The 458,479-nt window shown below is 61.2% G+C and carries 416 protein-coding genes, 7 tRNA genes, 3 rRNA genes, 2 pseudogenes and 1 riboswitch (2 of these 429 only partly in view); of the genes and pseudogenes, 241 read left to right on the top strand and 187 right to left on the bottom strand.

The window, feature by feature from the left end; genetic code table 11:
- Positions 1–1,247, top strand: the 3' portion of a protein-coding gene (gene argA, locus PSH86_RS29135; RefSeq protein WP_109752554.1) for an amino-acid N-acetyltransferase. 52 nt of this gene lie to the left of the window's left edge; the window shows 1,247 of its 1,299 coding nt (coding positions 53–1,299); the start codon falls outside the window, past its left edge; the stop codon is at positions 1,245–1,247.
- Between the two features lie 419 nt (positions 1,248–1,666).
- Entirely contained in the window at positions 1,667–2,986 is a 1,320-nt protein-coding gene (locus tag PSH86_RS29130; protein WP_249015693.1) for an OprD family porin, read from the top strand.
- Positions 2,987–3,032: 46 nt separating this feature from the next.
- On the opposite strand, the gene PSH86_RS29125 is transcribed toward PSH86_RS29130, so the two are convergent.
- The 3 genes and pseudogenes from PSH86_RS29125 to PSH86_RS29115 all read right to left on the bottom strand — a co-directional run bounded on the left by PSH86_RS29125 (position 3,033) and on the right by PSH86_RS29115 (position 5,199).
- Positions 3,033–4,255, bottom strand: a protein-coding gene (locus PSH86_RS29125) for an IS3 family transposase (RefSeq protein ID WP_305486664.1) whose coding sequence is annotated in 2 segments (ribosomal slippage) — positions 3,033–3,904 and positions 3,904–4,255 — 1,224 coding nt in all. Because the reading frame shifts where the segments join, the coding sequence is not laid out codon by codon here.
- 131 nt (positions 4,256–4,386) lie between these two features.
- Positions 4,387–4,814, bottom strand: a pseudogene (locus PSH86_RS29120) (DUF86 domain-containing protein).
- On the bottom strand, positions 4,804–5,199 hold the full coding sequence (locus PSH86_RS29115; RefSeq protein ID WP_109752548.1) for a nucleotidyltransferase domain-containing protein: 396 nt from the start codon (positions 5,197–5,199) through the stop codon (positions 4,804–4,806). Before PSH86_RS29115 ends, PSH86_RS29120 begins: the two are co-directional and overlap by 11 nt.
- Before the next feature lie 336 nt (positions 5,200–5,535).
- On the opposite strand from PSH86_RS29115, the gene PSH86_RS29110 reads away from it, so the two are divergent.
- From PSH86_RS29110 to PSH86_RS29080, 7 genes are all read left to right on the top strand, one after another.
- Positions 5,536–6,174 (top strand): peroxiredoxin, encoded by a 639-nt coding sequence (locus PSH86_RS29110; protein ID WP_024617266.1) that lies wholly within the window; start codon positions 5,536–5,538, stop codon positions 6,172–6,174.
- Positions 6,175–6,478: 304 nt separating this feature from the next.
- Entirely contained in the window at positions 6,479–7,072 is a 594-nt protein-coding gene (ssuE, locus tag PSH86_RS29105) for an NADPH-dependent FMN reductase (protein WP_063323891.1), read from the top strand.
- Positions 7,073–7,163: 91 nt separating this feature from the next.
- Positions 7,164–8,129, top strand: a complete 966-nt coding sequence (locus PSH86_RS29100) for a sulfonate ABC transporter substrate-binding protein (RefSeq protein WP_109752546.1) — start codon at positions 7,164–7,166, stop codon at positions 8,127–8,129.
- 24 nt (positions 8,130–8,153) lie between these two features.
- Complete coding sequence (gene ssuD / locus PSH86_RS29095) at positions 8,154–9,302, top strand: FMNH2-dependent alkanesulfonate monooxygenase (protein ID WP_109752544.1); 1,149 nt, start codon at positions 8,154–8,156, stop codon at positions 9,300–9,302.
- A 7-nt stretch (positions 9,303–9,309) separates the two neighbouring features.
- The gene (ssuC, locus tag PSH86_RS29090) at positions 9,310–10,092 is read left to right on the top strand and encodes an aliphatic sulfonate ABC transporter permease SsuC (RefSeq protein WP_109752542.1); all 783 of its coding nucleotides are present in this window, start codon (positions 9,310–9,312) and stop codon (positions 10,090–10,092) included.
- Positions 10,089–10,895, top strand: coding sequence for an aliphatic sulfonates ABC transporter ATP-binding protein (ssuB, locus tag PSH86_RS29085; RefSeq protein WP_116833702.1), 807 nt, complete (start codon positions 10,089–10,091; stop codon positions 10,893–10,895). The genes ssuC and ssuB overlap by 4 nt, the downstream gene beginning before the upstream one ends.
- Positions 10,896–10,920: 25 nt before the next feature.
- Positions 10,921–11,136: a molybdopterin-binding protein gene (locus tag PSH86_RS29080; RefSeq protein ID WP_003177394.1), complete on the top strand. Its 216-nt coding sequence runs from the start codon at positions 10,921–10,923 to the stop codon at positions 11,134–11,136.
- A 76-nt stretch (positions 11,137–11,212) separates the two neighbouring features.
- Here the strand turns inward: PSH86_RS29080 and PSH86_RS29075 are convergent, their stop codons facing one another.
- The gene (locus PSH86_RS29075) at positions 11,213–11,845 is read right to left on the bottom strand and encodes a TetR/AcrR family transcriptional regulator (RefSeq protein WP_109752538.1); all 633 of its coding nucleotides are present in this window, start codon (positions 11,843–11,845) and stop codon (positions 11,213–11,215) included.
- A 243-nt stretch (positions 11,846–12,088) separates the two neighbouring features.
- Positions 12,089–13,465: a glutamine synthetase family protein gene (locus PSH86_RS29070; RefSeq protein ID WP_109752536.1), complete on the bottom strand. Its 1,377-nt coding sequence runs from the start codon at positions 13,463–13,465 to the stop codon at positions 12,089–12,091.
- Between the two features lie 278 nt (positions 13,466–13,743).
- On the opposite strand from PSH86_RS29070, the gene PSH86_RS29065 reads away from it, so the two are divergent.
- From PSH86_RS29065 to PSH86_RS29030, 8 genes are all read left to right on the top strand, one after another.
- On the top strand, positions 13,744–14,520 hold the full coding sequence (locus tag PSH86_RS29065; protein ID WP_116833701.1) for a gamma-glutamyl-gamma-aminobutyrate hydrolase family protein: 777 nt from the start codon (positions 13,744–13,746) through the stop codon (positions 14,518–14,520).
- Between the two features lie 40 nt (positions 14,521–14,560).
- Positions 14,561–15,919 (top strand): glutamine synthetase family protein, encoded by a 1,359-nt coding sequence (locus PSH86_RS29060; RefSeq protein WP_109752532.1) that lies wholly within the window; start codon positions 14,561–14,563, stop codon positions 15,917–15,919.
- A 58-nt stretch (positions 15,920–15,977) separates the two neighbouring features.
- Positions 15,978–17,342 (top strand): aspartate aminotransferase family protein, encoded by a 1,365-nt coding sequence (locus tag PSH86_RS29055; protein WP_014340744.1) that lies wholly within the window; start codon positions 15,978–15,980, stop codon positions 17,340–17,342.
- 197 nt (positions 17,343–17,539) lie between these two features.
- The gene (locus PSH86_RS29050; RefSeq protein ID WP_109752530.1) at positions 17,540–18,637 is read left to right on the top strand and encodes a polyamine ABC transporter substrate-binding protein; all 1,098 of its coding nucleotides are present in this window, start codon (positions 17,540–17,542) and stop codon (positions 18,635–18,637) included.
- A 184-nt stretch (positions 18,638–18,821) separates the two neighbouring features.
- Entirely contained in the window at positions 18,822–19,919 is a 1,098-nt protein-coding gene (locus PSH86_RS29045) for a polyamine ABC transporter substrate-binding protein (protein WP_109752529.1), read from the top strand.
- A 61-nt stretch (positions 19,920–19,980) separates the two neighbouring features.
- Entirely contained in the window at positions 19,981–21,123 is a 1,143-nt protein-coding gene (locus PSH86_RS29040; protein WP_109752527.1) for an ABC transporter ATP-binding protein, read from the top strand.
- Entirely contained in the window at positions 21,120–22,040 is a 921-nt protein-coding gene (locus PSH86_RS29035) for an ABC transporter permease subunit (RefSeq protein WP_109752525.1), read from the top strand. Before PSH86_RS29040 ends, PSH86_RS29035 begins: the two co-directional genes overlap by 4 nt.
- Positions 22,037–22,924, top strand: coding sequence for an ABC transporter permease subunit (locus PSH86_RS29030; protein WP_109752523.1), 888 nt, complete (start codon positions 22,037–22,039; stop codon positions 22,922–22,924). The genes PSH86_RS29035 and PSH86_RS29030 overlap by 4 nt, the downstream gene beginning before the upstream one ends.
- A 194-nt stretch (positions 22,925–23,118) precedes the next feature.
- Here the strand turns inward: PSH86_RS29030 and PSH86_RS29025 are convergent, their stop codons facing one another.
- Positions 23,119–23,757 carry an HD domain-containing protein gene (locus PSH86_RS29025; protein WP_109752521.1) on the bottom strand — a complete coding sequence of 213 codons (639 nt, stop codon included), beginning with the start codon at positions 23,755–23,757 and terminating at the stop codon, positions 23,119–23,121.
- A 187-nt stretch (positions 23,758–23,944) separates the two neighbouring features.
- Here PSH86_RS29025 and PSH86_RS29020 point away from each other — a divergent pair, with 187 nt between their 5' ends.
- A complete protein-coding gene (locus PSH86_RS29020; protein ID WP_109752520.1) occupies positions 23,945–24,910 on the top strand; it encodes a GlxA family transcriptional regulator in 966 nt (321 codons plus the stop codon).
- Positions 24,911–24,921: 11 nt separating this feature from the next.
- On the opposite strand, the gene PSH86_RS29015 is transcribed toward PSH86_RS29020, so the two are convergent.
- From PSH86_RS29015 to PSH86_RS29000, 4 genes are all read right to left on the bottom strand, one after another.
- The gene (locus PSH86_RS29015) at positions 24,922–25,263 is read right to left on the bottom strand and encodes a carboxymuconolactone decarboxylase family protein (RefSeq protein ID WP_014340738.1); all 342 of its coding nucleotides are present in this window, start codon (positions 25,261–25,263) and stop codon (positions 24,922–24,924) included.
- A gap of 101 nt (positions 25,264–25,364) precedes the next feature.
- On the bottom strand, positions 25,365–27,770 hold the full coding sequence (locus PSH86_RS29010) for a penicillin acylase family protein (protein ID WP_305486640.1): 2,406 nt from the start codon (positions 27,768–27,770) through the stop codon (positions 25,365–25,367).
- Positions 27,771–28,089: 319 nt separating this feature from the next.
- Positions 28,090–30,204 carry a type III effector gene (locus PSH86_RS29005; RefSeq protein ID WP_305486637.1) on the bottom strand — a complete coding sequence of 705 codons (2,115 nt, stop codon included), beginning with the start codon at positions 30,202–30,204 and terminating at the stop codon, positions 28,090–28,092.
- A gap of 11 nt (positions 30,205–30,215) precedes the next feature.
- Positions 30,216–30,704, bottom strand: coding sequence for a CesT family type III secretion system chaperone (locus tag PSH86_RS29000; protein WP_109752514.1), 489 nt, complete (start codon positions 30,702–30,704; stop codon positions 30,216–30,218).
- Positions 30,705–30,891: 187 nt separating this feature from the next.
- On the opposite strand from PSH86_RS29000, the gene PSH86_RS28995 reads away from it, so the two are divergent.
- A complete protein-coding gene (locus PSH86_RS28995; protein ID WP_116833697.1) occupies positions 30,892–32,016 on the top strand; it encodes a transglycosylase SLT domain-containing protein in 1,125 nt (374 codons plus the stop codon).
- Positions 32,017–32,190: 174 nt separating this feature from the next.
- On the opposite strand, the gene PSH86_RS28990 is transcribed toward PSH86_RS28995, so the two are convergent.
- Positions 32,191–33,348, bottom strand: coding sequence for a serine hydrolase domain-containing protein (locus PSH86_RS28990; RefSeq protein ID WP_305486632.1), 1,158 nt, complete (start codon positions 33,346–33,348; stop codon positions 32,191–32,193).
- Positions 33,349–33,492: 144 nt separating this feature from the next.
- Here PSH86_RS28990 and PSH86_RS28985 point away from each other — a divergent pair, with 144 nt between their 5' ends.
- The gene (locus tag PSH86_RS28985) at positions 33,493–34,707 is read left to right on the top strand and encodes a cytochrome P450 (RefSeq protein ID WP_109752508.1); all 1,215 of its coding nucleotides are present in this window, start codon (positions 33,493–33,495) and stop codon (positions 34,705–34,707) included.
- A 317-nt stretch (positions 34,708–35,024) separates the two neighbouring features.
- Here the strand turns inward: PSH86_RS28985 and PSH86_RS28980 are convergent, their stop codons facing one another.
- The gene (locus tag PSH86_RS28980) at positions 35,025–35,621 is read right to left on the bottom strand and encodes a GNAT family N-acetyltransferase (protein ID WP_305486628.1); all 597 of its coding nucleotides are present in this window, start codon (positions 35,619–35,621) and stop codon (positions 35,025–35,027) included.
- A complete protein-coding gene (locus PSH86_RS28975; RefSeq protein ID WP_109752503.1) occupies positions 35,618–36,169 on the bottom strand; it encodes an RNA polymerase sigma factor in 552 nt (183 codons plus the stop codon). Before PSH86_RS28975 ends, PSH86_RS28980 begins: the two co-directional genes overlap by 4 nt.
- A 295-nt stretch (positions 36,170–36,464) precedes the next feature.
- On the opposite strand from PSH86_RS28975, the gene PSH86_RS28970 reads away from it, so the two are divergent.
- The 12 genes from PSH86_RS28970 (at position 36,465) to PSH86_RS28915 (ending at position 47,630) form a co-directional block, all read left to right on the top strand.
- The gene (locus tag PSH86_RS28970) at positions 36,465–37,607 is read left to right on the top strand and encodes a TyeA family type III secretion system gatekeeper subunit (RefSeq protein WP_178082467.1); all 1,143 of its coding nucleotides are present in this window, start codon (positions 36,465–36,467) and stop codon (positions 37,605–37,607) included.
- The gene (sctV, locus tag PSH86_RS28965) at positions 37,604–39,691 is read left to right on the top strand and encodes a type III secretion system export apparatus subunit SctV (protein ID WP_109752501.1); all 2,088 of its coding nucleotides are present in this window, start codon (positions 37,604–37,606) and stop codon (positions 39,689–39,691) included. Before PSH86_RS28970 ends, sctV begins: the two co-directional genes overlap by 4 nt.
- A gap of 156 nt (positions 39,692–39,847) precedes the next feature.
- Positions 39,848–40,741 (top strand): FHA domain-containing protein, encoded by an 894-nt coding sequence (locus PSH86_RS28960; protein ID WP_163856249.1) that lies wholly within the window; start codon positions 39,848–39,850, stop codon positions 40,739–40,741.
- A complete protein-coding gene (locus PSH86_RS28955) occupies positions 40,741–42,099 on the top strand; it encodes a FliI/YscN family ATPase (protein ID WP_109752498.1) in 1,359 nt (452 codons plus the stop codon). Before PSH86_RS28960 ends, PSH86_RS28955 begins: the two co-directional genes overlap by 1 nt.
- Positions 42,086–42,505: a YscO family type III secretion system apparatus protein gene (locus PSH86_RS28950; RefSeq protein ID WP_109752496.1), complete on the top strand. Its 420-nt coding sequence runs from the start codon at positions 42,086–42,088 to the stop codon at positions 42,503–42,505. The genes PSH86_RS28955 and PSH86_RS28950 overlap by 14 nt, the downstream gene beginning before the upstream one ends.
- The gene (locus tag PSH86_RS28945; protein ID WP_163856251.1) at positions 42,498–43,067 is read left to right on the top strand and encodes a type III secretion protein; all 570 of its coding nucleotides are present in this window, start codon (positions 42,498–42,500) and stop codon (positions 43,065–43,067) included. Before PSH86_RS28950 ends, PSH86_RS28945 begins: the two co-directional genes overlap by 8 nt.
- Entirely contained in the window at positions 43,064–44,170 is a 1,107-nt protein-coding gene (sctQ, locus tag PSH86_RS28940) for a type III secretion system cytoplasmic ring protein SctQ (RefSeq protein WP_305486615.1), read from the top strand. Before PSH86_RS28945 ends, sctQ begins: the two co-directional genes overlap by 4 nt.
- Positions 44,167–44,820 carry a type III secretion system export apparatus subunit SctR gene (sctR, locus tag PSH86_RS28935; protein WP_116833691.1) on the top strand — a complete coding sequence of 218 codons (654 nt, stop codon included), beginning with the start codon at positions 44,167–44,169 and terminating at the stop codon, positions 44,818–44,820. The genes sctQ and sctR overlap by 4 nt, the downstream gene beginning before the upstream one ends.
- A gap of 9 nt (positions 44,821–44,829) precedes the next feature.
- The gene (sctS, locus tag PSH86_RS28930) at positions 44,830–45,084 is read left to right on the top strand and encodes a type III secretion system export apparatus subunit SctS (protein WP_003206603.1); all 255 of its coding nucleotides are present in this window, start codon (positions 44,830–44,832) and stop codon (positions 45,082–45,084) included.
- Positions 45,084–45,881: a type III secretion system export apparatus subunit SctT gene (sctT, locus tag PSH86_RS28925; RefSeq protein ID WP_109752489.1), complete on the top strand. Its 798-nt coding sequence runs from the start codon at positions 45,084–45,086 to the stop codon at positions 45,879–45,881. Before sctS ends, sctT begins: the two co-directional genes overlap by 1 nt.
- Before the next feature lie 15 nt (positions 45,882–45,896).
- Complete coding sequence (sctU, locus tag PSH86_RS28920) at positions 45,897–46,997, top strand: type III secretion system export apparatus subunit SctU (protein WP_116833690.1); 1,101 nt, start codon at positions 45,897–45,899, stop codon at positions 46,995–46,997.
- 114 nt (positions 46,998–47,111) lie between these two features.
- Positions 47,112–47,630, top strand: a complete 519-nt coding sequence (locus PSH86_RS28915) for a type III effector (protein WP_176688952.1) — start codon at positions 47,112–47,114, stop codon at positions 47,628–47,630.
- A gap of 70 nt (positions 47,631–47,700) precedes the next feature.
- On the opposite strand, the gene PSH86_RS28910 is transcribed toward PSH86_RS28915, so the two are convergent.
- The 14 genes from PSH86_RS28910 to PSH86_RS28845 form a co-directional block, all read right to left on the bottom strand.
- Complete coding sequence (locus tag PSH86_RS28910; RefSeq protein WP_109752485.1) at positions 47,701–48,150, bottom strand: type III secretion system chaperone; 450 nt, start codon at positions 48,148–48,150, stop codon at positions 47,701–47,703.
- A gap of 204 nt (positions 48,151–48,354) precedes the next feature.
- Positions 48,355–48,732, bottom strand: coding sequence for a transcriptional regulator (locus PSH86_RS28905; RefSeq protein ID WP_116833689.1), 378 nt, complete (start codon positions 48,730–48,732; stop codon positions 48,355–48,357).
- A 6-nt stretch (positions 48,733–48,738) separates the two neighbouring features.
- Positions 48,739–48,948, bottom strand: coding sequence for an HrpT family type III secretion system protein (gene hrpT / locus PSH86_RS28900; RefSeq protein ID WP_024619913.1), 210 nt, complete (start codon positions 48,946–48,948; stop codon positions 48,739–48,741).
- Positions 48,945–51,095 (bottom strand): type III secretion system outer membrane ring subunit SctC, encoded by a 2,151-nt coding sequence (gene sctC / locus PSH86_RS28895; protein ID WP_305486604.1) that lies wholly within the window; start codon positions 51,093–51,095, stop codon positions 48,945–48,947. The genes hrpT and sctC overlap by 4 nt, the downstream gene beginning before the upstream one ends.
- Positions 51,088–51,525, bottom strand: a complete 438-nt coding sequence (locus tag PSH86_RS28890) for a type III secretion system chaperone (protein ID WP_109752480.1) — start codon at positions 51,523–51,525, stop codon at positions 51,088–51,090. Before PSH86_RS28890 ends, sctC begins: the two co-directional genes overlap by 8 nt.
- Positions 51,512–51,736: a type III secretion protein gene (locus tag PSH86_RS28885; RefSeq protein ID WP_109752478.1), complete on the bottom strand. Its 225-nt coding sequence runs from the start codon at positions 51,734–51,736 to the stop codon at positions 51,512–51,514. Before PSH86_RS28885 ends, PSH86_RS28890 begins: the two co-directional genes overlap by 14 nt.
- A 416-nt stretch (positions 51,737–52,152) precedes the next feature.
- Complete coding sequence (gene sctL / locus PSH86_RS28880) at positions 52,153–52,746, bottom strand: type III secretion system stator protein SctL (RefSeq protein ID WP_134926259.1); 594 nt, start codon at positions 52,744–52,746, stop codon at positions 52,153–52,155.
- On the bottom strand, positions 52,724–53,314 hold the full coding sequence (locus PSH86_RS28875; protein WP_305486597.1) for a hypothetical protein: 591 nt from the start codon (positions 53,312–53,314) through the stop codon (positions 52,724–52,726). Before PSH86_RS28875 ends, sctL begins: the two co-directional genes overlap by 23 nt.
- A complete protein-coding gene (gene sctJ, locus PSH86_RS28870; RefSeq protein ID WP_176688956.1) occupies positions 53,311–54,198 on the bottom strand; it encodes a type III secretion system inner membrane ring lipoprotein SctJ in 888 nt (295 codons plus the stop codon). Before sctJ ends, PSH86_RS28875 begins: the two co-directional genes overlap by 4 nt.
- 14 nt (positions 54,199–54,212) lie before the next feature.
- Positions 54,213–54,587, bottom strand: coding sequence for a type III secretion system inner rod subunit SctI (gene sctI / locus PSH86_RS28865; RefSeq protein ID WP_305486593.1), 375 nt, complete (start codon positions 54,585–54,587; stop codon positions 54,213–54,215).
- 46 nt (positions 54,588–54,633) lie between these two features.
- Positions 54,634–55,563: a type III secretion protein gene (locus PSH86_RS28860; protein WP_305486590.1), complete on the bottom strand. Its 930-nt coding sequence runs from the start codon at positions 55,561–55,563 to the stop codon at positions 54,634–54,636.
- A 61-nt stretch (positions 55,564–55,624) separates the two neighbouring features.
- Positions 55,625–55,834 carry a type III secretion apparatus protein RspA gene (locus PSH86_RS28855; protein ID WP_109752469.1) on the bottom strand — a complete coding sequence of 70 codons (210 nt, stop codon included), beginning with the start codon at positions 55,832–55,834 and terminating at the stop codon, positions 55,625–55,627.
- Positions 55,835–55,927: 93 nt separating this feature from the next.
- Positions 55,928–56,851 carry a sigma 54-interacting transcriptional regulator gene (locus PSH86_RS28850; protein ID WP_116833683.1) on the bottom strand — a complete coding sequence of 308 codons (924 nt, stop codon included), beginning with the start codon at positions 56,849–56,851 and terminating at the stop codon, positions 55,928–55,930.
- Between the two features lie 404 nt (positions 56,852–57,255).
- A complete protein-coding gene (locus tag PSH86_RS28845; RefSeq protein ID WP_249015679.1) occupies positions 57,256–57,831 on the bottom strand; it encodes a DUF6436 domain-containing protein in 576 nt (191 codons plus the stop codon).
- Between the two features lie 108 nt (positions 57,832–57,939).
- Here PSH86_RS28845 and PSH86_RS28840 point away from each other — a divergent pair, with 108 nt between their 5' ends.
- Positions 57,940–58,887 (top strand): alpha/beta hydrolase, encoded by a 948-nt coding sequence (locus PSH86_RS28840; protein WP_212801588.1) that lies wholly within the window; start codon positions 57,940–57,942, stop codon positions 58,885–58,887.
- Between the two features lie 129 nt (positions 58,888–59,016).
- On the opposite strand, the gene PSH86_RS28835 is transcribed toward PSH86_RS28840, so the two are convergent.
- Positions 59,017–59,760: a hypothetical protein gene (locus tag PSH86_RS28835; protein WP_305486578.1), complete on the bottom strand. Its 744-nt coding sequence runs from the start codon at positions 59,758–59,760 to the stop codon at positions 59,017–59,019.
- 141 nt (positions 59,761–59,901) lie between these two features.
- Between PSH86_RS28835 and PSH86_RS28830 the strand changes: the two genes are divergently transcribed.
- Together PSH86_RS28830 and PSH86_RS28825 are read left to right on the top strand one after the other, a co-directional pair.
- Positions 59,902–60,534 carry a 2OG-Fe(II) oxygenase gene (locus PSH86_RS28830; protein WP_116833680.1) on the top strand — a complete coding sequence of 211 codons (633 nt, stop codon included), beginning with the start codon at positions 59,902–59,904 and terminating at the stop codon, positions 60,532–60,534.
- Positions 60,535–60,536: 2 nt separating this feature from the next.
- Positions 60,537–61,028 carry a DUF523 domain-containing protein gene (locus tag PSH86_RS28825; protein WP_116833679.1) on the top strand — a complete coding sequence of 164 codons (492 nt, stop codon included), beginning with the start codon at positions 60,537–60,539 and terminating at the stop codon, positions 61,026–61,028.
- Between the two features lie 199 nt (positions 61,029–61,227).
- On the opposite strand, the gene PSH86_RS28820 is transcribed toward PSH86_RS28825, so the two are convergent.
- Together PSH86_RS28820 and PSH86_RS28815 are read right to left on the bottom strand one after the other, a co-directional pair.
- A complete protein-coding gene (locus PSH86_RS28820) occupies positions 61,228–62,601 on the bottom strand; it encodes a GTPase/DUF3482 domain-containing protein (protein ID WP_163856272.1) in 1,374 nt (457 codons plus the stop codon).
- Positions 62,594–63,961, bottom strand: coding sequence for a DUF2868 domain-containing protein (locus PSH86_RS28815; protein WP_116833677.1), 1,368 nt, complete (start codon positions 63,959–63,961; stop codon positions 62,594–62,596). The genes PSH86_RS28820 and PSH86_RS28815 overlap by 8 nt, the downstream gene beginning before the upstream one ends.
- A gap of 86 nt (positions 63,962–64,047) precedes the next feature.
- Here PSH86_RS28815 and PSH86_RS28810 point away from each other — a divergent pair, with 86 nt between their 5' ends.
- Positions 64,048–64,560 carry a dihydrofolate reductase gene (locus tag PSH86_RS28810; protein ID WP_305486572.1) on the top strand — a complete coding sequence of 171 codons (513 nt, stop codon included), beginning with the start codon at positions 64,048–64,050 and terminating at the stop codon, positions 64,558–64,560.
- A 57-nt stretch (positions 64,561–64,617) separates the two neighbouring features.
- On the opposite strand, the gene PSH86_RS28805 is transcribed toward PSH86_RS28810, so the two are convergent.
- Positions 64,618–66,009, bottom strand: coding sequence for an L-cystine transporter (locus tag PSH86_RS28805; RefSeq protein WP_109752451.1), 1,392 nt, complete (start codon positions 66,007–66,009; stop codon positions 64,618–64,620).
- A 242-nt stretch (positions 66,010–66,251) separates the two neighbouring features.
- Here PSH86_RS28805 and PSH86_RS28800 point away from each other — a divergent pair, with 242 nt between their 5' ends.
- Complete coding sequence (locus PSH86_RS28800; RefSeq protein ID WP_109752449.1) at positions 66,252–67,307, top strand: phosphorylcholine phosphatase; 1,056 nt, start codon at positions 66,252–66,254, stop codon at positions 67,305–67,307.
- Between the two features lie 196 nt (positions 67,308–67,503).
- Here the strand turns inward: PSH86_RS28800 and ilvD are convergent, their stop codons facing one another.
- The 4 genes from ilvD to PSH86_RS28780 all read right to left on the bottom strand — a co-directional run bounded on the left by ilvD (position 67,504) and on the right by PSH86_RS28780 (position 73,080).
- Positions 67,504–69,345 carry a dihydroxy-acid dehydratase gene (gene ilvD, locus PSH86_RS28795; protein ID WP_109752447.1) on the bottom strand — a complete coding sequence of 614 codons (1,842 nt, stop codon included), beginning with the start codon at positions 69,343–69,345 and terminating at the stop codon, positions 67,504–67,506.
- Positions 69,346–69,602: 257 nt separating this feature from the next.
- Complete coding sequence (locus PSH86_RS28790; RefSeq protein WP_305486568.1) at positions 69,603–70,808, bottom strand: MFS transporter; 1,206 nt, start codon at positions 70,806–70,808, stop codon at positions 69,603–69,605.
- 245 nt (positions 70,809–71,053) lie between these two features.
- Positions 71,054–72,250 carry a class I SAM-dependent rRNA methyltransferase gene (locus PSH86_RS28785; RefSeq protein ID WP_109752446.1) on the bottom strand — a complete coding sequence of 399 codons (1,197 nt, stop codon included), beginning with the start codon at positions 72,248–72,250 and terminating at the stop codon, positions 71,054–71,056.
- 290 nt (positions 72,251–72,540) lie between these two features.
- Complete coding sequence (locus PSH86_RS28780) at positions 72,541–73,080, bottom strand: type 1 glutamine amidotransferase domain-containing protein (RefSeq protein WP_163856274.1); 540 nt, start codon at positions 73,078–73,080, stop codon at positions 72,541–72,543.
- A 233-nt stretch (positions 73,081–73,313) separates the two neighbouring features.
- Here PSH86_RS28780 and PSH86_RS28775 point away from each other — a divergent pair, with 233 nt between their 5' ends.
- From PSH86_RS28775 to PSH86_RS28765, 3 genes are read left to right on the top strand one after another with little or no spacing between them, the layout of a single operon-like run.
- Positions 73,314–74,129 (top strand): HDOD domain-containing protein, encoded by an 816-nt coding sequence (locus PSH86_RS28775; protein WP_162893932.1) that lies wholly within the window; start codon positions 73,314–73,316, stop codon positions 74,127–74,129.
- Between the two features lie 30 nt (positions 74,130–74,159).
- Positions 74,160–74,972: a bifunctional DNA-formamidopyrimidine glycosylase/DNA-(apurinic or apyrimidinic site) lyase gene (mutM, locus tag PSH86_RS28770; RefSeq protein WP_003206537.1), complete on the top strand. Its 813-nt coding sequence runs from the start codon at positions 74,160–74,162 to the stop codon at positions 74,970–74,972.
- Positions 74,973–75,029: 57 nt separating this feature from the next.
- Entirely contained in the window at positions 75,030–75,350 is a 321-nt protein-coding gene (locus tag PSH86_RS28765; protein WP_305486563.1) for a multidrug transporter, read from the top strand.
- Positions 75,351–75,512: 162 nt separating this feature from the next.
- On the opposite strand, the gene PSH86_RS28760 is transcribed toward PSH86_RS28765, so the two are convergent.
- From PSH86_RS28760 to PSH86_RS28740, 5 genes are all read right to left on the bottom strand, one after another.
- The gene (locus tag PSH86_RS28760) at positions 75,513–75,764 is read right to left on the bottom strand and encodes a YfhL family 4Fe-4S dicluster ferredoxin (RefSeq protein WP_003206534.1); all 252 of its coding nucleotides are present in this window, start codon (positions 75,762–75,764) and stop codon (positions 75,513–75,515) included.
- Between the two features lie 136 nt (positions 75,765–75,900).
- Entirely contained in the window at positions 75,901–76,380 is a 480-nt protein-coding gene (gene coaD / locus PSH86_RS28755; RefSeq protein WP_109752438.1) for a pantetheine-phosphate adenylyltransferase, read from the bottom strand.
- Positions 76,381–76,495: 115 nt separating this feature from the next.
- Entirely contained in the window at positions 76,496–78,091 is a 1,596-nt protein-coding gene (locus PSH86_RS28750; RefSeq protein WP_305486556.1) for a GMC family oxidoreductase, read from the bottom strand.
- Between the two features lie 150 nt (positions 78,092–78,241).
- Positions 78,242–78,787, bottom strand: coding sequence for a twin-arginine translocation pathway signal protein (locus PSH86_RS28745; protein ID WP_109752434.1), 546 nt, complete (start codon positions 78,785–78,787; stop codon positions 78,242–78,244).
- Positions 78,788–78,814: 27 nt separating this feature from the next.
- Complete coding sequence (locus PSH86_RS28740; protein ID WP_305486553.1) at positions 78,815–80,245, bottom strand: coniferyl aldehyde dehydrogenase; 1,431 nt, start codon at positions 80,243–80,245, stop codon at positions 78,815–78,817.
- Positions 80,246–80,393: 148 nt separating this feature from the next.
- On the opposite strand from PSH86_RS28740, the gene PSH86_RS28735 reads away from it, so the two are divergent.
- Positions 80,394–81,065: a TetR/AcrR family transcriptional regulator gene (locus PSH86_RS28735; RefSeq protein ID WP_109752430.1), complete on the top strand. Its 672-nt coding sequence runs from the start codon at positions 80,394–80,396 to the stop codon at positions 81,063–81,065.
- Positions 81,066–81,097: 32 nt separating this feature from the next.
- The gene (locus tag PSH86_RS28730; protein WP_109752428.1) at positions 81,098–81,952 is read left to right on the top strand and encodes a sulfurtransferase; all 855 of its coding nucleotides are present in this window, start codon (positions 81,098–81,100) and stop codon (positions 81,950–81,952) included.
- 274 nt (positions 81,953–82,226) lie between these two features.
- Here the strand turns inward: PSH86_RS28730 and PSH86_RS28725 are convergent, their stop codons facing one another.
- The 4 genes from PSH86_RS28725 to PSH86_RS28710 are packed head-to-tail and all read right to left on the bottom strand — an operon-like array spanning position 82,227 to position 86,706.
- Positions 82,227–83,225 (bottom strand): hydrolase, encoded by a 999-nt coding sequence (locus tag PSH86_RS28725; protein ID WP_109752949.1) that lies wholly within the window; start codon positions 83,223–83,225, stop codon positions 82,227–82,229.
- A 31-nt stretch (positions 83,226–83,256) separates the two neighbouring features.
- Entirely contained in the window at positions 83,257–83,868 is a 612-nt protein-coding gene (gene rsmD / locus PSH86_RS28720; protein ID WP_116833669.1) for a 16S rRNA (guanine(966)-N(2))-methyltransferase RsmD, read from the bottom strand.
- Positions 83,868–85,358, bottom strand: coding sequence for a pitrilysin family protein (locus PSH86_RS28715; protein WP_176688964.1), 1,491 nt, complete (start codon positions 85,356–85,358; stop codon positions 83,868–83,870). The genes rsmD and PSH86_RS28715 overlap by 1 nt, the downstream gene beginning before the upstream one ends.
- Positions 85,351–86,706 carry a pitrilysin family protein gene (locus PSH86_RS28710; protein WP_212801577.1) on the bottom strand — a complete coding sequence of 452 codons (1,356 nt, stop codon included), beginning with the start codon at positions 86,704–86,706 and terminating at the stop codon, positions 85,351–85,353. The genes PSH86_RS28715 and PSH86_RS28710 overlap by 8 nt, the downstream gene beginning before the upstream one ends.
- Before the next feature lie 344 nt (positions 86,707–87,050).
- On the opposite strand from PSH86_RS28710, the gene ftsY reads away from it, so the two are divergent.
- From ftsY to rpoH, 4 genes are all read left to right on the top strand, one after another.
- Positions 87,051–88,466 carry a signal recognition particle-docking protein FtsY gene (gene ftsY, locus PSH86_RS28705; RefSeq protein ID WP_109752420.1) on the top strand — a complete coding sequence of 472 codons (1,416 nt, stop codon included), beginning with the start codon at positions 87,051–87,053 and terminating at the stop codon, positions 88,464–88,466.
- Positions 88,463–89,134, top strand: coding sequence for a cell division ATP-binding protein FtsE (gene ftsE / locus PSH86_RS28700; protein ID WP_003177474.1), 672 nt, complete (start codon positions 88,463–88,465; stop codon positions 89,132–89,134). Before ftsY ends, ftsE begins: the two co-directional genes overlap by 4 nt.
- Entirely contained in the window at positions 89,131–90,153 is a 1,023-nt protein-coding gene (gene ftsX, locus PSH86_RS28695; protein ID WP_109752418.1) for a permease-like cell division protein FtsX, read from the top strand. The genes ftsE and ftsX overlap by 4 nt, the downstream gene beginning before the upstream one ends.
- A gap of 111 nt (positions 90,154–90,264) precedes the next feature.
- Positions 90,265–91,119 (top strand): RNA polymerase sigma factor RpoH, encoded by an 855-nt coding sequence (rpoH, locus tag PSH86_RS28690; protein WP_003177476.1) that lies wholly within the window; start codon positions 90,265–90,267, stop codon positions 91,117–91,119.
- Positions 91,120–91,304: 185 nt separating this feature from the next.
- Here the strand turns inward: rpoH and mtgA are convergent, their stop codons facing one another.
- Complete coding sequence (gene mtgA, locus PSH86_RS28685; RefSeq protein WP_305486543.1) at positions 91,305–92,027, bottom strand: monofunctional biosynthetic peptidoglycan transglycosylase; 723 nt, start codon at positions 92,025–92,027, stop codon at positions 91,305–91,307.
- Positions 92,028–92,100: 73 nt separating this feature from the next.
- On the opposite strand from mtgA, the gene PSH86_RS28680 reads away from it, so the two are divergent.
- From PSH86_RS28680 to trmB, 4 genes are all read left to right on the top strand, one after another.
- A complete protein-coding gene (locus tag PSH86_RS28680; protein ID WP_109752415.1) occupies positions 92,101–92,472 on the top strand; it encodes a DUF423 domain-containing protein in 372 nt (123 codons plus the stop codon).
- Between the two features lie 90 nt (positions 92,473–92,562).
- Positions 92,563–92,763 carry a sulfur carrier protein ThiS gene (gene thiS / locus PSH86_RS28675; RefSeq protein ID WP_162893874.1) on the top strand — a complete coding sequence of 67 codons (201 nt, stop codon included), beginning with the start codon at positions 92,563–92,565 and terminating at the stop codon, positions 92,761–92,763.
- Between the two features lie 54 nt (positions 92,764–92,817).
- Entirely contained in the window at positions 92,818–93,612 is a 795-nt protein-coding gene (locus tag PSH86_RS28670; RefSeq protein ID WP_003177480.1) for a thiazole synthase, read from the top strand.
- Positions 93,613–93,621: 9 nt separating this feature from the next.
- A complete protein-coding gene (trmB, locus tag PSH86_RS28665; protein WP_014340682.1) occupies positions 93,622–94,347 on the top strand; it encodes a tRNA (guanosine(46)-N7)-methyltransferase TrmB in 726 nt (241 codons plus the stop codon).
- 163 nt (positions 94,348–94,510) lie between these two features.
- On the opposite strand, the gene PSH86_RS28660 is transcribed toward trmB, so the two are convergent.
- The 10 genes from PSH86_RS28660 to PSH86_RS28615 all read right to left on the bottom strand — a co-directional run bounded on the left by PSH86_RS28660 (position 94,511) and on the right by PSH86_RS28615 (position 101,523).
- On the bottom strand, positions 94,511–94,834 hold the full coding sequence (locus tag PSH86_RS28660) for a DUF3392 domain-containing protein (RefSeq protein ID WP_003177482.1): 324 nt from the start codon (positions 94,832–94,834) through the stop codon (positions 94,511–94,513).
- An 18-nt stretch (positions 94,835–94,852) separates the two neighbouring features.
- Entirely contained in the window at positions 94,853–96,052 is a 1,200-nt protein-coding gene (gene hemW / locus PSH86_RS28655; RefSeq protein WP_233459479.1) for a radical SAM family heme chaperone HemW, read from the bottom strand.
- The gene (gene rdgB, locus PSH86_RS28650; RefSeq protein WP_109752409.1) at positions 96,049–96,645 is read right to left on the bottom strand and encodes an RdgB/HAM1 family non-canonical purine NTP pyrophosphatase; all 597 of its coding nucleotides are present in this window, start codon (positions 96,643–96,645) and stop codon (positions 96,049–96,051) included. The genes hemW and rdgB overlap by 4 nt, the downstream gene beginning before the upstream one ends.
- Positions 96,642–97,076, bottom strand: a complete 435-nt coding sequence (locus PSH86_RS28645) for a DUF4426 domain-containing protein (RefSeq protein ID WP_176688968.1) — start codon at positions 97,074–97,076, stop codon at positions 96,642–96,644. Before PSH86_RS28645 ends, rdgB begins: the two co-directional genes overlap by 4 nt.
- Positions 97,077–97,101: 25 nt before the next feature.
- Positions 97,102–97,722 (bottom strand): methionine biosynthesis protein MetW, encoded by a 621-nt coding sequence (gene metW / locus PSH86_RS28640; protein ID WP_109752405.1) that lies wholly within the window; start codon positions 97,720–97,722, stop codon positions 97,102–97,104.
- Between the two features lie 7 nt (positions 97,723–97,729).
- Positions 97,730–98,869 carry a homoserine O-acetyltransferase gene (locus PSH86_RS28635; protein WP_109752403.1) on the bottom strand — a complete coding sequence of 380 codons (1,140 nt, stop codon included), beginning with the start codon at positions 98,867–98,869 and terminating at the stop codon, positions 97,730–97,732.
- Between the two features lie 217 nt (positions 98,870–99,086).
- Entirely contained in the window at positions 99,087–99,377 is a 291-nt protein-coding gene (locus PSH86_RS28630; protein WP_116833661.1) for a DUF167 domain-containing protein, read from the bottom strand.
- A 4-nt stretch (positions 99,378–99,381) separates the two neighbouring features.
- Positions 99,382–99,972: a YggT family protein gene (locus tag PSH86_RS28625; RefSeq protein WP_109752399.1), complete on the bottom strand. Its 591-nt coding sequence runs from the start codon at positions 99,970–99,972 to the stop codon at positions 99,382–99,384.
- Between the two features lie 10 nt (positions 99,973–99,982).
- Positions 99,983–100,801, bottom strand: coding sequence for a pyrroline-5-carboxylate reductase (proC, locus tag PSH86_RS28620; RefSeq protein WP_109752397.1), 819 nt, complete (start codon positions 100,799–100,801; stop codon positions 99,983–99,985).
- A gap of 35 nt (positions 100,802–100,836) precedes the next feature.
- Complete coding sequence (locus PSH86_RS28615) at positions 100,837–101,523, bottom strand: YggS family pyridoxal phosphate-dependent enzyme (RefSeq protein ID WP_109752395.1); 687 nt, start codon at positions 101,521–101,523, stop codon at positions 100,837–100,839.
- Positions 101,524–101,579: 56 nt separating this feature from the next.
- Here PSH86_RS28615 and PSH86_RS28610 point away from each other — a divergent pair, with 56 nt between their 5' ends.
- Positions 101,580–102,614 carry a type IV pilus twitching motility protein PilT gene (locus PSH86_RS28610; protein ID WP_109752393.1) on the top strand — a complete coding sequence of 345 codons (1,035 nt, stop codon included), beginning with the start codon at positions 101,580–101,582 and terminating at the stop codon, positions 102,612–102,614.
- A gap of 164 nt (positions 102,615–102,778) precedes the next feature.
- Here PSH86_RS28610 and PSH86_RS28605 read toward each other — a convergent pair whose 3' ends face one another.
- Positions 102,779–103,390 (bottom strand): C40 family peptidase, encoded by a 612-nt coding sequence (locus tag PSH86_RS28605; RefSeq protein WP_109752391.1) that lies wholly within the window; start codon positions 103,388–103,390, stop codon positions 102,779–102,781.
- Positions 103,391–103,640: 250 nt separating this feature from the next.
- Between PSH86_RS28605 and PSH86_RS28600 the strand changes: the two genes are divergently transcribed.
- A complete protein-coding gene (locus PSH86_RS28600) occupies positions 103,641–104,069 on the top strand; it encodes a TM2 domain-containing protein (protein WP_053188929.1) in 429 nt (142 codons plus the stop codon).
- Positions 104,070–104,192: 123 nt separating this feature from the next.
- Here the strand turns inward: PSH86_RS28600 and PSH86_RS28595 are convergent, their stop codons facing one another.
- From PSH86_RS28595 to gshB, 7 genes are all read right to left on the bottom strand, one after another.
- Positions 104,193–105,464, bottom strand: coding sequence for a dihydroorotase (locus PSH86_RS28595; RefSeq protein WP_109752389.1), 1,272 nt, complete (start codon positions 105,462–105,464; stop codon positions 104,193–104,195).
- Positions 105,461–106,465, bottom strand: coding sequence for an aspartate carbamoyltransferase catalytic subunit (locus PSH86_RS28590; RefSeq protein ID WP_003177495.1), 1,005 nt, complete (start codon positions 106,463–106,465; stop codon positions 105,461–105,463). Before PSH86_RS28590 ends, PSH86_RS28595 begins: the two co-directional genes overlap by 4 nt.
- Before the next feature lie 24 nt (positions 106,466–106,489).
- Positions 106,490–106,996 (bottom strand): bifunctional pyr operon transcriptional regulator/uracil phosphoribosyltransferase PyrR, encoded by a 507-nt coding sequence (pyrR, locus tag PSH86_RS28585; RefSeq protein ID WP_109752388.1) that lies wholly within the window; start codon positions 106,994–106,996, stop codon positions 106,490–106,492.
- Positions 106,997–107,081: 85 nt separating this feature from the next.
- Complete coding sequence (gene ruvX, locus PSH86_RS28580) at positions 107,082–107,519, bottom strand: Holliday junction resolvase RuvX (RefSeq protein ID WP_109752386.1); 438 nt, start codon at positions 107,517–107,519, stop codon at positions 107,082–107,084.
- Positions 107,519–108,088: a YqgE/AlgH family protein gene (locus tag PSH86_RS28575; protein WP_018609528.1), complete on the bottom strand. Its 570-nt coding sequence runs from the start codon at positions 108,086–108,088 to the stop codon at positions 107,519–107,521. The genes ruvX and PSH86_RS28575 overlap by 1 nt, the downstream gene beginning before the upstream one ends.
- Positions 108,089–108,302: 214 nt before the next feature.
- Positions 108,303–109,199 carry an energy transducer TonB gene (locus tag PSH86_RS28570; protein WP_116833658.1) on the bottom strand — a complete coding sequence of 299 codons (897 nt, stop codon included), beginning with the start codon at positions 109,197–109,199 and terminating at the stop codon, positions 108,303–108,305.
- Positions 109,200–109,275: 76 nt separating this feature from the next.
- Positions 109,276–110,229 carry a glutathione synthase gene (gshB, locus tag PSH86_RS28565; protein WP_116833657.1) on the bottom strand — a complete coding sequence of 318 codons (954 nt, stop codon included), beginning with the start codon at positions 110,227–110,229 and terminating at the stop codon, positions 109,276–109,278.
- 224 nt (positions 110,230–110,453) lie between these two features.
- On the opposite strand from gshB, the gene pilG reads away from it, so the two are divergent.
- The 16 genes from pilG (at position 110,454) to madM (ending at position 129,179) form a co-directional block, all read left to right on the top strand.
- Positions 110,454–110,879 (top strand): twitching motility response regulator PilG, encoded by a 426-nt coding sequence (pilG, locus tag PSH86_RS28560; RefSeq protein ID WP_109752380.1) that lies wholly within the window; start codon positions 110,454–110,456, stop codon positions 110,877–110,879.
- A gap of 48 nt (positions 110,880–110,927) precedes the next feature.
- A complete protein-coding gene (gene pilH, locus PSH86_RS28555) occupies positions 110,928–111,293 on the top strand; it encodes a twitching motility response regulator PilH (RefSeq protein ID WP_003206465.1) in 366 nt (121 codons plus the stop codon).
- Positions 111,294–111,303: 10 nt separating this feature from the next.
- Positions 111,304–111,843: a chemotaxis protein CheW gene (locus tag PSH86_RS28550; RefSeq protein ID WP_109752378.1), complete on the top strand. Its 540-nt coding sequence runs from the start codon at positions 111,304–111,306 to the stop codon at positions 111,841–111,843.
- A 211-nt stretch (positions 111,844–112,054) separates the two neighbouring features.
- Complete coding sequence (locus PSH86_RS28545) at positions 112,055–114,115, top strand: methyl-accepting chemotaxis protein (RefSeq protein WP_109752376.1); 2,061 nt, start codon at positions 112,055–112,057, stop codon at positions 114,113–114,115.
- 208 nt (positions 114,116–114,323) lie between these two features.
- Positions 114,324–120,263, top strand: a complete 5,940-nt coding sequence (locus PSH86_RS28540; RefSeq protein WP_109752374.1) for an Hpt domain-containing protein — start codon at positions 114,324–114,326, stop codon at positions 120,261–120,263.
- Positions 120,256–120,738 (top strand): chemotaxis protein CheW, encoded by a 483-nt coding sequence (locus PSH86_RS28535; protein WP_232199829.1) that lies wholly within the window; start codon positions 120,256–120,258, stop codon positions 120,736–120,738. Before PSH86_RS28540 ends, PSH86_RS28535 begins: the two co-directional genes overlap by 8 nt.
- A 533-nt stretch (positions 120,739–121,271) precedes the next feature.
- Positions 121,272–121,628 carry a DUF6124 family protein gene (locus PSH86_RS28530; RefSeq protein ID WP_163856289.1) on the top strand — a complete coding sequence of 119 codons (357 nt, stop codon included), beginning with the start codon at positions 121,272–121,274 and terminating at the stop codon, positions 121,626–121,628.
- A 278-nt stretch (positions 121,629–121,906) separates the two neighbouring features.
- Positions 121,907–123,577 carry a malonate decarboxylase subunit alpha gene (gene mdcA, locus PSH86_RS28525; protein ID WP_163856291.1) on the top strand — a complete coding sequence of 557 codons (1,671 nt, stop codon included), beginning with the start codon at positions 121,907–121,909 and terminating at the stop codon, positions 123,575–123,577.
- Positions 123,578–124,453, top strand: coding sequence for a triphosphoribosyl-dephospho-CoA synthase (locus PSH86_RS28520; RefSeq protein ID WP_163856294.1), 876 nt, complete (start codon positions 123,578–123,580; stop codon positions 124,451–124,453).
- Positions 124,453–124,752 (top strand): malonate decarboxylase subunit delta, encoded by a 300-nt coding sequence (locus PSH86_RS28515; RefSeq protein ID WP_003206454.1) that lies wholly within the window; start codon positions 124,453–124,455, stop codon positions 124,750–124,752. The genes PSH86_RS28520 and PSH86_RS28515 overlap by 1 nt, the downstream gene beginning before the upstream one ends.
- Positions 124,745–125,596, top strand: coding sequence for a biotin-independent malonate decarboxylase subunit beta (locus PSH86_RS28510; protein WP_163856296.1), 852 nt, complete (start codon positions 124,745–124,747; stop codon positions 125,594–125,596). Before PSH86_RS28515 ends, PSH86_RS28510 begins: the two co-directional genes overlap by 8 nt.
- Positions 125,593–126,396, top strand: a complete 804-nt coding sequence (gene mdcE, locus PSH86_RS28505) for a biotin-independent malonate decarboxylase subunit gamma (protein ID WP_305486498.1) — start codon at positions 125,593–125,595, stop codon at positions 126,394–126,396. Before PSH86_RS28510 ends, mdcE begins: the two co-directional genes overlap by 4 nt.
- On the top strand, positions 126,393–127,013 hold the full coding sequence (locus tag PSH86_RS28500; RefSeq protein ID WP_109755123.1) for a malonate decarboxylase holo-ACP synthase: 621 nt from the start codon (positions 126,393–126,395) through the stop codon (positions 127,011–127,013). Before mdcE ends, PSH86_RS28500 begins: the two co-directional genes overlap by 4 nt.
- Positions 127,010–127,930 (top strand): malonate decarboxylase subunit epsilon, encoded by a 921-nt coding sequence (gene mdcH, locus PSH86_RS28495; protein WP_305486493.1) that lies wholly within the window; start codon positions 127,010–127,012, stop codon positions 127,928–127,930. The genes PSH86_RS28500 and mdcH overlap by 4 nt, the downstream gene beginning before the upstream one ends.
- Positions 127,931–127,996: 66 nt before the next feature.
- Entirely contained in the window at positions 127,997–128,413 is a 417-nt protein-coding gene (gene madL / locus PSH86_RS28490) for a malonate transporter subunit MadL (RefSeq protein WP_109755109.1), read from the top strand.
- A 1-nt stretch (position 128,414) separates the two neighbouring features.
- Positions 128,415–129,179: a malonate transporter subunit MadM gene (gene madM / locus PSH86_RS28485; protein WP_163856299.1), complete on the top strand. Its 765-nt coding sequence runs from the start codon at positions 128,415–128,417 to the stop codon at positions 129,177–129,179.
- 118 nt (positions 129,180–129,297) lie between these two features.
- On the opposite strand, the gene PSH86_RS28480 is transcribed toward madM, so the two are convergent.
- The gene (locus PSH86_RS28480; RefSeq protein ID WP_109755107.1) at positions 129,298–130,212 is read right to left on the bottom strand and encodes a LysR substrate-binding domain-containing protein; all 915 of its coding nucleotides are present in this window, start codon (positions 130,210–130,212) and stop codon (positions 129,298–129,300) included.
- A gap of 197 nt (positions 130,213–130,409) precedes the next feature.
- Here PSH86_RS28480 and PSH86_RS28475 point away from each other — a divergent pair, with 197 nt between their 5' ends.
- Positions 130,410–131,027 (top strand): hemolysin III family protein, encoded by a 618-nt coding sequence (locus PSH86_RS28475; RefSeq protein WP_109755106.1) that lies wholly within the window; start codon positions 130,410–130,412, stop codon positions 131,025–131,027.
- A 6-nt stretch (positions 131,028–131,033) separates the two neighbouring features.
- Here PSH86_RS28475 and PSH86_RS28470 read toward each other — a convergent pair whose 3' ends face one another.
- Entirely contained in the window at positions 131,034–131,951 is a 918-nt protein-coding gene (locus PSH86_RS28470) for a LysR family transcriptional regulator (protein ID WP_212801571.1), read from the bottom strand.
- Between the two features lie 105 nt (positions 131,952–132,056).
- Here PSH86_RS28470 and PSH86_RS28465 point away from each other — a divergent pair, with 105 nt between their 5' ends.
- Both PSH86_RS28465 and PSH86_RS28460 read left to right on the top strand, forming a co-directional pair.
- The gene (locus PSH86_RS28465; RefSeq protein ID WP_305490394.1) at positions 132,057–133,298 is read left to right on the top strand and encodes a D-amino acid dehydrogenase; all 1,242 of its coding nucleotides are present in this window, start codon (positions 132,057–132,059) and stop codon (positions 133,296–133,298) included.
- A 21-nt stretch (positions 133,299–133,319) separates the two neighbouring features.
- Positions 133,320–134,222: a transporter substrate-binding domain-containing protein gene (locus PSH86_RS28460; protein WP_305486485.1), complete on the top strand. Its 903-nt coding sequence runs from the start codon at positions 133,320–133,322 to the stop codon at positions 134,220–134,222.
- A gap of 56 nt (positions 134,223–134,278) precedes the next feature.
- On the opposite strand, the gene PSH86_RS28455 is transcribed toward PSH86_RS28460, so the two are convergent.
- Positions 134,279–134,998 (bottom strand): 16S rRNA (uracil(1498)-N(3))-methyltransferase, encoded by a 720-nt coding sequence (locus tag PSH86_RS28455; protein ID WP_116833650.1) that lies wholly within the window; start codon positions 134,996–134,998, stop codon positions 134,279–134,281.
- A gap of 169 nt (positions 134,999–135,167) precedes the next feature.
- Positions 135,168–136,574, bottom strand: coding sequence for an adenosylmethionine--8-amino-7-oxononanoate transaminase (locus PSH86_RS28450; RefSeq protein WP_305486482.1), 1,407 nt, complete (start codon positions 136,572–136,574; stop codon positions 135,168–135,170).
- Between the two features lie 223 nt (positions 136,575–136,797).
- On the opposite strand from PSH86_RS28450, the gene PSH86_RS28445 reads away from it, so the two are divergent.
- From PSH86_RS28445 to PSH86_RS28430, 4 genes are all read left to right on the top strand, one after another.
- Positions 136,798–138,561 (top strand): flavin monoamine oxidase family protein, encoded by a 1,764-nt coding sequence (locus PSH86_RS28445; protein WP_305486479.1) that lies wholly within the window; start codon positions 136,798–136,800, stop codon positions 138,559–138,561.
- 412 nt (positions 138,562–138,973) lie between these two features.
- A complete protein-coding gene (locus PSH86_RS28440; RefSeq protein WP_162893873.1) occupies positions 138,974–139,123 on the top strand; it encodes a hypothetical protein in 150 nt (49 codons plus the stop codon).
- A gap of 343 nt (positions 139,124–139,466) precedes the next feature.
- Positions 139,467–140,018: a cytochrome b gene (locus tag PSH86_RS28435; protein ID WP_109755100.1), complete on the top strand. Its 552-nt coding sequence runs from the start codon at positions 139,467–139,469 to the stop codon at positions 140,016–140,018.
- Positions 140,019–140,050: 32 nt separating this feature from the next.
- Positions 140,051–140,647: a YceI family protein gene (locus tag PSH86_RS28430; RefSeq protein WP_109755099.1), complete on the top strand. Its 597-nt coding sequence runs from the start codon at positions 140,051–140,053 to the stop codon at positions 140,645–140,647.
- Between the two features lie 245 nt (positions 140,648–140,892).
- Here PSH86_RS28430 and PSH86_RS28425 read toward each other — a convergent pair whose 3' ends face one another.
- From PSH86_RS28425 to ahcY, 5 genes are all read right to left on the bottom strand, one after another.
- Positions 140,893–142,755 carry a DEAD/DEAH box helicase gene (locus tag PSH86_RS28425; RefSeq protein ID WP_109755098.1) on the bottom strand — a complete coding sequence of 621 codons (1,863 nt, stop codon included), beginning with the start codon at positions 142,753–142,755 and terminating at the stop codon, positions 140,893–140,895.
- 261 nt (positions 142,756–143,016) lie between these two features.
- A complete protein-coding gene (locus PSH86_RS28420; RefSeq protein ID WP_109755097.1) occupies positions 143,017–143,796 on the bottom strand; it encodes an ABC transporter substrate-binding protein in 780 nt (259 codons plus the stop codon).
- Between the two features lie 134 nt (positions 143,797–143,930).
- Positions 143,931–145,013, bottom strand: a complete 1,083-nt coding sequence (locus tag PSH86_RS28415; protein WP_109755096.1) for a hypothetical protein — start codon at positions 145,011–145,013, stop codon at positions 143,931–143,933.
- Between the two features lie 81 nt (positions 145,014–145,094).
- Positions 145,095–145,940: a methylenetetrahydrofolate reductase [NAD(P)H] gene (gene metF, locus PSH86_RS28410; RefSeq protein ID WP_163856311.1), complete on the bottom strand. Its 846-nt coding sequence runs from the start codon at positions 145,938–145,940 to the stop codon at positions 145,095–145,097.
- A gap of 191 nt (positions 145,941–146,131) precedes the next feature.
- Entirely contained in the window at positions 146,132–147,541 is a 1,410-nt protein-coding gene (gene ahcY, locus PSH86_RS28405; protein ID WP_109755094.1) for an adenosylhomocysteinase, read from the bottom strand.
- Positions 147,542–147,564: 23 nt separating this feature from the next.
- Positions 147,565–147,671: riboswitch (S-adenosyl-L-homocysteine riboswitch) on the bottom strand.
- A gap of 189 nt (positions 147,672–147,860) precedes the next feature.
- On the opposite strand from ahcY, the gene PSH86_RS28400 reads away from it, so the two are divergent.
- Complete coding sequence (locus tag PSH86_RS28400; RefSeq protein WP_072346269.1) at positions 147,861–148,262, top strand: acyl-CoA thioesterase; 402 nt, start codon at positions 147,861–147,863, stop codon at positions 148,260–148,262.
- A gap of 200 nt (positions 148,263–148,462) precedes the next feature.
- Positions 148,463–149,344, top strand: a complete 882-nt coding sequence (locus PSH86_RS28395) for a formate/nitrite transporter family protein (protein WP_109755093.1) — start codon at positions 148,463–148,465, stop codon at positions 149,342–149,344.
- A 37-nt stretch (positions 149,345–149,381) separates the two neighbouring features.
- Here PSH86_RS28395 and PSH86_RS28390 read toward each other — a convergent pair whose 3' ends face one another.
- The gene (locus PSH86_RS28390) at positions 149,382–151,175 is read right to left on the bottom strand and encodes a patatin-like phospholipase family protein (RefSeq protein WP_305486469.1); all 1,794 of its coding nucleotides are present in this window, start codon (positions 151,173–151,175) and stop codon (positions 149,382–149,384) included.
- Positions 151,176–151,577: 402 nt separating this feature from the next.
- On the bottom strand, positions 151,578–152,738 hold the full coding sequence (locus PSH86_RS28385) for an MFS transporter (RefSeq protein ID WP_305486467.1): 1,161 nt from the start codon (positions 152,736–152,738) through the stop codon (positions 151,578–151,580).
- A gap of 196 nt (positions 152,739–152,934) precedes the next feature.
- Between PSH86_RS28385 and PSH86_RS28380 the strand changes: the two genes are divergently transcribed.
- Both PSH86_RS28380 and PSH86_RS28375 read left to right on the top strand, forming a co-directional pair.
- Positions 152,935–153,768 (top strand): EamA family transporter, encoded by an 834-nt coding sequence (locus tag PSH86_RS28380; RefSeq protein WP_109755090.1) that lies wholly within the window; start codon positions 152,935–152,937, stop codon positions 153,766–153,768.
- A 42-nt stretch (positions 153,769–153,810) separates the two neighbouring features.
- Positions 153,811–154,194 (top strand): MAPEG family protein, encoded by a 384-nt coding sequence (locus PSH86_RS28375; RefSeq protein WP_109755089.1) that lies wholly within the window; start codon positions 153,811–153,813, stop codon positions 154,192–154,194.
- A 152-nt stretch (positions 154,195–154,346) separates the two neighbouring features.
- Here the strand turns inward: PSH86_RS28375 and PSH86_RS28370 are convergent, their stop codons facing one another.
- A complete protein-coding gene (locus PSH86_RS28370; protein WP_109755088.1) occupies positions 154,347–155,534 on the bottom strand; it encodes a murein transglycosylase A in 1,188 nt (395 codons plus the stop codon).
- Positions 155,535–155,659: 125 nt separating this feature from the next.
- Between PSH86_RS28370 and PSH86_RS28365 the strand changes: the two genes are divergently transcribed.
- On the top strand, positions 155,660–156,109 hold the full coding sequence (locus tag PSH86_RS28365; RefSeq protein ID WP_109755087.1) for a cytochrome c: 450 nt from the start codon (positions 155,660–155,662) through the stop codon (positions 156,107–156,109).
- Between the two features lie 38 nt (positions 156,110–156,147).
- Here PSH86_RS28365 and PSH86_RS28360 read toward each other — a convergent pair whose 3' ends face one another.
- Both PSH86_RS28360 and ligB read right to left on the bottom strand, forming a co-directional pair.
- Positions 156,148–156,543, bottom strand: a complete 396-nt coding sequence (locus PSH86_RS28360) for a DUF1090 domain-containing protein (RefSeq protein ID WP_109755086.1) — start codon at positions 156,541–156,543, stop codon at positions 156,148–156,150.
- A 90-nt stretch (positions 156,544–156,633) separates the two neighbouring features.
- Complete coding sequence (gene ligB, locus PSH86_RS28355; protein WP_109755085.1) at positions 156,634–158,307, bottom strand: NAD-dependent DNA ligase LigB; 1,674 nt, start codon at positions 158,305–158,307, stop codon at positions 156,634–156,636.
- A gap of 206 nt (positions 158,308–158,513) precedes the next feature.
- Here ligB and PSH86_RS28350 point away from each other — a divergent pair, with 206 nt between their 5' ends.
- A complete protein-coding gene (locus PSH86_RS28350; protein ID WP_305486457.1) occupies positions 158,514–159,134 on the top strand; it encodes a LysE family translocator in 621 nt (206 codons plus the stop codon).
- A 222-nt stretch (positions 159,135–159,356) separates the two neighbouring features.
- On the opposite strand, the gene metK is transcribed toward PSH86_RS28350, so the two are convergent.
- Both metK and PSH86_RS28340 read right to left on the bottom strand, forming a co-directional pair.
- Entirely contained in the window at positions 159,357–160,547 is a 1,191-nt protein-coding gene (metK, locus tag PSH86_RS28345; RefSeq protein WP_003177547.1) for a methionine adenosyltransferase, read from the bottom strand.
- A gap of 19 nt (positions 160,548–160,566) precedes the next feature.
- A pseudogene (locus PSH86_RS28340) lies at positions 160,567–161,561 on the bottom strand (ArsR/SmtB family transcription factor).
- Positions 161,562–161,852: 291 nt separating this feature from the next.
- Here PSH86_RS28340 and tkt point away from each other — a divergent pair.
- The 6 genes from tkt (at position 161,853) to fba (ending at position 168,217) form a co-directional block, all read left to right on the top strand.
- Positions 161,853–163,850: a transketolase gene (gene tkt / locus PSH86_RS28335; protein WP_109755082.1), complete on the top strand. Its 1,998-nt coding sequence runs from the start codon at positions 161,853–161,855 to the stop codon at positions 163,848–163,850.
- Positions 163,851–164,020: 170 nt separating this feature from the next.
- Positions 164,021–165,076, top strand: coding sequence for an erythrose-4-phosphate dehydrogenase (gene epd, locus PSH86_RS28330; protein ID WP_305486453.1), 1,056 nt, complete (start codon positions 164,021–164,023; stop codon positions 165,074–165,076).
- A 24-nt stretch (positions 165,077–165,100) separates the two neighbouring features.
- Entirely contained in the window at positions 165,101–166,264 is a 1,164-nt protein-coding gene (locus PSH86_RS28325; protein ID WP_176688984.1) for a phosphoglycerate kinase, read from the top strand.
- 31 nt (positions 166,265–166,295) lie between these two features.
- Positions 166,296–166,520: a hypothetical protein gene (locus PSH86_RS28320; RefSeq protein ID WP_109755079.1), complete on the top strand. Its 225-nt coding sequence runs from the start codon at positions 166,296–166,298 to the stop codon at positions 166,518–166,520.
- A gap of 56 nt (positions 166,521–166,576) precedes the next feature.
- Positions 166,577–166,909 (top strand): MliC family protein, encoded by a 333-nt coding sequence (locus tag PSH86_RS28315; protein WP_109755078.1) that lies wholly within the window; start codon positions 166,577–166,579, stop codon positions 166,907–166,909.
- Between the two features lie 243 nt (positions 166,910–167,152).
- Positions 167,153–168,217 carry a class II fructose-bisphosphate aldolase gene (gene fba / locus PSH86_RS28310; RefSeq protein ID WP_003177554.1) on the top strand — a complete coding sequence of 355 codons (1,065 nt, stop codon included), beginning with the start codon at positions 167,153–167,155 and terminating at the stop codon, positions 168,215–168,217.
- 991 nt (positions 168,218–169,208) lie between these two features.
- Here fba and PSH86_RS28305 read toward each other — a convergent pair.
- From PSH86_RS28305 to PSH86_RS28290, 4 genes are all read right to left on the bottom strand, one after another.
- Entirely contained in the window at positions 169,209–169,493 is a 285-nt protein-coding gene (locus tag PSH86_RS28305) for a fructose-bisphosphate aldolase (protein WP_305486447.1), read from the bottom strand.
- Between the two features lie 457 nt (positions 169,494–169,950).
- On the bottom strand, positions 169,951–170,619 hold the full coding sequence (locus tag PSH86_RS28300) for a polysaccharide lyase family 7 protein (RefSeq protein ID WP_109755074.1): 669 nt from the start codon (positions 170,617–170,619) through the stop codon (positions 169,951–169,953).
- Between the two features lie 328 nt (positions 170,620–170,947).
- A complete protein-coding gene (locus PSH86_RS28295; RefSeq protein WP_109755073.1) occupies positions 170,948–171,616 on the bottom strand; it encodes a polysaccharide lyase family 7 protein in 669 nt (222 codons plus the stop codon).
- 280 nt (positions 171,617–171,896) lie between these two features.
- Positions 171,897–172,562: a polysaccharide lyase family 7 protein gene (locus PSH86_RS28290; protein ID WP_163856322.1), complete on the bottom strand. Its 666-nt coding sequence runs from the start codon at positions 172,560–172,562 to the stop codon at positions 171,897–171,899.
- Positions 172,563–172,883: 321 nt separating this feature from the next.
- Between PSH86_RS28290 and PSH86_RS28285 the strand changes: the two genes are divergently transcribed.
- From PSH86_RS28285 to PSH86_RS28275, 3 genes are read left to right on the top strand one after another with little or no spacing between them, the layout of a single operon-like run.
- Positions 172,884–175,007, top strand: coding sequence for a bifunctional diguanylate cyclase/phosphodiesterase (locus PSH86_RS28285; RefSeq protein ID WP_109755071.1), 2,124 nt, complete (start codon positions 172,884–172,886; stop codon positions 175,005–175,007).
- Between the two features lie 42 nt (positions 175,008–175,049).
- Positions 175,050–175,553, top strand: coding sequence for a M48 family metallopeptidase (locus PSH86_RS28280; RefSeq protein ID WP_109755070.1), 504 nt, complete (start codon positions 175,050–175,052; stop codon positions 175,551–175,553).
- Positions 175,554–175,557: 4 nt separating this feature from the next.
- Positions 175,558–175,854: a helix-turn-helix domain-containing protein gene (locus tag PSH86_RS28275; RefSeq protein WP_109755069.1), complete on the top strand. Its 297-nt coding sequence runs from the start codon at positions 175,558–175,560 to the stop codon at positions 175,852–175,854.
- Positions 175,855–175,975: 121 nt separating this feature from the next.
- Here PSH86_RS28275 and PSH86_RS28270 read toward each other — a convergent pair whose 3' ends face one another.
- Entirely contained in the window at positions 175,976–176,428 is a 453-nt protein-coding gene (locus tag PSH86_RS28270; protein WP_305486439.1) for a GNAT family N-acetyltransferase, read from the bottom strand.
- A 260-nt stretch (positions 176,429–176,688) separates the two neighbouring features.
- On the opposite strand from PSH86_RS28270, the gene PSH86_RS28265 reads away from it, so the two are divergent.
- Positions 176,689–177,426 (top strand): ABC transporter substrate-binding protein, encoded by a 738-nt coding sequence (locus PSH86_RS28265; RefSeq protein ID WP_109755067.1) that lies wholly within the window; start codon positions 176,689–176,691, stop codon positions 177,424–177,426.
- A 132-nt stretch (positions 177,427–177,558) separates the two neighbouring features.
- On the opposite strand, the gene yccS is transcribed toward PSH86_RS28265, so the two are convergent.
- The 12 genes from yccS to PSH86_RS28205 form a co-directional block, all read right to left on the bottom strand.
- Positions 177,559–179,742 carry a YccS family putative transporter gene (gene yccS, locus PSH86_RS28260; protein WP_305486435.1) on the bottom strand — a complete coding sequence of 728 codons (2,184 nt, stop codon included), beginning with the start codon at positions 179,740–179,742 and terminating at the stop codon, positions 177,559–177,561.
- Between the two features lie 274 nt (positions 179,743–180,016).
- Positions 180,017–181,195: an NAD(P)/FAD-dependent oxidoreductase gene (locus tag PSH86_RS28255; RefSeq protein WP_176688987.1), complete on the bottom strand. Its 1,179-nt coding sequence runs from the start codon at positions 181,193–181,195 to the stop codon at positions 180,017–180,019.
- 187 nt (positions 181,196–181,382) lie between these two features.
- Positions 181,383–182,720: an ATP-dependent RNA helicase DbpA gene (dbpA, locus tag PSH86_RS28250; RefSeq protein ID WP_232199893.1), complete on the bottom strand. Its 1,338-nt coding sequence runs from the start codon at positions 182,718–182,720 to the stop codon at positions 181,383–181,385.
- Between the two features lie 298 nt (positions 182,721–183,018).
- Complete coding sequence (gene mdtD, locus PSH86_RS28245; protein ID WP_109755064.1) at positions 183,019–184,446, bottom strand: multidrug transporter subunit MdtD; 1,428 nt, start codon at positions 184,444–184,446, stop codon at positions 183,019–183,021.
- A 109-nt stretch (positions 184,447–184,555) separates the two neighbouring features.
- Complete coding sequence (locus PSH86_RS28240) at positions 184,556–185,893, bottom strand: TldD/PmbA family protein (RefSeq protein WP_305490393.1); 1,338 nt, start codon at positions 185,891–185,893, stop codon at positions 184,556–184,558.
- 14 nt (positions 185,894–185,907) lie between these two features.
- Positions 185,908–187,350, bottom strand: a complete 1,443-nt coding sequence (locus PSH86_RS28235) for a TldD/PmbA family protein (RefSeq protein WP_163856330.1) — start codon at positions 187,348–187,350, stop codon at positions 185,908–185,910.
- A gap of 233 nt (positions 187,351–187,583) precedes the next feature.
- The gene (betA, locus tag PSH86_RS28230) at positions 187,584–189,287 is read right to left on the bottom strand and encodes a choline dehydrogenase (protein ID WP_305486432.1); all 1,704 of its coding nucleotides are present in this window, start codon (positions 189,285–189,287) and stop codon (positions 187,584–187,586) included.
- Between the two features lie 220 nt (positions 189,288–189,507).
- Positions 189,508–190,980: a betaine-aldehyde dehydrogenase gene (betB, locus tag PSH86_RS28225; RefSeq protein ID WP_232199815.1), complete on the bottom strand. Its 1,473-nt coding sequence runs from the start codon at positions 190,978–190,980 to the stop codon at positions 189,508–189,510.
- 80 nt (positions 190,981–191,060) lie between these two features.
- On the bottom strand, positions 191,061–191,681 hold the full coding sequence (betI, locus tag PSH86_RS28220; RefSeq protein ID WP_109755060.1) for a transcriptional regulator BetI: 621 nt from the start codon (positions 191,679–191,681) through the stop codon (positions 191,061–191,063).
- Between the two features lie 339 nt (positions 191,682–192,020).
- Positions 192,021–193,199 carry a choline ABC transporter ATP-binding protein gene (gene choV / locus PSH86_RS28215; RefSeq protein WP_109755059.1) on the bottom strand — a complete coding sequence of 393 codons (1,179 nt, stop codon included), beginning with the start codon at positions 193,197–193,199 and terminating at the stop codon, positions 192,021–192,023.
- Positions 193,196–194,041: a choline ABC transporter permease subunit gene (gene choW, locus PSH86_RS28210; protein WP_003206355.1), complete on the bottom strand. Its 846-nt coding sequence runs from the start codon at positions 194,039–194,041 to the stop codon at positions 193,196–193,198. The genes choV and choW overlap by 4 nt, the downstream gene beginning before the upstream one ends.
- A gap of 71 nt (positions 194,042–194,112) precedes the next feature.
- Positions 194,113–195,060 (bottom strand): choline ABC transporter substrate-binding protein, encoded by a 948-nt coding sequence (locus PSH86_RS28205; RefSeq protein WP_109755058.1) that lies wholly within the window; start codon positions 195,058–195,060, stop codon positions 194,113–194,115.
- 425 nt (positions 195,061–195,485) lie between these two features.
- On the opposite strand from PSH86_RS28205, the gene PSH86_RS28200 reads away from it, so the two are divergent.
- The gene (locus PSH86_RS28200) at positions 195,486–196,862 is read left to right on the top strand and encodes an L-serine ammonia-lyase (RefSeq protein WP_116833631.1); all 1,377 of its coding nucleotides are present in this window, start codon (positions 195,486–195,488) and stop codon (positions 196,860–196,862) included.
- A 574-nt stretch (positions 196,863–197,436) separates the two neighbouring features.
- On the top strand, positions 197,437–198,540 hold the full coding sequence (locus tag PSH86_RS28195; RefSeq protein ID WP_039590608.1) for a GlxA family transcriptional regulator: 1,104 nt from the start codon (positions 197,437–197,439) through the stop codon (positions 198,538–198,540).
- Between the two features lie 115 nt (positions 198,541–198,655).
- Here the strand turns inward: PSH86_RS28195 and PSH86_RS28190 are convergent, their stop codons facing one another.
- The 6 genes from PSH86_RS28190 to PSH86_RS28165 all read right to left on the bottom strand — a co-directional run bounded on the left by PSH86_RS28190 (position 198,656) and on the right by PSH86_RS28165 (position 204,098).
- Positions 198,656–198,919 carry a hypothetical protein gene (locus PSH86_RS28190; RefSeq protein ID WP_305486421.1) on the bottom strand — a complete coding sequence of 88 codons (264 nt, stop codon included), beginning with the start codon at positions 198,917–198,919 and terminating at the stop codon, positions 198,656–198,658.
- 326 nt (positions 198,920–199,245) lie between these two features.
- On the bottom strand, positions 199,246–200,409 hold the full coding sequence (locus tag PSH86_RS28185) for a gamma-butyrobetaine dioxygenase (protein ID WP_305486418.1): 1,164 nt from the start codon (positions 200,407–200,409) through the stop codon (positions 199,246–199,248).
- Positions 200,410–200,429: 20 nt separating this feature from the next.
- Positions 200,430–200,906, bottom strand: a complete 477-nt coding sequence (locus PSH86_RS28180) for a thioesterase family protein (RefSeq protein WP_305486415.1) — start codon at positions 200,904–200,906, stop codon at positions 200,430–200,432.
- Between the two features lie 165 nt (positions 200,907–201,071).
- On the bottom strand, positions 201,072–202,037 hold the full coding sequence (locus tag PSH86_RS28175; RefSeq protein ID WP_305486413.1) for an L-carnitine dehydrogenase: 966 nt from the start codon (positions 202,035–202,037) through the stop codon (positions 201,072–201,074).
- A 158-nt stretch (positions 202,038–202,195) separates the two neighbouring features.
- Positions 202,196–203,083: a 3-keto-5-aminohexanoate cleavage protein gene (locus tag PSH86_RS28170; RefSeq protein ID WP_109755052.1), complete on the bottom strand. Its 888-nt coding sequence runs from the start codon at positions 203,081–203,083 to the stop codon at positions 202,196–202,198.
- 70 nt (positions 203,084–203,153) lie between these two features.
- Positions 203,154–204,098, bottom strand: coding sequence for a choline ABC transporter substrate-binding protein (locus PSH86_RS28165; RefSeq protein WP_109755051.1), 945 nt, complete (start codon positions 204,096–204,098; stop codon positions 203,154–203,156).
- 193 nt (positions 204,099–204,291) lie between these two features.
- On the opposite strand from PSH86_RS28165, the gene PSH86_RS28160 reads away from it, so the two are divergent.
- Positions 204,292–205,251: a GlxA family transcriptional regulator gene (locus PSH86_RS28160; RefSeq protein ID WP_109755050.1), complete on the top strand. Its 960-nt coding sequence runs from the start codon at positions 204,292–204,294 to the stop codon at positions 205,249–205,251.
- Between the two features lie 155 nt (positions 205,252–205,406).
- Here the strand turns inward: PSH86_RS28160 and PSH86_RS28155 are convergent, their stop codons facing one another.
- Both PSH86_RS28155 and PSH86_RS28150 read right to left on the bottom strand, forming a co-directional pair.
- Positions 205,407–205,823: a DUF3010 family protein gene (locus PSH86_RS28155; RefSeq protein ID WP_116833628.1), complete on the bottom strand. Its 417-nt coding sequence runs from the start codon at positions 205,821–205,823 to the stop codon at positions 205,407–205,409.
- A gap of 57 nt (positions 205,824–205,880) precedes the next feature.
- On the bottom strand, positions 205,881–206,282 hold the full coding sequence (locus tag PSH86_RS28150) for a lysozyme inhibitor LprI family protein (protein WP_109755048.1): 402 nt from the start codon (positions 206,280–206,282) through the stop codon (positions 205,881–205,883).
- Positions 206,283–206,517: 235 nt separating this feature from the next.
- On the opposite strand from PSH86_RS28150, the gene PSH86_RS28145 reads away from it, so the two are divergent.
- From PSH86_RS28145 to PSH86_RS28095, 10 genes are all read left to right on the top strand, one after another.
- On the top strand, positions 206,518–207,495 hold the full coding sequence (locus tag PSH86_RS28145) for a dipeptidase (protein ID WP_305486407.1): 978 nt from the start codon (positions 206,518–206,520) through the stop codon (positions 207,493–207,495).
- A 79-nt stretch (positions 207,496–207,574) separates the two neighbouring features.
- A complete protein-coding gene (locus PSH86_RS28140) occupies positions 207,575–208,105 on the top strand; it encodes a 4-vinyl reductase (RefSeq protein WP_003177589.1) in 531 nt (176 codons plus the stop codon).
- Positions 208,106–208,120: 15 nt separating this feature from the next.
- Positions 208,121–210,181: a dimethylglycine demethylation protein DgcA gene (gene dgcA / locus PSH86_RS28135; RefSeq protein ID WP_109755047.1), complete on the top strand. Its 2,061-nt coding sequence runs from the start codon at positions 208,121–208,123 to the stop codon at positions 210,179–210,181.
- 170 nt (positions 210,182–210,351) lie between these two features.
- Positions 210,352–212,301 carry a dimethylglycine demethylation protein DgcB gene (gene dgcB, locus PSH86_RS28125; protein WP_305486403.1) on the top strand — a complete coding sequence of 650 codons (1,950 nt, stop codon included), beginning with the start codon at positions 210,352–210,354 and terminating at the stop codon, positions 212,299–212,301.
- Positions 212,301–213,521, top strand: coding sequence for an electron transfer flavoprotein subunit alpha/FixB family protein (locus tag PSH86_RS28120; protein ID WP_305486401.1), 1,221 nt, complete (start codon positions 212,301–212,303; stop codon positions 213,519–213,521). The genes dgcB and PSH86_RS28120 overlap by 1 nt, the downstream gene beginning before the upstream one ends.
- Before the next feature lie 15 nt (positions 213,522–213,536).
- Positions 213,537–214,307 (top strand): electron transfer flavoprotein subunit beta, encoded by a 771-nt coding sequence (locus PSH86_RS28115; RefSeq protein ID WP_109755044.1) that lies wholly within the window; start codon positions 213,537–213,539, stop codon positions 214,305–214,307.
- 332 nt (positions 214,308–214,639) lie between these two features.
- Positions 214,640–215,206 (top strand): GNAT family N-acetyltransferase, encoded by a 567-nt coding sequence (locus PSH86_RS28110; RefSeq protein WP_176688995.1) that lies wholly within the window; start codon positions 214,640–214,642, stop codon positions 215,204–215,206.
- 998 nt (positions 215,207–216,204) lie between these two features.
- Positions 216,205–219,657, top strand: coding sequence for a GMC oxidoreductase (locus PSH86_RS28105; RefSeq protein WP_305486398.1), 3,453 nt, complete (start codon positions 216,205–216,207; stop codon positions 219,655–219,657).
- Positions 219,658–219,814: 157 nt separating this feature from the next.
- Complete coding sequence (locus PSH86_RS28100; protein ID WP_305486396.1) at positions 219,815–221,683, top strand: hypothetical protein; 1,869 nt, start codon at positions 219,815–219,817, stop codon at positions 221,681–221,683.
- Positions 221,684–221,710: 27 nt separating this feature from the next.
- Positions 221,711–222,955, top strand: coding sequence for a metallophosphoesterase (locus PSH86_RS28095; protein WP_305486394.1), 1,245 nt, complete (start codon positions 221,711–221,713; stop codon positions 222,953–222,955).
- A 108-nt stretch (positions 222,956–223,063) separates the two neighbouring features.
- Here the strand turns inward: PSH86_RS28095 and gbcA are convergent, their stop codons facing one another.
- On the bottom strand, positions 223,064–224,359 hold the full coding sequence (gene gbcA, locus PSH86_RS28090) for a glycine-betaine demethylase subunit GbcA (RefSeq protein WP_109755040.1): 1,296 nt from the start codon (positions 224,357–224,359) through the stop codon (positions 223,064–223,066).
- A gap of 284 nt (positions 224,360–224,643) precedes the next feature.
- Between gbcA and gbcB the strand changes: the two genes are divergently transcribed.
- On the top strand, positions 224,644–225,744 hold the full coding sequence (gbcB, locus tag PSH86_RS28085) for a glycine-betaine demethylase subunit GbcB (protein ID WP_060743118.1): 1,101 nt from the start codon (positions 224,644–224,646) through the stop codon (positions 225,742–225,744).
- A gap of 183 nt (positions 225,745–225,927) precedes the next feature.
- On the opposite strand, the gene PSH86_RS28080 is transcribed toward gbcB, so the two are convergent.
- Complete coding sequence (locus PSH86_RS28080) at positions 225,928–226,968, bottom strand: low specificity L-threonine aldolase (protein WP_249015653.1); 1,041 nt, start codon at positions 226,966–226,968, stop codon at positions 225,928–225,930.
- Between the two features lie 195 nt (positions 226,969–227,163).
- Between PSH86_RS28080 and PSH86_RS28075 the strand changes: the two genes are divergently transcribed.
- From PSH86_RS28075 to fdhA, 8 genes are all read left to right on the top strand, one after another.
- Positions 227,164–227,856, top strand: coding sequence for a TraX family protein (locus PSH86_RS28075; protein ID WP_305486386.1), 693 nt, complete (start codon positions 227,164–227,166; stop codon positions 227,854–227,856).
- A 327-nt stretch (positions 227,857–228,183) separates the two neighbouring features.
- A complete protein-coding gene (gene glyA, locus PSH86_RS28070) occupies positions 228,184–229,437 on the top strand; it encodes a serine hydroxymethyltransferase (RefSeq protein ID WP_116833622.1) in 1,254 nt (417 codons plus the stop codon).
- Between the two features lie 21 nt (positions 229,438–229,458).
- The gene (locus tag PSH86_RS28065) at positions 229,459–230,709 is read left to right on the top strand and encodes a sarcosine oxidase subunit beta (protein WP_109755034.1); all 1,251 of its coding nucleotides are present in this window, start codon (positions 229,459–229,461) and stop codon (positions 230,707–230,709) included.
- A gap of 14 nt (positions 230,710–230,723) precedes the next feature.
- Complete coding sequence (locus PSH86_RS28060; protein ID WP_109755033.1) at positions 230,724–231,053, top strand: sarcosine oxidase subunit delta; 330 nt, start codon at positions 230,724–230,726, stop codon at positions 231,051–231,053.
- Positions 231,050–234,067, top strand: coding sequence for a sarcosine oxidase subunit alpha (locus PSH86_RS28055; protein ID WP_109755032.1), 3,018 nt, complete (start codon positions 231,050–231,052; stop codon positions 234,065–234,067). The genes PSH86_RS28060 and PSH86_RS28055 overlap by 4 nt, the downstream gene beginning before the upstream one ends.
- Positions 234,068–234,227: 160 nt before the next feature.
- Positions 234,228–234,860 (top strand): sarcosine oxidase subunit gamma, encoded by a 633-nt coding sequence (locus tag PSH86_RS28050; RefSeq protein ID WP_109755031.1) that lies wholly within the window; start codon positions 234,228–234,230, stop codon positions 234,858–234,860.
- A 183-nt stretch (positions 234,861–235,043) separates the two neighbouring features.
- The gene (gene purU, locus PSH86_RS28045) at positions 235,044–235,901 is read left to right on the top strand and encodes a formyltetrahydrofolate deformylase (RefSeq protein WP_039590651.1); all 858 of its coding nucleotides are present in this window, start codon (positions 235,044–235,046) and stop codon (positions 235,899–235,901) included.
- A 188-nt stretch (positions 235,902–236,089) separates the two neighbouring features.
- Positions 236,090–237,289 (top strand): formaldehyde dehydrogenase, glutathione-independent, encoded by a 1,200-nt coding sequence (gene fdhA / locus PSH86_RS28040; protein WP_109755030.1) that lies wholly within the window; start codon positions 236,090–236,092, stop codon positions 237,287–237,289.
- Between the two features lie 170 nt (positions 237,290–237,459).
- Here the strand turns inward: fdhA and PSH86_RS28035 are convergent, their stop codons facing one another.
- The 3 genes from PSH86_RS28035 to PSH86_RS28025 form a co-directional block, all read right to left on the bottom strand.
- A complete protein-coding gene (locus PSH86_RS28035) occupies positions 237,460–237,672 on the bottom strand; it encodes a cold-shock protein (protein ID WP_109755029.1) in 213 nt (70 codons plus the stop codon).
- Between the two features lie 165 nt (positions 237,673–237,837).
- Positions 237,838–238,413, bottom strand: coding sequence for a hypothetical protein (locus PSH86_RS28030; protein ID WP_305486373.1), 576 nt, complete (start codon positions 238,411–238,413; stop codon positions 237,838–237,840).
- 105 nt (positions 238,414–238,518) lie between these two features.
- Positions 238,519–238,941, bottom strand: a complete 423-nt coding sequence (locus tag PSH86_RS28025) for a DUF3757 domain-containing protein (protein WP_109755027.1) — start codon at positions 238,939–238,941, stop codon at positions 238,519–238,521.
- Between the two features lie 301 nt (positions 238,942–239,242).
- On the opposite strand from PSH86_RS28025, the gene PSH86_RS28020 reads away from it, so the two are divergent.
- Complete coding sequence (locus tag PSH86_RS28020) at positions 239,243–239,818, top strand: DUF2780 domain-containing protein (RefSeq protein ID WP_109755026.1); 576 nt, start codon at positions 239,243–239,245, stop codon at positions 239,816–239,818.
- On the opposite strand, the gene PSH86_RS28015 is transcribed toward PSH86_RS28020, so the two are convergent.
- A complete protein-coding gene (locus PSH86_RS28015; RefSeq protein ID WP_163856346.1) occupies positions 239,819–240,706 on the bottom strand; it encodes an acyltransferase in 888 nt (295 codons plus the stop codon).
- A gap of 355 nt (positions 240,707–241,061) precedes the next feature.
- Here PSH86_RS28015 and PSH86_RS28010 point away from each other — a divergent pair, with 355 nt between their 5' ends.
- The 4 genes from PSH86_RS28010 to creD all read left to right on the top strand — a co-directional run bounded on the left by PSH86_RS28010 (position 241,062) and on the right by creD (position 245,287).
- Positions 241,062–241,568 carry an ATP-dependent zinc protease gene (locus tag PSH86_RS28010; RefSeq protein WP_109755024.1) on the top strand — a complete coding sequence of 169 codons (507 nt, stop codon included), beginning with the start codon at positions 241,062–241,064 and terminating at the stop codon, positions 241,566–241,568.
- A 69-nt stretch (positions 241,569–241,637) separates the two neighbouring features.
- Complete coding sequence (gene creB, locus PSH86_RS28005; RefSeq protein WP_109755023.1) at positions 241,638–242,318, top strand: two-component system response regulator CreB; 681 nt, start codon at positions 241,638–241,640, stop codon at positions 242,316–242,318.
- On the top strand, positions 242,318–243,736 hold the full coding sequence (creC, locus tag PSH86_RS28000; RefSeq protein WP_109755022.1) for a two-component system sensor histidine kinase CreC: 1,419 nt from the start codon (positions 242,318–242,320) through the stop codon (positions 243,734–243,736). Before creB ends, creC begins: the two co-directional genes overlap by 1 nt.
- A 177-nt stretch (positions 243,737–243,913) precedes the next feature.
- The gene (creD, locus tag PSH86_RS27995; protein ID WP_109755021.1) at positions 243,914–245,287 is read left to right on the top strand and encodes a cell envelope integrity protein CreD; all 1,374 of its coding nucleotides are present in this window, start codon (positions 243,914–243,916) and stop codon (positions 245,285–245,287) included.
- A 183-nt stretch (positions 245,288–245,470) separates the two neighbouring features.
- Here the strand turns inward: creD and PSH86_RS27990 are convergent, their stop codons facing one another.
- From PSH86_RS27990 to PSH86_RS27950, 9 genes are all read right to left on the bottom strand, one after another.
- Positions 245,471–246,100, bottom strand: a complete 630-nt coding sequence (locus PSH86_RS27990) for a glutathione S-transferase (RefSeq protein ID WP_109755020.1) — start codon at positions 246,098–246,100, stop codon at positions 245,471–245,473.
- A gap of 100 nt (positions 246,101–246,200) precedes the next feature.
- A complete protein-coding gene (locus PSH86_RS27985; protein WP_305486363.1) occupies positions 246,201–247,499 on the bottom strand; it encodes an MFS transporter in 1,299 nt (432 codons plus the stop codon).
- Between the two features lie 204 nt (positions 247,500–247,703).
- Positions 247,704–247,883: a hypothetical protein gene (locus PSH86_RS27980; protein ID WP_109755018.1), complete on the bottom strand. Its 180-nt coding sequence runs from the start codon at positions 247,881–247,883 to the stop codon at positions 247,704–247,706.
- Positions 247,880–249,010 carry a PepSY domain-containing protein gene (locus PSH86_RS27975; protein WP_109755017.1) on the bottom strand — a complete coding sequence of 377 codons (1,131 nt, stop codon included), beginning with the start codon at positions 249,008–249,010 and terminating at the stop codon, positions 247,880–247,882. Before PSH86_RS27975 ends, PSH86_RS27980 begins: the two co-directional genes overlap by 4 nt.
- 167 nt (positions 249,011–249,177) lie before the next feature.
- Positions 249,178–251,616, bottom strand: a complete 2,439-nt coding sequence (locus PSH86_RS27970; RefSeq protein ID WP_116833616.1) for a TonB-dependent siderophore receptor — start codon at positions 251,614–251,616, stop codon at positions 249,178–249,180.
- Positions 251,617–251,876: 260 nt separating this feature from the next.
- Positions 251,877–252,851, bottom strand: a complete 975-nt coding sequence (locus PSH86_RS27965) for a FecR domain-containing protein (protein ID WP_109755015.1) — start codon at positions 252,849–252,851, stop codon at positions 251,877–251,879.
- Positions 252,848–253,366 (bottom strand): RNA polymerase sigma factor, encoded by a 519-nt coding sequence (locus tag PSH86_RS27960; RefSeq protein WP_305486358.1) that lies wholly within the window; start codon positions 253,364–253,366, stop codon positions 252,848–252,850. The genes PSH86_RS27965 and PSH86_RS27960 overlap by 4 nt, the downstream gene beginning before the upstream one ends.
- 224 nt (positions 253,367–253,590) lie before the next feature.
- Positions 253,591–254,298, bottom strand: coding sequence for a PolC-type DNA polymerase III (locus PSH86_RS27955; RefSeq protein WP_163856352.1), 708 nt, complete (start codon positions 254,296–254,298; stop codon positions 253,591–253,593).
- The gene (locus PSH86_RS27950) at positions 254,295–256,229 is read right to left on the bottom strand and encodes a putative nucleotidyltransferase substrate binding domain-containing protein (RefSeq protein ID WP_305490392.1); all 1,935 of its coding nucleotides are present in this window, start codon (positions 256,227–256,229) and stop codon (positions 254,295–254,297) included. Before PSH86_RS27950 ends, PSH86_RS27955 begins: the two co-directional genes overlap by 4 nt.
- 260 nt (positions 256,230–256,489) lie before the next feature.
- On the opposite strand from PSH86_RS27950, the gene PSH86_RS27945 reads away from it, so the two are divergent.
- A complete protein-coding gene (locus tag PSH86_RS27945; RefSeq protein WP_060740319.1) occupies positions 256,490–256,936 on the top strand; it encodes a response regulator in 447 nt (148 codons plus the stop codon).
- 190 nt (positions 256,937–257,126) lie between these two features.
- Here PSH86_RS27945 and PSH86_RS27940 read toward each other — a convergent pair whose 3' ends face one another.
- Positions 257,127–259,304, bottom strand: a complete 2,178-nt coding sequence (locus PSH86_RS27940; RefSeq protein WP_176689007.1) for a malate synthase G — start codon at positions 259,302–259,304, stop codon at positions 257,127–257,129.
- A gap of 449 nt (positions 259,305–259,753) precedes the next feature.
- On the opposite strand from PSH86_RS27940, the gene PSH86_RS27935 reads away from it, so the two are divergent.
- The gene (locus PSH86_RS27935; RefSeq protein WP_109755010.1) at positions 259,754–260,275 is read left to right on the top strand and encodes a glycine cleavage system protein R; all 522 of its coding nucleotides are present in this window, start codon (positions 259,754–259,756) and stop codon (positions 260,273–260,275) included.
- 214 nt (positions 260,276–260,489) lie between these two features.
- Here PSH86_RS27935 and rarD read toward each other — a convergent pair whose 3' ends face one another.
- The 5 genes from rarD to PSH86_RS27910 all read right to left on the bottom strand — a co-directional run bounded on the left by rarD (position 260,490) and on the right by PSH86_RS27910 (position 266,276).
- Positions 260,490–261,377, bottom strand: coding sequence for an EamA family transporter RarD (rarD, locus tag PSH86_RS27930; protein WP_109755009.1), 888 nt, complete (start codon positions 261,375–261,377; stop codon positions 260,490–260,492).
- Between the two features lie 223 nt (positions 261,378–261,600).
- Complete coding sequence (locus PSH86_RS27925; RefSeq protein ID WP_109755008.1) at positions 261,601–262,575, bottom strand: serine/threonine protein kinase; 975 nt, start codon at positions 262,573–262,575, stop codon at positions 261,601–261,603.
- A 169-nt stretch (positions 262,576–262,744) separates the two neighbouring features.
- The gene (locus PSH86_RS27920; RefSeq protein ID WP_163856358.1) at positions 262,745–264,646 is read right to left on the bottom strand and encodes a PhoX family phosphatase; all 1,902 of its coding nucleotides are present in this window, start codon (positions 264,644–264,646) and stop codon (positions 262,745–262,747) included.
- 66 nt (positions 264,647–264,712) lie between these two features.
- Positions 264,713–265,477 (bottom strand): TOBE domain-containing protein, encoded by a 765-nt coding sequence (locus PSH86_RS27915; RefSeq protein ID WP_305486350.1) that lies wholly within the window; start codon positions 265,475–265,477, stop codon positions 264,713–264,715.
- A gap of 58 nt (positions 265,478–265,535) precedes the next feature.
- Entirely contained in the window at positions 265,536–266,276 is a 741-nt protein-coding gene (locus PSH86_RS27910) for a ComF family protein (RefSeq protein ID WP_176689010.1), read from the bottom strand.
- A 90-nt stretch (positions 266,277–266,366) separates the two neighbouring features.
- Between PSH86_RS27910 and bioB the strand changes: the two genes are divergently transcribed.
- From bioB to PSH86_RS27855, 11 genes are all read left to right on the top strand, one after another.
- Positions 266,367–267,422 (top strand): biotin synthase BioB, encoded by a 1,056-nt coding sequence (gene bioB, locus PSH86_RS27905; protein ID WP_109755005.1) that lies wholly within the window; start codon positions 266,367–266,369, stop codon positions 267,420–267,422.
- Between the two features lie 161 nt (positions 267,423–267,583).
- Entirely contained in the window at positions 267,584–268,762 is a 1,179-nt protein-coding gene (bioF, locus tag PSH86_RS27900; RefSeq protein WP_109755004.1) for an 8-amino-7-oxononanoate synthase, read from the top strand.
- Positions 268,755–269,486, top strand: a complete 732-nt coding sequence (locus PSH86_RS27895; protein ID WP_109755003.1) for an alpha/beta fold hydrolase — start codon at positions 268,755–268,757, stop codon at positions 269,484–269,486. Before bioF ends, PSH86_RS27895 begins: the two co-directional genes overlap by 8 nt.
- A complete protein-coding gene (bioC, locus tag PSH86_RS27890; RefSeq protein ID WP_116833611.1) occupies positions 269,479–270,291 on the top strand; it encodes a malonyl-ACP O-methyltransferase BioC in 813 nt (270 codons plus the stop codon). Before PSH86_RS27895 ends, bioC begins: the two co-directional genes overlap by 8 nt.
- Entirely contained in the window at positions 270,288–270,968 is a 681-nt protein-coding gene (gene bioD, locus PSH86_RS27885) for a dethiobiotin synthase (RefSeq protein ID WP_163856364.1), read from the top strand. The genes bioC and bioD overlap by 4 nt, the downstream gene beginning before the upstream one ends.
- A 119-nt stretch (positions 270,969–271,087) precedes the next feature.
- Positions 271,088–271,384: a pyrroloquinoline quinone biosynthesis protein PqqE gene (locus PSH86_RS27880; RefSeq protein ID WP_305486341.1), complete on the top strand. Its 297-nt coding sequence runs from the start codon at positions 271,088–271,090 to the stop codon at positions 271,382–271,384.
- A 275-nt stretch (positions 271,385–271,659) separates the two neighbouring features.
- The gene (locus PSH86_RS27875) at positions 271,660–273,465 is read left to right on the top strand and encodes a phenylacyl-CoA dehydrogenase (protein WP_305486338.1); all 1,806 of its coding nucleotides are present in this window, start codon (positions 271,660–271,662) and stop codon (positions 273,463–273,465) included.
- A gap of 242 nt (positions 273,466–273,707) precedes the next feature.
- On the top strand, positions 273,708–274,997 hold the full coding sequence (locus PSH86_RS27870; RefSeq protein WP_305486335.1) for a GGDEF domain-containing protein: 1,290 nt from the start codon (positions 273,708–273,710) through the stop codon (positions 274,995–274,997).
- 92 nt (positions 274,998–275,089) lie between these two features.
- Positions 275,090–276,886, top strand: a complete 1,797-nt coding sequence (locus tag PSH86_RS27865) for an acyl-CoA dehydrogenase C-terminal domain-containing protein (RefSeq protein WP_305486331.1) — start codon at positions 275,090–275,092, stop codon at positions 276,884–276,886.
- Between the two features lie 203 nt (positions 276,887–277,089).
- Entirely contained in the window at positions 277,090–278,868 is a 1,779-nt protein-coding gene (locus tag PSH86_RS27860; protein ID WP_232201628.1) for an acyl-CoA dehydrogenase C-terminal domain-containing protein, read from the top strand.
- 344 nt (positions 278,869–279,212) lie between these two features.
- Positions 279,213–279,371, top strand: a complete 159-nt coding sequence (locus PSH86_RS27855; protein WP_038436734.1) for a YqaE/Pmp3 family membrane protein — start codon at positions 279,213–279,215, stop codon at positions 279,369–279,371.
- A 137-nt stretch (positions 279,372–279,508) separates the two neighbouring features.
- Here the strand turns inward: PSH86_RS27855 and PSH86_RS27850 are convergent, their stop codons facing one another.
- From PSH86_RS27850 to PSH86_RS27810, 9 genes are all read right to left on the bottom strand, one after another.
- On the bottom strand, positions 279,509–281,338 hold the full coding sequence (locus PSH86_RS27850) for a S9 family peptidase (RefSeq protein ID WP_305486327.1): 1,830 nt from the start codon (positions 281,336–281,338) through the stop codon (positions 279,509–279,511).
- Complete coding sequence (pqqE, locus tag PSH86_RS27845; RefSeq protein ID WP_109754994.1) at positions 281,304–282,473, bottom strand: pyrroloquinoline quinone biosynthesis protein PqqE; 1,170 nt, start codon at positions 282,471–282,473, stop codon at positions 281,304–281,306. The genes PSH86_RS27850 and pqqE overlap by 35 nt, the downstream gene beginning before the upstream one ends.
- A complete protein-coding gene (gene pqqD, locus PSH86_RS27840; RefSeq protein ID WP_109754993.1) occupies positions 282,445–282,720 on the bottom strand; it encodes a pyrroloquinoline quinone biosynthesis peptide chaperone PqqD in 276 nt (91 codons plus the stop codon). Before pqqD ends, pqqE begins: the two co-directional genes overlap by 29 nt.
- Entirely contained in the window at positions 282,717–283,469 is a 753-nt protein-coding gene (gene pqqC / locus PSH86_RS27835; RefSeq protein ID WP_116833607.1) for a pyrroloquinoline-quinone synthase PqqC, read from the bottom strand. The genes pqqD and pqqC overlap by 4 nt, the downstream gene beginning before the upstream one ends.
- Positions 283,470–283,681: 212 nt before the next feature.
- Positions 283,682–284,593: a pyrroloquinoline quinone biosynthesis protein PqqB gene (gene pqqB, locus PSH86_RS27830; RefSeq protein ID WP_109754991.1), complete on the bottom strand. Its 912-nt coding sequence runs from the start codon at positions 284,591–284,593 to the stop codon at positions 283,682–283,684.
- An 80-nt stretch (positions 284,594–284,673) separates the two neighbouring features.
- Positions 284,674–284,748 (bottom strand): pyrroloquinoline quinone precursor peptide PqqA, encoded by a 75-nt coding sequence (gene pqqA / locus PSH86_RS27825; protein WP_003177660.1) that lies wholly within the window; start codon positions 284,746–284,748, stop codon positions 284,674–284,676.
- Positions 284,749–284,918: 170 nt separating this feature from the next.
- Positions 284,919–287,360, bottom strand: coding sequence for a pyrroloquinoline quinone biosynthesis protein PqqF (gene pqqF / locus PSH86_RS27820; protein ID WP_305486321.1), 2,442 nt, complete (start codon positions 287,358–287,360; stop codon positions 284,919–284,921).
- 62 nt (positions 287,361–287,422) lie between these two features.
- Positions 287,423–288,217: a carbon-nitrogen hydrolase family protein gene (locus PSH86_RS27815; protein WP_109754989.1), complete on the bottom strand. Its 795-nt coding sequence runs from the start codon at positions 288,215–288,217 to the stop codon at positions 287,423–287,425.
- Between the two features lie 12 nt (positions 288,218–288,229).
- Positions 288,230–289,912, bottom strand: a complete 1,683-nt coding sequence (locus tag PSH86_RS27810) for an NAD(P)/FAD-dependent oxidoreductase (RefSeq protein ID WP_305486318.1) — start codon at positions 289,910–289,912, stop codon at positions 288,230–288,232.
- Positions 289,913–290,270: 358 nt separating this feature from the next.
- Between PSH86_RS27810 and PSH86_RS27805 the strand changes: the two genes are divergently transcribed.
- Both PSH86_RS27805 and PSH86_RS27800 read left to right on the top strand, forming a co-directional pair.
- Entirely contained in the window at positions 290,271–290,636 is a 366-nt protein-coding gene (locus tag PSH86_RS27805; RefSeq protein WP_109754987.1) for a type II toxin-antitoxin system RelE/ParE family toxin, read from the top strand.
- The gene (locus tag PSH86_RS27800; RefSeq protein ID WP_109754986.1) at positions 290,629–290,943 is read left to right on the top strand and encodes an XRE family transcriptional regulator; all 315 of its coding nucleotides are present in this window, start codon (positions 290,629–290,631) and stop codon (positions 290,941–290,943) included. Before PSH86_RS27805 ends, PSH86_RS27800 begins: the two co-directional genes overlap by 8 nt.
- Positions 290,944–290,965: 22 nt before the next feature.
- On the opposite strand, the gene PSH86_RS27795 is transcribed toward PSH86_RS27800, so the two are convergent.
- The 7 genes from PSH86_RS27795 to rpsU all read right to left on the bottom strand — a co-directional run bounded on the left by PSH86_RS27795 (position 290,966) and on the right by rpsU (position 302,527).
- Positions 290,966–291,427 (bottom strand): Lrp/AsnC family transcriptional regulator, encoded by a 462-nt coding sequence (locus PSH86_RS27795; protein WP_018607342.1) that lies wholly within the window; start codon positions 291,425–291,427, stop codon positions 290,966–290,968.
- Between the two features lie 36 nt (positions 291,428–291,463).
- Positions 291,464–293,896: a DUF308 domain-containing protein gene (locus tag PSH86_RS27790; RefSeq protein ID WP_305486313.1), complete on the bottom strand. Its 2,433-nt coding sequence runs from the start codon at positions 293,894–293,896 to the stop codon at positions 291,464–291,466.
- Positions 293,897–293,992: 96 nt separating this feature from the next.
- A tRNA-Ile gene (locus PSH86_RS27785) sits at positions 293,993–294,069 on the bottom strand.
- A 15-nt stretch (positions 294,070–294,084) separates the two neighbouring features.
- Positions 294,085–297,828: a bifunctional diguanylate cyclase/phosphodiesterase gene (locus tag PSH86_RS27780; RefSeq protein ID WP_305486310.1), complete on the bottom strand. Its 3,744-nt coding sequence runs from the start codon at positions 297,826–297,828 to the stop codon at positions 294,085–294,087.
- Positions 297,829–297,958: 130 nt separating this feature from the next.
- Complete coding sequence (gene rpoD, locus PSH86_RS27775; RefSeq protein ID WP_116833605.1) at positions 297,959–299,806, bottom strand: RNA polymerase sigma factor RpoD; 1,848 nt, start codon at positions 299,804–299,806, stop codon at positions 297,959–297,961.
- A 67-nt stretch (positions 299,807–299,873) separates the two neighbouring features.
- Positions 299,874–301,832, bottom strand: coding sequence for a DNA primase (gene dnaG, locus PSH86_RS27770; RefSeq protein WP_109754983.1), 1,959 nt, complete (start codon positions 301,830–301,832; stop codon positions 299,874–299,876).
- Positions 301,833–302,311: 479 nt separating this feature from the next.
- Complete coding sequence (rpsU, locus tag PSH86_RS27765) at positions 302,312–302,527, bottom strand: 30S ribosomal protein S21 (protein WP_002551877.1); 216 nt, start codon at positions 302,525–302,527, stop codon at positions 302,312–302,314.
- 199 nt (positions 302,528–302,726) lie between these two features.
- Here rpsU and tsaD point away from each other — a divergent pair, with 199 nt between their 5' ends.
- Entirely contained in the window at positions 302,727–303,752 is a 1,026-nt protein-coding gene (gene tsaD / locus PSH86_RS27760) for a tRNA (adenosine(37)-N6)-threonylcarbamoyltransferase complex transferase subunit TsaD (RefSeq protein ID WP_305486305.1), read from the top strand.
- A gap of 8 nt (positions 303,753–303,760) precedes the next feature.
- Here tsaD and plsY read toward each other — a convergent pair whose 3' ends face one another.
- The gene (gene plsY, locus PSH86_RS27755; RefSeq protein WP_003206189.1) at positions 303,761–304,330 is read right to left on the bottom strand and encodes a glycerol-3-phosphate 1-O-acyltransferase PlsY; all 570 of its coding nucleotides are present in this window, start codon (positions 304,328–304,330) and stop codon (positions 303,761–303,763) included.
- A gap of 74 nt (positions 304,331–304,404) precedes the next feature.
- On the opposite strand from plsY, the gene folB reads away from it, so the two are divergent.
- The gene (folB, locus tag PSH86_RS27750) at positions 304,405–304,758 is read left to right on the top strand and encodes a dihydroneopterin aldolase (RefSeq protein WP_039590767.1); all 354 of its coding nucleotides are present in this window, start codon (positions 304,405–304,407) and stop codon (positions 304,756–304,758) included.
- On the top strand, positions 304,749–305,276 hold the full coding sequence (gene folK, locus PSH86_RS27745) for a 2-amino-4-hydroxy-6-hydroxymethyldihydropteridine diphosphokinase (RefSeq protein ID WP_109754981.1): 528 nt from the start codon (positions 304,749–304,751) through the stop codon (positions 305,274–305,276). The genes folB and folK overlap by 10 nt, the downstream gene beginning before the upstream one ends.
- 130 nt (positions 305,277–305,406) lie before the next feature.
- Here the strand turns inward: folK and PSH86_RS27740 are convergent, their stop codons facing one another.
- The 11 genes from PSH86_RS27740 to PSH86_RS27690 form a co-directional block, all read right to left on the bottom strand.
- The gene (locus PSH86_RS27740) at positions 305,407–306,633 is read right to left on the bottom strand and encodes a multifunctional CCA addition/repair protein (protein ID WP_116833601.1); all 1,227 of its coding nucleotides are present in this window, start codon (positions 306,631–306,633) and stop codon (positions 305,407–305,409) included.
- A 63-nt stretch (positions 306,634–306,696) separates the two neighbouring features.
- Complete coding sequence (locus PSH86_RS27735; protein ID WP_092255206.1) at positions 306,697–308,262, bottom strand: SpoVR family protein; 1,566 nt, start codon at positions 308,260–308,262, stop codon at positions 306,697–306,699.
- Positions 308,259–309,530 carry a YeaH/YhbH family protein gene (locus tag PSH86_RS27730; protein WP_003206179.1) on the bottom strand — a complete coding sequence of 424 codons (1,272 nt, stop codon included), beginning with the start codon at positions 309,528–309,530 and terminating at the stop codon, positions 308,259–308,261. Before PSH86_RS27730 ends, PSH86_RS27735 begins: the two co-directional genes overlap by 4 nt.
- Positions 309,531–309,642: 112 nt before the next feature.
- Entirely contained in the window at positions 309,643–311,565 is a 1,923-nt protein-coding gene (locus tag PSH86_RS27725) for a PrkA family serine protein kinase (RefSeq protein WP_109754979.1), read from the bottom strand.
- A gap of 302 nt (positions 311,566–311,867) precedes the next feature.
- Positions 311,868–312,197, bottom strand: a complete 330-nt coding sequence (glpE, locus tag PSH86_RS27720; RefSeq protein ID WP_305486294.1) for a thiosulfate sulfurtransferase GlpE — start codon at positions 312,195–312,197, stop codon at positions 311,868–311,870.
- 33 nt (positions 312,198–312,230) lie between these two features.
- Positions 312,231–313,106 carry a symmetrical bis(5'-nucleosyl)-tetraphosphatase gene (locus PSH86_RS27715; protein WP_109754977.1) on the bottom strand — a complete coding sequence of 292 codons (876 nt, stop codon included), beginning with the start codon at positions 313,104–313,106 and terminating at the stop codon, positions 312,231–312,233.
- Positions 313,106–313,486: a Co2+/Mg2+ efflux protein ApaG gene (apaG, locus tag PSH86_RS27710; protein WP_003206172.1), complete on the bottom strand. Its 381-nt coding sequence runs from the start codon at positions 313,484–313,486 to the stop codon at positions 313,106–313,108. Before apaG ends, PSH86_RS27715 begins: the two co-directional genes overlap by 1 nt.
- A gap of 115 nt (positions 313,487–313,601) precedes the next feature.
- Positions 313,602–314,420 carry a 16S rRNA (adenine(1518)-N(6)/adenine(1519)-N(6))-dimethyltransferase RsmA gene (gene rsmA / locus PSH86_RS27705; protein WP_109754976.1) on the bottom strand — a complete coding sequence of 273 codons (819 nt, stop codon included), beginning with the start codon at positions 314,418–314,420 and terminating at the stop codon, positions 313,602–313,604.
- Positions 314,417–315,406 carry a 4-hydroxythreonine-4-phosphate dehydrogenase PdxA gene (gene pdxA, locus PSH86_RS27700; RefSeq protein WP_176689019.1) on the bottom strand — a complete coding sequence of 330 codons (990 nt, stop codon included), beginning with the start codon at positions 315,404–315,406 and terminating at the stop codon, positions 314,417–314,419. The genes rsmA and pdxA overlap by 4 nt, the downstream gene beginning before the upstream one ends.
- A complete protein-coding gene (surA, locus tag PSH86_RS27695; RefSeq protein WP_146042601.1) occupies positions 315,403–316,719 on the bottom strand; it encodes a peptidylprolyl isomerase SurA in 1,317 nt (438 codons plus the stop codon). Before surA ends, pdxA begins: the two co-directional genes overlap by 4 nt.
- On the bottom strand, positions 316,700–319,498 hold the full coding sequence (locus PSH86_RS27690; RefSeq protein ID WP_109754974.1) for an LPS-assembly protein LptD: 2,799 nt from the start codon (positions 319,496–319,498) through the stop codon (positions 316,700–316,702). The genes surA and PSH86_RS27690 overlap by 20 nt, the downstream gene beginning before the upstream one ends.
- Before the next feature lie 130 nt (positions 319,499–319,628).
- On the opposite strand from PSH86_RS27690, the gene PSH86_RS27685 reads away from it, so the two are divergent.
- Genes PSH86_RS27685 through PSH86_RS27675 form a run of 3 tightly spaced genes read left to right on the top strand, consistent with a single transcriptional unit; the run spans position 319,629 to position 322,091 of the window.
- Positions 319,629–320,654, top strand: coding sequence for an aminoglycoside phosphotransferase family protein (locus PSH86_RS27685; protein ID WP_109754973.1), 1,026 nt, complete (start codon positions 319,629–319,631; stop codon positions 320,652–320,654).
- The gene (murU, locus tag PSH86_RS27680; protein WP_109754972.1) at positions 320,651–321,322 is read left to right on the top strand and encodes an N-acetylmuramate alpha-1-phosphate uridylyltransferase MurU; all 672 of its coding nucleotides are present in this window, start codon (positions 320,651–320,653) and stop codon (positions 321,320–321,322) included. The genes PSH86_RS27685 and murU overlap by 4 nt, the downstream gene beginning before the upstream one ends.
- A 1-nt stretch (position 321,323) precedes the next feature.
- Entirely contained in the window at positions 321,324–322,091 is a 768-nt protein-coding gene (locus PSH86_RS27675) for a TerB family tellurite resistance protein (protein WP_109754971.1), read from the top strand.
- 79 nt (positions 322,092–322,170) lie between these two features.
- On the opposite strand, the gene PSH86_RS27670 is transcribed toward PSH86_RS27675, so the two are convergent.
- The gene (locus PSH86_RS27670) at positions 322,171–323,166 is read right to left on the bottom strand and encodes an alpha/beta hydrolase family protein (protein ID WP_305486279.1); all 996 of its coding nucleotides are present in this window, start codon (positions 323,164–323,166) and stop codon (positions 322,171–322,173) included.
- 74 nt (positions 323,167–323,240) lie between these two features.
- On the opposite strand from PSH86_RS27670, the gene PSH86_RS27665 reads away from it, so the two are divergent.
- The 10 genes from PSH86_RS27665 to trpE all read left to right on the top strand — a co-directional run bounded on the left by PSH86_RS27665 (position 323,241) and on the right by trpE (position 335,706).
- A complete protein-coding gene (locus PSH86_RS27665; protein ID WP_116833596.1) occupies positions 323,241–325,637 on the top strand; it encodes a transporter substrate-binding domain-containing protein in 2,397 nt (798 codons plus the stop codon).
- 121 nt (positions 325,638–325,758) lie between these two features.
- Complete coding sequence (locus tag PSH86_RS27660) at positions 325,759–326,388, top strand: response regulator transcription factor (RefSeq protein WP_109754968.1); 630 nt, start codon at positions 325,759–325,761, stop codon at positions 326,386–326,388.
- 345 nt (positions 326,389–326,733) lie between these two features.
- Entirely contained in the window at positions 326,734–327,858 is a 1,125-nt protein-coding gene (locus PSH86_RS27655) for an ABC transporter ATP-binding protein (protein ID WP_109754967.1), read from the top strand.
- Between the two features lie 49 nt (positions 327,859–327,907).
- Complete coding sequence (locus PSH86_RS27650) at positions 327,908–328,951, top strand: ABC transporter substrate-binding protein (protein ID WP_116833594.1); 1,044 nt, start codon at positions 327,908–327,910, stop codon at positions 328,949–328,951.
- A 199-nt stretch (positions 328,952–329,150) separates the two neighbouring features.
- Positions 329,151–330,398, top strand: coding sequence for an ABC transporter permease (locus tag PSH86_RS27645; RefSeq protein WP_109754966.1), 1,248 nt, complete (start codon positions 329,151–329,153; stop codon positions 330,396–330,398).
- 12 nt (positions 330,399–330,410) lie between these two features.
- Positions 330,411–331,235, top strand: coding sequence for an ABC transporter permease (locus tag PSH86_RS27640; RefSeq protein ID WP_305486271.1), 825 nt, complete (start codon positions 330,411–330,413; stop codon positions 331,233–331,235).
- 202 nt (positions 331,236–331,437) lie between these two features.
- Positions 331,438–332,586: an iron-containing alcohol dehydrogenase gene (locus PSH86_RS27635; protein WP_109754964.1), complete on the top strand. Its 1,149-nt coding sequence runs from the start codon at positions 331,438–331,440 to the stop codon at positions 332,584–332,586.
- 78 nt (positions 332,587–332,664) lie between these two features.
- On the top strand, positions 332,665–333,339 hold the full coding sequence (gene rpe, locus PSH86_RS27630; RefSeq protein WP_109754963.1) for a ribulose-phosphate 3-epimerase: 675 nt from the start codon (positions 332,665–332,667) through the stop codon (positions 333,337–333,339).
- On the top strand, positions 333,336–334,154 hold the full coding sequence (locus PSH86_RS27625; RefSeq protein WP_116833593.1) for a phosphoglycolate phosphatase: 819 nt from the start codon (positions 333,336–333,338) through the stop codon (positions 334,152–334,154). Before rpe ends, PSH86_RS27625 begins: the two co-directional genes overlap by 4 nt.
- 70 nt (positions 334,155–334,224) lie before the next feature.
- Positions 334,225–335,706 (top strand): anthranilate synthase component I, encoded by a 1,482-nt coding sequence (trpE, locus tag PSH86_RS27620; RefSeq protein ID WP_109754961.1) that lies wholly within the window; start codon positions 334,225–334,227, stop codon positions 335,704–335,706.
- A gap of 141 nt (positions 335,707–335,847) precedes the next feature.
- Here the strand turns inward: trpE and estP are convergent, their stop codons facing one another.
- On the bottom strand, positions 335,848–337,755 hold the full coding sequence (gene estP / locus PSH86_RS27615; protein WP_305486266.1) for an esterase EstP: 1,908 nt from the start codon (positions 337,753–337,755) through the stop codon (positions 335,848–335,850).
- Positions 337,756–338,166: 411 nt separating this feature from the next.
- Between estP and PSH86_RS27610 the strand changes: the two genes are divergently transcribed.
- The 4 genes from PSH86_RS27610 to PSH86_RS27595 are packed head-to-tail and all read left to right on the top strand — an operon-like array spanning position 338,167 to position 341,357.
- Positions 338,167–338,760: an aminodeoxychorismate/anthranilate synthase component II gene (locus PSH86_RS27610; protein ID WP_176689025.1), complete on the top strand. Its 594-nt coding sequence runs from the start codon at positions 338,167–338,169 to the stop codon at positions 338,758–338,760.
- A gap of 9 nt (positions 338,761–338,769) precedes the next feature.
- Positions 338,770–339,819, top strand: a complete 1,050-nt coding sequence (gene trpD, locus PSH86_RS27605) for an anthranilate phosphoribosyltransferase (protein ID WP_109754959.1) — start codon at positions 338,770–338,772, stop codon at positions 339,817–339,819.
- Positions 339,816–340,652 (top strand): indole-3-glycerol phosphate synthase TrpC, encoded by an 837-nt coding sequence (trpC, locus tag PSH86_RS27600; protein ID WP_109754958.1) that lies wholly within the window; start codon positions 339,816–339,818, stop codon positions 340,650–340,652. Before trpD ends, trpC begins: the two co-directional genes overlap by 4 nt.
- Positions 340,653–340,655: 3 nt before the next feature.
- On the top strand, positions 340,656–341,357 hold the full coding sequence (locus tag PSH86_RS27595; protein ID WP_305486257.1) for a lipoate--protein ligase family protein: 702 nt from the start codon (positions 340,656–340,658) through the stop codon (positions 341,355–341,357).
- Here the strand turns inward: PSH86_RS27595 and crp are convergent.
- Positions 341,354–341,998, bottom strand: a complete 645-nt coding sequence (gene crp, locus PSH86_RS27590; protein WP_109754956.1) for a cAMP-activated global transcriptional regulator CRP — start codon at positions 341,996–341,998, stop codon at positions 341,354–341,356. The genes PSH86_RS27595 and crp overlap by 4 nt on opposite strands.
- Positions 341,999–342,233: 235 nt before the next feature.
- Between crp and PSH86_RS27585 the strand changes: the two genes are divergently transcribed.
- Positions 342,234–342,656, top strand: coding sequence for an OsmC family protein (locus PSH86_RS27585; RefSeq protein WP_003206127.1), 423 nt, complete (start codon positions 342,234–342,236; stop codon positions 342,654–342,656).
- Between the two features lie 132 nt (positions 342,657–342,788).
- Here the strand turns inward: PSH86_RS27585 and coq7 are convergent, their stop codons facing one another.
- The 6 genes from coq7 to hemJ all read right to left on the bottom strand — a co-directional run bounded on the left by coq7 (position 342,789) and on the right by hemJ (position 347,236).
- Positions 342,789–343,436: a 2-polyprenyl-3-methyl-6-methoxy-1,4-benzoquinone monooxygenase gene (coq7, locus tag PSH86_RS27580; protein ID WP_109754955.1), complete on the bottom strand. Its 648-nt coding sequence runs from the start codon at positions 343,434–343,436 to the stop codon at positions 342,789–342,791.
- A 75-nt stretch (positions 343,437–343,511) separates the two neighbouring features.
- Complete coding sequence (locus PSH86_RS27575) at positions 343,512–343,850, bottom strand: histidine triad nucleotide-binding protein (RefSeq protein WP_003316306.1); 339 nt, start codon at positions 343,848–343,850, stop codon at positions 343,512–343,514.
- 82 nt (positions 343,851–343,932) lie between these two features.
- A complete protein-coding gene (locus tag PSH86_RS27570) occupies positions 343,933–344,721 on the bottom strand; it encodes an SDR family oxidoreductase (RefSeq protein WP_109754954.1) in 789 nt (262 codons plus the stop codon).
- 62 nt (positions 344,722–344,783) lie between these two features.
- Positions 344,784–345,749, bottom strand: coding sequence for a DUF805 domain-containing protein (locus tag PSH86_RS27565; protein WP_109754953.1), 966 nt, complete (start codon positions 345,747–345,749; stop codon positions 344,784–344,786).
- A 51-nt stretch (positions 345,750–345,800) separates the two neighbouring features.
- A complete protein-coding gene (locus PSH86_RS27560) occupies positions 345,801–346,769 on the bottom strand; it encodes a nitronate monooxygenase family protein (RefSeq protein ID WP_176689030.1) in 969 nt (322 codons plus the stop codon).
- A 35-nt stretch (positions 346,770–346,804) separates the two neighbouring features.
- Positions 346,805–347,236: a protoporphyrinogen oxidase HemJ gene (gene hemJ, locus PSH86_RS27555; protein WP_109754951.1), complete on the bottom strand. Its 432-nt coding sequence runs from the start codon at positions 347,234–347,236 to the stop codon at positions 346,805–346,807.
- A gap of 135 nt (positions 347,237–347,371) precedes the next feature.
- Here hemJ and argC point away from each other — a divergent pair, with 135 nt between their 5' ends.
- Together argC and erpA are read left to right on the top strand one after the other, a co-directional pair.
- The gene (gene argC, locus PSH86_RS27550; protein WP_305486244.1) at positions 347,372–348,406 is read left to right on the top strand and encodes an N-acetyl-gamma-glutamyl-phosphate reductase; all 1,035 of its coding nucleotides are present in this window, start codon (positions 347,372–347,374) and stop codon (positions 348,404–348,406) included.
- A 148-nt stretch (positions 348,407–348,554) separates the two neighbouring features.
- Positions 348,555–348,905, top strand: coding sequence for an iron-sulfur cluster insertion protein ErpA (gene erpA, locus PSH86_RS27545; RefSeq protein WP_003177727.1), 351 nt, complete (start codon positions 348,555–348,557; stop codon positions 348,903–348,905).
- A gap of 67 nt (positions 348,906–348,972) precedes the next feature.
- Here the strand turns inward: erpA and PSH86_RS27540 are convergent, their stop codons facing one another.
- Complete coding sequence (locus PSH86_RS27540; RefSeq protein WP_305486241.1) at positions 348,973–350,064, bottom strand: anhydro-N-acetylmuramic acid kinase; 1,092 nt, start codon at positions 350,062–350,064, stop codon at positions 348,973–348,975.
- Positions 350,065–350,066: 2 nt separating this feature from the next.
- Positions 350,067–351,485, bottom strand: coding sequence for an OapA family protein (locus PSH86_RS27535; protein WP_109754948.1), 1,419 nt, complete (start codon positions 351,483–351,485; stop codon positions 350,067–350,069).
- Between the two features lie 212 nt (positions 351,486–351,697).
- Here PSH86_RS27535 and tyrS point away from each other — a divergent pair, with 212 nt between their 5' ends.
- The 56 genes from tyrS to bfr all read left to right on the top strand — a co-directional run bounded on the left by tyrS (position 351,698) and on the right by bfr (position 395,380).
- Complete coding sequence (gene tyrS / locus PSH86_RS27530) at positions 351,698–352,897, top strand: tyrosine--tRNA ligase (RefSeq protein WP_116833589.1); 1,200 nt, start codon at positions 351,698–351,700, stop codon at positions 352,895–352,897.
- A 563-nt stretch (positions 352,898–353,460) separates the two neighbouring features.
- A 16S ribosomal RNA gene (locus PSH86_RS27525) occupies positions 353,461–354,997 on the top strand.
- 65 nt (positions 354,998–355,062) lie between these two features.
- Positions 355,063–355,139, top strand: a tRNA-Ile gene (locus PSH86_RS27520).
- 27 nt (positions 355,140–355,166) lie between these two features.
- A tRNA-Ala gene (locus tag PSH86_RS27515) sits at positions 355,167–355,242 on the top strand.
- Between the two features lie 249 nt (positions 355,243–355,491).
- Positions 355,492–358,383 (top strand): 23S ribosomal RNA (locus tag PSH86_RS27510).
- A 171-nt stretch (positions 358,384–358,554) separates the two neighbouring features.
- Positions 358,555–358,670: ribosomal RNA gene (rrf, locus tag PSH86_RS27505) — 5S ribosomal RNA — on the top strand.
- Together the 16S, 23S and 5S rRNA genes with 2 tRNA genes alongside form the textbook arrangement of a ribosomal RNA operon.
- A 133-nt stretch (positions 358,671–358,803) precedes the next feature.
- On the top strand, positions 358,804–359,760 hold the full coding sequence (birA, locus tag PSH86_RS27500; RefSeq protein ID WP_025569668.1) for a bifunctional biotin--[acetyl-CoA-carboxylase] ligase/biotin operon repressor BirA: 957 nt from the start codon (positions 358,804–358,806) through the stop codon (positions 359,758–359,760).
- Complete coding sequence (locus tag PSH86_RS27495; protein ID WP_305486234.1) at positions 359,750–360,499, top strand: pantothenate kinase; 750 nt, start codon at positions 359,750–359,752, stop codon at positions 360,497–360,499. The genes birA and PSH86_RS27495 overlap by 11 nt, the downstream gene beginning before the upstream one ends.
- A 7-nt stretch (positions 360,500–360,506) precedes the next feature.
- Positions 360,507–360,962, top strand: coding sequence for a hypothetical protein (locus tag PSH86_RS27490; protein WP_109756662.1), 456 nt, complete (start codon positions 360,507–360,509; stop codon positions 360,960–360,962).
- Positions 360,963–361,104: 142 nt separating this feature from the next.
- Positions 361,105–361,189 (top strand) — tRNA-Tyr (locus tag PSH86_RS27485).
- Positions 361,190–361,213: 24 nt separating this feature from the next.
- Positions 361,214–361,287: transfer RNA gene (locus tag PSH86_RS27480), tRNA-Gly, on the top strand.
- A 26-nt stretch (positions 361,288–361,313) separates the two neighbouring features.
- A tRNA-Thr gene (locus tag PSH86_RS27475) sits at positions 361,314–361,389 on the top strand.
- An 84-nt stretch (positions 361,390–361,473) separates the two neighbouring features.
- The gene (gene tuf / locus PSH86_RS27470) at positions 361,474–362,667 is read left to right on the top strand and encodes an elongation factor Tu (protein WP_003186103.1); all 1,194 of its coding nucleotides are present in this window, start codon (positions 361,474–361,476) and stop codon (positions 362,665–362,667) included.
- Positions 362,668–362,720: 53 nt separating this feature from the next.
- Positions 362,721–362,796, top strand: a tRNA-Trp gene (locus PSH86_RS27465).
- Positions 362,797–362,841: 45 nt separating this feature from the next.
- A complete protein-coding gene (gene secE, locus PSH86_RS27460; protein ID WP_003206102.1) occupies positions 362,842–363,210 on the top strand; it encodes a preprotein translocase subunit SecE in 369 nt (122 codons plus the stop codon).
- Positions 363,211–363,219: 9 nt separating this feature from the next.
- Complete coding sequence (gene nusG / locus PSH86_RS27455; RefSeq protein WP_010443972.1) at positions 363,220–363,753, top strand: transcription termination/antitermination protein NusG; 534 nt, start codon at positions 363,220–363,222, stop codon at positions 363,751–363,753.
- 117 nt (positions 363,754–363,870) lie between these two features.
- The gene (gene rplK, locus PSH86_RS27450; protein WP_003176435.1) at positions 363,871–364,302 is read left to right on the top strand and encodes a 50S ribosomal protein L11; all 432 of its coding nucleotides are present in this window, start codon (positions 363,871–363,873) and stop codon (positions 364,300–364,302) included.
- Positions 364,302–364,997, top strand: a complete 696-nt coding sequence (rplA, locus tag PSH86_RS27445) for a 50S ribosomal protein L1 (RefSeq protein WP_003186095.1) — start codon at positions 364,302–364,304, stop codon at positions 364,995–364,997. Before rplK ends, rplA begins: the two co-directional genes overlap by 1 nt.
- 198 nt (positions 364,998–365,195) lie before the next feature.
- Positions 365,196–365,696: a 50S ribosomal protein L10 gene (gene rplJ, locus PSH86_RS27440; RefSeq protein ID WP_003206099.1), complete on the top strand. Its 501-nt coding sequence runs from the start codon at positions 365,196–365,198 to the stop codon at positions 365,694–365,696.
- A 78-nt stretch (positions 365,697–365,774) separates the two neighbouring features.
- Entirely contained in the window at positions 365,775–366,140 is a 366-nt protein-coding gene (rplL, locus tag PSH86_RS27435) for a 50S ribosomal protein L7/L12 (protein ID WP_007970414.1), read from the top strand.
- A gap of 220 nt (positions 366,141–366,360) precedes the next feature.
- Positions 366,361–370,434 (top strand): DNA-directed RNA polymerase subunit beta, encoded by a 4,074-nt coding sequence (rpoB, locus tag PSH86_RS27430; RefSeq protein ID WP_109756660.1) that lies wholly within the window; start codon positions 366,361–366,363, stop codon positions 370,432–370,434.
- A gap of 63 nt (positions 370,435–370,497) precedes the next feature.
- Positions 370,498–374,697: a DNA-directed RNA polymerase subunit beta' gene (rpoC, locus tag PSH86_RS27425; protein WP_109756659.1), complete on the top strand. Its 4,200-nt coding sequence runs from the start codon at positions 370,498–370,500 to the stop codon at positions 374,695–374,697.
- 216 nt (positions 374,698–374,913) lie between these two features.
- Positions 374,914–375,285: a 30S ribosomal protein S12 gene (rpsL, locus tag PSH86_RS27420; RefSeq protein ID WP_003186084.1), complete on the top strand. Its 372-nt coding sequence runs from the start codon at positions 374,914–374,916 to the stop codon at positions 375,283–375,285.
- 102 nt (positions 375,286–375,387) lie between these two features.
- Positions 375,388–375,858 carry a 30S ribosomal protein S7 gene (gene rpsG / locus PSH86_RS27415; protein ID WP_003186074.1) on the top strand — a complete coding sequence of 157 codons (471 nt, stop codon included), beginning with the start codon at positions 375,388–375,390 and terminating at the stop codon, positions 375,856–375,858.
- Between the two features lie 30 nt (positions 375,859–375,888).
- Positions 375,889–377,994, top strand: coding sequence for an elongation factor G (fusA, locus tag PSH86_RS27410; RefSeq protein WP_109756658.1), 2,106 nt, complete (start codon positions 375,889–375,891; stop codon positions 377,992–377,994).
- 31 nt (positions 377,995–378,025) lie between these two features.
- Positions 378,026–379,219, top strand: a complete 1,194-nt coding sequence (tuf, locus tag PSH86_RS27405) for an elongation factor Tu (RefSeq protein ID WP_003186103.1) — start codon at positions 378,026–378,028, stop codon at positions 379,217–379,219.
- Between the two features lie 158 nt (positions 379,220–379,377).
- The gene (gene rpsJ, locus PSH86_RS27400) at positions 379,378–379,689 is read left to right on the top strand and encodes a 30S ribosomal protein S10 (protein ID WP_003186070.1); all 312 of its coding nucleotides are present in this window, start codon (positions 379,378–379,380) and stop codon (positions 379,687–379,689) included.
- Positions 379,690–379,769: 80 nt separating this feature from the next.
- On the top strand, positions 379,770–380,405 hold the full coding sequence (gene rplC, locus PSH86_RS27395) for a 50S ribosomal protein L3 (protein WP_003186059.1): 636 nt from the start codon (positions 379,770–379,772) through the stop codon (positions 380,403–380,405).
- A gap of 12 nt (positions 380,406–380,417) precedes the next feature.
- On the top strand, positions 380,418–381,020 hold the full coding sequence (gene rplD, locus PSH86_RS27390; RefSeq protein WP_003186057.1) for a 50S ribosomal protein L4: 603 nt from the start codon (positions 380,418–380,420) through the stop codon (positions 381,018–381,020).
- Positions 381,017–381,316, top strand: a complete 300-nt coding sequence (gene rplW / locus PSH86_RS27385) for a 50S ribosomal protein L23 (protein ID WP_002555488.1) — start codon at positions 381,017–381,019, stop codon at positions 381,314–381,316. The genes rplD and rplW overlap by 4 nt, the downstream gene beginning before the upstream one ends.
- Before the next feature lie 14 nt (positions 381,317–381,330).
- A complete protein-coding gene (gene rplB, locus PSH86_RS27380; protein WP_003186055.1) occupies positions 381,331–382,155 on the top strand; it encodes a 50S ribosomal protein L2 in 825 nt (274 codons plus the stop codon).
- 16 nt (positions 382,156–382,171) lie between these two features.
- Complete coding sequence (gene rpsS / locus PSH86_RS27375; protein ID WP_002555486.1) at positions 382,172–382,447, top strand: 30S ribosomal protein S19; 276 nt, start codon at positions 382,172–382,174, stop codon at positions 382,445–382,447.
- A gap of 11 nt (positions 382,448–382,458) precedes the next feature.
- Positions 382,459–382,791, top strand: coding sequence for a 50S ribosomal protein L22 (gene rplV, locus PSH86_RS27370; protein ID WP_003103908.1), 333 nt, complete (start codon positions 382,459–382,461; stop codon positions 382,789–382,791).
- 13 nt (positions 382,792–382,804) lie between these two features.
- Positions 382,805–383,491 carry a 30S ribosomal protein S3 gene (gene rpsC / locus PSH86_RS27365; RefSeq protein ID WP_003176422.1) on the top strand — a complete coding sequence of 229 codons (687 nt, stop codon included), beginning with the start codon at positions 382,805–382,807 and terminating at the stop codon, positions 383,489–383,491.
- Positions 383,492–383,503: 12 nt separating this feature from the next.
- Positions 383,504–383,917, top strand: coding sequence for a 50S ribosomal protein L16 (rplP, locus tag PSH86_RS27360; RefSeq protein ID WP_003186052.1), 414 nt, complete (start codon positions 383,504–383,506; stop codon positions 383,915–383,917).
- Entirely contained in the window at positions 383,917–384,108 is a 192-nt protein-coding gene (gene rpmC, locus PSH86_RS27355; protein ID WP_002555481.1) for a 50S ribosomal protein L29, read from the top strand. Before rplP ends, rpmC begins: the two co-directional genes overlap by 1 nt.
- A 2-nt stretch (positions 384,109–384,110) precedes the next feature.
- A complete protein-coding gene (gene rpsQ / locus PSH86_RS27350; RefSeq protein ID WP_003194644.1) occupies positions 384,111–384,377 on the top strand; it encodes a 30S ribosomal protein S17 in 267 nt (88 codons plus the stop codon).
- A 23-nt stretch (positions 384,378–384,400) separates the two neighbouring features.
- Entirely contained in the window at positions 384,401–384,769 is a 369-nt protein-coding gene (gene rplN / locus PSH86_RS27345; RefSeq protein WP_002555479.1) for a 50S ribosomal protein L14, read from the top strand.
- An 11-nt stretch (positions 384,770–384,780) separates the two neighbouring features.
- On the top strand, positions 384,781–385,095 hold the full coding sequence (gene rplX, locus PSH86_RS27340; protein WP_003186046.1) for a 50S ribosomal protein L24: 315 nt from the start codon (positions 384,781–384,783) through the stop codon (positions 385,093–385,095).
- Positions 385,096–385,115: 20 nt separating this feature from the next.
- Complete coding sequence (gene rplE / locus PSH86_RS27335; RefSeq protein WP_003186044.1) at positions 385,116–385,655, top strand: 50S ribosomal protein L5; 540 nt, start codon at positions 385,116–385,118, stop codon at positions 385,653–385,655.
- A 13-nt stretch (positions 385,656–385,668) separates the two neighbouring features.
- On the top strand, positions 385,669–385,974 hold the full coding sequence (gene rpsN / locus PSH86_RS27330) for a 30S ribosomal protein S14 (RefSeq protein ID WP_003186042.1): 306 nt from the start codon (positions 385,669–385,671) through the stop codon (positions 385,972–385,974).
- 210 nt (positions 385,975–386,184) lie between these two features.
- Positions 386,185–386,577: a 30S ribosomal protein S8 gene (rpsH, locus tag PSH86_RS27325; RefSeq protein WP_017848802.1), complete on the top strand. Its 393-nt coding sequence runs from the start codon at positions 386,185–386,187 to the stop codon at positions 386,575–386,577.
- 12 nt (positions 386,578–386,589) lie between these two features.
- A complete protein-coding gene (gene rplF, locus PSH86_RS27320; protein WP_053125864.1) occupies positions 386,590–387,123 on the top strand; it encodes a 50S ribosomal protein L6 in 534 nt (177 codons plus the stop codon).
- 10 nt (positions 387,124–387,133) lie between these two features.
- Positions 387,134–387,484, top strand: coding sequence for a 50S ribosomal protein L18 (gene rplR / locus PSH86_RS27315; protein WP_003186037.1), 351 nt, complete (start codon positions 387,134–387,136; stop codon positions 387,482–387,484).
- Between the two features lie 3 nt (positions 387,485–387,487).
- Complete coding sequence (gene rpsE / locus PSH86_RS27310) at positions 387,488–387,988, top strand: 30S ribosomal protein S5 (protein WP_003186035.1); 501 nt, start codon at positions 387,488–387,490, stop codon at positions 387,986–387,988.
- 2 nt (positions 387,989–387,990) lie between these two features.
- Positions 387,991–388,167 carry a 50S ribosomal protein L30 gene (gene rpmD / locus PSH86_RS27305; protein WP_003186033.1) on the top strand — a complete coding sequence of 59 codons (177 nt, stop codon included), beginning with the start codon at positions 387,991–387,993 and terminating at the stop codon, positions 388,165–388,167.
- A gap of 3 nt (positions 388,168–388,170) precedes the next feature.
- Positions 388,171–388,608, top strand: a complete 438-nt coding sequence (rplO, locus tag PSH86_RS27300) for a 50S ribosomal protein L15 (protein WP_003186032.1) — start codon at positions 388,171–388,173, stop codon at positions 388,606–388,608.
- Positions 388,609–389,937 (top strand): preprotein translocase subunit SecY, encoded by a 1,329-nt coding sequence (secY, locus tag PSH86_RS27295; protein WP_003186029.1) that lies wholly within the window; start codon positions 388,609–388,611, stop codon positions 389,935–389,937.
- Positions 389,938–389,967: 30 nt separating this feature from the next.
- Complete coding sequence (gene rpmJ, locus PSH86_RS27290) at positions 389,968–390,084, top strand: 50S ribosomal protein L36 (RefSeq protein WP_002555468.1); 117 nt, start codon at positions 389,968–389,970, stop codon at positions 390,082–390,084.
- A 130-nt stretch (positions 390,085–390,214) separates the two neighbouring features.
- Positions 390,215–390,571 carry a 30S ribosomal protein S13 gene (gene rpsM, locus PSH86_RS27285; RefSeq protein ID WP_003186020.1) on the top strand — a complete coding sequence of 119 codons (357 nt, stop codon included), beginning with the start codon at positions 390,215–390,217 and terminating at the stop codon, positions 390,569–390,571.
- A 30-nt stretch (positions 390,572–390,601) separates the two neighbouring features.
- Positions 390,602–390,991 carry a 30S ribosomal protein S11 gene (gene rpsK, locus PSH86_RS27280; RefSeq protein WP_002555466.1) on the top strand — a complete coding sequence of 130 codons (390 nt, stop codon included), beginning with the start codon at positions 390,602–390,604 and terminating at the stop codon, positions 390,989–390,991.
- An 18-nt stretch (positions 390,992–391,009) separates the two neighbouring features.
- Positions 391,010–391,630: a 30S ribosomal protein S4 gene (rpsD, locus tag PSH86_RS27275; protein ID WP_003176404.1), complete on the top strand. Its 621-nt coding sequence runs from the start codon at positions 391,010–391,012 to the stop codon at positions 391,628–391,630.
- Positions 391,631–391,652: 22 nt separating this feature from the next.
- A complete protein-coding gene (rpoA, locus tag PSH86_RS27270; protein WP_003186012.1) occupies positions 391,653–392,654 on the top strand; it encodes a DNA-directed RNA polymerase subunit alpha in 1,002 nt (333 codons plus the stop codon).
- Positions 392,655–392,696: 42 nt separating this feature from the next.
- Complete coding sequence (rplQ, locus tag PSH86_RS27265) at positions 392,697–393,083, top strand: 50S ribosomal protein L17 (RefSeq protein WP_003176402.1); 387 nt, start codon at positions 392,697–392,699, stop codon at positions 393,081–393,083.
- A 225-nt stretch (positions 393,084–393,308) separates the two neighbouring features.
- Positions 393,309–394,757, top strand: a complete 1,449-nt coding sequence (locus PSH86_RS27260; protein ID WP_109756409.1) for a catalase — start codon at positions 393,309–393,311, stop codon at positions 394,755–394,757.
- Positions 394,758–394,915: 158 nt separating this feature from the next.
- Positions 394,916–395,380, top strand: coding sequence for a bacterioferritin (bfr, locus tag PSH86_RS27255; protein WP_014340470.1), 465 nt, complete (start codon positions 394,916–394,918; stop codon positions 395,378–395,380).
- 71 nt (positions 395,381–395,451) lie between these two features.
- On the opposite strand, the gene uvrA is transcribed toward bfr, so the two are convergent.
- Positions 395,452–398,286 carry an excinuclease ABC subunit UvrA gene (gene uvrA / locus PSH86_RS27250; RefSeq protein ID WP_109756410.1) on the bottom strand — a complete coding sequence of 945 codons (2,835 nt, stop codon included), beginning with the start codon at positions 398,284–398,286 and terminating at the stop codon, positions 395,452–395,454.
- A gap of 179 nt (positions 398,287–398,465) precedes the next feature.
- On the opposite strand from uvrA, the gene PSH86_RS27245 reads away from it, so the two are divergent.
- Positions 398,466–399,863: an MFS transporter gene (locus PSH86_RS27245; protein ID WP_109756411.1), complete on the top strand. Its 1,398-nt coding sequence runs from the start codon at positions 398,466–398,468 to the stop codon at positions 399,861–399,863.
- Between the two features lie 9 nt (positions 399,864–399,872).
- Entirely contained in the window at positions 399,873–400,388 is a 516-nt protein-coding gene (locus tag PSH86_RS27240) for a single-stranded DNA-binding protein (RefSeq protein ID WP_024778338.1), read from the top strand.
- A gap of 126 nt (positions 400,389–400,514) precedes the next feature.
- On the opposite strand, the gene PSH86_RS27235 is transcribed toward PSH86_RS27240, so the two are convergent.
- The 3 genes from PSH86_RS27235 to PSH86_RS27225 all read right to left on the bottom strand — a co-directional run bounded on the left by PSH86_RS27235 (position 400,515) and on the right by PSH86_RS27225 (position 404,236).
- Positions 400,515–401,141 carry a hypothetical protein gene (locus tag PSH86_RS27235; RefSeq protein ID WP_176689036.1) on the bottom strand — a complete coding sequence of 209 codons (627 nt, stop codon included), beginning with the start codon at positions 401,139–401,141 and terminating at the stop codon, positions 400,515–400,517.
- A gap of 128 nt (positions 401,142–401,269) precedes the next feature.
- Positions 401,270–402,124, bottom strand: coding sequence for a hypothetical protein (locus PSH86_RS27230; RefSeq protein WP_109756413.1), 855 nt, complete (start codon positions 402,122–402,124; stop codon positions 401,270–401,272).
- 186 nt (positions 402,125–402,310) lie between these two features.
- Entirely contained in the window at positions 402,311–404,236 is a 1,926-nt protein-coding gene (locus tag PSH86_RS27225; RefSeq protein WP_232201593.1) for an MAC/perforin domain-containing protein, read from the bottom strand.
- 210 nt (positions 404,237–404,446) lie between these two features.
- On the opposite strand from PSH86_RS27225, the gene PSH86_RS27220 reads away from it, so the two are divergent.
- On the top strand, positions 404,447–407,746 hold the full coding sequence (locus PSH86_RS27220; protein WP_305486206.1) for an AAA family ATPase: 3,300 nt from the start codon (positions 404,447–404,449) through the stop codon (positions 407,744–407,746).
- 91 nt (positions 407,747–407,837) lie between these two features.
- Here the strand turns inward: PSH86_RS27220 and PSH86_RS27215 are convergent, their stop codons facing one another.
- Complete coding sequence (locus PSH86_RS27215; RefSeq protein ID WP_109756416.1) at positions 407,838–408,392, bottom strand: cysteine hydrolase family protein; 555 nt, start codon at positions 408,390–408,392, stop codon at positions 407,838–407,840.
- Positions 408,393–408,490: 98 nt separating this feature from the next.
- Between PSH86_RS27215 and PSH86_RS27210 the strand changes: the two genes are divergently transcribed.
- The 3 genes from PSH86_RS27210 (at position 408,491) to PSH86_RS27200 (ending at position 411,674) form a co-directional block, all read left to right on the top strand.
- Entirely contained in the window at positions 408,491–409,489 is a 999-nt protein-coding gene (locus tag PSH86_RS27210) for a GlxA family transcriptional regulator (protein WP_109756417.1), read from the top strand.
- Positions 409,490–409,822: 333 nt separating this feature from the next.
- Complete coding sequence (locus PSH86_RS27205) at positions 409,823–410,926, top strand: DUF3182 family protein (RefSeq protein ID WP_305486201.1); 1,104 nt, start codon at positions 409,823–409,825, stop codon at positions 410,924–410,926.
- Positions 410,916–411,674: a S9 family peptidase gene (locus tag PSH86_RS27200; RefSeq protein ID WP_109756419.1), complete on the top strand. Its 759-nt coding sequence runs from the start codon at positions 410,916–410,918 to the stop codon at positions 411,672–411,674. Before PSH86_RS27205 ends, PSH86_RS27200 begins: the two co-directional genes overlap by 11 nt.
- A gap of 138 nt (positions 411,675–411,812) precedes the next feature.
- Here the strand turns inward: PSH86_RS27200 and PSH86_RS27195 are convergent, their stop codons facing one another.
- The 4 genes from PSH86_RS27195 to PSH86_RS27180 are packed head-to-tail and all read right to left on the bottom strand — an operon-like array spanning position 411,813 to position 415,831.
- Complete coding sequence (locus PSH86_RS27195; RefSeq protein ID WP_305486198.1) at positions 411,813–412,814, bottom strand: lysylphosphatidylglycerol synthase domain-containing protein; 1,002 nt, start codon at positions 412,812–412,814, stop codon at positions 411,813–411,815.
- Positions 412,801–414,099: a cardiolipin synthase ClsB gene (clsB, locus tag PSH86_RS27190; protein ID WP_109756421.1), complete on the bottom strand. Its 1,299-nt coding sequence runs from the start codon at positions 414,097–414,099 to the stop codon at positions 412,801–412,803. The genes PSH86_RS27195 and clsB overlap by 14 nt, the downstream gene beginning before the upstream one ends.
- On the bottom strand, positions 414,096–414,908 hold the full coding sequence (locus tag PSH86_RS27185) for an endonuclease/exonuclease/phosphatase family protein (RefSeq protein WP_305486195.1): 813 nt from the start codon (positions 414,906–414,908) through the stop codon (positions 414,096–414,098). The genes clsB and PSH86_RS27185 overlap by 4 nt, the downstream gene beginning before the upstream one ends.
- Complete coding sequence (locus tag PSH86_RS27180; protein ID WP_212801533.1) at positions 414,905–415,831, bottom strand: DUF72 domain-containing protein; 927 nt, start codon at positions 415,829–415,831, stop codon at positions 414,905–414,907. Before PSH86_RS27180 ends, PSH86_RS27185 begins: the two co-directional genes overlap by 4 nt.
- A 276-nt stretch (positions 415,832–416,107) precedes the next feature.
- Between PSH86_RS27180 and PSH86_RS27175 the strand changes: the two genes are divergently transcribed.
- Complete coding sequence (locus PSH86_RS27175; RefSeq protein ID WP_305486189.1) at positions 416,108–418,198, top strand: mechanosensitive ion channel family protein; 2,091 nt, start codon at positions 416,108–416,110, stop codon at positions 418,196–418,198.
- A gap of 143 nt (positions 418,199–418,341) precedes the next feature.
- Here PSH86_RS27175 and PSH86_RS27170 read toward each other — a convergent pair whose 3' ends face one another.
- On the bottom strand, positions 418,342–422,643 hold the full coding sequence (locus PSH86_RS27170) for a DEAD/DEAH box helicase (RefSeq protein ID WP_305486186.1): 4,302 nt from the start codon (positions 422,641–422,643) through the stop codon (positions 418,342–418,344).
- A gap of 366 nt (positions 422,644–423,009) precedes the next feature.
- On the opposite strand from PSH86_RS27170, the gene PSH86_RS27165 reads away from it, so the two are divergent.
- Together PSH86_RS27165 and PSH86_RS27160 are read left to right on the top strand one after the other, a co-directional pair.
- Positions 423,010–423,894 carry a sugar nucleotide-binding protein gene (locus tag PSH86_RS27165; RefSeq protein WP_109756467.1) on the top strand — a complete coding sequence of 295 codons (885 nt, stop codon included), beginning with the start codon at positions 423,010–423,012 and terminating at the stop codon, positions 423,892–423,894.
- On the top strand, positions 423,887–424,816 hold the full coding sequence (locus PSH86_RS27160; RefSeq protein WP_109756426.1) for an NAD-dependent epimerase/dehydratase family protein: 930 nt from the start codon (positions 423,887–423,889) through the stop codon (positions 424,814–424,816). Before PSH86_RS27165 ends, PSH86_RS27160 begins: the two co-directional genes overlap by 8 nt.
- 192 nt (positions 424,817–425,008) lie before the next feature.
- Here PSH86_RS27160 and PSH86_RS27155 read toward each other — a convergent pair whose 3' ends face one another.
- The 5 genes from PSH86_RS27155 to PSH86_RS27135 form a co-directional block, all read right to left on the bottom strand.
- Positions 425,009–425,707 carry an OmpW family protein gene (locus tag PSH86_RS27155; protein WP_109756427.1) on the bottom strand — a complete coding sequence of 233 codons (699 nt, stop codon included), beginning with the start codon at positions 425,705–425,707 and terminating at the stop codon, positions 425,009–425,011.
- Between the two features lie 222 nt (positions 425,708–425,929).
- Positions 425,930–426,448: a DUF3299 domain-containing protein gene (locus PSH86_RS27150; RefSeq protein WP_212801532.1), complete on the bottom strand. Its 519-nt coding sequence runs from the start codon at positions 426,446–426,448 to the stop codon at positions 425,930–425,932.
- 11 nt (positions 426,449–426,459) lie between these two features.
- Positions 426,460–427,725, bottom strand: a complete 1,266-nt coding sequence (locus tag PSH86_RS27145) for an ABC transporter permease (RefSeq protein WP_109756429.1) — start codon at positions 427,723–427,725, stop codon at positions 426,460–426,462.
- Position 427,726: 1 nt separating this feature from the next.
- On the bottom strand, positions 427,727–428,437 hold the full coding sequence (locus PSH86_RS27140; RefSeq protein WP_232201588.1) for an ABC transporter ATP-binding protein: 711 nt from the start codon (positions 428,435–428,437) through the stop codon (positions 427,727–427,729).
- A 178-nt stretch (positions 428,438–428,615) separates the two neighbouring features.
- Positions 428,616–429,191 (bottom strand): DUF2796 domain-containing protein, encoded by a 576-nt coding sequence (locus PSH86_RS27135; RefSeq protein WP_163856423.1) that lies wholly within the window; start codon positions 429,189–429,191, stop codon positions 428,616–428,618.
- A 130-nt stretch (positions 429,192–429,321) separates the two neighbouring features.
- On the opposite strand from PSH86_RS27135, the gene PSH86_RS27130 reads away from it, so the two are divergent.
- The gene (locus PSH86_RS27130; protein ID WP_109756432.1) at positions 429,322–429,669 is read left to right on the top strand and encodes a hypothetical protein; all 348 of its coding nucleotides are present in this window, start codon (positions 429,322–429,324) and stop codon (positions 429,667–429,669) included.
- Here the strand turns inward: PSH86_RS27130 and trxA are convergent.
- From trxA to PSH86_RS27115, 3 genes are all read right to left on the bottom strand, one after another.
- The gene (gene trxA, locus PSH86_RS27125; RefSeq protein WP_305486170.1) at positions 429,666–430,538 is read right to left on the bottom strand and encodes a thioredoxin; all 873 of its coding nucleotides are present in this window, start codon (positions 430,536–430,538) and stop codon (positions 429,666–429,668) included. The genes PSH86_RS27130 and trxA overlap by 4 nt on opposite strands.
- Positions 430,539–430,723: 185 nt before the next feature.
- On the bottom strand, positions 430,724–431,383 hold the full coding sequence (locus tag PSH86_RS27120; protein WP_305486167.1) for a methyltransferase: 660 nt from the start codon (positions 431,381–431,383) through the stop codon (positions 430,724–430,726).
- Positions 431,380–431,844: a YbaY family lipoprotein gene (locus PSH86_RS27115; RefSeq protein ID WP_109756435.1), complete on the bottom strand. Its 465-nt coding sequence runs from the start codon at positions 431,842–431,844 to the stop codon at positions 431,380–431,382. The genes PSH86_RS27120 and PSH86_RS27115 overlap by 4 nt, the downstream gene beginning before the upstream one ends.
- Before the next feature lie 127 nt (positions 431,845–431,971).
- Here PSH86_RS27115 and nrdR point away from each other — a divergent pair, with 127 nt between their 5' ends.
- The 12 genes from nrdR to PSH86_RS27055 all read left to right on the top strand — a co-directional run bounded on the left by nrdR (position 431,972) and on the right by PSH86_RS27055 (position 440,801).
- Positions 431,972–432,436 carry a transcriptional regulator NrdR gene (gene nrdR, locus PSH86_RS27110; RefSeq protein ID WP_013694316.1) on the top strand — a complete coding sequence of 155 codons (465 nt, stop codon included), beginning with the start codon at positions 431,972–431,974 and terminating at the stop codon, positions 432,434–432,436.
- Positions 432,433–433,566, top strand: coding sequence for a bifunctional diaminohydroxyphosphoribosylaminopyrimidine deaminase/5-amino-6-(5-phosphoribosylamino)uracil reductase RibD (ribD, locus tag PSH86_RS27105; protein WP_109756436.1), 1,134 nt, complete (start codon positions 432,433–432,435; stop codon positions 433,564–433,566). The genes nrdR and ribD overlap by 4 nt, the downstream gene beginning before the upstream one ends.
- A 46-nt stretch (positions 433,567–433,612) precedes the next feature.
- Positions 433,613–434,275, top strand: coding sequence for a riboflavin synthase (locus PSH86_RS27100; RefSeq protein WP_109756437.1), 663 nt, complete (start codon positions 433,613–433,615; stop codon positions 434,273–434,275).
- A gap of 16 nt (positions 434,276–434,291) precedes the next feature.
- Positions 434,292–435,383 carry a bifunctional 3,4-dihydroxy-2-butanone-4-phosphate synthase/GTP cyclohydrolase II gene (gene ribBA / locus PSH86_RS27095; protein WP_003206026.1) on the top strand — a complete coding sequence of 364 codons (1,092 nt, stop codon included), beginning with the start codon at positions 434,292–434,294 and terminating at the stop codon, positions 435,381–435,383.
- A 248-nt stretch (positions 435,384–435,631) separates the two neighbouring features.
- Positions 435,632–436,108 (top strand): 6,7-dimethyl-8-ribityllumazine synthase, encoded by a 477-nt coding sequence (gene ribE / locus PSH86_RS27090; RefSeq protein WP_003206025.1) that lies wholly within the window; start codon positions 435,632–435,634, stop codon positions 436,106–436,108.
- On the top strand, positions 436,105–436,605 hold the full coding sequence (gene nusB / locus PSH86_RS27085; protein WP_057713127.1) for a transcription antitermination factor NusB: 501 nt from the start codon (positions 436,105–436,107) through the stop codon (positions 436,603–436,605). The genes ribE and nusB overlap by 4 nt, the downstream gene beginning before the upstream one ends.
- A 20-nt stretch (positions 436,606–436,625) precedes the next feature.
- On the top strand, positions 436,626–437,591 hold the full coding sequence (gene thiL, locus PSH86_RS27080; RefSeq protein ID WP_109756439.1) for a thiamine-phosphate kinase: 966 nt from the start codon (positions 436,626–436,628) through the stop codon (positions 437,589–437,591).
- Positions 437,588–438,091: a phosphatidylglycerophosphatase A gene (locus tag PSH86_RS27075; RefSeq protein WP_053125805.1), complete on the top strand. Its 504-nt coding sequence runs from the start codon at positions 437,588–437,590 to the stop codon at positions 438,089–438,091. Before thiL ends, PSH86_RS27075 begins: the two co-directional genes overlap by 4 nt.
- 11 nt (positions 438,092–438,102) lie before the next feature.
- The gene (locus PSH86_RS27070) at positions 438,103–438,861 is read left to right on the top strand and encodes an ABC transporter substrate-binding protein (protein ID WP_109756440.1); all 759 of its coding nucleotides are present in this window, start codon (positions 438,103–438,105) and stop codon (positions 438,859–438,861) included.
- A gap of 109 nt (positions 438,862–438,970) precedes the next feature.
- Positions 438,971–439,588 (top strand): GTP cyclohydrolase II, encoded by a 618-nt coding sequence (ribA, locus tag PSH86_RS27065; protein WP_109756441.1) that lies wholly within the window; start codon positions 438,971–438,973, stop codon positions 439,586–439,588.
- Complete coding sequence (locus PSH86_RS27060) at positions 439,585–440,004, top strand: MFS transporter (RefSeq protein WP_109756442.1); 420 nt, start codon at positions 439,585–439,587, stop codon at positions 440,002–440,004. Before ribA ends, PSH86_RS27060 begins: the two co-directional genes overlap by 4 nt.
- On the top strand, positions 440,004–440,801 hold the full coding sequence (locus PSH86_RS27055) for a cobalamin-binding protein (protein ID WP_305486156.1): 798 nt from the start codon (positions 440,004–440,006) through the stop codon (positions 440,799–440,801). The genes PSH86_RS27060 and PSH86_RS27055 overlap by 1 nt, the downstream gene beginning before the upstream one ends.
- A 138-nt stretch (positions 440,802–440,939) precedes the next feature.
- Here the strand turns inward: PSH86_RS27055 and PSH86_RS27050 are convergent, their stop codons facing one another.
- The 5 genes from PSH86_RS27050 to PSH86_RS27030 all read right to left on the bottom strand — a co-directional run bounded on the left by PSH86_RS27050 (position 440,940) and on the right by PSH86_RS27030 (position 447,501).
- A complete protein-coding gene (locus PSH86_RS27050) occupies positions 440,940–442,820 on the bottom strand; it encodes a TonB-dependent receptor domain-containing protein (RefSeq protein WP_305486153.1) in 1,881 nt (626 codons plus the stop codon).
- A 149-nt stretch (positions 442,821–442,969) separates the two neighbouring features.
- On the bottom strand, positions 442,970–444,868 hold the full coding sequence (gene dxs / locus PSH86_RS27045) for a 1-deoxy-D-xylulose-5-phosphate synthase (protein WP_305486150.1): 1,899 nt from the start codon (positions 444,866–444,868) through the stop codon (positions 442,970–442,972).
- A gap of 114 nt (positions 444,869–444,982) precedes the next feature.
- The gene (gene ispA, locus PSH86_RS27040) at positions 444,983–445,870 is read right to left on the bottom strand and encodes a (2E,6E)-farnesyl diphosphate synthase (RefSeq protein WP_116833566.1); all 888 of its coding nucleotides are present in this window, start codon (positions 445,868–445,870) and stop codon (positions 444,983–444,985) included.
- A complete protein-coding gene (locus PSH86_RS27035) occupies positions 445,867–446,109 on the bottom strand; it encodes an exodeoxyribonuclease VII small subunit (RefSeq protein ID WP_047229733.1) in 243 nt (80 codons plus the stop codon). The genes ispA and PSH86_RS27035 overlap by 4 nt, the downstream gene beginning before the upstream one ends.
- 255 nt (positions 446,110–446,364) lie before the next feature.
- Positions 446,365–447,501 (bottom strand): Fic family protein, encoded by a 1,137-nt coding sequence (locus PSH86_RS27030; protein WP_305486145.1) that lies wholly within the window; start codon positions 447,499–447,501, stop codon positions 446,365–446,367.
- A 268-nt stretch (positions 447,502–447,769) separates the two neighbouring features.
- On the opposite strand from PSH86_RS27030, the gene PSH86_RS27025 reads away from it, so the two are divergent.
- The 7 genes from PSH86_RS27025 to PSH86_RS26995 form a co-directional block, all read left to right on the top strand.
- Positions 447,770–448,558, top strand: a complete 789-nt coding sequence (locus tag PSH86_RS27025; protein ID WP_109756448.1) for a YfaP family protein — start codon at positions 447,770–447,772, stop codon at positions 448,556–448,558.
- Between the two features lie 35 nt (positions 448,559–448,593).
- The gene (locus PSH86_RS27020; protein WP_305486142.1) at positions 448,594–450,303 is read left to right on the top strand and encodes a DUF2138 domain-containing protein; all 1,710 of its coding nucleotides are present in this window, start codon (positions 448,594–448,596) and stop codon (positions 450,301–450,303) included.
- On the top strand, positions 450,288–450,947 hold the full coding sequence (locus PSH86_RS27015) for a DUF1175 domain-containing protein (protein WP_116833563.1): 660 nt from the start codon (positions 450,288–450,290) through the stop codon (positions 450,945–450,947). The genes PSH86_RS27020 and PSH86_RS27015 overlap by 16 nt, the downstream gene beginning before the upstream one ends.
- Positions 450,944–455,512, top strand: coding sequence for an alpha-2-macroglobulin (locus PSH86_RS27010; RefSeq protein ID WP_305490391.1), 4,569 nt, complete (start codon positions 450,944–450,946; stop codon positions 455,510–455,512). Before PSH86_RS27015 ends, PSH86_RS27010 begins: the two co-directional genes overlap by 4 nt.
- 1 nt (position 455,513) lies before the next feature.
- Positions 455,514–457,133 (top strand): DUF2300 domain-containing protein, encoded by a 1,620-nt coding sequence (locus PSH86_RS27005; protein WP_109756452.1) that lies wholly within the window; start codon positions 455,514–455,516, stop codon positions 457,131–457,133.
- A gap of 3 nt (positions 457,134–457,136) precedes the next feature.
- Positions 457,137–457,970, top strand: a complete 834-nt coding sequence (locus PSH86_RS27000) for a YfaP family protein (RefSeq protein WP_176689055.1) — start codon at positions 457,137–457,139, stop codon at positions 457,968–457,970.
- Between the two features lie 485 nt (positions 457,971–458,455).
- Positions 458,456–458,479 carry the beginning of a YjfI family protein gene (locus PSH86_RS26995; protein WP_092258175.1) on the top strand. The gene runs 558 nt beyond the window's last position, so only the first 24 of its 582 coding nucleotides appear in the window; its start codon is at positions 458,456–458,458; its stop codon lies beyond the right edge, outside the window.

Here is a 458,479-nt window from a genome sequence, read left to right as displayed (position 1 = left end):
ACCGCGATTGCACCTTCATCGTCATGCTGCCCGGCGACGGGGTGGAACACCCTAACTTCGGCAATATCGTCCATGACCTGGTGCTGCTGCACAGCCTCGGCGTGCGCCTGGTGCTGGTCCACGGTTCGCGCCCGCAGATCGAGGCCCGCCTCGCTGCACGGGGGCTGACGCCCCATTATCACCACGGCATGCGCATCACCGATGCCGCCACACTGGAATGCGTGATCGATGCGGTCGGCCAACTGCGCATCGCTATCGAGGCACGCCTGTCCATGGACATGGCGTCCTCGCCCATGCAGGGCTCGCGGCTGCGGGTCGCCAGCGGCAACCTGGTCACCGCACGTCCCATTGGTGTGCTCGAAGGCGTGGATTATCACCACACCGGTGAAGTGCGTCGGGTCGATCGCAAGGGCATCAATCGCCTTTTGGACGAACGCTCCATCGTGCTGCTGTCGCCGTTGGGATATTCACCCACCGGGGAGATCTTCAACCTCGCCTGCGAAGACGTCGCCACCCGGGCGGCCATCGACCTGGCGGCCGACAAGCTGCTGCTGTTCGGGGCCGAGCAGGGGCTTATCGGTGAGGACGGGCGGCTGGTTCGCGAATTGCGTCCGCAACAGGTTCCGGGCCATATGCAGCGCTTGGGTAGCGACTATCAGGCCGAACTGCTGGATGCGGCGGCCCAGGCCTGTCGTGGCGGTGTCGCGCGCAGCCATATCGTCAGTTATGCCGAGGACGGTGCGCTGCTGGCTGAGCTGTTCACCCGCGATGGCAGCGGCACGCTGGTGGCCCAGGAGCAATTCGAAGTGGTACGCGAAGCGGCCATTGAGGATGTCGGCGGGCTGCTGGACCTGATCAGCCCGCTGGAAGAGCAGGGGATCCTGGTGCGTCGCTCCCGCGAAGTGCTGGAGCGCGAGATCGAACAGTTCAGCGTGGTCGAACGCGAAGGCATGATCATCGCCTGTGCGGCGCTGTACCAGATCGCCGATTCGGATGCCGGGGAGCTGGCCTGCCTGGCAGTGAACCCGGAGTACCGCCACGGTGGCCGGGGCGATGAGCTGCTGGAACGGATCGAAACCCGGGCCCGCGCCCAAGGGCTCAAGACGCTGTTCGTACTGACGACCCGGACTGCCCACTGGTTCCGCGAACGCGGTTTCGAGCCCAGCAGCGTCGACCGTCTGCCGGCCGCGCGGGCGTCGCTCTACAACTATCAGCGTAATTCGAAGATCTTCGAAAAAGCGCTCTGAGCGACCCGTCTAAAAACCCGTGCTGCCGCGGTCTTCTTGATTTCAGACAATGAGCGACTAGTCTGGGAGGGCTCAAGATCGCGGCATGTACGAGCGTTGGTACGCCTGACCACCGTTGCGACGAAACACGCTTCAGGATTCCTCAACGGCGCCGATAAGCCTTGTCTCGGCTTGATGACGCTTTGATGGCAACCATATGTCGAAAAGAGCTGAAAACTGTTGAAACAATTCTTTTTGGAATTATAGAGAATCCATTATCCTGCGGACCGGTGTAGTGGGGGTTAGACCATAGTCGTACTCACAAATGGTTACGATTGACTTGTCAGTCACGGTCTGGCGCTAATCGCGCATCCGCGGAATCCGGGCGTTCGATCCGGAACCAAAGACACACAAGAATTAGAAAACGAGAGGAGCGAAGCATGAAGAAGTCCACCTTGGCCCTGGCTGTGGCCGTTGGGGTTTTGGCGCAGCAGGCAGGCGCCGCTGGTTTTATCGAAGACAGCAAGGCGTCTGTCAGTTCTCGTACGTTGTATTTCAATAACGACAACCATGAAACGGGTAGCGAGGATCTGCGCGAAACGGGCACCGGCCTCAAGTTCGACTACAAGTCCGGCTTCACGCAAGGTGTCGTGGGTTTCGGTATCGACGCTCAGGCACTGGTTGGTATTCGTCTCGATGGCGGTCGTGGCCGTAACAACGGTTCCTATATGCCAGCTGATACGGATGGTTCGGCGGTACATGATTGGAGCCGTCTGTCCGGTAACGTAAAGGCGCTTTTCTCCAAGACCGAGGCCCACCTGGGCGGTGCCCTGGCGCCTAACCTGCCGATCCTGGTTTCCAACGACAGCCGTCTGCTGCCGCAAACCTTTGAAGGTGGGACCATCACCTCCAAGGAAATCGACAACGTCACGTTCAACGCTGGTCAGTTGGAACACGCCACAGGCCGTGCATCGAGCAACAGCACCGGCCTGGCAGTGGCGGGCGGTACCCAGGACAGCAACCAGTTCCGCTTTGGCGGTGCTGACTGGAAGGTCACCAAAGACCTGACGCTGCAGTACTACTACGCCAACCTGCAGGATTACTACAAGCAACACTTCCTGGGCGCGGTGCATGTTTTCCCGATCAGCGAAGGTCAATCCTTCAAGACGGACCTGCGTTACTTCGACAGCAGTTCCGATGGTCGCAACGGCGACGCGGGTTATCGGTTCAACAACAACGGCGGTTATGCCAAGCATGCGGGCGAGGTCGATAACAAGACCTGGAGCGCCATGTTCACTTACACCCTCGGCGGCAGCGCCTTCCTGCTGGGTCACCAGCAAGTCGGTGATGACGGTGGCTTCGTATACCTGAACCAGGGCAGCGTGGTTAACGGCAACGGTCGTCCCGAAGGTGCCGGCGGCGCGAGCTTCTACCTGTTCACCGACAGCATGATCAACGGGTTTGTCCGCGCAGGTGAAAACACCACCTTCGGCCAATACTCCTATGACTTCGCTTCCTTGGGCGTTCCAGGCCTGAAGGCCTCGGTTGCCTATCTGCGTGGTGACGACGTCAAAACCGCCAACGGCGCAAGCGATTACTCCGAGTGGGAACGCGACATGCGTGTGGATTACGTAATCCAGCAGGGCGCGTTGAAAGGCTTCGGCACTACCCTGCGTCAGGGTACCTACCGTAGTAGCGGTGCAGGCGACAGCCAGGATCAGACCCGCCTGATCTTCAACTACACTTACAACTTCATGTAAGACGTAGCGTGTCTAGTCCTGAAATAGGTTTACACCTGTTTCAGTCTCAAAACGCCCGATGCACCGCATCGGGCGTTTTGTATTTCAGGGCCAAATGAGGTCGCTTACGGTTATAGATTTCTATCGATTCCTCAACCATGCGCTTGGCTTGGGCGAGGTCTTTGGGACGGTGTAAAAGAAATTCTGTTTTCAGAATCCCATTCACTCGTTCCGCTAGGGCATTCTGGTAGCAGTCGTAGCCATCCGTCATCGAACACCTGACGCCATGCTTGGCGTGCAGCTTTTGGTAGAGATCAGAGCAGTATTGCGAGCCCCGATCGGAGTGATGTACCAGTGGCTGATTGGTTCTTCGGTGTCGAAGAGCTTTCGTCATCGCCCGGATGACTGACTCGGTATGCAGGCTTTCATGCACATGATGGCCGACTATTTTGCGCGAGAACGCATCAGTGACCAGACTTACGTAAGCGACGCTTTGCTCGGTCGGTAAATAGGTTATATCCGCCACCCACACCTGTTCCGGGCCGGTGGCAGTGACTTGGTCAGGGCCGGGCTTGAGCCGATTCGGATGTCGACGGAAGCGATGATGACTGTCGGTAGTCTTGTGATAAGCGCGTTTGCGTGGGACCAGTTGTCGATGGTCTCGCAGAATATCGAACAATCGATCTCGGCCTACCGTTTGCGTTAGTTCAGGTTCGGCTTGCATTAGCCCATGCAGCTTACGGGTGCCCAACCGAGGCATTTCAAGGCGTGCCTCCAGCACAAACCCCAGCACCTTTTGCGCATGGCTAGCTTGCGCGTCGTAAGCTCGATTGCGCTTGTAATACGCCTGCCGTGAGATGCCCAGAAACTGGCAAGCCCTGGTGACACTCAGGCCTTCGATTTGCCCTTGGCTGAGGACTTGCCGGATCGCTTTTTTACGACAGAAACACCGTAATCGTTTTTCGGCACGTCAACGACAGCTTCAAAAAATTGGGCTTTCTGGTTGGCAAGGGCCAGCTTTTCTTCCAGCTCCTTGATTCGCTGCTCTGGTGTCAGCGGCAAATTTGGCTCGGCCATCGGTCGGTTCCTCTGGGCACGAATGGAGGCGCCTTGGCTCCAGTCCTGCCGCCCATGCTTGCGTAACCATACCAACACAGTCGACCGGCCCTGAATCCCATAACGCCGTTGAGCCTCTTTATAACTCAGTTCGCCCTTTTCAACCTGATCGACAACCGCCAATTTAAAGCCCAGCGTGTAATCACGCTGACTACGCCTTCTTCCTGAATCCATTGGTTCCTCCTGAGGATAGGTCAGAAGGTGTAAACCTTATTCAGGACGAGACAGCGAAGTAAAAAAAGCCCCGCCCGGCAGCACGCCGGGCGGGGCTTTTGCGTTTTTGGCTCAACGAGCCGGAGCTCGCTTTATACCTTGGACTCCAGCGCGTCCTTACGCAGAATGAATGCGCTGAACGCTAGAAAATCATCCAGATGTCCGGTGATGATCGCGACCATGATCGGCAGTTGCAGGGCTTGGTAGTCATGCACGGCGATATTCCTGAACCCACCATGTTCTTCAGGTTTTTCACCAGACCCTCTTGCATCCAGCCCCCTTGGAAAAGCAACTCGAATGTATCGCGGGCACTTTGCGGGACACCCAGTCGTTCACGGCGAATCAAATGCTGTCCCATATCCAGTGCCGCTTCACACGCACGCTGAATGTTCAGGACTGCCGAATCCTGGCGAGTGAAGTCGGTGGCAAACGTAGCGGGATCCTTCTCGTATTCCTCCCGTACCCTGGCGACGCAACGTTCGATACTGGCGGCTTTATTGATCAGTACGTCATCGGCCATACACGCTGCCTTCTTCCTGAATATCCTTGAGCAATCCCGCCCGAGCTTCATCGAGAGCGGTTTTTTCGCTGAGAATGAAACACTCGAACAATCCCGCCTGTACGTCTCTGGCCCAGAGTCTCTGGCCTCGGGTCACGATCTGGTATTGCATGACGGTCGTTGCCGCGCGTAGATCGATCAGATCCACCGGACTGCCGGCGATATCCGCCAAATCACCTGAAAGTTGCCATAACGACACAGGATCAACTTCGCCGGACAAGAGCACAGCCAAATCGACATCACTGTCAGGCCCAGCGGTGCCCTGTGCATGGCTACCGAACAGGTAAACCGCCAGCAGTCCAGGGAGATGGTTTTGCAGATGAGTCAGCAAGGCTTGAGTGTTCATCCTGCCTATCCTAGCCGCTCGTCCTGAAATCGCCTCAATAATTTCCGTAGTGTGGGTACAAAACAAAAAAAGCCCCGCCCGGCAACACGCCGGGCGGGGCTTTTACGTTTTCGAGTCGGGCCCACCCCTGTAGCCTTCCTCGAAACTTCTCCTCTTTCAGCAACTCGAGGCCTTCTCGAAACCTCGGAATCGATCTTGGGCCGGTATGCGGAATGGTGCCAGTGAACAGTTTTTTATATTCACTAAAGATCTAGATAAATGGATATTTATTCTTTTTAAAGCAATCAAAACCGGTGCAAAGTTGGGCTCACAACAACCTCATCCAGGAGCCGCACCATGAGCCTCAGACTTGGCGACATCGCCCCCGACTTCGAACAGGATTCCAGCGCCGGCAAGATTCGCTTCCACGAATGGCTCGGCGACAGCTGGGGTGTGCTGTTTTCCCACCCGGCGGACTTCACGCCGGTATGCACCACCGAGCTGGGCCTGACCGCCAAGCTCAAGGACGAATTCGCCCAGCGCGGGGTCAAGGCCATTGCTCTTTCGGTGGACCCGGTGGACTCGCACCACAAGTGGATCGAGGACATTAACGAGACCCAGAACGCCGTGGTCAATTTTCCGATCCTGGCTGATGCCGACCGCAAGGTATCGGACCTGTACGACTTGATCCACCCCAACGCCAGCGACACCTTGACCGTGCGTTCACTGTTCGTGATCGATCCGAACAAGAAGATTCGTCTGACCATCACCTACCCGGCCAGCACCGGGCGCAATTTCAACGAAATCCTGCGCGTGATCGATTCCCTGCAACTGACCGATAACTACAAAGTCGCCACCCCGGCCAACTGGCAGGACGGTGATGAAGTGGTGATCGTGCCGTCGCTCAAGGATGAAGAGGAACTCAAGCAGCGCTTTCCCAAGGGCTACCGCGCCGTGAAGCCCTACCTGCGCCTCACCCCGCAGCCCAATCGCTGACGCAAAACCTGAACCTGTGGGAGCGAGCCTGCTCGCGATAGTGGTCTATCAGTCGACATCGCTGCTGGCATCCGACGCCATCGCGAGCAGGCTCGCTCCCACAAAGGGATTTCTGTGCACCAAGGGTTTTGGCCGTTCCGACGGCCTTTTTTAATGCCTTGAATAAGGCAATTTATATATCTCCATATCGAATAACCAAATGAATAAATATGATTTAAAGATATATGAATCCCCTGTTATGGTTTGACCCATGCAGCGAGATCGCCCGCCGCGAATCGCACGTGACAGTTAAGGAATGGTAGGCATGTTGGTCGTCTCACTTGGTGGCAGTCCCAGCCAACGCTCCCGCTCCGGGGTGCTGCTGGAGCGCTCGCAACGCTGGTTGCAGCAACAAGGTGTGGAGGTGGTGAGCTATCAGGTGCGCGATTTCCCGGCCGAAGATCTGCTTCATGCCCGTTTCGATAGCCCGAAGGTGGTCGATCTGCTCCAGCAAATCGAAAATGCCGACGGCCTGTTGATCGCCACGCCGGTGTACAAGGCGTCTTTCTCCGGTGCGCTGAAGACCGTGCTGGACTTGCTGCCCGAGCGCGCCCTGGCCCATAAAGTGGTGTTGCCGATGGCAACCGGCGGCAGCATCGCCCACATGCTGGCGGTGGATTACGCCCTCAAGCCAGTGTTGTCGGCGCTCAAGGCCCAGGAAATGCTCCACGGGATCTTTGCCGAAGACAGCCAGATCGCTTATGGCGAAGGCAGCGCCCAGGCGCAGTTGGCGCCGGCCCTGCAACAGCGCCTGGACGAAGCGCTGGAACAGTTTTTCAGCGCCATGGCCCGTCGGCCCAGGCCGCTGGACCCCAGTGTATTGAACGAACGTTTGTTGAGTGCTCGCTGGAGCATTTGAACCCGGAACACCACTGATTCAACTCACCTTACTCAGCCGCCAACGGCCAAGCAGGTGCAGCCAAAACCCCACAGCAAAAAGGAGAGGCGCCATGCGCACTGTCATTTTGCGTCGCGGGCTGGTCGCTCTGTTTGCTGCGGCTGTGTCCCTCGGCGTCATCACCCAAGCCCAAGCCGAAACCTTGCGGATCGGTTATCAGAAGTACGGCACCCTGGTGCTGCTCAAGGCCAAGGGCTCATTGGAAAAACGTCTCGCCGCCCAAGGCGTGGATGTGCAATGGACTGAATTCCCCGGCGGTCCGCAGCTGCTGGAAGGCTTGAACGTCGGTTCCATCGACTTCGGCGTGACCGGTGAAACCCCGCCGGTATTTGCCCAAGCCGCAGGCGCTGATCTGCTCTACGTCGCCTACGAACCGCCAGCGCCTACCAGCGAGGCGATCCTGGTGCCCAAGGGGTCGGCGATCCAGTCGGTGCAAGACCTCAAGGGCAAGAAAGTCGCGTTGAACAAAGGCTCCAACGTCCACTACCTGTTAGTGCGGGCGCTGGAGGATGCCGGCCTCAAGTATTCCGACATCCAGACCGTTTTCCTGCCGCCGGCCGACGCCCGCGCCGCATTCGAACGTGGCAGCGTGGACGCCTGGGTGATCTGGGATCCGTACCAGGCTGCCGCTGAACAACAGTTGCAGGCACGCACCCTGCGTGATGGCAAAGGCATCGTCGATAACCACCAGTTCTATCTCGCCACCAAACCCTATGCGCAAAAAAATCCCCAGGTCATCACGACGCTGGTGGAAGAAGTGCGCGCAGTGGGGGAGTGGTCCAAGGCCAACCCTGAAGACGTGACCAAGCAGGTATCGCCACTGCTCGGCCTACCGGCGGACATCACCCTGACGTCGGTGAAACGCCAAGGCTATGGGGCGTTGTTCCTCACGCCGGAAGTGGTGGCGGCGCAGCAGAAAATCGCCGACAGCTTCTACCAGCTCAAATTGATTCCCAAGCCCTTGAGCATCAAGGACGTGATCTGGACGCCGCCGGCGGCCGTTGCGAAAGCGCAGTAATTCGATTCCTTAGGAGACCACTCCATGAGCCTCAATATTTTCTGGTTCCTGCCTACCCACGGCGACGGCCATTACCTTGGCACCGCTGAAGGCGCCCGCGCCGTCGATCACGGCTACCTGCAGCAGGTCGCCCAGGCGGCGGATCGACTGGGTTTCGGCGGCGTGCTGATTCCCACCGGGCGTTCCTGCGAGGATTCCTGGCTGGTGGCCGCTTCGTTGATTCCGGTGACCCAGCGCCTGAAGTTCCTCGTTGCCCTGCGCCCCGGGATCATTTCCCCGACGGTGGCGGCGCGCCAGGCCGCGACCCTCGACCGGCTGTCCGGCGGACGTGCGCTGTTCAACCTGGTGACTGGCGGCGACCCGGATGAACTGGCTGGCGACGGCTTGTTCCTGGACCACGAGCAACGCTACCAGGCGTCAGTGGAATTCACCCGCATCTGGCGCCGGGTGCTGGAAGGCGAGACTGTGGATTATGACGGTGAGCACATCAGCGTGAAGGGCGCCAAGCTGCTCTATCCGCCGATCCAGCAACCGCGTCCGCCGTTGTATTTCGGCGGCTCGTCGGAAGCTGCCCAGGACCTGGCCGCCGAACAGGTGGAAATGGTGCTGACCTGGGGCGAGCCACCCGCAGCCGTCGCGCAAAAGATCGAACAAGTGCGGGCCAAGGCCGCGAAGCTCGGCCGTACCGTACGCTTCGGCATCCGTCTGCATGTGATCGTGCGGGAAACCAACGCCGAAGCCTGGCAAGCGGCCGACCGGCTGATCTCTCACCTGGACGACGACACCATCGCCCGCGCCCAGGCCTCCCTGGCGCGCTTCGATTCGGTGGGCCAGCAACGCATGGCCGCCTTGCATGGTGGCAGTCGCGACAAGCTGGAAGTCAGTCCCAACCTCTGGGCCGGTGTCGGCCTGGTGCGCGGCGGTGCCGGAACGGCGTTGGTGGGTGATGGTCCGACCGTGGCGGCGCGGGTCAAGGAATACGCCGACCTTGGCATCGATACCTTCATCTTCTCCGGTTATCCACACCTGGAAGAGTCCTATCGCGTGGCGGAACTGTTGTTCCCGCACCTGGACGTGGAGCGCCCGGAGTTGCCGAAGAGCCAGGGCTATGTGAGCCCGTTCGGTGAAATGGTCGCCAACGATATTCTTCCCAAAGCCGCGTCCCAGAGCTGAGGCGGCCATGAAGAAAATTATCCACAATCTCGCGCCCTGGGCGGTGCCGCTGCTATTGCTGGCGGTTTGGCAACTGTCGGTGTCGGCGGGTTGGTTATCCACGCGGATCCTGCCGGCACCCGTGGCGGTGATCGAAGCTGGGGTGAACCTGGTGCGCAGTGGCGAAATCTGGACGCACCTGGCCATCAGCGGCTGGCGGGCCGCGGTCGGTTTCCTGATTGGCGGCGGCATCGGCCTTACCCTGGGCTTTATCACCGGCTTGTCGAAATGGGGCGAACGCTTGCTGGACAGCTCCGTGCAAATGGTCCGGAACGTCCCGCACCTGGCGCTGATTCCGCTGGTGATCCTGTGGTTCGGCATCGATGAGTCGGCGAAGATTTTCCTGGTGGCGCTGGGCACGCTGTTTCCCATCTACCTCAACACCTATCACGGGATTCGCAACGTCGATCCGGCGCTGGTGGAAATGTCCCGCAGCTATGGCTTGTCCGGCTTCAGCCTGTTTCGCCAAGTGATCCTGCCGGGCGCCTTGCCTTCGATCCTGGTGGGCGTGCGGTTTGCCCTGGGCTTCATGTGGCTGACGTTGATCGTGGCGGAAACCATCTCGGCCAGTTCCGGTATTGGTTATCTGGCGATGAATGCCCGGGAGTTCCTGCAGACCGATGTGGTAGTGCTGGCGATTCTCCTGTACGCCGTGCTGGGCAAATTGGCCGATCTTGCGGCCCGCGGGCTTGAGCGAGTCTGGCTGCGCTGGCATCCGGCGTATCAAGTGAACAAGGGAGGTGCCGCATGACCGCCCAACAACCTCCGCGCCTGCTGCGAGGCATTCCGCTGGCGGTGCGCAAGCTGCAAAAAACCTTCGGCTCGCGCCAAGTGCTGCGTGACATCGACCTGCATATCCCGGCCGGGCAGTTCGTGGCCGTGGTTGGTCGCAGTGGCTGTGGCAAAAGTACTTTGCTGCGCTTGCTGGCCGGCCTCGATCAACCCACCGACGGCCAATTGCTGGCGGGTTCGGCACCGTTGAGTGCCGCGCAACAGGACACGCGGTTGATGTTCCAGGAAGCGCGATTGCTGCCCTGGAAAAAAATCATCGATAACGTCGGCCTCGGGCTAAAGGGCAACTGGCGTCCCCAAGCGTTGCAAGCACTGGAAGCGGTGGGTTTGGCCGACCGCGCCCATGAGTGGCCGGCGGCGCTTTCCGGCGGACAGAAACAGCGGGTGGCCCTGGCCCGTGCGCTGATTCATCAGCCACGCCTGTTGCTGCTCGACGAACCCTTGGGGGCGCTGGACGCCCTGACCCGTATCGAAATGCAGCAACTGATCGAAAACCTCTGGCAGCAGCATGGCTTCACCGTGTTGCTGGTGACCCACGACGTCAGCGAGGCGGTGGCGATTGCCGACCGGGTGATCCTGATCGAGGACGGCCAGATCGGCCTCGACCTGGCTATCGACCTGCCACGCCCACGGGTTCGCGGCTCTCATCGCCTGGCGAGCCTGGAAACCGAAGTCCTCAACCGAGTGCTGTCCTTGCCCGGCCAACCGCCGGAACCCGAACCCGTTTCACCCTTGCCCACGCAACTGCGTTGGGCGCAATAACTTCATCCAGACAGGAATCGACACCATGACTATCAAAGCCATCAACGTACGCAACCAGTTCAAAGGCACCATCAAGGAAATCGTCGAAGGCGACGTGCTGTCGGAAATCGATGTGCAGACCGCTTCGGGCATCGTCACTTCGGTCATCACCACACGCTCGGTCAAAGAGCTGGAGCTGGCGATCGGCAGCGAAGTGATCGCCTTCGTAAAATCCACCGAGGTGTCTATCGCCAAGTTGTGAGCGATGCTCCACCCACAGCCCCGGACGGCGTGAGCCCTTCGGGGCTTTTTCGTTCCCGCGCTCTGGGTGGGAACGATCAATCAGGGCGCTTGGGCAAATACGGTGGCAGATACAGCCCCAGGTACGCATCGAACACCCGCATGCCTTCTTCGGCCATGCGCGGGGTGATCTGGCCGTGTTGTTGTACCGAGCGTGCATAGACACGGTCGCCCAGCTCCATGGCCAGGGCGAACACGTCGACGTCGCCGGGCAGGCTTGGCAGCTCGAAATGGTGGTCGAAAACCTTATGCATCAGGGCGCCCAGTTCGAGGTCATGCTGACGGTCGGCCTGGGTGACTTCGGTCAGGCCATGCTGGGTCAGGATCAATTGGCGGGCGGCGGCGTCCTGGCTGTAGATGGTCAGCACGCGCTGCTCCACCAGCCGTGACAGGTCGTGCCAATGGTTCAGCGCGGCATGGTCGATCGGTGCTTGCAGGCAGGCGCGAAAGGCGGCGTGGACGTCGGCGGTCAGGGCTTCGAGCAGGGCCGGGACGCTGGCGAAGAAGTGGTACACGGAAGAGGGCGGGATCCCGGCGCGCTCGGCGACGCTGTAGATCGACAGGCTGGCCACGCCTTCGGCGGCAAGCAGCGCACGGGCGGCATCCAGAATGGTGTCGATCCGGGCCTGGCTGCGTGCGCGGGGTTTGCGGGGTGTGGCGATGCGTGTCATGAAGCTCTCCTGCGGGGCTGCCGGGCATTGTACGAGTCGATTTCTGTGTTGTCTGCCGAGCCCTCATCGCGGGCAAGCCTTGCTCCCATAGAGCAATACATTGTGAATCAGGTCAAATGATCACAAAGAACCCCTGTGGGAGCTGAGCTTGCTCGCGATCCGCCGAAGGCGGCCATTCACCCAAATACATAAAAAAACGCCGCAGGCCATAAGGCCTGCGGCGTTTCTTTTTACCGCAACCGCTTACACGGTATGCAGGTACCAGTTGTACTCAAGGTCGGAGATGGAGTGTTCGAACTCCTCCAGCTCACTCTCCTTGCAGGCCACGAAGATATCGATGTATTTCGGGTCGATGTACTTGGCCATGACTTCGCTGTCGTCCAGCTCGCGCAGGGCATCGCGCAAGTTGTTCGGCAGGCTTTGCTCGTTCTGCTCGTAGCTGTTGCCTTCCACCGGCGCACCGGGCTCGATCTTGTTGACCAGGCCGTGATGCACGCCCGCCAACACGGAGGCCATCAGCAGGTACGGGTTGGCGTCGGCGCCGGCAACGCGATGTTCCAGGCGCACGGCATCGGCCGAGCCGGTAGGAACGCGCAGGGCCACGGTGCGGTTGTCCAGGCCCCAGGTCGGCGAGTTCGGCACGTAGAACTGTGCGCCGAAACGACGGTAGGAGTTGACATTCGGGCAGAGGAAAGCCATCTGCGCGGGCAGGGTCTCGAGCACACCGCCGATCGCGTGACGCAGTGCGGCGTTCTGCTCGGGATCCTCGCTGGCAAAAATATTCTTGCCCTCTTTATCCAGGATCGAAATGTGGACGTGCAGACCATTGCCCGCCTGGCCCGGATACGGCTTGGCCATGAAGGTGGTGTCCATTTCATGGTCGTAGGCGATGTTCTTGATCAGGCGCTTGAGCAGGACCGCGTAGTCGCAGGCCTTGATCGGGTCGGCCACGTGGTGCAGGTTCACTTCGAACTGCGCCGGGGCACTTTCCTTGACGATGGCGTCGGCGGGAATGCCTTGCTCCTTGGCCCCTTCCAGAATGTCCTGGAGGCAATCGACGTATTCGTCGAGGTCATCGATCAGGTAGACCTGTGTCGAGTGCGGGCGTTTGCCGGAGATCGGCGAGCGGGGCGGTTGTGGGCGTCCATTCACGTTCTCCTGGTCGATCAGGTAGAACTCCAGCTCGAATGCGGCGCAGATGGTCAGGCCCAGTTCATCGAACTTGGTCACGACCTGGCGCAGGACTTCACGCGGGTCGGCGAAGAAAGGCTCGCCTTCGAGTTCGTGCATGGTCATCAACAGTTGCGCGGTGGGGCGCTTCTGCCAAGGCTCGTTGCACAGGGTGTCAGGGATTGGATAGCAGATTCGGTCAGCATCGCCGATGTCCAGGCCCAGGCCGGTGCTTTCCACCGTAGAGCCATTGATATCCAGGGCAAATAAGGAGGCCGGCAGGTTGATGCCTTTCTCGTAAACCTTGTGGAGGCTGGTGCGTTCTATGCGCTTGCCGCGCACCACACCATTCATATCCGCAATCAGAAGGTCAACGTACAGAACCTCAGGATGTTCCTTAAGGAACGCGTTCGCTTCGTTAAGCTGAACGGCACGCGGGGGTACCGACATGATGCAACACCTTTGTTGTTAAAAATATCAATCATTGATCTCTTCGAAACCCAGTCAACCCGAACGGCATGCCGAAGTCAAGCAGGGCCTTTTTTGCCCTAAAAAAGCACCTGTGGGGCTTTTTTGAGGCAATTTAGGGCGTTTTTTCCCCTTTGTCGGGCTTGGCGCCCGCAGGCTTGAGCGGGCCGTGTTGTATTTTTTACGGGGGTGTTGTGTAAAAAAATGAACAAGGCTAAGCTCGATTCAAACCCATAACAGCAATAATACCGGGGTGCTTCATGTCTCGCCTGCCGTTAATCGGCGTCACCACCTGCTCCAGGCAGATTGGTCTGCATGCGTATCACATCAGTGGCGATAAATATTCCCGGGCTGTCGCGACAGCCGCCAAGGGCTTGCCAGCGCTGATTCCGTCCCTGGCGGATCTGTTCACGCCGTCCGATATTCTGGACGCCCTGGACGGCATTCTTTTTACCGGCTCTCCTTCTAATGTAGAACCTTTTCATTATCAGGGCCCCGCCAGCGCGCCGGGCACTGCTCATGATCCTGCACGGGATGCCACCACCTTGCCGCTGATCCGCGCCGCTGTCGCTGCCGGCATTCCGGTGCTGGGCATCTGCCGTGGGTTCCAGGAGATGAACGTAGCCTTTGGCGGCAGCCTGCATCAGAAAGTTCATGAAGTCGGAACCTTCATCGATCATCGTGAAGACGACACTCAAGCGGTGGATGTCCAATACGGTCCTGCCCACGCCGTGCATATCCAGCCCGGCGGTGTACTGGCAGGCCTGGGTCTGCCCCAACTGATAGAGGTCAACTCGATCCACAGCCAGGGCATCGAGCGGCTGGCGCCCGGGTTACGGGCCGAAGCGGTGGCGCCCGATGGCCTGATCGAGGCTGTTTCGGTGCCAGGAGGCAAGGCTTTTGCTTTAGGTGTGCAATGGCACCCTGAATGGGAGGTAAGCTCTAACCCGCACTACCTTGCGATTTTCCAGGCATTTGGCGATGCCTGCCGAGCAAGGGCAACACAACGCGACGCCGATGCGTCAAACAACGCCTGACGACTAATAGCAGTCAGGAAACTCACGCCTAGAGGCATTTATGAGTAACAACCTCGACCAGCTCACCGATTGGTTGAAAGACCATAAGATCACAGAAGTCGAATGCATGATTGGCGACCTGACCGGTATCACCCGGGGCAAGATCTCGCCGACCAACAAGTTCATCGCCGAGAAAGGCATGCGCCTGCCCGAGAGCGTTCTGCTCCAGACCGTTACGGGCGACTATGTCGAAGACGACATCTATTACGAACTGCTCGACCCAGCCGACATCGACATGATCTGTCGCCCGGACGAGAACGCAGTGTTCCTTGTGCCCTGGGCCATCGAGCCCACCGCCCAGGTCATTCACGACGCCTACGACAAGCAGGGCAATCCCATCGAGCTGTCGCCGCGCAACGTGCTCAAGAAGGTGCTCAAGCTCTACGCCGACAAGGGTTGGCAGCCGATCGTCGCGCCGGAAATGGAGTTCTACCTGACCAAGCGCAGCGACGACCCGGACTTTCCGCTGCAACCGCCCATTGGCCGTTCCGGCCGCCCGGAAACCGGTCGTCAGTCTTTCTCGATCGAAGCGGCCAACGAATTCGACCCGCTGTTCGAAGACGTCTATGACTGGTGCGAATTGCAGGAGCTGGACCTCGATACCTTGATCCACGAGGACGGTACGGCGCAGATGGAAATCAACTTCCGTCATGGCGATGCCCTGTCCCTGGCCGACCAGATCCTGGTGTTCAAGCGCACCATGCGCGAGGCGGCGCTCAAGCATGACGTGGCGGCCACCTTCATGGCCAAGCCCATGACCGGCGAGCCGGGCAGCGCGATGCACTTGCACCAGAGCATCATCGACAAGGAAACCGGCAAGAACGTCTTCTCCAATGACGACGGGACCATGAGCGATCTGTTCCTGCACCACATCGGTGGCCTGCAGAAGTTCATTCCCGAGCTGTTGCCGCTGTTCGCCCCCAACGTCAACTCGTTCCGCCGCTTCCTGCCCGACACCTCGGCACCGGTGAACGTGGAGTGGGGCGAAGAGAACCGCACCGTGGGCCTGCGCGTGCCGGATGCCGGGCCGCAGAACCGTCGGGTGGAAAACCGCTTGCCGGGCGCCGATGCCAACCCGTACCTGGCGATTGCCGCCAGCCTGCTGTGTGGCTTCATCGGCATGGTCGAAGGCATCAACCCGAGCGCGCCGGTGGTGGGCCGAGGCTACGAACGCCGCAACCTGCGTTTGCCGCTGACCATCGAAGACGCTCTGGAACGCATGGAAAACAGCACCACCATCGAGAAATACCTGGGCAAGAAATTCATCACAGGCTACGTCGCGGTCAAGCGGGCCGAGCATGAAAACTTCAAGCGCGTGATCAGTTCGTGGGAGCGGGAATTCCTGCTCTTTGCCGTCTGAAGCGCCGGGCGGAGCTGCCTGAGGCAGCTTCGCCCCCACCGATAACAGGAGAATTGGCATGACCCGCAATAACCCGCAAACCCGTGAATGGCAGGCCCTGAGCAACGATCACCACCTGGCGCCGTTCAGCGACTTCAAGCAGCTCAAAGAGAAAGGCCCGCGCATCATCACTCACGCCAAAGGCGTGTATCTCTGGGACAGTGAAGGCAACAAGATCCTCGACGGCATGGCCGGGCTCTGGTGCGTGGCCGTCGGTTACGGTCGCGAAGAACTGGCCGATGCCGCCAGCCAGCAGATGCGCGAGCTGCCGTACTACAACCTGTTCTTCCAGACCGCTCACCCGCCGGTGCTGGAATTGTCCAAAGCCATCGCCGACATCGCCCCTGAAGGCATGAATCACGTGTTCTTCACCGGCTCCGGCTCCGAAGGCAACGACACCATGCTACGGATGGTCCGCCACTATTGGGCAATCAAGGGCCAGCCGAACAAAAAAGTCATCATCAGCCGCAAGAACGGTTATCACGGCTCGACCGTGGCCGGCGCGAGCCTGGGCGGCATGACCTATATGCACGAACAGGGCGACCTGCCGATCCCGGGCATTGTCCACATCGCCCAACCCTACTGGTTCGGTGAAGGCGGCGACATGAGCCCCGAAGAGTTCGGCGTCTGGGCGGCCAACCAGTTGGAAGAAAAGATCCTGGAGATCGGCGTGGACAACGTCGGTGCCTTCATCGCCGAGCCGATCCAGGGTGCCGGCGGCGTGATCGTGCCGCCCGACAGCTACTGGCCGCGCATGAAGGAAATCCTCGCCAAGTACGACATCCTGTTCGTGGCCGACGAAGTGATCTGCGGGTTCGGCCGTACCGGTGAGTGGTTCGGTACCGATCACTACGGGTTGAAACCGCACATGATGACCATCGCCAAGGGCCTGACCTCCGGCTATATCCCCATGGGCGGTCTGATCGTGCGCGACGACGTGGTCGCGGTGCTCAACGAAGGCGGTGACTTCAACCACGGGTTTACCTATTCCGGTCACCCGGTGGCCGCTGCGGTGGCCTTGGAAAATATCCGCATCCTGCGCGACGAAAAGATCATCGAGCGTGTCCATGCTGAAACGGCACCCTATTTGCAGAAGCGTTTGCGGGAGCTGAACGATCATCCGCTGGTGGGTGAAGTGCGCGGGGTCGGTTTGCTGGGTGCGATCGAACTGGTCCAGGACAAGGCCACGCGCAAGCGCTACGAAGGCAAGGGCGTGGGCATGATCTGCCGGCAGTTCTGTTTCGATAACGGGCTGATCATGCGCGCGGTGGGTGACACCATGATCATTGCGCCGCCACTGGTAATCAGCAAGGCCGAGATCGATGAGTTGGTGACCAAGGCGCGGCAATGCCTGGACCTGACGCTCAGTGCGTTGCAAGGCTAAGTGCTAGGCTCTGAGCGAGGTGCCTGCAAGGGCCTCGCCCGGCGTGAACAAAAGGCCGGGCTTGTGTTGAAAGCCTGCCCTGTAACTTGCCAGACTACCGCCTGTTCAAGTTGCCAGAGAGTCGGCTACTGAACTGTGGCTAAGAAGAATAACTGGAGCACTTTTTCATGAAGGCATTAGGCATGAAGACATTAGGTATGAAGATAGCTGGCAAGACCCTCCTCGCCATGTCCCTGATGGGCGTGATGGCGGGTGCCGTTCAGGCGGACGATAAAGTGCTGCACGTCTACAACTGGTCCGACTACATCGCGCCGGACACTGTTGCCAAGTTCGAGAAAGAAACGGGGATCAAAGTCGTCTACGACGTGTTCGATAGCAACGAAACCCTGGAAGCCAAGTTGCTGGCCGGCAAGTCCGGTTATGACATCGTGGTGCCGTCGAACAACTTCCTGGCCAAGCAGATCAAGGCCGGTGTCTACCGGGAGCTGGACAAGTCCAAGCTGCCGAACTGGAAGAACCTGGACACCGACCTGCTCAAGGCTGTCGGCGATGCCAGCGACCAGGGCAACAAACATGCCTTCCCTTACATGTGGGGCACCATCGGCATCGGTTACAACCCCGAGAAGGTCAAGGCCGCATTGGGCGTGGACAAGATCGATTCCTGGGACACCCTGCTCAAGCCGGAGAACATCGCCAAGCTCAAGAGCTGCGGCGTGAGCTTCCTCGATTCGCCAACCGAAATGATTCCGGTGGCCCTGCATTACCTTGGCTACCCGACCGACACCCAGGACAAGAAGCAACTGGCCGAGGCCGAAGCGCTGTTCCTCAAGTTGCGTCCATCGATCGGTTACTTCCACTCGTCCAAATACATTTCCGACCTGGCCAACGGCAACATCTGCGTAGCCGTGGGCTACTCGGGTGATATCGAGCAATCCAAGAGCCGTGCTGCCGAGGCTGGCGGCAAAGTGAAAGTGGCCTACACCATTCCCAAGGAAGGTGCCGGTTCGTTCTACGACATGGTCGCCATTCCCAAGGATGCCGAGAATGTCGAAGCCGCCTATAAATGGATGAACTTCATCATGCAGCCGGAAATCATGGCGGAGATCACCGACAACGTGCGCTTCCCTAACGGCAACAAGGCTGCCACCGCTTTGGTGGACAAGGAAATCTCCGGTGACCCGAGCATTTATCCATCGGATGAAGTGAAGGCCAAGCTGTATGCCATCAGCGATCTGCCGTCCGCGACCCAGCGGATCCTGACCCGCAGCTGGACCAAGATCAAATCCGGTAAGTAAGCCGGCCGGAAGCATCTTCCTGTTGTCGCTGTCATCGCGGCGGCGGCAACAGGAGCAATTAAATAACTAAAAGTTTTGCTGGATCGGTTTATCGAGGGTAAGTTGCGCGCCGGTTTTGTTGCAGGGCCTCTCTTGGCCAAGTGACGGGGGCAACTTGGGCCCAACTATTTAAGAGGACCTCCACGTGCCAGTCTTTTCTTTGTTACGCAACGCCTTGCTGGCCGGTGCCGGCCTGACGCTCGCCGTCAGCGTCCAGGCTGCCTCCACCGTGCATATTTATAATTGGTCGGACTACATCGGCGAGACCACCCTGGCGGATTTCGAAAAAGCCACTGGCATCAAGCCGGTGTATGACGTGTTCGACTCCAACGAAACCCTGGAAGGCAAGTTGTTGGCCGGGCGTACCGGGTACGACGTGGTCGTGCCGTCCAACCACTTCCTGGGCAAGCAGATCAAGGCCGGGGCGTTCCAGAAGCTCGACAAGGCGCAGTTGCCCAACTACGCCAACCTCGACCCTGCGCTGCTCAAGCGCCTGGAAAAGAACGACCCGGGCAACCAGTACGCCGTGCCTTACCTGTGGGGCACCAACGGCATTGGCTACAACGTCGAGAAAATCAAGGCAGTCCTGGGCGTCGAGAAGATCGACTCGTGGGCCATGCTGTTCGAGCCGGAAAACATCAAGAAGCTGTCCAGCTGCGGCGTTTCGTTCCTCGATTCGGGCGACGAGATGATCCCGGCGATGCTCAATTACCTGGGCCTGAATCCCAACAGCGAAGACCCTGAAGACTACAAGAAGGCCGAGGCCCAGCTCCTCAAGATCCGGCCTTACGTGACTTACTTCAATTCCTCCAAGTACATCTCCGATCTGGCCAACGGCGAGATCTGCGTGGCCGCCGGCTTCTCCGGCGACATCTTCCAGGCCCGCGCCCGCGCCAGCGAGGCCGGCAAAGGCGTCGAAATCGCCTACGTGATCCCCAAGGAAGGCGGCAACCTCTGGTTCGACATGCTGGCGATCCCGCGTGATGCCACCAACGTCAAGCAGGCCCATGCCTTCATCAATTATGTGCTCAAGCCTGAGGTGATCGCCCAGGTCAGCGACACCGTCGGTTATGCCAATCCAAACCCGAAGGCTGGCGAGCTGATGGACCAGAAAGTACGCACCGATGAAGCGGTTTATCCACCGCAAGCGGTCGTCGACAAGCTCTACGTCAACTCCGAGTTGCCGCCCAAGATCCAACGACTCATGACCCGCAGCTGGACCAAGGTCAAGTCGGGTAAATAACGTCAACACTCTTAGGTTCGTCCGCGTGGGGCGAACTGCAAATTCTGTGGGAGTTTCGTAAATGGCAGTTGCCTCCGGCGCCTATAAGAAAGCCCTCGAGGGCGACCAGACACCCAAGCAGGTGCTGGTCAAAATCGACCGGGTCACGAAGAAGTTCGACGAGACGATTGCCGTGGACGATGTGTCCCTGGAAATCAAGAAAGGCGAGATCTTCGCCTTGCTCGGCGGTTCGGGATCGGGCAAATCCACCTTGCTGCGCATGCTGGCCGGTTTCGAGCGGCCCACCGAGGGAAGGATTTTCCTCGACGGCGTGGATATCACCGACATGCCGCCCTATGAGCGGCCGATCAACATGATGTTCCAGTCCTATGCCTTGTTCCCCCACATGACCGTGGCGCAGAACATCGCCTTCGGCCTGCAACAGGACAAGATCCCGAAGGCCGAGATCGATGCCCGCGTGGCCGAAATGCTCAAGCTGGTGCAGATGAGCCAGTACGCCAAGCGCAAGCCGCACCAGCTTTCCGGTGGTCAGCGCCAGCGCGTGGCCCTGGCCCGTTCCTTGGCGAAGCGGCCAAAGCTGTTGCTGCTCGACGAACCGATGGGTGCCCTGGACAAGAAGCTGCGCTCGCAAATGCAGCTTGAACTGGTGGAGATCATCGAGCGGGTCGGCGTGACCTGCGTCATGGTGACCCACGACCAGGAAGAGGCCATGACCATGGCCGAACGCATCGCGATCATGCACCTGGGCTGGATCGCCCAGATCGGCAGCCCGATCGACATCTACGAAACCCCGACCAGCCGGCTGGTCTGCGAGTTCATCGGCAACGTCAACATCTTTGAGACCGAAGTGGTGGACGACGCCGAAGGCCACGCGGTGCTGACTTGCAAGGACCTGGACCGCAACATCTACGTTGGCCACGGCATCAGCACCTCGGTGCAGGACAAGTCCGTGACCTACGCCATTCGCCCGGAAAAACTGCTGGTCACCGCCGAGCAGCCGACTTGCGAAAACAACTGGTCCAGCGGCAAGGTCCATGACATCGCCTACCTGGGCGGTCACTCGGTGTTCTACGTCGAATTGCCGAGCGGCAAGCTGGTGCAGTCCTTCGTCGCCAACGCCGAACGCCGTGGCCAGCGGCCGACCTGGGGCGACCAGGTGTTCGTCTGGTGGGAAGACGACAGCGGCGTGGTGCTTCGCTCATGAACATGCGCAAATTCAAACGCCGACTCGACCGAATAACGCCCGGTGGCCGCCAACTGGTCATCGGGGTGCCCTTCCTCTGGCTGTTCCTGTTCTTCATGCTGCCGTTCTTCATCGTCCTGAAGATCAGCTTCGCTGAAGCCGATGTGGCCATTCCGCCGTACACCGAGATCTACAGCTACGTCGACCAGAAACTGCAGGTGCTGCTCAACCTCGCCAACTACGCGATGCTGAGCGAGGACGAGTTGTACATCGCCGCCTACCTCGGCTCGCTGAAAATGGCCCTGATCAGCACCGTCTTGTGCCTGCTGATCGGCTACCCGATGGCCTATGGCATCGCCAACGCCCGTAAAGAGATGCAAACGGTGCTGGTGCTGCTGATCATGATGCCGACCTGGACCGCGATCCTGATCCGCGTCTATGCGTGGATGGGCATCCTCAGCAACAACGGCTTGCTCAACGGCTTCTTGCTGAGCATGGGCTGGATCAGCGAACCGCTGCAAATCCTCAACACCAACCTGGCGGTCTATATCGGCGTCGTCTACTCCTATCTGCCGTTCATGATCCTGCCGTTGTACGCCAACCTGGTGAAGCATGACCCCAGCCTGCTGGAAGCCGCGTCGGACCTGGGTTCGAGTACCTTCAACAGTTTCTGGAAAATCACCGTGCCGCTGTCCAAGAACGGCATCGTCGCCGGTTGCATGCTGGTGTTCATCCCCGTGGTGGGCGAGTTCGTGATCCCGGAACTGCTGGGCGGCCCGGAAACCCTGATGATCGGCAAAGTGCTGTGGCAGGAATTCTTCAATAACCGCGACTGGCCGGTGGCATCCGCCCTGGCAGTGGTGATGCTGGCGATCCTGATCGTGCCCATCATCCTGTTCAACCGCAGTCAGGCCAAAGAAATGGAGGGCAAGGAATGAAGCGCTTCAGTTTTTCAAGCCTGATGCTGGTGCTGGGTTTGCTGTTCATCTACGCACCGATGCTGATCCTGGTGATCTTCTCGTTCAACGCCTCGAAACTGGTGACGGTATGGGGCGGTTGGTCGATCAAGTGGTACGTCGGCCTGTTGGACAACACTCAGTTGATGGGCTCGGTGGTGCGTTCGCTGGAAATCGCCTGCTACACGGCGATTGCCGCAGTGGCCCTGGGTACGCTGGCGGCTTTCGTGCTGACCCGCATCACCCACTTCAAGGGCCGCACGCTGTTCGGTGGCCTGGTCACTGCGCCGTTGGTGATGCCGGAAGTGATCACCGGCCTGTCGCTGTTGCTGCTGTTCGTGGCCATGGCACAGATGATCGGCTGGCCCCAGGAACGTGGCATCGTCACGATCTGGATCGCTCACACCACGTTCTGCGCGGCCTATGTGGCGGTGGTGGTCTCGGCGCGCTTGCGTGAGCTGGACCTGTCCATCGAAGAGGCGGCCATGGACCTCGGTGCGCGGCCATGGAAGGTGTTCTTTTTGATCACCATCCCGATGATCGCGCCGTCACTGGCGGCGGGGGGCATGATGTCCTTCGCGTTGTCCCTGGACGACCTGGTGCTGGCGAGCTTCGTTTCCGGCCCTGGTTCGACGACCTTGCCGATGGAAGTATTCTCGGCGGTACGCCTGGGGGTAAAACCGGAAATCAACGCCGTGGCGAGCCTGATCCTGCTGGCCGTGTCGCTGGTGACCTTCCTGGTCTGGTACTTCAGCCGTCGCGCCGAAGAAAATCGCAAGCGCGCGATCCAGCAAGCCATCGAAGAAAGCGCCGCCGACTCCTGGAAACAACCGGAAGTCCGCCGGGCCGAGACCGCACCGGTCTGACCCGAGACTGGCGCCTAATGTGGGAGCGGGCTTGCTCGCGAAGACGGAGGTACATCCAACATTCATGTTGGCTGATGCATCGCTTTCGCGAGCAGGCTCGCTCCCACAGTTTTTTGTTCGCCTACAAATCCGCGGTCGAACGCAGATCCCATTGTGGGAGCGAGCCTGCTCGCGATAGCGGTGGGGCGTGCTGGCTACGAATGCCAAGGCGAAGTACGGATCACCTCCACGAAGTTCATCGGTTTGAACCCCGGCTCCTGATCCACCAGCACATCGGTCTTCACATTGCCAAAGGTGGTCTGCGGACGATGCCGCAAACCGTTGGCGAAGGCGCAGATGATGCACTCCTTGAACCCTTCCCCACGCGGATGAGCGTGCACCACGGCGTCGCGCTGTGCGGCGGGAAACGCGGCGTAGTCCATGCCCAGCACGTCCATTTCCACGCCAGCGGTCACCAGGGCCACCGTGGGGCGCAGATGTTTGGGTACGCCCGGCGTAGTGTGCAAGGCAATCGACAGCCACACCTGCTCAATGTCGTCATCGCTCAACCCGTAGGGCTTGAGGAACGCCGCGGCCGCGTTCGCACCATCCACTTCGAAGCGCTCATCATCGCTGCGATAACCCTCCACCAGGCCCAGGTCGTGGAACATCGCACCGACATACAGCAACTCCGGGTCATAGGCCAACTGCCGACGCTGGCCACTCAAGGCGCCGAACAGAAATACCCGGCGGGAGTGGTGGTACAGCAAGTCGGATTCGATATCGCGGATGTATTCGGTGGTGGCGCGGGCGAGGGTGCTGTCGGGGATCTTGATGCCGGCGATGCTGTTCATGCTGTTCTCCTCTTGACGATGGGCCAGTGCGGCGCCGAGGGTTCCAGTCTGTTCGCCGCAAGGTAGCCGGACAATGTTCCCATGGCTGCGATCCTTGCCAATAAACCTGGGTTTCGTGCCAGATGGCTTCCGGGACGCGAATTGGCTAGGGTGCTGGAGTCGTTCCACTCGAAGGCAAGCGAGCACCATGCAGAAAGTCGTCGCCGTCGTGGTATTCCCTGGCGTCCAGTCGCTGGACGTTACCGGGCCCATGGACGTGTTCAGCGAAGCCAATCGGTTCCTGGTCGCCGAGGACCACTATCGGCTTGAAGTGATCGGCGCCGAGCGAGGCGCAATGTCCTGCTCCAACGGCTTGTCCCTGAATGCCCATCGGCATTTCAGCGAGGCTCGGCAGGCCTACGACTTGCTGTTGGTCGCGGGCGGGCCGCAGCTGCCGTTCATGCACCTTGGGGCAGGATTCGATGCCTGGCTGCGGGAGGCCTGTGGACGGGCCCGGCGCTTTGGGTCGATCTGCAATGGCGCTTTCATGCTGGCCCGGGCTGGATTGCTGGAGGGGCGGACCGTCACCACCCATTGGGGTGACGCCGCGGCGCTGGCGCAGCTGTGTCCCTCGACCCGGGTCGAAGCGGATCGTTTGTATGTGCAGGATCGCCAGCTCTACACCTCCGCCGGGGTCAGCGCAGGCATCGACCTGTCGTTGTTCCTGCTGGCCCAGGACCATGGGCCGGACGTGGCGCTGAGTGTCGCCAAGCGGCTGGTGGTGTTTACCCAGCGCGCGGGCGGGCAGTCGCAATTCAGTCCTTTTCTCGCACCCCACGCTGAGCCGACGTCCACCGTGGCCCAGGTCCAGGCCTATGTACTGGCGCACCTGAACGGTGACCTGACCATCGCCGACCTGGCCAATGCCGTGAACATGAGCCCGCGCAGCTTCTCTCGGGTGTTCACCCGGGAAGCGAAGGTCACGCCAGCGGAGTTCGTCGAGCAGGCCCGGGTGGACGCGGCGCGGGTAATGCTGGAAAGCACCCGCGCCCCGCTCAAGACCGTGGCCTGGCAATGCGGCTTTCGTGATGCCCAGCACATGCGCAGCGTATTCAATCGCAGGCTGGGCGTGACGCCGCAGCGATTCAGGCTGAATTTCGGCGCGCTGGCGTAGGTGTCAGCCCCTCACTTCTTCAACGCGTCATGGGCTTCCAGGGCTCGCAGGGAGTAGATGTACGCCGCGCCGGCATTCAATGACACGGCGGTGGCCAGGGTGGCGGCGATTTCTTCGCGGGTGGCGCCGGCCTTGATGGCGGCGTCGGTGTGTACGCCGATGCAACCGTCACAGCGCGTAGTGATGGCCACGGCGATGGAGATCAGTTCACGGGTCTTGGCATCGAGCACGTTGTTTTCAGCCGCGGCTTCGTCCAGGGCCATGTAAGCCTTGACCATCTTCGGATTGCTCTTGCCCAGGGCGCCAAAGGCGCTCTTGATGGTGGGCAGCAGTTCGGACCAGTTATTGAACATAGCGTTGACTCCTATGGAAGAGACGGGATTTAGCCCCTGTAGTCTTGACCATCCATGACGATCAAGCCCGGGTGGTGATGAAAAAGACCTGCGCGCCCGATTCAGGGCGCCCGGGCCGGCAGCAGTTTCAAGGTGCCATGGGTATTGGCCGTCACTTCTTCCTCGGCCAGGTGCGCCTGGTGATACAGCCCCTCGATGTAGGCCTCGGCCTGGTCCTCGTAATGCCTGTCGAACGGCACGCCGCTCTGGCCGACAGGGTTGATGGTGACGCTGTGGCTCGGGTCGGCGAAGTCGATGATGCGCCGGGTCGAAGGCCCGTAGGTCACTGGCCACGGTGCCGGGCCGATCTTGGCGGAGAGGTTGTTGGGCACTTCGTGGGTGCCCGGCGCGGCGAACGGGCCGACGTTGAAGATCTGGTCCAGGGGTTTCTGCAGGCCCAGCGGGTGGCCATGGGTCAAGGTGTGGGCCTTGCCCCATTGCCATTGCGTGGCGTCTTCGCCGAGGGTGGCCTTCAGGTGAACGAGGCTCTTGTCCCAGGCCTTTTTCACGGTGTCGGCGCGGGTCTCCGTGCCAAGGGTCGTGCGATCATCCCACCATGGAGAGTCCCCGGAGGCCGCCAGGCGTGGCAGGGCCGCGTCGATCACCCGGGTCGACAGTGCGGTGTCGAAGAAACCGTCGCCCAGCTCATCGTGCAGGGCCGCGTCGGCCAGGTTGAACAGGAACTGGTTGAACAGCGTTGCACTGGTGGAGTCCAGTGGGTAATCGCCCGGCCACTGTGCCAGTTGCTCTACCCATTTGCGCTCCTGAGGGTCGCTGACCACGTCACGCAACACCGGCAACAAAGGCGCAAGCAGGCGAGGGCCGTAGGCGGTGGTGGTGCCCAGTTGCAGTTTCTGGGTGGTTTCCAGGTCCCATTTCGCCTGCTTGTCGCCGAGCTGTTGGTTGAGTTGCTGGCCACGGTCGGCGAGGTTGTAGTAACCGGGGATCTCGATGCCGCTGGCTGGCACCGGCTGGAAATTGGCCGAGATGATGTAGCCCCGCGCCGGGTTCTCTTCCTGCGGGTTGCTGCTGAATGGATAGAAGCCTTCCTTTTCCGCCTCCGGGCTGCTGCCATCGAGGATGAAGCCGGGCTTCACGCCGGCCGGCCGCTTGGGCAGTTGCGCGGCGGCCCACCAACCGATGTCCCCCTTGGCGTTGGCCCACACCACGTTCAACCCCGGTGCGTGGATCTTGGCCGAAGCGCCACGGGCCTTGGCGAGGGTATCGGCGCGGTTGAGCTGGTAAAAGGCTTCGAGGATCGGGTTGCGGCTTTCCAGGAACCCCCACCACATGGCGACCGGGGTCTTGCCGGCGTTCGCACCGAGGGCATCGTTGACGATCGGGCCGTGGGGCGACTGGCGCAGCACCAGCGTCACCGGCGCCTGGCCCTTGACCGCGATCTGCTGTTCGCTGCGGATCATGTCGACCCATTGGCCGCGATACCAGACCTGCTCGGGATTGTCCGGGTTGATCTTCTCGGCGACCAGGTCCAGGTCGTCGTTCTGGAACATGGTGATGCTCCAGCCGAAATCCCGGTTCATGCCCAGCGTCGCAAAGGGCAGCAGTGCTTGGTAATGCCCGTAGAGCTCGAAGCCTGGGGCCGACAAATGCGCCTCGTACCACACCGAAGGCGTGGAAAAACGGATGTGCGGGTCGCCGGCCAGCAAAGGCTTGCCGCTGTGGGTGCGGCTGCCGGAGAGCGCCCAGGCATTGCTGCCTTCGAACTGCGGCAGGCCGTTGTCGGCCAGGGCCTGCTCACTCAGGCGGGCCAGGGCATTGAGGTCTTTCCAGTCGGCGGCGGCCAGCGGCAGGCCACCCTTGCGACCTTCGGCCAGCACGCCCTGAGGCTGCCAGTCGAGGTCGAAAATGTTCAGGTAGTTGGCACCCAGCACATCGCGCACGTAGGTCAGCAGGGGTTCGGTACGGAACGCGGCGGCGAAGCTGTAGGCCATGTAGCCGGTAATGCTCACGGTGTCTTCGGCGGTGAAGGGGCGCTTGGGAATGCCCAGCACATCGAATTCCACCGGCCGGGTGTGACTGTCCTGATAGGCGTTGATCCCGTCCAGGTAGGCGTGCATGGCGATCCAGGCCGGGGATTGTGGATCCTGTTCGGTCACATAGGTCGCGGCGCGCTCGCGGATGCGCAGGCTGCGCATCAACTTGTCGGTGTCGAGCAGTTTGGGGCCCAGCACCTCGGCCAGCTCGCCACGGGCGAGGCGACGCATGATCTCCATTTGAAACAGCCGGTCCTGGGCATGGACATAGCCGAGGGCGCGGTACAGGTCGGTTTCGTTTTCGGCGCGGATATGCGGCACCCCGCGTTCGTCGTAGCGCACCGTCACCGAGCCATGCAGCCCTTGCAACTGCACCGTGCCCTGGCGGGTGGGTTGCTTGCTGTAGAGGTAGCCGCCCGCGACGATGATCGCGGTGACGACCAGTGACAGGAAGGCGATGAGGGTGCGCTTCATGGTGATTCCTTATTCTGGTGACAGCGGTCCCATGGTCTCGCTGTTGATTCCCTGTTTAGCATACGGCTGCTTCCCGGCGTATCGCCCGTCGGAGGGATTTGCTCCAGACCGTCGTGCGGGTCGGAGTATAAGCGGCGCGGAGAATCGCAAGGCTATCGTTGATCGGCACAGCAATCACGTCTGCCGTCGTCGAAGCGCAAAGGGATGTGAGTCGGCGTGTGTCGCGAGGGCCGGCCGCAGGGGGCTCCTGCGGCCGGTTATAGAAGGGAGGTTTCAGCCGTTGACCGTCGAGCCATCGAAGGAAGGCCCGACGGGTTCATCAGCTTGGCCGGGGGGTAGGTGCAGTTTCATTGGACGGCCCGCCCTGGGGCCGCGCTTCGCCGCGTTCCGCCAGCTCCATATTGTCGCCGGCGCCAGGATTTTTAGGCCGTGTTGCCATGCTCTGAATCTTGTCGGCCCCCAGGTTAAGCCCGGCGATAGTGGCTTGCGGAATGATCTGGGTAAGGCCGCGCGTCACGTGGTAGGTGTTTTCAAGGTCCCGCCGCCAGCCTGCGGGCTGGGTGTGGGGCAGGCTGTCCCGGTTTGGATGTGCAACGTTTTGCAGCGGTACCTTGGCTCGCTGGGTCAGGTCGTCTTTGCCGGCCAGCGCCTTGTTTTCGAGCGGTGCCGCCACGCTATTGGCAAAGAATGGGAGCAGGGTCAGGCCGGAGGAGAAGAAGGTCGTGACGATCTGCTCCATTTTTTCCCGCACTTCCGGATCCTCACCCACCGCGGCGGCGTCGCCCACCGCCGTGCGCATGGCGATCCCTTCGCCCACGCCGACGATCCGGTTGGTGAGGTCGCTGACATTGGCCATGTTGAGTGGGTTGAGCTTTCCTGTCGCTTCGGAAAACGCCTTGGGCAGGAGTTCGCTCCAGTTGCGGTTTTCCTTGGTGACCCGGTAGGTAGGAATCTCCTCGTCACCATGGGTCTGGGCGTATTTTGCCACGGCCTGGCCGCCGGCCATGAAGGTGCCGCCTACGGCGGAGGCCGCTGTGCGGGCGACGATGCCACCAGCGTTGACTGAGGTGAACTGGTCGATGGTGTCCCGCACTGCGTGAGCGGCACCGAAGGCGAGGTAGCCGGTGAAGTCGCCGCTCGCGGTGCCGAAGTTGTTCGCGTTCTGCTTGAGCGTGAATTCGTTGCGCTGTTGCTCCTGCGCGAGATTGCGCGCATTGAGTGCAGGGTTGGCGACCCGCTGCCCGTTCTGCGTGACGACTTGCAAGGCCTTGGGGTACACCGCCAGCGGATCGACCTTTGCCAGACCCGCGCCGATGGTCTTGTCGACCACGACCTGGACGAATGGACGGATGCCGTCGCTGATCACTTTGTGTGCGGTGCCAAGGACAGTCGAGGTCGCCGCGACATGCTTGCCGTAGGAGGCGTCGGCCATTGTCTCATCGATCGACGCAGTGATTGCGCCAAAGTGGCCCGCAGAGGCCACGCCCTGCGGGATCCCCGCCCCGGCGAACACCGCCAGGCCGGTTACAAAACCGCTCGTGGTCTTGAGGTCAGCAACATAGTCCTGGCGTCCGACGTTCTTCAGCGCCGTGTCCAACGTTTCGTTTTCCTTCGTCGCTTTAGTCAGCTCGCTAGGCTTGCTGTCCTCATTTTCCTGAAAGTCTTCAAACTCCTCCTGAACCTTGAGCAGCTGGTTCAGTTCAGTGGTCGCCTGGTCTCGTTCGGGCTGGGAAAGGCCCTCGTTGTTCATTGCACTGCGCGTATGCTCGATTCGGCTTTCCATGAAGGTATTCAAGCGCGTGGGCAGCTCTTGCGTCATGGCTTGCATGACGCCCTTTGCGTAACCGCGGAAGGCGTCATGACTGTTTTGCAGAGGCTGGCGATCACCTTCCGGTGTATTGTCGATCACTTCCTGGCATAACGAATGGTAGGCGCCGAGGGTATCGCCCACGCGTGCGCAGTGTTTGTCCCAGACCGCGCCGAAGCCACCGCTTTCCTTCCTGTCCTTGTCGTTCTTGCCCAGGTACTCGTTGAAGTCCTGGACGAATGCTTCGGTTTCTTCCTGGCCCGACAGCATCGGGTGAGGCGTGCCGCCGAGTTCGGCCAGGTGCTTTTGTATGTCTTGATAGCTTGTGCCGGGCGCATAGCCCAATACCGTGCCTTCCAGGGTCATGTGCTCGCGTGCATAGCCGATGGGGTCGCTTTCGGGGTTTTTCTTGCCGAGGCTGTTGACCAGCCCTGTCAGGCGTTGCTGCCGGGTCCTGAGTGTTTGCTGGGTCTTGTCGGTCGCTTGTCCTTCGAAGTGATAAGGCACCAGGGGATTGGTGGAGGGGCGAACCTGTTCGGACAGGCTGGTTCCCACCGGCATTATGCGGTCGTCCTGCTGGTGCAACGCCGCCGAGCCGGTGCTTCGTCCTACTGATAAATCTGGCATGTCGTGCTCTCCTAGATTGACAGGGCGCTGTTGAGCCCGGTGCTACGGGGGGTGGGTTTGTGCTGGGTAGCCTTGGCGGCGTCGTTTGGGCTGGCGCCGTCGAAGAAGTAGCCATCTCGCCAAATCAGCGCCATTTCAGCGGCACCGCCCATCAACCCGAGCAGGCGTTCGGCCGCGAGGTTTTCCAGGGGAACGTGGCCGATCAGGATCACCTGTTCGCTGTCGCGGTTGTAAGACAGGGACGGGCAGAACGCCCCGCTCAGCAGGTACAGGTTGGTTTCCAGCAACCGTTGCAGGACCGCTTCGCGATTCGCCACGGGCAACGGCCCGAAGCTGCAGTAGATGAAGACATCTCCCTCGCCCACGCCAGGGGTGTGTTTCAGGGAAAAGTCGACATCCTTGACCGACAGGTTCGCCTGTTCGTAGAACGCTGACGGGGTTGGAATCATCGTGAGGGCGCAAAGCTGATCGATCAGCTTGCAATAGGTGGGTGACGCCATGATTGACCTCGTATTGTCATCCAGGCGCCGACGAGCGCCTGCTGCCCATGGTGAGTGACACCTGCGGCATTTCGGTTCCAACCGAGCGCCGCTGCCGCCCGATGCCGGCGCGCCGGGTGACCTGCGTGGAACCGCTGCCCTGTGATCTGCCACCCAATGGCGCCACCTCATTCAAGGTTGACCGCCCATGTCCCGATCACTTGCACCTTTGCCGGCCCTTCGATTCGTCCCCAAAGGGTTGTCCATGCTGGCCATGGGGACCTTGCTGTATGGCTGCCAGCACCTCGAACCGCAGTTGACCATCGGCGATCCTTACGCCAACGAGCCTTACCGCTCGCAACTGCGCTGGTTGGAGCCGGCGCCTACGGACACCATCATCCAGATCGGCGAGTTAGCCCCGCAAAGCGGCGGTAGCCTGTGGGCGCGCATGCGCCAGGGGTTTTCCTTGCAGGCCAAGACCCAGGGCGTAGCGCGCGTCGATGAGCAGCGCCGCTGGCTGATGGATCGCCCGGCTTTTCTCACCCAGACCGGGCGTGCCGGCAGCCGTTACCTGCACTTCATCGTTGGCGAGCTGAACAAGCGCAACATGCCGCTGGAACTGGCACTGCTGCCGGCCATCGAGAGCGGGTTCAATCCGAATGCCCAATCGCCGGCCCAAGCCTTGGGCCTGTGGCAATTCATTCCCGCCACGGGGCGCCGCTACCAATTGCAGCAGCGAGGCGATTACGACGAGCGCCGGGACATTCCGTCATCGACGCGGGCTGCCCTGGATTATTTGTCCTACCTGCACGATTACTTCGACGGCGACTGGCTGCTGGCGCTGGCGGCCTACAACGCCGGGGAAGGGCGGGTGCGCGACGCCATCACGCGCAATCGCGCCCGTGGCCTGGCGACCAACTATTGGAACCTGTCGTTGCCCGGCGAGACCCAGAACTATGTGCCGCGGTTGCTGGCGCTGTCGCAACTGGTGAATGCGCCCGCGGACTATGGCGTAAGCCTGGCGCCCATCGCTGACCAGCCGTACTTCCAGATGGTTGCCTTGGCGCAGCCTGTGGACCTGGCGCACCTCGCGCTGTTGTCCGGTGTTCATGAGCGAGAGTTGCGCATGCTCAACCCTGCCGCGCGTGGCCGGGCCAGGGGGCGCTTGTTGATGCCCCTGGAAGCGTCGCGCAGGTTGCTGGCTCAACCGGACATGATCGCCAAGGCGGCGCTGCCCCACGTGGCCGGTAGCGAAGAGCAAGTGGTCGCCGCACCCGATACTGGAGGGGCCGAGCCGCAGGTGGCGGAGGTGGCCGCGCCGCCAGGAGTTTGAGCCGATCATCCCCCCATATCGATCGTTCCCACGCTCTGCGTGGGAATGCATCCTGTGACACTCTGCGTCACCTTCCAGAAGCGGAACGCGGAGCGTCCCTGGCGACATTCCCACGCAGGAGCGTGGGAACGATCGATCCGCGCCAGCCGGGCTACTGATTCTTCCATCCGGGATCTACAGGCAGCCCATCGCGACATTGGCCAAGCCGCGTGCGCGGGGGTCCATCAAGACGTAGGAGCCAATGGTGTTGCAGGCGAAGCCGAACGCCACCCCGCGTTCAGGGTCGGCAAAGCCGATGGTGCCACCGGCGCCCATGTGGCCGAACGCTTCGTTGCCCATGCCATAACTGCCGTTCGCCACATCCGGCTGGTTGAGCATGACGCCCAGGCCAAAACGGGTTGGAGTCTGGATGGTCGGGTCGTACTCGGCGCTGTGTTCGCACAGCATTTCGTTGAGCAGCGGCGACTCCAGCAGGCGCCCGTCGAGCAGGCCGGTGTAGAACGCCGCCAGGCTGCGGGCATTGCCGTGTCCGTTGGCCGCCGGCTGGGTCATGCGTTTCCAGCCGGGTTCGTTACTGCGCCCCAGCACCATCGGCGGGTTGGCAAAGGCCAGGGCGCTCATGGCGGTCGGCGCGGTGAGCACGTCGTTCAGCACCCGGCCAAAGGCCTCATCGTCGATCTCGTCTTTGGTGCGCGCCATGTAGGCGCAGCGAGCGATGGTCGCGTCGTCCAGACCGATGTGGAAATCCAGCCCGAGCGGCACTGCCACGCGTCGGTGAATGCTTTGCGCCGGCGTCAGGCCATCCACCCGGCGTAGCAGCTCGCCGAGGATCCAGCCGAACAGCAAGGGCGAATAGGTCTGCTGTTCCCCCGCCGCAGCCCAGGGATGCTCCTCGGCGATCAGGTCCGTCATGGTGTTCCAGTCGTAGAGGGTTTCCGGTGCGAGGGGCGTGCGCAGCGCCGGCAGCCCGGCGCGGTGGCAAAGCACCTGGCGCAGGGTGATCGACGCTTTGCCGGCGTTGGCGAAGGCCGGCCAGTAGTGGCAGACCGGCGCGTCCAGATCCAGCCGCCCTTCGCCGACCAGTTGCATGATCGCTACCGCCGTGAAGGGCTTGGTGCAGGAAAACAGATTGAGCAGCGTGTCGCGCTGCCAATGGCTGTCCGGTTCCGCCCCGGCAATGCCGGCCCACAGGTCGATAACGGTTTCGCCGTCAATCTGGATGCAAAGGGCGGCACCGCGTTCGAAAGGGCTTTGCATCAGCCGGATAAACGCCTCTTTGACCGGTTCGAAACGAGTGTCGCATTGACCATGGATAGCAAGTGCACGCGTCATGTCAGCTCCACGCAAGGGTTGGTGTTTTTCCTTGAGTGACGCTGGTCGTGCAAACGGTTCACCGACAGGTCCGGATCCCACAGGGATCTTTTTGGTCAGCCCTGCCACTCAAGGAGCAACGATTCATGCCCCCGGAGAGTGTTCATGGCTTACGAGCGTACCCTTGATTTCAATAGCGACGCGTTTCGCGGCGAGGCCTATCGGCATTATGCGGCGCTGCGCCAGGCGGCCCCGGTGTTCCTCAGCCAGGCGCAAGGGCAGTTGCCGATGTGGTACGTCACCGGAGCCCGGGAGGTCGAGGAGGTGCTGCTGGATAACGAGCGCTTCGCCCGTGACCCGTCGCGGATCGATGCGCAGTTCGCCGCGATGCTCGGTGGCGAGCAATCGATCGCGTTCCTTAACGAACACATGCTCAACCGCGATGGCGACAGTCATCGCCGCTTGCGTCGCCTGGTCAACAAGGCCTTCACGTTGAAGGCGGTGAACGCCCTGCGGCCGCGTATCGAGCAGATCGCCGAGACGTTGCTGGAGCCCGTGCGGTCGAGCGGGCGAATGGACGTGGTGAGCCAATATGCATTCCCGTTATCGATCACCGTCATCGCCGAATTGCTTGGCGTCCCCGCGCAAGACCGTGACGATTTCCGCCGCTGGTCCCACATGATCGTCCAGCAAGTGGGCCACGACCTGAGCGAGTTGCAGCGTTGCTACAACGAATTCGCCGGCTACATGCTTGCGTTGATCGACCAGCGTCGGGCGCAGCCGGGCGACGACCTCGTTTCGGCGTTGGTGCAGGTCGAGGAAGAGGGCAGCAGGCTCAGCCAAAGTGAGCTGTGCAGCATGATCGCTTTGTTGATCATCGCCGGGCACGAAACATCGGCGTCGATGATCGGCAATGCCGTGCACATGCTCGTGCAGCACCCGAAGGCGCTGGCGCGCTTGCGTGACGACCCGGCGCTGATGCCCGGCGCGGTCGAAGAGCTTTTGCGCTATGACTCGTCGGTGGAGCGGGCGATGGTCCGCTTCGTCACCCGTGACACCGAACTGGGCGGGCAGCGTTTGTTGCGCGGGCAACTGCTGATGGCGGTGGTGGGGTCGGCCAATCGTGACGAAGCCCTGTGTGCAAATCCTGACACGCTCGACATCGCTCGCCCGGTCTGCCCACATATGTCTTTCGGCAAGGGCACTCACTACTGCCTGGGCGCCTCGCTGGCCCGGCAGGAGCTGGAAATTGCATTGAATACGCTTCTTCGGCGTTGCCCCGGGCTGCAATTGGCGGTCGATCCCGGCGCCGTGCGTTGGCGCTACGTACCCAACTTCAGGGGGCCGGAGGCGTTGCCGGTGTGTTGGTCGGTGGACTGAAGCGGTTGCTTGCCGGGAGAAGCCCTGGTGACGGTGCATGCGGTTTACTTGAGAGGGCGTATGAATGTGTGGCGAGGGGATTTATCCCCGTTGGGCTGCGAAGCGGCCCTGAAGCCTGCCGCCGTGGCGTGCCTGGCTGGTCGCAGTCAACCTTTTTGGGGCTGCTGCGCAGCCCGGCGGGGATAAATTCCCTCGCCACAATGGACCGAATAAACCCTGGGTGAGTAACGTTGTTTGTGACCTGTGCAGAAAGTGGCACAGGCCTTTGCCGGATAGAAAAACGGCTCGTCCAACGTCCCGCCGGACGAGCCGTGGACTCACGCCAGGCTGACCTCCTCGTTTTGCGCCGGCGCTGAAAGGGTGGTGGGTATCGTGTCGCTTGGCGTCAGGTGCAGTCCATAGAGCACAACGTCGGCACGGTTATCCGCGAACCGGGCGATCCCTGGAAAGCGTCCCCATTGCGTCGCGCCAAGCCCTTGTACGCCGCGTTTGCTGGCCTCGTTGTGCTCGATGATCCAGGCCACCAGCGTCTCGAAACCATACCGTTTGGCCAACACCACCGCGGCTTGGCCAAGGCGAATGCCGACGCCGCTGCCGATGTGGTCGTTGCGCACGTAGATCGACACTTCACCGGTCAATCGACAGGCCTGGGCACCCCAGCAAAAGCGATTGACGATCAACCAGGCGACGACTTCGCCAGCGCGTTCGAGCACGTAGATCGGATCGCCCTCCTTGACGAAACAGTCGACGAAGAACGTCATTTCCTTCAGGGAAAACGCTCTGAGTACAGGGGAACTGGTCCCCCCCAGAGCGCTTTCGTTGAAGATATCTGTCATCACCGGCAAGTCGTCGGGGGTGTAGCGGCGCACGCCGCGTGGCAGGTCGGGCCGGCTGTTCAAACGATTCTGAGTCATGGCCGGGCTTCTCCGTAGACGCTTCGCTTGAGTTGTTCACGCGCGCGAAACAACCTTGAACGCACGGTGCCAATGGGTACGCCCAGCCGTTCGGCAGCGTCGCGATAGCTGCTTTCGGTGTCCACGGCGGTCCACAGGGTATCGCGCATGTCCTTGGGCAGTGCGTCCATGGCGATCAGCGTACGGTCCAGCAACCGACGGTTGTCGCACAGTTCACTCAGATCAATGTCGTCACTGGACTCGTTGAACTCGCTTTCATCGAAAGTGCTCAGCGGCGGCTGTGCGTAGAAGCGGCGGAAATGGTTGCGGATCAGGTTCAGGGCGATACCGCACAACCAAGTGTCCTGCTTTGCCAGCCCTTTGAACTTCTGCTGGTTACGCCAGGCTTCCAGGTAGGTGAGCTGGATGATGTCGTCGGCGTCGTCTTGGTTGAGTACGCGTTTTTGCACAAACAGACGCAGTTTGCGTTCCTCGCCGAAGCAGATGCCTGGCGCACCCGTGGGTGCCGGGGAGGTTTGCGGGGGGGCCATGAGATTCAGGCTGTTCATCAATAAATCCCTCTGAGTAGGTTCCGTAGCGTCGATGCAAATGTCGACGTTTCCCCTGTCAGCAGGACCTGTGCCAAGCCAAATTTGTTAGTTATCTATTTGATAAATAAGTGTTTTTATCTAGTGCTTTTGCTCTATTTGTGCAAGGGCATGCACAGCCGTCCCAAGCCCCACTGCATGAAATTGCACCGAGCGAACGCTTGGTCGGGAAGCTCTCTCGAACCGGTCAGAAAAGGCCATGGTCGCCGATGGAACCGAATGCCGGATCACCGCCACCCACTGAGCGTCCGAAACCATGCTCACGGCCATCATGAAAGTAGAAGCCCCGACCAATGCGCGTATTGCCGTCAATCTTGCCCAGGCCGCTTCGGCCGTCGTGGGCATGGGCAAGCCTGTCGAATCGTTCCAGGCCGTGCAGTCCAATTCGATGGAGGAGGTCGGCATGACCTTCAGCCATCACGTGGAGCGCAATACCAAGGCGCTGAGCCAGCGGCGCATTCGCAATGCTCGCAGTGAGGTGGGCCAGGTGCGGGTCGAGACGCGCGAGCAGTTGGAGGAGTGGTACGACCAACTCGGTCATCCAGGCAAGCAGAGCCTGGGGGCCATGGCCGCCCAGGCGGGTCTGTTGTTGTGTGGCGAGCCGGTGCTTGAAGAAGTGGTGCAGTCCACTGGTGGAGACCCGGCCCGTACCGACCTGATCCTGCAACAAACATTGCGCGATGCCGAGGTGCAAGGGCGTCTCGTCGAAGCCCAGCGTGCTCGCGACTACCTGCAGCTATTGCGCGAGCGTTATGGCGCGCAGATCCAGGCGGGCATGAACATCGCCGAGGCATTGCGCGCTGCGGGCGGCGATCCCGAATTGCGCCAGGCGGTACGGCGGCTCTACTACGACACCGTGGTGCTCAAGCAGTCATTGCCCACCATGATGCAAGCATTGCTTGGCCTGTTTGGCGAGGCGGCGTTCGTGCCGGGGCTGGACATGATGCGCCGGGCACTGGCTGACGACATCGCCGCGCATACGCCTTCACGCCCTACCGCGCTGTTGCGCACGTTGTTGATCGGCCTGGCGGCCTCGACGCAACTGGGCAGTGTCCTGCACAGCTGTCGCCGTTTGCTGGAGCAACTGGCCTACAGCTGTCCGGCCAGCCAGCTCACCGCCGTGTTGTTGCTCCAGCGCATGCTGGGGTTTGTCAGCAGTGGCCTGTCAGCGGCGGAAGTACGGCGCATCGGGCGTGAGCTGGGGGGCGACCAGGAGCGCGACCAACTGGTCTCCCTGAACGGCCTGTATCCCTTGCTCAAGCGTTTGCCGCTGCCCCTCTGGCGTGATGGCAAAAGCCGACAGACCGCGTTGAAGAATCTGTTGGTGCTGCTCGATGAGCGTTCCCGTGGCGAGCCCCGAAGCCAGACCGCTGCGCCGGTGATTGGAGCGCGCTCATGATCGCCCTGTTGAACAAAGTCGCCAACGAAGCGGTGCGGCGCATCGAGGTGGTCGGGGCGTTCGTGGTGCTGGGCATTGTCTTCATGCTGATCCTGCCCTTGCCGACCGCGGTGGTCGATGCGCTGATCGCGATCAACATCTGTATCTCCTGCCTGCTGATCGTGCTCTCGCTGTACCTGCCACGGCCGCTGGCGTTTTCCTCGTTTCCGGCGGTGCTGCTGTTGACCACGTTGTTCCGGCTGGCATTGTCGGTGGCGACCACCCGATTGATCCTGCTCCAGGGCGACGCCGGCCATATCGTCCAGGCGTTCGGCAATTTCGTGGTGGGCGGCAACCTGGCGGTGGGGTTGGTGATCTTCCTCATTCTGACGGTGGTCAACTTCCTGGTGATCACCAAGGGGTCGGAGCGGGTCGCCGAAGTGGCGGCGCGTTTCACCCTGGACGCGTTGCCGGGCAAACAGATGTCCATCGACAGCGACCTGCGGGCGAACCTGATCGATGTCAGCGAAGCCCGGCGGCGGCGCGAGGAATTGAACAAGGAAAGCCAGCTGTTCGGTGCGATGGACGGGGCGATGAAGTTCGTCAAGGGCGACGCCATCGCGGGCTTGGTGATCGTCGTGATCAACCTCATCGGCGGCTTTTCGGTCGGCATGATGCAGCACGACATGGGCGCGTCCGAATCGATGCACCTGTATGCCGTGTTGACCATCGGTGATGGTCTGATCGCGCAGATTCCGGCACTGCTGATTTCCCTCACCGCGGGCATGATCATCACCCGGGTGTCGCCGGAAGGGCAGCCGGCGGGTAGCAGCGTGGGCAAGGAAATCGCCCAGCAGTTGACCGCCGAACCCAAGGCCTGGGTGATCGCGTCGGTGGGCATGCTCGGCTTTGCGGCCTTGCCCGGCATGCCGACGCTGGTGTTCATTGTCATTGCCCTGATCACCGGCACCGCAGGCATCCTCCAGTTGTACGCGCGTGCCCGGCAGGCACGCCAGGGCGACCAGCCGACGGAGGTCATCGCCCCGGCACAAAACGGTGCCGAAGACCTGCGCAGCTTCGACCCGACCCGAGCCTATCTTTTGCAGTTTTCCAAAGCCATGGAAGGCAACGCGGCGGCCGAGGACGTCATCCAGGCGATCCGCAAGAAGCGCAATGCCCTGGTGGCTGGCTTTGGCCTGACCCTGCCGCCCTTTGAGATCGAATACAGCGTGCTGCTGGAGGACGACGAGTTCCGCTTCTGCGTGCACGAGGTGCCGATGCTGCGCGCCACTTTCGGTGAACGTGTGGCCGTGGCGCGCGGGCCGCTGCCGTTCGAACCGCGCGACGTGCAGGTCGGCAGCGAGGTGCGTGACGAGCATCAGTGGCTATGGCTGACGCCTGACGATCCGCTGCTGGCGGACGAGCGAGTGGAGGCGGTGCCTGCCGGCGAATTACTGGTGGAACGGATGAGCCGCGCCATGTTTGCCACGGGCCCGCAATTCCTGGGACTCCAGGAGAGCAAGTCGATCCTCAGTTGGCTCGAAGCGGGTCAGCCCGAGCTGGTGCAGGAGCTGCAGAGAACCATGCCATTGGCCCGTTTCGCCGCCGTGCTCCAGCGCCTGGCCGGCGAAGGTGTCCCGCTGCGAGCGGTGCGTCTGATCGCCGAGTCGCTGATCGAGCATGGGCAGCACGAGCGTGACGTCGGTGCGCTGACCGACTACGCACGCATCGCCCTGAAGTCGCAGATCTATCACCAGTACCGCGACGAAGACGGCCTGCACGTGTGGCTGTTGACCCCGGAAACCGAAGGCCTGTTGCGCGACGCGCTGCGCCAGACCCAGACGGAAACCTTTTTTGCCCTGGAAAGCCTGCATACCCGCGCCTTGGTCATGCAGTTGCGCGAAGGCTTCCCGTTGCGCGCCAAGCGCGTGGCCGTGCTGCTGGTGGCGCAAGACCTGCGGGCACCGCTGCGCGATTTGTTGCGCGACGAATTCAATCACGTGCCCGTGCTCGCTTTCAGCGAGTTGCACAGCAATGCCCAGGTCACCGTGCTGGGGCGTTTTGACCTCGAGCAGGAAAAACTACAAGTGGAGGACGCGGCGTGACGGCAGGTCTTGGCGCGCCGGCAGCGCAGCCTCCACGTAACGATGCAAATCCAGGTGCGGTCGATGGCCTGGCTGTGACAGAGGACGGGCGCCGCCGGTGCCCCGTCGTACAACCGGAATGTGGGCGAGCGTCTGTCGCCCCTTGAGGAACTGGCCATGTTCGAACTGCGTGTCTTGAGTGGTCTGCACCGAGGTGCGGCGTTGCCGCTGGTGGGCGAGCAATGGGTGATCGGGGCGGCGGAGGATGCCGACCTGGCGCTTTACGATCCGGGCATCTGTGGGCGTCACGTTGGCCTGCGGCAGGTGCAGGGCCAATGGCTGCTGGAGCTGCTGGAGGGGACGGTTTGCGATGGACAAGGCCAACCTTGGGCGCCGGCCGAGCCCTTGCAGAGCAATGCCCCGTTTGCCGTGGCAGGCGTCTGGCTGTGCCTGGCCCCGGCCGATCAGCCCTGGCCCGAAGAGGCGGCGTTGGATGACGCTGCGCATCTGACGACGGCGCGGGAAACCCCGAAACCCGTCGTGCGGCCATCGTGGCCCAAGCGCCTGGCAATCGCCGCGGCGGTGATTACTGTTGCCTCCAGCGCCTGGGCCTTTACCAGCCAGCCGGCGCAGCCTGTGGCGCGCAGCCCGGCCCAGCAGCTCAAGCACAGCAAAGTGGCATTGGACAATGTCGAGGCGGTCCGCCTGGAACTCGATCGCATGTTGCAGGAGCGTGATCTGGGCGCTGGTGTGCGGGTCGAGAGCCAGGGTGACCAGTTGGTCCTGGTGGGCGAACTGCCGCGCCCACGCCTGGCGATGGTCGAGCGCTTGATCGAGCGTTTCCACGATCGTTACGAGACGCCAATCGGGATCACGGCCAGCGTGAAGGAGCGACTGACGCAGCTGCCGTTCCAGATCGCCCAGATCGTCGGTGGCAAGCGTGGCCATGTGGTTACGGCCGATGGACGTCGGCTGTTCCTGGGCGACCAGATCGATGGCCTGCGCTTGACCGCCATCGACAGCGGCAAAGTCACCTTCGAGGGTGACCAACGCTACGAGGTCACGTGGTGATGACGCAGGCGGCCATCGCGCGACTGGCGGCCTGGGAGGCCGGGCAACTGGCGCACCTGCGTCGCTTCGCGCCGGTCATGGTGCGTGGGCGGGTGCAGCGGGTCAGCGGCATCCTGTTGCAGTGCCGATTGCCAGGGGCACAGATCGGCGACCTCTGCCGAGTCGAGCGCGACGCCCGGGAGCCGCTGCTCGCCGAGATCGTCGGCTTCGACCAGCACGATGCCTTGCTCAGCGCCCTGGGCGGCCTGGAAGGCGTCCGGGTCGGTGCGGCGGTGGAGCCGTTGGGCATGCCCCATCGGGTGTGCGTGGGGCCGCAGTTGCTGGGCCAGGTGTTGGATGGCTTCGGCCGGCCGCTGGTGGACGGCGGCGCCGGGGCGTTTGCCGGACCACACGTGCTGCAAGCTTCACAGGTGATTGGCGAGGCCCCGGCGCCCACCGCGCGGCCGCGTATCCAACGGCCCTTGATGACCGGCGTACGGGCCATCGACGGGCCGCTGACACTGGGTGAAGGCCAGCGTGTGGGGCTGTTCGCCGGCGCCGGTTGCGGCAAGACCACGCTGCTGGCGGAAATTGCCCGGAACGTTGACTGCGATGTCATCGTCTTCGGCCTGATCGGTGAGCGTGGGCGCGAACTGCGCGAGTTCCTCGACCATGAGCTGGATGATGAACTGCGTGCCCGTGCGGTCCTGGTGTGCGCCACCTCCGACCGATCGAGCATGGAACGGGCCCGTGCGGCGTTCACCGCGACAGCCTTGGCCGAGGGCTTTCGTGCCCGAGGCCAGCGCGTCCTGTTGCTCATCGATTCGCTGACCCGCTTCGCCCGGGCCCAACGTGAAATCGGCCTGGCCGCCGGCGAGCCGCTGGGGCGCGGCGGCCTGCCACCGTCGGTCTACAGCTTGCTGCCGCGCCTGGTCGAGCGCGCCGGGTTGACCAACGAGGGCGCCATCACCGCGTTCTATACGGTGCTCATCGAGCAGGACTCCATGAACGATCCAGTGGCGGATGAAGTGCGGTCGCTGCTCGACGGTCACATCGTGCTGTCGCGCAAGCTCGCCGAGCGCGGCCACTACCCGGCTATCGACGTGCTGGCCAGCCTGTCGCGAACCTTGGCCAACGTGGCCGAGGCAGAGCACCTGCGGGCGGGCATCAATCTGCGTCGATTGCTGTCGGCCTATGAGCAAATCGAACTGATGTTGCGCTTGGGCGAATACCAGGCCGGCGCCGACCCTTTGACCGACCTGGCGGTGGAGTCCCATGGAGCACTGGACGCCTTCCTGCGCCAGGACCTGCGTGAGCCGGAGCCGTTCGCGTCCACGTTCGCTCACCTGCAGCAGTTGACCGCTTATGTCCCGGGTTGATCTGGACGCCCTGGCGCCGATTCGCCGCCACCGTGAAGCGCAAGCTGAACGAGTATGGCGCCAACAGCGTGAGCTTTTGCGCGAGCGCGAAGCGGCGGTGGTCGCCGCGCGGGCGCGCATGCAGGCGACCAGCGAGCAGCAGACGGTGCAGCGCGAAGCGTTGTATGGCGAGCACTGTGGCCGGGCGCTGAGCGTGAGTGAACTCAATGCCTGGAGTACCCAGGAGCGACGTTTGATCGGCGAGCTGGCCGAGCAAGCGCAGGCATTGCAGGCACTGGACGCTGAACAGGCGCAGCAGGCACAGCACACGGCCGCCGCCCAGCAGCGGCTACAAGGGCGCCGGCGTGATCTGGAAAAGCTCAGCGCAATGATGGAGCACTTGGTGGAGATCCCCAGCGATGAATGACCGTACCGTGCGCAGTGGGCCGACACCGCACAACAACCCCCCGGCCGCTCCCGTTCGGCATTCGCCTCGGGCGTATGAGCAACCGCCCGCCCAGGTGAGCCGGGCCATCCGTCCGGCGGCGCGTGACTCTGTGTCTACAACCGGGCTCGACCCCGACGTAATGGCGGGACGCAGTGACGGTTACTGGTTTCGCCAGTGGGTCGATGCGCCACGGGGCGGTACCCAGGACGACACCGCGGGCACCGGTTCGCTGGCGGGCCTGGTCAGTTTGGAGAACAGCGAAGTGGAGGCGTTTGTCGACCAGCTCACGCCACGCTTGCGCGCCACGCTCGACCAGCAATTGGACCTGCTGCTGCACCTGCCCAATCTGGGCCGCATCAAGGTGTCCGCCCGGCGGCTGGGCGGGGCGTCCGGGTGGGACATCGGCCTGAACAGCGAAAATGAAGACGTACAGGCGCGGTTGTCGAGTCGAGCCGGCCGCCTCGAAGACGCGCTGACCCAGAGCCTGGGCCAGCCGGTGAGCGTGCGCGTGGCGCGGGAAGAAGAGGCAGGCGCGATATGACCGTCCATGCATTGGCGCTACCGCTTGTGGGCATCGAGGACGCCACCGCCCGGCGGCTATTGGGGATCGGCGTCAGTTTGCCCTTCGAGGTGGCGGGTGACACGGGCCTGCTGGAACTGACCCCGGGCGGCGACGTGGCTGGGGGGGCGCCGTGTGCGCTGGCCTGTGCCCATGGTGCTTTCACCCTGGATGAGCCCGGCGCGGTGCTCAGCCTGTTCGGGGAATGCCCGGTGGTCTTGCCCGCCGAACCCGGCCCGGACGACACGTGGTTCTGGTCGCTGTTCCAGCAAACCCTGAGCGAGCCCCTGCGCCTGGCCTTCGGCTTTCTCAAGCCAACGGCCGAGCCTGCCGTGCCCGGCATCGCCTGCCGGCTCGACGTGAGACTGGGGGCGGCGCGCGTCACGAGCCATCTGCAAATGCCCGGTTCGGTCCTGCTGGGGCTGCTTCGCGCCGCCCCTTGGCAGCGGCGTACCGCACCAGGGGTCGACGGTTTTGCGCTGCATGTTCCGCTGGAACTGGGACGCCTGGCACTGGCTGCCGGGCAGTTGGCGGCGCTGCGTCCCGGTGATGTGCTGGTGCCGGAAACCGCCTTGTTCGACTCATCCGGCCAAGGGCTGATTCGCCTGGGCCGGCATTGTTTGCAGGTGCGGGTACACAGCCGTGCCGCACCGTTGCGCCTGACCTTGCTCGCTCTGGAGGAGACCGTTATGAGCACCACCGCCGACACCGACATCCTGACGCCGGACTGGGACGATACCGCCCGCTACGAACCTGAGGCCCAGGCCCCCGAGGCGGCCGATCAACCGGCGTTGGACTATGCCGCCGCTGAAACCGAGGAGGCGCCGATGATGGAACCGGCTGCTGCCGATCTGCCCGAGCGCTTCGACGACCTGCCGCTGGCGCTTACGATCCGCTGCGGTCACTTGAGCCTGACCCTGGGCGAACTGCGCAACCTGGCGCCCGGCGCGGTGCTGCAAGTGCAGGGCGTGACACCGGGAACAGCGGCGCTGTTCTATGGCGAACGGGCCCTGGCCCATGGCGAGCTGGTGGAGGTCGATGGCCGGTTGGGCCTGCAGATCGCTCGCGTGGATGTGGCTGGATGAGCTTCCAGGGGGTCGACCCCTTTCTGCTGGCGCTGTTCATCGGTGGGATCTCGTTGGTCCCCCTGCTGCTGATCATCTGCAGTGCCTTTCTCAAGATAGCCATCGTGCTGACGATCACCCGTAACGCCATCGGCGTGCAGCAAGTGCCGCCCAATATGGCGCTGTATGCCATTGCGCTGGCCGCGACGCTGTTCATCATGGCGCCGGTCGGTCACAACATCGCCGAAGAGTTGAAGGAGCGACCGTTGGATTTCAGCAGTACCGAGGCACTGCAAGGTTCTGCCCTGAACGCGATAAAACCGCTGCAGGCGTTCATGTCGCGCAATACCAACCCGGACATCCTCGCTCACCTGCTGGAAAACACCCAGCGGATGTGGCCCAAGGAACGCGCCGAGCAGGCCAGTCGCGACGACCTGATGCTACTCATCCCGGCCTTCATGCTGTCGGAGCTTGAGGCCGGCTTCCAGATGGGCTTCCTGATCTACATCCCGTTCATTGTCATCGACCTGATCGTATCCAACCTGCTGCTGGCGCTGGGCATGCAGATGGTCGCGCCCATGACCATTTCATTGCCGCTCAAGCTGCTGATTTTTGTCCTCGTGCAGGGCTGGACGCAATTGCTCGACAGCCTCTTCTATTCCTATCTTTGAGGACGTGCGATGGACGCGCTGACGTTGTTTAAGGAAGGCATGTTGCTGGTGGTCCTGCTCTCCGCGCCGCCCTTGATCGTGGCGGTGATCGTCGGCGTGTTGACCTCCCTGGTGCAGGCCTTGATGCAGATCCAGGACCAGACCTTGCCCTTCGGCATCAAGCTGGTGGCGGTCGGGCTGACCTTGCTGGTCACCGGTCGCTGGATCGGCGTGGAATTGCTGGGACTGCTGCGCCGGGCATTCGAAATGATGGCCAACACCTGATGACGGCCCAGGCTTTCGTCCCGTACTTCGACTTGCTGCTGTCGATCGCGCTCGGCATGGCGCGCATTTACCCGGTCGCTTACCTGGTCCCGGTGTTTTGCTTCCAGCACCTGCGAGGCTTGCCGCGCCATGCCGTGGTGTTTGCCCTGGGCATGTTGCCGGCGCCCGGTATTCGCCAGGCGCTGATCGACGCCCAGGTCAATTGGCTGTCCCTGGCCGGTTTGATGTTCAAGGAGCTGGTGCTGGGTTTCTTGCTCGGGGTGCTGCTGGCGATGCCGTTCTGGTTGTACGAATCGGTGGGCGCCTTGCTGGACAACCAGCGCGGCGCGCTCATCGGTGGTCAGTTGAACCCGGCGCTCGGCACCGACACTACGCCCCTGGGCCACCTGTTCAAGGAAATGACGATCTTGCTGCTGGTCGCCACCCTGGGCATTGGCACGTTGACCCAGGTGATCTGGGACAGCTACCTGGTGTGGTCGCCCACCGTCTGGTTTCCATTGCCTGGTGCGGATGGCTTCGGCGTGTTTCTCGGGCTGCTCGCCGAAATGTTCATGCACATGATGCTCTACGCGGCGCCCTTTATCGGCTTGCTGTTGCTGGTGGAGTTCAGCCTGGCGCTGCTCAGCCTGTATAGCCCGCAATTGCAGGTATTCGTCCTCGCCATGCCGGCCAAGAGCCTGATTGGCCTGGGCTTCCTGCTGTTCTACCTGCCCACCCTGTGGGACGCGATGACGGGCCGTCTTGGCCGCTATGGCGAAATCCGGCATCTGCTCCATTTGTTGTTGCAGGCGCCCTGAAGGAGGGCTTCGCCCATGAGCGAAGACAGTGGCGAAAAGACCAAGCGGGCGACGCCCAAGAAGATTCGCGACGCGCGCAACAAAGGCCAGGTCGGCCAGAGCCAGGACTTGAGTAGCCTGCTGGTGCTCGCGGCGATCACCGAAGTGGCATTGACCCAGGCCGACGACAGCATGCAGGCGTTGGAAGACCTGGTGGCGTTCCCGCTGCACCGGCTGGATGTCGACTTCGTACGGGCCTTCGAGGAAACCTTGGCCCATGCTGGAGGCGTGCTGCTCAATTTCACCTTGATGACCGTGGGGCTGGCGATCGTCACGCGCCTGGTGGCCGGTTGGATACAGTTCGGCTTCCTGTTTGCCCCCGAAGCCCTGCAGCCTGACCCGAACCGCTTGAACCCGATGAACCAGGCCAAGCAGATGTTCTCCGGCCAGGCGCTGATCAACCTGTTCATGGGATTGGTCAAGGCCGTGTTTATCGGTAGCGTGATTTATCTGGTGACCCTGCCGGCACTCGGCTCGTTGATCAGCCTGGTCAACGGTGATTTGCACAGCTATTGGCGCGGGTTGGCCAGCCTGTTTCGGCACATCATGCACGTTTGCCTGGGTGTATTGCTGGTGCTGGCGATTCTCGACTTTGGCCTGCAGAAATATTTCTTCGCCAAGCGCCTGCGCATGAGTGAGGAGGAGGTGCGCAAGGAGTTCAAGGAAATGGAAGGCGACCCGCACGTGAAAATGCATCGCCGCAGCCTGGCCCGACAATTGGTCGACCAGCCCGTCAACAAAGAAACCAAGCCGGTGGAGGAGGCCGACATGCTGGTGGTCAACCCCACCCACTTTGCCGTGGCGCTTTTGTATCGCCCCGAGGAAACGCCGCTGCCGCAACTGATCGTCAAAGGCGTCGATGCCGAGGCCCGGGCGCTGATCGAACGGGCCAAGGCGGCGCGGGTCCCGGTCATCCAGTGCATCTGGCTGGCACGAACGATCTACCGCGAAGACGTCGGCGGTTATATCCCTCGGGAAACGCTCCAGGCGGTTGCGCACATTTATCGGGTGCTGCGCGAGCTGGATGACGAGGCCAAGGGCGAGGTGATCGAGATTCCGGAATTGAACCTGCGTTGAGGTCGATGGAACCGATGCACATGTGGTTGCCACTCAGGTAGTGAGCCAGGTTCGTCCGGCCGATACCGGCCTGCCGACAGTGCTCACCACACATCGACTCGTGGAGGATTTTCCATGCCTGATCCCAGTTCCCTGACGAACCCCCTAAGGGGCACAGGTGCCCTGCACGGCGCCGACAGCTTATCGCCCTCGCGCTCGCCCTCGCTGAGCCAACGACCCCGTGAGGCGCAGCAGCGCCAGGGCAGCCAAAGCCTGCACACACGGGGACGCTCCTCCTCGACGCCCCCTGCGGTGCATCAACGTGGCCGTACCCGCACGCGGGACGCCAACCACGCGGCGGCGCCGAATGAAGCTCAACCGCTGGATGACGCGCAAACGTCCAGCGCCACTTCGGCATCGCGCACTCCGGACTCTTTCATGAGCGAGATGGAAACCCGTCAAAAGGAGTTGATGGAAAAGCAGTTCGATATACAGATGAAGATGGAAGAGCGCCAGAGCGCCATGATGCTGATTAAAAGCTCCGCCGACATGGCCAAGCTGATGAGCGATACGGTGACCGAGGTGACCAAGGGCTTCATGGACAGCGCGAGGAAAGTCATGCAGGAGGGTGGCGAGGCGATGAAGCTTCGATAAGGTGGAGGGTGTACATCGACCCCGGGGGTGTTGTCCGATGGGGCCGATGTGCATCTGCACCAACCACCGTCTACCCCAGTCGGGTGCGGCTTGCGTTGAGCGAGGCCGGACGCGGGCCACTGGGCATTGCAGGCACCGCCAAGCGCGCACGAACCTCGCCGACCTGGGCGATGAAACCCACGATCCAATGGCAGAACCGCGCCTCGTCGAGCATCGCCAGCGGGCAATGGGCGCACAGGCGAACGCTGCCCTTATCGTCCAGCGCCAGCCAGCTGCCGCCGAGCAGGTCCAATCGAAAGTTGAGCTCCAGCAAGCGCTTGTGCAGGCCGGGGGCGTGGGCAGGGACATCGATCGAGCAATGAAGGATAGCGACGTCGCCGTGATCGGGCAGCTCGATGACCACGGCTTCGCGGTTGCTCGTGTCATACAGCGCACACACGCCACCTTCCAGTTGCAAGTCCGCGTGCAGGTGTTGCGCGAGGGCCGAGATCAAGCGCTGGGCAAGCGGTGCGACAGTCATGGAAACCTCCCTCAATGCAAAAAATGTCATGAACCGTTGTGGCGAGGGGATTTATCCCCGCTGGGCTGCGAAGCAGCCCTGAACCTGCCACCGTGGTGTATCAGGTTGATGTGATCAGCTCTTTGGGGCTGCTACGCAGCCCAGCGGGGATGAATCCCCTCGCCACAGGTTAAACATGTCCCCAAAGAGGGGTCATCGTGTCGTTCAATAAGTGACCGAGTAATCGTCGAGCTCCTCCAGGCCCAGCAGCGACAACTGCCTGGACTGGATTTCATCGAGCAGTTCAGTGGACAGCGGCGCCTCGGGCAGTGCCTGCCAGACCACGAGCGCTCGCTGCGGATCGAGAAACACGAACAGCTGCGCGTAGTCGGTCGGGTGGGCGAAGCGTCGTTCGAGCGCATGCTGGATCTGGTTTGTGCGTAGCGCCTGGCTTTGTATCTGTAAGGCGAGCCCGACGCTGTGAGGCTCGCGTCGCAGACAGAATTCAATGCCCGGGGCTATTTCCCAATACGTCGCGATGCCGGCGATGATGTTCTTCTGGAAGGCCTGGCGAGTGCTCACGCTGTGTACCGAAAAAGACATAGCGTTTCAGTTCTCCAATGGGACGACCGTATGGTCCAGTGGGTGTTCGGGGGAGCCAAGGCCGCCGCGCATGCCGGGCGACCACCAGATCACCAGCCGACCGTTGTCCGGTTCGGCGCGGCTGCAGGCATCGCCCTGGCAGCCCGAGCGGTTCGCGCAGCCGGCGAACACCGGCAGGCTCAGCAATAAAACGAGCAACAGTGGTGTGCGACTCATGGCAGGGTCCTCGCGCTGGTTTGCAGAAGAGAAGGGCGCTCGCCGCCTGGCGTGCGCGTGGGTTGTTTCATGACCACGAACACTTCGGTTTCCTCGCCGGGCTCGAGCCACACCTTCGGCCAGGCGGAGGTGGCCAGGGCCCAGCGGCTGCCGCAGCTCGCCTCGTCGAAGCGCAACCGCTGCTGGCCGTCGTTGCGTACCACGCCCACGGCGATGCCGTAATCGGCACCTGCGAACCATTGCGCCCGTGCAGCGTCCAGCGATAGCCCGGGTTGCAGCGCGCACAAGGTGTCGGGCGAATAAGGAATCGACGCAGCCTGTTTGAACGTGGCCGGAATGTTGCCGTCGGCGAGTTGGGCGAGCACATCGCTGACTTCGATACGGCCGATGGGACGGGTGCCGTTGCGACGCTCTTCCAGGCGGGCCATGGCGCTGTCGACCTGTTCGCGGTCAAGGGCAGAGATATAGCGGGCCGGGTCGACCTGGTCGCCGATCAGGCGCGGTGTCAGGATGAAGACCCGTTCGCGGCGGCTGGTCTCGCGGGTGGTCGAGGAAAACAGCAGCGGCCCGATCAGCGGGATGCGACCCAGCCATGGCACCCGTTCGAGGTTGTCGCCGGTCTCTTCGGTATGAAATCCGCCGACCACCAGCGACCGGCTTTCCCCCATGACAGCCTGGGTGCTGACCACGCCCCGACGTACGCTGGGCGTCTGCTGGCCGACCTCCGAGGGTTCGATGCGGCCGTCTTCGATGTCCAGGGACATCTGGATCTGATTGCGCCCCCCGGTCTCGATGGCATGGGGCACGACCTGCAAGCTGGTGCCCGCCGTGATCGGCTCGACGGTGGCTACGCGCTCGCCGATGGCGGAGATGTACTCGGTGCGGCTGAAGTCGATGACCGCCGGCTGGTTCTCCAGGGTCAGAACCGATGGGTTCGCCACCACCGAGGCCAGGCCACGGCCCTCCAGGGCACGCAGTTGCGCGGAAAAATCGCCGTAGTCCTGAATGAACACCGTCGAGCTGGCGCCGGGGCGAATCATCGAGGCTCCACCGATCAGATCGCCGCTCTCGACGTTCCAGTTCGAGGCCAGCTCGGCCAATTGCGTGCGGTCGATGTCGAGGATGATCGCGTCGATCTCCACCAGCTTGCGCGGTACATCCACATCGCGAATCAACGGCGTGTAGATTTCCCGCCGCTTGGGCGCGTCGTAGATGAGCACCGCGTTGTTGCGCACGTCGGCCTCGACGCGGATCTTGCCCCGGCCGCCTCCACCGCCGCTCGCGCCAGACGGTACGCGGTTGGTGTTCGGGCGCCCCATGCCGTTCAATGCCAATTGTTCGATGTTGCCCATGGTCGCCGATTGCTGGGCCTGCATGTTCTGGAACGACGCTTGGGGCGAGGCCGTCTGCATGCCGCCCGACACGGCGCTGCGGCTTTCCAGCAAACCTTTCAGGATGCTGGCGACTCCGGGAATGACCAGTGTCTCGCCGCGGTACTTGACGTTGCGGTCGGCGGCGGTGGCATAGCGCAATGGGAAGCTGATCACTTCCTGTTTTTCCTCGGGGGTCTTGCGTGCTTCGGCAAACTGCGTCACCAGGCGTACATAGCGTTCCGGGCCGGATACCAGGACCACGCCTTCGTCGGGCAATTCACCCCAGCCGAAACGCGAATCCAGCAGTCCGATGTCGGTCAAGGCTTGCTTCATGTCCGGTACGGCGTCAGCGGACACTTCCAGGCGCGTGGAGTCCTGGTTCTGCAAGGGGCTGACGTACAACGTGTTGCCGTACATGAACCACTGGAAGCGATTTTCCAGGCCGAGCCTGTCGAGGAACGCCTGGGGACTTTCAGCGCGCATCCGCCCGTCGACGGTGCCTTTCACCGTGCCATCGATCACCAGTTGCACCGCGAAGGTGTTGGCGAAATCGCCGAGTACCTTGGCCAGCGGTGTGCTCTGGGCGTCGTAGGCGTAAGGCGTGTTCTTCCAGTCGGTCGGTATGGCCGCCTGTGCCGGCAGGCCCGCGCCCAGCGCACCGATCAATGCCAGTGCGACCAGCGAAGGTTTTGCCCAGGGGCGTGGGATCGACTGGCCAAGGTGTACCTTGCCTGCGGTCATCAAGCGGTACGGCGTAAGCCACCTGTTAGGCATGGCGGTTTCCTGTTCCGAGCAAGTGAGAGTGCGAGAGGCGTCGCGCTACAGGCGCCGCAGCGGCACGTTGGTCTTTATTGAGAATGGATTGCCAGGTATCGCGCTGGTTGAGCAGTGCTTCGAGTGCCTCGATGAGGTCGTCGATGTGCCCGTCCGGCGCCAGTTGCGTCAGCAGCCATAAACGCCCGTCCTGCGGCGAACGGGCCAGCGCGCCGGGAAATCGCGAGAGGCTTGGGTGCGCCAGCCGAAGCAGGTCTTCCAGAACCACCTCATGGGTCATCGGGACGGTCAGCTCGACCGATACCAGCAAGGCCTCGTCGAGCTTGCTGAAGGTCGCCTCGCCATCGTCGATGACAAGGCCGAAGTGCTCCGGGCCATCGACGCTGGCGCTCCAGCGGGTGAGCTGTGTTCGCAGCTCATGGCATTGCATCGATGATCGCCTTGGCGAGGTTGTGATGGGCAGTGGTCTGTTGAGTCGCTGCGTTCACCGCGACGGACATGCCGTTCATGCTGGTCAGGAATGAATGCATGTCGTCGAGCGACTGCGTTTCCGCCGCGTTCATCGCAGCGTTGTTGACGTTGTCGGTCGCGCGTTGGAAGTAGGTGTCGAGGCGGCGCTGGACGGCATCGGCGGAAGACATGGGCGGTTCCTCTGGGTTAGGCATGTTCACGATGTGAGTGGTGGTCATGCCATTGGCGGTTCCGCGCATATGAGGAAAAAAACCTGGGGAAGTGTGGTTTGCTTGTGTTGATGGTGGGTCAGTTGGCGTTGGGGGTGACTGTGCTGGGTCAGCTTGCGGTGATGTTGGATGTGCCGCCGTCTCGCGAGCAGGCTCGCTCCCACAGTTTTTCCGGGGTGTTCACAGACATTGCAGCCAGCACAAATCCCCTGTGGGAGCGAGCTTGCTCGCGATAGCGTTGGGTCAGCTTGCGGTGATGTTGGATGTGCCGCCGTCTCGCGAGCAGGCTCGCTCCCACAGTTTTTCCGGGGTGTTCACAGACATTGCAGCCAGCACAAATCCCCTGTGGGAGCGAGCCTGCTCGCGATAGCGGTGGGTCAGTTTGCAGGGATGTGTGGTGGATCAGGCAGGCGCAAGGCTTTGACAGCGGAGGGCCAGTCGAGCAGGAATGTGCCGCCTGGCGTTTCCAGCTTCAGTTGATGTCGTTCCATGTCGGCATCCGCCACCGGTGTCCAGGGGCGCTTGCCATCGGTGCCCAGGCTCTGCGTCAGGCTCGCCAGGTCTTCGGGATGGCAGCGGAGGGTGGCGCTGACCGGGTCGTCCTGGCGCGACGCCAGTTGGCGGACGAGCGCATCGATACGTGCCTGCTCCGGGACCTCGTTCAACAGCGTCCCCAGGGCTTCGTTGACCAGGTGTGCGGCGCTTGTCTCGATCCGCTCCCACATGGCTTGGCGCTGGGCTTCCCAGGCGGCGAGCAAGGTCTCGGCCTTTTCCCAGAATCGAGCTTGAGCCTCAAGCACGGACGCGTCCGCCTCTGTGCTGGCGCGTTCAAGCCATTGCGCAACCTGGGCCTGGGCCTGTTCGAGGACGACCTGCGCGCGGGCACAATCCACCAGGGTTTCGCGGGCGATATAGGGCTGCGACAGGCTTTGGCCATCGGGGCGCAGTTCAAGCGAACGCCGAGCGAGCATCGTGTTTCTCCGTTTGGATAGTGGCCGGGGCTGCCAGGCTTTGCTCAGCCTTCCAGCAGGCGGACTGCCAAAGCGTGTTCAGCTTGGCGGCTGGCGGTTGAGGGGCGCTCACCGATTCGATGGTGATGATTCTGTCGCGTGGGAACGCCAGGCGCGCACGTTCCCAGACCCGTTCACCCAGCCAGGCGCGCAGCAGTGCGAGCGGATCCTGGCCTTGTTCGAGCCAGTGTCCCGGCCGCAGGGCTTTGGCGGTGCGCTCGCACCAGGCCCGGTCTTGCGTGGAAAGTGCCGGCGTTGCCGTTAACGGTGCGCAAGTGCTCGCCACCAATTCGCAGGCAAGGAACAAGGTCCGCGGTGTACCGCAGAACAGTGATTGCAGCGCCGGACTGGGTTGGGGTGGCATGCACGGGGTCATGCCGAAGCTACGTGCAAGCGCGGCATGGTGCCCCCGGGCGAGGGCGTCGATTTGCGGTGCGGTCAGCAGGCAAAGCGTCGATGAATACCAGTCCCGGTCTGCTTCGCGCCAAGCCAGGCTCCACCAGCGAACCCATTCAATTTCCGCCGTCATGCGGCGGTACCGTTACTGCCGGGCTTGGCCCCCGGGGGTTTCACGGCAAACAGCCCAGGTGTCGCACTGCCTTGAGGTGCGGCGGGCGCTCCGGCTGGCTTGGCGAGCTTGTGCTCGAGAAACCGTGGCAGCACCAACACGCCCTGGCGCCATAGTCGATAGAGGCCATAGAGGGCGCCCATCAGGATGGCGAGCAAGGCGATGCTTGCCGCCACGGTCACCGCTCGCCAGTAACCGATGTCATCGGCCTGCATGAGAAAGGGGCCGAAGTACGCCATCTTGCGCTGTTCCTGATAGGGTGCGGCGGGCACGAATACCACCGATAACTTGGTCGGGTTCTGAGTGGCGTCGGCCATGCCGGGAATCCCGCTGGCGACCAGGTTACGCACACGCGGGGTAATGCTGTCGGGGTCCAGGGCACTGGTGTGCTTGATGAAGACCGAGGCCGATGCGGGCTGGACCGGCTCACCCGGGGCCACCCGTTCCGGCAGGACCACATGGACCCGGGCGAGCACCACGCCATCTATTTGTGAAAGCGTCGATTCGAGCTCCTGGGACAGCGCGTAGATGTAGCGGGCACGCTCTTCCATCGGCGTGGAAATGACCCCCTCCTTGCGGAAGATCTCCCCCAGGCTGGAGCGGGACCGACGCGGCAGGCCGGCGGCTTCGAGGACTTGGACGGCGCTGTTCATGTCGGCAGGCTCGACCAGTACGGTCAGTCCGTCTTTATCGACTTGCTTGCTCGCCTCCACGTTCTTGTTCGCCAACTCGGCGATCACTTCGTTGGCATCCTGCTCGGAAAGATGGCTGTGCAGCGCCGTCCGTTCGTCACAACCGGTGAGCAGCAGACACAGCAACAGTGTTGAGAACGCGCGCATGGACATGACCGGCCTTCCCTTTACTGAAGATTGGTGAGCTTCTCGATGGCCTGGGAGCCTTTGCTGACTATTTTCGCGGTCATCAGGCTTTCCAGGTGGAAGGATGATAACGACCGGTTCGACTGCAACATATCTTGCGGGTCGGCGGTGCGGACGGCCTTGATCATGTCGCGGTTGGCGCGATCATCCAGACGCTGCAATTCGCCGGAGCGACTCGACAACGAGTCAATGATGCGTGCCGCGACATTGTTTTCGCTGTCCGGGGCGGGGGCATTCTCGCGCATTTGTGCGTTGAACCAACTGACATCGCTGGTTTCGGCACTGGCCTGTGGCCTGGCGCTCGTTTTGGCGGAAGTGGAGGCGAGGTTGCTGGGGTCGATGGCATGTACGTCCACGGAATATCTCCTGTTTCAATGGCTGGAATTCAAAGAGCGGGTGCCTTCAGGCGCACATCAGCCTCAAGACGTTGCGAGCGCTACCGGTGACGCTCAGGTGAAACTCGATTTCTTCCCGGCTGCGGCGCACGCGCTGGCGTATCGGGGCCTGTTGGCCGGCAAGGCGGGCCAGGGCGAAATCCAGCTCTTCCAGGGCAAGCTGGAACAAGCGAGTTTCGCGAGCGTCCAGTGCCGTGCCGCGGGCAATGCGTTCGGTCCATGTCCACCGTTCTGCATCGAGGGTCGCCGGTGGGGGATAGCGCGTCGGGTGCTGGTCCATGAATGCCGCGATCTCGAACAACAGGTCCTGGTCGTCCGGTTCATAGCGCGCCTGGCCGTCACCTTCGTCGATGTCCAGTAGCGTCAACAGTTTCCTTCGGCCCAGGACCGCGATGATCTTGAGCAGCAGCGACAGGCTCGCGTCATGACGACCGCGCCGCGTGGCGTGATCGCCCTCCATTTCCCAGGCACCGAACAAGGCGCCACAGAAGGGGTTGTTGGCACTGCCGAAATCGCTTTGGCTGTCCAGATCATTGTCACCGATGGGTTGCCGGCGATGGGCGAACATCTGGGCCAGATCGTTGAACAGGTCTTCATTGGAATAGGCGTCATCGATGTCCACGTCGAGATTGGAACCGGTGCCGCTGTTGATCTCTTCCAGGATGTCTTCCAGCACCAGGCGCAAAGGGTCTTCGGTCTCTGCGGCCAATCTGTCCTGGGGGTTGCGCCAGCCAAAGCGAGACTGTCCGCTCGTCGAACCCTGTTCGTCGCCCCACTGGACGAGCGACTCCCGCAACCGGTCGCCGGCCCCATGCAATGCCAGGTGCTCGGCGACCACGTTCGCCAGGCCCGGTGGAGTCTGGGCAGGGCGCCGCGTGGGCTCGTCATGGGACAGGTCTCTGAGAGCACGAAGGCTGTCTGGCAAGTCAATGTGCATAGGGCCTCCTGCGCATCGCGCTTGAGGTTGCCCCGCCGAAGCGGGGACTGAAGCGGATGGGTCAGAATCGTATGCCTTTGGATGCCTCCCCCATGGCGGTGATGGCTTTGGTTGCGGTGTCCATCGACCCTGCCGCGATTGCGTTCATGGTGTCTGCGACCAGTTTCTTCTGGTCGAATTCGGATTTCATGGTTGTCATCGCAGCCGAGGTCGCGTCCATCTGCTGCATGGCAGCCGTGGAAGCCGCGAGAGAAAGTCCACCAAAACTCATAGTCGTATCTCCGGGTTGTGGAATGGCGAGACGATCGTGAGCGTCTCGATGGTTAAGTGGCGACCGTTGCGTAAACGGTTCCACCGATCCCACTCAACTCGTCGATATTTGCAGGCACTTCATTCGGTAATACAGGGTGCGCCGGGCGATACCCAGTTCGGCGATGACCTTGTCGATGCAATGATGGTGGCGGCGCATGCAGTCCTCGATGAGGATTTTCTCGAACTGCTGCAGGTGCTCCTTCAACTTGAGCGTTGAACTGTTGTGTTCCAGTGGTTCTGCGCGGGGCAGTGCCGGCAAGCCAAGCACATATCGCTTGGCGGCGGATTGCAGCTCGCGGATGTTTCCAGGCCAGGAGTAGCCGAGCAGTTGGCGCAACAGCGCTGGTGAGGGAGCGACATAGGGTCGGTCAAGTGCCTGGGCCTCCCGCCGCACCAGCGACTGGAACAGCGGCACGATGCGTTCCTTGCGGCTGCGCAGAGGGGGCAGCTTGAGGCTGATGATGTTCAGGCGAAAATAAAGGTCCCGGCGAAACTCGCCGCGTTCGACCATTTCCCCCAGTGGACACTGGGCGGAGGCGATGACCCGCATGTTCACCGGGATATTCTGGGTCGAGCCCAGCCGCTGGACCGTCCTCGACTCCAGGACACGCAGCAGCTTGGCTTGCAGGCCCAACGGCATGCTGTCGATTTCGTCCAGGTACAACGTGCCGTTATGCGCGGCTTCGACGAACCCCGCGCGATTTTGGCTGGCGCCGGTATACGCGCCGGTATTGGCCCCGAAGAGCTGGCTCTCGGCGAGTGTTTCGGGGATGGCGGCGCAGTTGATCGCAACGAACTTGCCGGAGCAACCCGACATGCGATGGATCTTTTCTGCCAGCGTGTCTTTACCGGTGCCAGTTTCGCCGCGCAGCAGCACGTCGATCATGAGCGGGGCGACACATTGGACAAACGCCTCGAGGTTGAGGGCGTCTTCTTTATGGGGATTGGAAAGTGCAGCGCATAGCAGCTTTTGCATCACTGACGATTCCATTCTTGTTTGGTTTAGGAAGGTCGACAAGTTGAAAGATGAAAAGGCGTGTGAAACTTCCTCGAGTTAGCGCCGCCGCGCGACTGCACTGGAAATCAACATTTTTTTGGTTACGAGGTTTAGAGAAGAGATTAAAAAAAAGTTCATGCTGGCACGGCCGCTGTTAATCGATTCAGCTAAACGGTCGGCAGGCGTCAAATGCCCTGCACAACCCGCCTGGCACGGGGCACAGGCCGAAAAGGAGGGGCAATCGCGTCTTTGGGAAAAATTGGATCCGACAAACGGTTCAACTCAGGCCCTTACTTTGAGTAAGAGCTCTAGAGGCGAGTACTGGGCTCAACTTTGTGGCGTCGCCCAAGAGCAAGCCGGCAATACGTGTTGTAGTTAATTTGTCAGTTTGAAACCGACCATGGGCAGTAACAGCCCACCGCCAACGTGTGAGTAGCATCAACTTCCCGGCCAATGCTCAATGCCTCCAGAATCGGTTCGATGAAGCTGTTGCTCGAGTTGCAGGTCAGGCCTTCGCTGTAGGGGCCGAAGTACGCCAGTTTGCCGCTGCGATCCCAGATTGCCACGGCCGGGCTGGCGGGAATCTGGTTCGATCCGGGAAGCGCCGAGAGGGTTTTCAAGCTGCTCAACGTGGCCGGCAGCCGACCTTGGCTGCCGGCTTTTTGTACCGCATAAAACTCGACGCCTTGCGGTACATATTTATCGATCAGCTCGGAAAGGTGCTGCTGGTTGCCGACGTTGCACGGGCATGCCGGGTCCCAGAAGTGCACCAGGCGTATCGCACCAGGGCCGGCCAGATCGACAGGCAGGCGTAGAGGATCGCCGGAAAACACCGCGGTGTGTTGGCTGAAAGCCCGCAGGAAACGGCCCTGGAACCAGTCGTAGGCCGCCCACAATACGATGGCGCATCCGAGGGCAAGCAGGCTGGCGAGCAAGGTCGTGCGGTGGGATGGGCGCATGGAGTCGATCCTCTGAAGCCGCGTAGCTTGCCATGCCTGCCGCGACAGATGAATATCGCAGGCTTGTAAAGTCTGTTTCGCGCGATGCGCCCATGCCTGGAAACCTTGATGCCTGTCACTTTCGACCCCGATCTCCTGCGTGCCAGCCTGCAACCCTTGGCACAGTGGCAACCCCTGTCGGAACAAGCACAGGCTTATCAACGGTTCTATGGGCTGGACTTCCCCCAACGTGCGTTGCGCAGGGGGTTGGGGTGTTTCGAGATAAAAGGCTATGAACTGGTCAGCCAGGTCTGGTGGCCGGAAAAAGCCGTGGCGACTTTGTTTGTGTTCCACGGTTACTACGATCACATGGGGCTTTACCGGCACTTGATCGAGTGGGCCCTGGAGCAGAAATTCGCAGTGATCGCCTGCGACCTGCCGGGCCACGGCCTGTCCAGTGGCGAACGCGCCAGCATCGAGGATTTTGCCGAGTACCAGGCCACCTTGCAGGGTCTGTTGGCCGAGGCCGGGACGCTGGACCTGCCGCAACCCTGGCACCTGTGCGGCCAAAGCACCGGCGGGGCCATCGTCGTCGATCACGTGCTTAACCAAGGCGCACAGAGCCCGGCCCAGGGCCAGGTCATCCTGCTGTCACCCCTGGTGCGACCGCGGGCCTGGGGTTGGTCGCGCCTGAGTTATTACCTGCTCAAGCCGTTCGTGACCGGTATCGCCCGGCGTTTCAGCGAGAACTCCACCGACCCGCAGTTCCTGCCCTTCCTGCAAGCCGACCCGTTGCAACCTCTGCGCCTGCCCACCGCTTGGGTGGGTGCGTTGGGGCAATGGATCAAGCGTATCGAAGCCGCCCCGAGCAGCCCGCGCCAGCCGTTGATCGTGCAGGGGCAGGCGGACATGACGGTGGATTGGGTGCACAACCTGCAAGTGCTGCGCAGCAAGTTCGACCGGCCGCAGATATTGATGTTGCCCGAAGGGCGTCATCATTTGGCGAATGAGGCGCTGGCGATACGGAAGGAGATGTTTGGGTTTTTGACGAAGCGGATGAGCCGGGTTCGGCGGTGACTGGGTTATTGCCATCGCGAGCAAGCTCGCTCCCACAGGGTATTTAAGTGAACCCAGGTTTTGTAATCGTCGCAGACCCAGTGTGGGAGCGAGCCTGCTCGCGATAGCGGTGTCAGGGGCACAGAAGAGCTACTGCCCGAGATTCTGCCCCACCGCCAACCCCGCCCGGATCGCTGCCAAAGCCGCCTGATAATAAGCCTGGCCCTCGGTCGACTCGGCGAAGGTGGCGAACTCTTCCAGCTCGGTATCCGTGAGGTCACGGTAGACGTACAGCAGCGTGTTGTTCAGGTCCGCGCCGATCTGTTCCATCAGCCGTTGGCGCTGGCCGTTCAACATGCCCTGGGCCTGACCAGCGCCCAAGAGCCCCGGGATCATCGAACTCAGGCTGTCGGCTGCCACGCCGGCGATCGCCAGGCTGACTTCGGCGCCGGCCTCGCGAGCGGGCAGGGCCTGGGCCAGGTGACCGATGATCAACAGGCGGTTGTCGCTGGCTTGCATCTTCGGCAGGCCCTTGGCGTTTTTCGCCAATTGATCGCGTCGGGTCGCCAGCAACTCGGCCGCCACGACCTTGCGGCCCAAAGGTGATTGGAAAAAGTTCAGGGCCGCTTGAGGGTCGCGAAGATTCCTGCGCATTTGCGCCTCGGCCCGCTGGTCCATGGCCTGGGGGGCGAAACGTTGATTGCTGTTGTTCACCAGCGCCTGGAACACCGCCGGCGGCAGGCTGCTCTGGTAGCGCTGCTGGGCGGCGCTCAAGGCATCATTGAAATGCGCCCGCTGTTCCGGCCAACCGGCGACCTTGTACAACTGGTCGTAGCTGTCTGCCCAGGCGGGCAAAACGCAGAACATCAACAGTGAGAAAAGCAAACGGCGCATAGGGACTCCTGTCAGCAGCCGACTATTCTCCGTGGGGTGTGGGGTCTTGTCGAGAATTCGTATCAAGTTCGTACGGCGGTGCTATCTGGCGGCAAAAAACCTGCCGAGCGTCGCTGTCGGTTTTGCAGGCACAGGCATACTATGCGCGCCATGCAAATACCTTCTGATCACCCGCTGCTGTTACGTATCGTCGACGACTTGGCCGAGCGCGGCTGGTCGCAGCAGAACCTCTTCCTGCCGCAGGCGCTGACCCGTGCCCTGGCGGCCGAATGCCGCCAGCGTGCCGCCGAGGGCGAACTGGCTCCGGCAGCGGTCGGGCGCGGGCCGTTCTCGGAGATCCGCGAAGGCATCCGGGGTGATCGCATCCAGTGGATCGAACCCGGCCAGGCGCAAGCCTGCGACCAATACCTGGTGCTGATGGACAGCCTGCGCGAGGCGATGAATCGAGGGCTGTTCCTGGGCCTGGAAGATTTCGAAAGTCACTTCGCCCTCTATCCTCCGGGGGCGTTCTACCTCAAGCACGTCGACCGCTTTCGCGATGACGACCGGCGCACGGTGTCGGCGGTGCTCTACCTCAACGACGATTGGTTGCCGGAACACGGCGGCCAGTTACGCATGTACCTGGACGATGGCGTGGAGCACGACGTGGTGCCCATTGGCGGTTGCCTGGTGGTGTTCCTGTCGGGCGACATCCCCCATGAAGTCCTGCCCGCCACCCGCGATCGCCTGTCCTTGACCGGTTGGTTCCGCCGTCGCGGCAACGAGTTGTTCTGACGATGGAAAAGATCCTGGTCAGTCGCTGCCTGCTCGGGCATCGCGTGCGCTACGACGGCGGTGCCAGTGGGCCGTTCGATCAACTCCAGCAATGGCTCGACGAGGGGCGGGTCGTGCCGTTGTGCCCGGAAGTCGCCGGCGGCTTGCCTACGCCTCGGGCGGCGGCGGAGATTCCTGGCGGGCAGGGCGGGCAAGTGCTCGACGGCCAGGCGGCGGTGATTACCACCGAAGGCGAGGATGTGAGTGCGCAGTTTCTGTCTGGTGCGAATCAAGCGCTGGAATTGGTGCGTGCCCATGGCATCCAGATCGCCGTGCTCAAGGCCAACAGCCCGTCGTGCGGCAATCGGCTGACCTATGACGGGACTTTCAGTGGTGTGAAAGTCAGTGGTGAAGGCGTGACGGCTGCGTTGCTCAAGCGCCATGGCGTGCGGGTGTTCAATGAGTTGGAATTGGCTGACGCGGCAGCGGCCCTCAAAGCCTTGATCAACGACTGATTGATTGCTTTTGTGGCGAGGGAGCTTGCTCCCGCTGGGCTGCGAAGCGGCCCCAAAATGCCTGGACGCGGTTGGCCTGACACAGCGAGGTGTCAGGTTTCAGGGTTGCTTCGCAACCCACCGGGAGCAAGCTCCCTCGCCACAGGGTTTGTGTGCTTGCCAAAGGATTTTGTGTACGTGGCCACAGGCGCTGTGTCGCTTAGAGCCGCTGCGCCAACTGCTCAATCTGCTCCTGTCGCTCCGCCTGGCTCAACCGCGCCTGGGGATTGAGAGATGACCACTGCGGATGCGCCCGGGCCTTGTTCAGGGCTTCGGGCAGCTTGCCTTCGCGCCAGGTCTTGTCCTGGGGTGTGGCGATGCGGATGCTGTCCATCGCCGCGTGGCCGCGTTGGTTGAGAGCTTGCAGCAGTTGGCGTTGGCGCAGGGCCAACAGGCGCAGCACGCTGTCGTCCACCGTCAGTTCCCGTTGCCCCTTGAGCTTGCCTATCAGCCGGTTGCCATAGCTGCGGGCGGTTTGCAGGGTGCCGCCGACAATGGCCCCGGCCAGGGCGGCGGCGCCAAGAGTCAGGCCGCCCACCAGCAAGTCGACGCCGGCCCCGGCCGCCGCGCCCGCCGCGATCCCGCCACCGACCCGCACGCCCAGTTGCTTGAGGGTCTCGGGGTTGAACAGGTCGTCGCCCCAGCGCCCGTCGAGCAGCGGCAGATCGCTGGCGGCAGCGTCCTGGGGCCTGAAAGCGTAGAGCTTGAGCAGGGCCTCGACGCAACGCTGCTCGCGCTGGCGCACCGCGTTGCGCAGTTCACTGATGGCTTCGCGTTCCAGCTCGGCGTCGCTGGCTACGCTGCGGCGGCAGGCGGCGCAGTCGATCAGCAGTTCGGCGATCAAGCGTCCCGCACTCTGTTGGCGAGCCAGGCGTTGGGCCTGTTGGTCAGTGACCAGTCGTTCCAATTGCCCACGGGCACTTTCCAGTAACAGTGCGAGGCTTTCATACAGGCGTCGCTCGCCGTCCTCGGGCGGGGCGACGCTGTCGAACCGTACCAGGGCGTGCAGGCCCAGGCGCGCCAGGGCTTCGCGCCAGTCGGGCTCGCGATGGTGGGCGCTGCTGACGAAATTCAATACCGGCAGCAGCGGCTTGCCACAACTGGCGAGGACTTCCAGCTCATCGCGGTACTTGGCCAGCACCGGCTCCCGGGCATCGATCACATACAGCCCGGCATCGCTGGCGAGCAGTTGCCGCAGCACCTTGGCTTCCTGTTCGAAGCGCTGCCGGGCCTCGCTGCCCTCGAGGAAACGGGCCAGGCGCGCCGGGCCGTCCAGGCGTTCACCCGGGCGCTCCAGGCGCTCGAGGTAATCGAGCAGGGCGATGGCGTCCTCCAGGCCCGGTGTGTCGTACAGCTCCAGCAGCGCTTCGCCGTCCACCGACAAACGCGCACCCTCGACATGCCGGGTGGTGCTCGGGCGATGGGACACCTCGCCGAAGCCGACGTCGCGGGTCAAGGTACGCAGCAGCGAGGTCTTGCCCACATTGGTGTGACCGACCACGGCCAGCTTCAGCGGCTTCATGGGCTCAGTCATGGCCGGTCTCCAACCAGTTCAAGGGCATGCAGTCGGCGAAGGGCAGCTGCAACTGTTGCAGCGCAGTGTGCCAGTCCCCCAGGCGTTCGGCGTCCAGCGCTTCGCCGGGCGGCGCCTGCAACAGCCAGACGCGGGTGGCGCTGGCGCTGCGGGCCAGCTCGGCGATCAGCGCCAGGCTGCCGCGATCCGGTGAGCGGCGTGGGTCACAGGCAATGGCCAGTCGTGCCGGAGGAAAGCGTGACAGTTGTTCGAGGAGTTTGTGGCGCGACTCGCGGCTGTCGAGGATGCCGGCGTTTTTCACGGTTTCGGGCAGCTTGGGCGGCCAAGGTCGGTCGTCCAGTTCGATCGCCACCAGCAGCGCGCCGTCGCTGTCCATTGCACTGACCGCATTTTCGATGGCGTGCAATTGCGCGGGTGCGGCGTCGTTGACCCCCAGGCGCTCGCTGCTGGGCATCAGCCGTTCACGCAATTGGGCGTAGCCCGGCAGGTTCAAATCCAGGCGCAGCGTGGCCCGACCACGCCGCCAGTGCCACAGACACAGCAGCGCCAGGCCCAGGCGCGGCACCACGCCATAGACCAGCAGCACGCCCACCAGCCAGGCGGCCCAGGCCTGGCGGGCGCTCTCGATGTTCAGCGCGGTGTCGCCACTGGCGCGGATCATCTCCACTGCTGGCACACTGAAGCCCAGCAGGGCAGGCAGCGCGCCGAGGGCTTGGGTCATGGCGACGAAGGTTTCGCCACCGAGAATCGTGGTTTCCCAGACGAAGCCGTAGCGCCGGGTCGCCATCAACATCAGTACGATGACCAGCGCACTGAGCATCGCCAGCAGCCACAGGCCGTTGACCAACACGCCGAGTGCCCAGCGATTGAGTTTATGCCTTTGCAGCAACAGCAGCAGGGCCGGCGCCAGTTGGGCGGCCTTGGCATCGCGGGCGAGTTTTTCGCTGAGCCACAGCCACAGGCGCCCCAGTGCGGCACCTTGCTCACCGGCGAAGATCAGGCCCAGGGCCCAGGAGATGAGCAGAATCAGATTCAGCCCCAAAAGGCTGCCCAGGGCCCAGAACACGTTGACCGGGGTTTGCCCGTCGCCGAGTGCGGCAAACCCCAGGCCGGCACCACTGATGATGGCGAGCAGCGCCAATGCGATCAGCGCCAGGCGCGCCCCTTGCAGCCAATGGCGCAGGGCCTCGGTGAGGCCATCGCGCTCGGCCAGCCAGCGGGCGCGGTGGCGGATGCGGGTGGCTAAGTTGCCGCCTGATGCGCGGGCCAGGCGATTGGCTTCCTGGTCCTCGAGCGGGCCGGCGTGTTCTTCACGCAGGCGTATCGTCTCGGTCAACCAGAGGTTCTGCAGTGCTGTCACGGGTGCTTCCGTTGCTCGAATGAGGGTTGAGCATAACCGCTGTGATGCCTGTCGGGGTACGCCGAGCCTCTGGTATCCTCGCGGCCATGAACAAAACTCTCCCCTTAAGCCTGATCGCAGCCCTCGGTGAAAACCGTGTGATCGGCGTCGACAACAGCATGCCCTGGCACCTGCCAGGGGATTTCAAATACTTCAAGGCCACCACCCTGGGCAAACCGATCATCATGGGGCGCAAGACCTGGGACTCCCTCGGTCGACCGCTGCCGGGGCGCTTGAACATCGTGGTCAGCCGTCAGCCGGACTTGTTGCTGGAGGGCGCCGAAGTGTTTTCCACCTTGGAGGCAGCAGTGGCGCGCGCCGAGGCGTGGGCGCTGGAACAGGGCGTCGACGAGTTGATGTTGATCGGCGGTGCCCAGCTGTACGCCCAGGCCCTGGAGCAGGCGGATCGGCTGTACCTGACCCGCGTGGCGCTGAGCCCGGAAGGGGATGCGTGGTTTCCGCAATTTGATTCGAGCCAGTGGAAGCTGGTGTCGAACCAGCCGAACCCGGCCGAAGGGGACAAGCCGGCCTACAGCTTTGAGGTGTGGGAAAAACTGTAAGCCCTGTGGGAACTATACCTGTGGGAGCAAGGCTTTGCTCCCACAGGTATCAGGCAATCAAGCGTGCACCAACTCCCCATGCTCCTCGGCATCCAGCAGGGCCTTGTCGGTCTGCTGCATCACCTGGCTGGTGATCGCCCCGGCGGTGATCGAGCCGCTGACGTTCAGCGCCGTACGCCCCATGTCGATCAGTGGCTCGACGGAGATCAGCAACGCCACCAGCGCGACCGGCAAGCCCATGGCCGGCAGCACGATCAACGCGGCAAATGTGGCGCCGCCACCGACCCCGGCCACCCCGGCCGAACTCAACGTCACGATCGCCACCAGCGTCGCGATCCATAGCGGATCCAGCGGGTTGATGCCCACGGTCGGCGCGACCATCACCGCCAGCATGGCTGGATAAAGACCGGCACAACCATTCTGGCCGATGGTGGCGCCGAACGAGGCGCTGAAGCTGGCAATCGCCCGCGGGATGCCGAGGCGGCTGGTCTGGGCTTCGATGCTCAACGGGATGGTCGCGGCGCTGGAGCGGCTGGTGAAGGCGAAGGTCAGCACCGGCCAGATCTTGCGGAAAAACCGCAGCGGGTTGATCCCGGCGGCGGACACCAGCAGGCCATGGACCACGAACATCAGGCCCAGCCCCAGGTACGACACCACCACGAAGCTGCCGAGCTTGATGATGTCCTGCAAGTTGGAGCCAGCTACCACCTTAGTCATCAGGGCCAGCACGCCGTACGGGGTGAGCTTCATCACCAGGCGCACCAGGCGCGTCACCCAGCTTTGCAGGGTGTCGATGGCGTTGATCACTTTCTGGCCTTTTTCCACGTCATCCTTGAGCAGCTGCAACGCCGCGACACCGAGGAACGCGGCGAAAATCACCACGCTGATGATCGAGGTCGGCTTGGCCCGGGCCAGGTCGGCAAAGGGGTTCTGCGGAATGAACGACAGCAGCAACTGCGGGATATTCAGGTCGGCGACCTTGCCGGCATAGTCGCTCTGGATCACCTGCAGGCGCGCCAGTTCCTGGGTACCGGCCACCAGGCCTTCGGCGGTGAGGCCGAACAGGTTGGTCAGGCCGATGCCGATCAGCGCGGCGATGGCGGTGGTGAACAACAGCGTGCCGATGGTCAGGAAGCTGATCTTGCCCAGGGACGAAGCGTTATGCAGACGGGCCACGGCGCTGAGGATCGAGGCGAAGACCAGCGGGATGACGATCATTTGCAGCAACTGTACGTAGCCGTTGCCCACCAGGTCGAACCAGCCGATCGAGGCCTTGAGCACCGGGTTGCCGGCGCCGTAAATCGTGTGTAGGGCAATACCGAACACCACGCCCAGCACCAGCGCCAGCAGCACCTTCCTGGCCAGGCTCCAGGTGCGGTGACGGGTTTGCGCCAGGCCGAACAGCAAGGCGAGGAATACCAGCAGATTGAGGATCAGCGGCAGATTCATCTAAAGAGACTCCGATAAGACGTGCCAGTCGCCCGAAGCCGCGACTGTGAGCCGGGAAGCCTAACAGCCTGATAACTAATGAATTAATACTAAAAACGCATGTAGATTGTCGTTTATGGAATAAGGCAGTGACGTTTACGGGTATGTCGCTGGCGCTATCAAGATGTAAGCGGTCGCCCACAGGCGAGGACTGTCACAGGCATTTGTTAGCGTCGAGTTCTTCAAACCTGGGAGGAATGCCGATGAAGCTCGTACCTCGTTTTCTCGCTGTCGCCTTGAGCCTGGGCCTTGCCGGCCAAGTGCTCGCCACCGAACTCAAGCACTGGCCGGCCGAGCAGGCCAAGGCCTTGGACGCGATGATCGCAGCCAACGCCAACAAGGGTAACTACGCGGTGTTCGACATGGACAACACCAGTTACCGCTACGACCTTGAAGAATCGTTGCTGCCGTTCATGGAGAACAAGGGCCTCATCACCCGTGAAAGCCTGGACCCGTCCTTGAAACTGATGCCGTTCAAGGACACGGCTGACCACAAGGAAAGTCTGTTCAGCTATTACTATCGCCTGTGCGAAGTGGACGACATGGTTTGCTACCCGTGGGTGGCCCAGGTGTTTTCCGGTTTTACCCTCAAGGAGCTCAAGGGGTATGTCGATGAGCTGATGGCGTCCGGCAAGCCCGTGCCGACCACCTATTACGACGGCGACAAAGTGGTCCAGTACAACGTCAACCCGCCCAAGATCTTCACCGGCCAGGCCGAGCTGTACAACAAGCTGATGGAAAACGGCATCGAGGTCTATGTCATGACCGCGGCGTCGGAAGAGCTGGTGCGCATGGTCGCCTCCGATCCGAAGTACGGCTACAACCTCAAGCCGCAGAACGTGATCGGTGTGACCACGCTGCTCAAGGACCGCAAGACCGGCGAGCTGACCACCGCTCGCAAACAGATCACCAACGGAAAATATGACGAGAAGGCCAACCTCGGCCTGGAATACACGCCTTATCTGTGGACCCCGGCGACCTGGATGGCCGGCAAGCACGCGGCGATCCTGACCTACATCGACGAATGGAAAAAACCGGTGCTGGTGGCGGGTGACACACCGAGCAGTGACGGCTACATGCTGTTCCACGATGTGGACGTGGCCAAGGGCGGCATTCACCTGTGGGTCAACCGCAAGGACAAATACATGACCCAGATTAACGGCATGATGGCCAAGCACGCTGCGGCCCAGGCCAAGGAAGGGCTACCGGTGACGGCGGACAAGAACTGGGTGATCGTCAAGCCCGAGGATATCCAGTAAACCCGGGTTGCGGAGGAACTCACCAACCCTGTGGGAGCGAGCCTGCTCGCGATGGCGTCAGGTCAGCGGCATTTTTTTGGCTGATACGCCGCTATCGCGAGCAGGCTCGCTCCCACAGTTGATCATCTGTGACCTGTCTCACCGCAAAGAAAATGCCCCGCACTTGGCGGGGCATTTTTATTGCGGCTAACGACGCTTACAGGCCGTCGAGCATCGCCTTGTTCCGCACCGCGCCCTTGTCGGCGCTGGTGGCGAGCAGGGCGTAGGCCTTGAGCGCGGTGGTGACTTTGCGCGGACGCACTTCCACCGGCTTCCAGCCTTTGTTGTCCTGTTCGACGCGGCGACCGGCCAGTTCTTCGTCGCTGATCAACAGGTTGATCGAGCGGTTCGGAATGTCGATCAGGACCTTGTCGCCATCGCGCACCAGGCCGATGGCACCTCCAGCCGCCGCTTCCGGCGAGGCGTGGCCGATGGACAGGCCCGAGGTGCCGCCAGAGAAGCGGCCGTCGGTCAGCAGGGCGCAGGCTTTGCCCAGGCCCTTGGACTTCAGGTAGGAGGTTGGGTAGAGCATTTCCTGCATGCCCGGGCCGCCTTTCGGACCTTCGTAGCGAATGATCACGATGTCGCCGGCCTTCACTTCGTCGGCGAGGATGCCGCGCACGGCACTGTCCTGGCTTTCGAAAATCTTCGCGTTGCCTTCGAACACATGGATCGACTCGTCGACGCCGGCGGTCTTCACCACGCAGCCGTCCAGGGCGATGTTGCCGTACAGCACGGCCAGGCCACCTTCCTTGGAGTAGGCGTGCTCGACGCTGCGGATGCAGCCGTTTTCACGGTCGTCGTCCAGGGTTTCCCAACGGGTCGACTGGCTGAACGCGGTTTGCGTAGGAATGCCTGCCGGGCCGGCCTTGAAGAAGTGATGCACGGCTTCGTCGGTGGTCTGGGTGATGTCCCACTTGGCGATGGCTTCGGCCATTGTCTTGCTGTGCACGGTCGGCAGGTCAGTGTGCAACAGGCCGCCACGGGCCAGGGAACCGAGGATGCTGAAGATCCCGCCGGCACGGTGCACGTCTTCCATGTGGTACTTCTGGATGTTCGGCGCGACCTTGCACAGTTGCGGCACATGACGGGACAGGCGGTCGATGTCGCGCAGGTCGAAATCGATCTCGGCTTCCTGGGCAGCGGCCAGCAAGTGCAGGATGGTGTTGGTGGAACCGCCCATGGCGATGTCCAGGGTCATGGCGTTTTCGAACGCCTTGAAGTTGGCGATGTTGCGCGGCAGCACCGATTCGTCGTTTTCGCCGTAGTAGCGCTTGCACAGCTCGACGATGGTCCGGCCGGCTTGCAGGAACAGTTGTTCGCGATCGCTGTGGGTAGCCAGGGTCGAACCGTTGCCCGGCAGGGCCAGGCCCAGGGCTTCGGTCAGGCAGTTCATCGAGTTGGCGGTGAACATGCCGGAGCACGAACCGCAGGTCGGGCAGGCGCTGCGCTCGTATTCGGCGACCTTCTCGTCAGAGGCGCTGGAGTCGGCGGCAATCACCATGGCATCCACCAGGTCGAGACCGTGGCTGGCAAGCTTGGTCTTGCCCGCTTCCATCGGCCCGCCGGAAACGAAGATCACCGGGATGTTCAGGCGCAGGGCAGCCATGAGCATGCCTGGGGTGATCTTGTCGCAGTTGGAAATGCACACGATGGCGTCGGCGCAGTGGGCGTTGACCATGTATTCCACGGAGTCGGCGATGATCTCGCGGCTCGGCAGCGAATAGAGCATGCCGTCGTGGCCCATGGCGATGCCGTCGTCCACGGCGATGGTGTTGAATTCCTTGGCAACGCCGCCGGCGCGTTCGATTTCCCGGGCGACCAATTGGCCCAGGTCCTTGAGGTGGACGTGGCCCGGTACGAACTGGGTGAAGGAGTTGGCAATGGCGATGATCGGCTTCTTGAAGTCGTCATCCTTCATCCCCGTGGCGCGCCACAAGGCACGGGCGCCGGCCATGTTGCGGCCATGGGTGGATGTTTTCGAGCGGTAATCAGGCATGGAGCACTCCGGGCGGCTAATCAGATATCAAAGGGGAAGTGAGCTTCTGTCGACGTCTGGAGCACCCGGGTTTGGCCGTGTGTCCGGAAGTGGCCGATGACTTTGCAGGATCACTGCGCGCCTCAGCATGAGCTCATAAACCCGCCGGGGATGAATGGCGATGAATGTCGCGATTCTACACCGCTGGCGCCAGGATGAAATGACGCAAAGCGCTGATCGGACGCCAATGTCGCGCTTGGGATGACGACTGGCAGGGTTCAGCCGACCAACAACCTGCTGTTACGCTGTCGGACCAGGGTATTGAGCCCCAGCCCCAGGAGGCTGAGCAACATCAGGCACAGGGCTAGCGTGACCTGCATATCCAGCGGGGTAAGGCTGATGGTTGCACTGGCCAGCCCGCCGACGATGAAGATCAGCACGCTGCCGGCCGAGGCGGATGTGCCGGCTTGCTCCGGGAATCTATTCATTGCCAGGGTGTGGGCCGCCGCCCGGGCAATGGTCGTTCCGGCGGTGCACACGATCATGGGCAGCAGCAGGGTGGCGACCGACAAGCCCAATTGGCGGGAGAGCCCGAGCATCAAGACACCCGCCGCCAGGATCAGGCCCAGGCCGGTGATTATTTGCGTCTGTGGGTCGATTCGATTGCTCAGCAGAGTCGCCACCGCTCCGCCGCCAATATAAGCCAGCCCGTAGCCCAGCAGTGCCCACGAAAAGGCCTCGGGCGAGAGTTGCAACTGATCGATGAGCACCAGCGGCGAAATGACGATGAACGAAAAATGGCAGGAAAAGGCCAGTGCCGATGTCAGCCAATAGGCCATGAAGCTGAAGTCGCCGCAGACCTTTCGATAGGAGGCAATGAAGTCCAGGCGCCGCCGTGGGTGACCCGCCGGGGAAGGCTTGAGTAACAGGCTCGCGCCCACAAACACGCCGACGGCCAGGGCGACGAACACCAGGAAGCTGCCGCGCCAGCCCATCCAGCTTTGCAGGCCGGTGCCGGCCAGGGGCGAAACGGAAATGAAAATGCCGCCGCAGGTGACCAGGAAAATACGCAGTCGCTGCTGCTCCTGGCCGGTGAACAGGTCCTGGATCAACGCTTGGGACAGCACGAAACAACCGCATCCCAAGGCCTGGACGACACGGAAAAACACAAAGGACCAGTAGTCATTGGCGAGGACGCAACCCGTTGCCCCGATGGCTGAGACGCTGATCCCGATCAGCAGCAGGTTCTTTCGCCCCGTGGCATCGGAGAGTGGACCGACCAGCAGTTGCGAAAGGGCGATGCCCACCGCGTACAGACTGACCGACAGGGCAATGTCCGACGATGAGCGTCCAAAATGCTCGGAAAGGGCGGAGAACGAGGGCAGCACGACATCGATTGGAAAGACACCGAGCAATGTCAGCGTCAGCAACAAGCCAACGGTGGCCGGTTTGCGGCTAGCCAGGCGGTTTTGCGGATCGGTCATCGACGAGTTCCAAGGCGTACCTGAGGGGCGCTTTCAATCCTAATGCGTCATGCCCGCCAGGCGCCGGGGAGATTGAGTAGGAAGGCTCTGGTAATTGCGTGGGGGTTCTCCTACAAGGCTTTTGCTGGTGAGTGATTTTTGCGCTGGAGACTGATCGGACGCGCAAAAAAAATCGCAGCCAAGGCTGCGATCGGGATGTCTCTCGACAGAGGGGCGCAGGGCGACTGCCCTGGCCCCGCCCGGCCTTAGCTGTTGGGCAACAACCGGCAGGTAATGCTCTTGATGTAGCGGGTTTCGGCGATGGCCGGGTGTACCGGATGGTCCGGCCCCTGGCCGCCGCGCTCGAGCAGTTGGATGTTGCGGTCCAGATGGCGGGCGCTGGTCAGCAGGATGTTTTGCAGGTCGTCTTCGGGCAGGTGCATCGAGCACGACGCGCTGACCAGGATGCCGTCCTTGCTGAGCAGGCGCATGGCTTGCTCATTGAGGCGGCGATAGGCGCCTTCGCCGTTCTTCAGGTCCTTCTTGCGCTTGATGAAGGCCGGTGGGTCGGCCACGATCACGTCGAAACGCTCTTCGCTGGCCTTGAGCTCCTTCAGGGCCTCGAACACATCGCCTTCGATGCAGGTCAGTTTCTCGGCAAAGCCGTTCAACGCGGCGTTGCGCTCGACGCCATCGAGGGCAAAGGCCGAGGCATCGACGCAGAACACTTCACTGGCGCCGAACGCTGCGGCTTGCACGCCCCATCCGCCGATATAGCTGAACAGGTCCAGTACGCGCTTGCCCTTGGCATAGGGTGCCAGGCGTGCGCGGTTCATGCGGTGGTCGTAGAACCAGCCGGTTTTCTGGCCTTCCATGACCGGCGCTTCGAACTTCACGCCGTTCTCTTCCAGGGCGACCCATTCCGGCACCAGGCCGAACACGGTCTCGACGTAGCGGTTCAGGCCTTCGGCATCGCGGGCGGCGGAGTCGTTCTTGAACAGGATGCCGCTGGGCTTGAGCACCTGGGTCAGGGCGGCGATCACGTCGTCCCTGTGGGCTTCCATGGTGGCGGAGGCGATCTGCACCACCAGGATATCGCCGAAACGGTCGACCACCAGGCCCGGCAGCAGGTCGGAATCGCCGTAGACCAGGCGATAGAACGGCTTGTCGAACAGGCGTTCGCGCAACGACAGCGCTACGTTGAGGCGATGCACCAGCAGGGATTTGTCCAGCGGCAGCTTCACGTCACGGGACAACAGGCGGGCGCAGATCAGGTTGTTGGGGCTCATCGCGACGATGCCCAGCGGCTTGCCGCCGGCGGCCTCGAGGATGGCCTGGTCGCCGGCCTTGAAGCCGTGCAGAGGGGTGGCCGCTACATCGATTTCGTTACTGTAGACCCACAGGTGGCCGGCGCGCAGGCGACGGTCGGCGTTGGCTTTGAGGCGCAGGCTAGGCAGGGACATGACGTCGCTCCGGAAAAAAGAGCGGGAGTATACCGTGTTGAAGTGTACGGCGGGTTTGAAGGGCGATGAAACGTGGGCGCGCGCCCTGTCGGCAAGCCGAACACGGAACCTGTGGCGAGGGGATTTATCCCCGCTGGGCTGCGAAGCAGCCCTAAAACCTGGGAACGCGATGCATTAGCCTGACCGAGCCAGCTATTTTGGGGATCGCTTCGCGCTCCAGCGGGGATAAATCCCCTCGCCACAGGTACATCGTGTCCCCGGCTCGACAGTTTGGCAGTGGCCTCGAGTTATCAAGCGGACAACGCGCTGAGCAACTCGCGGTTGAATGCCGGGATGTCATCGGGCTGGCGGCTGCTGATCAACGTGCCGTCCTTGACCACTTCCTGGTCGACCCAGTTCGCGCCAGCATTGACCAGGTCATCCTTGAGGGTCTTGTAGCTGGTCATGGTCTTGCCCTTGACCAGCCCGCTCGACACCAGCAGCCAGCCGCCATGGCAGATCACCGCAATGGGCTTGCCTGCCGCCTCGAAGCCCTTGACTAGTTTCTGCGCGTCGGGGTCGATGCGGATGGTGTCGGAGTTCTGCACGCCACCGGGCAGCACCACGGCGTCGTACTGCTCGACATTGGCGGCCTTGAAGGTCAGGTCAATCGGGAAGTCGTCGGCCGGCTGGTCATGGTTCCAACCCTTGACCTGGCCTTCACGGGCCGAAACGATGTCCACTTTGACGCCGGCCTGTTCCAGCGCCTGCTGGGGGCCTGTCAGTTCGGCTTGTTCAAAACCGTCGGTCACCAGGATGGCGACACGTTTGCTGTTCAGGGAGCCTGGCATGAATAAATCTCCTCAAGCTGAGTGACTGGACTGCCGACTCAAGCCTGTAGGCAGGCTTGGCTGTCGGCCCTGTAAAGTCCGAAGCCGATGCCTGGATGAAAGTTCCGCCGATCTACCCGGCGGTGTATCGGATCCATCTTTAAGGGTTAGAATCCCCACCTGACCCAGAGTGTGTACTCATGTCCCAAGAACTTTCCGCCGAACAGATCCAACAGTCCCTGCAAGGGATCAGTGTGCCGCCCCAGCCGCAGATCATGGTGGATCTGCAGATGGAACAGTACATGCCCGACCCGGACCTGGAGACCATCGCCAAGTTGATCTCCCAGGATCCGGGCCTCTCGGGGGCCTTGCTCAAGATCGTCAACTCGCCGTATTACGGCCTGCGCAACAAGATCACCTCGATCCAGCGTGCGGTGAACCTGTTGGGCAGCCGTTCGATCATCAACCTGATCAATGCGCAGTCGATCAAGGGCGAGCTGCACGACGACGCCATCGTCACCCTGAATCGCTTCTGGGATACCGCCCAGGACGTGGCGATGACTAGCCTGACCCTGGCCAAGCGGGTCGGCCTGGAGAATGGCGACGAAGCCTATGCGTTGGGCTTGTTCCACGACTGCGGCGTACCGCTGATGCTCAAGCAGTTCCCCAACTACATGGGCGTGTTGGAAGAGGCCTACGCCAATGCCAGCGCCGAATGCCGGGTGGTGGACACCGAGAACCGCGTGTTCAACACCAACCATGCTGTGGTCGGTTACTACACCTCCAAGTCCTGGCGCCTGCCGGATCACGTCAGCCAGGCCATCGCCAACCACCACAACGCCCTGGCGATCTTCAGCGACGAGTCTTCACGCAATAACAGCCAGCTGAAAAACCTGCTGGCGATCCTGAAAATGTCCGAGAATATCTGTGCGTCCCATCGGGTGCTCGGCAATCAGGCCGAAGACCATGAGTGGGCGTGTGTCGGGCCGTTGGTGCTCGATTACATCGGTTTGTCGGAATACGACTTCCAGACCCAGAAACAGGAAATTCGCGACCTCGCCTCTCGTTGAGTGCGCAGCTTCGCCTGACTCGAGAACCTCATGCCAGAACTGCCGGAAGTCGAAACCACCCGTCGCGGAATCGCCCCCCATCTTGAAGGCCAGCGGGTCAGCCGCGTGGTGGTCCGCGACCGTCGCCTGCGCTGGCCGATTCCGGAAGACCTCGATGTGCGGCTCTCGGGCCAGCGCATCGTGCAGGTGGAGCGGCGGGCCAAGTACCTGTTGATCAATGCCGAGGTCGGCACGTTGATCAGCCATCTGGGCATGTCCGGCAACCTGCGGTTGGTGGAGGTGGGCATGCCTGCCGCCAAGCACGAGCACGTGGACATCGAGCTGGAGTCCGGCCTGGCCCTGCGCTACACCGACCCTCGACGCTTTGGCGCGATGCTCTGGAGCCTCGACCCGTTCAATCACGAATTATTGATTCGCCTTGGTCCCGAGCCGTTGACCGACTTGTTCGATGGCGAACGGTTGTTCCAGCTCTCGCGGGGGCGCTCCATGGCGGTCAAGCCGTTCATCATGGACAACGCGGTGGTGGTGGGCGTGGGCAATATCTACGCGACCGAGGCGCTGTTCGCTGCCGGGATCGACCCGCGCCGGGCGGCCGGAGGCATTTCCCGGGCGCGTTACCTGAAGCTGGCGATCGAGATCAAGCGCATCCTCGCCCATGCCATCGAGCGCGGTGGCACTACGTTGCGGGACTTCATCGGTGGAGACGGCCAGCCCGGCTATTTCCAGCAGGAGCTGTTCGTCTACGGTCGGGGCGGGGAGCTGTGCAAGGTCTGTGGCACGGGGCTGCGGGAGATTCGCCTGGGCCAGCGTGCTAGCGTCTGGTGTCCGCGCTGCCAGAGCTGATTCGTCCTACGGTCTATAGTCAGTAGTCATACTGCTGCTAAGCCGAAGGACCGCCCCATGAATCTGTTTCGACCTGTCGTTCTTGCGCTGCTGCTGAGTGTCGGTTTGCCTGCCCTGGCGAACAGCGGCAGCGGCGACCCGCGCTACACCATCCAGAACCCGCCGGCCTTTGCCATGATCGGCGACCTGCTGATCGCTCGTCCGTTGCTGCTCGTCGCCACGGTGATTGGAACCGGGGCATTTGTGGTGTCCCTGCCGTTTACCGCGTTGGGCGGCGGGGTTGGAGATGCGGGGAAAGCGCTGGTGGTGGACCCGGCGAAGGCTACGTTCGTGCGGTGCCTGGGGTGTGGGGGGGAGGGATTCGAGCGGCAGGAGTGAGGTTGGCAGTTGGATCTGGGGAGCTGCTGATGGCCCCTTCGCGAGCAAGCCCGCTCCCACAAGGGATTTGCTTAAGACACAAATACTGTGGACATAGCCGATCCCTGTGGGAGCGGGCTTGCTCGCGAAGAGGCCCGCACGAGCGCTACAGAATTTTCTGGATCAAGCCTTGCCAGTGATCTTGCGATATTTCGCCATCAACTGTTCTTCAGTTTCCGGATGGGCTTCATCCAGCGGGATGCAATCCACCGGGCAAACCTGCTGGCACTGCGGTTCGTCGTAGTGGCCGACGCACTGGGTGCACAAGTTCGGGTCGATGACGTAGATCTCCTCGCCTTGGGAAATGGCCTCGTTCGGGCATTCGGGTTCGCAGACGTCGCAATTGATGCAGTCGTCGGTGATGATCAGGGACATGCGGGCTCCTGCCGGGGCGTTGAGCCCGGGCATCTGAAAACGTATGGGCGCAATTGTGCCGCATTGGCGAGCGCAGTGCACGCGGGCGCGATGGACTGCGCTGTGCCGGGCTGCGAAGCGAGTCGCAGCCCGCGGGTCATTTCTTGAAGCGCAGGGTCAGCGCATCGGCCACGGCCGGGTGGACGAACTTGCTGATGTCACCACCCAACGCCGCAATTTCCCGTACCAGCGTCGAGGAAATGAAGGAGTAGCGCTCCGACGGCGTCAGGAACAGGCTCTCGACGTCCGGTGCCAACTGGCGGTTCATGTTGGCCAGTTGGAACTCGTACTCGAAGTCCGAGACCGCACGCAGGCCGCGCAGGAACACGTTGGCGTTCTTTTCCTTGGCAAAGTGCGCCAAAAGCGTCGAGAAGCCGACCACTTCCACGTTAGGCAGGTGCTTGGTGACCTCGCGGGCCAGTTCCACACGTTGTTCCAGCGGGAACAGTGGGTTTTTCTTCGGGCTGGCGGCGACGGCAATGATTACGTGGTCGAACAGGCGCGCGGCGCGTTCGACCAGATCGCCATGGCCCTTGGTAATAGGGTCGAAGGTACCTGGGTACAACACTCGGTTCATCGCGTCGTCCTGGCGGGAGTCCGTTGGGGAGTCGGATGGTATCGCAGCCTTCTCGGTCGGCCAAGTCGGCTGTTGCGTAAGAAAGCACTATAGACGCTGCGAATAATCTGGATAGTCATGGGTTTTTCAGGCGTTCGGCCAGGGCCGTCGCCAATTGCGCGGTCAGCCCGTACACCGATAATTGTGGGTTGGCGCCGATGCTGGTGGGGAACAACGAGCCGTCATGGATCGACAGGTTGGCCAGTTGGTGATGGCGGCCCAGGCTGTCGGCGACGGCGCTTTGCGGGTCTTCCCCCATGGCGCAGCCACCCATCACGTGGGCACTGCCCAGGCGCGTGCGGTACAAGACCAGGTCGAGCCCGTCGATCAGCGTGCGGGCTTCGGCCAGGGTCTTTATGTAGCGAGCATCGCTGTGCACGGGCATGACGGCTTTGGCGCCGCCGGCAAACTGGATCTCGGCCATGCTATGGAAGGCCCGACGCAAGCCATCCCAGGCATACGGTGAAACGGAGTAGTCGAGCACAGGCGTGCCATCGCTGCGCAATTCGACGTTGCCGCCGGGGCTGTCCGGGTGAAAACCGTCACGCAACAGCGCCAGCATGGCGTGGGTATGGGGCAGTCGGGACATGTGCAAGGCGTTCTCGGGGCCGTACCCGCCCAGTAATGTGGCGGCGAGGGCCGGGTGCAAGGGCGGGACTTCGAGCTTGTAGGACATTTTGCCGGTGGTTCCGTCCTGCCATTGGAAATGATCCGAATAAATCGATTGTGGCGCACCGTAGAACGGGTTGATGACCTCGTCGAATTGCCCCGCGGACATGTTCACCAAATGCAGGAAAGTGCGCTTGCCCAAGCGTTCATGCGGGTCCGGCGCATCGGAGCGCAACAGCAGGCCCGGGCTGTTGATGCCGCCGCCCGCCAGCACGTAATGCCGGGCCTTGACGGTGATGCGCCGTCCCGTCGGCGCCACGCAACGTTCGTCCATGGCTTGGCATTCGAGGCCGATGACGGCATCGTTTTTGATCGTCAGGCGCTCGGCCCGCGCCAGGTAAAGCAGCGCGCCACCCTTGTCCAGCGTGGCCGGGATGGTGGTGACCAGCATCGACTGCTTGGCGTTGGTCGGGCAGCCCATGCCGCAATAGCCCAGGTTCCAGCAACCGCGTACGTTGCGCGGAATGACGTGCCAGGCGTAGCCCAATTGTTCACAGCCTTTGCGGATCACGTCGTTGTTGGCGTTGGGCGGAACAAGCCACGGTGCCACGCCCAGGCGTTGTTCCATCTGCTCGAACCAGGGCGCCATCTCGGCGGGGCCGTGGCCCTTGACGTTGTGCTCGGCAGCCCAGTGGTCGAGGGTCTGGTCGGGCGTGCGGAAGCTGGAGGTCCAATTGATCAGCGTCGTGCCACCGACGGCACGGCCCTGGAGAATGGTGATGGCACCGTCCTTGCTCATGCGCCCGAGGCCTTCCTGATACAGGCTGCCATAGGCCTGGTCTTCGAGCAGCTTGAAGTCATGGCTGGTCTTGAGTGGACCTTCCTCGATCAGCAATACCCGGTAGCCGGCGGCGCTGAGGATTTCCGCCGTGGTGCCGCCACCGGCACCGCTACCGACGATTGCCACGTCCGCTTCCAGGCTCAGGTCCTGGGTCAACTGCGCGCCGTTGTAGGTGGTCCAGCCACGGGCCAGGCCTTCGCGGAAGGGATCGGGTACGGGCATGTTCGGGGCTCTCTTATTGTTATGAGTTGACGATGACGAACCCTGTGGGAGCGGGCTTGCTCGCGAAGGCGGTGTGTCAGCTTGCATAAATGTTGAATGTACAACCGCATTCGCGAGCAAGCCCGCTCCCACAGGGGCCTGGTCTGGCTTTCAGACCGTTGGCGGCCCTGGATACCCGCAATGCGCCCAGGCCTCGGGGCGGCTGTACCAGGCCATCATTACCAGTTGCAGCAACGAACTGTGGCCTTGGCGCAGCAGGTCCAGCGAACTGTTTTCCCACCGCCCGAGGAACTGGCGGATGGCGTCGCTGCTGGCGTTTTCCCACGAAACCCAGACCCCGGTCAGTGGCCCGCGGGTGATGCCCAGCGTGAGCACGTCGAACAGCTGGTGCGTGAGCTTGAGCATCGCGGGGGACAAGTGAGCCAGGCCGCTGTCCAGGCTTCGCAGGGTCGCGTCAGTGGCGGTTGGGATTTGTCCGACGGCCACTGCGCCGTCCAGCAGCACGGGGATGATGCTGCGTAAAAATGGCAGGTCGCTGTCGCGCAGGACCGTCAGGCCGTTGGCCGGTTGGCTTGGCGAACAACCGCTCAGGCTGGCGCCCAGGCCGACAGTGGTCAGGAAGGCGCTGGCGCCGAGGCTGAATTTCAGCAGGCCGCGTCGTGACAGCGTGGGTGTATCGATGAGGCTTGGGTTCATTATTGTTATTACCCGGGAAGAGACGCGTCAGCGGACAAACAGCTTCTGGATCAGTTTCTGCAAAGGCTTGCCGTAGGGTGGATAAATCAGCTTCGCCGCGTTGAATCGCTGCTTGGTCAGCACACCCTTGTCCTTGCTGAAGGTCAGGAAGCCCTCATGCCCGTGGTAATGCCCCATTCCCGAGGGGCCGATGCCGCCGAACGGCATGTCGTCCTGGGCGACGTGCAGCAGCGTGTCGTTCAGGCAGACACCGCCGGAATGGGTTTCGTGGAGCACGCGATGCTGTTCGGCCTTGTTGTAGCCGAAGTAATAGAGCGCCAGCGGGCGAGGTCGCTGATTGATGTAGGCGAACGCCTGGTCCAGATGTTCATAGGGCACGATGGGCAGCAGCGGGCCGAAGATTTCATCCTGCATCACGGTCATGTCGTCGCTGACGTTGAGCAACAGACTGTGGGCCATGCGCCGCCCTTGGCCTTGCTCGAACAGCTCGATCAGCAGCGCGCCCTTGCTGGTGGCGTCGCTGATGTAGCCGTTGAGCCGCGCCAGCTGTCGTTCGTTGATGATTGCGGTGTAGTCCGGGTTGTCCGTCAGGGTCGGATAAAACCCGCGAACCGCCTTGCGATAGGCCTCGACGAATTCGCCGACGCGGCTCTGTGGCACCAGCACGTAATCCGGGGCGACACAGGTTTGCCCGGCATTCAGGGTCTTGCCGAAGGCGATGCGTTCGGCGGCGTCCTTGAGAGGTACATCGACCGACACGATGGCCGGAGATTTCCCACCCAGCTCGAGGGTGACCGGGGTCAGGTTTTCGGCAGCGGCGCGCATGACATGCTTACCGATGCTGGTGGCACCGGTGAACAACAGGTGGTCGAAGGGCAGCTTGGAAAACGCCATGCCGATCTCGGCCTCGCCAAGCACCACGCATACCAGGTCCTGGGGGAACACCCGGGCCAGCAATTGCTTGAGCAGCAGGCCGGTCGCCGGTGTCGACTCGCTGAGCTTGAGCATCACCCGGTTGCCCGCCGCCAACGCCCCTACCAGCGGCCCGATGGCCAGGAACAGCGGGTAGTTCCACGGCACGATGACCCCGACCACACCCAACGGCTGATACACCACCTTGGCTGACGCCGGTTGGAAGGCCATGCCGACCTTGCGCCGGGAGGGCTTCATCCAACCCCGGAGATGCCGGCTGGCGTAATGGATGCCATGCAGGCTCGGCATCAGCTCGGCCAGCAGTGTTTCGTCGGCGCTGCGGTGGCTGAAGTCCTGGCTGATGGCATCGATCAAGGCTTGGCGTTCGTTGCTCAACACCTCGCGCAAAGCCTTGAGCCATTGTCGGCGCTGTTCGGCCGGTGGCATCGGATGGGCGGCATAGGCCTGGCGCTGGGCATCGAAGAGCGACCGCAGCTCGTCCAGTTGTTGTTGAGACTCGTGCAGGTAGGCAATGTCGGCGGGCATCGTCGGGCACCGGATATTATTAGAGTGGGTGTTTTCTAGAGCTTATACTCTAGAAAGTCAATGGCATCCGTGACGGCTGTGGGTTTTTCCTGTGACCGATAGGTCGTAAGATGCCGATCAATGCCTTCGTCGAATTAAAGCCCAAACCATGGCCCCACGAATGAAAACCAGCGAGCGCATCGTGCAAAACAGCCTCGAGCTGTTCAACCAGCAGGGCGAGCGCAGCGTCAGCACCAACCACATCGCCGCCCACATGGACATGTCCCCAGGCAACCTCTACTACCACTTCCCCAACAAGCAGGCGATCATTGCCGTGTTGTTCAGTGAATACGAGAACCTGGTGGACAGTTTCCTGCGCCCGCCCCAGGGCCGTGCGGCCACGGTGGAGGACAAGCGTTTCTACCTGCAGGAGCTGCTGTCGGCCATGTGGCGCTATCGTTTCCTGCACCGGGACCTGGAGCATTTGCTCGACAGTGATCCGGACCTCGCGGCGCGCTATCGACGGTTTTCCCAGCGCAGCCTGATCCACGGTACCGCTATCTATGAAGGCTTCGTTGCCGCCGGCATCCTGAAGATGGACCGGGTGCAGATCGAGTCCCTGACCCTCAATGCCTGGATCATCCTCACATCCTGGGTGCGGTTTCTGTGCACCACGCGGGAAAATTTCAGCCACCTGAGTGAGCAGGCCATCAAGCGCGGCGTCTATCAGGTCCTGGTGCTGGAAGCCGGTTTCGTGACCGACCAGGCGCGCGACGCGGTGGATGCGCTGTTCAAAGAATTCTACGTCCCCCTGGCCCAGACCCTGGAGGAAGGGCAGTAGGACCGATCCCGACTTAGCCACAGGAGCTCACCATGCCCATTGCGCAACTCATCAGTCCTCAAGCCCTCGAACAGCGGCGATCACAGCCCGGGCTGGTCATCCTCGATTGCCGTTTTGCCCTGGAAGACCCGGATTACGGTCAGCGCAGTTATGCCGAGGGGCACATTGCCGGTGCGTCGTTCGCGGACCTTGAGCGCGACCTGAGCGGGTCGGTGACTAAAGGCGTGACCGGGCGTCATCCGCTGCCGGAGCCCGGGGCCTTGATAGAGCGATTCAAGGCCTGGGGGATCGATAACGATAGCGATGTCGTGCTGTATGACGACGGTCCCGGTGCCTATGCCGCGCGGGCCTGGTGGTTGCTGGTGTGGCTGGGCAAGCGCGATGGCGTGTACATCCTCGATGGCGGGCTCAAGGCCTGGCACGCCGCCGGCTTGCCTTTGAGCCTGGATCCGCCGCAGAACCATCGCGGGAATCTCAGCGGTGCGCCGGATGCGAGCCTGCTACTCAGTGCCCAAGCACTGCAACAACGCCTCGGCCAATCGGAAATGACCCTGCTCGATGCCCGGGCGCTGCCGCGTTTCAAAGGTGAAGTCGAGCCGATCGACCCGGTGGCTGGACATATCCCGGGCGCCCAGTGCGCTGCGTTCACCGACAACCTGGGCGCCGATGGCCGCTTCTTGCCGGCCGACCAGCTCAAGCAGCGCTTCGCCGAAAAACTGGGTGAGCGCTCGCCCACCGAGCTGGTGGCCTATTGCGGCTCCGGCGTGACGGCGTGTCATAACCTGTTTGCCTTGTGCCTGGCAGGGTATCCCTTGGGGAAACTGTACGCTGGCTCGTGGAGTGAATGGATCAACGATCCCCAGCGGGGCGTGGCGACGGGCGAATAAGCTCACACCCCAAACACCTGTGGGAGCGAGCCTGCTCGCGATGACGGTATGTCAGTCAACCTCAATGTCGCTGATCCACCGCTATCGCGAGCAGGCTCGCTCCCACAGGGGATTCTTGGTGAACACCCATTTCGCGAACACCCCGGAAAAAATTGTGGGAGCGAGCCTGCTCGCGATGCGGTGGATCAGTCAACATCAATGCCGCTGATCCATTGCTATCGCGAGCGAGCTCGCTCCCACAAGGGATTTGTTTGGGCTGTAAATCTTGCCATGGTCAGCCACGCCCCAGGCTGGCCAGCCAATCGGGAATCCGCCGCTCCAGATAGTACGCCGGGCGCCGCAGGGTCCCGTCGACAAACCCAACATGCCCGCCCTGGGCGTGAAGTTCGAGCCGGGTCGAGGCGGATAACTCGTCCGGTTCGGGCAGGCTGTGGGGGAATACAAAAGGATCGTCGGCGGCCTGGATGACCAGGGTCGGCGTGCTGATCCCCGCCATGAAATAACGGCTGGAGGCGCGACGGTAGTAGTCCGCCGCATCGGAGAACCCGTGCAGCGGCGCCGTCACTCGGCCGTCAAAATCCCAGAACGTACGCATGTTCTCCAGCGGGCCGAGCGCCGCCAGGGTCGCCAGGCCTTCGTGGCGTCCGTCGTGCTGGAACTGGCGTTGCTTGCTGCGCACATAGGCCACCAACTGCCGCATGAAATGCGCCTGGTAGAACTTGGAAAATCCCTGGCCGATGCGATCGGCGCACTGGTCCAGGCGAAACGGTACCGAGACCGCCACTGCTCCTTGCAACTGGCTGTCGCGGCCGGTTTCCCCCAGGTGCTTGAGCAACACATTGCCGCCCAATGAATAACCCACGGCAAACAGTGGTGCCAAGGGCCGTCGGGTGCGCAAATGGGCGATGGCGGCGGCCAGGTCTTCGCTGACGCCCGAGTGGTAGCTGCGGGGCAGCAGGTTCGGTTCGCCCGAGCAGCCACGCCAGTTCAAGGCCGCACTGGCCCAGCCCTGGCGGCCAAGGGCCTGTTGCAACCCGGCCACGTAAGGTGAGTTGGAAGAGCCGGTCAGCCCGTGCAGCACCAGCACCAGTGGTGCCTCGGCGCTGTGGGGGCCGTGCCAGTCGAGGTCGAGGAAATCACCGTCTTCCAGCCACAGGCGCTCGCGTTGGCGATCGATGTGAGTGGTCTTGCGCCATAACGGGCCCCACAGGGTTTGCAGGTGCGGGTTGCCAAGGCCCGGGGCGGGGACGAAACGTTCGGATGCGGCGGACATCATTCTTGTTCTCGATGCACTGGTCAGCCGTTCAGCCAATGTCCTTTGCCAAACGCTGCCACAACGCGTAATACACCCGTCCGGATTTCTGCTCGCGATGCAAGCGCCAATTGCCCGGCAAGCCCAGGGTGGACGGGGCAGTCTCGCTTTCAGTGTAGACCCAGGCATCGTCGGCCAGCCACTGACGTTCCTCGAGCAGGGTGCAGACCGTCGGCAACAGATTCTGGTTGAACGGTGGGTCCAGGAACACCAGGTCGAAAGGCGTCGCCGGTTGGCTGTCCAGGTAGCGCAGTGCGTCGGCGGTCTGCACCTGGCCTACGGTACAGCGCAGGGTGCCCAGGTGTTCTTTCAGGCTGGAGACTGCCAGGTTGCTGGCGTCCAGCGCCTGGCCCATGGCGGCGCCACGGGACAGCGCTTCGAGAAACAGCGCGCCGCTGCCAGCGAACGGGTCGAGCACCCGGGCACCGGCCACATAGGGGGCGAGCCAGTTGAACAGGGTTTCCCGCACGCGGTCGGGAGTGGGGCGCAGGCCCGGGGCGTCCGGGAAACTCAGGCGCCGGCTGCGCCATTCGCCGCCGATGATGCGCAACTGGTTCACACCGTTGTGCACGGGTTTCTTGCTTGAATTCGATGGACGGGCCATTAGTGCTCCGGAACCCCGAGCGGCTGCTCGGCAGGTTTGTCAGTGGGGGGCGGCAGCGGCTTTTGCGGCACGCTCGGGCCAGCGGTGACGATGACCATCTTGTCGGTGCTCAGGTGCTTGTTCAGTGCGGCCTTGACCTGCTCGACCGTCAGTTCCTGGGACTGGCGCATGAAGTCTTCCAGGTAGCTCAGCGGCAAATCATAGAAACCCATGGCTCCGAGCTGGCCGACGATGTCGGCATTGCTGGCGGTGGACAGCGGGAAGCTGCCCGCCAACTCACGCTTGGCGTCATCGAGTTCTTTTTGGGTGGGACCGTTCTTGAGGTAGTCGGCGAATACGTCCTGCACCAGTTTCAAGGTGCCTTCGCTCATTTCGGCACGGGTCTGCAGGTTGATCATGAACGGGCCGCGGGCCTGCATCGCCGTGAAACCGGAGTACACGCCGTAGGTCAGGCCGCGCTTTTCCCGCACCTCGGTCATCAGCCGCGTGCCGAAACCACCGCCGCCGAGGATCTGGTTGCCCAGGGACACTGCGGCATAGTCCGGGTCGTCGCGGTCGATGCCTAACTGCGCGAGCATCAGGTTGGTCTGCTTGGACGGGAATTCGATGTGGCCGATGCTCGCCTTCGGCTCCACCGGTGGCGGGGTTTTCGCCAGGGCCGGGCCTTTGGGCAGTGCGGCGGAGACCTGGTTGGCCACTGTTTCGGCTTCGGCACGGGACAAATCCCCGACCAGCGCAATCACGGCGTTGCCGGCGGCATAGGCCTTGGCGTGGAACGCCCGGGCCTGGGCCAGGGTGATCGGGGGAATGCTGTCGGCGGTGCCATCGCTGGAGTGGGCATAAGGATGCTCGCCATACAGGCGCTTCATCAGTTCCAGGCCGGCCAGTTTGCCCGGGTTCTGCTTCTGGTATTCGAAACCGTCGAGCATCTGGTTCTTGATTCGGGCGAAGGAGTCGGCGGGGAAGGTTGGCTTGCCGACGACTTCGGCGAACAGCTTCAGCGCCGGTTCACGCTTGTCGGCTGCGCTGAGGCTGCGCAGGGATGCCACGGCCATGTCCCGGTAGGCGCCGTTGCCGAAGTCCGCGCCGAGGCTTTCGAAGCCTTGGGCAATGGCACTGACGTCCTTGCCGGCCACGCCTTCGTTGAGCATGGCGTTGGTCAGCAGCGCGAGGCCGGGGGCGTCGCCGTCCTGGCTGCTGCCGGCGGCGAAGGTCAGGCGCAGGTCGAACATTGGCAGCTCCCGGGCTTCGACGAACAGCACCTTGGCGCCGTCAGCGGTTTTCCAGGTTTGCACATCGAGCTGGCGCCGACTGGGCGCCTTGTCGTTCAGTTCGAGCAAAGATTGCAGTTTGTTGCCGGACTTGGCCTTGTCCAATGCCTGGCTGGCGTTGGAACTGCTCGAAGGCGACAGGTAAAAGGCCAGCGCGCCGACCAGGGCGATCGATACCAGGCCGATCAGCACCCGGCGCGATGATTGACGCTCACTCATGAGCTTTCTCCTCGGGCAGGACATGCGCAACGCTCAGGCGCGAGCGGGTGAAATACAACTGGGCTGCCTTCTGGATGTCTTGTGGGGTCACGCTTTGCAGTTCGGCGAGTTCGCTGTCCATCAGCTTCCAGGACAGGCCGACGGTCTCCAACTGGCCAATGGCGGTGGCCTGGCTGGTGATCGAGTCGCGTTCATACACCAGGCCAGCGATGACCTGGGCGCGCACGCGTTCCAGTTCGTCGGCGGTCGGGGCAGTGGTTTTCAACTGCTCGAGCAAGCGCCACAGGCCCGCTTCGGCCTGGGCGAGGGTTTTGTTTTTCTGCGTGTTGGGCGTCGCCGACAACGTGAACAGCGAGTCGCCGCGGGTGAAGGCGTCGTAGCTTGACGAGCCGCCGGACACCAGCTCTTCGCCGCGCTCCAGTTGGGTCGGGATGCGGCCGCTGTAACCGCCGTCCAACAGGGCCGAGATCAGCCGCAGTGCGTTGACCGAACCCTTGTCTGTCGCGGTGGCGATGCTCGGTACATTGAAGGCCAGCATCACGCTGGGGAGTTGGGTCTGCACATGCAAGGTGATCTGGCGCTCGCCGGGTTCGGCCAGCTCCAGGGGGATTTTCGCCACTGGCACCGCGCGCCGGGCGATCGGGCCGAAATAACGCTGGGCCAGGGACTTGACCTCGTCTGGCGTCACGTCGCCGACCACCACCAGGGTCGCGTTGTTCGGGGTGTACCAGGATTCGTACCAGTGGCGCAGCTCCTCGACGGTCATCCGGTCCAGGTCGGCCATCCAGCCGATGGTCGGCGTGTGATAGCCGCTGGCCGGGTAGGCCATGGCCTTGAAGCGTTCGTAGGCCTTGGACATGGGTTTGTCGTCGGTGCGCATACGGCGCTCTTCCTTGATTACCTCGATCTCGCGGCTGAACTCCTCCGGCGGCAGGCGCAGGCTGGCCATGCGGTCGGCTTCCAGTTCGAAGGCCACGCCCAGGCGATCACGGGCCAGCACCTGGTAGTAGGCGGTGAAGTCATCGCTGGTGAAGGCGTTCTCTTCGGCACCAAGGTCGCGCAGGATCAGCGACGCTTCGCCGGGGCCGACTTTTTCACTGCCCTTGAACATCATGTGCTCGAGGGCGTGGGACAAACCGGTCTGGCCTGGCGTTTCGTAGCTGGAACCAACCTTGTACCAGACCTGGGACACCACCACCGGCGCGCGATGGTCTTCGCGCACGACGACTTTCAGGCCGTTGTCGAGGGTGAATTCATGGGTGGGTTGTGGGTCGGCAGCCAAGGCTGAAAAGGGCAGACAAACTGTGCTGAGCAGCAGGCCTGCGGCGCGGCGGGCAAGAGCATTCATTCGTGTTTAAACCTGTTGGGTTGCCCGCTTGGCCTTAGCCTCAGCGGGCGAGGAGGTGCTAGGATACTGATCCGTTTTACTGGCGGCCACGCCTATCGGGTCTTTTATCGACCCCTGGCTGTTTGGGTTCCTCGGAGAAGCCTCGGGATTGCCTGTTGATCCCGGCGTTTTCGCCGATGATGCCGTACCAGTCCTTCGAAAAAATCGACTTTGAGGTGTCCTCGGGACGCTTCGACAAAATGTTGCGCGTGAACAAGCTGGATGAAACGCAGTCTGTTCAGCATTGAATATTTATCACCGAGGCGCCTTCGTGGCGCGTCGCTACCGTGAGATAGCCGTCCTCCATGTTTGGTTCCAACGACGACAAGAAGACCCCAGCTGAGGCTGGCGAGAAAAAAGGCCTGTTCGGATGGCTGCGCAAGAAGCCGCAGGAAACCGTCGTCGAGCAGCCACAAGCGCTGGCTGAGCCCGCCGCCGAGGCAGTGGCCGAAGAGGCCGCGCCCATTGTCCTGCCGATTGCCGAGCCGGTGCTGCAACCGGTCGAGCCTGAACCTGAACTCGCGCCTGAACCGGTGACCGAACAGCCGCTCACCCCGCCTGCCGGGCACACCCCCTGGCTGACCTTGCCAGTGGCCGAAGAGCCGGTTGCGCTGGTCGAAGACGCGCAGGCCCCCCACGTCACCCCGCCGATTCCGGCCCCGACACAGGCTGTCGAGGCGCCAGTCGTCGAGCCGACGGTCGCAGCCATTGTGCCTGTGGTTACGCCCGCTGCGCCTGAGCCGCAACCGCCTGCTCCAGCCGAGCCCGTCCGTGCTGCCGAGGAAAGCAAGGTTGGCTTCTTCGCCCGTCTCAAGCAGGGCCTGTCCAAGACCAGCGCCAGCATCGGCGAAGGCATGGCCAGCCTGTTCCTGGGCAAGAAAGTCATCGATGACGAATTGCTCGAAGACATCGAGACCCGCCTGCTGACCGCCGATGTCGGTGTCGAGGCCACCTCGGTGATCATCCAGAGCCTGACCCAGAAGGTCGCGCGTAAACAGCTGACCGACGCCGATGCGCTGTATAAGTCCCTGCAAGGTGAGCTGACCAGCCTGCTTCAACCGGTGGAAAAGCCGCTGGTGATTGCCTCGCAGAACAAGCCGTTCGTGATCCTGGTTGTCGGCGTCAACGGTGCCGGCAAGACCACCACCATCGGCAAACTGGCCAAGAAGCTGCAGCTCGAAGGCAAGAAAGTCATGCTCGCCGCCGGCGACACCTTCCGCGCCGCCGCGGTCGAACAGCTGCAAGTGTGGGGCGAGCGCAACAAGATCCCGGTAATCGCCCAGCACACCGGCGCCGACTCCGCTTCGGTGATCTTCGACGCCGTGCAAGCGGCCAAGGCCCGTGGCATCGATGTGCTGATCGCCGACACGGCCGGTCGCCTGCACACCAAAGACAACCTGATGGAGGAACTGAAGAAGGTTCGCCGGGTGATCGGCAAGCTCGACGCCGACGCACCCCACGAAGTGTTGCTGGTGCTGGACGCCGGTACCGGCCAGAACGCCATCAATCAGGCCAAGCAGTTCAACCAGACTGTCGAACTGACCGGGTTGGCCCTGACCAAACTCGACGGCACCGCCAAGGGCGGGGTCATTTTCGCCCTGGCCAAGCAGTTTGGCCTGCCAATTCGCTACATTGGCGTGGGTGAAGGCATCGACGATTTGCGCACTTTTGAAGCCGAGCCCTTTGTCCAGGCGCTGTTTGCCGAGCGGGAGCATTCATGATTCGTTTCGAACAGGTCGGTAAACGCTATCCGAACGGTCACGTCGGCTTGCATGAGCTGAGCTTTCGGGTCCGTCGCGGCGAGTTTCTGTTTGTCACCGGCCATTCCGGCGCCGGTAAAAGCACCTTGCTGCGCCTGCTGCTGGCGATGGAGCGGCCCTCCACCGGCAAACTGCTGCTGGCCGGCCAGGACCTGAGCACCATCAGCAATGCCCAGATTCCCTACCTGCGCCGGCAGATCGGCGTGGTATTCCAGAATCACCAGTTGCTGTTCGATCGCACCGTGTTCAACAACGTGGCGTTGCCATTGCAGATCCTGGGCCTGTCCAAGGCCGAGATCATCAAGCGCGTGGACTCGGCCCTGGAGCGTGTGGCCCTGTCGGACAAGACCGACCTGTACCCGGGCGACCTGTCCACCGGCCAGCAACAGCGCGTAGGCATCGCCCGCGCCATCGTCCATCGGCCGGCCTTGCTGCTGGCGGACGAACCCACCGGTAACCTCGACCCGCGCCTGGCGGCGGAGATCATGGGCGTATTCGAAGACATCAACCGCCTGGGCACCAGTGTGCTGATCGCCAGTCACGACCTGGCGTTGATCGCGCGCATGCGTCACCGCATGCTTACCTTGCAGCGCGGTCGATTGATCGGTGACGGGGAGGCTGGCGTATGAGTGCGACTCGCAGCCCGAAAGTGGCCGAACGCGTAGCCCCGAAAGCTTCCGATCCGCAGCCGCAGAAGAAAAAACGCGACGATGACGACGGCCCGGACTTCGCCACGCTGCTGCGCGCCTGGATCGAAAGCCATCGCGCCAGCCTGCTGGACAGCCTGCGGCGCCTGGGCAAGCAGCCCATTGGCAGCTTCTTTACCTGCATGGTGATGGCGGTGGCCCTGAGCCTGCCCATGGGCCTGTCATTATTGCTCAGTAATGTGGAGCGCCTGGGCGGTTCCTGGCAGCGTGCGGCGCAGATTTCCCTGTACCTGCAGATGGACGCGAGTCCCGGCGAAGGCCAGGCGTTGCGTGAGCAGATCAAGGCCATGCCGGGCGTGGCCGATGCCGAATACATCGGACGCGAACAGGCGCTTGAAGAATTCCAGCAGCAGTCCGGCCTGGGCGAAGCCCTCAAGGAACTGCCGGAGAACCCGCTGCCGGGCGTGGTGCTGGTGACGCCGAACGAGGTCGACAAGTCGACTCTTGAAGCATTAAGACAAAGACTTTCCGAGTTGCCGAAGGTACAACAGGCGCAACTTGATCTAGTCTGGGTCGAGCGTCTTGCGGCGATCCTCAAGCTCGGCGACCGGTTTGTCTTCGGTCTGACGGTGCTGCTGGTTTCTGCATTACTTTTGGTGATAGGCAATACCATTCGTCTTCATATTGAAAACCGCCGCACCGAGATAGAAGTGATTAAACTCGTCGGCGGTACGGACAGTTATGTACGCAGGCCCTTCCTTTATATGGGCGCGTTGTATGGCTTCGGTGCCGGGATTCTGTCCTGGGGTGTATTGGCGTTCGGCCTGGATTGGCTGAATGACGCGGTAGTGGGGCTGGCCGGTTTGTACGGCAGTGATTTTTCGCTGGCCGGAGTGCCAGTCGCCGACGGTCTGTCGCTCTTGCTTGGCGCGGTGCTGTTGGGTTATATCGGTGCATGGATTGCGGTAGCACGCCACTTGCGTGAGCTTGCGCCAAAATAGGTTTTTTGCGCGTATTGACCTTTCAGTTTTTGTGGGAACTTGTCCTATGGTTCCCGGTCAATTTTCGCAGTGCTGAACTGCACGAGTTATGTGAGTCGGAGGTTTTTTCGTATGACCACTTCTTTGCAACCTGCTTATGCTCTGGTCCCGGGTGCGAACCTGGAGGCTTATGTGCACACGGTGAACAGCATTCCTTTGCTGACGCCCGAGCAGGAGCGTGAACTGGCCGAGAGTCTCTATTATGAGCAGGATCTTGAGGCGGCTCGGCAGATGGTGCTCGCCCACCTGCGTTTTGTCGTACATATCGCCCGCAGCTATTCCGGCTACGGGCTGGCCCAGGCCGACCTGATCCAGGAAGGCAACGTTGGCCTGATGAAGGCGGTCAAGCGTTTCAACCCGGAAATGGGTGTGCGCCTGGTGTCGTTTGCCGTGCACTGGATCAAGGCGGAAATCCACGAGTTCATCCTGCGTAACTGGCGCATCGTGAAAGTCGCGACCACCAAGGCCCAGCGCAAGCTGTTCTTCAACCTGCGCAGCCAGAAGAAACGCCTGGCCTGGCTGAACAACGAAGAAGTCCACCGTGTAGCCGAAAGCCTGGGCGTAGAGCCTCGGGAAGTACGCGAGATGGAAAGCCGCCTGACCGGCCATGACATGGCCTTCGACCCGGCCGCCGAAGCGGACGACGACAGCGCTTTCCAATCGCCGGCCAACTACCTGGAAGACCACCGGTACGACCCGGCGCGTCAACTGGAAGACGCCGACTGGAGCGACAACTCCAACACCAACCTGCACGAAGCCCTGGAAGTGCTGGACGAACGCAGTCGCGACATCCTTTACCAGCGTTGGCTGGCCGAGGAAAAAGCCACGCTGCACGACCTGGCGCAGAAGTACAACGTATCGGCCGAGCGGATTCGCCAGCTTGAGAAAAGCGCGATGAACAAGCTCAAGGTATCGATTGCGGCTTGACCTGCTGTAGTGCAATAAGAAACGCCCCGATCAGTGATGATCGGGGCGTTTTTGTGTGTGCTCACTCTCGGACTCAACCCGGTTCCCTTGTGGGAGCGAGCCTGCTCGCGATGGCGATAGATCTGCCAGCGTAAATGTTGACTGATACACCGCTATCGCGAGCAGGCTCGCTCCCACAGGTGCGGCTACTGCGCCCAAGGCGCCCGGCGCGCATGATCGAGCTCCAGTAAGTAACTGTCGCCCCCCAACTGGCTCATCTGCTGGCGAATCCAGCTCGCGCGCCGCAGCACGTAAGGGCTCGGCCGGCTGGCGCTCCACTTGCGCGGATTCGGCAGGACTGCCGCCAGCAGGCTGGCCTGTTGGCGGGACAAGCCGTCGGCGCTGACCCTGAAATGGTGGCGCGCTGCGGCTTCAGCCCCGAACACACCGTCATCCCACTCGACGCTGTTGAGGTACACCTCGAGGATCCGCTGCTTGGGCCAGAACACTTCGATCAGCCCAGTGAACCAGGCCTCCAGCCCTTTGCGCAGCCAGCTGCGACCCGACCACAGGAACAGGTTCTTGGACACTTGCTGGCTGAGGGTGCTGGCACCGCGAATCGAACCGCCACGCCCATTGTGGGCGAACGCGGCCTGGATCGCGCCGATGTCGAACCCCCAGTGCTCGGGGAATTTCTGGTCTTCACCGGCAATCACCGCGACCTTCAGGCTATCGGAGATCCGGTCCCAAGGCTGCCAGGTGCGTTGCAGGTCAATCGGTTCGCCACCGAACCAGGATTCGACCTTGCGCTCGATCATCAGCGCGGTGAACGGTGGCGGCACCACGCGAAACAGCAGCACGAGCACAACGCTGCCGACGGCGAACCAGAGCAGGGCTTTAAGGAATCGTCGAAACAATAAACGCAGCATAGAGATGGCTTGGCCGAACCCGTCGAGCGGGCCATTATACAGACCCTGTCCCCCGAGTCTGATTGGAGTTCTCATGCTGCGTAGCTTTCTGATGCTGGCTGCTTTTTTCGGCTTCACAGGCGTGGCACTGGGGGCGTTTGCCGCTCACGGCCTGAAAAATCGCCTGAGCGCCGATTACCTGGCGATTTTCCACACGGGCGTCACCTATCAACTGGTGCACACCCTGGCCCTGCTGGGTGTCGCGCTGCTGGCCACGCACATCCCCGGGCGCATCGTCACCTGGGCCGGGGTTTCCTTTGTGGTGGGCATCCTGTTGTTCTCCGGCAGCCTGTACCTGCTGACCCTCACAGGCATCAGCAAGCTGGGCATCATCACGCCGTTTGGCGGCGTGGCGTTCCTGATCGGCTGGCTGTGCCTGGGGCTTGCCGCCTGGCGGCTGGGCTGACCGGGCAGTCCATTTCATGACGAATGGCTTGGGTCACCCAGACTGATCGGGCTAGAATGCCAGCCCCTAAAAATGATGGCGGCATCCGGCATGCGCATTCAGTTGAACGGCGAACCCCTTGATCTGCCCGACGGTGAGACCGTCGCGGCCCTGCTGACCCGTCTGGAACTTGCCGGACGTCGCGTCGCGGTGGAGCTCAATCTGGATATCGTCCCGCGCAGCCAGCACGCCGAAACCACGTTGAACGATGGCGATTCGGTCGAAGTGGTCCATGCCATCGGCGGCGGCTAGTCGCTTCGGTTTCGCAGCATTTCGCAAGAACCTCACCCCAACAGAGGATTTCCCATGAGCATCGTTCGTAGCGACAAGCCCTTCGTCCTGGCCGGTCGTACCTACCAGTCGCGCTTGCTGGTAGGCACCGGCAAATACCGTGACATGGAAGAAACCCGCCTGGCTATCGAGGCCTCGGGCGCCGAAATCGTAACCGTCGCCGTGCGCCGCACCAACATCGGCCAGAACCCGGGCGAACCGAACCTGCTGGATATCCTGCCGCCGGATCGCTACACCATCCTGCCGAACACCGCCGGTTGCTTCGACGCCATCGAGGCCGTGCGCACCTGTCGCCTGGCCCGTGAGCTGCTCGATGGCCACAACCTGGTGAAACTGGAAGTGCTGGCGGACCAGAAAACCCTGTTCCCCAACGTGATCGAGACCCTCAAGGCCGCCGAAACCCTGGTCAAGGAAGGTTTCGACGTGATGGTCTACACCAGCGATGACCCGATCATCGCCCGTCAACTGGCGGAAATCGGCTGCATCGCGGTCATGCCGCTGGCCGGCCTGATCGGCACGGGCCTGGGGATCTGCAACCCGTACAACCTGCAGATCATCCTTGAAGAAGCGAAGATCCCGGTGTTGGTGGATGCCGGTGTCGGTACCGCTTCCGATGCCACCATCGCCATGGAGCTGGGTTGCGAAGCGGTGCTGATGAACTCCGCCATCGCCCACGCCCAACAACCGATCCTGATGGCCGAAGCCATGAAACACGCGATTGTCGCCGGGCGCCTGGCGTACCTGGCCGGTCGCATGCCGAAAAAACTCTACGCCAGCGCCTCCTCGCCGCTGGATGGTCTGATCAAGTAAGAGCCATTGATGACTGAATCGAACGACACGCCGGTCCTGCCGGAAGAAGGCGAAGAGCGCCAACACCGGCGCATCAAGAGTTTTGTGATGCGCGCCGGGCGCATGACCGAGGGCCAGCAGCGCGGCCTGGAGCAGGGCGCGCCGCTGTTTGTCCTGCCGCTTGCCGATGCCCCGGTGGATTTTGACCAGGTGTTCGGCCGCTCGGCCCCGCGCTCGCTGGAAATCGGCTTCGGCATGGGCCATTCGTTGCTGGAAATGGCCGCAGCTTCGCCTGAACAGGATTTCATTGGTGTGGAAGTCCACCGCCCCGGCGTCGGTGCGCTGCTCAATGGCGTGCTGACCCAAGGGCTGACCAACCTGCGGGTCTACGATTGCGACGCCATCGAAGTGCTCAACCGCTGCGTGGCTGACAACAGCCTCGATCGGCTGATGCTGTTCTTCCCGGACCCATGGCACAAGAGTCGCCATCACAAGCGTCGTATCGTCCAGGCATCGTTCGCTGAACTGGTGCGCAGCAAGTTGAAGGTCGGCGGTGTGCTGCACATGGCCACCGACTGGGAACCCTATGCCGAATACATGCTGGAAGTGATGAATGTCGCCCCGGGCTACCGCAACCTGGCCGAAGACGGCAAGTGCGTGCCACGCCCGGCCGAACGGCCGATCACCAAGTTTGAACGCCGTGGTGAACGGCTTGGGCATGGGGTTTGGGATTTGAAGTTCGAGAAGGTGGCGTAAGCATCACGCGGTAAAAACTGTGGGAGCAAGGCTTTGTGGGAGCAAGGCTTGCCCGCGATAGCAGCACCTCGGTACCCACTTCAACCCCGAGTTGCCTGCATCGCGAGCAAGCTTTGCTCCCACAGAAGCCCGCTCCCACATTTGTTTTCTGGTGTCTGTGGGGTCAGCGCCGATCCGCCACGACACCAATCAACACCAGCACCACCAACAACACCGGCGCCAGGCTGTAGTTGTTGAACTGGCTCAAACCTCGGACGACCCATGGCGTGGCGTAGATCAGTGCCGCGCCGCTGCCGATCATGCACAGCAGGGCGATCAGTGGAACGCGCAAGGCGCCGGCGATGCTGCCCAGGCGTTGTTCGACCCAGCCCTTGATGTCGGCACCAAACAGCACCAGCAGGCAGCCTACCAATGCCAGGGAGATTTCTGACAGGTTGCTGCGGCTCCAGCGGGACACGGTGGCCAGCAGGTCGAGTACCAGATCCATTCGATTTCCTTGTGTTGATCAGCTCAGAAATTTCTGCAGCAAGTCATTGAGAAACAGCTGTCCGCGCTCGGTGGCTGCCAGACGTTCCGGTTCGACCTGCAACAACCCGCTTTGTTCGGCCTCGCGCCGGCCTTCGGCCAGGCTTTGCAGGGGCAGCCCGGTGCGCTCCGGGTACAGCCGCGATTCCACGCCTGCGGTCAAGCGCAGGGCGTTCATCAGGAACTCGAATGGCAGCTCTTCGTTGGCCAGGGTTTTCTCGCCCGCCAGGAAGCGTTTGGCCGGGTTGAGGTAATCCTTGGGCAGGCGCGTCTTCCAGGTGCGTACGATGCGCCCGTCCGGATGGCTGAGCTTGCCATGGGCGCCGGCGCCGATGCCAATGAAGTCGCCGAAGCTCCAGTAATTGAGGTTATGCCGCGCCGCCCGACCGGGTTGGGCGTAGGCCGAGACTTCGTACTGGGCGTAGCCGTGCTCGGCCAGCAGGGCTTGTCCGGCTTCCTGGATGTCCCACAACGTGTCGTCTTCGGGCAATGTTGGCGGCTGGTTCCAGAACACCGTGTTCGGCTCCAGCGTCAACTGGTACCAGGACAGGTGAGTCGGCTTCAAGGCGATGGCCTGGCGCAGGTCGCTCAAGGCGTCGTCGAGGGATTGGTCGGGCAAGCCGTGCATCAGGTCGAGGTTGAAGTTGTCGAAACCGGCCTGGCGAGCCATGCCGGCGGCGCGCACCGCCTCGTCACCGTTGTGGATCCGGCCCAAGGCCTCGAGCTTGGCCTGCTGGAAGCTCTGGATGCCGATGGACAGGCGATTGATGCCCAAGGCCCGGTAAGCGACGAATTTTTCCTGCTCGAAGGTGCCGGGATTGGCTTCCAGGGTGATTTCAATGTCCTGGGCGAAGGGAATGCGTGCTTCGACGCCCTTGAGCAACCGGCCCAGGGCCTGGGCACTGAACAGGCTCGGGGTGCCGCCACCGAAAAAGATCGAGCTCAACGGTCGACCATAGACCGCATGCAGATCCTGGTCGAGGTCGGCCAGCAGGGCGTCGACGTACTCTTCTTCCGGCAATTGCGGGCTGGCGGTGTGGGAGTTGAAGTCGCAATACGGACATTTGCGCACGCACCACGGGATGTGCACGTACAACGCCAGGGGCGGCAGCACCGGCAGCGGCGCCCGAGGCGTTTGTGCACCGCCGTGAATCAGCGGTGCCGGAGCATCATCGATCATCGCAGGCCCAGGCGTTGACGCAGCAGGGCCATGGCGCGGGCGCGGTGGCTCAGTTGGTTCTTTTCCACCGGCCCCAGCTCGGCGCTGGAGCAATTACGCTCCGGCACCCAGAACAACGGGTCATAGCCAAAACCGTGCTCGCCGCTGGCTTCGGTGAGAATGCGCCCGTGCCACAAGCCTTCGCAGAGGATCGGCAACGGGTCATCGGCATGGCGCACCAGGGCCAGCACGCACACGAACTGCGCGCCGCGCTCGGCTTCGGGCACGTCCTTGAGGGCTTCGAGCAGCTTGGCGTTGTTCGCCGCGTCCCCTTTGCCGTCCGCGTAACGGGCCGAATAAATGCCCGGCGCGCCGCCGAGGAAGTCCACTGCCAGCCCGGAATCGTCGGCCAGCGCCGGCAGGCCCGAGATGCGGGCGGCATTGCGGGCCTTGAGGATGGCGTTCTCGACGAACGACAGACCGGTCTCTTCCGGTTCCACCTGGCTGAACTCGCCAATCGAGCGCAACTGCACCGAGCCGCCGAGCATGGCCTGCAGTTCCTTGAGTTTGCCGGCGTTGTGGCTGGCCAGTACGAGTTGGGTGAAGTTGATCATTGGCCCGGGAACAGTTCCTGGTTGAAGTTGATGGTGTTGATCTTGTCGCCGGTTTGCACCTTGATCTCGAAGGTGCGGGTTTCCTGCTGGGGCACCGGGTACTGGGCGATGTAGTAGATCGCGCCTTGTTCGGTCACCTGCTTGAATTGCAGCGGGATGCTCTGGCTGGTGAGGTCTTTCACCGTGCCACTGACCTGGGCGCTCAAGGGCACGCCGGCCTTGAGCACCGAGACGTTGATCACGCCCTGTTGCTTGCTGCGGATCAGCTCGGCATTCTTGGCGATCTCCGGCGTCAGGAAGGTGGAGTTGAAGGTGTTGTAGTGCACGGTGATATCACCGAACACTTCCTTGCGCTCGCCTTTGATAACGTCGGCGGCCATGGCGCCAACGCTCAGGCAAGCGGTGATGAGAAACAACCCTAGACGTTTCATGTCGTGCTCCTGGTGAGGCCGGGGCTCACACCGCGACCTGGTAATCGGTAAGGCCCGGACTACTGACCCTATAGATGCCTATCTCACCTAACAGATTAGGCCATAGCTTGCTGGCCCACCCGTGGCGGTGCTGCTGGTCCACGGCCAGGCGATCGATGACCTTGGCTTCGCGTTCGCGGCACAGCGCCTCGAAGTCGGCGAAAGTGCAGAAGTGGATGTTCGGCGTGTTGTACCAGGTGTAGGGCAGGAACTCCGAGACCGGCATGCGCCCCTTGCTCGCCAGGTACCAGCGGCAACGCCAATGCCCGAAGTTGGGGAAGGTGATGATGCACTGGCGCCCGACCCGCAGCATTTCGTCGAGGATCTTGTCCGGGTAGTGCACCGCTTGCAGGGCCTGGGTCATGACCACGATGTCGAAGCTGTTGCTGGCGAAGTTGCCCAGGCCCTTGTCCAGGTCCTGCTCGATGACGTTGATGCCCTTGGCGACGCACTCGGCGATGTTGTCCGGGTCGTTTTCCAGGCCGTAGCCGCTGACTTGCTTGTTGTCCCGCAGCCAGGTCAGCAGTTCGCCGTTGCCGCAGCCCAGGTCAAGCACGCGGCTGCCGGCGGGGATCCATTCCTGGATGATTTCCAGATCGGCTCTCATGGCGTCCTCACAGCGTTATACGGTTCATGTAGTTGCCGAACGCCTGCAGGTAGCGCGGGATCGGGATCAAAAAGGCGTCGTGGCCCTGGGGCGCGTCGATTTCCAGGTAGCAGACGTCCTTGCGCGCGGCCATCAGCGCGTCCACCAGCTCCCGGGAGCGCGCCGGGGAGAAGCGCCAGTCAGTGGTGAACGACATCACGCAGAACTTGGCGGTGGCATTGGCGAAGGTTTTTGCCAGGTTATCGTCGAAGTTCGCTGCCGGATCGAAGTAGTCCAGTGCCTTGGTCATCAACAGGTAGGTGTTGGCGTCGAAGCGCCCGGAGAACTCTTCACCCTGATAGCGCAGGTAGCTCTCGACCTGGAACTCGACGCTGTGGAAGTCGTAGTTGAGCTTTTCGCTCTTGAGGCCACGGCCGAATTTTTCGCCCATGGAGTCGTCGGACAGGTAGGTGATGTGCCCGACCATCCGCGCCAGCATCAACCCGCGCTTGGGGATCACGCCGTGTTCCTGGAACGAGCCGCCGTGGAATTCAGGGTCGGTGAGGATCGCCTGGCGCGCCACTTCGTTGAAGGCGATGTTCTGCGCCGACAGCTTGGGTGCCGAGGCGATTGCCAGGCAATGGCGCACGCGGTCCGGGTAGGTGATGGTCCACTGCAAGGCCTGCATGCCCCCCAGGCTGCCGCCGATCACGGCTGCCCACTGGGCGATGCCGAGGCGATCGGCCAGGCGCGCCTGGCTGTGGACCCAGTCTTCCACCGTCAGCACTGGAAAATCGGCGCCGAAGGGCTTGCCGGTGTCCGGGTTGAGGCTGCTGGGGCCGGTGGAGCCGTTGCAGCCGCCGAGGTTGTTCAGGCTGACTACGAAGAACTTGCTGGTGTCGATGGGCTTGCCCGGGCCGATGCAACTGTCCCACCAGCCGGGTTTGCGGTCGTCGACGCTGTGGTAGCCGGCGGCGTGGTGATGCCCCGACAAGGCGTGGCAAATCAGCACGGCATTGCTCGCCGTGGCATTGAGGGTGCCGTAGGTTTCGTAGATCAGGTCATAGGCCGGCAACGAACGGCCGCAGGCCAGGGCCAGGGGCTCGCTGAAATGCGCCATTTGCGGCGTCACCAGACCAACGGAATCGGGGGGAAAGGCAGTTGGCATCGACCCTGCTCGCGTTGAAATGAGGCGTAAGTCTAAAGACCGCTGTGGCAGGCGGCAAGCAAAGGCGCGGCTGGGCGATTTAACTGTGGCGAGGGGATTTATCCCCGTTGGGCTGCGTAGCAGCCCCAACACAGCTAATGCGATCCGCCAGACACGCCGAGGCGACGGATAGCCCAGCGGGGATAAGTCCCCTCGCCACAAGATCGGCGCTAACCGATCAGGCCCGTGTCAGGCCTGGCAGCTCCGGCAGCTTCTTCGGCGAATGAATCCGCACCCGCTTCTGTCGGTTCAATTCGCCGCTGATCAGGCTGACCTGGCTCTTGGACACGCCAAACGCCTTGGCCAGGAATGCCATCAGGTAGGCATTGGCCTTGCCCTCGACCGGCGGGGCGGTGAGGCGGATCTTCAGGCGGTCACCGTGCAGCCCGGCGAAGTCATCGCTGCGGGCTGCCGGTTGCAGGTGACATTCCAGGATCAGGTCGTCGCCGTCCCAGCGAAAGTAGCTCACCGGGTCAGATCAGCAGGCGCAGGATTTCCGGCATCATGGTCATCGCTGCCAGGTTGTTGATCACCAACATGTCGATCAGCTTGAGCACCATGAACGCCAGGATCGGCGAAATGTCCAGGCCGCCAAGGTTCGGCACGATACGACGGAACGGCGCCAGGGCCGGCTCGCAGATCTGGTTGACCAGCTCGGCGCCCGGATTGTGGCTGCCCGGAGCGACCCACGACAGGATCACGCTGATGATCATGGCGAAGAAGAAAATCTTCAGGAACAGCGCGGTCACGCCAATGATCGACCAGATCAGCAGTTGCAGCGGGTTGCCGGTGGTGCCGTAGGTCAGCAGCAGGGTCAGGGCCATCAGCGCCAGTTGCACGAGGATCGCCAGCACCAGCGACGACATGTCCAGGCCGAACAGGCTGGGGATGATCCGGCGCAAAGGCTTGAGCAGCGGCTGGGTAGCCTTGACGACGAACTGGCACAGCGGGTTGTAGAAGTTGGCGCGCACCAGTTGCAGTACGAAACGCATCAGCACGATCAGCAGATACAGGCTGCCGAGGGTTTGCAGCACATAGACCGCTGCGGTGTTCAATCCAATCATGAATGGCTCCTTATTGGCCCAGTTGTTCGGCCATCTCGGCCGAGCGGTGCGCGGCGGCGCCGAGTGCTTTTTCCACCAGGGCTTCGAAGCCCCCGGCCTGGAATGATTTGATGGCCGCTTCGGTGGTGCCGGCCGGCGAGGTCACGCGGCGGCGCAGCTCGGCCGCATCGACGTCGCTGGACACGGCCATGTGCGCGGCCCCCAATGCGGTCTGCAAGGTCAGCTGCGCGGCGATATCCCGGGGCAGGCCGAGTTTCTCGCCGGCGGCGGTCATGGCTTCGATCAGCAGGAAGAAGTACGCCGGGCCCGAGCCGGAGACGGCGGTGACGGCGTCCAGTTGCTGTTCGGTGTCCAGCCACAGCGCCAGGCCGACGGCTGACAGCAGCTCCTCGGCCTGTTGCCGTTGTGCGGTGGACACCTGGGCCGTGGCGAACAGGCCGCTGACGCCCTGGCGCAGCAGCGCCGGGGTGTTGGGCATGCAGCGTACGATCGGCTGTTCGCCGAGCCAGTTGTTCATACTGGCGCAGGTGATGCCAGCGGCAATCGACACCACCAGTTGCTGGGGCTTGAGGCTGGGGCGCAGGGCCTCGCACACGGTTTTCATCGCCTGTGGCTTGACCGCCAGCACGACGACGTCCGCACCGTCGACGGCCTGGGCGTTGTCGGCGAAGGTTTCGATGCCGTGTTCGGTGCTCACTCGGTTGCGGGTCTCTTCACCCGGATCGCTGGCGCGGATCAGGGAAGCGTCCAGGCCCTTGGCCCGCAGGCCGCCGATCAGGCTGGCGGCCATGTTGCCGGCGCCGATGAAGGCAATACGCGTGTTGCTCATGACAGGTCCTTATAAAGAGATGAGTCGGCCATGGTTCAGGATTGACCGTAGTCGCGGGCGCCGAACAGGGCGGTTCCGATGCGCACCCAGGTGGCGCCCTGGGCGATGGCCGACTCAAGGTCGTGGCTCATGCCCATGGAAAGGGTGTCCAGCGGCAGCTCCAGGCTGGTTTGCAAGTTTTGAACGGCGGCGAAGGCTGCGTCCTGGGCGGCGCGCTCTTCGGTGGGCTCGGGAATCGCCATCAGCCCACGCAGCTTCAAGCGCGGCAAGGCGCTGATGGCGCTGGCCAGGGCGGGCAGGTCTGCCGGGGTGCAGCCGGACTTGCTGGCTTCACCGCTGACATTGACCTGGATGCAGATGTTCAGCGGCGGCAACTCGGCCGGGCGTTGCTCGGACAGGCGCTGTGCAATTTTCAAGCGATCCACGGAATGCACCCAGTCGAAGTGTTCGGCGATAGCACGCGTCTTGTTCGATTGAATGGGGCCGATGAAGTGCCAGATCAAGGGCAGGTCGGTCAGTTCGACCTGTTTGCCCAGGGCCTCTTGCAGATAATTCTCGCCGAAGTCCCGCAGGCCCGCGGCATAAGCTTCGCGCAGGGCCTGGGCGGGCTTGGTCTTGCTTACGGCCAGCAGCTGGACACTGTGTTCGGCACGTTGGGCGGCCTGCTCCGCAGCGCGGATACGCGATCTAACCTGAGCGATGTTGTCTGCTATCGTGGACATAAAGAAGCGCCAGCGGGTCTGAGGTTCGCGGCATTCTACTGGAATTGAGGAGCGCTATGGATATCACTGAACTGCTGGCGTTCAGCGCCAAACAGGGGGCGTCGGACCTGCACCTGTCCGCCGGGTTGCCGCCGATGATCCGCGTCGATGGCGATGTGCGGCGCATCAACCTGCCGGCGCTGGACCACAAGCAGGTCCATGAACTGATCTACGACATCATGAACGACCGGCAACGAGTAGATTACGAAAAGTTTCTGGAGACCGACTTTTCCTTCGACGTGCCGGGTGTGGCGCGGTTCCGGGTCAACGCCTTCAACCAGAATCGCGGCGCGGGGGCGGTATTCCGGACCATTCCGTCGAAAGTCCTGACCATGGAAGACCTGGGGATGGGCGAGGTGTTTCGCAAAGTGACCGAGGCGCCGCGCGGGCTGGTGTTGGTGACCGGGCCGACCGGTTCGGGCAAGTCCACCACCCTGGCGGCCATGATCGACCATTTGAACAGCCACAAGCACCATCACATCCTCACCATTGAAGACCCTATCGAGTTCGTTCACGAACCGCGCAAATGCCTGATCAACCAGCGCGAGGTGCACCGCGACACTCAGGGGTTCTCCACGGCCCTGCGATCGGCCCTGCGGGAGGATCCGGACGTGATCCTGGTAGGGGAGATGCGTGACCTGGAGACCATCCGCCTGGCGCTGACCGCCGCGGAAACCGGGCATCTGGTGTTCGGCACACTGCACACCACATCGGCGGCCAAGACCATTGACCGAGTGGTGGACGTGTTCCCCGGTGACGAGAAGTCCATGGTTCGCTCGATGTTGTCGGAATCGTTGCAGGCGGTGATTTCCCAGACGCTGGTCAAGAAGATCGGCGGCGGCCGGATCGCGGCGCATGAAATCATGCTGGGCACCTCGGCCATCCGGAACCTGATCCGCGAGGACAAGGTGGCGCAGATGTACTCGGCCATCCAGACCGGTGGTTCACTGGGGATGCAGACGCTGGATATGTGTTTGAAGGATTTGGTGAACAAAGGCTTGATCAGCCGCGAACATGCGCGGGAACGGGCGCGTTCGCCGGATAATTTCTAGCGGGGGAGGTGGTGTAGCCCTGTGGCGAGGGAGCTTGCTCCCGCTGGGTGGCGCAGCCGCCCCAAACTGACCAATGATCTCTGTGGGCCTCATCATTTTGGGTCCGCTTCGCGGCCCAGCGGGAGCAAGCTCCCTCGCCACAAAAGAGCCATGTAGGCTTCAGATCAGCGCTGAACCACGCGCATCGCCCCCGGCTCCTTCGGCAGAACCCGCTTGGCCACCACGTAATGGGTGTCCCAGTACGGCTTGTTCAGCGTGTCGATAGTCACCGACTTGCCACGGCGCGGAGCGTGGATGAAACGGTCGTTGCCCAGGTAGATGGCCACGTGATTGACTCGGCGGCTCTTGAGCTTGAAGAAAATCAGGTCGCCGGGCTTGAGATCCTTGCGTTCGACTTTCTCGCCATGACCGGCAGCCATCGCATTGGAGGTGCGTGGCAGGTCGAAGGTGGCGTCGTTGAAGGCGTATTTCACCAAGCCGCTGCAATCGAAGCCTTTACTTGGGCTACTGCCGCCCCAACGATAAGGTGTGCCGAGTACATTCACGGCGCGACTCAGCACGTTGCTGCTTGCTTTGGTCGCCATCGGCGGAACCAGTTTGCTGTTCGCCGTGCTCAAGCGCTGGGCGCTTGGCTTGTTCTTGCTCAAGGAAGCAGAAACATGGGATTTCGGGGTGTAGCCGTTGACGTTGGGAAGACGTTGCTCACGATTGGTGGCGTGGGCGGCCAGTGGCAATAATAGGCAAATGGTTAGCCATGTCTTGAAAAATGGACGCATTAGGCAGGGCTCTTAAAGGTTAGCGCGCAACTTTATAACAGCTTTTTTCGCTGTTCCGAGGCCGTTTGTCGATTCGAAACTTGGCGCCAACCCCGCATGATTGTGACAAATTGACCCGATTGTCCGACAGAACCCCGACACCACGGGGGTTTCCTTGGTTCAAAGTTGCTCAGGACCGCTTGTCGGCGAGACACAAAAAAGTCACAAAAAATCCGAAAAAATTTATCTATCGAGGCAAAAGAGGCCATTCATGAACAGCTATCAGCAGGATGCGATCCGCGATACCCACAGCAAAGTCATCGGGTATCTGCTGTGGATTTTCGGTTTCACCGGGGCCCACCGTTTCTATTACGGCAAGCCGGTCACGGGCACGATCTGGTTCTTCACCTTCGGCCTGCTGGGCATTGGTTGGTTGATCGACCTGTTCCTGATCCCGGCCATGGATCGCGAAGCGGACCTGCGTTTCACCCCAGGGCCTATCGAATACAGCGTGGCGTGGATCCTGCTGACGTTTCTCGGGGTGCTTGGCGTACACCGGATGTATCAGGGCAAGTGGCTCAGCGGGATTATCTACCTGCTGACGGGAGGGGTGTTTTTCCTGGGGGTGCTGTATGACTTCTGGACCCTGAATGATCAGGTTTCGATTCGGAATGCGCAGAAGCGGGGGGCTTTCCAGTAAGACCGAGTCGCTTGCATCGCGAGCAGGCTCGCTCCCACATTGGATCGAGGTGTTCACACATCATGTGTTCACCGAAGATCCCTCTGTGGGAGCGAGCCTGCTCGCGATAGGAGCGACGCGGTATCAGGCCTGGTGGGTGATCCGCCCATCCATCAAGGTGTAGCGCACCACACCCGGTAAGCTGTGGCCCAGGAACGGACAGTTGTCACCCTTGGAACGCCAGGCTTCGCCGGCCACGGTGGACGCGGCTGGGTCGAACAGCACCAGGTCCGCCGCCGCGCCAACCGCCAGTTTCCCTGCCGGCAATTGCAGCGCCTGGGCCGGGCCGGCGCTCAGGCGTGCGAGCAAGGTCGGCAGGTCGAGCAAGCCGTCTTCCACCAGTGTCAGGGCCAGCGGCAGCAGCAGTTCGACGCTGCTGATACCCGGCTCGGTGGCGCCGAATGGTGCCAGCTTGGCATCGCGCTCATGGGGCTGGTGGTGGCTGGAAATGGCCGAGATCACCCCGGATTTCACCGCCTCGCGCAAGCCCTCGCGGTCGGCGCGGGTGCGCAGCGGCGGCTGGACGTGGTAGACGCTGTTGAAGTCGATCAGCGCTTCGTCGGTCAGGATCAATTGGTACAGCGCCACATCGGCGGTCACCGGCAGGCCACGGGCCTGGGCCTGGGCGATCAGCGCCGCGCCGCGAGCACTGGTCAACTGGCTGAAGTGGGCGCGCACGCCGCTTTGTTCCACCAACAGCAGATCCCGGGCCAAGGCTACGGTCTCGGCGGTTTCCGGAATGCCCGGCAGGCCGAGGAAGCTGGCGGTCGGGCCCTCGTGGGCCAGGCCGCCTTCGGCCAGGTCGTGGTCCTGGGAGTTGAAGATCACCGTCAGGCCGAAGGTCGCCGCGTATTCCAGGGCGCGGCACAGGGTACGGGTATTGCGGAAACTGTTCAGGCCGTTGCCAAACGCCACGCAACCGGCGTCGCGCAGGGCGATGAGCTCGGCCAGTTGCTCGCCGTCCAGGCCCTTGCTCAGTGCGCCAATCGGGAAGACCTTGGTGTTGCCGGCCTCGCGGGCGCGGTCGAGGATCAGTTCGGCCACGGCCGAGGTGTCCAGCACCGGTTTGGTCTGCGGCGGGCAGCACAGGCTGGTCACGCCACCGGCGGCAGCGGCACGGGTTTCGCTGACGATGCTGCCTTTGCGGCTGTAGCCCGGTTCGCGCAGGGCGACGTTCAGGTCCACCAGGCCGGGGGCGGCCACCAGGCCTTGGGCGTCGACGGTCTCGACCGCGACGAAACCGGCCGGCGCGGCGCCCAGGGCGACGATCTTGCAGGCATCGATATGGATATCAGTCACTTGATCCAGGCCGCTGGCTGGATCGATCACGCGTGCGCCGAGAATGCTGAGCTTCACTGGGCGTTCTCCTGGTCGAATTGGCGCTGGGCCGTTTGCCCGCTCATGGCCATGGACAGCACGGCCATGCGGATGGCGATGCCGTAGGTCACCTGGTTGAGAATCACCGAGTGCGGCCCGTCGGCCACCGCCGACTCGATCTCCACGCCGCGGTTGATCGGCCCCGGGTGCATGACGATGGCATCCGGCTTGGCCCCGGCCAGGCGGGCGGTGGTCAGGCCGAACAGGCGGTAGAACTCGCCTTCGCTAGGCAGCAGGCCGCCGGTCATGCGCTCACGTTGCAGGCGCAGCATGATCACCACGTCCACATCCTTGAGGCCTTCGGTCATGTCGGTGTAGACCTTCACGCCGTACTGCTCGACGCCGATGGGCAGCAGGGTTTTCGGCGCGATCACGCGGATGTCCGGGCAGCCGAGGGTCTTGAGGGCCAGCATGTTCGAGCGGGCCACTCGCGAGTGCAGGATGTCGCCGACGATGGCCACCGACAGGTTCTCGAAACTGCCCTTGTGCCGACGGATGGTCAGCATGTCCAGCATGCCCTGGGTCGGGTGGGCATGACGGCCGTCGCCGCCATTGATGATCGCCACTTGCGGGCACACGTGTTCGGCAATGAAGTGCGCCGCGCCGGAATCGCCGTGGCGCACGACGAACATGTCGGCAGCCATGGCTTCAAGGTTGCGCAGGGTGTCGAGCAGGGTTTCGCCCTTGCTCGCCGAGGACGTGGACACGTTCAGGGTAATCACGTCCGCCGACAGCCGTTGGGCCGCCAGTTCGAAGGTGGTGCGGGTGCGGGTGGAGTTTTCGAAGAACACGTTGCACACGGTCTTGCCGCGCAGCAACGGGACTTTCTTCACTGCCCGGGCACCGACTTCGAGGAATGAGTCGGCAGTGTCGAGGATTTCCGTCAGCAGCTCGCGGCGCAGGCCGTCGAGGGACAGGAAGTGCCGCAGCTGGCCCTGATCGTTGAGCTGCAGCGGGCGCTTGGTTTCGAGAGGCGTCATCGCGATGGACTCTTACAAGGGCAGTTAAAGGGCAAGGTCTTGCAGTTCGAGTTGCAGCGGCGACGGGCCGGAGAGCTTGACCCGCTCGTGGGCGGCCAGCGTCAGCGTCGCACCGACCACGTTCGGCCGGATCGGCAACTCGGCGGCGTCCAGGTCCAGCAGGCACACCAGCGTCACGCTGGCCGGGCGGCCGTAGTCGAACAGTTCGTTCATGGCGGCGCGGATGGTCCGGCCGCTCATCAGTACATCATCGATCAAGACCAGGTGCTGGCCTTCGATCTCGAACGGCAGGGCCGAGGGGCGCACTTGTGGGTGCAGGCCGTTCTGGCTGAAGTCGTCGCGGTAGAACGACACGTCCAGGGTGCCCAGGGGCGCTTGGCTGCCCAGTTCATCGAGCAAGGCCTGGGCGACCCAGACGCCACCGGTGCGAATGCCGATATAGCGCGGTTCGCTGATGCCGCGTTGTTCCAGGTGCGCCGTGAGACGAATCGCCATCTGGCTGATCAGTTCGGCAGGATTGGGCAGGCTCATGCTGGCTCCTTCAGGTTCCCGGGCCGGTGGTGGGTGGCGCGGTTTGTCGCTAAAAGAAAGCGCCTTGGCGGCGCTTTGTAAAAAATCAGGTTTCGAACAGGGCGGCGTTCGCGTCGAGCCAGCCTTGCAGCAGCAGGGCGGCGGCGATGGCGTCCACCGGGTTGTCGCGGTAACTGCCTTTCTGCCCACCGCGCACCAGGCGCTCGCCCTTGGCCTCGAAAGTGGTCAGGCGCTCGTCATGGGTATAGAAGGGCAGGTTGAAGCGGCCATTGAGCCGGCGGGCGAACTTTTCGGCGCGCAGGCACATATCGCTGGGCGTGCCGTCCATGTTCAGCGGCAGGCCGACCACCACGGCATCGGGTTTCCATTCCTTGATCAGCGCTTCGACCTGGTTCCAGTCTGGAACACCGTTCTGCGCCTTCAATGTACACAACTCGCGGGCCTGGCCGGTGATGACCTGGCCGACCGCCACGCCGATCTGTTTGGTGCCGTAATCGAAGCCCAGCAACAAGCGCAGGGCCATCAGGCGTGTCCTGCCTGGCTGGTGAGCAGGCTGAGGTTGACCCCCAACCGGCTGGCCGCCGCTTCCAGGCGCAGTTCGCTGCTGGTGTTGAACAGGATGTCGGCGTCGAACGGGCAGGTCAGCCAGGCGTTATCGGCCAGTTCGGCTTCCAGTTGCCCAGGTTCCCAGCCGGCATAGCCGAGGGCGATCAGGCTTTTTTCCGGGCCGACGCCGTCGGCGATGGCGAACAGCACGTCCTGGGAGGTGGACAGTGACACACCGTCCAGGTCCACGGTGGCCTGGTATTTGGGGCCCGACGGGTGGAGTACGAAGCCGCGGTCGGTCTGCACCGGGCCGCCGATGAAAATTGGCACGTGCTGGCACAAGAGCGGCGGTTCAACGTCGGGGCGCAACTGCTCAAGAATGTCCGCCAGGTTCAGTTCCTGCGGGCGATTGATCACCAGCCCCATGGCCCCATTGGCCGTGTGCTCGACGATGTACGTCAAGGTATGGGCAAAGTTCGGATCGGCCATGTGCGGCATGGCGATCAGGAAGTGATGCTTGAGGTAGGTGGGGCTGACGTTTTTCATAGGCGCTAGTGTGGCGGCGCAGGGCCGAACTGACAAGCTGGGGATGTGCAGGAAATGCCTCGATCTGGAAGGCGACACCGATCAAATGTGGGCTGTGTGGGAGCAAAGCTTGCTCGCGATCCAGGCGCTGCGGTCCTCAAGAGACCGCGGCGTTTTCATCGCGGGCAAGCCTTGCTCCCACAAAGCCCGCTCCCACAAGGGGATTGACGGTGGGTCAGTTACTGGAAAGGCGATCGCCCCGGGCGAATTTCCAGGTGCGGATGATTTCCAGCCGGTCGATGTCCGACAGATCGCCGGTAAACGGTGCGAACGGCGCGGCCAGGCGCACGATTCGCTGGGCGGCCTGGTCCAGCAGTGGCTGGCCGGAGGATTCGAGCACAAGCACTTCGTACAACGAGCCGTCACGATTGATCGAGACCATTAGCCGCAGGTTGCCGTAGATCTGTTTGCGCCGGGCTTCGTCAGGGTAGTTGAGGTTGCCGATGCGCTCGACCTTCTTGCGCCATTCGTCCTTGTACCAGGCGCCCTTGTCGCGCATGGTCGAGGCGGCGCTCAGGCGGTGGATGCGCGGGCGCTTGGCGTACAGCTGTTGCTCCTGGGCCAGTTCGGCTTCCAGGCTGGCGATGTCGCTGGACAGCTGGGAGCTGTCGAAAGTCGGTGCCGGGGCCTGGGGCTTGGGATCAGGCTTGACCTCTTCCTTGGCCGGGGCTTTTTTCGGCTTTGGTGCCACGGTGGTCACGGCGGCCTTGGGCGCGGCCTCCTGCACTTCGGGCTTGGCCGCTGGCGGTGGGGTGACTTTCTGCACCGTGGTGTCCTGGAACGGCGCGATCTCGGTGGTCTTGGGAATCGCCTTTTTTTCCAGGGTGCCGCTGCCTTGCTGGTTTTCCTGGGCGAGGAAATCGGCCTTCTTGGGCTTGGTCTCGCTCTTGAAGGTGGCCAGGGTGATTTCCAGGGTCTGGCTGATCTGCTTGGGCTCGACCGTGGCAAACCCGACGCCCAGCAGCAGGGCCAGGTGGATCAGCGCCGCCAGGAACAGGGTAAAACCGAGGCGATCAGCCGGGCGCACGCCACGATGGGCGAGCTCTAGGGGCAGATCGGACGGAAGTGTCATGACAAGGAAACCAACATCGCGTTTTTTTCAGGCCGGGCATGATAACGCAATGTGGGTTTCCTTCAGCAGATCTGGATCAACGAGCCTTGAGCTTCTGATCGATGGCATCCATCAGCATGCCGCCGATGTCCGTGCCAAAGGCGTTGTCGATCTCGCGAATGCACGTCGGGCTGGTGACGTTGATTTCCGTCAGGTGCTCGCCGATCACGTCCAGGCCCACGAACAGCAGGCCTTTCTCGCGCAGGGTCGGGCCGACCTGGGCGGCGATCCAGCGATCCTTCTCGGTCAACGGACGGGCTTCGCCACGCCCGCCGGCCGCCAGGTTGCCGCGGGTTTCGCCGGCTGCCGGAATACGCGCCAGGCAATAGTCCACCGGCTCGCCGTCGATCATCAGGATGCGTTTGTCACCATCGACGATGGCCGGCAGGTAGCCCTGGATCATGATCTGCTGCTTGCCGTGCAAGGTCAGGGTTTCCAGGATCACCGACAGGTTCGGGTGGCCGGCGGTGTGCCGGAAGATCGAGGAACCGCCCATGCCGTCCAGGGGCTTGAGGATCACGTCGCCGTGATGGTCGGCAAATTCGCGCAATACGTCCGGGCGTCGGCTGACGATGGTCGGCGGCGTGCATTGCGGGAACAGCGTGGCGAACAGCTTTTCGTTGCAGTCGCGCAGGCTCTGGGGCTTGTTGACCACCAGCACGCCGGCGTTTTCCGCCTGTTCCAGCAGGTAGGTGGAATACACGAACTCCATGTCGAACGGCGGATCCTTGCGCATCAGGATCACGTCCAGGTCACTCAGCAGTGCGTCGCTTTCTTCGCCCAGTTCGAACCACTTTTGCGGGTTGGCGAAGACTTTCAGCGGTTTCATCCGCGCCCGCGCCTGGCCTTCGGCCTGGTAGAGGTCGCGCTGCTCCATGTAGAACAGTTCCCAGCCGCGCTTTTGAGCGGCCAGCAGCATGGCCAGCGAGCTATCCTTTTTATAGGAAATGCTGGCGATAGGGTCCATGACAATGCCGACGCGTACGCTCATGGCTTGGTTCCTCGAAATTTGATTGGGCACATATGGCATGAAAAAGTGGCGTCAGAGTGGCGCCCGGAAGATTGGCGGTCAAGGAAAAACCACCGCGCCGAGCGGCCGATAGATCGGCGATGGAGACTGTGCTAAAAAGGCTGCCATGTGACGTGCGGGCCTTGAACATCAAGGGTTTGCGCTGTCGATCACACTTACGCGTTAAAAATCGGTTCGCAGTGGCAATGGCAGAGCATCTCACGCAGCAACCCAGCGCCTTGAAGGTCATGGTCATCGACGACTCGAAGACCATCCGCCGCACCGCCGAAACCTTGCTGCGCAACGTGGGCTGCGAGGTGATCACGGCTATCGACGGCTTCGATGCCCTGGCCAAGATCGCCGACCATCATCCGGGCATCATTTTTGTCGACATCATGATGCCGCGCCTCGATGGCTACCAGACCTGTGCCCTGATCAAGAACAACAGCGCGTTCAAGGCCACGCCGGTGATCATGCTGTCGTCCCGGGACGGGTTGTTCGACAAGGCCAAGGGGCGCATCGTCGGTTCCGATCAGTTTTTGACCAAGCCGTTCAGCAAGGAAGAACTGCTGGGCGCGATACAGGCCCATGTCCCGGGCTTTGCCGCTGTCCAGCCGCACCAGGCACATTAATGACACTCGGCCATCGGGCCTGGGGTCGACAAGAAAATGGGGAACACCATGGCACGAGTTCTGATCGTCGATGATTCGCCGACTGAAATGTACAAACTGACCGGCATGCTGGAAAAGCACGGCCATCAGGTCCTGAAGGCCGAGAACGGCGCCGATGGCGTGGCCCTGGCCCGCCAGGAAAAACCCGATGCGGTGCTGATGGACATCGTCATGCCCGGCCTCAACGGTTTCCAGGCCACGCGCCAGTTGACCAAGGACCCGGACACCGGCCACATCCCGGTGATCATCATCACCACCAAGGACCAGGACACCGACAAGGTCTGGGGTACGCGCCAAGGCGCGAAGGACTACCTGACCAAGCCGGTGGACGAAGAAACCCTGATCGCGACCCTGAACAAAGTGCTGGCGGGTTGACGGCGCAGCCATGAGCCAATCGCTGACTGCATTCGAATTGCTGCTGCAGATCGATCGGCGTTGCCGGTTGCTGGGGGCGGACCTGCCCTCCCAGCCGACCCATCGCGCCGGCTGGAGCGGCATCGGCTTTCGGTTGGGCGAGCATTGGTACGTGGCGCCGATGGGCGAAGTCAGCGAAGTGCTGCACGAACCACGTCACACACATTTGCCCGGGGTCAAGCCGTGGGTTCGTGGGGTGGCTAACCTGCGCGGGCGATTGTTGCCGTTGATGGACCTGTGCGGTTTCTTCGGTCATGAGCTGTCGCCGGTGCGTAAGCAGCGTCGGGTACTGGTGGTGGATCACGACGAAGTGTTCGCCGGATTGCTGGTGGACGAAGTTCTCGGGCTGCAGCATTTCGCCCAGGACAGTCTGGAACCGACGCTGGTGGATGATCTCGATGGCCCCGAATCGGTTTTCGTCAGGGGGCGGTTTTGCGGCGAGCGCGAGTGGCAAGTGTTCAGCCCGTTTGCCCTGGCGCGCTCGCCAGGGTTCATGGATGTGGCGATTTAACGAGATGCAACGCAGGCCCCTTGTGGGAGCGAGCCGGTGGGAGCAAAGCTTGCTCGCGATGGCAGTGTCTCGGTTGGCGAGAAAACTGTGTCGTTCTCATCGCGGGCAAGCCTTGCTCCCACAGAGCAGCACTGGTTGAGCAGGCTGCACGACAAAGGCTTGCTTACAGTTAATAGCTGTAAGTTGGATTGGGCAGTACAGGCGAGAACCGATGATCAAAGCAAAAACAGGCAAGCCACTGGAAGCGTCGCGCAGTCGTTCGCAGATCATCGTGCTGTTCGTCGCGCTGATCGTCTTCATCATGCTGCTGTTCGCCAACTTCGCTTACCTCAATACCCAATCCACCTACGACAAGCAGTACATCGGCCATGCCGGTGAATTGCGGGTGCTGTCCCAGCGCATCGCCAAGAACGCCACCGAAGCCGCTGCCGGCAAGGCGGCGGCGTTCAAGCTGTTGAGCGATGCGCGCAATGATTTCGCCCAGCGCTGGGGCTACCTGAAGCAGGGCGACCCGGTGACCGGCCTGCCACCTGCGCCCGCCACCCTGCGCCCGCAGATGCGCGCCGTGCAGCTGGACTGGGAGCGTCTGCTCAAGAACACCGATGCCATTCTCTCCAGTGAACAGACTGTGCTGTCGCTGCATCAGGTGGCGGCGACCTTGGCCGAAACCGTGCCGCAGTTGCAGGTCGAGTACGAAAAAGTCGTTGAGATCCTGTTGCAGCGCGGCGCGCCGGCTGCCCAGGTGGCCATGGCCCAGCGCCAGTCGCTGCTGGCCGAGCGGATTCTCGGCGCGGTGAATACCGTGTTGGCAGGGGACGAAAACGCCAGCCAGGCCGCCGACACCTTCGGTCGCGACGCCGCGCGTTTTGGCCAGGTGCTCAATGGCATGTTGCAAGGTGACCCGGCCTTGAAGATCTCCCAGGTCCAGGACCGCGATGCGCGGGCACGCCTGAGCGAAATCAGCGAGCTGTTCGAGTTTGTCTCGGGCTCGGTGGATGAAATCCTCGAAACCTCCCCGGAGCTGTTCAAGGTCCGGGAATCGGCCGGCAACATCTTCAACCTGTCGCAGACCCTGCTCGACGAGGCTTCGCACCTGGCCACGGCTTTCGAAAACCTTGCCGGCGGGCGTTCCATCAATACCATCGGCGGCTATGTGCTGGGTTTGCTGGCGTTGATGTCGATCATCCTGATCGGGCTGGTGATGGTCCGCGAAACCAATCGCCAGTTGCACGAAACCGCGGAAAAGAACGAGCGTAACCAGAACGCGATCATGCGATTGCTGGATGAAATCGAAGACCTGGCCGATGGTGACCTGACCGTTACCGCCTCGGTCACCGAAGACTTCACCGGCACTATCGCCGACTCCATCAATTACTCGGTGGACCAACTGCGCGACCTGGTGGCGACCATCAACCTCACCGCCGGCCAGGTCGCCGCCGCCGTGCAGGAAACCCAGGCCACGGCGATGCACCTGGCCCAGGCTTCCGAGCACCAGGCCCAGCAAATCTCCGAAGCTTCGACTTCAATTAATGAAATGGCCCAGTCCATCGACCAGGTATCGGCCAATGCCGCCGAATCGTCGGCGGTGGCCGAGCGGTCGGTGGAGATCGCCAACAAGGGTAATGAGGTGGTGCACAACACCATTCATGGCATGGACAACATTCGCGAGCAGATCCAGGACACCGCCAAGCGCATCAAGCGCCTGGGAGAGTCGTCCCAGGAGATTGGCGACATTGTCAGCCTGATCGACGACATCGCCGACCAGACCAACATCCTGGCCCTCAACGCCGCCATCCAGGCGTCCATGGCCGGTGATGCCGGGCGCGGGTTCGCGGTGGTGGCCGATGAGGTACAGCGCCTGGCCGAGCGCTCGTCGGCGGCGACACGGCAAATCGAGACCCTGGTGCGGGCGATCCAGGCCGATACCAATGAAGCGGTGATTTCCATGGAGCAGACCACCACCGAAGTGGTGCGCGGCGCGCGACTGGCCCAGGATGCCGGCGTGGCCCTGGAGGAAATCGAGGGTGTGTCCAAGACCTTGGCGGCGCTTATCCAGAGTATTTCCAACGCGGCGCAGCAACAGACCACCTCGGCGGGGCAGATTTCCTTGACCATGAACGTGATCCAGCAGATCACCACCCAAACCTCGTCGGGCTCCACCGCCACCGCCGAGAGCATCGGCAACCTGGCGAAAATGGCCAGTCAGCTGCGCCGTTCGGTGTCGGGGTTTACCTTGCCGGCAGCGCCTGCGGTGGATGAGGACAAGGCGTGACGGACTGGACCTGTCTGGTGGTGATGAGCCTTTGTGGCGAGGGGATTTATCCCCGCTGGGCTGCGAAGCGGCCCCCAGCAATGCTGAATCCAACACCTGTGTCCCAGACTGGCTATTTTGGGACTGCTCCGCAGTCCAGCGGGGATAAATCCCCTCGCCACAAAGGCTGATAAGCGCCTGCGGCATACGACTTTGATTTGGAGTGGTTATGGGTGATCGGCACGACTACGTGGCCCTGGAATGGGTCAAGGGCGAGATTGCCGAAACGCTGAAGCAGGCTCATCTGGCCCTCAACCGCCTGGTGGACGATCCGCAGGCGTCGGATGCCCTCGGGCAATGCCTGGCCTGCATTCACCAGGTCCATGGCGGCCTGCAGATGGTCGAATTCTACGGTGCGGCGTTGCTGGCCGAGGAGATGGAACAGCTGTGCGCCGCCCTGCAGGACAACCGCGTGACCCATCGCGACGAAGCCATCAGCCTGTTGAGCCAGGCCCTGGGGCAGTTGCCGATCTATCTGGACCGCGTACAAGGTGCCCGTCGCGACCTGCCGCTGGTGGTTCTGCCCTTGATCAACGACCTGCGCAGTGCCCGGGGCGAGAGCCTGTTGTCGGAAACCAGCCTGTTCAGCCCCGAATTGCCCGAAATTGCGCCGCTCAGCGACGAGGCCTTGCAGCGTCTCGAGCCCGCTGACCTGCCAAACACCTTGCGCAAATTGCGCCAGACCCTGCAAATGGCCCTGGTGGGCTTGCTGCGCGAACAGGACGACACGACCCACCTCGGTTACCTGGCCAAGGTTTTCCATCGCCTGGAAACGTTGTGTGCCGGGGCGCCGCTCAATGCATTATGGCAGGTGGCCTCGGCGCTGGTCGAAGGCATGCGTGACGGGCGCATCGCCAACAGCCCGGCGCTGCGCAGCCTGTTCAAGGAAGCCGACAAGGAACTCAAGCGCCTGCTGGAGCAAGGCATGCCCGGCATCAATCAGCCGGCACCGCCCCACCTGCTCAAGAGTTTGTTGTTCTATATTGCCAAGGCCGAACATCCCAGCGGGCAGATGCAGATCATGAAAGAACGCTACTCACTGGACGACGCGCTACCCGACAGCGCTATGGTCGACGAAGAACGCGCACGTCTGGCCGGGCCCGACCGTGACGCCATGCGCTCGGTGCTCGCCGCGCTCTGCGAAGAACTGGTACGGGTCAAGGAACGCCTGGACCTGTTCGTACGCAGCGATCGCCAGCACGCCTCGGAGCTGGACAGCCTGTTGGCGCCGCTACGGCAGATCGCCGACACCCTGGCGGTGCTGGGTTTCGGTCAACCGCGCAAGGTCATCATCGATCAACTGGCGGTGGTGTTGAGCCTCGCCCAGGGCCAGCGGGAACCGGATGACGCCACCCTCATGGACGTCGCCGGAGCCTTGCTCTACGTCGAGGCGACCCTGGCCGGCATGGTCGGCACCGTCGAACCCGAGAGCCGCGAAGACACGCACCTGCCCACCACCGACCTGACCCAGATCCACCAGATTGTCATCAAGGAGGCCCATACCTGCCTGCAACAGGCCAAGGACATGATCGTCGACTACATCGACGCGGACTGGAACAGCGAGCAACTACTGCCCTTGCCGGCGCTGCTGACCCAGGTGCGCGGCGCGCTGGCGATGATTCCCCTGAGCCGTGCCGCCAGCCTGGTGGAGGCCTGCAACGCGTTCATCCGCGACCATCTGTTGCTGGAGCAGGCCCAGCCGGGCTGGGAAGAACTCGACCACCTGGCCGACGTGATCACCGGCCTCGAATACTATCTGGAACGCTTGAGCGAGGACCCGGAAACCCCGGGCGAGCCCTTGCTGGACGGGGTCGAACGGAGCCTGGCCGCGCTCGGTTATTTCCCTGACGAAGCACGGGTGCCGGTGCTCGATGATGTGTTGAGCCCCAACGAAGCCCAGGTCATGCAGGACTTGCAGGAACTGGATGACCCGCAGACTGTGCAGTCCTTGGCCGAGGTGCTGGCCAGCCCGGTCTCGGCGGTCAATCCGCCGGCCAGGAGCACCCCGGGCAGCCTGTTACCGCCACCGATGGATGAAAATCCGGTGGACGACGAGTTGCGCGAGGTCTTCCTCGAAGAAGCCGACGAGGTGCTCGACGTTCTGCGTGAGTACCTGCCGCGTTGGAGTGCGCATCCCGACGACCCTGTTGCCCTGGGTGAACTGCGCCGGGCCTTCCACACCCTCAAGGGCAGTGGCCGGATGGTCCGGGCGCTGGTGCTCGGTGAACTGGCCTGGGCTGTGGAAAACCTGCTCAACCGGGTGCTGGAGCGCAGCGTCGAGCCGCAGGCATCGGTGCGTCAGTTGATCGAAGCCACGGTGCAATTGTTACCGGACCTGGTGACCGAATTCGCCGCCAATCGCCAGCGCCAGCGCGACGATGTCGACCGTTTGGCCGCCCGCGCCCATGTCCTGGCCAAGGGCGGCGATGAGGACGATGAGGACGAGCAGGACGTGGCCGCCCTCGATCCGTTGCTGTTGAAGATCTTCGACAACGAAGCCCAGGGCCACCTCGCCAGTCTCAATCGCTTTCTCGACCAGGCGGCCGACCACTTGCCGTTACAGGCCAGCGATGAATTGCAGCGGGCCTTGCACACTCTCAAGGGCAGCGCGTCCATGGCCGGCGTGCTGCCTATCGCCGAGCTGGCCGGTGCGATGGATGAGCTGGCCCGGGAATACCGGGCGCACCTGATTGCCCTGGACCTGGATGAGGTCGAGTTGCTGATGGAAGCCGAAGGGCTGTTACGCCGGGGCTTGCGCCAGTTGCACAGCGAGCCGCTGGCGGCGATTCCCGGTGCAACGGATCTGATCCAGCGCGCCCAAGCCCTGCTGGCCGAGCGCTTGCGCGCCGCCAACAGTGCGCCGGACAAGGCGCTACGGACCAAACGCGACCCACAACTGATCAACAACTTCCTCGCCCAGGGCATGGACATCCTGCTGGATGCCGAAAGCCTCTTGCAGCGCTGGCAGCAGCACCCTGGCGAGGGCCAGGAGCTGAGTGCGCTGCTCGATGAGCTGACCACTCTCGGCGAAGGCGCGCACCTGGCCGACCTGCGTCCGGTCGACGAACTCTGTGAAGCCTTGCTGGACCTCTATGGTGCGGTAGAAGAAAGCAGCCTGGCGGTCAGCGATGAGTTTTTCCGGCAAGCGCAGCTCGCCCACGAAGCACTGATCGACATGCTCGATCAGCTGGCGGCCGGGCAGCATGTGCATGCGCAGCCGGAACGGGTCCAAGCCCTGCGCCGCTTGCTCCAGGAGAGCCTCGACCCGTCGGCCACCGGCCTGATCCGTAGCGATGGTAGCCGGACCCTGAGCATCCGTGAGCTGGGCCAAGCAACAGCGGAAATGGAACGCGCCGCGCCCGCCGATACCTCGGTGGAGGATGAGCTGGCGTCGATTTTCCTCGAAGAAGCCCAGGACATCCTCGAAAGCGCTGCCCAGGCCTTGCAGCGCTGGTTGGCCGATCCGGATAACGGCGCGCCGCTGTCCTCGCTGCAACGTGATTTGCACACCCTCAAGGGCGGTGCGCGCATGGCCGACATCCGGCCGGTGAGCGACTTGGCCCAGGAACTGGAAAATCTCTACGAAGGGCTGGTGGACCGCCGTTACAGTTACAGCGAGGAACTGGCGCAACTGCTCGAAAGCAGCCACGAACGCCTCGACCTGTTGCTTGGACAGTTGCAACAGGGCCAGCCGTTGGGCGATCCCGTGGCGCTGATCGACGCCATACGACGGTTCCGCCAGGACAAGCCTAACGCCATCGAGACGAGCGCAGCGAACCAGGCCGACGGTGCTGGTCATGATCCCGAGCTGCTGGAAATCTTCCTTGAAGAAGGTTTCGATATCCTCGACAGCTCAGGCGCGGCGCTGCTGCGTTGGCAAGAAGAACCGTCGAACCGCCAGGCAGTGGAAACCCTGCTGCGGGACTTGCACACCCTCAAGGGCGGTGCGCGCATGGTGGAAATCGTCCCCATCGGCGACTTGGCCCACGAGCTGGAAAACCTCTACGAAGGCTTGTCGGCGGGCCTGCTTCAGCCGACACCGGCGTTGTTCACCTTGCTGCAGAGCAGCCATGACCGTCTGGCGCAGATGCTCGACGCGGTGCGCGCCGGCCACCCGTGCCCGCTGGCCGACCGGCTGATCGCGCAGATCCAGGCGGTGAATCATCCCCAGGAGAATGCTGCGCCGCAGGCTGTCGCGGCGCCGGAGCCGGCCCCCGTCTCCAATCCCATCGTGAGCCCGCCGGCGGCGCCCGCAAGACCTGACCCTGGTGCCCCGGGCGACGGGGCGGACATGGTCAAGGTCTCCGCCGAACTGCTCGACGACCTGGTGAACCTGGCGGGCGAAACGTCGATCTTCCGTGGGCGCATCGAACAGCAGGTCAACGACGCGCGCGTGGCCCTCGGCGAAATGGAAACCACCATCGAGCGCATGCGCGATCAGTTGCGGCGCCTGGATACCGAAACCCAGGGGCGAATCCTCAGCCGTCAGCAGGTGGAGGCCGAGCGCCTGGGCTACGAAGAATTCGACCCGCTGGAAATGGACCGCCATTCCCAGTTGCAGCAGCTGTCCAGGGCGCTGTTCGAGTCCGCCTCGGACTTGCTCGAACTCAAGGAAACCCTTGATCGCAGCAATCACGATGCCGAGGTCCTGCTGCAACAGCAGGGGCGCATCAACACCGAACTCCAGGAAGGCCTGATGCGTACGCGCATGGTGCCGTTCGAGCGAATGTTGCCACGGCTCAAGCGCATCGTGCGGCAAGTGGCGCAGGAACTGGGCAAGGACGTGGAGTTCGTGGTCGGCAACGCCGATGGCGAGATGGACCGCAACGTGTTGGAGCGCATGGCCGCGCCTTTGGAGCACATGCTGCGCAACGCCGTCGACCATGGCCTGGAGCCGGCCGATGTGCGCATTGCCGCTGGTAAACCGGCCCGGGGGCGCATCAGCCTCGACCTGTCCCGGGAAGGCGGCGACATCATTTTCGACATCCGTGACGATGGCGCCGGCGTGCCGCTGGAGGCGGTGCGGAGCAAGGCGATCAAGCGTGGCCTGTTGGCGCCGGACAGTGACATCAGCGACCGCGACGTGTTGCAGTTCATCCTGCAACCGGGGTTTTCCACCGCGGAAAAAATCACCCAGATCTCCGGGCGCGGCGTTGGCATGGACGTGGTCCACGAAGAGGTGCGGCAACTGGGCGGCAGCATGGGCATCGATTCCACGCCGGGGCAGGGCGTGCACTTTCGCATTCGCCTGCCGTTTACCGTGGCGGTCAACCGGGCGCTGATGGTGCAGTGCCATGAAGACCAGTACGCGATTCCGCTGAACACCATCGAAAGCATCGTCCGGGTGTTGCCCGCCGAACTGGACGGCTATTACCAGCTCGATCCGCCGACCTACACCTACGCCGGGCAACGTTATGAGTTGTGCTACCTCGGCGAGCTGTTGAAAACCGGCGCCCGCCCGAAACTACTGGGCCAGAGCCAACCGTTGCCGGTGCTGCTGGTGCAGTGCAACGAGCGGCACGTCGCCGTGCAAGTGGACGCGACCGCCGGGACCCGGGAGATCGTGGTCAAGAGCCTGGGTCCGCAATTCTCGGCGGTGCAGGGCCTGTCCGGGGCGACGATCCTGGGAGACGGCCGGGTGGTATTGATCCTCGACCTGCTGGCGCCCATCCGTGCCTTGCCCCACCAGGTCCCGCGCCGCCCGACAGCGACGCAAGGGGAGGGCGAACACCAGCGGCCGTTGCTGGTGCTGGTGGTGGACGACTCGGTGACGGTGCGCAAGGTCACCAGCCGCTTGTTGGAGCGTCATGGCATGCACGTGCTCACCGCCAAGGATGGCGTGGACGCCATGGCGCTGCTGGCCGAACACTCCCCGGACCTGATGCTGCTGGACATCGAAATGCCGCGCATGGACGGCTTCGAAGTGGCCACCCAAGTACGCAACGACCCGCGTCTGGCGCACCTGCCGATCATCATGATCACCTCCCGCACCGGCCAGAAACACCGCGATCGCGCCATGGCCATCGGCGTCAACGACTACCTGGGCAAGCCGTACCAGGAATCGGTGCTGCTCGACAGCATCGCGCACTGGAGCAAGACCCATGCATGATTTGCATCTTCATCAGCGCACCAGCCCACTTACCGGCCTGCTGCTGCCATTGGCCGACCGGCACCTGGTGTTGCCCAACGTGGCCGTGGCCGAACTGATCGACTACCAGAGCAGCGCATTCGATATGGACACCCCGCCATGGTTCCTGGGCTGGGTGAGCTGGCGCGAACGGCAAATCCCGCTGCTGAGCTTCGAGTCGGCCTGCGGCCAGAAAACCGTGGTGGGCGAGCGAGCACGCATCGTCGTGCTCAACGCCCTCGGCGGGCGCCCGGAGTTGCGGTTCATTGCGCTGTTGGTGCAAGGCATCCCGCGTTCCTACAAGCTCGACAGTCAGTTGAGCTACGTCGACGTGCCGTTGTGCGGGTTGGAACAGGCGGCGGTGCAAGTGGGGGAGCATGTGGCGAAAGTGCCGGATTTGTTGGCGTTGGAAGAATTGGTGGTGGCCGCGGGATTGGTTCAGCACCACAAACCCTGAGCCATGCACATCTTCTCTGTGGGAGCGAGCTTGCTCGCGAAGGCGGCGGCACATTCAGCATTGATGCAATTAGCCCCACCGCTATCGCGAGCAAGCTTTGCTCCCACAAGATTGGCAGTGGGCACTGATCTTATAAACGACCGAAACCAGTGTGGGAGTGAGCCTGCTCGCGATGGCGGCCTGACAGCCGACCAAGCGTTGTGGGAATGGTCGGACACACTTCCTGACTCAAGTTGATTTTTCCGACGAGCTCTGGCGGTTGCCGGGTGGGAAGGGCTGTCGCTAGTCTTTTCCCGTCGCTGCAAATTCAGCGGCCGGGCTTGGAAATCCGATAAGTAGACGGCGCGAAAGCGCCCTTCATAACGTATGCTTGCGGTCGTTTTTTGACCATGCTTTCGTTATGGCAGCTGTGCGCGGGAGACCTTCGGGTCTGCCGGGCTCGTTTACCCCGGTTTTCCAACCTGCGTACGGCTGCCACCCCCTCGCTTGGAAACGAACGTGGCAGCTCCAACCAGTAAACGGAGTGTCACCCTATGTTCAAAGCCACACCCAATCCCCCCGAGACCAATCCCACCTCAGCCCATGCCGGCCAAGCTTCGCAAAAGCTTGATGAAGCGGCCGAGCGCGCCCTCAGTTTCTATCTCGACCCCAAACCTCAAACCAAAAAGAAACAACCCCCAGGCCAACTGTTCACTGTCGTGGATGACCTCGACAGCGAATGCCTCCTGTCCAACCTCAGCGAAACCCTTGCCTCCGCCAATGTCATGCTCAACGAGCTGGCTTTCGACCTTGAAGGTTCGCCCCGGCATTTTGCCCTCGGCATCCAGCAGATGATCGAACTCAGCGAGTTGCTGGCCCATCGGGCGCTGGACATTGTCGACCCGCGCTAAAGTCGAGCGCACTCTTGTGGCGAAGGGACAAACCCCCTCGCCACAGAATTCGAATCCACCCCTACCCCCTGTGGGAGCGAGCCTGCTCGCGATGGCGGCAGAACAGTCAGCATTGATGTGGCCTGACCCACCGCTATCGCGAGCAAGCTCCCACATTTTGATTTGTGTTTATCGCAAACCATTACTCCAACCGTAATGATCCGCCGCTAAGCTTGATTGATACCCTCGCCCCAACACTCCTAATGTGACCCCCACGACAGCGAACCCGTGGAGTGGTCATGACAACAACAATATCCCCCGACTCGCGCTGGACGCGGCGGCGCGGCGAAAAGCAGCGGCGTCTCGAGCTGGTGAAGGGGCTTGCCGACGGTGTGGTGTTGCCCACCGACAAAATCGTTGCGGCGTTGGAGGCGTTGATCCTGCCTGGCGACCGTGTGGTGCTGGAGGGGAACAACCAGAAGCAGGCGGATTTTCTGTCGCGCTCGCTGGCCAAAGTCGACCCTTCGAAGCTGCACGATCTGCACATGATCATGCCCAGCGTCGGCCGCTCCGAGCACCTGGATCTGTTCGAACGCGGCATCGCCCGCAAGCTGGATTTTTCCTTCGCCGGCACCCAGAGCCTGCGCATCAGCCAGTTGCTCGAAGACGGTCTGCTGGAGATCGGCGCGATCCACACCTACATCGAGCTCTATGCCCGACTGGTGGTGGACCTGATCCCCAACGTGGTGCTCTCGGCCGGTTTCATGGCCGACCGCGCCGGCAATATCTACACCGGCCCTAGCACCGAAGACACTCCGGCGCTGATCGAACCGGCGGCCTTCAGTGACGGTATCGTCATTGTCCAGGTCAACCAGTTGGTGGACGACGTCAGTGACCTGCCTCGGGTGGATATCCCGGCCTCCTGGGTCGATTTCGTGGTGGTGGCCGACAAGCCCTTCTACATCGAGCCGTTGTTCACCCGCGACCCGCGCCACATCAAGCCTGTGCACGTGCTGATGGCGATGATGGCGATTCGTGGGATCTACGAAAAACACAACGTCCAGTCCCTCAATCACGGCATCGGTTTCAATACCGCCGCCATCGAGCTGATCCTGCCGACATACGGCGAGTCCCTCGGCCTGAAGGGCAAGATCTGTCGCAACTGGACCCTCAATCCGCACCCGACCCTGATCCCCGCCATCGAAAGCGGCTGGGTCGAAAGCGTGCATTGCTTCGGCACTGAGTTGGGCATGGAAAACTACATCGCCGCCCGTCCCGACGTGTTCTTCACCGGACGCGACGGCTCGCTGCGCTCCAACCGCATGGTCTGCCAACTGGCCGGGCAGTACGCGGTGGACCTGTTCATCGGCGCCACTCTGCAAGTGGATGGCGACGGTCATTCCTCCACCGTGACCCGTGGCCGCCTGGCCGGCTTCGGTGGGGCGCCGAACATGGGGCACGACCCGCGCGGTCGTCGTCACGGCACGCCGGCCTGGCTCGACATGCGTCACGGCGACGGCGAGGCACCGCTGCTCGAACGTGGCAAGAAGCTGGTGGTGCAGATGGTCGAGACGTTCCAGGAGGGCGGCAAACCGACTTTCGTCGAGACCCTCGACGCGGTGGACGTGGCGAAGAAGGCCGGCATGCCCCTGGCGCCGATCATGATCTATGGCGACGACGTCACCCACCTGCTGACCGAGGAAGGCATTGCCTACCTGTACAAGGCCCGCTCCCTGGAGGAGCGCCAGGCGATGATCGCCGCCGTGGCCGGGGTCACCGCCATCGGCCTGCGCCACGACCCGAAAGATACCGCGCGCATGCGCCGCGAAGGGCTGATCGCCCTGCCCGAAGACCTCGGTATCCGCCGCACCGACGCCACCCGCGAACTACTCGCGGCCAAGAGCGTGGCAGATCTGGTGGAGTGGTCCGGTGGCCTCTACAACCCGCCCGCCAAGTTCAGGAGCTGGTAAATGCACGCCTTCAACCTGCAACCGAAAAAACTCTCCTTGGCCGAGCGCCTGGCGGATATGGCGGTGGATGCGCTGATCGACGAAGCCGACCTGTCGCCTAAACCGGCCTTGGTGGACCGGCGCGGCAATGGCGCCCACACCGATCTGCACCTGGGCCTGATGCATGCCTCGGCGCTATCGCTGTGGCCCGCATTCAAGGAAATGGCCGACGCCGCTCTTGGCTGTGGCGAGATCGGCTTGCCGTTGCGTGAAGCCCTTGGACGGATCGGCCGTGAGGGTGAAGCGGCGATGCTCGCGACCACCAACGGCGTGAACACCCACCGGGGTGCGATCTGGGCCCTGGGCTTGCTGGTTGCGGCGGCGGCGCTGGAGCCTGAATCCAGTGTCGCCAGTGCCGTCACGCTACGGGCCGCCCGCCTGGCCCTGCTCAATGACCGCTACGCGCCTCAACCTTTGAGCCACGGCGCCCAGGTCGCCCAACGCTACGGCGTACGCGGTGCCCGGGAAGAAGCGCAATTGGCGTTCCCGGCCGTCACCGGTCTGGGCTTGCCGCAACTCAAGCGCAGTCGCGCGGCGGGGGCGGGTGAGCAGAACGCCCGGCTCGATGCCCTGCTGGCAATCATGACCACGCTGGCCGACACGTGCGTGCTCTACCGTGCCGGTGAAAAGGGCCTGCAAGCGATGCAGAGCGGCGCCAAAGCGGTGCTCGATGCCGGTGGCAGTGCGAGCCTGGGCGGTCGTCGCCAGTTGCATGCGCTGGACCAACAACTGATTGCCTTGAACGCCTCGCCCGGCGGCGCTGCCGACTTGCTCGCCGCCTGCCTGTTCCTCGACCGTATCGAACGCGGCGATGGCCTCTTCCCTGGAGTGTGCTGATGGAAACCTTATCCTTTGAATTCCCCGCCGGGCAGCCGCCACGGGGCCGGGCACTGGTGGGCTGCGTCGGCTCGGGCGATCTGGAAGTGCTGATCGAGCCGGGGCTGGCGGGCAAGCTGACGATTCAGGTGCAGACCTCGGTCAACGGCAGCGAACAACGCTGGCAGCACCTGTTCGCTCGCATGTTCGACGGCCAGACGCCACCGGCCCTGTCCATCGACATCCACGATTTCGGCGCCACCCCCGGCGTGGTGCGCCTGCGCCTGGAACAAGGCTTCGAGGAGATCGGCCATGACTGACAGCGCAGCGCTGCTCGACAAACACAGCTTCGTCGAACTCGGCGCCCGGCAACGGGCCAAGGCCTTGCTCGATGACGGTACCTTCCGCGAACTGCTCGACCCGTTCCAGCGAATCATGTCGCCCTGGCTGTTGCGCCAGGGCGTGGTGCCGCAAAGCGATGACGGCGTGGTGATCGCCAAGGGTTCGCTCGATGGCCTGTCGGTGGTGATCGCCGCCATCGAAGGCGCGTTTCAGGGTGGCAGCCTCGGCGAAGTCGGCGGGGCGAAGATTGCCGGTGCCTTGGAGCTGGCCGCCGAAGACAACCGCAAGGGCATCCCGACCCGCGCCGTATTGCTGCTGGAAACCGGTGGCGTGCGTTTGCAGGAGGCCAACCTCGGGTTGGCGGCGATTGCCGAGATTCATTCGGCGATAGTCGATCTGCGTCAGTATCAGCCGGTGGTGGGTGTGGTGGCCGGCAGCGTCGGTTGCTTTGGCGGCATGTCCATTGCCGCCGGGCTGTGCAGTTATCTGCTGGTGACCCGGGAAGCACGGCTGGGCCTGAACGGTCCCCAAGTGATCGAACAGGAAGCCGGCCTCGACGAATACGACTCCCGCGACCGGCCGTTTATCTGGAGCCTGACCGGTGGCGAGCAGCGTTTTGCCACGGGATTGGTGGATCGTTATGCGGCCGACGATGTGGCGCAGATCCGTCAACAAGTCAGCCAGTTGCTGCACCTGGGCGTGCCCGCGCAACACCGCAGCGGCCAAGCCGAGTTGTTCCTGCAACGCCTGGCCCGCTTGGACACTGACGTGCAAATCGAACCGGCAGCGGTTCGCCAGCTGTATCAGGGAGAACGTCCATGAGTGCGTATTCATTGCGGGGCCTGCGCTGGTTCGAGGCCTTGAGTGGCGGTGCCAAACCGCTGGAGGGTTTACCTGCTTCGTTGAAAGTCGCTGACACCCGGTTGGGCGAGCAAACCGTGCGCTTGCTGGCGGTGGTGGCCGATCCCGACAGTCGTTTTCCCCGGGCGCGCAACGGCGAAGTCGGTTTGCTGGAGGGTTGGGGCCTGGCCAAAGCCGTGGATGATGCGATCGACGCCGACCGCGATGCCCCCCACAAGCGTGCGCTGATCGCCATTGTCGATGTGCCGAGCCAGGCCTATGGCCGGCGCGAAGAAGCCCTGGGCATTCATCAGGCCCTGGCCGGCACGGCGGACAGTTATGCCCGGGCGCGGTTGGCCGGGCATCCGGTGATCGGTTTGCTGGTGGGCAAGGCCATGTCGGGGGCGTTTCTGGCCCACGGCTACCAGGCCAACCGACTGATTGCCCTGCGCGACCCGGGCGTGATGGTCCACGCCATGGGCAAGGCCTCGGCGGCGCGGGTGACCCTGCGCAGCGTCGAGGAGCTTGAAGCCCTGGCCGCCAGCGTGCCACCGATGGCCTATGACATCGACAGCTTCGCCAGCCTGGGATTGCTTTGGGAAACCTTGTCGGTGGAGCAGGTTGAACAGCCGTTGGCGGAGGATCTGGAGCGGGTGACGGCGTGTCTGCTCCAGGCGATTGACGATGTAGAGGCGGGGCCGCGGGATCTGAGTGGACGTCTGGGTGCGTTCAACCGCATCGCGTCGAGCCGGGTTCGCCAACTGCTGAGAGAGCAGTGGTGAGTACGTTTCTGGCCCATGACCTGCTGTGGGGGATGACCTCGCAGCAGTTGCCAGCGGATGCACCGGCCTGGGTGGTCGAGTCGATCACCGCCGGTCAACCTGTGGTGGTTCGGCGTGCGCTGACGACGCCGGATCGAATCGCGGTCGGCGTGCGTGGGCGCTTGCGCGAGCAGCGTTATGCAGCGTCGATGGCGATCACGGCGATTGCCCGTCGCGTCAGGCCAGAAGACCTTTGTCACGTTGCGTCGACTCGCGACTTGCCAGCCCTGCGAGCGCTGTCCCGACTGCGCCCGCTGCTCGACGCCAGCGGCTGGACCTGGGGCGTCAGCGGTAGCGCCGGGTTCGAGCTCGCCACGGGGATCGAGGCGCTACATGAACGCAGTGACCTGGATTTGATCCTGCGCACGCCGCACTGTCTGGATCGTCTCCAGGCCAGGGAGTTGCTGGCGCATCTGGATGCTTCGGTATGCGCCGTGGACATGCAGTTGCAAACGCCTTGCGGCGCCGTGGCCCTGCGCGAATGGGCGGGTTTGTCGCGCCGGGTCTTGCTCAAGGATGACCTTCAGGCCCGGTTGGTGAGCGATCCTTGGCAATCTTCAGTGGAGCAGGTCGCGTGAGCAGCCTCTTGGTCTTTCCCGGCCAGGGTGCGCAGCGAGCAGGCATGCTCCATGGCCTTGCGCCGCACATTCTGGACGAGGCGAACGACGTGCTCGGCGAGGACGTCCTGCTACTGGACAGCGCCGAGGCCTTGCAATCGACCCGCGCCGTGCAGCTATGCCTGCTGATCGCCGGCGTGGCGGCGGCCCGTCGTTTGCTGGAACAGGCGCCTGCGCCGGACTATGTGGCAGGACTATCCATCGGTGCCTACCCGGCGGCGGTGGTGGCCGGTGCGCTGAGGTTTGACGAGGCCTTGCGACTGGTCAGCCTGCGCGGCGAGTTGATGCAGCGGGCGTATCCGCAAGGCTACGGCATGACCGCGATCATCGGCCTCGATCTCGCGGCAGTGGAAGCGTTGCTGGCACAGGTACACAGCGACCGCACACCGGTCTACCTGGCCAATATCAATGCCGATAATCAGGTGGTCATTGCCGGCAGCGACGAGGCCATGAGCAGCGTTGCCAAACAGGCGCGAAGCCTGGGTGCCGGGAAGGCCTGTCGGCTGGCGGTGAGCGTGCCGTCCCATTGCCCGTTGCTGGAGGCTCCGGCGCAAGCATTGGCCCAAGCGTTTGCCGATGTGACGTTGAAAGCGCCCACCCTGGGCTATCTCAGCGGCAGCCGCGCTCGACCGGTGATCAGCCCCGAGGCCCTGCGCGACGACCTGGCCTTCAACATGTGCCGTGTCGTCGATTGGCGCGGCACGGTGCAAAGCGCCTATGAACGCGGCGTAAGGCTGCAAATCGAACTGCCGCCCGGTGCGGTGCTGACCGGGCTGGCGCGCCGGGTGTTCGAGCAAGGCACGGTCATGGCCTTCGACGGTGCCCGGCTCGATACCCTGCAGGCGCTGTTACGTGAGGAGGGAAGCCGCCAACCCTAGACCCCCGACTCAGGCTGCGAATTACAAAAACAACAATTTCGACGATGCACTTTGAGGACTACAACAATGATTATTTACGGTGTGGCGCTGTTGGCGATCTGTACGCTGGCAGGGGTGATCATGGGCGACCTGCTCGGCGTTTTGCTCGGCGTCAAATCCAACGTCGGCGGGGTCGGCATTGCGATGATCCTGCTGATCTGTGCGCGGCTGTGGATGCAAAAACGCGGCGGCATGACCAAGGAATGCGAAATGGGCGTCGGCTTCTGGGGCGCCATGTACATTCCGGTGGTGGTCGCGATGGCCGCGCAACAGAACGTGGTCACGGCCTTGCACGGCGGCCCGGTGGCGGTGTTGGCGGCCATTGGTTCGGTGGTGCTCTGCGGCTGCACCATTACGCTGATCAGCCGGACCCACAAAGGCGAACCCTTGCCCGATGAGCCGGCGGAAGTCACGCCCCTCGGCACCCCAGTAGGAGGCCGCTGATATGTGGGATCTCATCGAGAAAGGCCTGGAACATAACGGTTTGATCACGGCGTTCGCGTTCGTCGGCGTGATCATGTGGGTGTCGGTGGTGTTGTCCAAGCGCCTGACCTATGGCCGGATCCACGGTTCGGCGATTGCCATCGTCATCGGCCTGGTGCTGGCCTGGGTGGGCGGCACCATGACCGGTGGGCAAAAAGGCCTGGCGGACCTGTCGCTGTTTTCCGGCATCGGTTTGATGGGCGGCGCCATGCTGCGTGACTTCGCCATTGTTGCCACGGCGTTCGAGGTGCAGGCCACCGAAGCGAAAAAGGCCGGGATGATTGGCGCCATCGCGTTGCTGCTGGGCACGATCCTGCCCTTCATCGTCGGTGCGAGCATTGCCTGGGTGTTCGGTTATCGCGATGCGGTGAGCATGACCACCATTGGCGCGGGTGCGGTGACCTACATCGTCGGGCCCGTGACCGGGGCGGCGATTGGCGCGACCTCCGATGTGATGGCGTTGTCGATTGCCACCGGTTTGATCAAGGCGATCATCGTGATGGTCGGCACGCCCATGGCGGCGCGCTGGATGGGCCTGGACAATCCGCGCTCGGCCATGGTCTTCGGCGGCCTGGCCGGGACCGTGAGCGGCGTGACTGCCGGCCTGGCCGCGACGGACCGGCGGTTGGTGCCGTATGGCGCGTTGACGGCGACGTTCCATACCGGGCTTGGCTGTTTGCTGGGGCCTTCGTTGCTGTACTTCATTGTGCGCGGGATTGTCGGCTAGGTTCCGAATTTGTATCGCCTGTTCTGACGCTATCGCGAGCAGGCTCGCTCCCACATTGGATCGGTGTTCACAAATCCCTTGTGGGAGCGAGCCTGCTCGCGATGGGGGCGACTCGGTTTCAAGCCTGGCGATTGGCATACATCCGGCATTCGGCCAACAACGCCAGGAGGTTCGGATCCCGCTCCTTGGCCTTCAGGAACACCACGCCGATGTGCTGCTGCAACCGGTACTTTTCCTGCAACGGGATCAGCTTCACCCGGTTTTCATACACCGCCGCGATCCTGCCCGGCAGCAACGCATAGCCCACCCCGGAGCTGACCATGCTCAGCAGGGTGAAGATGTCGTTGACCTGCATCGCCACCTTCGGCTCGAACCCCGCCTGCTTGAACACCCGGATACCGTCCTGGTGCGTGGCGAAGCCCTGGGTCAGGGTGATGAACGTCTCGTCGCGGACCTCGGCCAGGTCGACTTCGCTGCGCTGGGCAAAGGGCGAATCCGCCGGTGTGGCAAGAAAGATGTCATCGGAAAACAGCGCGATATGCTCACAGTCCGGGTCGTTCACGCTGTCATCCAGGGAAATCAGGATCGCGTCCACTTCCATGTTCTTGAGTTTGTACAGCAGGTCGATGTTCGAACCCAGGATCAGGTCGATATTGAGTTCGCTGCGGCGGATTTTCAGGCCCATGATCAGTTGCGGCACGGTCTTGACCGTCAGCGAATACAGCGAGCCCAACTTGAAGCGCTCGGCGGAGAATCCGGCGGCTTCGCGGGTCAGGCGTACACTTTCGACCACGTCCTGGATCAGTTTCTGCGCCCGTTCTTCCAGCACATAGGCGCTCTCCAGCGGCGTGAGGTTGCGGCCTTCGTGCTTGAACAACGGGCAGCGCAGGGCGCTTTCCAGCGAGTGAATGGCCCGGTGCACACTGACGTTGCTGGTCTGCAATTCGGCCGCCGCCCGCGCCAGGTTGCCGGTGCGCATGAAGGCCAGGAACACCTCGAGTTTCTTCAGGGTCAATTCTTCGTCGATCAGCATGGGGCGGACTCTTATTCGTATTGCCCGATTGTGCCCTGTGGGAGCAAAGCTTGCTCGCGAAACAGGCGACTCGGTTTTGCAGAAACCGAGTTACCTTCATCGCGGGCAAGCCTTGCTCCCACAGCAAGCAAAACATTGCACTTTGCCGCGCCAAGCCTGAGCCTTGGCGTCTGTTCTGGAATGTGAGGTGGGATTGGATGTATCACGGCGAACGACTCAATGCCTGGACGCACCTGGTCGGGGCGGTGGCGGCTTTTATCGGGGCGGTGTGGTTGCTGGTGATTGCCGGGATGGCGGGCGATCCGTGGAAGATCGTCAGCGTGGCGATCTACGGGTTCACCCTGCTGGTGCTGTACAGCGCTTCGACGGTTTACCACAGCGTGCGCGGGCGCAAAAAAGAAATCATGCAGAAGGTCGATCACTTTTCGATCTATCTGTTGATCGCCGGCAGCTACACCCCGTTCTGCCTGGTAACCCTGCGCGGGCCCTGGGGCTGGAGTTTGTTCGGGATTGTCTGGGGGTTGGCGCTGATTGGGATCTTGCAGGAGATCAAGCCGCGTTCCGAAGCGCGGATCCTGTCGATCGTGATCTACGCGGTGATGGGCTGGATCGTGCTGGTGGCGGTCAAGCCCTTGATGGCGGCCCTGGGCAGCGCCGGGTTCGCCTGGCTGGCCTCGGGTGGCGTGTTGTATACCGTGGGCATTATCTTCTTTGCCCTCGACCACCGGCTGCGCCACGCCCACGGGATTTGGCACCTGTTCGTGATCGCCGGCAGCCTGCTGCACTTCGTGGCGATTCTGTTCTACGTCCTCTAGTCAGGTTCAACCGGCCACCGCGAACAGGCGGTCCAGTTGCGCCTGGGCCTGGCCGGCAAAAATTTCCAGCAATGCGCCGAGGGTGTGCGCCGGGGCCTCATTGGCCCGGGTCACGGCATACAGGGAAATGGGCAGCGGTGGCGACAACGGTCGGATTGCCGTACGGGTGCTCGAGGCGCCGAGCGCCGTGAACGGGTCGATCACCGCCAGCCCGGCACCGGATTCGACCATGGCGCGGGCCAGTGAATACGTCTGCACGGCGATGCTGATGCGCGGCGGTGGTTCCACGGCCTTGAGATAGCCGTCCAGTTTGGCCGAGAGCGGGTCGGCGCTGGACAGGCCGATCAACGGTGCGCCGGCCAGCGCCTGCAACGGCATCGGCTGCCCCACCTGTGCTTGGGTCCAATGCCCGCTTGGCGCCAGGGCCACCAGTACGCCGCTGGCCAGGGCCTGGGCCTTGAGGCCCGGATGATCGGGCGGTTGCAGGGTCAGGGCGACGTCGATTTCGCGCATCAACAGGTTTTGCACCAATTCGCGGCTGTGGGCGCTGGACAACTCGCAGACGATGTCCGGGTAGCGGTGCGTCCATTGATGAATCGCCGCTGGCAGCAGCGACAGGGCCAGGGCCGGTGTCGCACCGATCCGCAGGCTGTGGCCCGGCTCGCGCCGCAGGCTTTGGGCGAGACGTCGGACACCTTGCAGGCTCTCGCTGACTTTATCGACCTCGCGCTCCAGCTCCAGCGCTTCAGGCGTGGCCTGCAACTTGCCGCGCACCCGCAGAAACAACGCAAACCCCAATTGCTGCTCGGCATGCTGCAACACTTTGGTCACCGCCGGTTGCGAAACATGCAGCAGTTGAGCGGCACCGCTGATGGAGCCGGTCTGGCGTATGGCCTGGAAGATCTCGATATGGCGAAGACGCATGGCGAACCCATAACCTTTGTTTATAGGGAGCCCATCTTTATTCATTGTTCGCGGCCTGTCACCTCGCCCTAACCTCAAGCCATTGAAAACGGATGTGAGATGGACATGGCTCAGCGGGTTTGCATCATCGGTGGTGGCGTGGTCGGGCTGGCGACGGCTTATGCATTGGTGCGCGATGGCGTCGACGTGACGCTGGTGGAGGCCCGGGAAACCTTGGGCAGCGAAACCAGTTTTGCCAACGGCGGCCAGTTGTCGTATCGCTACGTCACCCCGCTGGCGGACGCCGGGGTGCCCTGGCAGGCACTGGGCTGGATGCTGCGCGGTGATTCGCCACTCAAGTTGCGACCGCGTCTGGACCCGGCACAGTGGCGCTGGATGGCCGCGTTCATCGGAGCCTGCCGGACCTCGGTCAACCGGCGCAACGGCGCCCACCTGTTGCGCCTGGCGTTGTTGAGCCAGGCAACCTTGCAGGGCTGGCGCGAGGACGACCGCCTCGACGGTTTCAACTGGCGGCGCAATGGCAAGTTGGTGACGTTTCGCGACGCGAGGCATTTCCAGCGTGCGCGGCAGGGCTTGGCGGACAGCACCCATCAGCAGGTGCTTGGCCCCAACGAGTGCGCGAACCTGGAGCCGGCCCTGGCCGGCGTGCCATATGTGGGTGGGATCTACACGCCGGATGAGGAAGTCGCCGATTGCCATGCCTTCTGCCAGCAATTGGCGGTACGTCTGCGGGCTTCGGGGCGTTGCGAGTTCCTGTTGGGGCAGCCGGTGAGCGGCATCGAACACGCCGACGGCGCGGTGCGCGCCATCGCGCTGGACGGGCAGCGGCTCCCGGTGGAGCAATTGGTGATCGCCGCCGGCCATCGCAGTGCCGCGCTCGCAGTGCCTGGCGTGCGGATGCCGCTGTATCCGCTCAAGGGCTACAGCCTGACCGTGCCTATTGGCCCACAGCATCGGGCACCGGAGTTGAGCATCACTGACTACGACCGCAAGGTCGTCTACGCTCGCATCGGCGAACAACTGCGAGTCGCGGCGATGGTGGACATCGTCGGCTTCGACCCGACGCCGGAGCCCAAGCGCCTGGCCCTGATCAAGCGCCAGGCCCAGGAAGCCTTCCCCCAGGCTGGGGATTACCAGCGCGCCGTCGAATGGGCCGGCATGCGCCCGGCGACCCCCAGCGGCGTGCCGCTGATCGGCGCCACTGGCTACCGTAACCTGTGGCTCAACCTCGGTCATGGGGCCTTGGGCTTTACCCTGGCGTGTGGCAGCGCTCGCTTGCTCAGCGAGCTGATCCGCCAGCACACACCCTCCATCGACTTGCAGGGCTTGACGCCCCGCGCCGCCTGACCCATCCAACGGAGAATAACAATGCAAAAAATCACGTTGATCGGCTGCACCCTGAGCCTGTTGCTAAGCGTCCAGGCCCTTGCCAACGAAGTGCCCCCGGCCGGCACGCTGGACAAAATCGCCAGCACCCGGAGCATTACCCTGGGCTATCGTGACGCCTCGGTGCCCTTTTCCTACGTCGGTGACAGCAGCGGCCAGCCGATGGGTTACTCGGTGGAGCTGGCGGGCAAGATTGTCGAGCGCATCAAGACCCAACTGGCGTTGCCGCAACTGAACGTGAAGTACAACCTGGTCACGTCCCAGACCCGTATCCCACTGGTGCAGAACGGTACCGTCGACCTGGAGTGCGGCTCGACCGGGGTGACGGCCGAGCGGCAGAAGCAAGTGGCGTTTTCCTATGGCTTCATCTATGTGAAGGGCCAGTTGCTGACGGCCAAGGACAGCGGCATCCACAGCTTTGCCGACCTGCGCGGCAAAAATGTGGTGACCACCGCCGGTACCACCAACGAACGCTTCCTGAAAAGCTACAACCAGGACAACAACGCCGAGATGTTCATCATCAGCGCCAAGGATCACGGCGAGTCCTTCCAGATGCTCGAGACCGGTCGGGCGGCGGCGTTCTACATGGACGATGCGCTGCTCTACGGCGAACGGGCCAAGGCCCGCGACCCGCACAAATGGGTGGTGGTGGGGCAGGAGCAATCGCGGGAAATCTACAGCTGCATGCTGCGCAAGGACGATCCGCAATTCCTGGCGCTGGTCAACGCGACCCTGGCCGATTTGTACAAATCGGGGGAGATCAACGAGATCTACGCCCGCTGGTTCCAGAAGCCGATCCCACCCAAGGGCCTGAACCTGGAGTTCCCGATGACCAGCGAATTGAAGGCGATCATTGCCAAGCCGACCAGCGAGCCGGTGCAGTAGGCCGCACGGACATCCACGACCCACTCCCACAATTGATCTTCAGTGGTCGCGGAGCCTTAGAAATCCCCCCACAACTGCTGCGCCACTGCCAGCGCCACCACGGGCGCGGTTTCGGTGCGCAGCACGCGGGGGCCGAGGCGGGCGGCGTGGTAGCCGGCGGTCTTGGCTTGTTCGACTTCGGCTTCCGACAACCCGCCTTCGGGCCCGATCAGGAATGCCAGGCTCGACGGCTTGGCATGGCTGACCAGCGGCTCGGCCACCGGATGCAGTACCAGCTTCAGCTCGGCCTCGGTCTGTTTCAGCCAGTCAGCCAGTAGCAGCGGTGGGTGGATCACCGGTACGGTCGAGCGTCCACACTGCTCGCAGGCGCTGATCGCCACTTGGCGCCAGTGCAGCAGGCGTTTGTCGGCGCGTTCGTCCTTGAGGCGTACTTCGCAGCGCTCGCTGAAAATCGGCGTGATCTCGCTGACCCCCAGCTCCGTGGCTTTCTGGATCGCCCAATCCATGCGCTCGCCCCGGGACAAGCCCTGGCCGAGGTGGATGCGCAGCGGCGATTCAGGTTGGCCGGCGAACTGCTCGTCCAATTGCACCCGCACGCGTTTCTTGCCGACTTCGGCCAGCGTGCCGCGAAACTCCTGGCCCGAGCCGTCGAACACCTGCACCGCATCGCCCTCGGCCATGCGCAGCACCCGGCCGATGTAGTGGGCCTGGGCTTCGGGCAGTTCGTGGTCGCCGAGGCCCAGGGGAGCGTCGATGAAGAAGCGGGACAGTCTCATGCTCTGTTCTCTACTGAATCTGAATTCGACATTGCAGCCTGATTGAGTGTGGCGAGGACGCTTTTGTGGCGAGGGAGCTTGCTCCCGCTCGATTGCGCAGCTATCGCAAGAATGGGGCCGCTTCGCAGCCCAGCGGGAGCAAGCTCCCTCGCCACAGGGAAAGTTGCCGTCAGCCCGGATCGCGATAGCCCGGATGAAAATCCTTCGGCACCGCCACGCTGATCTTGTCCCGGGTGGCGATGTCGATGCCTTCGCTGGCCACTTCTGCCAGGAAGTCGATCTGCTCCGGGGTGATGACATACGGCGGCAGGAAATACACCACGCTGCCCAGCGGTCGCAACAGCGCACCGCGCTCCAGGGCATGCTGGAACACACTCAGGCCGCGCCGTTCCTGCCACGGGTAGGCGGTCTTGCTGGCCTTGTCCTTGACCATCTCGATCGCCAGCACCATGCCGGTCTGGCGCACCTCGGCGACGTTCGGGTGGTCGGCCAGGTGCGCGGTGGCGCTCGCCATGCGCTGGACCAGGGCCTGGTTGTTTTCGATGACGTTGTCTTCCTCGAAGATGTCCAGGGTCGCCAGGGCCGCGGCGCAGGCCAATGGGTTGCCCGTGTAGCTGTGGGAATGCAGGAAGGCACGCAGGGTCGGGTAGTCGTCGTAGAACGCGTTGTAGACCTCGTCGGTGGTCAGGCACGCCGCCAACGGCAGGTAACCGCCGGTCAGGGCCTTGGACAGGCAGAGGAAATCCGGGGTGATACCGGCCTGTTCGCAGGCGAACATCGTCCCGGTGCGGCCGAAGCCGACGGCGATTTCATCGTGGATCAGGTGCACGCCATAGCGGTCGCAGGCTTCGCGCAGCAACTTCAGGTACACCGGGTGGTACATGCGCATGCCGCCAGCACCCTGGATCAGCGGCTCGACGATCACCGCCGCGACGGTGTCGTGGTGCTCGGCCAGGGTCTGCTCCATGGCCGCGAACAGGTTGCGCGAATGCTCTTCCCAACCCATGCCTTCGGGGCGGTGGTAGCAGTCGGGGCTTGGCACCTTGATCGTGTCCAGCAGCAGTGCCTTGTAGGTTTCGGTGAACAACGGCACATCGCCCACCGACATCGCCGCGATGGTTTCGCCGTGGTAGCTGTTGCTCAGGGTGACGAAGCGCTTCTTGTCCGGCCGGCCGCGATTGATCCAGTAGTGAAAGCTCATCTTCATCGCCACTTCGATGCAGGACGAGCCGTTATCGGCGTAGAAGCACCGAGTCAGGCCCTCGGGCGTCATTTTCACCAGGCGCTCGGACAGCTCGATCACCGGTTGATGGCTGAAGCCGGCGAGGATCACATGCTCCAACTGATCGACCTGGTCCTTGATCCGCTGGTTGATGCGCGGGTTGGCGTGGCCGAACACGTTGACCCACCAGGAGCTGACGGCATCGAGGTAGCGCTTGCCTTCGAAGTCTTCCAGCCACACGCCTTCACCGCGCTTGATGGGGATCAGCGGCAGCTGTTCGTGGTCTTTCATCTGGGTGCAGGGATGCCACAGCACCGCGAGATCGCGTTGCATCCACTGGTTATTCAGGCCCATGTACAGTCTCCTCGAGGCGGCTCGCGGCGGGCGCGGGCAAAACAATCGCGCAAGCCTATGCAATGGCGGCCCCGGGGACAACCCATTGTGTCATCGCGGCTACTTTGAATGAGGCGATAGACGTCGCTGGCGGCGTTTTGATGGCTGACGTATTCTTCGCCGTTCTCTGAGCCGACAGGCTCGAAAACTGAAATTTCCTACGTTTTAATCCGGAGTTCGTTGAATGTCTGCTGGTTGGCTGCGCGCCTGTGCGCTGGTGATGATAGGGCTGTTCAGCGTTGCGGCGCTGGCCAAGGACAAACAACCGACGGCCATCGTCATCGGCGGCGGCCTGGCGGGGCTCACGGCCGCCTATGAGTTGCAGAACAAGGGCTGGGCGGTGACGCTGCTGGAGGCCAAGCCGGACCTGGGCGGGCGTTCGGGCATGGCCACCAGTGAGTGGATCGGCAACGAGAAGACGCAGCCGGTGCTGAACAAGTACGTCTCCACATTCAAGCTGAGCACCACGCCGGCCCCGGAATTCGTGCGCACCCCCAGCTACCTGATCGACGGCACCTACTTCACCGCCGCCGACCTGGCGACCAAACAGCCGGCCACCGCCGAAGCCCTCAAGCGCTACGAAACCACCCTGGACGACCTGGCGCGTTCCATCGAAGACCCGCAGAACCCGGCGGCTACCAATACGCTGCACGCGTTGGACCAGATCACCGTGTCCAACTGGCTCGATCGTCTGCAACTGCCGGCCACGGCGCGGCAGTTGGTGAATCAGGAGATTCGCACCCGTTATGACGAACCTTCGCGCCTGTCGCTGCTGTATTTCGCCCAGCAGAACCGCGTCTATCGCGGCGTGTCCGACCGCGACCTGCGGGCCTCGCGCCTGCTTGGCGGCAGTCCGACCCTGGCCCAGGCGTTCGTCAAGCAACTGAAGACCATCAAGACCAATTCGCCGGTGTCGGCCATCTCTCAAGACAAGGACGGTGTGACCGTCAAGGTCGGCAGCGTTGGCTACCAGGCTGACTACGTGGTGCTGGCGGTGCCGCTGCGAGCGCTGAACAAGATCCAGCTGACCCCGGCCCTGGACGCCCAGCATCAAGGCGCGATCAAGGGCACCAACTACGGCTGGCGCGACCAGATCATGCTCAAGTTCAAGAACCCGGTCTGGGACAGCAAGGCACGCATGTCGGGCGAAATCTACAGCAACGCCGGCCTGGGCATGATGTGGATCGAACCGGCCATGAAGGGCGGTGCCAACGTGGTCATCAACCTGTCCGGCGACAACGCCCGGGTGATGCAGGCCTTTGGTGACAAGCAGATGGTCGATCAGGTGCTGATCCGCCTGCACGCGTTTTATCCACAGGCCCGTGGCGCGTTCACCGGTTATGAAATCCGTCGCTACAGCACCGACCCGTCCACGGGTGGCGCCTACCTGGCCTTCGGCCCGGGCCAGATCAGCAAGTACTGGCGCCTGTGGGAAAAGCCATTGCAGCGCATAGCCTTTGCCGGCGAGCATACCGACACCCTGTACCCGGGCACCCTGGAAGGCGCGCTGCGTAGCGGCCAGCGGGCGGCCAGCCAGGTTGAAGACCTGGCGGCAGGCAAGTCGTTCGAACCGGCCAAGGTCGCGCCAGTTGCAGCGGCAGCAGCGGCGGGTGCGGTAGCGGCGAAGAAGGGCAACTTCTTCAGCAACCTATTTGGTGGCTCGGATGACGACAAGAAACCAGAGCCGGTCAAGGCACCGGAGCCGGTAGCGCCTGCACCAGCGCCTGCGCCGACACCCGTCCCAGCCCCAGCACCCGTGGAACCGCCAGCGCCTGCTCCGGCGAAGGTTGAGCCAGCCAAGAAAGCAGCGACCAAACCGGCGGCGAAAAAACCAGCCGCCAAAGCTCCGGCTAAAAAAGCGCCGGCCAAGGCCCCGGTGAAAAAGGCCGAGCCGGTGAAGAAGCCAGCAGTCAAACCGACGACGGCTACTGAGACGAAGGCTCAGTAACGATCAGGTGGAAAGAACGCGGCTCAAGGGCCGCGTTTTTTTATCCAGCATCAAGCGTACCGGCGGCACCACTCAAAGCCCGGCATCGCTTAATAAGCGCTACGTCCTACACGCCTTGGCGATACATCGGAAACTTCCCACCCTTTAACCGGAAGCAGGCGATAGCGCGCACCAAGCCACAAATCTAGGCTCCTCCAAAAACAGGAGCGCGTATAAAAATACTAATGGCAGTGGTCGTATTGGCTTCGATATATGGATGTGTGTATGGCGAATGCCGAGATCCTTTGACGATTCCGATGATTCCAGAAAGAGATCCGCAGCTAGCACACAAATGCTCCGTCGATCCATATAGGCCTGAGTGCTCGGTAAACTAATAATTCAAAATTTTCACCTCGTGAAAGCTGGAGTTAACATGAAATTGATAGCGGCCTTAATGCTATTGGCAGTATTCGGTGTCAGTGGTTGCACTGCTGATGGCCGTATGGTGCTGAAAAAGCACGATCCTCAATTAGTTTATAAATGCGACATGGATCCTTACAGGCCTGAGTGCGTCAATAAGTGACTCTAGAGAGGCGGCAGCGAAAACGACCAAGTTTTAATTTCAAAGTTCTCAAATAAAATTTTGACCTGCTTTGGCTTGGACATACGTCCCGGGACGAAGCCATAGCGGGCCCAGCAAAGATTCCCTGTTCGCATGTCAAAGATCTGCTGGTGATGAGGTCCATGCAGACACCCAGCGGCTACCTGCACCCCTCGTCATCACTACCGTTTCCCCTTTAATCTTTCCTTAACCCACCCCCTCCAGACTGATGATCGTATTTCTCGATATTTCAAAGCGAAATTTTCCGCTTTAAATCGATAGATAACTCGCTAGTCTTGATCGCAGTTTTTACAGGATATGAGCAATGCAGCTACGCAACTCCTCTTCTCGCTATGGCTGGGTCAGTATCGCTCTGCACTGGGGCGTTGCGCTGGCGGTCTATGGGCTGTTTGCCCTGGGCCTGTGGATGGTTGGCCTGGATTACTACAGCGCCTGGCGCAAAGACGCACCGGACCTGCACAAGAGCATTGGCCTGGTGTTGCTGGCGGTCATGTTGCTGCGAGTGCTCTGGCGTTTCGTCAGCCCGCCGCCACCGACCCTTGAAACCTATGGTCGCCTGACTCGCGCCGGCGCCAAGCTCGGTCATAGCGCACTGTATCTCGGGCTGTTCGCCGTGATGATTGCCGGTTACCTGATTTCCACCGCAGACGGTGTCGGGATTCCGGTGTTTGGCCTGTTTGAAGTACCCGCGCTGGTGTCCGGACTGCCCGATCAGGCAGACGTCGCCGGCCAGATTCACCTGTACCTGGCATGGGCGCTGGTAATTTTTTCCGGCCTTCATGCGTTGGCTGCATTGAAACACCACTTTATCGACCGTGACGCGACCCTCAAGCGCATGCTGGGACGCCAAGCCTGATGTTCAACCTCGACTCCAAAGGAATAGAAAGCATGTTGAAAAAGACGCTCGCCGCCCTGGCAATCGGTTCTGCCCTGCTGTCGGCCGGTCAGGCCATGGCTGCCGACTACGTGGTCGACAAGGAAGGCCAGCACGCCTTCGTTGACTTCAAGATCAGCCACCTGGGCTATAGCTACATCACCGGTACCTTCAAGGACATCGACGGCAAGTTCAGCTTCGACGCTGCCAAGCCTGAAGACAGCAAGATCGAGTTCAATGTGCACACCGCCAGCGTATTCACCAACCACGCCGAACGCGATAAGCACATTGCCAGCGCTGACTTCCTGAACGTGGGCAAATTCGACAAGGCCACCTTCGTTTCCACCAGCGTCAAGTCCACCGGCAAGAACGCCGATGGCAAGGAAACGGCCGACGTGACCGGCAACCTGACCCTGCTGGGCGTGACCAAGCCGGTCGTGGTCAAGGCCACTTTCCTGGGTGAAGGCAAGGACCCATGGGGCGGTTACCGTGCCGGTTTCGAAGGCACCACCAGCATCAAGCGTTCGGACTTCGGCAAGCAGAAAGACCTGGGTCCAACTTCCGATGCGGTCGAACTGTATGTCTCGTTTGAAGGTGTCAAAGCGAAATAATCTTCGCGCCTGACAAAAAACGCCCCTGGTCTTGCGATCAGGGGCGTTTTTTATTACGCGGATTTCGACAACACAGTGTCCCTGTGGGAGCGAGCCTGCTCGCGATGAGGCCGGTACATGAAAAGAGCGGTGATTGACCCACCGCTATCGCGAGCAGGCTCGCTCCCACAGGGTTGGATCAGAGTCCATCAAATGAAATGCCCCGGGTCGCGAGACCCGGGGCATTTTTCAAGGCTTGGAAAAACTCAGCGATTGCGGGTCAGCAATGCCGGTTTCTCGCCCCGTGGACGGCTAGGCAGTTGATCCAGCTGCTCAGGCGTCGGGAAGCGATCGGCTTTCGATTCCTTGTGCATGATCTTCGGCTGGTTGCTGCGCGGGTTCTGCACGGCGGGTTCCTGACGCGGCTGGTCGTCGCGGGCCGGGCGGCGCGGGCGGGTGTCATCGCGACGAGCCTGGCCGTCACGCGGGGCACCGTTGCGTGGGCCGTTGCGCTTGGCCGGCGGAGTGCCGGTGGACGAGCCGTTGCTGTTGCGCGGGCCGTTCTGGCGACCCTGTGGCTGGCCACTGCGCGGAGCGCCTGCACCCGCGCCCTGTGCCGGGGCGCCTGGGCGGCGACCACGGCCCTGGGCCGGTTTCTGCTGCGGCACGTAGTCGACGCGGTTACCGAAGTTGTCGATGTCGTCGTCCAGGAACTCGTCCGGGGCACGATCGGCTGCGGCGCGTGGGACTGGGCGCTGCTGCTCACGGGCTGGAGTGCCTTCGCGGGGCTTCTGTTCGCGGGCTGGGCGTTCGCCACGGCTGTTGCTGGCCGGTTTTTCCTTGCCCTTGTCCTTGCCTTTGTCCTTGCGGCCACCGCCGCCACCGCCGCCATTCGGGCCGTCGCCACGTGGGCCTCGGGCGTTGCGCGGGTTGCGCACGTCCGGACGTTCGCGCACTTCAGGCTTCTCGGCCTCGATGGTGCTGGCATCGAAGCCCATCAGGTCGCCGTCGGCAATTTTCTGCTTGGTCATGCGCTCGATGCTTTTGAGCAGCTTTTCTTCGTCCGGCGCGACCAGCGAGATCGCTTCGCCCGAACGACCGGCCCGGCCCGTACGGCCGATACGGTGAACGTAATCTTCATCGACGTTTGGCAGCTCGAAGTTGACCACGTGGGGCAACTGGTCGATGTCCAGGCCACGGGCCGCGATATCGGTGGCTACCAGGATGCGTACTTCGCCGGCCTTGAAGTCGGCGAGGGCCTTGGTACGGGCGTTCTGGCTCTTGTTACCGTGGATCGCCACTGCCGGCAGGCCGTGCTTGTCCAGGTACTCGGCCAAGCGGTTGGCGCCGTGCTTGGTACGGGTGAACACCAGGACCTGTTCCCAGGCACCGGCGGTAATCAGGTGTGCCAGCAGGGCGCGCTTGTGGCTGGCCGGCAGGCGGAATACGCGTTGCTCGATGCGCTCGACCGTGGTGTTCGGCGGCGTGACTTCGATGCGCTCCGGGTTGTGCAGCAACTTGCCAGCCAGGTCGGTGATGTCCTTGGAGAACGTTGCCGAGAACAGCAGGTTCTGCCGCTTGGCGGGCAGGCGGGCGAGCACTTTCTTCACGTCATGGACAAAGCCCATGTCGAGCATGCGGTCGGCTTCGTCCAGCACGAGGATTTCGACGTGGGACAAATCGACGCTGCCCTGGCCGGCCAGGTCCAGCAGGCGACCGGGGCAGGCCACCAGTACATCGACGCCACGGGACATGGCCTGGACCTGGGGGTTCATGCCGACGCCGCCAAAAATGCAGGCGCTGACGAACTTCAGGTCGCGAGCATAGATCTTGAAGCTCTCGTGGACCTGGGCCGCCAGTTCGCGGGTTGGGGTCAGGACCAGTACGCGCGGTTGGCGCGGGCCATGACGCTGGGATTTGTCTGGGTGACCGTTGGGAAACAACCGCTCCAGGATCGGAAGGGCGAAACCGCCGGTTTTACCAGTACCTGTCTGCGCCGCGACCATCAGGTCGCGACCTTGCAACACGGCGGGGATGGCCCGCTGTTGCACCGGGGTAGGCTCGGTGTAGCCGGCGGCCTCGATGGCGCGGACTAAAGCCTCGGAGAGACCGAGGGAAGCAAAGGACATGAGTAATCCTGTTTTAGTGAGGGCCTGGCCCAATGGGATAGTCTTGCCTGGCGCGAACGACGTTCAACAAAAAGACGTCATCCCGTCCGGTCCTGCCGGGCCTCAAAGGCGGGTCCGGACAAGGCTCGCGCGGGCTGTAGGCTGCGCTGTAGCGGTGTCGGGATGCCTTTTGCAAGGCCGGGCGTCCGGGCGTGAGCCTGGCGGGAAGGCCGGAGTATAACAGAGCAAACGCCGCGCGCCGCTTTCCCGCTGCTCAACGGTTTATTTCAGCGTTGCCTGACCGGGCGAGGCGACCTTGGCAATCGGGCCGGCGCCGTAACGAGCGCTCAGTTCGGCATAGGCCGGTTCGCGCTTGAAACGCTTGAGTTCGGCACCGAAGCGTTGCACCAGCAAATCCATCCCGGCGTTGCGCCGCACCGCCAGGTATTGGCTTTGACGGCTCACGACCGTCGGGTTTTCGGTAATCTGGTCGCCCAACCGCATTTGTTCGAGCACATGCCGGCCCACCCTACGGTCGGTGATGAGCAGATCGATCCGCCCCAGTTGCAACTTGCCGAAATTGGCTTCGTGGGTGGGCGCCGTTTCACGGGTGAACAGGGTCGACTCACTGAAAGCCTGGCTGTACAGATAACCGGGCGAGGTGCCGATGGTCAGGCCGCCCAAGTCATCGAGGGTACGAAACGGATGGGGCCGGGCATTGGCGTAGAACATCACGAACTCCACGTCCGACAGCGGTTCGCTGGGGTAAAGCAGCATGGCATCGCGCTTATCGCTGTGGAAAATGTCCAGCGCACCGTCCGCCAGCCCCTGCTCCAGCATCACCAGGCAACGCTTCCATGGCAGGAACTGCCATTCCACGTCGATGCCCAGGCGCTTGAACACGATGGCCGTGGTTTCGTAGTCCAGGCCTAGCATCTTGCCCTGCTCTTCGTAGACATACGGGGCCCAGGGTTCGGTGACAATGCGCAACTTCTCGGCCCGGGCAGTCATGCTCAGGCACAGGAGGAGAAGGGCGGTCAGCAGCTGGACAATGACGGGCATGGCCTGAGGTTACGACGAGAGCTCATCAAATAGCTAGAGCGCTCTGGCCTGCGCCCTCGTGGCCTGTGTGGTTATTCCAGTCAGTTCAACTTCTGGCATCCGAATTTGAACTAACGAACTAACCACGCAGGCTGCTAATTGTCCTTTGCCTGCATCAAGTGCTCATAGATGGCTACGCGGCGCTCACCCAGTACCAGGCGAATCAGCGGATGATTGAGCCAGCGTTTGAGCTCATGGTCCTGCAACGGTTTTTCCAGGCGGTGTTCGACGTTCTCCAGGGCTTTTTCCCACCAGACCGGCGCGCAGGCCTGGTCGAACTGGTTGGTGTGGCGGTAGCAGCCATAGAGGATTTCGCGCATGAATTGGCGTTTATGATTGGGCAGCGCCAGGGTAACGACCTTGTAGGCCAGGCGTTGGAAGGCCGGCGGCCGGGGCAGGGTGGCAGTGACTTGCCCGGTTTCATCCAGGGCCCGTTGGCAAACCGGCGCGGCGCGGTGTTTGTCGAGCCAGGCTTTGGTCTTGGCGCGGAACAGTTGCTTGCGGCTCCAGTAATGATGGATCAGGTCCGGGCATTCGCGCACCTGCACCGAGCGATAGGCCGCTACCGAAAGACAAAATTCTTCCAGTGTGTAGGCACCCTGCGCCAATGGATACAGTTCATCCATCAGGGCGAGGGAGCGATCCAGGACCGCGGTATCCGCGCAGTTGAGGCCAATGACCCCCGAGTTCAACAACGGCATGTCGTCGTCTGCCAATTGCCGCTGGCGCAGGGTATCGGCCAGTGTCAGGTACAGCCCGGAATCCTTGTTGGCGCCATACGTCAGGCCGAAAGCGTTGCACAGCAGCGTGCCAGGCCGGACGCGGCGGAACAGTTCGAGGGGGGAGCAGTGGAAAAAAGTGTCGGTGTCGATCAGCAGCGCTACTTCGGCTTCTTCGAGCACTTTCTGCATCACCACGTGCTTGGCGCGGAAGTGATAGCCGTGGGGTTCGATCCAGGCCTGGCGGGTCTCGTTGTCCAACGGGCGCAAACGCACCGGCAGCCCTTCGTACGGTGCGGGATTGTCGGTGAACACCTGGATATCCAATGCTTCGTCCGGCGTCTTGCGCAGGCCGGCCAACGCGCTGGCGATGCTGAACAACGCTTCCTGGTGATAGGTTTCGGCCCCGTAAACCAGATAAATGAGCTGTGGGGTCGTTAGCCTGTGACCATTGGGCATCTACTGCAATCCTCCAGATATGTGCTTAAAAAAAAAGGCCTTGGTTTTCGCCAAGGCCTCTTGTACCAGCGCATCAAGACATCAGCGTGGCAGCTTGAGGTTGTTCCATACCGCGAGGCTGGGCTCGGCCTGGTTAAGGGTATAGAAATGCAGCCCTGGCGCACCACCTTGCAACAAACGCTCACACATTTGCGTGATGACCTCCTCGCCGAAGCTTTGAATGCTGGAGGTGTCATCGCCGTAGGCTTCCAGCTGCTTGCGGATCCAGCGTGGAATTTCTGCACCGCACGCGTCGGAGAAACGCGCCAGCTTGCTGTAGTTGGTGATCGGCATGATCCCCGGCACGACAGGGATGTCGACCCCCAACTTGCGTACACGCTCGACGAAGTAGAAGTAACTGTCGGCGTTGAAGAAGTACTGGGTAATCGCGCTGTTGGCGCCAGCGTTGGCCTTGCGCACGAAGTTACGCAGATCGTCTTCGAAATTGCGCGCCTGGGGGTGCATTTCCGGATAAGCAGCCACTTCAACGTGGAAATGCTCGCCGGTTTCTTCACGAATGAAGCTCACCAATTCGTTGGCGTGGCGCAGCTCGCCGCTGGCCATGCCCATGCCCGACGGCAGGTCACCACGCAGGGCGACGATGCGCTTGATGCCAGCGGCCTTGTATTGGGTCAACAGGCTGCGCAGGTCGTCCTTGCTGTCGCCCACGCAGGACAGGTGAGGGGCGGCGGGGATTTTGACTTCGCTTTCGAGCTGCAACACGGTGTTCATGGTGCGGTCACGGGTCGAACCGCCAGCGCCATAGGTGCAGGAGAAGAAGTCGGGGTTGTAGCTGGCCAACTGACGGGCAGTGGCGATCAGTTTTTCATGCCCAGCATCGGTCTTCGTCGGGAAGAACTCGAAGCTGTAGCGACGGTCTTGGGACATGGTCATATCCTTGGAAACGCGTAAGCCTGGGAGGCCTGCACATTCCTTGTAGGAGCGGACTCATGTGGGAGCGAGCCTGCTCGCGATTGGCATCGCCTCGGCCTGACAGCTTAATCGAGGTGTCTGCATCGCGAGCAAGCTCGCTCCCACAAAGAGCCCGCTCCCACAGGGAGAGCAGGCAATAGAACCGATCAGTAGCGGTAAGCGTGCGGCTTGAACGGGCCTTCGACGGTAACGCCGATGTAGTCAGCCTGTTGCTTGGTCAGCTTGGTGACCACACCGCCGAAACCGCGGACCATTTCCAGGGCCACTTCTTCGTCGAGCTTCTTGGGCAGTACTTCCACGGTCAGGCGCTCGGCTTTCTGAGCTGGCGACAGGTCGGCGTATTTCTGGCCGAACAGGAAGATCTGGGCCAGGACCTGGTTGGCGAACGAACCGTCCATGATGCGGCTTGGGTGGCCAGTGGCGTTGCCCAGGTTCACCAGGCGGCCTTCGGCCAGCAGGATCAGGTAGTCGTCGTTCTGTGGGTCGAAGCTGCCAGTGCCGGTGCGGTGAACCTTGTGCACCTGTGGCTTCACTTCTTCCCATGCCCAGTTCTTGCGCATGAAAGCGGTGTCGATTTCATTGTCGAAGTGACCGATGTTGCAGACCACGGCGCGCTTTTTCAGGGCCTTGAGCATGTTGGCGTCGCAGACATTGACGTTGCCGGTGGTGGTCACGATCAGGTCGATCTTGCCCAGCAGCGCTTTGTCGATGCTCGCTTCGGTGCCATCGTTGATCCCGTCGATGAACGGCGAAACCAGTTCGAAACCGTCCATGCAGGCCTGCATGGCGCAGATCGGGTCGACTTCGGACACCTTGACGATCATGCCTTCCTGGCGCAGGGACTGGGACGAACCCTTGCCCACGTCACCGTAGCCGATCACCAGGGCCTGTTTGCCGGACAGCAAGTGGTCGGTGCCGCGCTTGATGGCGTCGTTGAGGCTGTGACGGCAGCCGTACTTGTTGTCGTTCTTGCTCTTGGTGACCGAGTCGTTGACGTTGATGGCCGGGATCTTCAGTTCGCCCTTGGCCAGCATGTCCAGCAGGCGGTGTACGCCGGTGGTGGTTTCTTCGGTCACACCGTGGACGTTTTCCAGCACGGCCGCGTATTTCTTGTGCAGCAGCTCGGTCAGGTCACCGCCGTCGTCGAGGATCATGTTGGTGTCCCATGGCTGGCCATCCTTGAGGATGGTTTGCTCCAGGCACCACTCGTACTCTTGCTCGGTTTCGCCTTTCCAGGCGAATACCGGGATACCGGCAGCGGCAATGGCGGCAGCGGCCTGGTCCTGGGTCGAGAAGATGTTGCAGGACGACCAGCGCACTTCGGCACCCAGGGCAACCAGGGTTTCGATCAGCACGGCGGTCTGGATGGTCATGTGGATGCAGCCGAGGATCTTCGCGCCCTTGAGCGGTTGCTCGCCGGCGTACTTGCGGCGCAGGCCCATCAGGGCTGGCATTTCGGATTCGGCGATGATGATTTCGCGACGGCCCCAGGCAGCCAGGGACATGTCGGCGACTTTGTAATCGGTAAAAGCGGCAGGCGTAATAACAGCGCTCATGAAGAGCCTCCATTCGTAATGTATGCGAATGGGCGCCGTTGTGCGTTTAGTGTCCGTATGGGGAGCCCCGTACGAACAACGCCCCATCCGAGCCTGACAGGTCGAGCCTGCTGCAGCGCCCCTCGGACAGGTGGCGGGAACGGTCCAAAGCGTGGACCGGTAAAGCGGGGCGATTATAACGGGCTAACCGGATCTTCCAAAAGGGTTTCTGTCGGCAAATCAAAATTGCCGATGATCGTTATAGGGGCCGCGATGTAGAGCCTGCCTGCCGGGTCTGCCATGATGCAGCCATTCATCGGCCAGGCGCTCAGGAGTGAACATGAATTTCCACACCCGCAAATGGGTCAAGCCCGAAGACCTCAACCCCAACGGCACACTGTTCGGTGGCAGCCTGTTGCGCTGGATCGACGAAGAAGCGGCGATCTACGCCATCGTCCAGCTCGGCAACCAGCGCGTGGTCACCAAGTACATTTCGGAAATCAACTTCGTCAGCGCCTCGCGCCAGGGCGACATCATCGAGCTGGGCATCACCGCCACCGAATTCGGCCGCACCTCCATCACCCTGACCTGCGAGGTGCGCAACAAAATCACCCGCAAGAGCATCCTGACCGTGGAGAAGATGGTTTTCGTCAACCTTGGTGAGGACGGTTTGCCCGCGCCTCATGGGCGGACCGAGATCAAATACGTCAAGGATCAGTTCAAGGATGATGTTGTCGAGTGAGATCGGCGGCGCTATCGCGAGCAGGTCTGTTCCCAAATTGATTCGGTATTGATCATGGGATTTGTGTTCGCCATCAATCCCCTTGTGGGAGCGAGCCTGCTCGCGATGGCGGCTTCAAGGTCCATGAACATCAGTCCACCACTGAACAGCTCCGAACGCCACGTGTCGTAGCTACATCACGCCACCGGTTCAGGAGCTGTATGGACACCCATAAAGACGGCAAGACCCCTGATCTCTCGGCTCAGGAACAGCACGAAGTCGACCGCAACCAGCCGCCGCGGGCTGCCGTGTTGCATGAAATCATCCGCACCCAGGGCAACCAGGAACTTGAGCGCAGTATCGCTGCGCTCTGGTGGTCGGCCCTGGCGGCGGGGTTGACCATGGGCCTGTCACTGATGGCGATGGGGTTGCTCAACTCCCGGCTGCCGGACCACGAAGGCTTCAAGGTCATCGCCAGCTTCGGTTATTGCGCCGGTTTTCTCGCGGTGATCCTGGCCCGCCAGCAATTGTTCACCGAAAACACCCTGACCGCGGTGCTACCGATCATGAGCAAGCCCACCCTGGGCAATTTCGGGCGGTTGATCCGGCTCTGGGGCGTGGTGCTGGTGGGCAATCTGTGTGGCACCTTGCTGGTGGCCTACGTGATGTTGCACCTGCCGATTTTCGACCAGCGCACTGACCAGGCTTTCCTGGAGATCGGCCGCAAGGTCATGGAAAACGACACCGGCCAGATGTTTGCCAAGGGCATCATTTCCGGCTGGATGATCGCCACCATGGTCTGGATGATCCCCTCCATGGAAAGCGCCAAGATGTGGATCATCATTCTGATCACTTATCTCATGGCGCTGGGGGATTTCACTCACATCGTCGTCGGCTCGGCGGAAGTGTCCTACCTGGTGTTTGCCGGTCAGTTGTCGTGGGAGGACTTCTGGATGGTGTTTGCCGGGCCGACGTTGGCGGGCAATATCGTCGGTGGGAGTTTTATCTTCGCTTTGATCAGTCATGCGCAGATTCGTAGCGAAGTCGGCCCGCCCAAAGATAAGCCGTCAGGAGCGGCAAGGCCGCGTGGCGACTCGGAATGAATGGGAGCCTGATCGCAGGCTCCCGGCGTGGTTGGCGTTAATTGAATAGCATGTTGCTCAGGGTCTTGCGGGTTGTTGACTTCGGATCAAGCGTTCCCATGTAGCGCGACCTGTAGTTGGCGATGACCCGTTCGAGTGCTTTGTTGAACGCGATCTTCTGCTCCAGTGAATTGTTGAACCTCTTTGGATCTTGCACTTCCTGAAGGTCCCGGATTGCCCCTTCTATCAGCTTGATGTTTGCACTGGGCTGGCCGCTGCGGAAGAGTGTGGGATGCAGCACGTTTTGCACGACGTTATGGATGCGCGTGGCAATGTCCTGCTGGTGCATTTGCTCGACGGCGTGACGGGTCACCTCAGAAATGGCGCTGGTCGCGCCTTTGTCCCACTCGGCGGCGGCCTGCAGGAATTGCATGAAGTCCGGGTCATTGCCGTGATTGAGGCGTTTAGCTAGCCATTGCAGCTTGCCGGGTTGATCCGCAAGTTGGTCGAGGGCCCTGATGGCCATGTGCATTTGCGAGGTGGGTTCAAGCTTAGAAGGTGTTTCGTTGGCCGCTTGGATCGCTTCCTTCAATTGCGTCAACGCCTGTTGTGCGTGGCGCCTGAAGGCAATCACCTCGGTGCAGGCTTTGTCGTCTTCCAGTTCTGCGCTCAGCGGTTCGAAATCCTTGTCGCTCAACGCCAGCAGGGCGTCCTCGATCGAGACAAATGCAAAGGTTTGCTGCGTGGAGTAGCGCTCGTCCAGATAGCTTTGGACAACCTTGCGCAGCTCTTCCTGGAGATAATTCTTGATCTCCTCGGACATGCCGAAATTGACCGTTCCACTCAACAGGCCACGGTAATCGCCTTTTTCGGTTTTCAGCGGTACGACGACGATCTGGTCGGCAAAGCGCTTCAGTTGCTTGGCATTCCACGCGGCGCTAGCCGTATGGGGGGCCTTGAGAACGCTGTCGATCAGGGCCGAGATGCCCGTACCCCGCTGGTTTTCCTGGTCCGATTCTTCAGACTCGAACACCAGGATCAAAGACTCGCTGTCCGGGATCGGGCTCATGGAGGTCGCCGGATTATAGATGTCAGGTACCGGTGTGTTGTTCAGAATGCCGCCATCGGCAAATGCCGTGGTTTCAATACGTTTCTCATCGTTCTGTTGGAATGGCAGCCCTTGCTGGGTCGGCTTGCTGAAGACGACCGGCAGCGACGCGGAGATAAGCGCGGCCACGGCAATGTCCATACTCGGCGTGGTCTTCTCGCTGAACACCACCAATTGCGTGCCTTCCTCGAACATGGCGGTGCCGGTGATTTCCACGGTCTTGATCTGTGGGATCTCTTTGCTCAGGACTGCCAGGTCAGCAAAGGTGACGTATTGGTTCTGTCTCACATTGGCAATAGCTTGTTGCGCTTTCTCGGAGAGAGGTTCCGAGTGATCGTCGCAGCGTTGCAAAAGCGCCGCGCAGGATTTCTCCCGGATCAGATTCTCCAGCGGTATCCCCTTGGAGCCCAGGCGTGGCAACAGATCACACAACAATTGCGCCAGCGGAACGCTTTTCAGTTTTTCGCCCAGCTTCGACCAGGCGTTCTGGAGTGTTTTAACGATAGGGTGGGTGCTGTCGAGCAAGGACGTGAGGGGAATATCGTCAAGGATCTGGTCGAAACACGCATGACTCATGCCGCTGGCGAGTACGGCGGCCGATATGGCCCCTGCAGAGGAGCCTGAAATCGTTCTGATATTACCCATGAGACCGTTGGCTTCGAGGGCTTCGACAAGTCCGGAGTAAGCCGCCCCCTTGGCGCCACCGCCACTCAGGACCAAGTCCGTAATGGGGGGGCGATTCATGGTGACTTCGACACTACCGTCGCCATGTCGAATGATGGATATCGACCGGCCTGTCGCGCGGTCTACCAATAGGCAGTCATCTCCAGGATTCGCTGGTCTTGTGATCTGGTCTGTGCTCTCAAAAGAGCTACGGGGAGGGGGCTGTTGCGAGATTGCTAGCATTCTGGTTCGTTCCTTGTACCCGTGGGGGACCGAACTCTAAGCAAAATCCGAGGGATTATTGCGTGGCGACTCAATTGGACAAACATCCGCCGGCTGCAAACAGCACTCGGCGGATTTCAATGAAAAGCGCTCTGGAACAAGGCTTTTGGAAAGTAGGTAAAACAGCTCGCACGGATGGGGACAAAGTCTTACTGAAAGCGTCGCCTATTCGCTCACGGGCAGGGCAGATTTCTCAGCCCCTCAAACAGCGACTGCCACCGAACGACGTTGTCGGTAGATAAAGAATAAGGCAGTCAACACCGTGAGGCCTCCGACCAACGCCCCGGTCCATGGCAGATCCGCCAGATCCGCACCACTGGCCACCACCAACCCGCCAATCCACGCCCCAGCCGCGTTGCCGAGATTGAACGCGCTCTGATTCAGCGTAGAGCCGAGGTTCGGTGCTTCGTGGGCTTGGTCGATGATCAGCAATTGCAGGATCGGGCACAGGGCGAAGGCGAAGACACCCCACAGCACCAGGGTGATCGCCGCCGGAATCACCGACTGGCTGGTCTGGCTGAACGCGGCCAACACCAGCACCACGGCCAGGGCCATGCCCACCAGCGAGGGCAGCAGGCGTCGGTCGGCCAGGCGCCCACCGAGGAAACTGCCCGCCGTCAGGCCAACGCCGAACAACAGCAGCATGATGGTGATGCCATGGGGACTGACACCGGTGATGTCCTGCAGGATCGGCGCGATGTAGGTGAACACGCTGAACAGGCTGGTGGAGGCCAGCACGCTCATGCCGAGGGCGAGCAATACGTTGACCTTGCCCAGGACTTTGAACTCGCTGGCCAGGTTGGCCTTGTCCATGGGGATTTCCTTGGGCAGCCAGACCCATTGGGCGATGGCTGCGATCACCCCGATCACCGATACCGCCCAGAAGGTCGAGCGCCAGCCGGCGTATTGGCCCAAGGCCGTGCCCAACGGCACGCCCAACACGTTTGCCAGGGTCAGGCCGGTGAACATCATCGCAATGGCCTGGGCCCGTTTGTTCGGCGCCACCAACCCGGCCGCCACTACCGAGCCGATGCCAAAGAACGCCCCGTGGCACAGCGCGGTGATGACTCGCGCGGCCATCAGCGTGGTGTAGTTCGGCGCCAGGGCGCAGAGGACGTTACCGAGGATGAACATCAGCGTCATGCCCAGCAGCGTCGCCTTGCGCGGCATATTGGCGGTGCCGGTGGCCAGGATCGGAGCGCCGAACACCACGCCCAGGGCATAGCCGGTGATCAGCAACCCGGCCTGGGGAATGCTCACCGCCAGGTCACGGGCGACATCGGGCAACAGCCCCATGATGACGAATTCAGTCGTGCCGATGCCGAAAGCGGCGACGGCCAAAGCAAGCAAGGCGAGTGGCATGCGCAAGGTCTCTGTCTGTAGTCTTGACGCTCTGATCAGGCATACGCATGCCGACACCACCGGTTCGAGTGAACGGGGCAACAGCGAAATTATTGGAATAGGTGTATGCGCAACTGAGTGCGGCGTGGTCGCTTGCAGTATAAACGGCCGCGGATGGATGGCGAATCAATTCTCTGAATGGAATAAGGAGCGTGCCGTGATTGCAACGGCCTTGGTGTTGGTGGCGGCGCTGTTGCATGCGGCGTGGAATACGCTGATCAAGTTCAGTGGCGAGCGTTTGCTGGTGGTGGCGTGCATGGACAGTGTCGCCTTGCTGTTCGTCGCGTTGGCCTTGGGTTTCGTGGCCGTGCCGCCGTTGGAGATCTGGCCGTGGATCCTGGCCTCGGCGCTGTTCGAGCTGTTGTATCGCTATCTGCTGATCCAGGCTTATCGGGTCGGTGACCTGGGGCTGGTCTATCCGTTGATGCGCGGCCTGTCGCCGCTGGTGGTGTTGGCCCTGACATTTATTTTCGCCGGTGAAGCACTGACGATCCAGCAGATCATCGGCATTTTACTGATCCCGTTCGGCATGCTTTGCCTGTTGTGGCAGGGCGGTGGTGGCGAGCGATTGCCCTGGTCGATGTTGCCGGTGGTGGCGCTGATCGGCCTGTGCATCGGTTGCTACACCTTTATCGACGGTCACGCCTTGCGGCGTTGGTCCCATCCGCTGGATTACCTGGTCTGGCTCACGCTGCTCAGTGCCTGGCCGTACCCGTTGCTGGCGTTGGTCGGCAAGCGACCGGCGTTCTTGCTGTTTTGGCGCGAGCAATGGCGGTTGGGGTTGGCGGTCGGACTCTGCGTTTTGTTCAGCTACGCTCTGGTGCTGTGGGCCATGCAACTGGGGTCGATTGCCGAAGCAGCGGCGCTGCGGGAGATCAGTGTGATCCTGGTGGTGCTGTTCGGCATGCGCTACCTGAAAGAACCTTTTGGCCGGCCGCGGCTCTTAGCTTGCGCTCTGGTGTTGATTGGCATGCTGGTGATGAAAGCCTGACTGGCGCTCGATTCTCTCTAAAAACTCGAAAAGGAAGTGCGTATGACGGTTGCCCTGTGGTGTGTGTTGATTGCTTTTCTCCTGCCTTACCTGTGTGTCGGGATCGCCAAGGCCGGTGGGAGATACCGGTTGCAGGATAACCACGACCCCCGGGACTTTTTGGACTCGCTCGAAGGCGCTCCCCGGCGGGCATACGCCGCGCAACTGAACAGCTTCGAAATCAGCCCGTTTTTCGCCGCCGCCGTGATCGTCGCACACCTGGCCGGCAATGCCGAGCTGGTGACTATCAACGTGTTGGCGGTGTTGTTCATCACCAGTCGCCTGCTCTACATCATTTGCTACCTGGCGGACTGGGCCATCTTGCGGTCGCTGGTGTGGTTCGTGGGGGTGGGGTTGGTCTTGAGTTTCTTTTTTGTTTCGGTCTGAGCCTGGCGGTTGAGACATAGCCTCTGTGAGGTCCTATCGCGAGCAGGCTCGCTCCCACAATGGATCTAGCCGTACACAAAATATGTGTCCACTGGAGATCAGCTGTGGGAGCGAGCCTGCTCGCGATGGGGCCGGGACAATCAACACATCTCTTAGGGATTGGCGCTAACCGCGTTCGCCACCTGCGGCACCGATGGCAACGCCATGCCCTTGGGCCACAGCATCCAGATCTGCCCTTGTTGCTTCATGTCCCCGGCCAATTGCCCTGCCGCCTCGCCTGTGCCCCAGAACAGGTCCGCCCGCACTTCGCCAGCAATCGCGCCGCCAGTGTCCTGGGCGGCGACCGGCCGGTTCAAGGGACTGCCGTCGGGGCGAGTGGTGGATAGCCACAACAGGCTGCCCAGCGGAATCACCTTGCGGTCCACCGCCACGCTGTAGCCGGCGGTCAGCGGTACATTCAGCGAGCCTCGCGGGCCTTCGTTACTGTCGGGGTTGCGGTTGAAGAACACGTAGCTGGGATTGCTGCCGAGCAATTCAGGAATACGGTTCGGGTTGGCCTTGGCCCAGGCACTGATGGTGCCCATGGTCACGTCTTCTTTCTTAAGCTCACCCTGTTCGACCAGCCAGCGCCCGATGGGGCGGTAAGGGTGGCCGTTCTGGTCGGCATAACCGATGCGCAGTTGGCGACCATCATCGAGGCGAATACGTCCCGAGCCCTGGATTTGCAGGAATTGCAGGTTCATGGGGTCGGTCAGCCAGGCGATGACCGGTGCCTTGACCCCGTTGGTTTCGATGGTGGCCGCGTCGTCGTACGGCTTGAGCACCCGGCCTTCGAGGCGGCCGCGCAGGCGTTTGCCCTTGAGCTCAGGGTAGATGCTGTCCAGCGACACAATGATCATGTCGTCGGGCACACCGTAGACCGGGATGTTCGCCGTAGCGGTCTGGGTGAGGCTGCCGGGGTATACCGGTTCGTAGTAGCCGGTAATCAGGCCATTGGGGCTGTTGTCCCCCGAGCGCAGGCCGTAGACGTCCAGGTTCTGTTTCAGGAAATTGCGAACATCCGGTGCGGTTTGCGGCACCTTGGCCGCTGCTGCGCAGGTCGGGCCCCAGGTCGCATCGGTCTTGAGACGGGTGCAAGCGCTGCGCCAGGAGCTGAAACCGGCCAGCAAGTCCGCATCGGACACCGACGGCAACGCTTCCCACGGTGCGCTGACATAGGTGGCGAGGGCATGGGTCTGAGGCTCTTCGACCTTTTCGCCGCGATTACAACCGGCCAACAGTGCGATCAGCGGTAGGGTCAATGCCAGGCCTTTGTGCCAGGTCTTGATGCGGCTGTTCATGAAGATTTCCTTTGCAGTCATTCGGACGCTGTCAGGCGCTCGAACAACCCGTATTGTTGATAGGGCCATTGGTCTTTACCGATGACCCGAGGATACTAACCGCCGTTTCCTGCCCCGAGGCCAAGATGTTTGTAAAACGATTTTCCATGGCAGCGCTGGCCTGCCTGATGTTGTCCGCCTGTGGCGGCGTCGATCCCAATTCTCCCCTGGGCCAGCGCAAGGCGATCTTCAAGCAGATGCTCAAGACCAGCGAAGAGCTGGGCGGCATGTTGCGCGGCCGCGTCCCGTTCGATGGCGCACGATTTGCCGACGGCGCGGTGCAGCTGGATCAGCTGTCCCATGAGCCGTGGAAACACTTCCCGCAGGTACGCGAGCAAGACCACACCAGCGCCCGGGATGAAGTCTGGCAAAAACAGGCGCGCTTCCAGGAACTGGCGCGCAATCTTGAAGCCGCCACCGGTGAATTGGTGACCGCCAGCAAAATCCAGCCCTACAAGGCCAGTTACCTGGGGCCGGCGGTCCAGAAGGTCGAGGATGCGTGCAGTGCCTGTCATAAGGAATTTCGGGATCATTGAATAAAACAGCTGCAAGCGCAGAGCTTTGAGCTTGCCGCTTACTTATCCAACTCATCCACCGCTTCCTGCAGTTCCTTGCGGGAGGCTGCCAGCTTGTCCTTGCGTTTGTTGATCCGCTCGGCGTCGCCTTTCTTCATGGCCTTTTCCAGGTCGGCCTGACGTCGGCTGACCTCATGCTTGGCATCGAGCACCTTGTTTTCACGCTCCTTGCGCAAGGACGCATCGGTGCAGTGGGTGGTGACTTCACTCAGCGCGGTTTCCAGGCCTGCCTGCTGGTCCTGGTTGCCGCGGGACTTGGCCAGTTCGATCTGGTTGATGATGCCCTGGCGCTTGGCCGCGCAGCCGGTGAGCTCCGGGGCTTGCTCGTCCGCCATCAAGGGGGCGGCCATGGCGCTGCATAAAACCAGCAGGGCAACGGGGGACAGGAAATTCATAGCAACTCCGTAAAAAATCGCGAGCGGTCGGTACAGATGCGCTGTTGGAACGCATGCTTGCCCCTTGGGTTCAACCACGCGGGGCCCGGATTAAAAACCGTCGACCCCGGCGGTGCGTAATTCCTCACTCAAGGCCAGCACCTGCGGGTCGCGAAAAAATGCGCTCAATTGCGCGGCGCGTCCCGGTCCGATGCCGGCTTCGGCTTGCCATTGTTCGGTATTTCGCTCGGCCAGCACCTGCCACGGCCCTTCCAGCCGGGCCTCACCGACCGGCGGCAGGCCCAGGGCCTTGAGCCATTGCCCGAAAGGGCGTTGCCGGGCGCTGTCCAGGCTGGCGAGCAGGCGCGCGCTACTGCGTTCGCCGAAGCCACCAATGTTAGCAAGCTCGGCGGCATCAAGGGTCAACCAATCCAGCAAACCGTGGAGTCGACCTGCAGCCAGGAGTTTTTCCCAGGTGCCGGGACCGACATGGGGCAGGGCGAGCCCGTGCTTGCCGCTGAGCCAGTTCAGGCGTGCGAGGAACTGGCTTTCACAGCCGGGCGTCGCTTGCCAGCAACTCAGGACGTGGTAGTCGTCGGCCAACGGAGCGTTGACCTCCTGGCGCTCGACACTGCGCAGTACAACGCTGTCGAGTCGCGGGATGGTCAGCCCGGCCAGGCTGATGGCCACCTGGTCGCCGGGACGGATGTCCATCTCCTCCCAGCGCTTGAGGGAACTGACACTTACCCGACGAATCCACCGGTCGTCGAGCCGGATGCGTTCAAGCTCCAGTACGGGCGTGATGCGCCCGGTGCGACCGACCTTGAAGTGCACCTTGCGCACCTCGGCCAGGGCTTGTGCGTATGGGTATTTCCAGGCCACGGCCCAGAACGGTGCCCGAGCCTGCCAGCGTTTGGCGGGTGGCCGGCGGCTCTGGCGCAGGACGATCCCGTCACTGGCGAAAGGCAGCGGCGTACGATACCAATGGTCGCGCCAGCGCTCGGCGTCAGCGAGGGTCCGGACAGGTTGGTTGTAATCGAGGGTGTTGGCGAAGCCCAGCTCACTCAACGCGGCCATCCGCTCGGGCAGGGTATGCGGTCCGTCGGGCCAGTCCCAGACAAACAGGCCGATGTACGTCCCCTCTTGCACCGTCAGATTTGTGCGCGCCATCAGGCCCGCTATGGTCGACCGGGCATTGAGACTGCCGTTGTCGGCCTGGACATGGCTGTTGAGCCGCCAGTACAGCTCGCCCTGGACAAGCACGTCCAAAGGCTGGCGCAGCCGTTGAGGGATGCTGCTGATCTTGTGCACAGCCCAGGTCCAGTCCTGTCCTTGAATCCCGTCGCCGCGGCTGATCGCCTGATGCAGGCGGCCTCCACGATAGACCAATGTCACCGCCACGCCATCGACTTTCGGTTGGACCCAGACGTCCTCCCGGTCATGCAACCAGGCTCTCGCACCGTCGGCGTCCTTGAGTTTGTCCAGGCCGGTATGAACAACCGGGTGCGGTACTTTTCCCGCTCCCGGGCGCAAGGGGGTGGCGGGTGCTTCAAGGCCAAAGCAATTGCGCCATTGGTCCAGTTTCAAGCGGGACTGATCGTAAAGCTCGTCGGCCACCAGCGAGCGGCCGTAGCGGTGATAAGTGTCGTCCCACTCGTCGATTCGCTGTTGCAGTGCGGCGATCTCCGTCTGGGCGCGGTCGGTGGGCCAGTCGGGGCAGGGCGCCGCAATGGCGGGGCCGGTGATGAATATGAAACAGGCGATTGTGCGTGATAACGGCAGCATCGAAGCATCCTTGCTTGGTGGTGTGCTTGAAGACTAGTTGCAGTAGCTCGAGGTGCGAGTCCGAGTGCGTTACCGGATTTTGCGAGGCCTGATGGCAAAGTCGCGGCGGTACAGTGCGGCACGATTTAGCCGCGCAACTGTCCCTTGAACCCCTCAAGGGCCGGTGCAGAATGGACCTTCGTTTCGCCTCTGCCAGGAGTGTTCCGATGGACCTGACGACCCTCGCCGTTTTCATTCCGGCCTGCTTCGCGCTGAACATGGCGCCGGGGCCGAACAACCTGTTGTCCATCAGTAATGCTTCGCGCTATGGCTTCGTTCGCGCGTGTAGCGGTGGCCTCGGTCGGCTGCTGGCCTTTGCGATCATGATTGCCCTGGCCGCGGTGGGGCTCACCGCCGTGCTGCATACCTCGGAGCTGTTGTTCCTGGGGATCAAGCTTGTCGGTGCCGGTTATCTGTTCTACCTGGCCGTGCAATTGTGGCGGGCCCAACCCGAGGCTGGCAGCGAAGCGGCGGTCGCGTCGATGAGCAGGGCCGGCCTGGCGCGCCAGGAATTCCTGGTGGCGATCGGCAATCCGAAGGCGATCCTGTTGTTCACTGCGTTCCTGCCGCAGTTCGTCGACCGTACAGGCACCGTCACCCAACAATTCGCCGTGCTGGGTGGCCTGTTCCTGGCGTTGGAGTGCATCGCCATCGGGTTGTATTGCTACATGGGGATTTACGCGCGACGGTTGTTCGCCCGGCCCAGTGGCAAGCGGCTGTTCAATCGGCTGTGTGCGGGCTTGTTGGCCAGTGCGGCTTCGTTTTTGCTGGTGGCGCGGCGATCTTGAGCTTCGGCGAGGGAATTTTGTGGGAGCAAGGCTTGCCCGCGATACAGGCGCCTCATTACCACAGGGACCGAGTTGTCCTCATCGCGGGCAAGCCTTGCTCCCACAGATAAATTCCATCGTCACAAGGCCCCGGTATGAACTTACCCTTTGAGTGGTCAAGCACCAGGCATGAAAAAGCCCCTGGCGATCAAGTCGCCAGGGGCTTTTCTTTACACGTGGGTATTACAGGCCGGCAGCGGCGCGCAGGGCGTCGGCGCGGTCGGTCTTTTCCCAGGTGAAGGTGGTGAAGGTATCGTCACCCACGGTCTTGGTCTGCGGCGTACGACCGAAGTGACCATAGGCGGCGGTGTCCTGGTACATCGGGTGCAGCAGGTCGAGCATGGTGGTGATGGCGTATGGACGCAGGTCGAACACTTCGCGGACCAGGTTGATGATCTTGTCATCGCCGATCTTGCCGGTGCCGAAGGTGTTCAGCGAGATCGACGTAGGCTGCGCCACGCCAATGGCGTAGGAAACCTGGATCTCGCAGCGCTCGGCCAGGCCGGCGGCCACGATGTTCTTGGCTACATAACGCCCGGCATAGGCCGCCGAACGGTCGACCTTCGATGGGTCCTTGCCGGAGAACGCACCGCCGCCGTGACGGGCCATGCCGCCGTAACTGTCGACGATGATCTTGCGCCCGGTCAGGCCGCAGTCGCCCACCGGGCCGCCGATGATGAACTGGCCGGTCGGGTTGATGTGGAACTGGGTGTCCTTGGACAGCAACTCGGCAGGCAGCACGTGCTTGACGATCAGTTCCATCACGCCTTCGCGCAGGTCTTTGTAGGACACATCAGGGTTGTGCTGGGTCGACAGGACGACGGCATCGATACCGACTACCTTGCCGCCTTCGTAGCGGCAGGTCACCTGGGACTTGGCGTCCGGGCGCAGCCAAGGCAGCAGGCCGGATTTACGAGCCTCGGCCTGACGTTGAACCAACTGGTGCGAGAAGGTGATCGGGGCCGGCATCAGTACGTCGGTCTCGTTGCTGGCATAGCCGAACATCAGGCCCTGGTCGCCCGCGCCCTGGTCTTCAGGCTTGGCCCGATCGACGCCTTGGTTGATGTCGGGGGACTGCTTGCCGATGATGTTCATCACGCCGCAGGTCGCGCCGTCGAAGCCGACGTCGGAACTGTTGTAGCCAATGCCCAGGATGACGTCTCGGACGATCTGTTCCAGGTCGACCCAGGCCGAAGTGGTGACTTCGCCGGCGATGATCGCCACGCCCGTTTTCACCAGAGTCTCGCACGCCACGCGGGCGAACTTGTCTTCAGCAATAATGGCGTCCAGCACCGCATCAGAAATCTGGTCGGCGATTTTGTCCGGATGCCCTTCAGACACGGACTCGGAGGTGAAAAGGGAGTATTCGCTCATCTCGATGTTTTCCTACAAGTTACCGTTGGTGAGTGTCGCCAGTGGCCGCTGAAAGTGGCGAACCTGGATCTGGAAACCATTACGTAAGCCTATATAGAGGCTTTCCCCGGGCACGAGGCCCGCAGCGGTGGCCCAGCGGGCCAGGTCGTCCTGTTCAAACCCGAGCCAGAGATCGCCGCAGGCCTCCCTGGCCCAGCTCTGGTTGTGGCTGCATAACTCCGTCACCAACAAGCTGCCGCCCGGTTGCAGCAGGCCGGCCATGTGCCTGAGTGCGTCGGCCGGCGCGGCGAAATGATGCAGCACCATGTTCAATACCACGCAGTCGGCCTGCAGGCTCATGCCATCCAGTGCATCGGCCAGTTGCAGGCTGACATTAGCCAGGGCCTCGCGCTCGCAAACCTGGCGCGCCAGTTCGAGCATGGCCGGGCTGTTGTCCAGCGCCGTCACCTGGCTGAAGCGTCGCGCCAGCTCCGGCAGAAAGGCGCCATCGCCGGGGCCGACTTCGATCGCCGTGGCCGCGGGTTCGAAGCTCAGTTTGTCGAGCAGCGCCACAACGCTTTCGCGGTACTGCGGCAAGCCGGCGATCAGGTCCTGCTGGGCGCGAAATTTCTCGGCGACCCGTGCGAAGAAGTCCTGGCTGGCGGCGGCCCGTTGCCCGTGTACCTGGGCGATGCGAGCCTGCACGTCGGTCGGCAGGGTCAGCGCGTCCACTTCGTCCAGCAGCGCCGCGTGCAGCTTGCCACCCAGCAGATCGCTGTGGGGCAGGGCGCGGCGATAGAAAATGGCGTTGCCTTCCCGACGGGTCGCCACCAGGTCGGCCTGGGCCAGGACCTTGAGGTGGTGACTCATGCCGGACTGGCCGATGCCGAAGATCTGCGCCAGTTCCAGCACGCCGAACGAGTCGTTGGCCAGGGCGCGCAATACATTGAGCCGCAACGGATCGCCGCCGGCCTTGCAAAGGGCCGCTAGCTCATCGCAGTCGTCATGGCGAATGGAGGGCGCGGGTAAGTTCATGATGAGGCAGTCTGTTTCATGGTGAAGCAGTCTAGTGAGGGGTTTGGATCATCGCAAGTTCAATATCAAAAAGTTTTGATATTGCTCGATAAATGGCACTTCTCCACCCGTGCTTGACTCTACAAACCACCAGCGGAAAGGTTTCACCTGGTGAATGCGACTTTATCCACCGGAAAAACGCCCAAGGATGACTATCTGTCATTGCCCCGGGGCGGGTGGGTGAGGGAAAATGCTCGCCTTTTTCAGTTTCGTTTTATTCATTCTCGATTCAATACCCGCAGGAGAACAGCGATGCCCAGCCGTCGTGAGCGTGCCAATGCCATTCGTGCCCTCAGCATGGATGCCGTGCAGAAAGCCAACAGCGGCCATCCCGGTGCCCCCATGGGTATGGCGGATATCGCCGAGGTGCTTTGGCGCGACTACCTCAAGCACAGTCCGAGCAACCCATCGTTCGCCGACCGTGACCGCTTCGTGCTGTCCAACGGCCACGGTTCGATGTTGATCTACTCGCTGCTGCACCTGACCGGCTACGACCTGTCGATCGATGACCTGAAGAACTTCCGCCAACTGCACAGCCGCACCCCGGGCCACCCGGAATACGGCTACACCCCAGGCGTGGAAACCACCACCGGCCCGCTGGGCCAGGGCCTGGCCAACGCCGTGGGCTTTGCCCTGGCCGAAAAAGTCCTGGCGGCGCAGTTCAACCGCCCAGGGCATAACGTCGTCGATCACCACACCTACGTGTTCCTGGGTGATGGCTGCATGATGGAAGGCATTTCCCATGAAGTCGCCTCCCTGGCTGGCACCCTGGGCCTGGACAAGCTGATCGCCTTCTATGACGACAACGGCATCTCCATCGATGGCGAAGTCGAAGGCTGGTTCACCGACGACACCCCCAAGCGCTTCGAAGCCTACAACTGGCTGGTGATCCGCAACGTCGACGGTCACGATCCGGAAGAGATCAAGACCGCCATCGAGACGGCCCGCAAGAGCGCCCAGCCGACCCTGATCTGCTGCAAGACCACCATCGGCTTCGGTTCGCCGAACAAGCAAGGGAAGGAAGACTGCCACGGCGCGCCACTGGGTGCCGAGGAGATCGCCTTGACTCGCGCCGCGTTGAAGTGGAACCACGGTCCGTTCGAAATTCCGGCCGACATCTATGCCGAATGGGATGCCAAGGAAAAAGGTCGTGCGCTCGAAGCCGAGTGGGACCAGCGTTTCGCGGCTTACTCCGCCGAATTCCCTGAGTTGGCAAACGAACTGGTCCGTCGTCTCAGTGGCGAGCTGCCAGCCGACTTCGCCGAAAAAGCCTCGGCCTACATCGCTGAAGTCGCCGCCAAGGGCGAAACCATTGCCAGCCGTAAAGCGAGCCAGAACACCCTGAACGCCTTCGGCCCATTGCTGCCGGAACTGCTGGGCGGTTCGGCCGACCTGGCCGGCTCCAACCTGACCCTGTGGAAAGGCTGCAAAGGCGTCAGCGCCGAAGACGCCAGCGGCAACTACATGTACTACGGCGTGCGCGAGTTCGGCATGAGCGCGATCATGAACGGCGTGGCTCTCCACGGCGGCCTGGTGCCGTACGGCGCGACTTTCCTGATGTTCATGGAATATGCCCGCAACGCCGTGCGCATGTCGGCGCTGATGAAAAAACGCGTGCTCTACGTGTTCACCCACGACTCCATCGGCCTGGGCGAAGACGGCCCGACTCACCAGCCGATCGAGCAACTGGCCAGCCTGCGCTGCACGCCGAACCTGGACACCTGGCGCCCATGCGATGCGGTGGAATCGGCAGTGGCCTGGAAGTACGCCATCGAGCGTAACGACGGCCCGTCGGCGCTGATCTTCTCCCGTCAGAACCTGCAGCACCAGAACCGCGATGCCGACCAGATCGGCGACATCACCCGCGGTGGCTACGTGCTCAAGGACTGCATCGGCGAGCCAGAACTGATCCTGATCGCCACCGGTTCCGAAGTTGGCCTGGCCGTCCAGGCCTACGACAAGCTGACCGCCCAGGGCCGCAACGTGCGTGTGGTCTCCATGCCTTGCACCAGCGTGTTCGATGCCCAGGATGCCGGTTACAAGCAAGCGGTGTTGCCGCTGCAGGTCAGTGCGCGGATCGCCATCGAGGCTGCTCACGCCGATTACTGGTACAAGTACGTGGGCCTGGAAGGCCGCGTGATCGGCATGACCACCTACGGCGAATCGGCGCCTGCGCCGGCGTTGTTCGAGGAGTTCGGCTTCACCCTGGAGAACATCCTGGGTCAGGCTGAAGAGCTGCTGGAAGACTAAGTCCAGGAATGCATCGCCTGTTCTGACGCCATCGCGGGCAAGCCTTGCTCCCACAGGATGTGCACGCTCCCACTGGGAAAATGCCATCCTGTGGGAGCAAGGCTTGCCCGCGATGAGTGCGGAACATCCAGCGCTGTACTCCATGGATTAACCCTGGTCAGAGAACCCCCATGCCCCAACCGCGTCCCTACAAAGTTGCACTCAACGGCTACGGCCGGATTGGTCGTTGCGTCTTGCGTGCGTTGTTCGAGCGAGGGGCCAAGGCCGGGTTCGAGATCGTGGCCATCAACGATCTGGCCGACATGGCCAGCATCGAATACCTGACACGCTTTGACTCCACCCACGGCCGGTTTCCCGGTGAAGTGCGGGTCGAGGGCGATTGTCTGCATATTAATGGCGACTGCGTGAAAGTCCTGCGCAGTGCCACCCCCGAAGGCATCGACTGGGCGTCCCTGGACGTCGACCTGGTGCTCGAATGCTCCGGTGCCTACCTCACCCGCGAAGACGGCCAGCGTTTCCTCGCGGCCGGTGCGCCACGGGTGTTGTTCTCCCAGCCGATGGCCAGTGAAGCAGATGTGGACGCGACCATCGTCTACGGTGTGAACCAGGATTGCCTGAGCGGCGACGAGCTGTTGGTGTCCAACGCGTCCTGCACCACCAACTGCGGCGTGCCGCTGTTGCGCCTGCTGGACCAGGCAATCGGCCTGGAATACGTGTCGATCACCACCATCCACTCGGCGATGAACGACCAGCCGGTGATCGACGCCTATCACCACGAGGACCTGCGTCGCACTCGTTCTGCGTTCCAGTCGGTGATTCCGGTGTCCACTGGTCTGGCGCGCGGCATTGAACGGCTGTTGCCGGAACTTGCCGGGCGAATTCAGGCCAAAGCCGTGCGGGTGCCGACGGTCAACGTGTCCTGCCTCGATATCACGATGCAGACCGTGAGCGATACCGACGCCACCGAGGTCAACCGGATCCTGCGCGAAGCCGCCACCAGCGGCCCGCTCAAAGGCCTTCTGGCCTACACCGAGTTGCCTCACGCCAGTTGTGATTTTAACCATGACCCGCATTCGGCCATCGTCGATGCCAGCCAGACCCGTGTTTCCGGGCCAAGACTTGTGAACATCCTGGCCTGGTTCGACAACGAATGGGGGTTTGCCAACCGAATGCTGGACGTTGCCGAGCATTACCTGCAAACCGCTTCTAAAAAACCTGCTCTCTAAACAGTTACCCAGGAATTGCGACCCATGACCGTGTTGAAGATGTCCGACCTCGATCTGCAAGGTAAGCGCGTACTGATCCGCGAAGACCTCAACGTCCCCGTCAAGGACGGTGTCGTCACCAGCGACGCGCGTATCCTGGCTTCGCTGCCGACCATCAAGCTGGCCCTGGAAAAAGGCGCGGCCGTGATGGTCTGCTCCCACCTGGGCCGTCCGACCGAAGGCGAGTTCTCGGCGGAAAACAGCCTCCAGCCGGTAGCCGATTACCTCAGCCGTGCCTTGGGCCGTGACGTGCCACTGGTCGCTGACTACCTGGGTGGCGTGGACGTGAAGCCCGGCGATGTCGTGCTGTTCGAAAACGTGCGCTTCAACAAGGGCGAGAAAAAGAACGCCGACGAACTGGCCCAGCAATACGCTGCCCTGTGCGACGTGTTCGTGATGGACGCGTTCGGCACCGCCCACCGCGCCGAGGGCTCGACCCATGGCGTGGCGAAGTTCGCCAAAGTCGCCGCTGCCGGCCCGCTGCTGGCCGCCGAACTGGAAGCACTGGGCAAGGCCCTGGGTTCGCCGGCCCAGCCGATGGCCGCCATTGTTGCCGGCTCCAAGGTCTCCACCAAACTGGACGTGCTCAACAGCCTGAGCCAGGTCTGCAACCAGTTGATCGTCGGTGGCGGCATCGCCAACACGTTCCTCGCCGCTGCCGGTCACCCGGTCGGCAAATCCCTGTACGAGCCGGACCTGCTGGACACCGCCCGGGAAATTGCCGCCAAGGTCAGCGTGCCATTGCCAGTGGACGTGGTCGTGGCCAAGGAATTCGCCGAAAGTGCCACCGCCACCGTCAAGCTGATCGCTGACGTGGCCGAGGACGACATGATCCTCGACATCGGCCCGCAAACCGCGGCCAACTTCGCCGAACTGCTGAAATCCTCCCAGACGATCCTGTGGAACGGTCCGGTCGGTGTGTTCGAGTTCGACCAATTCGGCAACGGCACCAAGGTGCTGGCCCAGGCCATCGCCGAAAGCGCTGCGTTCTCCATCGCCGGTGGCGGCGACACCCTGGCGGCCATCGATAAATATGGCGTGGCCGAGCAGATCTCCTACATTTCTACCGGTGGCGGTGCTTTCCTCGAATTCGTCGAGGGCAAAGTGCTGCCTGCCGTGGAAGTCCTGGAAAGCCGGGCCAAGGCCTGACGCTGCGTTGACCAGGCAAAGGAGTGTTCTGATGGTCAAGACGTTCACGTTGCTGCTGGCCGCGACGATGTTGGTGGCCTGTTCGAGCAGCCCAAAGGCAACGGCCCCGGAAACCGGGACGCCGGCGCCTGAAGAGGGCTGCTACCAGGCCGACTGGCAGGCCGAGACCAACCCGGTGCTGAACAAGCGTTCCGGACCGGATGGCCTGGACAAATACGAGACGCAAACCCCGGTCAAGGAACATGGTTGTCCTTGACGGGTCTGACTCTTAACTCATGGCTGGCGGCGTGTGCCGTCAGTCGAGGAACACGGATGAAAGGCTTGATCGCCGTCGTGGCGTTGGCATTGCTGGGTGGTTGTGCGCAGTTGGACTTCTTGCACACCGCCGAACCTGTTGAAGGTTGGACGACCTGGACCTGTGACAGCGAGGCCAAGGTGCTCTGGCGCTACGCCGATGCGGCCCGCAAGGAAGTCGACGTACGCCTGGGCGGTGCCGATAAGGTTTATCGCCTCAAGCTTGAGCCGGGAGCCGAAGGTTCGCTGTACAGCGATGACATGCTGGCGTTTCACGTCAAGGGTGAGGAAGGCCTGGTGTACTGGGTTGCCACCAATGACTTGATTGGGCGTGGCTGTAAGGCTGACTGATTCAATAGATAGCCAATGTGGGAGCGAGCCTGCTCGCGATAGCGATGTATCAGGCGCCAGAGATGTTGACTGTTAGGCCCTCATCGCGAGCAGGCTCGCTCCCACAGGGGCCTCTATAGTTTCGAGATTTTGTTTCACCGAACACGCAGACCGGGGTCACCCCCGATCCGCAATGACTTGAATAGCCGCCGCCGCTCCGGCAGGCTGGCACGATTAACGACCCTCGACCGGGAGAGAGACACAATGGCACTTATCAGCATGCGTCAGATGCTGGACCACGCAGCCGAGTTCGGCTACGGCGTTCCAGCCTTTAACGTCAACAACCTTGAGCAGATGCGCGCCATCATGGAAGCCGCTGACAAGACTGACTCTCCGGTGATCGTCCAGGCTTCGGCCGGTGCCCGCAAGTACGCCGGTGCGCCATTCCTGCGTCACCTGATCCTGGCGGCGATCGAAGAATTCCCGCACATCCCGGTGTGCATGCACCAGGACCACGGCACCAGCCCTGACGTCTGCCAGCGCTCCATTCAACTGGGCTTCAGCTCGGTGATGATGGACGGTTCCCTTGGCGAAGACGGCAAGACCCCGACCGACTACGAGTACAACGTACGCGTCACCCAGCAGACCGTCGCCATGGCCCACGCCTGCGGCGTTTCGGTAGAGGGTGAGCTGGGTTGCCTGGGCTCGCTGGAAACCGGCATGGCCGGTGAAGAAGATGGCATCGGCGCCGAAGGCGTGCTGGATCACAGTCAGATGCTGACCGACCCGGAAGAAGCCGCGGACTTCGTCAAGAAGACCCAGGTCGACGCCCTGGCCATCGCCATCGGCACCAGCCACGGCGCCTACAAGTTCACCAAGCCACCTACCGGCGACGTGCTGGCCATCGACCGCATCAAGGAAATCCACAAGCGCATCCCCAACACCCACCTGGTGATGCACGGTTCTTCCTCGGTTCCGCAGGAGTGGCTGGCGATCATCAACCAGTACGGCGGCGACATCAAGGAAACCTACGGCGTGCCGGTTGAAGAAATCGTCGAAGGCATCAAGTACGGCGTGCGCAAGGTCAACATCGACACCGACCTGCGCCTGGCGTCCACCGGTGCCATGCGTCGTTTGATGGCGACCAACCCTAGCGAATTCGATCCGCGTAAGTTCTTCGGCGCGACCGTGACGGCCATGCGCGACGTGTGCATCGCGCGTTACGAAGCGTTCGGCACTGCCGGCAACGCCTCCAAGATCAAGCCGATCTCGTTGGAAGCGATGTATCAGCGGTATCTGAAAGGTGAGTTGAACGCTAAGGTTAACTAAGCTTTCGCGTTATTAAAGAACCCGCAGTGATGCGGGTTTTTTATTTTTTGGGCTTCAGGGTTTTGTGTGTATATCCGTTTCTTTGGTAACGGCTACTTATGGTTCCGCTCTTACAGCGGGTCACTTTCGAAAAGCGCGAAAGTAACCAAAGCGCTCCTGCCCCACCACTCGGTGCCTCGCCTAGGCTCGGCATACCCTCACTCCGGCATTGCTCCGTGGGCCCGCCGCGAAGGGCCATCCATGGCCCAGCGCGGCTATCCCGGCATCCATGCCGGGATGCCCACTCCGCAATACCTGCGTTCGGCCATCGTGGTTAACGGGGCGCCAAAATCTACGTCCACCGCGAGGCAGCCTGACAGCCGGCCTGGCTCTTGCGGGGGGGGTACACCCATCAGACTTGTTTGAGCTGGACCTGTGGGAGCAAAGCTTGCTCGCGAGGCGGCCTTATAGCCGACCTGCTCTTGCGGGTGTACCCAGTCCAATTGTGGGAGCGGGCTTGCTCGCGAAGGCAGTGTCATAGTCGATGAAGATGTTGAATGTGCTGTCGTCATCGCGAGCAGGCTCGCTCCCACATTAATTGGATCGGGGTACTCCCGGGAGAAAGAAACAGGTCGGCTATAAGGCCGCCTCGCGAGCAAGCTTTGCTCCCACAGATTTGACAGGTGTACGACCAGGAGAGCCAGGTCGGCTACTAGGCCGCCTCGCGGTGGACGTTGATCTCGGACGCCCCGTTAACCACGCTGGCCGAACGCAGGCATTGTGGAGTGGGCATCCCGGCATGGATGCCGGGATAGCCGCGCTGGGCCATGGATGGCCCTTCGCGGCGGGCCCACGGAGCAATGCCGGAGTGAGGGCATGCCGAGCCTAGGCGAGGCACCGAGTGGTGGGGCAGAAGCGCTTTGGTTACTTTCGCGCTTTTCGAAAGTGACCCGCTGTAAGAGCGGAACCATAAGCGGCCGTTACCGCAGCAATGGATATACACACGGTATTTCTATTCCCCTTCAAGCCCGCGCTGTTCAATGACGCCAAACACGTCAGTGACATCCTGGACCAGGATCCGAGCCACATTGGTAAGGGTGTTGAAGTCGCTGGCGGCCGAGTCTCGCAGGCTGGCGCAGGCCATGAGCGTCAAGTAATCGAGGGTGGCATGCAGGCGCTTGCTGGCACAGGCGTGAAGCTCTGTTAGCGGGACGGTTTTGTCGATGAACAGGACAGGTTGGGTGGTGGCGATCGGGGTGAGAGGGGTGAGGCGACTAAGCGATTGTTCGGCTTTCATGACAAACCTCTAACTCAAGAAAAAGTATTTGCCACTGTTTGCTGCGAAACAAATGGGTGGCAGCCATGTGCGGGTTCGCAGACCGAGGAGTTAGCACCCGGCAGACCCGAAGATCTCCCACACACAGCCGCCATAAAAAGCCGAACGTAGGCAGGATGCCCCTACGCCGATTTTTGACGGTCGTGATTCTAACTCACTGGGGCTGCGAAACCCTTGCCCACCGACCAAAGCCAGCAGACCCACCGAACTATAGAGGAGATTCTCGAAGCCAAAATCGACCTGTAGGACGCACCGGGCTCTTGTGGCGAGGGAGCTTGCTCCCGCTCGGGGGCGCAGCCGCCGCAAAACCGGCGCATGCGGTAGGTCTGACGAAAGGAGAGGGCTGCTGCGCAGCCCAGCGGGGATAAATCCCCTCGCCACAAGGGGATGTTTCCTACGAGATTTTCGGAAGCACTTTTTAAGTGTTGTGATCGATATCCAGCTTGCTGAACGTCACTTTCCCACCTTCGCTGGTATAGCCGCTGTTGTCCTGCACATACACCCCAGCCTTGAAGTACAACGGCTTGACCTTCCATTTGGCGCTGACGGTGGTGTACCAGCTACGACCCGCCGCAGTGATGCCCAGGTCACCGGTACGGTCGAGGTGGAGCCGATAATTGAAGGCCTGATTAAGTTTCACACCGTTGGCGACGGTAATGACCCGACCTTCGTCATCATCGGGGCGCATGCGCACTTTGGCGACGATGTCCCCGGTGTTGCTGGCATCCTTGTATTGGTACTCCAGCTTCACCATGGGCTTGCTGCTGTCCTTGGCATGAATCTGACCGATAACGATCTTGCCGCTGCTGGGGACTTGGTTGACCACCAGGGTCGCGCTCAATTTATTGTCGGCATCGGGATACAACCAATTGCGCAAGGTGCCGTCTTTATAGGTCTCGCGTAATTCACTGCGTGGATAAATCGCGTTTTCAGTCTTGGTGCCGGTGACCGGTGACCAGAAATACACCGTGCTGCCTTCTGAGTTGAAATATTTATCCTTGAACCCATCCACCAGCCGAGGCGTTTCAATGGTTTTCGGCGGGCTGCCCTCGGGGATGCTCAAGTTCCAGGTTGCAAGATCGACCATGCTCGGATCCTTTCTGTACATAAGAAATGATTTACGCCACAGCCGAAGGCTCTAGGACGCGCTTTCGCTGGCGCCAGGAGGAAGCGGGATCGAACGTTTTTCACGTGGGTCCGGCGGAGGGTTGACGTCAGCAGACCGTCAGAGTGGTGTTTGCCGGTTTGGTGCCCGAGACAAGTGACCGTTAGTCGGTTAAATCGGAATTTTTTTGAACGATGGCGATATGGCACCGCACACACGGCCTGTGTTCGATGGCGCTTGAGGCGCGAATATCCAAGGGTGAGGGAGGGCACAGGCAGCATCCGTGCTGCCATGGCGCCAGGAAAAGCGATCAGATGTTGTGGTCGATATCCAGCTGGCTGAACGTCACCTTTCCGCCTTCGGTGGTGTAGCCGGTGTTGTCCTGCACGTACACGCCCGCCTTGAAATACAGCGGTTTGACCTTCCAGGACGGGTCGATAGTGGTTCTCCAGTTGTAACCCGCCGCACTGATGCCCAGCGCGCCCTTCGGGCTGAGGTGGATCATGTAGGTAAAGCTGCGGTCGAGCTTCACGCCGGTGGCAATGGTGATGACCTGGCCCGTTTCGTCATCAGGACGCATGCGTACCTTGGCGACGATATTTCCGGTGGAGCTGTAGGCCTTGTATTGGTACTCCAGTTTCACCATCGGGCTGGTGCTGTCTTTGGTGTGGATCTGACCGATCACGATCTTGCCGCTACTGGGCACCTGGTTGACGGTGACGGCGGCACGCAGGATGTTGTCCGCCGCCGGATACAGCCAGTTGCGCAGGGTGCCGTCGCTGTAGGTTTCCCGCAGTTCGCTGCGCGGATAAATCGCGTTTGCAGTCTTGGTGCCGGTCACCGGCGCCCAGAAGAACAGCGTGCCGGTGTCGGAATGGAAATATTCGTCCTTGAAGCCTTGCGCCAGCCGCGGCGTTTCGATGGTCATTGCCGGGCTGCCTTCGGGGATGCTCAAGTTCCAGGTGTTGAGATCAATCATGGTCGGATCCTGCGTAACGGGCGTAAAAGTGCTGAGGACCAAAGCGGGAGGCTCTACTCCAAGCATTTGGGGTGTGTTGATCACGCAGGAAGGAGATTTTTGAATGACCATCCGGCGGATGTTTGACGTCAATTGTTCGTCGAATAGGTCATTTGCAGCATCTGTGCCTGTATAGGCAACCGTTAGTCGGCAGTTTCAAAGTCGAACTGAACGATTTCGCCTTGATAGGGTCGCCTGGGCGGACAGCATTGCGTTGCTGCCCTGGCGCCCCGCAAAGCGTCTAGATGTGATCGATATCCAGCAGGCTGAACGTCACGGTCCCGCCTTCGGTGGGATAACCGGTGTTGTCCTGCACGTACACGCCCGCCTTGAAGTACAGCGGCTTGTCGCTCCAAGTGGAACTGATGGGGGAGCTCCACTGGTAACCCGCACCATTGATGGTCAGGACGCCGGCGGGGCTGAGATGGATCAGGTAAGAGAAGGACTGGTTGAGCTTTATGCCCGTGGCGATGGTGATGACCTGACCCGATTCGTCGTCGGGGCGCATGCGCACCTTGGCGACAATGTTGCCGGTGGAGCTGTAGGTCTTGTATTGGTATTCCAGCTTCACCAGGGGGCTGGTGCTGTCCTTGGTATGGATCTGACCAATGACGACCTTGCCGGAGCTGGGCACCTGGCTGACGGCCAGGGTGGCAGCCAGCTTGTTGTCCGCCGCCGAGTACAACCAATTGCGCAAGGTACCGTTGCTGTAGGTTTCACGAAGTTCACTGCGCGGATAAATAGCATTGGCGGTCGTGGCGCCGGTTACCGGTGCCCAGAAAAACACCGTGCCGGAGTCGGCATGGAAATACTGGTTCTGGAACCCTTGCACCAGTTGAGAGGTTTCGATGGTCGTCGGTGGGCTACCTTCGGGGATGCTCAGGTTCCAGGTGGCGAGATCAATCATGATCGGATCCTACGTAACGGGAGTGAAAATGCTGAACGCCCAACGAGAGGCTCTAGCCCGCGCTTGTGGGCGGATTAATCACGCAGAAGGGAAATTTTTTGATAACCGTCCGGCGGATGACTGACGTCAATTGTCTGTCGAAGATGTCTTTGCAGTTTCTGTGCCCGAGGAGGGTGACCGTTAGTCGGCTATTTCGGGCTTTGCCTGGATGATGGCGCGTTGACACCTACTGCTTTTCAAAATCCCGGTCTAGAGTGAGGGGACAGTATTTGTCCGCTTTGCTACGTAAAAACGGACGTGGCGCCCGATAAGAGAAGCAGCATGGAATGCGCGCAACCACCGCTCGGCGAAGACAGCTCTGTCCTTTTGATTGTTGATGATTACCCTGAAAACCTGCTCAGCATGCGAGCCTTGTTGCAGCGTCAGGATTGGCAAGTCATGACCGCGTCCTCGGGGGTCGAGGCGCTTAACCTGCTGCTCGAACATGACATCGACCTGGTTCTGCTGGATGTGCAGATGCCCGACATGGACGGTTTCGAAGTGGCGCGCCTGATGCGCGGCAGCCAGCGCACGCGGCTCACGCCGATCATTTTCCTGACCGCCAACGAACAATCCCAGGATGCGGTGATCAAGGGCTACGCCAGTGGCGCCGTGGATTACCTGTTCAAACCCTTCGATCCGCAGATCCTCAAGCCCAAGGTCCAGGCGTTGCTCGAGCACCAGCGCAATCGCCGGGCCTTGCAGCGCCTGAGCCAGGATCTCGAAGCGGCCAGGGCTTTCAACGCCTCGGTGCTGGACAACGCCGCCGAAGGCATCCTGGTGGTGGATGAGAATGGGTGTATTCGTTTCGCCAACCCGTCGACCTGCCGCTTGCTCAATGCCACCGCCGAGCATTTGCAGGACATGCCGTTCCTGGATTTCCTGCAGAAACCGCACATCCCCGAATGGATCGATTCCGATATCCACAACGCCTACCGTCGTGGTGAAACCTGGCGTTTGCATGATGCAGTCCTGCGCACTGCACCCGGCCAACAGGTGTCGGTGGCCTTGTCTTGTGCGCCGTTGCCCTCGGAGCAGAAAGCGATGGTGGTGACACTCCAGGACATGTCCGTGGTGCGCCACTTGCATCAGCAACTCGAATACCAGGCTGTCACAGACCCGCTGACCGGATTGCTCAACCGCCGCGGGTTCTACCAGACCGCGGAAAACCTATTGATGCGCAGCGAGCGACTGGAAAGCAACTGGGTGCTGCTGTACCTGGACCTCGATGGCTTCAAGCGGGTCAATGACTCGCTGGGGCACGATGCCGGCGACCGGGTATTGCGCTGGGTATCGGAGCAGTTGAAGGCGTGCCTGCGGCCATTCGATATCCTGGCGCGGCTGGGCGGGGACGAGTTCACGGCGCTGCTGGACCTGGAATTTCCCGAGCAGGCGGCCAAGATCGCAGAGAAGCTTATCGAGCGAGTCGCGATCTGCCAGCAGATCGAAGGCATGGACGTGGCTCTGGGGGCCAGCATCGGTATCGCGACGTACCCGGATTGTGGCGCCAATCTCGATGGGTTGCTGCGGGCGTCCGATATCGCCATGTACGAAGCCAAGCGTGCCGGTCGCCAGCAATACCGTTTTTACGACCACGAAATGAACGGTCGAGCCCGTTCACGGCTGATGCTCGAAGAGAGCGTGCGCTCGGCCATCGAGAATCGCGATTTCAATATGGTCTACCAGCCGCAGGTGAGTATCGTCGACGGGCGGATTCGCGGGTTCGAGGCGTTGTTGCGCTGGCAGCACCCCAGCGTCGGCGATGTTCCGCCGGGCCTGTTCCTGCCCTTGCTGGAAGAGGCGCGGTTGATCAGTCGGCTGGGCAGCTGGATTTATCATCGCAGCGCTGCCCAGCGCAAAGTCTGGGAGCGCTTGTTCGCTGACGACCTGGTGTTGGGAGTGAGCCTGAGCAGTACTCAGTTCGGCATGCCAAACCTGGTGACCGAGTTGCGCCAGGTCCTGGAGCGCCATGCCTTGAAGCCTCGACAGTTGGAGGTCGAGGTGACCGAGGACGCGCTGATGCGCAATCCCGATGAAACCCAAAAGCAATTGCGCCTGCTGCGCCACCTCGGGGTGCGCGTGGCCTTGGATGACTTCGGTTCGGGGCCTTGCTCACTGACCCATCTGCGCGACCTTGAGCTCGATACGCTCAAGCTCGACCGGCACTTGATTGCCCGCCTGCCAGGGTCGCCCCGGGATGCCGCGTTGGCCGCCTCGGTGATCGACCTGTGTACGCAACTGGGCTTGCGGGTGATTGCCGAAGGGGTGGAAACCCACGAGCAATATCGGTGGTTGCAGGCCCATGGCTGTGAGTACGTGCAGGGGTTCCTCGTGGCCCGGCCCTTGATGGCCGAAGACACCAATGCCTTCGCCACACCATTCGACTGGAGCGCGGTGCAGGCCTGAATTCGCTACACTGGCGGCCTCTTGTGACAGTGTTGCCTCTTGATGACCGCGCTCAAATACCTCCAGGCCTATCCCGCCGCCCTGCAAGCCCAAGTGCAGCAATTGATCGCCCAGGACCGTCTGGGCGATTACTTGCAACAGCGCTATCCCGGGCGGCATCCGATCCAGAGCGACAAGGCTCTGTACAGTTATGCGCTGGATCTCAAGCAGCAATACCTGCGTAACGCGCCAGCCATCGACAAGGTGCTGTTCGACAATCGCCTGGACCTGACCCACCGCGCCCTCGGCCTGCACACGGCGGTATCGCGGGTGCAGGGCGGCAAGCTAAAGGCCAAGAAGGAAATCCGCATCGCTGCGCTGTTCAAGGACGCGGCGCCCGAGTTCCTGAACATGATCGTGGTGCACGAACTGGCGCACTTCAAGGAGTCGGACCACAACAAGGCGTTCTACCAACTCTGCGAGCACATGCTGCCGGGCTATCACCAGTTGGAATTCGACCTGCGGGTGTACCTGACCTGGCGGGACCTGCAACCCCACAAGGAATGACCCGATGGACGTCAGCAAGACCAAGACCAGCTTCTACCGTCGTTTGTATGTGGCGTACCTGATTGACAGCGGCGTGGCCAGCAACATCCCGGCTCTCACCGAAGCCACCGGCATGCCACGGCGCACCGCCCAGGACACCGTCGCCGCGCTGGCTGACCTGGATATCATTTGTGAGTTCGAGCAGGAGCAGGGCGCACGCAATCATGCCGGGCGTTATCGGATTCGCGATTGGGGGGCGATCGATCGGGGGTGGATCGAGGGGAATCTGCAGCGGATCAAGGCGGTGCTGGAGTACCCCTGAGTTATGTCGGTGTGGGCCCCTTCGCGAGCAGGCTCGCTCCCACATTTTATTCATCTTCGTGAACAGATTTTGTGTTCACTGAAGATCCACTGTGGGAGCGAGCCTGCTCGCGAAAGCATTCTCAGGGCCGATGCATACCGATGTGTGGAATCCCATCCTCCAGATATTCCACACCCACCACCTCAAACCCATACCGCCCGTAGTACCCCTGCAAATGCGTCTGGGCCAACAATGAGATCGACGTGCCGGGCCAATGTTTCTCGGCCTGCTTCAGCGCCTCTTCCATCAGTGTGTGGCCCAGTCCCTGGCCGCGCGCTTGCGGTGCGATGATTACCCGTCCGATCACCACGTCGCTGTTCTGCGAGTGCGGATCGAGCAAACGCAGGTAGGCCACCAGGTGGTTGTCCTGCCAGGCCATCAGATGGCAGGTGTCGCCTTCCAGGTCCAGGCCGTCGACGTCCGGATAGGCGCAGTTCTGTTCGACGACAAACACCTCGGCACGCAGTTTGAGGATGGCGTACAGCTGTTCCTTGCTCAGGTCACTGTGATGTTTGCAGACCCATTCGATATCCATTTTGGAATTTCCTGAAGAACCTGATGCCGATATTAAGCGTGCTTTGCCCGGAAGTCTCTTTCCTCGGGTGGCTGGAAAATCTGTGACAAAGACCAAAATGCCATCATTCCCCTGTCGCGGCGTTGTCTTCTTTGTGTAATCTTCGTGACAGCGCTGCGTAGCGGTTGCAATGAGCTAATGTTAGGACCGGATGTCTGAGGATATCCGTTGGGTTTCGGCTAAAAACAAACCGGGCTTTGAACCCGTCAAGGATGTTTGGCATGCCGCGATTGCATCGAGCTCTTGCATTGATCGGATTGCTGTTGCTGAGCTACGAGGCTTGCGCGCAAAAGCTGCGTCTGGTCGCCGATGCCTGGCCACCCTTTACCGATTCCACGCTGGTCAATGGTGGCCTGGCGACTGATATCGTCGCCACGGCCCTGGCGCGGGCCGGCTATGCCACGGACTTCGAACAGGTGCCCTGGGCCCGGGCGATGCTGGGTATCAGCGAGGGCCGCTATGACGTGCTGGTCAACGCCTGGTACAGCGAGGAGCGCACTCAAATCGGCCAGTTCTCGGCCGAATACCTGCTCAACCGCGTGCGCTTCATCAAGCGCAAGGACGAATCGATCCAGTTCGACAGCCTGCAACAGCTGCACGCCTATCCCATCGCCGTGGTCCGCGGTTATGCCTATTCCAAGGACTTCGACGAAGACCCGCAAATGCAGAAAGTTCCTGTGCACAACTTCGCGATGGCGGTGCGCATGCTGGCGGCCGACCGCGTGAAGTTGACCCTGGAGGACGAATACGTCGCGCGCTATTACCTGGCCCGCGAATCGGCCAAGGTGCGTAGTGCCGTGGAATTCCTGCCCAAGCCATTGAGTGAAAACAGCCTGCACATCCTGGTCAGCCTGAAGAGCCCGGAGCATGAGCAGATCGTGGCCGGGTTTGACCGGGAGATCGCGGCGATGAAGGCGGATGGGAGTTATGCGCGGTTGTTGAAGGCACATGGGATGTAGGGCCTGAGCCGCCCCTATCGCGAGCAGGCGCGCCCCCACATGGACCTGCTGTAACACAAGGTCTATGTACGCCAACAATCCACTGTGGGAGCGAGCCTGCTCGCGATGAGGCCCGCCTAACCGCCACAAGCCTCAAGCCTCGCTGGTGTCCTTGACCAAATGCGCCGCCAAGGTCCGCAATGGACCGAGTTGCCGACAGATCAACCCCAATTGCGTCTGCACCAAGCGCTGGCCTTCGTCGATTTCATCGGGCATCTGCTCAAGCTCATTGGCCAGGGCCTCCTCCTCGTCGCTTTGGACCACAATCGGCGTTTTACTCGCCAGGCCCTGGGCAATTTCGTCGATGCTTGCCGCCAATTTCACCCCCGCACCGTCGATCAGTTGCTCGCGTACCTGCGCCGGCAGTTCGGTGCCTCGGTGGGCACCCAGGCCGGACAGGTAACTGAGCAGCGTGTGGGACAGCACCAGGAAGCGGAACCCCACATCGGCCTCCTTACGGAAATGCCCCGGCTCCATGAGCATGTTCGCCAACGTGGTGGACAGCGCGGCGTCGGCGTTGTGGGCGTTGCGCCGGGCCAGGCGGTAGGCCAGGTCGTCGCTTTTGCCGGCGGCGTATTGCTGCATGATCTGGCGCAGGTAAATGCTGTTGCAGGTCAGCGTGTTGGCCAACACCTTGTTCAGCCGCCGACCTTGCCAGTCGGGCAGGAACAGGAACACCGCAAGCCCGGCGATCAGGCTGCCGAGCAGGGTATCGAACAACCGCGGCAGCAGCAGCCCGTAGCCGTCGCCCACCTGGTTGAAGCAGAACAGCACCATGATGGTGATCCCGGCAGTTGCCAGGGTGTAGCGGGTCGTGCGGTTGGTAAAGAACACCACCCCGGCGGCAATGGCGAAGCTCGATTGCACCAGTGGGTTGGGAAACAGATCGAACAACGCCCAGGCCACCGTCAGGCCGATGGCCGTGCCGATGATCCGTTGGCCGAGCTTGCGCCGGGTGGCACCGTAGTTGGGTTGGCACACGAACAGCGTGGTGAGGATGATCCAATAGCCCTGGGACGGGTGGATCATGTGCACCACGGCGTAACCCACGCTTAGAGCCAGGGGCAAGCGCAGGGCATGGCGGAACAGCAGCGAGGTGGGCGTGAGCTGAGTGCGCAAGCGCAGCCAGACATCCTTGAGGCTGCGCGGCGAGCGGTCGAGCAGGCTGCTGTCGGTGGCGTCGGCCAGGGTGTCGGGGTTGCTCGCGTCGCTGAGCAGGCGGTCCATGGTGGCAAGGTTCACCGACAGTGCCCGCAACGAACGCAACAAGCCGCGCCAGGCCGGGTTGCTCTGGATGCGCAGGTGTTCGAGGGAGGCGTGCAGGTCGTTGAGCGCCTCGGCGAAGGTGTCGTCGTAGACGAACGGCTGGCGTAGCTGGATCGACTCGGCCAACGCCTGGCAGGCCTTGCCTTGCTGGCGCAGCAGGCGCTGGCAGCGGAACAGCACGTCACTGTGGAAGAAGGCCTCGGCCAGGGCATTGTAGGGGTAGTGCGAAGAGCTGGCGCGTTCGTGGATGTCCTGGGCCAGGAAGTACAGCTTCAGGTAGCGGCTGACTTTCGACCCGGGCCGGCCGTTGCCCACGCGGTGCAGGATGATTTCCTTGGCGCTGTTGAGTGCCGCGACCACCCGGCCGTTTTGCTGGGCTAGCTCCAGGCGTCGGGCTTCGATGTCCAGTTGGCGGATCGGCTCCAGGAGCGACGATTTGAGTTTCAAATAGCGCCCCAGCTCACGAAACAGCCGCGCCAGGCTTTGCTGCACCGGTTGGTTGGAAAACAATGCCTGCCACAATACCGACAGCAAGCCGTACCACGCGGCACCGGCGACCAGCAGCAGGGGTTCATGCCAGAAGTCGGTGACCGCGCCACCGCGCTGGTCCACGCCGATCATGGTGTAGACCGAAAGAATCAACGTGGCCGAAGCGATGGCGCCATAGCGCTCACCCAGGGCGCCGAGCATGGTCAGGCCGAAGGCCGCCAGGGCCAGGGCGATGATGAACAGGACGGGGTAGGGAAACAGCAACTCCACCGACAGCGCCGCGACGGTGAAACACACCAGGGTCACGGCCAGCGCGTTGAGGCGGCCCTGCCAACCGTCGTCGGTCTCGGCCAGGGCGCTGGCGATGATGCCCAGGAACAGGGGGATCAGCAATGCCATCTCATCGAGATACCAGCACAGCCCCATGCTGCCGGTCAGGGCGATGAACACCCGCACGCTATAACTGAACTTATCCAACGCCCAAAGGCGACGCAAAGACTGGCTAAACGAGTTCGATGACATGAAGTGCACGGGCCTGACGGGCAATGACGCTAAATTGAGGCAGTAATGACGCCGACGCAATGGCGGCGATCACATCTGACAGCAAAAAGTGTTCCGGGGGACACCTGAGGCCACTTATCTGTGGCGAGGGAGCTTGCTCCCGCTGGGCTGCGAAGCAGCCCTTTGGTCTACGCGCGCTCTTTCAGATAGAGCACGGTGCCTGTTTTGCGACTGCTGCGCAGTCGAGCGGGAGCAAGCTCCCTCGCCACAAAAGCAGGCTCAGCATCGATTGGGCTCAGACGTATTGCGCGGCAGCGTACCCCGACGCCCAGGCCCACTGGAAGTTGAACCCGCCCAGGTGCCCGGTGACGTCCAGCACTTCGCCAATGAAATACAGCCCGGGGCTTTTCAGCGATTCCATGGTCTTGGACGAGACTTCCCGAGTGTCGACGCCGCCCAGGGTGACTTCGGCGGTGCGGTAGCCTTCGGTGCCGGCCGGGACGAGGTTCCAACATGCCAGTTTCTCGGCGATGTCCGCCAGTTCCGCGTGGGTGTATTGCTTCATGGGTTTGGAGACGAACCAGGTGTCGGCCAACAGGTTGGCCATTTTCTTGGTGAACAGCTCGCCCAGCAGGGTTTTCAGTTCGCTGTTGGGGCGTTCGGCCTGCTGCTGTTGCAGCCATTGCGGAACGTCGTGGTCAGGCAGCAGGTTGATCTGCACCGTGTCCCCCGGCTCCCAGAACGAGGAAATCTGCAGGATCGCCGGACCGCTCAGGCCGCGATGGGTGAACAGGATGTTCTCGCGAAAGCTCTGGTCGTTGCAGCTCACCAGGCAATCCACCGACGTCCCTGACAGCTCGGTGCACAGCGCCTTGAGCTGGTCGGTGATGGTGAACGGCACCAGCCCGGCACGGGTCGGCAGCAGTTGGTGACCGAACTGCTTGGCCACCTGGTAACCGAAACCGGTCGCCCCCAGGGTCGGGATCGACAGCCCGCCCGTGGCGATCACCAGGGATTGGCAGGCGATGGTGTCGAGGGTGGTTTGCAGCAGGTAGCCGCCGTCGGTTTTTTCGATCTGCGTGATCGAGGTGTCCAGGTGCAGGTTGACGCCCGCCTGGTCGCATTCATCGAGCAGCAGGCCGAGGATGTCGCTGGACTTGTTATCGCAGAACAACTGGCCGAGTTTTTTCTCGTGATAGGGCACGCCGTGCTTGGCCACCAGGGCAATGAAGTCCCATTGGGTGTAGCGGGCCAGGGCCGACTTGCAGAAGTGCGGGTTCTGCGAGAGGAAATTGCCCGGCTCGGTGTACATGTTGGTGAAATTGCAGCGTCCACCGCCCGACATGAGGATTTTCTTGCCAGCCTTGTTGGCGTGGTCCAGCAACATCACCTGCCGCCCGCGCGCGGCGGCGGTCAGCGCGCACATCAACCCCGCGGCGCCAGCGCCAATGATCACGACTTCGGTAGAGCGCAAAACGGTGTCCTCTCACAAATTCTAATTTCACCGAAAACCACTGTGGGAGCGGGCTGTGTGGGAGCAAAGCTTGCTCGCGATCCAGGCGCTGGAGTCCTCAAGAGACCGCGGCGTTTTCATCGCGGGCAAGCTTTGCTCCCACACAGCTCGCTCCCACAGTTTGATCTCTGTTTGTCAGGCGATTGGATTACAGGATCCGCACCCGCAACGACCGGCCCTTGATCTTGCCATCGTTCAGGCGTTGCAGGGCCTGTTTGGCGATGCCGCGCTCCACGGCCACGTAGGCCTGGAAATCAAAGATCGCGATCTTGCCGACCTGGGCGCCGGGGATGCCGGCCTCGCCGGTCAGGGCACCGAGGATGTCGCCGGGGCGGACCTTGTCCTTGCGCCCGGCGCCGATGCACAGGGTGCTCATGGCTGGCAGCAGCGGGCCGCCGCCCTGGGACTTGAGGTTGTCCAGTTGGTCCCAGCTCAGGGGCGACTTCTGCAGTTGCTCGATGGCCTGGGCGCGGTGGGCTTCGGATGGCGCCACCAGGCTGATAGCGATGCCTTTCTCGCCGGCGCGACCGGTGCGTCCGACGCGGTGGATGTGGATTTCCGAGTCCCGGGCCAGTTCGACGTTGATCACCATGTCCAGGGCATCGATGTCCAGGCCGCGGGCCGCCACGTCAGTAGCCACCAGCACCGAGGTGCTGCGGTTGGCGAACATCGCCAGCACCTGGTCTCGGTCACGCTGTTCCAGGTCGCCGTGCAGGCCGACGGCGGAGATGCCCTTGGACGTCAGATGGTCGACGGTTTCCTGGACCTGCTGCTTGGTGAAGCAGAACGCCACGCAGGAGGCCGGGCGGAAATGCGCCAGCACCTTGACCACCGCGTCCATGCGCTCTTCGGGAGAGATCTCGTAGAAACGCTGCTCGATCTGCGCGTCGGAGTGGAACGCCTCGGCCTTCACTTGCTGCGGGTTGCGCATGAACTTGGACGACAGTTGCTTGATGCCCACCGGGTAGGTGGCGGAGAACAGCAGTGTCTGGCGGCGTTCCGGGGTCTGCTGGATGATGTCTTCGATGGCGTCGTAGAAACCCATGTCGAGCATGCGGTCGGCTTCGTCGAGGATCAGCGTGTTGAGGCCGTCGAGCACCAGTGAACCCTTGCGCAGGTGTTGCTGGATGCGTCCCGGCGTGCCGACGATGATGTGGGCGCCGTGTTCCAGGGAGGCGATCTGCGGACCGAAGGACACGCCACCGCACAGGGTCAGGACCTTGATGTTGTCTTCGGCGCGGGCCAGGCGGCGGATTTCCTTGGCGACCTGGTCGGCCAGCTCGCGGGTCGGGCACATCACCAGTGCCTGGCAGCCGAAGAAACGCGGGTTGATCGGGTTCAGCAGGCCGATGCCGAAGGCCGCGGTCTTGCCGCTGCCGGTCTTGGCCTGGGCGATCAGGTCCATGCCCTTGAGAATCACCGGCAAGCTCTGCGCCTGGATCGGCGTCATCTGGGCATAACCGAGTGATTCGAGGTTAGCCAGCATGGCGGCGGACAGCGGCAAAGTATTAAAAGCGGTGGCAATGGTGGTCACGGGACTGGCCTGCAAAACAAAATGTCGCGCAGTGTAGCAGCCTCGTGCCACTTTCTTCGAAAGTTCTGGACGAGCTGTGAGGGCAGGGCCTGCCCTTGGGGGCGGGAAATTCCAGAAACTTTGGGAGCTCTGGAGCTGTGGGAGCAAAGCTTGCTCGCGATGCAGGCGACGCATTTCCCCCAGGAAAACCGAGTCGCCTGCATCGCGGGCAAGCCTTGCTCCCACAAAAAGCGCCAAGCCACGAAGCCGCTTAGTGCTCGATATGCTCATCCGGCCGCTTGACCCGCCGTCCATCCTGTTTCGACAACTGGGAAAAAATCGTCGCCGCCAGCATCGCCATGATCCCCACCGTCACGAACGTCAGCTGGAACGCCCCCAGCACCGTCTCCACCCCGTCGTTGCCAACCTGGGCGGTGAAGCCGCCGAGCAAGGCGCCGGCGCAGGCCACGCCCAGGCTCAGGGACAGTTGCGCCACCACCGACAGCAGGCTGTTGCCGCTGCTGGCACTGGCGTCGTCCAGGTCGATCAGTGTCACGGTGTTCATCGCGGTGAATTGCAACGAGTTGATTGCCCCCAGCACCGCCAGTTGCGCCAGCAGCAGCCAATACGGCGTCTGTTCGCTGACCAGGCCCATGCTCGCCAGCATCAGGCCCAGGGCCAGGGTGTTGCCGGTCAGGACGATGCGATAGCCCAGGCGTTCGATCAGCGGCCGGGCCACGGACTTGGCGACCATTGCCGCCGCCGCCAGGGGCAGCATGCTCATGCCGGCCTGGGACGGTGAATAACCCAGGGCCACTTGCAGCAGCAAGGGCACCAGAAACGGCAGGGCGCCGCTGCCCAGGCGGGCGAACAGGTTGCCGAGAATGCCCACGGCGAAGGTCCGGGTCTTGAACAGCGACGGTGGGAACAGCGCGTTCTCGACGTGCCCGGCCCTCAGCCAGTAGGCCGCCAGGCAGGCCATGCCGCCGAACAGCAGCAACATCACCCGCAGGTGCGGCAGGTGCAGTTCGCCGAGGCCCTCCATGGCAATGGTGATCAGCACCATCGCCGCGCCGAACAGCAGGAACCCCAACCCATCGAACCGCGTTCGCTCGCTGCCGCGCAGGTCGGGGATGAACTTCCATACCGCATAACAGCCGATCACACCCACCGGCAGGTTGATGATGAAGATCCAGTGCCAGGTCAGGTATTCCACCATCCAGCCGCCCATGGTCGGCCCGATCAGCGGGCCGAGCAGGCCGGGAATGGTGATGAAGCCCATGATTCGCACCAACTCCGAGCGCGGGTACGCCCGCAGCACCACCAGCCTGCCCACCGGCAGCATCAATGCACCGCCTAGGCCCTGGATGACTCGCGCACCGATCAGCATGCTCAACGAATTGGACAGGGCGCACAGCAGCGAGCCGAAGCTGAACAACAGGATCGCCCCGAAGAAAATCTTCTTGGTGCCGAAGCGGTCAGCGACCCAGCCCGACGCAGGGATCAGCAGCGCCACGGTGAGCATGTAGGCAATGATCACGCCCTGCATGCGCAACGGGTTTTCCGCCAGGTCACTGGCCATGGCGGGCAGGGCGGTGTTGAGGATGGTCCCGTCCAGGGACTGCATGAAGAAGGCGATTGCCACGACCCAAGGAAGCCAGCGGGCGGTGACGGCGTCGAGCGGTGCGCGGTTGGGCATGGGACCTCTTGTTTGTGTCCGGTGTTGATGGTGGCTTCATCGCGGGCAGGCCTTGCTCCCACATGCATGGCGCACATCCTGTGGGAGCAAGGCTTGCCCGCGATGCTTTTTACAGGGTCAGGGTCAACCGCTTGACCAGCGCCCCCGGCAACAGCATCGAAGCCGTGGCCCGCTGGCTGTAGGTGCTGGCCGAGAGCAGCAGTTCCCGCTCCCGGGTCAGGCCTTCGAGTTGTGAGCCGAGCAGGCTGTAGACGCTGTCGTCGAAGCGCATGGTACTGACCGGCGCCACGATCTGGCCGTTCTCGACCCAGAACGTGGCGAAGCGAGTCATGCCGGTCAGGCGGGCGGCCGGTTGGTCCGAGTAGTTCAGGTACCAGAGGTTGCTGATGTACAGCCCGGTGCCAAGTTGTTCGAGGATGTCTTTTTGCGCCAGTTGCCCGCCCTGCATGTCCAGCGCGGTGGGGTACTCGTAGCTGCTGGCGCCATTGGCGGCGAGGCCGTATTCGGCGGCGCTGCGGGAGTTGACCAGCCGTGCGTCGGCCGTGCCCCTGGCGATCAGCGCCAGGTCATCGCGGGGATAACCTTCGTCGGAAAACGCCGGGCTCAAGGAGCCGCTGACCTGCTCGCTCAGCCATACGTCGGGGCTCAGGCTGGCTTCGTTGGCGTAGAACTTCTGCAACGGGCTCTGCTTGCTGGCAATCGCCCGGGCCGAGAATCCTCCCCAACTGAGCATGCCCATGATTTCTTCCAGGGCGGCCGGTGCCAGGTAGGCGCGGTATTCGCCGGGCGCCAGCGTGCGCAGCGGGCGGCCGAGAAACGCCAATTGCTCGCGGGCCTGCTCGAAGCGCCGGGCAAATCCTTCGCTGCTCCAGGCATGCCCGGCGTAGCTGGCTTTCACTGCCTGGCCGTTTTCATGGAACAGGCTGAAATCGAAGTTGAAGCTGTTGGCCTGATGCCAGCCGAACGCGCCCGAGGAACTGGCGAAGCCTCGGCTGATGGGCCCGGCGGCGTAGAAACCCACCAGGTCCAGGCCTGCGGCGGCGCGAGTGATTTCAGCCACGGCCTGCTCGGTATCCGGCAACGGATGGTCCTGCACGTTATGGCTCTGCCAGTGGTTGGGGTTGAGCAGCAGGTAGGGGTCGCGGGGCAGCAACGGCAAGGTTTCGCGCAGCTGTTGCAGGCCTTCGGCCAGGCGTTGCAGATCGGTCTCGGTGTTGCCGGACAAGGTGATCTGCAGGTCGGCGTGGCGGCCGTCGTCGATCAGTTTGAAACTGACATTGGCCTGTTGCACCTGCCCGGTCTGGCGCACCTTGCCGTGGTTGAAGCGCACGAAGGCCGAGGACTCGGCGGCGTAGCCGAGGGTGAACTGTTCAGGCTCATGCAGCGCAGCGCGGAGCCAGTCGACCAAAACCTTGAATGCCTCGGCCTGATTCTTGACGGTGCTCATATTCTCGGAGCTCATCAGGCATCTCCCCCAAACACATCAACGTTGCTGAACACACAGGCCGGCGAGGCATGGCCGACGCGGATGACCTGGTTCGGTTCGCCCTTGCCACAGTTCGGCGTGCCGAGGACCTGGAAGGTGCTGGCATCGCCCACGGCGCGCAGGCTCTTCCAGAACTGCGCGGAAATGCCGCGGTAGTTGGGGTTCTTCACCACGCCCTTGAGCTCGCCGTTCTCGATCAACTGGCCCCACTCGCAGCCGAACTGGAACTTGTTGCGGGCATCATCGATGGACCAGGAGCGGTTGGTACGCATCAGCACGCCGTGCTCGGTGCCCTGGATCAGTTGCTCCAGGGTCTGGTCGCCAGGTTCGATGTTCAGGTTCGCCATGCGGTCGATGGGCGGACGATTCCAGCCGCAGGCGCGGCTGTTGGCGACACCGGCAAGGCCCGCGCGGAATTGCGACAGCGCACCGCCCAATGGCCGCAGCAGCAGGCCATCACGGATCAGGAACTGTTTGCTGGCGGCAGTGCCCTCGTCGTCATGGCTGTAGCTGGCCAATTCCTCGGGGATATCCGGGTCGAAGGTGACGTTCAGCAGGCTGGAGCCATATTGCAGGTGCCCGAAGTCGCTGGCCTTGATGAAACTGGTGCCAGCGTAATTGCGCTCGTCTCCCAGGATGCGGTCCAGCTCCAGCGGATGACCGATGGACTCGTGGATCTGCAGCATCATCTGGTCGGGCATCAGCAGCAGGTCGCGGGGGCCTTGCGGCGTGTTCGGCGCCATCAGCAATTGCAGGGCCTGGTCGGCGATTTTCAGCCCGGCACCGATCAGGCCGCAGCGGCTGATCACATCGAAGCCGCCTTGCTGGCCGAAATTTTCCCGCCCCAGGGTGCGGGTCTGGCTGTCGTGGCCGTCGAAGGCGGTGACTTCCAGGGCCGGGTAGATGAAGCGTTGGGCCTGGCGCAGTTCAGCGCCGGCACTGTTGAGATAGATCTGTTCGACCTGGGTCAGGCCGATGCTGGCCTGCCAGTTCACCAGGCGTTCGTCCTGGGGGACTGCGGCCGATTCGTCTCCGAGCAATTGGTAGCAGTCGCTCAGGGCAGGAAAGGCCTGGTCGAAATTCGGCGAGAAGTAATCAGCGCGGTCGCTGGACACCGCTTGCTCGCGCAGGTCGAGCAGGGCGTGGGGCTTGAGCCCGCGAGCGTGTCGTTCGGCCTGTTCCAGCGCCGCTTGCAGGCCGGCCTGGGACAGGTCGTTGGTAGCGGCATACGCCTCGACCCCGTTGACCCGTGCGGTGAGCATCGCACCTTCATCACGGCTTAGGCTGGGCGGTTCGGCGACATTCTTGCGCACCGACAAGTGCTGGCCGGACTCGCGCACGTAACGCAGGGAAAAGAATTCAGCGCCCGTGCGCAAGGCAGCAAAACGCTGCTTGAGCTGGGGGTGGAAGTCGAACATGGAACCTCCTTGTCTGGAGTGGCGGTGCAGCGGCGTGTGGCGTATTGACGCGGTGGCTCTAGAGTAGGCCTGGGGTGGGGGAGGGATCAAGGAAGATGGGGATTTACGATGCCAGGTCGGGTGCCATCGCGAGCAGGCTCGCTCCCACAGTGGATCTTTGGTGACCACAAAATTTGCGGCCACCACCAATCCTCCTGTGGGAGCGAGCCTGCTCGCGATGGCGGTGTGATGTCTTACTGCGCCATAGGCCCCACTTCGCGCATTGGCTTGCCGCGCACCGGCGCATCACCAGCCACGTAGTACGGCGCAGTGCTGCGTGGCAGGGGTTTGCGGCCACGGATCTTGTCGGCGATTTTCTCGGCGATCATGATCGTCGGCGCGTTCAGGTTGCCGGTGGTGATGATCGGCATGATCGAGGCATCGACCACGCGCAACCCTTGCATGCCATGCACGCGGCCTTCGCCGTCCACCACCGCCATGTCATCGGTGCCCATCTTGCACGAGCAGGACGGGTGGAACGCGGTTTCGGCGTGTTCACGGATGAACTGGTCCAGTTGCGCGTCCGTCTGCACCTCGATGCCCGGGCTGATCTCGCGACCCCGGAACGGATCGAGCGCCGGCTGCTGCATGATCTCGCGGGTCAGGCGGATGCCGTCGCGAAACTCCTGCCAATCCTGTTCGGTGGCCATGTAGTTGAACAGGATGCTCGGGTGCTGGCGTGGGTCCTTGGACTTGGCCTGGATCCGCCCACGGCTCGGCGAGCGCATGGAGCCCATGTGTGCCTGGAAACCGTGCTCCTTCACACCGTTGCTGCCGTTGTAGTTAATCGCCACCGGCAGGAAGTGATACTGGATGTTCGGCCAATCGAATTCCGGGCGGGTGCGGATGAAACCGCCAGCCTCGAACTGGTTGCTGGCGCCAATGCCGGTGCCGTTGAACAGCCATTCGGCACCGATGGCCGGCTGGTTGTACCAGAGCAGCGACGGGTACAGCGAGACCGGTTGGGTACAGGCGTATTGCAGGTACAGTTCCAGGTGATCCTGCAGGTTTTCACCGACGCCTGGCAGGTCGTGGACCACCGGGATGTCGAGGCTTTCCAGCAATTTGGCCGGACCGACGCCGGAGCGTTGCAGGATCTGCGGCGAGGCGATGGCGCCGGAGCACAGCAGCACTTCCTTGCGTGCCCGGGCTTCGACGCGCTCTTCGGCCGCGCCCACCAGGTAACGTACGCCGACCGCGCGCTTGCCTTCGAACAGGATCTTGTCGGTCAGGGCGTGGGTGACGATGGTCAGGGTCGAGCGCTTCTTGGCGATATCCAGGTAACCGCGCGCGGTACTGGCGCGACGGCCGTTGGGCGTGACGGTGCGGTCCATAGGGCCGAAACCTTCCTGCTGGTAGCCGTTGAGGTCTTCGGTACGCGGGTAACCGGCCTGCACGCCGGCTTCGACCATGGTGTGGAACAGCGGGTTGTTGCCAGCCTTGGGCGTGGTCACGCTGACCGGGCCATCACCGCCGTGATAGTCGTTCGGGCCGATGTCGCGGGTTTCGGCTTTGCGGAAATACGGCAGGCAATCCAGATAGGTCCAGTCTTCCAGGCCCGGCAGTTTGGCCCAGTTGTCATAGTCCAGGGCGTTGCCGCGGATGTAGCACATGCCGTTGATCAACGACGAACCGCCCAGGCCCTTGCCGCGCCCGCATTCCATGCGACGGCCGTTCATGTGCGGCTCCGGGTCGGTCTCGTAGGCCCAGTTGTAGCGCCGGCCTTGCAGCGGGAAGGCCAGGGCGGCGGGCATTTGCGTGCGGAAGTCCAGGCGATAGTCCGGACCGCCGGCTTCAAGCAACAGGACGGTGACGCCTTCATCCTCGGTCAGGCGAGTGGCCAGGGTGTTACCGGCCGAGCCGGCACCGATGATGATGTAATCGAATTCTTGGGACATGAAATGCACCCTCTTTTTGAATTGGGTTCAGGTCGCGCTCTCGAGTGCCACGTTCTCCGTGGCGAGGGAGCTTGCTCCCGCTCGGCTGCGCAGCAGTCGCAAACAGGGCGGCCGTGTTCTGTCTGGATGAGCTTGGAGCCTGAAGTCGGGGCCGCTTCGCGGCCCAGCGGGAGCAAGCTCCCTCGCCACACAAGGCCCCGGCCTCAGGCTCGGTGTCAGATCAGAACACCGACGTGTAATCGCCCAGTTCGACCTGTACCGATTTGATGCGTGTGAAGTTGTTCAGCGAGCTGATGCCGTTCTCCCGGCCCACGCCCGATTGCTTGTAGCCGCCAACCGGCATTTCAGCCGCCGATTCGCCCCAGGCGTTGATCCAGCAGATACCGGCCTCGAGCTGGTGGATCACGCGGTGGGCGCGGTTCAGGTCGCGGGTGACGACGCCGGCGGCCAGGCCGAAGTCGGTGTCGTTGGCGCGGCGGATCACTTCTTCTTCGGTTTCATAGGTGAGGATGCTCATCACCGGGCCGAAGATTTCTTCACGCACGATGGTCATCTCGTCGGTGCAGTCGGTGAACACGGTGGGAGCGACGAACGCGCCCTTGGCCAATTCGCCGTCGGTCAAGCGCCCGCCGCCGCACAGCAGGCGCGCGCCCTCGGCCTTGCCTTTCTCGATGTAGCCCAACACGCTTTCCATGTGGGCGAAGCTCACCAGCGGGCCGAAGTTGGTGTTTTCGTCCTCTGGATTACCGATGCGGATGCGCGCCACGCGCTCGGCGATCTTGGCCTCGAAGGCGGCCTTGAGGTGGCTCGGCACGAACACGCGGGTACCGTTGGTGCAGACCTGGCCGGAGCTGTAGAAGTTGGCCATCATCGCGGTGTCGGCGGCGCGATCCAGGTCGGCATCGTCGAAGATGATCAGCGGTGACTTGCCGCCCAGTTCCATGGTCACGTCCTTGAGCGAAGAACTCGAGGCGCTGGCCATGACTTTCTTGCCGGTGTCGGTGCCGCCGGTAAAGGAGATTTTCTCGATGCGCGGGTGTTCGGTCAGCCAGGTGCCGACTTCGCGGCCGCTGCCGGTCAGTACGTTGAACACACCCGCTGGAACGCCGGCTTCGGTGTAGATCTCGGCCAGTTTCAGGGTGGTCAGCGAGGTGACTTCGCTCGGCTTGAAGATCATCGCGTTACCGGCTGCCAGGGCCGGGGCGGATTTCCACAGGGCGATCTGGATCGGGTAGTTCCACGCGCCGATACCGGCCACCACGCCCAGGGGCTCGCGGCGGGTGTAGACGAACGACGTGGTGCGCAGCGGCACCTGCTCGCCTTCGATGGCAGGCACCAGGCCGGCGTAGTATTCCAGCACGTCGGCGCCGGTGACGATGTCGACATAGCGGGTTTCGGAATAAGCCTTGCCGGTGTCGAGGGTTTCCAGGGCGGCCAGCTCATCGTTGCGCTCGCGCAGGATTTCCACCGCGCGACGCAGGATGCGCGAACGCTGCATGGCGGTCATGGCGGCCCAGACCTTCTGACCCTTCTCGGCGCTGACCACGGCGCGCTCGACGTCCTCGAACGTGGCGCGCTGCACCTGGGCAAGAACTTCACCGTTGGCAGGGTTGATGGCTTCGAAAGTGGCATCGCCGCTGGCATCGCTGTACGCGCCATCGATGTAGAGTTTTTGCAGTTCGAAACGGGCCATAAAGTCCTCGCAAGTGCATAAAGTGGTTGGCTGGCCACCGAGCGTGTCGTCTATAGCTGACTACGCAGTTCGGCGACGGTTCAGGAGCCGAGCGGTTCTGTGTGCTCTGATACCCCTGCCTTGGCCAGTTGGAAATCCATGTATTCGTAAGCGATCCGGTGCGCCTGGGCGGTATCGAACGCGTCTCCCGACAGCGCTCCGCGCAGCCACAAACCGTCAATCAGCGCGGCCAGGCCCCGTGCCGCGCTGCGGGCCTCATCGAGGGACAACACGCGGCGGAACTGGCAACACAGGTTGGAGTACAGGCGGTGGTCGTTGATCCGCTGCAACCTGTGCAATGACGGGTGATGCATGCTGGTGGCCCAGAAGGCCAACCAGGTTTTCATTGCCGGGCCGTTGACCTGGCTGGCGTCGAAGTTGCCTTCGATGATCACCTTCAGGTGAGCCCGTGGGCTCGAGTCCTCGAGCGCCTGGCGGCGCGCGGTGACGTTCTCGCTCAGGACAGTCATCAGGTACTGGGCCGTGGCCGCGATCAGGCCATTCTTGTCCTGAAAGTAGTGACTGATGATCCCGTTGGAAACACCGGCCAAACGGGCGATCAGCGCAATGCTGGCGTCCCCCATGCCGACCTGATCGACCGCTTGCAACGTGGCTTCGATCAATTGTTGACGGCGGATGGGTTGCATACCGACCTTGGGCATCTAGCACATCTCCTTAGGCCATCCGGCGCACGAATGTCGTTTGCCGGAATGAAAGCCAGTCTATTTTGTTTTGATTGAACGTTCAATCAACAAAAAATAAATTCTATGACAAGTCGTCGCTGTTTACCGGGGCGAGGACTTTTGGGGATGTCTTTATAACACTCGTCGGTTGGCATGTAGGCTTAATGCGCTTGATAGCTGGAATACTGTTGTGGTGAGGGGATTTAGCGAAACGTCGCACCGCCCCGTTGGGCTGCGAAGCAGCCCCAGAGTTGTTAGCCGTTAGCACCACACAAACAAAAACGCCGCGAACATCTCGCGGCGTTTTTGTCTGTGGGCTCAGCCCAGGTTCTTGCCGAGCAGTGCGTGGTACAGCTCGCTGTCGCCCAGGATCCCGACGACTTTCTGGTTATCGTGGAGCACCAGTTTGTTGCCGGTCTGGTAGCGGATCTGCAAGGCGTCGCGCATGCCGATGTTGGAGTCCACCAGGGTCGGACGGCGGCCCAGTTCCTCGACGGCTTGGCCGGGTACCCAGTTTTGCAGGTCCAGCGCCGCGCCGTTCTGCCGGGCGCCCTTGATGGTGTTGCCCTCGGCCAGGTCGAGCCAGGAGTCGCCGCCCGGGTCCAGGCACACCGAACCGTTGATGCGCTTGCAGTTGTCCAGGGTGCGCATGAGGCTGCGACCGCAGAGGACGTTGAGCGGGTTGGTGTGGGCGACGAAAGTGCGCACGTAGTCGTCCGCCGGGTTCAGTACGATTTCTTCCGGCTTGCTGTACTGGATGATCCGGCCGTCTTTCATGATCGCGATGCGGCTGCCCAGCTTCAGGGCTTCGTCCAGGTCATGGCTGACGAACACGATGGTCTTGCTCAGCTTGCGTTGCAGTTCCAGCAACTCGTCCTGCAGGCCCTGGCGGATCAGCGGGTCGAGCGCGGAGAAGGGTTCGTCCATCAGCAGGATGTCGGCGTCCATCGCCAGGGCGCGGGCCAGGCCGACCCGTTGCTGCATGCCGCCGGACAACTCGTCGGGCTTCTTGTTGCGCCACTGGGTCAGGCCCACCAGCTCAAGCTTTTCATCCACCAGCTTGCGCCGTTCCTTTTCCGGGCGGCCCTGCATTTCCAGGCCGAAGCTGATGTTCTCGCGCACTGTCAGCCAAGGCATCAGGGCGAACTTCTGGAACACCATGGCGATGCGCTTGGTGCGCATCATCTTCAGTTCGGCGGGGGTGCAGGACGCGATGTCGATCTGCCGGCCTTCGTGCTCGACGAACAGCTTGCCGCGACTGACGGTGTTCAAGCCGTTGATGCAGCGCAGCAGGCTGGACTTGCCGGAGCCTGACAGGCCCATCAACACGCAGATTTCGCCTTTCTCGATGTCCAGGCTGGCTTTTTCCACGCCGACGATTTGTCCGGTTTTCTTCAGGATTTCGTTGCGGGTCATGCCCTGGTCGAGCAGCTTGAGGGCCTCGCGCGGATCCCTGGCGAAGATCACGTCAACGTCTTCAAAACGAATTATGCTCATGCGTCACCCCCTACTTTGGCGTCGGGTTGCTTGCAGATTCGGTCGAGCATGATCGCCAGCAATACGATCGCCAGGCCGGCTTCGAAGCCCAGGGCGATATCAGCGGTGTTCAGTGCGTTGACCACGGGTTTGCCCAGGCCATCGGCACCCACCAGCGCGGCGATCACCACCATCGACAACGACAGCATGATGCACTGGGTGATACCGGCCGCGATGCTCGGCATCGCATGGGGCAGTTCGATACGCGACAGCAGTTGGCGACGGGAGCAGCCGAAGGCTTTGCCGGCGTCCATCAGTTCGTCCGGAACGTCGCGGATGCCCAGGTAGGTCAGGCGGATGGGCGCGGCAATCGCGAACACCACCGTGGAGATCAGGCCCGGGACCACACCCAGACCGAAAAGGGTCAGGGTAGGAATGAGGTAAACGAAGGTCGGTACGGTCTGCATCAGATCGAGTACCGGGCGCATCAGGGTGTAGAACATCGGCTTGTGCGCGGCAACAATGCCCAGCGGCACGCCGATCAGTACGCAAACCAGGGTCGCGAACAGCACCTGGGCGAGGGTTTCCATGGTCTCTTGCCAGTAACCCAGGTTGAGGATCAGCAGGAAAGACGCGATGACGAATACGGTCAGGCCCCATTTGCGCTGGATGAAATGCGCCAGTAGCGCGATGAGGCCGATCAGGGCCAACGGGTTGAACCAGGTCAGCGCAAACGTCACGCCGTGAATCATCGTTTCCAGGAACAGCGCGATTGCGTCGAATGTGCTGGCGCCGTGTTGCGTCAACCATTCAACGAAGCCGGCGATGTACTGGCCTAAAGGTATTTTCTGATCAATGAGCATGGTAGTGAACGTCCGCATGCAAGGGAATAAACAGCCCGGGCGAGCGAACCCGCCCGGCATAACATAAGCAGTTACTGCGCAAGTTTGGCTTTCACGGCTTCCAGGCCAGGTTTACCGTCAATGGTGGTCACGCCAGCCAACCAGGTATCGAGTACCTGTGGGTTTTTCTTCAGCCAGGCCTTGGCGGCGGCCTCAGGCTTCATCTTGTCGTCGAGCACGTTGCCCATCAGCGTGCTTTCCATGTCGACGGTGAACTCCAGGTTTTTCAACAGCTGGCCAACGTTGCTGCATTCCTGGCTGTAGCCCTTGCGGGTGTTGGTTGCCACGGTCGCGGCACCGAAGTCGGGGCCGAAGAAGTCGTCGCCGCCGGTCAGGTACTGGATCTTGAAGCGGGTGTTCATCGGGTGTGGCGCCCAGCCGAGGAACACCACATCGGTGCCACGCTTGGCGGCGCGGTCAACCTGCGAGAGCATGCCCGCTTCACTCGATTCGACGACTTTGAAGCCGGCGTCTTTCAGGCCGAAGGCGTTCTTTTCGATCATGCTCTGGATCAGGCGGTTGCCGTCGTTGCCGGGTTCGATCCCGTAGATCTTGCCGTCCAGTTCTTTCTTGAATTTGGGGATGTCGGCGAAGTCGTGCAGGCCCTTGTCATACAAGGCCTGGGGCACGGCGAGGGTGTACTTGGCGCCCTTGAGGTTGGTGCGCACGGTGTCCACGGTGCCGGCTTCGCGGTAGGCCTTGATGTCGTTTTCCATGGTCGGCATCCAGTTGCCGAGGAATACGTCCATGTTCTTGCCGTCGGCCAGGGACTTGTAGGTCACCGGCACGGAAATCATGGTGGTCTTGGTCTTGTAGCCCAGAGCGTCGAGCACCACGCTGGTGGTGGCGGTGGTCACGGTGATGTCGGTCCAGCCGACATCGGAGAAGTTGACGGTTTTGCACTGTTCGGGTTCAGCAGCGTTGGCCAGCATCGGAAGACTCAGCATGGCGGCCAACAACAACGACGTGGAACCTTTCATGGGTGGACTCCTGGTGTTTTATCGGCAGTGTCCTGTCAGGACAACCGCGCTTAATTGGATGTTGCGGTTGGTGGCGCGTGGGCACTCTCTGACACGCGGCCTTGCAAACGAGCCGTAACCGATCATGTACCAGTGCAAATCTGACGCCTACAGGGTGGGTCGTATCCAGTACAGGGATGGTCGCATCCAGTGTCGGTGACGTCGTTTACAGATTTTTTCCGCCCCTGGAGGACCTCTGACACGCAGAAAAACGGCGCAAAACCGGGGTCGGGAAGGGGCGGCGCTGCCAGGCATGATTGCGTCGGTGTCAGACGTCGGGCCCCCAGGTAAAAACCGGATGATGCGGCCATCCCGGCGTTGAGCGTAGCAGCTCCGTCACCGGACGCTCCTGCGCCCGGATGTGCCTGTTCTGGAGGTTATCGGCAATGGCAATCAGCGTTTTCGACTTGTTCAAAATCGGTATCGGCCCGTCCAGCTCCCACACCGTGGGCCCCATGCGTGCGGCGGCGCTGTTCGTTGAAACACTGAAGGCAAAGGCCCTGCTCAATGACGTGCGTCGGGTCGAGGTGCAGTTGTTCGGTTCGCTGTCGGCCACCGGTATCGGTCACGGCAGCGACAACGCCGTGATCATGGGCTTGATGGGCGAGTGGCCGGACGCAATCGACCCGTCGCAGATCGGCCCGCGTATCGAGCGGCTGCGCGAAACCCATACCTTGCTGCTCGACGGTCGCCTGCCGGTGCCGTTCATCTGGTCCCGGGACATGCGCCTGATCGACGAGAACCTGCCATTCCATCCCAATGCCATGACCCTGGTGGCCGAGGGCGCCAACGGCGAGTTGCACCGTGACACTTATTACTCGGTGGGCGGTGGCTTTGTCGTCGATCAGGCCCAGGCCTCCAGCGGCGTGGTGGATCTGGACAGCACTGAGCTGCCTTATGATTTCTCCAGTGCCGAAGAATTGCTTGAGTTGTGCCGTATCCACAACTTGCGGGTGGCCGAGTTGATGCTGGCCAACGAAAAGGTCTGGCGCTCCGAGGATGAGATTCGTAGCGGCCTGATGAAACTGTGGCGGGCCATGCAGGATTGCGTCGAACAGGGCCTCAAGCATGAAGGCATCCTGCCCGGCGGTTTGAATGTGCGCCGGCGTGCGGCCAAGTTGCACCGCAGCCTGCAAGAGCTGAACAAACCCAATGTCATTGGCTCGACCCTCAGTGCCATGGAATGGGTCAACCTGTTCGCCCTGGCGGTCAACGAGGAGAACGCCGCCGGTGGGCGCATGGTCACGGCGCCGACCAACGGTGCGGCGGGGATCATTCCGGCGGTGCTGCATTACTTCATGAAATTCAGCGAAGCGGTCACCGATGCCAACGTCGTGGATTATTTCCTCGGTGCGGCGGCCGTCGGGATCCTGTGCAAGAAGAACGCGTCGATCTCCGGTGCCGAAGTCGGTTGCCAGGGCGAGGTGGGATCGGCTTGCGCCATGGCGGCGGCAGGCCTGGCGGAGATCCTCGGGGCCTCGCCGGAACAGCTGTGCAACGCGGCGGAAATCGGCCTGGAACACAACCTTGGCCTGACTTGCGACCCGGTGGGTGGCCTGGTGCAGGTGCCCTGCATCGAGCGCAACGCGATTGCCGCGGTGAAAGCCATCAACGCCGCGCAAATGGCTCTGCGCGGGGATGGCCAGCATTTCATTTCCCTGGACCGGGTGATCCGCACCATGCGCGATACCGGTGCCGACATGCATGACAAATATAAAGAGACCTCGCGCGGCGGCTTGGCGGTCAGTGCGGTGGAGTGCTGAGGCTGCGTTCGCACAACCCTTTGTGACAAGAGGGACCCTGTGGGAGCAAGGCTTGCCCGCGATGGCGGCAGTGGACTCAACATGGATGTCGACAGACATACTGTCCTCGCGAGCAAGCTTTGCTCCCACACAGATTCCCTTTATTCACGAGATCGAAAATCGCTCGTAAAATGAACACCCATCCGCAAACGCGCCACCTTTTAGCGCGTCGCAAACAGACAAGACACCGGTTGTCGGGTTTGCCTCCATACGCCCCTCGACCGTCCGTCGTCCGTACCTGTGGTGATACTCGTCGCGCAAGCGGCGCAGCCCAGTTCCCACAAGTGCTACCGATCTGCTCACAGCCCGCTGTGACAGGTGCCTGCCGCCACTGATGGCGCTTATAACCCGCACTCGACACACGCCTTATATAGACAGGCCGCGATGTCGTTTTCAGGATTTATTGAACACGCATTCAATTTTAGGCATGGCAATTGCTCTATCCCGATAAAGCCCCGTCTCGGCAAGAGAATGATGGCAATAACAAGAGCCTCCGCCTGAGGCCATTACCCGCTTTGTGTGAGGAGATACCGCGATGACGACGTCCAACTCCGGGGCTCAACCCCAGAACCGTGCGCCTCAATCCATCGGCTTTTTGCTGCTGGACAATTTCACGCTGATTTCCCTGGCGTCCGCGGTAGAACCGCTACGCATGGCTAACCAATTGTCCGGTCGCGAGCTGTATCGCTGGACCACCCTCACCGTCGATGGCGGCCAGGTCTGGGCCAGCGACGGTTTGCAGATCACCCCCGACGCCTCCATGCACAAGGCGCCGTCCCTGGACACCGTCATCGTCTGTGGTGGCATCGGCATCCAGCGCACGGTCACCCGTGAACACGTGTCGTGGCTGCAGAGCCAGGCCCGTCAATCCCGTCGCCTCGGTGCGGTCTGCACCGGCAGCTGGGCCCTGGCATGCGCCGGCCTGCTGGACGGGTTCGATTGCAGCGTGCACTGGGAATGCCTGGCGGCGATGCAGGAAGCCTTCCCTCGGGTCTCGATGAGCACCCGTCTGTTCACCCTCGACCGTAACCGTTTCACCAGCTCTGGCGGCACCGCGCCGCTGGACATGATGCTGCACCTGATCAGCCGCGATCACGGTCGCGAACTGTCGGCAGCGATCTCGGAAATGTTTGTCTACGAGCGCATCCGCAACGAGCAGGATCACCAGCGTGTGCCGCTCAAGCACATGCTCGGCACCAACCAGCCGAAGTTGCAGGAAATTGTCGCGCTGATGGAAGCCAACCTCGAAGAGCCGATCGACCTGGACGAACTGGCGGTGTACGTCGCCGTGTCCCGCCGTCAGTTGGAGCGGCTGTTCCAGAAGTACCTGCATTGCTCGCCGTCGCGCTATTACCTCAAGTTGCGGCTGATTCGCGCGCGGCAACTGCTCAAGCAGACGCCGATGTCGATCATCGAGGTGGCCTCGGTGTGCGGCTTTGTCTCCACCCCGCACTTCTCCAAGTGCTACCGCGAATACTTCGGCATTCCACCGCGTGACGAACGCGTAGGCTCCAACACCACGCAACAGGTGGCGATGATGCCGCTGCCACAGGCGCTGGTGCTGTCGCCGCTGTCAGGCCCGCTGTCGGCGTTGAGCCAGGCGCGCAATGAGTCGACGTTTGCCAGTGTGAGGCTCTAGACCGAGGCGCCTTCATCGCGAGCAAGCTTTGCTCCCACAGGAAGTCTTCTGGGTGAAGTAGACAGCGTGCTCCCCGGAGATCCGTGGGAGCAAAGCTTGCTCGCGATTTGGTTTATCAGCCGCTGTGGTTCTGCTGATACTCCATCAGAGCCGGCAACAGCTGCTTATCGATCGCCTGACGCACAGCCGGCAGGATGGTGGCGCTGCTGGTGTATATGTCCTTGACCATGCGCCGCAAATCATTGGCGCGGGCCCTGTCCAGCCCACGTACCGCGCACTCGCACGCCTGTTCTGCGGTGGAGCCGCTGGGTATTTGCAGCCCCAGGGCCTTGAGGTGGCCCAGCAGGTCTTCCTGGTCGATCAAATCGGCGTACATCATGACGCTTTTCCTTGTTCAGGGATTGGGGTCGTGTCTCGATTCTGGTAGCCACCCGAAGCGGCGGCAAGGGCAAATGGTCGCCATGTCATGAATGACTATGGAGGCGTCGTTTTCGGCTAACTTGCACGGGCCTGGACTGGGCACACTGACTCCAAGCTGATTCACGATGGTTTGGTCACCCTCGCGCGACAGCTCCTCCAGTAACGCACCTGCCCCGATCCTGTCACGGCTTGATCGGGGATTTTTTTGCCTCGGTGAATCAGGGGGAGATGGGTTGCCGGAAAGACCGCTATCGCGAGCCTGCTCGCGATGAACGATGACGCGGTCTACCTTTGCAACACCAGAATCCGCGACAACAACTCATCCCGATCCACATAGCACCCCTGGAAATGCCGGGCCCCGGTGGCTGGGTCGAAGGCGTTGCGGGCATGGAGGGTGCGGCGGTTGTCGAAGCACCAAAGCTGGCCGGGTTCGAGGCGCTGTACCAAACGAAATTGTGCCTCGCGGGTCAGGGCGATGAAGCGGCGATAGGCGCGGTAAAGCCTGGGCATCTGCTCGACCGAGGTGTCGAACGGCCCGCGCAGGAAGTTCGCCATGCGGATTTCCGCAACCTGTCCCAGGGCATCCAGGGCGATGATCGGCGCCAGGCAGCGGTAGTCGCTGTGGCGGTCCTTGTTGCGAAACTCCACCGGGATTTCGCACAGCGCAACAAAGGCCTCGGGATCTTCCTGGCGCAGGGCCTCGGCGATGGCGAAACCGTCGACAAAAATGCTTTCGCCACCCTCGGCGTCATTCACCAGGCAATGCAGGAACTGCAACCCCGGTTGCAGCTCCCGGGTTGGCAGGTCGCTGTGCAGCGGCAGGTTGAAAGCGGTGTAGGCGTTGCTGTCGGCATCGGCCTTGGATTGCACATTGAACAGCACGCCGAAGTTGCTTTCGCGGATGAACGAAATGCGCTGGGCGATCAGCTTCAGCGAACCGGGTTCGGTGGGCACGCCGCGCACTTGGGTCAGGCCGATGTCGCGCACCGCCAGCAGCCATTGCAGCAAGGTATCGGCGTCGTCCATCAGCGCCCGGTAATCGAATACCGGCAATTGCAGATCACGTCGCCATAGTTGGCTTTTAGGCTTGTTCACCAGGCGTTCGGCCCGGGATTGGTCGTCGTAGGCATGGGCGCGCAACCAGCCCGGGTCGAAACGGCTCTGGTGGCCGTCCTGCCAATCCACGCACAGGCAACCTTCGTCGTCGAGGCGGGTTGCGGCGGGTGCCAAGTCTTCGGGTACATCAATGATCTCCAGCACCTGCTCGCGGGTGACGGTGTAGACGCATTGCGGGCAAGGGCAGTTGTCCCGCAGCCATTGATGATGAAAGGGGCTGGTCCGACCGTCGGCCCAGGTGACTTGCACCCGGTCGGTCAAGGGCCTTGCGGCGGTCAATGCGAAGATCAGGGGATAACGGCGGAAGTCGGCAAAAGCGGCAGCAGTGTTCATGGCGATCTCCTGGTCAAGGCTTATCGGGCGGGCGGCAGTGCGATGACCCGGCCGATGTACGTCGGAGGTGACAGGTCGGATTGTTGATCGAGCAGGGCTTTGAGGCGGTCCAGGGTCGGTTCCGTGAAGGGCGCCGAGCGCGGGCCGGCCAGGTCGACGTGCAGCAGCATTTGCTCGTTGCCGGCCAGCTCTTTATCGCCACCAACCAGATGCAGGCTGTGGTAGAGGTGCAGGCGCTTGGCGTCGTGGCCGATGATTTGCGTATGCACCTCCACTTCGGCGTCGAGCTTCACTTCGTGCAGGTAATTGAGGTGCAGTTCGAGGGTGAACAGCGAGTGGCCGCTGGCCTCGCGGTTCTGGCTGTCCAGGCCGAGCCGGTCCATCAGCGCGTCGGTGGCGTAGCTGAAGATCAGCAGGTAAAAGGCATCGCGCAGGTGGCCGTTGTAATCGACCCATTCCGGGAGGATGCGGGTTTGGTAGGTGGTGAGGGTGGGCATGATTCAGGTCCGACAATTGAGGTGACTGGGCTGGCGCTATCGCGAGCAGGCTCGCTCCCACAGTGATTTGGCGGTGTGAACACTATTATTTCACCCAGAAAATCCCCTGTGGGAGCGAGCCTGCTCGCGATGAGGCCAGATAGGCTGGCCCCAAAAAGCCAGGGGTTACTCGGTGAAGGCCATTCCATGCTTGGCCTTGGTGGTCTTCACCGCTTCCAGCACCGCCAGCAGGCAATCATCACGATAGCGCTCCAAGGCCGAAATGCTGTGGCTGCCCAGTTGCGCGCTGGTCCCGTCCACTACGTCGTCGATCAGTTTCTCGGTCAGCTCCGGCGCTGGCAGGTAGGTCCACGGCAGCTGTAACGCCGGGCCGAACTGGGCCATGAAGTGACGCATTCCGGCATCGCCGCCAGCCAGGGTATAGGTCAGGAACGTGCCCATGAACGACCAGCGCAAGCCGGCACCGAAACGGATCGCGTCATCGATTTCGCCGGTGGTGGCCACGCCGTCGTTGACCAGGTGCAGGGCTTCGCGCCACAGCGCCTCGAGCAGGCGGTCGGCGATGAAACCGGGTACTTCCTTGCGTACGTGCAGTGGCCGCATGCCGAGGGATTCGTACACCTGCATCGCCGCCTGCACGGCCTCGGGCGCGGTGTTTTTGCCGCCCACCACTTCCACCAGTGGCAACAGGTAGACCGGGTTGAACGGGTGGCCGACTACGCAGCGTTCCGGGTGGGTGGCGCCTTCGTAGAATTCGCTCGGCAGCAGCCCCGATGTGCTGGAACCGATCAGCGCGTTCGGCTTGGCGGCGGCGCTGATCTGGGCGTGCAGCTCGAGTTTCGATTCCAGGCGCTCGGGGGCGCTTTCCTGGATGAAATCGGCGTCGCGTACGCATTCTTCGATGGTCGTGACAAAGCGCAGCCGATCCTGCGAAGCACCAGGGGCCAGGCCTTGTTTTTCCAGCGCGCCCCAGGCGTTGGCGACGCGTTTGCGCAGCGCCGCTTCGGCACCCGGCGCGGGGTCCCAGGCGACGACGTCCAGGCCATGGGCCAGGGCGCGGCTGACCCAACCGCTGCCGATCACACCGCTGCCCAGGGCGGCGAAGGTTTTGATGTCGGTGATGAAGCTCATAGTGATGTCCTGAAAAAATAGTTCGGTGATCCCCTGTGGGAGCAAGGCTTGCCCGCGATGCCGGCAGTAGATTCAACAGGGATGTCGACTGACATACCGTCATCGCGGGCAAGCCTTGCTCCCACAGGTTGTGTCCCTAGGGGGAGATAAGTGTTTGGTCAGCCGCGCTGGGTCAGTCCCATTTTCTTGCGCCCCTCAGCCGGGGTGAGCACCCGCGCCCCGAGGCGGCTGAGGATTTCGCTGGCGCGCTCCACCAGTTGGCCGTTGGTGGCGAGTACGCCTTTGTCCAGCCAGAGGTTGTCTTCCAACCCGACCCTTACGTTGCCTCCCAGCAGCACCGCCTGGGCGGCCATCGGCATTTGCATGCGACCGATGCCGAAGCCGGCCCACACGGCATCCGCCGGCAGGTTGTCGACCATGGCTTTCATGGTGGTGGTGTCAGCCGGCGCGCCCCACGGGATGCCCAGGCAGAGTTGGAACAGCGGGTTGTCCAGCAGGCCTTCCTTGATCAGTTGCTTGGCGAACCACAGGTGGCCGGTGTCGAAGATCTCCAGCTCGGCCTTGACCCCCAGTTCAGTGATGCGCTTGGCCCCGGCCCGCAGTTGCGCCGGGGTGGAGACGTAAATGGTGTCGCCGTCGCCGAAGTTCAGGGTGCCGCAATCCAGGGTGCAGATTTCCGGCAACAGCTCTTCGACGTGGGCCAGGCGGGTCAGCGGCCCCACCAGGTCGGTGTTGGGGCCGAACTCCATTGGTCGTTCGCCGGCACCGATTTCCAGGTCGCCGCCCATGCCGGCGGTGAGGTTGACGATGATGTCGACGTCCGCCTCACGGATGCGCTCCATCACTTCGCGGTACAGCGCCACATCGCGGCTGAACTTGCCGGTCTGCGGATCGCGAACGTGGCAGTGGACCACCGTGGCCCCGGCCTTCGCCGCCTCGACGGCGGCGGCAGCGATCTGTTTCGGGGTGACCGGCACGTGCGGGCTCTTGGCGGTCGTGTCGCCAGCACCGGTGAGTGCGCAGGTGATGATGACGTCGTGGTTCATGGTGCGGATTCCTTCAGGCGTGATGAGTCACTGCGCAGCCATGGGTGCTGCGCAGGGGGATAAAGGTTGATCAGTTGCTGGTCAGCTTCAGGTTGTCGGCAGCGGGCTTGCCGTCGAAGGTGGTCACGCCTTCGAGCCAGCGCTGCTTGTCTTGCGGATGATCCTTGAGCCATTGCCGGGCCGACTCCAGCGGGTCCTTGTGATCGAGCAGCGGTTGCATCATCCGGCTCTCGTCTTCGGCGGTGAAGGTCAGGTTGCTCAGCAAGCGCCCAACGTTCGGGCATTGCTGGGCGTAGTCCGGCGCGGTGACGGTCCATACGGTGGCCATGCCTTCGTTCGGGCCGAGAGCGTCGTCACTGCCAGTGAGGTAGGTCATTTGCACGTTGACGTTCATCGGGTGCGGTGCCCAGCCAAAGAACACCACGGCTTCCTTGCGGCGCACGGCGCGGTCCACGGCGGCGAGCATGCCGGCCTCGCTGGACTCCACCAGCTGGAATTTGCCCAGGCCGAACTGGTTCTTGGCGATCATCGCCTTGATCTGGGTGTTGGCGCCGGAACCGGGCTCGATGCCGTAGATCTTGCCGCCCAGTTCTTTTTCGAATTTGGCGATGTCGGCGAAGGTCTTCAGGCCCTTGTCGGCCAGATAGGTCGGCACGGCCAGGGTCGCGCGGGCATCCTTGAGGCTGGGTTGTTCCAGCACCTTGACCTGCTTGGCCTCGACGAACGGGGTGATGGTCTGGGTCATCAGCGGGTTCCAGTAGCCCAGGAACAGGTCCAGGCGCTGGTCGCGGATGCCAGCGAAAATGATTTGCTGGGAGGCGCTGGTTTGCTTGGTCTTGTAGCCGAGGCCATCGAGCATCACCTGGGTCAGGGCGCTGGTGGCGATGACGTCGGTCCAGTTGACCACGCCCAGGCGCACGTTCTGGCACGCGGCGGGCTCGGCTGCCATGGCGGCCGGGCTCAGGAGTTGGGTAGCGCTGAGTGCAAGAACGCAGTAGCTGATCAGTCGTTTCATTGTCAGGTTCCTCGGCAGCTTATTGTTATGGGGCCCGGAGTCTGCGCGCCGGTGATGCCAAGTTACGCAGCCTCGGGCGGGGCAAAACGCACAGCGGCGACGTGCTCTTGCACTGCAGCGACCTGTACGCTTGAACGTCGCTTGCAACTGGCGTATCAAGGTCCGCACGCTGCCCGTCAACCGAGTGCGCTCCATGTCCCAGGATTTCTACTTCTTGTTGATGCCGGGTTTCTCGGCCATCGGCTTCATTTCGGCCATCGAGCCGTTGCGGGTCGCCAATCGTTTTCGTGGCGAGCTGTACCGCTGGCATGTGCTGAGCGCCGATGGTGGGGCGGTGCTGGCGAGCAATGGCATGTCGGTCAACGCCGATGCTGCGCTGGAGCCATTGAAGAAGGGCGCGACGCTCTGGGTGGTGGCGGGGTTCGAACCGCTGAAATTCGCCACCCCGGCCCTGGAGCGTTGGCTGCATCGTTTGGACAATGAAGGCGTGACCCTCGGCGGCATCGACACCGGTAGCGTGGTCCTGGCCGAGGCGGGCCTGTTGGAAGGGCACCGCGTGACCTTGCATTGGGAAGCGATCGAGGCGTTCAAGGAATCTTATCCACAGCTCAGCGTGACCCAGGAACTGTTCGAAATCGACCGTCGCCGCATCACCTGCGCCGGCGGCACTGCGTCCATCGACCTGATGCTTGATCTGATCGGCCAGGCCCATGGTTCGGAACTGGCGATCCAGGTCAGCGAACAGTTCGTGCTGGGGCGCATCCGGCCGCGCAAAGACCACCAGCGCATGGAAATCGCCAGCCGCTACGGCATTCGCAACAAGAAGCTGGTGCACGTCATCGGCGAGATGGAAACTCACAGCGAACCGCCCCTGAGTACCCTTGAACTGGCCGAGTCCATTGGCGTTACCCGCCGCCAGCTCGAGCGGCTGTTCCGCCTGCACCTGAACGACACCCCGAGCAATTTCTACCTGCGCTTGCGCCTGGAAAAGGCCCGGCAATTGCTGCGTCAGACCGACATGAGCGTGCTGGAAGTGAGCATTGCCTGCGGTTTTGAGTCACCGTCGTACTTCACTCGCAGCTATCGGGCACGGTTCGCGCGCTGCCCACGGGAGGATCGGCGGCGGCAGGGGGATGGACGGGAGCTGGTTTGACAGGGTTTTATACTCAATTATGCTCGCGACTATAAATTATACCTGTCGTCATAATTGAGTATAAAACTCACCGATTCGAAGTTGGAGGTGGTGGCCAAGATGCTCAGGAGCCTGGGCGCTCCCTCGCCACAGGTACTGTGTCCGGTTGGAAAGATCTATTTCTTCACTAACGCCGAACATGCTGCCTTATAAGCCTCATGCTGATACTTGTTCAGCGTCGCCGGCAGGGCGAAGTCATGCTTTTTGCTCTGCGCATTGATGGTCTGCGGCGACAGCAGCGTTACCTCGCAGCCCTCCAGCAACTGGAACACCCCCTCGATCTTGAACGTCGTCGGCCCTCCGGCGAATTCCCCTTTCTTGCTGCGCTTCTTGATGGCGATGCGTTCGATACCGTTATCCACCACGAACGCCCGCACCTGAGCGGCGAAGGCCTTGACGTTGGCGGCTTCGTCATCGTCGTCCAGGGCGATTTTCTTGGTGTTGAGGGCGATATGGGTCAGTGCCTGTTGATCCAGCGAGGCAACGGCGATGATTGCTTCGCTGCCTTTGATTTCGATGCCGCAGGTTTTCATGTGAGTCCCTTTACCAATGATGCGCGCAGCTTACCGCGCGGAACGGCTCCTGACGCATCACTCCTGCCCTATCGACTCCAAAAACTCCGACCGATCGTCGCTCACCTGGGCCATGCAGTCGTTTTCGGCGATTTTGTAGGCTTCGCTGCCGGGTTTGGCCGGGAAGGCGGCGATGGCGCAGTCGGCGTCGCGCTGTTTTTGCCACAGCTGTTGGGCGTTCTTGATCTTGGCGGTGATGTCGCTGAGTTGGGCCTTGTCGCTGGCGTAGCGGGTTTGCAGGCGTTCGTTGAGGCTTTGCAGGTTTTCATTGAGCAGTTGTTCGGCGGCGGTTTTGCCGTAGGCCGAGCAGGCCAGGGTCTGGACGTCGTTTTCCACGGCGTCGCAGGGGTTGGGTTCGGTGTCTTCGGTCGCGTGTGCGACGGTGCTGATCAGTGCCAAAGCCAGGAAGATTGATTTCATTGCGTCGCCGCTCGAGTCCAGTGAAAGCCAGTGATGCAGCGGATTCTGGCGCAAGCGTCGGGTAAAGAACAGACGGGCAGGGTGGGCCGGGCATAGCCCATTGTCGCGGATTGACGCTTTCGGCAATTCCCCTGTCGTTTTTGCACCCGGTCGCCACGGCCCTCAGGCATATGCTGGCCCCAAAGCGCCGGCACACGATTCGGCGCATGAATCGCTGACAAAAGGGGACTGCCTGATGAGCCCAGCCGAATTGCACGCCGACAGCATCGTTATCGACGGGCTGATCATTGCCAAGTGGAACCGCGACCTGTTCGAAGACATGCGCAAGGGCGGCCTGACCGCAGCCAACTGCACCGTGTCGGTGTGGGAAGGTTTCCAGGCCACCATCAACAACATCGTTGCCAGCCAGAAACTGATCCGCGAGAACAGTGACCTGGTGATCCCGGTGAAAACCACCGCCGACATCCGTCGCGCCAAGGAACAAGGCAAGACCGGCATCATCTTCGGCTTCCAGAACGCCCACGCCTTCGAAGACCAGCTCGGCTACGTCGAGATCTTCAAGCAGCTCGGCGTGGGTGTGGTGCAGATGTGCTACAACACCCAGAATCTGGTCGGCACCGGTTGCTATGAGCGCGACGGCGGCCTGTCGGGCTTCGGCCGTGAAATCGTCGCCGAGATGAACCGGGTCGGCATCATGTGCGACCTGTCCCACGTCGGTTCCAAGACTTCCGAAGAAGTCATCCTCGAATCGAAGAAGCCGGTCTGCTATTCCCACTGCCTGCCGTCCGGCCTGAAAGAGCACCCGCGTAACAAGTCCGATGAGGAACTGAAGTTCATCGCCGACCACGGCGGCTTCGTTGGCGTGACCATGTTCGCGCCGTTCCTGGCCAAGGGCATCGATTCGACCATCGACGACTACGCCGAAGCCATTGAATACACCATGAACATCGTCGGCGAAGACGCCATCGGCATTGGTACCGACTTCACCCAGGGCCACGGCCAGGATTTCTTCGAAATGCTGACCCACGACAAGGGCTACGCCCGTCGTCTGACCAGCTTCGGCAAGATCATCAACCCCCTGGGCATCCGCACCGTGGGCGAGTTCCCGAACCTCACCGAGACGCTGCTCAAGCGCGGCCATCCTGAGCGGCTGGTGCGCAAGATCATGGGCGAAAACTGGGTCAACGTCTTGAAAGACGTCTGGGGCGAGTAACCGCCACCGCACCGCTAATCCTCTACCTGCGGCCCTCTGCGCCGCAGGCAATACCACGAATTTCCGGAGTCAAGTTTTCATGGCCAAGATCGCCCCGCAACTGCCTATCGAAGTCGACAGCGAAACCGGTGTCTGGACCTCCGACGCCCTGCCGATGCTGTACGTGCCGCGTCACTTCTTCGTCAACAACCACATGGGCATCGAGGAAGTCCTGGGCGCCGACGCCTATGCCGAGATTCTCTACAAGGCCGGCTACAAATCCGCCTGGCACTGGTGTGAAAAAGAAGCCGAATGCCATGGCCTGGAAGGTGTCGCGGTGTTCGAGCACTACATGAAGCGCTTGTCCCAGCGTGGTTGGGGTCTGTTCAAGATCCAGGACATCGACCTGGACAAAGGCACCGCCAGCGTCAAACTCGAACATTCGGCGTTCGTCTATGTGTACGGCAAGGTCGGGCGCAAGGTCGACTACATGTTCACCGGCTGGTTCGCCGGCGCCATGGACCAGATCCTGGCCGCTCGCGGCAGCAAGATCCGCACCGTGGCCGAACAGGTCTATGGCGGTTCCGAAGAAGGCCACGACGACGGCCTGTTCATCGTCAAGCCGTTGTAAGTCGAGGATTGCGCCATGGCTTTTGAAGCAATGTTCCAGCCGATCCAGATCGGCAAACTGACCATCCGCAACCGCGTGCTCAGCACCGCCCACGCCGAGGTCTACGCCACCGACGGCGGCATGACCACCGACCGGTACGTGAAGTATTACGAAGAAAAGGCCAAGGGCGGCATCGGGCTGGCGATCTGCGGTGGCTCGTCGGTGGTCGCCATCGACAGCCCGCAGGAATGGTGGAGTTCGGTGAACCTGTCCACCGACCGCATCATCCCGCACTTCCAGAACCTGGCCGACGCCATGCACAAGCATGGCGCCAAGATCATGATCCAGATTACCCACATGGGCCGGCGCTCGCGCTGGGATGGTTTCAACTGGCCGACCCTGATGTCGCCGTCCGGCGTGCGTGAGCCAGTGCACCGCGCCACCTGCAAGACCATCGAGCCGGAAGAAATCTGGCGGGTGATCGGCAACTACGCCCAGGCGGCACGGCGTGCCAAGGCCGGTGGCCTGGATGGCGTCGAGCTGTCCGCCGTGCACCAGCACATGATCGACCAGTTCTGGAGCCCACGGGTCAACAAGCGTACCGACGAATGGGGCGGCACCTTCGAAGGCCGGATGAAGTTCGGCCTGGAAGTGTTGAAAGCCGTGCGTGCCGAGGTCGGTGACGATTTCTGCGTGGGCATGCGCATCTGCGGTGACGAGTTCCACCCGGACGGCTTGTCCCACGAGGACATGAAGCAGATCGCCAAGTACTACGATGACACCGGCATGCTGGACTTCATCGGCGTGGTGGGCTCGGGTTGCGACACCCACAACACCCTGGCCAACGTCATCCCGAACATGAGTTATCCACCGGAGCCGTTCCTGCACCTGGCCGCCGGTATCAAGGAAGTGGTCAAGGTCCCGGTCCTGCACGCGCAGAACATCAAGGACCCGAACCAGGCCACGCGGATCCTGGAGGGCGGTTACGTCGACATGGTCGGCATGACCCGCGCCCATATCGCCGACCCGCACCTGATCGCCAAGATCAAGATGGGCCAGATCGACCAGATCAAGCAGTGCGTCGGCGCCAACTACTGCATCGACCGCCAGTACCAGGGCCTGGACGTGCTGTGCATCCAGAACGCCGCGACGTCCCGTGAATACATGGGCGTGCCGCACATCATCGAGAAGTCCACCGGGCCGAAACGCAAGGTGGTGGTCGTTGGTGCCGGCCCGGCCGGGATGGAAGCGGCGCGTGTGGCCGCCGAACGTGGGCACGACGTGACCCTGTTCGAGAAGAAAGAATTCATCGGCGGGCAAATCACCACGGCCTCGAAGGCTCCGCAACGGGACCAGATCGCCGGTATCACCCGCTGGTTCCAACTGGAGCTGGCGCGGTTGAAAGTCGACCTGCGCCTGGGCGTGGCGGCTGATGCGGCGACCATCATGGACCTGCGTCCAGATGTGGTGGTACTGGCTGTCGGCGGGCATCCGAACCTGGAGCAGAACGAGCACTGGGGCGCCGCCGAAGGGCTGGTGGTCAGCAGCTGGGACGTGCTCGACGGCAAGGTCGCGCCAGGCAAGAACGTGCTGGTCTACGACACCATTTGCGAGTTCACCGGCATGTCGGTGGCCGACTTCCTCGCCGACAAGGGCAGCCAGGTCGAGATCGTCACCGACGACATCAAGCCGGGCGTGGCGATTGGCGGGACGTCGTTCCCTACCTACTACCGCAGCATGTACCCCAAGGAAGTGATCATGACCGGGGACATGATGCTGGAGAAGGTCTACCGCGAAGGCGACAAGCTGGTGGCGGTGCTGGAGAACGAATACACCGGTGCCAAGGAAGAACGCGTGGTGGACCAGGTGGTGGTGGAAAACGGCGTGCGGCCGGACGAAGAAATCTACTACGCGCTCAAGGAAGGGTCGCGCAACAAGGGCCAGATCGACGTCGAAGCCCTGTTCGCGATCAAGCCCCAACCGTGCCTGGAGCAGAGCGGCGAGGGCTACCTGCTGTTCCGCATCGGCGACTGCGTGGCCCAGCGTAATACCCACGCTGCCATCTACGACGCCCTGCGGTTGTGCAAGGATTTCTAACGGCTTGTGGATAACCCTGTGGGAGCGGGCTTGCTCGCGAAAGCGGTGGATCAGTCGACATCGATGTTGAATGTCAGTCCGTCTTCGCGAGCAAGCCCGCTCCCACAGGAATCGAGCAAGACATCCAGGTTTCTGTGCCTGCAAGACCTGAGGTCTTTGGGAGCTTCACCATGCTGAACACCCTTCTCCCCATCCTGCTGTTCGCTGCCCTGGGCCTCGCGGTCCTCGGCGCCTTGCGGCGGGTAAACATGTGGCGCCGGGGCCGACCGGCCAAGGTCGACCTGATCGGCGGCCTCTTCGCCATGCCCAAGCGCTACATGGTGGATTTGCACCATGTGGTGGCGCGGGACAAATACATTGCCAATACCCACGTGGCCACGGCCGGTGGTGCGGTGGCGTCGGTGGTGCTGGCGATCCTGGTCCACGGCTTTGGCCTGCATAACCGCTGGCTCGGCTACGCGTTGCTGTTGATGTCGGCGGTGATGTTCGTCGGTGCGATCTTCGTCTACCTGCGTCGACGCAATCCGCCGGCCCGTTTGTCCAAGGGACCGTGGATGCGCCTGCCGAAAAGCCTGCTGGCCTTCTCGGCGTCATTCTTCCTGGTGACCCTGCCGGTGGCGGGCATCCTGCCGGAGAACTTCGGCGGTTGGCTGGTGGCGGCGATCCTGGGTGTCGGTGTGCTGTGGGGCGTCTCGGAATTGTTCTTCGGCATGACCTGGGGCGGGCCGATGAAGCACGCCTTCGCCGGGGCCCTGCACCTGGCCTGGCACCGCCGTGCCGAGCGCTTTGGCGGTGGCCGTTCCACCGGTCTCAAGCCGCTGGACCTGAACGACCCCGCCGCACCGCTGGGCGTTGAGAAACCCAAGGATTTCACCTGGAACCAATTGCTCGGTTTCGATGCCTGCGTACAGTGCGGCAAGTGCGAAGCCGCCTGCCCGGCCTTTGCCGCCGGCCAGCCGCTGAACCCGAAGAAACTCATCCAGGATATGGTCGTCGGCCTGGCCGGCGGCACCGATGCGAAATTCGCCGGTAGCCCGTACCCAGGCAAACCGGTGGGCGAACACGCTGGCAATCCCCATCAGCCGATCGTCAACGGCTTGGTGGACGCCGAGACCCTGTGGTCTTGCACCACCTGCCGGGCGTGCGTCGAGGAATGCCCGATGATGATCGAGCACGTCGATGCCATCGTCGACATGCGCCGGCACCTGACCCTGGAAAAGGGCGCGACACCGAACAAGGGCGCCGAGGTCCTGGAAAACCTCATCGCCACCGACAACCCGGGCGGCTTCGCCCCGGGCGGACGGATGAACTGGGCGGCGGACCTGAACCTGAACCTGCTCAGTGAGAAGAAATCCACCGACGTGCTGTTCTGGGTTGGCGACGGTGCTTTCGACATGCGCAACCAACGCACCCTGCGCGCCTTTGTCAAAGTGCTCAAAGCCGCGAAAGTCGACTTCGCCGTGCTTGGCCTCGAAGAACGCGACAGCGGCGACGTGGCCCGGCGCCTGGGTGACGAAGCGACCTTCCAGCTGTTGGCCAAACGCAACATCCAGACCCTGGCCAAGTACAGCTTCAACCGCATCGTCACCTGCGACCCCCACAGCTTCCACGTGCTGAAAAACGAATACGGCGCCTTCGATGGCAACTACCTGGTGCAACACCACAGCACCTACCTGGCGGAAATCATCGACGCCGGCGCGCTGAACCTTGGCCAGCACAAGGGCGACAGCGTGACTTATCACGACCCGTGCTACCTGGGCCGCTACAACGGCGAATACGAGGCGCCGCGCCAAGTACTGCGTTCGCTGGGTATCGAGGTCAAGGAAATGCAGCGTTCCGGTTTCCGCTCCCGTTGCTGCGGCGGTGGCGGCGGTGCGCCGATCACCGACATCCCGGGCAAGCAGCGGATCCCCGACATGCGCATGGAAGACATCCGCGAAACCGGTGCCGAGCTGGTGGCCGTGGGTTGTCCACAATGCACCGCGATGCTTGAAGGTGTGGTCGAACCTCGACCGATGATCAAGGACATCGCCGAACTGGTGGCCGATGCGCTGCTGGAAGACGCGGCCCAGAGCAAGCCCGTGGCCCCAGCCAAACGTGAACCCGCGGAGGTGCATTAATGAGCGACATCATCCGCCGCGACCCTCGCGCCGAGTGGATCGCCCGCAACCGCCTGCACCCGTTGCATGCGGCCATGCAACCGGTACAGCACAGCTGGATGGGGCCCAACGGCGTCATTCGCAAGAACGTTCATGGCGTCGGTTTCATCGGCCCCAACGGCATCAAGCGCATCGACCGTAGCGGTGCCCAGCAGGGGGGGGCGACCAAACGTACCGCCGCCACCGAAGTGCAACTGCCGCTGCATCAAGTACCGCAACCGGCGTTCCACATTTGTGTCGTTCCGGACATGGTCGGTGGCCGTCTCAGCAGCCACGACCGCGACCTGTTGGGTCTGGCCCATCAGCTTGCCGGCGCGGAAGGCGCGGTGCTGGCGGTGGTGTTCGGCGAGCACAAGGAAAACGCCTTCGCCACGGCCGGTGTCGACCGCTTGCTGGTATTGGAAGGCGAGGAATTCAGCGGTTATGCACCGGAACAACGGGTGCAAGGCCTTCGGGCTGTGGATAACCAATTCAACCCACGCCATTGGCTGCTGCCCGACAGCCGCACCGGTGGCGGCGAACTGGGCCGGCGTTTTGCCGCGGCCCTGGGCGAACGCCCGGCGACGCGGGTCTGGCAGGTCAAGGGCGAGGAATGCATCGGCCGTGCCGGCGCGGGCCTGCAAGACTTGGCCCGACCCTTGGCGCGCTTGATCCTGGCAGCGGCCGAATGCGCCGAGCCGGTCAGCGAAACCCGTCACGAAGCCCTGCCGGTGGAGTTATCCACAGGCGTGGCGCGCAGTTTGTCGCGCATCGAGGATCTTGGCGCGGTGGCGGTGGACCCGGGGGCGATCCCAATGGCCGAGGCCGAATTCATTTTCTCCGGCGGCAACGGGGTCAAGGACTGGGAGCTTTTCCACAAGACCGCTGCGGCCCTGGGCGCTACCGAAGGCGCTTCGCGGGTGGCGGTGGACGACGGCTTCATGGCTCGCGACCGTCAGGTCGGCGCGTCCGGCACCTGGGTCACGGCGCGGGTCTACGTGGCCGTGGGGATTTCCGGGGCGATCCAGCACCTGCAAGGTATCGGTGCCTGCGACAAAGTGGTGGCGATCAACCTCGACCCGGGCTGCGACATGATCAAACGGGCAGACCTGTCGGTGATCGGCGACAGCGCGGCGATTCTCCAGGCCTTGATCGCGGCGGTAGAGGCTTACCGCAACGAAACCAAGCGCGATGCGGCTTAAGCTAAGGATTCAATCATGAGTACTCAAGTGATCAGCCTGGTGTCCATCGGCGCTCACCCCACCTCCGGTCGGCCCCGCCGTGCCGAACAGGACGCCCGGGCCGTGGAGCTGGGCCTGCAACTGGCTGGCAATGACCTGCAAGTGCTGCACGCAGGCGACGTGGCCGAACCGGCCCTGCGGGCTTACCTGGGCATGGGCCTGGACGAACTCCACGTCCTGGAAAACCCCGTCGGCGCTGATGCGTTGCCAGCCCTGACTGACTACCTGCGTGACGCCGGCGCCCAAGTGGTGCTCACCGGCAGCCAGGCGGAAACCGGAGAAGGCTCGGGCATGTTGCCGTTCCTGCTGGCCGAGAATCTGGGTTGGCCGCTGGTGGTTGGGCTCGCTCAGGTCGAGTCCATCGACGGCGGCGTGGCCCTGGTGCTGCAAGCCTTGCCGCGTGGGCAACGCCGACGTCTCAAAGTGCGCCTGCCGTTTCTGGCCACTGTGGATAACGCTGCGCCAAAACCTCGGCAAAGCGCCTACGGCCCGGCCCGGCGTGGGGCGTTGCATGCCGAGGAAGTCGAAGTGATCGACGACACCCTGCTGGCGGTGGCAACCCTGCAACCGGCCAAACCACGGCCCAAACGCTTGAAAGTGATCAAGGCCAAGAGCGGCGCCGACCGCATGAAAGCCGCCACGGCCAAGGCCAGTGGCGGAGGCGGGCAAGTGCTCAAGGGCGTGAGCGCGGAGGCGGGGGCCGAGGCGATTCTCAAGTTGTTGGTGGAGGAAGGGGTGGTTCGCTAAATCCAGGCTCACCACAAACCCTTGTGGGAGCAAGCCTGCTCGCGATAGCGGTCTTACATTCACATCCATGTTGACTGGCATGGCCTCATCGCGAGCAGGCTCGCTCCCACAAGGTGTTGCGGTTTTTACCCACAATCCCTGTGCGCGCCTCTGTGGATAACCTGTTCGGACCTACCCGGACACCGCGCCAATCAGGCCTTTCGAGCCTTCGCTTAAAAAACGATCAACCTGACCTGCCGCAACATCCAGCCATAAAACCGCTGTCCCGACGTGTTGCCGCGCCTCAAACCTGCGCGTAAGAAAACCGCTTGTCAGCCAAAGGAGCCATATCAATGGAAGTTGAATTTCGTCCAGCCTTGCCCACGGATACCCGGGAGATCGCTCGTTTGTTCCGGATTTCCTCAGAGGGCGCATCGGATTACATCTGGAGCCAATTTGCGGAGCCAGGGCAGGACTTGCTGGACGTGGGTGCTGCTCGTTATGCCCGCGAGGATGTCGATTTTTCCTATCAGAACTGCCTTATCGCAGAAGCCGGCGGACGGGTCATCGGCATGATGCATTGTTATGTGACACGTGATGATCCGCTGGCGACTCCCACCACCGATCCGATCCTGGCGCCCTACGCCGACATGGAAGTCCCCGATACCCTCTACATTTCAAGCCTGGCCCTGCATGAAGGCTGGCGCAACAAGGGCCTCGGCGCGCGCTTTCTCGAACGGGCGCAACAGCGGGCCGATCAACTGGCGCTCAACGGCCTGAGCCTGATCGACTACGCCGCGAATACCGGCGCCCGCCGGTTCTATGAGCGCCATGGCTTTGGCATCGTCAAGACCTGTCAGGTTGTCCCGCATCCAATGATTCGGGTGACGGGGGAGGCGTACCTCATGCATCGGCCTTGAGACCCCACAGGTGGATTGCTTACCCACAATCCCTGTGTGCGCCTCTGTGGATAACCTGTTCGCCCCTCGCTGCACCCCATGCAAATCAGGCCCTGCAGGCCTTCGCTCAAAAAACAGTCAGCCTAACCCACGGTTTTTATTGGTTTTTATCTGTGAGTAAGAGGCCGTTCCAGCACCAACTTGCCCCCAATCTCTGTTGGCGCTTCTGTGGATAAGATGTTCGCTCTACGCTGCAAGCCATACGGGCCGGGGCGTTCAGTGGGTTGATCATAAAATGATCGATTGGCCGTTTTTATCAGGAAAACCCCGGGAAAACCCCGCTTTACAAGCCGTCCAAAGGGTTTTCCACAGAATCGTCAAAATTACCCCCAAACACTGTTGGCGCTTCTGTGGATAAGGTGTTCGCTCACCTCTAAAGGCCTTGTTGGGCAAGGCTTGCAGGTAATTGATCAAAAAACAACCGGCAGCCCGGAAAAACCATCATTGTCCATAAGTCACGGTTTTTATTCACTTTGTCGCTGAAAAAATACCGGACATACCCACACTTGTCCCCATTTGCTGTGGGTGGTCGTGTGGATAACTTGTTCGCCGAACGCTACAAGCCACGGTTTGCATAGCGCAAATCGCGATAGATCAAATTTCATACAGTTCTAAGGCACACCCTTGACGAGGGTCTGTCGGCTGTCTTCACTTCCATGGCACAAGGACATCGCACTTTATCCACATCAGGTTCAGGGAGAACACATGATGGATAGCAAGGCCCCCCGCTTGCACCCGCTCTCACCGGTGACCTGTGTCCCGGCATCTCCCACCTCTTTACATAAACGCATTCATCGACGCGCCGCCAATCAGCGTGCGCGTCTATAGCGCCCGGGTTTTCCCCCTGTAGCACCGCTGACTGCCGCCGGACCCTGCAAGGGACGGTGGCCAGGCGTTCGTGCGCCTGTCGATTTGCAGGCAACCGCAGAGTTGCCCCATCTGCCTGAGAGGACTTGAACATGACACGGATCTCGACCCCCATCAGTGATATCCAGGAGCACTACGACGTGATCGTCATCGGTTCCGGCTACGGTGGTGGCATTGCTGCCTCGCGCCTGTCCAGGGCCGGGCGCAAGGTCTGCCTGCTGGAGCGTGGCCGGGAAATCCAGCCCGGCGAATACCCCAACACCCTGGTGGCGGCCACCGAGGAACTGCAAGTCCACGACCCGGATGGGCACATCGGTTCGCGTACCGGGCTGTTCGACCTGCACGTCAACGCCCAGCAGAACGTGGTGGTCGGTTGTGGCCTGGGCGGCACTTCGCTGATCAATGCCAACGTTGCGCTGGAGCCGGAGCCCGGTGTGTTCGAGGACCCGCGCTGGCCCCAGGCGGTGCGCGAACACCGCGACACGCTGCTCAAGGACGGCTACGCCCGGGCCCGGGAGATGCTCAAGCCCAATCCTTATCCGGCTTCGCAGCCGAACCTGCCCAAGCTCGACGCCCACAAGAAGTCGGCCGACTACCTCAAGCAAGGCGCGCATTTCTACAAGCCGCCGATCAACGTGACCTTCGACAAGCTGCCCAACAACCTCAACCACGTCGGCGTCGAACAGTTGCCCTGCAATGGCTGTGGCGATTGCGTCTCGGGCTGTAACAACAAGGCCAAGAACACCACGCTGATGAACTACCTGCCGGATGCCTGGAACCACGGCGCAGAGATTTTCTGCCAGGCCGAGGTGCGGCACCTGGAACGCGACGGCGATGGCTGGATCGTGCACTTCCAATACCTGGACAGTGGCCGCGAGATGTTCTCGGCGCCGACCCTGTTCGTGCGGGCCGATATCGTGGTGGTGTCCGCCGGTACCCTGGGTTCCACCGAAATCATGTTGCGCTCGCGAGACAAGGGCCTGTCGATGTCCAGCCAGTTGGGCGAGAACATGAGCGGCAATGGCGACATCCTCGGTTTCGGCCACAACTGCGACCAGGTCATCAACGGCATCGGCTTTGGCGCCCATTCGGCCAAGGAGCTGGAACCGGTGGGACCGTGCATTACCTCAATCATCGACATGCGTACCGAAGGCGACTGGCGCAGCCGCATGGTCATCGAGGAAGGTTCGATTCCCGGTGCCCTTGGCTCAGCCATGGTGCCGAGCATGGCGGCATTCGCCGGGATGATCGGCGTGCCCACCGATACCGGCTTCGGTGCCAGCCTCAAGTACAAGGGCCGGGAAGCCGAGAGTTTCCTGCGCGGCCCCTACCATGGTGCGCTGCATAACATGCAGACCTACCTGATCATGAGCCATGACAACGCCAAGGGCCGCATGCTGCTCGATAACAAGGACCAACTGCGCATCGATTGGCCAGGCGTCGGCGAACAGGAAAACGTCACCCTCGGCAATGAACGCTTGCACCAGAGCACCAAGGCCCTGGGTGGGATCTGGGTCGAGAATCCGATCTGGACCAAGCTGCTCAAGCACAGCATCGTCTCGGTCCACCCGTTGGGCGGTTGTGTGATGGGCGAAGATGCGACGCAAGGAGTGGTCAACCACAAGGGCCAGGTGTTCAGTGGCGCCAGCGGTACCGATGTCTACCCAGGCCTGTACGTGAGCGACGGCGCAGTGATCCCGACGTCCCTGGCGGTCAACCCACTGTTGACCATCTCGGCGGTGAGCGAGCGCAACATGGGGCTGCTGGCGGCGGATCGGGGCTGGATCATTGACTACACGCTGCCCTCGGCCCCGAGCAAACCCGTGGCGGCGCCGACACTCGGCGTGCAATTCACCGAAACCATGAAGGGCTACTTTTCCACCGCCTTCACCCAAGCCCAGGGCACCGACCTCAGCCTGTACGAAGCGGCGGCCAAGCGGGGCAAGGCCGACAACTCGCCGATCGAATTCACCCTGACCATCACCGCCGACGACCTCAATCGCCTGATCAAGGAGCCGGAGCACGCCGCGACCCTGGTGGGCACCCTCGATGCACCGCTGCTGTCGTCGCAGCCGCTGGTCGCCAGCAACGGCGTATTCAATCTGTTCGAGCAGTACCAGGAGCAGGTTGGCGTGCGGCACATGAACTACGACATGAAGCTGACCGCCGAAGACGGCAGCGATTATTACTTCAGCGCCTTCAAGACCGTGCCCGAGGACAACGGTGTGCTGAACATCTGGCACGACACCAGCACCCTTTACGTCACGCTCTATCGCGGGCCGGACAAGACCGGCGCGGTGATCGGCTCCGGGGTGATGCACATTCTGCCGGCCGACTTCGCCAAGCAGATGACCACCATGAAAGTGCTCAACGCCCGTAACGAGCGTGAGCGTGTGGAGGCACTGGCGCGGTTCGGCAAGTTCTTCGCCGGGATCCTGTGGGAAAGCTACGGCGGGGTTTTCGCCGGCGACGTCTACTTCAACCCGGATGCGCCGCCCCGCTTGAAACGGCCGTTGGTTGCGCCGGCACCGGTGGTGCATTTCTTCCAGACCGAAGACAACGTCGAGTTGCGCCTGACCCGTTACCAGGCCGGTACCAAAGGCCCGGTGATGTTGGTCCATGGCCTGGGCGTGGGCTCGAATATTTTCTCCACCGACACCATCCACACCAACCTGCTGGAGTACCTGTGCAAGTACGAGTACGACGTCTGGCTGCTGGATTTGCGCGTGAGTATCCTGCTGCCGGCCAGCAAGCATGAATGGAACGGCGACCAGGTGGCCCAGTACGACTTCAAGGCCGCCATCGAGCAGATCCAGCAAGCGACCCTGGCCCGTGACGTGCAGTGCGTGGTGCATTGCTATGGCGCGACGACGTTCTTCATGTCGATGCTGGCAGGCTTGCAAGGGGTGCGTTCGGTGGTTTGCTCGCAGATCGCCGCCGACACGGTGGTCGCCACCGCCACCGGGTTGAAGGCCGGTTTGCACTTGCCGGGGATGCTCGATGCCATCGGCATCAAGTCCCTCACGGCCTACGCCGACACCAAGGAAAGCTGGTTCAACAAACTCTACGACAAGGCCCTCAACGGCTATGCCCGGATCGAGGCTCAGGGCTATTGCACCAACCCGGTCTGCCATCGCATCACCTTCATGTATGCGTCGCTGTACCGCCACGACACCCTCAACGAAACCCTGCACGACAACCTGCATGAGTTGTTCGGCGAGTCGAACATTCAGACCTTCGAGCACCTGGCGCTGATCGTGCGCAAGGGGCATCTGGTGGACTTCAAGGGCAATGACGTCTACATGCCGCATTTCGATCGGCTGAAGCTGCCGATCTGCTTCATCAGCGGCGCCGACAACCAGTGCTACCTGCCGCAAAGCACCCTCAAGACCTACGAGCGACTGTGCGAGATGCATGGCCCGCAGTTGTTCAGCCGCCATGAAGTGCCGGGGTATGGTCACATCGACTGCATGTTCGGCAAGGATGCGGTGGTGGATGTGTATCCGATCATCCTTGGGCACCTGGAGAAGACCGCGTTGGGCTGAAGTCGCGACTGACCCGTGGCGAGGGAGCTTGCTCCCGCTCGGCTGCGAAGCAGTCGTCGCTTTTGAAGTCTTGGGGGCCGCTACGCGGCCCAGCGGGAGCAAGCTCCCTCGCCACATGGGTTTTGTGGCGAGTCAGGAATAAGGAAAAAGGATGCCCATGAACACTTACATCCGCTGGTTCCAACGCATCATCTGGGTCGGGATTGTCATGAACATGTTCTTCGCGATCCCGGCGCTGTTCGCGCCGGCGTTGCTGACGTCCATGATCGGCCTGCCACCCGTATTGTCCGATCCCTGGCTGGAGAACGCCGGCATGTTGCTGGTGGGGATCAGCCTGTTCTACATGCCCTCGGGGTTCAACGCGCCACGTTTCGTGGTGCATTCGTGGTTGTGCGTGCTGTCGCGGCTGGTGGCGGTGGTGTTCTGGATCTACCTGATCAACACCAACAACCAGGGCTCGTTGTTCGTGCCGATGTTGATGGGCGACCTGAGCATGTTCCTGATCCTGGGCGTGCTGTTGTACCTGGGCAGCCCGAAGGTCAATCGTCCGCTGGCCTTGCTTTGCGCCGGGTGGGGGGAATGGCGCGCCGGTTGGGCGCTGCGCTGGCAGAGCCACGGATTCAAGGTCGGCACGTTGCTGGTGGTAGCGCTGCTGGGTTTCATTGGCTACCAGACCTGGTACCAGATGATCCGGGAAGTGCCGCAACCGGACTTCGCCTCAGACGAAGACCATTACAAATACGCCGCCATCGGCCTGGGCATCGAGGCGCGGATTCCCTATTACCTGTTTGCCGTACTGCCGCAGATGTGCCCGGAAAAACTGCCCAAGCCGGGCGGCTACGAGGTGTTCGGTTTCCTCTATGAAAACGGCAACGACCTGCCCATCGGCATGGCCAAGCGGCAGCTCGGCTACCCCACCGTGGAGCCCAACTGCGCTCTGTGCCATACCGGTTCCTACCGGGCCAATGCCAGTGACGTAGCGATTCCGGTCGCCAGCGCGCCGGCCAATACCTTGCAACTGCAAGCCTTCCAGTGGTTCGCCTACGATTGCGCCAGCGACCCGAAATTCACCCCCGATGCGGTCATGGCGGCGATCAACAGCAAGTTCCAACTGGGGTTTTTCGAAAAGCTCTACAACCGTTACCTGATCATCCCGATGGCCAAGAGCGCGCTGCTCAAGCAGAAGCAGTCCTACGCCTGGCAGAAACTGCGTCCGGCCCAAGGCCCTGGGCGGACCGACACCTTCAACCCGACCAAAATGGTGGTGTTCGGCTTCCCCGATGACTCCACCATCGGCACCGTGGATCTGCCGCAGGTCTGGAACCAGAAGCCCCGCGAGTCGATGTACCTGCATTGGGACGGCAATAACAACAAGATCCACGAGCGCAACTACGCAGCGGCCATGGCCGTGGGCGCAACGCCGGAATCGGTGCTGCCGCCGAGTTTCAACCGGGTGACCAACTGGCTGCTGGGCCATAAGGCCCCGGCCTGGCCGTTCGCCCTGGACCAGGCCAAAGTCGCCCAAGGTAAGCCGATCTGGGAGAAAAACTGCGCCGGTTGCCATGACTTCGGCCGCAGCGACACCGGCCAGGTCACTACCAACATCGACCAGTTGGGCACCGATCCCCATCGCCTGAACTCCTTCACCACGGGCTTGGTGGCAGCGTTCCACGGCTTCAAGAAACCACCGTTCGACTTCGGCGCCTACCGCAAGACCCAGAGCTACAGCAACACGCCTACCGACGGCATCTGGCTGCGTGCGCCGTACCTGCACAACGGCTCGGTGCCGACCCTGTGGGATCTGCTGCAAGCGCCGGAACAACGTCCGCAGGTGTTCTACACCGGCTCCGACATCTACGACCAGGAGAAGGTCGGCTTCATCACCAGCGGCGCGCAAATGAAGGCGTCGGCGGATTTCAAATACGACACCCGCCTGGAAGGCAACCACAACGGCGGCCACCTGTATGGCACGCAGCTGTCGGACGTCGACAAGCGAGCCCTGATCGAATTCATGAAGACCCTGTAACCCGGGGCATTGCGAAGGAGCGTCCACATGTCATTACTGCACCATTGGGAACATGAGTTCGACAAGGTCAAGGTCCGCCTGCACGGGTTGGTCACGCGGCTGGAAATGTCCTGGCAGAAACTCGTCAACGAGCTCGAACCCGAAGAGTTCGAGGCCATCGTCAAGCTGCTGCAGCGAGGTCACGACCAGGCGCAATACGTCATCAAGCATGGTGAGCTGCCGGACGATGAACCGGCCGTACCGTGGGAACTGGCCCATGGCTTGTCGATCCTCAAGATCGGCAATCCCAGCCCCTTGCCGCAAACCGTCGCCGAGCTCCCTACTCAGGTACTCAAGGACGGCACCTTGCTCGGCTGTCGCAAATGGGAACTGCTGGACCTGTTGTGGAGCGAGGCGCTGCTCAAGTGGATCGAGAACCTGCGCCATCACGCAACGTTCGCCACCAACCCGGCGCAGGTGAAAATGGACAGCGACGTGGTGCTGGCCATTGCCGGCGACTGGGGCACCGGGCCTTTCGACAGTCACGCACCGGCGGTGGCCGTGGCCTATCAGATGCAGCTGGCCGAGGCCGATTTCACCATCCACCTGGGCGATGTGTATTACGCCGGGACCCATTCCCAGGAAGACGTCGACATGGCCGGCTGGCCCCAGGGCAAGCAGGGCTCGTTCACCCTCAACTCCAACCACGAGATGTACAGCGGTGCCCACGGTTATTTCAAGGAACTGGCCAAGCGTTTCCCGGTGCAACAAGGCACCAGCTACTTTGCCTTGTACAACGACGACTGGCTCGTGGTCGGCCTGGACACTGCCTATGCCTCGGACGCCATGAACCTGTACATGGACGGCACTCTCAATACGCAGCAGATCGAGTGGATGAAAACCCTGCCCAAGCGCAAGAAGCTGATGGTGCTCAGTCATCACCAGGGCTTCGATATTTCCGGGCACAACAAGACTGCACTTTACCAACCGGTGTGCGACGCCCTGGGGCGCGAGCCGGATTACTGGTATTGGGGGCATCTGCACAACGGCATCTGCTATGCGCCGCAAGGCGGATTGCATGCGCGTTGCGCTGGGCACGGGGCGATTCCCTATGGCACCACCAGCGAGCTGAACGGGCATGTGCGGGTGTTGTGGTCGGAAACCCAGTTGGCGGGAGACGAGGCGTATCCGCTGCGGGTGTTGAATGGGTATGTGAAGGTGCAACTGAAGGGGGAGGAGATTGTCGAGACGTTTTATGGGGAGGATGGTTCGGTGCGGTGGTCTTCACAGTAATCGGGTGAATGGGAGACCGCTATCGCGAGCAGGCTCGCTCCCACATTTGATCTTCGGTGTGCCAAAGATCCCTTGTGGGAGCGAGCCTGCTCGCGATGCTTTTAGTTGTCAGCCCTGGACTGGAACACCCTTGAGGTAAGGTGCCGGTTCGGCCCCGAGGTTGTTGAGCATGCGCTCGCTGTACCAGTCGACGAAGTTCACCACGCCGAACTCATAGGTCTTGGAGTACGGGCCTGGCTGGTAGGCGGTGGAGTTGATACCGCGCTGGTTTTCTTCGGCCAGGCGACGGTCCTGGTCGTTGGTGGCGTCCCAGACCTGGCGCATGCGTGCCACGTCATAGTCCACGCCTTCGACCGCGTCCTTGTGCACCAGCCACTTGGTGGTGACCATGGTTTCCTGGGCGCTGATCGGCCACACGGTGAACACGATGATGTGGTCGCCCATGCAGTGGTTCCACGAGTGCGGCAGGTGCAGGATGCGCATCGAGCCCAGGTCCGGGTTCTTGATGCGCCCCATCAGCTTGGCGCAGCCCTGCTTGCCGTCCATGGTCATCGACACGGTGCCCTTGAGCAGCGGCATGCGCACGATGCGGTTACGCAGGCCGAAACTGGCGTGGGCGTAAGGGATCTTCTCGGCTTCCCAGGCGGCGGCGGAAGCGGCCACATGGTCCTTGAAGGCCTGGTCGGCGCGTGGGTCGGTGACGTCGTCCCATTCCAGCAGGGTCTTGAGCAGTTCCGGGTGCGAACCGCCGCAGTGGTAGCACTCGCGGTTGTTTTCCAGCACCAGTTTCCAGTTGGCCTTTTCCATCAAGGTGGTTTGCACCGCCACCTTGGTGTTCTCCATGTCGTACGGTTCCATGTAATGGTTCAGCGTCGACAGGAAGTCATCGATGGCCGGCGGGTTCTCGGCCAGGCTGATGAAGATGTAGCCGCCAGAGGTCTTCACGTTCACGGGCTTGAGGCCGTACTGCTTCATGTCGAAGTCGGCGCCCATCTCGGTACCGGCGAACAGCAGACGACCGTCCAGCTCGTAGGTCCACTGGTGGTAATGGCAGACCAGCTTGGCGACCTTGCCCTTGTCGCTGGTGCACAGCCGCGAACCACGGTGGCGGCAGACGTTATGGAAAGCATGTACCACGCCGTCGGCGCCACGAATGACGATGATCGGGTTCTTGCCGACTTGCAGAGTCAGGTAGTTGCCCTTGGCCGGGATTTCGCAAGTCATGCCGGCGATCAACCATTCTTTCTGGAAGATTTCCTGCATGTCGATATCGAACAGGCGCTCATCGGAGTAGAACGGTTGTGGCAGCGAGAAGGTGCGCTCGCGCTCCTGCAGCATCTGTGCGGTGGCCTTGCGTGCGGGTTCCAGCGGATCGCCCAGGCTCAGGGTGGTGGTGACGTCCATCGTTTTATCCTCATGGCCCTCTACGTGACCATCAAAAAAGTGGCTGATCGGTTGTGCTACGCAAGGCAGAAAATTGTGTTTGTCTGTTGAGGCGAGTGTGGGGCCGCGCAGGGGCGCAACCTTATCCATGGGCGACATGGCCCAATCTGTTCCCGACGCGCTAGCCCCGGTAGTTGGGGGCTGGTCGCGATAAGTATGTGAATGTCGCAGATAGGTAAATGGTCACCCAGGCGCCTGCGCACAATCGCCATCATGAAGGCCGGCAGTCGGCCGTGGAGATCAGCATGTCCAATAATTTCCTGAACCCGGTCACCACCCAGACCTGGGCCAATGGCCGACATATCGTACGTTGCGTCAAAGTCATCCAGGAAACCTGGGATGTGCGCACCTTCTGCTTCATGGCCGACCAGCCGATCATGTTCTTTTTCAAGCCGGGGCAGTTTGTCACCCTGGAGCTGGAAATCGAAGGCCAGCCGATCATGCGCTCCTACACCATCTCCAGCTCGCCGTCGGTGCCCTACAGTTTCTCGGTGACCATCAAGCGCGTGCCGGGGGGCAAGGTGTCCAACTGGTTGCACGACACCCTGCATGAAGGCCAGGAGCTGGCGGTGCACGGGCCGGTGGGGTTGTTCAATGCCATCGATTTCCCGAGCCCGAAAGTCCTGTACCTGAGCGGTGGCGTGGGGATCACGCCGTGCATGTCCATGGCTCGCTGGTTCTACGACACCAACGCCAATGTCGACATGACTTTCATCCACAGCGCCCGCTCGCCCAAGGACATCATCTACCACCGCGAGCTGGAACACATGGCGTCGCGGATCGACAATTTCAGCCTGCACCTGATCTGTGAAAAACATGGCCTGGGCGAGCCCTGGGCCGGGTATCGCGGTTATCTGAACCACAAGATGCTGGAATTGATGGTGCCTGATTTCCTCGAGCGCGAAGTGTTCTGCTGCGGCCCGACCCCGTACATGACCGCGGTCAAGCGTCTGCTGGAAGCCGCCGGCTACGACATGAAGCGTTACCACGAGGAGTCCTTCGGCGCCACGCCACCGGAAGCCCGTGCCGACGCGGTGGAACAGGCCGAACAGGCAGCCGACGCCCCTGAAGTCGATGCGGCGGACCTGCACCTGGTGGAGTTCACCTCCTCGGGCAAGAGCATTCGCGTGGGACCGGGAGAAACCGTACACGCCGCCGCCGCCAAGCTCGGCATGATGATCCCCAAGGCCTGCGGCATGGGCATCTGCGGCACCTGCAAGGTGTTGAAGCTGGGCGGGGAAGTGGAAATGGACCACAACGGCGGGATCACCGAAGACGACGAGGCCGAGGGTTACATCCTGTCGTGCTGCAGCGTGCCGAAGGGGGATGTGCGGATCGAGTTTTGATGTCGCAGTGAAGTCCCTGTGGCGAGGGAGCTCGCTCCCGCTCGGCTGCGCAGCAGTCGTAATCCGGTCGATGCGATTTCCCTTTGGCACCGCATGTTCTGATGGGAGGGCTGCTGCGCAGCCCAGCGGGAGCAAGCTCCCTCGCCACAAAAGCCCAAAAGCCTGAAGATATCGGTCGTTGCTTCAGGCGCCCATTACTTCCCGAATATCCGCCGCCAATTCCCGCACTCGCGCTTCTTCGGTGTCCCACGAGCACATGAAGCGTGCGCCGCCCTTGCCGATGAAGGTGTAGAAGCGCCAGCCCTTGGCGGTCAGTGCGGCGATGGCTGGCTCCGAGAGTTGCAGGAACACGCCGTTGGCCTGGACCGGGAACATCAGTTCCACGCCGGGAATGTCGCTGACCAGTTCCGCCAGCAATTGGGCGCAGTGGTTGGCGTGGCGGGCGTGCTTGAGCCAGGCCTGGTTCTGCAGCAAGCCGACCCAGGGCGCGGAGAGGAAGCGCATTTTCGAGGCCAGTTGCCCGGCCTGTTTGCAGCGATAGTCGAAATCCACGGCCAGGTCATGGTTGAAGAACAGGATCGCTTCGCCCACCGCCATGCCGTTTTTCGTGCCGCCGAAGCACAACACGTCCACGCCGGCCTTCCAGGTCAGGTCCGCCGGGGAGCAGCCGAGGAAGGCGCAGGCGTTGGAGAACCGCGCGCCGTCCATGTGCAGGTTCAGCCCCAGTTCCTTGCAGGTGACGCTGATGGCGCGGATTTCATCCGGGGTGTAGACGCTGCCGACTTCCGTGGCCTGGGTCAGGGTCACGACCCGTGGCTTGGGGTAGTGGATGTCCTGGCGCTTGAGGGCGATCTCGCGGATCGACTCGGGGGTCAGCTTGCCGTTTTCGGTGCGCGCCACCAGCAGCTTGGAACCGTTGGAGAAAAATTCCGGTGCGCCGCATTCGTCGGTTTCGACGTGGGCGGTTTCCGAGCAGATCACGCTGTGATAACTCTGGCACAGTGAGGACAGCGCCAAAGAGTTGGCCGCCGTGCCATTGAACGCGAAGAACACTTCGCAGTCGGTTTCGAACAAGGCCCGGAAATCATCCGCCGCGCGGTGGGTCCATTCGTCGTCGCCGTACGCGCGTTGGTGACCCTGGTTAGCTTCTTCCATGGCCGCCCAGGCTTCGGGGCAAATGCCGGAATAGTTGTCGCTGGCGAACTGTTGACTCTTGTCGGTCATGGCCTTGCTCCTGATATAGAGAGTCCTGGATAAAGAGATCCCTGGCGGAACGCCCGGATGGGGCGTTCCAAGGTTCGGCGTGCTTGGGTCCACAGCGCCGTGGTCGATACTGGTGCGCACTTTACCCAAGATTAGCGAGGGAACACACCGGATGTTTCTGTCAGGAAATCACAAGGTCATCGAGTCGCTTTACTCATGAGCAGGCGTGACGGTGCCTTGGACCTGCTCAAGTGGTTGGCGCTTTTGTCGATGGTCTTCGATCATCTGCGATATGTCGGTTTTTCCGTCGATTGGCTCTATGTGCCGGGGCGGTTGGCGTTCCCATGGTTCTGCTTGGCGATGGCGGCGAACCTGGCGCGCAGTGGTGCCAGCGCTGCTCCATGGCGGTACTTGGGCTGGCTGCTGTTATTCAGTGCCGTCAGCGAGATCCCCTACCGCTTGTTCATTCTCGACCCTTCCACACTGAACGTCATGCCGACGCTGGTGCTCGGGTTGCTTGTGGCGCGTTGTTGGCAAACGCCCACCCTGGAAGCCCGATTCCTGGCCGTGGCGGCGTTGCTGCTGGCGGTGCTGTTTTCGTCGCAGCTGATGTTCGGCTTCTTTGGCGTGCTGCTGCCGCTGGCGATGCTGCTGGTCTTCAGGCGTCCCTTGTACATGGCCTTGTTGCCGGGGCTGGTTTGCGTGGCTGCCAACCAATGGCGGGTGTTGTATGGCGCGGCATGGCTGGGGGATGGGGTGGCGTTGTGGGGCCTGGTGGCTTGCCTGATCGCGCCATGGCTTGGGTTGATGCTTTTACGACAGGCTGGTGGTTTTCATCCACCGCCCATGCGGCGCTGGGCCTACGTGCTGTATCCCGCGCATTTTCTGCTGTTGCTCGCGGTTCGCTAGATCGCCGCATAGCCCTGTGGGAGCAGCATTTTGGGAGCAAAGCTGTGGGAACAATGCCTGTGGGAGCAAGGCTTGCCCGCGATGAAAGCGACGCGGTCTCCCATGAACCGAGGCGCCTGGATCGCGAGCAAGCTTTGCTCCCACAGTGCTATCCCGCAGCCCTTGCTCTCCGACTCTTTGAGCGCATGTCGTAAACGCACCTTTGCGTGGCGTCCATAGGCATTTGACATGCCTGCGCCAGCCATACCATCGCATCCAAAGGGCACGACCGAACGGTCCGTGCCTCACCGAGACGAAAGGCGCACCGCCGCCGCTGGGAGAGACGCGATGTTCAGCAAGCAAGACCAAATCCAAGGCTACGATGATGCACTGCTGGCGGCGATGAACGCCGAAGAGCAACGCCAGGAAGATCACATCGAGCTGATCGCGTCAGAGAACTACACCAGCAAGCGCGTGATGCAGGCCCAGGGCAGCGGCCTGACCAACAAGTATGCCGAAGGCTATCCGGGCAAGCGCTACTACGGTGGCTGCGAGCACGTCGACAAAGTCGAAGCCCTGGCCATCGAGCGCGCCAAACAACTGTTCGGCGCCGATTACGCCAACGTCCAGCCGCACTCCGGGTCTTCGGCCAACAGCGCCGTGTACCTGGCCCTGCTGCAGGCTGGCGATACCATCCTGGGCATGAGCCTGGCCCACGGCGGTCACTTGACCCACGGCGCCAAAGTGTCGTCCTCGGGCAAGCTCTACAACGCGGTGCAATACGGCATCGACACCACCACCGGCCTGATCGACTACGACGAAGTCGAGCGCCTGGCGGTCGAGCACAAGCCGAAGATGATCGTGGCCGGTTTCTCCGCTTACTCCAAGATCCTGGATTTCCCACGCTTCCGCCAGATCGCCGACAAGGTCGGTGCCCTGTTGTTCGTCGACATGGCTCACGTCGCGGGCCTGGTCGCCGCTGGCCTGTACCCGAACCCGCTGCCGTACGCCGATGTGGTCACCACCACCACCCACAAGACCCTGCGCGGTCCACGTGGCGGCCTGATTCTGGCCAAGGCCAACGAAGAAATCGAGAAGAAGCTCAACGCCGCGGTATTCCCGGGTGCCCAGGGCGGCCCGCTGATGCACGTGATCGCCGGCAAAGCGGTGTGCTTCAAGGAAGCGGCGGAGCCAGGCTTCAAGGCCTATCAGCAGCAAGTGATCGATAACGCCCAGGCCATGGCTGGCGTGTTCATCAAGCGCGGCTACGATGTAGTGTCCGGCGGCACCGATAACCACCTGTTCCTGGTCAGCCTGATCCGTCAGGGCCTGACTGGCAAGGACGCCGATGCCGCCCTGGGCCGCGCCCACATCACCGTCAACAAGAACGCCGTGCCGAACGACCCGCAATCGCCGTTCGTGACCTCGGGCCTGCGTATCGGCACCCCGGCGGTGACCACCCGCGGCTTCAAGGTTACCCAGTGCGTCACGCTGGCCGGCTGGATCTGCGACATCCTCGACAACCTCGGCGATGCCGATGTCGAGGCCAACGTTGCCCAGCAAGTAGCGGCCCTGTGCGCGGACTTCCCGGTTTATCGCTGAGTCGGTTTTGGAGTAATGACTATGCAACGCTATTCGGGCTTCGGCCTCTTCAAACACTCTCTCAGCCATCACGAAAACTGGCAGCGGATGTGGCGCACGCCGACGCCGAAAAAAGTCTACGACGTGGTCATCGTCGGCGGTGGCGGGCATGGCCTGGCGACCGCCTACTACCTGGCCAAGGAACACGGCATCACCAACGTGGCCGTGGTCGAGAAGGGCTGGCTGGGCGGCGGTAACACTGCGCGCAACACCACCATCGTGCGTTCCAACTACCTGTGGGACGAATCGGCCCATCTGTACGAACACGCGATGAAACTCTGGGAAGGCTTGTCCCAGGACCTGAACTACAACGTGATGTTCTCCCAGCGTGGCGTCTACAACCTGTGCCACACCCTGCAGGACATCCGTGATTCCGAGCGTCGCGTCAGCGCCAACCGCCTCAACGGCGTGGACGGTGAATTGCTCACCGCCAAACAAGTGGCCGACGAGATCCCGTACCTGGATTGCTCGAAAAACACCCGCTACCCGGTGATGGGCGCCACCGTCCAGCGTCGCGGCGGCGTGGCCCGTCACGATGCCGTGGCCTGGGGCTTTGCCCGGGCGGCGGACGCGTTGGGCGTGGACCTGATCCAGCAGACCGAAGTGATCGGTTTCCGCAAGGAAAACGGCGTATGCATCGGTGTGGAAACCAACAAAGGCTTCATCGGCGCCAAGCGCGTCGGCGTGGTGACCGCCGGTAACTCCGGGCACATGGCCAAGCTCGCGGGCTTCCGCCTGCCGATCGAATCCCACCCGCTGCAAGCGCTGGTGTCGGAGCCGATCAAGCCGATCATCGACAGCGTGATCATGTCCAACGCCGTGCACGGCTACATCAGCCAGTCCGACAAAGGCGACCTGGTGATCGGTGCCGGTATCGACGGCTACAACGGCTACGGCCAGCGTGGTTCGTACCCGGTGATCGAGCACACCATCCAGGCCATCGTCGAGATGTTCCCGGTGCTGTCGCGGGTGCGCATGAACCGCCAGTGGGGCGGCATCGTCGACACCACGCCGGACGCCTGCCCGATCATCTCCAAGACCCCGGTGCCGAACATGTTCTTCAACTGCGGTTGGGGTACCGGCGGCTTCAAGGCCACCCCGGGCTCGGGCAACGTCTTCGCTGCAAGCCTGGCCAAGGGTGAAATGCACCCACTGGCCGCGCCGTTTTCCATCGACCGTTTCCACAACGGTGCACTGATCGACGAACACGGCGCTGCTGCCGTCGCCCACTAACAGGAGAAATCCCTATGTTGCACATCTTCTGTCCTCACTGCGGCGAACTGCGCTCCGAAGAGGAATTCCATGCATCCGGCCAGGCGCACATCCCGCGTCCGCTGGACCCCAACGCCTGCACCGACGAGCAGTGGGGCGACTACATGTTCTTCCGCGATAACCCGCGCGGCCTGCACCACGAGCTGTGGATTCACGCCGCCGGTTGCCGCCAGTACTTCAACGCGACTCGCGACACCGTGACCTACGAGATTCTCGAAACCTACAAGATCGGCCAAAAGCCGCAATTCACCGACAAGGCTGACAGTCCGAAAGCGGCCGCACAGGCTCTGGGAGAGAAGGTATGAGCCAGATCAATCGCCTGTCCAACGGCGGACGGATCGACCGCAACAAAGTGCTGAGCTTTACCTTCAACGGCCAGACCTACAAAGGCTTCGAAGGCGATTCCCTGGCCGCTGCACTGCTGGCCAACGGTGTCGACATCATCGGTCGCAGCTTCAAGTATTCCCGCCCGCGCGGCATCTTCGCCGCCGGTGCCGAAGAGCCGAACGCGGTGCTGCAGATCGGCGCCACCGAAGCCACGCAAATCCCTAACGTACGTGCCACGCAACAGGCGCTGTACCAGGGTCTGGTCGCCACCAGCACCAACGGCTGGCCGAACGTGAACAACGACATGATGGGGATTCTCGGCAAGGTCGGCGGCAAGCTGATGCCGCCGGGCTTCTACTACAAAACCTTCATGTACCCGCAATCGTTCTGGATGACTTACGAGAAGTACATCCGCAAGGCCGCAGGGTTAGGTCGCTCGCCGACCGAGAACGATCCGGACACCTACGACTACATGAACCGTCACTGCGACGTGCTGATTGTCGGCGCCGGCCCTGCTGGCCTGGCCGCCGCATTGGCTGCGGCCCGCAGCGGCGCGCGGGTGATCCTGGCCGACGAGCAGGAAGAGTTCGGCGGTAGCCTGCTCGATTCTCGCGAAAGCCTGGATGGCAAGCCGGCGACCGAGTGGGTGGCCGCTGTTGTTGCTGAACTCAAGTCGATGCCGGACGTGGTGCTGCTGCCACGCGCCACGGTCAACGGTTATCACGACCATAACTTCCTGACCATCCACGAGCGCCTCACCGACCATCTCGGTGACCGTGCGCCAATCGGCCAGGTCCGCCAGCGCATCAACCGCGTCCGCGCCAAGCGTGTGGTGCTGGCGACCGGCGCCTGCGAACGCCCGCTGGTCTACGGTAACAACGACGTGCCGGGCAACATGCTGGCTGGCGCGGTCTCCACCTACGTGCGCCGCTATGGCGTGGCACCGGGCAAGAAACTGGTGCTGAGCACCAACAACGACCACGCTTATCGCGTGGCCCTGGACTGGTTCGACGCCGGCTTGCAAGTGGTGGCCGTCGCCGACGCCCGCAGCAACCCACGGGGTGCGCTGGTGGAAGAGGCGCGTGCCAAGGGCATCCGCATTCTCACCGGCAGCGCCGTGATCGAGGCGCGTGGCAGCAAGCGCGTCACCGGGGCACGTGTCGCCGCGATCGATGTCCGCGCCCACAAAGTCACCAGCCCCGGCGAGTGGTTGGACTGCGACCTGGTCGCCAGCTCTGGCGGCTACAGCCCGGTGGTTCACTTGGCTTCGCACTTGGGCGGCAAGCCGATCTGGCGTGAAGACATCCTCGGTTTCGTACCGGGCGAAGCACCGCAGAAGCGCGTGTGTGTCGGCGGCGTGAATGGCGTCTACAGCCTCGGCGACAGCTTGGCCGATGGTTTTGAAGGCGGCGTGCGCGCAGCCAGCGAAGCCGGTTTCAAAGCGGTCGAGGGTGTGTTGCCCAAAGCCCTGAGCCGTCACGAAGAGCCGACCCTGGCGCTGTTCCAGGTACCGCACGAAAAAGCCACCGCACGGGCGCCGAAGCAATTCGTCGACCTGCAGAACGACGTCACCGCCGCCGCCATCGAGCTCGCCACCCGCGAAGGTTTCGAGTCGGTGGAACACGTCAAGCGCTACACCGCACTGGGCTTCGGCACCGACCAGGGCAAACTGGGCAACGTCAACGGTCTGGCCATCGCGGCTCGTTCGCTGAACGTGAGCATCCCGCAGATGGGCACCACCATGTTCCGCCCGAACTACACGCCGGTGACTTTCGGCGCGGTAGCCGGCCGGCACTGTGGGCACATCTTCGAACCGGTACGTTTCACCGCGCTGCATGCCTGGCATGTGAAGAACGGTGCCGAATTCGAAGACGTCGGCCAGTGGAAACGCCCATGGTATTTCCCGAAGAACGGCGAAGACATGCATGCCGCCGTGAAGCGCGAATGCAAAGCCGTGCGCGACAGCGTCGGCCTGCTGGACGCCTCGACCCTGGGCAAGATCGACATCCAGGGCCCGGATGCCCGCGAGTTCCTCAACCGCATCTACACCAACGCCTGGACCAAGCTCGACGTGGGCAAGGCCCGCTACGGCCTGATGTGCAAAGAAGACGGCATGGTGTTCGACGATGGCGTGACCGCCTGCGTCGCCGAGAACCACTTCATCATGACCACCACCACCGGCGGTGCGGCCCGCGTGCTGCAATGGCTGGAGATCTACCAGCAGACCGAATGGCCGGACCTGAAGGTGTACTTCACCTCGGTCACCGACCACTGGGCGACCATGACCCTGTCGGGCCCCAACAGTCGCAAGCTGCTGAGCGAAGTCACCGACATCGACCTGGACAAGGACGGCTTCCCGTTCATGACCTGGAAAGAAGGCCTGGTGGGCGGCGTGCCGGCGCGGGTGTTCCGCATTTCGTTCACCGGTGAGCTGTCGTACGAAGTCAACGTGCAAGCCGACTACGCCATGGGCGTGCTCGAGCAGATCGTCGAGGCCGGCAAGAAGTACAACCTGACCCCGTATGGCACCGAGACCATGCACGTGCTGCGGGCCGAGAAGGGTTTCATCATCGTCGGCCAGGACACCGACGGCTCGATGACCCCGGACGACCTGAACATGGGTTGGTGCGTAGGCCGGACCAAACCGTTCTCGTGGATCGGCTGGCGTGGCATGAATCGCGAAGATTGCGTGCGCGAAGACCGCAAGCAACTGGTGGGCCTCAAGCCGATCGACCCGAATGTCTGGCTGCCGGAAGGCGCGCAACTGGTGTTCAACACCAAGCAGGCGATCCCGATGACCATGGTTGGCCACGTGACTTCCAGCTATGCCCACAACTCCCTGGGTTATTCATTTGCCATGGGTGTGGTCAAAGGCGGCCTCAAGCGGATGGGCGAGCGCGTCTTCGCACCATTGGCCGACGGCAGCGTGATCGAGGCAGAGATCGTTTCTTCGGTGTTCTTCGATCCGAAAGGGGATCGGCAGAATATCTAACACTTAAGCCCTGTGGTGAGGGGCGTGTGGGAGCAAAGCTTGCTCGCGATGCAGGCGACACGGTAGCCGTAAGACCGAGTTATCGTTCATCGCGGGCAAGCCTTGCTCCCACAGCACCACACACCGGCAGGTCGAACAAGCATTCAGACAGGTGCTCCATATGACCGCAGTCAACGTGTACCAACAACGCCCAACCACCGGGGCCAAGGCCGAGTCGTCGCTGCACCATGCCGACCTCGCCAGCCTGGTGGGCAAGGGCCGCAAGAACGCCGGTGTGACCGTGCGCGAGAAAAAACTCCTGGGTCACCTGACCATTCGTGGCGATGGCCACGACCCGGCGTTCGCAGCCGGCGTGCACAAGGCCCTGGGCCTGGAATTGCCCGGTGCCCTGGCCGTCATCGTCAAGGGTGAGACCAGCCTGCAATGGCTTGGCCCGGACGAGTGGCTGCTGGTGGTGCCGAGTGGCGAAGAGTTCGCCGCCGAGAAAAAACTGCGTGAAGCGCTGGGCGATCTGCACATCCAGATCGTCAACGTCAGCGGCGGCCAGCAGATCCTCGAACTGTCCGGCCCGAACGTGCGCGACGTGCTGATGAAATCCACCAGCTACGATGTACATCCAAGCAACTTCCCGGTGGGCAAGGCCGTGGGCACGGTATTCGCCAAGTCGCAACTGGTGATCCGCCATACCGGCGAAGACACCTGGGAACTGGTGATCCGCCGCAGCTTCTCCGATTACTGGTGGTTGTGGTTGCAGGATGCGGCGGCTGAGTATGGCTTGAGCGTGCAGGCCTGAAACACTGCAGTCCTTGTGGAAGCAGAACTGTGGGAGCAAAGCTTGCTCGCGATACAGGCGCTTGAGTTCCAGATAGACCGCGTTGTTTTTATCGCGAGCAAGCTTTGCTCCCACAGATAAATCCTCCGCCACAGGTTCTGTGTACGGCCGGGGGGTTATCCATAACAAACAGGAGTCACCGCAATGAGCCGCGCCCCAGACACATGGATCTTGACCGCCGACTGCCCCAGCGTGCTCGGCACGGTGGACGCGGTGACGCGCTTTCTGTTCGAGCAGGGCTGCTATGTCACCGAGCACCATTCCTTCGACGACCGGCTCTCGGCGCGTTTTTTCATTCGTGTGGAGTTCCGCCAGCCCGACGGTTTTGACGAGCAAAACTTCCGTGCCGGCCTGGCCGAACGCGCGCAAGCCTTTGGCATGGTCTTCGAACTGACGCCACCCAACTACCGGCCCAAAGTGGTGATCATGGTCTCCAAGGCCGATCACTGCCTCAACGATTTGCTCTACCGCCAGCGCATCGGCCAGTTGTCCATGGACGTGGTGGCCGTGGTCTCCAACCACCCCGACCTCAAGCCGTTGGCCGACTGGCACCAGATTCCCTACTACCATTTCCCCCTGGACCCGAACGACAAGCCGGCCCAGGAGCGACAGGTGTGGCAGGTGATCGAAGACACCGGTGCCGAGTTGGTGATCCTTGCCCGCTACATGCAAGTGCTGTCGCCGGAGCTGTGTCGCAAGCTCGACGGCAAGGCGATCAACATCCATCACTCGCTGCTGCCGGGCTTCAAGGGCGCCAAGCCATATCACCAAGCCTACAACAAAGGCGTGAAACTGGTCGGTGCTACGGCGCACTACATCAACAACGACCTGGACGAAGGCCCGATCATCGCCCAGGGCGTGGAAGTGGTGGACCACAGTCACTATCCCGAGGATTTGATCGCCAAGGGGCGGGACATCGAAGGGCTGACCCTGGCCCGGGCCGTGGGCTATCACATCGAGCGAAGGGTGTTCTTGAACGCCAATCGTACTGTCGTTCTTTAGGCCGACATCGCGAGCAGGCTCGCTCCCACGGAATAGGGGAGCACACAAAGATCCAATGTGGGAGCGAGCCTGCTCGCGAAGAGGCCCTCACAGACAACAAAGAAACAAGACACAAGCACTACCCGAGCAATCAACGCGCTGCCTGCCTGGGCAACGCAGTTCCATAAAAACAACAGCGAGGTGAAAGCATGTCTGGCAATCGTGGTGTCGTGTATCTCGGCAACGGCAAGGTCGAAGTACAGAAAATCGACTATCCAAAAATGCAGGACCCGCGCGGCAGGAAGATTGAGCACGGTGTCATCCTGCGCGTGGTCTCCACCAACATCTGCGGCTCCGACCAGCACATGGTGCGCGGCCGTACCACTGCCCAGACCGGTCTGGTCCTGGGTCACGAAATCACCGGTGAAGTGATCGAAAAGGGCAGCGACGTCGAGAACCTGAAAATCGGCGACCTGGTGTCGGTGCCGTTCAACGTGGCTTGCGGGCGCTGCCGTTCCTGCAAGGAGCAACACACAGGCGTCTGCCTGAGCGTCAACCCGGCCCGTGCCGGCGGTGCCTACGGTTACGTGGACATGGGCGACTGGACCGGCGGCCAGGCCGAATACGTGCTGGTGCCGTACGCCGATTTCAACCTGTTGAAGCTGCCGGACCGCGACAAGGCCATGGAGAAAATCCGCGACCTGACCTGCCTGTCCGACATCCTGCCGACCGGCTACCACGGCGCCGTCACCGCCGGTGTTGGCCCTGGTAGCACGGTCTACATCGCCGGTGCCGGCCCGGTTGGCCTGGCGGCCGCCGCTTCCGCGCGCCTGCTGGGTGCCGCCGTGGTGATCATTGGTGACGTCAACCCGGTCCGCCTGGCTCACGCTAAGGCCCAGGGTTTTGAAATCGCCGACCTGTCCCAGGACACCCCGCTGCATGAGCAGATTGCCGCCTTGCTGGGCGAGCCTGAAGTCGACTGTGCTGTCGACGCGGTAGGCTTCGAAGCTCGCGGCCACGGCCATGACGGCGTCAAGCACGAAGCCCCGGCCACCGTGCTCAACTCCTTGATGGGCGTGGTCCGCGTCGCCGGCAAAATCGGCATCCCTGGCCTCTACGTCACCGAAGACCCGGGCGCCGTCGATGCAGCAGCCAAAATGGGTAGCCTGAGCATCCGCTTCGGCCTGGGCTGGGCCAAATCCCACAGCTTCCACACCGGCCAGACCCCAGTCATGAAGTACAACCGCCAACTGATGCAGGCGATCATGTGGGACCGCATCAACATTGCTGAAATCGTTGGCGTACAGGTGATCAGCCTGGATGACGCGCCGAAGGGTTATGGCGAGTTCGATGCGGGCGTGCCGAAGAAGTTTGTGATTGATCCGCATAAGTTGTTCAGTGCGGCATAACGTTGTAGGCAAGACGGAAAAAGGGCGACAGTGATGTCGCCCTTTTTATTCAGCCCTACAGACGGCGGCTTTCCAGGACTGAAGCGTTTTTGATCGAGGTGATAGCTGGCACGTTACCGAACATACAAGGAGTCAACCGCTCACCCACCTCAGGATGGCTCCCGGATCGTTTATTCCGGCGTCACTCTCGTGGCCTGCATGCCTTTATCCCCCTTCTCGATTTCAAACGAAACGGTCTGCCTCTGTTTCAACGTTTTATAACCCTCGCCGGCTATCGCCGAGTAATGAACGAACAGTTCCTCGCCTCCTTTGCCGCAGGTAATGAAGCCATAGCCTTTCGCATCGTTAAACCATTTAACGGTTCCTTTGATTCGGTCGTTCATTTTTATTGTCCTGCTTGCCCGAATGAAGAAAGGCGCAGGGACTGTGGTTTGCCCAGAGCCTTGTTTTCGTTGTCACGACTGAGCTTAGAGGCCGTATGGACAGCTGCCTACTGTCAACATTGACAGTAGGCAATACTTGAGCGGGAGCAAGCTCCCTCGCCACGGTTACTGCTGGGCAGTTGCGGTCTCGACCCGTTCGCAGAATTCAGGGTAGAAACCTTTGGCGCTAGGGCCTTGGCAATAGTTCTGCGCTTGGGCCAGGGCATCGCCGCTGAATTTCAGGTTGCGGGGCATGCTGGCAAAAGTGACGTAGCCATCCTGTTGCGTCTTGATCGCGTCGAAGCCCGGCATGTCATAGACCAGTTCCACGTCATCATCGGTCAGCAGTCGCGCCTTGACCGTCACTTGCGTGTATTGCTTGCCCTCTGGTGCGCCATTGAGCGCTGCCAGGCCGTGGCCGACAACGCGCAGCATGTGCGGGACCCAGGGCTCGCAGTCCTGCGCGCAAGCGCCTGGACGGTAAAGCACGGTCAGCGCTTGTTGATCGCGGCTTACCTCGGTCAGGGCCGGGTCAGAGCGCTTGATGCGGTGTTCGATGGTCAGCCAGGTCTTCTGCTCTTCACTCGTGCCGTCGGCCAGTTCCGGATTCAGCGGGCCGCGCTGGCATTCGTTGACACCCAGGGCGATGAGCATGCCGGTCAGGATGACCGCGAGGGTGGCGCCGCCGACTTTCACGTTCATGGGCAAACTCTGCTGGAGGAAGCCGCACTGTACGGTAATGGTGCAGGTGAGGGCAGTGGGCTGTGAGCGGCGGTGCTGGAACAGTGACGCGGTTACCATTGCCGATCAATAGATCAAGTTGAAGTAGTCGCCGTCCATCAGCCTGCACATTCGGGTATCCGGGCTTTCGCAGCGATTGCTCATCCACTTTGAAAAAGCCGGTTCCAGGATTTGTTGATCGTCCAACTTCAGATTGATCGCCCCGTATCTGCACGTGATGGTCGCACGGGGGGCTGTCTGTTCGTCCCCATCGTCCTCATGAATAACGTATTCGGCACCTTCGAACTGCAACGAGGTCGGGTCGACCACCTCCACCAGGCTTTCGCTTTTCCATTCACGCTCTTCCCGCTCCCCGACGGTGTAAACGTCTTCCAGCGATTCAATATCCCTGTGAATGTCAGTGACGGCGGGGCATGTTATTTCACCGGCATGGACGTGGCCGATGATCAGCAAAAGCAAGACCGCGCCTCCAGCCAGTATTTTTTTCATGTGCCAGGCTCCAGGGCTCAGTTCAACGATTCACGGCTTCGGTCGGGCGGGCTACTGTCAATGTTGGCTGTCATTTATGTCAATTTAGAACTGTGTATGGATATTTGGTAACTTTTAGCTATATAAAAAGACGCAGTTTTCGGTAAATCAGACGTTTCTGACGACCACTGAGGATTTTTCTGTAATGGCTATCGGCCATTCATGTAATACGTTTAGGAACAATCGCCGTCCGCGCAAGTCCAACGCACGCTTCACGCCGCTCTTTAAGAGCGGCTTTTTCATGCTCAAGAGGATGTCCCGGATGAAGGTTTCACGCGGTTTTGCACTGTCTTGCCTGTTGACACTGGCCGCCAGCCCGGCTTTCGCGCAGTTCAGCCTCAGCGATGCGGCTAATGTGATGTCGGCGATGCAGGGCAACTCAGGTGAGAAGGACGGCGCCGTGGCCGCTGCACCGAAAGCCGCCGGGTTGCTCAATACCCTGGGCTCGGACCTCAAGATCACCCCGGAACAGGCCATCGGCGGTGCCGGTGCGATGCTGGGGCTGGCGAAGAACCGGCTAAGCGAACCGCAGTTCTCGGAATTGAGCAAAAGCGTGCCAGGTCTCGATCAGATCGCCGGCAACAGCGCCATCGGCGGGCTCAACGGCCTGGGCGGCTTGCTCGGTGGCGGATCGGACAAAAACGCCTTGCTCGACGGGCTGCTGGGTAACGTCAAGGACACCAATGACTTGAATAACGCCTTCAGCGCGCTGGGCATGGACAGCGGCATGATCGGGCAGTTTGCCCCGGTCATCCTGCAGTACCTTGGCCAGCAGGGGGTGGGTAGTTCGTTGTTGCAGAATCTGGGAGGTATTTGGGGGGCTGGCAGTGGCGTCTGATCAGGCGCGTTCGTTGCGCAAGGCAGCAATACGCCGATCCTTCTCCATCCAGAGCTGATTAACCCAATCCTGAACAAACTGGCGAAACACCGGATCATTTTCGTAATCGCCCTGCCACAGCGCCGGGTCCAGTTCACGGGTCTGGATATCGACGATGACCCTGGGCACGGCGCCGCTGATCAAATCCCAGAACCCGGGGATCCGTTCCTGCGGGTACACCACGGTCACGTCCAATACCGCGTCCAGTTGTTCACCCATGGCCGCCAGCACGAACGCCACGCCACCGGCCTTGGGCTTGAGCAGGTGGGTGAAGGGTGACTGTTGCTGTTGGCTTTTGGCGGCGGTGAAGCGCGTGCCTTCGAGGTAATTGACCACGGTGACCGGTTGGCGCTTGAACAGCTCGCAGGCGGCCTTGGTGATTTCCAGGTCCTTGCCGGCCAGCTCCGGGTTTTTCGCCAGGAAGGCTTTGGTGTAGCGCTTCATGAATGGGTAGTCCAGTGCCCACCAGGCCAGCCCCAGAAACGGCACCCAGATCAGCTCTTTCTTGAGGAAGAACTTGAAGAACGGCGTGCGCCGGTTGAGGGTCTGGACGAGGGCGGGGATGTCCACCCAGGATTGGTGATTGCTGATCACCAGGTAAGACGTATCGCCGCGCAGGTCCGCGCCGCCGCGGATGTCCCAGCGGGTGGGGATGCACAGGGCAAAGATCAGCTTGTCGATCTCGGCCCAGGTTTCGGCGATCCACATCACTGCCCACGAGGCGTAGTCGCGAAAACGCCCGGACAGGACCAGTTTTAGCAGTGCGAACACCATCAACGGGCCGAACAGCACCAGGGTGTTGAGCAACAGCAGCAGGGTGACGAAACAGCCGGTGAGCAGGCGGCGCATAGATGACTCTTGCAAACGGGTGGGCGGGCCATGATAAGCAAGCTTCGGGCGGTAGGCCAAATCGGTGTGGACGAAAGTTTCACTTGGGCTTGGCTAAACTGGGCTGGCTTTTTGTGGCGAGGGGATTCATCCCCGTTGGGTTGCGAAGCAACCCCAAAACAGTCAACTCGAATAGCCAGGTGTACCGAGATGTCAGGCTCTCAGGGGGCGCTTCGCACCCCAGCGGGGATGAATCCCCTCGCCACAGAGGTCGCGCTTGGCTGGCGTTTCTCTTAGCCATTGCTATCGAAATCAACCGAACGAATTCAGCAGCCACGGTCTAAAACCCCACTCCCACAATGGAAGCCCTAACTCCATGAAGTCAGTCCTCGCCCTGTTTTCCCTGATAGCCCTTCCAGTGCTGGCCGCCGAGCCGACCCTGTACGGGCGCTATGAATACATCGCGTTGCCGGAAATCGGCGGCGAAGTGCTCAAGGCCAAGATGGACACCGGTGCGCTGACTGCCTCGCTGTCGGCCAAGGACATCGAGACCTTTACCCGCGACGGTGATGATTGGGTGCGATTCCGCCTGGCGACCAAGGATGCGAGCAACAAGGTCTACGAACACAAGATCGCCCGCATCAGCAAGATCAAGACCCGTTCCGAAGAAGATGAAGACGACGACGAAAAAATCGCGCCAACCAAGCGCCCCGTGGTCGACCTGGAACTGTGCCTGGGCAACGTCAAGCGCACGGTGGAGGTCAACCTGACCGACCGCAGCAGCTTCAACTACCCATTGCTGATCGGCGCCAAGGCCCTGCGCGAGTTCGGCGCAGCGGTGAACCCGGCCCGCCGCTTCACCGCAGACAAGCCCGACTGCTGATTTCCCCGATTGACGTGCCCCGAGGCTTGGGGCACCGTTCCGGCAACTTTATTGCCGGGCTCGCAAGCCATGCCTCATATCCTGATTGTCGAAGACGAAGCCGCCATTGCCGATACGCTGGTGTTTGCCCTGCAAGGGGAGGGGTTCGACACCACTTGGCTGAGCCTCGGCGCTGCCGCCCTCGAGCATCAGAAAAGCACGCCGGCGGACCTGATCATCCTCGATGTGGGCCTGCCGGATATCAGCGGATTCGAGACTTGTAAAAATCTCAGACGTTTCAGCGACGTTCCAGTCATCTTTCTGACAGCCCGGGATGCTGAGATCGACCGGGTGGTGGGACTGGAAATCGGTGCCGACGATTATGTGGTCAAGCCTTTCAGCCCCCGCGAGGTGGCGGCCAGGGTCCGGGCGATCCTCAAGCGTGTGGCGCCGCGACCGCTGATGGAGCCGGGCATGGCGCTGTTCCAGGTCGATGCCGATCGCGTGCAAATCAGCTATCGCGGCAAACCGCTGAACCTCACCCGCCATGAATTCCGCCTGCTCAACTGTCTGTTGGAACAACCTGAACGGGTCTTCAGCCGCGAACAACTGCTCGACGCCCTGGGCGTGGCCAGCGATGCTGGCTACGAGCGTAGCATCGACAGCCACATCAAGAGCGTGCGTGCCAAGTTGCGCCTGGTCCGAGCCGAGGCCGAACCGATCCAGACCCATCGAGGCCTGGGCTACAGCTACAGCCCGGGGCACAGCTGATGTCTCTGGGGATCCGGATTTTCCTGGTGTATGTGCTGTTTATCGCCCTGACCGGCTATTTCGTGCTCAACACGGTGATGGAGGAAATCCGCCCTGGCGTGCGCCAGTCCACTGAAGAAACCCTGGTGGACACGGCCAACCTGATGGCCGAGATCCTGCGGGACGATTTCAAGGCCGGCACCCTCAACCAGAATCGTTGGCCGCAATTGCTCAAGGCCTACGGCGAGCGCCAGCCGGCGGCGACGATCTGGGGCTTGCCGAAGAACCAGGTCAGCCACCGCATCTATGTCACCGATGCCAAGGGCATCGTGGTGCTCGACTCCAGTGGTGTGGCGGTGGGCCAGGATTATTCGCGTTGGAACGACGTCTACCTGACTCTGCGGGGCCACTACGGCGCCCGTTCGAGCCGCAGCGATCCGGATGACCCCACGTCTTCGGTGATGCATGTCGGTGCGCCGATCCGCGACAACGGCCGGATCATCGGTGTCGTCACGGTCGCCAAGCCCAACAGTTCATTGCAGCCTTATGTCGATCGCACCGAGCGGCGACTGTTGGCGTATGGCGCCGGGTTGGTGGCCCTGGGTCTGTTGCTGGGCGGCTTGCTGTCCTGGTGGCTCAGCGCGGCGCTGCGACGGTTGACGGCCTATGCCCAGGCGGTCAGCCAGGGGCGTCGGGTGGAAGTGCCGCATTATCGCGGCGGCGAGTTCGAGCAACTGGCGGGCGCCGTGGAACACATGCGTACCCAGCTCGAAGGAAAGGCTTACGTCGAGCGTTACGTGCATACCCTGACCCACGAGCTCAAGAGTCCGCTGGCGGCGATTCGCGGTGCCGCCGAGCTGCTGCAAAGCGATATGCCTGCCGCCCAGCACCAACGCTTTGTCAGTAACATCGGCACCGAAAGCGTGCGCATGCAGCAGTTGATCGAACGGCTGCTGAACCTGGCCCAGATCGAGCAGCGCCAGGGGCTGGAAGAAGAAGTCGCGGTGCCGCTGGCGGCGTTGATGGATGAGTTGCTGGAAGCGCGCGGCGGCTGGATCGAAAGTCGCCAGTTGAGCGTTGAACAGCGCATTGCTGCCGATCTGGCGTTGACCGGCGAGCCGTTCCTGTTGCGCCAGGCCTTGGGCAATTTGCTGGAAAACGCCTTGGACTTCACTCCCGTCAACGGTCTGCTACGCATCAGCGCCGAGCGCAGCGGCAATCGTGTCGAGATTCGCCTGTTCAATCAGGCCGCACCGATTCCCGACTATGCGCTGCCACGCTTGAGCGAGCGCTTTTACTCCCTGCCGCGGCCGGACAGCGGTCGCAAGAGCACCGGCCTGGGGCTCAACTTTGTGGAGGAGGTGGTGCAGTTGCATGGAGGGGAGTTCGGGATTGGCAATGTCGAGGGTGGGGTCGAGGTGGTGTTGCGGTTGCCCTGAAACCGAGGCGTGGCCTTCGCGAGCAAGCCCGCTCCCACAGGTTCAGTGCAGTCCTTGTGGGAGCGGGCTTGCTCGCGAAGGGGGCCGTCCAGTCTCCACACAATCTCCATAATCTCTCCATAAGCCCAGCACACAACCACCCCAGACTCTCCCTCATTCGAACAGGGAGAGCCCCACATGAACCGCAGCCTCGCCATAAAACTGGGCATGATTGCCCTACTGATTCTTTTGCTGATGATCCCGCTGTTGATGATCAACGGCCTCATCGACGAGCGCCAGGAGCTGCGCGACGGTGTGTTGCAGGATATCGCCCGCAGTTCCAGCTACAGCCAGCAACTGATCGGGCCGATGATCGTGGTGCCGTTTCGCAAGAGCGTGAAAGTCTGGAACACCAACGAGAAAACCGGCGTGCGTTTTCTGGAAACCGTCGAGCGGGCGGGCGAGTTGTATTTTTTGCCCGAAGAGTTCGAGCTCGACGGCCAGGTCCGCACTGAAACCCGTGCCCGGGGGATCTACGAAGCGCGGTTGTTCCACGCCGATAACCGGATCGATGGCCGTTTCAAGGTGCCGGAGCGCTACGGTATCGCCGCCAAGGACTTTGCCGATTACCGTTTCGATGAACCGTACCTGAGCGTGGGGATCAGCGATATTCGTGGCATCGAGAACGCGCTGACCCTGACGCTGAACCAGCAGACCGTCGACTTCCTGCCCGGTTCTCGGCTCGGCTGGCTGGGGCAGGGGGTGCATGTGCCGCTGCCGATGATCACCGCCCAGGGTGGCCCCGAGCTGACCTTCGGTTTTGACCTGCGCCTTCAAGGCACTGGCGAGTTCCAGGTCCTGCCAGTGGGCAAGTCCACCAAGGTGCACCTGTCGGCCGACTGGCCCCATCCAAGCTTTATCGGCAACTACCTGCCGGTCAATCGTGAGATCAATGAGCAGGGCTTCAGCGCTGACTGGCAGACGTCGTTTTTCTCCACCAACCTCCTGGAAACATTGCAAGCCTGCGAACCCAGCGATAGTTGCGAAGCGTTCCGCAGTCGCGCCTTCGGCGTGAGCTTCATCGACCCAGTGGACCAGTACCTCAAGAGCGACCGGGCAATCAAATATGCGCTGCTGTTCATCGCCCTGACATTCGCCGGCTTCTTCCTTTTCGAAGTGCTCAAGAGCCTGGCGGTGCACCCGGTCCAGTACGCCTTGGTGGGTGTGGCGCTGGCGTTCTTTTACCTGTTGCTGTTGTCGCTGTCGGAGCACATCGGCTTCACCCTGGCGTACCTGGTGTCGGCCAGTGCCTGTGTGGTGCTGATCGGGTTTTATGTCTGCCATGTGCTGCGTAGCGTGAGCCACGGCCTGGGGTTTTCGGTGGGGCTGGCAGGGTTGTACGGCTTGCTCTATGGCTTGTTGAGCGCCGAGGACTATGCGCTGTTGATGGGGTCGCTGTTGCTGTTCGGCCTGTTGGGCGTATTCATGGTGTTGACCCGTAAGCTGGATTGGTACGGGGTTGGGTCGAAGTCGGCCGCTGCCATGAGCTTTGACTTGGGAGAGGTGAAATGAGCCGGTCGTTGGGGTTGCGTGAGGACCGGCAATTACGAGAGGTGTTGGTGATGCGGATTGCCGGGTTGTTTCCTGTGGATCCGGTGCGCTGCCATCGCGAGCAGGCTCGCTCCCACAAAGGGCGACACGATCAAGTGTGGGAGCGAGCCTGCTCGCGATGAGGGCGGAACGGTCAATGCAAATCTAAACCCTGGGCACCGTCTCGAGCATCGAAGGCCGCAAGCTCACTTCGGCGAACCATGCCGCCAGCTGCGGATTGGCCTTGCGCCATTCCAGGTCCGGATGGCGCAGGTCCAGGTAGCCCAGGGCGCAGGCCACGCTGATGGAGGCCACGTCGAAATGGCAGGCCAGTTCGGCAATCGCCTCGGCTTCGAGCAGGCCCAGGGCCCGGCGAATCTTGTCCCGCTGCGCATCGAGCCATTCGTCCCAGTGTTTTTCCGCAGGACGCAGGGCGGTTTCGTAGCGGATCATCACCGCTGCATCCATGACTCCATCGGCCAGGGAGGCCAGGGTCAGGCGCCGCCAGCGGGCGGCTCCGTCCCGGGGAATCAACGGGTTGCCGACGTGCTGATGGTCGAGGTAGTCGAGGATGACGCGGCTGTCATGGATCACGCTGCCGTTGGCCAGGCGCAAGGCCGGGATCTTGCTCAATGGGTTGTCATCGATCAGGGCCCGGTCCGGCTTGACCGGCGTGAGCTGGCTGAGTTGCAACGCCACGCGGTCTTGCTGGCCGGTTTCGTGCAGTAGCACCAGGACCTTGCGAACGAAGGGTGAAGCGGGGTTGTGGAACAACGTCATGCTGGGGGTGGACATGGCAGTGTCTCGATCAGTGGGACTTGTTGCGCAGCATAGCGCGTCCAGCCGCGCACAAGGCAGGCGCGACCCGGGCGAAGAGGCTCAGTCGCGCCATGCATCAGGCGGTTGGTTGCAGGGCCTGCGGCGCCGGTGCCGATGTCGCCGGTTGTTGCTTGAGTTCCCGGGCGACGGTCCAGACGATAAACGCGGCGACCACGTCGAAGATCGCCAGCAGCACGAACAACGGGCTGTAGCCGATCTTTGTCACCATCACACCAAACAGCAGGGTGAAGGCCGCTGCACCGAGGTAACCGAACATCCCTCCCATGCCGGTGGCGGTGGCGACTTCATTCTTGCCGAAGGAATCGGACGTGATGGCGTATAGCGCTCCGGATAGAGTCTGGTGGGCAAAGCCGCCAATGCACAGCAGGGCGATGGCGCTGTAGGGGCTGGCGACCAGGCCGATGCACGCCGGGCCGACCATGCAGGAGGCACCGAACAGCAGGACCATTTTGCGCGAGGTGAACAGCGACACCTTGCAGTATTTATGGAAGAACGGGCTCAGGTAACCACCCAGCACGCAACCCAGGTCGGCCGCCAGGAACGGCAGCCAGGCGAACATTGCGATCTCCTTGATGTTCATGTGCCGCTCGGTCATCAGGTACAGCGGGATCCAGGCGTTGAACGTTTGCCAAGCCGGCTCGGAGAGGATCCGGGCGCTGGCGATGGCGTAGAAGTTGCGGCTGGCGATGATGCGTTTCCAGCTGCCTTTCTTCGGTGTCGGATCCTGGAAGTGGGCTTCCTGGCCGCTGAGAATGTAATCACGCTCAGTGTCGCCCAAGAGCCTCTGGTCGCGCGGATGCTTGTAAAAGATCAGCCAGAGGAACGTCCAGGCCACGCCCAGGCCGCCAACGATCAGAAACGCCAGCTCCCAACCACTGTTCAGAATCGCCCAGACCACGAGTGGCGGAGCCAGCACGGCGCCGATTGAGGAGCCGATATTGAACCAGCCGATGGCCACCGAGCGTTCCTTGGCCGGGAACCATTCAGTAGAGGTTTTTACCGCGGCCGGCAGCCCGGCGGCTTCGGTCAGGCCCAGCAAACCACGAAAAAACGCCAGGCCTTGCCAGCCCGAGGCCATGGCCGCCGCGGCACAGGCGATGGACCAGGCGAAGGCGAAAATGGCGAAACCCATCTTGGTACCGATGGCATCAATGATGTAGCCGGCCACCGGTTGCATCAGCGCGTAGCAGATCTGCCAGGCCACGACGATGTGGGAATACTGCTCGGTGGAGATGTTCATTTCGCTCATCAGGGTCGGAGCGGCCACCGAGAGGGTATTGCGAGCCAGGTAGTTGACCATCAGGCCGGCCGTGACCAGGCCAACCATCCACCAGCGGATGCCTTTGATTTTCATCACTTCACCATCGATTATTTTTGGATTTGGTGTCGCATGTCATGTTGTAAGTTGTCGTACAACGTGCGCCTTTATAGGAGTGCAAGGATTAATTTGTCAATAAATATGTCAGAGTCTGGGCGGCTGGAATTAACCCGCGTTTCCGCAGTTGTCGTATGACGAAGAGAGGAGGGCGTGCATCTGGTCAATGCACGCCCGGATGACTCAGCGGCGCGGGACCAAGCCCCACACCGCCAACACAGAAGGGATACCCAACCCTAGCCAACTGACGGCGTCCCACAAACCGTCACCCAGCAAGGCACTGAACAACCCTGCCGCGCAAAGAACGCCGATCACCATGGGCACGCCAAACACTTTCCAGAAACTCGACTGTCGAGGCCTCACGAAGCGACCTCCGCGACAACGCTTGCTCGCTTGGCCGCCTTGCGCCGCACCAGCCACAGGTAAACGCCGCTGCCGAGGACGATGATGGTCAGCACATCGAGGGTGGCCCAGAAAATCTGCATCGGCCGGCCACCGTAGTCACCAAAATGCAGCGGCAACGACAGGCTCATGACGTCCATGTACCACGGCCGTTCGGCCACTGCGGTGACCTCCAGGGTGCTGGCGTCGACCAGTACCGGCGTCAGCAAATGCGAGGTCAGGTGGGTGCTGCCTTTCATGAACACGCTGTAGTGGTGTTCGCTGGAAAACAGCGTGCCGGGGAAGGCGATGAAGCTGGGCGCCATGCCCGGCGCGACGTCCTTGGCGATGTCCAGCAAACGGGTGGCCGGTGCCAGTTGGGTCAGCGGCGGGGCGTTGCGGTAGGGTTCGATCATGGCGCTGAGGCTGTCGTTGCGCCAGGCGGCGATGATCAGGTCGGCGCACGCGGCGATGACGCCGGTAACGCCGACGGTCAGCGCCCACACCAGTGTGACCACGCCGATCAGGTTGTGCAGGTCGAGCCAGCGCAGGCGCGTGGATTTGTCCTGGCGCACCGTGGCGAACTTCAAGCGGCGCATGAACGGCAGGTACAGGATCACCCCGGAGACGATGGCAATCACGAACAACAACCCCATGAATGCCAGCAACAATTTGCCCGGCAATCCGGCGAACATGTCCACGTGCAGGCGCAGCATGACCATCATGAAGCCGCCATTGGCCGAGGGCATTTCCAGGGCCTCGCCGGTGCGCCCATCGAGCATGAAAGTGTGGGAGGAATTGGGTTCGGTGCCCGGTGTCGGCGCCATGATGGTGATGACGCCGTTGGGCTCGTCCTCGTCCCAGCCAAAATACTGGACCACTTCGCCAGGGCGATGGGCCTTGGCTTTTTCCACCAGTTGTTGCAGGTCCAGCGGCGGTGTGTCAGCCGGCATCTCCCTAAGCTGGGGGGCGTCGCCCAGCAGGTGTTCGATTTCATGGTGGAAGATCAACGGCAGTCCGGTGATCGCCAGCATCAGCAGGAACACCGTGCAGATCAGGCTGGTCCAGGTGTGGACGAAGGACCAGCGGCGAATGGTTTTGCTTTTCATGAGCGATCCGGATGCAAAAGGACACCTTGTGGCGATGGGTATCTGTGGGAGCAAGGCTTGCCCGCGAAACAGGCGATGCGGTCCTTCAGAAACCGAGTCGTCTCCATCGCGGGCAAGCCTTGCTCCCACAGAGTGCCCGCTGAAGCGGGTATGCAAATGCTAACCGTTTACCATTTGTAATTCACGCTGGCGACGACGTTGCGTTGGTCGCCGTAGTAGCAGTAGAAGCCGTCGCACGTGGACAGGTAGTCCTTGTTGAAGATGTTTTTCGCGTCCACCGCTACCGTGACCCCCTTGAGGGTCTTGTTCAAACGGCCCAGGTCGTAATGGGCCGAGGCGTCATACACGGTGTAGGAGCCGACATGGCCCCAGTCGGTGTTGGTGGTGTTGCCGTAGGTGTCGCCGACATAACGCACGCCAGCGCCGACGCCGAAACCGTCGAGCGGGCCGTTATGCCAGGTGTAGTCCGCCCAGGCGGTGGCCTGGTGACGCGGCACCTGGGCCATGCGCTTGCCTTTTTCAGCTGTCGTGCCCTTGGTGATTTCGCTGTCGTTGTAGGTGTAGGAACCGATCAGCTTGAGGTTGTCGGTCACGTCGCCTGAGGCTTCCAACTCCAGGCCGCGCACCTGTACTTCACCCACTTGGCGGGTGACGTTGTTTTCGGTGACAGAGTTGTTTTTCTGAGTCAGGTCGAACACCGCAGCGGTCAGCAGAGTCTTGGTGCCGGGTGGCTGGTACTTGATCCCCGCTTCGTATTGTTCGCCTTCGGTGGGTTTGAACGCTTCGGTGCTGTTGACGGTCGAGCCCGCCGCCGCCTGGAACGACTGGGCGAAGGAGATGTAGGGCGTCACACCGTTATCGAAGACGTAGCTCAACGCCGCGTTGCCGCTGAATTTCTTGTCGCGCTGGGTGTTGGTTACGTTGTTCTGGTTGTGGAATTCGGTGCCGGTGTGAATCCAGTCTTCACGACCGCCGAGGGTCAGGCGCCAGTTGTCCAGGGCGATCTGATCCTGGACGTACAGGCCGGTCTGGTTGGTCTTCTGGTTGTAGTCGTACATGGTGAAGTACTGGACGTTGGAGAAATCCTGTCCATAGATCGGGTTGTGGATGTTGCTGGTCGGCACGCCGGTCGAACCCCACAACCAGCGCGAATTGCTGTTGGAGCGCTGGTGGTCCAGGCCCAGCAGCAAAGTGTGGCTGAGGGCGCCGGTCTGGAAATCGGCCTGGAAGTTGTTGTCCACGGCGAACTGGCTGATGTCTTCGTCGACGACACTGGCGCTGCGCTTGACCGTGCCATCGGCGCTCACCGCTTCATCAGGACCCGCCGGCCAGAATTGCCCGCCGGCGGAGATGCCCTGGGTTTCCAGGTCGCTCTTGGTGTAGCGCAGGTTCTGGCGGAACTGCCAGGTGTCGTTCAGGCGATGTTCGAACGCATAGCCGAGGGCGTAGTAGGTACGGTCGTAGAATTCCCAGTCCGGGTCGCCGAGGTTCTTGTGGTGGGAAATCTTGCCCGCCGGCGAGGACAGCTTGGTGCCTTGCAGCGGCAGGAATTGCCCGGTGATTCCAGTGTCGTCGCGGGTGTATTGGGACAGGAAGGTCAGGCGCGTGTCGTCGTTGATGTTCCAGGTCAGGCTCGGTGCGAGGTTGTAGCGCTTGTCCGGGATGTGATCGACCTGTGAATTGCTGTCGCGCACGGTGCCGCTGAGCCGATAGAGGAACTGGCCTTCGTCATCGACCTTGCCGGTGCTGTCGAAGTTGATCTGCTTGTGTTCGTAGCTGCCGGCCTGCAACTCGACCTCGTTGCTGCTTTCGGCCTGTGGGCGACGGCTGACCATGTCCAACATGCCGCCAGGTGGCGTCTGGCCGTAGACCGAAGAGGCCGGGCCACGCAGTACGGCGATGCGTTCAAGGTTCCAGGGCTCGATTTTCGGCGTGATGTAGTTGCCCCTGGGTAGCGGCAGGCCATCGAGGAACTGAGTCGGCACGAAGCCGCGAACCAGCAGCCAGTCATTGCGCGAATCCGAGCCGTAGCCGCTGCTCTGCACGCCAGCGGTGTAGCGCAGGGCGTCATTGAGGTTGAGGACAGAACGGTCCTCCATTTGTTGGCGCGTGACCACCGAGACTGAGCGCGGCAGTTCGACGATCGGCGTATCGGTCTTGGTACCGGCGGCGGTGCGGGTGGCGACGTAACCTTCGGTCGGGCCCCACGCGGTTTCGCTGACACCGGCACCGATCACGCTGGTTTCCGGCAAGGCCATCACGCCTTCAGGCACGGCCACCAGGCTGTAGGTGCCGGCGCTGCTTTGCTCCAATTGCAGGCCGGTACCGCGCAAGGCCTCGCGCAATGCGCCGGTGGCGTCGAACTGGCCCTGGACCGGAGCCGAGGTCTTGCCCGAAGCCAGGGACGGATTCAGGCTCAGCGCGAGGCCGGCCTGGCTGGCGATCTGGTTCAGGGTGCTGGCCAGTGGCGCGGCGGGCAGGTTGTAGGTGCGCACGCTCGTGGCCTGTTCGGCGGCCAGCAGCGGGCCGCTGGCGAGAGGAACGGCAAAGGCAATGGCAACGGCCAGCAGGCTGGGGCGCAACAGGGTGTCTAGCGGGCGGGACATACGGCGGCTCCTGAATGGAAATATTTCTCAATTGCCTGGGTGCCGGATGAAAATTGAAAAGTGATAGGGCTGGATGAAAATAATTTAGATTCAGCTTGGGGCCCGGTGTCCTGCCTGGCCTTGTGTTGAGGCTACTGGCCTCATCGCGAGCAGGCTCGCTCCCACCGTTGATCTTCAGTGAGCCGCTGCTTTGTGTACAACACCGCTCCACTGTGGGAGCGAGCCTGCTCGCGATTAGGTCACCACTGACGCAAGATTCCTCAAGGCTTGGCCTCGGCCCTCGGTCCAACCACCACCCACCATCGCGTGTGATGCTCGATCTGCACCGGCAAGCTCGGCAGCAGCGCGGTCAGGGCCAGGTCGGTGTCATGCAATGGAAAGCTGCCGGTGATGCGCAGGTCTGCCACTTGAGGGGCGACACCCAAGTAGCCGCGTCGGTAGCGCCCCAGTTCATGGACCAGATCTTCGAGGCGCGCGTTGTCCACCACCAACATGCCGCGGGTCCAGGCATCGGCGCCGGGGGGCAAGGCAATGGTCGGTCCGAGGCCGTCGCGGCGCATCAGTACTTGTTGGCCTTCACGCAGGATCTGTTCCGTGTCCGCGGCCTGCGGGTGTGCCGCCACGGCGGACTTCAACACGCTCAGGCGCGTGCCTTCGTCTTCACGCCTGACCAGGAACCGTGTGCCCAAGGCGCGCAGGTTGCCTTCGCGGGTCTCGACGATGAACGGGCGCGGGTCGCCGTGGCCGGTTTCTACCAGGATCTCGCCTTCCTGCAGGACGATGCGGCGCTGCTTGTCATCGAACCGCACATCCAGCGCACTGTGGGTGTTGAGGTTGATCAACGTGCCATCGACCAGGCGCAGGGTGCGTTGTTCGCCAGTGGCGGTGCGCTGGTCGGCCAGCCAGTAATCCAGCGGCAGGTAACGATCTCCGGCAAACAACGCCAGGCCGATGACCGCGATAACACTGGCCAGGCCGCTGCCCACCTTGCGGATCCGCCGGCGAATGCTGACCCGCGATTGCAGCAGTGCGGCCCGCGCCGGTCCACTTGCGACGCTGAAACGCTGGTCGAGCATGCCCAGCTGCTGCCAGGCCCGGGCGTGTTCTTCGTCGGCGGCATGCCAGCGGGCGAAGGCTTCGCGCTCCTGAGGGCTGCTCGAGTCCAGCGACAATTGCCAGGCAATGGCGGCGTCCAGCACGCTGGCCGAGACCGGTTTGGCGTGGGCCTGGCTCATGTCGGCTCACCATAAAGTGCGATGTAGCACTGGCGAATGCCTTGGGCCAGGTACTGCCGCACCCGCGGTACCGAAACCCCCAGGCGTTCGGCGATTTCGGCGTGGCCGAGACCGTCGAGGCGGTTATAGAGGAAGGCTGCGCGAGCCTTGCTCGACAGTTTGCCCAGCAGGCGGTCGATGGCCTTGAGGTCTTCCAGGATGATTTGCTGTTCTTCCACCGAGGGCTGCTCGGCCTCGGGGATTAGCATCAATTCGGTGAGGTAAGCCTGCTCCAATGCCGCTCGACGGAAGTAATCGAACAGCAGGCCCTTGGCGATGGCTACCAGAAACGCCCGCGGTTCGCGAGGTGCCTTCAGCTCCTCGCGACCCAGCAAGCGCACAAAGGTGTCCTGGCTCAGGTCCTCGGCCCGTTGCGCACACGCCACGTTGCGGCGCAGCCATCCCAATAGCCAAGCGCGATGGTCACGGTACAACGCACCAACCAAATCACTATGAGGACTGGGGACTGACGACACGAAGCATCACCGATGTTTTAAGTAACGAGAATTGTTCGCGATTGTGGCAGAGGCGGGGGCGGGAAAGCAATTGGTGCTGGTCGGGACCTGATCTGTGGGTCTAATGAGTCTGTGGGAGCAAGGCTTGCCCGCGATGGTATCGCCTGGTTTGAGAGCCAAACCGAGTCGCCTGCATCGCGGGCAAGCCTTGCTCCCACAGGTAAACCACCCTCGGAGCAGAGGATTTAGAGCGAAGGCGCCTGCTGGCGCCGTTTCCACTGGCCCAGGCGCTGTTGCAGTTCAAGCGGGCTGTGGATCTGCTGCTGGCGGGCACGGCTGAACAGGATCAGCGCCAGTTCGGCGGTGGCCAGGGCGTCGGCACTGGCGTTGTGGCGGTCGAAGACTTGCAGCTTGAACCAGTCGATCCATTCATCCAGACCCGCCTTGCGCAGATTGGCCTGGGGGCAAAGCATCGGCGCCAGGTCGGCCACATCGAGAAACGGATGCTGCAGGCGATAGCCCAGGTAGTCTTTCAAGGCGCGCCCGAGCATGTGGGAGTCGAATGGCGCGTGAAAGGCCAGCAGCGGACTGTCGCCCACGAACTCCATGAACGCCAGCAGCGCCTCGGCCGGGTCGCTGCCGGCGGCAATGGCGCTGGGCGCCAGACCGTGGATCAACACACTCGGCCCGAGTTTCTGCTTGTCGCATTGCAGGGTGCGTTCGAACTGCTGGCTGAAGTCGATCGCGCCGTCTTCGATGACCACCGCACCGATGGACAGAACCTGATCCTTGTTCAGGTTCAGGCCGGTGGTTTCCAGGTCCAGCACCACCCAGCGCTGTTCCCGTAAGCTGCGTTCATCCAACGGCGAGGAGGCGGGCAGGCGCTCCAGGCGCTGCTGCAACATCTGCGGCAACAGCGGCTGAGCCGGGCGTAGCCAGGAAAAAATGCTCACAACTGATACCTCAGCGCCAGGCTGCTTTGCAGGCGTTGGGCCTGGCGCAGGGATTCGCGCAGGATGCGCCGGTCCAGGTGATTGAGGCTGTCAGGGTCGACGCGATTGGAATAGGGCAGGTTCTCGCGGGTTTGCAATTGATGTTGTTGCATGCGGGTCTGCTGGATGAAGTGATAGGCCTCTTCATAGGCCGCGCCATCGAGCGGTTCGATCACTTCCTTGACGACCAGTTGCCGCAAGCGTTCCAGGGTATTGTTGACTTCGATGCCGTTGGCCAGGGCCAGCAGACGGGCGCCATCGACGAAGGGCGTCAGGCCTTGCACTTTCAAGTCCAGGGTGGCCTTTTCGCCATTCTTGCGGCTCAGAACGAAATCCCTGAAGCGTCCTACTGGCGGGCGATGGCGCAACGCGTTCTCGGCCATCATGCGCTGGAACAAGCGGTTATCGGCCACTTGATCGAGGATCTGCCGGCGCAACTGCTCGCAGCCTTGCTCGTCGCCCCAGACCACCCGCAGATCGAAATAAATACTGGAGCCCAGCAAGTTCTCCGGCGTCGCTTCGCGAATGAATGCCGCAAAGCGCCGGGCCCATTCGGCGCGGGACAGGCACAGCTCGGCGTTGCCGGCCATGATGTTGCCCTTGCACAAGGTGAAGCCGCACAGGGCCAGGCTCTGGTTGATCTGCTGGGCGATGGGCAGCAGCAGGCCGCGGATCTGCGCGGCATGGGCGGCGTCCCGCGCTTCGAACAAAATGCCGTTGTCCTGGTCGGTGTGCAGGGTCTGCTCGCGCCGGCCTTCACTGCCGAAACACAGCCAACTGAACGGCACCCCCGGGTCGCCTTTGTCAGCCAGGGTCAACTCGATGACGCGGCACACGGTGTGATCGTTGAGCAAGGTGATGATGTGGGTGATCTGGGTCGACGAGGCGCCGTGGGCCAGCATGCGCTCCACCAACTGGCCGATTTCGCCGCGCAGGGCCACGAGGTTCTCTACCCTGGGAGCGCTGCGAATGGTTCGGGCCAGGTGCACCAGGTCGACGCGCTGCAAGGAAAACAGATCGCGCTCCGATACCACGCCACACAGGCGATGGTCCTTGACCAGACAGACGTGGGCGATGTGGCGCTCGGTCATGGCGATGGCCGCGTCGAACGCGCTGTGGTCCGGCGAGAGAAAAAACGGTGCCTGGGTCATGTGTCCGACGATGGCCTGGGAAAAATCCCCGGAGCCATCGGCCACCACCTGTCGCAGGTCGCGCAAGGTGAAAATTCCCACCGGGGTTTTCTGCTCATTGACCACCACGATGCTGCCGACTTGTTGCTCGTGCATCAGCTTCACGGCTTCGCGCAGCGGGGTGTCCGGGCTGCAACTCACCGGATGACGCATCGCCAGTTCACCCAACCGCGTATTGAGGGAATATTGCGTGCCCAGGGTTTGTGCGGACTTTTGCTGGACTTGTTGGTTGACCTGATCGAGCAAGCTGCTGACCCCGCGCAGGGCGAAGTCGCGAAACGGGCCGGACAGGGCGAACAACTTGATGAAGGCTTGTTTGTTCAGTTGCAGGCAGAACGTGTCTTCGCCGGCCCGATGCTCGGTGCGCGTGGCCCGTTCGCCCAGCAGCGCGGCGAGGGGGAAACATTCGCCGGTGGTGATTTCGAAGGTGGTTTCGGTGCCACCTTTGGCCGTGTGCGGACGTTCGCCTACCACCCGGCCTTGCTTGACGATGTAGAAATGCTCCACCGGGCCGTCGGCGGGTTTGATGATGGTTTCGCCCGGCGCGTAGAAGCGCAGCAGGCATTGCTCCACCAGATAGGCCAGGTGGGCGTTTTCCATCTGGTTGAACGGGGGAAAGCGTTGGAGAAATTGCAGCGTCCCCTGGATGTTTTGCAACACCGCGGTTTTCCCTGCCTGGATGAAGGCGTCCGCTTTTTTCATAACCATTACGCAGTCTTTTTCGAATTGTTGTGGTCGGATCTGTTCTGCCATGGTCGGCCCCTCAGCGCGGGGTGCCCATTGGACGTAAGTCTAGGTCGCTGCATACGGGGCAGGCTTACGGAAAAGTCCTACGCCAGGCGTCGGAAAAATCTTCATTAAATGTTCTTGGAAAAAAATCCGACGAAGTGCACATTGAAGCGCCGCAGAACGATGTCTGACCACTGTGCCAGGGGATCGATTTAAAGAACGTAGAGAGCACCATGTCCGACCACGATATTTTGAGTGACGCCGAGCGCGAGGCGCTGAGTGCCGTCATGCTGGAACCTGACCTGCCGCCGCAGCGCGTCTTGATCGTCGATGACGACAAGGACGCTCGTGAGCTGCTGTCGGAGATCCTGGCGTTGGACGGGATTCACTGCATGACCGCCGCCAGTGGCGAAACGGCGCTCAAGATGCTGGAAACCAAGCCATCGATAGGCCTGCTGATCACCGATCTGCGCATGGGCAATGTCGATGGCCTGGAGTTGGTCCGCCTGGTGCGCGAGTCGGAGCGGGCGGCGCTGCCGATTATCATCGTGTCGGGCGATGCCGACGTGAAGGATGCCATTGAAGCCATGCACTTGAGCGTGGTGGACTTTCTGCTCAAGCCGATCGATACCGACAAGCTGTTGGGGTTGGTCAAGCATGAGTTGGGGATGGATCTTTAAGATCGTCTGTGGGAGCAAGGCTTGCCCGCGATGCAGGCGCCTCGGTTTACCAAGGACCGCGCCGTCTTTATCGCGGGCAAGCCTTGCTCCCACAGTTAAACCCCTTCATCAGCCAAGGCTTGGTGATTAGCAATGAAAAAGCCCTGATCGAGAGATCAGGGCTTTTGTGTGTCGCGTGTCTATCGCTCAATCACAACCCATTGGCTGCCTTGAACTCACGACGGCGACGGTGCAGCACCGGCTCGGTGTAGCCGTTAGGCTGCTTCGTGCCTTCGATCACCAGTTCGACCGCCGCCTGGAAGGCGATGTTGTTGTCGAAGCCTGGTGCCAACGGACGGTACAGCGGGTCGCTGGCGTTCTGACGGTCTACCACCGGCGCCATGCGCTTGAGGCTTTCCATCACCTGGTCCTGGGTGACGATGCCGTGACGCAGCCAGTTGGCGATGTGTTGGCTGGAGATACGCAGCGTCGCACGGTCTTCCATCAGGCCGATGTCGTTGATGTCCGGCACTTTGGAGCAGCCAACGCCCTGGTCGATCCAGCGCACCACGTAGCCAAGGATGCCCTGGGCATTGTTGTCCAGTTCGTTCTTGATCTGCTCCGGCGTCCAGTTCGGATTGACCGCCAACGGGATGGTCAGGATGTCGTCCACCGAAGCGCGGGCGCGCTTGGCCAGTTCGGCCTGGCGAGCGAACACGTCGACCTTGTGGTAATGCAGCGCGTGCAACGCGGCCGCGGTCGGCGACGGAACCCACGCGGTGTTGGCACCGGCCATCGGATGGGCGATTTTCTGTTCGAGCATCGCCGCCATCAGGTCCGGCATCGCCCACATACCCTTGCCGATTTGCGCGCGACCTTGCAGTCCGGTGCTCAAGCCGATATCGACGTTCCAGTTTTCATACGCGGCGATCCACTTCTCGGCTTTCATATCCGCCTTGCGCACCATCGGGCCGGCTTCCATGGAGGTGTGGATTTCGTCGCCGGTGCGGTCGAGGAAACCGGTGTTGATGAACACCACGCGCTCGCTGGCGGCCTTGATGCAGGCCTTGAGGTTGACCGTGGTACGGCGCTCCTCGTCCATGATCCCGACCTTGAGGGTGTTGCGCGGCAGGTTCAGCACGTCTTCGACACGACCGAACAGCTCGTTGGTGAACGCGGCTTCTTCCGGGCCGTGCATCTTCGGCTTGACGATGTACACCGAGCCGGTGCGGCTGTTGCGCCGCGAGGTGTTGCCGTTGAGGCTGTGAATCGCCGCCAGGCTGGTGACCAGGCCATCGAGGATGCCTTCCGGCACTTCGTTGCCATGCTTGTCCAGGATCGCATCGATGGTCATCAGGTGGCCGACGTTGCGTACGAACAACAGCGAGCGGCCGTGCAGGGTCACGCTCGAACCGTCGACGGTGGTGTAGACGCGGTCGGGGTTCATGGTCCGGGTAAATGTCTGGCCGCCCTTGGCGACTTCTTCAGCCAGGTCGCCCTTCATCAGGCCGAGCCAGTTGCGGTAGATCACCACTTTGTCATCGGCATCGACGGCGGCGACCGAGTCTTCGCAATCCATGATGGTGGTCAGGGCGGCTTCCATCAGGATGTCTTTGACGCCGGCGGCGTCGGTCTGGCCGACCGGGGTGGTGGCGTCGATCTGGATTTCGAAGTGCAGGCCGTTGTGCTTCAGCAGCACGGCGGTCGGTGCCGAGGCATCGCCCTGGAAGCCGATCAACTGGGCATCGTCACGCAGGCCGCTGTTGCTGCCACCCTTGAGGGTGACCACCAGTTTGCCGTCGACGATTTTGTACGCGGTGGAATCGACATGGGAGCCGGCCGCCAGGGGCGCCGCTTCGTCGAGGAAGGCGCGGGCGAAGGCGATGACCTTGTCGCCGCGAACCTTGTTGTAGCCTTTGCCTTTTTCCGCGCCGTCGGCTTCGCTGATGGCGTCGGTGCCGTACAGCGCGTCATACAGCGAACCCCAGCGGGCGTTCGATGCGTTGAGGGCGAAGCGGGCGTTCATCACCGGCACCACCAGTTGCGGGCCGGCCATGCGGGCGATTTCGTCATCGACGTTTTGCGTCGTGGCCTGGAAATCCGCCGCTTCTGGCAGCAGGTATCCAATGTCTTGCAGGAAGGCTTTGTAAGCCACGGCGTCGTGGGCCTGGCCGGCACGAGCCTGGTGCCAGGCGTCGATCCGCGCCTGGAAATCGTCGCGTTTGGCGAGTAGGGCTTGGTTCTTCGGCGCCAGGTCGTGGATGACCTTGTCGGCACCGGCCCAGAACGCGTCGGCGGTGAGGCCGGTTCCGGGAATGGCTTCGTTATTCACGAAGTCGAACAGGACTTTGGCGACCTTAAGGCCACCGACTTGAACGTGTTCAGTCATTGCTTGCCTCACTCTGCTCAGCTATTTCGCTTTTCAGCTCTTCGATTTTGACAATGAAGCCTCGGGACATTTAAACCACAAACCCCGGAACCAGTACATGCCATCGCTGGCGGCTGGGTGTTAAGCCTTGCTGACGGGGCTTTTCAGGGATGCGACTGGCCTTAAGCAGACATCGGTACAACATTATGTAGTGCTTGCTGCGGCATACTACATGATCAATTGCGCTTGTGAAAATTAGACTAATTGCGTCGTTCCGCGACCGACTAAAGCAGTACGGTCACGACGAGGCACAGGATGTTCTCAAAAAACAGACAGATTGTTCCATATAAATCTGAATGTTTGTACACGATATGTCTGCTCCCACAGTGGTCAGGTATAAATCCTCAGGCTCACCGTCTGCTTGCGATCAGCTGCCTATACTGTTTCTTCCACAACAAGAGGGCCGCGCCATGGACCATCTGGTCATCACTGTTTTCGCCCCGGACAAGCCCGGGCAGGTCGAGCGCATTGCCGATTGCATCGCCGAGCACGGCGGTAACTGGCTGGAAAGCCGCATGTCGCGACTGGCGGGGCAATTTGCCGGGATCCTGCGGCTCAGCGCCCCGGCCGAAGTCCACGAAGAGTTGATCGAAGCCTTGCAGGGGCTGTCGGCCCATGGCATCCGCGTATTGATTGCCGAAAGCAGCCTGGAAGAAACCTGTAGCTGGAAACCCATCACCATGGAACTGGTGGGCAATGATCGTCCCGGCATCGTGCGTGATATCACCCGATTGCTGAGTGAACAGGGGGTAAACGTCGAGCGCCTGGTGACGCAGGTTCGTCCGGCACCGATGAGCAACGAGTTGCTGTTTCACGCCGAAGCGACCCTTGGGGTGCCCTTGACCCTGTCGCTGGACACCTTGCAGGAACGACTGGAAACCCTGGCCGATGAGTTGATGGTGGAACTCAAGCTCAGCGACGAAGCGCAGTAAAGGTTATCCAAGAAAAAACTGCGCCTGCCTGTGGATAACCTGTAGAGACCCGGCTCCAGCCCAGGGCCGTCGGGGCTCAGCGGGGAGTGGTCAAAAAATCATCAGTTTTCAAGGGCTTGTGCACAAACGGCGGGGATCACGTTGTGGATAACCTTGGGAAGGATAAGCACAGGCCACGTCTGGCGTGGTCTGTGGAGGTTTGTACGTTTTTTGATCAGCTGCGCCGGCGCATGCTGATCACGGCATCGACGCTATACACCGCAAGCCCAGCCCAGATAAACAGGAACGCCACCAGTGTGCTGGACGACAGGTGCTCACCGAACAGCAGCACGGCGAGCAACAACACCAGCGTCGGTGCGATGTACTGGAGGAACCCGAGGGTGGTGTAGGGCAAATGCCGCGCCGCGGCGTTGAAGCACACCAGCGGAACCAGCGTCACGGGGCCTGCCGCCACCAGCCACCAGGCTTCGGAGGTGGTCCAGAACGCGGCCTGGGCACTGGTGGCCGTGGGGTTGAACAGCAACCAGGCGATGGCGATCGGCACCAGCATCCAGGTTTCCACCACCAGCCCCGGCAATGCCTTGACCGGCGCCTGCTTACGGATCAATCCATAAAAACCGAAGGTCAGTGCCAGCACCAGCGACACCCACGGCAGGCTGCCCACTTGCCAGACCTGCTGCGCCACGCCGACCGCCGCCAACCCTACCGCCAGCCATTGCATGCGGCGCAGGCGCTCGCCGAGGATCAGCATGCCCAGCAGTACGTTCACCAGTGGGTTGATGTAGTAACCCAGGCTGGCTTCGAGCATGCGCTCGTTGTTCACCGCCCAGACGTAAGTCAGCCAGTTGGCCGCGATCAACGTCCCGCTCAAGGCGAGGATCGCCAGGCGCCGTGGATTGTCCCGCAGTTCGCGCCACCAGCCGGGGTGTTTCCAGACCAGCAGCAACGCCGCGCCGAACAAGGCCGACCACAGCACCCGGTGGATGATGATTTCCACCGATGGCACGCTGGCGATGGCCTTGAAGTAGATCGGGAACAGTCCCCAGATGATGTAGGCACTCAGGCCCAGGATGTACCCGCGACGCGGGTTGGCGGCTTGCATGCAGAATCCTTGCTTAGGCAGCTAACAAAGGGGTGATTGTAAGGAGATTTGTCTGGTTGTGCTGTGAACCTTGTAAGGGAATCGGCTTCGCCGCAGGTCTCCTGTGGGAGCGAGCCTGCTCGCGATAGCGATGTGTCGGTCAACATAAATGGTGACTGTTCTGTCGCCATCGCGAGCAGGCTCGCTCCCACAGGGCTTCAGTGATTTTTGGAGCCCAGCCCAATCAGAACAACTTCAACGGCTCTTCATTGAGCGCCGCCAGTTGCTCGCGCAGTGCCAGTACCTGGTCGCCCCAGTAACGTTCGCTGCCGAACCACGGGAAGCTGCGCGGGAAGGCCGGGTCGTCCCAGCGTCGCGCCAGCCAGGCGCTGTAATGCATCAGGCGCAGGGCGCGCAGCGGTTCGATCAGCGCCAGTTCACGCGGGTCGAAGTCGTGGAACTCACGGTAGCCATCCATCAATTCCGACAACTGCCCCAGGCATTCCTGGCGATCGCCGGCGAGCATCATCCACAAGTCCTGCACCGCCGGACCCATGCGGCAGTCGTCGAGGTCGACGATGTGGAAGACCTCGTCACGGCACATCATGTTGCCGGGGTGGCAGTCACCGTGCATGCGGATGTTCTTATGGGGCGTGGCGGCGTAGACCTCTTCGACACGCTTGAGCAGGTCCCTGGCGACCGACTCGTAGGCCGGCAGCAGGGCGCGGGGGACGAAACCACTTTGCAGCACGGTAGCCAGCGAGTCATGGCCGAAATTCTTCACGCCCAAGGCTTCACGATGCTCGAACGGGCGGGTCGCCCCGAGCGCGTGCAGGCGCCCGAGCAATTGCCCCAGGCGATAGAGTTGATCCAGATTGCCCGGCTCCGGCGCCCGGCCACCGCGACGGGGAAACAGGGTGAAACGAAACCCGGCGTGTTCGTGCAGGCTGGTGCCGTTGTGGATCAGCGGCGCTACCACGGGCACTTCGTACTCGGCCAACTCGAAGGTAAAACTGTGCTCTTCCAGGATCGCTTCGTTGGTCCAGCGCTGGGGGCGATAGAACTTGGCGATCAGCGGCTCGGCATCTTCGATACCGACCTGATAGACACGGTTCTCGTAGCTGTTGAGGGCCAACACGCGGGCGTCGCTGAGAAAGCCGATGCTTTCAACGGCATCGAGTACCAGGTCGGGCGTGAGGGTTTCAAACGGATGGGACATGCTGACTCCTGCGCAGCGGCAGGGCTGCCGCGTCCGACCCAGCATGGTAGCGCAGACGGAGGCAGATAGGTGGTGGCTGTGCTGACGCTATCGCGAGCAGGCTCGCTCCCACAGTGGATCTTCGGTTGTACCGCCGATCCCTGTAGGAGCTTGCTCGCGATGAGTCCTATCAGGCGCCGATGACCCCGCCATCTTCCCGGGTAATCACCATCACCGATGACCGTGGCTTGCCGTTGGGCAGGTGCTCAGGGAAGGTCGAGCCGCCGTTTTCCCCCGGATGCTGGATCCCGACGAACAAGGCCTTCTGGTCCGGCGCAAAACTGATCCCAGTGACTTCGCAGCCCACCGGCCCGACCATGAAGCGGCGAATTTCGCCACTGTTGGGGTCGGCGCAGAGCATCTGGTTGTTGCCCATGCCAGCGAAGTCCCCGGCGTTGCTGGAGTCACCGTCAGTGAGGATCCACAGCCGCCCGGCTTTGTCGAAGCCCAGGCCATCGGGGCTGTTGAACATATTCTGCGCGTTGATGTTGGACGACCCGGCTTTCGGCGTGCCAGCGTGTACCGTTGGGTTGCCGGCGACCACGAACAGGTCCCAGGAGAAGGTCTTGGAGGCGTGGTCGTCGCGGTCGGTGCGCCAGCGCAGGATCTGCCCGTAGACGTTCTTGGCCCGAGGGTTCGGCCCGTCCACCGGCTGACCGTCTTCGCCGCGCTTGGAGTTGTTGGTCAGGGTGCAATAGACCTGGCCGTCTTTCGGGCTGACCACGATCCACTCCGGGCGGTCCATGCGGGTGGCACCCACGGCGCTGGCGGCCAGGCGCGCATGGATCAGCACTTCGGCCTGGTCGGCGAAGCCGCTGCTGGCGTCGAGACCGTTCTTGCCATGGGTCAGCTCGATCCACTGGCCCTTGCCTTTGGGATGGTCCGGGTTGCCGTCGCCGGCATCGAAACGCGCCACGTACAAGGTGCCATGGTCCAGCAGGTTACGGTTGGCCTTGGCATTGCGCGGGTTGATGCGTTCGCGGCTGACGAACTTGTAGATGAACTCGCCGCGCTCATCGTCGCCCATGTACACCACGGCGCGACCGTCATTAGTCTGCGCCAGGGCGGCGTTTTCGTGTTTGAAGCGGCCCAGGGCGGTACGTTTTACCGGGGTGGATTGCGGATCGAACGGGTCGATCTCGACCACCCAGCCGTGGCGATTGAGTTCGTTGGGGTTCTTTGCCAGGTCGAAGCGCGGATCAAACAGGTGCCAGTTGATCTCGCGGCTGGTGACGGTGGCGCCGTAGCGTTTTTGCGCTTCATCGAACTGCAAATCGGACTTGCTGCTGCCGAAGCAGTCGGTGAAGTTTTCTTCGCAGGTCAGGTAGGTGCCCCAGGGTGTCATGCCGTTGGCGCAGTTCTGGAAAGTCCCCAGCACTTTCTTGCCGCTCTTGTCGGCGCTGGTTTTCAGCAGGTCATGGCCGGCGGCCGGGCCGCGCAGGCGAATCGGCGTGTTGCCGTGGATCCGGCGGTTGTAGCGCGATTCCTGGACAAACTGCCACTGGCCGCGACGACGCTGGACCTCGATCACCGAGACCCCTTCGCTGGCCTGGGCCTTGTGCACGTCTTCGGCCGACTGCGGCTGGCCGCCGTGGGGGAAGAGGTAGCGGTAATTGGTGTATTCGTTGTTGATCGCCATCAGCGCCCGGTTATTGTCGCCGGGGAACGGGAACAGGCTCATGCCGTCGTTGTTGTCGCCGAACTGCACTTCCTGTGCGCGGGCAGTACCGTTGCCACTGGGGTCGAAGGCCGGGGCATTTTTCTGCAGCGGCTGGCCCCAACTGATCAGCACCGAGGATTTGTAGCCCGGCGGCAAGGTGATGGTGTCGGCCGTGGCGGCGGCGATGCTGTTAAAGCCCAGCAGCTTGCTGTTGCCTTCGCTCACGGCGGCGGCCAGGACGCTGCGGCTCAGCAGGTTGCCGCCCAAAAACATCGCCGCGCCGCACAGGGCGCCGGCGCTGATGAAGCTGCGACGGCTCAGGCCGACGATCTTTTCCAGGTCGGTGAATTGGTTTTCTTCTAATAGGCTCATCTCAGGCTCCCTGCTGGTTTTGGCAGTCACCTTAAAGCGGGTCGATGAAACTATTGTTGCAGCGTGCTACAGCGGTGTGCCGAGCAGCACATTTGTTGGCGAAAACGTTACTTGCACCGGTGAGCCGGCTGCCAGTTTCTGCGCTTGCAACTGAAGCGGCTCGGCCAGGGCGCACAGCGTCTGGCCATTGGGCAGGCCTATGCGCACTTCGCTGGGGCCGTCCTGGGCGGCGTCGATCTGCTCGATCATGCCGCGCAGTGTATTGGTCCCCGGTTTTTCCGCTTGCTCGACAGGGTGCAATTCCAGCCAGCCGGCCTTGATCAGCGCCACCACTTCGGTGCCGGTATCCAACTCCAGGCGCAGGGTGCTGTCGTGGGTGATCTGGGCTTCGATGACCAGGCCCCGGGCCAGCTCCAGGCGTACCCGGTCGTTGTGCCCTTGCGCCTCGATGCCCAGGACCTTGCCATGCAATTGATTGCGGGCACTGGTGCGCAGCATCAGGCGACTGAGCAGGCCCAGGTCGCCGGCGTCCTCGCTCGCTTCCAGCAGTTCGGCCTGCAGCGCTTGCAAGCGCTGATACAGGCGCAGCACGCGCAGGCCTTCCTCCGACAACTTAGCGCCGCCACCGCCCTTGCCGCCGACGCTGCGCTCTACCAACGGTTGGTCCGCCAGGTTGTTCAATTCATCGATGGCATCCCAGGCCGCCTTGTAGCTCAGGCCCGCGCTCTTGGCGGCGCGGGTGATCGAGCCCTGTTCGGCGATGTGCTGCAACAGGGCGATGCGTTGAGGTCGCCGAACGATGTGCTGGGTCAGAAGCGTGGACAAGGACATGACGGAAAACTGCATGCAAGGGGCTATGAGCGGACGTTGGCGCCTTGGGCGCGGCACGTCAAGCCGGCTCACCGGGTTTCGGCGTGCGGGCCAGGCAGTACACATCGACCCGCGCAGCGCCGGCATCGCGCAACAGGGCCGCCAGTGCTTGGGCAGTGGCACCGGTGGTGAGCACATCGTCGACCAACGCCAGGTGACGGTTGCGCAACGCGGCCTCGGGCGCCAGGGCAAAGGCCTGGCGCAGGTTTCGCCGTCGTGCCTTGGCGTCGAGGGCCTGTTGGGCGGGGGTGTCCTGGGTGCGTCGCAGCAGGTTTTCTTGGCAAGGGATCGCCAACGGTCCACTGAGCCAGCGGGCCAGTAGCGCCGCCTGATTGAAACCGCGCTGGCGCAAGCGCCGGGTCGCCATTGGCACCGGTACCAGTGCGTCGGGCCGTTCCAGGCCTTCGTCGAAATGATGCTGCAGCGATTGGGCCAGCAGTTCGCCCAGTAGCCGGCCCAGGGGCCACTTCGCCTGGTGCTTGAAACGGGTGATCAGGCTGTCCACCGGGAAGTCGTAGGCCCAGGGGGCCAGGACCCGCTCGAAGGCCGGCGGTTGCGAGGCACATTGTCCGCAACGCAGTCCGGCCATGGGCAGCGGCAATGCGCAGACGCGGCATTGATCGCCAAGCCAGGGCAGTTCGCTTTCACACGGTGTGCAGATAGGCTGTGGTGTGTCGGTGCTTTCGCCGCACAATAAGCAGAATTGTTTGTTTTTTAACCAGATGTAAACCGGTCCGTTGTAACGTGGTTGACAGCGCATGACTCTTCCTTAAATATGCCGAACATCCGTGTCGCGCCTGTGGGTATTCCATCCCCCAGGCGCCAGCCAAGCATAATCAAGGAAATGCCCATGAGCGCCAGCACCACTGCCAACCTGCGTCATGACTGGTCTTTGGCCGAAGTCAAAGCACTCTTCGTCCAGCCATTCAATGACCTGCTGTTCCAGGCGCAGACCGTGCACCGCGCGCACTTCGACGCCAACCGCGTCCAGGTTTCCACGCTGCTGTCGATCAAGACCGGCGCTTGCCCGGAAGATTGCAAATATTGTCCGCAGTCCGGTCACTACAACACCGGGCTGGATAAAGAGAAATTGCTGGAAGTGCAGAAGGTCCTCGAAGAGGCCGCGCGTGCCAAGGCCATCGGTTCGACCCGTTTCTGCATGGGCGCGGCCTGGAAGCATCCGTCGGCCAAGGACATGCCGTATGTGCTGGAGATGGTCAAAGGCGTGAAGGCCATGGGCCTGGAAACCTGCATGACCCTCGGCCGCCTCGACCAGGACCAGACCCAAGCGCTGGCCCAGGCCGGCCTGGACTACTACAACCACAACCTCGACACATCGCCGGAGTTCTACGGCAGCATCATCACCACCCGCACCTACAGCGAGCGCCTGCAAACCCTGGCCTATGTGCGTGATTCGGGGATGAAGATCTGCTCCGGCGGCATCCTCGGCATGGGCGAGTCCCTGGACGACCGCGCCAACCTGCTGATCCAACTGGCGAACCTGCCGGAGCACCCGGAATCGGTGCCGATCAACATGCTGGTCAAAGTCGCCGGTACGCCACTGGAGAATGCCGAGGATGTCGATCCGTTCGATTTCATCCGCATGCTCGCCGTGGCGCGGATCATGATGCCCCAATCCCATGTACGCCTGTCCGCTGGCCGTGAAGCGATGAACGAGCAGATGCAGGCCTTGGCGTTCCTGGCCGGTGCGAACTCGATTTTCTACGGTGACAAGCTGCTGACCACCGCCAACCCGCAAGCCGACAAGGACATGCAGTTGTTCGCCCGCCTGGGTATCCAGCCCGAAGCCCGGGAAGAACATGCCGATGAAGTGCACCAGGCGGCGATTGAGCAGGCGCTGGTGGAGCAGAAGAGTAGCGAGCAGTTCTACAACGCCGCTGTTTGATTGCTCACCGATTCCCTGATTGGAATGCAAGAAACTGTGGGAGCGAGCCTGCTCGCGATGGCGATGGAACCTTCAACATTTGTGTCGACTGGTACACCGCTATCGCGAGCAGGCTCGCTCCCACAAGGTTTTTGGCCAGTCTTTAAATAGTTGAGGCCTGCATGCCCTTCGATCTCGCCGCACGCCTGGCTGCCCGTCGTGCCGAAAACCTCTATCGCCAGCGCCCGTTGCTCGAAAGCCCGCAGGGCCCGGAAGTGGTGGTGGACGGCCAGCCGTTGCTGGCTTTCTGCAATAACGATTACCTGGGCCTGGCCAATCACCCGCAGGTGATCGAAGCTTGGCGCGCCGGGGCGGCTCGGTGGGGCGTCGGTGGCGGTGCTTCCCATCTGGTGATTGGCCACAGCGGCCCACATCACGCCTTGGAAGAAGCCTTGGCCGACTTGACCGGCCGCCCACGGGCGCTGCTATTCACCACCGGCTACATGGCCAACCTCGGCGCGGTCACCGCGCTGGTGGGGCAGGGCGATACCGTGCTGGAAGACCGCCTCAACCATGCTTCGTTGCTCGACGCCGGGCTGTTGTCTGGTGCGCGCTTCAATCGTTACCTGCACAACGATGCCCAAAGCCTGGCCAATCGCCTGGAGAAAGCCACTGGCAATACCCTGGTGGTCACCGATGGCGTATTCAGCATGGACGGCGACATCGCCGACCTGCCGGCACTGGCCCGTGCGGCCAAGGCCAAGGGCGCCTGGCTGATGGTCGACGATGCCCACGGTTTTGGCCCGCTGGGTGCCAATGGTGGCGGTATCGTCGAGCATTTTGGCTTGAGCCAGGATGACGTGCCGGTGCTGGTTGGCACCTTGGGCAAGGCCTTCGGCACCGCCGGCGCTTTTGTGGCCGGCAGTGAGGAACTGATCGAGAGCCTGATCCAGTTCGCGCGTCCCTATATCTACACCACCAGCCAACCGCCGGCCCTGGCCTGTGCCACGCTCAAGAGCCTCGAACTGCTGCGCAGCGAGCATTGGCGGCGTGAACATTTGCAGGTGCTGATCCGCCAGTTCCGTCACGGCGCCGAACAGATTGGCCTGCAATTGATGGACAGCTTCACGCCGATCCAGCCGATCCTGATCGGTGATGCGGGGCGGGCGATGCGTTTGTCGCAGATGCTGCGTGAGCGCGGGCTGATGGTCACGGCGATCCGTCCGCCCACCGTACCGTCCGGCAGCGCTCGTTTGCGCGTGACCCTGACCGCCGCCCACAGCGAAGCCCAGGTGCAGCTATTGCTGAATGCACTGGCCGAGTGTTTTGCCCAACTGGGACCGGAGCCAAGCCATGCGTGATCGACTGATACTGCTGCCCGGTTGGGGCTTGGGTATTTCGCCGCTTGAGCCATTGGCGGCGGCGCTGCAAGGTCTCGACGAACATCTGCGGGTGGAAATCGAGCCGTTGCCGGCACTGACATCGAGCGACCTCGATGAATGGCTCGAGGAGTTGGACGCCGCCGTGCCCCAGGATGTCTGGCTGGGCGGTTGGTCCCTGGGGGGCATGCTGGCTTCGGCGCTGGCGGCGCGGCGCGGTGAGCGCTGCTGCGGCTTGCTGACCTTGGCGAGCAATCCCTCGTTCGTCGCCCATGCGCAATGGCCGAGTGCAATGGCCGCTGAAACCTTCGATGGCTTTCTCGCCGGGTGTGCCGCCGATCCACGCCAGACCCTCAAGCGTTTCAGTTTGCTATGCGCCCAGGGCTGCAGTGATCCGCGTGGATTGTCGCGATTGCTATTGGCCGGTGCACCGAGTACTTCGCCCGAGGTATTGATGGCCGGGCTCGAACTGCTGGTGCAACTGGACACCCGTCAGGCATTGCAAAGCTTTCGCGGTCCGCAACTGCATCTGTTTGCCGGGCTCGATGCCCTGGTACCGGCTGAAGCCGCGAGTGAGTTGTTGGTCTTGCTGCCGGATGTCGAAATCGGTCTGATCGAACAGGCCGGTCACGGATTCCTTCTGGAGGACCCGCACGGTGTGGCGGGGGCGATCCAGGCTTTTTTGCATGAGTCCGGTGATGACTGATTTGTCTCTTCCCAAATTACCCGGTGCCTTGCCCGACAAGCGCCAGGTGGCGGCTTCGTTTTCCCGGGCTGCAGCCAGTTATGACAGCGTGGCCGAGTTGCAGCGCGACGTGGGCCAACAGTTGCTCGGGCGCTTGCCATCTTCGTTTATCCCACAACGTTGGCTGGACTTGGGTTGCGGCACCGGTTATTTCACCCGGGCCCTCGGCGCGCGTTTCGGCGAGACGACCGGCCTGGCACTGGATATCGCCGAAGGCATGCTCAACCATGCTCGTCCCCAGGGCGGAGCTGCGCATTTTGTCGCCGGCGACGCGGAGCGACTGCCCTTGCAGGCGTCGAGTTGCGATTTGGTGTTCTCCAGCCTGGCGGTGCAGTGGTGCGCGGATTTTGCCTCGGTGCTGAGTGAGGCTCATCGTGTATTGAAACCGGGTGGGGTTTTTGCCTTTACCAGCCTTTGTGTGGGCACTTTGTACGAATTGCGCGACAGTTGGCGTCAGGTGGATGGCCTGGTACACGTCAACCGTTTCCGCGCATTCGAGACGTATCGACAGTTGTGCGCGGCCAGCGGGCTGCATGTTCTCAGTCTTGAAAATTGTCCCCATGTGTTGCATTACTCCGATGTGCGCAGCCTGACCCACGAGCTGAAAGCCTTGGGCGCCCACAATCTGAACCCTGGCCGGCCCGGTGGGTTGACGGGCAGGGCGAGGATCCTGGCGTTGGTTGAAGCCTACGAACAGTTTCGACAGGCGCAGGGGTTGCCCGCGACCTATCAGGTGGTCTACGCCGTCTTGGAGAAACCGCTATGAGCCAGGCCTATTTCATTACCGGCACCGACACCGATGTAGGCAAGACCACCGTCGCGGCAGGCCTGCTGCATGCTGCGCGGCAGGCTGGCATGAGTACCGCCGCTGGCAAACCCGTGGCCTCCGGTTGCGAGGTGACACCCAAGGGCCTGCGCAATGCCGATGCCTTGGCCTTGCTAGCCGAATGCTCGATACCGTTGACTTATGCACAGGTCAATCCGGTGGCGTTCGAACCGGCAATAGCGCCGCACTTGGCTGCCCGGGAGGCGGGCGTTGCGTTGACGGTGCAGTCGTTGCTAGGCCCGATGCGCGAAGTGCTGGCGCTGGGCGCCGATTTCACCTTGATCGAAGGTGCGGGCGGTTGGCGAGTGCCGCTGGCCGGCCAGGACAATCTTTCCGACCTGGCGATAGCGCTGGGCTTGCCGGTGATTCTGGTGGTGGGCGTGCGCCTGGGCTGCATCAGCCATGCGTTGTTGACCGCCGAGGCGATCGCCCGTGATGGCTTGCAGCTTGCTGGTTGGGTCGCGAACATCATCGACCCGGCCACCTCGCGCCTGGAAGAAAACCTGGCAACCTTGGCCGAGCGACTTCCGGCGCCTTGCCTGGGCCGGGTGGCACGAATCCAAGGCGTGACGGCCGAAGCCGTGGCCGAACACCTTCAATTGGACCTGCTGGACTGAAACCACGCCAAGGTTTTGCCTATGACGCGGCACTGTGCCATTAGTGTTTTTGTCGGGCCTTTTCCGCAGGCTTCTGGTTCAATGGCCACTGTCGACCCTTCAAGAAGACGAGCTCTGCCATGGAAATCTCAGGAAACACCGCGTTCTATGCCGGTCTGAGTACGATTCAGACAGGGCAGGACCGTGTCGATCAGGCGGCCGGCCAGATTGCCAACACCACGATCGAGCGCTCGGTCACCAGTCAGTCGTCCGAAGTGCAGGTTGATCGCCTGCGTTCGGTGGATCGCAGCCAACAGTCGGACCAGGCCGCAAACGTGGTCGAACTGTCCCAAGGCAAGTTCCAGGTGCAACTGGGTGTGAGCGTGGCCAAGGCATCCGACGAAATGCTCGGTACGTTGATCGATACCTTCGCCTGATCCTGTTCTTCAGATTTACGAAAACGCCGCGATTATTCGCGGCGTTCTTGTCTCTAACGTCTTATTGCTCAACTAATATTTCCTACGCACACCGCGAGTTCTTCAGTGCGATGGATTTTCCGTGTCCGACATTTTTCCCAAGCTGATGACGAATGGCAAAAGATCGGCGCTTGACAAGATTTGGGCGTAAACGTATGTTTCAAACAACTGTTTGACCGCTACAACAAATCCACGCGGTCGTTCATTCCCGGTTACATCAGCAGAGGTTTATCGCTATGCCTGACTACAAGGCCCCCTTGCGTGATATTCGCTTCGTTCGTGACGAACTGCTTGGCTACGAAGCGCATTATCAGAGCCTTCCGGCTTGCCAGGATGCAACTCCGGACATGGTTGACGCCATTCTCGAAGAAGGCGCCAAGTTTTGTGAGCAGGTATTAGCTCCGCTGAACCGCGTGGGCGACATCGAAGGCTGTACCTGGAGCGAGTCCGGCGTGAAGACCCCGACCGGTTTCAAGGAAGCCTACAAGCAATTCGTCGAAGGCGGCTGGCCAAGCCTGGCCCACGACGTCGAGCACGGCGGGCAAGGCCTGCCGGAGTCTCTGGGCCTGGCGGTCAGCGAAATGGTCGGCGAAGCCAACTGGTCCTGGGGCATGTACCCAGGCCTGTCCCATGGCGCGATGAACACCATTTCCGAACACGGCACGCCTGAGCAGCAAGAGGCTTACCTGACCAAGCTGGTTTCCGGCGAATGGACCGGCACCATGTGCCTGACCGAACCGCACTGCGGCACCGACCTGGGCATGCTGCGCACCAAGGCCGAGCCTCAGGCCGATGGTTCCTACAAGGTCAGTGGCACCAAGATCTTCATTTCGGCCGGTGAACACGACATGGCCGACAACATCGTCCACATCGTGTTGGCTCGCCTGCCGGACGCTCCCGCCGGCACCAAGGGCATTTCGCTGTTCATCGTTCCCAAATTCCTGCCTAACGCCGATGGCTCCATCGGTCAGCGCAACGCAGTGAGCTGTGGTTCCCTGGAACACAAGATGGGCATCCACGGCAACGCCACTTGCGTGATGAACTTCGACGCGGCCACCGGTTACCTGATCGGCCCGGCGAACAAAGGCCTGAACTGCATGTTCACCTTCATGAACACCGCACGCCTGGGCACCGCGCTGCAAGGCCTGGCCCACGCCGAAATCGGTTTCCAGGGCGGCCTGAAATATGCCCGCGATCGTCTGCAGATGCGCTCCCTGACTGGCCCGAAAGCACCGGAAAAGGCTGCCGACCCGATCATCGTGCACCCTGATGTGCGTCGCATGCTGCTGACCATGAAGGCTTTCGCCGAAGGTAATCGGGCGATGGTCTACTTCACCGCCAAGCAGGTCGACATCGTCAAGTACGGCGTAGATGAAGAAGAGAAGAAAAAAGCCGATGCGCTGCTGGCGTTCATGACGCCGATCGCCAAGGCCTTCATGACTGAAGTCGGCTTCGAATCGGCCAACCATGGCGTGCAGATCTACGGCGGCCACGGCTTCATCGCTGAGTGGGGCATGGAGCAGAACGTTCGCGACAGCCGTATCTCGATGCTGTACGAAGGCACCACCGGCATCCAGGCCCTCGACCTGCTGGGCCGTAAAGTGCTGATGACCCAGGGCGAGGCACTCAAGGGCTTCACCAAGATCGTCCACAAGTTCTGCCAGAGCAACGAAGGCAACGAAGCGGTCAGGGAGTTCGTAGAACCCCTGGCTGCGCTGAACAAGGAATGGGGCGAGTTGACCATGAAGGTCGGCATGGCTGCCATGAAGGATCGCGAGGAAGTCGGCGCGGCATCGGTGGACTACCTGATGTACTCCGGTTACGCCTGCCTGGCCTATTTCTGGGCCGACATGGCACGCCTGGCTGCGGAGAAACTCGCCGCCGGTACTACCGAAGAAGCCTTCTACACCGCCAAGCTGCAGACCGCGCGCTTCTACTTCCAGCGCATCCTGCCGCGCACCCGTACCCACGTGGCAGCCATGCTGTCGGGCGCCAACAACCTGATGGACATGAAAGAAGAGGACTTCGCGCTGGGCTACTAAGCCTCACGCGGTTCTTCCAAAAGCCGCTGCTTCTTCGGGAGCAGCGGCTTTTTCATGTTCGCCTAAATCTCCCTGTGGGATCTTGAGATATTTCGAAAAACATTCATCAAACAGCACCTAAGAAAACATTCCCTCCTGCCGTTACAGGGGTGGCAGTGTGACATCTGTCACATCCAGCGTGCCTTACTGCTCCAGTTGCAGGCACAATGCCATCTTTGCTCAGCCGGGTCGGAGCTTTACCCTTGCCGCGTTCTTCCGCTGTACGTCTAAGCCATTTCCTACCATCGTTACTGCTTTTGCTGGCGGGACTTGCGGCTGCCTACGTCAAGGATCTCAACGTTTTCTTCACCTCGTTGTTCAACGTTCTTCCGACGCTGGTGTTATTGCTGGGCGGGGCGTACTGCGCCGTCTACCGACGTCAACGTGAACTGTTTCTGATGGTCACGGTGTACATCGCTTATTTCCTCCTGGATACCCAGACCGACTTCTACCGCGATAACGGCAAGGTGCGCGAAGACGCCGCTGTGGTATTCCATCTTGTCTGCCTGTTGTTGCCACTGTTGTTCGGGTTGTTCGCGGCGTGGCAGGAGCGCACTCATCTGTTCCAGGACATGGTGGCGCGGTTCGCGGTGTTGCTGGTCTTTGGCAGCGTGGCATTGGCCCTGGAGCAGAGTTTTCCCCAGGCCTTGCTGTTGTGGCTTTCGGAGATCCGCTGGCCCGCGTTGCACGGCGCCTGGATGAGCCTGATCCAATTGTCCTACCCAATGTTCGCCGCCGTGTTCCTGCTGTTGGCCTGGCAATACTGGCGCAACCCCCGGCCATTGCATGCCGCGCAATTGGTGGGGTTGCTCGGGTTGTTCTGGATGTTGCCGAAAACTTTCATCCTGCCGTTCACCCTGAACATCATGTGCAGCCAGGTGATGTTGATGATCGCCGCTGCGGTCGCTCACGAGGCCTACCAAATGGCCTTCCGTGACGAGCTCACCGGCCTGCCGGGGCGTCGGGCGCTGAACGAGCGCATGCAGCGCCTGGGGCGCAACTATGTGTTGGCGATGAGTGACGTAGACCACTTCAAGAAATTCAACGACACCCATGGTCACGATGTGGGTGACCAGGTGCTGCGCCTGGTCGCCAGCAAACTGTCGAAGATCGGCGGTGGCGGCAGGGCGTATCGCTATGGCGGGGAGGAATTTGCCCTGGTGTTCGCGGGCAAGAGCATCGACGAGTGCATGCCCCATCTGGAAGTCATCCGCCAGTCCATCGAGACGTACGCCATCCAGCTGCGCAATCCCGACAGCCGTCCCCAGGACGATCAACAAGGCCGTCAGCGTCGCTCTGGCGCCGGTGCGTCCAGCGTATCGGTGACCGTCAGCATCGGCGTGGCCGAACGCGTTGAACAACGTACACCCGAAGAAGTGCTCAAGTCCGCCGACCAGGCGCTCTATAACGCCAAGGGCGCGGGGCGTAACTGTGTGATCGCCTTCGGGCAGAACCGCCGTGGCGCGGTGCGCATGGACGCCGCCGCGGGTTGAGTGATGACGGCGCATTCAGCGTCTGGACTGTGATTGTGGGCTTGGGTGGCCGGCAGTAGGTTGGAAACGATCTGCTACCGGAGAAAACCACCATGCCCGAGTACAAAGCCCCCTTGCGCGACATGCGCTTTCTGATCGATCACGTCTTCGATTTCCATGGCCGTTACGCCGAACTGGGTGCCAACGATGCCAGCCCGGACATGGTCAGCGCGATCCTCGAGGAAGGCGCCCGATTCTGTGAGAACGTGCTGGCGCCGCTCAATCGCTCTGGTGACGAAGAAGGTTGCCATTTCGACAACGGCGTAGTCACCACGCCTACAGGCTTCAAGCAGGCTTTCGCACAGTACGTGGAGGGCGGCTGGCATGGGCTGGCGGCGGACCCGGTGTATGGCGGCCAGGGCCTGCCCAGTTCCCTGGGCCTGGTCATCAGCGAGATGATCGGCTCCAGCAACACCTCCTGGGGCATGTACCCGGGCCTGACCCACGGCGCCATGTCGGCGATTCACGCCCACGGCACCGAAGAACAGAAACAGACCTACTTGAGCAAACTCACCGCCGGCCAGTGGACCGGCACCATGTGCCTGACCGAAGCCCACTGCGGCACCGACCTGGGCATCATCAAGACCCGGGCCGCGCCCCAGGCCGACGGCAGCTACGCGATCTCCGGCAGCAAGATCTTCATTTCCGCCGGCGAACACGACATGAGCGATAACATCATCCACCTGGTGCTTGCCAAGTTGCCGGACGCCCCCGCTGGGACCAAAGGCATCTCGTTGTTCATCGTGCCCAAGTTCCTGCCCGACGCCACGGGTGAGGCGGGGGCGCGCAATGGCGTTTCCTGTGGCTCGATCGAACACAAGATGGGCATCAAGGCGTCGGCCACTTGCGTGCTGAATTTCGATGGAGCCAAGGGGTTCCTGATCGGCGAGCCGAACAAAGGCCTCAACTGCATGTTCACCATGATGAATCATGCCCGGCTCGGCACTGGCATGCAGGGCCTGTGCCTGGGAGAAGCGAGCTTCCAGGGCGCGATCAAATACGCCAACGAACGTTTGCAGATGCGCGCGCTGACCGGTCCCAAGGCGCCGGAAAAAGTCGCCGACCCGATCATCGTCCATCCCGATGTGCGCAGGATGTTACTGACCATGAAGGCCTTCAACGAAGGCAACCGGGCGTTGACGTATTTCACCGCGCAACTGTTGGACACCGCGCACCTGAGCCAAGACGAAGCAGCCCGCCAGGACGCCGAGGACCTGCTGGCGTTCCTCACCCCGATCTGCAAAGCCTTCATGACCGACACCGGGCTGGAGGTGACCAACCACGGCATGCAGATATTTGGCGGCCACGGCTTCATTCGCGAGTGGGGTATGGAGCAGTTGGTGCGTGACTGTCGCATTGCGCCGATCTATGAAGGCACCAACGGCATCCAGGCCTTGGATCTATTGGGGCGCAAGGTGCTGGGCAGCCAGGGCAAGCTGCTGCGTGGCTTCACTAAAATCGTCCACAAATTCTGCGCAGCGAATGCCGGACATCCACAGCTCAAGGATTACGTCGCGCAACTCGACGGCCTCAACCAGCAATGGGGCGAGCTGACTACCCGGGTCGGCATGGCGGCCATGAAGAACCCGGACGAAGTGGGTGCCGCCTCCGTGGATTATCTGATGTACAGCGGTTACATCATCCTGGCCTACCTGTGGCTGCGCATGGCCTTGGTGGCCCAGGCGCAACTCGACGGTGGCAACGGCGATGGGGATTTCTGCCGGGGCAAACTGGTCACCTGCGAGTTTTACTTCAAGCGCCTGCTGCCACGCACGACCGCCCATCGGGCCGCCATCGAGGCTGGAAGTGACTGCTTGATGAAGATGCCAGCGGAGTTGTTTGCTCTCTGACTGAACCGTGGCGAGAGAGCTGCTCCATCCCAGTGGAAGCAAGCTTCCTCGCCACGGCAAATCCCTCAGCATATGTGGTGACTAAAAATAACAAAACGGTCATGGGTTGACCCTATGTGTCTTAAAAGTTGTTGAGGTACACTCCAGCCACTGCAAAAACCGTTTTCATACGAACCAACTGTTTAGATCCTGCGAGGTTTGCCATGGCTGACTACAAAGCGCCCCTGCGCGATATGCGCTTCGTCCTCAATGAAGTGTTCGAGGTCGCGAAACTCTGGGCCCAACTGCCGGCGCTGGCCGACACCGTGGACGCTGAAACGGTCGAAGCGATCCTTGAAGAAGCCGGCAAAGTCACCAGCAAAAGCATCGCCCCCCTCAGCCGCGCCGCTGACGAAGAAGGCTGCCACTGGGCTGACGGTGCCGTCACCACGCCGGCAGGTTTCCCACAGGCCTACAAGACTTACGCCGAAGGCGGCTGGGTCGGTGTCGGCGGTGATCCGACGTACGGCGGCATGGGCATGCCCAAGGCCGTTTCGGCCCAGGTCGAGGAAATGGTCAACTCCGCCAGCCTGTCCTTCGGCTTGTATCCGATGCTGACCGCTGGCGCTTGCCTATCGATCAATGCCCATGCCAGCGAAGAGCTGAAGGCGGCGTACCTGCCGAACATGTACGCCGGCGTCTGGGCCGGTTCCATGTGCCTGACCGAGCCTCATGCCGGTACAGACCTGGGAATCATCCGCACCAAGGCCGAACCCCAGGCCGACGGTTCCTACAAGGTCAGCGGCACGAAGATTTTCATCACTGGCGGCGAACACGACCTCACCGAGAACATCATCCACCTGGTGTTGGCGAAACTGCCGGACGCGCCGGCAGGCCCGAAAGGCATTTCCTTGTTCCTGGTGCCCAAGTTCATGGTCAATGCCGACGGCAGCCTGGGCGCGCGCAACCCGGCCAACTGCGGCTCGATCGAACACAAGATGGGTATCCAGGCATCCGCCACTTGCGTGATGAACTTCGACGAAGCCGTGGGTTACCTGGTAGGCGAACCGAACAAAGGCCTGGCGGCGATGTTCACCATGATGAACTACGAGCGCCTGGGCGTGGGTATCCAAGGCTTGGCCTCCGGTGAGCGTTCCTACCAGAACGCCGTCGAATACGCCCGTGATCGCCTGCAAAGCCGCTCGCCAACCGGTGCGCAAAACAAGGACAAGGTCGCCGACCCGATCATCGTCCATCCCGATGTGCGCCGGATGTTGCTGACCATGAAAGCCTCGAACGAAGGTGGCCGGGCATTCTCCACTTACGTGGCGATGCAATTGGATACCGCCAAGTTCAGTGAGGACCCTGCCACCCGTAAGCGCGCCGAGGACTTGGTGGCGTTGCTAACACCGGTGGCGAAGGCTTTCCTGACCGACCTGGGCTTGGAAACCACGGTCCACGGCCAACAGATTTTCGGCGGCCACGGCTATATCCGTGAATGGGGGCAAGAACAACTGGTGCGCGATGTGCGTATCACCCAGATCTACGAAGGCACCAACGGTATCCAGGCGCTGGACCTGGTAGGGCGCAAGATCGTCGGCAGCGGCGGTGCGTTCTACAAGTTGTTTGCCGATGAAATCCGCCACTTCACCGCCACCGCTAGCAGCGATCTGGCGGAGTTCACCACGCCGCTGAACGATGCGGTCGGTACGTTGGATGAACTGACTGAATGGCTGCTGGATCGGGCGAAGAGCAACCCGAACGAAATCGGCGCGGCGTCGGTGGAGTATCTCCAGGCATTTGGCTACACCGCCTATGCCTACATGTGGGCACTGATGGCCAAGGCTGCCTTGGGCAAAGAAAGCCAGGATGATTTCTACGCGAGCAAACTGGGCACGGCACGGTTCTACTTCGCCCGTCTGCTGCCACGTATCCACTCGCTGAGTGCTTCGGTGAAAGCGGGCAGCGAGTCGCTGTTCCTGTTGGAGCCCGGGCAGTTCTAAAAGCTGACATTGTGTAAGCAAACGCTTACACAATGTGCTGGCATTTTCCCTCTATCAGTAGATTGGATCCAGGGCTAATCTACTTCACATGGACGTCGCGCAGGATGCGCAGAGCAACAACACGGACACGTAGGATTCTGCCAGGAAGGCGGAGTGAAAGGGATGTCAGGGAAACAGTCTGCAAAGCCCCGCTTCGGCGGGGTTTTCTTTTGCCTGCGTTTTTTGTCGTTATCGGATTTGGCCGTTCGGCCACCCATCCTGGTTGTTTTTCACTGAACCCTGACGAGCGGTCGTGGGTCAATGAGCTATGTGGCAACGTAGCCATCGCCAATCAGGAGTTATCCATGGATATCATTCGAATCATTATCGCCATCCTGCTGCCGCCACTGGGGGTTTTCCTGCAGGTCGGTTTTGGCGGGGCCTTCTGGCTGAATATCTTGCTGACCCTGTTGGGTTACATCCCCGGCATCGTGCATGCGGTGTACATCATCGCCAAGCGCTGAACCGGCATGATTAATAGGCTGGTTGGAAACCTGTGGGAGCGAGCCTGCTCGCGATATCGGTTTATCAGTCTCGGAGATGTTGACTGAACCATTGCTATCGCGAGCAGGCTCGCTCCCACATTGATTTTGCATTTCCCCTATGTGGGGCTATCCATCACCCTGCGATAGAACAACCATTCATGCTCCAGCGCATGCGCCTGGTTCGCAGCCTTGCGAAAGCCGTGACGCTCATCGGGATAGTAATGCGCCTCGACCGTAACGCCGTTCGCCTGTAACGCACTGACCATATCGCGGGTCTGCTGCGGCACGACTACGGCATCCAGCTCGCCCTGGAAAAAGATCACTGGTACGCGGATTCGATCGGCATGCAGCAGCGGCGTACGCGCGCGGTAGCGTTCGGCGTCCTGTTGTGGGTCGCCGATCAGCCAATCCAGGTAATCCCCTTCGAACTTGTGCGTGGCACGCCCCAGGGCGACAGGGTCGCTGACACCATAGAGGCTTGCGCCGGCGCGGAACACATCGTGGAACGCCAAGGCGCAAAGGGTCGTGTAGCCACCGGCACTGCCGCCCCGAATGAATGCGCGACGACCGTCGATCAGGCCCTGTTCGTCGAGATACGCGACCACTGCACAAGCGTCCTCGACATCGACCACGCCCCAATTCAAATGCAACGCCTGTCGATATGCTCGGCCATAACCGCTGCTGCCACGGTAGTTGAGGTCGGCGACGGCAAAGCCACGTTGGGTCCAATACTGGATACGCGGATCGAACAACGGATAACAGGCCGAAGTGGGGCCGCCGTGGATGAACACGACCAATGGCGGCTTCGCGGGTGCATTCATGGCCGGGTAAAAGAACCCGTGGGCGTCACCCGACGCGGATGGATAGCGCAGGGTTCGAGGGGGGCTGATCTGTTCGATGGGCAACGGCGCGACGCCGCCGGCCAGCACTGCCACTGCGTGGTTATGGCGCTCAATGCTTATGATCGCCGATGGGCTGGTCGGTGAGGCGGCAACGGCGTAGATGAACCTTTCATCCAGCGCCAGGCTGCGAAAGCGGGTGTAGGTGCCGGTGAAGTCCTCATCGGCATCGTCGCTGTGGCACAGGCCCAGACGTCCGAAACCCGCGTCGGTCCAACTCGCCAGGTAGGTGTGTTCGTCCAGCGGCAGCCAGGTACAGCCACCCAGTTGCCATGGCGCCGGGGCGTGATCGGCTTGGGCGGAGGGCAGTGCTTGCAGGCCTTGGGGCGACTCCATCCAGGGTTGCCAGTAACCACCGCGATCAGTCAGGCAGTAAAGGCGACTGGACGCGTCGAAGCGCGGCTGCTGGATGGACTCCTCGTCATCGTTGCCCGCCACACAGCGCGGCTCACCCCAACCCTGGGCAGTGCGCTCGGCCAGCATCAACCGCGTTGCTGTCCAGGGTTGGTGCGGGCGGCTCCATTCAACCCAGGCGAGCCGCCGGCCGTCCGGGCTCACGGTCGGCGATGCATAAAAATCCGCGCCTTCTGCCAGCAGATGTCGCTGATGATCCGCCAACCCGATCGACACCAGGCGATGCTGGTTGGCCTGTTCTTCCACCGCCAATACCTGGCCGTCGGCGAAGCCAAGATCCCCATAGCGGCACTCACCTGAGGTCAGCGCCACAGGCTGCTCGTCATTCAGGGATTGGTGGTACAGCTGCTGGTCAGCTTCATTGACGAACAACAAACCGTCATGGCTCAGGCAGAACGATCCACCGCCGTATTCATAGACCCGGCTGCGTACGCTGAACCCGTCCGGTGTCAGGCGGCGGACCTTGGCATCTTGCCAATGCCAGATCCGGCAGGCGCCGTCTTCGGGACGGTATTCATTCCAGAACAAGCCGAGGGGCCCGACCTGCAGTTCGGCGAAGTCGGTGCCGGCGGCCACGGCCTGGGCGGCGCTGAAAGGGTCAGCCTTTGGCGATGAGGCGCGAGTTTCGTTCATTGCGGAAGGCCAGTTGCTCAATGGTTTGCGTAGCGTGCTCGGCGTCTTCGCGCGCCTTAAGGATCACTCCGTGGTGTTCGGACTTGCTGCACACCGGGTCGGCGTTGCTCGCGTCCCCCGTCAGCATGAACGCCTGGCAGCGACAGCCGCCGAAGTCCTTTTCTTTTTCGTCGCAAGAGCGACACGGTTCGGGCATCCAGTCATAACCGCGGAAACGGTTGAAGCCGAACGAGTCGTACCAGATGTGCTGCATGCTGTGGTCGCGCACGTTGGGAAACTGCACCGGCAGCTGTCGGGCGCCGTGACAGGGCAATGCCGTGCCGTCCGGCGTGACGGTGAGGAAAATGCTGCCCCAGCCGTTCATGCAGCCCTTGGGGCGTTCTTCATAGTAGTCCGGCGTGACGAAGATCAGCTTGCACGGATTACCTTCAGCTTCCAGCTTGGCGCGGTATTCGTTGGTGACGCGCTCGGCCCGCACCAATTGCTCCCGCGTGGGCAGCAGGCCGACGCGGTTGAGCTGTGCCCAGCCGTAGAACTGGCAGGTGGCGAGCTCGACGAAGTCGGCTTCCAGGGCGATGCACAGCTCGATGATGCGGTCGATCTTGTCGATGTTGTGCCGATGGGTCACGAAGTTCAGCACCATCGGATAGCCGTGAGCCTTCACCGCCCGGGCCATTTCCAGTTTTTGCGCGAAGGCTTTCTTCGAACCGGCCAAGAGGTTGTTCACCTGCTCGTCGCTGGCCTGGAAGCTGATCTGGATATGGTCCAGGCCGGCCTTTTTGAAGTCGCTGATTTTCTGTTCGGTCAAACCGATGCCGGAGGTGATCAGGTTGGTATAGAAACCCAGCCTGCGCGCCTCACCGATCAACTCGGCCAGGTCCTGGCGCACCAACGGCTCGCCACCGGAAAAACCCAGCTGCGCGGCGCCCATCTCTCGGGCCTCGCGAAAGACCTTGAACCACTGCTCGGTGCTCAGCTCCTTGCCCTGTTCGGCGAAGTCCAGCGGGTTGGAACAGTACGGGCATTGCAACGGGCAGCGATAGGTCAGCTCCGCCAGCAGCCACAGCGGCAGGCCGACTTCAGGCTTGGGTGGCAGCCCGGTGGTCTCAGGCAAGTTCGATCCAGTGCTGTGCACGGGCGACCTCCATGAATTGCTCGATGTCGTCACCGAGTTCCGGCACGTCCGGGAACTGCTTGGCCAACTCGTCGATGATGGCCGCGACATCCCGTTCGCCGTCGATCAGACCGCCGATCAGCGACGCGCTGTCGTTCAGCTTGATCATGCCTTCAGGATAGAGCAGCACGTGGCCCTTCTGTGCCGGTTCGTACTGGAAGCGATAGCCGGGGCGCCAGCGCGGGGTTTTACTGCGGTCGAAACTCATAAGGCGATCCCTTTGTGCCACACCCGTTGCGCGGTCACGCTGTGGTAGGGCGGACGGTTCAATTCGTAGGCCATGCTCATGGCGTCGAGCATGCTCCAAAGGATGTCCAGTTTGAACTGGAGAATCTCCAGCATGCGCTCCTGCCCGGCGCGGGTGGTGTAGTGCTGCAAGGTAATCGCCAGGCCATGTTCCACATCGCGCCGGGCCTGGCTCAGACGGGTGCGAAAGTATTGGTAGCCGGTCGGGTCGATCCACGGGTAGTGCTGCGGCCAAGTGTCGAGGCGCGACTGGTGGATCTGCGGGGCGAACAGTTCGGTCAGCGAGCTGCTGGCGGCTTCCTGCCAACAGGCCCGGCGGGCGAAGTTGACATAAGCATCCACCGCGAAACGCACACCCGGGAGCACCAGTTCCTGGGAACGCAGTTGATCGGGATCCAGGCCCACCGCCTGGCCCAGCCGCAGCCAGGCTTCGATACCACCGTCCTCGCCGGGCGCGCCGTCATGGTCGAGCAGGCGCTGGATCCACTCGCGACGGATCTCCCGATCCGGGCAGTTGGCCAGGATCGCGGCATCCTTGAGTGGGATGTTCACCTGATAGTAAAACCGGTTGGCGACCCAACCCTGGATCTGCTCGCGAGTGGCGCGGCCTTCATACATCGCCACGTGATACGGGTGATGGATGTGGTAATACGCGCCCTTGGCGCGCAGGGCCGCTTCGAACTCGGTGGGGGACAGGGGGGTGTCAGTCATTTCGGTCTCCGGGAAATGCCCGTGGGTTCTGTGGCGTCAGGGTTGGCCCCATCGCGAGCAAGCTCGCTCCCACACTGGTTTTGCTGTGAGTCAGATATCCAGTACGACTCGGACTACTGTGGGAGCGAGCCTGCTCGCGATAGCGTTCTGTCAGCCAGCGTCAATCTTGACTGGCACACTGCAAGCTCACCCCCACATTGGTTCCGCCTTTCCTACAACTCAATACTCATTCCGTCGTAAGCCACTTCAATCTTTCGACGTACCAGTTCAGCCCGCTCGGGCGAGTCTTCGTCCAGGATCGGGTTGGTGTTGTTGATATGAATAAGGATCTTGCGCGGCAAGGGCAACTGCTCCAGCACTTCGATCATCCCGCCGGGACCGTTTTGTGCCAGGTGGCCCATTTCCCGACCGGTGCGCGTGCCGACGCCACGGCGCTGCATTTCATCGTCGTCCCACATCGTGCCGTCCACCAACAGGCAATCGCTGCCGGCCATAATCTCCAGCAACTGTCCGTCGACCTTGCCCAGGCCCGGGGCATAGAACAGCTTGCCGCCGGTGCGCAGGTCTTCGACGATCAGGCCGATGTTGTCGCCCGGGTGCGGATCGAAGCGGTGCGGTGAATAGGGTGGGGCGGCGCTGCGTAATGGTAACGGCGTGAAACGCAGGTTCGGACAGGCCGGGATGGTGAAGCTCTGGTCGAGCTCGATGCGATTCCAGCTCAACCCACCGTTCCAGTGGGTCAGCATGTTGAACAGCGGAAAGCCGGTGCTCAGGTCCTCATGGACCATGTCGGTGCACCAGACTTGATGTGGGCAGCCCTCACGCAGGCTGAGCAGGCCGGTGGTGTGGTCGATCTGACTGTCCATCAGAATGATGGCGCCAATGCCGGTGTCGCGCAGCGCCCGGCCTGGCTGCATCGGGGCGAAGCCCTGGAGCTGGGCGCGAATGTCCGGAGAGGCGTTGCACAGCACCCAGTTCACGCCGTCATCGGAAAGGGCTATGGACGATTGGGTGCGCGCCTGGGCCCGTAGGCTGCCGTTGCGAAAACCTGCGCAATTGGCGCAGTTGCAGTTCCACTGGGGGAAACCGCCACCGGCGGCAGAACCTAGAATCTGGACGAACATGGCTGCTCCATCTGCAAACCGAAATAAAAACGCCTCGGCTGACCGAGGCGTAGTGCTGCGTGCTTAAGCGCCTGCAGCATTCAACGGCTGGCGAAGTACATGGTGACTTCGAAACCGATACGCAGGTCGATATATGCGGGTTTGGACCAGGACATGGAAATACTCCTTTGGTTGGGCTGCTTTCGTTAGATGGAACGGGTGAGACCTATACATATAGTCCACCTCCGTTCGGAGATGTTCAGATGCTTAGGCGCCTATGTTACTAAATCTGACATATTCGTTCGCCGCGATTCTCAAAGAAAGCTCATTACAGCGGCTGCAATGATCACTGCGCCGATTGCCAACCTTCCCCCGGGCAGGCTCCGTTGCTCAGGCAGCACCATCCTCCTTGCGCATCGATCAGACACTGGGCGGCGGCCTTTAGCTGGGCGCGATCCAGGCTCACGATGGCATCGGACAGTTGCTCGAGATAATCCGACGGGCGGCCTGTCAGCTTGCCTTGCCAGAGCAGTTCGGCGGCCTGGGCGAAGGGCAGGGCGGTACTCTGGAGTTGGGCGGCAAGCGCTTGCCGCTGGCGGGCCAGGGATGAATCGTCGAGCTGCTGGATCAGCGCCGGTAACCCGGCCAGGAATTGCTCGATGTGGGCACTCAGTTGCGTCGCCGAGAGGTTGGGTGATTGGACGCCGAATAACATCCCGGTTTGCCCGTCGATCTGCTTCAGCCCGCTGAACACTGCATAGCCCAACTGCAACTCGACTCGCAGGCGCTGGTAGAACGGCGTCTGACACAGCTGTGCCAGCCACCGCCAGGCGGCTTCGTCGGCCAGCGCCGGGGTGGGCGTCGGGCAAAACAGCAGCACGGCCGGTTCTTCCCCGTGAGTCTTGAGCGTATTCCAGATGCGTTGCCCGCGAGATTCCGTCGCCAGGCTGATTTCCTCGCCCGCGATGCCCGGCACCCTGACCAATGCGGGGCCCAATGCCCCTTGGGTGGCCGCCGACAGACCGATAGACAGCCCATCCCATCGGGCCGTTGTCCACACACTTTGATCGCTGTCGGGCAATGGCAGCGCTGGCGATTGCCGGTTGCGCCGGCAGTGATTCGGTAATGCCTTCAACAAATGTCGAATCGGTATCGGCGGGGGCTCATGAGCGGCCAGGGCCATTGGTAGCGGTTGCGCGAGCTTCGTCAGAACGTGTTCAAGCACCAACGGTATCGGAGTCTGCAAGCCGACCAGTTTCAGTAGCCATTGATTGGCGCAGGACTCGAAGCTGACGTCCACACCGGCCTGGCCAGCATCCTCACGCACGTCCTGCAGGTGTCGGTCGAGCCTGGCTTGAAAGTCGAGCGATGCCTGGGTCGTCAGTTGCCAGCGCAGGTACACCGCGCCTTCACGACCGTTATCCGGCAGCGCCTGGCTGAACTGCATGGGCGAGCGTTCCCGTCGGCCTCGGGAGCGGTCCTGGGCAAAAGTTCGCAAGCCGCGATGGGCGCTGGTCTGGCCGCGTATCAGCCCGGCGCGAGGTGCTTGGCTTGGGGTGTGCAGGAACGGGTTGGGCGCGGGCAGTTGCCATTGCTGCGTGACCTGATCGGCGGGGTGCAGTTGCTTGAGGATTTCCCTGAGCCTCACGAGGTCGTTTGCCAGCAGCGGTCCGTCACGCCCTTCACAGTCCCAGCGGGCCAACTGCAGGGCTGATCCTGTTTCCTGGCGACGCAGCAGCAGTGCGGTGAACTCCTGGCGCAACGGCGCCCAGTCGTCCTGGGCGGCAAAGAACCCCAGCCAGTCGTGCAACAACGGCTGGATTTGCGCCGCTGCTTGAGCGTTGTCGTGCCTGATTTCAATGTGCAGCAGCGCTTGCCCGGCAAATTCATACAACGCGGTGGCCTTGAGGCTGTCAGCCAGGTTGCGCTGACGCAATGTGTCGAGCAGGCCTCCCGGTTTGCTGGAGTTCAGTGACGTACAGAGAAAATCCAAGGCTTGAGGCGAGGCGACGGGCAAATCTTCGCAGGCGAACAGCAGGTCAAGACAACCTTCGCGGGCCAGTTGATAACTCCTCTGGGACGACGCCATAAGCTTTGGCGGTGCTGGCCTGGCAACCGCTCCGCCGGCAGGTATGTGGCTGTCGAACTGTTCCGCCAAGGCTTTCAAGGTGTCGATGCTTTGCGGGCCGGCCAGGCTCAGGGTCATCTGGCCACTGCGGTAAAAGCTGCGGTAGAAATCGTGCAATGCCGTTTGGAATTCGGCTTGCGCCACCGCGAGACTGTCGCGATTGCCGGCATGGAACCCCCGCAGCGGATGGGTCGCCGACACGCCGTCATGCAGGGCGAGCTGTCGCTGGGCTGCCGTATCCTGGGACCAGGCAATGAACTCTGCGTGCAGCACTTCTCGTTCGCGCAACTGATCGGCTTCGTCCAGGCTTGGCTGGGCGAGCATGTCCCCCAGTCGTTCCAGTCCGTCGGCGAAGGTTGCGGGTGGCAATTCGAAGAAAAAATCCGTGGTGCGTTCGCTGGTGCGCGCATTGAGCTGACCGCCGTGGCGATGCACGTAGGCCATCAGGTTCTCTCCGACGGGAAACCGCTCGGTGCCGAGGAAGAACAGATGCTCGAGCAAATGCGCCAATCCCGGCCAGGCCAGGGGCGCATCATGGCTGCCAGCTGCGACTCGCAGTACCGCAGCGCTGCGCTTGAGGGCGGGGTCATGACGCAACGTCACCCGCAAGCCATTGGCCAGGGTTTCAGTGTGGGGGCGGAGGGAGTCGGGGGCCGGCATGAGCGCTTCCAGGACAAAGATGCGCTCATGCTAGCGGATCAGGGGCCTTTCTCAATCCTCTATCAATGTTTGTGCAGCTCGCCGTAAAGCTCAGGGCGGCGATCGTGCAGGTAGTTGTAGGCGGCGCGGGAGTCTTCCATCAGTTGGCGGTCCAGTTCAGCGACGATCAAGGCCTCATCCAGCCCGGCAAGCGCCGGGCGGCTGCCATTCGGTGCGGCGACGCTGCTTTGGCCGCAATACTGCAATTCACCTTCGTGGCCGCAGTAGTTGGCGTACGCCACGAAGCACTGGTTCTCGATGGCTCGGGCACGCACGGTGACGTCGGCGATGAATTCGTAGGGCTGCATATTGGCGGTTGGCACCAGGATCAGCTCGGCACCGGCCAGGGCCAGGCGTCGGGCATTTTCCGGGAACTCCAGGTCATAGCAGATCAGCAGGCCGAGCTTCCAGCCGTTGAGCTCGACGATAGGCAGCGCCGAGTCGCCGGCGCTGAACATGGCGTGATCGAGGTCACCGAACAGGTGGCTCTTGCGGTAGTTGGCCAGTCGTTCGCCTTGGGCGTCGATCAGTTGCACCGCGTTGTAGATCTGGCCGTCTTCGCCGCGTTCAGGGTAGCCATAGACAATCGCCAGGCTGGCGGCCTTGGCAATGCGGGCGATCTGTTGCGCCCACTCGCCGTTGTAGACCTCGGCCAATACATTCACCGCGTCGACGCCGATGTTGTAGCCGGTCATGAACATCTCCGGCAGCACCAGTATATCGGCGCCCCTGGCTTCCAGCGCCACCTGATGCAGGCGTTGCAGGTTGCCGGCCGGATCCAGTGGCAGCGGTGGGCATTGATAGAGGGCTACACGCATCAACAACTCCTTTTATTCGGGCAGGGCGATCGGACCGATCTCATGGAATACATCGCCTGGACCCGGGTTCTCGGCGTGAGTTTCACCGCCGAAGTGTTTCATGATCCCCCACACGGCATTGAGCGAGGTCTGTACCGCGCCTTCGACCCAGGCCGGTGTCCATGAGACGTCATCACCGGCGATAAAGATCCCGCGTTGTTCGGCCGGCATGTCGTCCTGCATGAAATGCGCATACATGCGCTGGTTGTAGCGATAGTGGCCAGGCAGGGCGCCCTTGAAGGCGCCGAGGAAATGCGGGTCGGCTTCCCAGGACACGGTGATCGGGTCGCCGATGATGCGCGCGGCGATGTCCACCTTGGGGTAGATCTTCTTCAGGGCATCGAGGGCCAGCTTCACGCGTTTTTCCACCGGATGGGGCAGCATTTTCAACGCGTCGCTCATCCAGGAATACGACAGGCAAATCACCCCCGGCTTGTCGTCCCCGTTGTCGAACAGATAGGTGCCACGGGTCAGGCGGTCGGTCAGGGTCATGCTCATCAGGTCGCGGCCGGTTTCCGGGTCCTTGTCCTTCCAGAACGGCCGGTCGACCATCACGAACGTCTTCGACGATTGCATGTAGCGGGTGCGGTCCAGGGCCATCCACATTTTTTGCGAGAACAGCGCCTCTTCGCATTCGATCTGGGTGGTCAGCAGCCAGCTCTGGCAGGTGACCAGCACGGCGGCGTATTCGCGGGTGTTTTCCCAGACGTCGGTCACGCTGAAACGTCCATCGGTGGCGCGGGCAATGCGCTTCACACCGCTGCGTGGGGCGCCCAGGTGCAGAGAATTCAGGCTGGTACCTTCTGGCCAGTGTGCACAGCGTTCCGGCACGTGGTTCCAGATACCGTGGGGCACCTGTTCGACGCCACCGACTACCAGATGCTGGTGGTCGTCGCAGTTGGTCATCACGACGCGGAAGATTTCCAGCATCGAATTGGGGAAGTCCGAATCCCAGCCGCCCGTGCCGAAACCGACCTGGCCGAACACTTCGCGGTGCTGGAACGAGAGCTTGGCGAATGCCTTGGATGTGGCGACGAAGTCGTAGAACGTGCGGTCATCCCACAAGGGTACCAAGGTATTCCACAGTTCCTTCAGGCGCGGCACGTCGCGGTCGCGGATCGCCTGCTGGATATCGCCGAAGCGCGCACCATCTTCCAGGGCATCGGCCCAGGCATCGGCAACTTCCTGGAACAGGGCTGGAAGATCCGCCAGCTTCTGTGCGTAATAGGTCTGGCCTTCCAGGTCGATGACCGTGCTGCCGGACGCCGGGGTCAACGGGTTGGGAAACGGTTTGCTCTCCAGGCCCAACTTGTCGACGTAATGGTAGAACGCAGTGGATGACACCGGAAAACGCATGCCGCCCAGCTCGGCAATCACCCCTTCGGCACCGTTGAACGCCTGTGAGCGCAGGCGCCCACCCATCTTCGACGCCTCGTAGACCACGGGCTTGAGGCCGAGCTTCATCAGCTCGTACGCCGCCACCAGGCCGGCGATCCCGGCACCGACAATCGCCACTTCCGTACCGTGGTTGTGGGCGGGAATACTGCCCAGGCCAGCCGGATGCTCGATCCAGTCGTCAAAGGCGAAAGGAAAGTCCGGGCCGAAAATGGTGATGGGTTTCTTACCGTCTGCTGGGTGGCGATTGTTCTTGTTCATGGCTGACCTTGATGGGCGACTCGACGCGGCCTTCGCGTCTGAGTATAGGAAAGATGCCAGCCATTCTAGGTAGGGTGGGACACGTTAATAAGACACAATATGTCGTCGTTTTGAGCGGTTTGCAGTCACTTCGACGTATTGATGAGTCGTAATGACGAAACAGGTTCTGTGGGAGCGAGCTTGCTCGCGCTAGCGGCCTGTCAGTCATGAAGATGTGGCTGAACCAGCGCCATCGCGAGCACGCTCGCTCCCGCGGAAACTTACCTTAACAATTGTCTGTGCGATCAACAGGAGCAGCTACCAGCGAATCTCCTAAGATTATTCCCTTGAGGTTATATATCCTGGGTGGCATATTTGAATGAAATGGGACGTTGAATATACCGACGAATTTGAGATGTGGTGGAGCTGTCTCAGTGAGACCGAGCAAGATTCTGTGCAGGCCTCGGTGATGCTGCTTGGCGATGCCGGGCCGCATCTGGGTTTTCCTCACACCAGTGATATCAAGGGCTCGCGTCATGGCAACCTTCGTGAGTTACGAGTACAACACGCAGGTAGGCCTTATCGTGTGCTCTATGCGTTTGATCCACGCCGTTGCGCCATCCTGCTGATCGGGGGAGACAAAACCGGCCAGGACCGTTGGTATCAGGAATGTGTGCCTTTGGCTGAACGTCTCTATGACGAGCATCTGGAAGCATTGAAGAGAGAGGGCTTTGACAATGGCTAAGAAATTTTCCGACTTGATTGCACGTCGTTCGCCTGACTCCCGGGCTCGTGCAGAGACTCTGTATCAGAAACTGCGTGCAGAAATGCCGTTGCACGAGTTGCGTCAGGCGCAGGAGCTGAGCCAGGATGCTTTGGCCAAGACGCTGCATATCAACCAGGCGGCAGTCTCGAAAATGGAACGCCGTACCGACATGTACATCAGTACGCTACGAAATTACATCCGCGCCATGGGGGGGGAATTGGAGATTATCGCGACCTTCCCGGAGGGGCAGGTCAGGATCGAAAACTTCGCCCATCAAACACAGTAACTGACGTTGTTCCCTGCTGGGCTTAGACGGGCTGGCCCCGATCGATCTTGCTGCTGAGGATGATCGACGTAGTGGTCTTCTCCACACCGTCCACGCTGCCGATCTGGTCCAGCAACTGGTCCAGCTGCTCCGGCGAGTCCGTGCGCAGCCAGGCGACATAGTCGAACTCACCGCTGACCGCGCACAACTGCTGGACCTGGGCCATGGCGCTCAAGCGCCGCAGCACGTCCTTGCCGGAGCGCGGTTGAACCTTGATACCGACATAGGCCTGCAAACCGCCGTCTATCACCCGCTGCCCCAGGCGCACGCCGTATCCAGTGATCACCTTGGTTTTTTCCAGCCGCGCCAACCGTGAGGTCACGGTCGTGCGGGCGATGCCTAGCTGCCGGGCAAGCATGGCGACGCTTTCCCGTGCATTGATTTGCAGCGCCGCGATCAGTTGTCGGTCGATTTCGTCGAGAACGGGAGGGCGGGTGTCAGTCAAAGTGGGCTCCGGCGCGGGCATTCGATAGCGAACATGTTACAGGCTCTCACGTGGGAAATAGCCAATGGCAGGTAAAGCCAGCGTTCGCCAGGCATGGGCCAGGTGCATCTGTGACGGCCTGAGCCATAAACCGTCCTGGCAAACCAATTGTTCGGTGGGCAACTGCAACAGTAGAGCCCGCGGGAACGACTGCACAGAGCCTGGGTCGTCATCGTCTGGCGCTTCCCAATCACGCTCAAAGCAGCGTACATGCAGCTGTTCGTCGTCGAAACTCTCAAACAGCGGCCGCTTGCCCAGCCACTGCGGATGCACCCGCAACGTGTGCTCCTGGATATCCAGGAGCAGCAATTGCCAGCCTCGATAGTTTCCACACTGTTCTGTCACATCGGTCGCCATGCAGGTCAGGGCCAGATAACGGCTATCCGTCGACCAGATCATCGACGGTGCCAGGTCGACCAGCGCGCAGCCTGAAGCTGTCAGCAGGTGTCCTCCGAGCCGGGACGTCTGCGCGCGTACCCAACTGTCTGCATATTCCGTCTCGCTGCCGAACAACCAGGCGGCGTCCCGGTGGTCGGGTGCAGGCTGGATGAAGTCCCCTTCGGCGTTGGCGGCTTGCGGACGATCCACCAGGCGCCAGGGTGGCATTCTCTGAAGCTGTGAATCGACTACCTGCAGTTCCACGGTGTCGTAGAACAACCGGGATCGCTCGTCGGGATGAAAGAACGAAGTGGCGTTGGCGCTACCGTTCTGCGGCGCCTGGACATTGAAACGTTGCAGCGCGCTGCCCTCCAGGTCCTGGTCAAGTCGACCGGCAACCACTGCCAGGCTCAGCCGGCCATCACGAAAATCGAGGATGCGTTCCACCCACATCGCCGGCCCTTCCAGCAGGCGTCGATCCTTCGTGTCCGCAATCACGCCATGGGTGGTCACGGTCGTTGAGTTTTCGAAGGGCAGTAGTGCGAGGTAACGTCCGCAGTCTGAGACACGGTGGTCCAACAACCAACTTCCCGGCAAGTGCCAGTCACCGATCTGACAGCGATAGCCCCCAAGCCCTTCGCGATTGTCGCCAAGCCAGCTCAACTGAGCGCAGGCACCATCTAGCATCGGCTGTGTCTCGATAAACGCATCACCGCGTGCTCCTCGACTGTCCAACGGCAACGCAATGGCCATGCGGGTCAGTTTGAATTCAGCGACCTGTACGCGGCCTTGGGCGTCATGGCCGGCCTGGGTTTCGGTATCGCCGTGGATGCTGTCCAGGCGATAGCCGTAACGGCCGGAACCTGGGCGCGGATAATCGAGGTACGCGCCGATACGTACATGGTCCGCGTCGAGGCTCAGCAATTGATGCCAGTAGAAGGACGGTTCCGCGACACTCCTCACCCAGGGCGATGGCAGGACGCGCCAGCCGATGTCGAGCTGCCACAACCAATACTGGTCGCCCTCCGCGTCACCGCTTTGCTCCTGAGCCAGGCACACTAGCGCGCGTTGATCGGTGCTCCATATCAACGGCGCGTCTGCCGCCATCAACAGGCCGGACGGTTGTCCATTGATGCTGATGGTATAGCGCGGTGAATGCAGGGGATCCAGTGGCTGGGGCAAGTCGCGAAAAGTCGAAGGCAAAGAAATATTGCCCTGAAGGCACTGCTGGCCATTAGCGGAGCGCCGCTCGAAGGTCGGCTCAGGATGCCAGTCGGCTTCCAGCCAAAGATCGGCGACAGGCACCAGGTGGGTGACGCTGGCGGTTTGCAACAGCTCATCGAGCCGGGTTTTGCGAGCGCTGTTATCCACCAGTGGGCTATGTCGTCCGCTCAGCAGGTCGAGATCAAAAGCGTCCAACTCCCAGAGCTCGCTGTCGGCGCAGCGGTACAGCTGGCGTTGCTGACGGTCGAGGACCACCAGCCCCCATGCCTGCCGGGACGGTACCGGTGCGGCGAAGTAGCGCCCGTCGCTGGAGAACACTGCCGAGGAGCCAATGCCTTGTAGAAGCACACCGTCAGGGAACAGATAGTCGCAATAAGTCGGGCCGCCCATGGCGATTTCGCCGTGGTTGAAGACCCGGATTGGCTCGCCTTCAGGGGTCAGCAGTGGCTCGTTTCCACCCCAGGCACTCGGCCCTTTGCTGGAAACGGGCGCCAACCCAAGGCGCCGTTCCCAGCTACTGACGCAGGCGAGCCCAACAACGATGCCGACGATCGCCACCAAGATGCCCCACCACTCGGGCAGCGCCCGGCCGAGGCTGAAACCCAGGCCAAACACGGCACCGACCGTCACCCGGGCAATGCCTCGGCCCATCGCCAAAAAGCCCAGGCGAGCAGCAAGGCCCATCAGCAGCCCGAGGAATACCACGGCCAGCAAAGCCAGTGGGGGCGGCAGCACGGTGACGAAAAAGGCCGGCACCAGAAGGATGCCGAGTTGCCAGAACAGTTCAAGAAACAGTCGCGGGAGGCTGGGGCTGGCGATGATGGGCATCTCGGTGAGGGATGGGATTTTTATTGTATCGGAGCGAAGGATGCTAGCGGGAGGACGCTAGATACGCAAAAGCCGCGCAATGCGCGGCTTTCAAGATGGTGGGCCCACACGGACTTGAACCGTGGACCAAAGGATTATGAGTCCTCTGCTCTAACCAACTGAGCTATAGGCCCTCAGTAGGTCGCGGATTATAGCGACGGTTTCTCGGCTGTGCTATCCGAAAAATCCGATACGGTCACACGAAGAAACGTGGCGGCAAACTCGTCGGCGCCCAGGGGCAGGCTGACGATGTAGCCCTGGATCTGTTCGCAACCTTCTTCGCTCAGGAATTGCTGCTGGGCCAGGGTTTCGACGCCCTCGGCGATGATGGTGAATTGCATGCTGCGGCCCAGGGCGATGATTGCCCGCACGATGGCCGCGTCGTGGGGGTCGTCGGGCAGGCCGCGGACGAAGGATTGGTCGATCTTGAGGATGTCCAGCGGCAGGCGCTTGAGGTAGCTGAGGGATGAGTAACCCGTGCCGAAGTCGTCGATGGCCAATTGCACACCGAGCTTTTTCAACTGGTGCAGCACCGTCAGGGCCTCTTCGGCCTGGCTCATGATGAAGTTCTCGGTAATTTCCAATTGCAACAAGCCTGGCTTGAGATGGTGTTCGCGCAGCAGTTGCTCGATACGTCCCAACAGGTTGGGCTGACGCAATTGGGCGCCGGCGAGGTTGACCGAAAGAGGGCCCAGGCTGTCATGGGTGCTGTTCCATTCACTTAACTGCTGGCAGGCATGCTCCAGTACCCAGTCGCCAATTTGCAGGATCATGCCGTTTTCTTCCGCCAGGGGGATGAAATGTTCCGGCGGTACGTCGCCAAATGTCGGGTGGGTCCAGCGAATCAGCGCCTCGGCGCCCACCAGGCGGTTGTCGACGAGGCTGATTTTTGGTTGGAAGGATAATGACAGTTCGTTGCGCTCGATCGCCCGTCGCAGCTCGTGTTCCAGGGCTACGCGCTCGCTGGCCTGGGCGGTGAGGTCGCGGGTGTAGCTTTCCACCCGGTTGCGCCCCTTGGCCTTGGAGCGGTACATCGCAGCGTCAGCATTCTTGACCAGCGTGGCGACGTCGCAGCCATCCTGTGGGTAGAGGCTGGTGCCAATGCTGGCGCTGATGAAAAACTCGTGCTCGCCGGCCTGGAATGGCGCGGCAAAGCAGTTCAATAGTTTCTGGGCGATGTGCTCGGCGTCGCTGGGCTGCTGCAAGCCAGGCAGCAGGATGATGAACTCGTCGCCGCCCAGGCGCGCCACGGTGTCGATGTCGCGAAGTTGCTCGCGCAAGCGCACGGCAATGCCTTTGAGCAGCAGGTCGCCGACCGGGTGTCCGAGGCTGTCGTTGATGTGCTTGAAGCGGTCCAGGTCCAAGAACAGCACCGCGCCCTGGCCGCCGTTTTCCTGCTGGCTGTTGAGGGCCGTCAGCAAGCGGCTTTCGAACAGCGTGCGATTCGGCAGGCCGGTCAGTGGATCGTGGTGAGCCTGGTAATCGAGCCGGGCCTGGGCATGTTTGAGGCTGGAGATATCGGCGAAGACCGCAACGAAATGGGTGATCTGTTGATCCCGATTGCGCACCGCGCTGATGGTCAGCCAACTGGGGTACAGCTCGCCGTTCTTGCGCCGATTGGAAATCTCGCCCTGCCAGTGACCTTCCGCCGTCAACTGGTGCCACATCGCGGCATAGAACGCGCTGTCATGCAGGCCGGAAGCCAGTAACCGAGGTGTATGGCCCAAGGCTTCGGTTTCGCTGTAGCCGGTGATTTCGGTGAAGGCTCGGTTCACCGCGCTGATGTGCTGTTGCGTATCGGTGATCAGCACGCCTTCGGCCGTGCTTTCGAACACGGTGGCGGCTTGTTGCAGTTTCTCCTGCATGAGATGGCGTTCGGTGATGTCCCGGGCGATGGTCAGCATGCAGTCTTCGTTGCCGATGGGCAGCGGGCGACTGGAGACTTCGCAGAGCCGTACCTGCCCGTCGTTGCGACGGATATGGCAGCTGAAGTCCTTCACGAAGCCGTCCCGTTTCAGCAGGTTGAGCATCTGCTTGCGCTCGTTGAGGTTGACCCAGATGCCCAGGTCCAGGGTAGAGCGGTCCACCGACAGGGCGCTGTTGAAACCGGTAATGCGGCTGAAACCTTCGTTGACTTCAATCAGCAAACCATCGCTTTGCCGGGACAGTAGCAAGCCATCGGGCGAGGCGTGGAATGCCTTGGCAAACTTCTCTTCGGAGGTCTGCAATTGCTGCTGGGTTTCCTTGAGCTGGCTGATGTCCCGCACTACCACGACCAGGGCTGGCGTCGTGTCGAGGTCGAAGGGTTCGGCGGAGATCAGTCCGGTGAACACCTGGCCATTGCTACGGCGAAAGGGCATTTCCAGGTTGCGAATGCTGCCGGCCTGCAAGCGCTGCAACAGGCCCGGCCCCACGCCTTGGATGCCCCAGATATTCAATTCGGTTGCGCTGCGCCCCACCACCTCGGCGGCACTCAGGCCGATCTGCTCCTCGAAGGCCTTGTTGACCTCCAGCAGACAACCGTCCATCAGCCGTGCGATCACCAGGATGTCCGGGCATTGGCGGAACACTGAGCCAAATTTCTGCTCCGAAAGGCGCAGTGCTTCCTCGGTGCGCTTGGCTTCGCTGATATCGATCATCAGCCCGCGCATCACCGGTTCGTGACCGTGTTCGATCAGACTGACAATGTCGCGCACCCACAGGCAGCGGCCATCGGCGGTGATCACGCGATAGTCGATGCAGTGATCGCGCCCGGCCAGCACTTCATGATCACAGTAGGTCTGGGCACGGATCAGGTCGGCCGGATGAATGATGTTGCGCCAGAAGCCTGGGATCAGCCAATGGGAAAGGGGATAACCCAGCAGGTCTTCGGCATGGGGCGACACGTAGCTGTAGGTGAAGTCGCTGACCCTTGCCTCCCAGGCAATGGCCGACAGGCTCTCCACCAGCCCACGGTAATGGTATTCGCTGCTGCGCAGCTCCTGTTCCAGCTCGACCCGTCGGGCGATTTCCGAGCTGAGTCGGCGGTTGATGCGAATCACCACCGCCAGTATCCCGACCAGGAGCAATAGTGCAGGCAGGCCGTAGACCAGCAAATCTGACCAGAGCTGGCGGTAGTCATGCACATTGCCGACCCACTTCTGCTGGATCTCGGCAACTTCGGCCGGGCTCATGTCGGCCATGACCTTGTCCAGGATACCCACCAATATCTTGTTGTCTTGAGGGACGGCCATTGCCAACTGATAGCGATAAGGCGTTTCCCCGCTGACATAAAGACCTTCGAGCTTGAGTTGGCGCAGGCTCCAGACACTGGAAGCCAGGTCGCCGACCACCGCATCCACCTCGTCGGTTGCCAGTGCTTGCAGGGCTGAGCTGACGTTGGGCAGCGCCACGAGATTCAGGTCGGGATGGTGGTTGCGCAGCAGTTCATGGGGGGCATAGTTCTCTACCACGGCGATTTTCAGCCCGTACAGCTCCTTGAGGTTGTGGGGCTGGGCGCCACCGCGATGGGCCAGGATGACAATGGGGAAGTCCAGGTAAGGCCGGGTAAACGCCAGGTAGTTCTGGCGCTCCGGCGTGGACATGATGCCCGGCAGGAGGTCTATCTTGCCCTGTACGACCTGCTCCAGCACGGCGGTCCAGCTAGCGGGCTCGATGGGGGTGAGCCTGATGGCCAGCCGCTCACGAATGATGTCGACGTAGTCGGCGGCCAGGCCCTGATAGCGGCCCTGGTCATCGCGGAACTCAAACGGCGGCCATGAGGCATCGACGCCCAGGCGCAGGTCGGGGTGGTCCTTGAGCCAGCGGAGCTCCTCGTCGGTGAGCGTCAACGCGCCAGCTGTTGCGGTCCAGGTCATCAATGACAGCAAAAGCGCGGCCGTCAGTCTGGGCATCACTGTCTCGTCATGGCTTGGGGAGGATGATTCGAGTGTAGACGGGCCACAGGGTGGTGAGGAGCGTAACGAGGGGGATTTTATCTGTTGCACATAACAAAACCCCCGGCAGGGCCGGGGGGTTTGAAGGTCACTCGTCGAGGAAGGAGCGCAGATGCTCGCTTCGCGTCGGGTGGCGCAGTTTGCGCAACGCCTTGGCTTCGATCTGACGAATGCGCTCACGGGTGACATCGAACTGCTTACCGACTTCCTCGAGGGTGTGGTCGGTATTCATGTCGATGCCGAAACGCATGCGCAGTACCTTGGCTTCACGGGCAGTGAGGCCGGAAAGCACTTCGCGAGTCGCTTCCTTGAGACTCTCGACAGTGGCGACATCGATCGGAGACTGCATGGTGGAGTCTTCGATGAAGTCACCCAGGTGGGAGTCTTCGTCATCGCCGATCGGGGTTTCCATGGAGATCGGCTCCTTGGCGATCTTCAATACCTTGCGGATCTTGTCCTCAGGCATTTCCATGCGTTCGCCCAGCTCTTCCGGCGTCGGTTCGCGACCCATTTCCTGCAGCATCTGCCGGGAAATACGGTTGAGCTTGTTGATCGTCTCGATCATGTGCACCGGGATACGGATGGTGCGGGCCTGGTCGGCGATCGAGCGAGTGATCGCCTGACGGATCCACCAGGTGGCATAAGTCGAGAACTTGTAGCCGCGACGGTATTCGAACTTGTCCACCGCCTTCATCAGGCCGATGTTGCCTTCCTGGATCAGGTCGAGGAATTGCAGGCCGCGGTTGGTGTACTTCTTGGCGATGGAGATCACCAGACGCAAGTTCGCTTCGACCATCTCTTTCTTCGCGCGACGGGCCTTGGCCTCGCCGATCGACATGCGACGGTTGATGTCCTTGATCTCGGCGATGCTCAGGCCGGTCTCGGCTTCCAGCGCGCTCAGCTTCTGCTGGCAACGAATGATGTCCGGTTGCAGGCGGGCAATGGCTTCAGCGTATTTGCTCTTGCCCTTGGCCAGTGCATCGGTCCAGCTTTCGTCGACTTCGTTACCAGGGAACTGACGCAGGAAGTCGGCGCGCGGCATGCGGGCATCACGCACGCAAAGCTGCATGATCGCGCGCTCTTGCTGGCGCAAGCGATCCAGGGCACTGCGCACACGTTCGACCAGGCCTTCGAATTGCTTCGGTACCAGCTTGATCGGCATGAACAGCTCGGCCAGTGCCAACAGCTCGGCAATTGCCTGCTTGTTGTTGCGGCCGTGCTTTTTCAGCGCCTTGCGGGTGATTTCCATCTGGTCGGCCACAGCACCGAAACGCTGCGCTGCGATGATCGGATCCGGACCGCTTTCGGCTTCTTCCTCGTCGTCGCTCGCTTCGGCGTCTTCGTCATCGGTGTCGTCGTCGGCCTTGACGGCTTTCGCGTCGATTGGCGGCGGCACTTCGGCAGCAGGCGGCGCAATGCCGTCGTCCGGGTCGATATAACCGCTCAAGACGTCGGACAGGCGGCCACCTTCGGTGGTGACGCGGGTGTACTCGGAGAGAATATGGTCAACCGTGCCAGGGAAGTGCGCGATTGCGCCCATCACTTCACGGATGCCTTCTTCAATACGCTTGGCGATTTCGATTTCGCCTTCGCGTGTGAGGAGCTCTACCGTGCCCATTTCACGCATATACATGCGCACGGGGTCGGTGGTGCGACCAATGTCGGTCTCGACCGCTGCCAACGCTGCGGCCGCTTCTTCAGCGGCCGCCTCGTCGGTATCGGCGTCGGCCAGCATAAGGGCATCCTTATCTGGAGCAACCTCGAATACGTTGATCCCCATGTCGTTGATCATGCGGATGATGTCTTCCACCTGTTCCGGATCTGAAATATCCTCCGGCAGGTGGTCGTTGACCTCCGCGTAAGTCAGGTAGCCCTGCTCACGACCCAATAGGATCAACTCTTTGATACGAGACTGCTGTTGCGCTTTTCCGGACATAACACCCTATCCACTGAAGGTCTTGGCGGGCAAAAAACAAGCCGAGGATTATACCTGAGCTGTGACCTCACGCGCCAGTTGAGGTCGGGTTTGATGCGCAAACATTGCGGCTAAGTAAGTCGCGCAATTGGTTTTTCTCTTCGCTGGTCAACTCGCTCTGGCGAGCTTTTCGCAGAAGTTGTTCCAGATTTCGCTCGCGTTGGCGGGCGGACAAGCTAGTAATGGTGTCGAAAAACTGTTGTTCAAGGTTGTCTCCATCAATCAGCCATTCCTTCTCGGCCAGGGCCTTCAAAAGACGTCCCTGCTCGGTACCGTGCCACCGCGCGATCAACTGGAAAGAGTTTAGCTTGGGGTTCTTCTGCACGGCTTCAAGGAGTGCCACCAGCAATTGCGTATTGCTGTGGTCCTCGGCGGCGAAGTGCCCTGCGTCCTCGACTTTTTCCGCCAGTTGCGGGTGATGCAGCAAGGTGCGCAAGGCGGCCAGTGTTGGTGGTTCGACGGCGGCCGGCACGCGCGGGGCACGTGGTTGGTCGCGATCGCCACGCTTGCCGTTCTTGTCCCAGGGTTTCTTGTCCCATTTCTTGCCGCCGCTACCGGGTTTTTTCGGCGTCCATTCCTGCTGGGGGGCGTAATCCTGCTGGGGTTGATGATAGTCGGCGAAATCCGGCATCGCGTCGTAATCGATGCCCGGGTCATAAGCCGGCGGCGCCTCCTGGGGCGCGCTGTGCACCAGTTGATTGACCGCTTCGCTGTTCAAGCCGGTGATTTCGGTCAGGCGCTGGCGCATCAGTGTGCGCAGGTTGGCACCGGGCACCTTGTCGATCAGTGGTGCCGCGAGGGTGGCCATGTGGGCCTTGCCTTCGAGGGAGCGCGGGTCGGCTTCCTCGGTCAACTGCTGGAAAAAATAATCGGCCAATGGTTGGGCGTGCTGGTTGATTCGTGCCCTGAACGCGTCGGTACCTTCGGAGCGCACCAGAGTGTCCGGGTCTTCGCCCTCGGGCAGGAACAGAAAGCGTGCCCGGCGGCCGTCCTGCAGGCACGGCAAGGTAGCTTCCAGGGCGCGCCAGGCGGCGTTGCGACCGGCCTGGTCACCGTCGAAGCAAAACAGCACGTTGGGCACGACGCGAAACAGGCGTTTCATGTGTTCTTCGCTGGTGGCTGTGCCCAGGGTCGCCACAGCGTTGCGCAGGCCTTGTTGGGCCAGGGCAATAACGTCCATGTAGCCTTCGACGACAATGATTTCATCGAGGTTGCGGTTGTTCTTGCGCGCTTCATACAAGCCGTAGAGTTCTTGTCCCTTATGGAACACCGGGGTTTCCGGGGAGTTCAGGTATTTCGGCTTGTCGTCGCCCAGCACCCGGCCACCAAAGGCAATGATCCGCCCGCGCGTGTCGCGGATCGGAAACATGACCCGGTCGCGGAAGCGGTCGTAGCGCTTGCCGGTTTCGGCATTTTCAATCAGCAGGCCGGCGTCGATCATGGCGCGCTGCTGCAACGTATCGCTGCTCAGGTGCTTGTACAGATTGTCCCAGCCGGGCGGTGCGAAGCCGAGGCCGAAGTCCCGGGCGATTTCGCCGGTCAGGCCGCGGCCCTTTAGATAGTCCACCGCGGCCTTGCGTGCCGGGTGGCTTTTTAGGGCCTGGCGATAAAAATCCGCTGCCGCGGTCAGCAGTGGGTAAAGCGGAGAATCGGTCGGTTGGCGTGGCTTGTGCTGTCGACCGCTTTCCTCGCGGGGTACTTCCATGCCGGCGGCTTTGGCCAGTTCTTCGACCGCCTGGGGGAAGTCCAGGTTGTCGTGGTCCATGATGAAGCCGAGGGCGTTGCCGCCAGCGCCACAGCCGAAGCAATAGTAGAACTGCTTGTCGGGGCTGACGCTGAAAGAAGGCGTTTTCTCTTTGTGGAACGGGCAGCAGGCTGTGTAGTTCTTGCCCGCTTTCTTCATTTGCAGGCGAGAGCTGACCACGTCGACGATGTCGGTGCGGTTCAGGAGGTCGTCAATAAAGCTCTGGGGAATCAGCCCGGCCATGGCGTTCTCATCATCACTGCGCGAAATATGGACCCGAAATCGGCAGGCGTAACCGGGTCTGGGTTTGAGGCACGCTAAATCGGTGGCTCGACCGGGTCGTCTGCATCATCGCTGTCGGGAAGTGTATCTGCCGATAATCCACTGACGTTAATAACTATCAGTATTCGACTGTTTGAATGTGTTGCGCTGAGTCCGGTAACGGCTGTTCAGGCCTCGGTTAGCTCATGAAGCGGGCACGCAGGCAGGTGCCTTGGGCTGATCGTCGTTAGAGGAATCAGGGTGTGCTCGTCGGTAGCCTTGGAAGGCTCGTCAGGAAAGACGTGCACCGCTGGCAAAAGAGCCAGGTCTGACGCGGTGAAGCAGGTTGTCTTGGTCGCGTCTGCGGCTTTGACGGTGAAGCATCAAGCGTTATTCCGCAAATGCCATAAGCCCGGCTTGAGGGCCGGGCTTGGCAGAAGCTTGCTACGGACGTCTGTGTATTAGTACAGACGTACGGCGCGGCGCTGTTCGCGCTGAACTTTCTTGGCGTGACGCTTAACAGCGGCTGCTGCCTTGCGCTTACGCTCAGAAGTCGGCTTCTCGTAGAATTCGCGGCTACGAACTTCAGCCAGAACACCGGCTTTTTCGCAGGAGCGCTTGAAACGACGCAGAGCTACGTCGAAGGGTTCGTTCTCTTTTACTTTGACGGCTGGCATCCAGAGCTACCTTCATTCATTACCGGGGTCAACATCCTCGCGGCAAAAGAGCACTTGAAGACGTCGGTTTTTAAGGGTTGCGGATGTTAACCCCTCAACGCTCGGAATGCAAAGCCTCTGATCGAAAACCGCTGGTCGGGGCACAACGTGGCGACTATTATGCGCGCCTTCGAATTCAGCCTCTACAAGGCGCAAACCCATGCTAGTACTGGGATTAGAAACCTCTTGCGACGAAACCGGTGTCGCACTTTTCGACAGTGAACGCGGCCTGCTGGCCGATGCGCTGTTCAGCCAGATCGACCTGCATCGCGCCTATGGCGGGGTGGTGCCCGAGTTGGCCTCCCGTGATCACGTCAAGCGCATGCTGCCCTTGATCCGTCAGGTTCTGGCCGAAGCTGGCTGCGTGCCGACCGAGATCGACGGCATCGCCTACACCGCCGGCCCGGGCCTGGTGGGCGCGTTGCTGGTGGGCGCTTCCTGTGCCCAGGCGCTGGCCTTTGCCTGGGGTATCCCGGCCTTGGGTGTGCATCACATGGAAGGCCACTTGCTTGCGCCGATGCTGGAGCCGCAACCGCCACAGTTTCCGTTCGTCGCTTTGTTGGTATCGGGCGGCCATACGCAGCTCATCCGGGTCGATGGCATCGGCCAATACGAGTTGCTCGGCGAAACCCTCGACGATGCCGCCGGCGAAGCGTTCGACAAAACTGCAAAAATGATGGGCCTCAATTATCCAGGCGGGCCGGAAATCTCCCGGCTTGCAACGCAAGGGGTCGATGGGCGCTTCGTGTTCCCGCGACCGATGTGCGACCGCCCGGGCCTGGATTTCAGTTTCAGCGGATTGAAGACCTTCGCGCTGAACACCTGGCAGCAGTGCGTCAGCGCCGGGGACGACAGTGAACAAGCCCGTTGCGACATCTCGCTGGCGTTCCAGCAGGCCGTGGTGGAGACTTTGACCATCAAGTGCAAGCGTGCCCTCAAGCAGGCCGGGCTCAAGCGCCTGGTGATCGCCGGTGGTGTGAGCGCGAACAAGGCCCTGCGCACATCGCTGGAGAAAATGCTCGGCGACATGAAGGGCGACGTTTACTACGCCCGACCGGAGTTCTGTACAGATAACGGCGCAATGATTGCCTTTGCCGGCTGCCAGCGATTGCAGGCCGGCCAGCAGGAAAGCCTGGCGATAAGTGTGCAGGCGCGCTGGCCGATGGAGCAGTTGGCGCCGCTGTGAGGCGTCATTTAAAAATGCCGTTCGCGCCCGGCGAACAGGTCGCGTAGATTGCCCCGGTGACGCCAGACGATCAGTGCGACCAGGGCGGTCATTGGTAGCAAGGCCGCCGGTTCCTGCCAGGCCAGCAACGGTAGGGTCAACGGCGTGGCGATCAGCGCGGCCAGGGAGCTGGTGCGGGTCAGGTAGAAGGTCAGCAGCCAGGCACAGACAGCCAGCAGGGCGGCGGGCGGGTACAGGCCCAGCAGCATGCCGGCGGCGGTGGCGACACCCTTGCCGCCCCGAAAGCGAAAGTACAGCGGGAATAGATGGCCGATGACGGCGCAGACGCCGATCCAGGCCTGTTGCTGCAACGAGAGCCCTGCAAGGCTGGCGATCAATACCGGGACAAGGCCTTTGCAGAGGTCGCCCAGCAGGGTCAGGATCGCGAGTTTGCGTCCGGCCAGGCGCAGCATGTTGGTGGCTCCGGCATTGCCTGAGCCACTCATTCGCGGATCCGGGCGACCGGTCAGGCGGCTGAGCAAAATGGCGAAGGACAGCGAGCCGAGCAGGTAGGCGAGAATCGCCAGTAACCAAAACATGCTAACTATTCCGGGCGAGGACGCCCTGATTCTAACGGCGCATTGCGCCCTTGTCGTGCTGCGGAGAAGAGTGCTTGGACAGAGTGTTTATCGAGGGCCTGGAAGTCGACACGGTAATCGGTGCCTACGACTGGGAGCGAGGCATCCGACAGTGCCTGCGGCTTGACCTGAGCTTCGCCTGGGACAACCGCCCGGCTGCCGCGGGCGACGACCTGACCCTGGCGCTCGACTACGCCAGCGTCTCCTCGCGCATCCAGGCGTTTGCCGAGCAGGCGCAGTTCCAATTGGTCGAGACCTTCGCCGAGCGACTGGCCCAGGAACTCATGGATGAGTTCAAGATCACCTGGTTGCGTCTGAAAGTGACCAAGCCCGGCGCCGTACCGGCGGCCAGCGGCGTTGGCGTGGAGATCGAGCGCGGATGCCGCTGACTCAGGTTTTTCTCGGGCTCGGCAGCAACATCGAGCGCGAAACCCATCTATGCGCCGGTCTGGAGGCCTTGGCCGGATTCCTGGTGGACATGCGCTGTTCGGCCGTGTTCGAGAGCCAGCCGGTGGGTATCAAAAGCGGGCCTTTCTTCAATTTTGTCGTTTCGGCCTTCACGGATCTGCCGCTGATGGAGCTGGATCGTCGCCTCAAGTTCATCGAGGCGGACAACGGTCGCTATGCGCCGGACCGCAAGGGGCTGCCGCTGGATATCGACGTGCTGTTATATGGCGAACAGGTTGGCAACTTCGACGGGCTGATCCTGCCTCGCGCGGAGATCCTCAAGAACGCCTTCGTGTTGTGGCCGTTGTCGTTGATCGCGCCGGATCGGATTCATCCTGGTGTGGGCAAGAGCTTTGCCGCGTTGTGGGAAGAAGCGCAGATTGATCAGGTACTGGCGCCGGTGGCTTTCGAATGGCGGGGGGAGCAACTTACGCCTTTGGACCTGCTGCGACTTTCATAACGTTATCGCGAGCAGGCTCGCTCCCACATTTGATCTATGCGAACGCAGAGGCCATGTCTGCCACGAGCCCTGTGGGAGCGAGCCTGCTCGCGATCAGATCGGCGCACTCACCTGAGCTGCAAACGGGGTGTCAGCCCGCTGATTCCTTATACGCTTTCAATACCCTGAGTCGCTCCCGTTTGATCGCCTCACCCAGCTCCGGACCCTTGAAACCTTTCTCCAGCAAAGGCTGCACTGCCACTGCGCGGGCCGCCGCTGCTGCGCCGCGCAGATAATCCGCCTGTGGATAACTTCGATTTTCCAGGCCTTTGCGACCACGGGCATCCATCTCGCACGCCGCGATGAACTCCTCGAAGCGCTGAGGCCGACGGTACACGTCAAAACTCTGCAACAGCTCAAGCAAGGTGGACGCCTTCAGCTCAAGCGCACGATGAGCATGGGTGTGATACTGGCCGACCAACAGTGCCAGTTCCTGACAATCGCGCGGTACCTTGAAGCGCTCATTGACCGCTTTGATCAGCTTCAAGCCTTTGTGCTCATGGGCGATGTGCCGCGGCCATTCGTGTTCGGGTGTCAGGCCTTTGCCCAGGTCATGGAGCAGGCAAGCCCAGCGGACGGTCAGGGGTTGCTGGTGCAGTGCCGCCTGTTCCAGCACGCTCAGGGTGTGCAAGCCCGTGTCGATTTCCGGGTGGTGGGCTTCAGGCTGAGGCACGCCGAACAGCGCATCGACCTCGGGCATCAGAACCTTGAGGGCCGTGCAGTCGCGTAGGACCTGGATAAATACCTGTGGCTGTTTTTCCATGAGGGCGCGGGAAATTTCTTTCCAACTGCGCTCGGCCGTCAATGCTTCCAATTCGCCGGACTCACTGAGCTGGCGCATCAGTCCAAGGGTTTCGTCCGCCACCTTGAAGCCCAGCGGTGCATAGCGTGCGGCAAAGCGGGCAACTCGCAAAACTCGGAGGGGATCTTCGGCGAAAGCGGGGGATACGTGACGCAGAACGCGGGCTTCCAGATCGCGTTGGCCGTGGTACGGATCGGTCAGGTTGCCATGGTCATCTTCAGCCATGGCGTTGATGGTCAAGTCCCGGCGAACCAGGTCCTCCTCCAAGGTCACTTCAGGGCTGGCATGGAACACGAAGCCGCCATAGCCTCGACCGCTCTTGCGTTCGGTACGGGCGAGGGCGTATTCCTCGCCGGTCTTCGGGTCGAGGAATACCGGAAAGTCAGCCCCCACGGGGCGAAAACCTTTGGCGAGCATTTCCTCGGCGGTGGCCCCCACGACGACCCGATCGATGTCGGTGACGGGAATGCCCAGCAGGCGATCGCGAACGGCGCCGCCAACTTTATAGATCTGCATAAAAAACCTCCGTTGATCCGACAGGATAACCTTTGCGTCGGACCTCCGGAGGCGAAAACGGGATCAAAGATGAATGACCGCCAGGTCCAGGCGGCCATAGTCTCCTTCGGCTTGTTCGCCTTTGGGAGGTACATGATGGGTTTTCATCACTTGGTCGCCTTGCAGGGTTTCCAGGTGGATGTCGAAACCCCAGAGCCGGTGCAGGTGCTTGAGCACTTCATCGGTGGAGTCGCCCAGTGGTTTGCGGTTGTGCGCCTGGTGCCGCAGGGTCAGCGAGCGATCGCCGCGGCGGTCGATGCTGTAGATCTGCACGTTGGGCTCGCGATTGCCCAGGTTGTACTGCGCCGCCAGGGTTTCGCGGATGATGCGATAGCCGCTCTCATCGTGAATGGCGGGCACTACCAAGTCATCTTTCTGGTCATCATCCAGAATGCTGAACAATTTCAGGTCGCGGATCACCTTGGGCGAGAGGTACTGCAAGATGAAGCTTTCGTCCTTGAAACTGCTCATGGCGAATTTAATGGCGGACAACCAGTCCGAACCGGCGATTTCCGGGAACCAGCGACGATCTTCCTCGGTGGGGTTTTCGCACATGCGGCGGATGTCGCGGTACATGGCGAAACCCAGTGCGTAAGGGTTGATGCCGCTGTAGTACGGGCTGTCGAAACCAGGTTGGAACACCACGCTGGTGTGGGACGTCAGGAACTCCATCATGAAGCCGTCGGTAACCAGGCCCTCGTCGTACAGGTCGTTCATCAGCGTGTAGTGCCAGAACGTGGCCCATCCCTCGTTCATGACCTGGGTTTGGCGTTGTGGATAGAAATACTGGGCGATCTTACGCACGATACGCACGATTTCCCGCTGCCACGGTTCCAACAGGGGCGCATGTTTTTCAATGAAATAGAGAATGTTCTCCTGGGGCTCGGCAGGAAAACGGGCATTGTCTTTTTCGTTGTACTTGTCTGCACCCTTGGGAATGGTGCGCCACAGATCGTTGATCTGTTTTTGCAGGTGCTCTTCGCGGTCCTTTTGGCGCCGGCGTTCTTCTTCGGCGGAAATCGGATACGGCCGTTTGTAGCGGTCCACGCCGTAGTTCATCAGGGCGTGGCAGGAGTCCAGGAGGTCCTCCACCGCGTCGATGCCATGGCGCTCCTCGCACTGCATGATGTACTGCTTGGCAAACACCAGGTAATCGATGATCGAGCTGGCATCGGTCCAGGTGCGGAACAGGTAGTTGCCCTTGAAGAAGCTGTTGTGCCCATAGCAGGCATGCGCCACCACCAGGGCCTGCATGCAGATGGTGTTTTCCTCCATCAGGTAGGCGATGCAGGGGTCGGAGTTGATGACGATCTCATAGGCCAGTCCCATCTGGCCTCGACTGTAGGATTTCTCGGTACTGAGGAAGTGCTTGCCGTAGGACCAGTGGTGATAGCCCAGCGGCATGCCGACCGACGCATAGGCGTCCATCATTTGCTCGGCGGTGATCACCTCGATCTGGTTCGGGTAGGTGTCGAGGGCGTAGCGGTCCGCGATACGGCTGATTTCGCGGTCGTAGGCCTTGATCAGCTCGAACGTCCATTCGGAGCCGGTGGAAATGGGCTGGCGCTTCTGCTCTTTTTTGGCGGTCATGTCACTAACCTGCGCTGGAAGAGTTCACGGAAGACCGGGTAGATATCCCCGGCCGAGACCAGTTGCTGTTGGGCAAATGTGTCGGAAAAAGCTTCGGCTATCCGTTCGTATTCGTACCACAGGGCCTGGTGTTCGCGTGGAGTAATCTCCACATAAGTGTAGTACTGGACGAATGGCATGATCTGGTTGATCAGGATGTCGCGACAGATCGGTGAGTCGTCATTCCAGTTGTCGCCGTCCGACGCCTGGGCTGCATAGATGTTCCATTCGTTGGCGGGGTAGCGTTCGGCCATGATCTCCTGCATCAGCTTCAGGGCGCTGGAGACAATGGTGCCGCCGGTCTCCCTGGAGTAGAAGAATTCCTCTTCGTCCACTTCCCTGGCGCTGGTGTGGTGGCGGATGAACACTACATCGATCTTGTCGTAGTTCCGCTTCAGGAACAGGTACAACAGGATGAAGAAGCGTTTGGCGATGTCCTTGGTGGCCTGGGTCATGGAGCCGGATACGTCCATCAGGCAGAACATCACCGCCTTGGAGCTGGGGTTTGGCTGTTTCACCAGCAGGTTGTACTTGAGGTCGAAGGTGTCGAGGAACGGTACGCGGTGGATGCGTGCGCTGAGTTTCTCGATTTCCGCTTCCAGGTCCTGAATATCGCCAAAATTGTCGGGTTCTTCGCGTTTCAGGCGGGCCAGTTCTTCCTTGGCCTCGCGCAGTTTTGCCCGGCTGCTGCCCGACAGCGCGATACGCCGTGCGTGGGCGGAGCGGAGGGTGCGGATGATATTGATGCGTGACGGATTGCCTTCATTGCTGATACCGGCCCGCACGGTCTTGAAGGTGTCGGTGCCGGTCAGGTTGCGCTTGACCAGGTTCGGCAGTTCCAGGTCCTCGAACATGAACTCCAGGAATTCCTCCTGGGTGATCTGGAACACGAACTCATCCATGCCTTCGCCGGAGTTGCCGGCTTTACCGGGCCCTTTGCCGCCACCACCACCCTGGGGACGGGGGATGTGCTCGCCACTGGTGAATTCCTTGTTGCCTGGGTGCACGACGGTCTGTTTGCCGCCGCGGCCATGGTGAAGCACCGGCTCGTCGATATCGCGGCCGGGGATGCTGATCTGTTCGCCGTGCTCCATGTCGGTAATGGAGCGCCGGCTGACCGCCTCTTCGACGGCCTTCTTGATGTGGTCACGGTAGCGCCGCAGAAACCGCTGGCGGTTCACCGTGCTCTTGTTCTTGCCATTAAGGCGTCGGTCGATCACATAGCTCATAGGCCCCTCCGGGGGAGCTTCAAGTCGTAAGCCTCAGGCTGCAAGAGGAGTGGCGTCGAGCCTTGGGCTCAACGCCGTTCCTTGCAGCTTGTAGCTAGAAGCTTGCCGCTGCTTACTGCGATTTCCGGACCCGCAGGTACCACTCGGAGAGCAGCCGTACCTGTTTGTCGGTGTAGCCACGTTCGACCATGCGTGTAACGAAGTCGTTGTGTTTTTGCTGGTCCTCCTTGCTGGCCTTGGCGTTGAAGCTGATGACTGGCAGCAGGTCTTCGGTGTTGGAGAACATTTTCTTCTCGATGACCACCCGCAGCTTTTCATAGCTGAGCCAGGTTGGGTTCTTGCCGTTGTTGTTGGCCCGGGCGCGCAGCACGAAGTTGACGATCTCGTTGCGGAAATCCTTCGGATTGCTGATGCCTGCCGGTTTCTCGATTTTCTCCAGCTCTTCGTTGAGGGCCACGCGATTGAGTATTTCGCCGGTTTCCGGGTCGCGGTATTCCTGGTCCTGGATCCAGAAGTCTGCGTACAGCACGTAGCGGTCGAAGATGTTCTGGCCGTATTCGCTGTAGGACTCCAGGTATGCGGTCTGGATTTCCTTGCCGATGAACTCGATGTAGCGCGGGGCAAGGTACTCCTTGAGGAAACGCAGGTAACGCTCGCGGGTTTCGGCCTGGAATTGCTCCTGCTCGATCTGCTGTTCCAGCACATACAGCAGGTGAACCGGGTTGGCCGCGATCTCGTGAGGGTCGAAGTTGAAGACCTTGGACAGGATCTTGAACGCGAAGCGTGTGGACAGACCGTTCATGCCTTCATCGACCCCCGCGTTGTCGCGGTATTCCTGGATCGACTTGGCCTTCGGATCGGTGTCCTTGAGGTTTTCACCGTCGTACACGCGCATCTTCGAATAGATGTTGGAGTTTTCCGGCTCCTTGAGGCGCGACAGCACCGTGAACTGGGCCAGCATCTTCAGCGTGTCAGGGGCGCAATGGGCCTTGGACAGCGAGCTGTTGAACAGCAGCTTGTCGTAGATCTTCACTTCGTCGGTCACCCGCAGGCAGTACGGCACCTTGACGATGTAGATCCGGTCGATGAAGGCCTCGTTGTTCTTGTTGTTGCGGAAGGTATGCCATTCCGACTCGTTGGAGTGAGCCAGCAGGATGCCGGTGAACGGAATGGCCCCCAGGCCCTCGGTGCTGTTGTAGTTGCCTTCCTGGGTGGCGGTCAGCAGGGGGTGCAGCACCTTGATGGGCGCCTTGAACATTTCGACGAACTCCATCAGGCCCTGGTTGGCCCGGCACAGCGCACCCGAGTAGCTGTAGGCATCGGCGTCGTTCTGTGGGAATTCTTCCAGTTTGCGGATATCGACCTTGCCCACCAGGGCCGAAATATCCTGGTTGTTTTCGTCGCCCGGCTCGGTCTTGGCCACTGCGATCTGGTTAAGGATCGAAGGGTAGAGCTTGACCACACGGAACTGGCTGATGTCACCACCGAATTCGGCGAGGCGCTTGGTGGCCCATGGCGACATGATGGTATTGAGGTAGCGGCGTGGAATGCCGAAGTCTTCCTCGAGGATCGCGCCGTCCTCTGTGGCGTTGAAGAGGCCCAGGGGCGATTCGAACACCGGCGAGCCCTTGATCGCGTAGAAGGGCACTTTTTCGATCAGTTGCTTGAGTTTTTCGGCCAGGGACGATTTACCGCCGCCCACGGGGCCGAGCAGATAAAGGATTTGCTTCTTCTCTTCCAGGCCTTGGGCGGCATGGCGGAAATAGGACACGATCTGTTCGATGCATTCTTCCATCCCATGGAAGTCTGCAAAGGCCGGATAGCGGCGAATCACCTTGTTGGAAAAGATTCGCGAGAGCCTCGAGTTGGTCGAGGTATCCAGCAGTTCCGGTTCTCCGATTGCCAGCAACAGACGCTCCGCAGCCGATGCGTAGGCGCTACGGTCCTGTTTGCAGAGTTCGAGGTATTCCTGCAGCGAGTATTCCTCCTGCCGCGTGGACTCGAAACGTTGCTGGAAGTGGCTAAAAATACTCATGACGTCACCTCGCTCGATACGTGGAGCCGGTGGCGGATCAATCAGTCGATGCTGGTCAGCCGCTGGTGGAACCCAGCTGCTGCTTACCCCCCAGAATGCTTTCAAGAATGCAGGCTCTTGAAAGCTTACTCCCGATGACCCGTGCGCCGGTGTACCGGCTCTCCCCTGTTTTGGATGGCCTGAGGCTAAGGATAGTTCGGAATCGGAGAGGTAAAGGTGGAATACGTAATTAGTTGTGGCAGACCGTTCGTCTGCCAGTGCTCAAGCCCACGGTTCTCGCGGGCTTGGGACGGCATAAAAAATTATTCGTGAGTGCCTTTCGCTATTTCTGAAGGATAAGTCGTACGCCACAACTCAAAACCGCCGTCCATGCTGTAGACGTCACTGAAGCCCTGGCTGACCAGGTAGGCGGCTGCGCTCTGGCTGGAGTTGCCGTGATAGCAGACCACCATGGTAGGTGCGTCGAGGTCGGCGGCCCGGATGAAGTCGGCGATGGAGTGGTTATCCAGATGCCTGGAACCACTGATATGCGCAGCCGCAAAAGTGGCTGGGTCGCGGACGTCGACGACGACTGCGCCTTGCTCGCGCAGGGCCTGGGCCTGTTCCGGGGGGATGCGTTTGAATTCGGTCATGAGGACTCCTGTAGCGCTGAAACGCAACGCCGGTCAAACGGCAGTGCCGGCCGGCAATGGTGCAGTGGTCGGGTGGTGGATTTTAGCGTGGCCCTGCTCGTCGCAATCGCAACGCAGTTGCTCGAAAGTATCGACGTTCATCAGCGTCATGGCACTGCCCCACACGCAACCGGTATCGAGCGCGAAGACGCCGGGCTCGTCGGATTGGCCTCCCAGTGCCGCCCAGTGCCCGAAAATGATCTTCAGGTGACGGGTCTTGCGCTCGCTGTGCTTGAACCAGGGGGCGTAGCCAGGCGGTGCGGTCTCGATGCCTTCCTTGCCCTTGAGATCGAGCTTGCCGTCGCGGGTGCAGAAACGCATGCGCGTGAAGTAATTGGTGATGACCCGAAGACGGGCGCTACCGGTGAGGTCGTTGTCCCACTTGACCGGCTCGTTACCGTACATGCCATCCAGGTAGGGGGCGAACAGATTGTCGTCGCGCAATGCCTGCTCGACCTCGCCAGCGCATTTGAGTGCCTTGCGCAGGGACCATTGGGGCGGGATGCCAGCATGGACCAGCGCCAGGTTGCGCGCTTCGTCGTAGTGCATGAGCTTTTGCTGGCGCAACCACTCCAGCAGCTCGACGCAATCGGGGGCCGCGAGTATTTCGTTCAGGGTATCGGATTTTTTCAGGCGTTCGATGTTCTGCCAGGCGGCCAGCAGATGCAGGTCGTGGTTGCCGAGCACGCACACCAGCGACTGGCGGATGCTGTAGAGAAAACGCAACGTCTCGAGGGACTGCGGGCCGCGGTTGACCAGGTCACCCACCAGCCACAGCGTGTCTTTTTGCGGATCGAACTCGACGCGCTCCAGCAGGCATTTGAGCGGGTCGAGGCAGCCTTGCAGGTCACCGACCGCGTACGTGGCCATTAGTGCAGGGCTCCGGGCACGGCCAGGCGAAAGGGCTTGATGACGGCGTCGAAGCGTTTGCCGTCCTCGGCCAGCATCTGGTAGGTGCCCTGCATGGTACCGACCTTGGTCGTCATCACCGTTCCGCTGCTGTAGCTGTGGCTTTTGCCGGCGTCGATCAACGGCTGTTGGCCGACAACGCCTTCTCCACGCACTTCTTCGACATGGCCATCGCCGTCGGTGATGATCCAGTGCCGCGACAGCAGCCTGGCGGGCAAGGAGCCGTTATTGCGCACGGTAATGCTGTAGGCGAAGGCGAAGCGGTCATGCTCGGGTTGCGACTGTTCTGCCAGAAAACGTGTGGTGACGCTGACGTCGACCTGGTAACGAGGATCGGACATGCAAAAAGGCCTTAAAAGCGAAGCGGGACGCGGGCGCGACTCAGACGATCAGTCTAGGCCAAGTATCGGGTAGTAGGCCAGACTGGCGTACTGCCCGATAGCGATCGTCGTCCGCTCAGTTGGCGTCGACTTGCGGGGCGACCTGTTCGCTGAGCTTGTCGGCCAGGCGCACGAAAGCTGCCAGGTCCAGTTGCTCGGGGCGCAGGCTGCCATCGACGCCGGCGGCTTCGATTTCAGCGCTGCTGAGCAACAGTTTCAAGGTGTTGCGCAAGGTTTTGCGTCGTTGGTTGAACGCTTCGCGCACCACCCGCTCCAGCAGGCGATGATCCTTGGCCGGGTGCGGCAGCACGGCATGAGGCACCAGGCGGACGATGGCCGAGTCGACCTTCGGCGGCGGGTTGAATGCGCCCGGGCCGACGTTGAACAGATGTTCGACCCGGCAATGGTACTGGACCATGATCGACAGCCGACCCCAATCGCCACCACCCGGGCCGGCGGCGAGGCGCTCGACCACTTCTTTCTGCAGCATGAAGTGCATGTCGCGGATCAGGCTGGCGTTGCTCAGCAGGTGGAAAATCAGCGGCGTGGAGATGTTGTACGGCAGGTTTCCCACCACCCGCAGGCTGCTCGGCGCGGCGTCCAGGCTATTGAAGTCGAACTTCAGTGCGTCGCCCTGGTGCAGGTTGAAATTGCTCCTGCCGGCGAACTGCTGGTTGAGGATCGGGACCAGGTCCTTGTCCAGTTCCACCACGTCCAGTTGTGCGCCGCTGTCGAGCAGGCCTTCGGTCAGGGCGCCCTGGCCCGGTCCGATTTCCAGCAGGCGATCGTCGGGCTTGGCCCGGATGGAACGCAAGATGCGATCGATCACGCCGGCGTCATGCAGGAAGTTCTGGCCGAAGCGCTTGCGCGCGCGGTGTTGGTATTGCTCGGTCATAAATGGGTCTCGGCCATCTGGTAGGCGGTTTCCAGCGCGACTTGCAGGCTGCCGGTATCGATCTTGCCGCTGCCGGCCAGGTCCAGGGCGGTACCGTGGTCCACGGAGGTGCGGATGATCGGCAGGCCCAACGTTATGTTGACCGCTGCGCCGAAGCCTTTGTACTTCAGCACGGGCAGGCCCTGGTCGTGGTACATCGCCAGCACCGCGTCGCAGTGCTCCAGATATTTTGGGGTAAACAGAGTGTCGGCAGGCAGCGGGCCACGCAGGTCCATGCCCTCGCTGCGCAAGCGCTCCAAGGTGGGTTCGATGATGTCGATTTCTTCACGGCCCAGGTGTCCGCCTTCACCGGCATGGGGATTGAGCCCACAGACCAGGATGCGTGGCCGGGCGATGCCGAATTTTTCCTGGAGGTCGGCGTGCAGGATGCGCGTGACCCGCTCAAGGCGTTCCGGGGTGATGGCGTCGGCGATGTCCCGCAAGGGCAGGTGAGTGGTCACCAAGGCCACACGCAGGCCGCGGGTCGCGAGCATCATCACCACTTGCGCGGTGTGGGTCAGGTCGGCCAGGAATTCGGTGTGGCCGGAAAAGGCAATCCCGGATTCGTTGATCACGCCTTTGTGCACCGGAGCGGTGATCATGCCTGCGAAAGTCCCGTCCAGGCAGCCTTCGCCTGCGCGGGTCAGAGTTTGCAGGACGAACGCGGCGTTGGCCTTGTCCAGCTGCCCGGTGACGACCGGCGCGCCCAGGGACGTATCCCAGACGTACAGGCTGTTGGCGGGCGCCGGGACATTCGGCCAGGCTTGCGGTGTTACCGGCAGCAGGTCGACGACCACCCCCAGCTGCGCGGCCCGCTCAAGGAGCAGGTCGCGACTGGTAATGGCAATCAGGGGATACGGCTGGGGTTGCGAGGCGAGCAGCAGGCACAGGTCGGGACCGATGCCGGCTGGTTCGCCGGGTGTCAGCGCGAAACGCTTGGGTTTCACTGCGCTGCCTGGTCTGCACCAGGGAGTTTGATTTCAACGTAGGCTTCGTCGCGAATCTGACGCAGCCAGGTTTGCAGCTCTTCGTCGTATTTGCGGTTGCGCAACACGGTCATCGCCTGTTGTTCGCGAGCCTGGGTGGTGCTGTCGGTGGCGCGGCGGCCAAGGACTTCCAGCACGTGCCAGCCATAAGGGCTCTTGAACGGTTTGGACAGCTGGCCTTGCGGGGTGTCGGCCATGACTTGGCGGAACTCCGGAACCAGTGCATTCGGGTCGACCCAGTTCAGGTCGCCGCCGTTGAGGGCCGATCCCGGGTCTTCCGAGAAACTCTTCGCCAGTTCGGCGAAGTCTTCGCCCGCTTCGATGCGGTCGTAGAGTTTCTCCGCCAGACGCTTGGTCTCGGCTTCGCTGCGGATTTCACTTGGCTTGATCAGGATGTGGCGAACGTGCACTTCGTCACGGACCTGGGTTCCGCCACCGCGTTTTTCCAGCACTTTCAGGATGATGAAACCGCCGGGCGTACGAGCTGGCTGGGTGATGTCGCCCACGGCCATGGCGCTCAGTTCACGGTCGAACGGAGGCGGCAGTTGAGCAGGCTTGCGCCAACCCATGTCGCCGCCTTCCAGGGCATTGTCGCTGCCCGACTTGGCAATGGCCATCTGGCCGAAGTCAGCGCCTTGCTTGAGCTGCTGGTAGACATCCATCGCCTGGCGATAAGCACTCTGGATCGCTTCGGAGTTGGCGCTTTCCGGGGTAGGAATCAGGATGTTCGCCAGGTGCAGTTCTTCGGAAAGCTGCATTTTGCCCAGGTCGGACGCGAGGAAATTCTTCACTTCCTGCTCGGACACCTGGATGCGTTCGGCGACACGGCGCTGGCGCACACGGCTGATGACCATCTCGCGGCGGATCTGATCGCGGGCGTCCTCGTAGGAGAGGCCGTCGCGAGCCAGGGCGGCGCGGAACTGGTCGATGCTCATGTTATTGCGCTGGGCAATGGTGCCGACGGCCTGGTTCAGTTCTTCATCGGTGATACGAATGCCGGAGCGTTCGCCGATCTGCAGTTGCAGGTTTTCGACGATCAGGCGTTCGAGCACTTGCTGGTCCAGTACACCCGCTGGCGGCAAGCCACCGCCGCGCTTGGCGATGGTTTGCTGCACTTCATGGACGCGCTGGTCCAACTGGCTCTGCATGACCACGTCGTTGTCGACGATGGCCACCACTTTATCGATGGACTGCACCGCGGCGTTGGCCGCGGTACCCAGGAACAGCGCGCCCAGCATCAGCGGGCGCAGACAATCAGAAAGCTTGGTCTTCACGTTCACGATAACCTTGGATGCCTTTGTCGAGGAAACTCTCTACCTTGGTGCCGGTAAGACCGCCGAGTCCCTTCAGAACAATTTGGAGGAAGATGCCGTGGTCGCCTTTTTCGTTTTCCGGGGCGGCTTGACTGAACTCTTCATAGTCGACCCAGTAACGGTTGATCAGGCGCAGTTTCCAGCAGCAGTTGTCGTATTCGAAACCACCGAAGGCTTCCAGGGTACGGTTGCGGTTGTAGTCATACTGCCAGCGGCTGATGGCGTTCCACTGCGGCACGATCGGCCAGATGACCGAGAAGTCGTGCTGCTGAATCTTGTAGTAGTCCTTCACGTAGCCCGGGGTGCCCGGGGTGCCATAGTCGCCGCCGCCCACGGACCATTGGCCAGTGGTCTGGTCGTAACGGACCTGGTCGTTGCGATAGCGATAACCGGCGTTGATGACCTTGTTCGGGTTGTCTTCCGGCTGATAGTGGAACATCGCACTGCCCGAGCGCGGGCTGCGAGTGTCCGGATCCCAGTTATAGGTAGCCGTCGTGCGCCAGTCGCGGTTCCAGCGGAACTCGTATTCCAGTGCGTATGGCGATACATCTGACTTGGCATCTTCACGCGTGTTGAAGTCGATGCCCGGCAACTGGACTTCGCGGTCCTTGAAGTACAAGGCCTGGCCGACGCTGATACGCTGGCGTTCGAAACCATTTTCCTGGATCCAGCGGCTGGTTATGCCCAGCGACAGTTTGTTCTCGTCGCCGACACGGTCGGAGCCCGAGAAACGATTGTCACGGAACAGCGAGGAGTAGCTGAAGGTGTACTCACCGGTGTCGAACACAGGGATATCGCTCTGGTCTTTCTCAGGTACGTAGAGATAGAACAGGCGTGGTTCCAGCGTCTGGCGATAGTTGGTGCCGAACCACTGGGTATCACGGTCGAAATACAGGCCGCTATCGATGCTGGCGATTGGGACGCCGCGGCTCTGGCTGCCGCTGTAAGTGCCGCGCAGACGATCAGTTTCGGCGGATTGCGCGGCGATCTGGGATTTGCCAATGCCGTCCAGATCCAGGTCGTATTGGGTGTATTGGTATTTGAGCGACGGCGTGATGAAGCCGTAGGTGGCTTCCATCGGCAGGCTCATTACCGGCGCCAGATTCAGGCGAGTGCCATTAGCCCGGGCCAATCCGCGAACGTTGGAGTCCAGCCTCGGCTCGGAGTTGCCGTCTTCGTCGGTGTAGGTGCCGGTCCGCAGGTCACGATCAAACCGCACCAGTTCTGTCTTGTAAGCGAGGTCCAGGCCATATGGGTGTTGCGGCAGTTCACCGATGAAGGTGATCTGAGGCAAGCGGTTGTAAGGCGTGATCTTCGAAATTGTCGCCATTTGGTAGGCTTGGGCATTCACCCGCGCCGTGTAGCTGTCGCCGCGATAGCTGACTGCGCCTTGTTGATTGACGTAATCATTGGATTCGATGCCAATCTGATCGCTTTCAAGATCCTGGAAATAGTATGGATCGCTGATCTTGGTGTAGTCGACTTCCGTCAGCACGCGCGAATCGAGGCCGCCCTTGTGCTGCCAGTTGTACATATAGCGGGTCTTGTCGTAGTCGCTCTGCCCGCTGCGCTCATCGTCTTCGTCGTTGAGGTACGCCGCGCCGAACTGGCCTTCGCTGGATTTGGTCAGGTAGCGGAACTCGCCTTCCATCAACAGGCCGCGCTTGGCCATATAGCGCGGATACAACGTGGCATCGTAGTTCGGCGCCAGGTTGAAGTAGTACGGGGTGACCAGCAGGAAGCCGGTGTCGCTGCTGCTGCCGATGGTCGGCGGCAGGAAGCCGGACTGGCGACGGTCGTCGATCGGGAAATAAATATAAGGCGTGTACAGGACTGGAATGTCCTTGACCCGCAACGTCACGTTGGTCGCGGTACCGAAGCCGGTGGCCGGGTTCAGGGTGATGTTGTTGCCCTTGAGCGTCCAGGCGTTGCTGTTCGGTTCGCACGTGGTGTACGTACCATCCTTGAGACGGATGATCGCGTTCTCGGCGCGCTTGGCGTACAGCGCGTTACCGCGGATGCGCGACTTGTGCATCACGTATTCGGCGTTGTCGACCTTGGCTTCGCCGGTGTCCAGCTGCACATCGGCGTGGTCGCCGACGATCAGCGCGCCGTTGTCGCGAACGCGCACGTTGCCGCTCAGCTCACCACGGTTCTCGGCCTGGTACAGGCTCGCCTCGTCGGCTTCGACCTGCATGCTGCCCTGGCGCATGACCACGTCACCGGCCAGGGTCGCCACCTGTTCTTCCTGCTGATAGCGTGACGCCTTGGCGCCAAGGAAGGTGGGGGCGTCGCTCTTGGCCGTCTTGTCGTTCATGCCAGGACGAGTCGGTTCGATGTAGGCGCCCGAGCAGTAAGGGCCGGTCTCAGCCAATTGCGCAGGCGTGAGGTTCTCGCGCGGAACCCAGTCGAGGTGACTGTAGTCTGCACTGCGCGACTTCAGGCCGCGGCCCTTGGCTTCGGTAACGAGCATCGGCTTTTCGCCGACTTCCTCGCCCGAGCTGCTGTCGGCTGGAGCCGCGCCGCTGTCGGAAACCGCACTGCCGTCATGCACGGGACGCGGCGGCAACGCGGCGGCCGGTGTCTTGGGCGCACAGTCCCAGGCACCCGAAGCGGAGACGGAGCAGTCATACTGCTGCGCCGCGACGACGAATGAAGAGGCCAGGGGTTGCAGAGCCAGCAGACTGCCGGTGACCAGCAACGGAAATTTTTTACGAAACGCGGGGGATTTCAATGCCATCTTATTAGTCCGGGCTTCCTGCGTGCCATCTGCCCGCGGTGTGGGCCGCACGCCTCTCGATGGTCTGAAAAAGATGCTGGATAATAAAGCATGACCCGCTTGACGGCTAGCGCCGTCGGAGACCCTTGCAATGCCCGACCAAGATGTACGCTTGCAACACCTGAAAGTTTGGCTCGATGAGCAACTGCCGATCCTTTTCACTCAACAGGGCTGGGGCACCGTACCCCCGGCCACGTTGACCGCCGCCAGCAGTGACGCGAGTTTCCGGCGTTATTTCCGCTGGGAAGGCGAGGGCCGTAGCTTGATCGTAATGGATGCGCCACCGCCCCAGGAAAACTGCAAACCCTTCGTGGATATTGCTTTTTTGCTGGCTAAATCCGGCATTAACGTGCCGAAAATTTATGCCGAAGACCTCGAGCGCGGCTTTCTTTTGCTCAATGACCTGGGCAATCAGACCTATCTGGACGTGATCAACGGCGAAAATGCCGACGATTTATTCGGCGATGCCCTGCAAGCCTTGCTGGCTTTCCAGCAATTGCCGATGGTCGCGCCGCTGCCGAGCTACGATGTCGCGTTGCTGCGTCGGGAGCTGGAATTGTTCCCCGAGTGGTACGTCAAGCGCGAGTTGGGCATCGAGTTCGACTCGACCCAGCAGCAACTCTGGCAACAGGCCTCCGAGCTTCTGATCGACAGCGCCCTGGCCCAGCCCAAAGTGCTGGTGCACCGCGACTACATGCCGCGCAACCTGATGCTCAGCGCACCGAATCCTGGCGTGCTGGACTTTCAGGATGCGGTCTATGGCCCGGTTACCTACGACGTGACCTGCCTGTTCAAGGATGCTTTCCTCAGTTGGCCCGAGGCCCGCGTGCGGGGCTGGCTGGAGAATTACTGGCAACAGGCCGGCGCCCTCGGCATTCCAGTCCAGCCGGATTTCGAGGATTTCCTGCGGGCCAGCGACTTGATGGGTGTGCAGCGCCACCTCAAGGTCATCGGGATCTTCGCGCGTATTTGCCATCGTGATGGCAAGCCACGTTACCTCGGTGATGTGCCGCGGTTCTTTGCTTATATAGAAGCGGTCATCGCCCGTCGTCCGGAACTGGCTCCGCTCGATGAACTGCTTGGCAGCCTGCGGCAATCGGCTGGAGCGACGGCATGAAGGCGATGATCCTGGCGGCGGGCAAGGGCGAGCGCATGCGCCCCCTGACCCTGACCACGCCAAAGCCGTTGATTCGCGTGGGTGGCATTCCCTTGATCGAATACCACCTGCGCGCCCTCGCCAGGGCCGGCTTCACCGAGATCGTGATCAATCACGCCTGGCTCGGCCAGCAGATCGAAGATCACCTGGGAGACGGTTCACGGTTTGGCGTGAGTATTCGGTTTTCGCCCGAAGGCGAGCCGCTGGAGACCGGTGGTGGAATCTTCCGGGCCTTGCCGCTGTTGGGCGATGAAGCGTTCGTGGTGGTAAACGGCGATATCTGGACCGACTACGATTTCAGCGCGTTGCGCAGGCCGCTAAAAGGGCTGGCGCATCTGGTGTTGGTCGATAATCCGGAGCATCACCCGGACGGCGATTTCATCCTGGCCGACGGAAAGGTTCACGATGGGCAAACGCCTGCCGACAACCTGACCTATAGCGGCATTGCCGTCTTGCACCCGCGTTTGTTCGATGGTTGCACGGGCGGTGCGTTCAAGCTCGCACCGCTGTTGCGCGCGGCCATGGCCGAGGAGCGCGTCAGTGGCGAGCACCTGAAAGGGCATTGGGTCGATGTCGGTACCCACGAACGTTTGGCGCAGGTCGAAACCTTGATAGAAGCGAGCGGTTGATATGTGGTGGCCAGGGACTCTGATTGGAGCCGGGGCGGGCTTTGCCATAGCCAGCATTCCGGGGGCCATGCTTGGGGCGTTGTTGGGACAGGCCCTGGATCGGCGCCTGAACCTGCAGGGCTGGGCGCAGGTACGGGAGCGTCTGGGTGGACGCCCGGCACTGCGCAACGATGAGTTGTTGTTTGTATTGCTGGGGCGCCTGGCCAAATGCGATGGGCGCGTGGTCGACGGTCACATTCAGCAGGCTCGCCAGGAAATGCGAGCCCTGGACTTGAGCGAGTCGGCGCAACGCCGGGCGATCGCGGCGTTCAACCGAGGCAAATCCGGGAACGATCACTTACGCGGTTATCTACGTCGCCTCAGCACTCAGCCGCATGCGGCGGAAGGTGTGCTGCGGGCCTGCTGGCGGATGGTCTGGGCCGATGGGCGGGCGGGGCCAGGTGAGCGTGAATTGATTGCCCGGTGGGGCAAGTGGCTGGGCTGGACGCAGCAACAGGTCCAGGCATTGGCGGGCGAATACGAACCGCAGAAACTGGCGCCGCCCAGCAGTGGCATAACGTATCAGGAGGCGATGCGTTTGCTGGGGGTTTCTGCTACCAGTGAGCCGTCGCAGATCAAGCGGGCCTACCGACGCCTGCTCAGTCGTCACCACCCGGACAAGATTGCTGGCAGCGGGGCGACGCCATTGCAGGTTCGCGAGGCCACCGACAAGACTCGGGAGCTGCATAACGCCTATCGCTTGATTCGCGAACGGCGGGATTTTCGCTAGCCCTGCGGGGGAGCAAATGTGGCGAGGGGATAAATCCCCTCGCCACATTCTGTTTCCGGCCTGATGTCTGCCGTGATTCTCATTCACCCGGTTTCTGCGGATTCAACCAACCCCGAACCCGACGAAACAGCTGCTCCTGCTCTGTCGACGGGTTCGGCAAGGCCTTGAGGGACACCTGGCTGAAAGTCGAACCCTTCAAGCGTTTGCTTGCCTGCAAGCGCTCCAGTGCCGCGTTGCGATCCAGCGCCTTGTCCATGTAGAAAATGTCGGCGGTCGCCAGTTTCAAGGTCGGGGTCAGTTCGGCCAGGGCAGGCTTGGCGGTGACCGGAGTCTGGGCGGCGACCATTACGAAGCGTTCGACTTGCGAGGGCTGTTTTTCGCTCAAGTAGCGCGCAGCCCAATAAGCACCGGTGCCATGGCCCAGCAGTACGATGCGGCGGGCACTTTGCTGTTCGGCGTAGGCCAGTGCCGCGTCGATGCGGGTGAAAATACGCTCGGCATCGGCCTTGGCGTGTTCTTCATCGGTTTGGGCGACGACCGGATCGGTCGCGTCGGCTTCTCCTCCCGCCACCTGCTCGATCGGTGCTGCGGTGGTGGCGTCAGGTGCTGCGGCTGCGGTGTCGGCCGGTTTGGTCTCCGGTGGCGTTTCCACCACGCGCGGTGCAATGACGTCGCTTTGCAGGTCTGGCAGGGTGATACTCAGGCTGCTCCACTCAACATCGGGCAACTTTTTACGCAAAGGGCCGATAACTTGAGGCCAGTCAGCTGTTTCACCGGCTCCGGGGATTATGATGACTGCGCCCTTGGGGTCGCTGGTATTGGCCGGTTTCCACAGCGCCAGGAAGGCATCGCTGCCGGTCTGTAATTGTTGCTGTTCCTGGGCCGGGACTTTTCGTTCAAGTGCGGTCGCTTCTTCCTGGCTACGCTCAAGCAAAGGCTGGCGCTCGACGGGCTTTTCCTCGGCAGGTTGTTCCGCGGCGGCGGGTGCGGCTTCGCTGGCCTGCACAGAAAAGGCACTTGGCAGGATCAGCGACAGGCACAATGCTGGCAACGCCAGGCGATAAACAGAGGGCATCGGATATTCCATGACCAGAAGTATTTCCGGCAGCCTAATGGGTTGGTCAGTATTTGTCAGTGCATGAGACTTCGATGATGCGTTTTTGCTGCCTGTGGGTTATCGGCTGTTTATGGCTTCCCTTGATGGCGTGGGCTGCGCCCGCGCCGTCGGCGCACGGGGTGCAATTGAATGCCGGGCAGCGCCAATGGCTGGTGCAACATCCGCAATGGCGGGTCGGCCTGGTATTGCAGGCACCCTATGCGCAATACGACCGGCGTTTGCAGCGTTTGTCCGGCACCAACGTCGAGTTGATGCAATGGCTGGGCAAGGCGCTGAACGTCGAGCTGACCTGGCGCAATTTCCAGGACGTGGCGCAACTGGAAGCGGCGGTGCGCGCCGGCGAGGTGGACGTCGCTCCGGGCCTGACCCAGTCCCCGAGTGGGCTCAAGCTCTGGCAGTTTTCCGATCCCTACATGCGCGTGCCGCAATTGATCGTCGGCGGGCAGAAAGGCGCCGAGGGGGTGGAGTTGGAAAAGCTCGACACCCAGGCCCGGGTCGCGGTACGCATGCCCAGCGCCACGGCCGATTACCTGCGCAGCAACTACCCGACGCTGAATCTGCAAGGTGTGCCGATGGAGCGCGAGGCCCTGCAATTGTTGCTGACCCAGCAGGCGCGATATGCGGTGGTCGATGAGGCACAGCTCGGGCGGTTGATGGTCGAGCCCGAATTCGCCGAGCTGGCGGTGGTGGGCGACATCGGCCTGCCGCAGTTGCTACGGGTGGCCACGCGCCGGGACTGGCCGGAACTGGCCGAGATCATCGACAGCGGTTTGCAGGCGATCCCCGCCAAGGAGCTGGAGCAACTGCACAGCCGTTGGCTCAAGCCGAAATACCCGCGTCTGACCGAGACTCCGGGTTTTTGGCAGAACCTGACCCTGCTGATGCTGGCCCTGTTGCTCAGCAGCGTTGCCATCGTGTTCTGGCAGCGCCGCCAGCAACGCGCACTGGAGCGCCGCCTGCGTGCCGCGCGGGAGGACATTGCCCAGCGTACGGCCAGCGAGGAAGCCTTGCGCCTGACGCAGTTTTCCATCGATCAAAGCACGGTCGGTATCCTATGGGTCAATTGGGACAGCCACGTGCGTTATGCCAACCGAGCGGCGGAGACCATGCTCGGCTATGCGCCGGGTGCCATCATCGATCGGCCCTTGATCGACTTCGAGCCCGGCCTGCACATGGATCGCTGGCTCAATTTGTGGAAGCGCGCCCGGGCCAGTGACGAAGGGCCGCAAAGTTTCGAGACCGAATGCGTGCGTGCCGACGGCAGCATCCTGCCGGCCGACGTTTCCTTGAGTTTTTTGCGCTTTCGCGACGCCGAATACCTGGTGGTTTACCTCAACGACGTGACCGAACGCCGGCGTGCGTTGGCGGCGCTGCGTGAAAGCGAGGCGCGCTTGCAAGGCATCGCTGCCAACGTGCCAGGCCTGGTCTTTCGCCTGGAGCGGGCACCCGTGACCGGCCAGATCGATTTTGCCTACATCAGCGAAGGCAGCGAAAGCCTGGTGGGCTATTCCCCCGCGACCCTGGCCCGCAGCGACACCGGGCTGCGCAGCCTGGTGCATCCGCAGGACAAGGCCGACTATCACCGTACCCAGGACCAGGCGCTGGACACCGACAGCGACTGGTCATGGCAGGGCCGCATTCTGACCCGTGAAGGCCAGGAGCGCTGGGCCGAGATCAAGGCGATCACCCGTCGTCTCGAAGATGGCGCCTACGTCTGGGACGGTATCGTCTGGGACATCACCGCAAGCAAACGTATCGAACTGGAACTGGCCAGCTCCCGGGAGCAGTTGCGCGAGTTGTCGGCGCACCTGGAAAGCGTGCGGGAAGAGGAAAAGGCGCGTATTGCCCGGGAGGTCCACGACGAGCTGGGTCAGATGCTGACGGTGTTGAAGCTTGAAACATCCATGTGTGAATTGGCCTACGCACAACTCGACCCTGGCCTGCATGAGCGGCTTAACAGCATGAAGCGCCTGATTGCCCAGTTGTTCCAACTGGTGCGGGACGTGGCGACGGCGTTGCGCCCGCCGATCCTCGATGCCGGTATCGCCTCGGCCATCGAATGGCAGGCCCGGCGCTTCGAGGCGCGTACGCAGATCCCGTGCCTGGTGCAGGTGCCGGACAACTTGCCAGCCCTGAGCGACGCCAAGGCCATCGGCCTGTTTCGGATTCTCCAGGAGGCGCTGACCAATGTGATGCGCCATGCCCAAGCGCATACTGTGGAGCTGACGCTGGTTCAGGAAGGCGACGAATTGTGTCTGACAGTCAGCGATGACGGTGTAGGCTTCATTGCCAATACAGGTCGGTCAACCTCCTTTGGCCTGGTCGGCATGCGTGAACGGGTGCTGATCATGGGGGGGCGGTTGACCCTGGACAGTGAGCCTGGGGAGGGGACGACCCTGTCGGTGCGGGTGCCGTTGCATGAGGCCTGATCGGTGGGCCGCCTGGGCGGACCCTATCGCGAGCAGGCTCGCTCCCACATTGATTGAGATGTACATATAACCCTGTGGGAGCGAGCCTGTTCGCGATGAGATTCTGAATCTGGAGAACAATGTGATCCGTGTACTGGTAGCCGAAGACCACACCATCGTCCGCGAAGGCATCAAGCAGTTGATCGGCCTGGCCAAGGATCTGGTGGTGGTCGGGGAGGCGAGCAATGGCGAACAGTTGCTCGAGACCTTGCGCCAGGTGCCCTGCGAAGTGGTGCTGCTGGACATTTCCATGCCGGGTGTCAACGGCCTGGAGGCGATCCCACGGATCCGGGCGCTGAATAATCCGCCAGCCATTCTGGTGCTGTCGATGCATGACGAGGCGCAAATGGCCGCCCGTGCGCTGAAGGTCGGTGCAGCTGGCTACGCGACCAAGGACAGCGACCCGGCCCTGCTGCTCATGGCGATTCGCAAGGTCGCGGCCGGCGGGCGTTACATCGACCCGGACCTGGCCGACCGAATGGTCTTCGAGGTCGGCCTGACCGACACCCGCCCGTTGCACTCGCTATTGTCCGAGCGTGAATTCTCGGTCTTCGAGCGCTTGGCCCAGGGCGCCAACGTCAACGACATCGCCCAGCAACTGGCCCTGAGCAGCAAGACCATCAGTACCCACAAGGCGCGGTTGATGCAGAAGCTCAACATCACATCATTGGCGGAGCTGGTGAAATACGCGATGGAGCACAAGCTGCTCTAAACTCGCCGCAATCTCCTGTGGGAGCGAGCCTGCTCGCGATGGCGTCGGACCATTCAGTATCGATGTTGGCTGACACGCCGCTATCGCGAGCAGGCTCGCTCCCACAGGGGAATGCACTGACATACCTATTTGCGACACGCCCCAACACCGCTTTTCACCCCTGCTTGCAGCTTGCCGCTTAAAACTCGCCACTGCATTTACCCAATCCCGCCATCCTTGTAGGGCGATCCCTACCCCGACTCTTCCATCCGGCTGAGGCGATTCTCTCCTGCGTCCCGATTTGCGCGGGCCCCAGGCTCCACTAGGCTTGATTCACAAGCAGTCATCAATACAAAAGGTGCGGGTATGAGCCAGGTCGATTCAAGCGCGGGGGCCAGTGATGTGCTGGTCAGCTTTCGTGGTGTGCAAAAGAGCTACGATGGCGAGAACCTGATCGTCAAAGACCTCAACCTGGATATTCGCAAAGGCGAATTCCTGACCCTGCTCGGGCCGTCCGGTTCCGGCAAGACCACCAGCCTGATGATGCTCGCCGGGTTTGAAACCCCAACCGCCGGTGAGATCCAACTGGCCGGGCGTTCGATCAACAATGTGCCGCCGCACAAGCGTGACATCGGCATGGTGTTCCAGAACTACGCCTTGTTCCCCCACATGACCGTCGCCGAGAACCTCGCGTTCCCGCTGACCGTGCGCGGCCTGAACAAGAGTGACGTGAGCGATCGGGTCAAGCGTGTCCTGAGCATGGTCCAACTGGACAGCTTCGCCCAGCGCTACCCGGCGCAATTGTCCGGCGGCCAGCAACAACGGGTGGCGCTGGCCCGGGCATTGGTATTCGAGCCGCAATTGGTGCTGATGGATGAACCCCTCGGTGCGTTGGACAAGCAACTGCGCGAACACATGCAGATGGAAATCAAGCACCTGCACCAGCGCCTTGGCGTGACCGTGGTCTACGTGACCCATGACCAGGGCGAAGCCCTGACCATGTCCGACCGCGTGGCGGTATTCCACCAGGGCGAAATCCAGCAGATCGCTCCACCACGCACACTGTATGAAGAGCCGAAAAACACCTTCGTTGCCAACTTCATCGGCGAGAACAACCGCCTCAACGGCCGCCTGCACAGCCACACCGGCGACCGTTGCATGGTTGAGCTGGGGCGCGGCGAGAAGGTCGAGGCGCTGGCGGTGAATGTCGGCAAGCCCGGCGAGCCGGTAACCCTGTCGATCCGCCCGGAGCGGGTGAGCCTCAACGGCGCAAGCGAACAATGTGTCAACCGCTTCTCAGGGAGGGTGGCGGAATTCATCTATCTGGGCGACCACGTCCGCGTTCGCCTGGAAGTCTGCGGCAAGAACGACTTCTTCGTGAAACAACCGATTGCCGAGCTCGATCCCGGGCTCGCCGTCGGGGACGTGGTTCCGCTTGGCTGGCAAGTCGAGCACGTGCGTGCGCTCGATCCCCTTCTAGAGGCGAATTGATCGCCCCCTGCTGTACCAACACCAACCCTGCACGTGGAGAGAACAATAAATGTTGAGATCCCTGAAGTTCACAGCCCTGACCCTGGGCATGATGGGTGCGGCAAGCGCGATGGCGGCGGGCCCGGACCTGACCGTGGTGTCTTTCGGCGGGGCGAACAAGGCGGCTCAGGTCAAAGCCTTCTACGCACCGTGGGAAGCGGCCGGTAATGGCAAGATCGTAGCTGGCGAGTACAACGGTGAAATGGCCAAGGTCAAGGCCATGGTCGACACCAAGAGCGTTTCCTGGGATTTGGTGGAAGTCGAGTCTCCGGAATTGTCCCGTGGTTGTGACGAAGACATGTTCGAACAACTCGATCCGGCCCTGTTCGGCAAGGCCGAAGACTACGTCAAGGGCGCCATCCAGCCTTGCGGCGTAGGTTTCTTCGTGTGGTCGACCGTGTTGGCCTACAACGCCGACAAACTGAAAACCGCACCGACCAGTTGGGCAGACTTCTGGGACACCAAGCAATTCCCAGGCAAGCGCGGCCTGCGCAAAGGCGCCAAGTACACCCTGGAATTCGCCTTGATGGCCGACGGTGTCGCGCCGAAAGACGTCTACAAAGTGCTGGCCGGCAAAGACGGCCAGGACCGTGCGTTCAAGAAGCTCGACGAACTCAAGCCGAGCATCCAGTGGTGGGAGGCCGGCGCTCAGCCGCCGCAGTACCTGGCCTCCGGTGACGTGGTCATGAGCTCGGCCTACAACGGCCGGATCGCTGCGGTCCAGAAAGAAAGCAACCTGAAAGTGGTGTGGAACGGCGGCATCTACGACTTCGACGCTTGGGCTATTCCGCGCGGCCTGGACAAGACTCGCGCAGAAGCGGCGAAGAAATTCATCGCCTTCTCCGTAGCACCGCAGCAGCAGAAGACCTACTCGGAAAACATCGCCTACGGCCCGGCCAACACCCAGGCAGTCCCGTTGCTGGCCAAGGATGTCCTGACCAACATGCCGACCACCCCGGAAAACATCGCCAACCAGGTGCAGATCGACGTCAGCTTCTGGGCTGACAACGGTGAGCAACTGGAGCAGCGCTTCAACTCCTGGGCTGCGAAGTAACCACTGACGGTTGTAGAAGAGCTTGTGTGGGAGCGGGCTTGCTCGCGAAGGCGTCATCACTTTCAACATGAATGTTGGCTGACATACCGCTTTCGCGAGCAAGCCCGCTCCCACAGGTTCTTGCCTCAGTTGGATGTTTCAAAAGAACAGAGGCGGCCCGCCGCCCCTGTAACGATCAAAAAGATTTGCGGAGTTCGCCATGGCCATCGCCGTTCCACTGAACGCGGGCACCAGCCCCACCCTGAAGCAGCGGCTCAAGCACGCCGAGCGGGTCAACCGCTGGAAGGCCCAGGCCTTGATCGCGCCGCTGGTGCTGTTTCTGTTGCTGGTGTTCCTGGTGCCGATCGTGGCGCTGCTGTTCAAAAGTGTCAGCAACCCGGAAGTGGTGGGTGCCATGCCGCGTACCGTCGCTGCCGTCGCTACATGGGACGGACGCGGGTTGCCGGGCGAGCCGGTGTACAAGGCTGCCAGTGAAGACCTGGCCGAAGCCCGCAAGAATCAGACCCTGGGCGACTTGTCCAAGCGCCTGAACATGGAACTGGCCGGCTATCGCAGCTTGCTGACCAAGACCGCTCGGGCGTTGCCGTTCGCCACCGAGCCGACCTCTTATAAAGAAGCCTTGGAAAACCTCGATGAGCGTTGGGGCGACCCGGCGTACTGGCAGGTGATCCGCCGTAACACCAGCGACGTCACCCCGTATTACCTGCTGGCGGCCGTCGATCACCGCATCGATGACCTCGGCGAGCTGGCACCGGCCACTCCCGACCAGGCGATTTACCTGGATATCTTCACCCGCACGTTCTGGATGGGCCTGGTGATTACCGCGATCTGCCTGGTGCTGGCTTATCCGTTGGCCTACTTGCTGGCGAATCTGCCATCACGCCAAAGCAACCTGTTGATGATCCTGGTGCTGCTGCCGTTCTGGACCTCGATCCTGGTGCGGGTGGCTGCGTGGATCGTGCTGCTGCAATCGGGCGGCTTGATCAATAGTGCCCTGATGGCCATGGGCGTCATCGATAAGCCCCTGGAACTGGTGTTCAACCGCACCGGTGTCTACATCTCCATGGTCCACATTCTGCTGCCATTCATGATCCTGCCGATCTACAGCGTGATGAAAGGTATCTCGCCTACTTATATGCGGGCGGCGATTTCCCTGGGGTGTCATCCGTTCGCCAGTTTCTGGCGGGTGTACTTCCCGCAGACCTATGCCGGTGTCGGCGCCGGTTGCCTGTTGGTGTTCATCCTTGCCATCGGCTACTACATCACGCCGGCGTTGCTGGGTAGCCCGAACGATCAGATGGTCAGCTACTTCGTCGCGTTCTACACCAACACCAGCATTAACTGGGGCATGGCCACGGCGCTCGGCGGGCTGCTGTTGTTGGCGACCGTCGTGCTTTACCTGATTTACAACCGGCTGGTGGGCGCCAGTCGCCTGCGCCTGAGCTAAGGGGAGATCGAAATGCTGAGTCCTTACATGTCTCCCGTCGAACGGGTGTGGTTCTACACCTTGCGCGCCCTCTGTGGGCTGATCCTGTTGTTCCTGATCCTGCCGGTGCTGGTGATCATTCCGCTGTCGTTCAACTCCGGCAGCTTCCTGGTGTACCCGCTGCAAGGTTTTTCGCTGCAGTGGTATCACGATTTCTTCGCTTCGGCCGAATGGATGCGGGCGCTGAAGAACAGCATCATCGTGGCCCCGGCGGCGACGTTGCTGGCGATGATCTTCGGCACGCTGGCGGCCATCGGCCTGACCCGTGGCGACTTCCCGGGCAAGGCGTTGGTGATGGCCCTGGTGATCTCGCCGATGGTGGTGCCGGTGGTGATCATCGGCGTCGCCAGCTACCTGTTTTTCGCGCCACTGGGGATGGGCAACAGTTTCGTCTCGCTGATCGTGGTCCACGCCGTGCTGGGTGTGCCGTTCGTGATCATCACGGTGTCGGCGACCCTTCAGGGTTTCAACCACAATTTGGTTCGGGCCGCTGCCAGCCTTGGCGCATCGCCGCTGACAGCGTTTCGTCGGGTGACCTTGCCGTTGATCGCCCCCGGTGTGATCTCCGGTGCGTTGTTCGCCTTCGCGACGTCGTTCGATGAAGTGGTAGTGACCCTGTTCCTGGCCGGTCCCGAGCAGGCAACCCTGCCACGGCAGATGTTCAGTGGTATCCGCGAAAACCTCAGCCCTACCATTGCCGCCGCCGCGACGCTGCTGATCGCCTTCTCGGTGATTTTGCTGCTGACCCTGGAGTGGTTGCGTGGGCGGAGCGAGAAGCTGCGTACCGCCCAGGTCTGACGGTCAGCGGTGTACCCTGTGGGAGCGAGCCTGCTCGCGATAACGGAGTGTCAGTCGATAAAAATGTCGAATGCTCTACCGCCATCGCGAGCAGGCTCGCTCCCACAGGAAATTTGCGCTGTATTCATGGGCTGAATGGCAGACAACCTTGAATACCGAGCTATCCTTGTGCCAGCCCATACTCGAATAAGAGGCCGCGCACATGAGTCTTTCCTCATTCAAGATCGCCCATAAACTGATCACCGGCGCCGCTGCCATCGAGCAACTGGCCGCCGAGTTGACGCGGCTGGACGTCGACAACCCACTGATCGTGACCGATGCGGCGTTGGTCAAGTCCGGCACCGTGGAGCTGGCCCTGCAACACCTGGGCGGACGGGACTACGAGATTTTCGACAGGGTCATGCCGGACCCGGAAATCGCCATTGTCGAAGACTGCATGCAAGCCTACCGCGACGGCGGCCATGATGGGCTGATCGGCCTGGGTGGCGGCAGTGCCATCGACATCGCCAAGTGCGTCGGGGTCTATGCCGGTTACCACGGCGAGCTGCAGGACATGTTCGGCGTCGATCAGGTGCCGCGCAAAGGCCCGCCCATGATTGCCATCCCCACCACGGCCGGGACCGGTTCGGAAGTCACCAACGTGGCGATCCTTTCCGACAAGGCCGCACAGCTGAAAAAAGGCATCGTCAGCGATTACCTGTTGCCGGACGTGGCGCTGGTCAGCCCGCAGATGACCCTCACCTGTCCGCGCAGCGTAACGGCTGCCAGTGGCGTCGATGCGTTGGTGCATGCCATCGAGGCTTACCTGTCGCTCAATGCCTCGCCAATCACCGATGCCCTGGCCATTGGCGCGATCAAACTGATCACCCGGGCATTGCCCAAGGCCTATGCCAACCCGTCTCATCTGCAAGCCCGTGAGGACATGGCCACCGCCAGCCTGATGGCCGGCATGGCATTCGGTAATGCCGGGGTCGGGGCGGTGCATGCGCTGGCCTATCCGTTGGGCGGGCGCTTCCACGTTTCCCATGGCGTCGCAAACGCCTTGTTGCTGCCGTATGTCATGGCGTGGAACAAAATGGCGTGCGTGGAGCGCATGCGCGACATCGCCGAGGCCATGGGGCTCAAGACCGCACACCTGAGCGATCTTGAAGCTGCCGACGAAGCTGTGGAGGCCATGGTCGCGCTATGCGCCGCGGTGCAAATCCCCAATGGCCTGAGCAGTCTGGGTGTGACCGTGGATGTCATCCCCGCCATGGCGGTGGAAGCCGCTGGGATCGAGCGCTTGATGCGCAACAATCCGCGCCAACTGAGCGCCGCCGATATCGAGGAGATCTACCGCGCGGCGTATTGATCGACTGTCACGGTGGGCGCGCCAAATCTTGAGGTATACAATGCGCGCCATCGTGATTTCGCTCAAAACAGGTGCGTCATGCAGCCCTTCGCTATTGCTCCGTCGATTCTCTCCGCCGACTTCGCCCGTCTGGGCGAGGAAGTGGACAACGTTCTGGCCGCCGGGGCCGACATCGTGCACTTCGATGTGATGGACAACCACTACGTGCCCAACCTGACCATCGGCCCGATGGTCTGCGCGGCGCTGCGCAAGTACGGCGTCACCGCGCCGATCGACGCGCACTTGATGGTCAGCCCGGTGGACCGCATTGTCGGGGACTTCATCGAAGCCGGCGCCACCTACATCACTTTCCACCCTGAAGCCACGCTGCACATCGATCGCTCCCTGCAGTTGATCCGCGAAGGCGGTTGCAAGTCTGGTCTGGTGTTCAACCCCGCGACACCGCTGGACGTGCTCGAGTACGTGATGGACAAGGTCGACATGATCCTGCTGATGAGCGTCAACCCTGGCTTCGGTGGGCAGAAATTCATCCCCGGCACCCTCGATAAACTGCGCAAGGCCCGGGCGCTGATCGATGCCTCGGGCCGGGATATCCGCCTGGAGATCGACGGTGGCGTGAACGTGAACAACATCCGCGAGATCGCTGCGGCGGGTGCTGATACCTTTGTCGCAGGCTCGGCGATCTTCAATGCCCCGGATTACAAAGAGGTCATTGAAAAGATGCGCGCCGAATTGGCACTGGCTCGCCCATGAGCGGCTTCGAGCAGCTGTTCCCCGGCAGCCTGCCGCGTCTGGTGATGTTCGACCTCGATGGCACTCTGGTCGATTCGGTCCCGGACCTTGCGGCGGCCGTGGACCACATGCTGCTTAAGCTCGGCCGCCCGCCGGCCGGTCTCGACGCTGTGCGTCAGTGGGTCGGCAATGGTGCGCCCATGTTGGTGCGCCGGGCCCTGGCCAATCACATCGATGCCCAAGGCGTCGATGAGGTCGAGGCTGAGCGGGCGCTGGAGCTGTTCAATGAAGCCTATGAGGGCAATCACGAATTGACGGTGGTCTACCCCGGTGTGCGCTCCACCCTCAAATGGCTGCAAAAGCAAGGCGTGGAAATGGCGCTGATCACCAACAAGCCGGAGCGCTTCGTCGCGCCGCTGTTGGATCAGATGAAAATCGGCCGTTATTTCCGCTGGATCATCGGCGGCGATACCTTGCCACAGAAAAAGCCCGATCCGGCCGCGCTGTTTTTCGTGATGAAAATGGCCAACATCCCAGCCTCCCAATCGTTGTTCGTCGGCGACTCGCGCAGCGATGTGCTGGCGGCGAAAGCGGCTGGAGTCAAATGCGTGGCGCTGAGTTATGGCTATAACCATGGCCGGCCGATCGCCGAAGAGTTTCCGACGCTGGTGATCGACGATCTGCGCCTTTTAATTCCCGGTTGCCTGGACCCTGCCGCTGAGATAACGTTGCCCGACGCTGTTCAATCCTCTTCTGGAAACGCCATCGTGGTGGTCACTCGCAAACTCTGGATGAAAGTCATGAAGGCCCTGGCCCGCTGGCGTTGGCGCGCCTGACGTGATCCTGGCCGGTTATCCGGCGCGTTTGCATACCTGACTGTCAGCTCCTCTTGCCACGAGGCACCCCATGAATCGCGAAGAATTCCTGCGTCTAGCCGCTGCCGGCTACAACCGCATCCCCCTTGCCTGCGAAACCCTGGCCGACTTCGACACGCCGTTGTCGATCTATCTCAAGCTGGCCGACCAGCCCAACTCCTACCTGCTCGAATCGGTGCAGGGCGGTGAGAAATGGGGCCGTTACTCCATCATTGGCCTGCCGTGCCGTACAGTGCTGCGGGTCCATGACCATCGCATCAGCGTGACCCACGACGGCGTCGAGATCGAAAGCCTCGAAGTCGAAGACCCGCTGGCGTTCGTCGAAACCTTCAAGGCTCGCTACAACGTGCCGACCATCCCCGGTCTGCCACGCTTCAACGGTGGCCTGGTGGGTTATTTCGGCTACGACTGCGTGCGCTACGTGGAAAAGCGCCTGGGCACCTGTCCGAACCCCGATCCGTTGGGCGTGCCGGATATTTTGCTGATGGTGTCCGACGCGGTCGTGGTCTTCGATAACCTCGCCGGCAAGATGCACGCCATCGTCCTGGCCGATCCGGCCCAGGAAGATGCCTACGAGCAGGGCCAACAAAGCCTGCAGGCACTGCTGGAAAAGCTTCGTCAACCGATCACCCCGCGTCCCGGGCTGGACTTCAGCAAGCAGTCGGCGGCCGACCCGGTGTTCCGTTCCAGTTTCACCCAGGATGATTACGAAAGAGCCGTCGATACCATCAAGGAGTACATCCTCGCCGGTGACTGCATGCAGGTCGTGCCGTCGCAGCGGATGTCCATCGACTTCAAGGCGGCGCCCATTGACCTGTACCGGGCCCTGCGCTGCTTCAACCCGACGCCCTATATGTACTTCTTCAACTTCGGCGACTTCCACGTCGTCGGCAGTTCGCCGGAAGTGCTGGTGCGGGTCGAGGATAACCTCATCACGGTACGGCCGATTGCCGGCACTCGCCCACGTGGCGCTACGGAAGAGGCTGATCGGGCGCTGGAAGAGGACCTGCTGTCGGATGACAAGGAAATCGCCGAGCACCTCATGCTGATTGACCTGGGGCGCAATGACACTGGACGAGTCTCGGAAATCGGTTCGGTGAAACTCACCGAGAAGATGGTCATCGAGCGCTATTCCAACGTGATGCACATCGTTTCCAACGTCACCGGCCAGTTGAAGGACGGACTGACGGCGATGGACGCCTTGCGGGCGATCCTGCCGGCGGGCACCTTGTCCGGCGCGCCGAAAATCCGCGCGATGGAAATCATCGACGAACTGGAGCCGGTCAAGCGGGGCGTGTACGGCGGGGCCGTGGGTTACTTCGCCTGGAACGGCAACATGGACACCGCCATTGCCATTCGCACCGCTGTCATCAAGAACGGCGAACTGCACGTACAGGCCGGCGGTGGCATTGTCGCCGACTCGGTGCCGGCGCTGGAGTGGGAAGAAACCCTGAACAAGCGCCGGGCCATGTTCCGCGCCGTGGCGCTGGCCGAGCAGACCTCAGAAGACTGAAGCCCTTCAACAAACAACTGTGGCAACTCGATCAAAATGTGGGAGCGAGCCTGCTCGCGATAGCGGCCTGTCAGCCGATACATTTGTCGGACATGACGGCCTCATCGCGAGCAGGCTCGCTCCCACATAGCTCTCTCTCGGTCAGAAATCCAGGCTGACGCCCAGGCTCACCCCCTGCAGGGTGGAGTCATCATCCTTGCGCAATGTATAACCGCCACGCAGCGCCAAGTCGTTGGTCAACTTGTGGCTGACCCCCAGGCTCAGGCGATTCAGGTGGCTCTGTGGCGTGTAGCCTTCCAGCGTGAAGTCATTGGCTGGCAGGCTGTTGAGGGCGATGTTGACCTTTTGCGTGTCGTCCTCGTACTCGCGTTCATGGGCATATTCGCCAAACACCTGGGTCTGGCGGGTGAAGTTGTATTTACCCTGCAAGCCAATGCCCAGGCGTTTCGAGTCGCGGGTCTGGTCATCGAAGGTCAGGGCCGTGGAGCGGCTGCTCTTTTCCGAATAGCCATCGACTTCCACCTTCGCATAGTCAGCGCTGATAAACGGTGAGAGATGCCATTGGCTGCCCGGCTGGGCGATGTCGTAGCCTACACGGGTACTGAATGCCCATAGATGGCCGTCAGTGTCGCCTTTCTCCTGGGCTTCGTTGACGCCCAGGTCGAACTTGCGCTCCAGATTGTCGTAGTCGAGCTTGCCGCCGGTCAGTGCCGCATCGGCCCACCAACGGTTTTGCTGGAACTGGGCGAAAGCGGTCGCCAGGTAACTGTTTAGCTTGTACTGCGAATCGTTGTGGCCTGCCTCCATGTCCTGGCGGTAGAGGCCGGCGGCGACACCTACGCGCCAAGCCTCAGTGAGGCGATAGCTGCCGCCGATGTTCAGGCTATAGCCGCTGCCGTCGGCGCTGGCGCCGCTGTCCTGGCTGTCCATGTCCAGGTGCTGGCCACCGCCGGCGACGATGGCTCGCCACTGGCCCACGGCCTGCCAGTTCTCCCAGTCAGATTGCCACTGGCTGCGCAACTCGTCCTGGTGAGCACGGAGGGTCGAGTGGGCCATTTCCGGCAGCAATGTCAGCTCCCATGGCGCCGCGAGCAGGGAATAGGCGTAGTCGGCGATCAGCTTCTGCCCGGTTTCGGTTGGATGAACCGCGTCGTTGTAGATCAGCTTGCTGGGATCAGGCGTGGCACTGTTGATGCCGTAGGTGGCGTTTTCCGTGCAGCCGTTGCCGCTGAAGCAGGTGGCAGTGAGGTTCTCACCGGTGGCGAGGCCGAATCTTGCCGGGTCGGCGAAGCTTTCCTTCAGCAAAAGCGGAATATTCAACGGAATGATTTCAGCGTCGATGCCTTGCAGGCGCGTGATCAGTTGTTGGTTGAACTGATTGCCCAGTTGCGAAAAGGTATCTTGCAAAGGGCCGCCGTTGAGGGCAGGGGTCAAGCCCAGGTCAGGCAACAGCCAGACCATCACATAGCGGGCGCCGGCCGTTTGCAGCACCTGGACGCTGTCGGCGAGGCGGTCCGCGGCGGTGTTTGCTTGCTCGGGGGTCAGCACCCGGCCTTGAAGGAAATCGTTACCACCACCGGAAAGGTAATACAGCGCATTCGGATCGGCGCGCAGCCCATTGGACTGCAGGTAGCCGGGACGGCTGCGCTCGCCAGTGTCGGACACGCCGGTAATCGATTCGAGGATCTGGTCGGTACGATAACCGCCTACCGCCCAGTTGTTGCCGTCTGCCAGCCCCTCGCTGGCGCGGACCGCTGAAGTGGAGGCGGCAGTCTCGTCGGCGGAGTAACCCAGGCGCCCACCGAGCAACTGGGTGGAATTGGCGGAGTAGGCTTCACCGCTGCCGTCGGTGTAGATCGGCCCGGTTCGGTTGGTATAGCGCTCGGTCGCGCCGGGCGGACCATTCGGATCGGCAAACTGGCCGGCGTCGTTGAGGCTGTCGCCAAACACGATGAACTTGGAATAAGGGTTGGGAGCGGCGCTCGCCTGGGCGCAGGCCATCGCTAGCAAGCAACTGGCAATCGGTACGAACAACGTCTTTTTGATCATGGGAAAATCCGTTTTTATCTTATTTTTGTTAGAAAACGAAACGACAGTACCAAAAACTTTCGGCGTTTTGCCATCTCTCCAGAACATCGCGATTGTTTCAAGGCCCTTCGGGATCGGTCATATTGCGTGCTCCGCCCAGCTAAGCTACTGTGCCGGGACGTATGAACGAGACTTTTCCTGTGTCGATTGTCAGCAAACTTCTGGATCAAATGATCAAGGCACACGCCCGCTGGCGTTGGCGCGCCTGAATATTCTCCGCCGGCCTCGCCGGACCTGTACCGATTTGCCTTCTTTACCCGCTTGTAGAGCCGCTTCGCAGGGGCATCACTCGCCTCGCCAAGCGCAGCAGTGTGCGGGTCACTCTCCGAAGGCTGTATTTAAAGTCAGTGAATTCAATAGGTTGCTTACGCCATGTTGCTGATGATCGATAACTACGACTCTTTTACCTACAACGTTGTGCAGTACCTCGGCGAGCTGGGCTCCGAGGTCAAGGTCGTGCGCAACGACGAATTGACCATCGCCGAAATCGAAGCCCTCAAGCCTGAGCGCATCGTGGTTTCACCCGGCCCGTGCACGCCGACCGAAGCGGGCATTTCCATCGACGCCATCAAGTATTTCGCCGGCAAGCTGCCGATCCTCGGTGTTTGCCTGGGGCATCAGTCGATTGGCCAGGCGTTCGGCGGCGATGTCGTGCGCGCTCGACAAGTCATGCACGGTAAGACTAGCCCGGTATTCCATGAGGACAAGGGGGTGTTCGAGGGCCTGAATCATCCGCTTACCGTAACTCGCTATCACTCCCTGATCGTCAAGCGCGAAACGCTGCCCGACTGCCTGGAGTTGACGGCCTGGACCCAGCTTGAAGACGGCTCTGTCGATGAGATCATGGGGCTGCGCCACAAGACATTGAATATCGAGGGTGTGCAATTTCATCCCGAGTCTATTCTCACCGAACAGGGTCACGAACTGTTCGCCAACTTCCTCAAACAAATCGGCGGCACGCGCTAAGGACTTTCCATGGATATCAAGACAGCCCTGAGCCGTATCGTCGGCCATCTCGACCTGAGCACCGACGAGATGCGCGACGTGATGCGCGAAATCATGACTGGCCAATGCACGGATGCGCAGATCGGCGCGTTCATGATGGCCATGCGCATGAAAAGCGAGAGCATCGATGAAATCGTCGGCGCCGTGTCGGTGATGCGCGAGCTGGCGGACAAGGTCGAGCTCAAGACGCTGGACGGTGTGGTCGATGTGGTCGGCACCGGTGGTGACGGCGCCAATATCTTCAACGTTTCCACCGCGTCAGCGTTCGTGGTCGCGGCGGCCGGTTGCACCGTTGCCAAGCACGGCAACCGCGCGGTCTCAGGCAAGAGCGGCAGTGCCGATCTGCTGGAGGCGGCCGGCATCTACCTGAACCTGACACCGATCCAGGTCGCGCGCTGTATCGACAATGTCGGCATTGGTTTCATGTTTGCCCAGACCCATCACAGCGCCATGAAACACGCTGCCGCGCCGCGCCGTGACCTGGGATTGCGTACGCTGTTCAACATGCTCGGCCCGCTTACGAATCCGGCCGGCGTGAAGCATCAAGTGGTTGGGGTGTTCAGCCAGGCGTTGTGCCGGCCGTTGGCCGAAGTCCTGCAACGCCTGGGCAGCAAGCACGTGCTGGTGGTCCACTCCAAGGATGGCCTGGATGAATTCAGCCTGGCGGCGCCCACATTCGTGGCCGAACTAAAAAATGATCAGATCAGCGAGTATTGGGTCGAACCTGAAGACCTCGGCATGAAAAGCCAGAGCTTGCACGGCCTGGCGGTCGACGGCCCGGCCCAATCGCTGGAATTGATACGCGATGCCCTGGGGCGGCGCAAGACCGAGAATGGCCAGAAAGCCGCTGAGATGATCGTGCTCAATGCCGGCGCTGCGTTGTACGCCGCCGACCACGCCAGCAGCCTCAAGCAGGGCGTGGAGCTGGCCCATGATGCACTGCACACTGGCCTGGCCCGGGAAAAGCTCGAAGAGTTGGGTGCATTTACCGCCGTATTCAAAGTGGAGAACGAAGGATGAGCGTGCCAACGGTTCTGGAAAAAATTCTGGCTCGCAAGGCTGAGGAAGTGGCTGAGCGCAGCGCTCGCGTCAGTCTGGCCGAGCTGGAAAACCTGGCGCGTTCAGCGGATGCGCCGCGCGGCTTTGCCAAGGCACTGATCGATCAGGCCAAGAAAAAACAGCCGGCGGTGATTGCCGAAATCAAGAAGGCCTCCCCCAGCAAGGGCGTGATTCGCGAGCATTTTGTCCCGGCCGACATCGCCCGCAGCTACGAGAAGGGCGGGGCGACCTGCCTCTCGGTGTTGACCGACATCGACTTTTTCCAAGGGGCCGACGACTACCTGAAGCAGGCGCGGGCGGCGTGCAAGTTGCCAGTGATTCGCAAGGACTTCATGATCGACCCATACCAGATCGTCGAGGCGCGGGCGCTGGGCGCCGACTGCGTGCTGTTGATCGTGTCCGCTCTGGACGACGTAAAAATGGCCGAGCTGGCGGCTGTTGCCAAAAGCGTCGGGCTGGATGTCCTGGTGGAAGTCCATGACGGTGACGAGTTGGAGCGAGCCCTGAAAACCCTCGATACCAAACTGGTCGGCGTGAACAATCGCAACCTGCACACTTTTGAAGTGAGCCTGGAAACCACCCTGGACCTGTTGCCGCGCATTCCGCGCGATCGCCTGGTCATCACCGAAAGCGGCATCCTCAACCGGGCCGATGTCGAGCTGATGGAAGTCAGCGATGTGTACTCGTTCCTGGTGGGTGAGGCGTTCATGCGGGCGGAGAGCCCGGGCACGGAATTGCAACGACTGTTCTTTCCTGAACGAGGCCTGCCGGTGAGCGGCTCGACGCTGGACTGATCCATGTCGCCTGTGATTTCCCTCACTGTCGAAGCTGGCCTGCAAGCCGAACAGGATCTGTTGGCCAGTATCTGCGCGGGCGACGCCGAGTTCGGTCTGCTGTTCTGGCAGCCCAATGATCGTGCGCTGGTCATGCCGCGCCGCTTGAGTCGCCTTGCGGGGTTCGAACACGCCAGTGACGTATCGGCTGCCCATGGCTGGCCGGTCCTGTTGCGCGAAACCGGTGGTGAACCGGTGCCGCAGTCGGCCGCTACCGTCAACATCGCCCTGGTCTACGCGCCACCGCGCAGCGAAGGCGATCACGGCCGTATCGAAACCGGGTACCGTCGCTTGTGCGATCCCATCTGCCAGTTGCTGGATGAACTGGGCGGGGTGGCTTCGCTGGGAGAAGTGGAGGGGGCTTTTTGCGACGGGCGCTTCAACGTCAACCTCGACGGTCGGAAAATGGTCGGTACCGCTCAGCGCTGGCGCCAGAGCAAGGGCGGTCAACGTCCGGTGGGGCTGGTGCATGGCGCACTTTTGCTGGAGAACGAGCGCGAGTCCATGGTCGCAGCAGTCAACCGCTTCAATGAGGCCTGTGGCCTGGAGCAGCGAGTGCGTGCCGAGAGCCATATTGCCCTGCATGAAAAATTCCCGGCGCCTCACGCGCTGGAGCGGCTCGAGGCGCTGTACCGGAAACTGCTGATCGAACTATTGGGCATTTAACGCGTTCCGAACACCACCATGGTCTTGCCTTTGACGCTGACCAGGTTGCGCTCCTCCAGATCCTTGAGTACGCGACCGACCATTTCACGCGAGCACCCGACTATCCGACCAATCTCCTGGCGGGTCACCTTGATCTGCATGCCGTCCGGGTGAGTCATGGCATCGGGCTGCTTGCACAACTCCAGCAGGCAACGTGCGACACGTCCGGTGACGTCGAAGAAGGCGAGATCGCCCACCTTGCGGGTGGTATTACGTAGGCGCTGTGCGATTTGTCCGCTCAGGACGTAAAGAATGTCCGGGTCTTGCAGGGACAGTTCTCGGAATTTGGCGTAGCTGATTTCCGCAACTTCACATTCAATCTTGGTCCGCACCCAGGCACTGCGTTGCTGTTCCTTGCCCGCCTGTTCGAACAACCCCAGCTCGCCGAAAAAATCCCCGGAATTGAGGTAGGCGATGATCATTTCCCGACCGTCATCATCTTCTATCAGGATAGTGACCGAACCCTTGATGATGAAAAACAGCGTGTCGGAACGATCTCCGGCACAAATGATGTTGTGTTTGGCTGGATAGCGGCGGCGCTGACAATGCATCAAGAGTTTGTCGAGATTCTTGATCTTGAACGTGGGAGTAATGGCAACCATGGTTGTATCCCGAAAGACTGCGCAGTGTAGTGGTTTGGTTTTTTTATAGGCGCGAATGGCATCGCTAAAAAGCTGGCCATACGCCAGCGAGTTGGCGCCAGCTTAACAGAGGCGTCCCTAATTAATTGGAGAATTTACCTACGTGCTGGCGGGTCAGGTTTCCTGAGACGCAGAGCAGTCATTCCGCAGCGCTGTGCTAAGCTGGCGACCCTTTTTTAACAGTGGAGTCTTGGCGATGAAGGCACGCATCCAATGGGCTGGCGAAGCCATGTTCCTCGGTGAGTCAGGCAGTGGTCATGTGGTCGTCATGGACGGCCCGCCAGAAGCCGGCGGGCGGAACCTGGGTGTTCGGCCGATGGAAATGCTCCTGCTGGGCGTAGGCGGTTGCAGTAACTTCGACGTGGTCAGCATTCTTAAAAAGTCCCGCCAGGCCGTCGAAAGCTGCGAAGCCTTCCTGGAGGCAGAGCGCGCCACAGAAGATCCCAAAGTGTTTACCAAGATCCACATGCACTTCGTGGTGAAGGGGCGAGCCCTGAAGGAGGCCCAGGTCAAGCGCGCCATTGAGCTGTCCGCCGAGAAATATTGCTCGGCTTCGATCATGCTCGGTGCCGCCGGGGTCGAAATCACCCACGACTATGAAATCATCGAATTGGGTTGAGTCGATCCAATGGTGACGGCCTGCAACATGCCGTACTGAAGTTTTCGGTGAAAAAAAGGCGACTCCCGATGGGCAGTCGCCTTTTTTAATTTCCCTGGGAATGCGGATGAGCCATCCAATCCCCAATCGCCGTCAAATCCGATAAGTGCTCTTGGTCATGACCTTGGCCAGCAGGCTCATGCCGAATTTCACCGGAGCCGGGAAACGAAAGCCTCCGGCCTCAAGGGCACTCTCGGCATGGTGTTCCTCATCCACGCGCATCTGCTCGAGGATCGCCCGGGATTTTTCGTCCTCGGCCGGTAGTTGTTCGAGGTGTTCATTCAAGTGCTTGCACACCTGATGCTCGGTCGCCGCAACGAAGCCGAGACTGACTTTGTCACTGATCAGCCCGGCAACGGCGCCGATCCCGAATGACATCCCATAGAACAGCGGGTTCAGGACGCTGGTATGGCTGCCCAGCTGGCGAATGCGTTGTTCGCACCAGACCAGATGGTCGACTTCTTCCTCGGCGGCATGCTCCATTGCCTCACGCACTTGCGGTAGCTTCGCTGTCAGCGCCTGGCCCTGATACAGCGCCTGGGCACAGACTTCGCCGGTGTGGTTGATACGCATCAGTCCAGCGACGTGGCGGGTTTGCTCGTCACTCAGTTGCGCGTCCGGCTGCACGATAGCCGGTGATGGGCGGTACGGCTGACCACTGAAGGGCAGCAGCGTGCGCATCGCTGTATCGGCTTGCAGCAACAAACGGTCAATCGGCGAGTAGTGACGTTGGGTAGTCATGCTTACCTCCGGGAAAAATCACAGCGGCCAGTTTAACTCAATCGACCGCCGAAGATTTGCGCTGGGTCAGGGGGATCAGCCCGGCGGCCAGTTCATCTGGCGCTGCCCTAGCACATGCATATGAATGTGATAGACCGTTTGCCCACCCAGTTCATTGCAATTCATCACCACGCGAAAACCTTCTTCACAGCCCAATTCAAGCGCCAGGCGCTGGGCCGTGAACAGAATGTGTCCAGCCAGGCCTTTGTCTTCTTCGGTCAGGTCGTTGAGCGTGCGGATCGGTTTTTTCGGGATGACCAGGAAATGCACGGGCGCCTGTGGCGCAATGTCGTGGAAGGCCAGTACCTGGTCATCCTCGTAAATGATTTTCGCCGGGATTTCCCGGTTGATGATCTTGGTAAACAGAGTATCCACAGCTGTTTTCTCCGTTGGGTTCGTCGAGGTCGAGTGTCATGAAGGCACCGGTAGAGGCGCCTGGTTGTTCAATTCTAAGGGGTCAGCGTGGGCAATAAGCCTTGTTGATCATGCCGGTGATGGTTCGCACCAGCCATCGCGATCCCAGCCGCGGCAGTGTGGCCAGCCAGCGGTTACGGCGTCCGGGAATGATGATGGCGCGGTTGCGGTCCAGCGCGCGTACGGCGTACAGGGCGACTTCTTCCGGGCTCATCAGCAGTTTGCTGTCGATGAGTTTCTGTTCGTCCATCTGTGCCCTGGAAAAAAAGCCGGTGTGGGTGGGGCCAGGGCAGAGTACCGAAACCTTGATCGCGCATTTCTTCAGCTCGACCCGCAGGGCTTCGGAGAAGTGCAGTACATAGGCCTTGCTGGCGTAATAGGTGCTCATCCAGGGGCCGGGTTGGAACGCGGCGATCGAGGCGACGTTGAGGATCTGGCCGCCGCCCAGCAGCGCCATGCTGTTACCGATAGCGTGACAAAGACGTGTCAGGGCGAGGATGTTGACTTCGATCAGGTCCTGTTCGGTCATCCAGTCCTGCCCCAGGAACGGCCCGCTGGTACCGATGCCGGCGCAATTGACCAGCAGGTCGATCTGCCGCTCACCTTCCTCCAGTTCCAGGAGAAAGCCTGAAAGCCTCAGCGGTTCGCCCAGGTCACAGGCCCGGAACAACACCTCCACGCCAAACCGCTGAGTCAGTTCGATTGCAATACTTTCCAGCCGATCACGCTGTCGAGCCACCAGTATCAGGTTGCGGCCGCGCCGGGCCAGCGCTTCGGCCATGGCCAGGCCAATGCCGCTGGAAGCGCCAGTGATCAGTGCGTAACGGGTCATGCAGTTCTCCATCGCAACAGCCCGCCGCCAGTCGACTGGGCTGTCACCGGCATGAAGCGCGCTTATTGTTCCTCTTCTTCTTCATAGTCTACAGAAGGCGGGGCGGGCTCGGCTGCCTCGACGGCGGGTTCTTCGCTGGTTTCGTTGCTGGACTCGCTGCTTTCATAGCTGCTCAGGCTGCTGCTGTCGTAGTCCTCCTGGAGGGCTCCGAAGATGCCGGCAAAGGTGGCCATGAAAATCAAGACGATCATCACAAGCCAAAGCGACGCCAGCAATTTGACCGCCGTGGTATTGCGCGGTGGTGGCGGGCCGTACTGGTTTGCGCCGGTATTGCCCGGAGCGATGATGAGGATGAACGGGAAGATGCTGCCCACGAATGGAACCAGGTTAATCAGCCACAGCCACCCCGACCAGCCCAGATCGTGCAGGCGCTGGACGTTGAACTGGATACTCACGAAGGCAAAGGCAAGCACGACGGCTGCGCCGAGCAGACCGCCGACGACCAGTGCGGCTATCGAGTCGGAAGCCATCAGCCAGGCCGTGGCAAGCCAGAAGCCCAAGCCGACCAGGGGCAGCATGGCCAGGGTCAACACCATGGTCCAGGCCAGGTAGCGCAAACGCCCGATACGCCCATCGAAGCTGAAGGGCTTGAGCGTGCCGTACTCGGCGAGCGTTTCACCCACTTCGGCCCGGGGAGGCGCGTACGGCGAGACGGGATCGACGATCGACTCTGGGTGGCGTACCTCCGGCTGTCGTGGCGACTCCTGTACTTCGCCAAGGCTCAGCTGGAGGGCGGGTTCGGCTTCGATCCTGGCATCGATGCCGCTCTTGTTGAGTGCTTCCAGGTACTGCTGCGCTTCGCTCTGGGACAAGTTGCTTTTAAGGGCTACCCTGCGACCAGTGAACAGGCGTTCAATGGCGCTGATATCGCTTTTGAACAGCTCGGCGAGGTTGAGTTTGGCTGTGGTGGTATCGACGCCAGGCATCAGGCCTCCGTCGAATACGATGTTGAAACGGGTTTCGCTCATGCCCGGCATCCTTGTCTCTGAAAGTTAATTAACTGTTTTTATGGGGTGGCTTCAGCGGGGCCATTGCCTGCCAAGCTGTGCCGCCCGGGTTTGTGCCTGACGATATTCTTCATCCAGGCGCGCCACCAACTGATCGACGCTGGGCAAATCATCGATTTCACCCACGCCTTGGCCTGCCGACCATACGGTTTTCCAGGCCTTGGCTTCATCGTTCAGCGGCTTGAGTTTCGAGCCGAAATCCACCTCGCCCTTGTTCTGCAGGGCGGCCAGATCGAACCCGGCATTCTCCAGGCTCTGGCGCATGAAACTGGCCGGTACCCCGGACACAGCGGGAGTATGCACGATGTCTGCGGCTCTGGATGTGAGCAACATCTCTTTATAAGCGTCAGGGGCTTGGCTTTCGCTTGTCCCGATAAAGCGCGTACCGAAGTACGCCAGATCCGCACCAAGCAGTTGGGCGGCCAAAATCTGATGGCCGTGATTCAGGCATCCCGCAAGCAGCAAGGTCTTATCGAAAAACTGCCGGATTTCGGCAATCAATGAAAACGGGCTCCAGGTCCCGGCGTGCCCGCCTGCGCCGGCGGCAACGGCGATCAAGCCATCGACACCGGCTTCGGCGGCTTTTTCGGCGTGACGCCGGGTAGTCACGTCGTGGAATACCAGCCCGCCATAGCTGTGGACGGCATCCACCAGTTCCTTCACCGCGCCCAGGCTAGTGATGACAATCGGCACCTTGTGTTCGATGCAGATGGCCAGGTCGGCCTGAAGTCGCGGGTTGCTGTGATGGACGATCAGGTTTACGGCGTAGGGCGCCGGATTTTCCAAGGCTGCCAGACCCGCTTCGATTTCCTCCAGCCAGGCCTTCAAGCCACTGCTTTCACGCTGGTTCAACGCCGGAAAGCTGCCGACGATGCCGTTGCGGCAGCAGGCCAGTACCAGTTGCGGATTGGAAATCAGGAACATCGGTGCCGCCACGACGGGCAGACGCAAGCGTTGTTCAAGCAGAGCGGGCAACGACATTGGAAGTACCCCGGATAATAAATGCTGATTGGAGATTAGAACGGTCGGACGACCACCAGAATTACAATAGCCAGCAATATCAGAACCGGCACTTCATTGAACCAGCGATAAAAGACATGGCTGCGGGTGTTTTCGCCGCGGGCGAAGCGCTTCACCTGGGCGCCGCACATATGGTGGTAACCGATCAGCAGCACGACCAAGGTCAACTTGGCATGCATCCAGGCACCCTGGGTGAAGTAGGCACCGGCGTTGAGACTGAGCAGCCAGATGCCAAATACCAGGGTAGCGATCATTGCCGGGCCCATGATGCCGCGGTACAACTTGCGCTCCATGACGCTGAAGCGTTCTTTGCTGACGCTGTCCTCGCTTTGGGCGTGGTAGACAAACAGGCGAGGCAGGTAGAACAGGCCGGCGAACCAGCAGACCATGCTGACGATGTGAAGTGCTTTGAGCCACAGATAGAGCATTTTTAGTTATTCCAGGAATTCACGGTAGCCCGATAGTAGAGGTTGGAGCGGCCACACGTCACCTTGACGGTTGTCGCCGCGCCTTGCGGCCCCTATCATCGACGGCTTTCCAGTGGGTTCGTTGAGGGCAGGTTTATGGTCAAGGTCGGTATTGTCGGCGGCACGGGTTACACCGGTGTCGAACTGCTGCGTCTGCTGGCACAGCATCCGCAGGCTGAGGTGGTGGTCATCACCTCCCGATCCGAGGCCGGCCTGGCCGTCGCCGACATGTATCCGAACCTGCGGGGCCATTACGACGGCCTGGCGTTCAGCGTCCCGGACATCAAGACCCTCGGCGCCTGCGATGTGGTGTTCTTCGCCACGCCCCATGGTGTCGCTCACGCCCTGGCGGGTGAGCTGCTGGCCGCCGGGACCAAGGTCATCGACCTGTCGGCGGACTTCCGCCTGCAGGACGCCGACGAATGGGCCAAATGGTACGGCCAGCCCCACGGTGCACCGGAACTGCTCGATGAAGCGGTCTACGGCTTGCCGGAAGTCAATCGCGAGAAAATCAAGCAGGCACGGTTGATCGCCGTACCGGGTTGCTATCCGACGGCCACACAGCTGGGGTTCTTGCCGCTGCTTGAAACGGGCCTTGCCGATGCCTCGCGTCTGATTGCCGACTGCAAATCCGGTGTCAGCGGTGCCGGGCGCGGAGCCAGTGTCGGCTCGCTGTATAGCGAAACCTCGGAAAGCATGAAGGCGTACGCGGTCAAGGGGCATCGGCACCTGCCGGAAATTCGCCAGGGGTTGCGCCGGGCAGCGGGCAAGGATGTCGGCCTGACCTTCGTGCCACACCTGACGCCGATGATTCGTGGTATCCACTCCACCCTGTATGCAACCGTCGTCGATCGTTCGGTAGACCTGCAGGCGTTGTTTGAAAAACGTTATGCCAACGAACCGTTCGTCGACGTAATGCCGGCCGGCAGCCACCCGGAAACCCGCAGTGTGCGCGGTGCGAACGTTTGCCGGATTGCCGTGCATCGTCCGCAGGACGGTGATCTGGTAGTGGTGTTGTCGGTTATCGATAACCTGGTCAAGGGCGCGTCCGGCCAGGCCGTTCAGAACCTGAACATTCTGTTCGGGCTGGATGAGCGCCTGGGGTTGTCCCATGCCGGGATGTTGCCGTAACGGCAGCACAAGCTTCAGGTTGGCAGCTACAGGCTTGAGGCTTGTAGCTCGCCGCTGCTCTTCTAAATAGTTGACCAATTTTCTAGGAGAAGCGGATAATGCCCGCCATCACGCATTATGGCGGCGTAAACGCCGGGAGATATTCAGCATGAGCGTCGAAACCTTCACCCCCACGGCTTTGCAATTCACCCACGGTGCGGCGCACAAGGTGAAGAGCCTGGTCGATGAAGAGGGTAATGATCGTTTGAAGCTGCGCGTATTTGTGACGGGCGGCGGTTGTTCAGGTTTTCAGTACGGCTTCACTTTTGATGAAGAAGTGGCCGAAGATGACACCATCGTCGAGCGCGAAGGGGTCAGCCTGGTGGTCGATCCGATGAGCTTCCAGTACCTGGCAGGTGCCGAGGTGGATTATCAGGAAGGTCTGGAAGGCTCGCGCTTCGTGATCAAGAACCCTAACGCGACCACGACCTGTGGGTGCGGTTCTTCGTTCTCGATCTGAGTGCTTCAATAAAAAACGCCGCAGTGCCTTAGGCCCTGCGGCGTTTTTTTGTCCGTGATTATTGGATTCAGGCCGGATAGATGGCGCCGAGCACGCGCAGGCCACGAGCGCCGGTGACACTTGGGCGGTTGCCCGGGATACCTTCAAGGCAACAATGGGCAAGCCAGGCGAAAGCCATGGCTTCAACCCAATCCGGGTCTACGCCGTACACGGCGGTACTGCTGACTTTGGCATCCGGCAGCAAGTCAGACAGGCGCGTCATGAGCGTCTGGTTGTGCGCACCGCCGCCACAGACCAGCAATTCCTGAGTAGTGGGCTGGGCATGTCGGAGTGATTCGACGATGGTCAGGGCTGTCAGTTCGAGCAACGTCGCCTGCACGTCTTCCGGAGCGAAGGCTGGCAACTGCGACAGATGCTGGCTCAGCCAAGGCAGGTTGAATACTTCACGCCCGGTACTCTTCGGGCCTTTGGTGACGAAGAAAGGGTCGCTCAGCAGTGTCTTGAGCAGGACAGGCTCGACTTTTCCGCTGGCAGCCCATTGGCCATCGCGATCGAAATGCTCGCCTCGTTGTTGATGTATCCAGGCATCGAGCAATACGTTGCCTGGGCCACAGTCGAAACCGGCTACGGGTTTCGCCGGCTCTATCAGGCTGAGATTGCTGAAACCGCCGACATTCAGCACGGCGCGATTGCCGATTCGTTCTTCGAACAGTGCTTCGTGAAATGCCGGAACCAGCGGGGCGCCTTGTCCTCCGGCGGCAACATCACGGCTGCGGAAATCGCTGACGACGGCGATGCCAGTCAACTCGCTCAACAGGGCCGGATTGCCAATCTGTACGGTAAATCCACGGGCCGGTTCATGGCGGATGGTCTGGCCGTGGCTGCCAATCGCCGTGATGTCCTCAGGCTTGAGGTTCTGTTCGTCGAGCAGGGTATGGATACCCTGTGCGGCCAGCTTTACCCAACTTTGCTGGGCGATGGCGGAGCGGGCGATCTCATCGGGCCCGCTGCTGCACAGTCCAAGCAGCTCGGTGCGCAGGGCGGTGGGCATCGGAATGTAGTGCGTGGCGATCAATTTGATCGCCGGAGTCAGTTCGACCAGTGCGATATCCAAACCATCCAGGCTGGTCCCGGACATCACACCGATATAGAGCGCCATGCTTAGCGCTTGCTCGAGGCCAGCATGGTGGCTTTCTCTTGATCCATGCGAGCCATCAACGGTTGGCTTTGAGCCAGGAAGCGCGCGCGCTCGGCCTTGGCGATCGGATCGGCCATCGGCAATTTCTGGCCTAGCGGATCGACGTGGACACCGTTGACCTGGAATTCATAGTGCAAGTGCGGGCCGGTGGACAGGCCGGTAGTACCGATGTATCCGATCACCTGGCCTTGCTTGACGGTACCACCCGTCTTCACGCCTTTGGCGAAGCCCTGCATGTGGCCGTATAGCGTGCGGTAGGTATTGCCGTGCTGGATGATCACGGTGTTGCCATAACCGCCGCGACGTCCGGCCAGCAATACCTTGCCGTCGCCGGCAGCCTTGATTGGCGTGCCACGGGGAGCTGCGTAGTCGACACCTTTATGGGCGCGGATCTTGTTCAGAATCGGATGCTTGCGGCCGGCGGAGAACTTCGAGCTGATGCGAGCAAAATCAACCGGTGTACGGATGAACGCCTTGCGCATGCTGTTGCCGTCGGCGGTGTAGTAGCTGCTGTTGCCTTGCTTGTTGGTGTAGCGCACCGCAGTGTACGTCTTGCCGCGGTTGGTGAAGCGCGCGGAAAGAATCGGGCCATTGCCGACGCTCTTGCCGTTGACCACTTTCTGCTCATAGATGACGTCGAATTCGTCACCCTGGCGAATGTCCTGGGCGAAGTCGATGTCGTAGCCAAATACGCTGGCCATGTCCATGGTGAGGCTATGGGAAAGGCCGGCGCGTGCAGCTGACTGAGACAATGAACTATTGATCACGCCATGAACATAGGCCGAGCGAACAGTGGGCTTGGCGGTGACGCGGTTGAATACATAACCCTTGTCGTTTTTGGTCAGGGTGATGCTTTCCAGGTCGCTCAGCTTGGTGTGCAGATTGGTCAGCTGTCCGTCTGGATTGAGTTCGAATTCGAGTTTCTGGCCACGTTGTAGTTGCGTGAATTGCTTGGCTTGCTTGTCGCTGGCCAGGATTTCATGGACCGAAGTCGAGGGCAGGCCAACCTTTTCGAAGAGGGTGGAAAGCGTGTCGCCCTTGGCAACGATCACTTCGCGATGGTCTGGTCCTTTCTTTTCTTCTGCAACAGGCGCTTGTGCCTGAGCGGCGGCCTCGGTGTTGTCTTGCGGGCTGTTTTCAATCTGCGCAAAAGGGGAGGCGGCTGGTTCGTTTGTGGCTTGAACGGCTTCGGGGGCGTCTTGTTCTTGTGTCAGTTGTTCAGCAGGACTTTCCAGTTCCAGACTCAGAGTCGTCTTTTTGGCTTCAACATCGCTGGAGGGAAACACCAGGAGCGCCAGGCTAAGGAGGGCTGCGATGCCGCTTGCGGCAAGCAGGTGGGTCTTTGGGTAAAGCGGTGGCGCTTTAGACGGTTCTGTGGTCATAAGTAATTTTGACTTTTGAAAAGATGAATTGGAAAAGATGAATGACATGATGAAGATGAAATAACTGTATAAAATATAACCAAAACCCCTGCGAAGCAAGCCCGCGGACGCTCTGTTCTGTGGATTGGCGTCCGCGCGCCGGGCAAACCTTGTATTTGGTGCGCGATCTTGTATGGTTGGGGCCCTTTGAATCTGAGCCTTACGGGTCTGTTATGAAGTCGGTTGAAGAGCAGCTAGCGCTGATCAAACGTGGTGCGGAAGAACTGTTGGTCGAGTCCGAGCTGATCGAAAAGCTCAAGCGCGGGCAGCCGCTGCGTATCAAGGCCGGTTTCGATCCGACGGCGCCCGATCTGCACTTGGGTCATACCGTGCTTATTAATAAGCTGCGCCAGTTTCAGGATCTGGGGCACCAGGTCATCTTCCTTATAGGTGACTTCACCGGGATGATCGGTGATCCGAGCGGCAAGAGTGCCACGCGCCCACCGCTGACCCGTGAGCAGGTTCTCGATAACGCCGAGACCTACAAGACTCAGGTTTTCAAGATTCTTGATCCGGCCAAGACTGAAGTGGCTTTCAACTCCACGTGGATGGATCAAATGGGGCCGGCGGATTTCATTCGCCTGACGTCCCAATACACCGTGGCTCGCATGCTCGAGCGCGATGACTTCGACAAGCGCTATAAAACCAATCAGCCAATTGCCATTCATGAGTTCCTTTACCCGCTTGTACAGGGTTATGACTCGGTCGCGTTGCGCGCGGATGTTGAGCTCGGCGGCACCGACCAGAAGTTCAATCTGTTGATGGGGCGTGAGTTGCAGCGCGGTTATGGTCAGGAGGCGCAGTGCATTCTCACCATGCCTTTGCTGGAAGGTCTGGATGGCGTGAAAAAGATGTCCAAGTCGTTGGGCAACTACGTAGGTATCCAGGAAGCCCCGGGGGTCATGTACAGCAAGCTGGTTTCCATTCCTGATGTGCTGATGTGGCGTTACTTCGAGCTGTTGAGTTTCCGGTCCATGGAAGAGATCAATGCCTTCCGTGCCGATGTCGAGGCGGGGGCCAATCCGCGGGACATCAAGATCAAGTTGGCCGAAGAGATCGTTGCTCGCTTCCATGGTGAGGAGGCTGCGGCCAATGCCCATCGTGCGGCGGGTAATCGTATGAAGGACGGCGAACTGCCGGATGATCTGCCAGAGATCGAGTTGACTGCTGCCGAGGATATGCCGATTGCGGCAGTCCTTAATAAGGCGGGCCTGGTCAAGAATGCTGCGGTGGCGCGAGATCTCCTGGGTTCGGGTGGCGTGCGTATAGATGGTGAGGTGGTGGATCGCACCTATATATATGCGTTGGGTTCTACCCATGTTTGCCAGGCCGGCAAGAAAGCTTTCGCGCGAATTACGCTGAAATCCGAATAAAGCTGAAAATAGGTGTTGACGGCAAATTCTGGACGTCTATAATTCGCCCCACTTCCGGCGCAGTCGAAACGGAAAACTCCTTGAGATTCAATGAGTTAAGTAGGTTTTGAAGGGGTCGGGCTTCAGGTCATCGAAGCCAGGAAGTAGCTGATAAGGCAGTGTGGGTTTGGCCTTGTCGGCGGTTCGATCTTCTCGGTCGAAAGCGGTGAAAAAGAGGTGTTGACAGCAGCGAGTAACGCTGTAGAATTCGCCTCCCGCTAACGAGAGATCGGAAGCGCAAGTGGTTGAAGTTGTTGATGTTTCCCAAGCGAAACTTTGAAAACTTCTGAAAATAACCGCTTGACAGATACACCGGGCGCTGTAGAATGCGCGCCTCGGTTGAGACGAAAGCTCTTAACCAACCGCTCTTTAACAACTGAATCAAGCAATTCGTGTGGGTGCTTGTGGAGTCAGACTGCTAGTCAACAGATTATCAGCATCACAAGTTACTCCGCGAGAAATCAAAGATGTAACCAACGATTGCTGAGCCAAGTTTAGGGTTTTCTCAAAACCCAAAGATGTTTGAACTGAAGAGTTTGATCATGGCTCAGATTGAACGCTGGCGGCAGGCCTAACACATGCAAGTCGAGCGGTAGAGAGGTGCTTGCACCTCTTGAGAGCGGCGGACGGGTGAGTAATGCCTAGGAATCTGCCTGGTAGTGGGGGATAACGCTCGGAAACGGACGCTAATACCGCATACGTCCTACGGGAGAAAGCAGGGGACCTTCGGGCCTTGCGCTATCAGATGAGCCTAGGTCGGATTAGCTAGTTGGTGAGGTAATGGCTCACCAAGGCGACGATCCGTAACTGGTCTGAGAGGATGATCAGTCACACTGGAACTGAGACACGGTCCAGACTCCTACGGGAGGCAGCAGTGGGGAATATTGGACAATGGGCGAAAGCCTGATCCAGCCATGCCGCGTGTGTGAAGAAGGTCTTCGGATTGTAAAGCACTTTAAGTTGGGAGGAAGGGCATTAACCTAATACGTTAGTGTTTTGACGTTACCGACAGAATAAGCACCGGCTAACTCTGTGCCAGCAGCCGCGGTAATACAGAGGGTGCAAGCGTTAATCGGAATTACTGGGCGTAAAGCGCGCGTAGGTGGTTCGTTAAGTTGGATGTGAAAGCCCCGGGCTCAACCTGGGAACTGCATTCAAAACTGTCGAGCTAGAGTATGGTAGAGGGTGGTGGAATTTCCTGTGTAGCGGTGAAATGCGTAGATATAGGAAGGAACACCAGTGGCGAAGGCGACCACCTGGACTGATACTGACACTGAGGTGCGAAAGCGTGGGGAGCAAACAGGATTAGATACCCTGGTAGTCCACGCCGTAAACGATGTCAACTAGCCGTTGGGAGCCTTGAGCTCTTAGTGGCGCAGCTAACGCATTAAGTTGACCGCCTGGGGAGTACGGCCGCAAGGTTAAAACTCAAATGAATTGACGGGGGCCCGCACAAGCGGTGGAGCATGTGGTTTAATTCGAAGCAACGCGAAGAACCTTACCAGGCCTTGACATCCAATGAACTTTCCAGAGATGGATTGGTGCCTTCGGGAGCATTGAGACAGGTGCTGCATGGCTGTCGTCAGCTCGTGTCGTGAGATGTTGGGTTAAGTCCCGTAACGAGCGCAACCCTTGTCCTTAGTTACCAGCACGTTATGGTGGGCACTCTAAGGAGACTGCCGGTGACAAACCGGAGGAAGGTGGGGATGACGTCAAGTCATCATGGCCCTTACGGCCTGGGCTACACACGTGCTACAATGGTCGGTACAGAGGGTTGCCAAGCCGCGAGGTGGAGCTAATCCCACAAAACCGATCGTAGTCCGGATCGCAGTCTGCAACTCGACTGCGTGAAGTCGGAATCGCTAGTAATCGCGAATCAGAATGTCGCGGTGAATACGTTCCCGGGCCTTGTACACACCGCCCGTCACACCATGGGAGTGGGTTGCACCAGAAGTAGCTAGTCTAACCTTCGGGGGGACGGTTACCACGGTGTGATTCATGACTGGGGTGAAGTCGTAACAAGGTAGCCGTAGGGGAACCTGCGGCTGGATCACCTCCTTAATCGACGACCGCAGCTGCTTCATGAGCTCCCACACGAATTGCTTGATTCATTGAAGAAGACGATTGGGTCTGTAGCTCAGTTGGTTAGAGCGCACCCCTGATAAGGGTGAGGTCGGCAGTTCGAATCTGCCCAGACCCACCAATTTCATGGTGTCCCCGGTAAAGATACGGGGCCATAGCTCAGCTGGGAGAGCGCCTGCCTTGCACGCAGGAGGTCAGCGGTTCGATCCCGCTTGGCTCCACCATTACAGATTGGCACAACGTTTAAAGCTTAGAAATGAGCATTCCACCCCAGGGTGATGAATGTTGATTTCTAGTCTTTTGATTAGATCGTTCTTTAAAAATTTGGGTATGTGATAGAAAGATAGACTGAACGTTACTTTCACTGGTAACGGCTCAGGCTAAGGTAAAATTTGTGAGTTGCTCTCATGAGCAAGATCGAATTTTCGGCGAATGTCGTCTTCACAGTATAACCAGATTGCTTGGGGTTATATGGTCAAGTGAAGAAGCGCATACGGTGGATGCCTTGGCAGTCAGAGGCGATGAAAGACGTGGTAGCCTGCGAAAAGCTTCGGGGAGTCGGCAAACAGACTTTGATCCGGAGATGTCTGAATGGGGGAACCCAGCCATCATAAGATGGTTATCTTGTACTGAATACATAGGTGCAAGAGGCGAACCAGGGGAACTGAAACATCTAAGTACCCTGAGGAAAAGAAATCAACCGAGATTCCCTTAGTAGTGGCGAGCGAACGGGGACTAGCCCTTAAGCTTCTTTGATTTTAGCGGAACGCTCTGGAAAGTGCGGCCATAGTGGGTGATAGCCCTGTACGCGAAAGGATCTTAGAAGTGAAATCGAGTAGGACGGAGCACGAGAAACTTTGTCTGAATATGGGGGGACCATCCTCCAAGGCTAAATACTACTGACTGACCGATAGTGAACTAGTACCGTGAGGGAAAGGCGAAAAGAACCCCGGAGAGGGGAGTGAAATAGATCCTGAAACCGTATGCGTACAAGCAGTGGGAGCCCACTTTGTTGGGTGACTGCGTACCTTTTGTATAATGGGTCAGCGACTTATTTTCAGTGGCGAGCTTAACCGAATAGGGGAGGCGTAGCGAAAGCGAGTCTTAATAGGGCGTCTAGTCGCTGGGAATAGACCCGAAACCGGGCGATCTATCCATGGGCAGGTTGAAGGTTAGGTAACACTGACTGGAGGACCGAACCGACTACCGTTGAAAAGTTAGCGGATGACCTGTGGATCGGAGTGAAAGGCTAATCAAGCTCGGAGATAGCTGGTTCTCCTCGAAAGCTATTTAGGTAGCGCCTCATGTATCACTGTAGGGGGTAGAGCACTGTTTCGGCTAGGGGGTCATCCCGACTTACCAAACCGATGCAAACTCCGAATACCTACAAGTGCCGAGCATGGGAGACACACGGCGGGTGCTAACGTCCGTCGTGAAAAGGGAAACAACCCAGACCGTCAGCTAAGGTCCCAAAGTTATGGTTAAGTGGGAAACGATGTGGGAAGGCTTAGACAGCTAGGAGGTTGGCTTAGAAGCAGCCACCCTTTAAAGAAAGCGTAATAGCTCACTAGTCGAGTCGGCCTGCGCGGAAGATGTAACGGGGCTCAAACCATACACCGAAGCTACGGGTATCACGCAAGTGATGCGGTAGAGGAGCGTTCTGTAAGCCTGTGAAGGTGAGTTGAGAAGCTTGCTGGAGGTATCAGAAGTGCGAATGCTGACATGAGTAACGACAATGGGTGTGAAAAACACCCACGCCGAAAGACCAAGGTTTCCTGCGCAACGTTAATCGACGCAGGGTTAGTCGGTCCCTAAGGCGAGGCTGAAAAGCGTAGTCGATGGAAAACAGGTTAATATTCCTGTACTTCTGGTTATTGCGATGGAGGGACGGAGAAGGCTAGGCCAGCTTGGCGTTGGTTGTCCAAGTTTAAGGTGGTAGGCTGGAATCTTAGGTAAATCCGGGATTCTAAGGCCGAGAGCTGATGACGAGTTACCCTTTGGGTGACGAAGTGGTTGATGCCATGCTTCCAAGAAAAGCTTCTAAGCTTCAGGTAACCAGGAACCGTACCCCAAACCGACACAGGTGGTTGGGTAGAGAATACCAAGGCGCTTGAGAGAACTCGGGTGAAGGAACTAGGCAAAATGGCACCGTAACTTCGGGAGAAGGTGCGCCGGTGAGGGTGAAGCACTTGCTGCGTAAGCCCACGCCGGTCGAAGATACCAGGCCGCTGCGACTGTTTATTAAAAACACAGCACTCTGCAAACACGAAAGTGGACGTATAGGGTGTGACGCCTGCCCGGTGCCGGAAGGTTAATTGATGGGGTTAGCTAACGCGAAGCTCTTGATCGAAGCCCCGGTAAACGGCGGCCGTAACTATAACGGTCCTAAGGTAGCGAAATTCCTTGTCGGGTAAGTTCCGACCTGCACGAATGGCGTAACGATGGCGGCGCTGTCTCCACCCGAGACTCAGTGAAATTGAAATCGCTGTGAAGATGCAGTGTATCCGCGGCTAGACGGAAAGACCCCGTGAACCTTTACTATAGCTTTGCACTGGACTTTGAATTTGCTTGTGTAGGATAGGTGGGAGGCTTTGAAGCGTGGACGCCAGTTCGCGTGGAGCCATCCTTGAAATACCACCCTGGCAACTTTGAGGTTCTAACTCAGGTCCGTTATCCGGATCGAGGACAGTGTATGGTGGGTAGTTTGACTGGGGCGGTCTCCTCCTAAAGAGTAACGGAGGAGTACGAAGGTGCGCTCAGACCGGTCGGAAATCGGTCGTAGAGTATAAAGGCAAAAGCGCGCTTGACTGCGAGACAGACACGTCGAGCAGGTACGAAAGTAGGTCTTAGTGATCCGGTGGTTCTGTATGGAAGGGCCATCGCTCAACGGATAAAAGGTACTCCGGGGATAACAGGCTGATACCGCCCAAGAGTTCATATCGACGGCGGTGTTTGGCACCTCGATGTCGGCTCATCACATCCTGGGGCTGAAGCCGGTCCCAAGGGTATGGCTGTTCGCCATTTAAAGTGGTACGCGAGCTGGGTTTAGAACGTCGTGAGACAGTTCGGTCCCTATCTGCCGTGGACGTTTGAGATTTGAGAGGGGCTGCTCCTAGTACGAGAGGACCGGAGTGGACGAACCTCTGGTGTTCCGGTTGTCACGCCAGTGGCATTGCCGGGTAGCTATGTTCGGAAAAGATAACCGCTGAAAGCATCTAAGCGGGAAACTTGCCTCAAGATGAGATCTCACTGGGACCTTGAGTCCCCTGAAGGGCCGTCGAAGACTACGACGTTGATAGGCAGGGTGTGTAAGCGCTGTGAGGCGTTGAGCTAACCTGTACTAATTGCCCGTGAGGCTTGACCATATAACACCCAAGCAATTTGTATCCTCCAGGCCAAAGGCCAGGAGACCAGATTGCGGTGTGTGAAGACGACACGAACCGAAAGTTCGCATCGCTCACGAACGCAGCACACAAATCTATCGCATACCCATTCGCTGGCACGTGACCGCAAGGCACGCACCGGCTCCCGAATTTCTTGACGACCATAGAGCATTGGAACCACCTGATCCCATCCCGAACTCAGCAGTGAAACGATGCATCGCCGATGGTAGTGTGGGGTTTCCCCATGTGAGAGTAGGTCATCGTCAAGATTAAATTCCGAAACCCCTATCTGCTGACGCAGGTAGGGGTTTTGTTTTGCCCGCAGGAAAGTCATTTTGTGTTTCTATGCAACGGTCGTGCGCATAGCTATCATGCGGGCCTCATTATCAGGGCTCAGTCCGCATGCTCACGTTGCTAAAACTTCTGAAGGATGGTCGCTTTCATTCAGGGCAGGCGCTGGGTGCTGCGTTGGGTATCAGTCGTAGTGCTGTATGGAAGCAATTGCAGCACTTGGAGGCAGAATTAGGGCTGTCTGTTCATAAGGTTCGAGGTAGGGGGTATCAGTTGGCCAAGCCCCTGTTGCTTCTGGATGCCGCTGAGATCTGTGCAAAAGGTCTTCAGGAGTGGCCTGTCCATATCTTTGACTCTATCGACTCTACTAACGCCGAGGCGCTGCGTTTCATCGAGCGCGGGGTGGCGGCGCCATTCATGGTTTTGGCGGAACGACAGATGGCTGGCCGTGGTCGTCGTGGTCGTAAGTGGGTCAGCCCATTTGCCGAAAATCTCTACCACAGCCTGGTGTTACGCATTGACGGCGGCATGCGCCAGATCGAAGGGCTAAGCCTGGTCGTCGGACTTGCTGTCATGCACGCCCTGCGCGATATGGGGATCGCCGAGGCGGGGCTGAAATGGCCCAATGATGTCCTGGTGGGAGAGAAGAAGATCGCTGGCATTTTGCTTGAATTGGTGGGGGATCCTGCGGACGTTTGCCATGTTGTCCTGGGCGTGGGGATAAATGTGAATATGCAATCGACCGATGAGGTCGACCAGCAATGGACGTCCATGTGTCTTGAAGCGAGAAGGGATTTTGATCGAAATGAGTTGGTGGCACGATTGGGTGCGACGCTTCAGCACTATCTAAGGCTTCATCATGCGTCGGGATTTTCCGCAATACAGTCGGAGTGGGAGCAATACCATCTTTGGCAGGGGCGGGCTGTATCCCTGATTGCTGGTGTTAACAAAATTGACGGTATTGTGCTGGGTATCGATCACCAGGGTGCGTTGCGTTTGAAGGTAGAGGGTGTGGAAAAAAACTTTAGCGGTGGTGAGCTCAGTCTGAGGTTGCGTAATGATTCTTGAGCTTGACTGCGGCAATAGCTTTATCAAATGGCGTGTTCTTCAGGCTGACGGAGTGACGCCGGTCGAAGGTGGTGTGGTCGGCTCTGACAGCGATCTGTTGGCAAGTTTGAGCAATGCCGACAAGTTCCAGCTCAAGAAATGCCGTCTCGTTAGTGTGAGAACCCTGGAGGAGACAGACTCCTTGGTCGCCTCTTTGGTGGATGTGTTTGGGGTGTCGGTGGCGCGTGCTGTGCCTGCCCGGGAAATGGCCGGGGTAAGAAATGGCTACGAGGATTACGAGCGGTTGGGGCTCGATCGGTGGCTGGCCCTGCTTGGTGGGTTCCGTCTCGCTTCGGGCGCGTGCCTGGTGCTTGATTTTGGTACTGCCATTACCGCTGATTTTGTGGCGGCGGACGGTGAACATCTCGGTGGATTTATTTGCCCTGGCATGCCCCTGATGCGTAACCAATTGCGTACCCATACGCGAAGAATTCGCTATGACGATATAGCGGCGGAGCGAGCCCATGAGAGTCTCGCTCCAGGTCGTACGACTGTCGAGGCGGTTGAACGTGGTTGCATGCTGATGCTCCGAGGGTTTGTCCTGACTCAACTTGAATTGGCACGGCAGTATTGGGGAAAGGATTTCGTGGTGTTTCTCACCGGAGGGGACGCCAATCTGGTCTCGGGGGTTGTTCCTGATGCCAGGGTAGTGCCCGACCTGGTTTTTGTCGGTTTGGCGATGGCCTGTCCTTTGTCTTGAGGTTTCTATGCGGTGGCTGTTCCTGTTGTTGCTGGTTTTGAATGTCTTCTATTACATCTGGCATCAGCAGGAGGCCCCGCTTCGTGCCAAGGATGTGACTCCGCTGAGTTTGTACCGCGGCTCGCAGCAGGATATTCATCTTTTGAGCGAAACGGCGGATGCACTGGTCAGGCGTGACTTGGGTAAATCGAGTGAAGCGCAAAAAAACTGTGTTTACCTGGGTGGTTTCATTCGTCCGGAGCTGACCAGGCAGTTGGAGCTGCGTTTGGCTGCCTTGGGCGTCGTAGGTCGTCCTGCTGCATCGAGCTCGCCGAATCTCCCTGAGGGTGGGGGATTCTGGATTCAGGTTTCCCAGGAAAGCGCAGGGAAGGTGAATGAATCGTTGCTTCAAAACCTTTCTAAAGAATTCAATGAGTTAAAACATAAAATAATGCCATGCGAAGGGGTTGCACCCGCAGGGTAGTTTGCATAGAATGGCGCCCGCTTCGCAGCGAAGACCTTTAAAGGTAAGCGATACGAAGCGACGTCAACGCAGCTAACCTCAGGTTTTTAATGAGAAAATGCTTGACAGAAGGCTGGCATGATATAGAATGCCGGCTCGCTTAGGAGGGGTTCCCGAGCGGCCAAAGGGATCAGACTGTAAATCTGACGTCTACGACTTCGAAGGTTCGAATCCTTCCCCCTCCACCATTTTTAGCGTGAGCTGCAAGCTCCGCGGGTATAGTTTAGTGGTAGAACCTCAGCCTTCCAAGCTGATGATGCGGGTTCGATTCCCGCTACCCGCTCCAAGTTTGCAGATTGTGCAAAGTGTTTCGCTCTTGTAGCTCAGTTGGTAGAGCACACCCTTGGTAAGGGTGAGGTCAGCGGTTCAAATCCGCTCAAGAGCTCCATATTACAAGGCAGATATGAAAATATCTGCCTTTGTTTTAATGGCTTGTGTGACTCGCTAAATTCTTCTCCTAGGGGTGATTTCGATGGCTAAGGAAAAGTTCGAACGTAATAAGCCGCACGTCAACGTCGGTACCATTGGTCACGTTGACCACGGTAAAACCACGCTGACCGCTGCTCTGACCCGTGTCTGCTCCGAAGTTTTCGGTTCGGCCAAGGTTGACTTCGACAAGATCGACAGCGCCCCGGAAGAGAAAGCTCGTGGTATCACCATCAACACCGCTCACGTTGAATACGATTCGGCCGTGCGTCACTACGCGCACGTTGACTGCCCAGGTCACGCCGACTACGTAAAAAACATGATCACCGGTGCTGCCCAGATGGACGGCGCGATCCTGGTTTGCTCGGCCGCTGATGGTCCGATGCCACAAACCCGTGAGCACATCCTGCTGTCCCGTCAGGTAGGTGTTCCGTACATCGTTGTCTTCCTGAACAAGGCTGACATGGTTGACGACGCTGAGCTGCTGGAACTGGTTGAGATGGAAGTGCGCGACCTGCTGAGCACTTACGACTTCCCAGGTGATGACACTCCGATCATCATCGGTTCGGCTCTGATGGCTCTGAACGGCCAGGACGACAACGAAATGGGCACCACTGCTGTCAAGAAGCTGGTGGAAACTCTGGACAGCTACATCCCAGAGCCAGAGCGTGCTATCGACAAGCCGTTCCTGATGCCAATCGAAGACGTATTCTCGATCTCCGGTCGCGGTACTGTTGTGACTGGTCGTGTTGAGCGTGGCATCGTCCGTATCCAGGAAGAGGTTGAGATCGTCGGTCTGCGCGACACTCAGAAAACTACCTGCACCGGCGTTGAAATGTTCCGCAAGCTGCTCGACGAAGGTCGTGCTGGCGAGAACTGCGGCGTGCTGCTGCGCGGCACCAAGCGTGACGACGTTGAGCGTGGCCAGGTTCTGGTCAAGCCAGGCACCGTCAAGCCGCACACCAAGTTCACCGCGGAAGTTTACGTTCTGAGCAAGGAAGAAGGCGGTCGTCACACTCCGTTCTTCAAAGGCTACCGTCCACAGTTCTACTTCCGTACTACTGACGTGACTGGTAACTGCGAGCTGCCAGAAGGCGTTGAAATGGTAATGCCAGGTGACAACATTCAGATGACTGTTACCCTGATCAAGACTATCGCGATGGAAGACGGTCTGCGTTTCGCTATCCGTGAAGGCGGTCGTACCGTCGGCGCCGGCGTCGTAGCCAAAGTCATCGAGTAAACAGTTGTAATGTCTTTTTCGGGCCGGCATAATGGTCGGCCTGATTTTGTTTTAGGTCAGTAGCTCAATTGGCAGAGCGACGGTCTCCAAAACCGTAGGTTGGGGGTTCGATTCCCTCCTGACCTGCCAGATTCACTCAGTGTGTCTGGCTTTCTTTTCACAGGATCTTCATAGATGACTCCTAAAGCTGAAGCTCAAGGCTCTCGCTTCGATCTGCTCAAGTGGCTAGTGGTAGTCGCTTTGGTGGTTATTGGCGTTGTTGGCAATCAGTATTATTCTGCTTCGCCGATCCTGTACCGCGTACTTGCATTGCTCGCCATTGCTGCTGTTGCTGCCTTTGTAGGCCTGCAGACAGCCAAGGGCAAGTCTTTCTTTGTACTCGCTAAGGAAGCTCGCACCGAGATTCGTAAAGTCGTATGGCCGACTCGCCAAGAAACCACGCAGACCACGTTGATCGTTGTGGCTGTTGTTCTGGTAATGGCGTTGCTGTTGTGGGGGCTTGATTCCCTGCTCGGCTGGCTTGTTTCCTTGATTGTTGGCTAAGGGTGTCCCGTGGCTAAGCGTTGGTACGTTGTGCATGCTTACTCGGGTTACGAGAAGCATGTCATGCGCTCGCTGATAGAGCGCGTAAAGCTGGCTGGCATGGAAGATGGCTTTGGCGAGATTCTGGTCCCCACTGAAGAAGTGGTTGAAATGCGTAATGGCCAGAAGCGCAAAAGTGAACGAAAGTTCTTTCCAGGCTACGTGCTGGTGCAGATGGATATGAACGAAGGGACTTGGCACTTGGTCAAGGATACCCCTCGGGTGATGGGCTTCATTGGCGGTACCGCTGACAAGCCTGCGCCGATCACGGATAAAGAGGCGGAAGCGATTCTGCGTCGCGTCGCTGATGGTAGCGACAAGCCGAAACCGAAGACACTGTTTGAGCCGGGTGAGGTTGTACGTGTCACCGACGGTCCATTCGCTGATTTCAATGGTACGGTTGAAGAAGTTAACTACGAAAAGAGCCGGATCCAAGTGGCAGTGCTCATTTTCGGTCGCTCTACTCCGGTAGAGCTAGAGTTCAGTCAGGTCGAAAAGGTCTGATTGAGCAGGCATCCCAACCCCGCAGCCCAAGGCTGTGGGGTTTTGTCGTCACTGGGATAAACGCGCAAGTAACCGGGGAGCCTTTCGAGGCGTTCGAACCCGTAATTGGAGTGCCTCATGGCCAAGAAAATTACCGCTTACATCAAGCTGCAAGTGAAGGCCGCTCAGGCTAACCCAAGCCCACCCGTTGGTCCTGCTCTGGGTCAGCACGGCGTGAACATCATGGAATTCTGCAAGGCCTTCAACGCCCGTACTCAGGGTCTTGAGCCAGGTCTGCCGACTCCAGTGATCATCACTGTCTACAGCGACCGTAGCTTCACCTTCGAAACAAAAAGCACCCCAGCTTCGGTTCTGCTGAAGAAGGCTGCAGGTTTGACCAGCGGTTCCGCTCGTCCAAACACCGTTAAGGTTGGCACCGTTACCCGTGCTCAGCTGGAAGAAATCGCGAAAACCAAAAACGCGGATCTGACTGCAGCTGATATGGATGCAGCCGTGCGTACTATCGCCGGTTCTGCTCGTAGCATGGGCCTTAACGTGGAGGGTGTGTAATGGCTAAGCTGACCAAGCGTCAAAAGGCTATCGCCGGCAAAATCGAAGCAGGCAAGGCCTACAACTTTGTAGACGCCGCCGCTCTGCTGGCTGAGCTGTCGACTGTCAAGTTCAGCGAGTCGTTCGACGTTGCTGTAAACCTGGGTGTTGACCCACGTAAATCCGACCAGGTCGTTCGTAGCGCTACCGTGCTGCCACACGGCACTGGCAAGACCGTTCGTGTAGCTGTCTTCACCCAGGGCCCAGCAGCTGAAGCTGCTCTGGCTGCTGGTGCTGATCGCGTTGGCATGGACGATCTGGCTGCTGAAATGAAGGGCGGCGACCTGAACTATGACGTAGTGATCGCATCCCCGGATGCCATGCGCGTTGTAGGCCAGTTGGGTCAGATCCTCGGTCCACGTGGTCTGATGCCTAACCCTAAAGTCGGCACCGTAACGCCAGACGTAGCCACCGCGGTTAAAAACGCCAAGGCTGGTCAGGTTCGTTATCGCACCGACAAAAACGGCATCATCCACACTTCCGTTGGCAAGATTGGCTTCGACGCCGTCAAGTTGAAGGAAAACGTTGAAGCCCTGATCGCTGATCTGAAGCGTATCAAGCCAGCTTCTTCGAAAGGTATCTACGTCAAGCGCGTTACCCTGAGCACCACTATGGGCCCAGGTCTGGTCATCGATCAGAGCTCGCTCGACGCGTAAGACTCAGGTTGGCGCAAGTAATTGCGCCAATCAAAAAATTGGGGTCCCTGCCTGGCGGGGGCTGTCCAAGACCGTAGGCGACGCAAGTCTTAAACCACAAGCCTACGCAGATGGTGCTCCCGGTTCCTTACCGAATCAGACACCAAAACGACATTCGGTTTCGACCGAATGAAACGGTAACAAGCAGGAGTTAAACCCGTGGCAATTAAACTCGAAGACAAGAAGGCCATCGTCGCTGAAGTCAACGAGGCTGCCAAAGCTGCTCTGTCCGCTGTCGTGGCTGATGCCCGTGGCGTAACAGTAGGCGCTATGACCGGACTCCGTAAAGAGGCCCGTGAAGCTGGCGTTTACGTACGTGTTGTACGTAACACCCTGCTCAAGCGCGCTGTTGCTGACACTGAATACAGTGTCCTCAACGACGTGTTCACCGGCCCGACCTTGATCGCGTTCTCCACCCAACATCCTGGCGCTGCTGCCCGTTTGTTCAAGGAATTCGCCAAAGGTCAGGACAAGTTCGAGATTAAGGCAGCTGCGTTCGAGGGCAAGTTCCTCGCAGCTAACCAGATCGACGTACTGGCAACTCTGCCGACCCGTGACGAAGCAATTTCCCAGCTGATGAGCGTGATTCAAGGCGCAACCAGCAAATTGGCTCGTACTCTGGCGGCACTGCGCGACCAGAAAGAAGCTGCCGCAGCCTAAGGCTCGACACTCCTTTTCGCGTTTTTTGTTTATTTCGATGGTCGCGTAGGCCGTCCCCCAATCCAGGAATTTAGAGTCATGTCTATCTCTCAAAACGATATCCTCGAAGCCGTTGGCAACATGTCCGTAATGGAAGTTGTTGAGCTGATCAAAGCTTTCGAAGAAAAATTCGGCGTTACCGCTGCCGCTGCTTCCGCTGGTCCAGCTGTTGCTGCTGCCGTTGCTGAAGAGCAAACCGAATTCAACGTCATGCTGACCGAAGCTGGCGAGAAGAAAGTAAACGTGATCAAGGCAGTACGTGAACTGACCGGTCTGGGCCTGAAAGAAGCCAAGGCTGTAGTTGACGGCGCTCCTGCCATGGTTCTGGAAGCTGTTGCCAAAGACGCAGCTGACAAAGCCAAGGCCGCTCTGGAAGAAGCAGGCGCTAAAGTCGAGCTGAAGTAAGCATCGACTTTGCGTCTCCAGCCCGAGCGTTAAGCGACAGGCTGATGGCTGGTGGCTCTTGCCACCGGCCTTTTTCCGTTATTGGCAGCCGACTGGGTCGGTGCCGATAGCGAGCTGTAACCACCCGATGTGGTGGCGCAAACCATGGGGTTTGCACGATTTTCTGGCTGCTCCCGTCGGGAGGGGCCAAACAAGCAGGTGACCAAGCTGGGGAACGCTGATGGCTTACTCATATACTGAGAAAAAACGTATCCGCAAGGACTTTAGCAAGTTGCCGGACGTCATGGATGTGCCGTACCTCCTGGCCATCCAGCTGGATTCGTATCGTGAATTCTTGCAAGCGGGAGCGACTAAAGATCAGTTCCGCGACGTGGGCCTGCATGCGGCCTTCAAATCCGTTTTCCCGATCATCAGCTACTCCGGCAATGCTGCGCTGGAGTACGTCGGTTATCGCCTGGGCGAACCGGCATTTGATGTCAAAGAATGCGTATTGCGCGGTGTTACTTACGCCGTACCTTTGCGGGTAAAAGTGCGCCTGATCATTTTCGACAAAGAATCGTCGAACAAAGCGATCAAGGACATCAAAGAGCAAGAAGTCTACATGGGTGAAATCCCCCTGATGACTGAGAACGGTACCTTCGTAATCAACGGTACCGAGCGTGTAATCGTTTCCCAGCTGCACCGTTCTCCAGGCGTGTTCTTCGACCACGACCGTGGCAAGACGCACAGCTCCGGCAAACTGCTGTACTCCGCGCGCATCATTCCTTACCGCGGTTCGTGGCTGGACTTCGAGTTCGACCCGAAAGACTGCGTATTCGTGCGTATCGACCGTCGTCGCAAGCTGCCTGCATCGGTACTGCTGCGCGCGCTCGGCTATACCACCGAAGAAGTGCTGGACGCGTTCTACACCACCAACGTCTTCCACGTGCAAGGTGAAAACCTCAGCCTGGAACTGGTGCCTCAGCGCCTGCGCGGTGAAATCGCTGTCCTCGATATCCAGGATGACAAAGGCAAGGTTATTGTCGAGCAGGGTCGCCGTATCACCGCTCGCCACATCAACCAGCTGGAAAAAGCCGGGATCAAAGAGCTGCAGGTGCCGATCGACTACGTCCTGGGTCGCACCACGGCCAAGGTCATCGTGCATCCGGCCACTGGCGAAATCCTGGCAGAGTGCAATACCGAGCTGACCACCGAGATCCTGGCGAAAATCGCCAAGGCCCAGGTCGTTCGTATCGAAACGTTGTACACCAACGACATCGACTGCGGTCCGTTCATCTCCGACACGCTGAAGATCGACTCCACCGGCAACCAGCTGGAAGCCCTGGTCGAAATCTATCGCATGATGCGTCCTGGCGAGCCGCCAACCAAGGATGCAGCCGAGACCCTTTTCAACAACCTGTTCTTCAGCCCTGAGCGCTATGACCTGTCTGCGGTCGGCCGGATGAAGTTCAACCGTCGTATCGGTCGTACCGAGATCGAAGGTTCGGGTGTTCTGAACAAGGACGACATCGTTGCGGTCCTCAAGACCCTGGTCGACATCCGTAACGGCAAAGGCATCGTCGATGACATCGACCACCTGGGTAACCGTCGTGTTCGCTGTGTAGGCGAAATGGCCGAGAACCAGTTCCGTGTTGGCCTGGTGCGCGTAGAGCGTGCGGTCAAGGAACGCCTGTCGATGGCTGAAAGCGAAGGCCTGATGCCGCAAGACCTGATCAACGCCAAGCCTGTGGCTGCGGCGGTGAAAGAGTTCTTCGGTTCGAGCCAGCTGTCCCAGTTCATGGACCAGAACAACCCGCTGTCCGAGATCACCCACAAGCGTCGTGTTTCCGCACTGGGCCCAGGCGGTCTGACCCGTGAGCGTGCAGGCTTCGAAGTTCGTGACGTGCACCCGACGCACTACGGTCGTGTATGCCCGATCGAAACGCCGGAAGGTCCGAACATCGGTCTGATCAACTCCCTGGCTGCCTATGCGCGCACCAACCAGTACGGTTTCCTCGAGAGCCCGTATCGTGTGGTGAAAGACGCCCTGGTCACCGACGAGATCGTGTTCCTGTCCGCCATCGAAGAAGCCGATCACGTGATCGCCCAGGCTTCGGCCACGATGAACGACAAGAAAGTCCTGACCGATGAATTGGTAGCTGTTCGTCACCTGAACGAGTTCACCGTCAAGGCGCCGGAAGACGTCACCTTGATGGACGTATCGCCGAAGCAGGTAGTTTCGGTTGCAGCGTCGCTGATCCCGTTCCTCGAGCACGACGACGCCAACCGTGCGTTGATGGGTTCGAACATGCAGCGTCAAGCTGTACCGACCCTGCGTGCCGACAAGCCGCTGGTAGGTACCGGCATGGAGCGTAACGTTGCCCGTGACTCCGGCGTTTGCGTCGTGGCTCGTCGTGGTGGCGTGATCGACTCCGTCGACGCCAGCCGTATCGTGGTTCGTGTTGCCGATGACGAAGTTGAAACTGGCGAAGCCGGTGTCGACATCTACAACCTGACCAAATATACCCGCTCCAACCAGAACACCTGCATCAACCAGCGTCCGCTGGTAAGCAAGGGTGATCGGGTGCAGCGTAGCGACATCATGGCCGACGGTCCGTCCACCGATATGGGTGAACTGGCGTTGGGTCAGAACATGCGCATCGCGTTCATGGCATGGAACGGCTTCAACTTCGAAGACTCCATCTGCCTGTCCGAGCGTGTGGTCCAGGAAGACCGTTTCACCACGATCCACATCCAGGAACTGACCTGTGTGGCCCGTGACACCAAGCTTGGCCCAGAGGAAATCACTGCGGACATCCCGAACGTGGGTGAAGCTGCACTGAACAAACTGGACGAAGCCGGTATCGTTTACGTAGGTGCTGAAGTAGGCGCAGGCGACATCCTGGTGGGCAAGGTCACTCCGAAAGGCGAGACCCAGCTGACTCCGGAAGAAAAACTGCTGCGTGCCATCTTCGGTGAAAAAGCCAGCGACGTTAAAGACACCTCCCTGCGCGTGCCTACTGGCACCAAGGGTACCGTCATCGACGTACAGGTCTTCACCCGTGACGGCGTCGAGCGTGATGCTCGTGCACTGTCGATCGAGAAGACTCAACTCGACGAGATCCGCAAGGACCTGAACGAAGAGTTCCGTATCGTCGAAGGCGCAACTTTCGAGCGTCTGCGTTCCGCCCTGGTCGGCCACAAAGCCGAAGGCGGCGCCGGCCTGAAGAAAGGTCAGGAAATCACCGACGAAGTCCTCGACGGTCTTGAGCATGGCCAGTGGTTCAAACTGCGCATGGCTGAAGATGCTCTGAACGAGCAGCTCGAGAAGGCCCAGGCCTATATCGTTGATCGCCGCCGTCTGCTGGACGACAAGTTCGAAGACAAGAAGCGCAAACTGCAGCAGGGCGATGACCTGGCTCCAGGCGTGCTGAAAATCGTCAAGGTTTACCTGGCAATCCGTCGTCGCATCCAGCCGGGCGACAAGATGGCCGGTCGTCACGGTAACAAGGGTGTGGTCTCTGTGATCATGCCGGTTGAAGACATGCCGCACGATGCCAATGGCACCCCGGTCGACGTGGTCCTCAACCCATTGGGCGTACCTTCGCGTATGAACGTCGGTCAGATCCTTGAAACCCACCTGGGCCTCGCGGCCAAGGGCTTGGGCGAGAAGATCAACCGTATGATCGAAGAGCAGCGCAAGGTTGCTGACCTGCGTAAGTTCCTGCACGAGATCTACAACGAGATCGGCGGCCGCAACGAAGAGCTGGACACCTTCTCCGACCAGGAAATCCTGGATCTGGCGAAGAACCTGCGCGGTGGCGTTCCAATGGCTACTCCGGTGTTCGACGGTGCCAAGGAAAGCGAAATCAAGGCCATGCTGAAACTGGCAGACCTGCCGGAAAGCGGCCAGATGCAGCTGTTCGACGGCCGTACCGGCAACAAGTTCGAGCGCCCGGTTACCGTTGGCTACATGTACATGCTGAAGCTGAACCACTTGGTGGACGACAAGATGCACGCTCGTTCTACCGGTTCTTACAGCCTGGTTACCCAGCAACCGCTGGGTGGTAAGGCGCAGTTCGGTGGTCAGCGTTTCGGGGAGATGGAGGTCTGGGCACTGGAAGCGTACGGTGCTGCATACACTCTGCAAGAAATGCTCACAGTGAAGTCGGACGATGTGAACGGCCGGACCAAGATGTACAAAAACATCGTGGACGGCGATCACCGTATGGAGCCGGGCATGCCCGAGTCTTTCAACGTGTTGATCAAGGAAATTCGTTCCCTCGGCATCGATATCGATCTGGAAACCGAATAACACGTGACGCGAATCGAGAGCGGGGCTGTTTGCCCGCTCTCTGCTCCGCCAGGAGGAAAGGCCTTGAAAGACCTACTGAATTTGCTGAAAAACCAGGGTCAAGTCGAAGAGTTCGACGCTATCCGTATTGGATTGGCCTCGCCTGAGATGATCCGTTCGTGGTCGTTCGGTGAAGTTAAAAAGCCGGAAACCATCAACTACCGTACGTTCAAACCTGAGCGTGACGGCCTGTTCTGCGCCAAGATCTTTGGCCCGGTAAAGGATTACGAGTGCCTGTGCGGTAAGTACAAGCGCTTGAAGCATCGTGGTGTGATCTGCGAGAAGTGCGGCGTTGAAGTTGCGCTGGCAAAAGTTCGTCGTGAGCGCATGGCGCACATCGAACTGGCCTCGCCAGTTGCCCACATATGGTTCCTGAAATCGCTGCCGTCCCGTATCGGCCTGCTGATGGACATGACCCTGCGCGATATCGAACGTGTTCTCTACTTCGAGAGCTATGTCGTTATCGATCCAGGCATGACCACCCTTGAAAAAGGTCAGCTGCTCAACGACGAGCAGTACTTCGAAGCGCTGGAAGAGTTCGGCGACGATTTCGATGCCCGCATGGGTGCCGAAGCTGTCCGCGAACTGCTGCACGCTATCGACCTGGAACACGAGATTGGCCGCCTGCGCGAAGAAATTCCGCAAACCAACTCCGAAACCAAGATCAAGAAGCTGTCCAAGCGTCTGAAGTTGATGGAAGCCTTCCAGGGCTCCGGCAACCTGCCAGAGTGGATGGTGCTGACCGTTCTGCCGGTTCTGCCGCCAGACCTGCGTCCACTGGTTCCGCTCGATGGCGGTCGTTTCGCGACTTCCGACCTCAACGATCTGTATCGTCGAGTGATCAACCGTAACAACCGCTTGAAGCGCCTGCTCGATCTGTCCGCTCCGGACATCATCGTGCGCAACGAAAAGCGTATGTTGCAGGAAGCGGTCGACGCACTGCTCGACAACGGTCGTCGTGGCCGCGCTATCACCGGTTCCAACAAGCGTCCTCTGAAATCCCTGGCTGACATGATCAAGGGTAAGCAGGGTCGTTTCCGTCAGAACTTGCTCGGTAAGCGTGTTGACTACTCCGGTCGTTCGGTAATTACCGTAGGCCCGACCCTGCGTCTGCACCAGTGCGGTCTGCCTAAGAAAATGGCTCTGGAACTGTTCAAGCCGTTCATTTTCGGCAAGCTGGAAATGCGTGGTCTGGCGACCACCATCAAAGCGGCCAAGAAAATGGTCGAGCGCGAGCTGCCAGAGGTCTGGGACGTTCTCGCTGAAGTGATTCGCGAACACCCAGTGCTGCTCAACCGTGCACCGACCCTTCACCGTCTGGGTATCCAGGCGTTTGAACCGGTACTGATCGAAGGTAAGGCTATCCAGCTGCACCCGCTGGTCTGTGCTGCGTACAACGCCGACTTCGACGGCGACCAAATGGCCGTGCACGTACCGCTGACACTGGAAGCCCAGCTGGAAGCTCGTGCGTTGATGATGTCGACCAACAACATCCTGTCGCCAGCCAACGGTGAGCCAATCATCGTTCCGTCGCAGGACGTTGTATTGGGTCTGTACTACATGACTCGTGAAGCGATCAACGCCAAGGGCGAAGGTCGCGTGTTCGCGGATCTGCAGGAAGTTGACCGTGTGTTCCGTGCTGGCGAAGCCGCACTGCATGCCAAGGTCAAGGTGCGGATCACCGAAACCGTCAACGATCGTGATGGCGGCAGTGTGACCAACACTCGTATCGTCGACACCACTGTCGGCCGTGCGCTATTGTTCCAGGTTGTGCCAAAAGGTCTGTCGTACGACGTCGTCAACCTGCCGATGAAGAAGAAGGCGATCTCCAAGCTGATCAACCAGTGCTACCGCGTGGTTGGTCTGAAAGAGACCGTGATCTTCGCTGACCAGTTGATGTACACCGGTTTTGCCTATTCGACCATTTCCGGCGTTTCCATCGGTGTTAACGACTTCGTTATCCCGGATGAAAAAGCCCGCATCATCGGTGCTGCCACCGAAGAAGTGAAAGAGATCGAAAGTCAGTACGCTTCCGGCCTGGTAACCCAGGGCGAGAAGTACAACAAGGTGATCGACCTCTGGTCCAAGGCGAACGACGAAGTATCCAAGGCGATGATGGCCAACCTCTCGAAAGAGAAAGTCATCGACCGTCATGGCAACGAAGTCGACCAGGAATCCTTCAACTCGATGTACATGATGGCCGACTCGGGCGCACGGGGTTCTGCTGCGCAGATCCGTCAGCTCGCCGGTATGCGTGGCCTGATGGCCAAGCCGGACGGCTCCATCATCGAGACCCCGATTACCGCGAACTTCCGTGAAGGTTTGAGCGTACTCCAGTACTTCATCTCCACTCACGGTGCTCGTAAGGGTCTTGCGGATACCGCGTTGAAAACGGCGAACTCCGGTTACCTGACTCGTCGTCTGGTAGACGTTGCCCAGGATCTGGTCGTGACCGAGATCGATTGCGGCACCGAACATGGCCTGGTAATGACTCCGCACATTGAAGGCGGTGACGTTGTAGAGCCGTTGGGTGAGCGCGTATTGGGTCGTGTCATCGCCCGTGACGTATTCAAGCCTGGCACCGAGGACGTGATTGTTCCTGCCGGTACCCTGGTTGACGAGAAGTGGGTCGAGTTCATCGAGCTCAACAGCATCGACGAAGTGATCGTACGTTCGCCGATCAGCTGCGAAACCCGCTACGGCATCTGCGCCAAGTGCTACGGTCGCGACCTGGCTCGTGGTCACCAGGTGAACATCGGTGAAGCGGTCGGCGTTATCGCTGCCCAGTCCATCGGTGAGCCGGGTACCCAGCTGACGATGCGTACGTTCCACATCGGTGGTGCTGCAAGCCGGACCTCCGCGGCCGACAGCGTCCAGGTGAAGAATGGCGGTACTGTCCGCCTGCACAACCTCAAGCACGTAGAGCGCGTGGACGGTCACCTGGTGGCAGTATCGCGTTCCGGTGAGCTGGCGATCGCTGACGACTTCGGTCGTGAGCGCGAGCGTTACAAGCTGCCTTACGGTGCTGTGATTTCGGTCAAGGAAGGTGACAAGGTCGACGCTGGCGCAATCGTGGCCAAGTGGGACCCGCACACCCACCCGATCGTGACCGAGATGAAAGGTACCGTGACCTACGTGGGCATGGAAGAAGGCATCACGATCAAGCGTCAGACTGACGAATTGACCGGTATGACCAACATTGAAGTACTCGATGCAAAAGATCGTCCAGCTGCCGGCAAGGACATCCGTCCAGCCGTGAAGATGGTCGACGACAACGGCAAGGATCTGTTGCTGCCAGGCACTGACGTAATCGCTCAGTACTTCCTGCCAGCCAACGCCCTGGTCGGTGTTGCGGACGGTGCGCGGATCGCGATCGGTGATGTTATCGCCCGTATCCCGCAGGAAACTTCGAAAACCCGCGACATCACCGGTGGTCTGCCGCGTGTTGCCGACTTGTTCGAAGCCCGTCGTCCGAAAGAAGCCTCGATTCTGGCTGAAGTCAGCGGCACCATCGCGTTCGGTAAAGAGACCAAGGGCAAGCGCCGCCTGGTCATTACCCCGAACGACGGTAGCGATCCGTACGAAGAGCTGATTCCGAAGTGGCGTCACCTGAACGTCTTCGAGGGCGAACAGGTAAACCGCGGCGAAGTTATCTCCGACGGCCCGAGCGATCCACACGACATCCTGCGTCTGCTGGGTGTGAGTGCGCTGGCCAAGTACATCGTGAACGAGATCCAGGACGTTTACCGTCTGCAAGGCGTGAAGATCAACGACAAGCACATCGAGACCATCCTGCGTCAGATGCTGCGTAAGGTCGAGATCGCTGAATCCGGCGACTCGAGTTTCATCAAGGGCGACCAGATGGAACTGACTCACGTGCTGGTGGAAAACGAGCGCCTGGCGACCGAAGACAAGTTCGTCTCCAAGTTCACTCGCGTGCTGCTGGGTATCACCAAGGCGTCGTTGTCCACCGAATCGTTCATCTCGGCGGCTTCCTTCCAGGAAACCACCCGCGTACTGACCGAAGCGGCGGTAACCGGCAAGCGCGATTACCTGCGCGGCCTGAAAGAAAACGTGGTTGTGGGTCGTCTGATCCCGGCCGGTACCGGTTTGGCCTATCACAGCGAGCGCAAGCGTCGCCGTGATGCTGACAAGCCGTTGCGCGTAAGCGCCAGTGAAGTGGAAGCTGCACTGACCGAAGCACTGAACTCGAGTGGTAACTGAGTTCTGCGGTAATTGAGTGCCTGGCCCTGGTCACCCCGTTCGGCGGATCGAGACAAATTGTCGAGATCCGGCGGGCGGGGAGGTCGGGGCCTTGCCTTGACTGGGGACAAGATCCTCTTTAGACTCTTGATCCCCTAAATTTGGCGGGAATTCGTTCCTGCCATTTTGCTTTTCTTGTAAGACAATAGCGTCGCAAGACAACAGTGGAGCTAGTAGATGGCAACTATCAACCAGCTGGTACGTCAGCCGCGTAAGCGTATCGTCGAGAAATCCGACGTACCTGCGCTGCAGAACTGCCCGCAACGTCGTGGCGTATGCACCCGTGTGTATACCACTACGCCGAAAAAACCTAACTCGGCACTGCGTAAAGTATGCCGTGTGCGTCTGACCAACGGTTTCGAGGTTTCCTCGTACATCGGCGGTGAAGGCCACAACCTGCAAGAACACAGCGTGGTACTGATCCGCGGCGGTCGTGTAAAAGACTTGCCAGGTGTTCGTTACCACACCGTTCGCGGCTCTTTGGATACCTCCGGCGTTAAAGGTCGTAACCAAGGTCGTTCGAAGTACGGTACCAAGCGTCCGAAATAATCGGCCGTTTTGCAGTTTTTAATTTTATTGAGTCGATAAGAGTAAGGTCGGGCACGCATCTGCTGTCCCGGGCTAACCTGAAGACCGTTTGAGGGCTTATCAATGCCAAGACGTCGCGTAGCAGCCAAACGTGAGATTCTGGACGATCCGAAATACGGAAGCCAGATTCTCGCCAAGTTCATGAACCACGTAATGGAAAGCGGCAAGAAAGCCGTTGCCGAGCGTATTGTTTATGGCGCACTGGACAAAGTTAAGGAACGCAAGAACAGCGATCCCCTGGAAATCTTCGAGAAAGCTCTCGACGCCATCGCTCCGCTGGTCGAAGTGAAGTCGCGCCGTGTAGGCGGTGCTACTTACCAGGTTCCGGTCGAAGTTCGTCCGTCCCGTCGTAACGCCCTGGCAATGCGCTGGTTGGTAGACTTCGCCCGCAAGCGCGGCGAGAAGTCCATGGCTCTGCGTTTGGCTGGCGAACTGTTGGACGCTGCTGAAGGTAAAGGTGCTGCAGTTAAGAAGCGTGAAGACGTGCACCGTATGGCTGAAGCCAACAAGGCTTTCTCGCACTACCGCTTCTAATTTTAGCGTCACTCAATTTGCGAGGGCTTTATGGCTCGTACTACACCGATTAACCGCTACCGTAACATCGGTATCGTTGCTCACGTGGATGCTGGTAAAACCACCACCACCGAGCGCGTCCTTTTTTACACTGGCAAAAGTCACAAGATGGGCGAGGTGCATGATGGCGCCGCGACCACCGACTGGATGGTCCAGGAGCAGGAGCGTGGTATTACCATTACTTCTGCTGCCATCACCGCCTTCTGGAAGGGTTCCGAGAAGCAGTACCCGCACGAGCATCGCTTCAACGTTATCGATACCCCGGGCCACGTAGACTTCACCATTGAAGTTGAGCGTTCCCTGCGTGTACTCGACGGCGCTGTCGTTGTGTTCTGTGGTACTTCGGGTGTTGAGCCTCAGTCGGAAACCGTATGGCGTCAGGCCAACAAATACGGTGTCCCACGTCTTGTTTACGTAAACAAGATGGACCGTGCTGGTGCCAACTTCCTGCGCGTGATCGGTCAGATCAAGCAGCGTCTGGGTCACACTCCGGTGCCGATCCAGCTGGCTATCGGTTCCGAAGACAACTTCCAGGGTCAGATCGATCTGATCAACATGCAAGCGGTCTACTGGAACGACTCTGACAAAGGTATGGTCCCTGTTCGCAAGGACATTCCTGCTGAGTTGCTGGAAGAAGCCGAGAAGTGGCGTGGCAACATGGTTGAGGCTGCGGCCGAAGCCAACGAAGAGCTGATGAACAAGTACCTCGAGGGTGAAGAACTCACCAATGAGGAAATCAAGGCTGCTCTGCGTCAGCGTACCATCGCTGGTGAGATCGTCCTGGCTGTTTGCGGTTCTTCCTTCAAGAACAAGGGTGTTCCCCTGGTTCTCGACGCCGTTATCGACTTCCTGCCTGCTCCTACCGACATTCCTGCTATCAAGGGTTCCAACCCTGATAACGAGGAAGAGGAAATGGAGCGTCACGCAAGCGACGACGAGCCGTTCGCGGCCTTGGCGTTCAAGATCGCTACCGACCCATTCGTGGGTACCTTGACCTTTGTTCGAGTTTACTCGGGCGTGTTGGCTTCCGGCGACGGCGTGATCAACTCGGTAAAAGGCAAGAAAGAGCGTGTGGGTCGTATGGTGCAAATGCACGCAAACGCCCGCGAAGAAATCAAGGAAGTGCGCGCTGGCGACATCGCGGCCTTGATCGGCATGAAGGATGTCACCACTGGTGAAACCTTGTGCAACGCTGACAAGCCAATCATCCTGGTTCGCATGGACTTCCCGGAGCCGGTTATTTCGGTTGCCGTTGAGCCTAAGACCAAGGATGACCAGGAAAAAATGGGTATCGCTCTGGGCAAGCTCGCTCAGGAAGACCCGTCTTTCCGCGTCAAGACTGATGAAGAGACCGGTCAAACGATCATCTCCGGCATGGGCGAGTTGCACCTGGACATCCTGGTTGACCGGATGCGCCGTGAGTTCAACGTCGAAGCCAACATTGGTAAGCCTCAGGTTTCCTATCGTGAGCGCATCACGAAGAGCTGCGAAATCGAAGGCAAGTTCGTTCGCCAGTCCGGTGGTCGTGGCCAGTTCGGTCATTGCTGGATTCGTTTTGCACCAGCTGACGAAGGTCAGGAAGGTCTGCAATTCTTGAACGAAGTCGTAGGTGGTGTGGTTCCTAAGGAATACATCCCGGCGATCCAGAAGGGTATCGAAGAGCAGATGAAGAACGGCGTTGTCGCCGGCTATCCGCTGATCGGCCTGAAGGCGACCGTGTTCGATGGTTCTTACCATGACGTCGACTCCAACGAGATGGCGTTTAAGGTGGCTGCCTCCATGGCAACCAAGCAACTGGCCCAGAAGGGCGGTGGTGAGTTGCTTGAGCCGATCATGGCGGTAGAGGTCGTTACGCCTGAAGACTACATGGGTGATGTCATGGGCGACCTTAACCGTCGTCGTGGCATGATTCTGGGTATGGAAGATACGGTTTCCGGCAAGGTGATTCGTGCCGAGGTTCCGTTGGGTGAAATGTTCGGTTACGCAACCGACGTTCGTTCCATGTCTCAGGGTCGCGCAAGCTACTCTATGGAATTCAAAAAATACAATACAGCTCCGTCGCATATCGTCGAGACTGTTACCAAAAAGCAAGGCTGATTCAGCCCCTTTAAGCTAGGAGTTAATTGTCGTGGCTAAAGAAAAATTTGAACGGAACAAACCGCACGTCAACGTTGGCACCATCGGTCACGTTGACCACGGTAAAACCACGCTGACCGCTGCTCTGACCCGTGTCTGCTCCGAAGTTTTCGGTTCGGCCAAGGTTGACTTCGACAAGATCGACAGCGCCCCGGAAGAGAAAGCTCGTGGTATCACCATCAACACCGCTCACGTTGAATACGATTCGGCCGTGCGTCACTACGCACACGTTGACTGCCCAGGTCACGCCGACTACGTAAAAAACATGATCACCGGTGCTGCCCAGATGGACGGCGCGATCCTGGTTTGCTCGGCCGCTGATGGTCCGATGCCACAAACCCGTGAGCACATCCTGCTGTCCCGTCAGGTAGGCGTTCCGTACATCGTTGTCTTCCTGAACAAGGCTGACATGGTTGACGACGCTGAGCTGCTGGAACTGGTTGAGATGGAAGTGCGCGACCTGCTGAGCACTTACGACTTCCCAGGTGATGACACTCCGATCATCATCGGTTCGGCTCTGATGGCTCTGAACGGCCAAGACGACAACGAAATGGGCACCACTGCTGTCAAGAAGCTGGTGGAAACTCTGGACAGCTACATCCCAGAGCCAGAGCGTGCTATCGACAAGCCGTTCCTGATGCCAATCGAAGACGTATTCTCGATCTCCGGTCGCGGTACTGTTGTGACTGGTCGTGTTGAGCGTGGCATCGTCCGTATCCAGGAAGAAGTTGAGATCGTCGGTCTGCGCGACACTCAGAAAACTACCTGCACCGGCGTTGAAATGTTCCGCAAGCTGCTCGACGAAGGTCGTGCTGGCGAGAACTGCGGCGTGCTGCTGCGCGGCACCAAGCGTGACGACGTTGAGCGTGGCCAGGTTCTGGTCAAGCCAGGCACCGTCAAGCCGCACACCAAGTTCACCGCAGAAGTTTACGTTCTGAGCAAGGAAGAAGGCGGTCGTCACACTCCGTTCTTCAAAGGCTACCGTCCACAGTTCTACTTCCGTACTACTGACGTGACTGGTAACTGCGAGCTGCCAGAAGGCGTTGAAATGGTAATGCCAGGTGACAACATTCAGATGACTGTTACCCTGATCAAGACCATCGCGATGGAAGACGGTCTGCGTTTCGCTATCCGTGAAGGCGGTCGTACCGTCGGCGCCGGCGTCGTAGCCAAAGTCATCGAGTAAGTCTCTTATATAGAGTCAGCTTGATGAGTTGAAAAAGCCCCCGCTAAGCGGGGGCTTTTTTATTGGGTTGACACCTATCAGGGGCGTCTATAGAATTGCGCCTCCTTTTAACGGGCGTATTGCGCCCGGTGGGAATAGCAGCCGGAGTCTGAAATCCAATGCAAAATCAGCAAATCCGTATCAGGTTGAAGGCTTTTGACCATCGCCTGATCGACCAATCCACCCAGGAAATCGTGGAAACCGCGAAACGTACTGGTGCTCAAGTGCGTGGTCCAATTCCACTGCCTACCCGTAAAGAGCGGTTCACCGTTCTGGTCTCCCCGCACGTCAACAAAGACGCGCGTGACCAGTACGAGATCCGTACTCATAAGCGCGTTCTGGACATCGTCCAGCCAACGGATAAAACCGTTGATGCACTTATGAAGCTCGATCTTGCGGCCGGTGTGGAAGTGCAGATCAGCCTCGGCTAAGACTCGGTCTTAGTCGTGTAACGCTCTGAAATGGGCGGCCATAGCGGGTGAAAGCCCCGTACACTCATGAGGTTTACAACATGACTATTGGTGTAGTCGGTCGTAAATGCGGTATGACCCGTATTTTCACCGAAGAAGGTGTCTCCATTCCGGTCACGGTCATTGAGATCGAGCCGAATCGCGTCACCCAGTTCAAAACTGAAGAGACCGATGGCTATCGTGCAGTGCAAGTCACTGTCGGCGAGCGTCGCGCTTCGCGTGTAACAGCAGCTCAGGCTGGCCACTTCGCCAAGGCGAACGTTGCCGCTGGTCGTACCGTAATGGAATTCCGCCTTGAAGAAGGCGAGTACCAGGCCGGCGATCTGATCAACGCTGAAATCTTCGCCGCTGGCCAACTGGTTGATGTAACCGGTCAGTCCAAGGGTAAAGGCTTCCAGGGTACGATCAAGCGTTGGAACTTCCGCGGGCAAGATAACACCCACGGTAACTCCGTATCCCACCGCGTTCCAGGCTCTATCGGCCAGTGCCAGACTCCTGGTCGTGTATTCAAGGGCAAAAAAATGTCCGGTCATATGGGCGCTGAGCGCGTGACCGTGCAGTCCCTCGAAGTAGTGCGCGTGGACGCTGAACGCAATCTGTTGTTGGTCAAGGGCGCTGTTCCTGGCGCTACTGGCGGCAACTTGGTTGTACGTCCAGCAGCCAAGGCTCGCGGTTAAGGGGAAGCTGACATGCAATTAAATGTAAATGACGCTCAAGCGATCGAAGTTTCCGAACTGACATTTGGCGGCGAATTCAACGAGACGCTGGTTCACCAAGCAGTCGTGGCCTACATGGCTGGCGGCCGTCAAGGTAGCAAGCAGCAAAAGACCCGTTCCGACGTTTCCGGTGGCGGCAAGCGCCCATGGCGTCAGAAAGGTACTGGCCGTGCTCGTGCCGGTACTATCCGTAGCCCAATCTGGCGTGGCGGCGGTACCACTTTCGCAGCTCGTCCTCAGGATCACTCCCAGAAGCTGAACAAGAAGATGTATCGCGCAGCAATGCGTTCCATCCTTGCTGAGCTGGTGCGTACTGATCGTCTGGTCGTGGTTCAGGACTTCGCTGTTGAAGCACCGAAAACCAAAGATCTGCTGAACAAGCTGAACGGCATGGGCCTGACTGACGTCCTGATCGTGTCTGACGCTGTTGATCAGAACCTGTACCTGGCTGCTCGCAACCTGCCACACGTCGACGTTCGTGACGTGCAAGGTTCCGATCCGGTCAGTCTGATCGCATACGACAAGGTGTTGATCACCGTGTCGGCCGTGAAGAAATTCGAGGAGCTGCTGGGATGAACCAGGAACGCGTATTTAAAGTTCTGCTTGGCCCGCACGTTTCCGAGAAGGCTACGGTTCTGGCAGACAAGAAAGGCCAGTTCGTTTTCAAGGTTGCGACCGACGCAACCAAGCTGGAAATCAAGAAGGCCGTCGAAAGCCTGTTCAGCGTGAAAGTAGAGCGCGTGACTACCCTGAACGTTCTGGGTAAAAGCAAGCGCACTGCTCGCGGTCTGGGCAAGCGTAATGACTGGAAGAAGGCAGTTATCTCCCTTCAGCCAGGCCAAGATCTCGATTTCAGCAGCAGTGCTGAGTAAGGAAGGGGTGCATCATGGCAATCGTTAAATGCAAACCGACTTCCCCTGGCCGCCGTTTTGTGGTCAAGGTGGTCAACCAGGAGCTGCATAAAGGCGCTCCTCACGCACCGCTGCTCGAGAAAAAATCGAAGTCTGGTGGTCGTAACAACAATGGCCGTATTACCACTCGTCACATCGGTGGTGGTCATAAGCAGCATTATCGTCTGGTCGACTTCCGTCGCAACGACAAGGATGGCATCGCTGCCACCGTCGAGCGTATCGAATACGATCCAAACCGTACTGCTCACATCGCTCTGCTGCTGTACGCAGATGGCGAGCGCCGCTACATCATCGCCCCTAAAGGCGTGAGTGCTGGCGACCAGCTGATCGCAGGTGCCCTGGCACCGATCAAGCCGGGCAACGCTCTGCAACTGCGTAACATTCCAGTTGGTAGCACCGTACACGGCATCGAATTGAAGCCAGGTAAAGGCGCACAGATCGCTCGTTCCGCTGGTGCTTCGGCTCAGCTGATCGCTCGTGAAGGTGTCTACGTGACCCTGCGTCTGCGTTCTGGTGAGATGCGTAAAGTACTGGCTGAATGCCGTGCGACCCTGGGCGAAGTCTCGAACTCCGAGCACAGCCTGCGTTCGTTGGGTAAAGCTGGTGCCAAGCGCTGGCGTGGCGTTCGCCCAACCGTTCGTGGTGTTGCCATGAACCCGGTTGACCACCCACATGGTGGTGGTGAAGGTCGTACCTCTGGTGGTCGTCATCCGGTATCGCCATGGGGCTTCCCGACTAAGGGCGCGAAGACTCGTGGTAATAAGCGTACCGACAAAATGATCGTCCGTCGTCGCAAGTAAATAGAGGGATACGACAGTGCCACGTTCTCTGAAAAAAGGTCCTTTTATTGATCTTCACCTACTGAAGAAGATCGAAGTGGCGGCGGAAAAGAACGATCGCAAACCAGTTAAGACCTGGTCGCGTCGTTCGATGATCCTGCCACAAATGGTCGGTCTGACCATCGCAGTACACAACGGTCGCCAACACGTCCCAGTTCTCGTGAACGAAGACATGGTCGGCCACAAACTGGGCGAGTTCGCCGGTACCCGCACATACCGTGGGCACGTGGCTGACAAGAAAGCCAAGCGTTAAGGGGTAAGGAAATGGAAGTAGCCGCTAAGTTGTCGGGCGCTCGAATCTCCGCCCAGAAAGCCCGCTTGGTCGCCGACCAGATCCGCGGGAAGAAGGTGGGCGAAGCGCTCAACCTGTTGGCTTTCAGCAGTAAGAAAGCCGCCGAGATCATGAAGAAAGTGCTGGAGTCGGCCGTAGCCAACGCCGAGCATAACGAAGGCGCAGACGTTGATGACCTGAAGGTCAGCACCGTTTTCGTCAACGAAGGGCGTTCGCTGAAGCGCATCATGCCACGTGCCAAAGGCCGTGCTGATCGCATCGTCAAGCGGTCTTGCCATATCACTGTCAAGGTTGCTGACAAGTAACGGAGTCGAAGAGATGGGTCAGAAAGTACATCCCATTGGCATTCGCCTGGGAATCGTCAAGGAGCACACCTCCGTCTGGTACGCAGACGGTCGGACTTATGCGGACTACTTGTTCGCTGATCTGAAGGTGCGTGAGTATCTCCAAGACAAACTAAAAAGCGCGTCCGTAAGCCGTATCGATATCCATCGTCCGGCGCAGACTGCACGTATCACCATCCACACCGCTCGTCCAGGTATCGTTATCGGGAAGAAAGGTGAAGATGTTGAGAAACTGCGTCAGGACCTGACCAAGCAAATGGGTGTGCCTGTGCACATCAATATCGAAGAGATCCGCAAGCCGGAGCTCGACGGTATGCTGGTTGCGCAGAGCGTAGCTCAGCAGCTGGAGCGTCGCGTAATGTTCCGTCGCGCTATGAAGCGCGCTGTACAGAACGCAATGCGCATTGGTGCCAAAGGCATCAAAATCCAAGTGAGCGGTCGTCTCGGCGGTGCTGAAATCGCACGTACTGAATGGTATCGCGAAGGTCGTGTGCCACTGCACACCCTGCGTGCCGACATCGACTATGCCAACTACGAAGCTCACACCACCTACGGTGTGATCGGTGTAAAGGTTTGGATCTTCAAAGGCGAAGTAATTGGTGGTCGCCAAGAAGAACTGAAGCCACAAGCACCAGCGCCTCGTAAAAAAGCTGCTAAGTAAGGGGTACGCCAAATGTTGCAACCAAAGCGTACGAAGTTCCGCAAGCAAATGACCGGTCACAACCGTGGCCTGGCATTGCGCGGTAGCAAAGTCAGCTTCGGCGAGTTCGCGCTGAAGTCTGTTGCTCGTGGTCGTCTCACCGCTCGTCAGATCGAGTCAGCGCGTCGTGCTCTGACCCGTCACGTAAAACGTGGCGGCAAGATCTGGATCCGTGTATTCCCGGACAAGCCTGTCACCAAGAAGCCACTCGAAGTTCGGATGGGTAAAGGTAAGGGTAACGTGGAGTACTGGGTTGCCCAGATTCAGCCAGGCAAAGTCCTGTATGAAATCGAGGGTGTTTCTGAAGAGCTGGCGCGTGAGGCTTTCGCCCTGGCTGCTGCAAAGCTGCCGCTCGCCACCTCCTTTGTTAAACGGACGGTGATGTGATGAAAGCGAATGAACTTCGTGAAAAATCAGCACAGCAGCTGAACGAGCAACTGCTCGGCCTGCTGCGCGACCAGTTCAATCTGCGTATGCAGAAAGCAACTGGCCAGTTGGGGCAGTCTCATCTGCTCTCGCAAGTTAAGCGTGACATCGCTCGCGTGAAAACTGTGCTCAACCAGCAGGCAGGTAAGTAATCATGGCTGAAGCCGAAAAAACTGTCCGTACGCTGACTGGCCGTGTTGTCAGCGACAAGATGGACAAAACCATCACCGTTCTGATCGAGCGTCGCGTTAAGCACCCGATCTACGGTAAATACGTTAAGCGTTCGACTAAGCTGCACGCGCACGACGAAACCAATCAGTGCCACATCGGCGACAAAGTCACTATTCGTGAAACTCGTCCGATGGCCAAGACCAAGTCTTGGGCGCTGGTTGATGTTCTCGAACGCGCTGTGGAAGTCTAAGGGCTAGGGGTCGGAGAAATTATATGATTCAGACTCAATCCATGCTCGATGTGGCCGATAACAGCGGCGCTCGCCGTGTTATGTGCATCAAGGTGCTGGGTGGCTCCCATCGTCGTTACGCTGGTATCGGTGACATCATCAAAGTTACCGTCAAGGAAGCAATTCCTCGCGGTAAGGTGAAAAAAGGCCAAGTGATGACTGCTGTCGTAGTCCGCACTCGCCATGGCGTCCGTCGTGCTGACGGCTCCATCATCCGCTTTGATGGCAACGCTGCTGTTCTGTTGAACAACAAGCAAGAGCCGATCGGCACCCGTATCTTTGGGCCAGTGACCCGTGAACTTCGTACTGAGAAGTTCATGAAGATCGTCTCGCTCGCCCCAGAAGTGCTGTAAGGAGATCCGACATGCAAAAGATTCGTCGTGACGACGAGATCATCGTGATCGCCGGCAAAGACAAAGGTAAGCGCGGTAAGGTGCTGAAGGTTCTTGCTGACAACCGTCTGGTTGTTGGTGGTCTGAACCTGGTCAAGCGTCATACCAAGCCTAACCCGATGTCGGGCGTACAGGGCGGTATCGTCGAGAAAGAAGCGCCACTGCACGCTTCCAACGTCGCCATCTTCAACGGCGAAACCAACAAGGCTGACCGCGTTGGTTTCAAAGTAGAAGACGGTAAGAAAATTCGTGTCTTCAAGTCGACCCAAAAAGCGGTTGATGCTTGAACACTGCTAGGTAGAAGACCATGGCACGACTAAAAGAGATTTACCGGAAGGAAATCGCCCCGAAACTTAAGGAAGAACTTAAGCTTTCGAACGTGATGGAAGTTCCGCGCGTTACCAAAATCACCCTGAACATGGGTCTGGGCGAAGCGATCGGCGACAAAAAAGTCATCGAGCACGCTGTTGCTGACCTGGAAAAGATCACCGGTCAGAAAGTCGTCGTGACTTACGCTCGGAAATCCATCGCTGGCTTCAAAGTCCGTGAAGGTTGGCCGATCGGCGTCAAAGTGACCCTGCGCCGTGAGCGTATGTACGAGTTCCTGGATCGTCTGCTGTCGATCTCCCTGCCTCGGGTTCGCGACTTCCGCGGCCTGAATGCCAAGTCCTTCGATGGTCGTGGCAACTACAGCATGGGCGTTAAAGAGCAGATCATTTTCCCGGAAATCGATTACGACAAGATCGACGCTCTCCGCGGTCTGGACATTACCCTGACCACCACTGCTCGGACGGATGACGAAGGTCGCGCACTGCTGCGCGCTTTCAAATTCCCGTTCCGCAACTGATTGGAGTAGGAAAATGGCCAAGAAGAGCATGAAGAACCGTGAGCTGAAGCGTCAGCTCACCGTTGCCAAGTACGCCACCAAGCGTGCAGCGCTGAAAGCTATCATCGTTGATCTGAACGCAAGTCCAGAAGCGCGTTGGGAAGCTACCGTAGCCCTGCAGAAGCAGCCACGTGACGCAAGTGCCTCGCGCATGCGTAACCGCTGCCGCCTGACTGGTCGTCCGCACGGCGTGTACCGCAAGTTCGGCCTTGGCCGTAACATGCTGCGTCAAGCTGCAATGCGTGGTGACGTTCCAGGCCTGGTTAAAGCCAGCTGGTAAGCACTGTCAAAGTCGCGGCGCTCGGGATCGCAAGATCCTGACCGTCGGTGACCTTGAACTTGAATCAAGCCCCTTTTGGGGCTTGATTCATTTGTGGGGTGTGTCTAGAATACCCGGCTCGCCTGAGCCCGTGTTTTTATTGCACGGATGCGCTCGGCGACACGTACTAGCCGAAAGGCTAATTTTTTGTGTATTAGGAGCGTCTAGCCCATGAGTATGCAGGACCCGTTAGCGGACATGCTAACTCGTATCCGTAATGCCCAGATGGCTGAAAAGTCCGTCGTAAGCATGCCATCTTCTACTTTGAAGGTAGCTGTTGCCAAAGTCCTGAAGGACGAAGGTTACATTGCGGGTTATCAGATCAGCAGCGAAATCAAGCCACTGCTGTCCATCGAGCTGAAGTACTTCGAAGGCCGTCCGGTCATCGAGGAAGTGAAGCGCGTTAGCCGTCCTGGCCTGCGTCAGTACAAGTCCGTTGAGGATCTGCCGAAAGTTCGTGGCGGCCTGGGCGTGTCTATCGTCTCCACCAACAAAGGTGTGATGACGGATCGTGCTGCGCGCGCTGCCGGTGTCGGCGGCGAAGTTCTTTGCACTGTGTTCTAAGGGGGGATAAGCATGTCACGCGTCGCTAAGAACCCCGTTAAGCTGCCAGCCGGTGTCGAAGTCAAATTCGCAGGCCAACAGCTTTCGGTGAAGGGTGCCAAGGGCACTCTGCAACTGAACATCCATTCGTCCGTTGAGATCGTTGAAGAAGCTGGTGAGCTGCGTTTCGCTGCTCGCAATGGCGATCAACAGACTCGCGCAATGGCTGGTACCACTCGTGCGTTGGTAAACAACATGGTCCAAGGCGTGAGCCAAGGCTTCGAGCGCAAGCTCCAGCTGGTCGGTGTTGGTTACAAAGCGCAAGCAAAAGGCACAGTGCTGAACCTGGCTCTTGGCTTCTCGCACCCAGTGGATTATGAACTGCCGGAAGGCATCACCGCTGAGACTCCTAGCCAGACCGATATCCTGATCCGGGGCATCGACAAGCAGCTGGTAGGTCAAGTGGCCGCCGAGATCCGCGACTTCCGTCCACCAGAGCCGTACAAAGGCAAAGGTGTGCGCTACGCGGACGAAGTCGTCCGTCGTAAAGAAGCCAAGAAGAAGTAGGGCATAGCAAATGACCGACAAAAAAGTTACTCGACTGCGTCGCGCTCGCAAAGCACGCCTGAAAATGCACGAACTCGAAGTCGTGCGTCTCTGCGTGTTCCGCTCGTCGCAGCACATCTACGCCCAGGTCATTTCGGCCGACGGCAACAAAGTCCTGGCAAGTGCCTCGACTTTGGATAAAGAACTGCGTGATGGCGCCACTGGCAACATCGACGCGGCCACTAAGGTTGGCCAGCTGGTCGCTACGCGTGCTAAAGCCGCTGGCGTCTCGCAGGTGGCTTTCGACCGCTCTGGCTTCAAGTACCACGGCCGCGTCAAGGCGCTGGCTGATGCTGCTCGTGAAGCTGGGCTGGAGTTCTAAGTTATGTCAAATAACGACCAAAAGCGCGACGAAGGCTACATCGAGAAGCTGGTTCAAGTTAACCGCGTAGCCAAAACCGTTAAAGGCGGCCGTATCTTCACTTTCACTGCGTTGACCGTAGTGGGTGATGGTAAAGGCCGTGTTGGCTTCGGCCGTGGCAAGTCGCGTGAAGTGCCTGCTGCGATCCAGAAGGCAATGGAAGCTGCTCGCCGCAACATGATCCAGGTTGATCTGAACGGCACCACTCTGCAGTACGCAATGAAGTCCGCCCATGGCGCTTCGAAGGTGTACATGCAGCCTGCTTCTGAAGGTACCGGTATCATCGCTGGCGGCGCTATGCGTGCTGTCCTCGAAGTTGCTGGCGTTCAGAACGTTCTGGCCAAGTGCTACGGCTCGACTAACCCAGTAAACGTGGTTCACGCCACTTTCAAGGGTTTGAAGGCAATGCAGTCTCCTGAATCCATTGCCGCCAAGCGTGGCAAAAGCGTCAAGGAGATCTTCTGATCATGGCTACCGTAAAAGTTACGCTGATCAAAAGCATGACCGGCCGCATCCCTAACCACAAACTGTGCGTTAAGGGTCTGGGTCTGCGTCGCATCGGTCACACTGTAGAAGTCCTGGATACTCCCGAGAATCGCGGGATGATCAACAAGGCTTACTACATGCTGCGTGTCGAGGGTTAATCGATGAAACTCAATGATCTGAGTCCAGCGCCGGGTTCCCGTCGCGAAAAGCATCGTCCGGGCCGTGGTATCGGTAGTGGTTTGGGCAAGACCGGTGGCCGTGGCCACAAAGGTCAGACCTCCCGCTCCGGTGGCACTATTGCTCCAGGCTTTGAAGGCGGTCAACAGCCGCTGCATCGTCGCCTGCCGAAGTTCGGTTTCGTTTCCCTGAAAGCCATGGACCGCGCAGAAGTGCGTCTGTCCGAGCTGGCCAAAGTGGATGGCGACATCGTCACCGTGCAGTCCCTGAAGGATGCCAACGTGATCAACCAGAACGTTCAGCGTGTGAAAATCATGCTGTCGGGCGAAGTTGCTCGTGCTGTCACCATCGGAAAGGGAATCGGCGCCACCAAAGGTGCGCGTGCGGCTATCGAAGCAGCTGGCGGCAAGTTCGAGGAATAAATGGCTAAGCAAGGTGCTCTCTCTGCGCTCGGCAAAGGCGGTATGTCTGAACTCTGGGCTCGTCTGCGTTTTCTGTTCCTGGCGATTATCGTCTACCGAATAGGCGCACACATCCCGGTTCCAGGTATCAACCCGGACCGACTCGCGGACCTGTTTCGACAGAATGAGGGGACCATTCTTAGCTTGTTCAACATGTTTTCCGGCGGCGCGCTGGAGCGGATGAGCATCTTTGCACTGGGGATCATGCCGTACATTTCGGCATCGATCATCATGCAACTGATGAGCGCCGTCAGCCCGCAGCTGGAGCAGTTGAAGAAGGAAGGTGAAGCTGGCCGTCGCAAGATCAGCCAGTACACCCGCTACGGCACTGTCGTCCTCGCTCTCGTCCAGGCCATTGGCATGTCCATTGGTTTGGCGGGGCAGGGCGTTTCGTTCACTGCTGACTTCAGCTTTCATTTCGTTGCGGTAACCACTTTTGTGGCGGGCGCGATGTTCATGATGTGGCTGGGTGAGCAGATCACTGAGCGTGGTGTGGGCAACGGTATCTCGATGTTGATCTTCGCAGGTATCGTCGCCGGTCTTCCGAGAGCGATCGGGCAGTCTTTCGAGTCTGCGCGTCAGGGTGATATCAATATCTTCGCCCTGGTTGCCATCGGTCTGCTGGCAGTAGCGATTATCGGTTTCGTGGTGTTCATCGAGCGTGGTCAGCGTCGTATTGCTGTTCACTACGCCAAGCGTCAGCAGGGCCGCAAGGTGTTTGCTGCGCAGACCAGCCACTTGCCGTTGAAGGTGAACATGGCCGGTGTAATTCCGGCTATTTTCGCGAGCAGCATCTTGCTGTTCCCGGCTTCGTTGGGTGCCTGGTTCGGCCAGTCTGAAGGTATGGGCTGGTTGCAGGACATCTCGCAGTCGATCGCTCCTGGTCAGCCGTTGAATATTCTGCTGTTTAGTGCAGGGATTATTTTCTTCTGCTTCTTCTATACGGCGTTGATGTTCAATCCGAAAGACGTAGCGGAAAACCTGAAGAAGTCCGGTGCCTTTATTCCGGGTATCCGTCCAGGTGAGCAGTCTGCGCGCTACATTGATGGCGTTCTGACTCGCTTGACCATGTTCGGTGCTCTTTACATGACGGCCGTCTGTCTGTTGCCCCAGTTCCTGGTGGTTGCGGCAAACGTACCGTTCTACCTTGGCGGGACCTCGTTGCTGATCGTGGTCGTGGTTGTGATGGACTTCATGTCCCAAGTACAATCGCACCTCGTTTCGCACCAGTACGAATCCCTGATGAAGAAAGCCAACCTGAAGGGCTACGGCAGCGGCATGTTGCGCTGAGTAGCGTCCATAAGGTTCGAGGAGTTGGTGATGAAAGTTCGTGCATCGGTGAAAAAGCTGTGCCGTAACTGCAAGATTATTCGCCGCGAAGGTGTTGTTCGGGTAATTTGCAGCGCGGAACCGCGTCACAAACAGCGCCAAGGCTGAGTGTGATTGTGCTTTAAGCCCGGCAGCTAGTGCGCTGCCGGGTTGATTATTTGTTATTACAGCGATATTATCTCGCGCCCTATTTCTTGGCTTCCGGGGCGTAGGTAGCTGTCAATTGGAGTCCCACTGAATGGCCCGTATTGCAGGCGTCAACATTCCAGATAACAAGCATACTGTTATCTCGCTGACCTACATCTATGGTGTTGGTCGCACTACTGCACAGAAAATTTGTGCAGTGACTGGGGTCAACCCAGCGGCAAAGATCAAGGATCTGAGCGACGAGCAAATTGAACAGCTGCGTGGCGAAGTGGCGAAGTTCACCACTGAAGGTGACCTGCGTCGCGAAATCAACATGAAAATCAAGCGCTTGATGGACCTCGGTTGCTATCGCGGTCTGCGTCATCGTCGTGGTCTGCCAGTACGCGGTCAGCGTACCAAGACCAACGCGCGTACCCGTAAAGGTCCGCGTAAGCCGATCCGCAAGTAATCGCCCCAGCGAATCGACAGGAATTTAATCATGGCAAAACCTGCTGCTCGTCCTCGTAAAAAAGTTAAAAAGACAGTGGTTGATGGCATCGCCCACATCCATGCTTCTTTTAACAACACCATCGTGACCATTACCGACCGTCAAGGTAACGCTCTTTCCTGGGCTACCTCCGGTGGTTCGGGTTTCCGCGGTTCCCGCAAGTCCACCCCGTTCGCTGCTCAAGTAGCTGCTGAGCGTGCTGGTCAAGCTGCGCTGGAATACGGCCTGAAAAACCTCGACGTTAACGTCAAGGGTCCAGGTCCAGGTCGTGAATCCGCAGTCCGCGCTTTGAACGGCTGTGGCTACAAGATCGCCAGCATCACCGACGTGACGCCAATCCCGCACAACGGGTGCCGTCCGCCGAAGAAGCGCCGCGTGTAATCCAGGAGATTGTAAAGAATGGCTCGTTACATTGGTCCAAAATGCAAACTCGCTCGTCGCGAAGGCACCGATCTTTTTCTGAAGAGCGGCGTGCGCGCGATCGAATCGAAGTGCAACATTGAAGCAGCACCTGGTATCCACGGCCAACGCCGCGGTCGCCAGTCCGACTACGGCACCCAACTGCGTGAAAAGCAGAAGGTCCGTCGTATCTACGGCGTTCTCGAGCGTCAATTCAGCGGCTACTACAAAGAAGCAGCTGGCAAGAAAGGCGCAACCGGCGAAAACCTGTTGCAACTGCTCGAATGCCGTCTGGACAACGTTGTATACCGTATGGGTTTCGGTTCTACTCGTGCCGAATCCCGTCAGCTGGTATCGCACAAGTCGATCAGCGTTAACGGTCAGACCGTAAACGTTCCGTCCTACCAGGTTCGTGCTGGTGACGTGGTTGCTGTTCGCGAGAAAGCAAAGAACCAACTTCGCATTGTCCAAGCTCTCGATCTGTGTGCCCAACGTGGCCGCGTAGAATGGGTAGAAGTAGACACTGAGAAGAAGTCGGGCGTTTTCAAGAACGTTCCTGCTCGCAGTGATCTGTCCGCCGACATCAACGAAAGCCTGATTGTCGAGCTCTACTCCAAGTAAGGGCTAGAAAATAGGTGCATCCATGCAGATTTCGGTAAATGAGTTCCTGACACCCCGCCATATTGATGTGCAGGTTGTCAGTCCAACCCGCGCCAAGATCACACTCGAGCCTCTCGAGCGTGGTTTCGGCCACACCCTGGGCAACGCGCTGCGCCGCATCCTGTTGTCCTCAATGCCCGGCTGTGCAGTAGTCGAGGCCGAGATTGACGGTGTGCTCCACGAGTACAGCGCCATCGAAGGTGTACAGGAAGACGTAATTGAAATCCTGTTGAACCTTAAAGGTCTGGCTATCAAGCTGCACGGTCGTGACGAAGTTACGCTGACCTTGTCGAAGAAGGGTTCGGGGGTGGTTACCGCTGCCGATATTCAGCTGGATCATGATGTCGAGATCGTTAACCCCGATCACGTAATCGCTAACCTGGCGTCTAACGGCGCCCTGAACATGAAGCTCACCGTAGCTCGTGGTCGTGGTTATGAACCGGCCGACTCGCGTCAGAGCGATGAAGACGAAAGCCGCAGCATCGGTCGCTTGCAGCTTGACTCTTCGTTCAGCCCGGTTCGCCGTATCGCATACGTGGTGGAAAACGCCCGTGTCGAACAGCGTACCAACCTGGACAAGCTGGTTATTGATCTGGAAACCAACGGTACCCTGGATCCTGAAGAGGCTATTCGCCGCGCTGCAACCATCCTGCAACAGCAGTTGGCTGCGTTCGTCGACCTCAAGGGTGACAGTGAGCCAGTGGTTGTCGAGCAGGAAGACGAGATCGATCCGATCCTGCTTCGCCCGGTTGACGATCTGGAACTGACTGTACGTTCGGCTAACTGCCTTAAGGCGGAAAACATCTACTACATCGGTGACCTGATTCAGCGTACCGAAGTAGAGCTGTTGAAGACTCCGAACCTTGGCAAGAAATCCTTGACTGAAATCAAGGACGTTCTGGCCTCCCGCGGTCTGTCCCTCGGCATGCGCCTCGACAACTGGCCGCCTGCAAGTCTTAAGAAGGACGACAAGGCGACTGCCTGATCGTCGTAATCACCGAACGTTGTGTTTGGTAAGGAATGAACCATGCGTCATCGTAAAAGTGGTCGTCACCTGAGCCGCACCAGCTCGCACCGCAAGGCCATGTTCCAAAACATGGCGGTGTCGCTGTTCGAGCACGAGCTGATCAAAACTACTCTGCCAAAAGCCAAAGAACTGCGTCGCGTTGCTGAGCCGCTGATCACTCTGGCCAAGACAGATAGCCTGGCTAACCGCCGTCTGGCTTTCGACCGTACTCGTTCGAAAGCTATCGTTGGTAAGCTCTTCAACGACCTGGGCAAGCGCTACGCTACCCGTGAGGGTGGCTACCTGCGCATCCTCAAGTGCGGTTTCCGCGCTGGCGACAACGCGCCTATGGCGTACGTCGAGTTGGTTGATCGTGCTACTGCTGGCGAAGCTGTAAGCGCCGAGTAAGACGACAGTCTGTAACGAAGAACCGGGCCTAGTGCCCGGTTTTTTGTGCCTGATAGAAAAGTAGGCAGCCGTTTCGCCTGGCTTGGCTATCAGCAAGTATTCAGCATTAGATAATGACTATCGATGTCCATGATTTAATGAATTTGGATACTGTCACTAACATGATCAATACTCCTTTCCAGCCGATTAGCCGGCAGTTTGAAGACCGACCTAGGAAGATTGAGCATGAGCCAGACCAAAACGCTTACGACCGCCAGCGGCGCTCCTGTCGCCGATAACCAGAATTCTCGTTCCGCCGGCCCGCGTGGCCCGTTGCTGCTCGACGACTTTCACCTGATCGAGAAGCTTGCTCACTTCAACCGCGAGAACATTCCCGAGCGTCGCGTACACGCCAAGGGATCGGGCGCCTACGGCACGTTTACCGTTACCCGGGACATCACCCAGTACACCAGCGCCAAGTTGTTCGAGTCGATCGGCAAGCAGACACCCACCTTCCTGCGGTTTTCCACCGTGGGTGGCGAGCGTGGTTCGGCCGACACTGAACGCGATCCGCGCGGTTTCGCCCTGAAGTTCTACACCGAGGAAGGCAACTGGGACATCGTCGGCAACAACACGCCGGTTTTCTTCATCCGTGATCCGTTGAAGTTTCCGGACTTCATCCATACCCAGAAACGTCTGCCGCAAAGCAACCTGAAAAGCGCCCAGGCGATGTGGGATTTCTGGTCGCACTCGCCTGAGGCGCTGCATCAGGTCACCATTCTGTTCTCTGATCGCGGCATTCCAGATGGCTACCGCCACATGCATGGCTTCGGCAGTCACACCTACAGCCTGATCAATGCACAGGGTGAGCGCCACTGGGTGAAGTGGCACTACAAGACCAAGCAAGGGATCAAGAACCTGGCTCCGGCTGAAGCGGCACGCCTGGCGGGTACCGACCCGGATTACGCCCAGCGTGACTTGTTCAATGCCATCGAGCGCGGCGATTTCCCGAAATGGAGCGTCTGCATCCAGGTCATGACAGAGGCCCAAGCCGCCGCGCATTACGAAAATCCGTTCGATGTCACCAAGACCTGGTCGCAGAAAGAGTTTCCGTTGATCGAAGTCGGTGAGCTCGAACTCAACCGGAACCCGCTGAACTACTTTGCCGAAGTCGAGCAAGCGGCGTTTGGCCCTAGCAATATGGTGCCAGGGGTTGGCCTCTCGCCGGATCGCATGTTGCAGGGTCGTGTCTTCGCCTACGCCGATGCGCACCGCTACCGTGTGGGCACCAATCACCAGCAATTGCCGGTGAATGCGCCGCGCAGCCCGGTCAATACCTACCAGCGCGACGGCGCGATGGCGTTTGGCAGCAATGGCGGGGCGGCACCGAACTACGAGCCTAATAGCTATGTGGAGACGCCGAAGCAGGCCCCGCGTTACGCGGAGCCGGCACTGGCCCTCAGTGGCGCTGCGGACCGTTACGATCATCGTGAAGACACCGATTACTACAGCCACGCCGGTGCGTTGTTCCGCCTGATGAACGATGAGCAGAAAGCCCTGCTGATCAGCAATATCGCCGGTGCGATGGCCGGTGTATCGGCAGATGTCGTTGACCGTCAGTTGCAGCATTTCTTCAAGGCGGATGTCGCCTATGGGGAGGGCATCGCAAAAGCCTTGGGCGTAGCGCTGAACTAAGTCTAAACGAGAAGCAGAACCGCCCTCATTAGGGCGGTTTTTGCGTTATTTAGACTGGTTTTCTCGGATTTTCTTCGCTTTTATTGCGTTGAGGTCGTGACCTTGCGGTCAGCTTGGTTCAAACTACAACCTTTAAAAGCTTGTGGAGATGTAGGGCGATGCAAGGTCACCCAGACGTAATCGATTACCTCAACACGTTGCTGACAGGCGAACTGGCAGCCCGTGATCAATATTTCATCCATTCGCGGATGTACGAGGATTGGGGTTTTACCGAGCTCTACGAACGTATCAACCACGAGATGGAAGAAGAAACCCAACACGCCGATGCACTCATGCGTCGGATCCTGATGCTCGAAGGCACACCACGCATGCGTGCCGATGACCTGGATGTCGGTACCACGGTGCCCGACATGCTCGCCGCCGACCTGCGCCTGGAGTACAAAGTCCGCGCTGCGCTGTGCAAAGGCATCGAGCTCTGCGAGCAGCACAATGACTACGTGACTCGCGAGATCCTGCGGATCCAGCTCAACGACACCGAAGAAGACCATACCTACTGGCTGGAGAAGCAGTTGGGCCTGATCAAGCTGATCGGGTTGGAAAACTACCTGCAATCGCAGTTCTGACGCTCCCACCGAAAAACAAAAAGCCCCTGTCATCGGTGAGATGACAGGGGCTTTTTCGTGCTCGGGTGAAATCAGTCCCGATCACGCTCCAACAGCGGCTTGAGGTAGTGCCCGGTGTGGGACTGCTTCATCTCGGCCACTTGTTCCGGTGTTCCTACGGCGATGATCTGACCGCCCTTGGAGCCGCCTTCCGGTCCCAGGTCCACCAGCCAGTCAGCGGTCTTGATCACATCCAGGTTGTGTTCGATCACCACCACGGTATTGCCATGGTCGCGCAGGCGGTGCAGCACATCGAGTAACTGCTGGATATCGGCGAAGTGCAGGCCCGTGGTCGGCTCATCGAGGATATACAGGGTCTTGCCGGTGTCGCGCTTGGACAGCTCGCGGGACAACTTGACCCGCTGGGCCTCGCCGCCAGACAGCGTCGTCGCCGACTGCCCCAGCTTGATGTACGACAAGCCCACATCCATCAGCGTCTGGAGCTTGCGCGCCAGGGCCGGCACCGCGTCGAAGAACACCCGGGCTTCCTCGATGGTCATCTCGAGGGTTTCGTGGATGTTCTTGCCCTTGTACTTGATCTCCAGGGTTTCGCGGTTGTAGCGCTTGCTCTTGCACACATCGCACGGTACGTAGATGTCTGGCAGGAAGTGCATTTCCACCTTGATCAAGCCATCGCCCTGGCAGGCTTCGCAGCGCCCGCCCTTGACGTTGAACGAGAACCGCCCCGGCCCGTAGCCTCTTGAACGGGACTCCGGCACGCCGGCGAACAGTTCGCGGATCGGCGTGAACAACCCGGTGTAGGTCGCCGGATTGGAGCGCGGCGTGCGGCCAATCGGGCTCTGGTCGATGTCGACCACCTTGTCCAGGTGCTCCAGGCCCTTGATGCTGTCGTGGGCGGCAGCTTCCAGGGTGGTGGCGCCGTTCAGGGCCGTGGCGCTGAGGGGGAACAGGGTGTTGTTGATCAGTGTCGACTTGCCGGAGCCGGACACCCCGGTAACGCAGGTCAGCAGGCCGATCGGGATTTCCAGGTCGACATTGCGCAAGTTGTTGCCGCGAGCACCCTTGAGGGTCAGCGACAGCTTCTTGTTGCGCGGCGTGCGCTTGGCCGGGACCTTGATCTTGACCCGGCCCGACAGGTACTTGCCCGTCAGCGAATCGGGATGCGCCATGACCTCGGCAGCGGTGCCCTGGGCAACGATATGCCCGCCATGCACGCCAGCGCCCGGGCCGATGTCCACCACATAGTCGGCCAGGCGGATGGCGTCCTCGTCGTGCTCGACCACGATCACCGTGTTGCCGATGTCCCGCAAGTGCTTCAAAGTCCCGAGCAGCCGGTCGTTGTCCCGCTGGTGCAAGCCGATGGACGGTTCGTCGAGGATGTACATCACCCCCACCAGGCCGGCGCCGATCTGGCTGGCGAGGCGGATGCGCTGGGCTTCGCCGCCGGACAAAGTGTCGGCGCTGCGATCGAGGGTCAGGTAGTCCAGGCCGACGTTCACCAGGAACTGCAAGCGTTCGCGGATTTCCTTGAGGATCTTGTCAGCGATTTCGCCACGACGACCGGTCAGTTTCAGGCCGCCGAAATAATCGGTGGCGTCGCCAATCGGCAGGTTGGTCACCGCCGGCAGGGTCTTTTCACCGACCCACACATGCCGCGCCTCGCGGCGCAGACGGGTGCCTCGGCAATCGGGGCAGGGCTGGGTGCTGAGGAACTTGGCCAGTTCTTCGCGCACGCTGGCCGACTCGGTCTCGCGGTAGCGTCGTTCCAGGTTCGGCACGATGCCTTCGAACGGATGGGAGCGTTTGACGATATCGCCGCGGTCGTTGAGGTATTTGAAGTCGACATTCTGCGAGCCGCTGCCCTGCAGGATGAATTTCTGCTGGTCGGCGGGCAGCTCGTTGAACGGCTTGTCCAGGCTGAACTTGTAGTGGGCCGCCAGCGAACCGAGCATCTGGAAGTAATAGACGTTGCGCCTGTCCCAGCCGCGAATCGCCCCTTCGGCCAGGGTCAGCTCGCCGTTGACCAGCCGCTTGGTGTCGAAGAACTGCTTGACCCCCAGGCCATCGCAGGTCGGGCAGGCGCCGGCCGGGTTGTTGAAGGAGAACAGCTTGGGTTCCAGTTCGCTGATGGCGTGGCCGCAGATCGGACAGGCGAAGCGTGCGGAGAAGATGATTTCTTCGCCAGGCTCGTCGTCCATCGGTGCGACCAGGGCGATACCGTCGGCCAGCTTCAACGCGGTCTCGAAGGACTCAGCCAGCCGCTGTTGCAGATCGGCCCGGACCTTGAAGCGGTCGACCACCACATCGATCGAATGCTTCTTCTGTTTATCCAGCTTCGGCAGTTCGTCCAGCTCGCAGAGCTTGCCGTTGACCCGGGCCCGCACGAAACCCTGGGCGCGCAGTTCTTCGAAGACCATCAGGTGTTCGCCCTTGCGCTCGCGAACCACCGGGGCAAGCAGCATCAGCTTGCTGCCTTCCGGCTGGGCCAGCACCAGGTCGACCATCTGGCTGACGGTCTGGGCTTCCAGGGGAATGTCGTGATCGGGGCAACGGGGAATACCGACGCGCGCATACAACAGGCGCAGGTAGTCGTAGATCTCGGTGATGGTACCGACCGTCGACCGAGGGTTATGGGAGGTCGATTTCTGTTCGATGGAAATCGCCGGCGACAGGCCTTCGATGGTGTCGACGTCGGGTTTTTCCATCATCGACAGGAACTGCCGGGCGTAGGCCGACAGCGATTCGACATAACGTCGCTGGCCTTCGGCATACAACGTGTCGAAGGCCAGGGATGATTTGCCGGATCCGGACAGGCCGGTGATGACGATCAGCTTGTCCCGTGGCAGGGTCAGGTCGATGTTCTTCAGGTTGTGGGTACGGGCCCCACGAATCAGGATCTTGTCCAAAGTGGCCTCGCTCGGCGGGCGTCGAAAACGTAGGAGTATACGGGCAAATACTGGATGGATGCACACTATTGAAAGTGAGTTTGCAGCCATACATGAAGACTGCGCGGCAAACGGTCGCCATATACCCTCTCAATCGATGGGACTGGTAGAATCGCCGCCGGTTCACATGAGGTTTTTCCATGCAAGATCCCCACAGCGAACGCATGAGTAGCGGCGAGACACGCGCAGCAAGCGGTCTGGCCCTGGTGTTCGCCTTCCGTATGCTGGGCATGTTTATGGTGTTGCCGGTGCTGGCGACCTATGGCATGGACCTGGCGGGCGCGACCCCGGCCCTCATCGGGTTGGCGATTGGCGCTTATGGCCTGACCCAGGCGATCTTCCAGATCCCGTTCGGGATCATTTCCGACCGAATCGGCCGACGTCCGGTCATCTACCTGGGGCTGATCGTCTTCGCCCTCGGCAGTGTGCTGGCGGCCAATGCCGATTCGATCTGGGGCGTGATCGCCGGACGAATCCTGCAAGGCGCCGGGGCCATTTCCGCGGCCGTCATGGCGCTGTTGTCAGACTTGACCCGCGAACAACATCGGACCAAGGCCATGGCCATGATCGGCATGACCATCGGCCTGTCGTTCGCCGTGGCCATGGTGGTCGGTCCCTTGCTGACCCGTGCCTTTGGCCTGTCGGGCCTGTTCCTGGCGACCGGGGCCATGGCGCTGGTAGGGATCCTGATCGTCGCGTTCATGGTGCCGCGTGCCACCGGGCCGTTGCAGCACCGTGAGTCCGGGGTGGCGCGCCAGGCGTTGATCCCGACGCTCAAGCACCCGGACCTGTTGCGCCTGGACCTGGGTATTTTTGTGCTCCACGCCATGCTGATGTCCAGCTTCGTAGCCCTGCCGCTGGCCCTGGTCGAGAAGGCCGGCCTGCCCAAGGAGCAGCACTGGTGGGTCTACCTGACCGCGCTGCTGATTTCGTTCTTCGCCATGATTCCCTTCATCATCTATGGCGAGAAACGACGCAAAATGAAACGAGTTTTGCTCGGCGCCGTCGTGACGCTGATGCTCACTGAGCTATTCTTCTGGCAGTTCGGCGATAGCCTGCGGGCCCTGGTGATTGGCACCGTGGTGTTCTTCACCGCGTTCAATCTGCTGGAGGCTTCGCTGCCTTCGCTGATCAGCAAGGTTTCCCCGGCGGGCGGCAAGGGTACGGCGATGGGGGTCTACTCCACGAGCCAGTTCCTCGGCTCGGCACTGGGCGGGATCCTCGGTGGCTGGCTGTTCCAGCATGGCGGTTTGTCGGTTGTGTTCCTGGGATGTGCCGCGCTGGCTGCACTTTGGCTGGCCTTTGCTGTTACCATGCGCGAACCTCCCTATGTGACGAGCCTGCGCTTGCCCTTATCGCCCGAGGCGATTCGTGAGGCTGGCCTGACCGAGCGTCTGAAGGCCGTCGTTGGAGTAACCGATGCAGTGGTGGTCGCCGACGAGGCGGCCGTGTATATCAAACTCGACACCGAATTATTGGATCGCGCGACGCTCGAGCGCCTGGTGAACAACCCGGCCCCGACCACGTGCGAAGCCTAGGAGAACGTTATGGCCCGTGGGGTTAACAAAGTCATATTGGTCGGTACTTGCGGCCAGGATCCTGAAGTTCGCTACCTGCCCAACGGCAACGCCGTGACCAACCTGAGTCTGGCGACCAGCGAACAGTGGACCGACAAGCAGACCGGCCAGAAGGTCGAGAAGACCGAGTGGCACCGCGTGTCGATGTTTGGCAAGGTGGCCGAGATCGCCGGCGAATACCTGCGCAAGGGGTCGCAGGTGTACATCGAAGGCAAGCTGCAGACCCGCGAGTGGGAAAAAGACGGCATCAAGCGCTACACCACCGAAATCGTGGTCGACATGCAAGGCACCATGCAACTGCTGGGTGGCCGTCCACAGGGCGACCAGCAACAAGGTGGCAACAACTACCAGCAGTCGGCTCCGCGTCAGCAGGCGCCTCGTCCGCAGTCCGCTCCACAGCCACAACGCGAACGCCCGGCCCCACAACAGGCCGCGCCGCAACCGGCTCCGGATTTCGACAGCTTTGATGACGATATTCCGTTCTGATTCCTACTTGGGAATTGCCCAGGTAGTTCCTGAAAAGCCCCAAGCGTTCTGCGCTTGGGGCTTTTTATTGGGCATTTGGCACAGGCAGGTATGTTCGTGGTTTGAGAAATGGGCAACTTCGGCCGCTCACAAATCCAAGACCACGACTTCATGCATCCTCTCGCCAACTGATTGCCTCAACCACGCGGCATGGAACGCCATGTCCTGCACCGGTACATGCACCCAAAATCGACGTTCGATCGGCTTGCCATTGTCCCCGGCGAAGCACACCTCAAAGTGACAGCCATTGGCGAAAGCATTCGCCATGTAGGGCCTGATGGAGTGGATGGCGCTGTATGGCACACATACTTCGCTGGCTTCTCGGGCCGGGCGCCGTTGGGTGAAGGTGAGGCATTGCTGGTCTTCGTCAAAACAGAAGCCGAGCACTTCAGGCCCGGCGGCGAGCCAGCGAATGACGCCCATGGCCACCAATGCGCTGACGAACATGAGCGTCAAGACCAGAGGGTCTTCAAGCACTTTTGTATGAATGCTCGGCAGGCCTCGTCCGTCGTAGAACAGGTTGATCGATAACACCGCCAACCCGTAGAGCGGCAAGGCAAGCAATAACGCCACGGTGTACAACATGGTACCCAGGTATCCCGTCCTGGGGATTTCGCTTGGGTAATCCCAGGTGGGGGGATGCGGTGGTGCCGATGCGACGGTGTCGGTCGGGCCCGGGGAGCAGACCAGGCGCGACGGGGGAGTGCGTTTCATGCGGCTGGCTCTTGGGGGGACGCTACCTGGCCATTCTTATCGTTATTGCTCAAATATGCCTAGTAAAAATCACCATGGCCCCAGGGCGCGTAAGCCCCGGGGGCTGTTTTGTCCCATGCCCACGCCTTTCAAGGACGATAATTGGCTGGCAACTCATGCCGCGTCGGCGTCTTCTCTTCGTGATAGTGCGGTTTGCCCTGGGGGGAGTTCATCAAGGTTGAATTGGCCAGGATCGTCTCCGTCAGCAAACAGTCCTCACCGTCCCCGAACCAGCAGGCCAATGCCGAGTTTCGATTGCCATGCATGTCCACGACGGCCGGCCAGTTTTCGACGCCAAGGGCGTCACTGGGAGCAATGTCAGGGTAATGCTTGGGCGGCAGGACCAGCGCATCGCCGGGCTTGACCCATAGGTCGGCCAAATGAATCTCCCTCGACGCGGGCCGCCAGCGGGCGACGCTGATCACCAGCGGCAAGCGCCCGTATCGGGAAAAAAACGCGTGGGGAAAGTTGTGGTATTCAAGGTCGGTCGGGTTGTAGGTCAGCAGTTCGCGCTGGCGCGCCGGGCCCAGGTAGGGCGATTGGTGGCCGGCCCATTTGCCATAGGTGTATTGGCCCAGGATCAGTTGGTCGTACTCGAAGTGCAGGCATTCGCCGTTGCCGAGCAGGGTCATGCCGAAGGCTTGCGCCGTTTCCCGGGTTGCCCAGATCGGTTCGTAGTGCACTTCGCTGGCGTGGAAATCGAACGTCTTGATCCAGTAGGAACCGGTGCTCGTGGGAACCTCACGGTCCCTCCAACTGATGCCGGAGTAGCGAGTGCCCAGGGACAGGGCCGGGTTCTCGGGGTTGAGCGGGATCAGGTTGCCACGCACCTGGGCACTCGGCTGTGCCAACCCATGATCGTTGAACAGATAGGGGAAGCGACGGGGATCGAGCGCTGTTTCCACGCCGTCGCCGATAAAGGGGACACAGTTGAAGACTTGCATCGGATAGGGACCACGCACGCAAGAGGGCTAGAGGAAGGGCGTTCTGTCGCCCAATACCAGTCAATCAAATCATGAATCTGTGGGAGCGAGCTTGCTCGCGATGGCGGCGGCACATTCAACATTGAAGCACGCTGAACCACCGCTATCGCGAGCAAGCTCGCTCCTACAGGGGGTAACTATCGGCTATCAACTATACGGACGATGCGGCTCGCGTAACCAATCCATGCCGTGAGGCTGGCGCCAAGGCCGGACGGCGGCGCGCTTTTCAACCTGGGTCAGGCACAAAGCGTCCATCCAGTAGTAGACCATCAACAGGTGAAACACCTCATCGCCGCGCCGGTCCCAAATGACATCGTCCTGTTGGCGACCCGGCTCGATGGGCTTGAGCCGGCAGTCGCCCTGGTCGTGCATGCCCTGCAAACAGGCCCCCGTCTCGTAATTGATCAACAGGACCGGGTGGTTGATTTCCGGATAAGGTTTTTCCAGCTCGGGCATGTACCAGAATTGCCCGGGGTTGTGCCTGTCGGGCGTTTGCATGGCAATACGGGTTTTGTTTTGCGAATCGACCGCCAGTGCCGGTTTGTCGCCGGTATTGTTACGCACGATGTACAAGGCGGTGCGAGGGTCTTCCTCGGTCTTATCCATTTTGACCAGCTTGACCTTGCCGAACGAGTCGTGGGCAAGACGCGCCTTGATCTTCACCGTCGGGTTGAGATCCTTGCCCGCCTGGCCAAAACCGGCAATGAGTCCATCGACACCGGGCGCCTCGACGTCATTGCCCGCCAGTACATAGGTCAGGCCGGACAACGGGTTGGGTTGCATGTGCTTGGTCAGCGTTTCCCAGCGCTTGAGTGAAACCTCACTGGCGCCATTGGACAGCAGGGCTTCACGCATGGCGTACCCCGGGTAGTAGCGTGAGTCGCGCGGCCAGCGCTCGGTGGCCAGGAGCAATTTATGCCCGCTTTTTTGTCTCAGCAGCAGGGCCAGTGCATCCCAGAACTGGTCAAACTCCGTGGCAGATGCAGTCGCTGCGGGTGGGTAGTGAAAGCTATCGCTGGTTTCCTTGCTTTTGTTGTCGACGAACACCATTCGCAAGGCCGGGCCGGTTGCCGTGCCCTTGGGGGTGGTTTGCCGTCCGGAGCGGCCGAGGACAACCACCGACTCTTGCCAAGTCCCTTCAATTTCCGCTTTGTAGCTGGTGTACCACTGGTAGGCTTGCTCCAGGGCTGAACGGGTCTCGCCTTCCTTGACGAAGCGATAGACCGGCGCGATTTTCAACTCCACCACCGTCGGATCGTCGGGCAGCGATTCACGCCATTTGCCGAACTCCGCGTTGCAATTGCTGGGGTCCACTGCGTTGAAAGCGATAGCGTGCGTGCCTCCCTGGGTGGTCAGGTTGGCGTTGCGATGGGCGATGTTTTTCTTGACCGTTTCCGAGATCGACGTCGTCGCGCTACCACTGACGAATGCGCCGTATTCGGCCTTGACCATCGCATCGAGGGTGTTGGCCTGGCTGAGGAAGTGCTTGAGGGCGGTCATCGCATAGTTCAGCGAGCCGCCGACGGTCACTTCGCTGACGATATCGACGCCAAAATCGACGAGAAAATTGAAGAACGGCGTCGGGTTGCCTGGATCGAAGGTCTTGGGCAGGTCATCGACACGCTTCTTGAACGCTTCAGTGGCATTGGCGGGGTTGACTTCGAAGGTCAGTTTCCATAACCGCACCGTGTGACTGTAGAGCGCGGCTTCGCGTTCTTCGAGCGTCTTGATGTCGCTGCCGAAGGTGGCTTTGAAGCCGGCGGAAAAGGCGCCATATTTGCCGGAGGCCTCGACACTGGTCCGGGTATGCTTTTCGTATTCGTCGCGGGAGGAAAACGTCTCGGTCGAGAAATTGTCGTTGGCCACGACCGTGGACATGGTGACGTTTTTCCCCACGTTGTAGGCCGTTTTCCGGTACGGCACGGCGCGTTTGCCTGACTCGGTATCACCAACCTTCTGGCACTCCTTGCTGTCGTCGGCCCAGTCGAGCCGGTTCAGTCCACGCCCCAGCAGTTGCGAACCGCCGATATCCCGCAATTCGTCGCCTGCGTTGCCCTTCAGTCCATCGTTCATCGCCTTTCTCTCATCGTTCAGGTTTGTGTCAACTGGGTGCCAATTGATGGGAGCGAGTATCTGGAGGCGCGGGATAACCGGACAGTCCAGAGCGGTGTCAGTCCGGTATCAGTTTGGTATCAGGCCAAATGCCATCTTTTCGTGAATCCGGAGGAGACGCTGGAGTACACTCGATCGGCTGCCGTTGTCCCAGGGTAGAGGGCTATCGACATGGACACCCGACACAACACCTTTGCTGCCCTGCCCAAGCGCGATGCCTCGATATCCGATGGTCGTGTCCTGCTGGACGGCGTGTCGTTGAAAGGCCTGCGCAAACAGCATGGCCTGAGCCAGGAAACCCTGGCCGAGGCGTGCCTGAACCGGCATTTGTGCGTCTCGATCGCTTCCATCAAACGCGCCGAAACCGGCAAGCCAGTGCTTTACCGCACCGCTCGGCACCTGGCGACGGCCTTCGGGGTCGATGTGAGCGCGCTGCTGGGCGATCCCGCCTCGGCGGCTTTGGCCCACATCCAACAGACGATGAGCGAGTTGCACCAGGCCGCCTTTGCGCAACAGGCGCTGAAACAGGTCGATGACAGCGTTATCCGCTATGTGCTTGAACTGTCCTTTCGGATCGATGGGCTGCCCGCAGCGGCGTTGACGGAGGAAATCGAGCGTCTGGTGCGTCAGTTCGGAGGCGTTCCACTGGGGATTACGCAGGAGGTGATGATCGCCCAGTTCGGCTCTCCACAAGCGTATCGCAGTGATAGCGAGCGGGGCCTGCTCTGCGCGTTGGCGCTGAGCCGGGAACACTTCGTCACGCCCGGCCATGCCTTGTTGCTGCGGCTTGTGCGCCTGAGTGCCGAAACCACGGAGCCTGCGGTCGTGCCGGCCTTGCTCGCGCAAAAGCCGCTGCTGGATCGTCATGGGCACGCGCCGGTGTATGTTGCGCAGAACCTGCTGGAACAACTCGCAGCACGGTTTGAATTTTCGTCCAGTGACGATGAGTTTCGGGCCTATCGTAAATGCCTGCGCCCGCGCAGCCTCGACGAAAACGCGCCACGCCCCTTGGTGGGACGGGCCATCGAATTATTGCAGTTCAAGGCGGTGATCGAGGCCACCCAGGAATGCCAGGATGGGCACATCGTCTATGTGCGCGGCATGGCGGGCATTGGCAAGACTCGCCTGGTCAGCGAGTTTTTCGAAATGGCCCGGCAGCGTGGTTTCGCCTGCCATCGCGGCGATGTGCTGGATTTCGGCATGGACAACAGCCTGTGGCCTTTGGGCCAACTGGTGGCCAGCCTGCTCAACCTGGGGAGCGCGTCGCCCATCAGCGCGTCACTGTTGGACGCTGCCTTGTCCCGCCTGAAAGTGGCCGCCGAACATCGAATGTTCTTGCAAGTGCTGACGGGCGTGTCGTCTGTCGAGCCTCCGATCCTGTATGGCGCGATGAGCAACCAGGCCCGTACCCAGGGGCTGTTCCAGGCTTTACTCGAAGTGTTGCTGCGCGTCGCGGTGCAACAGCCCTTGTTGATCTGCCTCGAAGACTTGCACTGGGGCGATACCGCGCTGTTTACGCTGTTGGGCAAGCTGCTCGATGCTACTGACGAAGCACCGATCGTCTGGCTGCTGACGTCCCGCCCTGAAGGTGATCCGCTGGACGGTGAGATTCGTGCGCATTCCTCCAGCCCCATGAGCCTGCTCGACATCGCGCCGATCCGGGCGCGGGAGGCCACGCTCCTGGCGGAGCAATTTACCGAGGTCGAGCCGTGCTACCGGGCCGAATGTGTCGCCCGCGCCCAAGGCAATCCGCTGTACCTGACGCAACTGTTATCCAGCCAGCAAGGTGTTTTTCCCGACAGTCTGCGGCATCTGGTCCAGACCCGCTTTGACAAACTGGCCCCCGAGCAACGTCGCGCCCTGCATTACGCCGCCGTGCTGGGCAATCGCTTCGAGCTGACGCTGTGGCGCGAAGCGCTGGGGCAGCCTGGTTATCTGCCAACGACGGACATGCGCCAGGGCTTGCTGCGGGAAGTCGAGCCAGGCAGCTATCTGTTCGTTCACGACCTGGTCATGCACTGTCTCTACGACGCGATGCCCACGCTGCTTCGCGAGCAATTGCACGGTGAGGTGGCGAGCCTCTACCGCGAGCGTGATCGGGTGCTTTATGCCCAGCATTTGCTGCGAGCCAACGATCCGGCGGCGTTCGACGCGCTGTTGCTCGCCATGGCCGAAAAGCGCTTGGCCTGCCAGTACGACAGCGTTCTTGCCCTGGCCCGGCAAGGCTCGGCGTATGCCGAGCGTGCCCAGGGCAATTTTTCCTTTGCGTTGTTATGCGGCCAGGCGTGCTCGGGCCTGGGCCAGACCGTGGAGGCACGGGCGCATTTGCAGCGGGCATTGGCATTGGCCGAGCAACCACAGGATCAGATCGAGGCCGCGCTGGGGTTGGCAGCTGTCCTCAATACCCTCGATTGCCTGGACGAGGAGGAGCGCCTGATCGAGGCCATGCTGCCCATCGCCCAAGCCATGCAGGCCCATACAGCGCTGGCGCGGCTGAATCACTTGCGCGGGAACATCTATTTTCCACGGGGCGATTACGCCGAATGTCGCCGGCTCCATGAAGAGGCCCTGTCCTTTGCCCGCATCGGCCGGGACCTGCAAACCGAGGCCAAGGCCTTGAGTGGCATTGGCGACTCCTATTACGCACAAGGGCGCATGCAGACCGCCTACGAGGTTTTCGATCAATGCGTACGCCTGTGCGAGCGCAATGGCTGGGCACACGTGGAGGCGGGCAATCGCAGCGCCCGTGGCTCGGCGCAGCTCTACCTGGGCCAGCCGGAGCAAGCCTTGCGCGATGCCATGGAGGCCATCGAATGCAGCACCCGCCTGGGCAATCATCGGGCACAGGTGTTCTCGCGACTCACTGCGGCCTGGGTGCTGGTGGCGGGCGGCCAGGATGCCTTGGCGGAACAAGAGCTGACCTGCGCTTTGGCGCTGGCGCGCAACCTTGGTGCCAGCCGTTTCGAAGCGATCCTGCTGGAAGGGTTGGCGCGGGTGGTGTTGCGCCAGGGCGAACGCGGGCTGGCGCAGACTTTGATCATGGAGGCGGCGAGCCTGGTGGAACGCTTCGAGCTGCAGCGTTACATCGGGCCCTGGGTCTACGGCAGCCTGGCGATGATCAGCGAGGATGTGCAGCTCAGCCAACAGGCCTTGGCGACGGGCGAAGCCCAACTCACCCTGGCCTGCCTGGCCCATAATGCCTTGCGCTTTCGGGTGGCCGCTGCTGAAACCTGCCTGTTGGCGGGCAATACCGAACAAGCGATCTGGCATGGGCAACAGATGGCGGCGTTGCCCGAGTCGGCGTCGTGCGCCTGGATCAACCATCACGTGCGGTTGATCGATGTGGCGGGGCAGTGGCTGCGCAGCGCCGATCGAGCCAGCGGCGAGAAGTTGAAAGGGGTGGCGCGCGAAGCGCAGCAGATGGGATTCGTGGCGACGATGCCGAGGTTGTTGCAGGTACTGGATGTTTGATCGTTTCCCTGCACACCGTAGAGACTCGAGACAAAAACCGCACTTCATCGAAGCGCGGTTTTTTTTGCGATTTCTTAGAGGGGCCGTGTGTTTAGCCATTGGCCGCCAGGAATTGCTCGGTGCTCACCACACTCGCGTAGGCAAACCCCAGCGCGGCCATGAACGCCGCATGCACCTGGGCCGCAGGCACGACGACGCCGTTGAACTCCAGGTCGAGGGTGGCGCAGGCGTCATGGATCACGGTGACGCCGTAGCCCAGGTCCGCCGCCGCCCGAACCACGCCATCGACGCACATGTGGCTCATGCTGCCGACCACCACCAGTTGCTCGATGCCCTGATGATCGAGGATGGCTTGCAGTTCGGTTTCGCGAAACGAATTGACGAAATGCTTGAGCACCACCGGCTCGTCGGCGCGGTTGAGCACCTTGGGGTGCAACTGTGCCCCTTCGGAGCCAGGGGTGAAGAATGGCGCGTCGTCGGAGGTGAATTCGTGGCGGATGTGCACCACGCTGTCACCGGTCTGGCGAAAGGCTTCAATCAGGCGGGCGGCGTTATCGGCGGCGGCTTGGGCACCGACCAACGGCCATTTGCCCTGGGGGAAGTAGTCATTCTGGATATCGACTACGATGAGCGCTTGCTTGGACATGGGGGCTTCCTCGATCAGATTGGGTGTGAGGCCAGTATTGGCTTTTGTCGCCGCTTCGAGGATTGGCCGCAACGACAATAAGCGAGGGAAAACTGACAATGACGCAGCAAAGGGCAGTTGCCGAACTTGGGGTGCTCATCTACCCCGGCGCCCAACTGGCGGCGGTGCATGGCTTGACCGATCTGTTCGGTGTGGCCCAGCGGATCGCGGCCGAGCACGCCAGCGTGCAGTTGCCGCGGCTGCGGGTCAGTCATTGGCAGGCCGGCAGCGACGAGGCGCCGCGGCGGGTCTTCGACAGCGAAACCGGCCCGGCGGGTCCGTTGGTGGCGTTGCTGATTCCGCCCTCCATCGCTGGTTTCGACGACGACCTGGCATCGCCAACGCTGATGGATTGGCTGCGGGCGCAGCATGCGGGCGGCACCGTGCTGGGCGGGGTGTGCGTCGGCTCGATCCTGCTGGCCGAAAGCGGCCTGCTCGATGGGCGCAGCGCCACCACCCACTGGACCTCGGCCAAGTCCTTCGCCGCCCGTTACCCGAAGATCAAGCTCAACGCCGACAAACCCATCGTCGACGACGGCGACCTGATCACCACCGCCGGATTGATGGCCTGGTCGGAGCTGGGGCTGCGCCTGGTGGACCGCCTGCTCGGGCCCAGCATCGCCACACGTACGGCGCAGTTCCTGGTGATCGAGCACAGCGACAGTGCGAGCCAGTGCGGCAGCAACTTTGCGCCTATCCTCGGCCATGGCGACGGGGCGATTCTCAAGGTCCAGCATTGGCTGCAAAGCAGCGGCGCGGTAGAGGTTTCCCTCGGGGCGATGGCCGAACGGGCCGGGCTGGAGGAACGTACCTTCCTGCGCAGGTTCCGCGCCGCCACCGGGCTCAAGCCCACCGAATACTGCCAGCACCTTCGAGTCGGCAAGGCCCGGGAAATGCTCGAGTTCACCAATGGCACCATCGACCACATTGCCTGGACCGTCGGTTACCAGGACCCGAGTGCCTTTCGCACGACATTCAAGAAAATCACCGGGTTGGCGCCGAGTGATTATCGGGCGAGGTTTGGGGTGAACCCGCTGGGTTCTCCCAAACAGCAGTGACTCCTTTGTGGCGAGGGGATTTATCCCCGCTATGTGGGAGCAAGGCTTGCCCGCGAACAGGCGCCTCAATTTCTGAAAGACCGCAGCGCCTGCATCGCGGGCAAGCCTTGCTCCCACATAAATTCCCTTACCACAGGGGGTGACGTCTGCTGCTGGGCATCGTGCAATTTGCGGGATGCCGACCGTATGTCGTGCAGAATGAAACGGGCCAAGTGCTATCAACTGCGCACGATACGCCCGCTTGGCTGACCCGCCGCTGTCCATGCCCCCGTTGGCCTGATCTCTGCACCCTCCCTTATCTACAGCCATCGAGCGCAGGAAAAAGGGCAACGCATGACATCAGTCAATCGCAACAAACGGGTCGTGGCCTATTCGGTCAATCCACAAGCGCCGCGCCATGAGGTCGAGACCAATCGTGCGCTGGCCCAGTGGCTGGCACAGATCCTGGGGTGGGAGTATGGCGACAGTCATGACCCCCATGGCGGTCATGATCCATACCTATTGCCCACGCAAACTCTGATCGGGCCCGAGGCCTTGATGCGCCTGGCGGTCAAGGGGCCGGAGGATGTGTGGGGTGGATATGTCGAGCACGATTTTATCTGCACCAAGGCGATTACCCATGGTCTGTTGAATAAGGACGCCGTGGCACCCAAAGGCTGGTCGCCTCTGTTTGCCAAGCTCACCCGAGGCGCGGTGCTCGATGGCGTGACGGTTTTTTCGCTCAAGGATGCGCGCCCGGCCGCTGAGCACTTGCTGTACACCGGGCCCATCCGCCTCAAGCCGATCCATGCTTGTGCCGGACGTGGCCAACGGCTGATCAAGAGCCTGGCCCAGTTCGATGAAATAGCCGCCGCGCCGGACGCCCAGGCGCTGTTTCGCGAAGGGGTGGTGCTGGAACAGCACCTCAACGAGATCAAGACCCAGAGCGTCGGCCAGAGCTTCATCAACGGCAAGGTCCTGAGCTATTGCGGCGTGCAGCACCTGACCCACGACAGCGAAGGGTTGGAGGTGTACGGCGGGTCGGATTTGCTAGTGGTGCAGGGCGGCTATATCGAGTTGCTCAGGCTCGAACTGCCCGACGATGTGCGCGAGGCGGTGCGCCTGGCGCAAGTGTTCGATGACGCCGCCAACCAGGCCTATCCGAGTTTTTTTGCGTCGCGGCGCAATTACGACATCGCCCAGGGCCTGGATGCTGCCGGCCAGCCTCGTGGCGGTGTGTTGGAGCAGTCGTGGCGCATGGGCGGCGCCAGCAGCGCCGAACTGGCGGCGTTGCAGGTGTTCGTCGAAACGCCTGAAACCAGCGCGGTGCGAGTGTCCTCGGTGGAAACCTACCTCGACCAAGCGCTGCCGACCGGCGCCAGGGAGGTCTATCGCGGCGCGGCGCACAACAGCGACTTCCTTCTCAAATATGTAACGGTTCAATCCTATGACGGCTAGAAGTGAAACCATTCAGATCGAGATCGACGATGAACGCATGAACGGGACGTTCCTGAGCCCCAAGTCGAAAGTCCCTGGCGTGTTATTCGTGCACGGTTGGGGCGGCAGCCAGGAGCGGGACCTGGAACGGGCCAAAGGCATCGCCGGCCTCGGTTGCGTGTGCCTGACCTTCGACCTGCGCGGGCACACCGGCGGGGCGGGGATCCCATTGTCACGGGTCACCCGCGAGGACAACCTGCGGGATCTGCTGGCGGCATACGACCGCTTGCTCGCCCACCCAGCCTTGGATACCTCGGCGATTGCCGTGGTGGGCACCAGTTATGGCGGTTACCTGGCCTCGATCCTGACCTCGCTGCGCCCGGTGCGCTGGCTGGCCCTGCGGGTGCCGGCGCTGTACCGCGACGAGCAATGGCACACGCCCAAGCGCGACCTGGACAAGAGCGACCTGCTCGATTACCGCAGCACCCTGGTACACGCCAGCACCAATCGTGCCTTGCAGGCGTGTTCGCAGTTCACCGGCGATGTGTTGCTGGTGGAATCGGAGACCGACGACCATGTGCCCCATGCCACGATCATGAGCTACCGGGCGGCGTGCCAGCAGACCCATTCGCTGACCCACCGCATCATCGACGGCGCCGACCATGCGCTGAGCGACCCTGTGTCACAACAGGCCTACACCTCGATCCTGGTGGGCTGGATCACGGAAATGGTGGTGGGAGAGCGGTTGAGCATTATCCAGGAACGGTAGATGTGTGGCGTTCAAGCGGGCGTCATCGCGAGCAGGCTCGCTCCCACGTTGGATCAGCGGTGAGCACAAAATTGATGATCATCACCTATCCCTTGTGGGAGCGAGCCTGCTCGCGATGGGGCCCGACTAGGCACCCAATCATTTAAGCCCGGGCTTGACCCGCAACGCCTTGGCCTTCGCCTCGATCACCAGGTACATCACGACTGTGATCAACAACGGCAAGATGAAGTAGATCGCCCGGTAAGCGATCAGCCCCGCCAGCAGACTACCCCGCGACACCTCGTGCTGCAGCAGCGCGATGAACACTGCCTCCAGTACCCCAAGCCCCGCCGGAATATGGGTGATGACCCCGGCAATGCTGCTGATCAGCAATACCCCGAGCACCATTGGATAATCCAGTTTGCTGGGCAGCAAAGTGAAAATCACCGCCGCCATCAACGACCAGTTCAGCGCGCCCAACGCCAGTTGCAGCACCGCCATGCGCAGGGACGGCAGATTGATTTCCATGCCGCGAACGGTCCAGGCCCGCCGCTTGGAAAACCGACAGGCCGCCAGGTAAGCGGCACTCGCCAGCAATAACAGCACGCCGACGCCTTGCAGCGCATCGCTGCTGAGTTTCCAGCCCGGCGGCATTGTCACCAGGCCGCTGCTGAACACCGCCCCGGCCAGGGTCATGTAGCCGAACCAGTTGGTGGCCAGGCTCAGGCCAAGGATCTTGGCGATGTTGCCGGTGCTGACCCCCAGCCGCGAATACAGCCGATAGCGCATGGCGATGCCGCCAACCCAGGCACTGAGGTTGAGGTTGAAGGCGTAACTGATCACCCCCACCGGCAAGATCTGCCGCCAACCCAGTTTCTGGCGGATGTAAGTGCGACCGATCAGGTCGAAGCAGGCATAAGTGATGAAGCTGGTGACGGTCAGCGCGGCGGCGATGATCAAGGTACGCACCTTGAAATCGGCCAGGGTGGCGAACACTTCGGACCAATCGATGCGCCGGGCCAGGGCGGTGAACAACACGATCAACAGCAGGAAAAACGCCAGGGTCAGCGGTCTTTTCCAGCGGTTCCAGCGGGATTTGGGCTTGGCCTGCTCCGGCGCATGGGCATCTCTCGGCGCAGCGTGCGCTTCAGAGTGGTTCATGGGGTTCGCTCCGGACCGCCGTCGGCGGCGAAAAAGGTTTCAGACGCGGTTTATGGGCCGGCAGCCAGCCGGCCCAGGCCGGGAAGTGGCGCAAAAAGTGGAACACCATGAAACCGATGGTCATGCGCCACAACAGGCCGCGGGGCGCGTGGTTTTCCGGCATGACGGTGCAATGGTTGCGGCTCAGGTAATCGAGGCGCTCGAACAGCTCGCGGTTGAACGCCCGGTCGCGGATCAGCACATTGGCTTCCAGGTTCAGGGACAGGCTCAGCGGGTCGAGGTTGCTCGACCCCACCGTGCTCCAGTCCTCATCCACCAGGGCGACCTTGCCGTGCAGCGGTCGCTCGCAATATTCGTAGATCACCACGCCGGCCTTGAGCAGGTAGCTGTAGAGCATGCGCGCGGCGAGCTTGGCGATCATCATGTCCGGCTGGCCCTGCAGGATCAGCCGCACCTGCACGCCACGCCGCGCCGCGTTGCGGATCTCGCGCAGCAACCGGTAGCCGGGGAAGAAATAGGCATTGGCGATCACCACCCGCCGCTGGGCACTGCGCAGCACTTGCAGGTAGACCTCTTCGATATCGGTCTGGTGTTCGTGATTGTCCCGATAGACCAGGCGCACCTGGCCGTCATGGTCGCTGAACGCCAGCTCGTTGCGGCGGCTGCGGCGGCGTTGCCACCAGTATTTGGCCCGGGCGGGCCGGCCGCTCTGCAACAGCGCGAAGTGATGGATATCCACCACCGCCGGGCCTTTGACCTCCACGGAATAGTCCTGCTTGGCCTCGGGACCGAAATCGCCCAGGTGGTCGGCGGAAAAATTGATCCCGCCGATAAACGCAATCACCCCGTCCACCACCACGATCTTGCGGTGCAGGCGACGGAACCAGTTGGTGCGGATCCCCAAGTAGCGGGGCGCCGGGTCGAACATCTGCAAGCGCACCCCGGCATCGCTCAACGAGGCGAGGAATTCGGTGGTCAGCTCACCGCAGCCGAAGCCATCGAGGCTGACGGTGATGCGCACGCCACGCTGGGCGGCCTCCACCAGCAGGTCCCGCAGTTCGCAGCCGACCTTGTCCTCGAACAGAATGAAGGTCTCCAGAAGGATTTCTGTCTCGGCCCGGCGAATGGCTTCGAAAACCCTGGGGAAATATTCCTCGCCGTTTTCCAGCAGCTTGACGCGATTGTTGCCGTGCCAGCCGTATTCGATATCGGCCAGTGCCGGGTTGCGCTCGGTGGGCGGAACTTCAATTTGCTCCACCGTCGCCTTGTTCACCGTCGCGCTCATAATTCGATCTCCACCGACAGCGGTGCATGGTCGGAGAGGTGCGACCAGGGTCGTACGCTCAACACCTTGGGATGATGGGCCTTGAGGTTACGCACGTAGATGCGGTCCAGGCGCAGGATGGGCAGGCGGGCCGGAAAGCTGCGGGCTGGCTTGCCCAACCGCTCGGCGAACACTTCGCGCAGGCCGCAGGGCTTGAGCAGCTCGCTGGCCTTGCCGCGCCAGTCGTTGAAGTCCCCGGCGACGATCACGGGAGCCTCGGGCGGCAGCTCGCTCAAGCGCTGGCAAAGCAGTTGCAATTGCTCGACCCGATGCCCTTCGCGCAGCCCCAGGTGGACGCAAATGGCGTGGACTTGCGGGCCGTCGGCGCCCGGCAGGCGCAGCACGCTGTGGAGCATGCCGCGGCTTTCGTGGCCGCTGATGGACACGTCGATATTGTCGTGGCGGATGATCTGGAATTTCGACAACAGCGCATTGCCGTGGTCGCCCGCCGGATAGACCGCGTTGCGCCCATAGGCGAACTGCGGCCAGAGACTGTCGGCGAGGAACTCGTACTGCGGCATGCTCGGCCAGTTGTTGTAGCGCTGGGGGTGATGTTCGTGGGTGCCATGCACTTCCTGCAAAAACACCACGTCGGCGGACACGCTGCGCACCGCCTCGCGCAGTTCCGGCAGGATGAAGCGGCGATTCAGGGCAGTGAAGCCCTTGTGGGTATTGACCGTCAGGACGGTGAAACGGCTGACCCGGTCAAGGTCCTGGCCCAAGTGCTGGATCGGGTCGCGGCTCGCTTCGGTGGATTCCGGAATGCTCATGGCAATACTCCCTCGGCCGGGCGCACGCCGGGCGCGGTAGCGAGGTCTTTGTCCAGGTCGAAGTGCTCCAGCAAGTGCCGTGCGTCGTAGGGCGCGCGGACTTTGATGTCGTTGTCGAAATAGCAGAACACTTCCCGGTGCTTGCGTGCCCGGGGTTTCTTGTTTGGGTCGATCAAGTGGGCGTCGGCAGGTTGTTTGCCATGACTCCAGGCCGCGATCCGCTCGCCCCAGCGTTTCAACGCTGCGTCGGTGTAGCCACTGGCGTACAGTTCCTCGGCACCGTGCAGGCGCAGGTAGACGAAATCGCTGGTGACGTCTTCGCGATAGGGCCATTTGCCGGCGGTGTCGGCGATCACCAGGGCCACGTCGTAGCGCTTGAGCAACGTGACGAAGTGCGGGTCGATGAAGCTCTCGTGGCGGATTTCCACGGCGTGGCGCAGCGGGCGCTTTTTGTCCGTCGTGGTGCTGGCGTGGCCGTCCAGGCGTGGTTCGTGCTCCCGGGCCAGGGCGGCGGCGCTTTCGGTGTCGTGGGGCAGTTGCTTGAGGAAGTCTTCGAACAGCTCGGGGTCGAATTTGAAGCTGGGGGGAAACTGCCAGAGAATCGCGCCGAGTTTTTCCTTGAGCTCCAACACGCCGGAGGCGAAGAAATTGGCCAACGGCTTGTGGATATCTCGCAGGCGCTTGATGTGGGTAATGAACCGCGGGGCCTTGACGCTGAACACGAAGCCGGGCGGCGTTTCGGCGTACCACTGGGCATACCGTTCGGGACGTTGCAGGGCGTAGAACGATCCATTGATTTCGATGCTGTTGACCGCGCGCGAGGCGAATTGCAATTCCCGTTTCTGGGTCAGCCCCTTGGGGTAGAAGTCCCCCCGCCAAGGCGTGTAGCGCCAGCCGGAAATACCAATGTGGATCGCCGTCATGTATCCCTCCCGTGCCAATGACCTCGTACCGCCTGTGTCTTTTGATGACCGCCGCGCGCGCTGGAAAGTTTCGATGGAGTGCCCGGCGGCAGTGAACTTGTGGCGAGGGAGCTTGCTCCCGCTGGGGCGCGCAGCGGCCCTGTGTTTTGGGGCTGCTGCGCAGCCCAGCGGGAGCAAGCTCCCTCGCCACAAGGTTTTGTATTGACCTTCGGAGCGAACTTGCCGGCCCAATATTGATCAGTTCCTTACCGATCCCGTGTGAAGGAGCCTCGCGTTTTGTCTCGATTGAGCACTGTATTGCTGCTGTTCTTGCTGGCGATGAGCGGCACCAGCGCCTACGGGACCGCCGCTGTCCCCGGCACCTCCAAGCCCGACGAACCGCCCGCCGAGCCCGCGCCGCTGGTACAGGGCGGTTTGCTGGGGGCGATCAGCTCGAGCATCGATGACGTCCAGGACAAGCTCGACCTCAACCAGAGCCTGGTGGACGCCTGGCGTTTGCGGGCGGATCGGGCGGCGGATGAGATGGACCGGCTGGTAGACCAGACGTCCCGTTCGTCCTGGCGCGTGGCGGGGGATTTCCTGTTGTTGTCGGGCGTCTGGATCGGCGCTTTTGCGTTGATCTGGTCGGGGGCGCGGCTGTTGTTGCGACACCTGGGGCGGCGCCGCTGGCTGCGTACCCGCCAGCGCCTGCGTGACTTGCTCGGTTATCTGCTGCCATACACCGCTGCGGCGGTGATCTGCCTGCCGCTGACCCTGTACGTCAGCCACTTCCTGCAGGTTTCGGTTGGCCGGGCCCTGGCGCTGTGCTTCGCCTACGCCACCAGCAGCGGCATTTTCTCCACGTCGGTATTTCTTTGCGTAATCGTGATGTTCAATGCCGGGCACAAACGTCGGGCGGTGGCGATGATCCGCCGTTTCTGTCCCCGGCCGTTGTTCATGATCGGCTTTCTCGCCGCCCTCAGCGATGCCCTGACCAGCCCGCAGATCGCCCGGCAACTGGGTGGCAACATCACCAGCAGCATCGCGGTATTCACGGGTTTGTTCGCCTCGGTGATCTTTGGCTGGCTGGTGATTCGCATGCGCAGGCCCGTGGCGCACCTGATCCGCAACCGCCCGCTGGCCCAGCGCTTGAAGCAGCCAGCCTTGCAGGAGTCGCTGCGGATTTTCTCCGGGCTCTGGTATTGGCCGATCCTGTTGATGGTACTGGTGTCGGCGGTGAGCCTGATCGGTGTTGGCGAGGACAACCAGAAAGCCCTGCGTTGTGCCTTGTTCACCACCATCCTGCTGATCGCGACGGTGTTTCTCAGCACCGTGTTCCAACATGTCTTCAAATCGCCCAAGGCCGAAGCCATCCAGCGCAACAGCGCCTACAAGGGGCGTCTGCTGAGCCTGCTGCATGCCTTGCTGAGGATCGTCATGGCGGTGGCGTTCATCGAGATTCTCGGGCGGATCTGGGGTATTTCCCTGTTCGAGTTCGCCTCACGCAATGCCGTGGGCCGGGCGATCAGCGATTCCTTGAGCCGCATCGGACTGATCTTCCTGATGACCTGGCTCACCTGGGTGGTGCTCGACACGGCGATCCAGGAAGCCTTGAAACCGCCGCTGAACAAGCGCGGGGCCCGCCAGCCCAGCACCCGGGTCAAGACCATCCTGCCGCTGTTGCGCAACGCGGCAAAAATCATCCTGGTAGTGATTTGCGCAATCACCACCATGGCCAACCTGGGCATCAACGTCGCGCCGTTGCTGGCCGGTGCCGGGGTGGTGGGGCTGGCGATCGGTTTCGGTTCGCAGCAACTGGTGCAGGACGTGATCACCGGGCTGTTCATCATCATCGAAGACACGCTGTCCATCGGCGACTGGGTGGTGCTCAGCTCCGGTCACGCCGGCACGGTCGAAGGCCTGACCATCCGCACTTTGCGCCTGCGCGACGGCAAGGGCTTCGTGCATTCGGTGCCGTTCGGCCAGATCAAGGCCGTGACCAACCAATCGCGGCAATTTGCCTTTGCGTTTTTCTCCGTGCAATTCACTTACGACACCGATGTCGACCAGGCCATCGAGCTGATCCGCGAAGCCGGGCGCGCGATCTCCGAAGACCCGTTCCTCAAGTTCAACCTGCAAGGGCCGCTGGATGTGTTCGGCGTGGACAAGATGGACCTCAACGGCGTGGTGCTCACGGCGCAGTTCCGCACCGTGTCGGGTGGGCAATATGCGGTGAGCCGGGCGTTCAACCAACATCTGAAGAAGCTTGTGGATAACGACCCTGCGGTGCATTTCGCGCAGACTTATCCACAGCAGGTGGTGATGCCGAAGCGGTTTGTCGAGGAGTTGCAAGAAGAGCGAGATGAGGTGCCCAATCAACCTCAGTAGTTGGGAAGGTTTTGTGGCGGGCTGCTGGCCTCATCGCGAGCAGGCTCGCTCCCACAATGGATCTTTAGTGGATTCGGAATTTGCGTTCACCACAAATCAACTGTGGGAGCGAGCCTGCTCGCGATGAGGCCAGTGCAACCACCTCAACCTTTCTGAATGAGCTTGTTCCTCAGCTCAGCCATCCCCTGCCCATCCAACTCCACCCAAAGATGCTGCTTGCCAGCAATCTGCGCCGCCACCGGCAAGCCATCGCGATACACCAACCGATTACTCGCCAGCGCCGGCACTTTCGCTCCCGGCAGCAAGGTGCCGGCCAGGTTCAGCGGGTCGACGCCACACACCACCACCAGGCTGCCATCGGCGGGACGGCGGCGGGTTTCGCGCAGCAGCGGGATGGCCTCGGGCAGGGCGAATTGTTCGCCTGCCAGGCCGCTGACGAACCTGCCGCCACGAATCTCGCCCCGCGCCTCCAGGCGATGAAAGGTGCGCAGCAGCTCACGCCAGCTCGGCAACCAATCGGCCTCCCGCTCCAGCAGGCGCCAGAACACCACGCCATAACGGCGCAGCAAGGTCATGGCGATGTGTTCCAGGGTCTCTGGCGCTATAGGGGTTGCCTGGGGTTGCGGCGAACTGCGACGCAACAAGGCCCAGCGCCCGGCGTCGTCCATGCCACCGACAAACGCGCCGCGCCCGCGCCGGCTGCTACGGGCCTGGCGTTTGCTGGCCGGGGTGATCAGCGCGCGCAAGCCAGCGAAGCTGTCGGCATTCACTAGCCCGGCGCCCACCAGTTCCTGCAAGGCGATTTCCAGTTCGCTGCGCAGCAGGTGGGCTTCGTGGGCCAGTTCATCAAAAAACAGCGCGCCGTGTTCGCTGAGGGACTGATGGACTTTTTGGGTCTTGGGCGAAAGCTCATCGAGGGCTGTTTGCCCGGCCAGGCTGCTCCACAACGCCACCTGATTGCGCGGCAGCAATACCACCGGCGTACTGCGCAGGGCGCTGGCGGAAGGTTTCTGGCGCGCGCTCAGGCGCGTCCATACCCATTTGCCACTGCGGCAAAGTTCATCGAGCCAACCGGGCGAATAGTCCTTGATTCGCGCTGGCAGCAGGTCACTGTCCCAGGCTGACGCGGCGCCAGGGTAGCCTTCGAATTGACTCAGGATCGATGGCAGCACGGCATTTCCGCGGCCTTGGGTCGACGACGACAAATGCTGCCAGTCGAACAGAAAGCGCATGAAATCCTGCAACATCACCGGTTCGATTTCCCGGCGCAGACGCTTGACCGTATAGCGATGGATGCGCGCCAGCAAATGCCGCTCGCACCACTCCTCCTGCCCGGTGCCCGGCGTGAACCGGCCGCGCAGCACGTAGCCTTGCTGTTCCAGTTGTGCCAGGGCCTGGGTGACCTGCGGGGTGGACAACCCCAGAGGGTAGGCGATGGCCTTCAACGGCAGCGGACCAAAGGCACTGAGCCGGGCGCGAAGCATTTCCACCACGGCTGCGTCGCTGTCCCAGGCTTCATCGAAACCGGCCAGGGGCGTCAGTGGCGGTTGCCATTGGACCTGTGGATAAACCGCTTGCAGACACGTCAGCCGTTCCAGCGCCACCCACAGCCCGCGTTCGGCGCTGATCTGCACGTGGCTGGCGCGACCGCGTTCGGCCAGGGTCTGCAACCAGGCCAGCCACGGCGGATGGGCGCTGGCTTCGCTGTCGGCGATACAGGCCAGGCTCATCAGCGCTTCGTGCATTTCATCGAGATTGGCCGGCGTCGGCCAGGCTTCATCGCGGACTGACTGGATGGCCTCGGCGTCCAGGGCGCCAAGGTCGTCGGTGGACTGTGGATCGCTCCAGCGCCGGTTGATCACCGCCTGGGTCCGCCGTTCTTCCAGCGGCGCGTCGTCGAGAAAGGTGTAGGGCCGGGCACTGAGGATTTCTGCCGCCAGGGGCGAGGGCGCCGGCAGGTCGCGACTGATCAGGCGAATCTCGCCCGCTTCCATGCGCCGCAACAGCGTCAGCCAGCCTTCGCAGTCCATGGCTTCGTGCAGGCAATCGTCGAGGGTCTGCTCCACCAGCGGGTGGTCGGGGATTTCGCGCTCGCCGGCGAGGTTTTCCAGGCAGGCGATCTGGTCCGGGAACACGCTGGCGATCAGGTCTTCGCTTTTCATCCGCTGGATCTGCGGGGCGACTTTGCGCCCGCCGCTGTAGCGCGGCAAGGCCAGGGCCACGCCGGCATTCCAGCGCCAGCGCACGCCGAACAACGGCGCATCCAGCACCGCCTGGACCAGGATCTGTTCGGCGCTGTGGCTGTTGAGGTAGCGCCAGACCTCGTCCAGCTCGAAGCTGTGGCTGGTGGACAGCGAGAGCACGATGGCGTCTTCACTGGCGGCAGCCTGCAATTCGAAATTGAAGGTGCGGCAGAAGCGCTTGCGCAAGGCCAGGCCCCAGGCGCGGTTGATACGGCTGCCAAAGGGCGTGTGGATGATCAGTTGCGTGCCGCCGGACTCGTCGAAAAACCGCTCCATCAGCAACGTGTCCTGGGACGGCAGGGCGCCGAAGGCCCGGCGCGCCGGGGCCAGGTAGTCCACCAGTTGCTCGGCGCTGGCCAAGTTCAGTTGCAAGGTGCCGGTGAGCCAGTCGAGGGCCGGCTGCAGATCGCCTGGCGTGGCGCCGAGCAGTTGATCGAGCTGGGCTTGCAGGCGAGCCACCGCCTGGGACAGTTCGGCGCTGCGCCCCGGGGCTTCGCCGAGCCAGAACGGGATGGTCGGCGGTTGGCCCTGGGCGTCCTCGACCCGCACGCGCCCGGTCTCGACGCGAATGATGCGGTACGACGTATTGCCCAACTGGAACACATCGCCAGCGATGCTTTCCACGGCGAAATCTTCGTTGACGCTGCCGATGTTCAGCCCTTGGGGTTCGAGCAGCACACTGTAGTCGGCGTTGTCCGGGATGGTGCCGCCACTGGTCACGGCGGTTAGCTTGCTGCCCCGGCGCCCGCGCAAGGTGCGGCTGACGGCATCGCGGTGCAGGTAGGCGCCGCGCACGCCCTGGCGACCGTTAAGGCCTTCGGCGAGCATGTGCAGCAACGCCTGGTAGTGATCGTCGTCCAGTTCGGCGTAGGGCGAGGCGCGACGCAAGGTCTCCAGCAACGCCTGTTCCGGCCATTCCTGGCAACTGACTTCGGCGACGATCTGCTGGGCCAGTACATCCAGGGGCGCCTTGGGGATGTGCAAAATGTCCAGCTCGCCACGGCGCACGCAATCGAGCAGGGCGGCGCATTCGATCAAGTCGTCACGGCTGGTGGCGAACAACCGTCCCTTGGGCGTGCCGCCCACCTGGTGTCCGGAGCGACCGACCCGTTGCAGGAACGCCGAGATCGAACGGGGCGAAGCGATCTGGCACACCAGGTCGACATCGCCAATATCGATGCCCAGCTCCAGGGACGCGGTGGCGATCAGCACCTGCAATTGGCCGCGCTTGAGGCGCTGTTCGGCGTCGAGGCGAAACTCCTTGGCCAGGCTACCGTGATGGGCGGCTACGGCGTCTTTGCCCAGGCGCTCGCTCAGATGACGGCTCAGGCGTTCGGCCAGGCGCCGGGTGTTGACGAACACCAGCGTGGTGCGATGTTCCCGGGCCAGTTCGGCGAGGCGGTTGTAGACCAGCTCCCAGACGTCATTGGCCATCACCGCCGAGAGCGGTACGGGCGGCACCTCGATGTCCAGGTCCCGGGGGCGGGCGTGGCCGATGTCGACGATTTCACATGTGCGTCCTTCGCCGACGAGAAAACGTGACACCGCTTCGATGGGCTTTTGCGTGGCGGACAGGCCGATGCGCACCAGCGGTTCGGCGCACAGGGCTTGCAGGCGCTCCAGGCTCAAGGCCAAGTGACTGCCGCGCTTGCTGGCGGCGATGGCATGGATTTCGTCGACAATCACCGTGCGCGTGCTGGCGAGCATTTGCCGGCCGGAGTCGGAGCCGAGCAGCACGTAGAGCGATTCGGGCGTGGTCACCAGAATGTGCGGCGCGGTCTTGCGCATTGCCGAGCGGTCTTTTTGCGGCGTGTCGCCGGTGCGCACGGCGGTGCTGATAGGCAAGGGCGGCAAGCCCATTTTCTGCAACTGCTCGGTGATGCCGGCCAGTGGGGTTTGCAGGTTGATCTGGATATCGTTGCTCAAGGCCTTGAGCGGCGAGACATAGACCACCAGGGTCTGGTCCGGCAGGCCGCCTTGTTCCAGGCCGCGATGCACCAGCTCGTCGAGCACCGCGAGAAACGCCGTCAGGGTCTTGCCCGAACCGGTAGGGGCCGCTACCAGGGTCGAACGCCGCTGGCCGATCAACGGCCATGCCTGGGCCTGGGCGGCCGTGACCGCCGGGAAAGTCTGGCTGAACCAGGCGCGCACGGCGGGGTGAAAGCCTGCCATGGCGTGGTCGGCGGGGAGAGGCAGATTCATGGGGCAGTTATGCGGGTGGGAGGGGGAAGATGCAAGTACCGTCCGGGACCTGTGCATAACTTTGAAGTTGATACTGTCCCTGTGGCGAGGGGATTTATCCCCGCTGGACTGCGCAGCAGTCCCTGTAATTGCCACCTGGGTGGGTCAGATTCACCTCATTTGCTTGGTTGGGGCTGCTACGCAGCCCAGCGGGATAAATCCCCTCGCCACAAGTGAGCGACCAGCCTTGAAAGACCGTCAAACCTGATGATCTGCACTTTACGGATGACGGTTGCGCACTAAACCCGCAAAATGCAACGATTCCGGCAACGCCTGCGGGCGTTGTCGACCAAATTCTTGTGCCAACAGACTGGGCCTGCTGACTTTATGCGAATGCGCCTTATGTTACTGGGCGGCGGAAATGCCCTTGGGCAGGCGCTGATTCGCCTCGGTGCAGAAGAAGACATCGGTTTTCTTGCCCCCCGCCCGCCCGAAGACGGTTGGGATGCCGCGAGCCTGACGCAACTGCTCGACGACACCCGCCCGGACGCCTTGATCAACCTGGCGTACTACTTCGACTGGTTTCAGGCCGAGGCCGTCAGCGAGCAGCGCCTGGCTGGCCAGGAGCGCGCGGTCGAGCGCCTGGCCGGGCTGTGCCAGCATCACAACATCATCTTGTTGCAACCGTCGAGCTATCGGGTGTTCGACGGCTCCCGCGCCACCGCTTACAGCGAAAAGGACGAGCCCGTGCCTTTGGGCCTGCGCGGCCAGGCGTTGTGGCGGATCGAGCAGAGTGTGCGCGCCACCTGCCCGCAGCATGTGCTGCTGCGTTTCGGCTGGCTGCTGGACGACAGCGCCGACGGCATCCTCGGACGTTTCCTAGCCCGGGCCGAGCAGCCTGAAGAGCTACTGCTGGCGGATGACCGGCGGGGTAATCCAACGCCGGTGGACGATGCCGCGCGGGTGATCATCTCGGTGCTCAAGCAACTCGATTGCGCCGCGCCGCTGTGGGGCACCTACCATTACGCCGGCCACGAGGCGACCACGCCGCTGGCACTGGGCCAGGCGATCCTCACCGAAGCCCGCGCCCTGCATCCCCTGGCAATTGAGTCGCCCACCCCCCAGGCCCACGCCGCACGGCCGGACGCGGCGGAAGAACCGCAGCACGCGGTCCTGGCCTGCAAGAAAATTCTGCACACTTTCGGGATCAAGCCCCGCGCCTGGCGCGCGGCACTCCCGGGCTTACTGGATAGGTTTTATCGTCATGGCTGAAGGCCCTGTTTTAATCACTGGCGGCGCGGGTTTCATTGGTTCGCACCTGACCGACGCCTTGCTCGCCAAGGGACATTCGGTACGCATCCTCGATGACCTGTCCACCGGCAAGCGCAGCAACCTGCCGCTGGACAACCCGGCGGTCGAACTGATCGAGGGCGATGTCGCCGATGCCGCACTGGTGGCGCGGGCCATGGCCGGTTGCAGCGCGGTGGCGCACCTGGCGGCGGTGGCCTCGGTGCAGGCTTCGGTGGACGACCCGGTGCGCACCCACCAGAGCAACTTCATTGGCACCCTGAACGTTTGCGAGGCCATGCGCCAGGCCGGCGTGAAACGGGTGCTGTTCGCCTCCAGCGCAGCGGTTTATGGCAACAACGGCGAAGGCGAGTCCATCGACGAGGAAACGCCCAAGGCCCCGCTCACGCCGTATGCCTCGGACAAGCTGGCCAGCGAGTTCTACCTGGACTTCTATCGCCGCCAGCACGCCCTGGAGCCGGTGGTGTTTCGCTTCTTCAACATCTACGGCCCGCGCCAGGATCCGTCCTCGCCGTACTCCGGGGTCATCAGCATCTTCAGCGAACGGGCACAGAAAGGCCTGCCGATCACCGTGTTCGGCGACGGCGAGCAAACCCGGGATTTTGTCTATGTCGAAGATTTGGTGGACTTGCTGGTGCAGGCCATCGAGAAGCCCGCGGTGGAAGTGGGCGCGGTGAACGTCGGCTGGAACCAGGCCACGACCCTCAAGCAAATGCTCCAGGCCCTGGCCGCCGTGGTGGGCGACCTGCCACCGATCAGCTACGCCCCGGCGCGCTCCGGCGACATCCGGCATTCGCGGGCTGACAATCGCCGCCTCTTGGAACGCTTCAGCTTTCCAGCGCAAACGCCGATGAGCGTGGGGCTGGCGCGGCTGCTGGGACGCTGAGTTTCACAGTCCCACAAATAAGGCGCCTTTCGGGGCGCCTTTTTCGTGAGTCATGCATCGCCTTTGTGGCGAGGGAGCTTGCTCCCGCTGGACTGCGAAGCAGGCCCAAAGCATTTGCGACCGCTTCGCGCTCGAGCGGGAGCAAGCTCCCTCGCCACAGGGTGTGTTGTCTCTTTGCGATGGTGCGCGGGCTTAGAACTTGTAGCCCAACCCCACCATGTAGATCCACGGATCCACATCGACATTCACCTTGGCCCGGGTCCCGCCGGCCACGGCGTTGTTGTCCACATATGCAGTGGTGTCGATGTCGATGTAGCGAACCTGGCCGTTGATCATGATGTTGTCGGTCAACATGTAGTCAGCACCCACTTGCCACGCCATGCCCCAGCTGTTGCTTGCGCGAAAGTTGCTGAAGCCGTTGGCGCTGGCTTCGCTGCCGACGTGTTCGTCGTAGATCCAGGTGTAGTTGATGCCGGCGCCGACATAAGGCTGGAACGCCGACTTGGCGTCGAGCGGATAGTAGACCAGGCTCAGGGTTGGCGGCAGGTGCTTGAGGGTGCCGAGCTTGTTGTTGGCCGCGCCCAGGGCGGTGCCTTTGATCTTCACGTCGTGCTCGAACGGCGAGGCCGCCAGCAGCTCGATCCCCAGGTTGTTGGTGATCATGTAGGCGAAGTTCAGGCCCAGTTGCGTGTCGCTGCTCATGGTCGCCTTGCCGCCCAGGTCGGCGCCGGCCAGCGGGCCACGGTCGACTTTGACGCTGGAACTGTCGGCCTCTGGATTGACGGTAATGGCACCGGCGCGAACGATGATGTCGCCAGCGGTGTGGGCCTGGGCGAGTGGGGCGGCGAGCGCGAGGGCGACGAGGGAAGCGCTGAGCAAGGACTTGTGCATGGGGGCTCCAGAGGACATTTCAAAATTGATGTCCTATGGTACGAAGCCGTCTGGGCAGGTCTTTTGACTCAGCTCAATGAAAGTGTGATGAGCATTCAAGGGCCCCATCGCGAGCAGGCTCGCTCCCACAGTCGACCGAGTTTTTTCAGAAGCAATCCGGTCCAATGTGGGAGCGAGCCTGCTCGCGATAGCTATTTCATCGCCAACACATCACCACCAGATTCACTCCGGCAGCTCATACACATAAATCTTCTCAGCCTCCATCTGATACCCAGCATCCGCCAGTTCGCTGGTGGACGGCTTGACCTGCATCGGCCCTTCGACCCAGTACGGCTGGTACAACTCGTCGAGCTTGACCCCGACCTCGCTTTTCACATGCACGATCTGATTGGACGGCGGTGGCGGTACGTGGATGCAGGCGCCGAAGTACGGCACCAGCAAGAAGTCCGTGGTGCGGCCTTCCTCGCTGACTTCCAGCGGCACGATGTAGCCCGGCAGACGAATCTGCTGGCCGTCGAGAGCCTTGACCACCGGGGCGTTGGGCAGGTCCTGCTTGGCCGCTGGCGCGGATTCGGCGGCCAACGCGTCACCCATCTTCGACAGGTCGTGCAGCGGGGTCATGTTCGGCACTTCCGGCGGCGCGTCTGGCGGGATCATTTCCGACCAGGCCAAGTCCCTCGGCTCGGCCGCCCACAGCGGCAGGGCGACTATCAACAACAGCGCAAGCAGGGCGCGGGGCATTTTCACTGTCCTCATAAACGGATCGACAGGCCATCGGCCAACGATTGGCGATAGGCGCGCCAGGCGGGCACGCTGCCCATCAGCAGGGCGGCGAGCAGGATGCCAGCCATCAGCGTCCATTCATATTCGCTGGGCCAACCCAGCGGCAAGTACAAACCGTAGGCCGACTGCACGTAACCCTGGGCGGCGGCGATGCCGATGTACAGCAAGGCCAGCCCGGCGGTGACCCCGGCCAGGGCCAGGGCAAAGGCTTCGAGCACCAGCAGCGTCGCGATGTGCCACGGTCGCGCGCCCACCGAACGCAGGATCGCCATTTCCCGGCGGCGTTCGTTGAGGCTGGTGAGGATCGCCGTGAGCATGCCGATCAACCCGGTCAACACCACGAACAGCGAAATCACGAACAAGGCTTTTTCCGCAGTGCCCATCAGGCTCCACAACTCTTGCAGCGCCACGCCCGGCAGGATCGCCAGCAACGGTTCGCCGCGGAACTCGTTGATCTCGCGCTGCAAGGCAAAGGTGGAAATCTTGCTGTTGAGGCCGAGCATGAAAGCGGTGATCGCCTGGGGCGTGAGGTCCATGTTGCGCGCCTGGTCGGCGCTGATGCGGCCATTGCCCTGGGCCGGCACGCCGTTCTTCCAGTCGATGTGGATCGCCTCCATGCCGCCGAGACTGATGTGCAGCGTGCGGTCCACCGGGGTGCCGGTGCGCTTGAGGATGCCGACCACGGTGAAGGGCTTGTCGTCATGCTTGACCAGGCTGATTGCCGCCACGCCGTGGGCCAGTACCAGTTTGTCGCCGAGCTTGTAATGCAGTGCCTCGGCCACTTCGGCGCCAAGCACCACTTCGAAAGGGTCGCTGGCGAAAGCCCGGCCATCGGCCAATTCCAGGTGTTGCTGGCGACCGTACTGGTAGTGTTCGAAGTAGGCCTCGGTAGTGCCCATCACTCGATAACCACGATGAGAATCGCCGAGAGACATGGGGATCGCCCACTTCACTTTCGGGTTGCTGGCGAAGTGTTCGAAGCTGTCCCAGCGGATATTGTTGGTGGCGTTGCCGATGCGAAACACCGAATACAGCAGCAGGTTTACCGAACCGGAGCGCGCACCGACGATCAGGTCGGTGCCGCTGATGGTGCTGGCGAAACTGGCCCGCGCCTCGGTGCGCACCCGTTCCACCGCCAGCAGCAGGCACACCGACAGGGCGATGGCGAAAGCGGTGAGGATCGCAGTGAAGCGGCGGTTCGCCAGGCTGGCCATGGCTAGACGGAACAAATACATCTCAGACCTCGAGTGGCGTGGCGGCGCGATTGAGATCGGCCAGCGACAGGTTGCGGTCGAACAGCGGTGCCAGACTCTGGTCGTGGCTGACGAACAACAGGCTCGAGCCGGCCTCGCGGCATTCGGCGAACAACAGCCGCAGGAAGTTTTCCCGGGCGTCGTAGTCCAGGGCCGAGGTCGGTTCGTCGGCGATCACCAGTTCCGGCTGGCCGATCAGCGCCCGGGCGGCGGCGACCCGTTGTTGCTGGCCGATGGACAACGAGTCGGCGCGGCGCTCCAGCAGGCTTGGATCGGTCAGCCCCAGGTGCGCCAGCAGTGTGGCGGCGGCTTGATCGACGCTGCCGTGACGCTGGATGGCCCGTTCTGCACGGAGCTTGGAAAAGTGGCAGGGCAGCTCGACGTTCTCCCGTACGGAGAGAAACGGCAGCAGGTTGAATTGCTGGAAGATGTAGCCGGTGTGGTCGACGCGAAAGCGGTCGCGGCGGCCGGCGCCCAGTTCGCTGAGCTCCTGGCCGAGCAGGCGGATGCTGCCGCGATCCGGCGTTTGCACTCCGCCCAGAAGCCCCAGCAGCGTGGTCTTGCCGCTGCCGCTCGGGCCCTTGAGGAACAAGGTTTCACCCGCTTCCAGGCGAAACGCCGGGATATCCAGCAACGGCGGATGCCCGGGCCAACTGAAGCCCAGGTCGGAGAGTTCGATGAGTGCTTGGGTCATGGTTGTGATTTCAAGGTAATGGAGCACCTGTGGGAGCGAGCCTGCTCGCGAAGCGGTGTGTCAGGCGACATCTGGGCTGAATGTGCCGGCCTCATCGCGAGCAGGCTCGCTCCCACACTGGATCTATGTTGCCCACATTTGTGCTCGCAACCGGTCAACGGTGTGGGCTTCGGTGGAGTCAGAACTTCAGGGCAGGTGCCTGGGCCGTCATTTCCCCGCCTTGCTGGCCGCTCGGGCCGATCAGTTGCACCAGGATTTTCTGGGTGGCGGGGAATTCCTTGAACAGTGGTGCCAGGTCCAGATGGGTCAAGGAACCAGGCGCGACGCAGCGGAACCGGTATTGAGCGTGGATTTCGCTGTGTTCGTGGTGCTCGTCGCCGTCCTCGTCGGCAGGCTCTTCGTGGTCCGGTTCGTCACCGAACAATGGGCTTTTTAGCACCTTCTGCTCCAGGGTGCATTTGGCATCGGCCAGATTGATCAGCGCCGCCGGCTTCTCCAGCTTCGCCCGGACAGCGGCCACCTTGGCTTTGTCGGCGGCGCTGGTGGCGGCGTGTTCGAAGCCCACCAGATTCATCGCCGGGCTTTCCAGTTCCAGCTCCAGGATCTCGCCGTCCAGCGAGGCGTTGAGGCGGCCGACACCGTGCTCATGGGCGCCGAGGCTGCCGTGCTCATGATCGTGGTCATGCTCGGCAGCCGCGTGAGCGACAGCCAATGGCAGCAGGGCGAACGGCAAAGCGAGAAGCAGACGACGCATGACGAGTCTCCAGAAAGTACAAATTGTGTTATGTAATCTTATAACGAAAGTGCGCAGAGTTTGACCGTCTGCTTGGCGTCGCGCAAGGCCCATGGGAGCATGCGTACATGAAATATTCAGGAGCACGGTGATGTTGCGGATACGCGGAACCGTCGGCGATTGGCCGGTGGACTTGTCGATCGAAATGGATGAGGGCGACTGGGCGCAGCTCGGCGCGCAGTTGCAAGCGGCCAAGCTCGACAGCACGGCGACGCCTGCGGCCAAACCGGCCAATCAGGACGATGCCCAGTGGCAGATCGCCAAGGAACTGCTGCGCAAGGCCGGGCAACTGAGCGGCCCGGACCTGCTGGAACAGCTTGAAGGCCTGACCGGCAGCGCCTCGGCGGGCAAGCGCCTGTTGGTGCGCCTGCGCCACTGTGCCGAGGTCAAGGTGCTGAGCGGCGCCGATACGCCGCTCTACAGTTGGGTCGGGGCTTAGTACAACGCCGCGAACAGCTTGCGACGATAGGTCGTCACCAGTGGATGATCGTTGCCCAGCAGTTCGAACACTTGCAGCAAGGTCTTGTGGGGCAGGCCTTCGCTGTAGCTGCGGTTACGTACGAACAGCTTGAGCAGCGCATCGAGGGCCGCTTCGTACTGCTGGCGCGCCAGTTGCTGGATCGCCAACTGGTACACCGCTTCATCGTCCTGCGGGTCTTTCGCCAGGCGGGCCTTGAGGTCGGCGGCGTCCGGTAGATGCTTGGCCAGGCCGAGGAACTGGATCTGCGCCTTGGCTCCGGCAAGGGCGGCCTTGTGCTCGTCGCTTTTCACCGCGTCGAGCACGGTCTGCGCTTCGCCCAGCTCGCCGCGCTCGGTCAGGCAGCGGGCATACAGGATCAGGGCCTTGGCGTTGGTGTTGTCTTCACCCAGCAGCACCGTGAGCAGGGCTTCGGCGTCGGCGAAACGACCGTCGTCGAACAGCGCCTGGGCTTGTTCGAACGGGTCGGCAGCGGCTGGCGGCGGCATCTGTACATGGGGTTCGAGCATCGTGCGCACGGCCGATTCCGGCTGGGCCCCGGCAAAGCCGTCAACCGGCTGGCCGTCCTTGAACAGCACCACGGTGGGCAAGCTGCGAATGCCGAAGCGGGCGACGATGTCCTGCTCGATGTCGCAGTTGACCTTGGCCAGCAGCAGCTCACCCTGATAGCTCTCGGCGATGGTTTGCAGCATCGGCATCAGCGCCTTGCACGGCGCACACCACTCGGCCCAGAAATCCACCAGCACCGGTTTGTGGAAAGAGTTGGCGATCACCGATTGGTCGAAGTCGGCCGTGGTGGCGTCGAAGATGTAGGGCGTTTCCTGAGTCATGGGAATCTCGTAGAGCGCTTGAATGGGGCAACTATACGGCTTGGTGGGGGTGGCTGAAAGCCGGGCTTGTGGTGCCTGATAGGCCGCTATCGCGAGCAGGCTCGCTCCCACAGGGGATTTGTTCAGGTCACAGAATTTGCCGGCACCACAAAACAACTGTGGGAGCGAGCCTGCTCGCGATGCTTTTAAAGCTCGCGCCGCGCGTGGTACAGGCTCACATGCCGAAACTCTTCCGGCTCAGCCAGGTCCGGCAAAGTCATGGCTTCCAGCATTTCGATGCGCCGGTACAGCGGATGCTGGAAGTCCCGCACCCGGGAATCGGCCACCAACGCCTCGCGACCACGGCTGAGGAAGTGATCGAGCAGCGGCAGGTTGGCCCGGTCGTAGAGCACGTCGGCGACCAGGATCAGGTCGAAGCGATCGGCCTCGGCAAAGAAATCCGTCGAATAACCCAGCTCTACGTCATTGAGCGCGGCATTGGCCTGGCACGCGGCAATCGCCAGTGGGTCCAGGTCGCAGGCCACCACCTCCAGCGCCCCGGCCTTGAGCGCCGCAATGCCCGCCACGCCGGAACCGGCGCCAAAATCCAATACCCGCTTGCCCTCGACCCACTGCGGCTGTTCGGCCAGGTAGCGCGCCATCGCCAGGCCGCTGGCCCAGCAGAAGCTCCAGTAAGGCGGTTCGTGGAGGATGCGGCGAGTTTCTTCCGGGCTGAAGGCGCGGTCCATGTTGTCGCCGTCGATCAGCCACAATTTCAAGTCAGTGTCGGGCAGCGGGCAGGCCACCAGGCGCGCGTCGCCCAGTAACTCGCTCAACGCCCGTTGCAGGTCTTGCGGTGCATTCATGGCGCTTTGACGAATTGCAGGGTGCCCAACGCCTGGGTAGTCGGTTGACTGATGCGTTGTTCCGGCAGGTGCAGGATCAATTGGCCGGACTGGCTGGCACGGCCGCGCAGTTCCACCCGGGCGCCGACCGGGAAGGCATCGGGGTTGAAACGCAAGCGGAAGGGCAGGGCCTGGTTGGTGCCGATCAGGCTGGAACTGGCGAGCAGTTGCTGCGGACGGTCCTTGTCATCGATCACCAGCAGCGCCAATTCGACCTCGGCCCCGGCCGGTACGCCTTGCAGGGTGCCGCTCAATTCCCGCTGATAAGCCGGCAGTGGCCCCAGCTCGGCAGCCTGGCGAGCCTTTTCCTGAGCCTGTTTCGGCGCCGGGGCCGGTGCGGGCGCAGCCGGTTTGGGGGCATCGCTGCTGCACGCCATCAGCAGGCTGAAAAAACTGAGCAAAACGAGCGATCGTAGCGGCATGTGTGGCTCCAGCAAGGTAAATTCCATGGATCTGACGGTAAGCCCGTCTGTATACCGTAAACCCTATGGCTTGTCTTGCCAGTGGGATGCGCTACCATGGCCCTCCCTTTTTTTGTTGCCTGCCACCATGCACTGTCCCTTCTGCGGTGCCAACGACACCAAGGTCATCGACTCGCGACTGGTCGCCGAGGGCGAACAAGTCCGCCGCCGCCGCGAATGCCTGGCTTGCGGTGAGCGTTTCACGACGTTCGAGACCGCTGAACTGGTGTTGCCGCGCCTGATCAAAACCGACGGCAGCCGCCAGCCGTTCGACGAAGAAAAACTGCGCGCCGGCATGCAGCGCGCCCTGGAAAAACGCCCGGTGAGCGTCGAGCGCCTGGAAGCGGCGCTGGTGCACATCAAGCACAAGCTGCGGGCCACTGGCGAGCGCGAGGTCAAGTCCCTGGTGGTCGGTGAGCTGGTGATGGCCGAGCTGCAGAAGCTCGATGAAGTCGCCTACATCCGTTTCGCCTCGGTGTACCGGCGCTTCCAGGACTTGAACGAGTTCCGCGAAGAAATCGACCGGCTGGCCCGCGAACCGGTGAAAGAATGACTATTCCGGCGCAGCAGGCCGTCCTCGACGCCCACTACATGGCCCGTGCCCTGGAGTTGGCGCGGCGCGGTCACTACACCACCCACCCCAATCCCCGGGTCGGTTGCGTGATCGTGCGTGACGGGCAGATTGTCGGCGAAGGCTGGCACATCCGCGCTGGCGAGCCCCATGCCGAAGTCCACGCCCTGCGCGCTGCCGCTGAACAGGCCCGGGGCGCCACGGCCTACGTGACCCTCGAACCGTGCAGCCATCACGGTCGTACGCCGCCGTGTGCCGACGCGCTGGTCAATGCCGGCGTGGCACGGGTGGTGGCAGCGATGCAGGACCCCAACCCGGAAGTGGCCGGGCGAGGCCTGCAACGGCTGGCCCAGGCCGGTATCGCTACTGAAAGCGGCGTACTGGAAGGCGAGGCGCGCAAGCTCAATGAAGGTTTCCTCAAGCGCATGGAACACGGCCTGCCATTTGTGCGGGTCAAGCTTGCCATGAGCCTCGATGGCCGCACGGCCATGGAAAGCGGCGAAAGCCAGTGGATCACCGGTCCGGCCGCACGTTCGGCGGTACAACGCCTGCGCGCCCAGGCCAGTGTGGTGCTGACCGGCGCCGATACGGTGCTGGCGGACAATGCCCGGCTGACCGTGCGCGCCGATGAACTCGGGCTGGACCCGGAGCAGACCGCGTTGGCCATGAGCCGTCCGCCGCTGCGGGTGCTGGTGGACGGTCGTTTGCGGGTGCCGCTCGACGCAGCGTTCTTCAAGGCCGGCCCGGCGCTGGTCGCTACCTGCATGGCGGTGGAAGAACAGTACGCCAACGGCCCCGAATGCATGATCGTGGCGGGCGAGGACGGACAGGTCGATCTGCGTCGGCTGTTGGTGGAGCTGGCGGGGCGGGGCGTCAACGAGGTGTTGGTGGAGGCCGGTCCGCGTCTGGCGGGGGCTTTCGCACGGCAAGGCTTGGTGGACGAATTCCAGATTTTCATCGCCGGCAAGTTCCTCGGGTCTTCGGCTCGGCCGCTGTTGGACTGGCCGCTGGCGCAGATGAAAGATGCCCCGGAACTGAAAATCACTGAAATCCGCGCCGTGGGCGATGACTGGCGAGTCACCGCCGTCCCCGTTCCCCAGGCGAGCGTATAATTCCCGGCTTTCGCCCAAGCGGCGGCCCGTTCTCGAGGAGGACTCCATGTTTACCGGCATCATCGAATCCATCGGCAGCATCCGCGCACTGACCCCCAAGGGCGGCGATGTGCGGGTCTACGTCGAAACCGGCAAGCTCGACCTGAGCGACGTCAAGTTGGGCGACAGCATTGCGGTCAACGGCGTGTGCCTGACTGCCGTCGAGTTGCCGGGCAACGGTTTCCTGGCGGATGTCAGCCGCGAAACCCTCGACTGCACCGCCATGAACGACCTCAAGAGTGGTAGCCCGGTCAACCTGGAAAAAGCCCTGACGCCGACCACCCGCTTGGGCGGCCACTTGGTCAGCGGCCACGTCGATGGCGTCGGCGAAGTGGTTTCGCGCACCGATAACGCCCGGGCCGTGGAGTTTCGCATCCGCGCGCCCAAGGAACTGGCCAAGTACATCGCCCACAAAGGCTCGATCACCGTCGACGGCACCAGCCTGACGGTCAATGCGGTGGATGGCGCCGAGTTCCTGCTGACGATCATTCCCCATACCCTGAGCGAAACCATCATGGCTTCGTACCGGCCGGGGCGACGGGTCAACCTGGAAGTCGACTTGCTGGCCCGGTACCTGGAGCGCCTGCTGTTGGGCGAAAAGGCCGCAGAGCCTGCAGCCGGTAATATCACTGAAAGCTTTCTGGCCGCCAACGGCTACCTCAAATCCTGACCCAAGGGGGTGCCGCGTGGCGCTCAATAGCATCGAAGAACTGGTTGAAGACATCCGCCAAGGCAAGATGGTCATCCTCATGGATGACGAAGACCGCGAGAACGAAGGCGACCTGATCATGGCCGCCGAGTGCTGCAAGGCCGAACACATCAACTTCATGGCCAAGCATGCCCGCGGGTTGATCTGCATGCCGATGACCCGCGAGCGCTGCGAGCTGCTGAAGTTGCCGCTGATGGCGCCGCGCAACGGCTCGGGCTTCGGCACCAAGTTCACCGTGTCCATCGAGGCCGCCGAAGGCGTGACCACCGGGATCTCCGCCGCTGACCGCGCGCGCACCGTGCAGGCCGCTGCCGCCCGGGACGCCAAGGCCGAAGACATCGTCAGCCCCGGCCACATCTTCCCGCTGATGGCCCAGGCTGGCGGCACCCTGGCCCGCGCCGGCCACACCGAAGCCGCGTGCGACCTGGCGCGCATGGCCGGTTTCGAGCCCAGCGGTGTGATCTGCGAAGTGATGAACGACGACGGCACCATGTCCCGTCGCGCGGAGCTGGAAACCTTTGCCGCCGAACACAACATCAAGATCGGTACCATCGCCGACCTGATCCACTACCGGATGATCCACGAACGTACCGTTCAGCGGATTGCCGAACAGCCCCTGGACAGCGAACTGGGCCAGTTCAACCTGGTGACCTACCGCGACTCGGTGGAAGGCGACGTACACATGGCGCTGACCCTGGGCACCGTGTGTGCCGAAGAACCGACCCTGGTGCGCGTGCACAACATGGACCCACTGCGCGACCTGCTGATGGTCAAGCAACCCGGCCGCTGGAGCCTGCGGGCCGCCATGGCCGCGGTGGCCGAGGCCGGCAGTGGCGTGGTATTGCTGCTCGGACACCCGCTCGATGGCGACGTGCTGCTGGCGCACATCCGTGAAACCGGCGACCAGGCAGCGGTGAAAAAACCGACCACCTACAGCATCGTCGGTGCCGGTTCGCAGATCCTTCGTGACCTGGGCGTGCGTAAAATGCGCCTGATGAGCGCACCGATGAAATTTAATGCGATATCCGGTTTCGATCTGGAAGTTGTAGAATACGTGCCCTCCGAATAATAGCCCGGAGATTTCGGCATTGTTGTTCACTTAAGGCTTGTTAGATTCATTGTGGCGAGGGAGCTTGCTCCCGCTTGGGTGCGAAGCACCCACAACAGGGCCGCTGCGCAGCCCGGCGGGAGCAAGCTCCCTCGCCACAAAAGCTTGAAAGTGAACGACATGGCGGGATTTGCGATGCTGTATTCGTGGCTAATATCACTGAAGGAGCGCGTATAGAACGCGCTCTGGCTCTTTAAGAGATCTGACGAATGACCCTGAAGACCATCGAAGGTACCTTCATCGCCCCTAAAGGCCGCTACGCTCTGGTAGTGGGCCGCTTCAACAGTTTCGTGGTCGAGAGCCTGGTTGGCGGTGCGGTCGATGCCCTGGTTCGCCATGGCGTGAGCGAAAGCGACATCACCATCATCCGTGCCCCTGGCGCCTTCGAGATTCCGCTGGTTGCGCAGAAAGTCGCTCAAAAGGGCGAATATGCGGCAATCATCGCCCTGGGCGCGGTCATTCGTGGCGGTACTCCGCACTTCGAATACGTGGCCGGCGAATGCACCAAGGGCCTGGCCCAGGTGTCCATGGAGTTCGGCGTGCCAGTCGCCTTCGGCGTTCTGACCGTTGATTCCATCGAGCAAGCCATCGAACGTTCCGGCACCAAGGCCGGTAACAAAGGTGCCGAAGCTGCCTTGTCCGCCCTGGAAATGGTCAGCCTGCTGGCGCAGTTGGAGGCCAAGTGATTAGCGACGAAAGCGATCGTTTCAACCCGCGCGATCCCAAGCCAGCCGATGCCGGCAAGCCGTCGAAAAGCGCCAAGCGTCGCGAAGCCCGTCAGCTCGCGACCCAGGCGCTGTATCAATGGCACATGGCCAAGCAATCGCTGAACGAGATCGAAGCGCAGTTTCGGGTCGATAACGATTTCAGTGATGTCGACGGTGCTTACTTCCGCGAGATCCTGCACGGGGTCCCGCAGTTCAAGACCGAAATCGACACCGCGCTCACGCCATGCCTGGACCTGACCATCGAAGAGCTGGACCCGGTCGAACTGGCGGTCCTGCGCCTGTCCACCTGGGAACTGCTCAAGCGCGTCGACGTCCCGTACCGCGTGGTGATCAACGAAGGGATCGAGTTGGCGAAAGTCTTCGGTTCCACCGATGGCCACAAGTTCGTCAACGGTGTGCTCGACAAACTCGCCCCGCGTCTGCGTGAAGCTGAAGTGAAGGCGTTCAAGCGCTGATTGGCGCTTGCAGCGACGCTATGGGCGAATTTGAGCTGATCCGTAATTACTTCGCCGCCGCGCCCTGCGCGCAAGGCGGCGAGGGCGTTGCGCTGGGGATCGGCGACGACTGCGCCTTGCTGGCCGTTCCTCCCGGGGAACAGCTGGCGGTGTCCACCGACACACTCGTGGCCGGCGTGCATTTCCCAGACCCGTGCGACCCGTTCCTGCTCGGCCAGCGCTCGCTGGCCGTGGCGGTCAGTGACCTGGCTGCCATGGGCGCCACCCCTGTTGCATTTACCCTTGCCCTGACCTTGCCGACGGTGACCGCCGATTGGCTGCAAGCCTATGCCCGCGGTTTGAACCAGATGGCCCGGGCCTGTGGTGTGGCGCTGGTGGGCGGAGATACCACGCGTGGACCACTGAGCCTGACCATGACCGTGTTCGGTCGCGTGCCGTCCGGCCAGGCCTTGACCCGTAGCGGCGCGCAGCCTGGCGATTGGCTGTGTGTCGGCGGTGAGCTGGGCAATGCCGCCGGTGCATTGCCGCTGGTACTCGGCCAGCGTAGCGCCGAACCTGTCGTCGCCGAGCCACTGCTGGCCCATTACTGGTCACCATGTCCGCAGATCGACCTGGGCCTGGCGCTACGTGGCAAGGCCAGCGCGGCGATGGATATTTCCGACGGCCTGCTGGCCGATTGCGGGCATATCGCCCTGGCGTCCGGGGTGGCCTTACAGGTTGAACGCGATCGACTGCCGCTGTCCAACGCTCTAGTAGCCTTTCTGGGCCGCACGGATGCCGCCCACGCGGCCCTGAGCGGCGGTGATGACTACGTGCTGCTGTTCACCGTGGCACCGGGCCGATTGGCGGCATTACAGGCCGAGGGCTTGCCGATCCACGTGATCGGTCGCGTACTGGCCGGGCAAGGCGTCACGCTGGTCGACAACACCGGGCAGGACATCACCCCGCAAATCCGCGGCTATCAACATTTTCGGGAGACACCGTGACAGATCATCCCAACCAGGTCCCGGCGGAGTTCGTTCCGCCTTCGGTCTGGCGCAATCCCTGGCATTTCCTGGCATTTGGCTTCGGTTCGGGTACTTTGCCTAAAGCCCCTGGCACCTGGGGCTCGCTGGTTGCGCTACCCTTCATACCGTTGTGGCAGATGTTGCCGGATTGGGGCTATTGGCTGATGCTGGGCATCACCATGCTGTTTGGCTTCTGGCTGTGTGGCAAAGTGGCGGACGATTTGCGGGTGCACGACCATGAAGGCATTGTCTGGGATGAAATGGTCGGCATGTGGATCACCTTGTGGCTGGTACCGGAAGGCTGGTACTGGTTGCTGACGGGTTTTCTGGTGTTCCGTTTCTTCGATATTCTCAAGCCGTGGCCCATTCGCTGGATCGACCGGCATGTGCACGGCGGTGTCGGTATCATGCTCGATGATGTGTTGGCCGGGGTTTTCGCCTGGCTGGCAATGCAAGGATTGGTGTGGTGTTTCACCTGAAGGAGCTGGGCATGGGCGTAAGTCGCGCACTGTTGCTGTTGCTGTGTCTGGGAGCCTGTGTGGGGGTGGGGGTTGCCGAGTCGGCGTCGCTTCCCGACAAGGTCCGCGCAGCCAGCGAGGAGTGGGCCGATTACACCCAGGCCGACGGCCAGGGCATGGGCTGGGACATCTTGCGCGCGGTGTTCGAGCCAGAAGGCGTCAAGCTGGAGATCCGCAGCGTGCCCTACACCCGTTCGATCGGGTTGGTGCAGCGTGGTGAGGTCGACGTGCAGGTCGGCGCCTATCGGGATGAGTCCGAAGGCGTGCTTTATCCCAAGTGGCACTACGACGTCGATCACATCTATGCCCTGGGGCTGGCGTCCAAGCCAACGCCGACCCTGGCGACGATTGGTAACTATCGACTGGTATGGATGCGCGGCTACGAATACAACAACTACCTGCCCAACATCCGCCGTTTCAACGAAATCCACCGGGCGGTGGGGATCTTGCCCATGCTGATTCATGAACGAGCGGATTTCTACATCGATGCATCGATGGAAATCGAAGAAGTGCTCGCCAAGGCCGACGATCCCAAGCAGTTCAAACTCTCACCGCTGATCAATTTGCCGCTGTACCTGGGCTTTGCCAACACCGCAAACGGAAAGGCGCTGCTTGATCTGTTCGACCGGCGCATGGAGGTACTGGTGAAAACTGGCCAGCTCAAACCGATTTTCGAACGTTGGAAGCAACCCTATCCTTTCGACGAGAATGGCAAGCCACCGAAGCCGTAATCAAACTTTTCGATGGTTATGGCCGACAATTCAGCCTAAGCGTCGGTCGGGACGTGCTGTTACAATGCCCGCCTCTGCGAAACTCCAGTACTAGATCAGGAGCACACCGGTGCCTGTCGTTTTTGTTGCCGCTTCCAAGCTGCCGACGCCTTTTGCGCAATTCACCATGCATGGTTTTCTCGATGAAGCCACCGGCCGCGAGCACGTTGTGCTGAGCCTGGGTGATTTCGCCGACGGCAGCCCGGTACTGGGTCGCCTGCACTCCGAATGCCTGACGGGCGACGCCCTGTTCAGCCAGCGCTGCGATTGCGGTTCGCAACTCGAAGCCGCGCTGCAAGCCATCGCCCGTGAAGGCCGTGGTGTGTTGCTGTACCTGCGCCAGGAAGGGCGTGGGATTGGCTTGTTGAACAAGATCCGCGCCTATGAACTTCAAGATGGCGGCGCCGATACCGTCGAAGCCAACGAGCGCCTGGGCTTTGCCGCCGACCTGCGTGACTACAGCATCTGCCTGCCGATGCTCCAACACCTGGGTGTGAAGTCCTTGCGGCTGATGACTAACAACCCGCGCAAGGTCAAGGCACTGACCGACATGGGCATCGTGGTCGCCGAGCGTGTGCCGCTGCACACCGGCCATAATCCGCATAACAAACTCTATCTGGCGACCAAGGCCAGCAAGCTCGACCACATGATGGGCAACGAGCACCAGGGCGAGGTTGACCGGGCGTGACGCGTGGCCAGGTTCGGCGGCGACTGGCCGTCAGTTGGTGGAAATACCTGGCACTGGCCTTGGTACCGCTGTTCGTGATCAACCTGGTGTTTGGCCAGGGCGAAGCGATCCTGCCGGTGTTGGCGATGCCGCTGTTCATTGCTGGCGTGGCGTCGATGTTCGTCAGCCTGCGATTCTTCGGGCCTTATAAACACGCCTTGGTTGCAACCCAGAAAGCCCTCGATACACCGGAAGAACCCCAGGCCTGGATTGCTCTGGCGGCTCGCCGTCGTGCAGCCTTTCTTGTCGCGGGGCTGCCAGCCTGGATCGGCGCCCTTGCCGTGTTCGTGGGCCTGGAGGCGGTGCCGCTGATGTTGCTGGCCTTGTCCTCCACGGTACTGTTCTACCTGTATCGCATCCCGCGTCAGCTCGGCTGATGAGCCGCTGGCTGGCGGTCCTGCTGCTGGCCGTCAGTGCCTCGACGGTGGCGGCCCCGCGTGTCGTCAGCCTGGCACCGTCACTCTCGGAAATCGTCGTTGAACTGGAGTCCGCTGACCTGCTCGTGGGCGTGCTGGATGGCGGTGACCGTCCGCCGATGCTGCAAGACCTGCCCTCGGTCGGCCGTTACGGGCAACTGGACATGGAGCACCTGCTCAGCCTCAAGCCCGATCTGCTCCTGCTCTGGCCCGGCAGCGTTGGCCCGGCCCAGCGCCAGCAGCTCAAGGGCCTGGGCATTCCCCTCTATATCGCTGACCCCCACAGTCTCGACCAACTCATCACGCAAATCGAAGCCATCGCCATGCAGCTCGGCCGCCCGGAGCGGGGTGTGCAGCGAGCGGCGCAGTTGCGCGTGCGTCTTGAGGAACTGCGCCAGCGTTACCGGCGCGCCACGCCATTGCCGGTGTTCTATCAGGTCTGGGATCGGCCGCTGTACACCATCGGTGGTGGGCAGATCATCAGCGATGCGCTGGCGGTGTGCGGGGCGCGGAACGTCTTCGCCGACCTGAGCGTGCCGGCGCCGCAGGTGAGCGTGGAGTCGGTGCTGCAGCGCAATCCGCAGGTCATCCTCGCCACCGAGCAGGCGCAGCTTGATGCCTGGAAAGCCTGGCCGCAGTTGCCGGCGGTGACGCAGGGGCGGTTGTTGTTAGTGCGTGACAAGGGGCTGGAGCGGCCCAGTGGGCAGATGATCGAGGCGACGGCACGGTTGTGTGAGTTGATTGCGCCGGACAGGTAGACCGCGGTGTCTGCAATCGCGAGCAGGCTCGCTCCCACCGTTGATCGACGGCGGATACAAAATCCGAATTCACCAAAAATCCCCTGTGGGAGCGAGCCTGCTCGCGATGAGGCCAGCGCAAACTTCACAAGTCTCGGATCAGATATCCGGTGTCCAAGTCACCCCAAACAACCAGGCCTGCCCATCTTCCCGATACCCATACTGCTGACCATCATGGCTATACAGCGCCCGGCTGTAACCCTTGTCCAGCAGGTTATCCACCTTCATCTCCAGCTTCACTTCCCGGGTCAACGCCCAACTGCCGCGCAACCCGAGCAAGGCATAACCGCCCAGGGCATTGCGGTTGTTCTCGTCGTCGTAGCTGCCGCTCACCGCTTGCCAGGTGGCACCCAGGCCCAGGCGGTCGAATTGCCGATCCAGGTCCAGGCTCAAGGTCCGCCGGGCGCGGCGGGCGAGGGTGTGGCCGCTGTCGCGGTCGCGCGGGTCGATGATGGCCAGGCCCAGGTTGCTCTGCCAGCCGAACAAGTCCTGCAGGTAGGCCATCTCAAACCCGTTGATCCGCGCCGAGGCGACGTTCTGCGGGCGTGAGTTGCTGCCAAAGATGATCGCGTCTTCCAGGTCCGTGCGGTACAGCGAGGTCTCCAGGCGAGCGCTGTCGCTCAGTTGGCTGCGCCATTGCAACTCGTAGCTTTTGGCCGTCTCGGGTTTCAGGTCCGGGTTGCTGTAGTCCGGGTAGTACAGGTCGTTGAAGGTCGGCGCGCGGAAGCTTTCGCTGTAGGTCAGCAACATGTCGTTGTCCGGGTTGATCGGCAGGGTGAGCGTGCCGCTCCAACTGTTTTGGCCGCCAAACTGCTGGTTCTGGTCGCGACGCAGGCCCAGTTCGGTGGAGAAGGTTTCGGCCTGGAAGCGGTGCTGGATGAACGCTGCACGGTTCCAACGGCTGTCTTCGTCGAACGGCGTGCTGCTGTTGACCCGGTCCTGATACCAGTCGCCGCCGACGATCAGGCTGCTGCGCTCGTCCAGCTTCACGTCGTTCTGCCAGGTCCCGGAATCGCGGTAGGTGTTGAATACCTCGCGGACGTCGCTGAGCTTGTCGAAGGTTTTCTCGCGGTTTTCGCTGTGGCCCAGTTCCAGGCGCGATTTCCAGGTGTCGTTGAGCCGTCCGTCCACATAGGTGCTGAAGCTGCTCACCGCAAACTCGCTATGGGGTTGCTGGGGCAGGGATTCGAAGGTGGTCGGGTCGAAGCGGCCGAACGGGTTGTCGTATTCGCTTTTGCCGCGGTTATCCAACAGGTTCAAGCCAACTTCCAGGTCATCGCTGGCGGCATGGCTCAGGCTGAGGCTGAAGGACTGGTTGCGGTTGGCGTCCTCGTCGCGGTCGCTGGCGTAGGACTCGTGGGTTCGATTATCGCCGGCGCTGTCGTCGAGGCTGGCCCCGAGATTGAAGCGCGTCTGCTCATCGTCACCGGACAGGCCCAGGCTGCGCTCCCAGGTCTGTTGGCTGCCGAAGCCCAGGTGCAGGCGTGGTTGCAGGCCTTGTTCGTTGCCGCGACGGGTGAAAATCTGGATCACCCCGCCCACCGCATCGGCGCCGTAGATCACCGAGCGCGAGCCGCGCAGCACTTCCACCCGTTCTATCTGGTGGATGTTCAGGCGTTGCAGGTTGCTGTCGCCGGAGGTGGCGTTGCCGATGCGCTGGCCGTCCACCAGCACCAGGCTCTGGGCCGATTTGGTGCCGCGAATGTAGATCCCTGGCAGGCTACCGCGCCCACCCAACGGCGCCACCTGCACTCCCGGCACGCGGCTGAGCAGGTCAGTGACGCTGGCTGGTTGCAGGCGCTCGATGTCGTCGCGGGTGAACACCGTGTTGGCGGCGCTGCTGTCGTTGCGGGCCTCGACCTGGCGGTTGGCACTGATCACGATGTCGGGCAGCTTCAGGGCTTGGTCGCGTTCGAAGGTGTCGGCCAGCAGATCAGGGGTGGGGAGCAGGGAAAGAGTGAGGGCTAGGCGCAGTTTCATGGGTGTTCCGTGACTACTTGGTCCGCACAAAACCAATGTGGGAGCGAGCCTGCTCGCGATAGCAGTGTGTCAGGCAATACAGATGCCGACTGGTCTACCGCTATCGCGAGCAGGCTCGCTCCCACAGGAGGATATGCGTGGTCTGAAAATTACAGGCCCAGCAGTTGCAACCGCTGGCGCACCGACGTTTCGATCCCGGCCTCATCCAACCCACACTCAGCCAGCATCTGCGCCGGCTTGGCATGTTCGACATAGCTGTCCGGCAAGCCCAGGTGCAGCATCGACTTGAGGATGTTCTCCCGGGCCAGGAATTCGCTGACCGCCGCACCGGCGCCGCCCATGATGGCGTTTTCCTCAATGGTCACCAGCAACTCATGATTGGCCGCGAGCTCGCGCACCAAGGCTTCGTCCAGAGGTTTGACGAAACGCATGTCCACCACGGTGGCGTTCAGGGTTTGTGCGACTTTCAAGGCTTCGGCCAGTTGTACGCCGAACACCAGCAGTGCGGTTTGCTTGCCTTGGCGGCGGATTACGCCCTTGCCGATCTCGATCGGCTCCAGGTCGGCTTCGATCGTTGCGTTCGGGCCGGTGCCACGAGGGTAGCGCACCGCCGCCGGGCCATTGAACTGGTGCCCGGTGGTGAGCATCTTGCGCAGCTCGTTTTCATCGCTCGGGGTCATCACCAGCATGCCGGGGATGCAGCGCAGGAACGACAGGTCGAAACTGCCAGCATGGGTCGGGCCGTCTTCGCCCACCAGGCCGGCGCGGTCGATGGCGAACAGCACGTCGAGGTTCTGCACCGCGACGTCATGGATCAACTGGTCATAGGCGCGTTGCAGGAACGTCGAATAGATCGCCACCACTGGTTTGGCGCCTTCGCAGGCCATGCCGGCGGCGAGGGTCACGGCGTGCTGCTCGGCAATCGCCACGTCGAAATAGCGCTGTGGATAGCGTTCGCTGAACGCCACCAGGTCCGAGCCTTCCTTCATCGCCGGGGTGATGCCCACCAGGCGCGGGTCGGCGGCGGCCATGTCGCACAGCCATTGGCCGAACACGCCGGAATACTTCGGTCCGCCGGCCTTTTTCGGCGCGGCCGCCGGGGCGTCCAGGGGTTCGAGCTTGGTGATGGCGTGGTAACCGATCGGGTCGACTTCCGCCGGGGCGAAGCCTTTGCCTTTCTTGGTGACCACGTGCAGGAATTGCGGGCCCTTGAGGTCGCGCATGTTGCGCAGGGTGGCGATCAACGTGGGCAGGTCGTGGCCGTCGATGGGGCCGATGTAGTTCCAGCCCAGCTCTTCGAACAGCGTGCCGGGAACCAGCATGCCCTTGGCGTATTCTTCGGTACGGCGGGCGATTTCCCAGGCACCGGGCAGGCGTGACAGTACTTTCTTGCTGCCTTCGCGCATGCTGGCGTAAGTGCGGCTGGAGAGGATCTTCGCCAGGTAGTTGGACAGCCCGCCGACATTGCGCGAGATCGACATGTCGTTGTCGTTGAGGATCACCAGCATGTTGGCGTTGACTTCCGGCGCGTGGTTCAGCGCTTCGAAGGCCATGCCCGCCGTCAGAGCGCCGTCGCCGATCACGGCAATGGCCTTGCGCTCGCTGTTTTGCAGGCGGGCGGCAATCGCCATGCCCAGGGCGGCGCTGATGGACGTGCTGGAGTGGCCGACGCCAAAGGTGTCGTATTCGCTCTCGGAGCGACGCGGGAAGGCGGCGATGCCGTCCTTCTGGCGCAGGGTGCCCATGCGCTGGCGACGCCCGGTGAGGATCTTGTGCGGGTAGGCCTGGTGCCCGACGTCCCATACCAGCCGGTCGTCCGGGGTATCGAACACGTAATGCAATGCGATCGTCAGCTCGATGACGCCCAGGCCCGCGCCGAAGTGCCCACCGGTCTGGCCGACCGTGTAGAGCAATTCCAGGCGCAACTCATCGGCCAGGGTTTCCAGCTCGGCTTCACCCAGGCGACGCAGGCCGTCCGGCGTGTTGGCGCGGTCCAGCAGGGGCGTGGTCGGGCGCTTGCGGGGAATCTCTTGGAACGTCGTGGGCATCAGGCGAATCGTTATAGGTATAGAAAGAGGCGGCAGTTTACCTTATGCATCGCAAGCTGCCCACGCGTTGGCCGGAACTTGGCCGATACGCAGTCTAAAGGGGTTGACCCCGTATCAACTGCGGCGTTCGACGATATATCGCGCCAAGTCACGTAACGGTTCGGCCGCCGCGTCAAAGGGTCGCAGCGCGGCCAGGGCCTGGTCACGCAACTCCAGGGCATAGGCCTTGGCGGCGTCGAGGCCGAGCAGGGCCGGGTAGGTCGGCTTGTCGCGGGCGATGTCGGCGCCCTGGCGTTTGCCCAGGGTCTGGGTATCGCTTTCGACGTCGAGGATGTCGTCCTGCACCTGGAACGCCAGGCCAATGGCCCGGGCGTAGGTCTGCAAGGCTTGTAGCTGTGCGGGTGCGGCTCGACCGCTGGCGAGGGCGCCGAGTTTGACGCTGGCCTCGATCAAGGCGCCGGTCTTGTGCCGGTGCATGTATTCCAGCGCGCTCTGGTCCAGCTTCAAGCCCACCGAGCCGAGGTCGATGGCCTGGCCGCCGACCATTCCGGCGGGGCCGGCCGCCAGCGCCAGGGCAGTGACCATGTCCAGGCGAGTCTGCGCCGGGCAATCGCTCAGGGCCGGGTCCAGCAGGGCGCTGAAGGCCAGGCTCTGCAAGCCGTCGCCAGCCAGGATCGCGCAGGCTTCGTCGAATTTTTTGTGGGTGGTTGGCTGGCCGCGACGCAGGTCATCGTCGTCCATGGCCGGCAAGTCATCGTGAACCAGCGAATACGCGTGGATCAGCTCCACCGCGCAGGCCGCGCCATTGGCCTGCTCGGCCTGGCCGCCCAGGGCTTCGCACGCGGCATAGGCCAACAATGGACGCACGCGCTTGCCGCCGTTCATCACGCTGTAGCGCATGGCTTCGTACAGGCGCGCCAGTTCCGGGCTTGGAGCGCTGAACAAACTATCCAGTGCAGCATTGACCCGGGCCTGGCTGCTGGCTTGATAGGCGCCGATCATTCAGGCTGGTCCGCGTCGAAAGGCTCTTCGGTCAGCTCGCCATCACGCTCGAGCAGCAATTGCACCTTCTGCTCGGCCTGGGCCAGCGCCGCCTGGCAGTCGCGAGTCAAGCCGATGCCTTGCTCGAAGGCGGTCAGCGAGTCTTCCAGCGACAATTCGCCGTTCTCCAGGCGCTCGACCAGCGTTTGCAGGTCGGCCAGGGATTGTTCGAAATCCAGTGCAGCTTTTTTGCGGGCCATGGCGGCTATTCCGGTTGACTGTTAAACCGGCGCGACACTAGCAGACATGGGGTTTTGGGGCAAATCAGGGCGGGGTGAATCGAAGCGCAACGGATGAGCTGATACAGGCTACGGCCGACCGGCTTTTGTGGCGAGGGAGCTTGCTCCCGCTGGGCTGCGAAGCAGACCCAAACCTGCAAAGACTTTGCGACTGCTGCGCAGTCGAGCGGGAGCAAGCTCCCTCGCCACAAGGTGTTCCGTCGGCTTGTCGGGTATTCAGTTGGCTGGATAGTTGATTCGGTACCGCGTGCTGCGCCCTCCGCCAGGCATTCGCTCCAGGCAGCCTTTCTCCAGCAGTTCCGTCAGATGCCGGGTGGCCGTCGCCTTGGAGACCTTGGCCACGGCCTGGTATTGAGCAGCGCTGATCCCGTGCTCAAAGCCTTTTTCACCGCCATCGAGCAACCGATTCAGCACTTTGGTCTGTTCAGGCGTGAGTGCCGAAGCGCGATGGGCTTGCCAGAACCGCGTCTTACCCAACACGCTTTCGATCTGCGTCATCGCTTTGTGCAGGCTGCGTAACAGGGTCTGCAGGAACCAGGTCAACCAGGCCGTGATATCCAGTGTGGCTTTCTGACTGCTTTCGAGGATTCGGTAATAGCCGGCGCGGTCTTCCAGGATACTCACCGACATGGCATAGAAACGGATCGCTTGGGCTTCGCCCTGGGCCAGTGCGAGGTCGGTCAGGGTACGGGTGAGGCGACCATTGCCATCGTCGAACGGATGCAGGGTGACAAACCAGAAGTGAGCAATACCGGCACGCAACAACGGATCGAGCTCGGCCTGATGACGACTGGCCTCGAACCAGTCGACGAACGTTTGCAATTGCTGTTCAAGGCCCTGGCGAGGCGGCGCCTCGAAGTGAACGGTAGGTCGGTCCAGTCGGCCTGAGACCACTTGCATCGGTTCGGCACCGCGCAACGCACCTACGCGGATCTGCCGATGGGCAAGGTCGCTCGCTTGATCAGGAAACAACCACTCGTGCCATTCCAGCAAGCGCTCGATGGTCAGGGGCTGGTTGAAGTGCCGGGTCGCGTCCAGCAACAGGTTCGCCAAGCCTTCGCTGCGTTGGCTGACCGGCGTGTCATCGACTTGTTCGAGGCCCAGGCGCCGGGCCAGGGAAGAGCGCACCGAGCCGACATTCAATTGCTCTCCTTCGATAGCCGAGGAGGTCACGATGTTTTGCAGCAAGGCATCCAGTTCGTTCTGGACGCTGATCGAAGTCGTGACCGCGCCGGTCATGCCGAGCAATTGACCCTGGGCCTGCACGCATTCGCGCAGCAGCGGTGCCAATGCTTCAGCTTGCCAGTGAAAACCGGGCCAGTCGGGCTGTTGCCAGATCCAATGGAATGCCATGCGCCTGTCCAAAGATGAATGAGCCGAATAATAACGCTATTCGGCTCATTTTGTGAGCCGAATAGATCTTCTATTCGGCTCTCGCAACCCTCAGTACGTGATTTCCCACACAGAATCGCGCGTTCCCCGATTGTTAATAATCCGCCGAATCGCTAACCTTCGCGCCATCTACGGCCCCCTTGCGACGGGGCCTTCAGACGAAACCTGAATAATGACAAGCGCGCTGAGGATTGGCGCCGGGTTGCGTCGTGCATGGCAGGAGGCATACGTGCGTTTTCTTTCTTTATTGATCGTGTTGCTCGGCGCGCCGCTGGCGTGGGCGCAGCCTTCGGCTGAGATGTCGGAGCCGGTGGGCGGCTGGCGCTACAGCGGCTTGCTCGATCGCACTGAAAACCCCCAGGTCGCCTATCCCACGCCGCCCATCGATCGGGGCGTGCAGCGTAATCGCACGATGATCGAGGGCCGGCTCAAGGCCATGGGCACGGCTCGCCAGCCCCACAGCCTGGCGGTCAACGGCAACCCACTGAATCTCTATACCGACGACGAGGGGCGTTTCGCCCGGCCGTATGCGTTCGGCGCCGGCTCCAACAGCGTCGAGGTGCGCAGCTCCGAAGGCCAGTCCCTCAAGCGCGTGCAATTCTATGAAGCCAACAACCTGCGCACCCCGGCGCAGATCCGCGTGGTGCTCGGCTGGGACGATCCCAAGGCCGAACTCGACCTGCATATCGTCACACCCGACGGCCAACATGCGTTCTTCGGCCAGCCGGCGCTGAGCAACGGCGGCGGCCTCGACCCCGATGGCGTCGACGGCCCCGGCCCGGAAATGTTCACCATGACCGCGCCGATGCACGGCACCTACCTGGTCTACGTGAACTATTGGGGCAACTACGGCAGCGGCGGCTACAACTTCGATGAGACCAGCAACCAGAACGAGGTGATCACCTCGCAAATCAACCTGGTGCTCAACGAAAACACCGTCAATGAAAAACGCGAAACCTTTGTCGTGCCCCTGCGTGCCATTGGCGATCTGTTGCTGGTCAAGACTTTCAACTACTAAGTATCCGCTCCACGGATGAACAGGCCCTTGTGAATATGAGCGACAACACTGCTTCCCCGACCACGCCGACACCTGTCGCCAAACCTGGACGCCGCTGGCCGGCGCTGCTGATCGGGCTGTGCCTGGTGGCGGGTGTCGTCGCCGGGATGGGCTGGTTCATGACCAAGCCCAAGGCGCCGCCCATGGAGCTGGCGTTGGAAAAACTCGGCCTGAGCCGTCCCGACGGCTTGCTCGAGGCCCATTCCTTGAGCCAGTTGCCCAAGGACCTGTTGGCGGTGCCGTTCCTCAAGGCCACGCTCACCGAGGACTTCGTCTTCTATTACGAGGCCCATGCGGACCGTCTCGGGCTGATCGGCAGCCTGCGCCGGATCATCTATGAGCATGACCTCAAGTTGCAGGACAGCCTGATCGAAGAGCTGTTCGACCAACCGGCCGATGTGGCGCTGTGGCGCGGTGCCGATGGTCGCCTCAAGGATTTCCTGTTGGTGATGGATCGCGGCGGGCTGGCCAAGGTGCTGGAACCGTTGGCCAAGGTCGCCTTGGACGATACGCAGTTGAGCAAGCTCAGCGACCTGAAAGTCGGTGGCGATGACGTCGCGCTCTACCAGCTCAGCTACAACGCCAGCAAATCCCTGCTTTTCGCCTCCCATGGCGACAAACTGGTGGTGCTGTCCAACCCGACCAAGCTGTATGACCCGGCCAGTGGCGCCGCGGTTGAACGGGGCAGCGTTTCGACTACTGCCCTGGCCGCCTTGCTCAATGGCGACAAACTGTTCCCCGAAGCCTTCGGCCTGCCGCCCAAGGCACCAGAGGTCAAGCAGCGCATTTCGGTCAACGCCAGCGTGCTCGCCATGGGCTACCAGCGTTTCATCCCGAACTTCGCCGGCTTGCGCTTCGACATGGATGACAAGGGCTGGCACAGCTTCCTGGCCATGGACGAACTGGAAAACCAACCGGACTTCGACTTCAAGCCGATCTGGCAAGCCATGCCCATGGGCGCCAGTGCCTGCGTAGCCTTGCCCCTGGCTGCCGAGCAGCAGAAACCGTTGCTGGTCAAACTCGGTGCCAACGAAAAAGCCGCCCAGGCCATGGTCGACCATGTGGCCGGCGCGGCTGGCCTGTGCTGGTACGCCGATTCGCGCCTGTACACGCCGCTGTTGGTGGCGAGCCTGAACGAAGACGATGGCAAGCTCGACGCCGACCTGGGCAACCTGTTCGGTTCGATGGTGGGCGCCTATGAAAACAACGTCGCCGAACATGCCTTCCCGGTGGTCGAGAAGCAGCAAGGCTCGACGCACCAATGGCTGCGCCAGGTCAGTTCCAACTTCGGCCCTTACCTGGCCAAGGAAGCCGAACAACCCGACGCGATCACCGGCAAGGCTTTCCTGCGGGTGAGCCTGGCGCGCCACGGTTCGACCTTGCTGTTCTCCCTCGACGACAAGTTGGTGGACAAGGCTCTCGGCACTCTCGACAAACGCTTTCCACCCATGGCCGACGTGGTACCCAAGGACCTGCTGATGCCAGTCTACTTCGGCCCGGATTCCATTGCGCAACTGATGCAGCGCGAAACCCTCGACAGCCTGCCCCAGGACATGGAGCCGGTGTTCTACAACGCCGCGCAAACCTACCTGATCCCGAAACTGCGCACCCTCGGCGGCTATGGCAAATACGCCCTGACCTTGCCGGAAGGCAGCGAGCCGGACGGCCACTGGCAGTGGCTGCCGCTGGAATGGAAAGCGCTGTGACAGGACTGATCCGCACCCCTGCGTTGACGCTGCTGCTGGCCTTGCTGCTCGGCGGGCCTGCGCGTGCCGGCGAGGCGCCGGCGCTGGATGTGCAGCAGTCCCAGGTCTTTCGCGCCTGGTTCGTGCGCATCGCCCAGGAACAGCTGACCAGAGGTCCGAGCCCGCGCTGGTATCAGCAGGACTGCGCCGGGCTGGTGCGCTTTGCCGCCAACGAAGCGCTCAAGGTCCATGATGAAAAATGGCTGCGTAGCAATGGCCTGTCCAATCGCTACCTGCCACCGGAACTGCCCCTCAGCGATGCGCAACGGCGCCTCGCCCAGCAATGGCAGCAGGGCGGCGGCAAGGTCGGGCCCTACGTCAACGCCATCAAGCTGATCCAGTTCAACAGTCACCTGGTGGGCCGCGATGTGGCCCAGGCCCGTCCCGGCGACCTGATGTTCTTCGATCAGGGCGACGACCAGCACCTGATGATCTGGATGGGCCGCTACATCGCCTATCACACCGGCACTACAACCCCTACCGACAACGGCATGCGCTCCGCAAGCCTGCAACAACTCATGAACTGGAAGGACACCCGATGGATACCCGACGCAGCCAACCCCAACTTCATCGGCGTCTATCGACTCAACTTTCTCTCCCAATGACCGGTGCCCGCATGCTGCGCTTGTGTTCAAAACTGCCCCTGCTGTTTGCCTTGTTGCTGGCACCCGTGGTTAATGCCGAAGACACCGTGGAGCCCAGCGGCTATACGCCGGTGTCCGGTGAAAGCTTCTTCCTGCTGGCCGACAGCAGCTTTGCCAGCGACGAGCAGGCCATGGTTCGCCTCGAAGCGCCGGGCCGCGACTACCGTCGGTTCCGCATGGAGCCCTACGGTGGCGCCGATATCCGCGTCTATCGCATCGACAAGCCGTTGGATTTCCTCAAGCGCCAGAAGAACCTGCATCGCGTAGTCAGCGATGGGCAGTTCAAGGGCGAAGGCCTGTCGAACACCCTGGCGTACCTGTGGGACAACTGGTATCGCAAGTCCCGTCGGGTGATGCAGCGGGCGTTCTCCTACGAGTCCCGCCAGCAAGTGACCGAAGAAGTGCCGGAGCTGAAGATCGGCGATGCCCTGGTCGCGCCGACGCCGTACGACGCGCCGGCACAATTCGCCTTGATCCCGGGCCTGCCGGTGGTCAGCCAGTTCCGTTATCCGCTGTGGCAAGCCAAGCCGATCCAGCCGCCTGCGGGCGTCAACCTGGCCGGCTCGTCCAGTGAGTTCGTCAGCGTCGCGCCGGGCAACGTTTATGTGCCGCTGGGTCAGTTGAAACCGGGCCTGTACCTGGTGGAGGCGCTGATCGGTAAATACCGCGCGACCACCATGGTCTTCGTCTCCAACACTGTGGCGGTCAGCAAGATTGCCGGTGACGAGCTGCTGGTCTGGGCCGCACGCAAGCACGAAGGGCGTTCGGTGCCCAAGGTCAACGTGCTGTGGACCGATGGCCTGGGCGTGATGAGCAGCGGTGCCACCGACGAAGACGGTTTGCTGCGCCTCAAGCACGTCAGCCCGGAGCGTTCGTTCGTCATCGGCGAGGACGAGGAGGGCGGGGTATTCGTCTCGGAAAACTTCTACTACGACAGCGAAATCTACGACACCAAGCTCTACGCCTTCACCGACCGACCGCTGTACCGGCCGGGGGATTGGGTCTCGTTGAAAATCGTCGGTCGCGAGTTCAAGAACGCCCGTGACTCGGTGCAACCGAGCGCCGCCGACGTCAATGTCAGCGTGCTGGATGCCACCGGCACCGCCCTGCAAACCCTGGCCCTGAAACTCGATTCCAAGGCCGGTACCCAAGGCCGTTTCCAACTGCCGGAAAACGCCGTGGCCGGCGGCTATGAGTTGCGCTTCAGCTACAAGGACCAGCTCTACAGCAGCGCCTTCCGTGTGGCCGAGTACATCAAGCCGCACTTCGAAATCGCGCTCAACCTGGCCAAGCAGGATTACCGCACCGGCGAGCCGGTCAAGGGCAACCTGGTGTTGCTGTACCCGGATGGCAAGCCGGTGGTCAACGCCACGGTGAGCCTGAGCCTGCGCGCCCAGCAACTGTCGATGGTGGATAACGAGCTGCAATACCTGGGGCAATTCCCGGTGGAGCTGACCAGCAGCGAAGTGACCACCGACGACAAGGGCAACGCGTCCCTCGACCTGCCGGCCGCCGACAAGCCGAGTCGCTACACCCTCACGGTGTTCGCCAGCGATGGCGCGGCGTATCGGGTCAAGACCACCAAGGAAATCCTCATCGACCGTGGCGCGGCGAATTTCCGCCTGAGCGCGCCCCAGCGATTCAGCGCCGTCGGCCAGAAGGTCTCGTTCAGCTACGCCAACGAAGGCGGCAACGAACAAGCCAAGGCCGTGACGCCGGGCAGTTACGCCTGGGTGCGCCTGGAAGATCAGAGCACCGGCGAGGGCAAACTGGCGGCCAAGGACAAGGGTTTCAGCCTGACCTTCGACCGCCCCGGCACCTACAACCTGACGCTCAAGGATGACCACGGCCGGGTCATTGGCGCCGCCGCCCATGCGGTGACCGGCGAAGGCATCAAGGCCGTACCGGGCACCGTCGAGATCGTCCTCGATAAAACCGAATACAAGACAGGTGACGAAGCGCTGGCGCTGATCACCTTCCCGGAACCGGTCAGCGATGCGCTGCTGTCGCTGGAACGGGACAAGGTCGAAGCCACGGCGCTGCTATCCAAGGGCGGCGACTGGCTGAAGATGGAAAAACTCAGCGACACCCAGTACCGCGCGCGCATTGCCGTGAAGGATAACTTCGCGCCCAACCTGACCTTCTCGGTGCTGTACACCAAGGGCGGCCAGTACAGCTTCCAGAATGCCGGCATCAAGGTGGTGACGCCGCAGATCGACGTTGCTGTCGTTACGGACAAAGCCACCTATCGCCCTGGCGACACGGTGACCGTGGACCTGAGCACCCAGTTCGCCGGCAAGGCGATCCCGGCGCACCTGACGGTCAGCGTGGTGGACGAAATGGTCTACGCCCTGCAACCGGAAGTGGCGCCGACCATCGACCAGTTCTTCTATCACCCGCGCCGCAACAACGTGCGCACCAGTGCCAGCCTGTCGTTCATCAGTTACGACGTAGCACTGCCGGGCAGCCCCGGCGCGCCGGGCAAGGCCAACCGCAGCGAACGCGGGGTCAAGGTGCTGGAGCGGCCACGACGTGAAGACGTCGACACCGCTGCATGGCAACCGGAGCTGGTTACCGATGCCAACGGCAAGGCGCGCTTCACCTTCAAGATGCCTGACTCCCTGACCCGCTGGCGCATCACTGCCAAGGCCATCGCCGACGATGGCCAAGTGGGCCAGAAGAAGCAGTTCATCGCTTCGGAAAAACCGCTGTACCTGAAGTGTAGCGGCCCGACGCGCTTCCGTACGGGCGACAAGCCGCAACTGGGCCTGTTCGTGTTCAGCCAGTCGGAAAAACCACTGAAGGCCGAGCTGCTGATCCGTTACGCCGGCGCTGAACAGCGCGTGGTCGCGGACCTGAAAAACGGCATCAACTACGTGGCGCTGCCGGCCCTGGAGCTGAGCAGTGGCGACTTGAACGTGCAGTTGCAATTGAATGGCGAAACCCAGGACGCCCTGGCGATGCGCTTGAACGCCAGCGGCAATGGCTGGCAAGTCACCCAGAACCAGCGCTTCGACGTGGCCAGCGGCGACACCCCGCTGACCCTGCCGGCCGACGCCAGCGATATTCGCCTGCGCCTGGATGACAGCCCGCAAGCGTTGTTCCGTTCGGCCCTGGATGACCTGCTGAGTTACCCCTACGGCGGCGTCGAGCAGACCGCCAGTCGCCTGCTGCCGTTGAGCATCGCCTACCCGACCCTGGCGTCGAACCCGCAAATCCGCGACCGCCTGCGGTTGATCATGCAAAACAGCCGCTTGCGCCTGGTACAGATGGCCGGCCCGTCGGCGAGCTTCACCTGGTGGGGCCAGGACGGTGAGCCGGATGCATTCCTCACCGCCTATGCCTATTACGCCGACTGGCACGCCAGCAAGGCCCTGGACCTGAGCCTGCCACCGGAACACTGGCAGCGGGTGCTGGAGGTCTACGCCAAGCAGGCCGGTGATACGCCGCTGCTGCAACGGGCGCTGATCCTGTCGTTCGCCAAGCAGATGCAACTGCCGGTGAACACCTTGCTCAGCGGCCTGATGGATGATTTGGCGAAGGCCAGTGAAGACAGCACCGAGAGCGTTTTGGACAGCGGCGAAGACAGCCTGGTCATGAATGCGCCGGACTCTGCCCTGGGCTTGGCCAGCGCTCGCGTGCTGACCGCGTCCCTGGCGAAACAGGCGAAGGTGCCGCTGCCGGCGGCTTTCAGTCGTCAAGCGGAGGCCGCGCAACAGCAACTCGAACTGAGCTCGCAGCCGTTCGTCGAGGCCCTGGTGTTATCGTTGCAGAGCTTCGATCAAGCCCGCGCCACTGCATTGCTGGAACGCGTGTTGCCGCAGCAGTCCACCCTGGAACGGGCCTTGGCCCTGACCTGGTTGCAGCGCAGCATCGAACAGGCCGCGCCGGCTGTGGCGCTGGCGCCGGGTGAAGGCTGGGTCGCCAAGCAGGGTGCGACCGGTGAAACCTACTGGCAGTGGCAGGGCGCGCAGCTTCCGACCCAGCTGACTCTCAGCGGTGCCCAGGAGCGTCCATTGCAAGCGGCCCTGAGCTTCCAGAGCCAGCAACCGCCGCTGGCGCCGATGGCCGTGTCCATCACTCGTCGCCTGTCGCGTCTGGTGCCGGGCGACGAGGCCTTCACCTTCAAGCTCGAGGCCGTGGGTAACAAGCCGTTGTCCAGTGACAGCCTCTACCTGGATGAGGTGATCATCAACAGCAAGGCGTCGACGCCGCTGCGCTACGGCATGCTCGAAGTGCCGCTGCCGCCGGGCGCCGATGTGGAACGCACCACCTGGGGCATCCAACTGCAGGGCAAAGCCGACAGCGAACCGACTTCCCTGGAAAAAGCCCGCTTCGAGCCAGGCCAGATGGCCTACGCAGTGCCGGTGGACGCCCTCAGCGGCGAGCTGCGCCTGCGGCACTTGGTGCGCTTCTCCCAGAAGGGCCAGTTCACCTTGCCTCCCGTACGTTTCACCCAGGTCTACGCGCCGCAGCATCAGGCGCGGGAACAGAAACCGGCGCTCGGTCAGGTGACGGTCAACTGACATGCGCAGGCGGTGGTTTGGCTGGCTGTTGTGCTTGATCCCTGCGCTGGCAACGGCGCAGGACGAGCCGTTGCGCCTGGCCTTCGATGGTCAGTTGCTGCGAGTGAGCCAGACCCAGGTGCTGGACCGCCAGCCGTTGCCCGATTCCTTGCAGGCGCCGCTGGGCAGCCTGTGGAAACTGTTCGTCTACGCCTGGCTGGTGGACACCGACGCCCGCGAGCCGGTTTACGAGTGTCGCGGTGAATCGAAGGAAGAGGTCTATTGCTGCAACGCCGGGCAGAGCATCGCTCGCGACCAGGCGCTGGTGAAATCCTGCGGCTTGTATTTCGAGCCGCAGCGGCTCGGGCTTTCGGCCTCGAACTGGCGCGATTACTGGCAGGCCCGTCAGGCGCCAGCGTGGCTGTTGGATTTGCCTGCGTTGCAACCGCAGACGCAGGTGCCGGTCGCGGAACTGCTCAAGGCCTTGGCTACCTTGCCGGCCCAGGACCAGGCGCGCCGGGTGCTGCTGGACGTGGTGCTCAGCGCGGCGGACGGGCGGCTGGTGGGTGAGTTGGGTAGTCGCCTACGGGTCAAGACCTGGAGCTGGCTGGGTGACCAGGGACCTTCCTCTCGACAGGGCGGTTTCGCCGGTTGGCTGGCCGATGGCACCCCGGTGTGGGCTGGCGGACGCGGTACCAGCCAGCAGGTATTGAAGGTGTACGGCGACGGGTTGGCGGCTGCATTGCCCTCGCGCTGGCCAGCGGAAACCGGGCGTTGCGTGGAGGTGGGGCTGTTTGCCCGTTATCCCTGGCAACGGGTGATGGCCGGCGACCGCCCGGCTACACCGGGCCAACTGCGCGGCGATTATCGCGTCGAGTTCAGCAACGGCAACCAGTTGGATATCCACAGCGACGGCGAGTTGTTCCTGATGCCCGGCAAGTTGGTGGCGCGGTTGGACCGGGAAGAGTACGTCGCCCGGGTTCTGCAGCGCGAAGCCAAGGCCGAACCCGCCGAAGCGGCCAAGGCCTTGGCCGTGGCGATCCGCACCTACCTGCTGCAAAACGCCCAACGCAACGGCGACTGCCTGAGCATCGACGACAGCAGCCATCGCCAGCGCGTCGCCCCGCGCCCGGCGGCGCCTGAAACCCGCGCCATTGCCGCCTGGACCAGCGACCTGGTGCTGGCCGGCACCGATGTCACCTACCACTCCGATCAGCCCGGCCCGGACAAACTGTCCTGGGCTCAAGCCGTGGAGCAAGCCAATGCCGGCCAACGCTACGACGCCATTCTGCTGCACGCCTACCCGCGTGCCAGCCTCAGCCGCTGGGACAATCCGGTGGCGTCCTGCGAAGCACTGCCGGCCGCCCAGGACTGGCTGCTGAAACAGCGGCGCGGCTGGCGTGAGCGGCTGGAAAGTGAAGTGGGCTACAACGAAATCAGCGCTTTCGCCGTCTGCCGCGTCGCCTTCGGCCGGCCTTACGTCGACCGCGAACGCCAGCGCATCTACGTGCGCGGCGTGCTGTCGCTGCAAGACCGCCTCGACCTGACTCATGAATATCTGCACCTGGCCTTCGAAGCTCATCCCAATGGCCAGGACGAAAACTATATCGAAGGGCTCGCCCGTCACCTCTTGCTGGAATAGACCATGACACTCCGTTATCCACAGGTCTTGCTGTTGCTCTGCGCCCTGACCGCGTTGCCACCGGCCATGGCCGCCGACTCCATCAGGCTCGACACCCCGGTCGGCGGCTGGCGCAGCGGTGCGCCGGGTGGCGAAGGCGAAAACTACAGCCAGACCGTCAACTACCCGGCCTCGTCAGTCAATACGCCCCCAGGCCAGGCCGACACCGCCCGCATCAGCGGCCAGATCAAAAGCGCGCCCAAGGATGGCAACGCGCCGGGCCAACTCATCGTCAACGGTGTGAGCCTGCCGCTGAAGCTGGATGACGAGGGACGCTTCGACCGGCCGTTCTCGTTCCCCAACGGCAGCAACAGCGTCGAAGTGCGCAGCGCCGACGGCCAGCAGCGCCACCGCACGCAGTTCCTCAACACCAGCGGCGGTGCCACTCCGGCCAAGCTACGGGTGTTACTGAACTGGGACAGCGACGGCACCGACCTGGACCTGCACCTCGTCACCCCGGACGGCGCCCACATCTGGTATGGCGACCGCGTCGCCCCCAACGGCGCGGCCCTCGATGTCGACGTCACCACCGGCTACGGCCCGGAGATCTTCTCCATGCCCGCGCCGATCAAAGGCCAATACCTGGTGTACGTGAACTACTACGGCGGCGGTTATCGCAGTGAAGAAGACAGCGAGGAAGGCGAGGGCGGTGGTGAACAAGCGCAACAGGCCCTGACCACGGCACAAGTCACCGTGATCACCGAAGAAGGCACGCCAAACGAGAAAATGGAAACCTTCGTGGTGCCGATGCGGGCGGTGGGGGAACTGACGTTGGTCAAAAGCTTCAGCTATCCGTAAGGCATCGTCGCAGCCACAACTGAATTTACAGCCTGTGGAGATCCCCTGTGGGAGCCGAGCTTGCTCGCGATGACGGTCTAGCATCCAACATCAATGCAAGCTGACCCACCGCCATCGCGAGCAAGCTCAGCTCCCACAGAGGATCTATGGTGGATGCCTGATCTGTGAGCGCTCGAAAACCCTGTGGGAGCGAGCCTGCTCGCGATTGCGGTGACCATTCAGCATCTACGTACCTGATACACCGCTATCGCGAGCAGGCTCGCTCCCACAGGGGTCGTCAATTGCTCCGAAGAAATCTCACGCGTGAGCTATTGTGGGGTTTGGAAACTACCTGTAGTGTTTCTCACGCGTGAGTTTTTCACAGTGGGGTCAGTACCATGCAAACCAGCTCTCCATCGGATCCGCCAGGCGGGCCTGATGACGATTCAATGAGCAGCACGGGAGAGCGCTCCAAGCCCGCCGCGAAAAAACCATCGAGCTTTTACATGAAGCAGATGCGCGCGGGCCTG

Source organism: Pseudomonas sp. FP2300 (genome assembly GCF_030687595.1).
Lineage (GTDB): Bacteria > Pseudomonadota > Gammaproteobacteria > Pseudomonadales > Pseudomonadaceae > Aquipseudomonas > Aquipseudomonas bijieensis.
The sequence above is the reverse complement of the archived record's forward strand: the minus strand, read 5'-3'. Positions and strand labels throughout refer to the sequence as shown.

Bases quoted from the DNA above. Each gene is read 5' to 3' on its own strand.
- PSH86_RS29130 (WP_249015693.1), top strand. From the start codon at position 1,667: ATGAAGAAGTCCACCTTGGCCCTGGCTGTGGCCGTTGGGGTTTTGGCG.
- PSH86_RS29115 (WP_109752548.1), bottom strand. From the start codon at position 5,199: ATGAACACTCAAGCCTTGCTGACTCATCTGCAAAACCATCTCCCTGGA.
- PSH86_RS29110 (WP_024617266.1), top strand. From the start codon at position 5,536: ATGAGCCTCAGACTTGGCGACATCGCCCCCGACTTCGAACAGGATTCC.
- ssuE (WP_063323891.1), top strand. From the start codon at position 6,479: ATGTTGGTCGTCTCACTTGGTGGCAGTCCCAGCCAACGCTCCCGCTCC.
- PSH86_RS29100 (WP_109752546.1), top strand. From the start codon at position 7,164: ATGCGCACTGTCATTTTGCGTCGCGGGCTGGTCGCTCTGTTTGCTGCG.
- ssuD (WP_109752544.1), top strand. From the start codon at position 8,154: ATGAGCCTCAATATTTTCTGGTTCCTGCCTACCCACGGCGACGGCCAT.
- ssuC (WP_109752542.1), top strand. From the start codon at position 9,310: ATGAAGAAAATTATCCACAATCTCGCGCCCTGGGCGGTGCCGCTGCTA.
- ssuB (WP_116833702.1), top strand. From the start codon at position 10,089: ATGACCGCCCAACAACCTCCGCGCCTGCTGCGAGGCATTCCGCTGGCG.
- PSH86_RS29080 (WP_003177394.1), top strand. From the start codon at position 10,921: ATGACTATCAAAGCCATCAACGTACGCAACCAGTTCAAAGGCACCATC.
- PSH86_RS29075 (WP_109752538.1), bottom strand. From the start codon at position 11,845: ATGACACGCATCGCCACACCCCGCAAACCCCGCGCACGCAGCCAGGCC.
- PSH86_RS29070 (WP_109752536.1), bottom strand. From the start codon at position 13,465: ATGTCGGTACCCCCGCGTGCCGTTCAGCTTAACGAAGCGAACGCGTTC.
- PSH86_RS29065 (WP_116833701.1), top strand. From the start codon at position 13,744: ATGTCTCGCCTGCCGTTAATCGGCGTCACCACCTGCTCCAGGCAGATT.
- PSH86_RS29060 (WP_109752532.1), top strand. From the start codon at position 14,561: ATGAGTAACAACCTCGACCAGCTCACCGATTGGTTGAAAGACCATAAG.
- PSH86_RS29055 (WP_014340744.1), top strand. From the start codon at position 15,978: ATGACCCGCAATAACCCGCAAACCCGTGAATGGCAGGCCCTGAGCAAC.
- PSH86_RS29050 (WP_109752530.1), top strand. From the start codon at position 17,540: ATGAAGATAGCTGGCAAGACCCTCCTCGCCATGTCCCTGATGGGCGTG.
- PSH86_RS29040 (WP_109752527.1), top strand. From the start codon at position 19,981: ATGGCAGTTGCCTCCGGCGCCTATAAGAAAGCCCTCGAGGGCGACCAG.
- PSH86_RS29035 (WP_109752525.1), top strand. From the start codon at position 21,120: ATGAACATGCGCAAATTCAAACGCCGACTCGACCGAATAACGCCCGGT.
- PSH86_RS29030 (WP_109752523.1), top strand. From the start codon at position 22,037: ATGAAGCGCTTCAGTTTTTCAAGCCTGATGCTGGTGCTGGGTTTGCTG.
- PSH86_RS29025 (WP_109752521.1), bottom strand. From the start codon at position 23,757: ATGAACAGCATCGCCGGCATCAAGATCCCCGACAGCACCCTCGCCCGC.
- PSH86_RS29020 (WP_109752520.1), top strand. From the start codon at position 23,945: ATGCAGAAAGTCGTCGCCGTCGTGGTATTCCCTGGCGTCCAGTCGCTG.
- PSH86_RS29015 (WP_014340738.1), bottom strand. From the start codon at position 25,263: ATGTTCAATAACTGGTCCGAACTGCTGCCCACCATCAAGAGCGCCTTT.
- PSH86_RS29010 (WP_305486640.1), bottom strand. From the start codon at position 27,770: ATGAAGCGCACCCTCATCGCCTTCCTGTCACTGGTCGTCACCGCGATC.
- PSH86_RS29005 (WP_305486637.1), bottom strand. From the start codon at position 30,204: ATGCCAGATTTATCAGTAGGACGAAGCACCGGCTCGGCGGCGTTGCAC.
- PSH86_RS29000 (WP_109752514.1), bottom strand. From the start codon at position 30,704: ATGGCGTCACCCACCTATTGCAAGCTGATCGATCAGCTTTGCGCCCTC.
- PSH86_RS28995 (WP_116833697.1), top strand. From the start codon at position 30,892: ATGTCCCGATCACTTGCACCTTTGCCGGCCCTTCGATTCGTCCCCAAA.
- PSH86_RS28990 (WP_305486632.1), bottom strand. From the start codon at position 33,348: ATGACGCGTGCACTTGCTATCCATGGTCAATGCGACACTCGTTTCGAA.
- PSH86_RS28985 (WP_109752508.1), top strand. From the start codon at position 33,493: ATGGCTTACGAGCGTACCCTTGATTTCAATAGCGACGCGTTTCGCGGC.
- PSH86_RS28980 (WP_305486628.1), bottom strand. From the start codon at position 35,621: ATGACTCAGAATCGTTTGAACAGCCGGCCCGACCTGCCACGCGGCGTG.
- PSH86_RS28975 (WP_109752503.1), bottom strand. From the start codon at position 36,169: ATGAACAGCCTGAATCTCATGGCCCCCCCGCAAACCTCCCCGGCACCC.
- PSH86_RS28970 (WP_178082467.1), top strand. From the start codon at position 36,465: ATGCTCACGGCCATCATGAAAGTAGAAGCCCCGACCAATGCGCGTATT.
- sctV (WP_109752501.1), top strand. From the start codon at position 37,604: ATGATCGCCCTGTTGAACAAAGTCGCCAACGAAGCGGTGCGGCGCATC.
- PSH86_RS28960 (WP_163856249.1), top strand. From the start codon at position 39,848: ATGTTCGAACTGCGTGTCTTGAGTGGTCTGCACCGAGGTGCGGCGTTG.
- PSH86_RS28955 (WP_109752498.1), top strand. From the start codon at position 40,741: ATGACGCAGGCGGCCATCGCGCGACTGGCGGCCTGGGAGGCCGGGCAA.
- PSH86_RS28950 (WP_109752496.1), top strand. From the start codon at position 42,086: ATGTCCCGGGTTGATCTGGACGCCCTGGCGCCGATTCGCCGCCACCGT.
- PSH86_RS28945 (WP_163856251.1), top strand. From the start codon at position 42,498: ATGAATGACCGTACCGTGCGCAGTGGGCCGACACCGCACAACAACCCC.
- sctQ (WP_305486615.1), top strand. From the start codon at position 43,064: ATGACCGTCCATGCATTGGCGCTACCGCTTGTGGGCATCGAGGACGCC.
- sctR (WP_116833691.1), top strand. From the start codon at position 44,167: ATGAGCTTCCAGGGGGTCGACCCCTTTCTGCTGGCGCTGTTCATCGGT.
- sctS (WP_003206603.1), top strand. From the start codon at position 44,830: ATGGACGCGCTGACGTTGTTTAAGGAAGGCATGTTGCTGGTGGTCCTG.
- sctT (WP_109752489.1), top strand. From the start codon at position 45,084: ATGACGGCCCAGGCTTTCGTCCCGTACTTCGACTTGCTGCTGTCGATC.
- sctU (WP_116833690.1), top strand. From the start codon at position 45,897: ATGAGCGAAGACAGTGGCGAAAAGACCAAGCGGGCGACGCCCAAGAAG.
- PSH86_RS28915 (WP_176688952.1), top strand. From the start codon at position 47,112: ATGCCTGATCCCAGTTCCCTGACGAACCCCCTAAGGGGCACAGGTGCC.
- PSH86_RS28910 (WP_109752485.1), bottom strand. From the start codon at position 48,150: ATGACTGTCGCACCGCTTGCCCAGCGCTTGATCTCGGCCCTCGCGCAA.
- PSH86_RS28905 (WP_116833689.1), bottom strand. From the start codon at position 48,732: ATGTCTTTTTCGGTACACAGCGTGAGCACTCGCCAGGCCTTCCAGAAG.
- hrpT (WP_024619913.1), bottom strand. From the start codon at position 48,948: ATGAGTCGCACACCACTGTTGCTCGTTTTATTGCTGAGCCTGCCGGTG.
- sctC (WP_305486604.1), bottom strand. From the start codon at position 51,095: ATGCCTAACAGGTGGCTTACGCCGTACCGCTTGATGACCGCAGGCAAG.
- PSH86_RS28890 (WP_109752480.1), bottom strand. From the start codon at position 51,525: ATGCAATGCCATGAGCTGCGAACACAGCTCACCCGCTGGAGCGCCAGC.
- PSH86_RS28885 (WP_109752478.1), bottom strand. From the start codon at position 51,736: ATGTCTTCCGCCGATGCCGTCCAGCGCCGCCTCGACACCTACTTCCAA.
- sctL (WP_134926259.1), bottom strand. From the start codon at position 52,746: ATGCTCGCTCGGCGTTCGCTTGAACTGCGCCCCGATGGCCAAAGCCTG.
- PSH86_RS28875 (WP_305486597.1), bottom strand. From the start codon at position 53,314: ATGACGGCGGAAATTGAATGGGTTCGCTGGTGGAGCCTGGCTTGGCGC.
- sctJ (WP_176688956.1), bottom strand. From the start codon at position 54,198: ATGTCCATGCGCGCGTTCTCAACACTGTTGCTGTGTCTGCTGCTCACC.
- PSH86_RS28860 (WP_305486590.1), bottom strand. From the start codon at position 55,563: ATGCACATTGACTTGCCAGACAGCCTTCGTGCTCTCAGAGACCTGTCC.
- PSH86_RS28855 (WP_109752469.1), bottom strand. From the start codon at position 55,834: ATGAGTTTTGGTGGACTTTCTCTCGCGGCTTCCACGGCTGCCATGCAG.
- PSH86_RS28850 (WP_116833683.1), bottom strand. From the start codon at position 56,851: ATGCAAAAGCTGCTATGCGCTGCACTTTCCAATCCCCATAAAGAAGAC.
- PSH86_RS28845 (WP_249015679.1), bottom strand. From the start codon at position 57,831: ATGCGCCCATCCCACCGCACGACCTTGCTCGCCAGCCTGCTTGCCCTC.
- PSH86_RS28840 (WP_212801588.1), top strand. From the start codon at position 57,940: ATGCCTGTCACTTTCGACCCCGATCTCCTGCGTGCCAGCCTGCAACCC.
- PSH86_RS28835 (WP_305486578.1), bottom strand. From the start codon at position 59,760: ATGCGCCGTTTGCTTTTCTCACTGTTGATGTTCTGCGTTTTGCCCGCC.
- PSH86_RS28830 (WP_116833680.1), top strand. From the start codon at position 59,902: ATGCGCGCCATGCAAATACCTTCTGATCACCCGCTGCTGTTACGTATC.
- PSH86_RS28825 (WP_116833679.1), top strand. From the start codon at position 60,537: ATGGAAAAGATCCTGGTCAGTCGCTGCCTGCTCGGGCATCGCGTGCGC.
- PSH86_RS28820 (WP_163856272.1), bottom strand. From the start codon at position 62,601: ATGACTGAGCCCATGAAGCCGCTGAAGCTGGCCGTGGTCGGTCACACC.
- PSH86_RS28810 (WP_305486572.1), top strand. From the start codon at position 64,048: ATGAACAAAACTCTCCCCTTAAGCCTGATCGCAGCCCTCGGTGAAAAC.
- PSH86_RS28805 (WP_109752451.1), bottom strand. From the start codon at position 66,009: ATGAATCTGCCGCTGATCCTCAATCTGCTGGTATTCCTCGCCTTGCTG.
- PSH86_RS28800 (WP_109752449.1), top strand. From the start codon at position 66,252: ATGAAGCTCGTACCTCGTTTTCTCGCTGTCGCCTTGAGCCTGGGCCTT.
- ilvD (WP_109752447.1), bottom strand. From the start codon at position 69,345: ATGCCTGATTACCGCTCGAAAACATCCACCCATGGCCGCAACATGGCC.
- PSH86_RS28790 (WP_305486568.1), bottom strand. From the start codon at position 70,808: ATGACCGATCCGCAAAACCGCCTGGCTAGCCGCAAACCGGCCACCGTT.
- PSH86_RS28785 (WP_109752446.1), bottom strand. From the start codon at position 72,250: ATGTCCCTGCCTAGCCTGCGCCTCAAAGCCAACGCCGACCGTCGCCTG.
- PSH86_RS28780 (WP_163856274.1), bottom strand. From the start codon at position 73,080: ATGCCAGGCTCCCTGAACAGCAAACGTGTCGCCATCCTGGTGACCGAC.
- mutM (WP_003206537.1), top strand. From the start codon at position 74,160: ATGCCAGAACTGCCGGAAGTCGAAACCACCCGTCGCGGAATCGCCCCC.
- PSH86_RS28765 (WP_305486563.1), top strand. From the start codon at position 75,030: ATGAATCTGTTTCGACCTGTCGTTCTTGCGCTGCTGCTGAGTGTCGGT.
- PSH86_RS28760 (WP_003206534.1), bottom strand. From the start codon at position 75,764: ATGTCCCTGATCATCACCGACGACTGCATCAATTGCGACGTCTGCGAA.
- coaD (WP_109752438.1), bottom strand. From the start codon at position 76,380: ATGAACCGAGTGTTGTACCCAGGTACCTTCGACCCTATTACCAAGGGC.
- PSH86_RS28750 (WP_305486556.1), bottom strand. From the start codon at position 78,091: ATGCCCGTACCCGATCCCTTCCGCGAAGGCCTGGCCCGTGGCTGGACC.
- PSH86_RS28745 (WP_109752434.1), bottom strand. From the start codon at position 78,787: ATGAACCCAAGCCTCATCGATACACCCACGCTGTCACGACGCGGCCTG.
- PSH86_RS28740 (WP_305486553.1), bottom strand. From the start codon at position 80,245: ATGCCCGCCGACATTGCCTACCTGCACGAGTCTCAACAACAACTGGAC.
- PSH86_RS28735 (WP_109752430.1), top strand. From the start codon at position 80,394: ATGGCCCCACGAATGAAAACCAGCGAGCGCATCGTGCAAAACAGCCTC.
- PSH86_RS28730 (WP_109752428.1), top strand. From the start codon at position 81,098: ATGCCCATTGCGCAACTCATCAGTCCTCAAGCCCTCGAACAGCGGCGA.
- PSH86_RS28725 (WP_109752949.1), bottom strand. From the start codon at position 83,225: ATGTCCGCCGCATCCGAACGTTTCGTCCCCGCCCCGGGCCTTGGCAAC.
- rsmD (WP_116833669.1), bottom strand. From the start codon at position 83,868: ATGGCCCGTCCATCGAATTCAAGCAAGAAACCCGTGCACAACGGTGTG.
- PSH86_RS28715 (WP_176688964.1), bottom strand. From the start codon at position 85,358: ATGAGTGAGCGTCAATCATCGCGCCGGGTGCTGATCGGCCTGGTATCG.
- PSH86_RS28710 (WP_212801577.1), bottom strand. From the start codon at position 86,706: ATGAATGCTCTTGCCCGCCGCGCCGCAGGCCTGCTGCTCAGCACAGTT.
- ftsY (WP_109752420.1), top strand. From the start codon at position 87,051: ATGTTTGGTTCCAACGACGACAAGAAGACCCCAGCTGAGGCTGGCGAG.
- ftsE (WP_003177474.1), top strand. From the start codon at position 88,463: ATGATTCGTTTCGAACAGGTCGGTAAACGCTATCCGAACGGTCACGTC.
- ftsX (WP_109752418.1), top strand. From the start codon at position 89,131: ATGAGTGCGACTCGCAGCCCGAAAGTGGCCGAACGCGTAGCCCCGAAA.
- rpoH (WP_003177476.1), top strand. From the start codon at position 90,265: ATGACCACTTCTTTGCAACCTGCTTATGCTCTGGTCCCGGGTGCGAAC.
- mtgA (WP_305486543.1), bottom strand. From the start codon at position 92,027: ATGCTGCGTTTATTGTTTCGACGATTCCTTAAAGCCCTGCTCTGGTTC.
- PSH86_RS28680 (WP_109752415.1), top strand. From the start codon at position 92,101: ATGCTGCGTAGCTTTCTGATGCTGGCTGCTTTTTTCGGCTTCACAGGC.
- thiS (WP_162893874.1), top strand. From the start codon at position 92,563: ATGCGCATTCAGTTGAACGGCGAACCCCTTGATCTGCCCGACGGTGAG.
- PSH86_RS28670 (WP_003177480.1), top strand. From the start codon at position 92,818: ATGAGCATCGTTCGTAGCGACAAGCCCTTCGTCCTGGCCGGTCGTACC.
- trmB (WP_014340682.1), top strand. From the start codon at position 93,622: ATGACTGAATCGAACGACACGCCGGTCCTGCCGGAAGAAGGCGAAGAG.
- PSH86_RS28660 (WP_003177482.1), bottom strand. From the start codon at position 94,834: ATGGATCTGGTACTCGACCTGCTGGCCACCGTGTCCCGCTGGAGCCGC.
- hemW (WP_233459479.1), bottom strand. From the start codon at position 96,052: ATGATCGATGATGCTCCGGCACCGCTGATTCACGGCGGTGCACAAACG.
- rdgB (WP_109752409.1), bottom strand. From the start codon at position 96,645: ATGATCAACTTCACCCAACTCGTACTGGCCAGCCACAACGCCGGCAAA.
- PSH86_RS28645 (WP_176688968.1), bottom strand. From the start codon at position 97,076: ATGAAACGTCTAGGGTTGTTTCTCATCACCGCTTGCCTGAGCGTTGGC.
- metW (WP_109752405.1), bottom strand. From the start codon at position 97,722: ATGAGAGCCGATCTGGAAATCATCCAGGAATGGATCCCCGCCGGCAGC.
- PSH86_RS28635 (WP_109752403.1), bottom strand. From the start codon at position 98,869: ATGCCAACTGCCTTTCCCCCCGATTCCGTTGGTCTGGTGACGCCGCAA.
- PSH86_RS28625 (WP_109752399.1), bottom strand. From the start codon at position 99,972: ATGATTGGATTGAACACCGCAGCGGTCTATGTGCTGCAAACCCTCGGC.
- proC (WP_109752397.1), bottom strand. From the start codon at position 100,801: ATGAGCAACACGCGTATTGCCTTCATCGGCGCCGGCAACATGGCCGCC.
- PSH86_RS28615 (WP_109752395.1), bottom strand. From the start codon at position 101,523: ATGTCCACGATAGCAGACAACATCGCTCAGGTTAGATCGCGTATCCGC.
- PSH86_RS28610 (WP_109752393.1), top strand. From the start codon at position 101,580: ATGGATATCACTGAACTGCTGGCGTTCAGCGCCAAACAGGGGGCGTCG.
- PSH86_RS28605 (WP_109752391.1), bottom strand. From the start codon at position 103,390: ATGCGTCCATTTTTCAAGACATGGCTAACCATTTGCCTATTATTGCCA.
- PSH86_RS28600 (WP_053188929.1), top strand. From the start codon at position 103,641: ATGAACAGCTATCAGCAGGATGCGATCCGCGATACCCACAGCAAAGTC.
- PSH86_RS28590 (WP_003177495.1), bottom strand. From the start codon at position 106,465: ATGACGCCTCTCGAAACCAAGCGCCCGCTGCAGCTCAACGATCAGGGC.
- pyrR (WP_109752388.1), bottom strand. From the start codon at position 106,996: ATGAGCCTGCCCAATCCTGCCGAACTGATCAGCCAGATGGCGATTCGT.
- ruvX (WP_109752386.1), bottom strand. From the start codon at position 107,519: ATGGCCCTGCGCTTGTTGCTGGGCTTCGATTACGGCACCAAACAGATC.
- PSH86_RS28575 (WP_018609528.1), bottom strand. From the start codon at position 108,088: ATGAAAAACGTCAGCCCCACCTACCTCAAGCATCACTTCCTGATCGCC.
- PSH86_RS28570 (WP_116833658.1), bottom strand. From the start codon at position 109,199: ATGACACTTCCGTCCGATCTGCCCCTAGAGCTCGCCCATCGTGGCGTG.
- gshB (WP_116833657.1), bottom strand. From the start codon at position 110,229: ATGAGCGTACGCGTCGGCATTGTCATGGACCCTATCGCCAGCATTTCC.
- pilG (WP_109752380.1), top strand. From the start codon at position 110,454: ATGGCAGAGCATCTCACGCAGCAACCCAGCGCCTTGAAGGTCATGGTC.
- pilH (WP_003206465.1), top strand. From the start codon at position 110,928: ATGGCACGAGTTCTGATCGTCGATGATTCGCCGACTGAAATGTACAAA.
- PSH86_RS28550 (WP_109752378.1), top strand. From the start codon at position 111,304: ATGAGCCAATCGCTGACTGCATTCGAATTGCTGCTGCAGATCGATCGG.
- PSH86_RS28545 (WP_109752376.1), top strand. From the start codon at position 112,055: ATGATCAAAGCAAAAACAGGCAAGCCACTGGAAGCGTCGCGCAGTCGT.
- PSH86_RS28540 (WP_109752374.1), top strand. From the start codon at position 114,324: ATGGGTGATCGGCACGACTACGTGGCCCTGGAATGGGTCAAGGGCGAG.
- PSH86_RS28535 (WP_232199829.1), top strand. From the start codon at position 120,256: ATGCATGATTTGCATCTTCATCAGCGCACCAGCCCACTTACCGGCCTG.
- PSH86_RS28530 (WP_163856289.1), top strand. From the start codon at position 121,272: ATGTTCAAAGCCACACCCAATCCCCCCGAGACCAATCCCACCTCAGCC.
- mdcA (WP_163856291.1), top strand. From the start codon at position 121,907: ATGACAACAACAATATCCCCCGACTCGCGCTGGACGCGGCGGCGCGGC.
- PSH86_RS28520 (WP_163856294.1), top strand. From the start codon at position 123,578: ATGCACGCCTTCAACCTGCAACCGAAAAAACTCTCCTTGGCCGAGCGC.
- PSH86_RS28515 (WP_003206454.1), top strand. From the start codon at position 124,453: ATGGAAACCTTATCCTTTGAATTCCCCGCCGGGCAGCCGCCACGGGGC.
- PSH86_RS28510 (WP_163856296.1), top strand. From the start codon at position 124,745: ATGACTGACAGCGCAGCGCTGCTCGACAAACACAGCTTCGTCGAACTC.
- mdcE (WP_305486498.1), top strand. From the start codon at position 125,593: ATGAGTGCGTATTCATTGCGGGGCCTGCGCTGGTTCGAGGCCTTGAGT.
- madL (WP_109755109.1), top strand. From the start codon at position 127,997: ATGATTATTTACGGTGTGGCGCTGTTGGCGATCTGTACGCTGGCAGGG.
- madM (WP_163856299.1), top strand. From the start codon at position 128,415: ATGTGGGATCTCATCGAGAAAGGCCTGGAACATAACGGTTTGATCACG.
- PSH86_RS28480 (WP_109755107.1), bottom strand. From the start codon at position 130,212: ATGCTGATCGACGAAGAATTGACCCTGAAGAAACTCGAGGTGTTCCTG.
- PSH86_RS28475 (WP_109755106.1), top strand. From the start codon at position 130,410: ATGTATCACGGCGAACGACTCAATGCCTGGACGCACCTGGTCGGGGCG.
- PSH86_RS28470 (WP_212801571.1), bottom strand. From the start codon at position 131,951: ATGCGTCTTCGCCATATCGAGATCTTCCAGGCCATACGCCAGACCGGC.
- PSH86_RS28465 (WP_305490394.1), top strand. From the start codon at position 132,057: ATGGCTCAGCGGGTTTGCATCATCGGTGGTGGCGTGGTCGGGCTGGCG.
- PSH86_RS28460 (WP_305486485.1), top strand. From the start codon at position 133,320: ATGCAAAAAATCACGTTGATCGGCTGCACCCTGAGCCTGTTGCTAAGC.
- PSH86_RS28455 (WP_116833650.1), bottom strand. From the start codon at position 134,998: ATGAGACTGTCCCGCTTCTTCATCGACGCTCCCCTGGGCCTCGGCGAC.
- PSH86_RS28450 (WP_305486482.1), bottom strand. From the start codon at position 136,574: ATGGGCCTGAATAACCAGTGGATGCAACGCGATCTCGCGGTGCTGTGG.
- PSH86_RS28445 (WP_305486479.1), top strand. From the start codon at position 136,798: ATGTCTGCTGGTTGGCTGCGCGCCTGTGCGCTGGTGATGATAGGGCTG.
- PSH86_RS28440 (WP_162893873.1), top strand. From the start codon at position 138,974: ATGAAATTGATAGCGGCCTTAATGCTATTGGCAGTATTCGGTGTCAGT.
- PSH86_RS28435 (WP_109755100.1), top strand. From the start codon at position 139,467: ATGCAGCTACGCAACTCCTCTTCTCGCTATGGCTGGGTCAGTATCGCT.
- PSH86_RS28430 (WP_109755099.1), top strand. From the start codon at position 140,051: ATGTTGAAAAAGACGCTCGCCGCCCTGGCAATCGGTTCTGCCCTGCTG.
- PSH86_RS28425 (WP_109755098.1), bottom strand. From the start codon at position 142,755: ATGTCCTTTGCTTCCCTCGGTCTCTCCGAGGCTTTAGTCCGCGCCATC.
- PSH86_RS28420 (WP_109755097.1), bottom strand. From the start codon at position 143,796: ATGCCCGTCATTGTCCAGCTGCTGACCGCCCTTCTCCTCCTGTGCCTG.
- PSH86_RS28415 (WP_109755096.1), bottom strand. From the start codon at position 145,013: ATGCCCAATGGTCACAGGCTAACGACCCCACAGCTCATTTATCTGGTT.
- metF (WP_163856311.1), bottom strand. From the start codon at position 145,940: ATGTCCCAAGACCGTCGCTACAGCTTCGAGTTCTTCCCGACGAAGACC.
- ahcY (WP_109755094.1), bottom strand. From the start codon at position 147,541: ATGAGCGCTGTTATTACGCCTGCCGCTTTTACCGATTACAAAGTCGCC.
- PSH86_RS28400 (WP_072346269.1), top strand. From the start codon at position 147,861: ATGAATTTCCACACCCGCAAATGGGTCAAGCCCGAAGACCTCAACCCC.
- PSH86_RS28395 (WP_109755093.1), top strand. From the start codon at position 148,463: ATGGACACCCATAAAGACGGCAAGACCCCTGATCTCTCGGCTCAGGAA.
- PSH86_RS28390 (WP_305486469.1), bottom strand. From the start codon at position 151,175: ATGAATCGCCCCCCCATTACGGACTTGGTCCTGAGTGGCGGTGGCGCC.
- PSH86_RS28385 (WP_305486467.1), bottom strand. From the start codon at position 152,738: ATGCCACTCGCCTTGCTTGCTTTGGCCGTCGCCGCTTTCGGCATCGGC.
- PSH86_RS28375 (WP_109755089.1), top strand. From the start codon at position 153,811: ATGACGGTTGCCCTGTGGTGTGTGTTGATTGCTTTTCTCCTGCCTTAC.
- PSH86_RS28370 (WP_109755088.1), bottom strand. From the start codon at position 155,534: ATGAACAGCCGCATCAAGACCTGGCACAAAGGCCTGGCATTGACCCTA.
- PSH86_RS28365 (WP_109755087.1), top strand. From the start codon at position 155,660: ATGTTTGTAAAACGATTTTCCATGGCAGCGCTGGCCTGCCTGATGTTG.
- PSH86_RS28360 (WP_109755086.1), bottom strand. From the start codon at position 156,543: ATGAATTTCCTGTCCCCCGTTGCCCTGCTGGTTTTATGCAGCGCCATG.
- ligB (WP_109755085.1), bottom strand. From the start codon at position 158,307: ATGCTGCCGTTATCACGCACAATCGCCTGTTTCATATTCATCACCGGC.
- PSH86_RS28350 (WP_305486457.1), top strand. From the start codon at position 158,514: ATGGACCTGACGACCCTCGCCGTTTTCATTCCGGCCTGCTTCGCGCTG.
- metK (WP_003177547.1), bottom strand. From the start codon at position 160,547: ATGAGCGAATACTCCCTTTTCACCTCCGAGTCCGTGTCTGAAGGGCAT.
- tkt (WP_109755082.1), top strand. From the start codon at position 161,853: ATGCCCAGCCGTCGTGAGCGTGCCAATGCCATTCGTGCCCTCAGCATG.
- epd (WP_305486453.1), top strand. From the start codon at position 164,021: ATGCCCCAACCGCGTCCCTACAAAGTTGCACTCAACGGCTACGGCCGG.
- PSH86_RS28325 (WP_176688984.1), top strand. From the start codon at position 165,101: ATGACCGTGTTGAAGATGTCCGACCTCGATCTGCAAGGTAAGCGCGTA.
- PSH86_RS28320 (WP_109755079.1), top strand. From the start codon at position 166,296: ATGGTCAAGACGTTCACGTTGCTGCTGGCCGCGACGATGTTGGTGGCC.
- PSH86_RS28315 (WP_109755078.1), top strand. From the start codon at position 166,577: ATGAAAGGCTTGATCGCCGTCGTGGCGTTGGCATTGCTGGGTGGTTGT.
- fba (WP_003177554.1), top strand. From the start codon at position 167,153: ATGGCACTTATCAGCATGCGTCAGATGCTGGACCACGCAGCCGAGTTC.
- PSH86_RS28305 (WP_305486447.1), bottom strand. From the start codon at position 169,493: ATGAAAGCCGAACAATCGCTTAGTCGCCTCACCCCTCTCACCCCGATC.
- PSH86_RS28300 (WP_109755074.1), bottom strand. From the start codon at position 170,619: ATGGTCGATCTTGCAACCTGGAACTTGAGCATCCCCGAGGGCAGCCCG.
- PSH86_RS28295 (WP_109755073.1), bottom strand. From the start codon at position 171,616: ATGATTGATCTCAACACCTGGAACTTGAGCATCCCCGAAGGCAGCCCG.
- PSH86_RS28290 (WP_163856322.1), bottom strand. From the start codon at position 172,562: ATGATTGATCTCGCCACCTGGAACCTGAGCATCCCCGAAGGTAGCCCA.
- PSH86_RS28285 (WP_109755071.1), top strand. From the start codon at position 172,884: ATGGAATGCGCGCAACCACCGCTCGGCGAAGACAGCTCTGTCCTTTTG.
- PSH86_RS28280 (WP_109755070.1), top strand. From the start codon at position 175,050: ATGACCGCGCTCAAATACCTCCAGGCCTATCCCGCCGCCCTGCAAGCC.
- PSH86_RS28275 (WP_109755069.1), top strand. From the start codon at position 175,558: ATGGACGTCAGCAAGACCAAGACCAGCTTCTACCGTCGTTTGTATGTG.
- PSH86_RS28270 (WP_305486439.1), bottom strand. From the start codon at position 176,428: ATGGATATCGAATGGGTCTGCAAACATCACAGTGACCTGAGCAAGGAA.
- PSH86_RS28265 (WP_109755067.1), top strand. From the start codon at position 176,689: ATGCCGCGATTGCATCGAGCTCTTGCATTGATCGGATTGCTGTTGCTG.
- yccS (WP_305486435.1), bottom strand. From the start codon at position 179,742: ATGTCATCGAACTCGTTTAGCCAGTCTTTGCGTCGCCTTTGGGCGTTG.
- dbpA (WP_232199893.1), bottom strand. From the start codon at position 182,720: ATGCTGGCTAACCTCGAATCACTCGGTTATGCCCAGATGACGCCGATC.
- mdtD (WP_109755064.1), bottom strand. From the start codon at position 184,446: ATGCCCAACCGCGCACCGCTCGACGCCGTCACCGCCCGCTGGCTTCCT.
- PSH86_RS28240 (WP_305490393.1), bottom strand. From the start codon at position 185,893: ATGAGCACCGTCAAGAATCAGGCCGAGGCATTCAAGGTTTTGGTCGAC.
- PSH86_RS28235 (WP_163856330.1), bottom strand. From the start codon at position 187,350: ATGTTCGACTTCCACCCCCAGCTCAAGCAGCGTTTTGCTGCCTTGCGC.
- betA (WP_305486432.1), bottom strand. From the start codon at position 189,287: ATGTCCCAAGAATTCGATTACATCATCATCGGTGCCGGCTCGGCCGGT.
- betB (WP_232199815.1), bottom strand. From the start codon at position 190,980: ATGGCCCGTTTCGAACTGCAAAAACTCTACATCGATGGCGCGTACAGC.
- betI (WP_109755060.1), bottom strand. From the start codon at position 191,681: ATGCCCAAGGTCGGTATGCAACCCATCCGCCGTCAACAATTGATCGAA.
- choV (WP_109755059.1), bottom strand. From the start codon at position 193,199: ATGAGCATAATTCGTTTTGAAGACGTTGACGTGATCTTCGCCAGGGAT.
- choW (WP_003206355.1), bottom strand. From the start codon at position 194,041: ATGCTCATTGATCAGAAAATACCTTTAGGCCAGTACATCGCCGGCTTC.
- PSH86_RS28205 (WP_109755058.1), bottom strand. From the start codon at position 195,060: ATGAAAGGTTCCACGTCGTTGTTGTTGGCCGCCATGCTGAGTCTTCCG.
- PSH86_RS28200 (WP_116833631.1), top strand. From the start codon at position 195,486: ATGGCAATCAGCGTTTTCGACTTGTTCAAAATCGGTATCGGCCCGTCC.
- PSH86_RS28195 (WP_039590608.1), top strand. From the start codon at position 197,437: ATGACGACGTCCAACTCCGGGGCTCAACCCCAGAACCGTGCGCCTCAA.
- PSH86_RS28190 (WP_305486421.1), bottom strand. From the start codon at position 198,919: ATGATGTACGCCGATTTGATCGACCAGGAAGACCTGCTGGGCCACCTC.
- PSH86_RS28185 (WP_305486418.1), bottom strand. From the start codon at position 200,409: ATGAACACTGCTGCCGCTTTTGCCGACTTCCGCCGTTATCCCCTGATC.
- PSH86_RS28180 (WP_305486415.1), bottom strand. From the start codon at position 200,906: ATGCCCACCCTCACCACCTACCAAACCCGCATCCTCCCGGAATGGGTC.
- PSH86_RS28175 (WP_305486413.1), bottom strand. From the start codon at position 202,037: ATGAGCTTCATCACCGACATCAAAACCTTCGCCGCCCTGGGCAGCGGT.
- PSH86_RS28170 (WP_109755052.1), bottom strand. From the start codon at position 203,083: ATGAACCACGACGTCATCATCACCTGCGCACTCACCGGTGCTGGCGAC.
- PSH86_RS28165 (WP_109755051.1), bottom strand. From the start codon at position 204,098: ATGAAACGACTGATCAGCTACTGCGTTCTTGCACTCAGCGCTACCCAA.
- PSH86_RS28160 (WP_109755050.1), top strand. From the start codon at position 204,292: ATGTCCCAGGATTTCTACTTCTTGTTGATGCCGGGTTTCTCGGCCATC.
- PSH86_RS28155 (WP_116833628.1), bottom strand. From the start codon at position 205,823: ATGAAAACCTGCGGCATCGAAATCAAAGGCAGCGAAGCAATCATCGCC.
- PSH86_RS28150 (WP_109755048.1), bottom strand. From the start codon at position 206,282: ATGAAATCAATCTTCCTGGCTTTGGCACTGATCAGCACCGTCGCACAC.
- PSH86_RS28145 (WP_305486407.1), top strand. From the start codon at position 206,518: ATGAGCCCAGCCGAATTGCACGCCGACAGCATCGTTATCGACGGGCTG.
- PSH86_RS28140 (WP_003177589.1), top strand. From the start codon at position 207,575: ATGGCCAAGATCGCCCCGCAACTGCCTATCGAAGTCGACAGCGAAACC.
- dgcA (WP_109755047.1), top strand. From the start codon at position 208,121: ATGGCTTTTGAAGCAATGTTCCAGCCGATCCAGATCGGCAAACTGACC.
- dgcB (WP_305486403.1), top strand. From the start codon at position 210,352: ATGCTGAACACCCTTCTCCCCATCCTGCTGTTCGCTGCCCTGGGCCTC.
- PSH86_RS28120 (WP_305486401.1), top strand. From the start codon at position 212,301: ATGAGCGACATCATCCGCCGCGACCCTCGCGCCGAGTGGATCGCCCGC.
- PSH86_RS28115 (WP_109755044.1), top strand. From the start codon at position 213,537: ATGAGTACTCAAGTGATCAGCCTGGTGTCCATCGGCGCTCACCCCACC.
- PSH86_RS28110 (WP_176688995.1), top strand. From the start codon at position 214,640: ATGGAAGTTGAATTTCGTCCAGCCTTGCCCACGGATACCCGGGAGATC.
- PSH86_RS28105 (WP_305486398.1), top strand. From the start codon at position 216,205: ATGACACGGATCTCGACCCCCATCAGTGATATCCAGGAGCACTACGAC.
- PSH86_RS28100 (WP_305486396.1), top strand. From the start codon at position 219,815: ATGAACACTTACATCCGCTGGTTCCAACGCATCATCTGGGTCGGGATT.
- PSH86_RS28095 (WP_305486394.1), top strand. From the start codon at position 221,711: ATGTCATTACTGCACCATTGGGAACATGAGTTCGACAAGGTCAAGGTC.
- gbcA (WP_109755040.1), bottom strand. From the start codon at position 224,359: ATGGACGTCACCACCACCCTGAGCCTGGGCGATCCGCTGGAACCCGCA.
- gbcB (WP_060743118.1), top strand. From the start codon at position 224,644: ATGTCCAATAATTTCCTGAACCCGGTCACCACCCAGACCTGGGCCAAT.
- PSH86_RS28080 (WP_249015653.1), bottom strand. From the start codon at position 226,968: ATGACCGACAAGAGTCAACAGTTCGCCAGCGACAACTATTCCGGCATT.
- PSH86_RS28075 (WP_305486386.1), top strand. From the start codon at position 227,164: ATGAGCAGGCGTGACGGTGCCTTGGACCTGCTCAAGTGGTTGGCGCTT.
- glyA (WP_116833622.1), top strand. From the start codon at position 228,184: ATGTTCAGCAAGCAAGACCAAATCCAAGGCTACGATGATGCACTGCTG.
- PSH86_RS28065 (WP_109755034.1), top strand. From the start codon at position 229,459: ATGCAACGCTATTCGGGCTTCGGCCTCTTCAAACACTCTCTCAGCCAT.
- PSH86_RS28060 (WP_109755033.1), top strand. From the start codon at position 230,724: ATGTTGCACATCTTCTGTCCTCACTGCGGCGAACTGCGCTCCGAAGAG.
- PSH86_RS28055 (WP_109755032.1), top strand. From the start codon at position 231,050: ATGAGCCAGATCAATCGCCTGTCCAACGGCGGACGGATCGACCGCAAC.
- PSH86_RS28050 (WP_109755031.1), top strand. From the start codon at position 234,228: ATGACCGCAGTCAACGTGTACCAACAACGCCCAACCACCGGGGCCAAG.
- purU (WP_039590651.1), top strand. From the start codon at position 235,044: ATGAGCCGCGCCCCAGACACATGGATCTTGACCGCCGACTGCCCCAGC.
- fdhA (WP_109755030.1), top strand. From the start codon at position 236,090: ATGTCTGGCAATCGTGGTGTCGTGTATCTCGGCAACGGCAAGGTCGAA.
- PSH86_RS28035 (WP_109755029.1), bottom strand. From the start codon at position 237,672: ATGAACGACCGAATCAAAGGAACCGTTAAATGGTTTAACGATGCGAAA.
- PSH86_RS28030 (WP_305486373.1), bottom strand. From the start codon at position 238,413: ATGAACGTGAAAGTCGGCGGCGCCACCCTCGCGGTCATCCTGACCGGC.
- PSH86_RS28025 (WP_109755027.1), bottom strand. From the start codon at position 238,941: ATGAAAAAAATACTGGCTGGAGGCGCGGTCTTGCTTTTGCTGATCATC.
- PSH86_RS28020 (WP_109755026.1), top strand. From the start codon at position 239,243: ATGAAGGTTTCACGCGGTTTTGCACTGTCTTGCCTGTTGACACTGGCC.
- PSH86_RS28015 (WP_163856346.1), bottom strand. From the start codon at position 240,706: ATGCGCCGCCTGCTCACCGGCTGTTTCGTCACCCTGCTGCTGTTGCTC.
- PSH86_RS28010 (WP_109755024.1), top strand. From the start codon at position 241,062: ATGAAGTCAGTCCTCGCCCTGTTTTCCCTGATAGCCCTTCCAGTGCTG.
- creB (WP_109755023.1), top strand. From the start codon at position 241,638: ATGCCTCATATCCTGATTGTCGAAGACGAAGCCGCCATTGCCGATACG.
- creC (WP_109755022.1), top strand. From the start codon at position 242,318: ATGTCTCTGGGGATCCGGATTTTCCTGGTGTATGTGCTGTTTATCGCC.
- creD (WP_109755021.1), top strand. From the start codon at position 243,914: ATGAACCGCAGCCTCGCCATAAAACTGGGCATGATTGCCCTACTGATT.
- PSH86_RS27990 (WP_109755020.1), bottom strand. From the start codon at position 246,100: ATGTCCACCCCCAGCATGACGTTGTTCCACAACCCCGCTTCACCCTTC.
- PSH86_RS27985 (WP_305486363.1), bottom strand. From the start codon at position 247,499: ATGAAAATCAAAGGCATCCGCTGGTGGATGGTTGGCCTGGTCACGGCC.
- PSH86_RS27975 (WP_109755017.1), bottom strand. From the start codon at position 249,010: ATGAAAAGCAAAACCATTCGCCGCTGGTCCTTCGTCCACACCTGGACC.
- PSH86_RS27970 (WP_116833616.1), bottom strand. From the start codon at position 251,616: ATGTCCCGCCCGCTAGACACCCTGTTGCGCCCCAGCCTGCTGGCCGTT.
- PSH86_RS27965 (WP_109755015.1), bottom strand. From the start codon at position 252,851: ATGAGCCAGGCCCACGCCAAACCGGTCTCGGCCAGCGTGCTGGACGCC.
- PSH86_RS27950 (WP_305490392.1), bottom strand. From the start codon at position 256,229: ATGAAAAAAGCGGACGCCTTCATCCAGGCAGGGAAAACCGCGGTGTTG.
- PSH86_RS27945 (WP_060740319.1), top strand. From the start codon at position 256,490: ATGTCCGACCACGATATTTTGAGTGACGCCGAGCGCGAGGCGCTGAGT.
- PSH86_RS27940 (WP_176689007.1), bottom strand. From the start codon at position 259,304: ATGACTGAACACGTTCAAGTCGGTGGCCTTAAGGTCGCCAAAGTCCTG.
- PSH86_RS27935 (WP_109755010.1), top strand. From the start codon at position 259,754: ATGGACCATCTGGTCATCACTGTTTTCGCCCCGGACAAGCCCGGGCAG.
- rarD (WP_109755009.1), bottom strand. From the start codon at position 261,377: ATGCAAGCCGCCAACCCGCGTCGCGGGTACATCCTGGGCCTGAGTGCC.
- PSH86_RS27925 (WP_109755008.1), bottom strand. From the start codon at position 262,575: ATGTCCCATCCGTTTGAAACCCTCACGCCCGACCTGGTACTCGATGCC.
- PSH86_RS27920 (WP_163856358.1), bottom strand. From the start codon at position 264,646: ATGAGCCTATTAGAAGAAAACCAATTCACCGACCTGGAAAAGATCGTC.
- PSH86_RS27915 (WP_305486350.1), bottom strand. From the start codon at position 265,477: ATGTCCTTGTCCACGCTTCTGACCCAGCACATCGTTCGGCGACCTCAA.
- PSH86_RS27910 (WP_176689010.1), bottom strand. From the start codon at position 266,276: ATGCGCTGTCAACCACGTTACAACGGACCGGTTTACATCTGGTTAAAA.
- bioB (WP_109755005.1), top strand. From the start codon at position 266,367: ATGAGCGCCAGCACCACTGCCAACCTGCGTCATGACTGGTCTTTGGCC.
- bioF (WP_109755004.1), top strand. From the start codon at position 267,584: ATGCCCTTCGATCTCGCCGCACGCCTGGCTGCCCGTCGTGCCGAAAAC.
- PSH86_RS27895 (WP_109755003.1), top strand. From the start codon at position 268,755: ATGCGTGATCGACTGATACTGCTGCCCGGTTGGGGCTTGGGTATTTCG.
- bioC (WP_116833611.1), top strand. From the start codon at position 269,479: ATGACTGATTTGTCTCTTCCCAAATTACCCGGTGCCTTGCCCGACAAG.
- bioD (WP_163856364.1), top strand. From the start codon at position 270,288: ATGAGCCAGGCCTATTTCATTACCGGCACCGACACCGATGTAGGCAAG.
- PSH86_RS27880 (WP_305486341.1), top strand. From the start codon at position 271,088: ATGGAAATCTCAGGAAACACCGCGTTCTATGCCGGTCTGAGTACGATT.
- PSH86_RS27875 (WP_305486338.1), top strand. From the start codon at position 271,660: ATGCCTGACTACAAGGCCCCCTTGCGTGATATTCGCTTCGTTCGTGAC.
- PSH86_RS27865 (WP_305486331.1), top strand. From the start codon at position 275,090: ATGCCCGAGTACAAAGCCCCCTTGCGCGACATGCGCTTTCTGATCGAT.
- PSH86_RS27860 (WP_232201628.1), top strand. From the start codon at position 277,090: ATGGCTGACTACAAAGCGCCCCTGCGCGATATGCGCTTCGTCCTCAAT.
- PSH86_RS27855 (WP_038436734.1), top strand. From the start codon at position 279,213: ATGGATATCATTCGAATCATTATCGCCATCCTGCTGCCGCCACTGGGG.
- PSH86_RS27850 (WP_305486327.1), bottom strand. From the start codon at position 281,338: ATGAACGAAACTCGCGCCTCATCGCCAAAGGCTGACCCTTTCAGCGCC.
- pqqD (WP_109754993.1), bottom strand. From the start codon at position 282,720: ATGAGTTTCGACCGCAGTAAAACCCCGCGCTGGCGCCCCGGCTATCGC.
- pqqC (WP_116833607.1), bottom strand. From the start codon at position 283,469: ATGACTGACACCCCCCTGTCCCCCACCGAGTTCGAAGCGGCCCTGCGC.
- pqqB (WP_109754991.1), bottom strand. From the start codon at position 284,593: ATGTTCGTCCAGATTCTAGGTTCTGCCGCCGGTGGCGGTTTCCCCCAG.
- pqqF (WP_305486321.1), bottom strand. From the start codon at position 287,360: ATGCCGGCCCCCGACTCCCTCCGCCCCCACACTGAAACCCTGGCCAAT.
- PSH86_RS27815 (WP_109754989.1), bottom strand. From the start codon at position 288,217: ATGCGTGTAGCCCTCTATCAATGCCCACCGCTGCCACTGGATCCGGCC.
- PSH86_RS27810 (WP_305486318.1), bottom strand. From the start codon at position 289,912: ATGAACAAGAACAATCGCCACCCAGCAGACGGTAAGAAACCCATCACC.
- PSH86_RS27805 (WP_109754987.1), top strand. From the start codon at position 290,271: ATGAAATGGGACGTTGAATATACCGACGAATTTGAGATGTGGTGGAGC.
- PSH86_RS27800 (WP_109754986.1), top strand. From the start codon at position 290,629: ATGGCTAAGAAATTTTCCGACTTGATTGCACGTCGTTCGCCTGACTCC.
- PSH86_RS27790 (WP_305486313.1), bottom strand. From the start codon at position 293,896: ATGCCCATCATCGCCAGCCCCAGCCTCCCGCGACTGTTTCTTGAACTG.
- PSH86_RS27780 (WP_305486310.1), bottom strand. From the start codon at position 297,828: ATGCCCAGACTGACGGCCGCGCTTTTGCTGTCATTGATGACCTGGACC.
- rpoD (WP_116833605.1), bottom strand. From the start codon at position 299,806: ATGTCCGGAAAAGCGCAACAGCAGTCTCGTATCAAAGAGTTGATCCTA.
- dnaG (WP_109754983.1), bottom strand. From the start codon at position 301,832: ATGGCCGGGCTGATTCCCCAGAGCTTTATTGACGACCTCCTGAACCGC.
- rpsU (WP_002551877.1), bottom strand. From the start codon at position 302,527: ATGCCAGCCGTCAAAGTAAAAGAGAACGAACCCTTCGACGTAGCTCTG.
- tsaD (WP_305486305.1), top strand. From the start codon at position 302,727: ATGCTAGTACTGGGATTAGAAACCTCTTGCGACGAAACCGGTGTCGCA.
- plsY (WP_003206189.1), bottom strand. From the start codon at position 304,330: ATGTTTTGGTTACTGGCGATTCTCGCCTACCTGCTCGGCTCGCTGTCC.
- folK (WP_109754981.1), top strand. From the start codon at position 304,749: ATGCCGCTGACTCAGGTTTTTCTCGGGCTCGGCAGCAACATCGAGCGC.
- PSH86_RS27740 (WP_116833601.1), bottom strand. From the start codon at position 306,633: ATGCAGATCTATAAAGTTGGCGGCGCCGTTCGCGATCGCCTGCTGGGC.
- PSH86_RS27735 (WP_092255206.1), bottom strand. From the start codon at position 308,262: ATGACCGCCAAAAAAGAGCAGAAGCGCCAGCCCATTTCCACCGGCTCC.
- PSH86_RS27730 (WP_003206179.1), bottom strand. From the start codon at position 309,530: ATGAGCTATGTGATCGACCGACGCCTTAATGGCAAGAACAAGAGCACG.
- PSH86_RS27725 (WP_109754979.1), bottom strand. From the start codon at position 311,565: ATGAGTATTTTTAGCCACTTCCAGCAACGTTTCGAGTCCACGCGGCAG.
- glpE (WP_305486294.1), bottom strand. From the start codon at position 312,197: ATGACCGAATTCAAACGCATCCCCCCGGAACAGGCCCAGGCCCTGCGC.
- PSH86_RS27715 (WP_109754977.1), bottom strand. From the start codon at position 313,106: ATGGCCACGTACGCGGTCGGTGACCTGCAAGGCTGCCTCGACCCGCTC.
- apaG (WP_003206172.1), bottom strand. From the start codon at position 313,486: ATGTCCGATCCTCGTTACCAGGTCGACGTCAGCGTCACCACACGTTTT.
- rsmA (WP_109754976.1), bottom strand. From the start codon at position 314,420: ATGACCGAGCAATACCAACACCGCGCGCGCAAGCGCTTCGGCCAGAAC.
- PSH86_RS27690 (WP_109754974.1), bottom strand. From the start codon at position 319,498: ATGGCATTGAAATCCCCCGCGTTTCGTAAAAAATTTCCGTTGCTGGTC.
- PSH86_RS27685 (WP_109754973.1), top strand. From the start codon at position 319,629: ATGCCCGACCAAGATGTACGCTTGCAACACCTGAAAGTTTGGCTCGAT.
- murU (WP_109754972.1), top strand. From the start codon at position 320,651: ATGAAGGCGATGATCCTGGCGGCGGGCAAGGGCGAGCGCATGCGCCCC.
- PSH86_RS27675 (WP_109754971.1), top strand. From the start codon at position 321,324: ATGTGGTGGCCAGGGACTCTGATTGGAGCCGGGGCGGGCTTTGCCATA.
- PSH86_RS27670 (WP_305486279.1), bottom strand. From the start codon at position 323,166: ATGCCCTCTGTTTATCGCCTGGCGTTGCCAGCATTGTGCCTGTCGCTG.
- PSH86_RS27665 (WP_116833596.1), top strand. From the start codon at position 323,241: ATGATGCGTTTTTGCTGCCTGTGGGTTATCGGCTGTTTATGGCTTCCC.
- PSH86_RS27655 (WP_109754967.1), top strand. From the start codon at position 326,734: ATGAGCCAGGTCGATTCAAGCGCGGGGGCCAGTGATGTGCTGGTCAGC.
- PSH86_RS27650 (WP_116833594.1), top strand. From the start codon at position 327,908: ATGTTGAGATCCCTGAAGTTCACAGCCCTGACCCTGGGCATGATGGGT.
- PSH86_RS27645 (WP_109754966.1), top strand. From the start codon at position 329,151: ATGGCCATCGCCGTTCCACTGAACGCGGGCACCAGCCCCACCCTGAAG.
- PSH86_RS27640 (WP_305486271.1), top strand. From the start codon at position 330,411: ATGCTGAGTCCTTACATGTCTCCCGTCGAACGGGTGTGGTTCTACACC.
- PSH86_RS27635 (WP_109754964.1), top strand. From the start codon at position 331,438: ATGAGTCTTTCCTCATTCAAGATCGCCCATAAACTGATCACCGGCGCC.
- rpe (WP_109754963.1), top strand. From the start codon at position 332,665: ATGCAGCCCTTCGCTATTGCTCCGTCGATTCTCTCCGCCGACTTCGCC.
- PSH86_RS27625 (WP_116833593.1), top strand. From the start codon at position 333,336: ATGAGCGGCTTCGAGCAGCTGTTCCCCGGCAGCCTGCCGCGTCTGGTG.
- trpE (WP_109754961.1), top strand. From the start codon at position 334,225: ATGAATCGCGAAGAATTCCTGCGTCTAGCCGCTGCCGGCTACAACCGC.
- estP (WP_305486266.1), bottom strand. From the start codon at position 337,755: ATGATCAAAAAGACGTTGTTCGTACCGATTGCCAGTTGCTTGCTAGCG.
- PSH86_RS27610 (WP_176689025.1), top strand. From the start codon at position 338,167: ATGTTGCTGATGATCGATAACTACGACTCTTTTACCTACAACGTTGTG.
- trpD (WP_109754959.1), top strand. From the start codon at position 338,770: ATGGATATCAAGACAGCCCTGAGCCGTATCGTCGGCCATCTCGACCTG.
- trpC (WP_109754958.1), top strand. From the start codon at position 339,816: ATGAGCGTGCCAACGGTTCTGGAAAAAATTCTGGCTCGCAAGGCTGAG.
- PSH86_RS27595 (WP_305486257.1), top strand. From the start codon at position 340,656: ATGTCGCCTGTGATTTCCCTCACTGTCGAAGCTGGCCTGCAAGCCGAA.
- crp (WP_109754956.1), bottom strand. From the start codon at position 341,998: ATGGTTGCCATTACTCCCACGTTCAAGATCAAGAATCTCGACAAACTC.
- PSH86_RS27585 (WP_003206127.1), top strand. From the start codon at position 342,234: ATGAAGGCACGCATCCAATGGGCTGGCGAAGCCATGTTCCTCGGTGAG.
- coq7 (WP_109754955.1), bottom strand. From the start codon at position 343,436: ATGACTACCCAACGTCACTACTCGCCGATTGACCGTTTGTTGCTGCAA.
- PSH86_RS27570 (WP_109754954.1), bottom strand. From the start codon at position 344,721: ATGACCCGTTACGCACTGATCACTGGCGCTTCCAGCGGCATTGGCCTG.
- PSH86_RS27565 (WP_109754953.1), bottom strand. From the start codon at position 345,749: ATGAGCGAAACCCGTTTCAACATCGTATTCGACGGAGGCCTGATGCCT.
- PSH86_RS27560 (WP_176689030.1), bottom strand. From the start codon at position 346,769: ATGTCGTTGCCCGCTCTGCTTGAACAACGCTTGCGTCTGCCCGTCGTG.
- hemJ (WP_109754951.1), bottom strand. From the start codon at position 347,236: ATGCTCTATCTGTGGCTCAAAGCACTTCACATCGTCAGCATGGTCTGC.
- argC (WP_305486244.1), top strand. From the start codon at position 347,372: ATGGTCAAGGTCGGTATTGTCGGCGGCACGGGTTACACCGGTGTCGAA.
- erpA (WP_003177727.1), top strand. From the start codon at position 348,555: ATGAGCGTCGAAACCTTCACCCCCACGGCTTTGCAATTCACCCACGGT.
- PSH86_RS27540 (WP_305486241.1), bottom strand. From the start codon at position 350,064: ATGGCGCTCTATATCGGTGTGATGTCCGGGACCAGCCTGGATGGTTTG.
- PSH86_RS27535 (WP_109754948.1), bottom strand. From the start codon at position 351,485: ATGACCACAGAACCGTCTAAAGCGCCACCGCTTTACCCAAAGACCCAC.
- tyrS (WP_116833589.1), top strand. From the start codon at position 351,698: ATGAAGTCGGTTGAAGAGCAGCTAGCGCTGATCAAACGTGGTGCGGAA.
- birA (WP_025569668.1), top strand. From the start codon at position 358,804: ATGCTCACGTTGCTAAAACTTCTGAAGGATGGTCGCTTTCATTCAGGG.
- PSH86_RS27495 (WP_305486234.1), top strand. From the start codon at position 359,750: ATGATTCTTGAGCTTGACTGCGGCAATAGCTTTATCAAATGGCGTGTT.
- PSH86_RS27490 (WP_109756662.1), top strand. From the start codon at position 360,507: ATGCGGTGGCTGTTCCTGTTGTTGCTGGTTTTGAATGTCTTCTATTAC.
- tuf (WP_003186103.1), top strand. From the start codon at position 361,474: ATGGCTAAGGAAAAGTTCGAACGTAATAAGCCGCACGTCAACGTCGGT.
- secE (WP_003206102.1), top strand. From the start codon at position 362,842: ATGACTCCTAAAGCTGAAGCTCAAGGCTCTCGCTTCGATCTGCTCAAG.
- rplK (WP_003176435.1), top strand. From the start codon at position 363,871: ATGGCCAAGAAAATTACCGCTTACATCAAGCTGCAAGTGAAGGCCGCT.
- rplA (WP_003186095.1), top strand. From the start codon at position 364,302: ATGGCTAAGCTGACCAAGCGTCAAAAGGCTATCGCCGGCAAAATCGAA.
- rplL (WP_007970414.1), top strand. From the start codon at position 365,775: ATGTCTATCTCTCAAAACGATATCCTCGAAGCCGTTGGCAACATGTCC.
- rpoB (WP_109756660.1), top strand. From the start codon at position 366,361: ATGGCTTACTCATATACTGAGAAAAAACGTATCCGCAAGGACTTTAGC.
- rpsL (WP_003186084.1), top strand. From the start codon at position 374,914: ATGGCAACTATCAACCAGCTGGTACGTCAGCCGCGTAAGCGTATCGTC.
- rpsG (WP_003186074.1), top strand. From the start codon at position 375,388: ATGCCAAGACGTCGCGTAGCAGCCAAACGTGAGATTCTGGACGATCCG.
- fusA (WP_109756658.1), top strand. From the start codon at position 375,889: ATGGCTCGTACTACACCGATTAACCGCTACCGTAACATCGGTATCGTT.
- rpsJ (WP_003186070.1), top strand. From the start codon at position 379,378: ATGCAAAATCAGCAAATCCGTATCAGGTTGAAGGCTTTTGACCATCGC.
- rplC (WP_003186059.1), top strand. From the start codon at position 379,770: ATGACTATTGGTGTAGTCGGTCGTAAATGCGGTATGACCCGTATTTTC.
- rplD (WP_003186057.1), top strand. From the start codon at position 380,418: ATGCAATTAAATGTAAATGACGCTCAAGCGATCGAAGTTTCCGAACTG.
- rplW (WP_002555488.1), top strand. From the start codon at position 381,017: ATGAACCAGGAACGCGTATTTAAAGTTCTGCTTGGCCCGCACGTTTCC.
- rplB (WP_003186055.1), top strand. From the start codon at position 381,331: ATGGCAATCGTTAAATGCAAACCGACTTCCCCTGGCCGCCGTTTTGTG.
- rplV (WP_003103908.1), top strand. From the start codon at position 382,459: ATGGAAGTAGCCGCTAAGTTGTCGGGCGCTCGAATCTCCGCCCAGAAA.
- rpsC (WP_003176422.1), top strand. From the start codon at position 382,805: ATGGGTCAGAAAGTACATCCCATTGGCATTCGCCTGGGAATCGTCAAG.
- rplP (WP_003186052.1), top strand. From the start codon at position 383,504: ATGTTGCAACCAAAGCGTACGAAGTTCCGCAAGCAAATGACCGGTCAC.
- rpmC (WP_002555481.1), top strand. From the start codon at position 383,917: ATGAAAGCGAATGAACTTCGTGAAAAATCAGCACAGCAGCTGAACGAG.
- rpsQ (WP_003194644.1), top strand. From the start codon at position 384,111: ATGGCTGAAGCCGAAAAAACTGTCCGTACGCTGACTGGCCGTGTTGTC.
- rplN (WP_002555479.1), top strand. From the start codon at position 384,401: ATGATTCAGACTCAATCCATGCTCGATGTGGCCGATAACAGCGGCGCT.
- rplX (WP_003186046.1), top strand. From the start codon at position 384,781: ATGCAAAAGATTCGTCGTGACGACGAGATCATCGTGATCGCCGGCAAA.
- rplE (WP_003186044.1), top strand. From the start codon at position 385,116: ATGGCACGACTAAAAGAGATTTACCGGAAGGAAATCGCCCCGAAACTT.
- rpsN (WP_003186042.1), top strand. From the start codon at position 385,669: ATGGCCAAGAAGAGCATGAAGAACCGTGAGCTGAAGCGTCAGCTCACC.
- rpsH (WP_017848802.1), top strand. From the start codon at position 386,185: ATGAGTATGCAGGACCCGTTAGCGGACATGCTAACTCGTATCCGTAAT.
- rplF (WP_053125864.1), top strand. From the start codon at position 386,590: ATGTCACGCGTCGCTAAGAACCCCGTTAAGCTGCCAGCCGGTGTCGAA.
- rplR (WP_003186037.1), top strand. From the start codon at position 387,134: ATGACCGACAAAAAAGTTACTCGACTGCGTCGCGCTCGCAAAGCACGC.
- rpsE (WP_003186035.1), top strand. From the start codon at position 387,488: ATGTCAAATAACGACCAAAAGCGCGACGAAGGCTACATCGAGAAGCTG.
- rpmD (WP_003186033.1), top strand. From the start codon at position 387,991: ATGGCTACCGTAAAAGTTACGCTGATCAAAAGCATGACCGGCCGCATC.
- rplO (WP_003186032.1), top strand. From the start codon at position 388,171: ATGAAACTCAATGATCTGAGTCCAGCGCCGGGTTCCCGTCGCGAAAAG.
- secY (WP_003186029.1), top strand. From the start codon at position 388,609: ATGGCTAAGCAAGGTGCTCTCTCTGCGCTCGGCAAAGGCGGTATGTCT.
- rpmJ (WP_002555468.1), top strand. From the start codon at position 389,968: ATGAAAGTTCGTGCATCGGTGAAAAAGCTGTGCCGTAACTGCAAGATT.
- rpsM (WP_003186020.1), top strand. From the start codon at position 390,215: ATGGCCCGTATTGCAGGCGTCAACATTCCAGATAACAAGCATACTGTT.
- rpsK (WP_002555466.1), top strand. From the start codon at position 390,602: ATGGCAAAACCTGCTGCTCGTCCTCGTAAAAAAGTTAAAAAGACAGTG.
- rpsD (WP_003176404.1), top strand. From the start codon at position 391,010: ATGGCTCGTTACATTGGTCCAAAATGCAAACTCGCTCGTCGCGAAGGC.
- rpoA (WP_003186012.1), top strand. From the start codon at position 391,653: ATGCAGATTTCGGTAAATGAGTTCCTGACACCCCGCCATATTGATGTG.
- rplQ (WP_003176402.1), top strand. From the start codon at position 392,697: ATGCGTCATCGTAAAAGTGGTCGTCACCTGAGCCGCACCAGCTCGCAC.
- PSH86_RS27260 (WP_109756409.1), top strand. From the start codon at position 393,309: ATGAGCCAGACCAAAACGCTTACGACCGCCAGCGGCGCTCCTGTCGCC.
- bfr (WP_014340470.1), top strand. From the start codon at position 394,916: ATGCAAGGTCACCCAGACGTAATCGATTACCTCAACACGTTGCTGACA.
- PSH86_RS27245 (WP_109756411.1), top strand. From the start codon at position 398,466: ATGCAAGATCCCCACAGCGAACGCATGAGTAGCGGCGAGACACGCGCA.
- PSH86_RS27240 (WP_024778338.1), top strand. From the start codon at position 399,873: ATGGCCCGTGGGGTTAACAAAGTCATATTGGTCGGTACTTGCGGCCAG.
- PSH86_RS27235 (WP_176689036.1), bottom strand. From the start codon at position 401,141: ATGAAACGCACTCCCCCGTCGCGCCTGGTCTGCTCCCCGGGCCCGACC.
- PSH86_RS27230 (WP_109756413.1), bottom strand. From the start codon at position 402,124: ATGCAAGTCTTCAACTGTGTCCCCTTTATCGGCGACGGCGTGGAAACA.
- PSH86_RS27225 (WP_232201593.1), bottom strand. From the start codon at position 404,236: ATGAACGATGGACTGAAGGGCAACGCAGGCGACGAATTGCGGGATATC.
- PSH86_RS27220 (WP_305486206.1), top strand. From the start codon at position 404,447: ATGGACACCCGACACAACACCTTTGCTGCCCTGCCCAAGCGCGATGCC.
- PSH86_RS27215 (WP_109756416.1), bottom strand. From the start codon at position 408,392: ATGTCCAAGCAAGCGCTCATCGTAGTCGATATCCAGAATGACTACTTC.
- PSH86_RS27210 (WP_109756417.1), top strand. From the start codon at position 408,491: ATGACGCAGCAAAGGGCAGTTGCCGAACTTGGGGTGCTCATCTACCCC.
- PSH86_RS27205 (WP_305486201.1), top strand. From the start codon at position 409,823: ATGACATCAGTCAATCGCAACAAACGGGTCGTGGCCTATTCGGTCAAT.
- PSH86_RS27200 (WP_109756419.1), top strand. From the start codon at position 410,916: ATGACGGCTAGAAGTGAAACCATTCAGATCGAGATCGACGATGAACGC.
- PSH86_RS27195 (WP_305486198.1), bottom strand. From the start codon at position 412,814: ATGAACCACTCTGAAGCGCACGCTGCGCCGAGAGATGCCCATGCGCCG.
- clsB (WP_109756421.1), bottom strand. From the start codon at position 414,099: ATGAGCGCGACGGTGAACAAGGCGACGGTGGAGCAAATTGAAGTTCCG.
- PSH86_RS27185 (WP_305486195.1), bottom strand. From the start codon at position 414,908: ATGAGCATTCCGGAATCCACCGAAGCGAGCCGCGACCCGATCCAGCAC.
- PSH86_RS27180 (WP_212801533.1), bottom strand. From the start codon at position 415,831: ATGACGGCGATCCACATTGGTATTTCCGGCTGGCGCTACACGCCTTGG.
- PSH86_RS27170 (WP_305486186.1), bottom strand. From the start codon at position 422,643: ATGAATCTGCCTCTCCCCGCCGACCACGCCATGGCAGGCTTTCACCCC.
- PSH86_RS27165 (WP_109756467.1), top strand. From the start codon at position 423,010: ATGCGAATGCGCCTTATGTTACTGGGCGGCGGAAATGCCCTTGGGCAG.
- PSH86_RS27160 (WP_109756426.1), top strand. From the start codon at position 423,887: ATGGCTGAAGGCCCTGTTTTAATCACTGGCGGCGCGGGTTTCATTGGT.
- PSH86_RS27155 (WP_109756427.1), bottom strand. From the start codon at position 425,707: ATGCACAAGTCCTTGCTCAGCGCTTCCCTCGTCGCCCTCGCGCTCGCC.
- PSH86_RS27150 (WP_212801532.1), bottom strand. From the start codon at position 426,448: ATGCCCCGCGCCCTGCTTGCGCTGTTGTTGATAGTCGCCCTGCCGCTG.
- PSH86_RS27145 (WP_109756429.1), bottom strand. From the start codon at position 427,725: ATGTATTTGTTCCGTCTAGCCATGGCCAGCCTGGCGAACCGCCGCTTC.
- PSH86_RS27140 (WP_232201588.1), bottom strand. From the start codon at position 428,437: ATGACCCAAGCACTCATCGAACTCTCCGACCTGGGCTTCAGTTGGCCC.
- PSH86_RS27135 (WP_163856423.1), bottom strand. From the start codon at position 429,191: ATGCGTCGTCTGCTTCTCGCTTTGCCGTTCGCCCTGCTGCCATTGGCT.
- PSH86_RS27130 (WP_109756432.1), top strand. From the start codon at position 429,322: ATGTTGCGGATACGCGGAACCGTCGGCGATTGGCCGGTGGACTTGTCG.
- trxA (WP_305486170.1), bottom strand. From the start codon at position 430,538: ATGACTCAGGAAACGCCCTACATCTTCGACGCCACCACGGCCGACTTC.
- PSH86_RS27120 (WP_305486167.1), bottom strand. From the start codon at position 431,383: ATGAATGCACCGCAAGACCTGCAACGGGCGTTGAGCGAGTTACTGGGC.
- PSH86_RS27115 (WP_109756435.1), bottom strand. From the start codon at position 431,844: ATGCCGCTACGATCGCTCGTTTTGCTCAGTTTTTTCAGCCTGCTGATG.
- nrdR (WP_013694316.1), top strand. From the start codon at position 431,972: ATGCACTGTCCCTTCTGCGGTGCCAACGACACCAAGGTCATCGACTCG.
- ribD (WP_109756436.1), top strand. From the start codon at position 432,433: ATGACTATTCCGGCGCAGCAGGCCGTCCTCGACGCCCACTACATGGCC.
- PSH86_RS27100 (WP_109756437.1), top strand. From the start codon at position 433,613: ATGTTTACCGGCATCATCGAATCCATCGGCAGCATCCGCGCACTGACC.
- ribE (WP_003206025.1), top strand. From the start codon at position 435,632: ATGACCCTGAAGACCATCGAAGGTACCTTCATCGCCCCTAAAGGCCGC.
- thiL (WP_109756439.1), top strand. From the start codon at position 436,626: ATGGGCGAATTTGAGCTGATCCGTAATTACTTCGCCGCCGCGCCCTGC.
- PSH86_RS27070 (WP_109756440.1), top strand. From the start codon at position 438,103: ATGGGCGTAAGTCGCGCACTGTTGCTGTTGCTGTGTCTGGGAGCCTGT.
- PSH86_RS27055 (WP_305486156.1), top strand. From the start codon at position 440,004: ATGAGCCGCTGGCTGGCGGTCCTGCTGCTGGCCGTCAGTGCCTCGACG.
- PSH86_RS27050 (WP_305486153.1), bottom strand. From the start codon at position 442,820: ATGAAACTGCGCCTAGCCCTCACTCTTTCCCTGCTCCCCACCCCTGAT.
- dxs (WP_305486150.1), bottom strand. From the start codon at position 444,868: ATGCCCACGACGTTCCAAGAGATTCCCCGCAAGCGCCCGACCACGCCC.
- ispA (WP_116833566.1), bottom strand. From the start codon at position 445,870: ATGATCGGCGCCTATCAAGCCAGCAGCCAGGCCCGGGTCAATGCTGCA.
- PSH86_RS27035 (WP_047229733.1), bottom strand. From the start codon at position 446,109: ATGGCCCGCAAAAAAGCTGCACTGGATTTCGAACAATCCCTGGCCGAC.
- PSH86_RS27030 (WP_305486145.1), bottom strand. From the start codon at position 447,501: ATGGCATTCCATTGGATCTGGCAACAGCCCGACTGGCCCGGTTTTCAC.
- PSH86_RS27020 (WP_305486142.1), top strand. From the start codon at position 448,594: ATGAGCGACAACACTGCTTCCCCGACCACGCCGACACCTGTCGCCAAA.
- PSH86_RS27015 (WP_116833563.1), top strand. From the start codon at position 450,288: ATGGAAAGCGCTGTGACAGGACTGATCCGCACCCCTGCGTTGACGCTG.
- PSH86_RS27010 (WP_305490391.1), top strand. From the start codon at position 450,944: ATGACCGGTGCCCGCATGCTGCGCTTGTGTTCAAAACTGCCCCTGCTG.
- PSH86_RS27005 (WP_109756452.1), top strand. From the start codon at position 455,514: ATGCGCAGGCGGTGGTTTGGCTGGCTGTTGTGCTTGATCCCTGCGCTG.
- PSH86_RS27000 (WP_176689055.1), top strand. From the start codon at position 457,137: ATGACACTCCGTTATCCACAGGTCTTGCTGTTGCTCTGCGCCCTGACC.